This window comes from Thiomonas delicata (genome assembly GCF_900088825.1).
Taxonomy (GTDB): domain Bacteria; phylum Pseudomonadota; class Gammaproteobacteria; order Burkholderiales; family Burkholderiaceae_C; genus Thiomonas_A; species Thiomonas_A delicata.
Window position 1 is genome coordinate 1,310,382 of the sequence record NZ_LT592170.1, and the last position, 450,055, is coordinate 1,760,436.

General features: G+C 65.9%; 407 protein-coding genes, 5 tRNA genes, 1 other RNA gene, 8 pseudogenes, 2 riboswitches and 2 other annotated features (1 of these 425 running past the window's edge). Of the genes and pseudogenes, 214 read left to right on the forward strand and 207 right to left on the reverse strand.

Going from position 1 to position 450,055, the window contains the following annotated elements; translation table 11 throughout:
- Window positions 1-22: 22 nt before the first annotated feature.
- Genes THIARS_RS06290 through THIARS_RS06300 form a run of 3 tightly spaced genes read left to right on the forward strand, consistent with a single transcriptional unit; the run spans window position 23 to window position 4,511 of the window.
- A complete protein-coding gene (locus tag THIARS_RS06290) occupies window positions 23-2,419 on the forward strand; it encodes a 3-hydroxyacyl-CoA dehydrogenase/enoyl-CoA hydratase family protein (RefSeq protein ID WP_094159900.1) in 2,397 nt (798 codons plus the stop codon).
- A gap of 28 nt (window positions 2,420-2,447) precedes the next feature.
- Window positions 2,448-3,677 (forward strand): acetyl-CoA C-acyltransferase, encoded by a 1,230-nt coding sequence (locus THIARS_RS06295; RefSeq protein ID WP_094159901.1) that lies wholly within the window; start codon window positions 2,448-2,450, stop codon window positions 3,675-3,677.
- A 48-nt stretch (window positions 3,678-3,725) separates the two neighbouring features.
- Window positions 3,726-4,511: an enoyl-CoA hydratase gene (locus THIARS_RS06300; RefSeq protein WP_245845567.1), complete on the forward strand. Its 786-nt coding sequence runs from the start codon at window positions 3,726-3,728 to the stop codon at window positions 4,509-4,511.
- A 27-nt stretch (window positions 4,512-4,538) separates the two neighbouring features.
- Here THIARS_RS06300 and THIARS_RS06305 read toward each other — a convergent pair whose 3' ends face one another.
- Both THIARS_RS06305 and THIARS_RS06310 read right to left on the reverse strand, forming a co-directional pair.
- Complete coding sequence (locus THIARS_RS06305) at window positions 4,539-5,009, reverse strand: tRNA (cytidine(34)-2'-O)-methyltransferase (RefSeq protein ID WP_094159902.1); 471 nt, start codon at window positions 5,007-5,009, stop codon at window positions 4,539-4,541.
- Between the two features lie 46 nt (window positions 5,010-5,055).
- Complete coding sequence (locus THIARS_RS06310; RefSeq protein WP_094159903.1) at window positions 5,056-5,772, reverse strand: ComFC family protein; 717 nt, start codon at window positions 5,770-5,772, stop codon at window positions 5,056-5,058.
- 47 nt (window positions 5,773-5,819) lie between these two features.
- Between THIARS_RS06310 and THIARS_RS06315 the strand changes: the two genes are divergently transcribed.
- The 7 genes from THIARS_RS06315 (at window position 5,820) to THIARS_RS06340 (ending at window position 11,403) form a co-directional block, all read left to right on the forward strand.
- On the forward strand, window positions 5,820-6,731 hold the full coding sequence (locus THIARS_RS06315; protein WP_186436583.1) for a methyltransferase domain-containing protein: 912 nt from the start codon (window positions 5,820-5,822) through the stop codon (window positions 6,729-6,731).
- A gap of 322 nt (window positions 6,732-7,053) precedes the next feature.
- Entirely contained in the window at window positions 7,054-7,548 is a 495-nt protein-coding gene (locus tag THIARS_RS06320) for a DUF2244 domain-containing protein (RefSeq protein WP_094159904.1), read from the forward strand.
- A gap of 42 nt (window positions 7,549-7,590) precedes the next feature.
- On the forward strand, window positions 7,591-8,442 hold the full coding sequence (gene coxB, locus THIARS_RS06325) for a cytochrome c oxidase subunit II (protein ID WP_094159905.1): 852 nt from the start codon (window positions 7,591-7,593) through the stop codon (window positions 8,440-8,442).
- 75 nt (window positions 8,443-8,517) lie between these two features.
- Complete coding sequence (ctaD, locus tag THIARS_RS06330; RefSeq protein WP_094159906.1) at window positions 8,518-10,146, forward strand: cytochrome c oxidase subunit I; 1,629 nt, start codon at window positions 8,518-8,520, stop codon at window positions 10,144-10,146.
- Window positions 10,146-10,274, forward strand: a complete 129-nt coding sequence (locus THIARS_RS18775; RefSeq protein ID WP_222423036.1) for a cytochrome oxidase small assembly protein — start codon at window positions 10,146-10,148, stop codon at window positions 10,272-10,274. Before ctaD ends, THIARS_RS18775 begins: the two co-directional genes overlap by 1 nt.
- A gap of 60 nt (window positions 10,275-10,334) precedes the next feature.
- Window positions 10,335-10,529 carry a DUF2970 domain-containing protein gene (locus tag THIARS_RS06335; RefSeq protein ID WP_094159907.1) on the forward strand — a complete coding sequence of 65 codons (195 nt, stop codon included), beginning with the start codon at window positions 10,335-10,337 and terminating at the stop codon, window positions 10,527-10,529.
- A gap of 16 nt (window positions 10,530-10,545) precedes the next feature.
- Entirely contained in the window at window positions 10,546-11,403 is an 858-nt protein-coding gene (locus THIARS_RS06340) for a cytochrome c oxidase subunit 3 (RefSeq protein ID WP_094159908.1), read from the forward strand.
- A gap of 97 nt (window positions 11,404-11,500) precedes the next feature.
- On the opposite strand, the gene THIARS_RS06345 is transcribed toward THIARS_RS06340, so the two are convergent.
- A complete protein-coding gene (locus THIARS_RS06345; protein WP_094160662.1) occupies window positions 11,501-11,713 on the reverse strand; it encodes a twin transmembrane helix small protein in 213 nt (70 codons plus the stop codon).
- Window positions 11,714-11,739: 26 nt separating this feature from the next.
- On the opposite strand from THIARS_RS06345, the gene THIARS_RS06350 reads away from it, so the two are divergent.
- From THIARS_RS06350 to gluQRS, 5 genes are all read left to right on the forward strand, one after another.
- Window positions 11,740-12,528: an SURF1 family protein gene (locus THIARS_RS06350; RefSeq protein WP_094159909.1), complete on the forward strand. Its 789-nt coding sequence runs from the start codon at window positions 11,740-11,742 to the stop codon at window positions 12,526-12,528.
- Complete coding sequence (locus tag THIARS_RS06355; protein WP_245845570.1) at window positions 12,525-13,172, forward strand: hypothetical protein; 648 nt, start codon at window positions 12,525-12,527, stop codon at window positions 13,170-13,172. The genes THIARS_RS06350 and THIARS_RS06355 overlap by 4 nt, the downstream gene beginning before the upstream one ends.
- Entirely contained in the window at window positions 13,139-14,335 is a 1,197-nt protein-coding gene (locus THIARS_RS06360; RefSeq protein ID WP_245845573.1) for a COX15/CtaA family protein, read from the forward strand. The genes THIARS_RS06355 and THIARS_RS06360 overlap by 34 nt, the downstream gene beginning before the upstream one ends.
- Entirely contained in the window at window positions 14,332-15,231 is a 900-nt protein-coding gene (gene cyoE / locus THIARS_RS06365) for a heme o synthase (protein ID WP_094159911.1), read from the forward strand. The genes THIARS_RS06360 and cyoE overlap by 4 nt, the downstream gene beginning before the upstream one ends.
- A gap of 99 nt (window positions 15,232-15,330) precedes the next feature.
- Complete coding sequence (gene gluQRS, locus THIARS_RS06370; protein WP_094159912.1) at window positions 15,331-16,230, forward strand: tRNA glutamyl-Q(34) synthetase GluQRS; 900 nt, start codon at window positions 15,331-15,333, stop codon at window positions 16,228-16,230.
- 4 nt (window positions 16,231-16,234) lie between these two features.
- On the opposite strand, the gene THIARS_RS06375 is transcribed toward gluQRS, so the two are convergent.
- Together THIARS_RS06375 and THIARS_RS06380 are read right to left on the reverse strand one after the other, a co-directional pair.
- A complete protein-coding gene (locus THIARS_RS06375) occupies window positions 16,235-17,668 on the reverse strand; it encodes a DEAD/DEAH box helicase (RefSeq protein ID WP_094159913.1) in 1,434 nt (477 codons plus the stop codon).
- A gap of 78 nt (window positions 17,669-17,746) precedes the next feature.
- Window positions 17,747-17,823 (reverse strand) — tRNA-Ile (locus THIARS_RS06380).
- A 103-nt stretch (window positions 17,824-17,926) separates the two neighbouring features.
- On the opposite strand from THIARS_RS06380, the gene THIARS_RS06385 reads away from it, so the two are divergent.
- Together THIARS_RS06385 and THIARS_RS06390 are read left to right on the forward strand one after the other, a co-directional pair.
- A complete protein-coding gene (locus THIARS_RS06385; protein WP_094159914.1) occupies window positions 17,927-18,364 on the forward strand; it encodes a universal stress protein in 438 nt (145 codons plus the stop codon).
- A 16-nt stretch (window positions 18,365-18,380) separates the two neighbouring features.
- The gene (locus THIARS_RS06390; protein ID WP_094159915.1) at window positions 18,381-18,902 is read left to right on the forward strand and encodes a GspH/FimT family pseudopilin; all 522 of its coding nucleotides are present in this window, start codon (window positions 18,381-18,383) and stop codon (window positions 18,900-18,902) included.
- Between the two features lie 55 nt (window positions 18,903-18,957).
- Here THIARS_RS06390 and hrcA read toward each other — a convergent pair whose 3' ends face one another.
- Complete coding sequence (gene hrcA, locus THIARS_RS06395; RefSeq protein WP_094159916.1) at window positions 18,958-19,977, reverse strand: heat-inducible transcriptional repressor HrcA; 1,020 nt, start codon at window positions 19,975-19,977, stop codon at window positions 18,958-18,960.
- 143 nt (window positions 19,978-20,120) lie between these two features.
- Between hrcA and THIARS_RS06400 the strand changes: the two genes are divergently transcribed.
- Genes THIARS_RS06400 through THIARS_RS06415 form a run of 4 tightly spaced genes read left to right on the forward strand, consistent with a single transcriptional unit; the run spans window position 20,121 to window position 24,280 of the window.
- Window positions 20,121-21,020 (forward strand): NAD kinase, encoded by a 900-nt coding sequence (locus THIARS_RS06400; protein ID WP_094159917.1) that lies wholly within the window; start codon window positions 20,121-20,123, stop codon window positions 21,018-21,020.
- Complete coding sequence (recN, locus tag THIARS_RS06405) at window positions 21,007-22,695, forward strand: DNA repair protein RecN (protein WP_342747738.1); 1,689 nt, start codon at window positions 21,007-21,009, stop codon at window positions 22,693-22,695. Before THIARS_RS06400 ends, recN begins: the two co-directional genes overlap by 14 nt.
- The gene (gene rapZ, locus THIARS_RS06410) at window positions 22,695-23,648 is read left to right on the forward strand and encodes an RNase adapter RapZ (protein WP_094159919.1); all 954 of its coding nucleotides are present in this window, start codon (window positions 22,695-22,697) and stop codon (window positions 23,646-23,648) included. Before recN ends, rapZ begins: the two co-directional genes overlap by 1 nt.
- Window positions 23,645-24,280, forward strand: a complete 636-nt coding sequence (locus THIARS_RS06415; RefSeq protein ID WP_094159920.1) for an LON peptidase substrate-binding domain-containing protein — start codon at window positions 23,645-23,647, stop codon at window positions 24,278-24,280. The genes rapZ and THIARS_RS06415 overlap by 4 nt, the downstream gene beginning before the upstream one ends.
- A gap of 12 nt (window positions 24,281-24,292) precedes the next feature.
- On the opposite strand, the gene mutY is transcribed toward THIARS_RS06415, so the two are convergent.
- The 3 genes from mutY to mutM form a co-directional block, all read right to left on the reverse strand.
- Window positions 24,293-25,447, reverse strand: a complete 1,155-nt coding sequence (mutY, locus tag THIARS_RS06420) for an A/G-specific adenine glycosylase (protein WP_245845575.1) — start codon at window positions 25,445-25,447, stop codon at window positions 24,293-24,295.
- Window positions 25,444-27,366: a dynamin family protein gene (locus tag THIARS_RS06425; RefSeq protein WP_094159921.1), complete on the reverse strand. Its 1,923-nt coding sequence runs from the start codon at window positions 27,364-27,366 to the stop codon at window positions 25,444-25,446. The genes mutY and THIARS_RS06425 overlap by 4 nt, the downstream gene beginning before the upstream one ends.
- A gap of 149 nt (window positions 27,367-27,515) precedes the next feature.
- Window positions 27,516-28,334: a bifunctional DNA-formamidopyrimidine glycosylase/DNA-(apurinic or apyrimidinic site) lyase gene (mutM, locus tag THIARS_RS06430; RefSeq protein ID WP_094159922.1), complete on the reverse strand. Its 819-nt coding sequence runs from the start codon at window positions 28,332-28,334 to the stop codon at window positions 27,516-27,518.
- Window positions 28,335-28,436: 102 nt separating this feature from the next.
- Between mutM and THIARS_RS06435 the strand changes: the two genes are divergently transcribed.
- From THIARS_RS06435 to THIARS_RS06460, 6 genes are all read left to right on the forward strand, one after another.
- The gene (locus THIARS_RS06435; protein WP_094159923.1) at window positions 28,437-30,206 is read left to right on the forward strand and encodes a tetratricopeptide repeat protein; all 1,770 of its coding nucleotides are present in this window, start codon (window positions 28,437-28,439) and stop codon (window positions 30,204-30,206) included.
- 77 nt (window positions 30,207-30,283) lie between these two features.
- Window positions 30,284-30,895, forward strand: a complete 612-nt coding sequence (locus THIARS_RS06440) for a lipoprotein insertase outer membrane protein LolB (protein ID WP_245845578.1) — start codon at window positions 30,284-30,286, stop codon at window positions 30,893-30,895.
- On the forward strand, window positions 30,895-31,887 hold the full coding sequence (gene ispE, locus THIARS_RS06445; RefSeq protein ID WP_245845581.1) for a 4-(cytidine 5'-diphospho)-2-C-methyl-D-erythritol kinase: 993 nt from the start codon (window positions 30,895-30,897) through the stop codon (window positions 31,885-31,887). Before THIARS_RS06440 ends, ispE begins: the two co-directional genes overlap by 1 nt.
- 141 nt (window positions 31,888-32,028) lie before the next feature.
- Window positions 32,029-32,105, forward strand: a tRNA-Gln gene (locus THIARS_RS06450).
- Window positions 32,106-32,243: 138 nt separating this feature from the next.
- Window positions 32,244-33,215, forward strand: coding sequence for a ribose-phosphate pyrophosphokinase (locus THIARS_RS06455; protein ID WP_094159925.1), 972 nt, complete (start codon window positions 32,244-32,246; stop codon window positions 33,213-33,215).
- Window positions 33,216-33,346: 131 nt separating this feature from the next.
- On the forward strand, window positions 33,347-33,964 hold the full coding sequence (locus THIARS_RS06460; RefSeq protein ID WP_094159926.1) for a 50S ribosomal protein L25/general stress protein Ctc: 618 nt from the start codon (window positions 33,347-33,349) through the stop codon (window positions 33,962-33,964).
- A 94-nt stretch (window positions 33,965-34,058) separates the two neighbouring features.
- Here THIARS_RS06460 and THIARS_RS06465 read toward each other — a convergent pair whose 3' ends face one another.
- Complete coding sequence (locus THIARS_RS06465) at window positions 34,059-34,454, reverse strand: acyl-CoA thioesterase (protein WP_245845584.1); 396 nt, start codon at window positions 34,452-34,454, stop codon at window positions 34,059-34,061.
- 138 nt (window positions 34,455-34,592) lie between these two features.
- Here THIARS_RS06465 and THIARS_RS06470 point away from each other — a divergent pair, with 138 nt between their 5' ends.
- The 7 genes from THIARS_RS06470 to rnpB all read left to right on the forward strand — a co-directional run bounded on the left by THIARS_RS06470 (window position 34,593) and on the right by rnpB (window position 41,279).
- A complete protein-coding gene (locus THIARS_RS06470) occupies window positions 34,593-36,431 on the forward strand; it encodes an ABCB family ABC transporter ATP-binding protein/permease (RefSeq protein ID WP_094159927.1) in 1,839 nt (612 codons plus the stop codon).
- Between the two features lie 117 nt (window positions 36,432-36,548).
- The gene (locus THIARS_RS06475) at window positions 36,549-37,445 is read left to right on the forward strand and encodes a transporter substrate-binding domain-containing protein (RefSeq protein WP_094159928.1); all 897 of its coding nucleotides are present in this window, start codon (window positions 36,549-36,551) and stop codon (window positions 37,443-37,445) included.
- Between the two features lie 128 nt (window positions 37,446-37,573).
- Window positions 37,574-38,302: an amino acid ABC transporter permease gene (locus THIARS_RS06480; protein WP_094159929.1), complete on the forward strand. Its 729-nt coding sequence runs from the start codon at window positions 37,574-37,576 to the stop codon at window positions 38,300-38,302.
- A gap of 1 nt (window position 38,303) precedes the next feature.
- A complete protein-coding gene (locus THIARS_RS06485; protein ID WP_094159930.1) occupies window positions 38,304-38,990 on the forward strand; it encodes an amino acid ABC transporter permease in 687 nt (228 codons plus the stop codon).
- A gap of 26 nt (window positions 38,991-39,016) precedes the next feature.
- Window positions 39,017-39,751, forward strand: coding sequence for an amino acid ABC transporter ATP-binding protein (locus THIARS_RS06490; RefSeq protein WP_094160668.1), 735 nt, complete (start codon window positions 39,017-39,019; stop codon window positions 39,749-39,751).
- Window positions 39,752-39,786: 35 nt separating this feature from the next.
- Entirely contained in the window at window positions 39,787-40,899 is a 1,113-nt protein-coding gene (gene pyrC / locus THIARS_RS06495; protein ID WP_245845596.1) for a dihydroorotase, read from the forward strand.
- Window positions 40,900-40,932: 33 nt separating this feature from the next.
- An RNA gene (gene rnpB / locus THIARS_RS06500) (RNase P RNA component class A) lies at window positions 40,933-41,279 on the forward strand.
- A 191-nt stretch (window positions 41,280-41,470) separates the two neighbouring features.
- On the opposite strand, the gene THIARS_RS06505 is transcribed toward rnpB, so the two are convergent.
- From THIARS_RS06505 to THIARS_RS06515, 3 genes are read right to left on the reverse strand one after another with little or no spacing between them, the layout of a single operon-like run.
- The gene (locus THIARS_RS06505; protein ID WP_094159931.1) at window positions 41,471-41,788 is read right to left on the reverse strand and encodes a DUF190 domain-containing protein; all 318 of its coding nucleotides are present in this window, start codon (window positions 41,786-41,788) and stop codon (window positions 41,471-41,473) included.
- Between the two features lie 3 nt (window positions 41,789-41,791).
- Complete coding sequence (crcB, locus tag THIARS_RS06510) at window positions 41,792-42,169, reverse strand: fluoride efflux transporter CrcB (protein ID WP_094159932.1); 378 nt, start codon at window positions 42,167-42,169, stop codon at window positions 41,792-41,794.
- 16 nt (window positions 42,170-42,185) lie between these two features.
- The gene (locus THIARS_RS06515; protein WP_094159933.1) at window positions 42,186-42,572 is read right to left on the reverse strand and encodes a fluoride efflux transporter FluC; all 387 of its coding nucleotides are present in this window, start codon (window positions 42,570-42,572) and stop codon (window positions 42,186-42,188) included.
- A gap of 471 nt (window positions 42,573-43,043) precedes the next feature.
- Window positions 43,044-43,115, reverse strand: a riboswitch (Fluoride riboswitch).
- Between the two features lie 502 nt (window positions 43,116-43,617).
- On the opposite strand from THIARS_RS06515, the gene mraZ reads away from it, so the two are divergent.
- The 15 genes from mraZ (at window position 43,618) to lpxC (ending at window position 62,082) form a co-directional block, all read left to right on the forward strand.
- Window positions 43,618-44,046 carry a division/cell wall cluster transcriptional repressor MraZ gene (gene mraZ, locus THIARS_RS06525; RefSeq protein WP_094159934.1) on the forward strand — a complete coding sequence of 143 codons (429 nt, stop codon included), beginning with the start codon at window positions 43,618-43,620 and terminating at the stop codon, window positions 44,044-44,046.
- A gap of 12 nt (window positions 44,047-44,058) precedes the next feature.
- Window positions 44,059-45,036, forward strand: coding sequence for a 16S rRNA (cytosine(1402)-N(4))-methyltransferase RsmH (gene rsmH / locus THIARS_RS06530; protein WP_094159935.1), 978 nt, complete (start codon window positions 44,059-44,061; stop codon window positions 45,034-45,036).
- Window positions 45,033-45,332: a cell division protein FtsL gene (ftsL, locus tag THIARS_RS06535; RefSeq protein ID WP_094159936.1), complete on the forward strand. Its 300-nt coding sequence runs from the start codon at window positions 45,033-45,035 to the stop codon at window positions 45,330-45,332. The genes rsmH and ftsL overlap by 4 nt, the downstream gene beginning before the upstream one ends.
- On the forward strand, window positions 45,329-47,119 hold the full coding sequence (locus THIARS_RS06540) for a peptidoglycan D,D-transpeptidase FtsI family protein (protein ID WP_094159937.1): 1,791 nt from the start codon (window positions 45,329-45,331) through the stop codon (window positions 47,117-47,119). The genes ftsL and THIARS_RS06540 overlap by 4 nt, the downstream gene beginning before the upstream one ends.
- Window positions 47,116-50,040, forward strand: a complete 2,925-nt coding sequence (murF, locus tag THIARS_RS06545; protein WP_094159938.1) for a bifunctional UDP-N-acetylmuramoyl-L-alanyl-D-glutamate--2,6-diaminopimelate ligase MurE/UDP-N-acetylmuramoyl-tripeptide--D-alanyl-D-alanine ligase MurF — start codon at window positions 47,116-47,118, stop codon at window positions 50,038-50,040. Before THIARS_RS06540 ends, murF begins: the two co-directional genes overlap by 4 nt.
- A complete protein-coding gene (gene mraY / locus THIARS_RS06550; RefSeq protein ID WP_094159939.1) occupies window positions 50,030-51,208 on the forward strand; it encodes a phospho-N-acetylmuramoyl-pentapeptide-transferase in 1,179 nt (392 codons plus the stop codon). The genes murF and mraY overlap by 11 nt, the downstream gene beginning before the upstream one ends.
- A gap of 7 nt (window positions 51,209-51,215) precedes the next feature.
- Window positions 51,216-52,736 carry a UDP-N-acetylmuramoyl-L-alanine--D-glutamate ligase gene (gene murD / locus THIARS_RS06555; RefSeq protein ID WP_094159940.1) on the forward strand — a complete coding sequence of 507 codons (1,521 nt, stop codon included), beginning with the start codon at window positions 51,216-51,218 and terminating at the stop codon, window positions 52,734-52,736.
- 50 nt (window positions 52,737-52,786) lie between these two features.
- A complete protein-coding gene (ftsW, locus tag THIARS_RS06560; RefSeq protein ID WP_245845775.1) occupies window positions 52,787-53,962 on the forward strand; it encodes a putative lipid II flippase FtsW in 1,176 nt (391 codons plus the stop codon).
- A 109-nt stretch (window positions 53,963-54,071) separates the two neighbouring features.
- Window positions 54,072-55,145, forward strand: coding sequence for an undecaprenyldiphospho-muramoylpentapeptide beta-N-acetylglucosaminyltransferase (gene murG / locus THIARS_RS06565; RefSeq protein WP_094159942.1), 1,074 nt, complete (start codon window positions 54,072-54,074; stop codon window positions 55,143-55,145).
- Complete coding sequence (murC, locus tag THIARS_RS06570) at window positions 55,142-56,557, forward strand: UDP-N-acetylmuramate--L-alanine ligase (protein ID WP_094159943.1); 1,416 nt, start codon at window positions 55,142-55,144, stop codon at window positions 56,555-56,557. The genes murG and murC overlap by 4 nt, the downstream gene beginning before the upstream one ends.
- Window positions 56,554-57,543 (forward strand): D-alanine--D-alanine ligase, encoded by a 990-nt coding sequence (locus tag THIARS_RS06575; RefSeq protein ID WP_094159944.1) that lies wholly within the window; start codon window positions 56,554-56,556, stop codon window positions 57,541-57,543. The genes murC and THIARS_RS06575 overlap by 4 nt, the downstream gene beginning before the upstream one ends.
- On the forward strand, window positions 57,540-58,352 hold the full coding sequence (locus tag THIARS_RS06580) for a cell division protein FtsQ/DivIB (protein WP_245845598.1): 813 nt from the start codon (window positions 57,540-57,542) through the stop codon (window positions 58,350-58,352). Before THIARS_RS06575 ends, THIARS_RS06580 begins: the two co-directional genes overlap by 4 nt.
- Window positions 58,352-59,596, forward strand: coding sequence for a cell division protein FtsA (gene ftsA / locus THIARS_RS06585; protein ID WP_094159945.1), 1,245 nt, complete (start codon window positions 58,352-58,354; stop codon window positions 59,594-59,596). The genes THIARS_RS06580 and ftsA overlap by 1 nt, the downstream gene beginning before the upstream one ends.
- Before the next feature lie 86 nt (window positions 59,597-59,682).
- Complete coding sequence (gene ftsZ, locus THIARS_RS06590; RefSeq protein ID WP_094159946.1) at window positions 59,683-60,879, forward strand: cell division protein FtsZ; 1,197 nt, start codon at window positions 59,683-59,685, stop codon at window positions 60,877-60,879.
- A gap of 276 nt (window positions 60,880-61,155) precedes the next feature.
- Complete coding sequence (gene lpxC, locus THIARS_RS06595; RefSeq protein WP_094159947.1) at window positions 61,156-62,082, forward strand: UDP-3-O-acyl-N-acetylglucosamine deacetylase; 927 nt, start codon at window positions 61,156-61,158, stop codon at window positions 62,080-62,082.
- Window positions 62,083-62,117: 35 nt separating this feature from the next.
- On the opposite strand, the gene THIARS_RS06600 is transcribed toward lpxC, so the two are convergent.
- The gene (locus THIARS_RS06600; protein ID WP_186436584.1) at window positions 62,118-62,591 is read right to left on the reverse strand and encodes a DciA family protein; all 474 of its coding nucleotides are present in this window, start codon (window positions 62,589-62,591) and stop codon (window positions 62,118-62,120) included.
- A 174-nt stretch (window positions 62,592-62,765) separates the two neighbouring features.
- On the opposite strand from THIARS_RS06600, the gene secA reads away from it, so the two are divergent.
- The 4 genes from secA (at window position 62,766) to THIARS_RS06620 (ending at window position 68,295) form a co-directional block, all read left to right on the forward strand.
- Window positions 62,766-65,561, forward strand: a complete 2,796-nt coding sequence (gene secA, locus THIARS_RS06605; RefSeq protein WP_094159949.1) for a preprotein translocase subunit SecA — start codon at window positions 62,766-62,768, stop codon at window positions 65,559-65,561.
- A gap of 129 nt (window positions 65,562-65,690) precedes the next feature.
- A complete protein-coding gene (gene argJ, locus THIARS_RS06610) occupies window positions 65,691-66,926 on the forward strand; it encodes a bifunctional glutamate N-acetyltransferase/amino-acid acetyltransferase ArgJ (RefSeq protein ID WP_094159950.1) in 1,236 nt (411 codons plus the stop codon).
- Window positions 66,927-66,932: 6 nt separating this feature from the next.
- A complete protein-coding gene (locus THIARS_RS06615; RefSeq protein WP_094159951.1) occupies window positions 66,933-67,817 on the forward strand; it encodes an ATP-binding protein in 885 nt (294 codons plus the stop codon).
- Window positions 67,818-67,821: 4 nt separating this feature from the next.
- Entirely contained in the window at window positions 67,822-68,295 is a 474-nt protein-coding gene (locus THIARS_RS06620) for an NUDIX domain-containing protein (protein ID WP_094159952.1), read from the forward strand.
- 23 nt (window positions 68,296-68,318) lie between these two features.
- Here the strand turns inward: THIARS_RS06620 and THIARS_RS06625 are convergent, their stop codons facing one another.
- From THIARS_RS06625 to pilB, 6 genes and pseudogenes are all read right to left on the reverse strand, one after another.
- Window positions 68,319-68,564, reverse strand: coding sequence for a DNA gyrase inhibitor YacG (locus tag THIARS_RS06625; RefSeq protein WP_094160671.1), 246 nt, complete (start codon window positions 68,562-68,564; stop codon window positions 68,319-68,321).
- Between the two features lie 8 nt (window positions 68,565-68,572).
- Window positions 68,573-69,325, reverse strand: coding sequence for a cell division protein ZapD (zapD, locus tag THIARS_RS06630; protein ID WP_094159953.1), 753 nt, complete (start codon window positions 69,323-69,325; stop codon window positions 68,573-68,575).
- Between the two features lie 101 nt (window positions 69,326-69,426).
- Window positions 69,427-70,056 carry a dephospho-CoA kinase gene (gene coaE, locus THIARS_RS06635; RefSeq protein ID WP_094159954.1) on the reverse strand — a complete coding sequence of 210 codons (630 nt, stop codon included), beginning with the start codon at window positions 70,054-70,056 and terminating at the stop codon, window positions 69,427-69,429.
- Between the two features lie 13 nt (window positions 70,057-70,069).
- Window positions 70,070-70,939, reverse strand: a complete 870-nt coding sequence (locus THIARS_RS06640) for a prepilin peptidase (RefSeq protein ID WP_141202345.1) — start codon at window positions 70,937-70,939, stop codon at window positions 70,070-70,072.
- Window positions 70,940-70,941: 2 nt separating this feature from the next.
- Window positions 70,942-72,162, reverse strand: a complete 1,221-nt coding sequence (locus THIARS_RS06645) for a type II secretion system F family protein (RefSeq protein WP_094159955.1) — start codon at window positions 72,160-72,162, stop codon at window positions 70,942-70,944.
- Between the two features lie 25 nt (window positions 72,163-72,187).
- Window positions 72,188-73,932: pseudogene (gene pilB / locus THIARS_RS06650) on the reverse strand (type IV-A pilus assembly ATPase PilB).
- A gap of 750 nt (window positions 73,933-74,682) precedes the next feature.
- On the opposite strand from pilB, the gene THIARS_RS06655 reads away from it, so the two are divergent.
- Both THIARS_RS06655 and zwf read left to right on the forward strand, forming a co-directional pair.
- The gene (locus tag THIARS_RS06655) at window positions 74,683-83,307 is read left to right on the forward strand and encodes a GH36-type glycosyl hydrolase domain-containing protein (RefSeq protein WP_245845600.1); all 8,625 of its coding nucleotides are present in this window, start codon (window positions 74,683-74,685) and stop codon (window positions 83,305-83,307) included.
- Window positions 83,304-84,695 (forward strand): glucose-6-phosphate dehydrogenase, encoded by a 1,392-nt coding sequence (zwf, locus tag THIARS_RS06660; protein WP_094159957.1) that lies wholly within the window; start codon window positions 83,304-83,306, stop codon window positions 84,693-84,695. Before THIARS_RS06655 ends, zwf begins: the two co-directional genes overlap by 4 nt.
- A 38-nt stretch (window positions 84,696-84,733) precedes the next feature.
- Here the strand turns inward: zwf and THIARS_RS06665 are convergent, their stop codons facing one another.
- The 9 genes from THIARS_RS06665 to THIARS_RS06705 form a co-directional block, all read right to left on the reverse strand.
- Window positions 84,734-85,561: a hypothetical protein gene (locus THIARS_RS06665; protein ID WP_094159958.1), complete on the reverse strand. Its 828-nt coding sequence runs from the start codon at window positions 85,559-85,561 to the stop codon at window positions 84,734-84,736.
- A complete protein-coding gene (locus tag THIARS_RS06670; protein WP_186436585.1) occupies window positions 85,561-86,343 on the reverse strand; it encodes a YaiO family outer membrane beta-barrel protein in 783 nt (260 codons plus the stop codon). The genes THIARS_RS06665 and THIARS_RS06670 overlap by 1 nt, the downstream gene beginning before the upstream one ends.
- Window positions 86,344-86,416: 73 nt before the next feature.
- Window positions 86,417-87,559, reverse strand: coding sequence for a non-hydrolyzing UDP-N-acetylglucosamine 2-epimerase (wecB, locus tag THIARS_RS06675; protein WP_094159960.1), 1,143 nt, complete (start codon window positions 87,557-87,559; stop codon window positions 86,417-86,419).
- A complete protein-coding gene (locus THIARS_RS06680; protein ID WP_094159961.1) occupies window positions 87,556-88,485 on the reverse strand; it encodes a hypothetical protein in 930 nt (309 codons plus the stop codon). Before THIARS_RS06680 ends, wecB begins: the two co-directional genes overlap by 4 nt.
- A 41-nt stretch (window positions 88,486-88,526) precedes the next feature.
- Entirely contained in the window at window positions 88,527-89,582 is a 1,056-nt protein-coding gene (locus THIARS_RS06685; protein WP_141202346.1) for a polymer-forming cytoskeletal protein, read from the reverse strand.
- Window positions 89,579-91,195, reverse strand: a complete 1,617-nt coding sequence (locus tag THIARS_RS06690) for a glycosyltransferase family 2 protein (RefSeq protein ID WP_245845601.1) — start codon at window positions 91,193-91,195, stop codon at window positions 89,579-89,581. The genes THIARS_RS06685 and THIARS_RS06690 overlap by 4 nt, the downstream gene beginning before the upstream one ends.
- A 39-nt stretch (window positions 91,196-91,234) precedes the next feature.
- Entirely contained in the window at window positions 91,235-91,945 is a 711-nt protein-coding gene (pgl, locus tag THIARS_RS06695) for a 6-phosphogluconolactonase (RefSeq protein WP_222423038.1), read from the reverse strand.
- On the reverse strand, window positions 91,942-92,847 hold the full coding sequence (gene gnd / locus THIARS_RS06700; protein WP_094159963.1) for a phosphogluconate dehydrogenase (NAD(+)-dependent, decarboxylating): 906 nt from the start codon (window positions 92,845-92,847) through the stop codon (window positions 91,942-91,944). Before gnd ends, pgl begins: the two co-directional genes overlap by 4 nt.
- A 166-nt stretch (window positions 92,848-93,013) precedes the next feature.
- The gene (locus THIARS_RS06705; RefSeq protein WP_094160675.1) at window positions 93,014-93,169 is read right to left on the reverse strand and encodes a DUF3096 domain-containing protein; all 156 of its coding nucleotides are present in this window, start codon (window positions 93,167-93,169) and stop codon (window positions 93,014-93,016) included.
- A 14-nt stretch (window positions 93,170-93,183) separates the two neighbouring features.
- Between THIARS_RS06705 and THIARS_RS18220 the strand changes: the two genes are divergently transcribed.
- The 6 genes from THIARS_RS18220 to THIARS_RS06730 all read left to right on the forward strand — a co-directional run bounded on the left by THIARS_RS18220 (window position 93,184) and on the right by THIARS_RS06730 (window position 97,508).
- Window positions 93,184-93,390: a hypothetical protein gene (locus THIARS_RS18220; RefSeq protein ID WP_141202347.1), complete on the forward strand. Its 207-nt coding sequence runs from the start codon at window positions 93,184-93,186 to the stop codon at window positions 93,388-93,390.
- A gap of 764 nt (window positions 93,391-94,154) precedes the next feature.
- Window positions 94,155-94,964 (forward strand): MIP/aquaporin family protein, encoded by an 810-nt coding sequence (locus tag THIARS_RS06710; RefSeq protein WP_094159964.1) that lies wholly within the window; start codon window positions 94,155-94,157, stop codon window positions 94,962-94,964.
- Between the two features lie 162 nt (window positions 94,965-95,126).
- Window positions 95,127-95,804, forward strand: coding sequence for a ParB-like protein (locus tag THIARS_RS06715; RefSeq protein ID WP_094159965.1), 678 nt, complete (start codon window positions 95,127-95,129; stop codon window positions 95,802-95,804).
- 286 nt (window positions 95,805-96,090) lie between these two features.
- Window positions 96,091-96,534 (forward strand): RNA polymerase-binding protein DksA, encoded by a 444-nt coding sequence (gene dksA, locus THIARS_RS06720; RefSeq protein WP_094160676.1) that lies wholly within the window; start codon window positions 96,091-96,093, stop codon window positions 96,532-96,534.
- A 62-nt stretch (window positions 96,535-96,596) separates the two neighbouring features.
- Window positions 96,597-97,004, forward strand: a complete 408-nt coding sequence (locus tag THIARS_RS06725; RefSeq protein WP_094159966.1) for a hypothetical protein — start codon at window positions 96,597-96,599, stop codon at window positions 97,002-97,004.
- A gap of 54 nt (window positions 97,005-97,058) precedes the next feature.
- Complete coding sequence (locus THIARS_RS06730; RefSeq protein ID WP_094159967.1) at window positions 97,059-97,508, forward strand: universal stress protein; 450 nt, start codon at window positions 97,059-97,061, stop codon at window positions 97,506-97,508.
- A gap of 211 nt (window positions 97,509-97,719) precedes the next feature.
- Here the strand turns inward: THIARS_RS06730 and THIARS_RS06735 are convergent, their stop codons facing one another.
- The 11 genes from THIARS_RS06735 to THIARS_RS06790 all read right to left on the reverse strand — a co-directional run bounded on the left by THIARS_RS06735 (window position 97,720) and on the right by THIARS_RS06790 (window position 107,061).
- A complete protein-coding gene (locus THIARS_RS06735; protein WP_342747746.1) occupies window positions 97,720-98,364 on the reverse strand; it encodes a Crp/Fnr family transcriptional regulator in 645 nt (214 codons plus the stop codon).
- A gap of 110 nt (window positions 98,365-98,474) precedes the next feature.
- Entirely contained in the window at window positions 98,475-100,151 is a 1,677-nt protein-coding gene (locus THIARS_RS06740; protein WP_094159969.1) for a diguanylate cyclase domain-containing protein, read from the reverse strand.
- Window positions 100,152-100,164: 13 nt separating this feature from the next.
- Window positions 100,165-101,676 carry an ATPase domain-containing protein gene (locus THIARS_RS06745; protein ID WP_094159970.1) on the reverse strand — a complete coding sequence of 504 codons (1,512 nt, stop codon included), beginning with the start codon at window positions 101,674-101,676 and terminating at the stop codon, window positions 100,165-100,167.
- Window positions 101,673-102,104, reverse strand: coding sequence for a hypothetical protein (locus THIARS_RS06750; RefSeq protein WP_094159971.1), 432 nt, complete (start codon window positions 102,102-102,104; stop codon window positions 101,673-101,675). The genes THIARS_RS06745 and THIARS_RS06750 overlap by 4 nt, the downstream gene beginning before the upstream one ends.
- A 948-nt stretch (window positions 102,105-103,052) precedes the next feature.
- A complete protein-coding gene (locus THIARS_RS06760; protein ID WP_094159973.1) occupies window positions 103,053-103,253 on the reverse strand; it encodes a hypothetical protein in 201 nt (66 codons plus the stop codon).
- Window positions 103,254-103,385: 132 nt separating this feature from the next.
- Window positions 103,386-103,601, reverse strand: coding sequence for a glycine zipper 2TM domain-containing protein (locus THIARS_RS06765; RefSeq protein ID WP_094159974.1), 216 nt, complete (start codon window positions 103,599-103,601; stop codon window positions 103,386-103,388).
- Window positions 103,602-103,886: 285 nt separating this feature from the next.
- Window positions 103,887-104,198 carry a BON domain-containing protein gene (locus THIARS_RS06770; protein ID WP_094159975.1) on the reverse strand — a complete coding sequence of 104 codons (312 nt, stop codon included), beginning with the start codon at window positions 104,196-104,198 and terminating at the stop codon, window positions 103,887-103,889.
- A gap of 92 nt (window positions 104,199-104,290) precedes the next feature.
- Window positions 104,291-104,449, reverse strand: a complete 159-nt coding sequence (locus THIARS_RS06775) for a DUF3309 domain-containing protein (RefSeq protein ID WP_094159976.1) — start codon at window positions 104,447-104,449, stop codon at window positions 104,291-104,293.
- A 489-nt stretch (window positions 104,450-104,938) separates the two neighbouring features.
- Window positions 104,939-105,259 (reverse strand): hypothetical protein, encoded by a 321-nt coding sequence (locus tag THIARS_RS18560; RefSeq protein WP_013104690.1) that lies wholly within the window; start codon window positions 105,257-105,259, stop codon window positions 104,939-104,941.
- A 438-nt stretch (window positions 105,260-105,697) separates the two neighbouring features.
- On the reverse strand, window positions 105,698-106,348 hold the full coding sequence (locus tag THIARS_RS06785) for a hypothetical protein (RefSeq protein ID WP_013104691.1): 651 nt from the start codon (window positions 106,346-106,348) through the stop codon (window positions 105,698-105,700).
- 95 nt (window positions 106,349-106,443) lie between these two features.
- On the reverse strand, window positions 106,444-107,061 hold the full coding sequence (locus THIARS_RS06790; protein WP_013104692.1) for a hypothetical protein: 618 nt from the start codon (window positions 107,059-107,061) through the stop codon (window positions 106,444-106,446).
- A gap of 227 nt (window positions 107,062-107,288) precedes the next feature.
- Here THIARS_RS06790 and THIARS_RS06795 point away from each other — a divergent pair, with 227 nt between their 5' ends.
- Window positions 107,289-107,930 (forward strand): hypothetical protein, encoded by a 642-nt coding sequence (locus THIARS_RS06795; protein ID WP_013104693.1) that lies wholly within the window; start codon window positions 107,289-107,291, stop codon window positions 107,928-107,930.
- A 129-nt stretch (window positions 107,931-108,059) separates the two neighbouring features.
- Here THIARS_RS06795 and THIARS_RS19100 read toward each other — a convergent pair whose 3' ends face one another.
- Together THIARS_RS19100 and THIARS_RS06805 are read right to left on the reverse strand one after the other, a co-directional pair.
- Window positions 108,060-108,182: a hypothetical protein gene (locus THIARS_RS19100; protein WP_255356518.1), complete on the reverse strand. Its 123-nt coding sequence runs from the start codon at window positions 108,180-108,182 to the stop codon at window positions 108,060-108,062.
- Between the two features lie 103 nt (window positions 108,183-108,285).
- Window positions 108,286-108,921, reverse strand: coding sequence for a hypothetical protein (locus THIARS_RS06805; protein ID WP_013104695.1), 636 nt, complete (start codon window positions 108,919-108,921; stop codon window positions 108,286-108,288).
- A gap of 211 nt (window positions 108,922-109,132) precedes the next feature.
- On the opposite strand from THIARS_RS06805, the gene THIARS_RS06810 reads away from it, so the two are divergent.
- The 3 genes from THIARS_RS06810 to THIARS_RS06820 are packed head-to-tail and all read left to right on the forward strand — an operon-like array spanning window position 109,133 to window position 110,861.
- Window positions 109,133-109,582: a hypothetical protein gene (locus THIARS_RS06810; RefSeq protein WP_013104696.1), complete on the forward strand. Its 450-nt coding sequence runs from the start codon at window positions 109,133-109,135 to the stop codon at window positions 109,580-109,582.
- A 59-nt stretch (window positions 109,583-109,641) separates the two neighbouring features.
- Entirely contained in the window at window positions 109,642-110,565 is a 924-nt protein-coding gene (locus THIARS_RS06815; RefSeq protein WP_013104697.1) for a putative Signal transduction histidine kinase, read from the forward strand.
- Complete coding sequence (locus THIARS_RS06820; protein WP_141130493.1) at window positions 110,559-110,861, forward strand: STAS-like domain-containing protein; 303 nt, start codon at window positions 110,559-110,561, stop codon at window positions 110,859-110,861. Before THIARS_RS06815 ends, THIARS_RS06820 begins: the two co-directional genes overlap by 7 nt.
- Before the next feature lie 317 nt (window positions 110,862-111,178).
- On the opposite strand, the gene THIARS_RS06830 is transcribed toward THIARS_RS06820, so the two are convergent.
- Window positions 111,179-112,333, reverse strand: coding sequence for a lipase family protein (locus THIARS_RS06830; RefSeq protein WP_013104700.1), 1,155 nt, complete (start codon window positions 112,331-112,333; stop codon window positions 111,179-111,181).
- A 620-nt stretch (window positions 112,334-112,953) separates the two neighbouring features.
- Here THIARS_RS06830 and THIARS_RS06835 point away from each other — a divergent pair.
- Window positions 112,954-113,193: a hypothetical protein gene (locus THIARS_RS06835; protein WP_245845604.1), complete on the forward strand. Its 240-nt coding sequence runs from the start codon at window positions 112,954-112,956 to the stop codon at window positions 113,191-113,193.
- 400 nt (window positions 113,194-113,593) lie between these two features.
- On the opposite strand, the gene THIARS_RS06845 is transcribed toward THIARS_RS06835, so the two are convergent.
- The 3 genes from THIARS_RS06845 to THIARS_RS06855 all read right to left on the reverse strand — a co-directional run bounded on the left by THIARS_RS06845 (window position 113,594) and on the right by THIARS_RS06855 (window position 119,731).
- Window positions 113,594-115,795 (reverse strand): DEAD/DEAH box helicase, encoded by a 2,202-nt coding sequence (locus THIARS_RS06845; protein ID WP_013104703.1) that lies wholly within the window; start codon window positions 115,793-115,795, stop codon window positions 113,594-113,596.
- A 109-nt stretch (window positions 115,796-115,904) separates the two neighbouring features.
- Window positions 115,905-117,209 (reverse strand): ATP-binding protein, encoded by a 1,305-nt coding sequence (locus THIARS_RS06850; RefSeq protein ID WP_013104704.1) that lies wholly within the window; start codon window positions 117,207-117,209, stop codon window positions 115,905-115,907.
- Complete coding sequence (locus THIARS_RS06855) at window positions 117,206-119,731, reverse strand: tellurite resistance TerB family protein (protein WP_013104705.1); 2,526 nt, start codon at window positions 119,729-119,731, stop codon at window positions 117,206-117,208. The genes THIARS_RS06850 and THIARS_RS06855 overlap by 4 nt, the downstream gene beginning before the upstream one ends.
- Window positions 119,732-120,947: 1,216 nt before the next feature.
- Between THIARS_RS06855 and THIARS_RS18565 the strand changes: the two genes are divergently transcribed.
- The 7 genes from THIARS_RS18565 (at window position 120,948) to THIARS_RS06890 (ending at window position 127,053) form a co-directional block, all read left to right on the forward strand.
- Window positions 120,948-121,091 (forward strand): hypothetical protein, encoded by a 144-nt coding sequence (locus THIARS_RS18565; RefSeq protein WP_156515495.1) that lies wholly within the window; start codon window positions 120,948-120,950, stop codon window positions 121,089-121,091.
- Between the two features lie 159 nt (window positions 121,092-121,250).
- Complete coding sequence (locus THIARS_RS06860; RefSeq protein ID WP_231836338.1) at window positions 121,251-122,420, forward strand: replication-relaxation family protein; 1,170 nt, start codon at window positions 121,251-121,253, stop codon at window positions 122,418-122,420.
- A 56-nt stretch (window positions 122,421-122,476) separates the two neighbouring features.
- On the forward strand, window positions 122,477-122,806 hold the full coding sequence (locus THIARS_RS06865) for a single-stranded DNA-binding protein (protein WP_013104708.1): 330 nt from the start codon (window positions 122,477-122,479) through the stop codon (window positions 122,804-122,806).
- A gap of 251 nt (window positions 122,807-123,057) precedes the next feature.
- On the forward strand, window positions 123,058-123,273 hold the full coding sequence (locus THIARS_RS06870; RefSeq protein ID WP_013104709.1) for a hypothetical protein: 216 nt from the start codon (window positions 123,058-123,060) through the stop codon (window positions 123,271-123,273).
- Complete coding sequence (locus tag THIARS_RS06875) at window positions 123,270-124,550, forward strand: DNA primase family protein (RefSeq protein WP_094159977.1); 1,281 nt, start codon at window positions 123,270-123,272, stop codon at window positions 124,548-124,550. The genes THIARS_RS06870 and THIARS_RS06875 overlap by 4 nt, the downstream gene beginning before the upstream one ends.
- Before the next feature lie 688 nt (window positions 124,551-125,238).
- The gene (locus tag THIARS_RS06880) at window positions 125,239-126,300 is read left to right on the forward strand and encodes a GSU2403 family nucleotidyltransferase fold protein (RefSeq protein WP_013104711.1); all 1,062 of its coding nucleotides are present in this window, start codon (window positions 125,239-125,241) and stop codon (window positions 126,298-126,300) included.
- A 306-nt stretch (window positions 126,301-126,606) separates the two neighbouring features.
- Window positions 126,607-127,053 (forward strand): PH domain-containing protein, encoded by a 447-nt coding sequence (locus THIARS_RS06890; protein ID WP_013104713.1) that lies wholly within the window; start codon window positions 126,607-126,609, stop codon window positions 127,051-127,053.
- Between the two features lie 231 nt (window positions 127,054-127,284).
- On the opposite strand, the gene THIARS_RS06895 is transcribed toward THIARS_RS06890, so the two are convergent.
- The gene (locus THIARS_RS06895) at window positions 127,285-128,178 is read right to left on the reverse strand and encodes an NAD(P)-dependent oxidoreductase (RefSeq protein WP_013104714.1); all 894 of its coding nucleotides are present in this window, start codon (window positions 128,176-128,178) and stop codon (window positions 127,285-127,287) included.
- 373 nt (window positions 128,179-128,551) lie between these two features.
- On the opposite strand from THIARS_RS06895, the gene THIARS_RS06900 reads away from it, so the two are divergent.
- Genes THIARS_RS06900 through THIARS_RS06915 form a run of 4 tightly spaced genes read left to right on the forward strand, consistent with a single transcriptional unit; the run spans window position 128,552 to window position 135,707 of the window.
- Window positions 128,552-130,117, forward strand: coding sequence for a class I SAM-dependent DNA methyltransferase (locus THIARS_RS06900; protein WP_013104715.1), 1,566 nt, complete (start codon window positions 128,552-128,554; stop codon window positions 130,115-130,117).
- Entirely contained in the window at window positions 130,107-131,393 is a 1,287-nt protein-coding gene (locus tag THIARS_RS06905) for a restriction endonuclease subunit S domain-containing protein (protein ID WP_013104716.1), read from the forward strand. The genes THIARS_RS06900 and THIARS_RS06905 overlap by 11 nt, the downstream gene beginning before the upstream one ends.
- Before the next feature lie 18 nt (window positions 131,394-131,411).
- A complete protein-coding gene (locus tag THIARS_RS06910; protein ID WP_013104717.1) occupies window positions 131,412-132,455 on the forward strand; it encodes a restriction endonuclease in 1,044 nt (347 codons plus the stop codon).
- A gap of 42 nt (window positions 132,456-132,497) precedes the next feature.
- The gene (locus THIARS_RS06915) at window positions 132,498-135,707 is read left to right on the forward strand and encodes a type I restriction endonuclease subunit R (RefSeq protein WP_013104718.1); all 3,210 of its coding nucleotides are present in this window, start codon (window positions 132,498-132,500) and stop codon (window positions 135,705-135,707) included.
- 151 nt (window positions 135,708-135,858) lie between these two features.
- Here THIARS_RS06915 and THIARS_RS06920 read toward each other — a convergent pair whose 3' ends face one another.
- The 3 genes from THIARS_RS06920 to THIARS_RS06930 all read right to left on the reverse strand — a co-directional run bounded on the left by THIARS_RS06920 (window position 135,859) and on the right by THIARS_RS06930 (window position 137,616).
- Complete coding sequence (locus THIARS_RS06920) at window positions 135,859-136,305, reverse strand: hypothetical protein (protein WP_013104719.1); 447 nt, start codon at window positions 136,303-136,305, stop codon at window positions 135,859-135,861.
- A gap of 44 nt (window positions 136,306-136,349) precedes the next feature.
- Complete coding sequence (locus THIARS_RS06925; protein WP_141130496.1) at window positions 136,350-136,535, reverse strand: hypothetical protein; 186 nt, start codon at window positions 136,533-136,535, stop codon at window positions 136,350-136,352.
- A gap of 223 nt (window positions 136,536-136,758) precedes the next feature.
- Window positions 136,759-137,616, reverse strand: coding sequence for a hypothetical protein (locus THIARS_RS06930; RefSeq protein ID WP_013104721.1), 858 nt, complete (start codon window positions 137,614-137,616; stop codon window positions 136,759-136,761).
- A gap of 314 nt (window positions 137,617-137,930) precedes the next feature.
- Between THIARS_RS06930 and THIARS_RS06935 the strand changes: the two genes are divergently transcribed.
- Together THIARS_RS06935 and THIARS_RS06945 are read left to right on the forward strand one after the other, a co-directional pair.
- Window positions 137,931-138,836: a WYL domain-containing protein gene (locus THIARS_RS06935; RefSeq protein WP_041609122.1), complete on the forward strand. Its 906-nt coding sequence runs from the start codon at window positions 137,931-137,933 to the stop codon at window positions 138,834-138,836.
- Window positions 138,837-139,266: 430 nt separating this feature from the next.
- Window positions 139,267-139,566 carry a hypothetical protein gene (locus THIARS_RS06945; RefSeq protein ID WP_013104724.1) on the forward strand — a complete coding sequence of 100 codons (300 nt, stop codon included), beginning with the start codon at window positions 139,267-139,269 and terminating at the stop codon, window positions 139,564-139,566.
- A gap of 64 nt (window positions 139,567-139,630) precedes the next feature.
- Here the strand turns inward: THIARS_RS06945 and THIARS_RS06950 are convergent, their stop codons facing one another.
- Window positions 139,631-141,187 carry a DUF2779 domain-containing protein gene (locus tag THIARS_RS06950; protein WP_094159978.1) on the reverse strand — a complete coding sequence of 519 codons (1,557 nt, stop codon included), beginning with the start codon at window positions 141,185-141,187 and terminating at the stop codon, window positions 139,631-139,633.
- 75 nt (window positions 141,188-141,262) lie between these two features.
- On the opposite strand from THIARS_RS06950, the gene THIARS_RS06955 reads away from it, so the two are divergent.
- On the forward strand, window positions 141,263-141,547 hold the full coding sequence (locus tag THIARS_RS06955; RefSeq protein ID WP_141130497.1) for a hypothetical protein: 285 nt from the start codon (window positions 141,263-141,265) through the stop codon (window positions 141,545-141,547).
- Here THIARS_RS06955 and THIARS_RS06960 read toward each other — a convergent pair.
- From THIARS_RS06960 to THIARS_RS06970, 3 genes are all read right to left on the reverse strand, one after another.
- A complete protein-coding gene (locus THIARS_RS06960; RefSeq protein ID WP_013107478.1) occupies window positions 141,544-143,115 on the reverse strand; it encodes a site-specific integrase in 1,572 nt (523 codons plus the stop codon). The two genes, THIARS_RS06955 and THIARS_RS06960, sit on opposite strands and share 4 nt — an antisense overlap.
- A 209-nt stretch (window positions 143,116-143,324) precedes the next feature.
- A tRNA-Pro gene (locus THIARS_RS06965) sits at window positions 143,325-143,401 on the reverse strand.
- 41 nt (window positions 143,402-143,442) lie between these two features.
- On the reverse strand, window positions 143,443-144,372 hold the full coding sequence (locus THIARS_RS06970) for a polyprenyl synthetase family protein (RefSeq protein ID WP_094159979.1): 930 nt from the start codon (window positions 144,370-144,372) through the stop codon (window positions 143,443-143,445).
- Between the two features lie 397 nt (window positions 144,373-144,769).
- Here THIARS_RS06970 and rplU point away from each other — a divergent pair, with 397 nt between their 5' ends.
- From rplU to proB, 4 genes are all read left to right on the forward strand, one after another.
- A complete protein-coding gene (gene rplU / locus THIARS_RS06975) occupies window positions 144,770-145,081 on the forward strand; it encodes a 50S ribosomal protein L21 (RefSeq protein ID WP_094159980.1) in 312 nt (103 codons plus the stop codon).
- 12 nt (window positions 145,082-145,093) lie between these two features.
- On the forward strand, window positions 145,094-145,366 hold the full coding sequence (gene rpmA, locus THIARS_RS06980; protein ID WP_094159981.1) for a 50S ribosomal protein L27: 273 nt from the start codon (window positions 145,094-145,096) through the stop codon (window positions 145,364-145,366).
- Window positions 145,367-145,492: 126 nt separating this feature from the next.
- The gene (gene cgtA, locus THIARS_RS06985) at window positions 145,493-146,557 is read left to right on the forward strand and encodes an Obg family GTPase CgtA (RefSeq protein ID WP_094159982.1); all 1,065 of its coding nucleotides are present in this window, start codon (window positions 145,493-145,495) and stop codon (window positions 146,555-146,557) included.
- Window positions 146,547-147,692: a glutamate 5-kinase gene (gene proB / locus THIARS_RS06990; RefSeq protein ID WP_094159983.1), complete on the forward strand. Its 1,146-nt coding sequence runs from the start codon at window positions 146,547-146,549 to the stop codon at window positions 147,690-147,692. Before cgtA ends, proB begins: the two co-directional genes overlap by 11 nt.
- A gap of 64 nt (window positions 147,693-147,756) precedes the next feature.
- Here proB and THIARS_RS06995 read toward each other — a convergent pair whose 3' ends face one another.
- A complete protein-coding gene (locus THIARS_RS06995; protein ID WP_094159984.1) occupies window positions 147,757-148,320 on the reverse strand; it encodes an RNA pyrophosphohydrolase in 564 nt (187 codons plus the stop codon).
- Between the two features lie 173 nt (window positions 148,321-148,493).
- Between THIARS_RS06995 and THIARS_RS07000 the strand changes: the two genes are divergently transcribed.
- On the forward strand, window positions 148,494-150,233 hold the full coding sequence (locus THIARS_RS07000) for a proline--tRNA ligase (protein ID WP_094159985.1): 1,740 nt from the start codon (window positions 148,494-148,496) through the stop codon (window positions 150,231-150,233).
- A gap of 40 nt (window positions 150,234-150,273) precedes the next feature.
- Window positions 150,274-150,948, forward strand: coding sequence for a transglycosylase SLT domain-containing protein (locus THIARS_RS07005; RefSeq protein WP_094159986.1), 675 nt, complete (start codon window positions 150,274-150,276; stop codon window positions 150,946-150,948).
- 36 nt (window positions 150,949-150,984) lie between these two features.
- On the opposite strand, the gene ffh is transcribed toward THIARS_RS07005, so the two are convergent.
- On the reverse strand, window positions 150,985-152,340 hold the full coding sequence (gene ffh, locus THIARS_RS07010; protein WP_094159987.1) for a signal recognition particle protein: 1,356 nt from the start codon (window positions 152,338-152,340) through the stop codon (window positions 150,985-150,987).
- A 241-nt stretch (window positions 152,341-152,581) separates the two neighbouring features.
- Between ffh and THIARS_RS07015 the strand changes: the two genes are divergently transcribed.
- The 6 genes from THIARS_RS07015 (at window position 152,582) to THIARS_RS07040 (ending at window position 160,683) form a co-directional block, all read left to right on the forward strand.
- Window positions 152,582-153,307: a cytochrome C assembly family protein gene (locus THIARS_RS07015; protein WP_245845615.1), complete on the forward strand. Its 726-nt coding sequence runs from the start codon at window positions 152,582-152,584 to the stop codon at window positions 153,305-153,307.
- Window positions 153,304-153,522, forward strand: a complete 219-nt coding sequence (locus tag THIARS_RS07020; protein WP_094159989.1) for a PP0621 family protein — start codon at window positions 153,304-153,306, stop codon at window positions 153,520-153,522. Before THIARS_RS07015 ends, THIARS_RS07020 begins: the two co-directional genes overlap by 4 nt.
- A complete protein-coding gene (locus THIARS_RS07025; protein ID WP_094159990.1) occupies window positions 153,506-155,236 on the forward strand; it encodes a sensor histidine kinase in 1,731 nt (576 codons plus the stop codon). The genes THIARS_RS07020 and THIARS_RS07025 overlap by 17 nt, the downstream gene beginning before the upstream one ends.
- Before the next feature lie 62 nt (window positions 155,237-155,298).
- Window positions 155,299-156,783 (forward strand): sigma-54-dependent transcriptional regulator, encoded by a 1,485-nt coding sequence (locus THIARS_RS07030; protein ID WP_094159991.1) that lies wholly within the window; start codon window positions 155,299-155,301, stop codon window positions 156,781-156,783.
- Window positions 156,770-157,375: a 1,6-anhydro-N-acetylmuramyl-L-alanine amidase AmpD gene (ampD, locus tag THIARS_RS07035; RefSeq protein ID WP_094159992.1), complete on the forward strand. Its 606-nt coding sequence runs from the start codon at window positions 156,770-156,772 to the stop codon at window positions 157,373-157,375. Before THIARS_RS07030 ends, ampD begins: the two co-directional genes overlap by 14 nt.
- Window positions 157,376-157,743: 368 nt before the next feature.
- A complete protein-coding gene (locus THIARS_RS07040) occupies window positions 157,744-160,683 on the forward strand; it encodes a ribonucleoside-diphosphate reductase subunit alpha (protein WP_094159993.1) in 2,940 nt (979 codons plus the stop codon).
- Between the two features lie 12 nt (window positions 160,684-160,695).
- Here the strand turns inward: THIARS_RS07040 and THIARS_RS18575 are convergent, their stop codons facing one another.
- Window positions 160,696-160,944, reverse strand: a complete 249-nt coding sequence (locus tag THIARS_RS18575; protein WP_186436640.1) for a hypothetical protein — start codon at window positions 160,942-160,944, stop codon at window positions 160,696-160,698.
- On the opposite strand from THIARS_RS18575, the gene THIARS_RS07045 reads away from it, so the two are divergent.
- The 4 genes and pseudogenes from THIARS_RS07045 (at window position 160,844) to dcd (ending at window position 164,018) form a co-directional block, all read left to right on the forward strand.
- Window positions 160,844-162,145 (forward strand): ribonucleotide-diphosphate reductase subunit beta, encoded by a 1,302-nt coding sequence (locus THIARS_RS07045; protein ID WP_094159994.1) that lies wholly within the window; start codon window positions 160,844-160,846, stop codon window positions 162,143-162,145. The two genes, THIARS_RS18575 and THIARS_RS07045, sit on opposite strands and share 101 nt — an antisense overlap.
- 522 nt (window positions 162,146-162,667) lie before the next feature.
- Window positions 162,668-162,895: pseudogene (locus THIARS_RS07050) on the forward strand (histone H1); the annotation flags it as partial.
- Window positions 162,896-163,003: 108 nt separating this feature from the next.
- Entirely contained in the window at window positions 163,004-163,282 is a 279-nt protein-coding gene (locus THIARS_RS07055; protein ID WP_222423039.1) for a DUF167 domain-containing protein, read from the forward strand.
- Between the two features lie 166 nt (window positions 163,283-163,448).
- Complete coding sequence (gene dcd / locus THIARS_RS07060) at window positions 163,449-164,018, forward strand: dCTP deaminase (RefSeq protein WP_094159997.1); 570 nt, start codon at window positions 163,449-163,451, stop codon at window positions 164,016-164,018.
- A gap of 77 nt (window positions 164,019-164,095) precedes the next feature.
- Here dcd and argH read toward each other — a convergent pair whose 3' ends face one another.
- Window positions 164,096-165,493 (reverse strand): argininosuccinate lyase, encoded by a 1,398-nt coding sequence (gene argH, locus THIARS_RS07065; protein ID WP_094159998.1) that lies wholly within the window; start codon window positions 165,491-165,493, stop codon window positions 164,096-164,098.
- A 36-nt stretch (window positions 165,494-165,529) separates the two neighbouring features.
- Between argH and THIARS_RS07070 the strand changes: the two genes are divergently transcribed.
- Together THIARS_RS07070 and THIARS_RS07075 are read left to right on the forward strand one after the other, a co-directional pair.
- Window positions 165,530-166,639 carry a sensor histidine kinase gene (locus tag THIARS_RS07070; protein ID WP_245845618.1) on the forward strand — a complete coding sequence of 370 codons (1,110 nt, stop codon included), beginning with the start codon at window positions 165,530-165,532 and terminating at the stop codon, window positions 166,637-166,639.
- A gap of 4 nt (window positions 166,640-166,643) precedes the next feature.
- Window positions 166,644-167,423: a LytR/AlgR family response regulator transcription factor gene (locus THIARS_RS07075; RefSeq protein WP_094159999.1), complete on the forward strand. Its 780-nt coding sequence runs from the start codon at window positions 166,644-166,646 to the stop codon at window positions 167,421-167,423.
- A 9-nt stretch (window positions 167,424-167,432) separates the two neighbouring features.
- On the opposite strand, the gene THIARS_RS07080 is transcribed toward THIARS_RS07075, so the two are convergent.
- Window positions 167,433-168,266, reverse strand: a complete 834-nt coding sequence (locus THIARS_RS07080; protein ID WP_094160000.1) for an undecaprenyl-diphosphate phosphatase — start codon at window positions 168,264-168,266, stop codon at window positions 167,433-167,435.
- A gap of 186 nt (window positions 168,267-168,452) precedes the next feature.
- Between THIARS_RS07080 and THIARS_RS07085 the strand changes: the two genes are divergently transcribed.
- From THIARS_RS07085 to THIARS_RS07095, 3 genes are all read left to right on the forward strand, one after another.
- On the forward strand, window positions 168,453-169,031 hold the full coding sequence (locus tag THIARS_RS07085) for a hypothetical protein (protein ID WP_141202350.1): 579 nt from the start codon (window positions 168,453-168,455) through the stop codon (window positions 169,029-169,031).
- Window positions 169,032-169,260: 229 nt separating this feature from the next.
- On the forward strand, window positions 169,261-169,596 hold the full coding sequence (locus THIARS_RS07090) for a c-type cytochrome (protein WP_094160002.1): 336 nt from the start codon (window positions 169,261-169,263) through the stop codon (window positions 169,594-169,596).
- 11 nt (window positions 169,597-169,607) lie between these two features.
- Complete coding sequence (locus tag THIARS_RS07095; protein ID WP_094160003.1) at window positions 169,608-169,985, forward strand: c-type cytochrome; 378 nt, start codon at window positions 169,608-169,610, stop codon at window positions 169,983-169,985.
- 98 nt (window positions 169,986-170,083) lie between these two features.
- Here the strand turns inward: THIARS_RS07095 and THIARS_RS07100 are convergent, their stop codons facing one another.
- Genes THIARS_RS07100 through THIARS_RS07115 form a run of 4 tightly spaced genes read right to left on the reverse strand, consistent with a single transcriptional unit; the run spans window position 170,084 to window position 174,878 of the window.
- Window positions 170,084-171,325, reverse strand: a complete 1,242-nt coding sequence (locus tag THIARS_RS07100) for a M20/M25/M40 family metallo-hydrolase (RefSeq protein WP_094160004.1) — start codon at window positions 171,323-171,325, stop codon at window positions 170,084-170,086.
- Complete coding sequence (uraD, locus tag THIARS_RS07105) at window positions 171,319-173,127, reverse strand: 2-oxo-4-hydroxy-4-carboxy-5-ureidoimidazoline decarboxylase (RefSeq protein ID WP_094160005.1); 1,809 nt, start codon at window positions 173,125-173,127, stop codon at window positions 171,319-171,321. The genes THIARS_RS07100 and uraD overlap by 7 nt, the downstream gene beginning before the upstream one ends.
- Window positions 173,128-173,129: 2 nt before the next feature.
- Window positions 173,130-174,086, reverse strand: a complete 957-nt coding sequence (puuE, locus tag THIARS_RS07110; RefSeq protein ID WP_094160006.1) for an allantoinase PuuE — start codon at window positions 174,084-174,086, stop codon at window positions 173,130-173,132.
- A 15-nt stretch (window positions 174,087-174,101) separates the two neighbouring features.
- Window positions 174,102-174,878, reverse strand: a complete 777-nt coding sequence (locus tag THIARS_RS07115; RefSeq protein WP_094160007.1) for a GntR family transcriptional regulator — start codon at window positions 174,876-174,878, stop codon at window positions 174,102-174,104.
- Between the two features lie 279 nt (window positions 174,879-175,157).
- On the opposite strand from THIARS_RS07115, the gene uraH reads away from it, so the two are divergent.
- The 4 genes from uraH (at window position 175,158) to THIARS_RS07135 (ending at window position 178,007) form a co-directional block, all read left to right on the forward strand.
- Window positions 175,158-175,511, forward strand: a complete 354-nt coding sequence (gene uraH, locus THIARS_RS07120; protein ID WP_094160008.1) for a hydroxyisourate hydrolase — start codon at window positions 175,158-175,160, stop codon at window positions 175,509-175,511.
- Between the two features lie 424 nt (window positions 175,512-175,935).
- Window positions 175,936-177,141, forward strand: coding sequence for a urate hydroxylase PuuD (locus tag THIARS_RS07125; RefSeq protein WP_094160009.1), 1,206 nt, complete (start codon window positions 175,936-175,938; stop codon window positions 177,139-177,141).
- An 86-nt stretch (window positions 177,142-177,227) separates the two neighbouring features.
- Window positions 177,228-177,413 (forward strand): 4-oxalocrotonate tautomerase, encoded by a 186-nt coding sequence (locus tag THIARS_RS07130; protein WP_094160010.1) that lies wholly within the window; start codon window positions 177,228-177,230, stop codon window positions 177,411-177,413.
- A 93-nt stretch (window positions 177,414-177,506) separates the two neighbouring features.
- Window positions 177,507-178,007, forward strand: a complete 501-nt coding sequence (locus THIARS_RS07135) for a GlcG/HbpS family heme-binding protein (protein ID WP_094160011.1) — start codon at window positions 177,507-177,509, stop codon at window positions 178,005-178,007.
- 296 nt (window positions 178,008-178,303) lie between these two features.
- Here THIARS_RS07135 and fumC read toward each other — a convergent pair whose 3' ends face one another.
- Together fumC and THIARS_RS07145 are read right to left on the reverse strand one after the other, a co-directional pair.
- On the reverse strand, window positions 178,304-179,713 hold the full coding sequence (fumC, locus tag THIARS_RS07140) for a class II fumarate hydratase (RefSeq protein WP_094160012.1): 1,410 nt from the start codon (window positions 179,711-179,713) through the stop codon (window positions 178,304-178,306).
- 297 nt (window positions 179,714-180,010) lie between these two features.
- Complete coding sequence (locus THIARS_RS07145; protein WP_186436588.1) at window positions 180,011-181,477, reverse strand: beta-1,3-glucanase family protein; 1,467 nt, start codon at window positions 181,475-181,477, stop codon at window positions 180,011-180,013.
- A gap of 267 nt (window positions 181,478-181,744) precedes the next feature.
- Between THIARS_RS07145 and THIARS_RS07150 the strand changes: the two genes are divergently transcribed.
- The 5 genes and pseudogenes from THIARS_RS07150 (at window position 181,745) to THIARS_RS07170 (ending at window position 187,270) form a co-directional block, all read left to right on the forward strand.
- Window positions 181,745-182,218 (forward strand): Crp/Fnr family transcriptional regulator, encoded by a 474-nt coding sequence (locus tag THIARS_RS07150; RefSeq protein ID WP_094160014.1) that lies wholly within the window; start codon window positions 181,745-181,747, stop codon window positions 182,216-182,218.
- Between the two features lie 223 nt (window positions 182,219-182,441).
- Window positions 182,442-184,196 (forward strand): glyoxylate carboligase, encoded by a 1,755-nt coding sequence (gcl, locus tag THIARS_RS07155; protein WP_094160015.1) that lies wholly within the window; start codon window positions 182,442-182,444, stop codon window positions 184,194-184,196.
- Between the two features lie 4 nt (window positions 184,197-184,200).
- Window positions 184,201-184,974: a hydroxypyruvate isomerase gene (gene hyi / locus THIARS_RS07160; protein ID WP_094160016.1), complete on the forward strand. Its 774-nt coding sequence runs from the start codon at window positions 184,201-184,203 to the stop codon at window positions 184,972-184,974.
- A 25-nt stretch (window positions 184,975-184,999) separates the two neighbouring features.
- Window positions 185,000-185,905: pseudogene (gene glxR / locus THIARS_RS07165) on the forward strand (2-hydroxy-3-oxopropionate reductase); the annotation flags it as partial.
- Between the two features lie 54 nt (window positions 185,906-185,959).
- Window positions 185,960-187,270: a glycerate kinase type-2 family protein gene (locus THIARS_RS07170; protein ID WP_094160018.1), complete on the forward strand. Its 1,311-nt coding sequence runs from the start codon at window positions 185,960-185,962 to the stop codon at window positions 187,268-187,270.
- Between the two features lie 36 nt (window positions 187,271-187,306).
- On the opposite strand, the gene THIARS_RS07175 is transcribed toward THIARS_RS07170, so the two are convergent.
- Window positions 187,307-188,164, reverse strand: coding sequence for a LysR family transcriptional regulator (locus THIARS_RS07175; protein ID WP_094160019.1), 858 nt, complete (start codon window positions 188,162-188,164; stop codon window positions 187,307-187,309).
- A gap of 54 nt (window positions 188,165-188,218) precedes the next feature.
- Here THIARS_RS07175 and THIARS_RS07180 point away from each other — a divergent pair, with 54 nt between their 5' ends.
- Complete coding sequence (locus THIARS_RS07180; RefSeq protein ID WP_245845621.1) at window positions 188,219-188,704, forward strand: multidrug/biocide efflux PACE transporter; 486 nt, start codon at window positions 188,219-188,221, stop codon at window positions 188,702-188,704.
- A 17-nt stretch (window positions 188,705-188,721) separates the two neighbouring features.
- Here THIARS_RS07180 and dapA (THIARS_RS07185) read toward each other — a convergent pair whose 3' ends face one another.
- The gene (gene dapA, locus THIARS_RS07185) at window positions 188,722-189,591 is read right to left on the reverse strand and encodes a 4-hydroxy-tetrahydrodipicolinate synthase (RefSeq protein ID WP_094160021.1); all 870 of its coding nucleotides are present in this window, start codon (window positions 189,589-189,591) and stop codon (window positions 188,722-188,724) included.
- 535 nt (window positions 189,592-190,126) lie between these two features.
- Window positions 190,127-191,329, reverse strand: a complete 1,203-nt coding sequence (locus tag THIARS_RS07190) for an IS4 family transposase (protein ID WP_094159105.1) — start codon at window positions 191,327-191,329, stop codon at window positions 190,127-190,129.
- Between the two features lie 186 nt (window positions 191,330-191,515).
- Here THIARS_RS07190 and purT point away from each other — a divergent pair, with 186 nt between their 5' ends.
- On the forward strand, window positions 191,516-192,733 hold the full coding sequence (gene purT / locus THIARS_RS07195) for a formate-dependent phosphoribosylglycinamide formyltransferase (protein WP_094160678.1): 1,218 nt from the start codon (window positions 191,516-191,518) through the stop codon (window positions 192,731-192,733).
- A 40-nt stretch (window positions 192,734-192,773) separates the two neighbouring features.
- On the opposite strand, the gene THIARS_RS18580 is transcribed toward purT, so the two are convergent.
- The 6 genes from THIARS_RS18580 to THIARS_RS07215 form a co-directional block, all read right to left on the reverse strand.
- Window positions 192,774-192,920, reverse strand: coding sequence for a hypothetical protein (locus THIARS_RS18580; protein WP_186436589.1), 147 nt, complete (start codon window positions 192,918-192,920; stop codon window positions 192,774-192,776).
- A gap of 263 nt (window positions 192,921-193,183) precedes the next feature.
- Window positions 193,184-193,537: a hypothetical protein gene (locus THIARS_RS07200; protein WP_094160022.1), complete on the reverse strand. Its 354-nt coding sequence runs from the start codon at window positions 193,535-193,537 to the stop codon at window positions 193,184-193,186.
- The gene (locus tag THIARS_RS07205) at window positions 193,534-193,827 is read right to left on the reverse strand and encodes a hypothetical protein (RefSeq protein ID WP_094160023.1); all 294 of its coding nucleotides are present in this window, start codon (window positions 193,825-193,827) and stop codon (window positions 193,534-193,536) included. Before THIARS_RS07205 ends, THIARS_RS07200 begins: the two co-directional genes overlap by 4 nt.
- A complete protein-coding gene (locus tag THIARS_RS18225; protein ID WP_141202352.1) occupies window positions 193,824-194,060 on the reverse strand; it encodes a hypothetical protein in 237 nt (78 codons plus the stop codon). The genes THIARS_RS07205 and THIARS_RS18225 overlap by 4 nt, the downstream gene beginning before the upstream one ends.
- Window positions 194,057-195,472, reverse strand: coding sequence for a cbb3-type cytochrome c oxidase subunit I (locus THIARS_RS07210; RefSeq protein WP_094160024.1), 1,416 nt, complete (start codon window positions 195,470-195,472; stop codon window positions 194,057-194,059). The genes THIARS_RS18225 and THIARS_RS07210 overlap by 4 nt, the downstream gene beginning before the upstream one ends.
- Before the next feature lie 12 nt (window positions 195,473-195,484).
- Window positions 195,485-196,084 carry a c-type cytochrome gene (locus THIARS_RS07215; protein ID WP_141202353.1) on the reverse strand — a complete coding sequence of 200 codons (600 nt, stop codon included), beginning with the start codon at window positions 196,082-196,084 and terminating at the stop codon, window positions 195,485-195,487.
- A gap of 196 nt (window positions 196,085-196,280) precedes the next feature.
- Here THIARS_RS07215 and THIARS_RS07220 point away from each other — a divergent pair, with 196 nt between their 5' ends.
- From THIARS_RS07220 to THIARS_RS07240, 5 genes are all read left to right on the forward strand, one after another.
- Complete coding sequence (locus tag THIARS_RS07220; RefSeq protein ID WP_094160679.1) at window positions 196,281-196,727, forward strand: RrF2 family transcriptional regulator; 447 nt, start codon at window positions 196,281-196,283, stop codon at window positions 196,725-196,727.
- Between the two features lie 77 nt (window positions 196,728-196,804).
- A complete protein-coding gene (gene arfB / locus THIARS_RS07225; protein ID WP_281254185.1) occupies window positions 196,805-197,212 on the forward strand; it encodes an alternative ribosome rescue aminoacyl-tRNA hydrolase ArfB in 408 nt (135 codons plus the stop codon).
- A 191-nt stretch (window positions 197,213-197,403) separates the two neighbouring features.
- Window positions 197,404-199,134, forward strand: a complete 1,731-nt coding sequence (locus THIARS_RS07230; RefSeq protein WP_141202354.1) for a DUF2339 domain-containing protein — start codon at window positions 197,404-197,406, stop codon at window positions 199,132-199,134.
- A gap of 127 nt (window positions 199,135-199,261) precedes the next feature.
- On the forward strand, window positions 199,262-200,596 hold the full coding sequence (locus tag THIARS_RS07235; protein WP_094160027.1) for a diguanylate cyclase: 1,335 nt from the start codon (window positions 199,262-199,264) through the stop codon (window positions 200,594-200,596).
- 22 nt (window positions 200,597-200,618) lie between these two features.
- Entirely contained in the window at window positions 200,619-201,149 is a 531-nt protein-coding gene (locus tag THIARS_RS07240; RefSeq protein WP_094160028.1) for a GNAT family N-acetyltransferase, read from the forward strand.
- 28 nt (window positions 201,150-201,177) lie between these two features.
- Here the strand turns inward: THIARS_RS07240 and mnmC1 are convergent, their stop codons facing one another.
- Window positions 201,178-203,259 (reverse strand): FAD-dependent 5-carboxymethylaminomethyl-2-thiouridine(34) oxidoreductase MnmC1, encoded by a 2,082-nt coding sequence (mnmC1, locus tag THIARS_RS07245; protein ID WP_245845624.1) that lies wholly within the window; start codon window positions 203,257-203,259, stop codon window positions 201,178-201,180.
- 43 nt (window positions 203,260-203,302) lie between these two features.
- Window positions 203,303-203,926, reverse strand: coding sequence for a 5-formyltetrahydrofolate cyclo-ligase (locus THIARS_RS07250; RefSeq protein ID WP_094160030.1), 624 nt, complete (start codon window positions 203,924-203,926; stop codon window positions 203,303-203,305).
- 30 nt (window positions 203,927-203,956) lie between these two features.
- Between THIARS_RS07250 and THIARS_RS07255 the strand changes: the two genes are divergently transcribed.
- From THIARS_RS07255 to THIARS_RS07270, 4 genes are all read left to right on the forward strand, one after another.
- The gene (locus THIARS_RS07255; RefSeq protein ID WP_245845627.1) at window positions 203,957-206,056 is read left to right on the forward strand and encodes a lytic transglycosylase domain-containing protein; all 2,100 of its coding nucleotides are present in this window, start codon (window positions 203,957-203,959) and stop codon (window positions 206,054-206,056) included.
- A gap of 61 nt (window positions 206,057-206,117) precedes the next feature.
- Window positions 206,118-207,110 (forward strand): complex I NDUFA9 subunit family protein, encoded by a 993-nt coding sequence (locus THIARS_RS07260; protein ID WP_094160031.1) that lies wholly within the window; start codon window positions 206,118-206,120, stop codon window positions 207,108-207,110.
- Window positions 207,111-207,245: 135 nt separating this feature from the next.
- The gene (locus tag THIARS_RS07265; protein ID WP_094160681.1) at window positions 207,246-207,908 is read left to right on the forward strand and encodes a glutathione S-transferase family protein; all 663 of its coding nucleotides are present in this window, start codon (window positions 207,246-207,248) and stop codon (window positions 207,906-207,908) included.
- 83 nt (window positions 207,909-207,991) lie between these two features.
- Window positions 207,992-209,977, forward strand: a complete 1,986-nt coding sequence (locus THIARS_RS07270; RefSeq protein ID WP_094160032.1) for an ATP-dependent helicase — start codon at window positions 207,992-207,994, stop codon at window positions 209,975-209,977.
- A gap of 7 nt (window positions 209,978-209,984) precedes the next feature.
- Here THIARS_RS07270 and THIARS_RS07275 read toward each other — a convergent pair whose 3' ends face one another.
- The 3 genes from THIARS_RS07275 to THIARS_RS07285 form a co-directional block, all read right to left on the reverse strand.
- Window positions 209,985-211,358 carry a patatin-like phospholipase family protein gene (locus tag THIARS_RS07275; protein ID WP_094160033.1) on the reverse strand — a complete coding sequence of 458 codons (1,374 nt, stop codon included), beginning with the start codon at window positions 211,356-211,358 and terminating at the stop codon, window positions 209,985-209,987.
- The gene (locus tag THIARS_RS07280) at window positions 211,355-212,152 is read right to left on the reverse strand and encodes a 3-hydroxybutyrate dehydrogenase (protein ID WP_094160682.1); all 798 of its coding nucleotides are present in this window, start codon (window positions 212,150-212,152) and stop codon (window positions 211,355-211,357) included. The genes THIARS_RS07275 and THIARS_RS07280 overlap by 4 nt, the downstream gene beginning before the upstream one ends.
- Before the next feature lie 230 nt (window positions 212,153-212,382).
- Window positions 212,383-213,315 carry a 3-dehydroquinate synthase family protein gene (locus tag THIARS_RS07285; RefSeq protein ID WP_094160034.1) on the reverse strand — a complete coding sequence of 311 codons (933 nt, stop codon included), beginning with the start codon at window positions 213,313-213,315 and terminating at the stop codon, window positions 212,383-212,385.
- A gap of 316 nt (window positions 213,316-213,631) precedes the next feature.
- Between THIARS_RS07285 and THIARS_RS07290 the strand changes: the two genes are divergently transcribed.
- Entirely contained in the window at window positions 213,632-214,747 is a 1,116-nt protein-coding gene (locus THIARS_RS07290) for an NADH:flavin oxidoreductase/NADH oxidase (RefSeq protein WP_094160035.1), read from the forward strand.
- 47 nt (window positions 214,748-214,794) lie between these two features.
- Here the strand turns inward: THIARS_RS07290 and THIARS_RS07295 are convergent, their stop codons facing one another.
- The 3 genes from THIARS_RS07295 to THIARS_RS07305 are packed head-to-tail and all read right to left on the reverse strand — an operon-like array spanning window position 214,795 to window position 219,514.
- Entirely contained in the window at window positions 214,795-217,263 is a 2,469-nt protein-coding gene (locus tag THIARS_RS07295) for an EAL domain-containing protein (protein WP_094160036.1), read from the reverse strand.
- Between the two features lie 20 nt (window positions 217,264-217,283).
- Entirely contained in the window at window positions 217,284-217,730 is a 447-nt protein-coding gene (locus THIARS_RS07300) for a response regulator (protein ID WP_094160037.1), read from the reverse strand.
- Window positions 217,727-219,514, reverse strand: coding sequence for a sensor histidine kinase (locus THIARS_RS07305; RefSeq protein ID WP_094160038.1), 1,788 nt, complete (start codon window positions 219,512-219,514; stop codon window positions 217,727-217,729). The genes THIARS_RS07300 and THIARS_RS07305 overlap by 4 nt, the downstream gene beginning before the upstream one ends.
- Before the next feature lie 481 nt (window positions 219,515-219,995).
- Here THIARS_RS07305 and THIARS_RS07310 point away from each other — a divergent pair, with 481 nt between their 5' ends.
- Window positions 219,996-220,286 (forward strand): hypothetical protein, encoded by a 291-nt coding sequence (locus THIARS_RS07310; RefSeq protein ID WP_094160039.1) that lies wholly within the window; start codon window positions 219,996-219,998, stop codon window positions 220,284-220,286.
- A 62-nt stretch (window positions 220,287-220,348) separates the two neighbouring features.
- On the opposite strand, the gene THIARS_RS07315 is transcribed toward THIARS_RS07310, so the two are convergent.
- The 5 genes from THIARS_RS07315 to oxlT form a co-directional block, all read right to left on the reverse strand.
- Window positions 220,349-221,068 carry a GntR family transcriptional regulator gene (locus THIARS_RS07315; RefSeq protein ID WP_094160040.1) on the reverse strand — a complete coding sequence of 240 codons (720 nt, stop codon included), beginning with the start codon at window positions 221,066-221,068 and terminating at the stop codon, window positions 220,349-220,351.
- 424 nt (window positions 221,069-221,492) lie between these two features.
- Window positions 221,493-222,467 carry a 2-dehydropantoate 2-reductase gene (locus THIARS_RS07325; protein WP_094160042.1) on the reverse strand — a complete coding sequence of 325 codons (975 nt, stop codon included), beginning with the start codon at window positions 222,465-222,467 and terminating at the stop codon, window positions 221,493-221,495.
- 189 nt (window positions 222,468-222,656) lie between these two features.
- Window positions 222,657-223,571, reverse strand: a complete 915-nt coding sequence (sucD, locus tag THIARS_RS07330) for a succinate--CoA ligase subunit alpha (RefSeq protein WP_094160043.1) — start codon at window positions 223,569-223,571, stop codon at window positions 222,657-222,659.
- 144 nt (window positions 223,572-223,715) lie between these two features.
- The gene (sucC, locus tag THIARS_RS07335) at window positions 223,716-224,876 is read right to left on the reverse strand and encodes an ADP-forming succinate--CoA ligase subunit beta (RefSeq protein WP_094159005.1); all 1,161 of its coding nucleotides are present in this window, start codon (window positions 224,874-224,876) and stop codon (window positions 223,716-223,718) included.
- Window positions 224,877-225,087: 211 nt separating this feature from the next.
- On the reverse strand, window positions 225,088-226,425 hold the full coding sequence (oxlT, locus tag THIARS_RS07340) for an oxalate/formate MFS antiporter (RefSeq protein WP_094160044.1): 1,338 nt from the start codon (window positions 226,423-226,425) through the stop codon (window positions 225,088-225,090).
- A gap of 367 nt (window positions 226,426-226,792) precedes the next feature.
- On the opposite strand from oxlT, the gene THIARS_RS07345 reads away from it, so the two are divergent.
- Together THIARS_RS07345 and THIARS_RS07350 are read left to right on the forward strand one after the other, a co-directional pair.
- On the forward strand, window positions 226,793-227,719 hold the full coding sequence (locus THIARS_RS07345; protein WP_094160045.1) for a LysR family transcriptional regulator: 927 nt from the start codon (window positions 226,793-226,795) through the stop codon (window positions 227,717-227,719).
- A gap of 118 nt (window positions 227,720-227,837) precedes the next feature.
- Complete coding sequence (locus THIARS_RS07350) at window positions 227,838-228,170, forward strand: LysR family transcriptional regulator (protein ID WP_141202355.1); 333 nt, start codon at window positions 227,838-227,840, stop codon at window positions 228,168-228,170.
- Window positions 228,171-228,360: 190 nt separating this feature from the next.
- Here THIARS_RS07350 and THIARS_RS07355 read toward each other — a convergent pair whose 3' ends face one another.
- The 10 genes from THIARS_RS07355 to THIARS_RS07400 form a co-directional block, all read right to left on the reverse strand.
- On the reverse strand, window positions 228,361-229,563 hold the full coding sequence (locus THIARS_RS07355; RefSeq protein WP_094159105.1) for an IS4 family transposase: 1,203 nt from the start codon (window positions 229,561-229,563) through the stop codon (window positions 228,361-228,363).
- 104 nt (window positions 229,564-229,667) lie between these two features.
- Window positions 229,668-230,654, reverse strand: a complete 987-nt coding sequence (locus tag THIARS_RS07360; RefSeq protein WP_094160683.1) for an NAD(P)H-quinone oxidoreductase — start codon at window positions 230,652-230,654, stop codon at window positions 229,668-229,670.
- A gap of 52 nt (window positions 230,655-230,706) precedes the next feature.
- Window positions 230,707-232,923, reverse strand: coding sequence for an acetate--CoA ligase family protein (locus THIARS_RS07365; protein WP_094160047.1), 2,217 nt, complete (start codon window positions 232,921-232,923; stop codon window positions 230,707-230,709).
- 61 nt (window positions 232,924-232,984) lie between these two features.
- Window positions 232,985-234,232 (reverse strand): formyl-CoA transferase, encoded by a 1,248-nt coding sequence (frc, locus tag THIARS_RS07370; RefSeq protein ID WP_094160048.1) that lies wholly within the window; start codon window positions 234,230-234,232, stop codon window positions 232,985-232,987.
- Between the two features lie 20 nt (window positions 234,233-234,252).
- Window positions 234,253-236,013, reverse strand: a complete 1,761-nt coding sequence (locus tag THIARS_RS07375) for a thiamine pyrophosphate-binding protein (protein ID WP_094160684.1) — start codon at window positions 236,011-236,013, stop codon at window positions 234,253-234,255.
- A 382-nt stretch (window positions 236,014-236,395) separates the two neighbouring features.
- Window positions 236,396-236,626 (reverse strand): formate dehydrogenase subunit delta, encoded by a 231-nt coding sequence (locus THIARS_RS07380; RefSeq protein WP_094160049.1) that lies wholly within the window; start codon window positions 236,624-236,626, stop codon window positions 236,396-236,398.
- A gap of 3 nt (window positions 236,627-236,629) precedes the next feature.
- A complete protein-coding gene (gene fdhD, locus THIARS_RS07385; protein WP_094160050.1) occupies window positions 236,630-237,460 on the reverse strand; it encodes a formate dehydrogenase accessory sulfurtransferase FdhD in 831 nt (276 codons plus the stop codon).
- Window positions 237,457-240,336 carry a formate dehydrogenase subunit alpha gene (gene fdhF / locus THIARS_RS07390; protein WP_094160051.1) on the reverse strand — a complete coding sequence of 960 codons (2,880 nt, stop codon included), beginning with the start codon at window positions 240,334-240,336 and terminating at the stop codon, window positions 237,457-237,459. Before fdhF ends, fdhD begins: the two co-directional genes overlap by 4 nt.
- Window positions 240,337-240,352: 16 nt before the next feature.
- Window positions 240,353-241,915, reverse strand: a complete 1,563-nt coding sequence (locus THIARS_RS07395) for a formate dehydrogenase beta subunit (protein WP_094160052.1) — start codon at window positions 241,913-241,915, stop codon at window positions 240,353-240,355.
- Window positions 241,912-242,412, reverse strand: a complete 501-nt coding sequence (locus THIARS_RS07400; protein WP_094160053.1) for a formate dehydrogenase subunit gamma — start codon at window positions 242,410-242,412, stop codon at window positions 241,912-241,914. The genes THIARS_RS07395 and THIARS_RS07400 overlap by 4 nt, the downstream gene beginning before the upstream one ends.
- 198 nt (window positions 242,413-242,610) lie before the next feature.
- On the opposite strand from THIARS_RS07400, the gene THIARS_RS07405 reads away from it, so the two are divergent.
- Window positions 242,611-243,732, forward strand: coding sequence for a substrate-binding domain-containing protein (locus THIARS_RS07405; protein ID WP_094160054.1), 1,122 nt, complete (start codon window positions 242,611-242,613; stop codon window positions 243,730-243,732).
- Between the two features lie 384 nt (window positions 243,733-244,116).
- On the opposite strand, the gene THIARS_RS07410 is transcribed toward THIARS_RS07405, so the two are convergent.
- Window positions 244,117-245,472: an IS1182 family transposase gene (locus THIARS_RS07410; protein WP_094159249.1), complete on the reverse strand. Its 1,356-nt coding sequence runs from the start codon at window positions 245,470-245,472 to the stop codon at window positions 244,117-244,119.
- A gap of 94 nt (window positions 245,473-245,566) precedes the next feature.
- On the opposite strand from THIARS_RS07410, the gene THIARS_RS07415 reads away from it, so the two are divergent.
- Window positions 245,567-246,073 carry a DsrE family protein gene (locus tag THIARS_RS07415; RefSeq protein ID WP_186436590.1) on the forward strand — a complete coding sequence of 169 codons (507 nt, stop codon included), beginning with the start codon at window positions 245,567-245,569 and terminating at the stop codon, window positions 246,071-246,073.
- A 93-nt stretch (window positions 246,074-246,166) separates the two neighbouring features.
- On the opposite strand, the gene cynS is transcribed toward THIARS_RS07415, so the two are convergent.
- The 23 genes and pseudogenes from cynS to ureE form a co-directional block, all read right to left on the reverse strand.
- A complete protein-coding gene (cynS, locus tag THIARS_RS07420) occupies window positions 246,167-246,610 on the reverse strand; it encodes a cyanase (protein ID WP_094160056.1) in 444 nt (147 codons plus the stop codon).
- Between the two features lie 53 nt (window positions 246,611-246,663).
- Window positions 246,664-247,611 carry an ABC transporter ATP-binding protein gene (locus THIARS_RS07425; protein ID WP_094160057.1) on the reverse strand — a complete coding sequence of 316 codons (948 nt, stop codon included), beginning with the start codon at window positions 247,609-247,611 and terminating at the stop codon, window positions 246,664-246,666.
- Between the two features lie 4 nt (window positions 247,612-247,615).
- On the reverse strand, window positions 247,616-248,458 hold the full coding sequence (gene ntrB, locus THIARS_RS07430; protein WP_425444240.1) for a nitrate ABC transporter permease: 843 nt from the start codon (window positions 248,456-248,458) through the stop codon (window positions 247,616-247,618).
- Between the two features lie 19 nt (window positions 248,459-248,477).
- Entirely contained in the window at window positions 248,478-249,848 is a 1,371-nt protein-coding gene (locus THIARS_RS07435; protein WP_094160059.1) for a CmpA/NrtA family ABC transporter substrate-binding protein, read from the reverse strand.
- Window positions 249,849-249,965: 117 nt separating this feature from the next.
- Complete coding sequence (locus THIARS_RS07440) at window positions 249,966-250,193, reverse strand: rubredoxin (RefSeq protein WP_094160060.1); 228 nt, start codon at window positions 250,191-250,193, stop codon at window positions 249,966-249,968.
- A gap of 73 nt (window positions 250,194-250,266) precedes the next feature.
- Window positions 250,267-251,136: a sulfurtransferase gene (locus THIARS_RS07445; protein ID WP_094160061.1), complete on the reverse strand. Its 870-nt coding sequence runs from the start codon at window positions 251,134-251,136 to the stop codon at window positions 250,267-250,269.
- Between the two features lie 100 nt (window positions 251,137-251,236).
- Window positions 251,237-252,436: an acyl-CoA dehydrogenase family protein gene (locus tag THIARS_RS07450; protein ID WP_094160062.1), complete on the reverse strand. Its 1,200-nt coding sequence runs from the start codon at window positions 252,434-252,436 to the stop codon at window positions 251,237-251,239.
- A 32-nt stretch (window positions 252,437-252,468) separates the two neighbouring features.
- A complete protein-coding gene (locus tag THIARS_RS07455; protein ID WP_094160063.1) occupies window positions 252,469-253,023 on the reverse strand; it encodes an OsmC family protein in 555 nt (184 codons plus the stop codon).
- 144 nt (window positions 253,024-253,167) lie between these two features.
- The gene (locus tag THIARS_RS07460) at window positions 253,168-254,859 is read right to left on the reverse strand and encodes a sigma 54-interacting transcriptional regulator (RefSeq protein WP_245845630.1); all 1,692 of its coding nucleotides are present in this window, start codon (window positions 254,857-254,859) and stop codon (window positions 253,168-253,170) included.
- 13 nt (window positions 254,860-254,872) lie between these two features.
- Window positions 254,873-255,676 carry a uroporphyrinogen-III C-methyltransferase gene (cobA, locus tag THIARS_RS07465; protein ID WP_094160065.1) on the reverse strand — a complete coding sequence of 268 codons (804 nt, stop codon included), beginning with the start codon at window positions 255,674-255,676 and terminating at the stop codon, window positions 254,873-254,875.
- 18 nt (window positions 255,677-255,694) lie between these two features.
- On the reverse strand, window positions 255,695-256,738 hold the full coding sequence (gene ybiB / locus THIARS_RS07470) for a DNA-binding protein YbiB (RefSeq protein ID WP_186436591.1): 1,044 nt from the start codon (window positions 256,736-256,738) through the stop codon (window positions 255,695-255,697).
- Window positions 256,739-256,756: 18 nt separating this feature from the next.
- On the reverse strand, window positions 256,757-259,657 hold the full coding sequence (locus THIARS_RS07475; protein WP_094160067.1) for a nitrate reductase: 2,901 nt from the start codon (window positions 259,655-259,657) through the stop codon (window positions 256,757-256,759).
- Complete coding sequence (gene nirD, locus THIARS_RS07480; RefSeq protein ID WP_094160068.1) at window positions 259,654-260,052, reverse strand: nitrite reductase small subunit NirD; 399 nt, start codon at window positions 260,050-260,052, stop codon at window positions 259,654-259,656. The genes THIARS_RS07475 and nirD overlap by 4 nt, the downstream gene beginning before the upstream one ends.
- Window positions 260,053-260,122: 70 nt before the next feature.
- On the reverse strand, window positions 260,123-262,582 hold the full coding sequence (nirB, locus tag THIARS_RS07485; RefSeq protein ID WP_094160069.1) for a nitrite reductase large subunit NirB: 2,460 nt from the start codon (window positions 262,580-262,582) through the stop codon (window positions 260,123-260,125).
- A complete protein-coding gene (locus tag THIARS_RS07490) occupies window positions 262,579-263,013 on the reverse strand; it encodes a globin family protein (RefSeq protein WP_094160070.1) in 435 nt (144 codons plus the stop codon). The genes nirB and THIARS_RS07490 overlap by 4 nt, the downstream gene beginning before the upstream one ends.
- 43 nt (window positions 263,014-263,056) lie before the next feature.
- Window positions 263,057-263,857 (reverse strand): ABC transporter ATP-binding protein, encoded by an 801-nt coding sequence (locus tag THIARS_RS07495; protein WP_186436592.1) that lies wholly within the window; start codon window positions 263,855-263,857, stop codon window positions 263,057-263,059.
- 22 nt (window positions 263,858-263,879) lie between these two features.
- Complete coding sequence (gene ntrB / locus THIARS_RS07500) at window positions 263,880-264,821, reverse strand: nitrate ABC transporter permease (protein ID WP_094160072.1); 942 nt, start codon at window positions 264,819-264,821, stop codon at window positions 263,880-263,882.
- Between the two features lie 28 nt (window positions 264,822-264,849).
- On the reverse strand, window positions 264,850-266,130 hold the full coding sequence (locus THIARS_RS07505; protein WP_094160073.1) for a CmpA/NrtA family ABC transporter substrate-binding protein: 1,281 nt from the start codon (window positions 266,128-266,130) through the stop codon (window positions 264,850-264,852).
- A 324-nt stretch (window positions 266,131-266,454) separates the two neighbouring features.
- Complete coding sequence (locus THIARS_RS07510; RefSeq protein ID WP_094160074.1) at window positions 266,455-267,102, reverse strand: ANTAR domain-containing response regulator; 648 nt, start codon at window positions 267,100-267,102, stop codon at window positions 266,455-266,457.
- A 39-nt stretch (window positions 267,103-267,141) separates the two neighbouring features.
- The gene (locus THIARS_RS07515; RefSeq protein ID WP_094160075.1) at window positions 267,142-267,528 is read right to left on the reverse strand and encodes a sirohydrochlorin chelatase; all 387 of its coding nucleotides are present in this window, start codon (window positions 267,526-267,528) and stop codon (window positions 267,142-267,144) included.
- Window positions 267,525-268,214, reverse strand: a complete 690-nt coding sequence (gene ureG / locus THIARS_RS07520; protein ID WP_094160076.1) for an urease accessory protein UreG — start codon at window positions 268,212-268,214, stop codon at window positions 267,525-267,527. Before ureG ends, THIARS_RS07515 begins: the two co-directional genes overlap by 4 nt.
- A complete protein-coding gene (locus tag THIARS_RS07525; protein WP_425444227.1) occupies window positions 268,211-269,056 on the reverse strand; it encodes an urease accessory protein UreF in 846 nt (281 codons plus the stop codon). The genes ureG and THIARS_RS07525 overlap by 4 nt, the downstream gene beginning before the upstream one ends.
- Window positions 269,013-269,531 (reverse strand): annotated as a pseudogene (gene ureE, locus THIARS_RS07530) (urease accessory protein UreE); the annotation flags it as partial. The gene THIARS_RS07525 and the pseudogene ureE, both read right to left, overlap by 44 nt.
- Window positions 269,532-269,618: 87 nt before the next feature.
- On the opposite strand from ureE, the gene THIARS_RS07535 reads away from it, so the two are divergent.
- On the forward strand, window positions 269,619-269,843 hold the full coding sequence (locus tag THIARS_RS07535; protein ID WP_094160079.1) for an AbrB/MazE/SpoVT family DNA-binding domain-containing protein: 225 nt from the start codon (window positions 269,619-269,621) through the stop codon (window positions 269,841-269,843).
- On the forward strand, window positions 269,840-270,223 hold the full coding sequence (locus THIARS_RS07540; RefSeq protein ID WP_094160080.1) for a type II toxin-antitoxin system death-on-curing family toxin: 384 nt from the start codon (window positions 269,840-269,842) through the stop codon (window positions 270,221-270,223). Before THIARS_RS07535 ends, THIARS_RS07540 begins: the two co-directional genes overlap by 4 nt.
- Before the next feature lie 127 nt (window positions 270,224-270,350).
- On the opposite strand, the pseudogene THIARS_RS07545 reads toward THIARS_RS07540, so the two are convergent.
- The 4 genes and pseudogenes from THIARS_RS07545 to THIARS_RS07560 all read right to left on the reverse strand — a co-directional run.
- Window positions 270,351-270,548: pseudogene (locus THIARS_RS07545) on the reverse strand (LysE family translocator); the annotation flags it as partial.
- Window positions 270,549-270,564: 16 nt separating this feature from the next.
- The gene (locus THIARS_RS07550) at window positions 270,565-272,304 is read right to left on the reverse strand and encodes an urease subunit alpha (RefSeq protein ID WP_094160081.1); all 1,740 of its coding nucleotides are present in this window, start codon (window positions 272,302-272,304) and stop codon (window positions 270,565-270,567) included.
- A gap of 120 nt (window positions 272,305-272,424) precedes the next feature.
- On the reverse strand, window positions 272,425-272,736 hold the full coding sequence (locus THIARS_RS07555) for an urease subunit beta (RefSeq protein ID WP_094160082.1): 312 nt from the start codon (window positions 272,734-272,736) through the stop codon (window positions 272,425-272,427).
- 22 nt (window positions 272,737-272,758) lie between these two features.
- A complete protein-coding gene (locus tag THIARS_RS07560) occupies window positions 272,759-273,061 on the reverse strand; it encodes an urease subunit gamma (RefSeq protein ID WP_094160685.1) in 303 nt (100 codons plus the stop codon).
- Between the two features lie 355 nt (window positions 273,062-273,416).
- On the opposite strand from THIARS_RS07560, the gene urtA reads away from it, so the two are divergent.
- The 5 genes from urtA to urtE all read left to right on the forward strand — a co-directional run bounded on the left by urtA (window position 273,417) and on the right by urtE (window position 279,070).
- On the forward strand, window positions 273,417-274,658 hold the full coding sequence (gene urtA, locus THIARS_RS07565; RefSeq protein ID WP_094160083.1) for an urea ABC transporter substrate-binding protein: 1,242 nt from the start codon (window positions 273,417-273,419) through the stop codon (window positions 274,656-274,658).
- Window positions 274,659-274,754: 96 nt separating this feature from the next.
- Entirely contained in the window at window positions 274,755-276,383 is a 1,629-nt protein-coding gene (gene urtB, locus THIARS_RS07570; protein ID WP_094160084.1) for an urea ABC transporter permease subunit UrtB, read from the forward strand.
- Window positions 276,384-276,386: 3 nt separating this feature from the next.
- Window positions 276,387-277,517: an urea ABC transporter permease subunit UrtC gene (gene urtC / locus THIARS_RS07575; protein ID WP_094160085.1), complete on the forward strand. Its 1,131-nt coding sequence runs from the start codon at window positions 276,387-276,389 to the stop codon at window positions 277,515-277,517.
- Window positions 277,510-278,358 carry an urea ABC transporter ATP-binding protein UrtD gene (gene urtD / locus THIARS_RS07580; protein ID WP_425444228.1) on the forward strand — a complete coding sequence of 283 codons (849 nt, stop codon included), beginning with the start codon at window positions 277,510-277,512 and terminating at the stop codon, window positions 278,356-278,358. The genes urtC and urtD overlap by 8 nt, the downstream gene beginning before the upstream one ends.
- A gap of 19 nt (window positions 278,359-278,377) precedes the next feature.
- Window positions 278,378-279,070, forward strand: coding sequence for an urea ABC transporter ATP-binding subunit UrtE (gene urtE, locus THIARS_RS07585; RefSeq protein ID WP_094160086.1), 693 nt, complete (start codon window positions 278,378-278,380; stop codon window positions 279,068-279,070).
- A 267-nt stretch (window positions 279,071-279,337) separates the two neighbouring features.
- Here the strand turns inward: urtE and THIARS_RS07590 are convergent, their stop codons facing one another.
- Window positions 279,338-280,252, reverse strand: coding sequence for an urease accessory protein UreD (locus THIARS_RS07590; RefSeq protein ID WP_094160087.1), 915 nt, complete (start codon window positions 280,250-280,252; stop codon window positions 279,338-279,340).
- A 284-nt stretch (window positions 280,253-280,536) separates the two neighbouring features.
- Between THIARS_RS07590 and THIARS_RS07595 the strand changes: the two genes are divergently transcribed.
- Window positions 280,537-283,038 carry a diguanylate cyclase gene (locus THIARS_RS07595; protein ID WP_094160088.1) on the forward strand — a complete coding sequence of 834 codons (2,502 nt, stop codon included), beginning with the start codon at window positions 280,537-280,539 and terminating at the stop codon, window positions 283,036-283,038.
- Between the two features lie 106 nt (window positions 283,039-283,144).
- Here THIARS_RS07595 and rsmI read toward each other — a convergent pair whose 3' ends face one another.
- On the reverse strand, window positions 283,145-284,086 hold the full coding sequence (rsmI, locus tag THIARS_RS07600; RefSeq protein ID WP_094160089.1) for a 16S rRNA (cytidine(1402)-2'-O)-methyltransferase: 942 nt from the start codon (window positions 284,084-284,086) through the stop codon (window positions 283,145-283,147).
- Between rsmI and THIARS_RS07605 the strand changes: the two genes are divergently transcribed.
- The 20 genes from THIARS_RS07605 to THIARS_RS07700 all read left to right on the forward strand — a co-directional run bounded on the left by THIARS_RS07605 (window position 284,085) and on the right by THIARS_RS07700 (window position 305,263).
- Entirely contained in the window at window positions 284,085-284,468 is a 384-nt protein-coding gene (locus THIARS_RS07605) for a YraN family protein (protein WP_094160090.1), read from the forward strand. The genes rsmI and THIARS_RS07605 overlap by 2 nt on opposite strands.
- A 62-nt stretch (window positions 284,469-284,530) precedes the next feature.
- On the forward strand, window positions 284,531-285,130 hold the full coding sequence (locus tag THIARS_RS07610; RefSeq protein ID WP_094160687.1) for a phosphoheptose isomerase: 600 nt from the start codon (window positions 284,531-284,533) through the stop codon (window positions 285,128-285,130).
- Window positions 285,127-285,843, forward strand: coding sequence for a BON domain-containing protein (locus THIARS_RS07615; protein ID WP_094160091.1), 717 nt, complete (start codon window positions 285,127-285,129; stop codon window positions 285,841-285,843). The genes THIARS_RS07610 and THIARS_RS07615 overlap by 4 nt, the downstream gene beginning before the upstream one ends.
- A 77-nt stretch (window positions 285,844-285,920) precedes the next feature.
- On the forward strand, window positions 285,921-286,454 hold the full coding sequence (gene ppa, locus THIARS_RS07620) for an inorganic diphosphatase (RefSeq protein WP_094160688.1): 534 nt from the start codon (window positions 285,921-285,923) through the stop codon (window positions 286,452-286,454).
- Between the two features lie 199 nt (window positions 286,455-286,653).
- A complete protein-coding gene (locus THIARS_RS07625; protein WP_141202356.1) occupies window positions 286,654-287,064 on the forward strand; it encodes a hypothetical protein in 411 nt (136 codons plus the stop codon).
- A 108-nt stretch (window positions 287,065-287,172) separates the two neighbouring features.
- Entirely contained in the window at window positions 287,173-288,486 is a 1,314-nt protein-coding gene (locus THIARS_RS07630) for a TolC family protein (protein ID WP_094160093.1), read from the forward strand.
- The gene (locus THIARS_RS07635; RefSeq protein WP_094160094.1) at window positions 288,483-290,021 is read left to right on the forward strand and encodes an efflux RND transporter periplasmic adaptor subunit; all 1,539 of its coding nucleotides are present in this window, start codon (window positions 288,483-288,485) and stop codon (window positions 290,019-290,021) included. Before THIARS_RS07630 ends, THIARS_RS07635 begins: the two co-directional genes overlap by 4 nt.
- Window positions 290,014-293,190, forward strand: coding sequence for an efflux RND transporter permease subunit (locus THIARS_RS07640; RefSeq protein WP_094160095.1), 3,177 nt, complete (start codon window positions 290,014-290,016; stop codon window positions 293,188-293,190). The genes THIARS_RS07635 and THIARS_RS07640 overlap by 8 nt, the downstream gene beginning before the upstream one ends.
- Window positions 293,191-293,246: 56 nt before the next feature.
- Window positions 293,247-293,627, forward strand: a complete 381-nt coding sequence (locus tag THIARS_RS07645) for a copper-binding protein (RefSeq protein ID WP_094160096.1) — start codon at window positions 293,247-293,249, stop codon at window positions 293,625-293,627.
- A 197-nt stretch (window positions 293,628-293,824) separates the two neighbouring features.
- On the forward strand, window positions 293,825-294,073 hold the full coding sequence (locus THIARS_RS07650; RefSeq protein ID WP_094160689.1) for an SHOCT domain-containing protein: 249 nt from the start codon (window positions 293,825-293,827) through the stop codon (window positions 294,071-294,073).
- Window positions 294,074-294,083: 10 nt separating this feature from the next.
- Window positions 294,084-294,653, forward strand: coding sequence for a hypothetical protein (locus tag THIARS_RS07655; RefSeq protein WP_094160097.1), 570 nt, complete (start codon window positions 294,084-294,086; stop codon window positions 294,651-294,653).
- Window positions 294,654-294,730: 77 nt separating this feature from the next.
- Window positions 294,731-295,360: a DUF924 family protein gene (locus THIARS_RS07660; protein WP_222423040.1), complete on the forward strand. Its 630-nt coding sequence runs from the start codon at window positions 294,731-294,733 to the stop codon at window positions 295,358-295,360.
- Window positions 295,361-295,494: 134 nt separating this feature from the next.
- Window positions 295,495-295,616: riboswitch (TPP riboswitch) on the forward strand.
- A 42-nt stretch (window positions 295,617-295,658) separates the two neighbouring features.
- A complete protein-coding gene (gene thiC, locus THIARS_RS07665) occupies window positions 295,659-297,539 on the forward strand; it encodes a phosphomethylpyrimidine synthase ThiC (RefSeq protein ID WP_094160099.1) in 1,881 nt (626 codons plus the stop codon).
- Window positions 297,536-298,783: an FAD-dependent oxidoreductase gene (locus THIARS_RS07670; protein ID WP_245845634.1), complete on the forward strand. Its 1,248-nt coding sequence runs from the start codon at window positions 297,536-297,538 to the stop codon at window positions 298,781-298,783. The genes thiC and THIARS_RS07670 overlap by 4 nt, the downstream gene beginning before the upstream one ends.
- Complete coding sequence (gene thiS / locus THIARS_RS07675; protein ID WP_094160100.1) at window positions 298,773-298,997, forward strand: sulfur carrier protein ThiS; 225 nt, start codon at window positions 298,773-298,775, stop codon at window positions 298,995-298,997. The genes THIARS_RS07670 and thiS overlap by 11 nt, the downstream gene beginning before the upstream one ends.
- Before the next feature lie 20 nt (window positions 298,998-299,017).
- The gene (locus THIARS_RS07680) at window positions 299,018-299,953 is read left to right on the forward strand and encodes a thiazole synthase (protein WP_094160101.1); all 936 of its coding nucleotides are present in this window, start codon (window positions 299,018-299,020) and stop codon (window positions 299,951-299,953) included.
- Between the two features lie 127 nt (window positions 299,954-300,080).
- Entirely contained in the window at window positions 300,081-300,320 is a 240-nt protein-coding gene (locus tag THIARS_RS18230; protein WP_141202357.1) for a hypothetical protein, read from the forward strand.
- 16 nt (window positions 300,321-300,336) lie between these two features.
- Window positions 300,337-301,860, forward strand: a complete 1,524-nt coding sequence (gene thiE, locus THIARS_RS07685; RefSeq protein WP_094160102.1) for a thiamine phosphate synthase — start codon at window positions 300,337-300,339, stop codon at window positions 301,858-301,860.
- 53 nt (window positions 301,861-301,913) lie between these two features.
- Window positions 301,914-304,079 (forward strand): chorismate-binding protein, encoded by a 2,166-nt coding sequence (locus THIARS_RS07690; RefSeq protein WP_245845635.1) that lies wholly within the window; start codon window positions 301,914-301,916, stop codon window positions 304,077-304,079.
- Between the two features lie 278 nt (window positions 304,080-304,357).
- Complete coding sequence (locus THIARS_RS07700) at window positions 304,358-305,263, forward strand: peptidylprolyl isomerase (protein WP_094160104.1); 906 nt, start codon at window positions 304,358-304,360, stop codon at window positions 305,261-305,263.
- Between the two features lie 222 nt (window positions 305,264-305,485).
- On the opposite strand, the gene THIARS_RS07705 is transcribed toward THIARS_RS07700, so the two are convergent.
- The 4 genes from THIARS_RS07705 to THIARS_RS07720 form a co-directional block, all read right to left on the reverse strand.
- Complete coding sequence (locus tag THIARS_RS07705) at window positions 305,486-305,857, reverse strand: hypothetical protein (RefSeq protein WP_094160105.1); 372 nt, start codon at window positions 305,855-305,857, stop codon at window positions 305,486-305,488.
- Between the two features lie 48 nt (window positions 305,858-305,905).
- Window positions 305,906-306,967 (reverse strand): histone deacetylase family protein, encoded by a 1,062-nt coding sequence (locus THIARS_RS07710; RefSeq protein ID WP_094160692.1) that lies wholly within the window; start codon window positions 306,965-306,967, stop codon window positions 305,906-305,908.
- Between the two features lie 40 nt (window positions 306,968-307,007).
- Window positions 307,008-308,048, reverse strand: coding sequence for an alpha/beta hydrolase (locus THIARS_RS07715; RefSeq protein WP_094160106.1), 1,041 nt, complete (start codon window positions 308,046-308,048; stop codon window positions 307,008-307,010).
- 195 nt (window positions 308,049-308,243) lie between these two features.
- Window positions 308,244-308,654, reverse strand: a complete 411-nt coding sequence (locus tag THIARS_RS07720; RefSeq protein WP_094160107.1) for a winged helix-turn-helix transcriptional regulator — start codon at window positions 308,652-308,654, stop codon at window positions 308,244-308,246.
- A 91-nt stretch (window positions 308,655-308,745) separates the two neighbouring features.
- On the opposite strand from THIARS_RS07720, the gene THIARS_RS07725 reads away from it, so the two are divergent.
- Window positions 308,746-309,417: a hypothetical protein gene (locus THIARS_RS07725; protein WP_245845638.1), complete on the forward strand. Its 672-nt coding sequence runs from the start codon at window positions 308,746-308,748 to the stop codon at window positions 309,415-309,417.
- A gap of 71 nt (window positions 309,418-309,488) precedes the next feature.
- On the opposite strand, the gene THIARS_RS19105 is transcribed toward THIARS_RS07725, so the two are convergent.
- The 3 genes from THIARS_RS19105 to THIARS_RS07740 form a co-directional block, all read right to left on the reverse strand.
- Window positions 309,489-309,857, reverse strand: a complete 369-nt coding sequence (locus THIARS_RS19105) for a hypothetical protein (protein ID WP_281254187.1) — start codon at window positions 309,855-309,857, stop codon at window positions 309,489-309,491.
- A gap of 167 nt (window positions 309,858-310,024) precedes the next feature.
- On the reverse strand, window positions 310,025-310,603 hold the full coding sequence (locus tag THIARS_RS18585) for an outer membrane beta-barrel protein (RefSeq protein WP_186436593.1): 579 nt from the start codon (window positions 310,601-310,603) through the stop codon (window positions 310,025-310,027).
- A 310-nt stretch (window positions 310,604-310,913) separates the two neighbouring features.
- Window positions 310,914-311,834 carry a LysR family transcriptional regulator gene (locus THIARS_RS07740; RefSeq protein WP_094160694.1) on the reverse strand — a complete coding sequence of 307 codons (921 nt, stop codon included), beginning with the start codon at window positions 311,832-311,834 and terminating at the stop codon, window positions 310,914-310,916.
- Window positions 311,835-311,928: 94 nt separating this feature from the next.
- On the opposite strand from THIARS_RS07740, the gene metE reads away from it, so the two are divergent.
- Entirely contained in the window at window positions 311,929-314,223 is a 2,295-nt protein-coding gene (metE, locus tag THIARS_RS07745; RefSeq protein WP_094160110.1) for a 5-methyltetrahydropteroyltriglutamate--homocysteine S-methyltransferase, read from the forward strand.
- Here the strand turns inward: metE and THIARS_RS07750 are convergent.
- From THIARS_RS07750 to THIARS_RS07760, 3 genes are all read right to left on the reverse strand, one after another.
- Window positions 314,220-314,561 carry a TfoX/Sxy family protein gene (locus tag THIARS_RS07750; RefSeq protein WP_094160695.1) on the reverse strand — a complete coding sequence of 114 codons (342 nt, stop codon included), beginning with the start codon at window positions 314,559-314,561 and terminating at the stop codon, window positions 314,220-314,222. The genes metE and THIARS_RS07750 overlap by 4 nt on opposite strands.
- Before the next feature lie 164 nt (window positions 314,562-314,725).
- On the reverse strand, window positions 314,726-315,124 hold the full coding sequence (locus THIARS_RS07755) for a GFA family protein (RefSeq protein WP_094160111.1): 399 nt from the start codon (window positions 315,122-315,124) through the stop codon (window positions 314,726-314,728).
- 49 nt (window positions 315,125-315,173) lie between these two features.
- Window positions 315,174-315,440, reverse strand: coding sequence for a hypothetical protein (locus tag THIARS_RS07760; RefSeq protein ID WP_094160112.1), 267 nt, complete (start codon window positions 315,438-315,440; stop codon window positions 315,174-315,176).
- A gap of 62 nt (window positions 315,441-315,502) precedes the next feature.
- On the opposite strand from THIARS_RS07760, the gene THIARS_RS07765 reads away from it, so the two are divergent.
- Window positions 315,503-315,883: a Gfo/Idh/MocA family oxidoreductase gene (locus tag THIARS_RS07765; protein ID WP_245845647.1), complete on the forward strand. Its 381-nt coding sequence runs from the start codon at window positions 315,503-315,505 to the stop codon at window positions 315,881-315,883.
- A 63-nt stretch (window positions 315,884-315,946) separates the two neighbouring features.
- On the opposite strand, the gene galE is transcribed toward THIARS_RS07765, so the two are convergent.
- The 3 genes from galE to THIARS_RS07780 all read right to left on the reverse strand — a co-directional run bounded on the left by galE (window position 315,947) and on the right by THIARS_RS07780 (window position 317,890).
- A complete protein-coding gene (gene galE / locus THIARS_RS07770; RefSeq protein ID WP_094160113.1) occupies window positions 315,947-316,966 on the reverse strand; it encodes a UDP-glucose 4-epimerase GalE in 1,020 nt (339 codons plus the stop codon).
- Window positions 316,967-317,126: 160 nt separating this feature from the next.
- Window positions 317,127-317,489 (reverse strand): hypothetical protein, encoded by a 363-nt coding sequence (locus tag THIARS_RS07775; protein WP_141202358.1) that lies wholly within the window; start codon window positions 317,487-317,489, stop codon window positions 317,127-317,129.
- Between the two features lie 325 nt (window positions 317,490-317,814).
- Window positions 317,815-317,890 (reverse strand) — tRNA-Lys (locus THIARS_RS07780).
- Between the two features lie 198 nt (window positions 317,891-318,088).
- On the opposite strand from THIARS_RS07780, the pseudogene THIARS_RS07785 reads away from it, so the two are divergent.
- Window positions 318,089-318,370, forward strand: a pseudogene (locus tag THIARS_RS07785) (transposase); the annotation flags it as partial.
- Between the two features lie 39 nt (window positions 318,371-318,409).
- On the opposite strand, the gene THIARS_RS07790 reads toward THIARS_RS07785, so the two are convergent.
- Window positions 318,410-319,635 (reverse strand): IS3 family transposase gene (locus THIARS_RS07790; protein ID WP_094159366.1). Its coding sequence is split into 2 segments (ribosomal slippage): window positions 318,410-319,356 and window positions 319,356-319,635, totalling 1,227 coding nucleotides; the frame shifts between segments, so codons are not numbered across the junction.
- Window positions 319,241-319,357, reverse strand: a sequence feature (AL1L pseudoknot). It overlaps the preceding gene by 117 nt.
- Window positions 319,636-319,637: 2 nt before the next feature.
- Between THIARS_RS07790 and THIARS_RS07795 the strand changes: the two are divergent.
- From THIARS_RS07795 to THIARS_RS18780, 3 genes and pseudogenes are all read left to right on the forward strand, one after another.
- A pseudogene (locus THIARS_RS07795) lies at window positions 319,638-320,318 on the forward strand (IS1595 family transposase); the annotation flags it as partial.
- A 47-nt stretch (window positions 320,319-320,365) separates the two neighbouring features.
- Window positions 320,366-321,591 (forward strand): IS3 family transposase gene (locus tag THIARS_RS07800; protein ID WP_094159366.1). Its coding sequence is split into 2 segments (ribosomal slippage): window positions 320,366-320,645 and window positions 320,645-321,591, totalling 1,227 coding nucleotides; the frame shifts between segments, so codons are not numbered across the junction.
- Window positions 320,644-320,760, forward strand: a sequence feature (AL1L pseudoknot). Its footprint overlaps the gene before it by 117 nt.
- Before the next feature lie 103 nt (window positions 321,592-321,694).
- Window positions 321,695-321,880 (forward strand): hypothetical protein, encoded by a 186-nt coding sequence (locus tag THIARS_RS18780; RefSeq protein ID WP_094160115.1) that lies wholly within the window; start codon window positions 321,695-321,697, stop codon window positions 321,878-321,880.
- 38 nt (window positions 321,881-321,918) lie between these two features.
- Here the strand turns inward: THIARS_RS18780 and THIARS_RS18590 are convergent, their stop codons facing one another.
- Window positions 321,919-322,068, reverse strand: a complete 150-nt coding sequence (locus THIARS_RS18590) for a hypothetical protein (RefSeq protein WP_186436594.1) — start codon at window positions 322,066-322,068, stop codon at window positions 321,919-321,921.
- Window positions 322,069-322,346: 278 nt separating this feature from the next.
- On the opposite strand from THIARS_RS18590, the gene THIARS_RS07810 reads away from it, so the two are divergent.
- Window positions 322,347-323,291, forward strand: coding sequence for a hypothetical protein (locus THIARS_RS07810; RefSeq protein ID WP_094160116.1), 945 nt, complete (start codon window positions 322,347-322,349; stop codon window positions 323,289-323,291).
- A gap of 123 nt (window positions 323,292-323,414) precedes the next feature.
- Here the strand turns inward: THIARS_RS07810 and THIARS_RS07815 are convergent.
- The 10 genes from THIARS_RS07815 to THIARS_RS07860 form a co-directional block, all read right to left on the reverse strand.
- A tRNA-Lys gene (locus THIARS_RS07815) sits at window positions 323,415-323,490 on the reverse strand.
- Between the two features lie 87 nt (window positions 323,491-323,577).
- Window positions 323,578-324,363 carry a tRNA threonylcarbamoyladenosine dehydratase gene (locus tag THIARS_RS07820; protein ID WP_094160117.1) on the reverse strand — a complete coding sequence of 262 codons (786 nt, stop codon included), beginning with the start codon at window positions 324,361-324,363 and terminating at the stop codon, window positions 323,578-323,580.
- 52 nt (window positions 324,364-324,415) lie between these two features.
- Window positions 324,416-325,531 (reverse strand): YeeE/YedE family protein, encoded by a 1,116-nt coding sequence (locus tag THIARS_RS07825; RefSeq protein ID WP_094160118.1) that lies wholly within the window; start codon window positions 325,529-325,531, stop codon window positions 324,416-324,418.
- A 202-nt stretch (window positions 325,532-325,733) separates the two neighbouring features.
- Complete coding sequence (gene queC, locus THIARS_RS07830; protein WP_094160119.1) at window positions 325,734-326,417, reverse strand: 7-cyano-7-deazaguanine synthase QueC; 684 nt, start codon at window positions 326,415-326,417, stop codon at window positions 325,734-325,736.
- Window positions 326,418-326,440: 23 nt separating this feature from the next.
- Window positions 326,441-327,253: a tol-pal system protein YbgF gene (ybgF, locus tag THIARS_RS07835; RefSeq protein WP_094160697.1), complete on the reverse strand. Its 813-nt coding sequence runs from the start codon at window positions 327,251-327,253 to the stop codon at window positions 326,441-326,443.
- Between the two features lie 6 nt (window positions 327,254-327,259).
- Window positions 327,260-327,805 carry a peptidoglycan-associated lipoprotein Pal gene (pal, locus tag THIARS_RS07840; protein ID WP_186436595.1) on the reverse strand — a complete coding sequence of 182 codons (546 nt, stop codon included), beginning with the start codon at window positions 327,803-327,805 and terminating at the stop codon, window positions 327,260-327,262.
- A 147-nt stretch (window positions 327,806-327,952) separates the two neighbouring features.
- Window positions 327,953-329,281: a Tol-Pal system beta propeller repeat protein TolB gene (gene tolB, locus THIARS_RS07845; protein ID WP_094160120.1), complete on the reverse strand. Its 1,329-nt coding sequence runs from the start codon at window positions 329,279-329,281 to the stop codon at window positions 327,953-327,955.
- Between the two features lie 190 nt (window positions 329,282-329,471).
- Entirely contained in the window at window positions 329,472-330,371 is a 900-nt protein-coding gene (locus THIARS_RS07850; protein WP_245845650.1) for a glycosyltransferase, read from the reverse strand.
- Entirely contained in the window at window positions 330,368-331,141 is a 774-nt protein-coding gene (locus THIARS_RS07855; protein WP_094160121.1) for a glycosyltransferase family 2 protein, read from the reverse strand. Before THIARS_RS07855 ends, THIARS_RS07850 begins: the two co-directional genes overlap by 4 nt.
- 12 nt (window positions 331,142-331,153) lie before the next feature.
- Window positions 331,154-332,365 (reverse strand): O-antigen ligase family protein, encoded by a 1,212-nt coding sequence (locus THIARS_RS07860; RefSeq protein ID WP_094160122.1) that lies wholly within the window; start codon window positions 332,363-332,365, stop codon window positions 331,154-331,156.
- A gap of 45 nt (window positions 332,366-332,410) precedes the next feature.
- Between THIARS_RS07860 and THIARS_RS07865 the strand changes: the two genes are divergently transcribed.
- A complete protein-coding gene (locus tag THIARS_RS07865) occupies window positions 332,411-334,159 on the forward strand; it encodes an ATP-binding cassette domain-containing protein (RefSeq protein WP_094160123.1) in 1,749 nt (582 codons plus the stop codon).
- Between the two features lie 7 nt (window positions 334,160-334,166).
- Here the strand turns inward: THIARS_RS07865 and THIARS_RS07870 are convergent, their stop codons facing one another.
- Complete coding sequence (locus tag THIARS_RS07870; protein ID WP_094160124.1) at window positions 334,167-335,324, reverse strand: YbdK family carboxylate-amine ligase; 1,158 nt, start codon at window positions 335,322-335,324, stop codon at window positions 334,167-334,169.
- A 10-nt stretch (window positions 335,325-335,334) separates the two neighbouring features.
- Complete coding sequence (locus tag THIARS_RS07875; RefSeq protein WP_094160125.1) at window positions 335,335-336,549, reverse strand: cation:proton antiporter domain-containing protein; 1,215 nt, start codon at window positions 336,547-336,549, stop codon at window positions 335,335-335,337.
- A gap of 372 nt (window positions 336,550-336,921) precedes the next feature.
- Between THIARS_RS07875 and dnaE the strand changes: the two genes are divergently transcribed.
- Window positions 336,922-340,404: a DNA polymerase III subunit alpha gene (dnaE, locus tag THIARS_RS07880; RefSeq protein ID WP_094160126.1), complete on the forward strand. Its 3,483-nt coding sequence runs from the start codon at window positions 336,922-336,924 to the stop codon at window positions 340,402-340,404.
- 94 nt (window positions 340,405-340,498) lie between these two features.
- Here the strand turns inward: dnaE and tolA are convergent, their stop codons facing one another.
- The 4 genes from tolA to ybgC form a co-directional block, all read right to left on the reverse strand.
- Entirely contained in the window at window positions 340,499-341,518 is a 1,020-nt protein-coding gene (gene tolA / locus THIARS_RS07885) for a cell envelope integrity protein TolA (RefSeq protein WP_094160127.1), read from the reverse strand.
- 139 nt (window positions 341,519-341,657) lie between these two features.
- The gene (locus tag THIARS_RS07890; protein WP_094160128.1) at window positions 341,658-342,128 is read right to left on the reverse strand and encodes an ExbD/TolR family protein; all 471 of its coding nucleotides are present in this window, start codon (window positions 342,126-342,128) and stop codon (window positions 341,658-341,660) included.
- Window positions 342,129-342,863, reverse strand: coding sequence for a protein TolQ (gene tolQ, locus THIARS_RS07895; protein ID WP_094160129.1), 735 nt, complete (start codon window positions 342,861-342,863; stop codon window positions 342,129-342,131). It lies immediately after the preceding gene.
- A gap of 81 nt (window positions 342,864-342,944) precedes the next feature.
- Window positions 342,945-343,427, reverse strand: a complete 483-nt coding sequence (gene ybgC / locus THIARS_RS07900; protein ID WP_094160130.1) for a tol-pal system-associated acyl-CoA thioesterase — start codon at window positions 343,425-343,427, stop codon at window positions 342,945-342,947.
- Window positions 343,428-343,579: 152 nt separating this feature from the next.
- Here ybgC and THIARS_RS07905 point away from each other — a divergent pair, with 152 nt between their 5' ends.
- The 7 genes from THIARS_RS07905 to THIARS_RS07935 all read left to right on the forward strand — a co-directional run bounded on the left by THIARS_RS07905 (window position 343,580) and on the right by THIARS_RS07935 (window position 353,792).
- Window positions 343,580-344,209, forward strand: coding sequence for a riboflavin synthase (locus THIARS_RS07905; protein WP_094160131.1), 630 nt, complete (start codon window positions 343,580-343,582; stop codon window positions 344,207-344,209).
- A 51-nt stretch (window positions 344,210-344,260) separates the two neighbouring features.
- Window positions 344,261-346,117 carry an autotransporter assembly complex protein TamA gene (locus THIARS_RS07910; protein ID WP_141202359.1) on the forward strand — a complete coding sequence of 619 codons (1,857 nt, stop codon included), beginning with the start codon at window positions 344,261-344,263 and terminating at the stop codon, window positions 346,115-346,117.
- On the forward strand, window positions 346,118-350,035 hold the full coding sequence (locus THIARS_RS07915; protein ID WP_094160133.1) for a translocation/assembly module TamB domain-containing protein: 3,918 nt from the start codon (window positions 346,118-346,120) through the stop codon (window positions 350,033-350,035).
- A 106-nt stretch (window positions 350,036-350,141) separates the two neighbouring features.
- Window positions 350,142-351,290: a bifunctional 3,4-dihydroxy-2-butanone-4-phosphate synthase/GTP cyclohydrolase II gene (gene ribBA, locus THIARS_RS07920; RefSeq protein ID WP_094160134.1), complete on the forward strand. Its 1,149-nt coding sequence runs from the start codon at window positions 350,142-350,144 to the stop codon at window positions 351,288-351,290.
- 42 nt (window positions 351,291-351,332) lie between these two features.
- Window positions 351,333-351,800, forward strand: a complete 468-nt coding sequence (gene ribH / locus THIARS_RS07925; protein WP_094160135.1) for a 6,7-dimethyl-8-ribityllumazine synthase — start codon at window positions 351,333-351,335, stop codon at window positions 351,798-351,800.
- A 70-nt stretch (window positions 351,801-351,870) separates the two neighbouring features.
- A complete protein-coding gene (nusB, locus tag THIARS_RS07930) occupies window positions 351,871-352,548 on the forward strand; it encodes a transcription antitermination factor NusB (protein ID WP_094160136.1) in 678 nt (225 codons plus the stop codon).
- Window positions 352,549-352,565: 17 nt separating this feature from the next.
- Window positions 352,566-353,792 carry a pyridoxal phosphate-dependent aminotransferase gene (locus THIARS_RS07935; protein WP_094160137.1) on the forward strand — a complete coding sequence of 409 codons (1,227 nt, stop codon included), beginning with the start codon at window positions 352,566-352,568 and terminating at the stop codon, window positions 353,790-353,792.
- Window positions 353,793-353,825: 33 nt separating this feature from the next.
- On the opposite strand, the gene ribD is transcribed toward THIARS_RS07935, so the two are convergent.
- Entirely contained in the window at window positions 353,826-354,965 is a 1,140-nt protein-coding gene (ribD, locus tag THIARS_RS07940) for a bifunctional diaminohydroxyphosphoribosylaminopyrimidine deaminase/5-amino-6-(5-phosphoribosylamino)uracil reductase RibD (protein WP_094160138.1), read from the reverse strand.
- 65 nt (window positions 354,966-355,030) lie between these two features.
- Window positions 355,031-355,519 carry a transcriptional regulator NrdR gene (gene nrdR, locus THIARS_RS07945; protein ID WP_094160139.1) on the reverse strand — a complete coding sequence of 163 codons (489 nt, stop codon included), beginning with the start codon at window positions 355,517-355,519 and terminating at the stop codon, window positions 355,031-355,033.
- Window positions 355,520-355,706: 187 nt separating this feature from the next.
- On the opposite strand from nrdR, the gene THIARS_RS07950 reads away from it, so the two are divergent.
- From THIARS_RS07950 to THIARS_RS07995, 9 genes are all read left to right on the forward strand, one after another.
- The gene (locus THIARS_RS07950) at window positions 355,707-356,228 is read left to right on the forward strand and encodes a GspH/FimT family pseudopilin (protein ID WP_094160140.1); all 522 of its coding nucleotides are present in this window, start codon (window positions 355,707-355,709) and stop codon (window positions 356,226-356,228) included.
- A complete protein-coding gene (gene pilV / locus THIARS_RS07955; RefSeq protein WP_094160141.1) occupies window positions 356,225-356,755 on the forward strand; it encodes a type IV pilus modification protein PilV in 531 nt (176 codons plus the stop codon). Before THIARS_RS07950 ends, pilV begins: the two co-directional genes overlap by 4 nt.
- A 20-nt stretch (window positions 356,756-356,775) precedes the next feature.
- Window positions 356,776-357,567, forward strand: a complete 792-nt coding sequence (locus THIARS_RS07960; RefSeq protein ID WP_186436596.1) for a PilW family protein — start codon at window positions 356,776-356,778, stop codon at window positions 357,565-357,567.
- Between the two features lie 53 nt (window positions 357,568-357,620).
- Window positions 357,621-358,136, forward strand: a complete 516-nt coding sequence (locus THIARS_RS07965) for a pilus assembly PilX family protein (protein WP_245845652.1) — start codon at window positions 357,621-357,623, stop codon at window positions 358,134-358,136.
- 68 nt (window positions 358,137-358,204) lie between these two features.
- Window positions 358,205-361,954, forward strand: coding sequence for a PilC/PilY family type IV pilus protein (locus THIARS_RS18235; protein ID WP_141202360.1), 3,750 nt, complete (start codon window positions 358,205-358,207; stop codon window positions 361,952-361,954).
- Between the two features lie 6 nt (window positions 361,955-361,960).
- A complete protein-coding gene (locus tag THIARS_RS07980; protein WP_281254189.1) occupies window positions 361,961-362,398 on the forward strand; it encodes a type IV pilin protein in 438 nt (145 codons plus the stop codon).
- A gap of 77 nt (window positions 362,399-362,475) precedes the next feature.
- Entirely contained in the window at window positions 362,476-363,117 is a 642-nt protein-coding gene (purN, locus tag THIARS_RS07985) for a phosphoribosylglycinamide formyltransferase (protein WP_094160144.1), read from the forward strand.
- A complete protein-coding gene (locus THIARS_RS07990) occupies window positions 363,114-364,442 on the forward strand; it encodes an RsmB/NOP family class I SAM-dependent RNA methyltransferase (protein WP_094160145.1) in 1,329 nt (442 codons plus the stop codon). Before purN ends, THIARS_RS07990 begins: the two co-directional genes overlap by 4 nt.
- Before the next feature lie 104 nt (window positions 364,443-364,546).
- On the forward strand, window positions 364,547-365,761 hold the full coding sequence (locus THIARS_RS07995; RefSeq protein WP_094160146.1) for a DesA family fatty acid desaturase: 1,215 nt from the start codon (window positions 364,547-364,549) through the stop codon (window positions 365,759-365,761).
- A 139-nt stretch (window positions 365,762-365,900) separates the two neighbouring features.
- Here the strand turns inward: THIARS_RS07995 and bamC are convergent, their stop codons facing one another.
- Genes bamC through THIARS_RS08010 form a run of 3 tightly spaced genes read right to left on the reverse strand, consistent with a single transcriptional unit; the run spans window position 365,901 to window position 368,580 of the window.
- Window positions 365,901-367,061 (reverse strand): outer membrane protein assembly factor BamC, encoded by a 1,161-nt coding sequence (gene bamC, locus THIARS_RS08000; protein WP_094160147.1) that lies wholly within the window; start codon window positions 367,059-367,061, stop codon window positions 365,901-365,903.
- Between the two features lie 10 nt (window positions 367,062-367,071).
- The gene (gene dapA / locus THIARS_RS08005; protein ID WP_094160702.1) at window positions 367,072-367,965 is read right to left on the reverse strand and encodes a 4-hydroxy-tetrahydrodipicolinate synthase; all 894 of its coding nucleotides are present in this window, start codon (window positions 367,963-367,965) and stop codon (window positions 367,072-367,074) included.
- An 18-nt stretch (window positions 367,966-367,983) separates the two neighbouring features.
- A complete protein-coding gene (locus THIARS_RS08010) occupies window positions 367,984-368,580 on the reverse strand; it encodes a class I SAM-dependent methyltransferase (RefSeq protein ID WP_094160148.1) in 597 nt (198 codons plus the stop codon).
- 326 nt (window positions 368,581-368,906) lie between these two features.
- On the opposite strand from THIARS_RS08010, the gene THIARS_RS08015 reads away from it, so the two are divergent.
- Together THIARS_RS08015 and parC are read left to right on the forward strand one after the other, a co-directional pair.
- Window positions 368,907-370,880 carry a DNA topoisomerase IV subunit B gene (locus tag THIARS_RS08015; protein ID WP_094160149.1) on the forward strand — a complete coding sequence of 658 codons (1,974 nt, stop codon included), beginning with the start codon at window positions 368,907-368,909 and terminating at the stop codon, window positions 370,878-370,880.
- Between the two features lie 69 nt (window positions 370,881-370,949).
- Window positions 370,950-373,340, forward strand: a complete 2,391-nt coding sequence (parC, locus tag THIARS_RS08020) for a DNA topoisomerase IV subunit A (RefSeq protein ID WP_094160150.1) — start codon at window positions 370,950-370,952, stop codon at window positions 373,338-373,340.
- A gap of 43 nt (window positions 373,341-373,383) precedes the next feature.
- On the opposite strand, the gene THIARS_RS08025 is transcribed toward parC, so the two are convergent.
- The 3 genes from THIARS_RS08025 to THIARS_RS08035 form a co-directional block, all read right to left on the reverse strand.
- Complete coding sequence (locus THIARS_RS08025) at window positions 373,384-373,839, reverse strand: RidA family protein (RefSeq protein WP_094160151.1); 456 nt, start codon at window positions 373,837-373,839, stop codon at window positions 373,384-373,386.
- A 66-nt stretch (window positions 373,840-373,905) separates the two neighbouring features.
- A complete protein-coding gene (locus THIARS_RS08030; protein WP_094160152.1) occupies window positions 373,906-374,532 on the reverse strand; it encodes a DUF2238 domain-containing protein in 627 nt (208 codons plus the stop codon).
- A gap of 48 nt (window positions 374,533-374,580) precedes the next feature.
- The gene (locus THIARS_RS08035) at window positions 374,581-375,534 is read right to left on the reverse strand and encodes an NAD-dependent epimerase/dehydratase family protein (protein ID WP_094160153.1); all 954 of its coding nucleotides are present in this window, start codon (window positions 375,532-375,534) and stop codon (window positions 374,581-374,583) included.
- A gap of 158 nt (window positions 375,535-375,692) precedes the next feature.
- On the opposite strand from THIARS_RS08035, the gene THIARS_RS08040 reads away from it, so the two are divergent.
- Both THIARS_RS08040 and THIARS_RS08045 read left to right on the forward strand, forming a co-directional pair.
- Window positions 375,693-378,338, forward strand: coding sequence for a cation-translocating P-type ATPase (locus THIARS_RS08040; protein WP_186436597.1), 2,646 nt, complete (start codon window positions 375,693-375,695; stop codon window positions 378,336-378,338).
- Between the two features lie 254 nt (window positions 378,339-378,592).
- The gene (locus THIARS_RS08045; RefSeq protein WP_094160155.1) at window positions 378,593-379,990 is read left to right on the forward strand and encodes a DEAD/DEAH box helicase; all 1,398 of its coding nucleotides are present in this window, start codon (window positions 378,593-378,595) and stop codon (window positions 379,988-379,990) included.
- Window positions 379,991-380,519: 529 nt separating this feature from the next.
- Here THIARS_RS08045 and THIARS_RS08050 read toward each other — a convergent pair.
- From THIARS_RS08050 to THIARS_RS08080, 7 genes are all read right to left on the reverse strand, one after another.
- On the reverse strand, window positions 380,520-381,149 hold the full coding sequence (locus tag THIARS_RS08050; RefSeq protein ID WP_094160156.1) for a nitroreductase family protein: 630 nt from the start codon (window positions 381,147-381,149) through the stop codon (window positions 380,520-380,522).
- A 73-nt stretch (window positions 381,150-381,222) separates the two neighbouring features.
- Entirely contained in the window at window positions 381,223-382,608 is a 1,386-nt protein-coding gene (locus THIARS_RS18785; protein WP_094160157.1) for a NarK family nitrate/nitrite MFS transporter, read from the reverse strand.
- An 18-nt stretch (window positions 382,609-382,626) separates the two neighbouring features.
- Window positions 382,627-383,943, reverse strand: coding sequence for an MFS transporter (locus tag THIARS_RS18790; RefSeq protein WP_094160158.1), 1,317 nt, complete (start codon window positions 383,941-383,943; stop codon window positions 382,627-382,629).
- Between the two features lie 203 nt (window positions 383,944-384,146).
- Window positions 384,147-384,806 (reverse strand): response regulator, encoded by a 660-nt coding sequence (locus tag THIARS_RS08065; RefSeq protein ID WP_094160159.1) that lies wholly within the window; start codon window positions 384,804-384,806, stop codon window positions 384,147-384,149.
- Window positions 384,796-386,739: a type IV pili methyl-accepting chemotaxis transducer N-terminal domain-containing protein gene (locus THIARS_RS08070; RefSeq protein ID WP_245845655.1), complete on the reverse strand. Its 1,944-nt coding sequence runs from the start codon at window positions 386,737-386,739 to the stop codon at window positions 384,796-384,798. The genes THIARS_RS08065 and THIARS_RS08070 overlap by 11 nt, the downstream gene beginning before the upstream one ends.
- Before the next feature lie 91 nt (window positions 386,740-386,830).
- Window positions 386,831-387,154, reverse strand: a complete 324-nt coding sequence (locus THIARS_RS08075) for an EF-hand domain-containing protein (RefSeq protein WP_094160160.1) — start codon at window positions 387,152-387,154, stop codon at window positions 386,831-386,833.
- A gap of 19 nt (window positions 387,155-387,173) precedes the next feature.
- Entirely contained in the window at window positions 387,174-388,355 is a 1,182-nt protein-coding gene (locus THIARS_RS08080) for a substrate-binding domain-containing protein (protein WP_141202361.1), read from the reverse strand.
- Window positions 388,356-388,594: 239 nt separating this feature from the next.
- On the opposite strand from THIARS_RS08080, the gene THIARS_RS08085 reads away from it, so the two are divergent.
- Both THIARS_RS08085 and THIARS_RS08090 read left to right on the forward strand, forming a co-directional pair.
- A complete protein-coding gene (locus tag THIARS_RS08085) occupies window positions 388,595-389,383 on the forward strand; it encodes a response regulator (protein WP_094160704.1) in 789 nt (262 codons plus the stop codon).
- Entirely contained in the window at window positions 389,380-390,687 is a 1,308-nt protein-coding gene (locus THIARS_RS08090) for an ATP-binding protein (protein WP_094160162.1), read from the forward strand. Before THIARS_RS08085 ends, THIARS_RS08090 begins: the two co-directional genes overlap by 4 nt.
- 27 nt (window positions 390,688-390,714) lie before the next feature.
- Here the strand turns inward: THIARS_RS08090 and waaF are convergent, their stop codons facing one another.
- From waaF to THIARS_RS08110, 4 genes are all read right to left on the reverse strand, one after another.
- Window positions 390,715-391,770 carry a lipopolysaccharide heptosyltransferase II gene (gene waaF, locus THIARS_RS08095; RefSeq protein ID WP_094160163.1) on the reverse strand — a complete coding sequence of 352 codons (1,056 nt, stop codon included), beginning with the start codon at window positions 391,768-391,770 and terminating at the stop codon, window positions 390,715-390,717.
- A gap of 76 nt (window positions 391,771-391,846) precedes the next feature.
- Entirely contained in the window at window positions 391,847-392,047 is a 201-nt protein-coding gene (locus THIARS_RS08100; protein WP_094160164.1) for a zinc-finger domain-containing protein, read from the reverse strand.
- A gap of 22 nt (window positions 392,048-392,069) precedes the next feature.
- Window positions 392,070-392,282: a type II toxin-antitoxin system HicB family antitoxin gene (locus tag THIARS_RS08105; protein ID WP_094160165.1), complete on the reverse strand. Its 213-nt coding sequence runs from the start codon at window positions 392,280-392,282 to the stop codon at window positions 392,070-392,072.
- 168 nt (window positions 392,283-392,450) lie between these two features.
- Window positions 392,451-393,386, reverse strand: coding sequence for a branched-chain amino acid transaminase (locus tag THIARS_RS08110; protein WP_094160166.1), 936 nt, complete (start codon window positions 393,384-393,386; stop codon window positions 392,451-392,453).
- A gap of 228 nt (window positions 393,387-393,614) precedes the next feature.
- Between THIARS_RS08110 and THIARS_RS08115 the strand changes: the two genes are divergently transcribed.
- Window positions 393,615-395,441, forward strand: a complete 1,827-nt coding sequence (locus tag THIARS_RS08115) for an ABC transporter ATP-binding protein/permease (RefSeq protein ID WP_094160167.1) — start codon at window positions 393,615-393,617, stop codon at window positions 395,439-395,441.
- A 77-nt stretch (window positions 395,442-395,518) separates the two neighbouring features.
- On the opposite strand, the gene THIARS_RS08120 is transcribed toward THIARS_RS08115, so the two are convergent.
- Entirely contained in the window at window positions 395,519-395,941 is a 423-nt protein-coding gene (locus THIARS_RS08120) for a DoxX family protein (RefSeq protein ID WP_186436598.1), read from the reverse strand.
- A gap of 223 nt (window positions 395,942-396,164) precedes the next feature.
- On the opposite strand from THIARS_RS08120, the pseudogene THIARS_RS19270 reads away from it, so the two are divergent.
- From THIARS_RS19270 to THIARS_RS08135, 3 genes and pseudogenes are all read left to right on the forward strand, one after another.
- Window positions 396,165-396,305, forward strand: a pseudogene (locus THIARS_RS19270) (hypothetical protein); the annotation flags it as partial.
- 106 nt (window positions 396,306-396,411) lie between these two features.
- The gene (locus THIARS_RS18600; protein WP_186436600.1) at window positions 396,412-396,624 is read left to right on the forward strand and encodes a hypothetical protein; all 213 of its coding nucleotides are present in this window, start codon (window positions 396,412-396,414) and stop codon (window positions 396,622-396,624) included.
- A gap of 394 nt (window positions 396,625-397,018) precedes the next feature.
- Window positions 397,019-398,473: a sensor domain-containing diguanylate cyclase gene (locus tag THIARS_RS08135; RefSeq protein ID WP_186436601.1), complete on the forward strand. Its 1,455-nt coding sequence runs from the start codon at window positions 397,019-397,021 to the stop codon at window positions 398,471-398,473.
- Between the two features lie 37 nt (window positions 398,474-398,510).
- On the opposite strand, the gene radA is transcribed toward THIARS_RS08135, so the two are convergent.
- Together radA and THIARS_RS19275 are read right to left on the reverse strand one after the other, a co-directional pair.
- Window positions 398,511-399,998: a DNA repair protein RadA gene (radA, locus tag THIARS_RS08140; RefSeq protein WP_094160706.1), complete on the reverse strand. Its 1,488-nt coding sequence runs from the start codon at window positions 399,996-399,998 to the stop codon at window positions 398,511-398,513.
- Window positions 399,998-401,206, reverse strand: a complete 1,209-nt coding sequence (locus THIARS_RS19275; protein ID WP_094160707.1) for an alanine racemase — start codon at window positions 401,204-401,206, stop codon at window positions 399,998-400,000. Before THIARS_RS19275 ends, radA begins: the two co-directional genes overlap by 1 nt.
- A 259-nt stretch (window positions 401,207-401,465) precedes the next feature.
- Here THIARS_RS19275 and lplT point away from each other — a divergent pair, with 259 nt between their 5' ends.
- From lplT to THIARS_RS08165, 4 genes are all read left to right on the forward strand, one after another.
- On the forward strand, window positions 401,466-402,791 hold the full coding sequence (lplT, locus tag THIARS_RS08150; protein WP_094160171.1) for a lysophospholipid transporter LplT: 1,326 nt from the start codon (window positions 401,466-401,468) through the stop codon (window positions 402,789-402,791).
- Between the two features lie 18 nt (window positions 402,792-402,809).
- On the forward strand, window positions 402,810-403,625 hold the full coding sequence (locus THIARS_RS08155) for a TlpA family protein disulfide reductase (protein WP_094160172.1): 816 nt from the start codon (window positions 402,810-402,812) through the stop codon (window positions 403,623-403,625).
- 98 nt (window positions 403,626-403,723) lie between these two features.
- Window positions 403,724-404,644, forward strand: coding sequence for a DMT family transporter (locus tag THIARS_RS08160; RefSeq protein ID WP_094160173.1), 921 nt, complete (start codon window positions 403,724-403,726; stop codon window positions 404,642-404,644).
- The gene (locus THIARS_RS08165) at window positions 404,641-405,171 is read left to right on the forward strand and encodes a glutathione peroxidase (RefSeq protein WP_094160174.1); all 531 of its coding nucleotides are present in this window, start codon (window positions 404,641-404,643) and stop codon (window positions 405,169-405,171) included. Before THIARS_RS08160 ends, THIARS_RS08165 begins: the two co-directional genes overlap by 4 nt.
- 115 nt (window positions 405,172-405,286) lie before the next feature.
- Here THIARS_RS08165 and glcF read toward each other — a convergent pair whose 3' ends face one another.
- From glcF to THIARS_RS08180, 3 genes are all read right to left on the reverse strand, one after another.
- Entirely contained in the window at window positions 405,287-406,516 is a 1,230-nt protein-coding gene (gene glcF, locus THIARS_RS08170) for a glycolate oxidase subunit GlcF (protein ID WP_094160175.1), read from the reverse strand.
- A gap of 82 nt (window positions 406,517-406,598) precedes the next feature.
- Window positions 406,599-407,720, reverse strand: a complete 1,122-nt coding sequence (gene glcE / locus THIARS_RS08175; protein ID WP_094160176.1) for a glycolate oxidase subunit GlcE — start codon at window positions 407,718-407,720, stop codon at window positions 406,599-406,601.
- Between the two features lie 139 nt (window positions 407,721-407,859).
- Window positions 407,860-409,353: an FAD-linked oxidase C-terminal domain-containing protein gene (locus THIARS_RS08180; RefSeq protein WP_094160177.1), complete on the reverse strand. Its 1,494-nt coding sequence runs from the start codon at window positions 409,351-409,353 to the stop codon at window positions 407,860-407,862.
- Between the two features lie 498 nt (window positions 409,354-409,851).
- On the opposite strand from THIARS_RS08180, the gene THIARS_RS08185 reads away from it, so the two are divergent.
- The 4 genes from THIARS_RS08185 to THIARS_RS08200 all read left to right on the forward strand — a co-directional run bounded on the left by THIARS_RS08185 (window position 409,852) and on the right by THIARS_RS08200 (window position 413,786).
- Window positions 409,852-410,382, forward strand: coding sequence for a phosphatase PAP2 family protein (locus THIARS_RS08185; RefSeq protein ID WP_186436602.1), 531 nt, complete (start codon window positions 409,852-409,854; stop codon window positions 410,380-410,382).
- Between the two features lie 278 nt (window positions 410,383-410,660).
- Window positions 410,661-411,284 (forward strand): helix-turn-helix domain-containing protein, encoded by a 624-nt coding sequence (locus THIARS_RS08190; protein WP_094160708.1) that lies wholly within the window; start codon window positions 410,661-410,663, stop codon window positions 411,282-411,284.
- Window positions 411,285-411,420: 136 nt separating this feature from the next.
- On the forward strand, window positions 411,421-412,389 hold the full coding sequence (locus tag THIARS_RS08195) for an IS1595 family transposase (RefSeq protein WP_094159009.1): 969 nt from the start codon (window positions 411,421-411,423) through the stop codon (window positions 412,387-412,389).
- Between the two features lie 173 nt (window positions 412,390-412,562).
- The gene (locus tag THIARS_RS08200; protein ID WP_094160709.1) at window positions 412,563-413,786 is read left to right on the forward strand and encodes a DNA polymerase Y family protein; all 1,224 of its coding nucleotides are present in this window, start codon (window positions 412,563-412,565) and stop codon (window positions 413,784-413,786) included.
- 45 nt (window positions 413,787-413,831) lie between these two features.
- On the opposite strand, the gene purD is transcribed toward THIARS_RS08200, so the two are convergent.
- Window positions 413,832-415,112, reverse strand: coding sequence for a phosphoribosylamine--glycine ligase (gene purD, locus THIARS_RS08205; RefSeq protein ID WP_094160179.1), 1,281 nt, complete (start codon window positions 415,110-415,112; stop codon window positions 413,832-413,834).
- A 25-nt stretch (window positions 415,113-415,137) separates the two neighbouring features.
- The gene (locus THIARS_RS08210; RefSeq protein ID WP_094160180.1) at window positions 415,138-415,860 is read right to left on the reverse strand and encodes a YebC/PmpR family DNA-binding transcriptional regulator; all 723 of its coding nucleotides are present in this window, start codon (window positions 415,858-415,860) and stop codon (window positions 415,138-415,140) included.
- Window positions 415,861-415,958: 98 nt separating this feature from the next.
- Here THIARS_RS08210 and THIARS_RS08215 point away from each other — a divergent pair, with 98 nt between their 5' ends.
- Window positions 415,959-417,470 carry a helicase HerA-like domain-containing protein gene (locus THIARS_RS08215; protein WP_094160181.1) on the forward strand — a complete coding sequence of 504 codons (1,512 nt, stop codon included), beginning with the start codon at window positions 415,959-415,961 and terminating at the stop codon, window positions 417,468-417,470.
- A gap of 82 nt (window positions 417,471-417,552) precedes the next feature.
- On the opposite strand, the gene THIARS_RS08220 is transcribed toward THIARS_RS08215, so the two are convergent.
- Entirely contained in the window at window positions 417,553-418,656 is a 1,104-nt protein-coding gene (locus THIARS_RS08220; RefSeq protein ID WP_245845657.1) for a diguanylate cyclase, read from the reverse strand.
- Window positions 418,657-419,004: 348 nt separating this feature from the next.
- Between THIARS_RS08220 and THIARS_RS08225 the strand changes: the two genes are divergently transcribed.
- From THIARS_RS08225 to THIARS_RS08245, 5 genes are read left to right on the forward strand one after another with little or no spacing between them, the layout of a single operon-like run.
- Complete coding sequence (locus THIARS_RS08225) at window positions 419,005-420,354, forward strand: NAD(P)/FAD-dependent oxidoreductase (protein WP_094160183.1); 1,350 nt, start codon at window positions 419,005-419,007, stop codon at window positions 420,352-420,354.
- 14 nt (window positions 420,355-420,368) lie between these two features.
- Complete coding sequence (locus THIARS_RS08230) at window positions 420,369-421,421, forward strand: chorismate transformation FkbO/Hyg5 family protein (protein WP_245845661.1); 1,053 nt, start codon at window positions 420,369-420,371, stop codon at window positions 421,419-421,421.
- On the forward strand, window positions 421,415-422,254 hold the full coding sequence (locus THIARS_RS08235) for a MipA/OmpV family protein (RefSeq protein WP_094160184.1): 840 nt from the start codon (window positions 421,415-421,417) through the stop codon (window positions 422,252-422,254). Before THIARS_RS08230 ends, THIARS_RS08235 begins: the two co-directional genes overlap by 7 nt.
- Window positions 422,247-423,053 (forward strand): lysophospholipid acyltransferase family protein, encoded by an 807-nt coding sequence (locus THIARS_RS08240; protein ID WP_094160185.1) that lies wholly within the window; start codon window positions 422,247-422,249, stop codon window positions 423,051-423,053. Before THIARS_RS08235 ends, THIARS_RS08240 begins: the two co-directional genes overlap by 8 nt.
- Entirely contained in the window at window positions 423,046-423,843 is a 798-nt protein-coding gene (locus THIARS_RS08245; RefSeq protein ID WP_094160186.1) for a glycosyltransferase family 2 protein, read from the forward strand. Before THIARS_RS08240 ends, THIARS_RS08245 begins: the two co-directional genes overlap by 8 nt.
- Before the next feature lie 104 nt (window positions 423,844-423,947).
- Here THIARS_RS08245 and THIARS_RS08250 read toward each other — a convergent pair whose 3' ends face one another.
- From THIARS_RS08250 to THIARS_RS08315, 15 genes are all read right to left on the reverse strand, one after another.
- Window positions 423,948-425,261, reverse strand: coding sequence for a cation:proton antiporter (locus tag THIARS_RS08250; RefSeq protein WP_094160187.1), 1,314 nt, complete (start codon window positions 425,259-425,261; stop codon window positions 423,948-423,950).
- 39 nt (window positions 425,262-425,300) lie between these two features.
- Entirely contained in the window at window positions 425,301-426,044 is a 744-nt protein-coding gene (fabG, locus tag THIARS_RS08255; protein ID WP_094160188.1) for a 3-oxoacyl-ACP reductase FabG, read from the reverse strand.
- Entirely contained in the window at window positions 426,041-426,568 is a 528-nt protein-coding gene (locus THIARS_RS08260; protein WP_094160189.1) for an ApeP family dehydratase, read from the reverse strand. The genes fabG and THIARS_RS08260 overlap by 4 nt, the downstream gene beginning before the upstream one ends.
- A complete protein-coding gene (locus THIARS_RS08265; RefSeq protein WP_094160190.1) occupies window positions 426,562-427,392 on the reverse strand; it encodes a beta-ketoacyl synthase chain length factor in 831 nt (276 codons plus the stop codon). The genes THIARS_RS08260 and THIARS_RS08265 overlap by 7 nt, the downstream gene beginning before the upstream one ends.
- Window positions 427,389-428,612 carry a beta-ketoacyl-[acyl-carrier-protein] synthase family protein gene (locus tag THIARS_RS08270; RefSeq protein ID WP_094160711.1) on the reverse strand — a complete coding sequence of 408 codons (1,224 nt, stop codon included), beginning with the start codon at window positions 428,610-428,612 and terminating at the stop codon, window positions 427,389-427,391. Before THIARS_RS08270 ends, THIARS_RS08265 begins: the two co-directional genes overlap by 4 nt.
- A 76-nt stretch (window positions 428,613-428,688) precedes the next feature.
- Window positions 428,689-429,522, reverse strand: a complete 834-nt coding sequence (locus tag THIARS_RS08275) for a polysaccharide deacetylase family protein (protein WP_094160191.1) — start codon at window positions 429,520-429,522, stop codon at window positions 428,689-428,691.
- A 21-nt stretch (window positions 429,523-429,543) separates the two neighbouring features.
- Window positions 429,544-431,910, reverse strand: a complete 2,367-nt coding sequence (locus tag THIARS_RS08280) for an MMPL family transporter (RefSeq protein ID WP_094160192.1) — start codon at window positions 431,908-431,910, stop codon at window positions 429,544-429,546.
- A complete protein-coding gene (locus THIARS_RS08285) occupies window positions 431,907-432,503 on the reverse strand; it encodes a LolA-related protein (RefSeq protein WP_094160193.1) in 597 nt (198 codons plus the stop codon). The genes THIARS_RS08280 and THIARS_RS08285 overlap by 4 nt, the downstream gene beginning before the upstream one ends.
- On the reverse strand, window positions 432,500-433,453 hold the full coding sequence (locus tag THIARS_RS08290) for a lysophospholipid acyltransferase family protein (RefSeq protein ID WP_222423058.1): 954 nt from the start codon (window positions 433,451-433,453) through the stop codon (window positions 432,500-432,502). The genes THIARS_RS08285 and THIARS_RS08290 overlap by 4 nt, the downstream gene beginning before the upstream one ends.
- 23 nt (window positions 433,454-433,476) lie before the next feature.
- Complete coding sequence (locus THIARS_RS19180) at window positions 433,477-433,812, reverse strand: ApeI family dehydratase (RefSeq protein ID WP_186436603.1); 336 nt, start codon at window positions 433,810-433,812, stop codon at window positions 433,477-433,479.
- The gene (locus tag THIARS_RS08295; protein ID WP_186436604.1) at window positions 433,802-435,169 is read right to left on the reverse strand and encodes an AMP-binding protein; all 1,368 of its coding nucleotides are present in this window, start codon (window positions 435,167-435,169) and stop codon (window positions 433,802-433,804) included. Before THIARS_RS08295 ends, THIARS_RS19180 begins: the two co-directional genes overlap by 11 nt.
- A 40-nt stretch (window positions 435,170-435,209) precedes the next feature.
- Window positions 435,210-435,944: a COG4648 family protein gene (locus tag THIARS_RS08300; protein WP_094160194.1), complete on the reverse strand. Its 735-nt coding sequence runs from the start codon at window positions 435,942-435,944 to the stop codon at window positions 435,210-435,212.
- 1 nt (window position 435,945) lies between these two features.
- Complete coding sequence (locus tag THIARS_RS08305; protein WP_094160195.1) at window positions 435,946-436,236, reverse strand: phosphopantetheine-binding protein; 291 nt, start codon at window positions 436,234-436,236, stop codon at window positions 435,946-435,948.
- A 213-nt stretch (window positions 436,237-436,449) separates the two neighbouring features.
- A complete protein-coding gene (locus tag THIARS_RS08310) occupies window positions 436,450-436,761 on the reverse strand; it encodes a hypothetical protein (protein WP_094160196.1) in 312 nt (103 codons plus the stop codon).
- A gap of 222 nt (window positions 436,762-436,983) precedes the next feature.
- Window positions 436,984-437,358 (reverse strand): hypothetical protein, encoded by a 375-nt coding sequence (locus THIARS_RS08315; protein WP_094160713.1) that lies wholly within the window; start codon window positions 437,356-437,358, stop codon window positions 436,984-436,986.
- A 224-nt stretch (window positions 437,359-437,582) separates the two neighbouring features.
- Between THIARS_RS08315 and THIARS_RS18610 the strand changes: the two genes are divergently transcribed.
- The 8 genes from THIARS_RS18610 (at window position 437,583) to THIARS_RS08350 (ending at window position 444,432) form a co-directional block, all read left to right on the forward strand.
- Window positions 437,583-437,744 carry a hypothetical protein gene (locus THIARS_RS18610; RefSeq protein WP_186436605.1) on the forward strand — a complete coding sequence of 54 codons (162 nt, stop codon included), beginning with the start codon at window positions 437,583-437,585 and terminating at the stop codon, window positions 437,742-437,744.
- A 7-nt stretch (window positions 437,745-437,751) separates the two neighbouring features.
- A complete protein-coding gene (locus THIARS_RS08320) occupies window positions 437,752-438,045 on the forward strand; it encodes an acyl carrier protein (protein WP_094160197.1) in 294 nt (97 codons plus the stop codon).
- Entirely contained in the window at window positions 438,042-439,301 is a 1,260-nt protein-coding gene (locus THIARS_RS08325) for a beta-ketoacyl-[acyl-carrier-protein] synthase family protein (RefSeq protein ID WP_094160198.1), read from the forward strand. Before THIARS_RS08320 ends, THIARS_RS08325 begins: the two co-directional genes overlap by 4 nt.
- Before the next feature lie 23 nt (window positions 439,302-439,324).
- Window positions 439,325-440,050 (forward strand): phosphatase PAP2 family protein, encoded by a 726-nt coding sequence (locus THIARS_RS08330; protein ID WP_094160199.1) that lies wholly within the window; start codon window positions 439,325-439,327, stop codon window positions 440,048-440,050.
- Window positions 440,047-440,547, forward strand: a complete 501-nt coding sequence (locus THIARS_RS08335; protein WP_094160200.1) for a 3-hydroxyacyl-ACP dehydratase FabZ family protein — start codon at window positions 440,047-440,049, stop codon at window positions 440,545-440,547. The genes THIARS_RS08330 and THIARS_RS08335 overlap by 4 nt, the downstream gene beginning before the upstream one ends.
- Window positions 440,548-440,642: 95 nt before the next feature.
- Complete coding sequence (locus tag THIARS_RS08340) at window positions 440,643-442,421, forward strand: glutamine--tRNA ligase/YqeY domain fusion protein (RefSeq protein WP_094160201.1); 1,779 nt, start codon at window positions 440,643-440,645, stop codon at window positions 442,419-442,421.
- A 60-nt stretch (window positions 442,422-442,481) separates the two neighbouring features.
- Window positions 442,482-443,252: a 2OG-Fe dioxygenase family protein gene (locus THIARS_RS08345; RefSeq protein ID WP_094160202.1), complete on the forward strand. Its 771-nt coding sequence runs from the start codon at window positions 442,482-442,484 to the stop codon at window positions 443,250-443,252.
- 148 nt (window positions 443,253-443,400) lie between these two features.
- Window positions 443,401-444,432: an isocitrate/isopropylmalate dehydrogenase family protein gene (locus THIARS_RS08350; protein WP_094160203.1), complete on the forward strand. Its 1,032-nt coding sequence runs from the start codon at window positions 443,401-443,403 to the stop codon at window positions 444,430-444,432.
- A 65-nt stretch (window positions 444,433-444,497) separates the two neighbouring features.
- On the opposite strand, the gene THIARS_RS08355 is transcribed toward THIARS_RS08350, so the two are convergent.
- The 6 genes from THIARS_RS08355 to THIARS_RS08380 form a co-directional block, all read right to left on the reverse strand.
- Window positions 444,498-444,902, reverse strand: a complete 405-nt coding sequence (locus tag THIARS_RS08355; protein ID WP_141202363.1) for a hypothetical protein — start codon at window positions 444,900-444,902, stop codon at window positions 444,498-444,500.
- A 189-nt stretch (window positions 444,903-445,091) separates the two neighbouring features.
- A complete protein-coding gene (locus tag THIARS_RS08360; protein ID WP_094160205.1) occupies window positions 445,092-445,589 on the reverse strand; it encodes a hypothetical protein in 498 nt (165 codons plus the stop codon).
- A gap of 2 nt (window positions 445,590-445,591) precedes the next feature.
- Window positions 445,592-446,470 carry an FAD:protein FMN transferase gene (locus THIARS_RS08365; RefSeq protein ID WP_186436606.1) on the reverse strand — a complete coding sequence of 293 codons (879 nt, stop codon included), beginning with the start codon at window positions 446,468-446,470 and terminating at the stop codon, window positions 445,592-445,594.
- A 5-nt stretch (window positions 446,471-446,475) separates the two neighbouring features.
- Window positions 446,476-447,039, reverse strand: a complete 564-nt coding sequence (locus THIARS_RS08370) for an FMN-binding protein (protein WP_094160209.1) — start codon at window positions 447,037-447,039, stop codon at window positions 446,476-446,478.
- Between the two features lie 20 nt (window positions 447,040-447,059).
- Window positions 447,060-448,439 (reverse strand): hypothetical protein, encoded by a 1,380-nt coding sequence (locus tag THIARS_RS08375; protein ID WP_094160211.1) that lies wholly within the window; start codon window positions 448,437-448,439, stop codon window positions 447,060-447,062.
- 82 nt (window positions 448,440-448,521) lie between these two features.
- Entirely contained in the window at window positions 448,522-449,826 is a 1,305-nt protein-coding gene (locus THIARS_RS08380) for a cytochrome-c peroxidase (protein ID WP_094160714.1), read from the reverse strand.
- Window positions 449,827-450,043: 217 nt separating this feature from the next.
- On the opposite strand from THIARS_RS08380, the gene purU reads away from it, so the two are divergent.
- Window positions 450,044-450,055: the start of a formyltetrahydrofolate deformylase gene (purU, locus tag THIARS_RS08385; protein ID WP_094160213.1), read on the forward strand. The gene runs 864 nt beyond the window's last position; only the first 12 of its 876 coding nucleotides appear in the window; its start codon is at window positions 450,044-450,046; its stop codon lies beyond the right edge, outside the window.

A 450,055-nucleotide genomic window follows, 5' to 3' on the forward strand; every position in this document is an offset into this window, starting at 1 on the left:
CCTTCCATTCCGAGGACCCGACATGACATCCCGATTTCCCATCCGCCAAGTCGCCGTGCTGGGTGCCGGCGTGATGGGCGCGCAGATCGCCGCCCATTGCGTCAACGCCCGCGTACCCGTGATCCTGTTCGATCTGCCCGCGAAAGAAGGCCCGAAGAACGCCATCGCCGACAAGGCCGTGGCGAACCTGAAAAAACTCAGCCCGGCGCCTCTGGGACTCGCCGACGAGGCGGGACTGATCCGCGCCGCCAATTACGAGGACGACCTGCCCAGGCTCAAGGACTGCGACCTGGTGATCGAGGCCATCGCCGAGCGCATGGACTGGAAGCACGACCTGTACAAGAAGGTCACGCCCCACCTGGCGCCGCACGCGCTGTTCGCCACCAACACCTCGGGCTTGTCCATCACCAGCCTGAGCGAAGGCTTCGACGCCGACCTGCGCGCGCGCTTTTGTGGGGTGCACTTCTTCAACCCCCCGCGTTACATGCCCTTGGTGGAACTGATTCCCACCGCGGCGACGCGGCCGGAGATGCTCGACCAACTCGAAACCTTCCTCACCGCCACCCTGGGCAAGAGCGTGGTGCGCGCGCTGGACACGCCCAATTTCGTCGCCAACCGCGTCGGCGTGTTCTCCATCCTGGCGGTGATGCACGAGGCGCAGAAGTTCGGCTTGAGTTTCGACGTAGTCGATGACCTCACCGGCAGCAAGCTGGGCCGCGCCAAGAGCGCCACCTTCCGCACCGCCGATGTCGTGGGGCTGGACACCATGGCCCACGTCATCAAGACCATGTTCGACACGCTGCCGGCCGACAAGGATCCGTTCGCCGCGCTGTATGCCACGCCCGCGGTGCTCAGGACCCTGGTGGACAAGGGCGCGCTGGGCCAGAAATCCGGCGCCGGCTTCTACAAGAAGGTCGGCAAGGACATCCTGCGCTTCGATCCGGCCACCGCCGACTACGTGGCCGGCGGCGGCAAGGCCGACGAGATCGTCGCGCGCATGCTGAAAAAACCCGCGGCCGAACGCTTCAAGCTGCTGCGCGAATCGAGCAACCCGCAGGCCCAGTTCCTGTGGGGCGTGTTCCGCGACGTGTGGCATTACATCGCCGTGCATCTCGGCACGGTGGCCGACAACGCGCGCGATCTGGATTTCGCCATCCGCTGGGGCTTCGGCTGGAGCGAGGGGCCGTTCGAGACCTGGCAGGCCGCGGGCTGGGCGCAGATCGCGGGCTGGATCGCCGAGGACATCGCCGCCGGCAAGGCGCTGAGCGGCGCACCGCTGCCGGCCTGGGTGGCGCAGATCGACGCCGTGCACAAGCCCGAGGGTTCCTGGTCGGCGGCGGAAGGTCGCTACAAGCCGCGCCGTGAGCTGCCGGTGATGCGGCGGCAGATCTTCCCGCAAACCGTGTTGGGGGAGGCCGCGCCGGGCCCCGCCACAGCCGGGACCACGGTCTTCGAGGACGACTCCATCCGGCTGTGGACCGCGCCGGGGGCCGCCGACGTGCTGGTGGCCAGCTTCAAGACCAAGATGAACACCCTCGGCCCTGGCGTGATCGCCGGCCTGCACCGTGCGGTGGACTTGGCCGAACGCGATTACACCGGCCTGGTGGTGTGGCAGGCCGGCGAACCCTTCTCCGCCGGCGCCGACCTGCAAGCCATGTTGCCGGCTTTCATGGCCGGCGGCTCTAAGGCGATCGAACCCGAGGAGAAAAAGCTGCAGGACCTGATGCTGCGCCTGCGCTATGCCCTGGTCCCCGTGGTCGCCGCCATACGCGGCATGGCGCTGGGCGGCGGTTGCGAGCTTGCGGCCTACACCGCGCGCCGCGTGGTCGCGCTGGAGAGCTATATCGGCCTCGTCGAAGTCGGCGTGGGCCTGATCCCGGGCGGCGGCGGGTTGACCTATCTGGCGCGCCGGGCCAGCGAGTTGGCGCAAGCCAACGGCGCCAGCGTGGACATCCTCGCTTTCCTCAAGCAGTTGTACATGCAGCCGGCCATGGCGGCGGTGTCCAAGTCGGCCATCGAGGCGCGGCAGATGGGCTATGTGCTGCCCGAGGACGTGATCGTCATGCACAAGGATGAGTTGTTGCACGTGGCCATCGGCCAGGCGCGCGGCCTGGCCGATGCCGGTTATCGCCCGCCGATGCCGGCACGCATCGCGGTCGCGGGGCGCAGCGGCATCTCCACCATCAAGGGCCAGCTCGTGAACATGCGCGACGGCGGGCAGATCACCGCGCACGACTACGCGCTGGGCGCGGCCATCGCCGAAGTCATGTGCGGCGGCGAGGTCGACGCCGGCAGCGTGGTCGACGAGCATTGGCTGATGCGCCTGGAGCGCGAGCGCTTCTGCGCCCTGCTCGACAACCCCAAGACCCAGGAACGCATCATGGGCATGCTGCAGACCGGCAAGCCGGTGCGCAACTGAACCCGACACGAATCATCAGGAGACCTACATGTCCCGCCAAGTCCAAGACGCCTACATCGTTGCCGCCGCGCGCACGCCCATCGGCAAGTCGCACCGCGGCGTGTTCCGCAACACCCGTCCGGACGATCTGCTGATCGCCGCCATCCACGCCGCACTCAAACAGGCGCCCGGGCTCGACCCGAAGGCCATCGAAGACGCCATCATCGGCTGCGCCATGCCCGAAGGCGAGCAGGGTCTGAACATGGCGCGCATCGCCGCGCTGCTGGCGGGTTTGCCCGACAGCGTGGCCGGGGTGACCATCAACCGCTTCTGCGCCTCGGGCGTGACCGCGATCCAGATGGCCGCCGACCGCATTCGCGTCGGCGAGGCCGACGTGATCCTCGCCGGCGGCGCCGAGAGCATGAGCATGGTGCCGATGAGCGGAAACAAACCTTCGATCAACCCGCTGGTGTTCGCGCGCGACGAGAACATCGGCATCGCCTACGGCATGGGCCTGACCGCCGAGAAGGTGGCGCAGCAATGGAAGGTCACGCGCGAACAGCAGGACGCCTTCGCCCTGCAGTCGCACCAGCGCGCGCTGGCGGCGTTCGCGGCGGGCGAGTTCACCGATGAAATCGTGCCGGTGGACGTGATCGACCGCATGCCCGATCTCGCCAACGGCGCGGTCGCCGAGCGTCGCCGCACCGTGAGCCTGGACGAAGGTCCGCGCGCGGATACTTCGCTGGAGGCGCTGGCCAAGCTGCGCCCGGCTTTCGCCGCGCCTAAGGATCCCACCGGCAGGGCGACCGGCCTGGGCAGCGTCACGGCCGGCAACAGCTCGCAGACCTCGGACGGGGCTGGCGCCCTCATCCTCGCTTCCGAGGCGGCGGTCAAGCGCTTCAACCTGCAGCCGCTGGCGCGCTTCGTCAGCTTCGCCAGCCGCGGCGTGCCGCCGGAAATCATGGGCATCGGCCCGATCGAGGCCATTCCCGCCGCGCTCAAGGTCGCCGGGCTCAAGCTCGACGATATCGGCTGGATCGAGCTCAACGAGGCCTTCGCCGCGCAGTCGCTGGCGGTGATCAACACCTGCGGGCTCGATCCCTCCCGGGTCAATCCGCTGGGCGGTGCCATCGCTCTGGGCCATCCGCTCGGGGCCACCGGCGCCATACGCGCCGCCACCGCCATCTATGGCATGCGCCGGCGCAATCTGAAATATGGCATGGTCACCATGTGTGTGGGAACGGGCCAGGGCGCGGCCGGGATTTTCGAGCGGGTCTGACACCGCACCGCCCGGCCGGCACGACAGGTCGGGTTCGTCTGCATCACCATGGAGCCGCAAACCAACACGATGAGCGAAATCCTTCACCACCTTGATGCCGGGGTCCTGACCCTGACCTTCAACCGCCAGGACAAGAAGAACGCGCTCACCAGCGCGATGTATGGGCAACTGGCCGATCACCTGGAACACGCAGCGCACGACTCTCAGGCACGCGTGCTGGTGTTCCAGGGGCAGGACAGCCTGTTCACCGCCGGCAACGACGTGAGCGAGTTCCTGCAGCGCCCGCCCGCCGATCTCGACGCCCCGGTGTTCCGTTTCTTGCGCGCCGTGGCCGACTTTCCGAAACCGGCCATCGCCGCAGTCTGCGGCCCGGCGGTGGGCATCGGCACGACCTTGCTGTTGCATTGCGACCTCGTCTATGCCGGCGACAACGCGCTGTTCTCATTGCCCTTCGTGAATCTCGGACTCTGCCCGGAAGCCGCGTCCAGCCTGCTGCTGCCTTTGCGCATCGGCCAGGCGGCGGCGGCTGAAAAACTGTTGTTCGGCGAGCCCTTCGCCGCCGACGAGGCGCAGGAACTGGGCTTGGTCAACCGCGTGCTGCCCCCGGCCGAAGTGAATGCCTATGCCCAGGCCCAGGCGCGCAAGCTCGCAGCCAAACCGCTGGTCTCGCTCACCGTGACCAAGAGCCTGTTGCGCAAGCCGCAGCAAGGCGCCGTGCATGCGGTGATGGCCGAGGAGGCTGGCCACTTCGAGCGCATGCTCAAGGGGCCGGCAGCCCGCGAGGCGTTCAGCGCCTTCCTCGCCAAGCGCAAGCCGGATTTTTCCGGTTTTTGACCGCAGGCGCGGCCGTGTCTGCATGCCTTACACGCCGCCCGCGTAGCCGGATTGCCGCCAGGCCTCGAATACCGCGACTGCCACGGCGTTCGACAGGTTCAGGCTGCGCTGGCCTGGACGCATCGGCAGACGCAGGCGCCGGGACGCGGGAAAGCCGTCCAGCACCGCTGCAGGCAAGCCTGCGGTTTCAGCGCCGAACACCAGCCAGTCGCCGGGGCGCAGCGATGCCGAGCCGATGAGCCGGTCGGCGAATTTCGTGAAGGCGAACATCCGCGACGCATCCGGCTTCTCCGCATCGAGGAGGCCGGCCCAGTCCCGGTGCACGCGCAGATCGGCGTATTCGTGATAGTCGAGACCCGCGCGCCGCAGGTGCTTGTCATCGAGCAGGAATCCCAAAGGTTCCACCAGGTGCAAGACGCAGCCGGTATTGGCCGCGAGGCGGATGACGTTGCCGGTGTTCGGCGGGATTTCGGGGTGGACGAGGACGATGTTGAACATGGATTTTGCAAGGCAGGCGTGGAACGGAACACGCGCGGGGAGGGTTTCAGCGCGGCGGCGGGGTGCGCAGCGCAACCGCCACGCTGACTTCGCTTGCGCCCTGGCGCAGCAGGACGGCAGCGGCTTCCGTCAAGGTGCTGCCGGTGGTCATGACATCGTCGATCAGCAGCAGGCGGGCCCCCTCCAGCGCGCGCGGTGCCGTGAACGCCCCGCGTATGTTGCGCGCCCGCTGCGCCAGCGGCAGGCCGCTTTGCGGCGCCGCGTCGCGCACGCGCAGCAAGACATCGCTGCGCGCCCTCAGGTTCAATTCCCCTGCGAAACCCCGCGCCATTTCCCAGGACTGGTTGTAACCCCGCGCCTGCAGCCTGGCCTTGGATAGCGGTACGGGGACCACGAGGTCGGGCAGGGGTCGGCCGTCCTGTTGCCAGCGCTGGGCCAGCAAGCGCCCCAGCCAGCGGCCGATGGCGGGCTCCCCGCCGAACTTCAGGCGCTGGACCAGCCGGTCGATCGGCTCGGCATAGTCGCCCAGAGCCAGGGCCTGGATGTATGGAGGCGGTGACTTGAGGCAAGTCCCGCAGACCATGGCGCCGCCGGCCAGTTCGAGTGCGCAGCGCTGGCAGCGCGTCGGCTCCGGCGGCAGATACTGAGCCTGGCAGGGCTCGCACAGAGGCTGGGTGCTGGGCAATGCGCAAAGCCCGCACAAGCCGGTGGGACGCAGGACGGCGTGCAAGCGTTGAAGGAGAAGGAAGGGGCGGCTCGGCATGCGCGAACTATATTGCGCTCCCTATCAAGTCCTTCGCCGTTCGCAGCATGACATCCGTTCCCACCGAGCACCAGGCCCGTCCAGGGGTCGGCTACGCCCGCGACCGCCTGGCTCGCAGGCCGGCCCCTTTCATCTGGCTGGAGGCGGGCCGCCGCATGGCCGAGCGCTTGTCGTTGTTGCGGGCCCAGCCGGAATGGGTGCTCGACGTCGGCTGCGCCTGGGGGGATGGGCTTGCCCTGCTGCGCCGGCAGTACGCAAAAGCGCGCCTCGTGGGGCTGGAACCCTCGGCCTTGCTCGCCGCTGTTGCGCGCAAAACCCATGCGCGGAGGGGGTGGTTGCAGGGTTTGCGGGGGCAGGGGAGTACCGAGGTGGTCTGCGCGCCGCTGGACTTCCCGCGCAACATTGCGGACATGCCGGCCGGGGCGCACATGCTGTGGTCCAACTTGGCGCTGCCCTGGGCGAGCGATATCCGTGCCGTGTTCGCTGCATGGCATCGAGCCTTGCGGCCGGAAGGGGTGATGCTGTTCACGACATTCGGCCCCGACACCTTGCGCGAACTGCGCCTTCCGGCGCTGCAGGCCACGGGGATACGTCCGCCAAGCTACCCAGATATGCACGATCTTGGCGACATGCTGGTGCACGAGGGTTTTGCCGAGCCCGTGATGGACATGGAGATGGTGCATTTGCGCTATCCGAGCCCTCACGCCGCATTGGCCGAACTGGCCGAACTGGGACGTGCGCCGCACGACGGCGCCGCGCATGGCCTGCGCACGCCACGGCAATGGCGTGCCTTGCAGGACATGTTGCTCCGCAATGCACGGGCGGTAGACGGGCCTCCCATCGAATTGAGTTTCGAACTGGTCTACGGTCATGCCTTCAAGCCCGTGACGCAGGCGGCCAAAGCCGGGGTGGCGACTTTTCCGCTTGAGCAATTGCGTGCTTCGGGCCGGAGGCGTTGAGTCCAGGATCACGAGGCGCTGGCGGGCGTCAATCCAGGGAAGTTCCCGAGGCCGTTCGGCGGTGAAACGGGCATGATGCCGAATGGTTGTGTTTTCGCGGCCATCCCGACAAAGCTGCGGTTTTGTTGTATCCAGAGAACGAGATAGGTGGCAGGCCGTGTTGATTGTGAGCAAAATCAGTGCAAATGACCCGCCGCGGGCGATGCGCGACGAAGGCCGTCTCTATAATTCGGCGCTGATACTGTCGAGGCGGAGTTGGGTCAAGGTTGGAGCGTTGTTCGCTGCTCCGTTCCCGTCTGCGGTGTTGAACTAGGTGGTCGAAATGGCAGCGCATTGGGTGAGCACCCTGGATTCCAGTTCGTTCTGTGCGCCGTCCGAACAGGATGGCGAGTTGGTCTGGCAGTTCAAGCGCAACTGTTCGATCAGCCCGAAGCAACTGCTGTTTTTTTTCGTTTCGCTGGCGCTTGCGTCGTCCTTCGTGGCGATGCTGACCTGGGAGGCGGGGGCAACCCTGGTCACGCCGTTCACGGTGCTGGAGTTGCTGGCCTTGGGGGCAGCCTTGTTGGCGTATGCGCGCCATGCCGCGGATCGTGAGCGTGTCGTGATGTCCGCGCAGTTGTTGGTCGTCGAGTGGGAGAGCGCCGGCCGCATCGAGCGGGTCGAATTCAACCCGAGGTGGGCGAGGATTGTGGTGGGTGAGAAGGGTTTGATCGAAATTTCCGGGACGGGTCGGCAGGCTTTCATCGGCCGCTATACGCGTCCCGAACGGCGCGAGAAGCTGGCCAGGGATTTGCGCCGCGCATTGCTGGTGGTCTGAGACAAGCCGCCCGAATCATTTTCAAATAAGGTGACATCCAAGATGAAACAGTTGAAGTACTACCTGACTGCGGCCTCGGCCCTTTTTGTCTCGTCGGCCTTTGCCGATCAAAGCCTGCCAGGCGGTCCGCAAGTCAACGGCATCGATTTCCAGCACCCGGTGACCAGCATCGCCAGGGACGAGCGCGACTTGAACTACATGGTCATGCTGATTTGCCTGGCCATCGGCATTCTCGTCTTCGGCGTCATGTTCTATTCGGTGTTCAAGCACCGTAAATCGAAGGGCGCTGTGGCAGCGCAGTTCCATGAGAGCACGGCCGTCGAAGTGGCCTGGACCGTGGTGCCGCTGCTGATCGTGATCGCGATGGTGATTCCCGCGACCAAAACCGTGGTGGCACAGCAAAACGTTTCGGATTCCTACATGACCGTCAAGGTCACGGGCTATCAATGGAAGTGGGGCTACGAATATGTGGACGGCCCGGGCAAGGGTATTTCTTTTTACTCGACGTTGACCACGCCGATGTCGGAGATTTTCGGCGACGCTCCCAAGCCCAATGATTACCTGCTCCAGGTCGACCACCCCCTGGTCGTGCCGGTGGACAAAAAAATCCGCATTCTCACCACCTCGATGGATGTGCTGCACGGCTGGTACGTGCCCTCCTTCGGCGTGCAGATGGACGCCATCCCGGGCTTCATCCGTGAAACCTGGTTCAAGGCCGAGCAAGTTGGCACCTACTACGGCCAGTGTGCCCAGGTGTGCGGCAGGGGCCACGCTTTCATGCCCATCGTCGTCAAAGTGCTCTCGCAGCCGGATTACGAGGCATGGGTCAAGTCGGAAGAGGCCACGCTGAAAAAGAATGGGGGCGTGTTGGCTCCTTCCGGGGCCACGAGCTAAGAAGGCACCGATTCCGGTGTCTTCAATTTGGACCACAATAATATTTTTGATGCAGTTTTTCGCAAGGAGTGCACGATGAGCGCAGTGCTAGACCCAGTTCATGCCCCCGCCCATGGCGGGGACCATGCCCATGATCATCCGCATGGTTGGCGGCGTTGGTTGTTCTCGACCAACCACAAGGACATCGGCACGATGTATCTGGTGTTCGCCCTGTTCATGCTGTTCGAAGGCGGCATTCTGGCCATGGGCATCCGCGCCGAGCTGTTCAAGCCTGGGATCCAGTTCCTGAACCCGCAGCTCTTCCTCTCCTTCTCGACGATGCACGGGATCATGATGATTTTCGGTTCCGTGATGCCGGCAATGGTCGGCTTCGCAAACTGGATGATTCCCTTGCAGGTTGGCGCCCCCGACATGGCCTTCCCGCGGATGAACAACCTCAGTTTCTGGCTGCTCATCCCCGCTGCACTTCTGCTCACCGCGTCTTTCTTCGTCCCCGGCGGAGCGCCGGACGTGGGCTGGACGCTCTACGCGCCGCTGACCATCCAGCAGGGCATGGGCATGGACCTGGTGATCTTCGCCATCCACCTCATGGGCGCATCGAGCATCATGGGCTCGATCAACATCATCGTCACCATCCTGAACATGCGCGCGCCGGGCATGACGCTGATGAAGATGCCCCTTTTCTCGTGGACCTGGCTGATCACGGCCTATCTGCTGATCGCCATCATGCCGGTGCTGGCCGGGGCGGTGACCATGACGCTGACCGACCGCCATTTCGGCACCAGCTTCTTCAACGCCGCCGGCGGCGGCGACCCGGTGCTGTACCAGCACCTGTTCTGGTTCTTCGGCCACCCCGAGGTTTACGTGATGATCTTGCCGGCCTTTGGCATTGTCAGTGCCGTCGTGCCGACCTTTGCCCGCAAGCAGTTGTTCGGCTACAGCTCGATGGTCTACGCCTCGGCGTCGATCGCCATCCTGTCCTTCATCGTGTGGGCGCACCACATGTTCACGGCGGGCATGCCGGTCACGGGACAGCTGTTTTTCATGTACGCCACGATGCTGATCGCGGTGCCGACCGGCGTCAAAGTGTTCAACTGGGTGGCGACGATGTGGCGCGGCTCGATGACCTTCGAGACGCCCATGCTCTTCGCCATCGGCTTCATCTTTGTTTTTACATTCGGCGGTTTTTCCGGCCTTGTCTTGGCTATGGCGCCGATCGACACTTATGTGCATAACACTTATTACGTGATCGCGCACTTCCACTATGTGTTGGTGGCGGGTTCCCTGTTCGCCATTTTCATGGGTTTTTACTATTGGTCTCCGAAATGGACCGGTGTGATGTACAACGAGCGCGCCGGAAAAATCCATTTTTGGGCGTCGATGATCACGTTCAACGTTACCTTCTTTCCCCAGCATTTCCTGGGCCTCGCAGGCATGGTGCGGCGGTATGCTGATTATCCCGTGCAATTCACCGACTTCAACATGATTTCGTCGATCGGTGCCTTCGGGTTCGGTTTGTCGCAGGCTTATTTCCTGTTCGCCGTGGTCATTCCGGTCCTGCGCGGGCAAGGGGAAAAGGCTCCGCAACGTCCGTGGGACGGTGCGCACGGCTTGGAGTGGGAGGTGCCCTCTCCCGCGCCTTTCCATACTTTTGAAACGCCGCCAAAGCTCGACGCTACGGCCACCAAGGTTCTTGGGTATTGATGAAACCTGTTCAACCCCGATCGATCCCACCTGAGAGGCGTCGCCAAAATCTTCGTTTGGCCCTGATCCTGGCGAGTGTTGCCGCGACGCTTTTTTTGGGATTTATTTTTAAGTGGAAACTTCTTTGATCGGGCGATGTGCCTCGCGCTGTGCGTCATCATCGCTCGAATGAAGAGGTTTGCAGCGCCGTGAGATCTTTTTTTAGAGCGTTTAAAACAATCGCCTGGGCCTTTCTTGGTATTCGAAAAAACAAGGATCGGGAGAGAGATTTTGAAAGCCTGAACATTGTCCATATCGCCGTTGCGGGGCTGATTTCCGCAGCTGTTTTCATCGGCTTGCTTATGGCCATTATCCATTGGATTGTTACGTCCCCGACTCCATAAATACGAGGAAGACAATATGTCAACATCTGCGCAGCACACAGGATATTTCGTACCTGGTCCATCGCCATTCCCAGTTTTGGCGGCGACCGGCCTCGTGATGATGGCCTTTGGTGCTGGATTCTGGTTCAACGGCGTCCCGCATGCCGAGTGGCTCTTGCTCGCCGGCTTTATCTGGCTGGTGACCACGATGTATAAATGGTTCGGCCGAGCGATTTCGGAGAGTGAAGGCGGCATGCACAATCAGGCGGTCGATACGTCTTTCCGCTGGAGCATGAGTTGGTTTATTTTCTCCGAAGTGATGTTTTTCGCCTCATTTTTTGGCGCGCTCTATTACGCCCGGGTATACGGTTTGCCGGATCTGGCGGCCTTGCACAGCAAAATACTGTGGCCCACGTTTCAAGGAACTTGGCCTAGTGTCGGCCCCGGGGGGTTGATTCCAGCTGTTCAGGTCATGAGCCCATGGCCGATTCCGACCATCAATACGGCATTGCTGCTCAGTTCAGGCCTGACGCTGACGATTTCCCACCATGCCTTGCGCGCCAATCACCGTTCCAAGGCCATCTTCTGGCTTGCTCTGACGCTGGTCCTGGGCGTGTGCTTCTTGTTTCTGCAGGCTTTTGAATATCATCATGCCTATACGGAACTGGGTCTGAAGCTGACCTCTGGAATCTATGGCTCCACCTTCTTCATGCTCACGGGATTCCATGGTTTCCACGTATTGCTTGGCGCCACGATGCTGTCCGTCGTTTTGTTCCGCCTGATCCGCGGTGACTTCACGGCGGACCATCACTTCGCGTTCGAGGGGGCTGCTTGGTACTGGCACTTTGTCGACGTCGTCTGGCTGTTGCTATACGTCCTTGTCTATTGGCTCTAAATTCTCCAGGTTTCGAGCAAGAAAAAACGCCGCAAGAGCGGCGTTTTTTCTTCAGGATTTCCTGGTTCGTGGCGCACGGTCGATCGTCGAGGCGGACTCAGCGACTCGAGAGTGGAATCCCCGTCGGGTGGATCCAGCCCAGCTTGTAACTCACCAATATAAACAGGAACAGGAGAATCGAGAAACCGATTCTGAATGTAAGCGCGTTGACGGCCCTGTTGGATTTTCCCTTGTCTTTCATCACGAAATACAGGCCGGAAAATAAGCTGGCGAGAATGAGAATGAACGCGATGACCACAATGATGTCCAACACTGACTCCTAGATTCAGAAACCCGATGCAGGCTTCAATTGTCCCACCACCAGAGCCGAAGGATTTGCCGCCCTTGTTGAATGTGCGGGAAATTTTGACCCTGGTTGTGGCGCTCGCGTTGATCGTCGCTACGGCGCTGCTGGGGCGCTGGCAGCTTGGTCGTGCCGAGTACAAGAAGGCTCTGACCGCGCGGATTGCCGAACGCATGGAGGCGAAGCCGCTTGAGCAGGGGCCCCTGGCATTGAATTTCGAGCCCAATGTCTGGCGTCATGTCGTGGCAAAGGGCGAATATGCGTCATCATGGACCATCTACCTGCAAAATCGTCAGTACAACAATCAGCCCGGCTTCTGGGTGTTGACACCTTTGAGGCTCGGCGACAGTCAGGTGTATGTCATGGTGATGCGTGGCTGGGTGCCGCGAAATTTTGATGCGATCGACTTACTGCCTAAGATTGCGACCCCCAAAGGGACGGTTGAGGTCGATGGCCGTCTCGCCCCAGCGCCCTCGCAGTTGTTTTCTTTCGCGAAAGATCCGCCCGGTGCCGTGATTCGACAGAACGTGCAAATCGGGCAATTTGCGAAATATCACCACATTCAGATGCTCCCTTACGTCATTCAGGAGTTGGGCGCTAACGCAAAAGATGGTCTTGTGCGAAGCTGGCCTCAGCCCGACGTGGGCATGGATACCAATTATGGCTATGCCTTCCAGTGGTTTTCCATGACAGCCTTGGGGCTTGGTTTGACCATCTACTTCCTGAGCAAGCGTATTCGTCAGCGTCTCAGGCAATCATCCCGTAAGGAGTCTCTGTCGTGACGCAAGATGTGGCTCGCGCCGTCCAGCCCGGCACGGAGGTGCCGCCCCGTAAGCGAAGCATGTGGTCGTTCTGGATGGTTGTGCTGGTCTCGGCGGCCCCGATTGTCGCCAGTTTTTTCGTGTATTACGTGATCCAGCCGCAAGGCAAACCTGCTTATGGGGAACTGGTGCAGCCGCAGCGGCCGGTCCCGCAGTTGCAGCTGACGACGCTCGCTGGCAAGCCGGTCGACTTACGCAAATACAACGGCTACTGGCTGATGATCGTGGCCGGCCCCGCCTCTTGCGATGCACGCTGCCAGAACCTGTTGTTCGACATTCGGCAATTTTTCATCGCCGCCGGTGACGATCGGTACCGCGTTGCGCGCGTGTGGCTGGTGACGGATCAGGGCCCCGTGAATCGTGGCGTGTTGGAACCTGCGGCAGGCACCGTGATTTTGCGAGCGCGGCCGGAACAATTGAAGAAGTGGCTTCCGCTGGCGGCTGGAGAACATCTGGAGGGGCCGATCTGGCTGGTCGATCCTCTTGGAAACTTGATGATGCGGTTTCCATCCAATCCCGATCCCCTGAAAACGCTTTCCGTGTTCAAAAAGCTGCTCTACAACACCGCAGCATGGAAACCCAAGCACCTGGAGCCATTGCCATGACCAATCTGTCGACAGCCGTGCCAACGGTCTGGTCTTTCTCGCTGCATTGGCTGCAGGCCGGGATGTGGGTGGCGGGGTTGGTTCTCATCCTCTGGGCTGGTTTCCGCATGCGCTGGCCCAAGCTCGTCGCCCTGCTGGTTTTTCTCACCATGGATCTGGTCATGTTTGGTGCGTTCGTGCGCCTGACGGACTCGGGGCTGGGTTGCCCGGACTGGCCAGGCTGCTATGCCCACTTCACGCCTGCGCAGGCGCATCATCAAATCAGCGAGGCTGTTGCCGAGCAGGGCGGCACGCAGGGCAATGTCAGCCCATTCAAGGCCTGGGTCGAGATGATTCACCGCTATATCGCCACCATTATCGGGGCGCTGATCGTGGCCATGGCGGTACGCGCGGCCTGGGCGCGCAAGCATGGCAGGAACATCGCTCTTGGGCTGCCCTTTCTGTTGCTTGGATGGGTCATCTTGCAGGGCTTGTTCGGCGCGTGGACGGTGACGCTCTTGCTCAAGCCCTTGATCGTGACCCTGCATTTGATGGGGGGCATTATTTTGCTGATGCTGGCTGCGTGGTTCTGGATGCGCAACCGTTCCGATCTTCCCAAGGTTCCAACCAGTACGCTGGTCCAGGCCTTGACCTGGGCGGCCTTGCTGGCGACGGGGTGGCAGATCTTCCTCGGGGGGTGGGTCAGCACAAACTACGCTGCGCTGGCCTGCACCGGATTTCCGACCTGTAACGGCAGTTTTCATCCGGCCGCCAATTGGGCCCAAGGTTTCACCTTCTGGCGTAATCTCGGCGAGAATCCAGATGGCTCCGCGATTTCCCTGCAGGCCCTGGTGGCCATTCAATGGGGACACCGCCTGTTTGCGGTCGTGACGTCGGTCATCGTGCTGGCTGCGATGTGGGGGCTCAGCCGCTACCAGCCGCTGCGCAGGCTGGCGGGCTGGCTCACGGCGCTGCTGGTCGTGCAAATCGCTTTGGGCGCCAGCGTCGTCCTGTTCGCGCATCCGCTGGAACTTGCTGTCGCTCATAATGGCGTGGCTGCGCTGATGATGTTGCTGCTGACCATTGCGGTCTACCGCGTCAGTGGCGCCCAGTCGCGCCAGGCATCGCTTGACGATGCTTCGCTTGCTTTTGTCAATATCGAACGGGCTTCCGCCAAGTCATGAAGACCACCAGCCTTGCTCGCCCTCCGGGGCCGTTGCGCGTGATTGAACAGCTTTATGCGCTGACCAAACCTCGCGTCGTCCAGCTCATCGTGTTTTGTGCCGTGATCGGGATGTTCCTGGCAACACCTGGACTGCCCGACTGGAAGCCGCTGGTTTTCGGTACGGTGGGAATTTGGCTCGTCTCGAGCGCCGCCGCCGCCTTCAACTGCCTGGTGGAGCAAAAGATCGATGCCGTGATGCGCCGGACTTCTTGGCGTCCGTCGGCAACGGGGGAATTGGGTACGGTGTCCATCATCTTGTTCTCTGGCGTATTGTGCGCCGCAGGCATGTTGATTCTGTATACGCAGGTCAACGCCTTGACCATGTGGCTGACACTGGGTACCTTCATTGGCTATGCCGTCATCTACACCGTCTTGCTTAAACCCGCGACCCCACAAAACATCGTCATCGGCGGGGCATCGGGGGCTATGCCGCCGGTCCTGGGTTGGGCCGCGATGACCAATAGCGTCTCCGCCCAGGCGCTGCTCCTGTTTCTCATCATTTTCTTGTGGACGCCGCCGCATTTCTGGGCTTTGGCGCTCTACCGCACGGAGGACTATAAGAAGTCCGGCCTTCCCATGCTTCCCGTGACGCACGGATCTGACTACACGCGGCTGCAGATTCTCCTCTACACGCTGGTGCTGTCGGCTGTGAGCCTCATGCCGTATGCCATGCACATGAGTGGTGTTCTCTACGCCATTGCGGCCGTGATTCTCGACGCCATTTTCGTCGCTTACGCTTGGGAATTGAAACGCCGCTATAGCGACGCCCTTGCACGCAAGGCCTTTCGCTATTCCATCGTTTACCTGTCTTTGTTGTTCGCGGCCATGCTGGTCGACCATTACTTGCGTTTTTGAGGATGACGCGCTCCGGCCGTCCAGGCTCCAAGGCCGCCGGGTTCCGGCGGCTTTTTTCATGGCGGCCATTGTGTGTCGCGTAGGCACGCGAAAGCATGCATGATGTACGTTGGCCGTTTTGCCCCATCACCGACGGGTCCGCTGCATGCCGGCTCGCTCGTCACGGCGCTGGCGTCATGGCTCGATGCCAGGGTCCACGGAGGGCGCTGGCTGGTGCGTATCGAAGATATCGACACGCCACGTTGCCAGGCTGGGGCCGATGCGGAAATTCTGCGGCAACTCGCTGGATGTGGACTGTTGCCCGACGCTCCAGTTTGGCGGCAGTCGGAGCGGGACGCGGCGTATCAGGCGGCGCTGGATCAGTTGTTGGATCGCGAACTTGCGTACGGTTGCGCATGCTCGCGCAGCGATGTCGGCCGCGCCTTGCGTGAGAGCGGCCGCGATCTTCGCCAGGCCGGCGAACGTGTTTATCCCGGCACATGCCGGACGGGGCTGGGCGGGAGGAAAGCGCGAGCCTGGCGTTTGCGTTTGCCGCAGGGAAATCTGGCGCTGGTGAACTGGACTGACATCCGCCTGGGCGCACAGCAAGAGCAAGTCGACCAGGTTGTCGGCGACTTCGTGCTCAAGCGCGCCGATGGCTTATGGGCCTATCAATTGGCCGTGGTGGTCGACGACGCAGCGCAAGGCATCAGCCATGTGGTGCGAGGCGAGGATCTGGTGGCTTCGACGGCGCGGCAAATCCAGCTGCAGCGAGCCTTGGGCCTGCCCACGCCACAATACCTGCACGTGCCCTTGTTGCGCGACGCCCAGGGGCGCAAGCTGTCCAAGCAGGATGGCTCGGAGCCTTTTATTCCAGGCCTGCACGCCATCATGCGGGCGGCAAGATTCCTCGGGCTGGAGCCGGTCGGAGCAACCCTCGCAGAGGTGTTGACCTCGTCACTGGCGGGGTGGGCTGACCAGCGCGCCAGATGGGAGGCCACGAGGTCGGCGCAAAACTAGGCTTTCAAGCCTTGGCCGCGGGTTTGCCGCCCAGCAGTGCCGCGACTTTGCGGCGCGGGCGGATGTTCGGGGATAGCACGCTTCGCGCCGGGGTGCTCGATGCGTCTTCCCATGCCGGGCTGGCGTTCGGGTCCGCTTCATAGGGTTTGTCAAACCAGGTGTCGCGCGCCGCGTTGCGCTGCGTGCCGGAGGAGCGTGCTGGGCTGGCACCCGCCATCTCGGGTTCCCTTCTCGGCGGGGAGCGTCGTGCCGCCCGCGGCTCGACGCTCAAGCTGCGCACTTCGATCGTGCGCTTGATCAGCTTCTCGATGTCGCCAAGCGAGCGGCTCTCGCGTTCCGTGGCCAGCGTGATGGCCAGGCCCGAAGCGCCTGCGCGCCCGGTTCGGCCTATCCGATGCACGTAATCTTCGGCGCTGAACGGCACGTCGTAATTGATCACGCCCGGCAACTCGGCAATATCCAGACCTCGCGCCGCCACATCAGTGGCCACCAGCACCTCGACTTCATTGCGCTTGAAGGCGTCCAGCGTGGCCAAGCGCTCAGCCTGCGATTTGTCGCCATGCATGGCCTGCGCCTTCAGACCGTCGCGTTCCAGAATGCGCGCCAGGCGGCTCGCGCCCAGGCGGCTGTTGACGAACACGATGGTCTGCTTGAGATCGTGTTCGCGCAACAACTGCAAAAGAGCCGTGTGCTTGCTGTCCTCGCTGACCTTGTAGACGAGCTGTTCCACATTGGTTGCGGTCGCGTTGGGCCGTGCCACTTCCACCAGGACGGGGTCCTGCAAATAGCTTTGCGCCAGGCGTTTGATCTCGGGCGAGAAGGTCGCGGAGAACAGCAAGGTGGTTCGGCTCTTCGGCAGGAAGGCCAGAATGCGCTGCAGGTCGGGCAGGAAACCGATATCCAGCATGCGATCGGCCTCATCCAGCACCACGAACTGGACCTGTGCCAGGCTTACCGTCTTGGCTTCCAGGTGATCGAGCAGGCGGCCCGGCGTGGCGACCAGCATTTCGACGCCCAGGCGCAACGCGGCGGTCTGCGGCGCCATGTCCATGCCCCCGAACACGCAGGCACAGCGCAGGGGCGTGTGTTTCGCGTAAGCCCGGATGTTGCTGTACACCTGATCCGCGAGTTCGCGAGTCGGCGCAAGGACGAGAGCGCGTACGGGGTGCCGTGCCGGCGACACACTGGTACTGGACAGCGGCAGCAGCTTTTGCAGAATCGGGAGGGAAAAGGCGGCCGTCTTGCCCGTGCCCGTCTGTGCGGCGCCCATGACGTCGCGTCCGGAAAGCACGATGGGAATCGCTCGCTGCTGGATGGGCGTAAGCGTTGTATAGCCCATCTCGGCCACAGCCCGCAACAGCCTCGCGTCCAGGCCGAGTTCGTCATAGCGTTGCGCAGACTGAATTTCGGTGTCGGGGGCTGAGGATGGAATATTCATCAATGAGTGGTGGCTTGAAAGGGCAAACCTTAATTATGCGCCTCTAGGCCAACAGCTCTAGGAGAATGCGGAAAATCGTGGTAGGCCGTGTTGGACTTGAACCAACGACCAAAGGATTATGAGTCCTCTGCTCTAACCAACTGAGCTAACGGCCCGTGTGCGACAAGGCGGCGATTCTACGGGCCATGGCACATGCCGCCGCTCGAGGCGAAGGCCTGATGATTGTGAAAGCATTCGAGGTTTGTCATAATTGGACACATGGAACAGCCCGTTCGTTTACTTTTGCCTGTCGATGGTTCGGCTTTCACAAAGCGTGCCTTGGATTTTCTTCTTGATCGATTGACATGGTGGCGAGAACCTCCACGGGTTGATTTGTTGCATGTTGAGCCGCCTGTCGGCACGGCTCTCGCGCGCTCCTATTTGTCGCGCGAAGTGCTTGACAGCTATTACGCCGAACAGAGCGAACGGGTGCTTGCGCCGGCGCAAGCCGCGCTGCAGGGAGCTGGATTGGACGTGCTGGTGCATCGCCAGGTCGGGGAGGCTTCCAGGCGCATCGTGGAGTTCTCGCTCGAGCATCAAAACGATCTCATCGTCATGGGGTCGCATGGGCATACTGCGCTCGGCAGCGTCGCGCTCGGTTCCGTCGCGACGAAAGTCCTGGCGTCCTGCCGCGTTCCTGTGTTGATCGTGCGCTGAGCGTCCCGAGGCTGGCATGGCCAAGTCGCAAACGGGACTCAGCCTTGTCGAAGTCGTGGTGACGCTGGCCATCGTCGCGTTTGCGCTGACGCTGGCTTTGCCGTCGTACCAAAGCGTCGCGCAGGCGAATCGACTGAGCGCGGGCAGCAACGCCTTGTCGGGAAGCATGCATCTGGCGCGCTCCGAGGCGGTGCTTCGAGGGGAGCGCGTCACCATGTGCGTGAGCGACGATGGTGATCGCTGCAGCGCCACGGGCGGGTGGCATCGCGGGTGGATCGTGTTTCATGATCCGGATGCGAATGCTCAGCGAGGTGCAAATGAAGCGCTGCTGCACGTGCAACCCGCCCTCGAGGCCTTGTCCATCACCGGGAATCAGCCCGTGGCGCGCTATGTGTCGTATTCATCGCTTGGCTGGCCGCGCCTGACCACGGGGGCGTTGCAGATGGGCACGCTGACCGTGTGCGTAGAGCGGCAGCAGGGGCGCAAGATTGTCTTGTCGCGCACGGGCCGCGTCAGGCTTGACGCCGCAAACTGCTGAGCGCCCCGGCGTTTTCTTGGGAGGCGTACGCCTCGGAGCTTGCCGCTCCTGCGCCTCAGCGCTGGCTCAGGGCGTTACCGACCAGCTTGGCGGTGATGTCCACGATCTGGATCATGCGGTCGTAGGCCATGCGGGTCGGGCCGATGACGCCAAGCGTGCCGACCACCTTGCCGTCGACCTCGTACGGCGACGTGATGACGGAGAGTTCCTCGAACGGGACGACCTCGTTCTCGCCGCCGATGTAGATGCGCACGCCTTCCGCACGCGCGGACACGTCGAGCAACTTGAGCAGGTGCGATTTTTGTTCGAACAAGTCGAACAAGCGGCGAAGACTGGTGAGGTTGTTGGACAGATCGTCGACTTTGAGCAAGTGCTGCTGGCCCGAGATCACCACTTGTTCCTGCTGCTCGGCGACGGCTTGGCTGCCGGCCTGGACGGCCGCTTGCATCAGCGTGACGATTTCGCTGCGCAAGTGTTCGACCTCCCCGCGCAACTGGGCGCCAATCTGCTCAAAATTCAAGCCGCTGTAATGGGCATTGAGGTAGTTGGCGGCTTCGATCAACTGGTTTTGCGTGTAGGGCTGGTCGGAGAGGATGATGCGATTTTGCACATTACCGCTTTCATCCACCAGGATCACCAGGATGCGCTGCTCCGACAGACGCAGGAACTCGATGTGCCGAAACGCCGCGTTACGGCGCGGACTCATCACCACGCCAACGAAGTGCGACAAGCTGGAGAGCAGCTGGGCCGCCTGCACAATGACTTTTTGCGGCTCCACGGTCGCGAGCTGGGACTTGAAGCTTTGCTCGAGTTCGTTGACCTCGGAAACCGGATGCACGGTCAGCATGGTGTCGACAAACAGGCGGTAGCCGCGCGGCGTGGGCACGCGCCCGGCCGAAGTGTGCGGGCTGGAAATCAGGCCCATGTCTTCCAGATCGGCCATGACGTTGCGAATCGTGGCGGCCGAGAGTTCGAGGCCCGACGCCCTGGACAAGGTGCGCGAGCCCACCGGCTGACCGTCGGCGATATAGCGTTCGATCAGGGTTTTGAGCAGGACACGGGCGCGTTCATCCATCGTGCTTCGATTCTAGGCAGTTCAGCGTCTCGCAACTGCCGGCACTGCAGTTCGCAGGGCTGTGATGTAATCCGACAACGCTAGGTTGCCGCCGCGACAGCCTGCCAACATCCCGTCCGGTTCACAATCTTCTGACAGCGCCCATGCCTTTTCCCGTTTTTCACCAGGCCATCCTCATTGGCAAGCACCAGGCGGTGGGAGTGGGGCGCACGCTGGCTGAAATCGGTGCCTGGCTGGCCGAAAACGGGGTGGAGGTCAGCGTGGAGCGGCAGACTGCGCACCACTGCGACCTGCCTGGTTACGCCGACCTCAGCCTGGACGAGGTGGGTGCGCGCGCCGCAAATGGCGGCTGGGTCGCGGTGGTGGTCGGCGGAGACGGGACCATGCTGGGCGCGGCGCGCCAGCTGGCGCCCTTCGGCGTGCCGCTGATGGGCATCAACTCCGGCCGCCTGGGTTTCATCACCGACATCGCCGAGTCCGAGTGGCACCAGGCGCTCGGGGCCATGCTGGCCGGGCATTTTGAACGCGAACACCGTGCCGTGCTGGCCGGCGAAGTCCTGCGCGACGGCCAGCGCATCTACGACGGCATCGCCATCAACGACGTGGTGGTCAATCGCAGTGGCTCGACGGGGCTGGTCGAATTGCGGGTGGACGTTGACGGGCGCTTCATGTACGTGCAGCGCGCCGACGGCTTGATCGTGGCCACTCCGACCGGGTCGACCGCCTACGCCATGTCGGCCGGCGGCCCCATCCTGCATCCCAGCCTCCCGGGCGTGGTGCTGGTGCCGATCGCGGCGCATACGCTGTCCAACCGGCCCATCGTTCTGCCCGAGCAGGTGCACATCGATATCGAAATCGTGTCGCAGAAAGATGTCGGCGTGAACTTCGACATGCAGCATTTCGCCGACCTGCTGGGCGGGGACCGCATCAGCCTGCGCACCGCGCCGCATCGCGCCGTGTTCCTGCACCCACCAGGCTGGAGCTACTTCGCCACGCTGCGCAAGAAGCTGCACTGGCACGAGATCCTTGGTGTCGAAGTCTGAGGCCGGCATGCTGCGACGCCTGCACATTCGCGATTTCGTGCTCGTCAGCGAGCTGGAGCTGGAGCTTGGCGCCGGCTTCACCGTGTTGACCGGAGAAACCGGTGCCGGCAAGTCGATCCTGATCGACGCGCTCAAGCTCGCCCTGGGCGAGCGCGGCGACACGGATGTGTTGCGCCCTGGCAGCAGCCGAGCCGAGATCAGCGCCGAATTCGACGTTCCGGGCGCGTTGGCTGACTGGCTCGACGAGCAAGGATTCGAGGTCCAGGACACGGCATTGCTGCGCCGCGTGATCGACGCACAGGGACGGTCGCGCGGCTTCATCAACGGTAGCCCCGCCACCCTCGCACAGTTGCGCGCGGCGGGAAGCATGCTGGTCGACATTCACGGCCAACATGCATGGCAGAGTCTGGGACGCAGCGGCGCCGCGCGCGATTTGCTCGACGCCTATGCGCACGCGGGCGAGGCGCGCCAGGCTTGCGCCGCAGCCTGGCGCCACTGGAAGGACTTGAGCGACAGGCTGGACGCGGCGCGCAACGATGCGGGTCGCCTGATCGAGGAGCGCGAGCAGCTCGCCGAGCAGATCGCCGAGCTGGCCCGCCTGGCGCCGCAGTCGCAGGAGTGGGAGCCGCTCAATGCGGAGCATCACAGGCTGGCGCATGCCGCGGAACTCATCGAGCTGCTGCAGGCCGCTTCCAACCTGCTGGACGACGACGAGACCGGCGCGGCCCGCCAGCTGGCGCGCGCGCGCCAGACGCTGCAGGCGGCGAACCAGATCGATGCAGCGCTGGGTCCGGTGTGCGAGCAGCTCGAATCCGTCCTGTCCATCATGCAGGATTTGGCCCACGAACTGGGAGCGCGGCTGCGCCAGGCCGATCTCGACCCCGAGCGGCTGGCGGAGGTCGACGCCCGCCTGTCGGCCTGGATGGGGCTCGCGCGCCGTCATCGCGTCCAGCCCGCCGAGTTGCATGCCCTGTGGCAGGGCTTGCAGGCGCGTCTCGCCGCGCTGGAACAGGGCGTTGACGTGCCCGCACTGGAGCGCCAGGTCATGGCCGCCGGCAACACCTTGCGGCAAGCCGCGGCCGGGCTGAGCGCGCAGCGTGCCGCTGCGGCGCCCAGGCTCGCCAAGGGCGTGCAGATCCTGATGCAGGAGCTGGGCATGAAGGGAGGTCGTTTCGATGTGTCCTTGTCGCCGTTGCCTGCTGTTCAGGCCCAGGGCGCGGAGGACGTCGAACTGCTCGTCGCCGGCCACCCCGGCGCCGCGCTGCGGCCCTTGTCGCGCGTCGCCTCGGGTGGGGAGTTGTCGCGGATTGCGCTTGCCCTGGCGGCGACCACCAGCGCACAGCAGCCCGTGGGGACGTTGATTTTCGATGAGGTCGACGCCGGCATCGGCGGGGCGGTGGCCCACACCGTAGGCCGCTTGCTGGCGGGCCTTGGGCAGGGCAGGCAGGTTCTGGCAGTCACCCATCTCGCCCAGGTCGCGGCGTGTTCCAGCCGCCATCTCCAGGTCAGCAAGCAAAGCGCGGGTGGCGGCACGCAAAGCCATATCGCCGCGCTCGACGCCGGCGCGCGCGTGACGGAGATCGCGCGCATGCTGGGCGGCGACACCGAGTCGGTCGTCGCGCAGGCGCATGCGCGCGAATTGCTGCAATCGGCATTGTCCGCGGGGCAGTCGTGATGGACGAGACCACGGTGCTGCCGCAGCGCATCCGGCTGGTGCTGCTCTCCGGCGTGTCGGGCTCGGGCAAGTCGATCGCCCTCAATGCGTTGGAGGATGCTGGGTATTACTGCGTGGACAACTTGCCGCCCCAGCTGGTTGACCAGCTGCTGGTCGTTGCCGCCCAGGCGGGACACGCCAGGGTCGGCATCGCGATGGATGTGCGTAGCGCGGAAGGTCTGGGCCAGCTTCCTGCGCTGACCCAACGGTTGCGCCAGCGCTGCGATCTGCATTTCATCTACCTCGACTGCGCCACCGACATGCTGGTGCAGCGGTTTTCCGAGACGCGCCGCGCCCATCCGCTCACGGCGCGGGGGTTGGCATCCACCGAGCCGAACCAAACCCTGCCGTTTTCGGCGCCGGCGCTCATCGAGGCCATCGAACTCGAGCGCGAGCTGCTCGCCCCGATCGCGCGCCTGGGCCTGCACATCGATACCAGCGGCCTGCGTCCGGCGCAGCTGCGCTCATGGGTGCGGCAAGCCGTGGGCGTGGGCGCGGCGCAGCTGACCCTGCTGTTCGAGTCGTTCGCCTTCAAGCGCGGCGTGGCGCTCGACGCCGATTTCGTGTTCGACGTCCGCATGCTGCCCAACCCACACTACGATCCCTCTCTACGCGGCCTCACCGGACGCGATGCTCCGGTTGCCGACTATCTCCGTAGCCAAGCCGCCGTCATGCGCATGCTGGAAGACATCACCGGCTTTTTGCGCAAATGGCTGCCCGCCATGGCCGAGGATCAGCGTAGTTACGTCGTCGTGGCTGTGGGCTGTACCGGCGGCCAGCATCGTTCGGTTTTTCTGACGGAGGAACTCGGCAGGCGTTTCGCCGGAGCCTGTAGCGTGCTGGTACGGCACCGCGAACTCGATGCCTCGGCCACCATCGGCGCAGCATCTCGCCCGCACGGCGGTGCAACGTGAGGGACGGTGAACACGGCCTTCCGCTGTTTCCACTGCACAGCGTCTTGTTTCCGGGAGGCTTGCTGAGCCTGCGCGTGTTCGAGGCCCGCTATATGGACCTGATGACCCGTTGCCTGAAGACCGGCGACACCTTCGGCGTGGTGCTGATTCTTTCGGGCAGCGAGGTGCGCCAGGCAGCGCAGAGTCCCGATCTCGCCGCCGTGGGCTGCAGCGCCCGCGTGCTGGACTGCGACATGCAGGAGCCAGGCCTGCTGCATGTGCGCTGCAAGGGCGAAAGCCGGTTCGTTCTGCGCAGTCACGAGCCCGTCGAACTCGGGCTTGAAATGGGGCGCGTGCAAGCCATGGCCGACGATCCTCCGGCTCCGCTCGAGGCGCGCCATGCGGCCGCGGCGATGGCGCTGGGACGGGCCATCGCGGCACTCGCCGCGCAACGCCAGCAACCGTTCCAGCCGCCTTATCGGCTCGATTTGCCCGGCTGGGTCGCCAATCGATGGGCCGAGATCCTGCCGATCAGCCAAGAGGCCAGACAGCGGCTGATGGAGTTGCCCGACGGGACGCAGCGGCTGGAGGTGGTGGATCGCTATTTGCGTCAGCACGGCATCGTCGGCCTCGATCCGCTTGCGCAGTCATAGCGTGAACAGGCCCTAATGCCCGACGGTGCCGGAGACGATGACCGCATCGTCGTCCGGCCCATGGCCTTGCAGCAAGCTGCGAACCGGGGCGGGCAGCCCGAGTTCCAGCGCGGCGCGCAGAGGAAACCACGCGCCGCTGTCTTCGTGCACCGCCGGTCGCGGCTCGATGCGCACCCGCAGAGGGGAGAGTTGCAGGTCCAGGTGGGTCAGGGCATGGGTGCTGGGAGCCAGCGCGTCATGACTTTGCACGACGCCCAGCAGGCCGGCATGGTGCAGAGCCTGCTCGTGCGTGTCGAACTGCGGCAGGCACCACAGCCCGGGCCAAATTCCCGCCGCTCCCCGCCGCTCCAGCCAGATGCTTGGTGCTGCGGCCCGCACATCCTCGGCCCACAGCAGGATCCAGCGCTGCGTTCTCCTCGGCGCCGCCGGTTTGCGCCTGGCGGCAACCCACGGGCGTGCCGCCATGGCGTTCGGGCCGGAGCCTTCAGGATCTTCCGCCCCGCGGGTCCTGCAATCATCGCCGAACGGGCATTGACCGCAAGCGGGATTGCGTGGCTTGCACACGGTGGCTCCAAGATCCATCAGTCCCTGGGTATAAGCCGCGACGTCGCGGTCCGGCACAAGGGCCTCGGCCAGATGCCAAAGTGCGCGCTGCGCGGCGGCTTCGCTGGTCTGCTGCGGCATGGCGTAGGCGCGGCTCAGCACGCGTTTGACATTGCCGTCGAGAATCGCGGCGCGCTCGCCATGGCAAAACGCGGCGATGGCCGCCGCGGTGGAGCGCCCGATGCCGGCGAGCTGCCGCAAGGCCTCGGCCGAGCGCGGGAACTCGCCGCCGTTCAGGGTGCAAACCTGTTGGGCGCATTGGTGCAGATGGCGTGCGCGCCGGTAATAGCCAAGCCCGCTCCAAAGCGCCAGGACTTCGTCGAGGCTGGCCGCGGCCAGCTCCCGCACCGAGGGGAAGCGTTGGAGAAAGCGCGCGTAATACGCCGCGACGACGCTGACCTGAGTCTGCTGCAGCATGATCTCGGACAGCCACACGCGGTAAGGGTCGCGGCTCGCCTGCCATGGCAGGCCGTGACGGCCATGCTCGCGCTGCCAGGCGATCAGGCGTTCGGCGAACCGCTGCGGACCCTGGATCACCAGGGCCGCAGCGGGCTTGCCACTCACTTCATGGCCCCCTCGAAGTGCTGCCGCAATTGGGCGCGACGGCCACGCAGTTCGCTGCCTTGCCTGCGCAGTTGCGCGATGCGCTGGCCGAGTTCGCCCTCGGCATGCTCGACCTGTTCCAGGCTCTGCAGCCGGCGGTGCATATTGCGCTTGCGCTCGCGCACCTGCACATCGAGTTGGGCCAGCGCGGCACGGTTCCAATGCTGGGCGTCGCGTACCCCGCGCTCCAGCAAGGAGCGCAGACGCGCCAGCGCGGACAACACCAGGCGTTCGGCATGCGCGGTGTTTTGCAGGCGTAACCAGCGCGCAGGGGTGAGGTAGCGCATGTAATCCTGCTGCGTGCTGTCGAGTTCAAGCCGTATGCCTTCGAGCTTGAGCTGTTTGGGGCTGGGGATGGTGAAGGCGAATTCGGTGTTGAGTTGCTCGCAGGCCGCGCTCAGCATGGAGCGGTTTTCCTCCAGCGCAGCCTCGACCTCATCGATGCGCCGGCGAACATCGGCAAACGTGGCTTCCAGCACGCTGCGCACCCCGGTTTTCAGGACCGCCGATTTGAGGCGCTGGCGCAAGTCGGCGAGTTGGGCCAGCGCGGTCTGGGCGTCCAGCAGTTCGGCAACTTTGCCCAGTTGCCGGGCGTTGACCGCATGCAGGGCCTGGATCTTGACCAGCCCGGCGTCGAACTCCTTGCGTTCCATGCCGATGCGCAGCACCAGATTGCGCACGACATGCTTGTTCTTGCCTTCCAGCGCCGCGAGCTCCAGGCGCTGCTCGTCGGCCTGCTGGATCTGCTGCTGGAATTGGCGTTCGAGCAGCATCAGGGTGTCGAGCAGCGTGGCGCGCCAGCCACTGTCGATGAGCTCGCGCCGTTCCTGGTCGGCCACCTGGCTGAGGGCGGCCTCGAGGGCGGGCACGCCCGAGCGCTCGAGCAACTCGGGATCCTGCTGGATGCGCGCGAGCAGGGCCTTGTGCGCGCTGATGGCGAACACCCGCTGGGTCGGGATCTGCAGGATGGATGCCACCGATTCGCACTGCCGGTCGATTTGCGCCCGCACGTCCTCGCTGCTGCGCAGCGGATCCCACAGGGTGTCGATCTTGTTGAGCACGACATAGCTGCGCAGCCGGCCGGCCTCGCCCACGTGCTGCGTCCACAGTTCGAGGTCGCTGCGGGTCACGCCAGTGTCGGCCCCCAGCAGGAACACCACGGCATGGGCTGCCGGAATGAGGGAAAGCGTCAATTCCGGTTCGGCGCCCAGCGCATTGAGTCCGGGCGTGTCGAGGATGGACAGGCCCTGCGCCAGCAGCGGGTGGTCGACATTGAGCAGGGCATGGCGCCAGCGCGGCACTTCCACCATGCCGCCGCTGTCGCGGACCATGACCGCGCGGGCGGCCTCATCCAGGTAGAAGCCCAGTTCCTGGGCGCGGTCCAGGGATACGGCCAGGGTGTCGGACAGATGCGACAGCGCCGAGCTCATGCCGGCCGCGTCATCCGGCGCGAAGGGATGGTCCTGCCAGGCGTCATGCCTGGTTTTCCATTGCGTCAGGGTCGCGGCGTCCAGGCGGGTTTCGATGGGCAGCAGGCGCAGCCCGGTCGGCAGACGCGGGTCCGAGGCCAGTTCCATGGGGCACATCGTGGTGCGCCCGGCTCCAGCCGGCAGAATGCGCTGGCCATGGCCGGAGAAAAAGATGGCATTGATGAGTTCGGACTTTCCGCGTGAAAACTCGGCGACGAAGGCGAGCTGCACGAGATCCTGGCGTAGGCGTTGCTCCAGGCCGTTCAGGCTGTCCTGCCACAGGGCCGGGTCGAAACCCGACTGGCGCAGCCAGTTGGACAAGGCCGCAAGGCGTCCCAGGCGCTGCTCACGCCAGGCGCCGAAGCGGGTCCAATCGGCTTGCAATTCGACAGGTAGGGCCTGGTCACTCATGGATGGGCGGCAAATACGACGCTGGAAAAGTCGGGATACAAGCCATAGCGTATCGTGCCCGGCCGGTTCTGGGTCTGGTGCAAGCCCCTTTGTTGTATGTCAGCCATCCAACGAGGTTGCCGCATGAAACGCGTGGGCGGGGCGGGGGTTCAACGCCGTTGGCATCTCGAGCAGAAGTAGGTGCTGCGCTGTCCCTGTGTGATTTGTACAACGGGCGTCGAGCAGACGCGGCACGGTTGGCCAGCGCGGCCATAGACCCGGGTGTCGAGTTGGAAATGACCCAGTTCGCCGTCGGCATGTGCGAAATCGCGCAGCGAACTGCCGCCCGCGGCGACCGCGTCGGCCAGCGTGGCGCGGATTTCGGCGGCAAGGCGCGAGCAGCGCCGCGGCGAGAGGCTGCCGGCCGGGGTTTCGGGATGGATGGCGGCGCGGAACAGCGCTTCGCAGGCGTAGATGTTGCCGATGCCGGCGACGATGGACTGGTCGAGCAGCAGCGGTTTGATCGCCGCATGCCGTCCGTGCAGCCGGCGATGGAATTGCGCGGCGTCGAACTCGGCGCCGAGGGGCTCCGGGCCAAGCCTGGCGAGCAGGGCATGGGGTGGGCTTCCGGTGGGATGCCAGATCACGGCGCCAAAGCGGCGCGGATCCCGCAGGCGCAGCTGGCCGCGGTCGGTCTGCAGGACGAAGTGCTCGTGCGCGCCAGGCGCCGAGGCGTCGTCACCCGCAGCGATCCAGCGCAGCGATCCGGACATGCCCAGATGCACGATGAGGTCTCCCGCCGGGAGTTTCAGCAGCAGGTATTTTCCGCGCCGGTCCAGGCGCTCGATGCGCTGGCCGGCGAGTTCCTGCGCCGTGCAACCCAAGGGCCACCGTAGCGGTTTGCCTTGGCGCAATCCGGTGATCCGCGCGCCGCGGAGTGCGTCGGCAAGGCCCAGGCGCGTGACTTCGACTTCGGGGAGTTCAGGCATGCCCGGATTGTGCTTGAGCCGGGGCTTCCAAGGGATTGCGTCGGGACTTTATCGACGCGCGAGGACCCAGCCCTAAAATCGCCCAATAACCAGGATTCGCCCATGCGCCTTGTCGTACTCGTTGCCGCGTTGTTCGCAGCCCACGCCTGGGCCAGCCAGATTCCTGCCGCAGATCCGGAGGCCGCTTCCGCGCCCAGCAGCGCATCGGCAGTTCCCAACCACGCACCCCCCGCGCCGGAGGGCGTGAGAGAAAACGCACAGGATCAGGCGCGCTGGTTCTATGCCGTCTTGACCGGTGAAATCGCCGCGCACACCGGTCATCCGGGCACCGCGTACTCCGAGTTGCTCAAGGCGGCTCGCGACATGCATTCCGAGCCCTTGTTCGAACGTGCCGTTTCGGTCGCGCTAGGCGCCGGTGCGCCGGAACAGGCCTTGGCCGCGGTGAAGGCATGGCAAGAGACGCTGCCGGATTCGCTCAAGGCGCAGATCTGGCGCGCGCAGTTGCTGGTGGCGATGGGGCGCGGCAATGAGGCGGCGACGGCCATTTCGCGTGTTCTGGCGCTGACGCCGCAGCCGCAGCGGCCCAACACCATACTCTCGCTTGCGAGCTTGTTCGTGCGCGCCGGCGACGCGCACGCCTCGCTCGCCCTGGCGAAAAAAGTGCTGACGCCGTATCGGGACATCCCGCAATCCGGCGTGGTCATCGGCCAGTTCCAGGCGCGGGCGGGTCAAACCGCCGAGGCGTTCGATCATGCCGCCAAGGCCCTGGCGGCCGACCCCGGCATGACCGCAGCGGCGGCCTTGCTGCTGCAGACCTACGCGCATCACCCCCAGAGGGCCGACCAACTGCTTCAAGGCTATTTCGCGCTCAAACCCGACGACACGCGGCTACGCATGGCCTGGATCGAAGCGCTGCTCGGGCAGCAGCGCGACGGCATCGCGCTGACCCAGGCCGAGGCCCTCAGCAAGGTCAAGCCCGACATTCCCGAGGCCTGGCTCATCCTGGGTTCGCTGCAGTTGCAACAAGACCAGACGCAGCGCGCGCAGCAGACGCTCACCACGTTTTTGGGCCTGATCGAGAAGTCGCAGCCGGCGGCCTCGCCGCAAGCCAGGAACCGGGCCTATCTCGCGCTGGCCGAGGTTGCGCGCAAGCAGCGCGACTACGCGCAGGCGGAGCACTGGTTGTCGCTGATTCCGGCGGATCAGGATGCGCTCGCCGTTGCGTTGCAAAAGGCCATCATCCTGACCGAACAGAACAAGCCGCGCGCAGGGCTGCGGTTGATCGACGAGCTTCCGTCAGCCACGCCGCAGCAGCGGCGCGAACAGCTTCTGGCCCGGGCCCAGATCTATCGCGCGGCGAAGCAATTCCACAAGGCTTATGCGGTGCTCAAGTCGGGCCTGACGCAGTTCGGCAAAGACCCGGATTACGCCTACGAGACGGCCATGATGGCGGAGAAGAGCGGGCAATCGCGGGCCATGGAGGCGCTGCTGCGCAAGATCATCGCCAGGTCGCCACGCTACCAGCCGGCCTACAACGCGCTGGGCTACACCCTGGCCGACCAGAACCGGCATCTCCCCGTCGCGCTCAAGCTCGTCACGCGGGCCCTCGCGCTTGCGCCCGGCAACCCTTTCGTGCTCGACAGCATGGGTTGGGTGCAGTTCCGGCTTGGTCATTTGAAGCGGGCGCTGTCCGCCTTGGAGGACGCCTACGCTGCGCGCCAAGACCCGGAAATCGCGGCGCACCTGGCGGAAGTGCTGTGGGCGCAGGGTGACCGGGCGCGGGCCCGAAAAATCCTCCAGGAGGCCTACGAGCGCGCTCCCCACGACGAGGGCGTGAAGGCCGCCATGCACAGGACGGGCCTGCGATTTTGAGTGCCGTTGTCGCGCGCTTTTCGTCGCGGTGTCGGCATATGGCGCCGTCTGGTGTGCCGCGGCGCAGGGGGTGGGCCTTGCCCGCCGCGCTCTGCCTTGTCCTCGCCCTTGGCGCTTGTGCGCTGCCAGGCTCGCAGCAGCGCCGGAACGCGGCCGAGATGGGGGCCGTGCGGCAAGACATCAGCGGCCGCATCTCCGTGGTCACCGGCGAACCGCCCGCGCAGAAGAATCTCTATGGTGGGTTCAAACTCGAGTTGCTGTCCGCCGGACGCGGCGAGTTCGACGTGTTCACGCCGCTGGGCCAGATGATCGTCCAGGCCACCTGGTCGCCGCGCTCGGCCCGCCTGGATGACGGCCGGCAGACGCGAGACTACCCATCTTTTGAAGCCATGACCCTGGCCGGACTCGGCCTTGCCTTGCCCCGAGCGGCGCTTCAGGACTGGGTGCGTGGCGAGCCCGCTGCCGCCCTGCCGTTTACCCCACTGGCCAGCGGAGGATTCGAACAATTGGGCTGGCGCGTGCAGCCGCGGTTTGAGGATGGCCGGCTGCGCATCCTGCGCGCCAGCCGGCTCGAGGGCGGGGCCGCGCAACTCAGTCTGGTGATCGACCATGCGCAAGACGCTTTGCCGCCGGCCGCGGGTTCCGCGCCGGCCCGTCCAGCGCGAGTTCCGGCCTCGCAGCCGCAGTGATGGATCGGCCCGCATTGCACGCGGTGAAGCGGGGGTTAGGCATCGCGGCGCTCTACAACGTGCCGGCGCCGGCCAAGATCAACTGGTTCCTGCATGTGCTGGGCCGCCGTCCGGACGGATACCACGATCTGCAAACGGTGTTCCAGTTCATCGACTGGTGCGACTGGCTGGACTTCGAGCGCCGCGATGACGGCATGATCTTGCGCGTGGGCGATGACGGTTTGCCCGCGGAGGATCTCAGCGTGCGAGCCGCGCGCTTGCTGCAACAACATGCTGGATGCGGCGACGGCGTTCAGATTCGCCTGCGCAAGGCCATTCCGGCCCAGGCCGGCCTGGGCGGAGGCAGTTCGGACGCAGCCAGTACCTTGCTCGCGCTGAACCTCCTTTGGGGTTTGCATTTGCCGCGCGTCGAACTGCAAGGCCTGGCGGCGCGGCTTGGCGCCGACGTGCCGGTGTTCGTTTTGGGCCGCAACGCCTGGGCCGAAGGGATTGGCGACAGGCTCGCGGCCGTCGACTTGCCGGCATGGAGCCTGCTCGTGGCATGGCCGGGCAAAGGACTGTCCACGGCCGAGGTGTTCGGTTCGCCCTTCTTGACAAGAAGCGCGCGTATCGAGACAATTTCAGGCTTTGCACGATTTGCTGGCGAAGGCGCGCGAGATTCTGGGTTCATGCAGGATCTGGGCGAAAAGGTTACGGGCAAGGCGGTTGAGGGCAAGGTGGTCGAGGTCGAGGGCATTGGTCGCATGAGCCTTGGCCTGGGCCGTAACGATCTTCTGCCGGCGGCGCGAGCGGCCTTGCCCGAAATCGATCAGGCTGGCGCATGGTTGCTCGAGCGTACAGGCAGCGGTTTCGTCACGATGAGTGGCTCAGGGTCCGCCATGTTTTCGCCTTGCGAGTCGGGCTTGCGGTTCACGGGCGCGTCGCCGCAGTCCTGGATGGTGCGCAAGTGTGTGGCTTTAGGCAGCCACCCGCTGCTTGATTGGGCCGTGTAAATGGCGTTGGATGGGCGCTGAGGCTGGCAACGGCCGAGAGCTCAGGTGAAAGTTACGTACAATTTCTGTTTTCAAGATCTCGGATCGCTATTCAGGATGCACGGATGCATCGGCATGGCGGCCCATTCATAGTTGTGCCGTTGGGGAGTCGCCAAGTTGGTTAAGGCACCGGATTTTGATTCCGGCATTCGAGGGTTCGAATCCTTCCTCCCCAGCCACCTCCGGTTTTCCGGCAGCCGCAAGCGGCAGCACGCGGGATGTTCCGGTTTGTGCGCCAAGGCCTGAAGTCAGTCTGATTTTTGCGGGCTGCGCGCCGCCGAAAGGCAGGCCGAGCAGCCGATATCCCACACCAAACCATGAATCAGAACGCGGCCGACTTCGTCGTTTTCACCGGAAATGCCAACCCCGCGCTGGCGCAGCAGGTGGTCGAACAGTTGGGCATCGGGCTGGGGCAGGCTTATGTCGGGCGGTTTTCGGACGGTGAAGTCACGGTCGAGATCCAGCAGAACGTGCGCGCCCGCGAGGTGTTCATCATTCAGTCCACTTGCGCACCGACCAACGACAACCTGATGGAGCTGCTCATCATGACGGATGCGCTCAAGCGCGCATCCGCGGAGCGCATCACTGCCGTCATACCGTATTTCGGCTATTCCCGCCAGGACCGTCGTCCGCGCTCATCGCGCGTTCCGATCACGGCCAAGGTCGTGGCGAACATGCTGCAAACCGTGGGTCTGGCCCGGGTCGTGACGATGGATCTGCACGCCGACCAGATCCAGGGTTTTTTCGACATCCCGGTCGACAACATCTACGCGTCCCCGATCCTGCTTGGCGACCTGCGCGCGAAAAACTATCAGGACCTGATCGTCGTGTCGCCCGACATCGGCGGGGTGGTGCGCGCACGCGCGCTGGCCAAGCTGATGGACTGCGATCTGGCCATCATCGACAAGCGCCGGCCCAAGCCCAATGTTTCCGAGGTGATGAACGTGATCGGCGACATCGATGGTCGCAACTGCATCATCATGGACGACATGGTCGATACCGCTGGAACCCTCACGAAGGCGGCCGAGGTTCTCAAGGCGCGCGGCGCCAGGCGCGTGGTGGCCTATTGCACGCATCCGGTTTTTTCCGGGCCGGCCATCGAACGCATCAACGCCAGCGCGCTGGACGAGGTCGTCGTGACGAACACCATTCCGCTGCGCGACAACGCGCTCAACTGTCCCAAGATCCGCCAGCTCTCGGCTGCCCAGCTCATCGCGCAGACCATGTTGCGCATTGCGCAGGGCGGCTCGGTGCTGCAGTTGTTCAACGAGCAGGAAACTCTTTTTTAAGACGGGGCTGGCGTCGTGCCGGCCCCGTCTGTGCTGAATTCGCGCCACGGGGCGCGAACCCTGCGGGAATGCTGGTCGCAAGCTTCCCGTTTTGCAACCCCGGGGCTCAAGTCCCCTTTTGAGGAGTCGACATGAAAGTCGTCGCATTTGAACGTCAGGCGCAAGGTACCGGTGCGAGCCGCCGCATGCGCCGCGCCGGCAAGGTTCCCGGCATCGTCTATGGCGGTGAGCAGAAAGCGCAAATGATCGAGCTCGATCACAACGCGCTCTACCACGCGCTGAAGAAGGAGCAGTTCCACTCGTCGATTCTCGACCTGACGGTGGGCGAGCAACAGACCCGGGTCCTGCTCAAGGATTACCAGGTCCATCCCTTCAAGCCCCTTGTCCTGCATGTCGATTTCATGCGCGTGGCTGCCGATCGCAAGATCACGATGAAGGTGCCGCTGCACTTCGTGAATGCCGAGGAGTCACCCGCGGTCAAGCTTGAAGGCGGCATGATCAGCCATGTGCTCAGCGAGTTGGAAATCAACTGCCTGCCTGGCGATCTCCCCGAATTCATCGAGGTCGATCTGAGCGGCATGCACAAGGGGCATTCCCTGCATGCCAACGACTTGAAGCTGCCGGGCTCGGTGACGGTCGTGACCCACGGTTCCGAGAATCCGGTGATCGCAACCGTGCTTTCCCAAGCCGCCGAGGAGGCGGCCGAGGCTGCCGCCGAACCGGCCGCCAAGGAAGCGGAGAAGAAGTAACGACGCCCGCCTGCGCCGGGTTCCCCGCGCGGCAGGTTTGCGCCGAGAGCCGCCTTCGGGCGGCTCTTTGCATTCAATGCGCCATATCCACGGATCAATGGGATGGAACGGGGCGAGGACGGCGCTGCTCGTCGACGGCGACGAAGGTCAGCGTGGCTTCGGTGACGCGAAATACCTGGGTATCCGGAATCCCGCGTTCGGCGTACACCTCGACTTCGACGGTCATGGATGTACGGCCGACGCGCGTGACCATGGCGTAGAGCGAGAGCACGTCGCCGACGAAGACGGGATGCTTGAACACGAACTGATTCACGGCCACCGTTGCGACGCGGCCCTCGGCGCGCCTGGCTGCGACAATGCCGCCGGCCATGTCCACCTGGGCCATGATCCAGCCGCCGAAGATGTCGCCATGCATGTTCACGTCCGCGGGCCTGGGTTGGATGCGCAGAATGGGTTCCCGGTCCGGCGGGAGTTGTGCGGGTTGTTCCACGGGAATTTCTCGCTTTCAGCAGTGATGATGATCAGCCCTGAATAATGCATGAATCCGGGGCTTGCTGCTGCCTGGCACCCATCCCAAGGCTTGCGGATATCGCCACGTGACAACCCAATTCCAGACAAGCTCGAATTCATGCGACATCACGATTCGTTCGACGTACCGCCTCCAGCGCAAGGCGCAGCCAAGTCCCGCTGGGCCGCGCTGCGCAATCTCGCGCCTTACCTTTGGCAATACCGGCTGCGCGTGTCGCTGGCCTTGGTCATGCTGCTGGCGGCCAAGGTTGCCAACGTCGGCGTGCCGCTGGTGCTCAAGGACATCGTCAATGCGCTGGATCTGCGGCCCGGCGATCCGCGTGCTGTGCTGGTCGTGCCTGTCGCGTTGCTGGTCGCGTATGGGGCCTTGCGCTTGGCCGTGTCCCTGTTCACGGAGTTGCGCGAGATCGTGTTCTCACGCGTCACGCAAGGCGCGGTGCGCAAGATCGCCCTGGAGGTGTTCGATCATCTGTTTGCGTTGAGCTTGCGCTATCACCTCGAGCGGCAGACTGGAGGCATGTCGCGCGATATCGAGCGCGGCACGCGCGGCATCTCCAGCCTGGTCTCCTACACGCTCTACAGCATTCTTCCGACCCTGGTCGAAATGGCCTTGGTGATCGGGATCCTGATCGTGAGGTACGACTGGTGGTTCGCCGGCATTGCGCTGGTGGCGCTGGCGCTGTACATCAGCTTCACCGTGGTGGTCACCGAGTGGCGAACCAGCTTGCGCCGCACCATGAACGAGCAGGACTCGCGCGCAAACCAGCGCGCCGTGGATGCGCTGCTCAACTATGAAACCGTGAAAATCTTCGGCAACGAGGCGCATGAGGCGAGGCGCTACGACGACAACCTGCACCGCTGGATGAGCGCGGCGGTCAAGTCTCAGAACTCGCTGTCGTTGCTCAATATGGGGCAGAGTTTCATCATTGCCGCGGCGGTGACGCTGCTGGTCTGGCGCGCCACCGTGGGCGTGGTGAACGGCACGATGAATCTCGGCGATCTGGTGCTTGTGAATGCTTTCATGATTCAGTTGTACGCGCCGCTGAGTTTCCTGGGCGTGATCTATCGCGAGATCCGCCAGGCGCTCACCGACATCGAGCGCATGTTCACGATCCTCGAACAGCACCGCGACATCGCCGATGTCCCCGGCGCCAAACCGCTGGTGGTGACGCACGGCAGCGTGTGCTTCGAGGACGTGTATTTCGGCTATGTGCCGGGTCACCCCGTGCTCAAGGGCTTGAGCTTCGAGGTCCCCGGTGGCGAAACCGTCGCAATCGTCGGGCCTTCCGGGGCGGGTAAGTCCACCCTGTCGCGGCTGATGTTCCGCTTTTACGACGTGGACGCCGGTCGCATCACCATCGACGGCCAGGATATCCGTCAGGTGAGCCAGGCCAGCCTGCGCGGGGCCCTGGGCCTGGTGCCGCAGGACACGGTGCTGTTCAACGACACCATCGGCTACAACATCGCCTATGGGCGCCCCGGAGCCAGCCAGGACGAGGTCGAGGAGGTTGCGCGCGCCGCGCAAATCCAGGGTTTCATCGAGCGTCAACCTATGGGCTGGCAGACCCAGGTCGGGGAGCGGGGGCTCAAGCTCTCCGGCGGCGAGAAACAGCGCGTGGCCATCGCCCGCGCCTTGCTGAAGAACCCTCCCGTCCTGATTTTCGACGAGGCCACGTCGCAGCTCGATTCGCGCAACGAAAGGGCCATCCAGGGGGAAATCCGCATGGCGGCGAGAAACCGCACCACGCTGATCATCGCCCATCGCTTGTCGACGATCGTCGACGCGCACCAGATCCTGGTGTTGGACGGCGGACGCATCGTCGAGCGCGGCACGCACGCGCAGTTGCTCGAACTGGACGGCGTCTATGCCCGCATGTGGGCCTTGCAGCGGGATGACGTGCGCCTGGACGACGACTTGGATTTACAGCGCGTGGCCTGAACCGGGTGAGGCGCGATCATTCGGCGCCCACTCTTTCGCGGGGGTTTCAATCTTTATCACGAAGAATCCGGTTGTTACACTGGAGGTATAAATTCCATGACCCAAACGGAGATTCTTATGCGTACATTGCAGGCGGCCGTCATCGGCCTGGTATTCACGGCATTCGCGGCAGGCGCCCAGGCGCAGGGTTTGACGGGGACACTGAAGAAGGTCAAGGAGACCGGCAGCATCACGGTGGGTTATCGCGAGTCGTCGATCCCCTTCTCCTACCTGGACAACAATGGCAAGCCCATCGGCTACGCCATGGATCTGTGCGGCAAGATCGTCGACGCGGTCAAGGCTGACCTGAAGATGCCTGATCTCAAGGTGAATTACGTCCCGGTCACTTCATCCAACCGCATTCCCCTGATGGACAACGGCACCATCGACCTCGAGTGCGGATCGACCACGAATTCGGTCGCGCGGCAAAAGCAGGTGGCGTTCGGCCCGACCTACTTCGTCATCAACGTCACCGCAGCGGTGAAGAAGGACTCGGGCATCAACAGCTTCGAGCAGCTCGGCGGCAAAAACATCGTGACGACCTCGGGCACGACCGCCGTGCCGTTGCTGAAGAAGTACGAAAAGACCAAGGATCTGGAATTCAAGGAAATCTACGGCAAGGATCACGCCGAGAGCTTCCTGCTGCTGGCCGACGGCCGCGCCTCGGCGTTCGTGATGGACGACATTCTGCTCGCGGGCCAGATTGCCAATGCCAAGGACCCCGCCGCGTACAAGATCCTGCCCGGTTCGCTGCGGCAGGAGCCGTACAGCATGATGCTGCGCAAGGACGATCCGCAGTTCAAGGCCTTGGTGGACAAGACCATCGCAGGCGTGATGACCTCGGGCGAGATCAACAAGATCTACACCAAGTGGTTCACCACCGCCATTCCGCCCAAGGGGATCAATCTGAACTTCCCTGAGACTGCGGCGATCAAGGAGGCTTTCGCCCACCCCAACGACAAGGGCGTGGAGTAAGTAAGCCGATTCGGGTCGGGCGCCGCCCCCCGCAGGGCAGCATAGCCTCGTCTCGAATGCCCCGGCGGCCGCGATCCGGCCATCGGGGAGATCCGCAGACCCAAACGGTCACGGAATGAAAGCCCCTCATGCTTGACCTCGGCATTTTTTCGCAGGACACCCCGGATGGCGACACCACCTGGGGCTTGTCGCTGCTCTCCGGCTTCAAATACACCCTGATCCTCGTCGCCCTGGCCTGGATCGTGGCCATGACGCTCGGCACCCTGCTCGGCGTCGTGCGCACCACCGACCGGCGCTGGGCGGTCCGGCTGTGCAACGCCTATGTCGAACTGTTCCGCAACATTCCCTTGCTGGTGCAGTTCTTCCTCTGGTATTTCGTCATCCCGGAATTCATTCCTCCGCTCAAGCGTCTCGCCATTGCGATGAACCCGACCAGCTTTCAGTTGCTTGAGTCGGTTCTATGTCTCGGGCTGTTCACCTCGGCTCGCATCGCCGAGCAGGTCAAGTCCGGCATTCTCGCGTTGCCGCGAGGCCAGCGGCTGGCGGGCTATGCCATGGGGCTGACCCAAGTCCAGACCTACCGCTTCGTGCTGCTGCCCATGGCCTTTCGCATTGTGATTCCGCCGCTGACCTCGGAGTCGATGAATCTGATGAAGAATTCGGCGGTGGCGTATTCGATCGGCCTGACCGAGCTGTTCTTCCGCACCCGCGAAATGGGGGAGATGACGTTCCGCTACTTCGCCGCCTTCGGCGCCGCCACGGTGCTGTACGTGCTGGCGGCGTTCGCCATCAACCGCGTCTTTGCCTGGGTGGAGCGGACCGTGGCGATTCCTGGCTATATCGGTGGAAAGACCTGAGATGGGCGGCTTCGACTGGTCTTCCATCGTTCAAGCGCTGCCCTTTTTGGGCAAGGGCCTGACGTATACGCTGCAGCTCACGCTCGTGGCGGGCGTTGGCGGCACGCTGTGGGGCATTCTGCTGGCGCTGGCGCGGCTGTCCAGCATCAAGGCGCTGGCCCGGGCTTCAGCGGTATACGTGAACCTGATGCGCTCGATCCCGCTGCTGCTGGTGATTTTTTGGTTCTATTTTCTGGTGCCCATCATGCTGCAGTGGATCACCGGCGCCGCATATCCCCCCAAAATTGGCGCGGAGCGCTCGGCCTACGTCACCTTCATTCTGTTCGAGGGCGCCTATTTCTGCGAAATCGTCCGCGCGGGCATTCAAAGCATACCCAAGGGCCAGCTGAGTGCCGCGTACGCCATGGGGCTGGGCTATGCGCAGGCCATGCGCCTGGTCATCCTGCCGCAGGCGCTGCGCAACATGTTGCCGGTCCTGCTGACGCAGACCATCGTGCTGTTCCAGGACGTGTCCCTCGTGGCTTTGCTCAATGTCACCGACTTCGTCGGCGCCGCGGTGAAGATCGCGCAGCGCGACAGCCGCATCGTCGAGATGTATACCTTCGTGGCTGTCGTGTATTTTGTCCTCAGCTACGGCCTGTCGCAGGGCGTCAGGTCGCTGAATCGGCGCATTGCCATCATTCGTTGACCGCTTCGAATCCAACCGCAATGTCCATGATCGAGATCCAGGCCATCAGCAAGTGGTATGGCAGTTTCCAGGTGCTCGCCGATTGTTCCACGCATGTCGACAAAGGGGAGGTCGTCGTGGTTTGCGGCCCCTCGGGGTCCGGCAAATCGACCTTGATCAAGTGCGTGAATGGCCTCGAACCCTTCCAGAAGGGCGACGTGATCGTCGATGGCATTTCGGTGGCGAACCCGAAGACCAATCTGCCCAAGTTGCGCTCGCGCGTCGGCATGGTGTTTCAGCACTTCGAACTGTTTCCGCACCTGTCCGTGATGGAAAACCTGACCCTGGCGCAGATCAAGGTGCTCGGCCGCAGCAAGGCCGAGGCCGCCGAGAAGGGTGACCATTACCTGGCGCGCGTGGGGCTCGCATCCCAGCGCGACAAGTTTCCCGGCCAGTTGTCGGGCGGGCAGCAGCAGCGCGTGGCGATCGCGCGCGCCCTGTGCATGGACCCGATCGCCATGCTGTTCGACGAGCCCACCTCGGCGCTCGACCCGGAAATGGTGGGCGAGGTGTTGGAAGTCATGGTCGGCTTGGCCAAGGACGGCATGACCATGATGGTGGTGACGCACGAAATGGGCTTTGCCCGCAGCGTATCCAGCCGGGTCGTGTTCATGGACGCCGGGCGCATCGTCGAAGATTGCGCCACGCACGAGTTTTTCGGCAATACCCAGGCGCGCAGCGAACGCGCGCAACAGTTTCTGGGCAAGATTCTGGCGCACTGACCCCAGGGCGGCCCAGCGCGCATGCGCGGGCTACCATGACGCGGTTCACCGCCGCCGAATTCCAGTTCATGCCTGAACCGCAAACCCTCACCATCTCCCGCCCCGACGATTGGCACGTGCATCTGCGCGACGCCGGCGCGCTCGTCTACACCGTGCCTTGGAGTGCCGCGCAGTTCGCGCGGGCCATCGTCATGCCGAACCTGAAGCCGCCCGTGGTGAGCACTGCGCAGGCCCTCGCATACCGCGAGCGCGTCCTCGCAGCGGTGCCGAAGGGCTCGACCTTCGAACCCTTGATGACGCTGTATCTCACCGACACCACGCCTGCCGATGAAATCGTCCGCGCCAAGGCCAGCGGCGTGATCCATGCCGTGAAGCTCTACCCATCGGGGGCGACCACGAATTCCGACAGCGGCGTGACGGATCTGCGCCGCGTTCACGCCGTGCTGGACACCATGCAGGAACTGGGCATGCCCTTGCTGATCCATGGCGAGGTGACGGATCCGGACGTGGACGTCTTCGACCGCGAGGCGGTTTTCATCGAACGCCACCTCACGCGGCTGCGTCGCGATTTTCCGCGGTTGAAAATAGTGCTCGAGCACATCACCACGCAGCATGCGGCGGACTTCGTGCGCGCCCAGCCCGAATTGGATGCGCGCAGTACGCCTCTGCTGGCGGCCACCATCACGGCGCACCATTTGCTCTACAGCCGCAATGCGATGTTCAGCGGCGGCATGCGGCCGCATTACTACTGCCTGCCCGTGCTCAAGCGCGAGCGCCATCGCCAGGCCTTGCTGGGCGCCGCAACGGGCGGGGATGGGCGTTTTTTCCTCGGCACCGATTCCGCGCCGCACGCCCGCCTGCTGAAAGAGGCGGCGTGCGGCTGCGCCGGATGCCTGACAGCGCCACATGCGCTGGAACTCTATGCGCTTGCCTTCGAACAGTGTGGCGCCTTGCACCGACTCGAAGCGTTCGCCAGCCATTTCGGCGCGGACTTCTATGGCCTGCCGCGCAACACCGGAACCCTGACCCTGGAACGCGTGCCGACGACCGTTCCCGCGCGACTTCCCTATGCGGATGGCGAAATCGTCCCGCTGGATGCCGGGCAGATTTTGCCCTGGCGCATCGCAGCCGGGCTTTCAAGCGCCTAGATCCTGGCAGGCGTGGCGCATAATCCGCCCGGCGAAGCGGGCTGGGCAGCCGCGCTGGCGCGGGGCGACCCGCGCGGTGAGGAAGGTCCGGACTCCACAGGGCAGGGTGACGGCTAACGGCCGTGCGCGGCGACGCGACGAACAGGGCCACAGAGACGAGTAAGCGCCGGGCGACCGGCGTGGACGTGAAACGCGGCAACCTCCACCCGGAGCAACACCAAATAGGCAGGCGATGCCCGGCCAAGGTCGGGAGAAAGCGCGGCCCGCGCGAGCCTGCGGGTAGGTGGCAACGAGCCGCTGCGGTAACGCGCGGCCCAGAGGAATGGCTGCCACATCGGGCAACCGATGCACAGAATCCGGCCTATAGGCCCGCTTCGCTTCTTTTCCCTTGTTCGGTCGGAGTGTCCGCTTCCACCATGGTCGGGCCAAGGCCTCGACCCACCGCGTTTTCGGCACCGGCCTCGACGCCGAAGTGTTCGGAAGTGATTCGGCTTGATGCGCAACGGGCGAAGGCATGCGGTCCTTGTCCTGCGTCGGCCCGGCTCGCACCCGCGCGGCGTGGGCGGCAGGTTCAGTCGCAGCCGCACTGCGCCTGCCAGGAGACGATATGCCCGGTGGGCACCATCTGCTGGATGCGGGGCAGCACGGAGGCCACCACCTCGGGGTCGTCGTAGAACTCCAGCACCAGCGGCAGGTGCACGTTCAGCCGCAGCAGATCGTCGGCATGCACCTCGCCCTTGCTGCCGAAACCGGCGACGCCGCGAAACACCGTGACGCCGTGGACCTTGTGTTCCTCGTGCAGGAGTTTGAAGATTTCGCGCATCAAGTTGCCGCCGCCGAACTTGTCGCCTTCCTTGATGTAGATGCGCGCCATCGTGACGGTTTTCATGGGTCAGCCTCCCAGGTTGTGTGAAAGATAGGCGCCGAGCGCCGTGCCCAGCATGGACAGAAAGACGGACAGCACCACATAGAGTCCAGCCTTGGTCGCCTCGCCGTTTTCAATCAGGGCCATGGTTTCCAGCGAAAAGGTGGAAAACGTGGTGTAGGTGCCGATACCGCCCGTGAGGATGCCGGTGCGCATGGCCGGGCTGATGGCGGCATATTTCAGGGTTTCGTAAAACAGGTAGCCCATCAGGAACGAGCCGACGATATTGATCGACAGCGTGGCGAAGGGGAATGACCTCCCCAGCGAGCGCTGCACGACGAGGGTGTGCCCGTAGCGGCTGAAAGCGCCGATGAGCGCGAAGATCGCGATGTAGAGAAAGGTCATCGAAGTCGCTCGCAGTTCAGGAGTCGGTGAATTGCCGATGGCGCGACAGATAGGCGCCGAAGAACGCGGCGGCGATCGACAGCACGACGGACGCGCCGATATAGAGTGCGGCCAGGATCAAATGCCCCAGTTCGAACAGATGAAGGGCCTCGATGGAGAAGGTGGAAAACGTGGTGTAGGTGCCGAGGCCGCCAGTGAGGATGCCCGTGCGCAGTTCCGGGCTGACGTTGATGCGCTCCAGCGTCTCGAAAAACAGGAAACCCATCAGGAACGACCCCAGCACGTTGATCGACAAGGTGGCGAACGGAAAGGTGTCGCCCAGCATGTTCTGCACGACGACAGACTGCCCATAGCGGGCGAATGCGCCCAGGATGGCGAAAACGGAGATGTAAACGGAAACCATGCAACGTCCTGCAAATCAAAAAAAGCGGGCGGTGCCGCAAGGGGGGCTTGGCGCGCGGTCCAAAGCGTCGCGCAAGCCATCGGGATTGTTGTTGTTTTTTCCGGGGCGCGCGGCGCGCGGCGCACCGCGAAGCGCCTGCGTCGCCAGACCAGCCCGAGCGGCAACTGCGCCAATATCAGGACGGGCGCCGTGAGCGTGGCCGAGAACGCCACCGCCGGCGCGGCCCAGAAGATCCGCGACGCGGTTTGCGGCACCACGATCTCTTTGCGCAACCATTTGGCCAGATCGCGGCAGGGCTGAAGCGGGCGGGGGCCTGCGCCGCGCTGCACCTTCTCCTCCATCGTGGCGATGAAGCCATGCAGCAGCGGACAGAGCAAAACAATCGCCAGAATCTGGGCGATTGTTTGGTTGCCATACGGCTTGTGCTTGCATCGACTCCTCCCAGGCGGATCACCCGCCGCATGCCGCGGCCACTGGGTAGGAGTCATCAGCCCCCGGCTGGCGCCGATGGCGGTTGCGGCGAACTCCATCGCCGTCTCGTTTGCGATGAGTTTAAAAGCGTCGAAAGACTCAGGTCAAGGCGACATTCGTGCCTAAATGCAACCAACCCAGCACGACAAAAAACAGGTTCCCGTGGCGCACGCAGGCGGCCCTGGCCCCTGCCCAACGATGCCGCTGGTGTGGCAAGCGACGGACGCCGGGTGCCGTCTTCCTCTCCTGGTCAGGCCGGGCCGCACCTGCCCAAATGCGGGCCATGGCCGTGTCCTGCGCAGGACGATCGAGAGCTTCACGCGAGGCAAGGGCTTCAATCCGAATGTATCGCTTGCACTTATGAATTCAAGTATTTCATTTAATAGCATTTTTTTGATTTGATCTGTACAAAAACACAGCCGAGAAAGCGGCGCTAAGTGCTTGTTTGATAAGCCAATTTTTCAATTTTCCCTATTGACGATGCTCTTTTTGCCACCTACAGTGCAGCCAAGTGCAAAAAAGTGGGTGAAAGTGCAGGGGCTGGGCTCTGCGCTCAAGGCAATCGGAGAAGCGCGTGTTCATTGGCATATCGGCGTTGACGCTGGACGGCAAGGGTCGGATGACCGTGCCTGCGCGTCATCGCGACGTGCTTTTGGCGCAGGCGGCCGGTCGCCTGACGGTGACCAAGAGTCCCGAAGGCTGCCTGCTGCTGTTCGCCGATCCGCAATGGCAGGAATTCCGCGCCAAGATCGCAGCCCTGCCGATGTCGGCGCAGGGCTGGAAGCGCATTTATCTGGGCCATGCCACGGAAACCGAGATCGACGCCACCGGGCGGGTTCTGATCTCGCCTGAACTGCGCGCCGCGGCGGGGATCGAACGCGACATCGATCTGATCGGCATGGGGTCGCATTTCGAGGTCTGGGATCGCGTCACGCACCATGCGCGCGAGGCGGCTGTGATCGAGGCCGGCATGCCCGATGCGGTGCGCGACATCGTGGTGTGAAGGTGAACGCGAATGCCTTCGACCCCCGTCCACGCTGCAGCGACCCTGCAGCACCGAACCGTACTGCTGCACGAGGCCGTCGATCGATTGGTGACCGACACGGCCGGCATTTACCTGGATGCGACCTTCGGCCGCGGCGGCCACACGCGCGAATTGCTGTCGCGCCTGGCGTCAGCCGGCCGCGTGGTGGCGCTGGATCGCGACCCGCAGGCGATTGCCGCGGGGCGGGAGCTGGCGCAGGCGGACGCCCGGCTCACGCTCGTGCATGCGCCGTTCTCGGCCTTCGGCGAGGTGCTGAACGGACTCGAGATCGCAAGTGTGCGGGGCATCCTGTTCGACCTGGGTGTGTCGTCGCCCCAGATCGACGAGACGCGGCGAGGTTTCAGCTTCCGTGGCGACGCGCCTTTGGACATGCGCATGGACACGACACAAGGCGCCACGGCGGCGCAATTTCTGGCCGAGGCCAGCGTTGACGAAATCACCAGGGTGTTGAGGGACTATGGCGACGAACGGGCTGCTTTCCCGATTGCAAAGGCGCTTGTGGCTCGCCGCGAACGGGGCGAGCCCGTCACCCGCACCGCAGAGCTTGCCGCCCTTGTGGCGCAAGCGGTGCGCAGTCGCGAAGCGGGGCAGGACCCGGCCACTCGGACCTTTCAGGCTCTTCGGATTCACGTCAATGCCGAGCTCGCCGAACTCGAAGCGGCACTCGCGCAGGTAATGGCCAGACTGGCTGATGGAGGACGCCTCGTGGTCATCAGCTTTCACTCTCTCGAAGATCGCATGGTGAAGCAGTTCATGGCCAGCCAGGCCCGCGCGCCCGAACTCACGCGCGAGCAGCGGCGCATGCCGGTCGAGCCCGCGCCCTTCCACCCCGGTCTCAAGCTGCTGGCAAAACTGCGCCCCGGGCCGGCGGAGGTGGGCGCCAATCCGCGCGCGCGTTCGGCCATCATGCGCGTGGCCGAACGCCTGCCCGAGGCGGAGGCTGCATGACGCGGCTGAATCTCTTGCTGCTGATCATCACCATGGCCAGCGCCATGAGCGTGGTGCGGGCGCAATACGAGGCGCGCCGCACCTTCGCCGCGCTCGACGCGGCTCAGCAGCGCGCGACCCAGCTCCAGCTCGACCATGACCGACTCCAGGTGGAGGTGCGCGCACTCTCGGTGCCCGGGCGCATCGAGGAGCTCGCCCGCAACACCCTCGGCCTGGTGCCGGTGACCCCGGCGCGCACCGACTACATCAGCGCCGCCCAGGTGCCCAACATTCCCGCCTCGGTGCCGACGCGATGAAGCTCGCCGCCCGCACAATCGGACCCGGTGTTCGGCAGGCGCATGCCAGTCCGCTTCTGCGCCTGCGCCTGCCGCCGGGGCGGGCCTGGCTGGTCAAGGGCCTGCTCTATCTGGCCTTCTTCGCCCTGATCGCACGCGCCCTCTGGGTGCAGGTCATCACGACCAACTTCTACCAGAAGCAGGGCGATCTGCGCTTTGTGCGGACCATCGAGCTGCCGGCCATGCGCGGGCGCATCCTGGACCGCCACGGCAATATCCTGGCCTCCAGCATCCCGGTGAAAACCATCTGGGCCGACCCCGAAACCCTCGACGCCGATCCCGCCAAGGTCGCCGAACTGGCGAAGACCCTCGACCTCAACGCCGCCGAATTGGAGCGCCGGCTGCGTCTGGACAAGCAGTTCGTCTACGTGAAGCGCCAGGTCGATATCGACACCGCGCGCAAGGTGCAGGCGCTGGGGATCAAGGGCATCTACTTTTCCCCCAGCTACAGGCGCTACTACCCCGAGGGCGCGGCGGCGGGGCAACTGGTCGGCATCACCGACATCGAGAACCAGGGCCAGAGCGGCCTTGAACTGACATTCCAGCGCGAGTTGGCCGGACACCCGGGCACGCGCAAGGTCATGCGCGACCGCCTCGGCAACGTCATCGAGGACGTGGGCGGCGGCATTCCGCCGATCAACGGCGAAGACGTGCAACTGTCCATCGACAGCAAGATTCAGTACCTGACCTACCAGGCGCTCAAGCAGGCCGTGGTGGACAACAAGGCCAAGAACGGCAGCGCCGTGGTGCTCGACGCCACCAACGGCCAGGTACTGGCCATGGCCAATTACCCGAGCTTCGATCCCAACCACAGGCGCCGTGCCGACCAGGCCGACATGCGCAACTACGCGCTGACCGATACCTACGAGCCGGGATCGGTCATGAAACCCATCACGATCGCCGCGGCGCTGCAGGCCGGCATCGTCACACCGCAGACCGTGTTCCACACCGCGCCGGGCTGTCTCAACGTCTATGGCAACAACATCTGCGATGACTCGGACAACGGCACCATCGCGTTGCCGCAGGTCATCCAGTATTCGAGCAACGTGGCGACGAGCAAGATCGTCATGCGCATGTCGGCGCGCCAGCAGTGGGACATGTACACCGCGGTGGGCCTGGGGCAGCGCCCGCATGTGGCCTTCCCCGGCGCCGCCAGCGGCATCCTGAGGCCATGGGAGAAATGGCGCCCGATCGACGCCGTCACCCAGGGCTTTGGCTACGGAATTTCGGTTTCGACCTTTCAACTCGCGCACGCCTATCTCATCTTCGCCAACCACGGCGAGATCATTCCCGCCACGCTGTTCAAGAGCGATGCGCCGGTGCGCGGTGTGCAGGTGGTGTCTCCCAAGGTGGCGCGCGAGATGCGCAGCATGCTCGCCCTGGTGACGCAAAGCGGCGGCACCGCGCCCGCGGCCGCGGTGCCCGGCTACTCCACGGGCGGCAAGACCGGCACGGCTTATATCTGGAAGGGCAACAGCTACGACAAGCATCTGTTCCGCGCCCAGTTTGTCGGCATGGCTCCCATCGGCAAGCCGCGCATCGTGATGGCGATCTCCGTCGACCAACCCAGCGCGGGCAAACATTTCGGCGGCGACGTGTCGGCGCCGGTGTTCGCCCAGGTCGTCCCGCAGGCCTTGCGCATCCTCGGCGTGCCGCCCGACCTTCCCGTCAAGCCGGATGTGGCGCCAGCGCTTTCCGCGCAGGCACGCCCCGCTCCGCGCGCCGAACAGAACGGGGCCGGCGCATGACAGCGGCCTACGCCACCGCGGCTTCCGTGCTTCACGCGCTGCGCAGCGCCGGCGTGCCGGCTGCGGCTGACTGGACGTGCGACTCGCGCGAAGTGCGTGCGGGCGACGTGTTCGTCGCCTGGCCCGGCGCCGCCACGGACGGCCGCCGTTTTCTGGCCGAGGCGTTTGCGCGCGGCGCCGTGGCGGCGCTGGTGGAAGACGAGGGCGCCGAAGCCTTCGCGCTTGCGGCACAGGTCCTGCGGGTGCGCCAGCTCAGGCGCCTGGCGGGCGAGTTGGCCGACGCCTGGTACGGCCACCCCTCGCGGCATGTGGCCGTGCTGGCCGTCACCGGCACCAACGGCAAGACGTCTTGCGCCCTGTGGACGGCCCAGGCGCTGGGCGCGTCCGGGCATCCATGCGGCGTGGTCGGCACCTTGGGCGTCGGCATGCCGGATGCGCTCACGCCGACCGGGCTCACCACGCCCGACCCGGTGCGGCTGCACCGCGAACTCGCCGTCATGCGGGCACGTGGCGTGACCCACTGCGCGATCGAGGCTTCGTCTATCGGCATCGAGGAAGGCAGGCTCGACGGCCTGCGGGTGCACGTCGCCGCTTTCACCAATCTCACCCAGGACCACCTCGACTACCACGGCAGCATGGAGCGCTATGCCGCGGCCAAGCGCCGGCTGTTCGACTGGCCCGGCCTGCAGGCGGCCGTGCTCAATGCCGACGACGCCATGGGCGAGCGCCTGGCATCGCACTGCCGCCAGCGCGGGCTCCAAGTCGTGTCCACCTCGCTGGAGCGGGACGCCGACTGGCGGGCCCTGAGCGTGGCCAGCACGGCAGTCGGCATGCGTGTCGAACTCGCCCACGGCGGGCGGACAGCCCGGCTCGAGTTGCCGCTGGTGGGGCGTTTCAACGCCGCCAATGTGCTCACCGTCTGTGGCTTGCTGGGCAGCTGCGGCCTCGGCTTCGACGCCATCATGCAGGCCCTGGCGAAGGTCGCGCCGCCTCCGGGACGCATGCAGCTTGTCGGCGGCAGACAGGCGCCGCTGGTCGTGGTGGACTATGCCCACACGCCCGACGCGATGGCCCAGGCGCTGCTGGCTCTGCGCCCGGTGGCGTTGCAGCGCGGCGGCAAGCTCTGGTGCCTGTTCGGCGCCGGCGGCGACCGCGACCGCGGCAAGCGCCCGCTGATGGCGGCTGCCGCCGAAACGCATGCCGACCGCGTCGTGCTCACCAGCGACAACCCGCGCAGCGAAGCGCCGCAGGCCATTCTCGACGACCTGTTGCATGGCCTGCGATCGCAAGCGCAGGCCGTGGCGGTGGAGGATCGCGCCCAGGCCATCGCCCAGACCCTGGCGCACGCCGATGCCGCCGACGTCGTCTTGCTGGCGGGCAAGGGCCACGAAGTGACGCAGGAGCAAGGCGGGCGCAAACAGCCGTTCAGCGATGTCTTCCATGCCCGCATGGCTTTGCAGGCGCGCGGAGGAGGCCTGTTCAGTCTCGGCGAACTGCAAGCCTGGGTCGGCGGCCGGATGCATGGGGATCCCGCGACACCGATTGGGCGCGTCTGCACCGATACCCGTGAATTGCGCGCCGGCGATGTGTTCGTCGCCCTGCGCGGCGCGCGTTTCGATGCGCACGATTTCCTCCCCCTGGCGGCGCAGGCCGGCGCAGCGGCCGTTCTCGCCGAGCGCGGCGTGGACACCTGCGGCCTGCCCGGCGTGGAGGTGGACAGCGGTTTGCGCGCGCTGGGTCTGCTCGCCCGCGCGTGGCGCCGTCAGCAGGCGGCCATGCCGTTGGCGGCCGTCACGGGCAGCAATGGCAAGACCACGGTCACGCAAATGGTCGCCTCCATACTCTGCGCGTGGCTGGGCGATGGCGGCTATCTGTCCACGCGGGGCAATTTCAACAACGAGGTCGGCGTGCCTCTCACCCTGCTGCGCCTGCTTCCGCAACATCTGGCCGGCGTCGTGGAACTCGGCATGAACCATCCGGGCGAGGTCGCCACGCTGGCCGCCATCGCCGAGCCCACGGTGGCCCTGGTCAACAACGCGCAGCGCGAACACCAGGAGTTCATGCAGACGGTCGAGGCCGTGGCGCGCGAGAACGGCAACGTGCTGGCCGCCCTGCCGGCGCATGGCGTGGCGGTGTTTCCGGCCGCCGATGCCTTTGCCGAGCTATGGACCCGGCTTGCCGCCGGCCGTCGGCTCATGCGCTTCGCTCTGCATGATGCGGCGGCCCCGGTCGCGGCCGAGGTCGCCGGCTGGATACTCCCGGGCGAACAAGGGGACGAAAACGGCATGCGCCTGCACCTGCGCACCCCGGCCGGGGAGGCGGATTTGCGCCTGCAGGTGATGGGCGTGCACAACGCCCATAACGCGCTGGCCGCGGCCGCAGCCGGGCTGGCCAGCGGCGCGCCGCTGGAGGCGGTGGTCTCGGGGCTGGAAGCCTTCCGCGCGGTGGCCGGGCGCATGCAGCGCAGCCGGGTCGTGCTGGCTGCAGGCGGGCGTCTGACGCTCATCGACGACACCTACAACGCCAATCCCGATTCGGTGCGTGCCGCCATCGACGCCCTTGCCGCCTTGCCCGGGCGGCGCCTGCTGGTGCTGGGCGACATGGGCGAGGTGGGCAGCCAGGGTCCCGCCTTCCATGCCGAAGTGGGCGCGCATGCCGCCGCGCGCGGCATCGACGCGCTGTGGGCGGTGGGCGATCAGTCCCGCCACGCCGCCGAGGCCGCCGGGCGCGGCGGCGTGGCCGTGCTTCACGCCGCCGATTGCGCATCGCTGGCCATCGACGCCGCCGCGCTGCGCGGATTCGACGCCGTGCTGGTCAAGGGCTCGCGCTTCATGCGCATGGAGCGGGTCGTGCGCGCCGTGCAGGCGCTCGGCGCGCAGGCGCAGAGCGCGCATACACAGGAGGCGCCCCATGCTGCATAGCCTGGCCATGTGGTTGATGGCGCAGTCGCCCGACCTGCGCTTTTTCCGGGTGTTCAACTACATCACCTTCCGCGCCGTGATGAGCACGCTGACCGCCTTGTTCATCGGCCTGATGGCCGGCCCCGGCGTGATCCGCAAGCTCACCGCGATGAAGGTCGGCCAGGCGGTGCGCCAGGACGGGCCGCAAACCCATCTGATCAAGACCGGCACGCCCACCATGGGCGGCGTGCTGATCCTGATCGCCATCACCGCCTCGACCCTGCTGTGGATGGACCTGTCCAACCGCTTCGTCTGGCTGGTCCTCATCGTCACGCTGGGTTTCGGCGCCATCGGCTGGGTCGACGATTACCGCAAGGTGGTGCATCGCGACCCGAACGGCATGCGCTCGCGCGAGAAGTATTTCTGGCAATCGCTCATCGGGCTGCTGGCGGCGTTCTACCTGGCCTTCGCGGTGTCGGGCAAGGGCAACCCGCAGGTGCTGCACCTGTTCGTCGAATGGATCAGGAGCGGCCTGACCATGCCGCTGCCGCCCGCGGCCGACCTCATCGTGCCCTTCTTCAAGTCGGTGAGCTATCCGCTGGGCATCGCCGGCTTCATCGTGCTGACCTACTTCGTCATCGTGGGGGCGAGCAACGCCGTCAACCTCACCGACGGCGCCGACGGCCTGGCCATCATGCCCACGGTCATGGTGGGCGGCTCGCTGGGCGTGTTCGCCTATGTCACGGGCAACGCGGTGTTCTCCAAATACCTGCTGTTCCCGTTCATCCCGGGCACCGGCGAGCTGCTCATCTTCATCGGCGCGATGGTCGGCGCCGGGCTGGCATTCCTGTGGTTCAACGCCTATCCCGCCCAGGTGTTCATGGGCGACGTCGGGGCGCTGGCGCTGGGGGCGGCGCTGGGCACCATCGCGGTTATCGTGCGCCAGGAGATCGTGCTGTTCATCATGGGCGGGGTGTTCGTGGTCGAGACGCTCTCGGTGATGATCCAGGTCGGCTATTTCAAGTACACCAAGCGCAAATACGGCCAGGGCCGGCGCATTTTCAAGATGGCCCCGCTGCATCACCATTTCGAGCAGCTGGGCGTGAAAGAGTCCCAGGTGGTGATCCGGTTCTGGATCGTCACCATGATGCTGTGCCTGGCCGGTCTGGCCAGCCTGAAGCTGCGGTGAACCGGACATGAACCTGCAAGGCAAGTCCGTCCTCGTCCTCGGCCTCGGCATCTCCGGGCTGGCCATGCTGCGCTGGTGCGCCATACAGGGCGCTGCGGTGCGCGTGGCGGACAGCCGCGCCGAGCCGCCGAGCCGGCAGGCGCTGCGCGAGGAATGGCCGGCTCTGGATATCCACCTCGGCGTGCCCGGCCCGACCTTGCTCGACGGCATCGATCTTCTGGCCGTGAGTCCGGGCATCGCTCCGCACGACTGCGCCTTCGGTCCGCTGATCGCGGCGGCGCGTCAGCGCGGCATCGCCGTGCTCGGCGAACTCGGGCTGTTCATGGCGGCCCTGCGCGACCTGGGCCAGGGCCGGAACTACGCGCCGAAGGTGCTCGCCGTCACCGGCACCAACGGCAAGACCACGGTCACCGCGCTCACCGCCGAACTCCTGCGTGGCGCGGGCATGGACGCGGTTGCCGCCGGCAACATCGGACCGGCCATGCTGGACGTGTTGCGCGAGCGCCTGGCGGAGAACCGCCTGCCTGCTGCCTGGGTGCTCGAACTTTCAAGCTTCCAGCTGCACGGCGTGGACGATTTCGCGGCCGGCGCCGCCACCGTGCTCAATGTCACCCAGGACCACCTCGACTGGCATGGCAGCATGGAGGCCTACGCCGCGGACAAGGCGCGCATCTTCGGCCCGCAACCCTGGAGCCTGGCCGAGCCGCCGGGCCTGATGCTGCTCAACCGCGACGATGCGCAGGTCATGGCCATGCGCCGCGAAGGCAGGCGCCAGCAGACCTTCGGCCTGGACGCGCCCGGCGTCGCAGGCGACTGGGGCGTGGCGCAGGAGCAGGGCATGGCCTGGCTGGTCCGCGCGCAAAGCCAGGTCGACGAGGAAACGCCCAAGCGCCGCGGCAAGGGCGCCTTGCCTGCGGCCGAAGCGTCCGTGGTGTTGCAAAGGCTCATGCCGGCCGACGCGCTGCGCATCCGCGGCCGGCACAACTGGGCCAACGCGCTGGCCGCGCTGGCCCTGACCGAAAGCGCCGGCGCGCCTCTCGCATCCATGTTGCACGGCTTGCGCGCCTACCGCGGCGAGCCGCACCGCATGCAGGTGCTGGGCGTGGTCCGCGGGGTCGAGTGGATCGAGGACAGCAAGGGGACCAACGTCGGCGCCACGGTCGCCGCGCTGCGCGGCATGGACCGTCCCGTGGTGCTGATCGCCGGTGGCGACGGCAAGGGGCAGGACTTCGCGCCGCTGGCGCAGGCGGCGACGGGCAAGTTGCGGGCCGCCGTGCTCATCGGACGCGATGCCGCGCGCCTGGCGCAGGCGCTTGGGGATGTCTGCCCCACCGAGCAGGCCGAAAGTCTGGAGCAGGCCGTGCAGCGCGCCGCGGCGCTCGCCTTCGAGGGTGACGTCGCCTTGCTCTCGCCGGCCTGCGCCAGCCTGGACATGTTCCGCAATTACGTGCACCGGGCCGAGGTGTTCGCCGCCGCGGTGCGCGAATGGGCCGAGTCCCATGGCGCGATGCTGGAGGTCCAGCCGTGATGACGCTGCCATGGTTCGGCCGCAAGCCGCGCAAGGACAAGCAGACCCCCATGCCGGTGCGTATCGGCTACGTGGGGCCGGCGGCGTCGCGCATGTTGGACTTCGATCAGAACCTGCTCTGGGTCATCGTGCTGCTTCTGGCCTTCGGCCTGGTCATGGTGTACTCGGCCACGGTCGCCATTCCCGAGGACCCGCACTACGCGCGCTGGTCGCAGTTCCACTTCTTCTGGCGCGACCTGGCCGCCGTGACGCTGGGCCTGGTCGGCGGCTGGGTGGTGTTCCAGTTTCCGATGAAAGTCTGGGAGCGCTGGGCGCCCTACCTCTTCGTGATTTCCCTTGTCATGTTGGTTGCCGTCCTGGTGCCATTCCTGGGCAAGGGCGTCAACGGCTCGCGGCGCTGGATTCCGCTCGGCGTGTTCAATTTCCAGCCCTCGGAGCTGGTCAAGCTCACCATCATTCTGTACGCGGCCGATTTCATCGTGCGCAAACAGGACGTCAAGCAGAGGTTCGGCAAGGCTTTCCTGCCGATGGCCGCCGCGCTCGGTTTCATCGGCGTGCTGCTGCTGGCCGAGCCGGACATGGGCGCCTTCCTGGTGATCGCCTCGGTGGCCATGGTCATCCTGTTTCTCGGCGGGGTGAACGGCAAGATGTTCACCGCGCTGACCGTGGTGATGATCGGCGCTTTCGTGCTGATGATCGTGTTGTCTCCCTGGCGGCGCGATCGCATCTTCGCCTACCTCAATCCCTGGGCCGAGGCCAACGCGCAGGGCAGCGCCTACCAGCTCGCCCACGCCCTCATCGCCATGGGGCGCGGTCACTGGCTCGGCGTGGGCCTGGGCGGCAGCGTGGAGAAGTTGCACTACCTGCCCGAACCGCAGACCGATTTCCTGCTCGCCATCATCGGCGAGGAGCTGGGTTTCGCCGGGGTGCTGGCCGTGACCCTGGTGTTCGCCTGGATCACCAAGCGCGCCTTCGACATCGGCCGCCAGGCGCTGGCCTCCGACCGCATGTTCTCGGCCCTGGTGGCCCAGGGTGTCGGAGTTCTCATCGGCGGCCAGGCCTTCATCAATATCGGCGTCAATCTGGGGTTGCTGCCGACCAAGGGCCTGACCCTGCCGCTGCTGAGCTACGGCGGCTCGGCCACGCTGGTGTCGCTGCTGGCGCTCGCCATCCTGCTGCGCGTGGATTTCGAAAACCGCGTGCTCATGCGTGGAGGCCACGTATGAGCACGCGGTTTCGGAGCAGGCTCACTTGCGCGCAGCGCAAGTTATGCCGGAGCCACAACGGCAAGCCGCAAGGCTGCGCCACATCTTTGCTCATGCGTGGAGGCCACGTATGAGCACGCCGCGCACCGCCGTGATCATGGCTGGCGGCACCGGTGGCCATATCTTTCCCGGGCTTGCCGTGGGCGAGGGCCTGCGCACGGCCGGCTGGCAGGTGCACTGGATGGGCGCGCCGAACGGGATGGAGGCGCGGCTGGTTCCCGCGCAGGGCTATCCGATGCTGTGGGTGAACTTCGGCGGCCTGCGCGGCAAGGGCCTGACGACCAGGCTGCTGCTGCCTCTGCGCCTGCTGCGCGCGTTCTGGCAGGCCCTGCGTGCGCTGCGCCGCGTGCGTCCCGGCGTGGTGCTGGGCATGGGCGGCTACATCACCGTGCCAGGCGGACTGATGAGCGACTGGGCCGGTGCGAAGCTGGTGCTGCACGAGCAAAACGCCGTGGCCGGCATGAGCAACCGCCTGCTGGCCAGGTTGGCGGACCGCGTGCTCACCGCTTTTCCCCACACCTTGCCGAACGGGGACTGGGTCGGCAACCCCGTGCGGCAGGGCATCCGCGATCTGGCTCCGCCCGCGCAGCGCTACGGCGCCCGCAGCGGGCCGCTGCGCATTCTCGTGGTGGGGGGCAGCCTGGGCGCGGCAGCGTTGAACGAACGGGTGCCGCAGGCCTTGGCCCTGCTCGACCCGCAGCAGCGCCCGACGGTGCTGCACCAGAGCGGGCGCGGGCATCTGCAGGCCCTGCTGCAGCGCTATGCGGAACTGGGCTTGCAGGCCGACTGCCGCGAGTTCATCGACGACATGGCTGCGGCGTACGCCGAGGCCGATCTCGTGATCTGCCGCGCGGGTGCCTCGACCGTGAGCGAGGTGGCCTGTGCCGGCGTGGCCGCGCTGTTCGTGCCGTTCCCGCACGCGGTGGACGACCACCAGACCGCCAACGCGCGTTTCCTGGCCGAACCGGGCGCGGCCCTGCTCGTGCAGCAAAAGGAGCTGACTCCCGAGCGCCTGGCCGCCGAACTGCGCGATCTCAGCCGGCCCCGCCTGCTGACGATGGCGCAGCAGGCCCATGGCCTGGCCCGCCGCGACGCGGTCGAGCGCATCGTCGCGGCGTGCGAGGCCTTGGAGAATCCACGATGAAACACGCCATTCAACACATTCATTTCGTCGGCATCGGCGGCGCCGGCATGAGCGGCATCGCCGAGGTCCTGCTCAATCTGGGCTACGCCGTCAGCGGCACCGATCTCGCCGAAAACGGTGCGGTGCTGCGCCTGCGCTCCCTGGGCGCGCGCATCGCGCTCGGCCACGACGCCGCGCATATCGCCGGGGCCGACGCGGTGGTCGTGTCCACCGCGGTGGGGCCGGACAACCCCGAGGTGCGCGCCGCCCGAGCCCGCCATATTCCCGTGGTGCCGCGCGCGGTGATGCTGGCCGAGCTGATGCGCCTCAAGCGCGGCATCGCCATCGCCGGCACGCACGGCAAGACGACGACGACCAGCCTGGTGGCCAGCGTGCTGGCCGAGGGCGGGCTCGATCCCACCTTCGTCATCGGCGGACGGCTCAACAGCGCCGGCACCCATGCCAAGCTGGGGCAGGGCGAGTACATCGTGGTCGAGGCCGACGAGTCCGATGCGTCCTTTCTCAACCTGCTGCCCGTCATGGCGGTGGTGACGAACATCGACGCCGATCACATGGACACCTACGGTCACGACATGGCCAGGCTGCGCCAGGCCTTCGTCGCGTTCATCGCCCGCCTGCCGTTCTACGGCGCGGCCATTCTGTGCGTGGACGATCCCGGGGTCAGGGCGATTCTTCCTTTTGTTTCCAAGCCGGTGACGCCTTACGGATTGAGCGAGGAGGCGCAGGTGCGCGCGATCGACGTGCGCGCCGAGAACGGCCGCATGCACTTCACCGCGCTGCGGCACAACGGCGTGATGCTGCCGCCGCTCGCGGTCACGCTCAACCTGCCGGGATTGCACAACGTGCGCAATGCGCTGGCCGCCATCGCGGTGGCGGCCGAGCTCGGCGTGGACGATGCCGCGGTGGTCAAGGCGCTGACCGAGTTCCACGGCGTGGGCCGGCGTTTCCAGCGCTACGGCGAGATCGACCTGCCCGCGGGCGGACGATTCACGCTGATCGACGACTACGGCCACCATCCGGTGGAAATGGCGGCAACGCTGGACGCGGCGCGCGGCGCGTACCCGGGCCGGCGCATCGTGCTGGCGTTCCAGCCGCACCGCTACACCCGCACGCGCGATCTGTTCGAGGATTTCGTCGCCGTGCTCGGCCAGGCCGACGCGGTCCTGCTGGCCGAGGTGTACGCGGCGGGCGAGCCGCCCATCGTCGCCGCCGACGGGCGCAGCCTGGCGCGCGCGCTGCGCGTGGCCGGCAAGGCCGAGCCGGTTTTCGTCGACGACATCGGGGCCATGCCGCGGGCCGTCCTCGATCTGGCGCGGGATGGCGACGTGGTGCTGTGCATGGGCGCCGGCTCCATCGGCGGTGTGCCGCAACAGGTCGTGGATCTCGCGCTCAGCATGGAGGGGCAGGCATGAACCGGATCGAAAGCACCACGATCGACCCGCGCGCCCTGGGTCGGGTGGCCGTGCTCATGGGCGGCTCGTCGAGCGAGCGCGAAGTCTCGCTGATGTCCGGCAAGGGCGTTCTCGCCGCGCTGCAGGCGCGGGGGGTTGACGCCATCGCCTTCGATCCGGCCGAGCGCGCCCTCTGCGAACTGTGCGCACTGGCCGTACAGCGCGTGTTCATCGCCCTGCACGGCCGGCATGGGGAGGACGGCACGGTGCAGGGTGCGCTCGAACTGCTCGGCATCCCCTACACCGGCCCCGGGGTGATGGCGTCGGCCCTGGCCATCGACAAGCACATGACCAAGCGTCTTTGGCAATGCGAGGGGCTGTCCACCCCAGCCTGGCGGATGGTGGCGAGCCCGGCGCAGGCGCACGCCGCGGCACACGAACTCGGCTTGCCGTTGATGTTCAAGGCTTCCCACGAGGGGTCGACGCTCGGCCTGGCGCGTGCCGATACCGCGCAGCAGGTCGATGCGGCCTATGCCGAGGCGGCGCGTTTCGACGCCGCCGTGCTGGCCGAGCAGTTCATCGCCGGCGACGAGGTGACCTGCGGCGTGCTGGGCGAGGGCGCCGGCGCGGTGGCGCTGCCGCTCATCCACATCGTGGCGCCCGGCGGCAACTACGACTTCGAGCACAAATACTTCAGCGACGAGACCCAGTACATCTGCCCGAGCGGCCTGCCGCCGGCGGAGGAGCAGGCCATCGCCGAACTCGTGCTGGCGAGCTACCGCACGCTCGGATGCCGCGGCTGGGGGCGGGCCGACATCATGATTCGCGCCACCGACCGCAAGCCCTTCCTGCTGGAACTCAACACCAGCCCGGGGATGACGGGCCACTCCCTGGTGCCGCTGGCCGCGCGCGTGGCGGGCCTGAACTACGAGGATCTGTGCCTGCGCATCCTGGCCGATGCCCGCCTGGACAGCGGCACGGGCGCCGTTCCCGGAGCACGACCGTGACGCGCGAACTGCCCCTGGACATCCGGTTGATGAACGTCACCAGCCGCGCGCTGCTGTGGCTGTTCATGCTCGGCGCCTTGGCGGTGGCCGGCAACTGGCTTGTCCAGCGTCCCTGGTGGGCCATTCGAAGCGTGCGTGTCGAAGGCAATTTGCAGCACGTCAGCGCCACGGCGCTGCGCGGCGAGGCGCTGCCGCGACTGCAGGGGAATTTCTTCACGGTCAGCCTGGCCGCCGCGCAGCAGGCGTTCGACCAGGTGCCCTGGGTGCGCAAGGCTGTGGTGCAGCGCGTGTGGCCGCTCTCGCTCCTGGTCACGCTCGAGGCGCAGCAGCCGCTGGCTTTCTGGAGCGACGGCAGCTCGGTGGTGGGTCTGGTCAATACCCACGGACAACTGTTCGAGGCCAATCTGGGCGAGGTGCAGGACATGGCGCTACCCAGCTTCTCCGGTCCGGCCGGCAGCGAGGGACGGGTGGCGCAGATGTATGCCGAGCTTTCCCGGGATTTCGCGCCGCTGAAATGGAAGATCGTCAAGCTGGAGATGGGCGCCGAGGGCAACTGGCGGGTGCAGGTCGAGGACGGGCCCAGGTTGGATCTGGGCAGCGATCACGACGCGCAGGCCTTCCAGCAGCGCCTGCAGCGTTTCCTCGTGCTGGCGCCGCGCGTGCAGGCGCGCTACGGACGTGCGCTGACGAGCGCCGATCTGCGCTACAGCAACGGCTTTGCCGTGCGCCTGGCGGGAGTGGATTTGCCGGGCGGAAAACCCGATTCGAAAACGACGCAAAGACAAGGCAAGGCGAGGGAGCACAGGTGATGGCGAAGGATTACAAGGATCTGGTGGTGGGGCTGGACATCGGCACGTCCAAGGTGCTGGCGATGGTGGCCGAAATCCTGCCGCAGCAGGACAGCCCGGCGGCCAAGCTCAAGATCGTGGGCATGGGGCAGGCCGCCACGGCCGGCATGCGCCGCGGCGTGGTGGTGGACATCGAGGCCACGGTGCAGTCCATCCAGGCCGCGCTGAAGGAGGCCGAGCTGATGGCCGACTGCCGCATCACGCGCGTGATCACCGGCATCACCGGCAGCCATATCCGCGGCCAGAACTCGGAAGGCATGGTGGCGATCAAGGACCGCGAGGTGACGCAGAACGACGTGTCGCGCGTGATCGAAACCGCCAAGGCGGTCAACATCCCCACCGACCAGCGCCTGCTGCTGGTGGAGCCGCAGGAATTCATCATCGACGGCCAGGAGGTCAAGGAGCCGGTGGGCATGAGCGGCATCCGCTTGGAGACCAAGGTGCACATCGTCACCGGCGCGCAGACCGCGGCCGAGAACGTCATCAAGTGCGTGCGCCGCTGCGGCCTCGAAGTCGACGCCGTGGTGCTGCACCCGCTGGCCTCCAGCCATGCCGTGCTCACGGAAGACGAAAAGGAACTGGGCGTGGTGCTGGTGGACGTGGGCGCCGGCGTGACCGACGTGGCCATCTACACCGGCGGCTCGATCCGGCATACCGCCATCATCCCCATCGCCGGCGAGCTCATCACCAGCGACATCGCCATGGCGCTGCGCACGCCGACCAAGGACGCCGAAGACATCAAGATCGAGCATGGCGTCGCCAAGCAGCTGCTCGCCGGCGTGGACGAGCGGCTGGAGGTTCCGGGCCTCGGCGACCGCGGGCCGCGCATGCTCTCGCGCCAGGCGCTGGCCGGAGTCATCGAGCCGCGCGTGGAGGAAATCTTTTCCCTGGTGCAACAGGTGGTGCGCGACTCGGGTTTCGAGGAGCTGTTGTCCTCAGGCGTGGTGCTCACCGGCGGCGCGGCGCAGATGCCGGGCATGGTCGAGTTGGGCGAGGACATTTTTCTCAAGCCCGTGCGGCTTGGTTTGCCGCAATACACCGGGCCGCTTTCCGACATGGTGCGCAGTCCGCGCAACGCGACGGCGATGGGGCTCCTGGTGGAGGCGCAGACGCAGCGCCAGCGCGGTGCGCGCATCGCGCAGAAAGCCGGCAGCGCCGGCACGCTGGTGACGAGGATACGCGACTGGTTCGCGGGAAATTTCTAAAGATTCAACGGGGCTTGCCACTGCGAGGTGGCTGGCATGGAGTGGGCAGGAGAGGGTCTTTTTCTTTTTATCGACGGAGGTGCATCATGGCTTTTGAAATGATCGAGGACGCAAGCGACAGCGCGTTCAACAGCGGAACCAACATCAAGGTGATCGGCATGGGCGGCGGCGGCGGCAACGCCGTCGAGCACATGATCCAGTGCGGCGTGAAAGGCGTCGAGTTCATTTGCGCCAACACCGATGCGCAGGCGCTGAAGGTGTCGAGCTCGCACCGCTTCATCCAGCTCGGCAAGACCGGTCTGGGCGCCGGCGGCAAGCCGCAAGTGGGGCGTGACGCGGCCGAGCAGGCGCAGTCCGAAATCCGCGACGCGCTGGCCGGCGCGCACATGCTGTTCATCACGGCCGGCATGGGCGGCGGCACGGGCACCGGCGCCGCACCGGTGGTGGCACGCATCGCGCGCGAAATGGGCATCCTCACCGTCGCGGTGGTGACCAAACCCTTCGAGTTCGAGGGTACCAAGCGCCTGTCGAACGCCGAAAGCGGCCTGGAGGAACTGGAAAAGCATGTCGACTCCCTGATCATCGTGCTCAACGAGAAACTGCTCGAGGTCTATGGCGACGACATCTCGCAGAAGGAGGCCTTCGCCAAGGCCAACGACGTGCTGAAGAACGCCACCGGCGGCATCGCCGAGATCATCAATGTTCCGGGCATGATCAACGCCGACTTCGAGGACGTGAAGACGGTGATGGGCGAACCGGGCAAGGCCATGATGGGCACCGCCGTGGCCAGCGGCGCCGACCGTGCCCGTCTGGCAGCCGAGCAGGCCGTGGTCTGCCCGCTGCTCGACGGCGTGGATCTTTCGGGAGCCAAGGGCGTGCTGGTCAACATCACCGCGGACGACTCGCTCAAGCTGTCCGAGACGCGCGAGGCGATGAACGCCATCCGCGCTTATGCCGCGCCCGACGCCCACATCATCTTCGGCACCGTGAACGATCCGACCATGGGCGATTCGCTGCGCGTGACCGTGCTGGCGACCGGCCTGTCGCGCGCCAAGGCCGCCATGAAGGTGGCTCCCGCGCTGACGGTGCTGCGCACGGGTACGGATTCCATGCCCATGGCCATGGGGGGCATGCAGTCCGGCAAACCGGTCGACGAGCATCAGATTCCGGCCATCTGGCGCAACCCGCGCGGCAACGCGCCGTCGGCCCATGTCAATGCGCTGATGCAAAGCGGCATGGACGAGTTGGAGATCCCGGCCTTCCTGCGCAAGCAGGCGGATTGAGGGGATTGTTCGACGAGAGATCGACGTCGATAGGGTTCCCGCCTCCTGCGACGCCTCCGGTCGCATGCGGCGGCAGATCCGATGAAGGCCGGCGGATGGCCCCGTTCCGCCCGGCATGGATCGGATCTCATCTCGCCTCTTAGGGCCTGGCGCCTAGGGTGGCCGGTCGGTGTGCGCTGCCTCCCGCACGCCGACCGGCCCGTAGGGTGATTCACGCGTCATTAAAATAGGCACTGGTTATCAATGATTGTGAATCGATTGCAAAAACGACCAGCCATGTTGTCTCAACGCACCATCCGTTCGGCCAACCGCGCCGTGGGTGTCGGCCTGCACAGCAGCGAGCGCGTCGAACTCACGCTGCACCCGGCCCCGCCCGACACCGGCATCGTGTTCCGGCGCACCGACCTGCCGCAGCCCGTGACCATCGCCCTGCACCCCCAAGCCGTGGTGGACACGCGCATGGCCACCACGCTGGGCGCGGGCGACGCGAAAATCCACACCGTCGAGCATCTGCTCTCCGCCTGCGCCGGGTTGGGCATCGACAATCTGCTGGTGGACGTCGACGCCGAGGAAATTCCCATCCTCGACGGATCGGCGTCAAGCTTCGTCTACCTGCTGCAGTCGGCCGGCCTGCAGCAGCAAGCGGCGCCCAAGCGTTTCATCCGCATGCGCCATGCCGTCGAGGTTCGCAGCAGCGACCGCGACGGCGAGAAATGGGCGCGCCTGGAACCGCACGACGGCTTCCGCCTGCGTTTCGCCATCGAGTTCGATCATCCCGCCATCGACCAGACCGTGCAGGACTACAGCTTCGATTTCGACATGCAGGCCTATGTGCGCGACATCGCGCGCGCGCGCACCTTCGGTTTCATGCGCGACGTCGACGCGCTGCGCGAGCTGGGCCTGGCCCAGGGTGGGAGCATGGAAAACGCGATCGTGATGGACGAGTCGCGCATCCTCAACCAGGAAGGGCTGCGTTTCGACGCCGAATTCGTCAAGCACAAGATGCTCGACGCCATCGGCGATCTGTACGTCATCGGTCATCCCATCATCGGCGCCTACAGCGCCTACCGCAGCGGACATGCGGTCAACAACGCCTTGCTGCGCGCCGTGCTGGCCGACCCGGATTCCTACGACATCGTCAGTTTCGCCGACGCCGCCGACGCGCCTGCCGGGTATCGCGACACGCTCAAGGCTGCGGCCTGAGCGGGCACGCCCGCCGCGGCGCACGCGCGCTCATCTCAATCTTCGTGATCCCGCGCATGGCGCGCGCGCAGCTCGCGCAGGCGCGCACGCACCGCGGCTGGCGCCTGCGAGGTCGTCACGGTCGGGTCAAGCGCCCGGCTCGGCGCCTGCGGCGAGCCGGGCTCGTTCACCCGCACCGCGATGCGCTGCACGGGCCACTGCGCCTGCTGCAAGTGGCGCAGCAGCAAGGGTCTATACAGTTTGAGCTTGGCCGCCACCGCCGACGAGGATGCCGTCAGGTGCCATGTTCCTTCCGCCCATTTGCCCGGGCGCACGGCCTCGACCAGTTCCGAGGGCAGCGCCGTGCGCAGCGCGGCCCACATTTTTTGCGATGTGAGCGCTTGCTCCTTGAGGGCCATCAAGGTTTGCGTACGCTGCATCCACTGCGGCAGCATGGCCATGGTGACCGCTGGCGGGGAGCGGAACTCGGATCGGCGCGTCTTGCGCGGCCGTGGGGCGTTGGGGGTCATGAGGACCGCAAAGGTGGCATGGGCGTCATTGTCATGCAGGACGGAGCAGACTCGCGCCATGGGGGCGCTGAGTAGAATGAATATTTCTTCGCGATGGCACGCGGGGCGCATCGCATACCCCAGCCAGGGCCGTGGTTGGTTCCAGCCCGACGCGTGCCACACCCAGACCGACCCATGCCCGCATCCTTCCTGACACGACTTTTCGGCAGCCGCAACGAGCGGCTGCTGCGCCAATACAGGCGCGTGGCGCAGCGCATCAACGCGCTGGAAGCCCAGTTCGAAAAACTCACCGACGAGGAACTGCGGGGCAAGACCGCCGAGTTCAAGCAACAGGTGGCCAATGGGCGCAGCCTCGACGACCTGCTCCCCGAAGCCTTCGCCGTCGTGCGCGAGGGCGGCAAGCGCGCGCTGCGCATGCGGCATTTCGACGTGCAGCTCATCGGCGGCATGGCGCTGCACGACGGCAAGATCGCCGAAATGCGCACCGGCGAAGGCAAGACCCTGGTGGGCACCTTGCCGGTCTATCTCAACGCCCTCACCGGCAAGGGCGTGCATGTCGTCACCGTGAACGATTACCTCGCCCAGCGCGATGCGCAGTGGATGAGCAAGCTCTACAACTTCCTGGGCTTGAGCGTGGGCATCAACCTGCCCAACCTGGCGCGCGAGGACAAGCAGGCGGCCTACGCCGCCGACATCACCTACGGCACGAACAACGAATACGGCTTCGACTACCTGCGCGACAACATGGTGTTCGAACCCGGCGAGCGCGTGCAGCGGGGCTTGCACTACGCGTTGATCGACGAGGTCGATTCCATCCTGATCGACGAGGCACGCACACCGCTCATCATCTCCGGCCAGGCGGACGACAACACCGACCTCTACCTCAAGCTCAACAAGGTGGTTCCCCTGCTGGAGCGGCAGATCGGGGAGGAGGACCCGCTCACCGGCAAGGGCGTGGAAAAGCCCGGCGATTTCACGGTGGACGAGAAGAGCCACCAGGTCTACCTGACCGAAGCCGGCCACGAGAAGGCCGAGCGCATTCTCGGCGAGATGGGGCTGATCCCCGAGGGCAGCACCCTCTACGACCCGGCCAATATCGCGCTGATGCACCATCTGTACGCGGCGCTGCGGGCCCATCATCTGTACCACCGCGATCAGCACTATGTGGTGCAGAACGGCGAGATCATCATCGTCGACGAATTCACCGGCCGCATCATGGCCGGACGACGCTGGTCCGACGGCCTGCACCAGGCTGTCGAAGCCAAGGAAGGCGTGCAGATCCAGAGCGAGAACCAGACGCTGGCGTCGATCACCTTCCAAAACTACTTCCGCATGTACGGCAAGCTCGCCGGCATGACCGGCACGGCCGATACCGAAGCCTACGAATTCCAGGAAATCTACAAGCTGGAAACCGTGGTGATTCCGACCAACCGGCCCAGCCAGCGCAAGGACTATCAGGACAAGGTCTACAAGTCCGCCAAGGAGCGCGACGAGGCGGTGGTGGCCGACATCAAGGATTGCTACGAGCGCGGCCAGCCGGTGCTGGTGGGCACGGCGTCCATCGAGGCCAGCGAGCACCTGTCCCAGCTGCTGAGTCGCGAAAAACTTCCGCACCAGGTGCTCAACGCCAAGCAGCACGCGCGCGAAGCGGAAATCGTCGCTCAGGCCGGGCGGCCGAAGATGATCACCATCGCCACCAATATGGCGGGCCGCGGTACCGACATCGTGCTGGGCGGCAACGTCGAGAAGCAGTGCGAGTTCATCGAAGCCGATGCGGCCTTGTCGGACGAGGAGAAGCGCCAGCGCATCGAAACCATCCGCAGCGAATGGCAGTCGCTGCACGATCACGTCATTGCCCAGGGCGGCCTGCACATCGTCGGCACCGAGCGCAGCGAGTCGCGCCGGGTCGACAACCAGCTGCGTGGCCGCTCCGGCCGCCAGGGTGATCCGGGTTCCTCCCGCTTCTACCTGTCGCTCGACGATTCGCTGATGCGCATTTTCGCGGGTGACCGCGTCCGCGCCATCATGGATCGCCTGAAGATGCCCGAAGGCGAGGCCATCGAGGCAGGCATGGTGACGCGCTCGATCGAATCCGCGCAGCGCAAGGTGGAGGCGCGCAATTTCGATGTCCGCAAGCAACTGCTCGAATACGACGACGTGGCCAACGAGCAGCGCAAGATCCTTTACGAGCAGCGCAACGCCATCCTCGACAATCAGGACGTGAGTGCCCAGATCGCCGACCTGCGCGAGGGCAGCGTGACCGATCTGGTGCACAACTTCGTGCCGGCGCAAAGCATGGAAGAGCAGTGGGACATTCCCGGGCTCGAGCGCGCCCTGCGCGACGACTGGCAAGTGGATGTGCCGCTGCAGGCCTGGATCGAGGATGACCAGACGATCACCGACGAAGATGTGCTCGAGCGCGTGCTCGATGCCGTGAATGCCCAGTACAAGGCCAAGGTCGAGACCGTCGGCGCCGCCAATTTCGCCAGCTTCGAGCGCATGGTCCTGCTGCAGTCTCTCGATCTGCACTGGCGCGAACACCTGTCCGCGCTCGACTACCTGCGCCAGGGCATTCACCTGCGCGGCTACGCGCAGAAGCAGCCCAAGCAGGAATACAAGCGCGAAGCCTTCGAACTCTTCGGCCAGATGCTCGACGCCGTGAAGAACGACGTCACCCGCACCCTGATGACGGTGCAGGTGCAGACCCAGGAGCAGGCCGAGGCGGCGGCGGAGCAGATCGAGCAGCGAGCCCAGAGCCTGCACAACCTCGTGTTCCAGCATCCAGAGGCGGGCGGGGCGGCGACCCAAGATGGCGAGATCGAAGGCGCAGAACTCGCCCTGGCCGGCGCCGCGACGGCGGGGCTGGTCATGCAGCCCAGCATCCATGCCGCGCCGAAGGTCGGGCGCAACGATCCTTGCCCATGCGGCAGCGGCAAGAAATACAAGCATTGCCACGGCAAGCTGACTTGAGATCGCACGCGGCCGTCCCGTCTTGCCTTGCGGCGGCGGGGGTGGTCCGCGCGCTTGCATCGGCGGCGGTCCGGAACCCATGGCCCCTTCCGGACGCCGACCCAACTCGACCCTGATGGAGAACGAGCCTTGGCTGTGAACCTGAACCCCCCCGATCCCGCTGCGCTGCATGCCGTGCCCGGTGTGCGTATCGGCGTGGCCCAGGCCGGCATCCGCAAGGCGGGCCGCAACGATCTGACGCTGTTCCTGTTCGATCCCGGCACCCTGGTGGCCGGCGTGTTCACGCGCAACCGTTTCTGCGCGGCGCCGGTGCAGGTGTGCCGCGAGCATCTGGGTGAGTCCCACTGTGCCCCGGTGCGCGCGCTGGTGGTGAATACCGGCTGTGCCAACGCCGGCACCGGCGAGCCTGGTTTGCGCGCGGCAAGGCGCAGTTGCGAGGCCGTGGCCGCGCTGGCCGGCGTGGCGCCGCGCGAGGTCCTGCCGTTCTCGACCGGGGTGATTCTCGAACCCCTGCCGCTGGAGCGGCTGGAGGCCGGGCTGCCGGCGGCCCTGGCCGACGCTCGGGCGAACGCCTGGGGCGACGCCGCGGCCGCGATCATGACCACCGACACCGTGCCCAAGGCCGCCAGCGCGCAGGTGGTGATCGACGGCGTGAACGTCACGATCAGCGGCATCGCCAAGGGCGCCGGCATGATCCGCCCCAACATGGCCACCATGCTGGGCTTCATCGCCACCGACGCGCCGGTTGCCGCCGGCGTGCTCGCGGAACTCGTGCGCGACGTGGCCGACGCCTCGTTCAACTGCATCACCGTCGATGGCGACACCTCGACCAACGACGCGCTGGTGATCGCGGCCACCGGACACGCTGCCCTGCCCGCCATCGACGATGTCGCAAGCCCCCCGGCGCGGGCCTTGCGCGAGGCCCTCGCCCGCGTCGCGCTGCAACTGGCGCAGGCCATCGTGCGCGATGGCGAAGGCGCGACCAAGTTCATCAGCATCCGGGTCGAAGGGGCCAAGTCCCGCGCGGAGGCGCGCCAGGTTGGATATGCGGTGGCCCATTCGCCGCTGGTGAAAACCGCGTTTTTCGCCAGCGACCCCAACCTCGGGCGGATTCTTGCCGCGGTCGGCTATGCCGGCGTCGACGACCTCGACGTGCGCGGCGTCGACCTCTATCTCGACGAGGTGCATGTGGCGACGCACGGCGGACGCCACCCGGATTACAAGGAAGTCGACGGCCAGCGGGTGATGGCCAAGCCGGAGATCGCCGTGCGCATCGCCCTCGGGCGCGGCCCGGCTGCGGCCACGCTATGGACCTGCGACCTGTCCCACGATTACGTCTCGATCAACGCCGACTACCGGAGCTGAGAGCCGATGGCCACATTCGATACGGCGGATCGCCTCGCCGCGCTGCTCGACCATGCCGAGCGCGTGCTCAACCGCTTGGAACTCGTCCTCGCCCCAACCCCGCCCGAGCCGGACTGGCGTGCCGCCGTGGCCTTCCGCTGGCGCAAGCGCGGCAACCATGCGGTGCTGCAGCCGGTGCGCACGCTTTCGCCCATTCGCTTGACCGATTTGCAGGGCATCGACGAGCAGAAGCGCCGCATCGAGCGCAACACGCGCCAGTTCGTCGCCGGCAAGCCCGCCAATAACGTCTTGCTCACCGGCGCGCGGGGAACGGGCAAGTCCTCCCTGGTCAAGGCCTGCTTGAACAAGTACGCGGCCAAGGGCCTGAGGCTGGTCGAGGTGGACAAGGCCGATCTCGTGGATCTGCCGGATCTGATGGATCTGCTGGCTTCACGCCCCGAACGTTTCGTGGTGTTCTCGGACGACCTCTCCTTCGACGAAGGAGAAGCCGGCTACAAGGCGCTCAAATCGGTGCTCGACGGGTCGATTTCGGCGCATGCCGACAACGTCCTCATTTACGCGACATCGAATCGCAGGCATCTGCTGCCGGAGTACATGCACGAGAACCTGACCTACCAGCACACCGAAAGCGGCGAGGTCCACCCTGGCGAGGTGGTCGAGGAAAAAATCTCCTTGTCCGAGCGCTTCGGTTTGTGGGTGAGCTTCTACCCCTTCGACCAGGAACACTACCTGCGCATCGTCGAGCACTGGCTGCAGGCGTTTGGCGTGGCGCCGGAACAGGCGCAGGCGGCGCAGGCCGAGGCGCTGGTCTGGGCCCTGGAGCGGGGTTCGCGTTCAGGTCGCGTGGCCCAGCAGTTCGCGCGCGATTTCGCCGGGCGCAAGGTGCGCTGACACCATGGCCGCCAATGCCGCGCCGGGAACCGGAGCCGTGCCCGGCGCGACGCCCGCGGCGCGCCCGCTGGTGCCGGTGGCTGTCGGGGTTCTGCTGCGCCCGGACGGCAGCTTTCTCCTCGCCAGCCGCCCGGCCGGCAAGCCCTATGCGGGCTATTGGGAGTTCCCAGGCGGCAAGATCGAGCCGGGCGAAAACCTGTCGCAGGCGCTGGAACGCGAACTGCGTGAGGAACTCGACATCCGGGATCTGCGCGCCACGTTCTGGCGGTCCTGCGTCATGGACTACCCGCATGCCCGCGTGGAGCTGCAGTTCTGCAAGGTGACGCAATGGTCGGGCGAGGTTCGTCCCTGCGAAGGCCAAGCCATTGCCTGGCAGCAGTTGCCGGTGGATGTCGCGCCGGTCCTGCCCGGCACGCTGCCCGTGCTGCAATGGTTGGCTCGGGAGCGCGCCCACGAGGGACCCACTCACATCACCTGAAGCGAGGGCGATTGGCGCGATCTTCAGTGCGTGGAAAATGACGAACCCGGACGCGCAGCCGGGCGCGGCGCCGGCTCCGTTTCCTCATCCTCAAGCGGGGGCGCGGCGGCGACGCGGTAGTTTTCGCTGGCCCAGGCCCCTAAATCCATGTTCTTGCAGCGCTCGCTGCAAAACGGTCGCCAGGGGTTGTCGGCCGCATAGCGGCTAGGGCCCTCGCATGTCGGGCAACGCACGATGCGGGCGGTGTCGGTTTGGGTCGGTGTATTCATGGACAAATTCATGGACAGAGCGCGATTTCGAAGGCCACGTCCGTGGTCACGGGCTTGAGCTTCCAGTCGGCGTCGGGGCGCATGTAGCGCACGGAGACCATGAGCCGGTGACCGGTGGTTTCGGGCACGACTCCCAGGGCGCCATCGACCCGCAGGCGCATGAGCTGATAGTGGCGTCCGCCCAGGTTCTGCTGGTAGGTGCCGCCGCTTGCCAGGGTTTTGTGCGGGACCCCCGAGTCGCGCAGCAGGCGCAGCAGCAGTTCCACGGCCATGGACAGCGGGCTGAAGACTTCGAGCCAACGCGCCATGTCCAGCCGGCGCTGGTCTTCCGGCAAGTGCTGCCAGGCGTAATAGGCCGGCAGGTCGAATTCGCAGGTGCCGCCCGGAATGCTGGCGCGGCTGCGGATGGCCATCAGCCATTCGTTGTCCTGGAGCGACTGGCCGGGCTTGCCGAGTTGCTGACTCAGTTCCTGGAAGGCCGAATCGATCTCCGCCAGCACCTCGTCGAGAGCCAGTTCGGACACGGAGGGGTTGCCGCGAAAGCTGAGGAATTGCTGGCGCTGCCGCTCCAGATCCTTGAGCAGTTCGGACTTCAAATCTTGCCGCGTGGCCACGTCCATGATCTCGAACAGCGAGAGCAGGGCGTAGTGGTGGTCGTAGGGGTGGGCGCGCTGCAGCAGGAAATCGACTCTGCGGAACAGGTGCTCGAGTCGTAGCAGGGTGCGAACGCGCTCGCTCAGTGGGTATTCGTAGAGGATCACGGGCCGGAGCTTTGTGTGGGCGCGCAGCAGCCGGCGGGAGGCCAGCAGGGACTGCGCCCTTATTGGGGCGCATTGTCACGCATGTGATGCGGGAATTCAAATCAGCCCGCCATGCGCAGGTAGCCGGCATGCAGATCGCGGGTTCGTTTTTGCAATGCGGCGAGGTCCGCGCTGTTGTCGATCAGATCATCGGCCGCGCGCCTGCGCGCCTCGCGCGTGGCCTGGGTGGCCATGATGGCGCGGACCTGCGCGGCGTCCAGGCCCGACCTGCGCATCACGCGAGCGATCTGCTGGCTTTCAGGGCAGTCCACCACCGCGATGCGATCCACGGCGCTGCGCCAGCGGGGCAGGTTCTCGACCAGTAGCGGAATGACCAGAACGAGATAGGGCCCCGCGGTTCGGGCGGCACGTTCGCGCATGGCCTGGCCGATGCGGGGATGCAGGATGGATTCGAGCGCGCAGCGTTTGGCGGGGTCGGCAAAGACGGCGGCGCGCATGCGGTCGCGGTCGAGCGCACCTGCGGGGGTGATCATCTCGGCGCCGAAGGCTTGCTGGATGGCGGCAATGGCGGCTCCGCCCGGCGCGGTGAGTTCGTGGGCGATGGCGTCGGCATCCAGCACGCCGGCGCCCAACGCCGCCAGCAGCGCCGCCACGGCCGATTTGCCTGAGCCGATCCCGCCGGTGAGCCCGATGGTCAGCCGATGCTCAGCGGAGGATGCCGGCGTCGTCATGCTTGCCGGGACCTCAGGCCCCGCCGGGCAGAACCCAGGCGATGAGGCGTTGCGGTCCCAGCAGCAGCATGATCAAGCCGGCCGTTGCCAGGAACGGGCCGAAGGGTATCGGCTTGCCCCGCTCGGCAAGGCCACTGAACTGCAGAGCGATGCCGATGGCTGCTCCGGCAACCGCCGACAGCAGGATGATGGGCAACAGGGCCAGGGCGCCAAACCAGGCGCCGAGTGCCGCGAACAGCTTGAAGTCGCCGTAGCCCATGCCCTCCTTGCCCGTCAGCAGCTTGAACGCCTGGTAGATGCTCCATAGGCTTGCGTAGCCGATCGCGGCGCCCCATATGGCCTGAGGCAGAAACGCGGGGTCGAGGCTGGCGTGCAGCAGCAAGCCCAGCCATAAAAGCGGCAGGGTGATGCCATCGGGCAGCAGGGTCGTGTCGTAGTCGATGAAGGCCAGCGCGATCAGCCCCCAAAGCAGGACGACCAGGCCCAGCGCCCAGGGCGTCGCCCCATGCAGCCAGATGGTGGCGGCCGTGAGTCCGGCCGTGAGCAATTCCACCAAGGGATAGCGCGCCGAGATGCGCGTGCCGCACGAGGAGCATTCCCCGCGAAGCATGAGCCAGCTCAGGACGGGAATGTTCTCCCACCAGGGGAGGGTATGGCCGCAGCAGCCGCAGCGCGAGCGCGGATGGAGCAGATTGAAGGTCTCCGCGGCTTGCGGCGCGTTCTCGGGGTGAAGGGTGGTGTGGGCTTCATGGTGCCATGCCCGCTCCAGCATCACCGGCAGGCGCAGGATGAGCACGTTCAGAAAACTGCCCACCAACAGGCCGACGACCGCCGCGGCCAGCACCCAGGACCCAGCAGGCAGCCCTGCCCATGCGTCGGGCATGCTCAGCCCACCACTTTGCCGAGATTGAAGATGGGGAGGTACATGGCGATGACCAGGCCGCCGATGAGCACGCCGAGCACCACGATGATGATGGGCTCCAGCAGGCTCGACAGCGCCTTGACCAACTCGTCGACCTCGGCTTCGTAGATATCGGCGGCCTTGGCCAGCATCTGGTCGAGCGAGCCCGACTCCTCGCCGATGGACGCCATTTGCAGCACGAGGGGCGGGAACACCCCGGTGGACTGCATGGACAGGGTCAGGCTGGTCCCGGTCGACACGTCCTGCTGGATTTTCGCGGTGGCTTGCTGATAGACGATGTTGCCCGACGCGCCGCCCACGGAATCCAGCGCCTCGACCAGCGGCACGCCGGCGCCGAACATGGTGGACAGCGTGCGGGTCCAGCGCGCAAGCGTTCCCTTGAGAACCAGATCGCCGAACACGGGCAGGCGCAGCATCATGCGGTCGACGAACTCCTTGACCTTGTCGGAGCGCTTCCAGGACTGGAAGATGAAATAGCCGCCGATGAAGATGGAGCCGAACAGGATGTACCAATAATGGACGAAGAAATTCGAGATCGCGATCACCACCAACGTGGGGGCCGGCAGGTCGGCGCCAAATTGCTTGAACACGTCCTGAAAGGTGGGCACGACGAACATCATGATGATGGTGACCACGATCATCGCCACGATCATCACCGCGATCGGGTAGGTCAGGGCCGATTTGATCTTGCTGCGAATCGCCAGGGTTTTTTCCTGATAGGTCGCGAGGCGGTCGAGGATGAGCTCAAGCATGCCGGCCTCCTCGCCGGCTTCGACCAGATTGCAGTAGAGGTGATCGAAATACCGCGGGTACTTCCGGAACGCGGCCGACAGGCTGGTGCCGGTTTCGACGTCGTTGCGAATTTCCGTGATCAGCCGGGCCATCGACGGATTGGGGTGGCTGCGACCGACGATGTCGAACGACTGCAGCAGCGGCACCCCGGCGCGAAGCATGGTGGCCATCTGCCGCGTGAAGGTGGTCAGGTCCTTGGCCTTGATGGACCTGCCGGCGCCCATCTTGCGCTTCTTGACCTTGGTCACCAGGATGCCCTGGCGGCGCAGCGAGGCGTTGACGATGTTCTCGCTGCCGGCGCGCATTTCCCCGCGTTGCAGCTTGCCCTGGCGATCCTTGCCCTCCCAGACGAACAGAAAATCCTTGGTCGTGCGCATTGCGGCTGTTGCCATATGTCCTCCGGTTGCAGCCTGTCGGTTATTCGTTGGTCACGGCCAGCACCTCTTCAAGCGAGGTGAGCCCTTGCTTAACCTTGATCAGGCCCGATTCCCGCAGGGTGCGGACGCCCTCGCGCTTGGCCTGATCGGCAATGTCCAGCGCCGTGCCATGGTTGAGAATGATGCGCTGGATTTCATCGCTGATCGGCATGGCCTGATAGATGCCCAGGCGCCCTTTGTAGCCGCTGCCATTGCATGAACTGCACTTGCCCGGCTTGTACGGCTTCCACGAGCCGTCAAGGTCGCTGTCCTTGAACCCGGCCTCCAGCAGCGCCGCCGAAGGGATGTCCATCGGCGTCTTGCATTGTGGACAAAGCTTGCGCGCCAAGCGCTGCGCCGTGATGAGAATGACGCTGGAGGCGATGTTGAATGCCGGCACACCCATGTTCATCAGGCGTGTCAGCGTGGTTGGGGCGTCGTTGGTATGGACGGTCGAGAACACCATGTGGCCGGTCTGCGCGGCCTTGATGGCGATGTCGGCCGTTTCCAGATCGCGAATCTCGCCCACCATGATGATGTCCGGATCCTGGCGCAGGAAGGCGCGCAGCGCGGTGGCGAAGTTGAGGCCGGCTTTTTCGTTGACGTTGACCTGGTTCACCCCGGGCAAGTTGATTTCCGCTGGGTCCTCGGCGGTGGAGATGTTGACGCCGGGCTGGTTGAGCAGGTTCAGATAGGAGTAGAGCGACACCGTTTTGCCGCTGCCGGTGGGGCCCGTCACCAGCACCATGCCTAGGGGCGCTTGATCGCGCGCAGCACCCGTTCTTTTTCCTCAGGCTCGTAGCCGAGGGTCTCGATGCCCATCTTGGCCAAGGATGAATCGAGAATCCGGATGACGATCTTCTCGCCATGGATGGTGGGCAGGGTGCTGACACGAAAATCGATCGCCCGTTCCGGGCCAAATCGCAATTTCATCCGGCCATCTTGCGGCACCCGCCGTTCGGCGATGTCCAGGCGCGAAATGACCTTGATGCGCGAGGCCAGTTTTTCCTTGATCGCGACCGGAGGCTGGGCGATTTCGCGCAACTCCCCGTCGACGCGGAAACGAATGCGGTAGAAGTTCTCGAAAGGTTCGAAGTGGAGGTCGGACGCGCGCATATTGATCGCGTCCACCAGCATTTTCTGCAGGAAGCGTACGACCGGCGCATCGTCGACGTCGGCCCCGAGGTCCTTCTCGCCGCTGGCTTCGTTGCTGCCGTCGTCGAGGTCGTCGAGATCGAAATCATCGCCGATCAGCGCGCTGATCTGCGTGGACGCCGACTGCGTGCTCTGGTCGATCCAGCGCACTAGCTTGTCATACTCGACCACCACCAGATCAACCGCCGACTGCGCCTGGAACTTGATCTTGTCTTCGGCTTCGTGATCGGCCGGATCGGCCGTCGCCACCACCAGTTTGTTGCCGCGCTTGATCAGCGGGAGGACTTTGTAGGCCTTGATGATCTTGGGGTCGAGCACGCCGCTGGGCACGCGCGCTGGGTCCAGCGCATCGAGATCCAGCATGGGCAAGGCGAATGTCCTGCTGATCCAATGGGCCAGGTCCGCCGCGCTCATCGAGCCGCTGGACAGCAGCGTGGCGATGAAGCTGGTGCGGGACTCGGCGGCGCGCTTCTGGATTTGCTCGGCAATCGTGCGTTGCAACTGATCCGACTGGACCAGCGCATGCGCCAATCCCGAAAGTTGGGCTGGCGATTTGTTGAGGGGCGGTGAGGCCGAGATGACGGTGGACATGGCTCGCGGAGAATGGCTCTTGAATGATGCTGTCTGCGGGCTCCTTTGTAAATCAGGCTTCGCGCCATGGTGGGTGGGGAACCGGAAATATGTCGCAAATTCGCAAGAATTCCGGTATTTTGCAGCAAGGATTGTTTATTCACGCGGATCACAGCAGAACGCTTGCGACCTGACGTGCCGGGAATCGGCATGGGCATCCTTGCCAAGGCACAGCCGCTGGACGTACCGATCGTTTCCCGACTCTGTATGTGCGTAAGCGCACAGTGCGGAGAAGCTTTTTGACCTAAATTGCACCAAGTGCATCTTGGCTTTGCGCGCTGGGTTGTGTGCGCGACTTCCACCGCCGCCACGCGACGACAAACGACGCGACGCCGCGCAATGTTCATGTTCTATTCACGCCCTGCAAAGCCGAAAGCAGTCAAGTGTCGTCTCAGGGCGTGATTGCGCGGGACAACATCTCGGTCAAGCGCGCCTACCAGAGAGGTTGACCTGAAGAATGTTGACTGTGGATGCGCGATGAACCGAGGTCTGCGCCCTAAATCACGACTGCACGAAGATCGAACGGTCAGGCCCGATCACCGCCCTGAGCGCCGCCCAACACCTCGTTGTCACCTCCTCGCGCATGCCTAGCATCCATTGAAAATTCGTTCTCCCGTCTCTTGGCTCAACCTGACCCAACTGCGACGCCGTATTGCTCGCGAGTCGGTTCTGCGCCGCAGTCTCGAACACGAACCGGCCCTGCGTTCGGAGTTGTTCAGCACCGACCAAATGGACCTGTATGGGGCCGTGCTTGCCCGTCGGCATCGATCGACCGATGTCGCGCGGGACAACTCCTTGCTGGCGCGCTTGTCGGACAACGAAGCCGTTCTTGGACATGCCAGCGAGAAGCTCGCGCTGGCCTTGCGGACTGGCCGCCGCATCACGCCGGCGGCGGAGTGGCTACTCGACAACTACTACCTCATCGAAGAACAGATCCGCACCGCGAAAAGACATTTACCCAGGGGCTACAGCCGCGAGTTACCGCGCCTGCTCAATGGGCAATCTGCAAAGTTGCCCAGGGTCTACGACATTGCGCTGGAAACGATTTCCCATGGCGATGGCCGGGTGGACAGCGAGAGCCTGAGCTGCTTCGTGGCTTCGTACCAGAGGGAGACCGCCCTGACCCTCGGCGAGCTTTGGGCCATTCCGATCATGCTCCGGCTGGCGTTGATCGAGAACCTGCGCCGCGTTGCGGTACGCGTCATGACCGACTGGGCCGGTCGCAATCTGGCCGGACAGTGGGCGGACCGGATGACCAAGATCGCTGAAAGCGATCCCAAGAGCGTGGTGCTTGTGGTTGCCGACATGGCGCGTTCAAACCCGCCGATGGCGAGTTCGTTTGTCGCCGAATTGACGCGACGGCTGCAGGGTCAGGGACCGGCCTTGGCGCTGGCCCTGACCTGGATCGAACAACGGCTTTCCGAATCGGGGCATGGCGTCGAACATCTGGTGCAGATGGAGGCGCAACAGCAGGCGGCCGATCAAGTCTCGATCGGCAACAGCATTGGAAGCCTTCGCACGCTTTCGGCGATGGACTGGCGTGAATTCGTGGAATCCATGAGCAGCGTCGAGCACGTCCTGAGCGAGGATCCCGCCGGCGTCTATGCCGCGATGGATTTCGCCACGCGCGATCATTACCGCCATGTGGTGGAGCGTCTGGCGAGGCACAGTTCCTTATCCGAAACCGGGGTGGCGCGCGCTGCCATCGAAAGCGCCCAAGAAAGCAGGCTTGCGGGGACCCGGCCTCGCGCTGAAGCACATGTCGGTTTTTACCTGGTGGACAAGGGCCTCCCGGCGCTGGAGCGGCACGTCGTCAAGCCGCGCACGCCTGCAAAAGCCTTGCAGTCGTTGATCGACCGGACGCCGTTGCAGATTTATCTGGGTCTGGTCGTGCTGCTCACGGCGTTGCTCGCGCGCCCCTTGCTGCTGGCCGCACCACGCGGTCCGATACAAGATTGGGCATGGTTGCTGGTCGCCATTCCCGTCGTGCTGGTCACCAGCCAGCTGGCGATCAGTCTGGTGAACTGGCTTGCCACCATTGTGGTGGCGCCGAACATGCTGCCGCGCATGGACTATTCCGGCGGCCTGCCCGAAGAGGTTCGTACCCTCGTGGTGATTCCTTCGATGTTTTCCGGACCCCAGGACATCGAAGATCTGGTGGATGCCTTGGAGGTGCGCTTTCTGGCCAATCGCGACCCGTACTTGCACTTCGCACTCTTGACCGATTTTCCAGATGCGCAAACCGAGACACTGGAGCAGGATGCGTCGCTGTTGCTGCTTGCTCGACGGCGCATCGATGCGCTCAACGCGGCCTATCCCGACGCCGATCCGCACACGGACCGTTTCTTTCTCTTTCACCGCCCACGGCGATGGAATCCGGTCGACAAGCTGTGGATGGGGCACGAGCGCAAGCGGGGCAAGCTTGCGCAACTCAATGCGTTGCTACGCGGTCGATGCCGCGAGCAATTTTCCCTGATCGTTGGCCGCACTGAGGTTTTGGCCGGGGTGAAGTACGTCATCACCCTGGATGCCGATACCCAGTTGCCGCGAGCCTCCGCGCGCCAGTTCATCGGCACCATGGCGCACCCCCTAAACCGTGCCGTTTACGACCCTGCTAAACGGCGCGTCGTCGCGGGCTACGCCATCTTGCAACCGCGCGTGGGCATCAGCCTGCCCAGCGCTGCGCGCTCGACATATGCCAGGTTCTTCGGGAGCGATGCGGGAATCGATCCCTACACGCGCGCCGTCTCGGACGTTTATCAGGATCTGTTCCGGGAAGGTTCATTCATCGGCAAGGGCATCTACGACGTCGATGCCTTCGAGCAGGCCATTGATGGCCGCTTTCCCGAGAACAGCATCCTCAGTCACGACCTGGTGGAGGGCTGCTACGCCCGATCCGGGCTGATCAGCGATGTGCAGCTCTACGAGGAATATCCGTCTCACTACCTCGCCGACGTGAATCGGCGCCATCGCTGGATTCGTGGTGACTGGCAACTTCTACCATGGCTCATGCCATGGACGCTAACGCAGAACAAGGGCTGGGAACGGAATCCGCTCACGGTGCTTTCACGCTGGAAGATTTTCGACAACCTGCGCCGCAGCCTCGTTCCGTCCGCTTTGTTGGCCTTGCTCCTGTTCGGCTGGATCGCGATCTTGCCCGTGGTGGCGTGGACCGTTGCGGTACTGGCCGTCGTGCTGGTCCCCGCGTTGTTGGCGTCCTGGCTGGATCTTTTTCGAAAGCCGTGCGACGTTCGACTCGATCAACACTTGCGCGCCGCCTTGCACGCAGCTGGCCAGCATTTCGTGCGGATACTGCTTTTTCTCGCTTGGCTTCCACACGAGGCGCTCTACACCCTGGATGCCGTGGCGCGCACGCTGTGGCGATTGGGCATCAGTCGGCGACAACTGCTGCAGTGGAATCCATCGCGAGATGCCGAGCGCGCCAGCCGCAACGATCTGATCGGCCTGTACAGGTCCATGTGGATCGAGCCATTTCTTGCGTTCCTTGTCGCGCTGGGTTTGCTGCTGCTGCGGCCGGATGCGCTGGCCGTGGCCACGCCTTTCCTGCTGCTGTGGCTGCTGGCGCCGGCAATCGCCTGGCGAATCAGTAAACCGCCGGTGCTGGCTGCGTTTGCCCCGACCCCGGAAATTCTGCGGTTTCTGCGCAGGCTCTCGCGCAAGACCTGGGCCTTTTTCGAGATTCATGTCCACTCGCAGGAAAACTGGTTGCCGCCGGACAATGTTCAGGAATACCCGGCCGCGGTGATCGCCCACCGCACCTCGCCCACCAATATGGGGCTGGCGCTGCTGGCCAATCTCGCGGCCTACGATCTGGGCTATCTGACGGCGGGCCGTTTGTTGGAACGTACGGGTCACACCCTACGAACGATGCAAAGCATGCAGCGGCATCGCGGCCATTTTTACAACTGGTACGACACGCTGACTCTGCAGCCGCTGCCGCCGCGATACGTCTCGACCGTCGACAGCGGCAACCTCGCGGGTCATTTGTTGACCTTGCGACCCGGCTTGCTCGCGCTGGCGGATGAACCCTTGTTCGACGGGCGGATGCTCGAGGGTGTGCATGACACCTTTGCTCTTTTGTGCGAAGCGGTCCTTGCCGGTTCTCCGCAAGCCGGTCCTCTGGCTGGTTTTCGCGACGAACTCGCTTCCGCCCTTGCCGCCACGCCGCGGACGATGACGGCGGCCACGGACTGCATGCAGCGGCTCCTCGGCCATGCCGAGGCCCTCATCGCCCCCGCACACGCCGCCGAAGCTGCGAGCGAGGCGGAATTCTGGCAGCAGGCGCTGGTCGGTCAATGCCGTGACGCGCATGCGTATCTCGCCCAATTCAACTTCGCATCCGTCGATCTTGCCGAAGAGGGGATGGATGAAATTCCCACATTGCGCCAGCTGGCGGAACTTGACGCTCGCCCAGGGACTTGCACCGCCCACGCCACCGCCGCCGCGGAAATGCAACGCAAGGCCACAGTTCTCATCGCGACCATCGGCCAGTTTGTGAAACAGGCCGGGGACCTCGCGGTCATGGATTACGGTTTTCTCTACGGCGCCCCGAGCGACTTGCTCTCGATCGGCTACAACGTCGAGGAGCGCCGGCTCGACGCAAGTTCCTACGATTTGCTGGCCTCGGAGGCCAGGCTGACCAGCTTCGTGGCGATCGCGCAGGAACGGCTGCCGCAGGAAAGCTGGTTCGCCCTCGGCCGGCTGTTGACCACCACGGGCGGCGAACCCGTGCTGCTGTCGTGGTCCGGCTCGATGTTCGAGTACCTGATGCCCTTGCTGGTGATGCCGAGTTATCAGGGGACACTGCTCGATCAGACTTGCCGCGCAGCAGTGGCCCGGCAGATTGAATACGGCAACCAGCTGGGCTTGCCTTGGGGCATCTCCGAGTCCGGCTACAACACGCAGGACGTTCACCTGAATTATCAATACAGGGCCTTCGGGGTTCCCGGACTGGGCTTGAAGCGCGGACTGGGTGATGAGATCGTGATCGCGCCCTACGCGTCGGCGCTCGCGCTGATGGTGGCGCCGGAGGCCGCCTGCGCGAATCTCCAGCGGCTCTCCAACCAGGGTCTGGATGGGCGCTTCGGACTGTACGAGGCGGTTGACTACACCCCCGCGCGCCTATCGCGAGGACAGGGCTCGGCGGTGATCCGCTCGTTCATGGCGCACCACCAGGGCATGAGTCTGCTGGCGCTGGATTACGTGCTCAGACAGCGTCCGATGCAAAGGCGCTTCGAATCCGATGCGAGCTTGCGGGCAACGCTCCTGCTCTTGCAGGAGCGGGTGCCGAAAACCGCTGTGGAGTATCGGCACGCCTCGGGGCTCCAGGCGCCGAACGCGATGTTGCGCGCAGCCGAATCCAGCCTGCGCGTCACGACCGATCCGGACAGGTCGCGGCCTGCCGTGCAATTGCTCTCGAATGGCCGCTACCACGTCATGGTGAGCAGTGCGGGCGGCGGTTACAGCCGCTTCCGCGAAATGGCCGTCACCCGTTGGCGCGAGGACATCAGCGGCGACAACTGGGGGGTGTTCTGCTATTTGCGCGATGTGGCCAGCGGAGAGTTCTGGTCGAGCGCGCACCAGCCGACGTTGAAGAAGCCAGAGCTTTACGAAGCGATTTTCTCCGATGCGCGAGTCGAGTTTCGCGTACGCGAGCGCGATTTCGACACGCATACCGAAATCGTGGTGTCGCCCGAGGACGATATCGAGCTGCGCCGCGTTCGCATCACCAACCGCGCGCGCGTGGCGCGGACCATCGAAATCACCAGCTATGCCGAGGTTGTGCTGGCGCCGGCGATGGCCGATGCGCTGCATCCTGCGTTCAGCAAACTGTTTGTCCAGAGCGAGCTCGTGCGGCCGCTGCAGGCGATCATCTGCACGCGGCGCCCGCGCTCGGGCAGCGAGCGGATACCGTCGTTGTGCCACTTGCTGGCCGTGCACGACGCCGACGTTGACGAGATTTCCTACGAGACCGACCGCGCCCGCTTCATCGGCCGGGGCGGCAGCGTGGCGAGTCCCGCCGCGATGGGCAGCGCCTCGAAGATGCATCGCCGCCTGACCGACAGCGAAGGGTCGGTGCTCGACCCGATCGTGGCGATTCGCTGCCGCATCAAGCTCCAGCCGGAGCAGTCCGCGCTGGTGGATATGGTCACCGGCATCGGCGACAGCCGCGAGGCCTGCCTGCATCTGATCGGCAAATATCGCGACCGGCATCTGGCCGACCGCGTGTTCGATCTGGCCTGGACCCACAGCCAGGTACTGCTGCGCCAGCTCAACGCCAGCCTGGCCGATGCGCAGATCTATGAGGAGATGGCCGCATCGATCATCTACGCCAGCGCCGCGCTGCGTGCCGAATCCAGCATCCTGCGGGCCAACCGCCGTGGTCAGTCCGGGTTGTGGGGCCAGGCGATCTCTGGCGATCTGCCGATCGTTCTGCTGCACATCGCCGATTCAGCCAATATCGAACTCGTGCGCCAGTTGGTGCAGGCGCACGCCTACTGGCGGCTCAAAGGCCTGGCGGTGGATCTTGTGATCTGGAACGAGGACCGCGCCGGCTACCGGCAGCAGTTGCAGGACTTGATCATGGGGTTGATCGCCTCAGGGGTCGAGGCCAGCCTGATCGATCGCCCCGGCGGCATTTTCGTGCGCCCCGCGCAGCAGATTTCGGACGAGGATCGCATCCTGATGCAATCCGCCGCGCGCATCGTTCTCACGGACGGGGGCGGTCCCCTGTCCGAGCAGATCGGGCGTCGCCGGATGCAGACCCAGCCGCCGCAGTTCGTCGCGACCAGGAGCCGCCTCGCCGAATCGGTCTCCGCAAACCCGGCACCCGAGCCGGCTGCCCCCTCTTTGCTGCTGAGCAACCCGTACGGAGGCTTCAGCGCGGACGGCACCGAATACGTCATCACCCTCGCGCAGGACCAGATGACACCCGCGCCGTGGGCCAACGTGCTGGCCAATGCACATTTCGGCACGGTTGTTTCCGAGAGCGGGAGCGCCTACACCTGGGGCGAGAACGCCCATGAATTCAGGCTGACGCCCTGGCATAACGATCCGGTCACCGACGCCAGCGGAGAAGCGATCTACCTGCGTGACGAGGAGACCGGCCACTCCTGGTCGCCCACGCCGCTGCCCAGGCGCGGCCAAGGCAGCTACCTGACCCGACACGGTTTCGGCTACAGCGTGTTCGAGCACAGCGAGGACGGAATCCAGACACAGCTGTGGATCTATGTGGCGCTGGACTCGGCGGTCAAGTTCTCGGTACTCAAGGTGCGCAACGTATCGCGCCGTATGCGCCGGTTGTCCGCGACCGGCTACGTCGAATGGGTCCTCGGCGATCTGCGTGAGAAATCCGCCATGCACGTGGTGACCATGTCCGATCCGATAACCGGTGCGTTGTTTGCGCGCAATGCCTACAACATGGAGTTTCCGGGCAGGGTCGCATTTTTCGATGTCGACAATCCGGCGCGCAGCGTCAGTGGCGATCGCAGCGAATTTCTAGGCCGCAACGGCAGCCTGCGCGCGCCGGCGGCGATGGCGAACGCCCGGTTGTCGGGTCAGGTCGGCGCGGGCCTGGACCCGTGCGCGGCCATCCAGATTGGCTTCGACCTGGATGCCGGCAGCGAGCACGAAATCATCTTCCGTCTGGGCCTGGCCGGCGACGTCAAGAAGGCAAGCGAGCTTGTGCAGCGCTGCCGCGGGCTCGGGACCGCGGCAGCTACGCTCAAGGCGGTGCGTCAGCACTGGCACGACATCCTCGGCAAGATCCAGGTGCAGACGCCGGATGCGGCCATCAACGTCCTCGTCAACGGCTGGCTGATGTACCAGACCATCGCCTGCCGCTTCACGGCACGCAGCGGCTATTACCAGTCCGGCGGCGCCATCGGTTTCCGCGACCAATTGCAGGACGCGATGGCCATGATCCATGCCTCGCCGCATGCCGTACGCCAGCATCTGCTGTTGTGCGCCGGGCACCAGTTCCTCGAAGGCGACGTGCAGCATTGGTGGCATCCGCCGAAGGATCGCGGCGTGCGCACCCGATGCTCCGACGATTATCTGTGGCTGCCGCTGGCCACCAGCCGCTATGTCCTGATGACCGGCGATGCCAGTGTGCTCGACGAGAGCGTCGGCTACCTCGAAGGCCGACGCGTCGGCCTCGATGAGGAGGCCTACTACGATTTGCCAACGCGCTCGGAGCTGCGTGAGACGCTCTATCAGCACTGCGTGCGGGCGATCGAGCACAGCATGCCGCGTGGGGCGCACGGGTTGCCGCTGATCGGCAGCGGCGACTGGAACGACGGCATGAACCGGGTTGGCGATCAGGGACGCGGCGAGAGCATCTGGCTGGGCTTCTTTCTCTACGACGTGCTGCTGCGTTTTGCCCCGATTGCACGCTTGCGCGACGACGCGGCGCTTGCCGCGCATTGCGAGGCGGAGGCGGCCACACTGCGCGCCAGTATCGAGCGGCACGGCTGGGACGGCGCCTGGTACCGACGCGCGTATTTCGACGACGGCACTCCGCTGGGTTCCGCCGGCAACGACGAATGCCAGATCGATGCCATTGCGCAAAGCTGGTCGGTACTGTCCGGAGCGGCCGACCCGGGGCGTCAACATCAGGCCATGAACGCGCTCGACAAACGCCTGGTGCGCCGCGCCAAGGGGCTGGTGCAGTTGCTGGATCCTCCATTCGACCATTCCGCGCTCGACCCCGGCTACATCAAAGGCTATGTGCCTGGCGTGCGCGAGAACGGTGGGCAGTACACGCATGCGGCAGTCTGGGCATCCATGGCGTTTGCCGAACTGGGTGACGGTGCGCGCGCATGGGAACTGCTGCGCATGATCAATCCGGTCAGCCACGGGCAAGGCGGCGCAGACATCGACATCTACAAGGTCGAGCCCTATGTGGTGGCCGCCGATGTCTACGCCGTCGCTCCGCACGTGGGCCGCGGCGGCTGGAGTTGGTACACCGGGTCGGCCGGCTGGATGTACCGATTGATCGTGGAGTCGCTGCTGGGTCTGCGACGGGAGGGTGCGTGTCTGCGCATCGCCCCGGTGCTGCCGACCGACTGGCCTTCATTCAAGCTCGACTATCGCTATCGCGACACGCACTACCACATCACCGTGCTGCAGGCGAACGACGCCGACGAGGACAACAGCTGCATCATGGACGGCAAACCTCTGCCGCGGCCCAGCATCGAGCTGGTCGACGACGGCCTGGAGCATCAGGTCGAGATCCGCCATCGGCCGGGTGCGTCGATACCGGCAAATTCCAGCGACCGCACCTTGCCGCCGCGATGCATGAATGCCCCGCCATGAGCATGCCCTGTTCGGACATCTTTGTATTCTTCGGTGCGACAGGCGATCTGGCGTACAAGAAAATTTTTCCGGCGCTGCAGGCATTGATCCGCGCCGGCGATCTGGACATCCCGATCATCGCCGTGGTGCGTGCCAGCGGGACCCTGGAGCAGTTGCGCCGGCGGGCGCGGGAGAGTCTGGAGATGAACGGCGGCCTTGATGCCGACGCTTTCGCCAGGCTCTGCGCGCAGATGCGCTGCGTCAGCGGCGACTACGACGACCCGCAAACCTATTGCCGCCTGAGACAGTGCATGGGCGACGCGGCAAGTCCGCTGCACTACATGGCCATTCCGCCGAGTTTGTTCGAGATGGTGGTGCAGGGCCTGGCAAAGGCCGGTTGCGCCAAGGATGCCCGGATCATTGTCGAAAAGCCGTTCGGGCACGATCTGGCCTCGGCTCAGGCGTTGAATCGCATGTTGCACGAGGTCTTCCCCGAGTCAGCGATCTTTCGCATCGATCATTACTTGGGTAAGGAGGCCGTGCAGAATCTTCTGTATTTCCGCTTTGCCAACGCTTTCCTCGATCCGATCTGGAATCGCCACTACGTCGACAACGTCCAGATCACCATGGCCGAGAATTTCGGTGTGCAGGGTCGCGGCAGTTTCTACGAGGAAGCTGGCGCGATTCGCGATGTGGTGCAGAACCACTTGCTGCAGGTGATTGCGTTGCTGGCCATGGACGCACCGGTCGGCCAGGACGCCGAATCCATGCGCGCCGAGAAGCTGCGGCTGTTCCACGCCATGCGTCCGCTCGACCCGAAGCAGGTGGTGCGCGGCCAGTTCCGCGGTTATCGCGGCGAACAGGGCGTGGCGCCAGCATCCCAGGTCGAAACGTTCGCCGCGCTATGCCTGCACATCGATACCTGGCGTTGGGCCGGCGTGCCGTTCTACATACGCGCTGGGAAAAATATGCCGATCACCGCCACTGAAGTCCGCGTCACCTTGAAGTGCCCGCCGCTGGCGATCTTCGATGAAATCAGCGCAGCCACGTCCAACTACTTCCGCTTTCGCCTCAGCCCGGAGGTCTTGATCTCGACGGGTGCTCGCGTCAAAAAACCTGGCGATGCAATGCGCGGCGAGGCGGTGGAACTGGTGGTGCGGCATCAGGCCCAGCGGAATGAGCTGCCCTACGAACGATTGCTCGGGGACGCCATCTGCGGCGATTCCGCGCTGTTCACGAGCGACGCATGCGTCGAGGCGGCGTGGGCCGTTGTCGAACCGGTGCTCGTCGATGCTGAAACGGTCATCTTCTATGAGCCCGGAAGCTGGGGGCCGCCCGCGGCTGCGCAGCTCGTGCTTGGTGGCGAGGGCTGGCACGATCCGAAGCGCGAGGCGCAGCCTCTATGTTGACGCGGTTCGTTCCCGCTCCATTCGGCTTCCCGCCCCCATCAATTCAACGCCTCGGCCGGCACTCGGCTTGCGAGCCATGAATACAGGGCCACAAAGATCATGACATCGAACACCACACCGAAGCACAGATACAGCAGAGGCATAAACAGCACGGACAGGTATTGCAGCACGATGGCGTGCAGAACCGCCATGTGCGGCACCATCAGCGCCAGGTAGCCAAGTACCCAAGCGGTGTGAAGGAATCGATCTCGAGCGCGAATGGGAAGTATGCCGTAGCCGAGTGCAAGCAGTACGGGCACCGCGAGCATGACCCCGTATCCGGCATTCAGAATGGCCTGTAAATGCCCCGGGATGCTGTAGGAGAACAGGGAGGGTTCGAATGTGAAAAACAGGATGGCCGTGGCCTGAACAACACACAAAGTGCGGATCAGGTACTTCAGCGGCGTCATGGCATCGCTCAACCAGAACGTCGCTCCATAAAGGGCGATCACTGCTGCGGTGGTGGCGAGGATGATGTCCGATGTCGGCATCACGGATGTCCCGGCGGCTTGGATCCAGAGCAGGAGCCCGGATTCACCGTTTCCGGCACGCAGAGGAATGTCTAGATGCAAACCCCAGAACAAAATCACATCTCGCCACCAGTGCATCAGCGGTTCTTTGCCCCAGAGCAAAAGGGCGGTGAACAGTACGGCCCAGGTCAGCGACTGGAGCAAGGCGCCCAAACGCAGCTTGGCGCTGCGCATGGCGCGGTGTGCGCCCTGGCCCGGAAAGTTCGACCGGACCTCGTTCAAGGCGAATTTCGCGGCTTCCAGTGCATCGGCTCTTGCCAAGCTGCGTTCGTGTGACTCGAGTGATGCCGTTTTCATCACAGTTGCCAAAACAGACCGAGCGTGACGCCCTGGCGGACGTAGTAGGGGTTTCGGTAGCGTTCCAGCATGGCTGAAACTCCCCAATTCGAGCCAAGCCAATGGCGCACGGCGAGGCTGGCGTCGGTGCTGTAGAAATCAACCAACTGAACTCCAGCGCCGATGGTCTGGTATCCCTCCATGCCCCAGGCATAGCGTCCGATGATCTGCGTTTGTTTGTCGTACCCCCATGTCGCCGCAACGAATTGCTGGCGCGTATTCACACCCCCCGGATTGCTGTTGTTGAATCGCACCTCTCCTTGAAGAACCAGCGGTAGGGTCGAGTAGTAGTAAATGGCGCCGAGACCAACGCTGCTGTCGGTGTGGCCGTCGGGTGCGACGTAGTAGGACAGGCCAAGCGTGGCAACCAGGTTTTTTTGCGCGAGCAGCTTGCGGTTGATAAAGGCATCGACGCGGTAGCGCGGCAGGTAGAACGCGCCATCACCCGCACCCACACTCAGACTTGCGTACCAATCAGGATTGATCGTCAGCGTATCGCCGAATCCCGCGTACTTGCCTGGTTCGCCGAACCGACGCATGGCCGACAACTGGCCTTGGAGCACATTGGCGCCCGTTTCATACGTGCCGAACACTCCCGTTTCGCTCCACTGACCATACCCGGCTGAGAGACTCTGATAGCTGGCGTAGGTACTGATGCTGACCGGAGTCGAGCTCGGGGTCGGGGTCGGGGCAGCAGCCGGGGTTGCGGCCGGGGCTGCGGCTGGCAGGTCGGTTTGCGCCATGCACGGGGCGGCTAGGCATGCCAACAAGCAGCCCAAGAGGGAAGTGACGCTTTTTCTTTGCATAGGGCTTTGCCTAGGTTGTGATCAGAACTTTGGAAATGCGCTCCGCAGCTTGTCCGTCGCCAAACGGGCTCGCCGGAAGTTGCATGCGCCGGTAAGTGGCTTCGTCGTCGAGCAGTTTCGCGGCTTCGTCCACGATGCGTTGCGTGTCGGTACCGACCAAACAGGCCCCACCGGCCTGCACCAACTCTTGGCGCTCGGTGCTGTGACGAGCAATCAGAACCGGTCTTGCCAAGGCCGACGCCTCTTCCTGGATGCCTCCTGAATCCGTCAAGCTGAAATAGCAGCGTGCCAGGAGCGCGATCATGGCCGGGTAGTCGAGCGGCTGCGTCAGGCACAGTCGCGACCGTGCTTGCGCGGCCAGCCCGGCAAAGCCTGTGGAGACGTCGTCCTGCACGGATGGGTTGGGATGAACGGGCCAGACGACCACCAGTTCCGGGTACGCGTTCAGAAGCTTCACCACGGCTGCCGCGATATCGCGAATCGGCTGTCCCCAGTTTTCACGGCGGTGCGCGGTGACAAGCATCAACCTGTTTTGGCTGTATTGCGCCAGGAAGCTGCGTAACTGCCGTGGCATGGCCAGTCGCGGATCAAACAATCCTTGGCTGATACGTTCGCGCACCCAAAGGGCGGCATCGATCACCGTGTTTCCAACCATGAAAATGCGATCCGGCTCGATGCCTTCCCGGATCAGATTGGCTTGGGCCTGGGCCGTGGGAGCGAAGTGCCAGTGGGCCAAACGACCGATCAGCTCTCGGTTCTTTTCTTCAGGAAACGGTTCATGCTCGCCCGTGCGCAAACCGGCTTCGATATGCGCCACCGATATGTTGTGGTAGTAGCCGGCCAAGGCCCCGGTAAAAGCTGATGTGGTGTCTCCCTGCACCAGCACCACGTCCGGGTCGGCTTCTTCAACGACTTTGTCGATGCGCTCCAGGAGCGTCGCTGTCAAGTTTCCCAGCAACGGCGAGCGACGAGGCAACTCGATTTGATAGTCGGGTGGCATTCCGAAAAACCGATACAGCACCTGTGCCACCTCCTCGTGCTGCCCCGTGTGCAACAGCTGCACATGATGCCCCTGTTCGCGCAGCAGACGGTACAGCACCGCGATCTTGATGATTTCCGGCCGGGTCCCTACGCAGGCGAGATAAGTTCTCATGTGCAGTTTTCTTTCTTGTTCGCTGGCGCCACGTGGTGCGCGTTGAGGATCTGCACCACGACTTCATCGGTCACGGTCCAGTGCGCGGTATGACGAAATGGCAAGGTTGTGCGCAACCAGCACCGCGCCGATCCCACGTCTCCCTGCTTCCAAGCAACCAGCGCCACAAGCCCCCATGCAAAATCCGTGTGGACCTGGCGCAGCCAAAGTCCGCGATATTGTTTGATCCACTGCGCATACCAGGCATGGGCTCCACCTGGAATGAGCGGGTAGTTTTCCAACAGCGGGTAGATCTGAGCGACGGCGTCGGGATAGAACGCGGGTTTGACTCGCTCCTGCCCGGGTTGTGTGGAAACCAAAAACCGTTTTGTCTTGCTGTCCCAGAACGTTTTGTCGATCGATTCCGCCAGGCTTGGGTGCGCTGCATTCTCAGCGGCCGCGCGGTTGGGTTTTCCTGACCAGACTTCAAGGTTGTCCATGAAAAGCCCGTGCTGGTAGACCGGCGAGACGAGATAGATCCCGCGTGAGGGATCGACCAGTCTGGACAGAGCTAGCTGGGAAACTTTCTCGCTATGACGCCAGGCTGGGTTGCGTTTCAGTTCGGCGGGCATGGTTCTCAGAAACTTGAGCCACAGTGCAAGCAGCGAATCGTCCGCGTCAGCCGTCTTGCACGGCGCCCACACCGGACCGTTACGGCAGAATCGATCGAATGTGGCATCAGGTTTTTGCCGGGCGAGCAGCCAATCAGCCCATTTCGTGCTGTAGGCGGCAATGCTCAAGCCGTTCTGTTGCGCTAAAAGAAGGGCTTGCAAGGCGAAATAAGGGTCGACGGTATCGCCGTGAAACTGAATTGAAATGGCGCCTGAATCGCCGGCGTAGCCGGACAGGTCAAGCGGTACGGCCTCGGCCGTCGCGAGAAACGCCAAGAGCGGAATTCCAGCCAAACATCGAAGCCATGATCGTGAAGTCATGCCAGCCCCCAAACGACGCCAGCTTCCCGGGCCCATACCGTGCCATGTGCCACGGCGCCGCTTTCGGCAATGATGGTTGGTGCGCTGATTGACGTTGGCCCGTGTTCGTGGCCAACCTGAACACCGTGGTCAAGCAGAACATTGGTTTCGGATGTCACGGGGCCATTCGCCGAGGATCCCGCCAAGAAGTGGATCGTGTCTTCGCAGATCACGGACCCGAGAACCTCGGCATGAAAGCCAAGTCGGATTCCTTGACGTGCCTTGACATCACCCTCGATGCGTGTGAACGCGCCGATTGTGAGTATTCCCGTCACAATCAGCGAGCCGACGTAATGCCGATTCTCTGGAACCGTGCAATTGCCGTTCACCCGATACAAGTGCCCTCCGCGATGCTCCATCCCAGGCAATTCGGAAAATTCGCTCGGCGAGCCCGCGGGCGGAACTGGGCGCTCCGATCGGGCGGGGGTTCTGCCGAACTGCACGGCGGGCGCATGCATCCGTTCGAAGCAGCAACCCTTGGCCAGTTCGATCGTGCCATCCGATGAAAGGCGGCGCAGGCCGATGCTGAATCCACCCAGGCGGAGCCCCTTGTCCCCATGCGCCCACTCCGTCACTCGGCTCAGAGGGCCGAGCTTGATCCATCCGCTCGACATGATGGAGGAGAAGGTGGAACCGCCGACCGCACGGAAATCCACAGCGGCGTGCACCGGGCGCAGACATTCCACCGGGGTGGCGAGCACGACGGTTTTGGTTGCAACCACAGGTGCGTCGATATGGTTCCAGGCCTGCACGTCGTGAACGTCGAACATGTGCTGAAGCTGGAGTTCGTTCGAGGTGTCAACGGAGGGGGTATTCAGGCCGTCTCCACCGCGCTGCTTTCGCCATGAGTTGGCGAAATGGCTCACTTGGTTGCTGTCGTGTGCCGGCACCGGTAGGGCGGCTTCGTCACTCGGATGGCGCCATTCCTGCCATGCCGGCAGGAATGGGAGCGTGAGAAAGGTCATGGTTCCCAGCACGAAAACCACCATGAGCGTCAACTCGATCGGACTCATGTCGGACTCGCGCTCCTGTAACGCAGGGTTTTGTGCCAGACCAGTTCGCGCTGCAGAAGTCGATCCGTCACGAGCTCAACGGATGCCCAAGTGATCGCGAACAGGCTCACGAAAAAGCACAGCAAATTGATGGGCAGCAGGCGGACACGCCGCCGATTTCCGTCCAGAAGAACCGCCATCACGATCTCGTAAAAGGTGGCGAAATTTCCCAACGTTCCATAGGCCATCACGGCAAATACGGGCAGGACGAGCGCGACCAGGGAACTGGCGTTCAGGTAGTACAGCGTCAAGGCCAGGCCCCAGCCCAGCAACAGCAGTGGAGGAACAGCGAAAATCGTCAGCAGCATGAAGCCATCGACTTTCTCCCGCGCCGACAAAAACCGACTACCCCAGAGGCCGCGCCACTGGCGAGCCAGAACCTGGTTGTGCCCCTTGGCCCAGCGCCGGACCTGACGAATGCGCACCGACCATTCCTCCGGCACCTCTTCGAAACACTCGGAGCGGTTGCTGTACACGGTTTTCCAGCCATGGATCAGCAAACGAAATGTGATGTCCGTATCTTCGGCAAGGGCGTCGTCGTTCCATCCCCCCACCGCGTCCACTGCCGAGCGGCGAATTCCACCGACGGTTCCTCCATATTGCGGCACCAAGCGAAGATTCATGCGTGCTTGCTGGTCCACCTGATATCCGGCCGATCGCTCCAGGTCGAGCAGCCGCGTGAGGAGATTGCTCCCGCCGTTGACAGGCACCACGCGCCCCATGACGGCACCGACTTCCGGATCAAAGAAGGGAGCAGCCAACTGCCGGAGCAGGCCTTTTCCGGGGATGTAGTCAGCGTCAAAGATGAGCGCGATGTCGCCTTCTGCCAGTGGCAACGCGTCTTTGAGCGCGGCAGCCTTTCCCGGTTTGCCGGTTAGCCGATGGAAGGGATGGATGCGATCAGGAAATCGCTGCGCGAACCCGTCAATGATGCTCTGCGTCCGGTCCTGAGAACGGTCGTTGACGGGAACAATCTTGAGCCTATTTTCCGGATAGTCCGAATTCAGCAGGGCGGTCAAGCATCCGGCAATCACCTTCTCTTCGTTGTGCGCCGCGATGAAGACCGTCAGCATTGGCCAGTCGGCCGTGTCGATGTCGAGATAGGGGTGACGCTGCTTGCCAAAGAGACGGTTCAAGGTGAACGCGATGTGTCGTGCGGCATAGGCCATCATGACCAAGACGATCAGACCGAGCAGAAATGCCAGATCGGTGACCACGGGGCGATCGTGCAGCGATGTTTCCAGCTTCGAGAAAACCGGCGCGAGGACTGGAAAAGCCAGCGTCGTGGCGTGGGCCACGTTGTCCGCCAGCAGCGCTGCGAACGCAAAGGTCGCGGCTAAGGTCAGCCGAATACGGTGCACAGGGTTGCGGTGAACGAGCAATGGACTCTCCAGTGTTGGCGTCTCCTCCGGGCTTGGGTCACATCCCGAATGGAAGTGCTCATGTTGACTTACGCGATGCGCGCGGTCTGTGCGCTGGCGAACATCTTGCGCAGATCGGTCGTCAATCACGCTGGAAGAGCGGGAGGCGCGGAACGGCCGTGCTCGCTTGCCGAGCATGGTGAAGGGGGCCACGGATTGCAAGCCGCTCCCGAAAAACGAAGCGCTATGCCCCTAGACACACAACAAAGATGCTTGGATCACCACATCGACTCCGGACTCCGGGCGAATAGAGCGGGCGGGGATGTCGTTGCCCAAGCGCCATTGCCTGACGGCATGGCGCTTGGATGCGCCTGCGACGAGGAACAGCACCGCGCGCGTGCGGCTCAGGCGCCTTGCGCTCATGCTGACGCGCTGCGACGGGGGCTTGGGCGCGTCCAAGACCGGCAGCACATCGGGTGCCTCCGCCGCAACGCCCAAGTCCCGGCCTGGGAACAGGCCGGCAGTGTGGCCGTCTTCGCCGAGCCCAAGCAGAACCAGGTCGAATTCGCCAACGTCGCGCAGTGTCCTCGCATAGGCACTTGCCGCGATCGCTGCGCCCTGTTCGGCAGGCGGGACCAACACTTGGTCATGCGGGATCGGAACATGGTCGAGCCATGCCTGGGCGGCCATCCGGCTGTTGCGTCCGGCATCGTCGTCGGGAAGGCAGCGCTCATCACCGAAGTACACCTGCCAGCGCGACCAGTCGGTATCGACGCTGCGCAGCATCGCGTAGACCTCGCGGGGTGTGTCCCCGCCAGCGAGCACGATCAGGAAACGGCCCCTCTGCCGGATGGCGTCGGAAGCCGCGTTCCGAATGCGGCGGCAGGCCTCGCCAGGCAGGGCCGCTGCGTTCTGGACGCGGTGCCAGCGGACGCCGGCATCGCCGGTTTGCGGCGTCCTCACGCCTTTTTCACGGCATGGCCACCGAACTCGTTGCGCATCGCGGACAGCAGCTTGTCGGAAAAGGACTCGCTGTCGCGCGAGCGCAGTCGCTGGATCAGCGACAGCGTGATGACCGGTATGGGAACGTCGAGGTCGATGGCCTCGGCCACCGCCCAGCGGCCCTCGCCTGAATCGGCGACATAAGGAGCAATGCCAGTCATGTCCGGATTGCCGTCCAGCGCGTGGGCGGTCAGGTCCAACAGCCACGAACGCACCACGCTACCGTGGCGCCAGATCTCGGCGACCTGGTGCAAGTCCAGACCGAATTCGCTTTTGTGTTGCAGGATGGAAAAGCCTTCGGCATAGGCTTGCATCAGCCCGTATTCGATGCCGTTGTGGACCATCTTGGTGAAGTGTCCGGCGCCGACCGGGCCGACGCGCCCCCAGCCGCGATTTTTGGCTGGCGCCAAAGCCTCGAAAACCGGCCGCAGCTTTTCCACCGTGGCCTCGCTGCCGCCGATCATCATGCTGTAGCCCTCGGCCATGCCCCATACGCCTCCGCTGGTGCCGCAGTCGACGTAGCCCACACCACAGTCGTCAAAAATCCTTGCGCGCCGCAGCGTGTCCTTGTAATTGGAGTTGCCGCCATCGACGATGGTGTCGCCCGCGGCCAGAAGCGGTTGCAGTTCCTGGAGCGCGCCATCGACGGGCTCCCCGGAAGGAATCATCAGCCACAGCGTGCGTGGCGCGGGCAGCGAGCTGACCAGCATGGCCAGCGAATCCGTGGATTCAACGCCCTTGCCTTTGAGATCACGGCGCGTCTCGGGTTTCGGGTCGAACCCCACCACCTGGTGGCCGCCATGGATCAGGCGCTGCGCCATATGGGCGCCCATGCGCCCCAGACCGATCATGCCAAGTTTCATCAGAGTGTCCCGGACTGCAGTGGCCAACGTATCGCGGCTTGCAAAAATCTCGTTGTGAGAGCAATGCGTCTGCCTGTGCCGGCGCTGTGCGCATGGAATCCCTCAAGAACCAGGCCACGATGTGCTCCCCATGCGGAGTCGAGGCGCCTTCTTGGATGAACAGGCCCTAATGCATATAGATGCCCCCGGCGCCCAAGATGCCAATGAGCCCGATGATGATCAGATAAATGGCGACAATGTAATTCAATAATCGAGGAACCACGAGAATGAGTATGCCGGCGATCAGGGATACGAGGGGGGCGATGCTTAAGTGCAGATTCATCATTCATCCTTCCATTGATTGATTCAATCTTCCCGTTTTTCTTGATTCGACGGGCACGGCTTGCGATTCAAGATGATCGGAAGCGAGGCTCCGTGGCCTCATCGCTCTGCTTGGCCGCGCTGGCCATTGGATACGCATGGGTCGATCGCGGCAATCGCGCCATCGAAGCCAGCGCGCGGCGCTGGCATCAAGATGCCCAAAGCCTGCGCGATGCGACATGACGGCGCAGCTTAATCTGGACAGCGATGCCGTACCGTACGGTAACGCACACAACGAGCCCATACATCCAGTCAGTTCACCCCAGATCGAGGAGCTGCGGGCAGCATCTCTGCATCTTTTCCAAGCCGCAGCGGGTCCGAATGCCAAGTTCGGGCTTGCTGTGCGAGCTACGTCCCCCGGTGTGGCCTGATGTGCGCCAACGCACAGACTGCGAGTTCGCATGGGAATATTTTGCCAGTTTTCCCGTTTTCAATGCGGGCCTGCCGGCAGCAAATCCACGACCCCCCAATGCGCCCTTCATCTGATCTAGCCATGAAGCAGAAAATGTCGAGGGAATTATTCATAAGGAGGCGGCGTAGAAGCTCCGCGATGGCCTGGTTTGGCGCCATTCTCGCCTTTGCCATGCTGGGTCTCTATTTCTACCTGCGCTAAATGTCGGAGCGACGAATGAAGGTCGGCCGAGGATGGGGCGCCGCGCAACTGATTGGGTGGAAAAGAAGCAGCACGCAGAAATTCCGCCGGAAATCAACGATCCTTCATGACTCGGAGAATTGGAAACGCTTCCCTTGTGGACCAACGCGAATAGGCCGCTGCCGAATGGATTCCCCCTGCCGGGCGGCAGGCATGCGCTTTCCTGTTGAGGTGCAGATGAAAAGACCCGGATGTTCATCACGAACCCAGGTTCCACCCGCTCCTGGCCGGGGCCATCGAACGGCGGAACATTGCAATCCCGGCATATGGGCGGCGCCCTCTGGGCAGGACATCGATGCGTAAACCCAAGATCGCGGCGGCACGCGCGCGGCACGGGACGTCGAGACCGTCCTCTGTCGATTTCCTCGATCCTTCCATCGAGTGGCGACGTTTGTTTGCCGAATGTTGGGGCACGTTTCTTCTGGTCCTCGTGGCTGCCGGCGCCGGGGTTGTCGCGGCCCGCAGCCATGGCGCGGTGACCCTGGGCATGCAGGTGGTGGCTCCTGGCCTCATGGTCATGGCGATCATCTACTTCATGGGGACGGTCAGTGGCGCGCACCTGAACCCCGCCGTGACCCTGGCATTTGCCATTCGGCGCAATTTCCCCTGGCAGCGGGTGCCAGGTTACGTACTGGCTCAATTGGCTGGGGGCGTTGCCGCAGCACTGTTTTTGCGTGCCATGTTCGGAACGGTCGGAGCGCTGGGTGCAACCTACCCCGGAAGCGGGATCAGCAGTACACAGGCGCTCGCCATGGAGGTGGTGTTGACCGCCGGGCTCGTGAACACCATTCTGGGCACGGCCTCGGGAGCCCGCAATATCGGCACGAACGGAGCCATCGCTGTTGGCGGCTACATCGCCTTGGCGGGGCTTTGGGCGGCGCCGATCAGTGGCGCATCGATGAACCCTGTGCGATCGCTGGCTCCGGATCTGGTGCGCGGCGATTTTGCGACGACCTGGATCTATATCGTCGGCCCCATCCTGGGGGCCTTGATCGGGGTTGCGTTCGAAGCCATTCTCAGGGGAAAGCCCAGCTCCGCCGGAACGATGGCCGCTGAAGGCGACCTCGGCCTCGATGATGCGAAGTCCGAAACACATACGCCGTAGCCGGGCCAGGTATCCGCGTGAACCGAGCCATGCCGCATGCCTGCCCCGTTCAGTCGCTGCCCGGATTGATGTGCGCGATCCCCTTGCATTCGCCTTGACGTGAACCGTTCGCCCCCGAGGCTTCGCATCACGCACCCTGCAACCCAACCCTGGCCTTTCGTCATGCCCATCTACCGCCATCACCTTATCGAGGTTGAATTAAAAGCGCTGAGACCAACACAGATGACCGTGGGCATGGGAGAAGTTCGCCAGAAGTCGGAACACTGGTCCACGCTCGATCCGCTGCAGCGCAGTCATTACCTTTCGCGGCATTGGTTCCCGGCAGTACGGGGCCCGAAAGCGCGTTATTACATCATCGATCATCATCACCTGGGACTGGCCTTGATCCTAGAAAAGGTGCAGAGCACCCAACTCGTTCTCATGCAAGACTTCGCGGCATTGAGTCCGCGTGAGTTCTGGGTTGTCATGGACCAACACCAATGGGTGCATCCATATGATCGGCACGGTCATCGACGTGATTTCAACGAACTGCCCAAAAAACTGACGGACTTGATCGACGACCCGTATCGCAGTCTTGCCGGCGTCATCAAGAGCTCCGGCGGTTTTCCGAAGGATGGCGAGCCGTTTGCCGAGTTCCTCTGGGCAGATTTCTTTCGCCGACGAATTTCCGCACAAATGCTCAAGACCGACCCCGAAGGGGCCGTCGGCCGTGCCCAAGAACTCGCCCACGGCAAGGAGTCGTCGCATCTACCCGGATGGAGCGGTATCAATTTCGATGGCGAAGACGACTTGGACGCGGACTCAAAAACGTCGCCCGTGCGGCGCTCGCGAAAGTCGTGAACGGGCGCGCAGTGGCTTGGCCGCGATTCGACCTTCCTGCCATGGCGCATGAACGACCGGCTCCATCAGGCCATCCGGAGTGCCCGGCACATCGTGCGCCGCCGTACAGACCGTGCCGTGCTGAAACGCTAGCTTTAAGGAATCGACACAACAACGCGATCCGGGACAGCCGCAAGGCCGCGTCCGACAGTTCGGCGGGCATGTCCGGTCTCGCGCGTCTGGGTCTTGTCATGCCGGTGGCCTCGGACCGGTATGTTTTCCTTCATGAACAAGGTGATCCATCATGATGAATTCACAAGCATTGACAGCGGCTCCCGCGCAGCGCGCCCAATCGCTGCCGGTTCGCGCGCTTGAAGCGATGTCTCCTCAGCAACTCGCATTCTTCAGAAACCTGCTGGAAACCAAGAGAGCTTCGTTGCTGCGAGCCGCACATGAGACCATGAATCATCTTCAGGAATTCGAGCCGACATCCGATGTATCGGATCGGGCTTCGTTGGAAGAAGACCATTTTCTCGAGTTCAGGGTGCGCGACCGTGAACGCAAGCACTTGCACGCCATCGATGAGGCGCTGGCGCGCATCCAAGACGGGAGTTACGGCATCTGTGAACAGACGGGCGAGATGATCGGGATCGCACGGCTCCTCGTACGTCCCACGGCAACGCTCTCGATCGAAGCGCAAGAGCAACAAGAATTGACCCGGAAGATGCAACCGCTGAAGCATCGGTTTTGACGGCGCGAGTCCGCGCGAATGCGTGACGGCCGGCATTGAACCCGGTTTTCAAGGAATGTCCAATGATCAAGAACGCGGTTTCACATCTGCGCATCACCCTTGCCGCCCTTGCCGGCGCGGCTGCTCTTTGGGTTTATTCAGATGCGGTTCATGCGACATCCAAAACGGACCCGAACATCACCCACATGTGCGGGGGGGTCGGCGCCGAGCATTTGAAAGCGTTGCAGGCCCAAGCCCATGCCTTCAACCTCGGTTTCTGGATGGTCGAGGGTCCGCGCGGCACCTATCTCGCCGATGTTCCGATCCAGGTCAAGGTCGCAGGCAAGACCATCGCCACGTTTACTGCGGAAGGACCGCTGTGTTACCTCAAGGTGCCAGCCGGCGAGTACACCATTGTCGGGAGCCACAAGGGCCAAACGCGCGCCATCACGGCGCATTCAGGAAGCATGAATCACTATTTGCGCTGGTGAGTTTGCCCCGGCGCATCCGTAACCCTGCCCCAAGCTCAAGGACACCCCCAGACCATGTACACAAAAATCCTCGTTCCCCTGGACGCCAGCAGCACAGCCCAGATCGCGGCGGAACACGCGGTCGTCTTGGCACGCGACCATCATGCCGCGGTGCGTTTCTTGACCGTGATTGATTTCAACAGTTTCATCGGCGCCTTTCCCAACATGATCGAGGTGATGAGCGACGATGCCCGCCAAATATTGGACGGGTGGATGGAAAAGGCATCGCAATGCGGGCTCGTCGCCAGTACCGCCATCGGGGAAACCAATCTCGACAATGCCAGTGTGGCCGACGTCATCGCTGCCGATGCCAACGCCTGGGGGGCCGATCTCATCGTCTTTGGCAGCGATGGCCACGAAAGTGTGGCGCGCCGAATTCTGGGCAGCGTCGCCGACGGCGTGGCGCGGCTGAGCGCAATACGTGTGTTGACTGTTCCTCTGAGTCACACCGCGACCGCTTCTTGAGATTTCCGGAATGGGCGGCAGGCACCGCGGCGTCTGATCTTCACGGGGGAAGCCTTTCCATCAGGTTCGGCTTTGGGCCGAGGCGACAACGCATCGGCCAAGTCTGCGCCGACCTCAACTTCGCGTCTGTTTGCCAACAGCCACAGCCAATGACACCGTTCGCTGGAGACGCCGGTTCCATGCCTCGACGCCGTGCGTCATCGCGGGTTGCTCAAACGATCTGTCGCAGCAGCAGCCTGTCGTATTCCTTTTTGACCACCGCGTAGCATTCGCAGGAACGTTGCTCGAGGCCCTGCCGATTCAGCACGGTGATGTGTCCCCGGGCATAGCGGATCAAGCCCGCCTTCTGCAACTTCACCGCGGCCTCGGTCACGCCTTCCCGGCGTACGCCAAGCATGTTGGCGATCAATTCCTGCGTCATGATGAGTTCGCTGCCCTGCAGGCGGTCCAGGCTCAGCAGCAACCAGCGGCAGAGCTGCTGGTCCAGCGAATGGTGGCGGTTGCACACGGCGGTCTGCGTCATCTGCGTGATCAGCGCCTGGGTGTAGCGCAGCAGCAGATGCATCACCGGCCCTGAAGCGTTGAATTCCTGCATCAGAGCCTGCGCCCTCAGGCGAAAGCCATACCCTGCGCTTTGCACGACGCCGCGGCTGGGCGTGGATCCGCCGCCCATGAACAGCGGAATCCCGACGATGCCGTCGTTCCCCACCACGGCGATTTCAGCCGAAGAACCATCTTCCGTCACGTACAACAGCGAGACGATGGCCGTGGTCGGGAAATAGGCGTGGCTCAATGTCGTGCCTGATTCGTACAGGGACTGGCCAAGCGGCAATTCCATGCATTCCAAATGCGGCATCCAGCGCTGGAGTTCGGCGTCCGGCAATGCGGCGAGGAGCTGATTCCCTTTGGGTTCTCGGGCATTGGCCCCCAGGAGCTTCCACGGCTGATTCGGGTGTGGTGTGCTCATCAATGCATGGACTCCGGGTCGCTCAGGCCATCTCTGCCTTGGTCATGCCCTGAGCGCCCGGCCAGTGGCAGTTTGACGACGAATTGGCTGCCCAATCCGCTCCCGGCGCTGGTCGCCGTGATGTTTCCGCCATGGGCATCGACCAATGCACGCACCACGGTAAGCCCGATACCCAGGCCAACGCCGTTGAGTCCGATGGTCTGCGTGTCTTGCATAAAGGGTTCGAAAATCCTGGGCAATGCCGGCGCGGTGATGCCCACGCCGTTGTCGGATACCGTCAGCACGATTTCGTCGCCCGCTGTCGTGACGGTCAGATCGATCTTTCCCCCGTTGGGTGTGTACTTGGAAGCGTTGTCCAGGAGGTTGCCGAGAATCTGGATGAGGCGATTCGGGTCGCCATGCATGACCAGGGCGCGCGACGGCGTGCGGACTTTGAATCCCTGCATGCGCGCATCCATGACAGGTCGGCTGATCTTCACCGCTTCGTCGATGATGCTCGTCATGTCGACCCTTTGGCGCGTGAGCGTCAGCTTGTCCATTTGGATTTTGGATATGTCGTCCAAACTGTCCACCAAATGCTTCATCTGGGCCAGTTGGCGCTCGATCATCGATTGCGCCCGCGGCAGGAGGGGCTCGTCGGTGCGAACCCGGCCCAACATGGCGGTCGCCAGGCGGATGGGCGTCAGCGGGTCGCGCAGCTCATTCGCGACCACGGCCAGGAACTCGGTTTGGCGTCGCTGTCCCTGTTCCGCGGCCTCCCGCAGTTCTTGCGCACCGAGGACGGCGAGCACCAGTTGTTCGTTCGCTTCGCGGAGTTGCAAATACCTTTCCTCCTGCTCCTCGTGCGTCAGGACAACAGGCGCGGCGGGGTGCTGTAGCGCGGCAAGGCGTGGCCGCTGCAGATGGTCGTCGTCGGTCAATGGTTCCCCGCCATAGAAAGCAAAGCTGCCGAGCTGCTGCGATTTTGCGCGATACATGGCGGTGTCTGCTCGATCGATCAAGGTATCGGCGGCATCCCCGTCATCGGGATAGATGCTGAGTCCGATACTCGCCGTCAAGCGCAGCACATAGTCGCCCACGCGGCTTGGCATATCGAGAGTCGAGATGATCTTTTGCGCGATCAAGGCAGCATCGGAAGGCTGGGAGATGTCGGTGAGCAGAATCAGGAATTCATCGCCGCCGTAACGGCTCACGAAGTCCGTTTCGCGAATCGAGGTCACGAGACGGTGGGTGATCAACTTGAGCACCTGATCCCCAGCCGCATGTCCCAACGTATCGTTGACCTGCTTGAAGTTGTCCAAGTCCAGGTACAAAACGGCCAGGCGAGTGCCATGCTGTTTCGCTTGGACGATGGCCTGCGCAAGCTGGTCGAGCATCCAGCCACGCCCGGGTATCTGGGTCAGGGCGTCGAGCCCCGCCGCAAGCGAGGCATGCCCCAACTGTTGCGTCGCCTCATCGGCTTGAGCCTGGGCGCGGAGCGTGGCCAGCACCAACTGTTCGTTGGCCTCGACGATCTGAGATGGGCGGGGGACATCCACACGGCTTTCGGCCACAACCACCTCCTGCAGCAATCGGTTCAACACCACGCGCGCGGCATTGACCTGCTCTTGCAACTGAGCAAGCTCGCGCGCGGATCGTTCCGCTTCGCTCACCTTGGGGTTCGGTGGCTGATTCACAGCGCGCAGGCAATCAATTGGACGGTTCCGCCTTGCCGATCGCGAGTGAATCGGGTGTGCTCGCGGGTTTGTGCGTTGGCCGCCCGCCTAGCAACCCTTCCTGGCCGGCCAGCATTTCACCGACACGGATGCCCTCGCCATCGATGGTGAACTCGCGTAAGGCGTTGGAATGCGCGCTGGCCCGTACCTTGACGACCGCCATCACGCGCAACAGCCGGCTGTCGATCTCGATGTATCGCTGCACGACGATGGCGTCGGTCATGAAGGCCGCCCCATAGGGACTGAAGCGCAGGTCGGTATAGCGGTCTTCCAATTCGGAGGTCATCAGGACGGTGACGCCGGCGCCGGTTAATGTGGTGACCAGGCGCAGGAGGGATTCACGAAAATCGTCCTGAAACGTTGGAGCCAGCGCCAGCTCGAAACCCGAAAGTGAATCGATCACGACACGGCTTGCCTTCAGCCGCTGGATTTCGCGCATGAGCAGCAAGATGATTTCATCGATCGAGAGATCGGCCGTGCGGTTGTCCACCAGGCCCACGCGATCGCTCTCGATGAGAGCCATGAGCGCACGGTCGCGGGATCGGTTCGGGTGTTGCTCGAAAGCTGCGATGACGCCGGTTTCTCCGGACCGAACGCCTTCGGCCAAGAATGCCGACGCGAGCGTGCTCTTGCCCGACCCCGAGGGGCCGGCGACGAGCAGCGAATAGCCACGCGGCAGGCCGCCGCCCAGCATCTCATCCAGTCCCGGAACTCCGAGATTGAGGCGTGCGGTCGACAGCGGCGAGACCGCCTCGGCCGCGACGCCTGCATCAAGCGCCAGGCCGGAGGATGCGAAGACGTTGATGCCGGAGCTGCTGATCCGGAACGTGTGCAGGCCGGGGCGCGTCGGTTGGCCGCGCATTTTCATGACCTCCATCTTGCGAACCATGGAGTTGCGTTGCACGCTCTGGCGTAGCCAGATCAGTCCATCGGCGACGGTGAACACCGGGTTGGCGTCGATTTCTGTGAAGTATTCACCGATCAGGAAGGTCGTGGCCTGCCAGCTTGTCATCAGCATGCCGAGTTGCTGAACGAATTGCTGCAGGCTATTGTGCGGGCTCTGCGCGGCTTCGTTGGCGAGCACGACGGAGCGGAATGAATCCACGAAGACGAACGCCGGGCCATGCGCTTCGACCTCGGCAACGATGCGCTGCAAGACCCGGTCGAGATCGCCCGCCATGGCGTCGTCCGACAGGTTGAAGAAATACACCCCACGATTGATCAAGGTGTTGTCGAAGAACGTATACAACTGCTGATAGCGCAGCATTTTCAGCGGAGGCTCGCCGAGCACCGTGAAGTACAGCGCCGGGCGTTCGGGCGTGGCCAACGCAAACATCATCTGGTGGGCCAGCGTGGTCTTGCCACAGCCGGGAGCGCCGGCGATGAGGTTGAACGAGAACTCCGGCAATCCTCCGCCCAGCACGTCGTCCAAGCCGGGGACGCCGGTGGACAAACGGTTGATGGTCACTTTGTCTTTGTTCGTCATGGCAGGGTGTTCCGCTCGGGCGATTCGCTCAAGAAGTTGATCCGTATGGGGTACAACACACGTTCGGTCAGCGAGGCGCCGATCAGGCTGGACAGCAGCGCATAGAACGCGTGCAGCAGGGCCGCGCCGCCCGCGGCGGCGTTGGCGCTGCTTTGCTCTGCGAGCTTGGATTTCAACGCCTCGAGACCCATGGCTGCGAGGTGGGTGCGGTCATGAACCGTCATCAGCCAGGGATGCGTGCGACCGGCGAGGTAGAGGCTGCGCTGGTACAGCGCGTCAACCCCGCCCTTGCCGATGATGGGGCTCAGGCAGGTGGCGATCTCCTGCCAGATCGAAACCACCGCGCTGGCGATTTGCGCGGAATCGCCATCTATGCCCCCTCGGCGCATCAGAGCGGCTTCGAACTGCCGCTGCTCAAGCATTTCCATAGGTCGTCCTATGCGCAGAAATTGCTGTGATGGCTGTCCCCCCGCAGCGAAACTTTGGGCAGCCCCCTGAACGTCGTCGAGGGAAACTACATCGATATTTTTTGGGCATCTAGCTCACATGACCGACAGATGCCGGGGATCGTGGGGCCACCGTTTCTGGCCGTATGCGCAGCATAGGCCGATATGGGGCAATTTTTTGTGAGCGAGCGCATCTTTTTTGGCTCAGACAAACCAACTCCAAGTGTCACGTGGCTGCAATGCACCCATCCCTTCGCGAGGATGGATGCAACGTTTTCACCGCAGGAGCGCGCCGCTCCCGCGCTTCGCTCCGCTCATTGCGCCGGAGGCACAACAATGACAGTCCTACCCCCTGTGCCTGCATCCCCTTGACTGCCGGTTTTGCCTTGCATACCCGTGCTGCCAGTATCTCCGGGATTCCCCTGGTTGCCGGGGGCGCCCTGAGCGCCCGTGTAGCCCGTGTTGCCCGTATTGCCTTGGGGTCCCATCGGGCCTGTGCACGCACCAAGCGCGAACGATGCCAACAGAAGTACGGCAGGTATTGAGTAGTTCATGATGATCCCTTGTCAAATCACAGCCAAAATGGCTACGTGATCATGTTGGCAGAACGTGTTCGCGGCGTCTGTACGCTATCGAACGTTCGTCAGAAAAGCCCTGCCGACACGACGGATCCTTGCGGTTCGGCCGAGGATTTCTAGGGCGTCATGACCCCATCGATGGCGACAACAGTCGGGACCGCGCGGGGATGTTCACAGCCGTCGTCTGGAGCCGGCCTTGCATGCGCTCTCCTCGCGCACAGCCAGCACGCCGGCCCATCGCCTGGAATGCGTCACGGACGTGATGCATCGTCTTGCCAGCGCGAACCGTGGGTCGCCAGTTCTGGCGCCACCAACCCCTCGGCCGATAGGGGCGGGGCGCTACGACGCATGCTCACGGCCGCTGCTCGCCCTTCGCCGCGTTTTGCACGCTATGGCCCGCTTTTTCGATTTGCTGGCCGGCTTTAGCCGCACCTTGATCGATTCCCTTGCCGACCTTCTGGGCCGGGCCTTCCTGTTTTTGGCAACCATAAAGCGTGGCAATCAAGGCGCTCGCGGCGAAGGCAAGGCCGATGATCGCCACGAATCTGGTCATCTGAATCTGGCTATATCGCATGCTTGCACCCTAACGTTGCCCATCCCGACGGCGCACGCCGCTGATGGGCGAAATGCGCTGAGGCCTCCAAACATCGCATCCGCGTGGAGCCGATGTTTGCCGGATCCTTCATCAATTGCCCACTTGGTGGCCAATGATCCCGCCCACGGCCGCGCCACCGACCGTGCCGACACCGCTCCCGCCTGACAAGACCGCGCCGCCGACCGCGCCGACGCCGGCTCCGATGGCGGTGTTCTGATCCCGTGTCGACATGCCGGCACAGCCTCCCAACGTCAGCAGCATGATTGCCGCAACGATGACGGGATTGAATCTTTGCTTGGTTTTCATAAAGCGACCTTTTGATTCACGTTGTTGAAGTGCCGGATTATCTGCACGGCGCGAAAAATTGAACGACTCAGCGCATGAGATCATGCCCGAACCGGGCGTCACAAGTTCGGCGCTGTGCTTGATCTGCCGCGGAACCGCTGTGGCTTGCCCTGGATAATCTGAGAATCAGCCTGGCCCAGCGATTCAACGTGCAGAAAATTGCCTAAACATCACCCAGCCGGAAGCCGCTGGAAAATCGTTATGACTGGCCCGCATCTTGGTTTTGTTTTTTATTTGGCGGCCGTTTCATTTCAGACGCATATCGTCTTTCACCGATTTGACCCCGCCCACACGCCGCGCGATTTCAATCGCCTTGAGCTCGTCAGCGCGTGAGCGCACGAAGCCGCTGAGCTGGACGTCGCCCTTGAAGGTTTCGACATTGATTTCTGCGACTTTGAGGTCCGGATCGGCAAAGATCGCCGCCTTGACTTTGGCCGTGATGGCCGTGTCGTCGAGGTATTGACCCGTGCTTTCCTGTTTCGATGTCGACGCACATCCCACGATGGTGAGCGCGGAAGCAGCCAGCACAATGGCGTAGAGGGGTTTAAGTAAGCGCATATGAATCCTTGGTCAATGACTCGATCCGCCATGGCCAAGCTTGTTGCAAGGTCACAGAAGCGAAAATATTTTTCGACAGCCTGGAGTTGTGATTACATCCGGCCTGTAAGAAAAAGAATGATCACGATGATGAGTACAAATCCGAGAATGCCACTCGGAAAATAGCCCCAATTCCTGCTGTGGGGCCAACTCGGTAAAACGCCGATCAGCATTAAAACAAGAATAATCAGCAGCAGCGTGCCTAAAGACATGGTCAGCCTCCAAGTGGGCGCCAAATAAATGGCGATTTTTAAGATCGAAGCGCAATACCATGGGGTTCTGCCTTCTATTGGAAACACAATATCGCGCTACATACGGCCTGTCTGTGCGGTATCGCACATCAATCCAGGCATCGAAGTCCTTCCAGGCGGGCCATGAGCCGATGGGGTGTACGCGCGCAGGGTGAAGGCTTGCGGTGTGTGAGGGTCTGGGTGAGGGTCGCGGTCCGGACCGTGACTTTGAACCTGAACCGCGAAGTTGCTCCGTCTGTTGTGGAGCAAGGTCGAGGGAAAGGTTTTATCCATCCCTGCGTGGAAGTGGCACGAAGGGCAAGCGATTGCCACCAAATTGCCACCAACCACGCCAGGAAAGCAAAAAGCCCCTGCACCAGGGGCTTCTCGGTCCTTGATATACAAGGATGTTTCTGGTCGGGGTGAGAGGATTCGAACCTCCGGCCTCTACGTCCCGAACGCGAACTATTCTCAAATGAGGCCTGGTTGCAAAAACAGGTGTCTAAACAAAATCAATATCTTACGAGCTTGCAAACGGAATATGCAAGCACTTGCGAGAACTTGCATTGCACTGAAATTGGCACAGATTTGCCACAGAATTTCTAAAGAGGGATTTTGAGCACGTAGTTGAATCGGTGAATAAACAGCCTTGCTAGACGCTGAGTGTTCATCCTCTTCTGCTCCTGCCATGACTGCTCCAAAGGCTTCGTCCATCTCTCCATTTGTCGCCGTAACAAAAGAAGCTGCTGCAGCCGCACTGAGCTGCTCCCTACGCTGGATTGACAAGCTCATCGAGGCAGGTGAGTTGCCTGTACCGACAAAAATCGGTCGCCGGGCATACTGGCACCCCGATGAGTTTTATGGGGCGCTCAGCGCCAAGCTGTTGCGAGAAACAAATGCTCCTCGATTCTCGGTCAACGAGGTCGACCATGCTGATACGCCGAGCCAACCGATTGAGCCGACAGTCGATGGTCGGCGAGCGAGAGCGGCCACCGCAACGAAGCTATCCGTTTCTGATGCGAAAGGCCCGCCGCATCGACGACGCTCGGCTTCCCCAGTGGACGCGATGCGTGCAAAGACGGCCGCCGTTCTTCGAGTCGTTGCGACGCCTTGAGGGCGATGTAAAAAGAGAACATGAAAAAGCGGCCCCAAGTCGGGGCCGCCCAAGAATTACATCAGTCCCAACGCTGGGGCCCCATCACCCTCAGCGGTCGATTCCACCGCCGGCTCTCAGTGCAACACAGCACCCGCTGGCACCTGCAGCCGCCCAGCTTGTCTGACGTCAACATCACTGTCGTGCGTCTTGGGCGGAGGCATGCACGCGACCGCCCACCGCTCCCCGACCTCGAAGCCCGGGACGAGGCTCTCCGGCGAGTCTTCAAGGCGCTTGAACAATGCGACCATCTCCAGCGTGCGCGTCACGAACTCACCCCCAAGCGGCGCTTCATCGACCCGCTTACGAATGGCTCCCCACTGCGCGCTTTCCGGGTCTCCGACGGGCGGCCCGGACGTCACGACGATGACTTGGGGCTTGTCGGCAATCGCGACGGCGATGTTCATTGAGCGCCGTGTTTCAACCGCTTCGAACAACCAGGCCTTTGCGACCGTGTTCAGCATCGGCACGAGGCACACGACTTGCGTCGATGCGGCTTGCAGCGTGACGATTGCACACAGAAGACCATCACCATTGCCCGCAATGGCAAGGCCCTGACCCGTCGGCACGAGGCTGCTCTCAAACAGCCGCGCCACGCGGTCCGGTAGCTCGATAAACAGGGCGTGGCCGTCGTAATGGGGCCTTTGCTTCAGCGTCGTCAGTTCGGCGGCGAACTGCGACGGGTCGAGCAGCAGCCCTAAGCCGATGGAATTTCTCTTCGTAGGCATTTTTTCTCCTGGGTTGGATGGCCTGCTCTCGTGTAGCGACCGGCGCCCAGACAAAAAAAGCGGGCCCGCAGGCCCGCGAACAAAAGAAGGAAAAATCAAGACGCCATCAAGCTCCGGTCTTTCCCGGCTGCATGCGCTGCCATGGCTTCATGTTCGTCATGCTGGATGGCCGCACGCTGCAACCAGCGCAGGATGTCCGGCAGGAGCGGCAACTCGGCCAGTTCCATCGCCCGATTCTTGCCATAGACCATCACCAGGTAATGCCTGTACTCGTCGGTCAGGTCCGCGACGGAGTCCGGCACGAGCGCGCGCAGTTTCGGGTCCGTCAGCATCCGCGCAAATTCCCGTTCAATCGTGTCGGTCGGTGACTCGATGCGCGTGGCAAAGTCGCCGACCCGGATGTCGCCGGCGAGTAGCCGTGCGGTAATCGGAGGAATGGCCAGGTAGCGCGCGGCCTTCGTCATGAAGGCGCGGTCCCTGACCAGCCTGGAGGCATGACCGCGTTCGCAGCGTTCAAGCTCCTCCAGGCTGATGCCGAGGACGTGGGCCAAATGGTTGGCGTCATGCCGGCGCCGAGCCGCATCGTCGAGCACCCAGCCGATGAGCGGGCCGCCTGGGTGCTGGTAAAGCCGCAACACGCGTTCGGCCGGGGTCTCCGGGGCGACGTATGCGGACGCGTCGAGCGGTGGATGGAGTGCTGCCTTGTGTTCCATGGTGATGTCCTGTGTGCACGCAAATCCGTGCGCTTCCTATAGCGACCGTGGTTTCGCGGCATCACAGAGCGTATGGATGCGGAACCATCCACGCGCAACGTCAAGAGACTGGGCCAGCAGTAATCCGCGAGCTGGAGGCACCGACGCTTGGATGCTGGTGACTACACCTGAAAGGCCAGTCCTCTGGCGGTCGAAATCGACCCTCCAGAACCCCTCAGGAGTCACATGTGAAAGTCAAGCAAGCCAGGAAAACCAAGGACCTCACCACCTGCACAGAAGTCAATCCCGCCGAGCCCCAAGTAGCAGAACCCGCACCTCATAAGCCTCACGCTCCCTGGAGCGGTGAGGTCAGCGAGACATTCGCCGTCCGGCCCGGTGGCCTGCTGATTGCTGCTCTCGTGCAGTGCGCCGCAGAGCGAGGCCAGTCCTTTCCGGAGATGTGTCGTGAACTGGGCTACAGCTACCCGTACCTGAACCTGCTGATGAGCGGGGTCCGACAGGTCAATCAGATTTCTGACGACTTCGCTCGGGCGTGCGCAGCCTATCTGCGCGTGCCTCGCATGAGTATTTTGATGATGGCTGGACGCATCACGCAAGCCGACCTGATGGAACCGGGGCTGTATGGCCCGCAGACCATTGAACCGGCGTTTCAAGTCCTGTCAAAGGACGCAGCCTGGGGACCGCTCGTGACCGGGGAACTCCGCGACGTTTCGATGGTGTCAAAGTACGCGCTGGTCAAGATGTACGAGAAGGCTGAAGGCAAGAAGCTGCTACCCGAAATGGACATCGCGGCGCTACAAACCGAAGTGGTCGCGATGCAGGCTCACATCAGCACGATAAGGGCAGAGCTCGCGGCGAAGAAAGAATAGAAACTGTCGCGCGGTCATTGAGCCCATTCACGCCCCCGTACTGCGGGGGCTTTTTGCATCCAATCCAGCGGCGGTGGTGCAGGTCGGCGGGGTGTACCGAGAAGCGCAGCGATGCGTGGCGGCCTTGCGTTACGGCCGGATGTGCGGCACGCTGCGCAGAGACCACGCATGGCGCAGCCAGGTTTTGCGGAGGTCGCGTGCCAGCACGCAGAGGGTCAGCGCGAGGGCCAGGATGGCAAGCCAATTCAACATGTAGCAATGTCCTGGTGATGGTTGTCGGAACGGGTGGGGCTCTCGATTTGTCAGGGCATTATCAAATCAAACGTCCAGCGTGAACAGCCGCTGCCCCCATGGTCTAGCGTCCACGGCGCTTGACAAAGCCCTTTGCCTGTAGCGCGCGCAGCAGACTTGCTTCCCCTTCGCCCTGCGTAGCTTCCCAGAAATCGGCCCATAGCCGGTAGGTCTTTGTCGAGCGCACCTGTTCGTCCGGTGCCTTGCCATAGCGACCTGCGGCAACGGCTCGGGCGGCTTCTTGAACGGCCGCCAATGCCGACCGCAAGGGGTCATCGGTCCCTTTGGCATTGGTTGGCATCTGTATTGCCGTGCTGTCGGTCTTCACGCCAGAGAGCGCATCCTGCAAAGCCCCTAACCTGGTCGCAGACACTGGCATTCCGGCACTGCGCGCAGCGGCTTCACGCACCAGCCGCTGCGCTTCCTCCAGCCGCCACCCAGGGTCGCGCTCCCTCACCTCATCCTCCAGCCGTTGCCGTTCCGCAGCTTCCCGCGCGGGCCCGCAAATCTTGGCATCAATGAAGGCGAGCTCGTCGTCTGACATCTGCTCGCGTAGTGCGGCGGGGATGGATTCGGTGGTCACCGGCAGGCTGCCTACATAGACCTGCCGCGAGTAGCCGTGCGTGTTGCCGGCAGAGCCCTTGGGCACCCAGACGGAGCGGTAGAGAAGGGCGCGGGCTCGGCGGTGTTTGATGTGCATGGCGACGGCTCTGGTGACAAGTGATGCCATGTGTAGCCATCACCGTTCCACACGCCACCGTCGCAGGGTGACCCGGCGTATGGACCCAGCGGCACGAAGCCTGCCAACACGTCGGCACCGGGCCAATACCTCGTGGCATCGGCGTGGGTGCACCACGGAGATAAACGCGGTGCCTACATGAAGTCCCAACTTCTCTGGACAGGACTTCACCATGCCCGAGCTTCACACCGCCGCAGTCCCCAGCCGTCTCGTCACCCGTAACGAATTTGGGGCCCTTTGCCCCGAACGGACCCTATCCGCAGAGGAACGAACCTCCGTCGCCTCCTTGCTGGGCCGCGCCATCCAGGCCGACCTACTCCCCGAGTCGTACTGCACGCGCTCAAAAAAGGAAATCCAAAGCCGTAACCATCACATCTATGACGTCCTGCTCGACGATGGACGGGTGACCGCTGTGGTTATCCTCACCCTTGATTTTTGGAAGCACCTGACCAAACTGCGCACCCGGATAGGCAAGGAGTACAACCTGCTAAAAGTCGGCGCGGATGGAGCGGTCGAGGTCATCGACATTGATGTGCGTACGTGCGCCAAGCGCGCGAAAAATGCCACGGCATGGGGCGCTTTACTCAAGGGGCAAGACAAAGACACGTGGCCCCTAAAATAAGACCTGTTGCCATATCACGCTAGTGACGCGTGTGCAAAAAGAGAAGGCTGACGCGACGCATGATTTGGAAGATTCTTTTTCCCGTGGAGAGGGCCGTCCTCCTACCTCTTATCTTCAACGCAGAGACGATGCTTCCGTTTTTGGCCGAGGTCGTCGACGAGCAGCGTGACGCAAAGTGTTCAAAGGTCATTTTCGACTTCAGCAGGTTGACCTTCGTCGAACCGGTTGGTGTCGTTGTCTTATCAAATGTTATTGAGTATTTCAAAACGCTGGGTTGCAAGGTCAGCTTCAAGAACCATGCGACGGAGACTGCAGGAACGAAGTTCCTCGATGACTCCCTTTTCTTCGAGCGGTATCTTGGCAAGAGGATATTTGGTGGCTCCGTTCGCTCTACCACCATGCCGCTCAGGCTCATACATAGCGAACAGGCTCAGGCGTATTTGCTGAGCGACGTTATGCCGTGGGTTGGTCAGCGTGTGGGAATGAGGCCAGAGTCGCTCGATGGCGTTCGCGTTTCGCTCGAGGAGGTTCTTCACAACGTGCAAGACCACTCTGGGGTACGCATCGGGTGCACTTTCGCGCAGTACTTTCCGAAAAAAAATCAAATCCAGATAGCCATTTCCGACTTCGGTGCCGGAATTCCGCGCGTAGTACGAACGAGAGAGCCGAGCGCTAGTGACTCTGCGGCACTTCGCCTGGCATGCCAAGAGGGCTTCACAACGAAGAGCAATGTGCAGAACCGAGGGGCGGGTTTGCCCACTCTCATCAAGTACGTCACTCAGAACAATGGAGGCAATGTGCTCATTGTTTCCGCCCGTGGGAGCCTGTCCGCGGTTCCGAACCCTGCCGGCCCTCCCCCATATAAAATTACGGCACGAGCCACAGGGGGGGGCTACCCGGGAACGTTGGTTCGAGTGACGCTTAGAACAGATACGCTAGAGCGGGTCGCATCGGACGCAGAAGTGGAGCCGTTCTCATGGTAGTGAAGGTTATGGACCATGTGAGGACCGCATCCTCCTACGAGGATGGAGATGTCATCTTTCGTCTCATCCTTCCACCGGTAATGGAAGGACAGCGCGTTGAAGTCGATTTCACGGGCATTACGTCAGTGCCATCTGCGTTTGTAAATGCTGCATTTGTCCGCTTGCTGGAACAGGTTTCTCTGGAGCGGGCCCGGGAAGTGCTGACTTTCGTCCAGTCAACCCGGCAAATAAATGAGCTTATTCGAAGTCGCTTCGAATTTGTGGAGCAAGAAAAGAAGCGGTTGGCCGGGGTATGAGTACCCCAGGCATGTCCACGGGCAAGAAGGTCGACTACCTGGTTGCTCTTCGTGTTGGGTGCGGATTCTCTAGCTGCGGTGGCACACCCATTGTAAGTACGGCGAGCCTGAAAGATTCATCGACGGCGCATGGTCAGCGAAGGTCCGCGCGCAACCTATTGGGTGAGGGCAGGCGCCGCCGCGCTAGGACGCTGTGTGGCCGGCTCCAATGGGCCGACGTCAATGGCGCGTTGAACCGCAGCAATCCACAGCGCATCGCTTGCCTCTTGGCCAAGTTGTTGCGAGTGGAATGTTGACAGCTATGGAACAGGACCGGCTCAAATGAAGCTAGCTCCCTGCGCGTCGAGTAAGGCGCTGTAATTTCCAAGATGATGCTGCCACAAGGAATCCGCGTTTTCTTCATCTGGTGCAGGCACTGCCTCAAGTGAGTACAGTTTTCCGCACTGCACATAGTTCAGGTACGGGGTAGCATTGTTCACGCTTGGGCCTTGAGCCAGGTAGCTGGTGTCGATGTTCTGACCGAGGTAACCTGCTGCAGCCTCTGCCCCATGCTTTACGACATCGGCGAGGCCGTCTCGCAGAGTGGCTACTGAGGACTCCACGCACGCGGCTACCGTTTTCAGTATGGCGTTCTTCCGTGCGAGCCAACTGTCAATCGGGTTGTTGATGACCTCATCGGGAAGGTCCAGTGCCAATGGAGTTTGCGGGACCCAGTCCCGCGAATTGTTGACGCAAATGGCCAAGCCGATGTTCCCGGCAGCTTGCGCAAAGTCGTGCCCATACTGCCAATTGCCTGGTTTTGGTTGCGCAAACACATAGGACTTGTAGTTGAACTCTTTAGTCTCCAGTGCGTGTGCTAGCGCGTCAGTTCCTCCGCTGCTATGCAGCAACAGCGAGTGCAACAGCGTCGCAATGGCCGCTCCTTGGCTATGACCGCAGATTAGTATGTTGCAACCCCGAGGGAGTTGCTGAAGCTTCTTCAGAATGCCAATGTCTTTGTGATACAGCAGAACCAGCGCACTCCATAAAAACCCCAAATGGACGCCCGATTTTTCGGAATTGCTTGGTTTCACCGTCGCGTACGACAGGTTGCCCAACGGCGGACCGGCCGCAGTTAGGGGAAAGGATGCATTGCACTGCACGGTCGTTGCCAAGGCATCGTCCAGCATGCTGGAAACAGTCCCAACCGTGCCCCGGATGACGATTGCGTAGGAACCGGATGCGCCGGTGCTCGCACTATTGCGCCAACCGGCCCATGCATTGTTGAAGGGGCCAACACCATCTTGCGTTCCACCGAATCGCGATGGTTCGGGCGATGCAGGGTTCTGCGTCAGGCTCGCGAAATCGAGCGTCCACGACGTAGGAGGGGGCGGGAGAGGGGCGGGAGCAGGCAGTCCGTTCCCGTTGAGCTGCATGCACAGATTCAATGCATCGCGCGCTTCTTGAAACTGATAGCCGGAAGAAAATGCCATAGCGTGACCCCTTGTCCAGTGCGCATCGGCGCCCGCATTAACCGAACAATGTCGCGGAAATGGCTGCAACATGGTCCTTGACTAGTGGGCTTTTACAGCCACAAGTTATAGGAAAAGAGTACATCTCTCGGCAAGGATTAACAAACCTAAGAGTGTTTCGGATTGTGTGGGGAGATGTGAACCGATGGAGCGCGCATCCAGCGGAATCCAAATCTCGGTGAGGATGGTGTCCAGAGCATAAATTTTTGGTCAACCTATGCTTTTCTGCTATCCGCTGGGCCAGGAATTGCTTCACAAATCGGGGGACAAAAATCAGCTAACGGCACATACTGCGCCGAGGAGTCTTCGTATTGCGCGACAGATTGCAGTTGCTGAAGCGCAGATGAATCGTGTCTGTCGACGGTAGTCAATGCCAATTGTTTGGCTTGGTCTGAAGTCTGAAGTCTGAAGTCATAGCGCGTGCCTTACCGGCCACAACGACCAACGAGGGGGTAAGTGCGACGAGCGGAAATGAACGGCAAATTTTCATGGGCTCCCAATAGAATTCCCGGCATGAACTGACCACCCACCGCGGGCGCCACGCCCGCCGACCTCAACTTGAAGCGCACGACACAGGGTTCGTGCGTCCGCAAAAAGTTGAGGTCAACATGCAAAACCAGTACGAAGCCGCGCGCGAACTCCTCGCCGCCGGCGCCTTCATCGAGCAGGTCTCGGACGCTCCGCTCGCCTACCGCATCCGACTCGGTAGTGATTCGGCCCCGTTGCCGGCCGGGCTCTTCCAGCAGCTGCTTGCCCACAAGCAGATACGCCAGAGCTGCAGGGTGAGTGGGAGGATGCGGTACGTAATCGTCGAGGTGTGAGGGGAGGCGCTGAGGCCGAGAACGCTCACTCCATTGGCCGGTACACCTCAACCAGCGCTAGGTGGCGCTCCAGGTGCTCGCCCATGTACCGGCCAAATTTCCCCTCATCCTCAAGCCGTAGCTGACTGGCATTGAGGACGCGCCCACTCTTCTTTGTAGTTCAAGCTGCGTCACCTCTTGGCGAACACGCGGATGGATTGGGCGGAAGCCCTCGCGTGACGGGTCAAAGCTCAGCTGGTAGCCGTCGAAAAGCTTGTCGACGTGGGCAACGAGAAGCAATCCGTTCATTGGGTCGATAGCAATTGGCACTTGTAGCAGAAACGGCTGCGGCGCAATGGCTAAAGTGGGACCTGCGCGCAGAAAAGGCGCCGTCTGACTGGCAACTTGAGTACGAGTCCGCTTAGCCCGGCGAAAGACCCCTTGCCCAAGTCAGCGCCTCATCGATGTCAAGCCGGAGGCTTGCATACGTGTTGCGTAGCAGACTATCCGGAAGCGACCAATCCCACTTTTCACGCTGGAGATTCTTTGCGTCAGCCAGCAGATACTCAAGGGAAGGAGTGGCGCTCGCGCCAATTTCTAACAGGACGGCGGCAATCTCGTGCGCTGATTCGTGGTGTTTGGGGACCTCGATACCTGGACCGCCTGCTGTCGAGGCGACTCCCCGAGACTGCAGGAGGCAAGCTAGGGCTTCGTTTGCCGCGTCTCCGAGCCAAGTTAAAAGGACCAGTTCGGAGCCCTGGTCCACCAAGTAGGACTCAGCGAGGCCGCGTCTGGCATAGGTAGCTCTGGACTCGTCCAGGAAGCGCGCAGCTGCTGCGTCAAGATAGGCTGGAACCTCAGTCGATTCGAGCAATTGCCGCATTCGCTGGCGTACCCGAGTGTGCGTACGGCCGACCCCACCGGAAAAGAGCGGAGGTGTGCCGCCTCCTGCGCGTGTGACGAAAATGGATTTCTGTTCTTCGTCAATTTCCTCAACGCGCCAGGTTCTTCCAGCGAACAAGATGCGCTGCCCAATTGTCAGAGCTTGGGATACAGGCAAGGTGCCGAGCGTCTTGCTGCCGGCGATGATGCGAAATTCCTCATCCGTCGCAAATGCAGCATAGAACGAGTAGTGGTTGACCATCTTCTCGCCAATACGCCCATGCAGTAGGAGGCCAGACGGGTCCTGCATGAGCAGCTCCTTCTTCCCGAGGTGCCTAACCAGCTCCACTAATTCACCCTTCGAGACACCGATGAAGGGCGATGCCGGGCCACACAAAAGGTGGTAAAGCTCTCCGATGGTCGCGCCTCCGTTCTGCGCAATGAAGGAGAGTATTTGCTGGACCAGTGTCGAAAGATGTGCGCCATTAGCTACCGGCGGCTCGAACCAACCTTCCCGCAGAAGCGAAATCATCGCTGTCATCTGAACGGTGTCGAGACGGAGTTCATCAGCGAGGGAAAGTCTGCCGCCCTGAGCGTTCTCTACGCAGTATCCCCTGAGTACAGCTGGCTCGCCTTTGCGTCGCCCGGAGCGGCCTAACCGTTGCCTGAGGCTCGCAACGGACGGAGGAGGTCCAATCTGGGCCACACTCTTCACCGCGCCTATGTCGATGCCTAACTCCAATGTGTTGGTGCAGATGGCCGTCGCCGGGCGCTCTCTTTGTTTGAGCGCTGCCTCTGTTTCCGAGCGAATTTCCTTCGAGAGACTTCCGTGGTGCGGCCAGAACTCGTTCGGTACCTGCTGTTCCTGGCATAGCCCATTCAGCAAGTGCGTGTAGCGCTCAACCTCGCGACGTGAGTTGGGAAAAATGAGGTTATTCGACCCACGAAGGCTCTTGAAGAGATGCGCTGCAATCTGGGCAGGCGTCACTGGCTCAGGCGCTTCATCGTCGTCCCGCTGACGCACAACCAGCGGTTCTTCGTAGCCCTTCACCAGAACCTTCAGCTCTGCGGAGAATTCTTTGGACTCGACCAATGCAACCCCTGAGCCCGCCCCTGGGCGCAGGAATTCTGCAGCTAAGCTCATGTCCCCGAGCGTTGCCGACAGGCCAATTCGAGGAACCGACCGGCCAATAGCACGCTCCACGCGATGCATCAGCGACTGAAGTTGCTTACCACGCTCTGAGCCAATGAATGCGTGGAGCTCGTCGACCACAAAAAAAGTGAGACTTCCGAAGACCGCGGCGATGGAAGTCCCGCGGTTGCACAGCAAAGCCTCCAACGATTCCGGCGTGATGAGCAAGACACCATGCCGCTTGGCCAGGAACCGCGTCTTGGTGGCTGCGGAGACATCACCGTGCCAGGGCCACACGGGGATTTCCAGCTGTTCACACAATTGGCTGAGGCGCCCAAACTGGTCGTTGATGAGCGCCTTGAGCGGGCTGATATAGGCGATGAGCCCGGGAGGTGAAGATTGAAGCAAGTGCGTCAGTGCTGGCAGGAAGGCTGCCTCCGTCTTGCCACTTGCGGTGGCCGCCGCCACGATGACGTCCCGGTCTGCGCGAACGATGAGCGGGATTGCCTTCTCCTGGGCGTATCGCAGTGACTCCCAGCCCTCTGCCCAGATGAAGCGTTGGATGCGCTCATCCAACAAGTAAAACGCGCTGGACTCTTGCTGAGTCATGGTTGTCTGCGCACGTGCGGCAAGGCCAAACTGACGGAGGGTGGCAGGAGCCTGTGGAGAGACTCCGCGACTTGTCTTCCGGGTCTCATGGATAGCAAGAGGCTGGGCGTCACATTTTGAACGATGCGAACTCGTCGTCGTTGACTTCGACCGTTAGGTCTGCAGCTCCGCCTTTGTCCTCCACCACGTCGAGGCCACCGAGCAGTTCCTGCCAAGAGGTTCCCGGGTTCTGCTCAAGCACGGCCAAGAAGTCGATGAAGGCCTTGATGGTGGTTCGCGGCGTTCGAAAGTAGGCGTTGCCTATGCGCTTCGAACAGTGCTCCATGAAGCTGGAGATGCCCTGGTCCGGGATAAGGTGCTTCTCCACGTCGCCGAAAGCGTAGACGCTGCGAATTTTCTGGAGAAGCACGTAGAACTCTTCGGGGGCGATACTGGACAACCGGATGACCGGGCCGCTGAGGTCCACCAGGCCGTTGGTGGCAAAGCTGTTCTGGGCCAATCGACTCTGCAAAGCGGGGTAGCTGAACAGCCCGCGACGTGTGTCGAGCATGAACTCGGGTGTTCCGCCCAGCACGAAGCCGAGGCCCACAGCTGTGCCTTGTAGCGAGTCGTTCAAGATGCGCAGCACCTGCTCGTAATTCGCGTTGCGAGCTTGCACGTTCGCCAGTTTGTACAGATTGACCATCTCGTCGAGCCCGACCAGCAAGCCGGAAAAGCCTGCGAGCCGAACAAACCGGGCCATGAGCTTGAGCTGGTCGTATACAGAAGCGTCGTCAACGTAGCTACGTACTCCAAGGGCTTCGCGGGCATCGGTCTTAGTGCTGAACTCGCCACGCAACCAGCGCACCGCATCCGATTTGAGCTGCTCATTGCCCTCGTCATGGCCTCTGCAGTAGGCTGCGATGACGTCCGCGAAGTCGTAGCCGTTGACCAGCTCAGTCAGTTGGTCAAGCTTCTGGCGCAGTACAGGTTCCGTGGGCTGCCCGGACGTTTTGGCCTCGGCCTTCGCGGTGGAGATGAATTTCTCCACGATGCTACTAAGTGCTCCGCCGTCGGGCTTGGTGCGCGTAGACAAGTTGCGCATCAACTCGGCATATAGCGACCGAACTTGACCACCGCCCGCATGCAACCTGCGGTCCGGGTTCAGGTCGGCCGTTGCAACGACGAGTTTTTTCTCCATGGCAACCGAGCGAACCAGGTTCAAGAAAAACGTCTTTCCTGCGCCGTATTCGCCGATGACAAGGCGGAATGCGGAGCCCCCATCGGCCACGCGCTCAATGTCCGCAACGAGGGTTTCAATCTCTCGCGCACGACCTACCTGAATAAGACGCTGCCCCACGCTGGGCACCACTCCGGCACGCAGCGATTGGAGGACGGCGTCTCGGTCCTTGGGGCGAATGATGGCGGTATTCATGCTCGTATTTTTTCGAGGATTTCCGGGTTCACGATGACCGGGTCATCCCCTTCGGAGAACGGGATATCGTGAGCGTCAAATGCTGCGTCGTTGATGTGCTCAAGCGCGCCATCAAGCATGAGGTCGAGGTCGCCAGCGATGTCCAGAAGGTCTTCGCGACTCCACTCGCGTTGACTCACCAGCATGCGTGCGAAGGAGGAGTGCGCCTCATCCAGTCCAAGTAGCGTCGTGGATGTCGGCGCAGCGTCCGTGTCTTCCGGCTGCTCCCCCACCGGAGTCGTTGAGGCAGCGGCGGGTCCCTGTGCTTGCTCACTCTCCACAAAGATGTCTGCCAAGAGCGCCGACACACGCTCCGTGTCCCTCTGGAGGGCGGCGATGCGCTCCGGGTCAAGCCGGAGTCCCGCATCATCTTTGGCAGGAGCAGGCGTGATTGTGAGGCGCTTGCCCGCTGCGGCTCCATGCACATCGGAGAACACCTTTTGGGGGTCGACACCCAGGGTCTTGTAAACCTTTTCCAAGGTCTTCAACTCCGCCGGGGAGACTTCGCCATCCGGCCGTACCAGAGTCGCCATGAACGCCGCAATGGCCTCCTTGGCTGGAAGTTCAACGGCTTCGAACTTTTTCTTAAGTGCCGTCAGCGATGTAGGTGCTTGATGCAGCAGTCGTAGCAGAGCCAGCAATCGCGATGCCTGCCCAGGTGTTAGGTGTTGCCAGGAGCGGACTGCCTCGCGCAAGAATCCCGCCTTGGCGTTGCTTGTCTCGTTGTCCGAGCCCACCACGGTCGAGGCCAGTTGGAGGGTGAGAACTGCCACATGGAAGGAGCTGCCTCCGCGTATCGCTCCCGACTCAGCAGGCAGTTTGAATACAACCACAGGGTCTTCTGGCTTTGGGAGTTTGGCTTCCCCCAATACGTCAGGCTCAAAGCCGATACCGGAGGCCTCTAGAACGCGCGCCAGAGCAAGGGTCTTCTCCTTCGTGAAGATGGTTTTTGCATTCAAAGCGGCCAGCAAGGCACCGAAGGTCATCTCGGCAACGCCGTCGACCATGCGTGACTGAAGGTTCTGGATGACTTCTCGTACCGCCAAGGGCCAGAGCGGTTCCGGAAGTTGCAGCACTGCCTCTAGGGACTCCTTGAACGCGGGGTCCCTCCCAACTAATCGGCTGTACGACTCCAGTGGTTTGGTTGCCGCGTCAACGACCGCTTGAAGCTTCTTGGTCGGCCCCGTGAGTACGGTGATGTCTGGGATATTGCCGAAAGTGAGTTTCGGCTCGTGAACCTCAGAGCTACCGCGGAAGCCCGAAGAAGCTGGGTGGTAGCTGAATTTCAGCTTGGTCCGATTGTGCGGTAATTGGATGCCACGACCACACTGTGTCTCGTACTCTTGGTGGAACATTTTTTCGAATTCGTCTGCGCATCTCTGCGCTGGCGTGCGAAGGTAGACAGTCGGCGCCATCCGCGCCCAAGCGAGCGCGATATGGACTGGAACGGGCACGCCGTCGACCGCGGTCTGACCGAGCGCGAGTCGAAGGTAAAGCGGAAGCTCGTAGGCCTCGGCCAATGCGGGAACGGGCTTTTCGTACAGACGGGGCGGGTACTCAGCCAGCTCTACCCATTCCAGGAGCTGGTGCGCGTGATGCCGAAACGAACCAGACGCAGCTCCATAGGCGCTCAGCAGTCCGCGCAGTTCGGCCGCTATGGCAGGTAGCTCGAACCGGGCCCGCTCGTCTACAGGCGCGTCGAGGAGAACCCGCCGCTCCAGCCCGTAGAAGAAGAGGAAGACGAACCCTACGTCAGCGGCTGGGTCTCGACGTCCGCTAGCCAGCCAGGTGAGGTACGCGCGCCGAGCGTCGGGCGACACCTCGGCATAGCTTGGCCAATAGGTCGTCTGCCTTTCGGCATAGTTGCCGACTTTGGCAACCGGCTTAGATGGGTCGATGAGACACGGGTCATTGCGGCCATACGGCGTCGGCAGCGACGTGCCGACGTAGACCATGCCGTCCGGCAGGACCATCCCAGCGACGGCGACCGACTCACCCGGAGGTGTCCAGCGGGCCTGGCCAAAGCCCTTAGGAGGAGAGGGCACCCGAAAGGTTGGTGTTGCTTGTGGTTTTACTATCGGGCCGGAGATGGGGACGGGCACGTCGGGCGTTGAAGTCTTGGCGGCTATGGGCGTTTGAACCTGTTGAAGTGTCGGCTCGATTCGATGTGCCGAAAGTTGCTCCATGTGAGCCGTTCTAGGCGCTGCAAGATGTTCCGCGAGCACATCCTTTCCGACAGGGGCCTGGGTCATCGGCGACGGAACTGTGGATTGCCACACGTCGCGCTGGGCCGGCCGGGGCACGGACACCGGTGAGGGAGATTTCTTGTATTTTGTGGCGAGTAGGTACAGAAGGAAGCCGACTGCCGCGACCACGCCGATGCCAATCCAGACCTCCTTGGGAATGGACGTCAGAAGTACGAGCGCGCCAAAAAACAGAACCGCCGCCGCGCCGCCTGAGCTCGATTTTCTTCTTCTTGCCACCAGCCCTTCCCCTCAAGCACGTCCGCACCTACCGGGCACTATGAGGGAGAATAGCGCGTGTGTGCTTAGGTAGTTCCCGAGCCTTCCTCTTCACTACGCGGGCAAACGTAACAAGAATTTGCGCCCAGGGTCAAATAGCCAGTTGCGATTGCGCGTTCACGTGAATCGGCGAAGAGCTTTGGCTTAAGCAGCGGTGTGGTCCGGAGGGGCACAGTGCTCAAGGAGCCGGTCGACCCGAAGCCGCGGCTCCCTGAAGCGTCCTGGCGCTCTACCACTTGAGAAACCATCTAGAAGCTTCTGTCACGCATGCTGGACGGCAGTGCTGAGATGTCCTTCCGTGCAGTAGCAGCTTGGAACGTTTTCCGTTATAAAAGGTATCTAGGTCGGCAGACCAATCATGCTCACGCTAACCCCATGCCATTCACCAACCGGCTGCTGGCGGATGCTTCGGACGTCGTTGCTGCTTGGCACGAGCGCAGCACCCCGCCCACGCCCTCAGAGGCCGCTACTTAGCACTCTCCGCGCATCGCCGGGATGCCAGCGGTGACACCGATGCAAGCAACATGCGTGCACGGTCCGTGGCATCACTGTGATGCCCTCGCAGGGCAACCGGCGGCACCCTCACCATCGACTAGCGCGCCATCACAAACCCCCACCCCGACGGCGCCATAGGCCATCACCTTGCCGAGCCCTCCGGCGGACGGTGCTGCGTCCAGCAGCGTGCATTGCACGGAGAGTTGCTGAGAGTAAGGGTCACGCTACTCCCAGTCGATACGCGAACGAGGAGTCAGCTGCCGCGACCGGGCACGGCAAGGCGGTGCGAACCGCCGCCGTCCCAGCGCAGCCCCCTCCGATGGACTGAGCGGGCGCCGCCAGGCGCGCGGCTGCAAGCAGCTCGGGCCCCGGGCTTTCAATGACCGAACCCAGGGTGGCGCGCTCACCCAAGGGGTGGGAGCACGATTTTCCACGTGGAAAGTCACCTTCCCCGGGGGCACCTTCGATGGCACGGCTGCTTGAAAGACCGGGCCAGCTGCGAGGAGACGGCTGCTGGAAGAACAGTTGGTGCCGACGTCGATGGACATAGGGCCTCGATAGACGGTTAGGGACGGCGGCGGTTCGCACCGGCGAAGCCGGGCGGGGAGCACAGCGGCCTTGTCGGACGTCGCGACGAAAACATGAACGACGCGCGCCCTAGCGCGCGAGGCAGTCTGCGGGGATGACACCCATTGCCCCCTGCCCGCAGGCGGCCGTGCGTGAACCCTCGCCCAACCAACATCAGCCCGACGGCGGCGTGGTGGGCTGGCTATTAGGCCCTGATGGCGCGGTCATCTCTACACGAGACATGCCGCTGCTGCCGTGACGAGACAAGCGCTGGACAGCGGCCCCGAAAACGACACACACGGAGCCCCCAGCCATGCAAGCACGAACGAAGACACGCCCAAACGCAACACGCGATGCCGGGCCAGTCGCCACAGGTTCACCCTCGCCCGCAACAGGTGGCGCCACCTCCGGCATCACCGTGAGCACGCGAAACGGCGTAACGGCTGTAACGCGTAACGGCGTAACCAACGAGGCCAAACTCGGCGACACGCCGGTTACAGCGTTACACGGTTACGACGACCAACGCCCGCTCGCACCCTCTCGCGGTCTGACCACCAGGGCATCGAGCCTCCATCTGCGTGACGCCATTTTCGAACGGTCCCTTCGGCTCGCAAACAGATTTAGGGTCATCCGCACCATCGACGTCGCCGCCGCTTGCTTTCCCGAGCGCCCATTCAAAGCTTCCCTGACAGCAGCCCAACGGGCGGTCCGCGGCATGGTCAAGCGTGGCCTTCTGCGTCGTTACAGGACCGACCGATTCCAGACGGTCTACGGACTCACGCAGCCCGGCGTAGATTGGCTCGGCGACCATGGCCACGACGCCGCATCTTCAGTGCGAAGGGTCAGCGATATGACCAATCCCGAACACCGATTGTGGGCCCAATTTCTTGTGGTTTGCAGCTGGGCGCGAGGCCTCCGTGCGGTCACAGAATCCGAGCTCCTGCATGACCTCAATGCCAATGCCAAAGCTGGCACGCGCAATGGGAGCAGCAAGGCCGTCCAAGGTTACATCACCGTGAGCGTCCATCGCCGCGGCGCCTCTGTCCGCAAGCACCTGCGCCCAGATGCCGTCGCGTTCGATGTGGAGGGGCGAGGCGTCACCTGGTTCGAGGTTGACCGCAGCAAGCGTGGCTCAGACCGCGCGGCCGACTTGGCTGCTCTGGTCGGAGCAATTGGCAACAAAACGGCCGACGGTCGCGTTCTCCGCCGCGTTGTCGTCATGTGCAAAACCGAGCGCATTGAGCGGGATGCCCTGCGCATCGTCGAGCAGCTCGCGGCTGCTTGCAATCAGCTCGTGCTGACCGAAGGGCGTAGGCACATCCGGCGGCAGAGTGATGGCGTCTATGAAGTGATGGCGGCAATCCCGGTCAAGCGTCAGGACGGTCGAACCGCGCTGATAGACGAGCAAGTTGGGCATGTCATCGTGCAGATGCTGCCAATCTGGCTGCCGAAGGTGCGGATTGACGCGAGCAATCGATGGAGCACCGATGGTTGGTTCAGCGACAACTGCCTCCCGTACAGGCGGCCAGGAAACCTCAGCCTATGGCCGATGCCCGGGTCGCCGCTCGTCACGGTGGACGATGAGTGACCCGTCGCTACACGAAGGGATGGCGCCATGCCATCTCCATTCGAATAGGACAAAACATGCAAGTTTTTGGAAACGTCGCGACCGCGCCGGAGCGAAAGGTCAGCAAATCCACTGGGCGGGGACATTTTGAGTTTCGCTTGGCAGAGAGCCAGCGCGGTGTCGATACCGAACCGACCTGGTACACGGTGCGCGTGATGAAGGACCACAACCCCAAGCTCGACAAGGGCGCGTTTGTCAAAGTCACTGGAAAGCTGAAAACCGACTTCTACCTTTCACGCGAAGGCAAACCGACCGGCACCCTGTTGATTCTGGCATTCGAGGCGACCAAGCTGGCCAAACCCGCCGCGCAGGCCACCGAGCCTGCGCGGCAAGAACAAGAAGACTGACTGGTCTTCGTTGATTCCAGCGCCCCCGACACCGGGGGCTTTTTTCTTGGTTTTATGGAAAAACCTTCCACGGCTGACCCTCCATAGCTCCCATCGCCGGCTTGGCGCGTGTCGAAGACCTGCCGATGACTGCAGGTGGATAAATGCACTGCCTAGACGTGCCAGCTGATGCCAAAAACAGGCGTCAGTCGGCGTGAGAGTCCGCAGTCGGTCGGCGTCTCTGCCCATAAACGACCGGCTGGAGTTTCACCATGGAAGCACAAAAATTGCTCGACCTGGACGAGCTCGCGCAGATGCTGCGACGCAGCCCCGAGACCATCAAAAAAGACCTTCGCCGCAACCCAGACGCCGTGCCGCCGCGATTGATGCTGCCGCATACGCGCCTGCTGCGGTGGCGCGCTGTGGATGTCGATGCCTGGCTTGGGCAATACGTGCAGCCGGCCATGCCTCGCGGGAGGCTGCAATGACGCGCCGCGCATTCCAGCCCCATCTCTACGCCAGCCACGCCGTCGCGACCGGTGGCATCGCCTCGGACTCCAACCTTCTCTATCAGTGGACGGGCACTCACTGGTCCCCTATCGATGAAGAAGCGGCTGAACGCGATGCGTACGCGTGGCTCGTCGCGCAAGACCCTGCTTGGGCGAGTGCCGAGAACGCCCGTAAGGCAGTTCGTGCTGCGAGTCTTTTTTCCCCACGCCTGCCCAAGCTCACGGATGCGGTCGTCGTGCCGACCCAGTCCGGCTACGTGCATCTTGACGGAGCAGAGCTCGTTCTAAAGCCCGCCGACCCGAGCCTGGGGCTGACGCATTGTCTCGATTGCCCTTATGCGCCTGAGGGCGTGATGCCAGCCCACTTCGCAGCCTTTGTCCAAAGGGTATTGCCGGACCCCAGCGTACGGGCACGCGTGCAGGAGTACATCGGCTACACACTTCTTGCGGATGCGCGTTACCAGCGGGCACAGTTTTGGCTCGGCGAAGGCGCCAATGGCAAGGGGGTTCTCGCAAATGTGGTCCAAGCCCTCCACGGCCACATCGCGGCAATGGCGCTGGACCAGTTGGCCGGCTTTCATCTGTCGGTCCTCGTTGGTGCAAGCCTGGTCTATGTCGACGAGGTGCCTCGCAAACCGATTGACGAGCAGCGGCTCAAATCCATGATTGCCGGGGAGCGCATGCCCGTGGACCGCAAGTACCGCGAACCACTCAGCATCCATGTGCGCGGAAAGTGGCTTGTTCTCGGTAACCACCTCCCGGCCATATCCGACCACAGCAGCGGCTTTTGGCGGCGTTGGGACGTGGTGCCGTTTTCGGTCACGATTCCGGAGCGCGAGCGTGACCCGCTCCTCGCGCAGACCATCGTCCGCGAAGAACTGTCCGGCGTGCTGCGCTGGGCTCTCGATGGACTGGTGCGGCTACAAACCCGTGGAGGCTTTGACCCTGTCATGCCGGCGGCAATGCAGGCGATGCTGCAAGAAGCCAAAGCGGACACGAATTCCGTCGTGGCGTGGGTTGAAGACCTCGGCGTGAAACTACAGCTGGCGTGTGATGTCCCGAAGGAGCGTGTGTTCGAACACTATCGCAACTGGTGCGCGGTCAATGCCATGCACGAGGTGAGCGTCGTCCAATTCTGGAAGCGGGTGCGCGAGCATTTTCGGGAATTGACCGAGGCGCGCATACGGACGGGGCCTGGCCAGCGGCGGGTCTGCAATGTGAAGCTCTCGGCATCGACGACAGACCTGGATATCTGAACTGAAGGGCTGCATCAAGGGCGCGGGGCGCGAGTGCATTGGTCTCGCGCCCTTTTGCGTTGGCTCTGCCCGAGGAATGGCCGTGCCGAGTGTGCCAGGCGAAAATCCCAAAGACTTTGGGTTGTGTGACTCCTATTTCCTTTTTCCTTATCTTTCGCGAAAGTTTGGATTCTGACCCGTCACACTCGGCACAGAAGCAGCATTCATCCATCAAAACAATCACCTACAACATGCGCCGGGTGCGCCTTTGACCCGGCAACAGCCAGCACAGCCAAGGCAGCCACTTGGCGCATGACCCTGGCCCGAGTCGGGGCCAGGCAGGGCGACCACCACGAACCGCCGGTGGCAGGCCTCGAATACGCATGGGACAGGGGCAACCGGCTCTGCGTCCCACCGCCACACTGGCCGACCAGAGTTGGCCAGTGCATGAAGCAAGACAATCTATCCAGGAAGGAAAGGGTCCAGGGTCGACGCGGCTCTCCAAGGATGCGTTCCGGCGCGGTGGGTCTGGCAAACCAAGCTGAAGGACGCATGCGCGCCCGCAACGTCCCGCTGGTGGCTGGGTGCTTGCGCTGTGATTTCGACTTCTGTCGATGACGCTTGACTTGCTGACGCCTGAATCAGTCCATGAGAGATGCCACCCATGTTTCAGTAAACTATTTGAAATTACTGAAATTCGCGCAACGCCATGCATGCCTTTGCCCTGTACCGGGTGCACGAACAGGCCTACAGCACGCTGTTTGCCAGTCTGGCTCAATCGGCTGCCACGCAGGAGCAGGTTCTCTTGGGCGCGCCCGGCACCATCATCGAGCACAAACGGGGCGCACACGTCTATTTCGCGCGGCAGTTCATGAGTCCGGAAGGCAAGCGGTGCGAAGAAACCCTAGGGGGCACCGCCAGGGACCCTGACGTGCTGCAGCGTGTACAAACCATGCGCCAACGCATGGAGCGCAGCCACGGCCTCATCGCGCGCATTCGCGAGCTTGGGCGGCTGGGCTTTCAACTCGCCGACAACAAAACGTGCGCCACGGTTGGTGTCTTGTACAACCATGGTCTGTTTGCCGCCGGTGCTGTTCTCGTGGGCTCACATGCCTATGCCGTGCTGCTGAACATGCTGGGCATTCAGGCCGTGGCGTACCGCACCGAAGACGTCGACATCGCTCGCGGGCACCCCTTGGCCTTGGCCGGCGTACCCGACGATGGCCTCTTGGGCATGTTGCGACAGACTGGTATTGCGTTTGTGGAGGTTCCCGGCCTGCATCCGGCTGAACCCGCAACATCGTTCACCCAAATCGGTCCCTCTCGCTTCCATGTGGACCTGTTGGTCCCGGCCAGAACGCAGGACATTGCCATCGTCCCGGTACCCGAGTTGCGCGCGCATGCCACGGCGCTGCCCTATCTGGGCTACCTGCTTGAAAACACCCAGATGAGCGTGCTGCTGGCCCGGCACGGCGCAGTTCCGGTCCGCATTCCTGACGCCGCACGCTTTGCCCTGCATAAGCTGGTTGTCGGGCGGCTGCGTCCTGCTGCGATGCACGCCAAGGCCAGCAAGGACCTCCAGCAAGCGGCCACCTTGTTGGCCATGCTTGCCGAGCAGCGCCCGGGGGACATCGAGGACGCCTGCCAGGCCTTGCCAAGTGCCGCGCGCGCGAAGGCTCGAGGTGCCTTGTCTTTTGTGAAGAGCCTTTTGCAAAACGCGCACCCTGCGGCCATTGAGGCGTTGCAAGCTGGCCTGAGTGCCAAGGCCTGAGACCTTGTGGCGACGATTTTGCAGGCTTCGGGGCCGGCGATTTCAATCGTGGAAGCGCATGGCTTTGTCGTTACGTCGTTACGCGGTTACAGCGTGACGCCGCCGCATCAACATCGGCTCGCGCTTTGCCCGGGGCCGCCCATTGCATCTCCAATCCGACGACGCCTCTGACCTCCGCATATTGCCGAATCGCGGACTTCTTCCGTCCCCCCGCCACTTTCGCCGCTAAGCTAGCCACACGAAGGTGGCGGCAAAGCAAGGCAAAGCCGCCAGCCGCACCAAGCGCGGCTCAACCAGGGGGAGCTGATGAGCTACATCGACCGCAATCTGCTGACCAACGAGCAAATCCTGCACCGCGGCTACCTCAGCCGCATCGTGTTCGTCTCACCGTCCCTGCTTCTCCTCCTCGGGCTCGCCGTCCTCGCGCTCGACGGTGATGTCGCGGTCATTGGCGTCATCCTCCTGCTCGCAGGCGTGGCTGGTTTGCTCGGCGCCTTCATTCGTTACAAGACGTCCGAATTCGCAGTCACGAACAAGCGCGTCATCATGAAGGTAGGGCTCATCCGCAGGACCTCTGTGGAGATTGTGCTCAGCAAAATTGAGAGCATCACCGTCGACCAGGGGATTGCCGGGCGAATTTTCAACTTCGGCTCGATTGCTGTGGTCGGAACCGGCGGAACCCACGACCCGTTCCATCGCATCGCCGCGCCGCTGCAGTTTCGGCGGGCGGTGCAAGAGCAGTTGGCGGGGTAGAGCACCGCCACACGTATTGCTTCCATCCGGCAAACGAATCGAAACACGCCCAAGCCTAGACGCAACCATGCGTCGCGCAGAAACTGCGCGAGGAGCTTGCGAATGTGTCATCGGAGCCCTCCTCGATGCCGGCTGCCGACCTATCCCGCCGCAGCCGGCATCTACGAGAACCTGCAGTACTCATGGGTGGGTCGGTGTCGGGCCAAACTATGCATGCCACCGCATCGCCGCTCAGGCACGTTTGCCCGCGTCTTCAGCGCTGACCATCTCGATGGCTGTCCAGTCGAGTTGCCCGCGCCCCTTGGCGAGACTGGTCAGCAGGCGGGCATGGAGCAAGTCGGCCAAGGGCATCGGCACCGTGGCGCTCTCGGCCGCATCGCGGACCAGGCGCACATCCTTCATGCCCAGCTCCAGCTTGAATCCCGCCGGCTCGTAAGTCTGGGCTGCCAGGATGCGGCCGTAGTTCTGATAGATGGGGCAGTTGAATATCGTCTGTCCCAGGAAACCGGCCAGGGCCTGCCGGTCGATTCCGCTCTTCTCGGCCAAGGTGAGCGCCTCGGCCATCGCCTCCACGGCGGACAGAATCAGAAAATTGCCCGACAGCTTCACGACATTGGCAGCGCCCGGCTCCTCACCAAAGTCGTGAATGGCCTGGCCCATGGCCTCGAGCAGTGGCTTGGCACGTGCCTTGGCCTCGGCCGTGCCGGACTGGCAAATCCACAGCTTCTGCGCAGCGGCCGCTTCTGGGCGACCGAAGACAGGTGCGCTGAGCCACAGGCTGCCCCGCTTGGCATGCTCGGCAGCCAGATGGCGGGACGTTTCCGGCGAGACGGTGCTCATCGAGATATGCAGACCGCCAGCGCCCAGCCGGTCGGCAACACCCGAGCCGCCAAGGGTGACGTCCAGCAGTGCAGCGTCGTTGGCCAGCATGGTGATGACCACGCCGCCAGGGGTCACCGCCGCTGCGACCGAGTCGGCCACCTTGGCGCCTGCCGCGGCCAGCGGCGCGGCGCGCTCGCGGGAGCGGTTGTAGACCGTCAGCGCGACGCCGCTGCGCAGCACGCTCGAGGCCATGGGTTCCCCCATGGCGCCCAGACCGATGAAAGTGACCGATGAGTCTTGCATCGTGGATTCCTTGTTGGTGAGTGAGAAGGGCCCAGGACTAGGCCCCTGGCATGCCCAACCGGGAATTCTCCGTTGGATGCCGACTTTGTGCTGTCGCGGCGGGGCAGGCTTCTTTGCCAGGCCATCGGCAGCCTTGGTGCGGCCTGGTATCGGATGCATCCGCGTCACGCCATGACTATCGCAAAATCGAGAATGCCCCCGTGTTGCGCCGTTACAGGACTCTGTACGCTTGGTCACATTTCCTCCAGTTACATCTCTGCCACTGCCCGTAAACTGGGATTCCAATCAAGTTGTATGCCAGCCTCGCCGACATCGCGCAAGCGCTGGCGGAGTACGGCAAAACAAGTACAAGGACAAGGCGTCTGTACCCTGCATGAACCAAGACCTCAAGAAAACGCTCTGGGCCGCCGCCGACAAGCTGCGCTCCAGCATGGACGCCGCCGAGTACAAGCACATCGTGCTTGGGCTCATCTTCATCAAATACATCTCTGACGCATTCGACGAGCGCCGCGAGCAACTCAAAACCCAGTTCAACGACCCCGCGTCCGACCTGTACCTGCCCGATGCGGCCGACCAGGCCGCCGCGCTGGAGGAGCGCGATTACTACACCATGGCTAATGTGTTCTGGGTGCCCGAGGTCGCGCGCTGGGAGACCCTGCGCGCCCAGGCCAAGCTCTGGGACATCGGCATCCGCATCGACCAGGCACTCGACGCCATCGAGGCCGACAACCCGCGCCTCAAGGGCATCCTGGACAAGCGCTACGGCCGCGCCCAACTGGAGCCGGGCAAGATGGGCGAGCTGGTGGACTTGGTCTCCACCATCGGCTTCGGCACGGGCACCCAGGCCAAAGACGTCCTGGGCGAGGTGTACGAGTATTTCCTCGGCCAGTTCGCCAGCGCCGAGGGCAAGAAGGGCGGGCAGTTCTACACCCCGGCCTCGGTGGTCAAGGTGCTGGTCGAAGTGCTCGCACCGCACCAAGGCAAGGTCTACGACCCCTGCTGCGGGTCGGGTGGCATGTTCGTGCAGTCCGAGAAGTTCATCGAGAGCCACGGCGGGCGCTTTGGCGACATCTCCATCTACGGCCAGGAGGCCAACCCCACGACCTGGCGCCTAGTGGCGATGAACTTGGCCATCCGGGGCATGGACTTCAACCTCGGCAAGGAACCCGCCGACACCTTCCACCGCGACCAGCACCCCGACCTCAAGGCCGACTACGTGCTGGCCAATCCGCCGTTCAACATCTCCGACTGGGGCGGCGACCGCCTGCTGGACGACAAGCGCTGGCTCTACGGCACGCCCAACCCGAGCAATGCGAACTACGCCTGGCTGCAGCACATCCTCTGGCACCTGAACGCCAACGGGCAGGCCGGCGTGGTGCTGGCCAACGGCAGCATGTCGTCCAACCAGAACAACGAAGGCACCATCCGCAAGGCCATGGTCGAGGCCGACGTGGTGGAAGTCATGGTGGCGCTGCCGCCGCAACTCTTCTTCAACACCCAGATTCCCGCCTGCCTGTGGTTCCTGACCAAGAGCAAGACCGCCCATGGCCGCGACCGCAGGGGCGAGGTGCTGTTCATCGATGCCCGCAAGCTCGGGCGCATGGAGACCCGTGTCAACCGCGTGTTCGATGACGAGGACGTGGCCAGGATTGCCGGCACGGTGCATCGCTGGCGACAGGATGGGGAGGCTGGTGCGCAAGAGCCCTATGCCGATGTGCCGGGATTCTGCCGCGCGGTGAAGCTGGCCGAGATTGCCGAACACGGCCATGTGCTCACGCCGGGGCGGTATGTGGGCGCGGAGGCGGTGGATGATGACGATGAGGCGTTCAACGAGAAGATGGAGCGGCTGACCACCTTGCTTGCCGAGCAGATGGCGAAAGGCGCGGAGCTCGATGCGGTGATTCGGGAGAAGCTGGGGAGGATTGGGTATGCGGTTTGAGTGGGTGCCGCGACCTCTCTCCGAAGTGGCTCGCGAAATCACAGTGGGATTTGTGGGGACGATGGCAGACCAGTACGTCGCCGAGGGAGTGCCGTTCTTGCGGTCGTTGAATGTTCGTCCATTCGAGATTGACCTTGGTGATGTGAAGTACATCTCGCGTGACTTCCACGACCGCCTGCGGAAGTCGGCGCTACGTCCTGGTGATGTGGTCATCGTGCGGACCGGCAAGCCAGGGACGTGTGCCGTCGTTTCAGATGCTCTGCCTGAAGCGAATTGCTCTGACGTCGTCATAGTTCGCTGCGGAGAAGAGTTGAACCCGCACTTCTTGTCCTACTGGGTAAACGCCATGGCGGCTTCGCACGTCACTGCCCATACGGTTGGCGCTGTTCAGCAGCACTTCAACGTGGCGTCGGCGAAGCTGCTGCGCCTGCCCGTTCCGCCGCTGTCTGTTCAAGATGAAGTGCTCGCTCCGTTGCTAGCTATTGACCGTCGCATCGACCTCCTGCGCCAAACCAACGCCACGCTTGAAGCCATCGCCCAGGCGCTGTTCAAGAGCTGGTTCATCGACTTCGACCCCGTGCGCGCCAAGGCCGAGGGGCGCGAGCCCGAAGGCATGGATGCAGCAACGGCGGCGTTGTTTCCAAGTGAGTTCGAGGAGTCGGCGCTGGGGGAGATTCCGAAAGGGTGGGGGGTTCGCTCGCTTGACTCGTTCGCGAACTACCTCAACGGGTTGGCCATGCAGAAGTTCCCGCCGGAGAGTGATGAAGAGTACCTGCCAGTAATCAAGATTGCACAGCTTCGTGCAGGCAACACCAGTGGCGCTGACAGGGCTAGCTCGCGGCTTAAACCCGATTACATTGTGCGTGATGGTGATGTCCTCTTCTCATGGTCTGGTTCGCTTGAAGTGGAGCTATGGTGCGGCGGAAATGGCGCCCTGAATCAACATCTGTTCAAAGTAACGTCCAGCAAGGTGCCAAAGTGGTTCTACTACTTGGCAACGAAACAATTCCTGCCCACATTTCGTGAGATTGCCGCCCACAAGGCGACTACGATGGGGCATATCCAGCGGGTGCACTTGATGGAGGCGAGCGTGGCCATGCCAGCACCTGAAGTCTTGGACGCTCTTTCGCCGCTGATGAGGTCCATTCTGGAACGACGAGTGATTGGCGCGCTACATGCGCGGGAGTTGGCTGCCGTCCGCGACGCCCTCTTGCCACGCCTAATTTCAGGCAAACTTCGCCTGCCCGAGGCCGAGGAAGCCTTCGCAACTTCTTGACCTCTAACAGGGCTCACAATGGCACTTTGGCTCGTTCGCGCTGGCAAGTATGGGGAACATGAAACTCGGTTTCTCGATGACAACCGCATCTATCTGACTTGGGATGCATTTACGGAGACCGACCTATCGGTCGCGAAGGACTACGAAGGCGTCAAGGCCCTCATGTCACAGCGTTATCCAAGCGAGCCATCGCGCCGCTTGGGAAACTGGTCAGGGCAAGTGTGGGCCTTTCTCCTCGCCATGAAGGTCGGAGATTGGGTGGTAGTGCCAAGTAAGACGTCACCCACGATTGCGATTGGGGAAGTCGTCGGGCCATATGCGTTCGACCCCAAAGCGGAGCCGATGTACCGTCACTCCCGTGCCATCAAATGGCTAAACAAGGCCGTCCTTCGCAGTGCATTTGGCCAAGACCTTCTGTATTCGATGGGTGCATTCCTGACGGTCTGCGAAATCAAGCGCAACGACGCGGAGGCGCGCGTACGCAAAATGGCGGCCAATGGATGGCGGGATGTGTTCGTGAATACGACGGCATCCGTTCCAAGCAACGGGGGTGCCGAAAGTCAGGCTGACGCGGTAGACGTGGACCTCGAAGAGCTTGCGCGCGATGCCATTGGCAAACTCATCATCCAGAGATTTAAGGGCCATGGGATGGCGAGGCTTGTCGAAGCCATCCTAAAAGCCCAAGGTTTTGCCACGTACCTCAGCCCCGAGGGGCCAGACAAGGGAATCGACATCCTGGCAGCCGGTGGCGCTTTCGGATTCGAGCGTCCCCGCATCTGCGTGCAAGTCAAATCGGGCGACACGCCGGCGGACCGACCCGAGTTCACCCAACTTATTGGGGCAATGCAGAGTGTGAAGGCCGAGCAGGGTCTCTTTGTCTCGTGGGCGGGGTTCAAGCCGACTGTGCTTAAGGAAGTCCCGACCCATTTCTTCTCGGTGCGTGTCTGGAACGAGAAGGACCTCGTTGAGCAGGTACTGGCGAATTACGACAAACTTGACCAGGATGTCCGTGCAGAACTTCCACTCAAGCGAGTCTGGATGATTGCCTCTTCGGAGGAGTGAGCCGAGCATAGCCAGCGAACAATTGAACACAAAGCCCAAGCCATGACGAGCGCAGTCCTTGAAGACCACCTCGAACAAGCCACGCTTCAGTGGCTCTCCGCGCTCGGCTGGCAAACCGCGCATGGCCCTGACATCTCACCGCCCGACGCCAGGACCGCTGGCACCGAGCGCGACACCTACCGCCAGGTCTGCCTACCCCATCGCCTTGCGGCCACGATTCAGCGCCTGAATCCCAACATCCCGACGAGCGCACGGGACGCGGCTCTGCGCCTAGTCCTCAACCCCAACACCCCCGGCCTCGTCGCCGCCAACCGCCAGTTCCACCGCTGGCTGGTCGAAGGTGTCCCGGTCGAGTACCAGAGGGACGGCGAAACCCGCGGCGACCGCGTCCGGCTCATCGACTTCAGCGACGTTGGCCGAAACGACTGGCTGGCCGTCAACCAGTTCACCGTGCAAGGCCCCAAGCACACCCGCCGCCCCGACCTCGTGCTGTTCCTCAACGGCCTGCCCCTGGTGGTGCTGGAACTCAAGAACCCCGGCGACGAGAACGCCGACATCTGGGGCGCCTTCAACCAGCTCCAGGCCTACAAAGACGACATTCCCGACCTGTTCATCGACAACGAGCTGCTGGTCATCACCGACGGCATCTCCGCCCGCATGGGCTCGCTCACCGCCGACCGGGAACGCTTCATGGCCTGGCGCACCATCGACGGCCACACCACCGACCCGCTCGGGTCCATGCGCGAACTGGAAACCCTGGTCCAAGGTGCCTTCGACCGCCAGACCCTGCTCGACTATCTGCAGCACTTCATCCTGTTCGAGGACGATGGGGGGCTGGTCAAGAAGGTCGCCGGCTACCACCAGTTCCATGCCGTGCGCGCCGTGGTCGACAGCGTGCTCAAGGCCAGCGCCCCTGGCGGCTCGCGCAAGGGCGGGGTGGTGTGGCACACCCAGGGGGCTGGCAAGAGCATCGAGATGACCTGCCTGGCCGGCATGCTCATCGGGCACCCGGAGCTCCAGAACCCCACGGTCTTGATGGTCACCGACCGCAACGACCTGGACAACCAACTGTTCGGCGTGTTCGCCGGCGCCACCGAGCTGCTGCACGAAACCCCGGTGCAGGCCGCCACCCGCCCCAAGCTGCGCGAGCTGCTGGGCAACCGCCCCAGCGGCGGCATCGTCTTCACCACCATCCAGAAGTTCGCACCTGGCGAGGACGAAGACAGCTTCCCGGTGCTGTCCGAGCGCAGCAACATCATCGTCATCTGCGACGAAGCCCACCGCAGCCAGTACGGCTTTGCCGCCAAGCTGCCCGGACAGGACGATGCCACCCGTCGCTACCGCCAGACCGCGGCCGCGCCGCTGAGCGCGCAGGATGCCGGCGCGATTGGGGCCACCACGGCCTTGGTCACAGCGGCCCCGGCCTCCAGCGTGCGCTACGGCTACGCCCAGTACCTGCGCGACGCGTTGCCCAACGCCACCTTCGTCGCCTTCACCGGCACCCCCGTGTCGCTGGAGGACCGCGACACCCGCGCCGTGTTCGGCGACTACGTCCACATCTACGACGTCGAGCAGGCGGTCAAGGACGGCGCCACGGTGCCCATCTATTACGAGTCGCGCCTGGCGAAGCTCGAACTCGCGGAGGAGGACACCACCTGGCTTGATGATGACGTCGACCAATTGACCGAGGACGATGAGGACGACGCCAGCAAGACCAGCAAGCTGCGCCGCTGGGCCGCGCTGGAAAAACTCGTTGGCGCACCGCCCCGGATTCAGAAGGTGGCCGCCGACATCGTCGAACACTTCGAAAACCGCCTTGCCGCCCTGGACGGTAAGGCCATGGTCGTCGGCATGAGCCGCGAGATTTGCGTCCATCTCTACGACGCTCTCGTCGCCCTGCGGCCGGAATGGCACGACCCCGACCCCGACAAAGGCGCCATCAAAATCATCATGACCGGCTCGGCCTCGGACAAGCCGATGCTCAAGCCGCACATCTACACCAAAGAGGTCAAGAAGCGCCTGGAGCGGCGCTACAAGGACCCTGCCGACCCGTTCAAGCTGGTCATCGTGCGCGACATGTGGCTGACCGGCTTCGATGCGCCCTGTCTGCACACGATGTATATCGACAAGCCCATGCGTGGCCACAACCTGATGCAGGCCATCGCCCGGGTCAACCGGGTGTTCAAGGACAAGCCCGGCGGTCTGGTCGTCGACTACATCGGCATTGCCAACGAGCTCAAGGCCGCCCTGAAGGACTACACCCTGGCCCACGGCAAGGGGCGGCCGACCATCGACACCCACGAGGCCCTGCGCTTGCTGCTGGAGAAGATGGAGGTGCTCCACGGCATCCTGCACGGCTGCGACTACGCGGACTTCCGCACCCAAGCCTGGCAACTGCTGCCCAAGGTGGCCAACCATATCCTGGGCCAGGATGACGGCAAGAAGCGCTTCGCCGACGCCGTCCTGTCCGCCACCAAGGCGTTCGCGCTGTGCTGCACGCTTGACGAGGCTCTTGAACACCGGGACGAACTGGCCTTCCTGCAGGCCACCAAGGCTGCCCTGACCAAGCACACCACACAGGACAAGAAGCTCAGCGACGAGCAGAAAGAACACGCGCTGCGGCAGATTCTGAGCAAGGCCGTGGTCAGCGCCGAGGTCGTCGACATCTTCCAGGCGGCCGGGTTGAACAAACCGGATATCGGCATTCTGTCCGAGGAGTTCCTCGACGACGTGCGGCACATGAAGGAGCGCAATCTGGCGGTGGAGCTGCTGGAGCGCCTGCTCAAGGATGACATCAAGACCCGATTCAAGACCAATGTGGTCAAGGCGGCCAAGTACAGCGAATTGCTTCAGGAAAGCCTCAAGCGCTACCGCAACCGCGCCATCGAGACGGCCCAGGTCATCGAGGAACTGATTGCGATGGCCAAGCAGTTCCAGCAGGAGGCCATCAGGGGCGCCGCGCTGGGGCTGAGTCCCGAGGAGCGGGCGTTCTACGACGCGCTGGCCGCCAATGAGTCGGCGGTCAGAGAACTGGGCGACGAGACGCTGAAGAAGATTGCGGTCGAGCTGACGCTGAAACTGCGTAACTCTGTAACCGTCGATTGGTCCGTGCGCGACGCGGTGCGGGCAAGCATTCGGGTGATGGTCAAGACGCTGTTACGGCGTTACAAGTATCCGCCGGACAAGCAGGAGGAGGCAACCGAGACGGTGCTCAAGCAGGCGGAGATGCTGTCGGCGGAATGGGTAGGGTGAGCAAAGTGGCACAACAGCGTCGCGGAGCTTCCGTTCGCAATTGGTCTATCAGAGCATCACGATTCAGTGCGTCAATAAGAGAGCCGATGGCCAGCAGTCGATTGCTGGCCATCGGCTCAAGTGTGAGCAGGTCTTGCCCGTGAAAGAGCGTTTAATCCAACTCGTAGTTTGCCCTGATTTCTAGACGCAAATCTTCAGCATCAAAATCTTGTGACCAATTATTGCCGTCGTCGTCTTCCTGCATCACATCTTGATAACTGTCGATGTGTCGCTGAAATGTCTCTTCATCTCGCGTACAAGCATCAATTTCAGAGCGGGACATATTGCGCCTCAAATTATCTTTGATGCCGTCTGCAAGTCCGGAATAGTCGTCTGCAATTTCGACATCGCCAGCGTCATAAATTTGCGGCTCGCCTGCTTCCTCCGCTTCACGATTCATTGCGCGTACCGCTGCCGTTACTGCGTCACGGCGGTACATATACGTTGAATACAGATAGGCGTTCGCTTCGTCGTCCCAGACGTACACGCTGTATTCTGGCCATTCGCTTCTCGGGTCCTTGAAGCACTCTACATAGGAACGAGGTTGAAATTCTTTCATTGCTTACTCCGAGTTCAGTGGGTAGGTTGCGTAAGCCATCTGACTTACGCCATGGTGTAGGCAGTCAGTTCGGAAATCGCGGCATCCGAGATATCTTGTTTCTGCTGTTGCATGTTGATGTAAATGCCAAGGGCGATGCGCCCTGGCAAGCTCGAGTTCATCCACGGGCGTGGCGTCGAGAGAGTGGGGTTCTGCGCAAATTGCCCCTCCAGAAAGAACGGTCCTTGCATGCTCGAGGGGTTCGATTGCTGCCAGCTTCGAGCGCTTGCCGAGTTCATGGCCTTTCACGGTCGATGCGTTTTATGGAGTGCTAGTGTTTGGCCGCAATTCAGGGGCCGGCGCCGTCAACGGCGGTCAGCTGCCACTATTGGGCGTCGGCGAACGGATGGCGCGGGTTCGGCTTTTTGGGTATGGCCGGCTCAAACCCCGTGGCGGGTGAAGCATCGTCTGCGGTTACTCGCATTTGCAAAAAATTTCCAGCGCATAGTGGGCGTCTGGAACATGTTGCTCAAGGTCTGCCGCCGTGTACGTCTTTCCCTCGAGGTCGAAAGCCACGGTCTTCGCCAGCGAGTCGCGCCAGGAGTTCTCGAAGGGACTGCCTGCGAAGTTTCTTGCCAGACCGCCGTCATCTCGTGTCCCGAGCACGACGATGCCCGGTTCACAGTAGTGGAGGCCATTTCGCCGAAGTCTTTGGTCCGAGACACGGGATGCATGCCCCCCAGCTGAATGACGCGCCTCGCAAAGCGACTTGAATGTTGTCGTCCTGCCACTGATACGAAGTGTTCTCTCCAGCACGTGCCGAACAGCCGAATTGGTGACGACCGATGCGCGCCATGATTTTGGCGATGCTGCAATCGGGACAGCGAAGGATTTCTCCCTGGAAGACCAAGGAGAGTTCAGCCAATTCACTTGCGTTTGGAGCAGGTCTGAAGCACAGCGCTCCAGTTCATCCAAGGTGCCAATGAGAGCGCCTTCGACTTCGGCGTCTCGCCGGCGCTCGAGGTCAAGGCGAACATGCAGAAGCGCGTCTTTGGCGAACAGCGTGGGCCATGCCTTCAGGTCTCCTTTGGCCAGCATTTCCGTCAGCGCGCTCCGGGAAAACAAGCTGAACAGATTGGCCGTTGCATGCATTGCAAACAGATTGGGGCTGCCAAGATGGCGGACTGCGTAAAGGGCGCCGGTCGTTGCGTTCAGCAGTGACGCCGCGTCATAGACGATTCCACTCGCGGGGTCCTTCTTGCCTTGGCTGACGCTTCGCAGCGATTCGTCAAACATTGCGATGTATCGCGCGGCTTGGTTGTTTTTGTTCATGAAAGCGTTCCAGGTTATTTGTTGCGGATGCTTAGGTGTGTGTGTGTGTGTCGAATAGTCGACATGGGGAATCTTTGGCGCATTGCGCCGTGGTAGGGGTCTTGGAGGCGCCCCTTGCCTTCTTCTCTGTCATGGCAGTCGCACCGCGACTGCCATGCGTTGCCGGTCGATGCCTGAGCACAAGTTTTTAAGGAACGCGAGCCACCAACTTGGTGGTCCGTTGCCGGGCGAACCGGCATCACAATCAACGAATATAAATAATACGTCTATTTTCTATGCGTGTCAATAAAGTAGACGTGTGGCACAATGCGCCTATGGCAAACACGCAACACCACACATCCACGCCGTCGGCGCTCGACCCTGCCGGTCATTGGGGCCAAGGCCGCCGGCTCGAATTCATTGACTTTCGCCTGCGCTGGGAGGGGCGCTTGAACCGGTCTGACGTGATGGAGTTCTTCAGCATCTCCACACCGCGGGCTTCCATGGACATCGGGCGGTACCTGGAGCTGGCACCCGGCAATGCCTTCTACGACCGCAGCTCACGCAGCTACTTGGCAGCCAAGGAGTTCAAGCCGCTTTTTCCCGACAACAACCCCGAGCGCTATCTCAACGAGTTGCTGGCACGTGAGGCTGGCGTCGTGCCCAAGGGCCTCAGCTTCATCGGTTGGGTCCCGCCACTGGCCGTGATGCCGCGACCTGGACGCGTCGCACGGGCTGATGTCTTTCTCCAGGTCTTGGATGCCATCCGCGGTCACAAGGCATTGACGGTGGTGTATCAATCAATGAGCACTCCGCGGCCACAGGAGCGCGTCATTGCTCCGCACGCGCTTGCCCATGACGGGATGCGCTGGCACGTCCGTGCCTATTGCGCCCAGCGGGAGAAGTACCTCGACTTCCAGTTGGGGCGCTTTCTCGAGGTGGCTCCAAGCCAACGCCCTGGTACGGATGGGGCTGACGACGCTGCTTGGCATCGCATGGTTCCGCTGGTTCTGGCCCCGCATCCTGAACTGAGCCCCGAGCAGCAACACGCGATTGCCCTGGACTACGGGATGGTGGACGGCTGTACTACCTTGCAGTGCCGCCAATCGATGCTCTTCTACACGCTTCGCTCTCTGCGCTTGCTCAAAGAGGGAGTCGAGTCCCCGCAGGACCAGCAAATCACGCTGAGGAACCGCGCGGCGATTGCGGAGTTCCTCCCCAAGGACGCTGCTAAGAGCTGACGGAACACGGCGCTGCTCGAGGCCGCTTAAGGAGCATTCGCAGTGGGCAAGACCCTGGGCGCATTCGTTGCAAGAGCACGCGTCGAGCTCGCAATGACCGATGCCGCAGGCAAATGGTTGCCAGCACACACGCGGGCTGCAGGAACTCCCGCGCAGGTCTACACGCGGGGCCCCAGTACTCCGCCCGCTCCAGCATCATGCGCTGAACCCTCGGCGCGCTGCGGCTTGGCACGGTTGTGCGGCACTTCTTGCGCCTGACGGTTCCTGTATCACAGTTCGCCCGCGTCATATGGGCCCCTGGTCGCTGTGATAATTCGCCACTTGTCTCCTACGACGACGTGCCGGAGGCTTAGCTCATGACCCTGCGGGCCAGGAGTTTGAAACTCGCCAAGGCAGCCGGAACGGCTTTGCACGCATTGATAGCGAACCGATGACCGACGAATCCCAACTCACCATCCCGCCGTCCTTCATCGCCCTTTACGTGGAGCCAGGCCGCACCAAGCCCCATGCGCCGCGCGACGTCATCACCCAGCGCTACGAGTTCTGCGAAGACCTGGCGACGATGCTGACCGACCGCGCATCGGAAATCAAGTTCGACCTGGGGGTGACCGAGTCGGATGTTCTTGAACGCATCCACCGCGGCTTGGAGGTCGAAGGCTCTGGCCTTGATGCCAAGGAGGCGCGGTGGGTGGTGACGCGCCTGGCGGAGTTGCTGGGGTGGACGGCGTAGGATGTTTGAGAAGGATACGTACGCCTGATGTGCCGATTGGCTTGCGTTCCAGACACCGCATATTTCACACCTGGAACGACGGCGGCCTCAGTTCGGTCGGCCGGCCCTTGCCTTCCAGAAAATACCCAATCTCGACCATGGCCCAGGTGTCCTGTTCGCAGTAGGCCAGCAGGTTGCGACGTAACTCCGCCTTGCGCCTGGGCGTCAGCTCGGCGTCGAAGCAGGACTGCAGGTAGGCAACCTGCGCGCCGGTGCCGTCCTGCACCTCGTCCAGTTCTCCATAGTTCAGGTCGGGGGCGATGACCGGCAGCACCTTCTTGATGGAGAACGACCCCTTCATCGCCGGATGGTAGAAATGCTCCTTGACCACGGGGTGCAGGTCGACCAATCGCGCGGCCAGTCGCTTCAGCCGGTCCGCAAAGGCCGGATGGCGTTTGGCCAGCTCGACGATGCGACCTCGTTCATACGTGGCGTAATACACCAGGATGGGGCCACCGTCCCCCACGTCGATGGCGTGCAGCATCTCCTCGATGCAGGGCTCGGAGGGGTCATGCCCGCTGAGGTCCAGGAAGGCGCGGTGCTCGAACACGCCGGGCGCCCGCTCGATATGGCAAGACCACTGGAACGGCACCTGCTCGTAAGGTCGCAAGCCGACCCACCGCGGCACCGGCAGGTCAATGCCTTCGAAGTCGAAGTAGTAGCGGGGATACGTCAGCCTTTGCATGAAGGTGTTGGCGCCAGGGGCGAGGATAGGGCGCCCGGTGCGGTGGGCCTGCTGGATGCGGCGGTACAACGCCGCCTGTGCACCGACCAGCTCACCGGGACGCGGCTCCAGCAAAGACGTATAGCCCTTGGCGGCGAGCTTGCGCGCCAAGGCCTTCCCAGCCGTATCGGGGAGCAAACTCAGCGGATGTTCGGGGCCGGGCGGCTCCAGCCTTTGGCACAGCGCCGCGTAAGGGCAGGGGTGGGGATGGGTGCATTGATTGCCCATGCGGACGTCGGGCATGTCGCCGTCAACCACATCCCGAGCCTGCCGCAGCCATTGTGGAACAGCACGCATGCGCTGTTGCACCGCATCGGTGACGTCCAGTTGGCGAAACAAGCCGCGGTAGTCGCCGGCGCCTGGATAGCGCCATTGGTTGTCCAGCAGATTGAGCTCGGCGCGCGCCAGCGGCAGGCCGGCGCCTTCCAGCACCCAGGCCTGCACGGCGACATCATCCAAATGATGCTCGTCCGGCGAACTCGGGGTGGCCTTGTCCGGCTTCAGCGGAAACGTGGAGGCCTTGGTCTCGCGCAGGACATAGCCCGCCGCCTCCGGCAGCAAGGCATCGGCGCGGGCATACAAGCCGTCGCGCACCATGGGCATTTCGACGGCGGGCAGCATGGCGGCGGCGGTCAGTTCGGCCAACGCGGTCGCAGCATCGCTTGCCGGGTCTCCGGAGGTGTTCGGCCAGAGGTACTCCCCGACATCCCGACGCGCATACTCGCCGACGAGACGGCCGTCGAGGGTGCGGCGGTCGACGGGGACGGACGCAGAAGTTTGCGGCTCGGGCGGATGGTGATGCAGCCACAGCATCCGCGGGCATTGGCGCCAGGCCATCAGGTCGGATTTGGTCAGCACCGAAGCTCCCCCTTGTCAATCCGTGTCGGGCGGAACGGCGTGTTCCGGTCAACAGCATTGTGCCGAGCTGGAGCCTTGCGTCGCAAGCAGCGCCAGGGCTTGTTGTGTCGGAGGGACATCGGCGGTTCTGCAGGGCGCGTGCGTTCCCATAAAAAAGAGGCGCGTTTGGTGCAGCGTTACGTCGTTACGGGGCACCGCATCACAACGCGATTCAAGACCACCGCCGCGCTTTACGGAAGCGCGCCCGCAAGCGCGGCCAAACAAATCCCGCCAAAGCGTGAATTTTTCACGCGCCGCTATCTGGGTTTTGGTAAGCGGTGGCTTTTCGCTGCTGAGCTGTTCCTCGAGCGCATCTCCTAGGCTCTTACGCGTCGTTCCGGAAAAGCGATGACGTTCGACCGAGGTGGCGTGGGCATTGCCGTGGCGGCAATGAAGTTCACCGACAAGGTGGACGCGTCCCCGTTTGACACGAGCTCCGCCATCGTGACATTCGCCTTTTCGGCAAGCCGTTCACGGCCCTTATGCGTGTAGTGCGCACCCTCGGTAGCGAACGCGGCATCGAGTCGCAGCGCCATCTTGGATGCGCAAAGGTGGGCATACCGTGTGAGCATTCGAAGGTCACGATGACCGGAGAAGGCCTGTAGGTCGACCAGATTGAATTGACCCGTGTCGGCGACGCGGCTGATGCCCTCGTGCCGCAAGTCGTGGATATGAAGCCCTTCAATGTGCGCATGGTTCAGGATGTAAGCCCAGGCGTCACGCACCTTGTCCACGCTCATGGGGAACACCCGTTCGTCATGGCGAGGAAGGGCGTCGAGCATCGCCACGAGTTCAGCGCGCAGCGGCAAGGTGCGCGCCAAGCCATTCTTGGTCTCGGGCAAGAACGCGGTTTGCTTGACCAAATCCACATGGGCCCATGTCAATCCGAGGGTCTCGCCCCGCCGCGCAGCGGTCATCAGCTGGAATGCAACGAAAGCCTGCATCATGGTGCCGGGTTGCGCTTGAGCCTGCGCTACCGGGCGCAATTCCTTGCGCAGTCGCGCCTCGATGCGCTTCTTTTGCGAGAGGCTGCGGTACTGCTCGGGGACCTCGGGATGGCTTGCCAGCAGTTGTTCGACGGTCGCATCGACGGCGCGTTCGAGGTCCCAGGCCCGTGCACCGGCAAAAATGCGCTCTTCTTCACCGTCAGCGAGTCGGCGGTTACGCTCGTTGCGGTAGCGTGGTCGTTGGACACCTCTGATGGGTGAGTCGGCCAGAGGGTATTTCCAAACGTCGAGGATGAACGTGAACAAGGCGCTGAAGATGTCGACTTCACGGTCGACCGTGGCCGGTTCGCTGTCCTGCAGACGCTCCTCAATAAAGTCGTTGAGGTCATCGGTCGTGACCTCGGGCAGAGGTTTGTGCAGCCATTCCAGGCTGCCATAGGTTGTCCGCATCTGAAAGCTGCCGGGGTGCACCCTACGACCATGGGCCTTTTGCCAGTCCTTGAACTCTTCGACCAGCGCCTTTCCGTGCGGGCCGCTGTCCATGAGCATGGCCTCAAGCTTGTAGGTGAGCATGTCGGCGGACTTGAGCTTGGGCACCTTCTCCTTCAAGTACCGAACCATGAGTTGCGCGACCGTGACCTTGTGGGAGCGTGCGTAGTCGACGTACAGACCTCGTCCGCGCTCCTCCTCGATTTTGCGGATGAGCTTTTCGGCTGTCTCGACCGACGGCAGGGTGAAGGTTTGTGGCGCGCGGCCTTTCTGCCGTACCCGCACCAGGATGGTGTCTTCGAGCTGGGTCACGGCAGGTTTGAATCCCTGCGCCCGCAGCTCGGCCATGTGGCTGGCCACGCGCGCTGGTGCGTTGAAGGGGAACTCCCGCGTGAGGTCCTCGCGATTTCTGACTGTGACGCGAAAACGGGAGCGGTTTTCCAGGGTTGCCATGCGTGTCTCCAAAACGAAGTGGGGACACCGTGAAGCAACCAGGTTTATGCGCCGCGCAAGGTCGGCGACGCATGGCCCTCAAGCCGTTTGGCGTGCGTCGCACGCCGGACTTTGAGGCAATCTGTGGCACAGAATTGCCACAGATTTCAATTCGCGGGATTTTTTCTTTCCGGAAAATCTTCGCAATTTATTGATTTTGCAAAGATTTTTGGTCGGGGTGAGAGGATTCGAACCTCCGGCCTCTACGTCCCGAACGTAGCGCTCTACCAGGCTAAGCTACACCCCGATGCGGATTGGCGGACACACAAGCTCCTGGGCTTCAATGGCTCAGGCGCTGCGGTCCAAAGAGTAAGCGCATAAGTTTATCAGAGCCTCGCGTTCAGGGCCTGGCTTTAGCGCGTCGACGAAGCCTCGCGCCTTAGACAGCTCGGCCTGAGCTGTTGCGTAAACAAGGTCGAGCGCTCGGGTTTGGTCGACGATCCGCAGGATTTGCGGCATCTCTTCGGCATGTCCGGAGCGGATCGCGTCCTCGATCAGTTTGCGCTCCGGCGCCGCGCAGCGTTGCATGGCGACGATCAGCGGGAGCGTGGGTTTTCCCTCGCGTAGATCGTCCCCGACGTTCTTTCCCATCTCGCCCGGTTTGCCGCTGTAGTCCAGGGCGTCGTCGATGAGTTGGAATGCCGTGCCTATCGTTCGCCCATAGGCGGCGGCGTTGTCTTCCAGTTCTTTTCCGCAACCTGCGAGCACGGCGCCTATGCGCGCGGAGGCCTCGAACAGAGCAGCAGTCTTGTAGCCGATCACTTTCAGGTATCGCTCCACGCTGACCTCGGGGTCATGCAGGTTCAGCAGCTGCAGCACCTCGCCTTCGGCGATGACATTGGTCGCATCGGCCAGGATTTGCAGGATGCGCAAATTGTCCGCAGTCACCATCATCTGGAAGGCGCGCGAATAGAGAAAATCTCCAGCGAGCACGCTTGCCGCATTTCCGAAGGCGGCATTCGAGGTCTTGCGGCCGCGCCGCAGAGCGGACTCGTCAACCACGTCGTCATGGAGGAGCGTTGCCGTGTGGATGAGTTCGACCACGGCCGCGAGGGTGTGATGATGCGGCCCCGTGTATCCATGGACTTTGGCAGTCAAGAGCAAAAGGGCCGGTCGCAGGCGCTTGCCACCAGCGGAGATGATGTAGGCGCTGATGGCGTTGATCAGCTGCACTTCGGACGACAGGTTGCGGCGGATGGCGGCGTCAACCTCCAGCATGTCCTGGGCTACCGGGGAAAGAATCGACTGAATCGAGTGCGTGGAAGTCACGAAGTGTGCTGGTTTTGGAGAGGGGCGTGCGCTTGGCTGAAAGGCACTTGGCAAATCCAGCGGCATTTTATAAGGTCCTTCGGTCGAGCCGAGGCGGCGTGTCGTGGATCTTCCATCGCAGATCGGCGTGCTTCTGCCCGCGGCTGGCGTCGTGCGGTCTTTGGGCGCGGCAGCGGCGTTCGCTGAGACGCATTCTGCTATGATGCAATGTTCAACGCCCTTTGCTTGGCCATTTTGGTCCTCGGGGCGGGTCGAGTGCGGGTCCGGTTGCGAGTGCGCGACCTAAGGTTGGCTGCCTGCGTGGCAGCCATGCGTTCCCGCATAGTCATTTTCCAGGAGTAGTCATATGTATGCGGTCATAAAAACCGGGGGCAAGCAATATAAAGTTTGCGCCGGCGAAAAGATCAGGGTAGAACAGTTATCCGCAGACATTGGCCAGGACATCGTGATCGATCAGGTGCTTGCCGTATTCAACGGCGCCGACACCCAGATCGGGACCCCGCTTCTTGCGGGCGCGGCGGTGAAGGCCAAGGTCTTGGCGCATGGGCGCGGCGAGAAGGTGCATATTTTCAAAATGCGCCGCCGTAAGCACTATCAGAAGCGGCAAGGTCATCGGCAGAATTACACCGAGCTGCAGATCGAAAGCATCGCAGCTTGAGGAGAGAACAACATGGCACAGAAAAAAGGTGGCGGCTCAACCCGCAACGGGCGTGACTCGGAAGCCAAGCGACTTGGCGTCAAGGCTTTCGGTGGCGAGGCCATTCCTGCGGGGTCCATCATCGTGCGCCAGCGTGGCACGCGCTTCCACGCCGGTGTGAATGTCGGCACGGGCAAGGATCACACGCTGTTCGCGCTTGTCGATGGCCACGTCAAGTTTGTTCGCAAAGGCGAACACAATCGCCAGTTTGTGAACATCACTCCGCTGAACACGGCCGAGGCCTGAGTTCGGCAAGCCGCGGCAGGCATGCCGCGGCTTTTCCTGATGACCCTCAAGCCCCGGCTTGCAGCCCGCTGGCATTCTTGCCACGGGTCTGGCAAGCCGGGGCTTGTGTTTTGAGAGCATCCGCACGTGAAATTCATCGACGAAGCGCTGATCGAAGTCTTTGCCGGCAAGGGCGGCAACGGCTGTATGTCCTTTCGTCGCGAGAAATTCATCCCGTTCGGCGGGCCTGACGGCGGTGATGGCGGACGTGGTGGGCATGTTTACGTCGAGGCGGATTCCAATCTCAACACGCTGATCGATTTTCGCTATCAACGCCTGTACCGGGCCAAAAATGGCGAGCACGGTCGTGGCGCCGACCAGTTCGGGGCCGCGGGCGACGACCTGCTGTTGCGCGTCCCCGTGGGGACGCTCATTCGCGACGCCGAGAGTCACGAGGTGGTGGCCGATCTGACGCAGTCGGGCCAACGTATCGTGCTTGCTCATGGGGGTGCGGGGGGGCTGGGCAACTTGCGCTTCAAATCCAGCACCAACCGTGCTCCGCGCCAGTGCACACCGGGGCAGCCGGGCGAGCAGCGCAAGCTGCAACTCGAACTCAAGGTGCTGGCCGATGTGGGGCTGCTGGGCATGCCCAATGCCGGCAAGAGTACCTTGATCGCCGCCGTGTCCAATGCGCGGCCCAAGATCGCCGACTACCCTTTCACCACCCTGCATCCGCAGCTCGGCGTGGTGCGACTTGGCGAGGGGCAGAGTTTTGTCGTGGCCGATATTCCGGGGCTGATCGAGGGCGCGGCCGAGGGCGCGGGATTGGGGCACCAGTTTTTGCGGCATCTGCAGCGCACCCGCTTGTTGCTTCATCTGGTCGACGTGGCGCCATTCGATCCCGAGGCCGATCCCGTCCGCGATGCGCGCAGCGTGGTCGCCGAACTCAAGAAATACGACCCCGATCTAGCCGCCAAGCCTCGCTGGCTGGTGCTCAACAAGATCGATATGGTGCCGCCCGACGAACGCAAGGCTCGCGTGTCGGCCATCGTGCGGCGCTTGCGCCACAAAGGGCCGGTGTATGTCGTTTCTGCCCTGGCGCGCGAGGGGCTCGAGCCTTTGCTGCGTGACATCTTCGATGCCGTACGCATGCCTGCGCCCGAAGGTCCCGAAGCGACGCACGATCCCCGATTTGTCCGCGATGAAGACTGAGCAACTCGACAAGCTTTCCGTGATCGCCGCCGCGCGCCGCCTCGTTGTCAAGGTGGGTTCCAGCCTGGTGACGGATGATGGACGTGGCATCGATCATGCCGCCGTGGCCAGATGGGCGGACCAAATCACGGCCCTGCATGGGCTGGGCAAGGAGATCATTCTGGTTTCGAGTGGCGCGATCGCCGAAGGCATGAAACGTCTTGGCTGGGCCAAGCGTCCACGCGAAATTCCAGAGTTGCAAGCTGCCGCCGCGGTCGGCCAGATGGGGCTGGCGCAGGCGTATGAGGCTGCGTTCAGCGCACGCGGACGGCATTGCGCGCAAATCCTGCTCACGCATGCCGATCTTGCCAATCGGCGCCGTTATTTGAATGCGCGCAGCACCTTGCTGACCTTGCTGGCGCATGGCGTGGTGCCGGTGATTAACGAGAACGATACCGTGGTCACCGACGAGATCAAGGTCGGCGACAACGACACCCTCGGCGCCCTGGTCACCAATCTGGTCGAAGCCGACGCGCTCGTCATTCTCACCGACCAACCCGGCCTGTATTCAGCGGATCCGCGCAAGGATCCGGCTGCGGAGTTGATCGTTGACGCGCAGGCCGACGACCCCTCGCTCGTGGCCATGGCCGGCGGCGCGGGAAGCTCCATTGGCAAGGGGGGGATGCTGACCAAGGTGCTGGCTGCCAGGCGCGCCGCGCAGAGCGGTGCGCATACCGTGATCGCGAGTGGCCGGGAAGCGGATGTCCTGTTGCGCTTGGCCGCGGGCGAAGTCATCGGTAGCCAGCTGCGCGCTGGTGCGGGCAAGCTTGCGGCGCGCAAACAGTGGATGGTCGATCATCTGCAGATTGGCGGGCGCGTCCAGGTGGACGCCGGTGCCGCGCAGCGTCTGCGCGAAGGCGGTGCCAGCCTGTTGCCGGTCGGGGTCGTGGATGTGGTGGGTGAGTTCGAGCGCGGCGACGTGATTGCTGTGCTCGACGCGCAAGGCCGGGAGATCGCACGCGGCTTGACGAATTACGCGGCGGCCGAAGCCAGGCTGATCCGGCGCGCGCCGACGACGCAGATCGCCTCCATCTTGGGTTTCATGGAAGAGCCCGAACTCATCCACCGCGACAACCTGGTGCTGACGCAGCCATAGTGCTTGCGCCGCACAGGTCGAAAGAAGTGATGCCAGGCAGGACAGCGCGCATGTGCGCTGTTATTCACTCGGGCACGGCGTCCGGATTGAGCGCCGCGCCATGAAGCGGCCGACCATGCCGCACATTGGAGCGCAAGTAGCGGGTGCGCGGTTCCACCCGCGGCAGCAGATGCGCCAACTCGGACAAGGCCTGTTGATAGACCTCGCGCTTGAACTCGATCACGCTGTCCAGCGGCATCCAGTAATCGTCCCAGCGCCACGCGTCGAACTCGGGATGGCTGGTCGCGCGCAGGCAGACGTCGCAATCACGGCCCGTGAGCTTGAGCAGGAACCAGATCTGCTTCTGGCCCTTGTAGATGCCCCGGTTGTCGCGACGGAGATATTGTTGCGGCACGTCGTAACGCAGCCAGTTGCGGGTGCGCCCGAGCACATGCACGTGGCAAGGCTTGAGTCCGACTTCTTCGAACAGTTCGCGGTACATCGCCTGCTCGGGATTTTCACCGGCATTGATGCCCCCTTGCGGGAATTGCCAAGAATGCGCGCTGACCCGCTTCCCCCAGAACACCTGGTTCTTGCCGTTGAGCAGGACGATGCCGACGTTGGGACGATAACCCTCGCGGTCCAACATGGCCAATAGCCCTCATCTTTTAGAATCTGGTTTTGATTATAGGCACCAGCCCTCGGTCAGGCAGCGCCTTTTCAGGACCTTGCACGATGCCGGTAGGGTCAGCAAGCTCGAGTTCGAATCGCGGCTCACCGCTCCCTCCTTGTTCGCTTCCCACTTCCAAGCCCATACGTTCCATGCGCGTTTCCAACTTTTTTATATCCACTCAAAAAGAGGCTCCTGCTGATGCCGAGGTGGCCAGCCAAGCCCTCATGCTGCGCGCGGGAATGATCAAGAAATTGGCCGCCGGCCTTTATACCTACATGCCTCTGGGCCTGCGCACCATTCGCAAGGTCGAAGCCATCGTGCGCGAGGAAATGAACCGTGCCGGAGCCATCGAACTGCTCATGCCGGTGGTGCAGCCTGCCGAGCTTTGGCAGGAGAGCGGCCGCTGGGAGAAGTATGGTCCTGAGCTGTTGCGCATCAAGGATAGGCACCAGCGCGATTTCGTGGTCCAACCCACTTCGGAAGAAGTCATCACCGATCTTGCGCGCAGCGAAATCCGGTCGTGGCGGCAATTGCCGGTGAACTTCTATCACATCCAGACCAAATTCCGTGACGAGCGCCGCCCCCGCTTCGGCGTGATGCGCGCGCGGGAATTCGTAATGAAGGACGCCTACTCCTTCGATCGCGATTTCGACGGCGCCCAGCGCAGCTACAGGGTTATGTACGCCGCCTACCAGAACATATTCCAGCGTTTCGGTTTCGAATTCCGCGCGGTTGCCGCCGATTCCGGGGCGATCGGCGGGTCCATGAGCCATGAATTCCACGTCATTGCCGAAACCGGCGAGGATGCCATCGCCTACTGTCCCGATTCGAGCTATGCCGCGAATGTGGAACTGGCGGAAGCCTTGCCGCTGATCCCGGCGCGCCAGGCCCCCGCGGAGGATTTGTGTCGAACCCCGACGCCAGGCGCCGCGAAGTGCGAGGACGTCGCCAGCCTCCTAGGACTGCCCTTGTCGCGCACCGTCAAATCGGTCGTGATGGCGGCCGATACGCGCGGCGACAAGGGCCAAGTGCTGTCGACGCAGATCGTGCTGCTGCTGGTGCGCGGCGATCACGCGGTCAACGACATCAAGGTTTCTAAGCTGCCGGGCATGGCCGATGCGCGCATGGCCACCGAGGCCGAGATCGTGGATGCTTTCGGTTGCAGGCCCGGTTATATCGGTCCCATCGCCACCGCCAAGCCCCTGCGCGTCGTGGCCGACAGGACGGTGGTCAATATGCACGATTTCGTCGTCGGCGCCAACGTCGAGGATTTCCACTACACCGGGGTCAATTGGGGCCGCGACCTTCCGGAGCCCGAGGTCGCCGATATTCGCAATGTCGTGGCCGGCGATCCGAGCCCGGACGGCAAGGGACAACTGGCCATCTGTCGCGGCATCGAGGTCGGACATGTGTTCTACCTCGGCACCAAGTATTCGGCGGCCATGGGTGCCAGTTATCTGGACGAGAACGGGAAGTCGCAGACCCTGGAAATGGGCTGCTACGGCATTGGCATCACTCGCATTCTCGGGGCGTGCATCGAGCAGAACCATGACGCCCGCGGCATGATCTGGCCCGAGGCCATCGCACCGTTTACCGTCGTCATCTGCCCGATCGCCTACGAGCGCAATGCCGCCGTGCGCGAGGCGGCGGACCGGCTGCACGCGCAATTGCAGGAAGCCGGCATGGACGTGGTGCTCGACGATCGCGGCGAGCGCCCGGGGGCGATGTTCGCCGACTGGGAACTGATCGGCGTGCCGCATCGCCTGGTGGTTTCGGAGCGGGGCCTGGCGGCAGGGACGCTGGAATACCAGCACCGGCGCGACGAAGCGCCCACCTCGGTTCGGCTCGACGGCGTCTTGGCGCATCTGCGTCAGCGTTCCCAGAGCTGAGCGCCGTGCGGCCCGTTGCTTTCCTCCGGGGGCGCAGGCCATGAAGAATGGTGTGGGCGTCCGGGCGCTGCGCAGCTTTGCCGTCGGCATCGCCCTGTTCTGTGCGATAGGCGCCGGCGCGGGCTCGGCCTGGGCCGGGGGCCAAAAAGAGGAGCGGCTGTCGGACGCCGTGCGCCTGGCCCTCGCGGCGCAGATCGCCGATCCTTCGCCGCCCAAGCCGCATTTCCGCAGCCCCCAGCACCTGATCGGCTATCTCATGTGGCTGGCGACGGAATCGGCCCGATTGCGCGCACGCATGCCCAACTTCGTCGTGCGCGAGGCGTTTTTGCAGACCGTGTGGTACGAGGCGCATCGCGCAGGACTCGAACCCGCGCTGGTGCTTGGTCTGATCCAGGTGGAAAGCGGATTCAAGAAGTACGCGATCTCATCGGCGGGGGCCATGGGCCTGATGCAGGTGATGCCGTTTTGGACCCGGCAGATCGGCGATGGCGATGTGGAGCGGCTTCTCAATATGCAGATCAACCTGCGATACGGATGCGTCATCCTGCGTCATTACCTCGACGAGGAGCATGGCGACCTGTTCATGGCGCTGGGACGCTACAACGGCTCCCGGGGCCAGGCGGCCTATCCGGACGCGGTGCTGGCGGCGCGCAAGTCGTGGATGGTCGGCAACGGGGGCACGCTGTTCGCCTCCAACAATCATTCTGGGCGCTGATCCGCGAGTGCGGAGCCAGGTAAGGCGCAGCGCCGATCAGCGCCGCGCCGTTCCGGCTCCGCCCATGCGTTGCATCATCTTGAACAGCTTGCCGCCCTTCATCTTTTTCATCATGTCGCGCATCTGCTCGAACTGGCCCAGCATGCGGTTGACGTCCTGCACCTGGACGCCCGCGCCGGTGGCGATGCGGCGCTTGCGCGAGGCCTTGATCAGGTCGGGCTTGCGCCGTTCCTGCGGCGTCATGGAGCAGATGATGCCTTGCATGCGACGCACATCGCGCGAGGCCTTGTCCATGTCGGCCTGACCCGCTCGCGCCTGCATCTCGGCGGGCAGCTTGTCCATCAGGCTCTGCAGGCCGCCCATTTTGTTCATCTGCTGGAGTTGCATGAGGAAGTCGTTGAGATCGAACTGCTCGCCCGACTTCACCTTCTGCGCCAGCTTTTGCGCGGCCTGGATGTCGACACTGCGCTGCGCCTCCTCGACCAGCGCGACCACGTCGCCCATGCCCAGAATGCGGTCGGCCATTCGCGTCGGGTCGAACGCCTCAAGGCCGTCGATCTTCTCGGAGACGCCGGCAAATTTGACCGGCGCGCCGGTGACGTGGTGAACCGATAGCGCCGCGCCGCCGCGCGCATCGCCATCCAACTTGGTCAGCACGATGCCGGTGAGAGGCAGCGCATCATGGAACGCGCGCGCCGTGGCCAGCGCGTCCTGGCCCTGCATGGCGTCCACCACGAACAGGGTTTCAATGGGCGCGAGCGCGGCATGCAGGTCGGCGATTTCGCGCATCATCTCGGCGTCCACGGCAAGCCGGCCGGCGGTATCCACCAGCAGGACATCGATATGGTGCGCACGGGCATGGGCGATCGCGCGCTTGGCGATGTCCAGCGGCTTCTCGTCTGGCGACGAGGGCAGGAACTCGGCGCCGGCCTGTTGCGACACGGTTTGCAACTGGGCGATGGCGGCTGGGCGATAGACGTCGCACGACACGGTCAGCACCTTTTTTTTCTGGCGCTCGATCAGCCACTTCGCCAGCTTCGCCGTCGTCGTCGTCTTGCCGGCGCCTTGCAGGCCTGCCATCAGCACCACGGCGGGAGGCTGCACGGCGAGGTTGAGCCCGACAGCGCCCGGCCCCATCAGCGCCGCGAGTTCCTTGTGGACCACGCCCACCAGCGCCTGGCCAGGAGACAAGGAGCCGACGACTTCCTGGCCCAGAGCCTTGTCCTTGACCCGCGCGGTGAATTCGCGCACCACGGGCAGGGCGACGTCGGCCTCGAGCAGGGCGAGCCGAACCTCGCGCAGCATGTCGGCAACATTCGCTTCGGTGATGCGCGCCTCGCCGCGAATCGTCTTGACGACGCGGGACAAGCGCTGGGTCAGATTGTTGAGCATGCGTGTTCGGGGTTGGGAGGTGGGGCCGCCCGGTGCGGGCAAGGCTGCGTCATGCCGGGGCGGCTAGGAGGCGGCGCGGGTCGCCGGATGGCTGCAGGGGGCGGGCCAGAGTGGCGAGACCCTCGGTTAAACTCGAAACATGTGGATTTTAGTCAACGGTGCGGCTTTCGCACTCTACCTGCTGGCTTCGTTCTTGGCCCGCCCGCGCGGTCCGCGGTCTGCCGCGGTCGCCGCTCCCGCCATGCCGGCATATCGCGATGCGGCAACGGTCGCGATGCTGTTGGCCTGGGTTGCGCATTCCGGCACCTTCATTCTGGTGCTCAGGGGGCTGCACGATCCCGATTTCGGTTTTGCTCCCGCGCTGTCGCTCACCTTCTGGCTGGTTGCGGCGGTGTATTGGATTGAAAGCCTGTACTACCCGTTGCAGGGTTTGCGGGCCTGGATTTGCCTGCTGGCGGCCATTTCCCTGCTGCTGACCTGGATCTTTCCGGGCGACCGGCCGACCCCAACGGGGGCGGGCGTGGCCTTCGCCCTGCACTGGGCCATGGGGATCGCAGCCTACGGGCTGTTCGGCGCGGCCGTGCTGCATGGACTCATGTTGTGGTCGGCCGAGCGCGCCTTGCACCGGCGCCGGCCGACCTTGGCTGGCCTGGGTCCGGCATTGCCCCTGCTGACGCTGGAGAAGCTGACCTATCGTCTCGCAGCCTTGGGTTTCGCGCTTCTCACGGCTTCGCTGGTGTTCGCCGTGAGTTTCAGCGAAAAACTGTTCGGTCACGCTTTTGAGTTCAATCATCAGACGGTTTTCGCGGTCGCGTCCTGGTTGCTGTTCGCGGTGTTGCTGTTGGGGCGCGGCATGTTGGGTTGGCGGGGTCGCCAGGCTTTGCGTTGGTTGTTCTCCGGTTCGGCCCTTTTGCTGCTGAGCTATGTGGGCTCCCGGTTCGTGCTTCAGGTCATCCTGCACCGATGAAGTACCTCGTTCTGTTCGTGGTGGTGATCGTCGGACTGATGGTGTTCAAGAGAAGCCAGCAGCGCCCGATCCACCGCACAGGCAAGCGCAAGGCGCTTGCGCCGCCCGAGCCCATGCACGCCTGCCAGCACTGCGGGGTTCACGTCCCGGCGAGTCGCTGCGTCTGGAAGGGCGAGCGGCCGTATTGCTGCTCCGAACATGCCCGCCTGGGCTGAATCGCGCGGTCGGTCCACCGAGGCGGACAGCGGATTCGCCTACCCGCGATCGGCCTCGGATTCCGGTCAATCCCGACACTTGCTCGACCGCTTGATCTCAGGCGCCGCGCCGAGCCGCGAGCGCTTGCGCGCATTCCGGCTGCTGGGTGGGGCAAGACTGGTGATGGGGGTCATCCTGCTGGGGTGGTTCGTGTTGATGGCGCTCACCCAGGTCCGCGGCTTCAACCCCCTGGGCATGCGGGTGGCCTCCGCCTATGTCGTGCTGGTCGTGCTGCAACTCGGTTTCAGCCTGATCACGTCGCGAGGTTTTGCCTGGCAAGTGCTGGCCGCCGTGTGCTCCGACCTGCTTGGCTACGCGGCGCTGCAGTTTCTCGCTGGCCAGCCTTCGCGCGAATTCGTGCTCAGCTACACGCTGCCCGTTCTGGCCGCGGGCGTCTATGGCAACTTGCGTTTCACGCTGGCCACGGCGGCAGCGGTGACGTTGGTCCTGCTGTCGCAGGCTTTCCTGATGCTGACCGAGCCGGCCGGCCTGGCCGATCCGCAATTCCTCGGCGCTGGCTTCGTCGGCGCGGCCTATTTCGCCATGGGACTGCTCGCCTGGCAGCTATCCCAGCGCCTGGTGCGGCAGGAACAACGCGCGCGCAGTAGCGAAGTTCGCGCGAACCGGCAGCAGGCCATCAATCGCCACGTCCTGCTGGAGCAGCCCGACGGCGTGCTCGTCCTCGACTCGGCATTGCGCGTGGAAGCGGCGAACCCCGCCGCCATGCGCATGCTGGGCCTGCGCGACAAGGATGTGTCCGAATTCGAGCGTGCGGGCCTGGCCACCTATCCTGGCGCGCGCGTGCTGGCCGACGCGGTGCGCCGGCAGGACGCGTCCGGGAAGGTGCAGCAGCCGGTGATGTTCGACGGCGCCGACGGATTGCGTTTGCAGGCACGCGTGCAACTTCTGCGCCAACTTCCAGGCGGGCATGGCTATGTGGTGTTCGTACAGGACTTGCGCGAGATCAGCCACCAGATTCAGCAGGACAAACTCGCCGCGCTGGGCCGGCTTGTGGCTGGGGTGGCGCATGAAATCCGCAATCCGCTCGGCGCCATTGCGCAGGCCAATCAGCTTGCCGCCGAGGCAGGACTGAGCGAGGAGCAGCGTCAGCGTATGTCGGCCTTGATCGCGCAGAATGTGGACAGGCTCAATCGCATCGTCGAAGACGTTCTCGATCTTGGGCGCTCGTCCGCACGCGAAGGCGTCGAGCTTCAGCCCATGCGCCTGCTGCGTGAACTGGCTTTCGAATTCGGCCACGACACACCCGGGCGCATCGAGCTTATGGCCGACGACGAGGCGGCCATCATGCATTTCGACCCGCAGCATCTGCGCCGGGTGCTTGTGAACCTGCTGAGCAACGCACGACGTTTTGCCAGCAATCGCCACGGCGCCATTCGCATTCGCCAGCGGGGCGTCGGAGGAGTGAAGGAAATCAGCGTGGCCAACGACGGGCCGGTGGTGGCGGCGCCGCTGCGCGCGCAATTGTTCGAGCCTTTTTTCACGACGGACAGCCGTGGCACCGGACTGGGTCTGTATATTTCCCAGGAACTGTGTTCCCGGTATGCGGCGCGTTTGGAATACCGGGTGCGGCGAGAACACGAGCCCAAGGCGTTTGGCGAGTTCGTCATCTTCGCCATGGCCGCCGAACCGCCTGTGCGAGCTGGCGAGACCTGACTGCCATGAGGCGGCCCGCGCAGCGCTGCATGTGAATCGATGTTCTGACGACGAAACATCCTATGCCTGAAGCAGCAACACCGATACGCATTCTGGTCGTCGATGACGAACCCGATCTGCGCGAGCTTTACACCCTGACCCTGGTGCGGGAGGGCTGGGAGGTGGAGGAGGCGGCCAGCGTGGGCGAGGCGCGTGCCCGCATGGCGCAGCAGGGCTTCGACGTGGCCATCGTGGACATGCGCCTGCCCGACGGCGAGGGACTGGACATCCTGGCCTGGGCTGCCGCGCAGCGCCGCGCCGAACGCATCGTCATGGCCACCGCTTACGGCAACGCGGCCACCGCCGTGCAGGCGCTGAAGATGGGCGCGTTCGACTATCTGACCAAGCCGGTCGATTTGCGCCAGCTACGCCAGGTTGTGCGATCCGCGCTTGCTCAAGGTGCCGCTGCCGGCTCACTGGACCGGCAGGCGTCGGCATTGCTGGCGATGGTGGGCGATTCCGCCCCGATGCTTGCCGTGAAGGACACCCTGCGGCGCGCGGCGCGCGGCATGGCGCCGGTCCTCATCCAGGGCGAATCCGGCACCGGCAAGGAATTGGCCGCGCGTGCCGTGCATGAACTCAGCAACCGTGCGGCAGGGCCTTTCGTTCCCGTGAATTGCAGTGCCATACCCGAGCATCTGCTTGAGGCGGAGTTCTTCGGCTATCGCAAGGGCGCGTTTACTGGGGCTCTAGCCTCGCATGACGGTTTTTTCGCCGCGGCGGCGGGGGGCACGCTGTTCCTGGACGAACTGGGCGAATTGCCTTTGTCCATGCAGGCCAAGCTCTTGCGCGCAGTGCAGGAGCGCAAGGTCCGCGCTCTGGGCGAAATCGCCGAAACGCCGGTGGACGTGCGCCTGGTCAGCGCCACCCATCGCGACCTGCAACGCTGCGTGGCCGAGGGCACGTTCAGGCAGGATCTGTATTACAGGCTCAATGTCATCGGCGTGACGCTTCCGCCGTTGCGTGAACGGCTCGACGATCTGCCGCAACTCGTCGAAGCCCTGCTCGGCCGCATCCGGACCGATCACGGCCGGCCGGGCTTGCGCCTGAGCCAGGATGCCCTGCAGCAATTGCGGCTGCATGCTTTCGCCGGCAATGTGCGCGAGCTGGAAAACCTTCTGCACCGCGCGACCGCGCTGGCTGCGACGGACCTCATCGGGCCGCAGGACTTGGACCCGCCCGCGGAGATGCAGCCGCCGCTGTACGGGGCCGTCGCGGCCCCGCCCGGGCATGGTGGAACTGGTTGGACGCAGCCCCCGGCGCGCCGTGACGCCGGCACGCAACCCGTTGCGGCCTGGGCGCCCCCAGCGCTGCCGCTGGAGCTGTCGACCTATCTGGACCAGATCGAGCGCAACATCTTGCTCGAGGCCCTGCGCCGGACTCGCTTCAACCGAACCGCGGCGGCACAGTTGCTCGGGTTGAATTTGCGGCAGATTCGCTACCGCATGGAGCGCCTCGACATCCGCGACGAGGGCGCCGCTTCTGAGTCTTACGATGAGCCGCGCTAAGGGGCGTGGCGATGGGGCCGCAGGCGCCTTGTTCGATCAGGGCTGGTATCGCCACGCGTTGCGTCGTCCTTCGCCACATTGGGATGCCCGGCCTGCCGGGGTCGATGCGGACTTGCTCGTGCTGCACAGCATCTCGCTGCCGGCGGGCGAGTTCGGCGGCGGGTTCATCGATGATTTGTTTCTCGGCGCGCTCGACCACCGGGCCCGGCCCGAATTCGCCGAGCTGGAGGGGTTGCGTGTTTCGGCGCATTTCCTCATCCGGCGCGATGGAGCCTTGTTGCAGTATGTGTCGTGTGACCAGCGCGCCTGGCATGCAGGGGCATCGTCCTTCCGGGGGCGAGCCCGCTGCAATGACTTCAGCATTGGCATCGAACTCGAAGGCACCGACGCCATGCCATTCGAGCCGGCGCAATACGACAGCCTCGTCGCGCTCGTTTCTGCGCTGATCCAGGCCTATCCCATCAAGGCCATGGCTGGACATTCCGATATCGCGCCGGGCCGCAAGACGGATCCCGGTCCTCTTTTCGACTGGCCGGTCATACGCCGCGCAAGCGGCCTTGCTGCGTCGGCCTTTCCTTCGCACGAAGGCTAGGGCCTGTTCACCCACGGGCGATCTTTCACGCCCGTTCGGGGTGCAAATGCCAGTACGGCAGCATGCTCCGAACCACTTGATTGTGGATAAGGCTGTGCAAAGCCTGTGAGCAGGGTTTGCGCTAGCTATGGGGTCTTGCTATCCATCCAAACGCTAGATATAGTGCAAACAAGGGTTGTGCGCGCAGGTTCGAAATGGATTCCAAATCAGTGTCCCCAACTGTTTTCCGGTCCCGCTGCCGTCAGCGTCTGAGTTTCCCAAACCCAGTCTGCGCCAGACCCCACCCAACATTCGTTTCAACGTCAATTTGCCGTCGAGCGTCCCCACGATGGCGTTTGGCGTGACCATCTAGCCTTAGGAGATCTTGCGTGAACCTCGTCCCATCCCCGCTCGCCGCCGATTCACAAGCCTCCGTCCTCCGGCAGCCCGTCGGCGACGACGCGAACACGCCGCAACACTATGCCGACTACAAGATCATTCGCCGCAACGGTGCGGTGGTGGGGTTCGAGCCGGCCAAGATCCAGATCGCGTTGACCAAGGCCTTTCTTGCCGTGCAGGGTGGACAGAGCGCGGCGTCGGCCAGCATGCGCGAGCAGGTCGAGGAACTCACCCAGGCGGTGGTGCGTGCGTTGCTGCGCAGCCGTCCGGGCGGGGGAACCTTTCATATCGAAGACATCCAGGATCATGCCGAACTGGCGTTGATGCGCGCTGGCCAGCACGAGGTGGCGCGTGCTTATGTGCTTTACCGTGAACGTCGTGCGCAGGAGCGCGCGAGGCACAAGCAGGAGACTGCGGTCCCGGCCGTGCAAACCCTGCATGTCACCGACGATGGCGTGCGCAAGCCGCTGGACCTGGCCGCCCTCGACGACCTGATTCGCTCGGCCTGCGCCGATCTCGGCGCCGAGGTCAGACCCGAACCCATCCTGGCCGAGACCCAGCGCAATCTCTATGACGGCGTGCCCATGGCGGAGGTGTACAAGGCCGCCATCCTCGCCGCGCGCACGCTGATCGAAAGCGACCCCGGCTACGCCAAGGCCACGGCACGCTTGCTGCTGCACACCATCCGCAAGGACGTGCTGGGCGAGGAGGTCGTGCAGGAACACATGGCGGCGCGCTATCCCGAGTACTTCCCGCAATTCATCAAGGAAGGCGTCGGCCTGGAATTGCTCGATGAGCGCCTTGCCCAGTACGATCTGGCCCGCCTGGGCGCTGCGCTCAAACCGGAGCGCGATCTGCAGTTCGACTACCTCGGCCTGCAGACCCTGTACGACCGCTATTTCCTGGCCAACCGCGCCGACACCCGGCACAACAAGGACGGTCGCCGCATCGAATTGCCGCAGGCTTTTTTCATGCGCGTGGCCATGGGCCTGGCGCTCAACGAGATCGACCGCGAGACGCGCGCCATTCAGTTCTACGAAGTGCTGTCCAGCTTCGACTTCATGTCCAGCACGCCAACCCTGTTCAATGCGGGCACGCGCCGCTCACAGCTCTCCAGTTGCTATCTCACCACGGTGGCCGACGACCTCGATGGCATTTACGAGGCCATCAAGGAGAACGCCCTGCTGTCCAAGTTCGCCGGCGGGCTGGGCAATGACTGGACCCAGGTGCGCGCCCTGGGCAGCCATATCAAGGGCACCAACGGCAAATCCCAAGGCGTGGTGCCCTTCCTCAAGGTGGTCAACGACACCGCCGTGGCCGTGAACCAGGGCGGCAAGCGCAAGGGGGCGGTGTGCGCCTATCTGGAAACCTGGCATCTGGACATCGAGGAATTTCTCGAACTGCGCAAGAACACCGGCGACGACCGCCGCCGCACCCACGACATGAACACCGCCAACTGGGTGCCCGACCTGTTCATGAAGCGCGTGATGGAAGGAGGCAACTGGACGCTGTTCTCGCCCTCCGACGTGCCCGACCTGCACGACAAGTTCGGGCTGGCTTTCGAACAGGCATACCTGCGCTACGAGGAGAAGGCGGCGCAAGGCGAGATCAAGCTGCACAAGAGCATTCCCGCGGCGCAGCTGTGGCGCAAGATGCTGACCATGCTGTTCGAAACCGGACATCCCTGGATCACGTTCAAGGACGCCTGCAATGTGCGCAGCCCGCAGCAGCATGTGGGCGTGGTGCACTCGAGCAATCTGTGCACGGAGATCACCCTCAATACCAGCGCGACCGAGATCGCGGTGTGCAACCTCGGGTCCGTCAACCTCGTGGCGCATCTCAAGCAAGGCCCCGATGGCGGCTACGTGCTTGACCACGACAAGCTCCGGCGCACCGTGTCCACGGCGATGCGCATGCTCGACAACGTCATCGACATCAACTATTACGCCGTGGCCAAGGCCCGCAACTCGAACCTCAAGCACCGGCCGGTGGGACTGGGCATCATGGGCTTCCAGGATTGTCTGCATCTGGCGCGCATCCCCTACGCCTCGCAGCAGGCCGTGGAATTCGCCGACCGCTCGATGGAGGCCGTGTGCTATCACGCCTACTGGGCGTCTACCGAACTTGCGCAGGAGCGCGGGCGCTACAGCAGCTATCCAGGCTCCTTGTGGGACCAGGGCATCCTGCCGCACGACACGCTGAAACTTCTCGCCGAGCAACGTGGCGGTTACGTCGACATCGATGCATCCGCCAGCCTCGATTGGGACGCGCTGCGTGCGCGCATCCAAACCCATGGCATGCGCAACTCCAATTGCGTGGCCATCGCACCCACCGCGACGATCTCCAACATCATCGGCGTGGACGCCTGTATCGAGCCGACCTTCCAGAACCTGTATGTCAAGTCCAATCTGTCGGGAGAGTTCACCGTGGTGAATCAGTACCTGGTGCGCGATCTCAAGGCGCGTGGACTGTGGGACCAGGTCATGCTCGCCGACCTGAAGTATTTCGACGGCAGCGTGCAGCCCATCGATCGTATTCCTGCCGATCTCAAGGCGCTGTATGCGACGGCGTTCGAAGTCGACCCGCAGTGGATCATCGAGGCGGCAGCGCGACGCAGCAAGTGGATCGATCAGGCGCAGTCGCTCAACATCTATATGGCTGGAGCTTCGGGCAAGAAACTCGACGAAACCTACAAACTCGCCTGGCTGCGCGGTCTGAAGACCACCTATTACCTCCGCACCATGAGCGCCACACACGCGGAAAAGTCCACCGTCAAATCCGGCCGACTCAATGCCGTGCCGCAAGCTGCGGGCGGCGCGCAACATATGCAGGCCTCATCGGTTGCGGCCCCGGCGGTGGAGCCGCCGACGGCTGGAAGCGATATCAAGTTCTGCGCCATCGATGATCCAACTTGCGAGGCTTGCCAGTAAGCCCAACATTTGTCATGGAGCATGGTTTCGTCGCCATAGCGCCTTGCCGTTGGTTTTGCGCGTCATGCTGCAGCGATGAAGCGCGATATCCGCGCCGATTTCGTGCTCCGCATATTGAATGTATGTCATAAACATCTGATAATTCAAAGAAGGAAAAGCCATGCTGAGTTGGGAAGAAAATACTGAAAGCGCAAGCGCGCCCATGGCGCGTGGGTCATCCGCTTTTTCGCCCGCCAAATCGTCCATCAATTCGTCCGCCATTTCACTCGCATCTTTGTCTGCGTCTTCCCCGGCCGCGGAAGAGGGGGTAGGACGGCCCTTGTTCCAAACCCTCTCCGGCAGCGCATCCGCGGGCGCCGTCCAGCACGGTGTATTGGGCGCCCTGAACGCGCCAGGCACGGCGGATGTATACAGCCAAAGAGCCTCGTCCACGGGCCGGGTTCAGGTCGAGGACAAGCGCATCATCAATTGCCGCGTCGATGTCAATCAACTGGTCCCTTTCAAGTACAAGTGGGCCTGGGACAAATACCTGTCGTCCTGCGCCAACCACTGGATGCCGCAAGAAATCAATATGTCGCGGGACATCGCTTTATGGAAGGATCCCAACGGCTTGACAGAGGACGAGCGTCGCATCGTCAAGCGCAATCTGGGTTTTTTCGTCACCGCCGACTCGCTTGCCGCCAACAATATCGTGCTTGGCACTTATCGGCATATCACCAACCCGGAGTGCAGGCAGTTCCTGCTGCGGCAGGGCTTCGAAGAGGCGATCCACACCCACGCCTACCAGTACATCGTCGAATCATTGGGTTTGGATGAGGGTGAAATATTCAATGCTTACCATGAAATTCCGTCGATTCGCAATAAAGACGAATTTCTCATCCCCTTCATCGACACCCTCACGAATCCCGAGTTCCGAACCTCCGCCTTCGGGGGATCCGAGCGCAACGATCAGGAGCTTCTGCGCTCCATCATAGTTTTTGCTTGCCTCATGGAAGGATTGTTCTTCTATGTCGGCTTCGCCCAAATTTTGTCCATGGGGCGCCAGAACAAGATGACGGGAGCGGCGGAGCAGTATCAATACATCCTGCGCGATGAATCCATGCATTGCAATTTCGGCATTGACGTGGTCAACCAGATCAAACTCGAAAACCCGCATCTCTGGACCCGCACGTTCAAGGACGAAATCACGGCGCTATTCCATAAGGCTGTTGACCTCGAGTATGCCTATGCCGAGGACACCATGCCGCGAGGGGTATTGGGGCTCAACGCCTCCATGTTCAAGGGTTATTTGCGTTTTATTGCCAACCGGCGCGCCCAGCAGATCGGGCTGGACGCGATTTTCCCGAACGAAGAGAATCCGTTCCCATGGATGAGCGAAATGATCGATCTGAAAAAGGAACGTAATTTCTTCGAAACCCGCGTGATCGAGTACCAGTCGGGCGGAGCCCTGTCCTGGGAATAATCGAGGCCGACTTTCGGCATCGACTCCCGAAACACACCATGACTATCAAGCCTTTAGGACGGACAACTTGAAGGGCTGTGATTTAAGGCCTGGGATGCAAATCGGTGGAATACGTTCCGCCGGGATCTTCCATCCCCGCTTCAGGATGATGCGCGGTGTTGGTGCTTTGTCCTTCGTTTCTCGTCTTATTGCGGCCCGCGTCGTGACGGGTTTTCTTCGCATGGACCGCGGCGGCGCCGCCGCCGGTTCCCTGGGTTCAAAGACAAGATCCGACAATTCTGGTGTTCATGCAACCCACCTGTCGGAAACCCCAACATTCATCGAAACGCCAACGCAAATCTTGCGTTTCGTGAGTGGCCCCTGGCAAGCCAGCGCTGGTTTGTCGGGGGTTGTGCACATCGGTGCATTTGCAAATGTCCCGTATCGGAAACTGCCGGGAGGCAGGACCATGAGGAGCTTTGGATGCAATGGATGTGAATGAATTTCAATAACACTTGATCAAGGAGAATCCAAATGGCAACTGCAATGAAGAAACCCGCGGCGAAGAAGGCTGCTCCGGCGAAGAAGGCTGCTCCGGCGAAGAAGGCTGCTCCGGCGAAGAAGGCCGCTCCGGCGAAGAAGGCCGCTCCGGCGAAGAAGGCCGCTCCGGCGAAGAAGGCCGCTCCGGCGAAGAAGGAGCCCGCTCCTGCTGCGAAGACGGCGCTTAGCCCTCAGGCAGCCTGGCCGTTCCCGACCGGCGACAAGCCTTAATCGAGCCTGCCACCGTGAAAACCTGGGCCTAGTGCCCAGGTTTTTTTACGCATGCGAGTCGAGTACCCATCATGGTTGCGCGCCGCTGAAACCAAGACGATTGTGTGCGTGGCTGCCCAACCCGGCGCTAAGACGACAGCGTTGGTCGGTCTGCACGCCGGGGCGCTGCGTGTACGCATCGCGGCTCCAGCGCTGGATGGCCGCGGCAACGCTGCCTTATGTGCCTGGTTGGCCGAGACCTTGGCCCTAGCGCGTCGCGATGTCAGCATCCTGCGCGGGGAGAAATCACGTCGTAAACAGTTGGCCGTGGCCATGTCCGCGGAAAGCGTGGCGAGCATCCTCGAGCCCCTGGTGGACATGGCGCAGAACGCGCACCGTCGGCCATGAGCAGGCCGGACCATGCAAGATTGCGAGGAGCTGCGCTGGCGCGATCGGCGTCGCGGCATGCCCAACTGTTCCAATAGGCAGCTTCGCCAGCGCCGCGACATACGCCGAGGGTCGTTCCGCAGCTTCGCTTTTTCAACTCCGCCGTAACAACCTACAGAGCACGAGCATGAGTATCAAATCCGATCGTTGGATCCGCCGCATGGCCCAGGAGCACGGCATGATCGAGCCTTTCGAGCCGCAGCAGGTCAGACATGCGGCAGATGGGCACCGCATCGTCAGCTACGGCACCAGCAGCTACGGCTATGACATCCGTTGTGCTCGTGAATTCAAGGTGTTCACCAACATCTACAGCACAGTGGTGGATCCGAAGAATTTCGACGAACGCAGCTTCGTCGATATCGAGGCCGATGTGTGCATCATCCCGCCCAACAGTTTTGCCCTGGCGCGCACGGTGGAGTACTTCCGCATTCCGCGCAATGTGCTGACCATCTGCCTGGGCAAGAGCACCTATGCGCGCTGCGGCATCATCGTCAACGTCACGCCCTTCGAGCCCGAGTGGGAGGGTTATGTGACGCTCGAGTTCTCCAACACGACACCCTTGCCGGCCAAGATCTATGCGGGTGAGGGCTGCGCCCAGGTGCTGTTCTTCGAAAGCGACGAGGTTTGCGAGACCAGCTACAAGGATCGAGGCGGAAAGTACCAGGGGCAGAAGGGGGTCACCCTGCCCAAGACTTGACAATCAAGCCGCGCGCCGGGACCGCACCATCCAAGCCGAATGGACCATGGCGGTGCGCTCGTGTAGCGCTGACGGATTCAGCCGGCGAGCTCGGCGCGCAGCCGGGCAATTTGGGCGCGAACTTGTTGCGGGGCGGTTCCGCCCAAGATGTTGCGTGATTGTGCCGAACCATGCAGGGTCAGGACCTCGAATACATCAGCCTGTACCGCGGGATGCAGGCGCTGCAGTTCGGCGAGGCTGAGCTCGCTCAGGTCGCAGCCGTGCTGCGTGCAGTCGCGCACGGCATGCGCCACGACCTCGTGCGCATCGCGGAAGGGCAGGCCTTTTTTCACCAGGTAGTCGGCCAGGTCGGTTGCGGTGGCATAGCCCCTGCGCGCGGCTTTCTCCATGGCTTCGCCGTTGACACGGATGCCACGCACCATGTCGGCGAACAGGGTGAGCGTGTCCAGCAGGGTATCGGCCGTGTCGAACAGGGGTTCCTTGTCTTCCTGATTGTCCTTGTTGTAGGCCAGCGGCTGGCCCTTCATCAGCACCAGCAGGGCGCTGAGATGGCCGACCACGCGTCCGGTCTTGCCGCGCGCCAGCTCGGGCACGTCCGGGTTCTTCTTCTGCGGCATGATGCTCGAGCCGGTGCAATAGCGATCGGGCAGGTCGATGAAGCCATAGGCGGGCGACATCCACAGCACGAGTTCCTCGCTGAGGCGCGAAACATGCACCATGATCAAGCTGGCCGCGGCGCAGAATTCGATGGCGAAATCGCGGTCGCTGACCGCATCCAGAGAGTTCTGGCTGATGGCTTCGAAGCCCAGCTCGCGGGCGACGCTGGCGCGGTCCAGCGCATAGCTTGTACCGGCCAGCGCGGCTGCCCCCAACGGCAGTCGATTGACCCGGCGGCGGCAGTCCGCGAGGCGCTCGGCATCGCGCCCGAACATTTCCACATAAGCCAGCAAATGGTGGCCGAAGGTCACGGGTTGGGCGACCTGCAGATGGGTGAAACCGGGCATGATGGTGTCGGCGTTCGCCTCCGCCACGTCGACCAGGACCGCGCGCAGGGCGCGCAGCACTGCCTGGATCCGGTCGATCGCGTCGCGCAGCCACAGGCGAATGTCGGTGGCCACCTGGTCGTTGCGGCTGCGACCGGTATGCAGGCGTTTGCCGGCATCGCCGACGAGTTGGGTCAGACGGGCCTCGATGTTGAGGTGCACGTCCTCCAGTTCGAGCTTCCAGTCGAAGCGGCCGGCGGCGATGTCTTCCGCGATCAGGCCCATCCCGCGTTCGATGTCGGCAAGGTCCTGGCTGCTGATGATGTGTTGGGCAGCCAACATGCGCGCGTGCGCAAGCGAGCCCTGGATGTCAAATCGCGCCAGACGCTTGTCAAACCCGACGGAAGCCGTGTAGCGTTGCACAAGCGCGTCGACCGGCTCGGAGAAAAGGGCCGACCAGGCCTGCTGCTTACGGTCGAGAGATGAACTCATGGATATGGGAATGGCGACGGACAGCGGAGGATTGTATTGAGCACGGGCCGCAAGACGGAGTCCGGCCCGCACAGCCAGCTGGCCGGCCCCCCGACCAGCATGTGGCCGGTGGAGGGTTCCAGGGAGGATGCGGGACGGGCCGCAAGCGCGGCGGCGCCATTGCCTGATGCCTGCAATGCCGGCACGGCGATTCGCGCCTACATGCTGGTGAATGCCGTGGTGGTGTTGCTGGCCCTCGCTGCCGGGCCCAGGCCGGCGCAATGGTGGGGGCCACTGCTGCAGGGGCTGGCCGTGGCCGAGCCGGCCGCGGCCATCTGGCTCAGCTTCATGTGCCTGTCGCGCCGCAGGTGGCGCCGGCTGGGCGCGAGCATGCGCGTGGCGGTCGGCGTGGGGGCGGGGGCCGCGGCGGGCTGGATGGCCCAGGCCCTGGTCGGCTCGGTGCTCGCGGCGGGTGAAGGCGGGGGTCTGCCGGACTGGCGCAGCGCCCTCGTGGGGGCCGCGTTGGCGGCGGTTTTCCTGCACTATCTGAGCCTGCGCGCCCAGGCGCTCACACCGGCCACGGTGCAGGCCCGGTTGGCCGAATTGCAGGCGCGCATCCGCCCGCACTTCCTGTTCAATGCCCTCAACGCGGCGAGTGCCCTGGTTCGTGAGCAACCCCTGCAAGCCGAGCAGGTGCTGGACGATCTGGCCGAGTTGTTTCGTGCCACGGTCAGCCGCCCCGGCACCCTCAGCACGGTGGCGGAGGAGGTGGACCTGGCGCGGCGCTATCTGGGCATCGAGGCGGTGCGCTTCGGCGAGCGCATGCAGGTGCGCTGGGCCGTCGAACCCGGTCTGGAAGGTCTTCGCATTCCGGCCCTCACCTTGCAGCCGCTGGTGGAAAATGCGGTGCGCCACGGGGTCGAATCGTGCGCAGGGCCGTGCCATATCGATGTGTGGGTCTCGCCGCGCGCCGGCATGCTGGAAATCGGCGTGGTCAACGACTACGCGCCGCGCGACGGCAGCGCCGGCCAGGGAACGCGCGTGGCACTGGCCAATATCACCCAACGCCTGCGTCTGCTCTACGACATCACCGCCGATCTGCGCCACGGCCGTGTCGAGGGCCTGGATCCGCCGCGCTACCGCGTTCGCATCCGCTTGCCCCTGTGAGACTATGAAGATCCTGATCGTCGACGATGAACCCCTGGCGCGTACGCGCCTGCACCGACTGCTCGATGAATTGCCCGAATGTGCGTCGAGTCGCATCGACGAGGCCGGGGACGTGGACAGTGCTCGGCAGCTGATGCGCGTGGGGAGCTACGAACTGCTGCTGCTCGACATCCAGATGCCGGGTGCCAGCGGCCTCGACTTCGCGGCCGATCTGGTACGCAGACGTCCCCACGCCGCGGCGTTGCCGGCGGTGGTGTTCGTCACGGCGCACGACGAACACGCGCTCGCCGCTTTCGACCACGGCGCGGTCGACTATCTGACCAAGCCCGTACGCCGCGAACGTCTTGCACAGGCCCTGGAACGCGTGGGGCCCCTCGTGGCGCGGGCGCGCGCGCAAGGCGGGGGCACGGCAGGCGCGGCCAACGACGCCCCGGCTTTATCCGTGGTCGAGCGCGGCGCCCTCTTGCGCGTCCCGCTGGCGGAGGTTCTGTACTTTCGCTCCGACAACAAGTACACCCTGCTACGCACCGCCACGCGGCATCATCTGATCGACACCGCGCTCGGCGAGCTCGAGCAGCGCTATGCCGGTCGTTTCGTGCGCACCCACCGCAGCGCCCTGGTCGCGGTGGATGCCATCGCCGGACTCGAGCGCGAGGCTTCGCATGCTTGCACGGTGGGCGATGACAACGCCGATTGGGTGGTGCGGGTGCGGGGCCTGTCCGAAACCCTGCCGATCAGTCGCCGTCAGCTGCCCGTGCTGCGCGGTTTGCTGCGCCAGTCTTGAGGCGTGGCCTCAGACGATCAATGTCGACAAGGCGACCGCGCCGAACAGCAGGCAATAGATGCCGAACGGGCGCAGGGCCTTCACCTCGTGGCCATGGAACCAGCGCATCAGAAACCAGGTCGACAGCCAGGCGCATACGCCCGACAACACGCCCGCGAGCACGATGGTGCCCAGCAGTTCGTGCGGCACCCCGGCATGCAGCAGCTTGGGTACTTCCAGCAGACCGGCGGCGGCGATGATGGGCGTGGCCAGGAGGAAGGAGAAGCGCGCCGCAGCCTCGTATTCCAGCCCAACGCCGAGGCCGGCCACCAGGGTTGCCCCCGAGCGTGAGAAGCCCGGAATCAGCGCCAGGGCCTGGGCTGCCCCCACCAGCAGTGCGCGCTTGTAGCCCAGCGCGGAAAGATCGCGTGTGGCGCGGCGGTTTTTCCAGAAGTCGCCCAGCACCAGCATCACGCCGTTGAGCATCAGCGCCACGGCAGCGAAGGTGAAGCCGCCGAACAAGGCTTTGATCTTGTGCGCCAGCAGCAGGCCCAGCAGCCCTGCGGGAATGCTGCCGACCACGAGCAGCCACAGCAGTCTGGCTTGTGGGTTGCCGGTGCCGCCCTTGGCGTTGAGCCAGCCGCCGATGAGTTGCACCCAGTCGCGCCAGAAATACAGCAGCAGGGCGAGGGCAGTGCCCAGGTGCAGGACCACGACGAAAGGCAGGAACCAGTCGGCCTCGCGGTCGATCGGCCAGTGGAACAAGGCTGGAACCAGAATGCTGTGCCCCAGGCTGGAGATGGGAAAGAGTTCGGTCACGCCTTGCAGCGCGGCCATGGCCAGCAGATAGACGGATGAATGCATGCATGCTCCCGGAATGCGAGCGGCTCTCCTGTCGAGCCGAGCCGGCATTCTTGCAGTTCCCGATGACGGCGTGAGTTTTTTCACGTTTTGGCGGTTTATTTCGGCGCGCACCTGGTCCGACACGGATTCGTCATCAAGCCCCAATACTGTACGGAGCAAGTCCTTTGAGCCCCACAGGAGTTGTTCATGACCCCCACCAAAACCGACAAGGCCCACGACGAACTGAAGCATCGCGGGCATGGACTCACACCGGTCGAGCGCCAGATCCTCATCCTGTGCAACGGGACGCGGCAACTGGCCGAAATCACCGCGCTGATGGGGCCGCAGGCGGCCGCGCAGGTGCAGCATCTGACCGAGCGGGGGTTTCTGCGCGCGCGCACCCAAGCTGCGCCAGACGCGGAGTCGAACCCCAGGCGCGCGGCACGTGGAACGGGGGCCGCCTCCGGGAGTGAGGTGCCGGCGGGCAAGACTTCGGCGCCGGCACCGCGGCGTTCGCTGGTGATGGCGCGCATGTATCTGTTCGACATGATGGAGCGCATCCTCGGCCAGCAAAGCGATGTGGTGCGGCAGCATCTTCGCGCCGCGGCGACGCAAGATCAGCTTGCCGTGGCCATCGTCGACTGCCTTCAGTTGCTGGTCGAGCTTGCCGAGCCGAGCGTGGCCTTGCGCGTGGCGAATCAGTTGGCCGAGATGCTTCCGCTCGACCAGCCCCAGATCATCACCCGCGTCCAGGCCTTGGCGCGTCCGCTCGGTGTGGCGGCCTGAGGCTTGACGAGCGGGCGGCGCGGCAGCCGGCTCGTGTGGCGAAAAGACGCCACTTTGTCATGCATGGTTGCAACCGTGTGATCCCGCTCACGAGGCGCACTGAGCAGGATCAAATTGTGTGCATATCGTCAAGCCGGGTTGGCAATGGTCGGGGATCGGGCGCTCCGGCTCCCTATAATCGCAGGCTTCGAGTCGTTCCCTTCCTTTCAATGACCTTGTCAAGCCTGCGATGAAAAAGCTGATATTTGCGGTCTCGCTCTTGCTTGCTGCCAGTGCGCAAGCCCAAACCGTCTCGGGTGATGCGGCGGCTGGCAAAAGCAAAACCTTCATGTGCGAAGGTTGCCACAACATGGGCGGCGGCTATAAAACCGCCTTCCCCGACGTATACGACGTTCCCATGCTCAACGGGCAAAGCGCCGGCTATATCGTGCAGGCTCTGCAGGACTACCGTAGCGGTGCGCGCCGCAACCCCACCATGAAAGCCATCGCCAGTTCCCTGACCGACAAGGAAATGGCCGACATCGCCGCCTATTACGCACTGCCCAAGGGCCAGAGCGCCAAGTGAGGACCGCCCAGATGAACCGACTGCTCGCAAAACTGTCCCTCTTGGCCACGACCGCGGCCGCCGCCCTGGTTTTCGCCGGACCGGTCCATGCCGCCGACATCAAGAAGGGTGAGGCCCTGGTCAACAAGGGTGGCTGCATCGCCTGCCACGGCGCCGGCCTCGACAAGCCGATCGCGCCCAACTACCCCATCATTGCCGGACAGTACGCCTCGTACCTGTTCCACGCCATGCAGCAATACCAGACCAAGCACCAGACCCCGCTGTACGGGCGCAACAATCCCATCATGAGCGGTGTCATGGCGCAGTTCAGCACCCAGGATCTGAAAGACATCGCCGCCTACGTGTCCAGTCTCAAGGGCCCGCTCTACATCCGCGACGAAGTGCATTGAGCGGCCATCAACCGGGGCTCAGGCCTCGGCATGAAAAAACCGCCCTTTGGGGCGGTTTTTTCATGGGCTGGCGGCGGTGAGCCGGCAGGAGCGGCCGTTCAGGCTTGCGGACGCAGCAGGTCGAGCAGGCTGCGCGCCACGACCTTGGTGGCGCGGCGCAGATCGTCCAGGGCCAGGTTCTCATCAGCGCGCTTGGCGTTGGATTCAAGAATCGTGCGCGGGCCGGCGCCGTAGATCACCGCCGCAATCCCGCGTGCTGCATACAGGCGGACGTCCGTGTAAAGCGGCGTGCCACGCTCGGGCGGGGTGGCGCCGAACACGGCCTGAGCATGACGTTGGATGACGCGCACCAGTTCGGCGCTCTCGGGACGCGGCCTGAGGGCCGAGGCCAGCAGGAGCCGGCGCAGGTCCACGCGCACGGCCATGCCCGCCGCAGCGGTGGCGATGGTGGCGCGGATCTCGGCTTCCACGCGCACGGGATCTTCCTCGGGAATCATGCGTCGGTCGAGCCGGAACACCACTTCGCCCGGCACGACATTGGTGTTGGTGCCGCCGGCGATCGTGCCGACGTTCAGATAGGGGTGACCGATGCCGGCGATGCCCGATTGCACCTGCGCATACCGGCTGTTCAGCCCATACAGCGCCTGCAAGATGCGCACGGCGGCCTGCAGTGCGTCCACCCCGGTCTGCGGAACGGCTGCGTGTGCCATGCGCCCATGGACCGTCACCTCCATCTGCAGGCAGCCGTTGTGCGCGGTGACCACTTCGTAGCTGAAGCCGGCGGCGATCAACAGATCGGGGCGGGTGAGCCCCTGTTCGAGCAGCCAGCCGGGACCGAGCTCGCCGCCGAATTCCTCGTCGTACGTGAAATGCAGTTCCACGCTGCCGGCCAGTTCCACGCCCAGGGCCTTGAGCGCGAGGAGGGCATAGGTGTAGGTGGCGAAGTCGCTTTTGCTCACGGCCGCGGCGCGGCCGTAGAGCTTGCCGTCCACGATGTCGCCGCCGTAGGGGTCGTGGGTCCAGCCGGGCCCGGGCGGGACCACGTCGCCATGCGCGTTGAGAGCGATGGTGCGGCCCGGGCCGAAGCGCTCCCGCACGATCAGATTGGTGATGCTCTGCAGCCCGCATGCGCGTACCTGCGCGGCCGGGACGGGGTGGCGCTCGACGCGCAGCCCCAGGGCCTCGAGGCGTTCCGCCGTGCACGCGGCATGGGGCGCGTTGTCGCCGGGCGGCGTGTCGGTCGGTACGCGAACCAGGGCCTGCAGCAGGCGCACCTGGGCGTCGAAATGCGCATCGACCCAGCGGTCGATGGCGTCGAAGTCGGTCGCGGGGGTCAGCATGGGGGGGCGGCGAGGTCGTCGAGCAGACGGTTGAAGGCGGCGCAGGCGAGATGCAGATCGTCCGCCGTGCTCGATTCGAGCGGGTTGTGGCTGATGCCGGCGTTCTCGCCGCGCACGAACAGCATGGCCTGGGGCAGCGTCGCGTGCAGCTTCATCGCGTCGTGCCCCGCCCCGCTGGGCAGGCGATGCAGCGGCAGGCCCAGCGCCTGCACGGCGCGTTCCCAGCGCGCCTGCCATGCGGGGTCGCTGGGCGCGGCGCGCTCGCGCATGGTCTCTTCGAGCGTGAAGCGCAGGCCGCGGCGGGAACAGATGGCCATCAGTTCCGCGCGCACGTCGCCCAGCAGGCTGTCGCGCTGCGCATCGCTCGGGGCACGCAGGTCCAGACTGAAGCGGCAGCGCCCCGGCACAACGTTGATCGATCCGCCCGGCACGTCCAGCATACCCATGGTCGCCACCGCATCGCCGTCGGCGGCGGCGCGGCGTTCCATGTACAGCGCAAGCTCGGCCGCTCCGCAGGCCGCGTCGCGGCGCTGGCGCATCGGGGTCGTGCCGGCGTGGCTGGCCAGACCGCAGATCTCGCCGACGCAGCGCACATTGGCATTGATCGAGGTGACGATGCCGAGCGGCAGGTCCAGCGCGCTCAGCACAGGGCCCTGTTCGATGTGAACTTCGATGAAACCCAGATAGCGTGCCGGGTCGCGCCTGAGCGCGGCGACGGCGTCCAGGCTGGCGGGCAGGCCGGCATGGAGCATGGCGTCGCGCATGGTCATGCCCGCGGCGTCCCGCTGCTCCAGCCACGCGGGGGCGAACGCGCCGACCAGCGCGCCCGAGCCGAGGAACGCGGTTTTGTAGCGCTGCCCCTCCTCCTCGGCAAAGGCGACCACCTCGATGCCATAGGGCAGGCGCCGCCCCGCGCGGCGCAGTTCGCGCACGCAGACCATGGGAATGAGAATGCCGATGCGGCCGTCGTATTTGCCGGCGTTGCGCACCGTGTCGTAGTGGCTGCCGGTGAGCAGGCGGCGGGCCTGAGGATCGCTGCCGTGATAAAGGCCCACGACATTGCCGACCGCGTCGATGGCGACGTCGTCGAAGCCGCAGTCCAGCATCCAGGACTGGATGTCGTGCGCGCAGGCCCGGTGCGCGTCGGTGAGGTAGGTCGCCGTGAGCTGGCCCTTCGCGGCCCACTCGGGTTCACTGTGGGCAGCCAGGGCCTCGCACCAGTCCCACACCGCGTTGCCCAGCGCCGGTTCGAAGCCGAACTTTGGGTTCAGCCGGATTTCGGCGATGCGGTGGATCTGGCGCAGGCACTCGGCGAATTCGACGTCGTCAGGGTTGTGCAGACGGCGTTCGAGCGCCGCGATGATCTGTCCGCGCGTCAGGCCCGTGCCGCGTGGCCCGCGCACCGCAAGGATGAAGGGGCAGCCGAAGCGGGCCGAATACGCGGCGTTGAGGTCGCGGAGCTGCGCGAATTCCTCGGGCGAGCAATGTGCGAGGCCTGCGCGGCCCTGCTCGTCGAGCGATTCCGGCGTGAGGTCGCCAGCCAGCGCGGCCTTCCCGGCAAGTTCGGGATGCGCGCGGACGAGCGCAAGTTGCTGCTCGTGGCCTGCCTCCCGCACTGCGCGCACCAGCGCCTGCTTGAGCGCCGCCAGCGAGGCGAAGGGGCGCAGGTCCCAGGCGCGCTCGGCGATCCACGGCGAATGCTCGTACACGCCGGCGAGCTTGGCGATGAAATCCCCGCGCGGCGCCGCATTGAGTTTGGCGAGCAGTTCGCCGCCGTCTTCGGATATCGCGCCACCGGACATGTTCAATTCCACACGAGGGCCGTGGCGGCATCGAAGGGGTGGACCTCTTCCCAGTGCCGCGCAATGTCGATGCGCCGGGTCACCCAGACACGGTCGTGGCGCTCGATGTGATCGAGAAAGCGCTGCAGCGCACGGATGCGTCCGGGCCGGCCCAGCAGCCGCGCATGCATGCCCACCGACATCATTTTCGGCACCTCGGCGCCTTCGGCGTAGAGAGCGTCGAAAGCGTCGCGCAGATAGATGAAAAAGTCCTCGGCCTGGGCGTAGCCCTGCGGCAGGGCGAAACGCATGTCGTTGGCGTCCAGCGTGTAGGGCACGACGAGGTGCGGGACAAGCTCGCCATCGGTCTTGCGCACCTGCAGCCAGTAGGGCAGGTCGTCGGCATAGGAATCGCTGTCGTACACGAGCCCGCCGGCGTCGGCCACCAGGCGGCGGGTGTTCGGGCTGTCGCGCCCGGTGTACCAACCCAAGGGGCGCGCGCCGCAGACCTGTTCGATCGCCTGCAGGCCCAGGCGCATGTGTTCGCGCTCGGTGGCTTCGTCGACGTTCTGGTAGTGGATCCAGCGCCAGCCGTGACAGGCAATCTCGTGGCCGAGTTCGACGCAGGCGCGGCCCACGTCCGGGAGCCGCTGCAGGGCCATGCCGACGCCGAAGATGGTGATGGGAAGGCCGCGCCGCTCGAACTCGCGCAGCAGCCGCCACACGCCGGCGCGCGAACCGTATTCGTAGAGGCTTTCCATGCTCAGGTGCCGGGCCGGGAAGCTCGGCGGGTTGAACATCTCCGAGAGGAATTGCTCGCTGCCGGCGTCGCCGTGGAGCACGCTGCTCTCGGCGCCTTCCTCGATGTTGAGCACGAACTGCACCGCGACGCGCGCCGCGCCCGGCCAGCGGGCGTGCGGCGGGTTGCGGCCGTAGCCGGCGAGGTCGCGCGGGTATTGACGAGGGGACGGCGCGTTCATCGCATCTCGCCCGGATCAGGCACCGCGCGCGGGGTTGAGGGCCTGCAGCAGGTCGGCGCTGGCGGTGCGTGGCTGGTAGAGCAGGCTGTTCTCGGTGTCGGCCAGGTGTGCCTCCATCAGCGCCTTGGCACGTTCGACGTCCCGGGCTTCCATCGCCTGGAGGATTTCGAGATGCTCGTCGGACGAATGCTCCGCCGCGCGCGACGATTGGTACATCAGCGTGATGAGGGCACAGCGCGAGATCAGCTCGGACAGGATTTGCGCCAGAACCCGGTTGCCGATGCGTTCGGCCATCAGCACGTGAAAGTCGCCGAGCAGGCGCGTGCGGCCTTGCACGTCGATCCGCCTCACCACCGTCTGCTCCTGCTTCATGTGCGCGCGCAGGGCGCGAAAGTCGGCGCTCGTGGCCTTGGCGCAGAACTCCTCGACCAGGTGCTGTTCCAGCATGCGGCGCACCGAGAACACCTGTCTGGCCTCCTCCACCGAGGGCGAGGCAACGAAGGCGCCGCGCGAGGGCTCCAGTGCGATGAGGTGGTCGCGCGAGAGCTGGAACAGCGCCTGCCGCACGATGGTGCGCGACACGCCGTAGATGCTGGCGATTTTCTGCTCGGTGAGCTTGGCGCCCGGTGCGAGCCGGTGTTCGATGATGGCCGCGGTGATGGCGGCCACGATGGTCTGCGTCGAATCCGCCTCCGCCAGTGGCGGGCGCGATGGCCTTCTTGCGGGCGCGACCCCGGTTTCCGGCTCAGGCGTCCGGCGCGGTTTGGCGCGCGGCAACGTGGCGTCCCTCATATCGTTGTCCTCTTGTGCGGCGGTGTGAGGCGTGGTGATGGGTTCATGATCGCGCAGCGTAGCAATTCAGCGGCGCGCAAGCGGGTGCATGCAGGTTCGTTCGCCACGCGCCTGGTTGCCGCAACGCGTCCGCCCCTTTTGGCGCGGTGTTTGCATGACTCGGTGGCATGCTTGTCCGAGGGTTCTCGGAGTGCGTTGCGACAAAATTGTTTGGCCGAGTCATTGTATTTCGATTTTGCTTCAAATAGCATACAAAAACGCAATTTCTTGTATGCAAAAATGAGCAAACTGACCACCCATGTCCTCGACGCCGCAAACGGCAAGCCCGCGGCGGGCGTACGCGTCACGGTGTCGCGCGAGCAAGATGGGGTGTGGGTCGAACTGAGCACCGCCGTCACCAACGCCGACGGTCGCTGCGATGCGCCGCTGCTGCAGGATGCCGGCTTCGCCTGTGGCCGCTACCGGCTGGTGTTTCACATTGGCGCTTATTTCAGAGAGCAAGGGACCGTCGTGGAACAACCGGCCTTCATGGAGCGGATCCCCGTCGAATTCGGTGTCAGCGATGCAAGCGCGCACTACCACGTGCCCTTGCTCGTCACGCCATGGAGTTATTCCACCTATCGCGGCAGTTGAGGTGGAGCACGATTCATGCAAGGTGGTGTGCGGGAGAGCGAGCATGAGTCGGGCGCCGACGATCCCGAGGCCTGCAGCGCTGGCACCAAAGCCTGGACACCGATGATCCGTATGAAAATCACTTCTGAGTGCCCCAGGGTCGGCACACCGCACCGCGCGTTCGCCAGCCACGCGCAGGCGAACGCGCGGTGCGGCTCATCCCACCCGCGGGGTCAAGAAAATTTGGGAGCGGCCCGACGTTTCCTTGCGAAACGCCGGCCAGGACAATGTATGCAAGCGCCGGTGTTGTCCGCATGGATGCACGTCCGGCGCTCGGGTCGCCGCAGAGCGTCACCGCCGTTGCTTGCGACGGCACGCGGCCTTGGAGACTTTCGCAGAGCCTGCCGTGGCGAAAGTCGTCTTCATGTGATGCACGGACAAGAACATGACGAACGACCTTCTCGCCACCCTGATTCCCTACGCCTTGAATTGGGCCGGCATGCTGTTGCGCTGGCTGCACGTCATCGCCGCCATCGCCTGGATCGGCGCCTCGTTCTATTTCGTCTGGCTCGACAACAGTCTTGAGCCGCCCAAGGATCCCGACATCCGGGCCAAAGGGGTGGACGGTGAACTATGGGCCGTGCATGGCGGCGGCTTCTACAACCCGCAGAAATACCTGGTCGCACCCGGAACCTTGCCGCAGCACTTGCACTGGTTCTACTGGGAGAGCTACGCCACCTGGCTGTCCGGCTTTGCGCTGCTGTCGGTGCTCTACCTGTACAACGCCGGTATTTTTCTGGTCGACCCACAGGTTTACGCTTGGCCGTCGCCGGCCTTGGCCGGATTCGCCGCCATCGGTTTCCTGGTCATCGGCTGGTTCGTTTACGACGCCATCTGCCGGTTTCTGGGCCAGGGTCAAAAAGGCGACCGCAACGTCGGCCTGCTCGTGGCGGTTTATGTGGTGATGGCCGCATGGCTGGCCTGCCATCTGTTCGCCGGGCGCGCGGCGTTCCTCCTCACCGGAGCCATGCTGGCCACCATGATGAGCGCCAACGTGCTGTTCTGGATCATCCCAGGCCAGCGCCGGGTCGTGGCGGCCATGCGCGCCGGACAGCCGCCCAATCCGCTGGACGGCAAGCGTGGCAAGCAGCGCAGCGTGCACAACACCTATTTCACGCTGCCGGTGGTGTTCGCCATGCTGTCCAACCACGACAGCTTCGTCTACGACGCGCCGAACAACTGGCTGGTGTTGGTGTTGATGATGCTGGCCGGCGCTCTCATTCGCCAGTTCTTCGTGCTCAAGCACAAGGGCGCCTGGAAGTGGCGGTACTGGGTCGTGGCGGCGGCCATCATCCTGGCCGTCGCGGTGGCACTGGGGCCCAGTCCGCAGCCGGCCCCGGCCTCCAGCAAACCGGTGACCTTCGCCCAGGTGCAGCGCATCGTCGCGGAGCGCTGCCTGATGTGCCACGCAGGGGCCGCGGCGAGCAAGGGCGTGCGCCTGGATTCGGCGCAGGCCATCGTGTCGCACGCCCGGGACATCGACCGGCAGGTGGTGGTCACACGGGCCATGCCGCTGAACAACGCCACGCGGATCACGGATGCCGAGCGCGCCGAGATCGCGCAGTGGGTGAAACAGGGCGCCAAGCCCTAGGCGCCGTGGCAGCGATTCGTGCGACCTGTCCATAATCCCGTCTGCGCGGCGGGCATCGTGCCCGCCGGCCAGATGGAGAACCCGCAATGCCCGCAATCCGCATCGACATGTTCGAGGGCCGCAGCCCCGAAGTGAAAAAAGAACTCGTCGAGAACATCACCCAGGCCGTGGTCGAGACCCTCAAGTGTTCGCCCGAGGCGGTGGACATCATCCTCAACGAAGTGCCCAAGTCGCACTGGGCCACGGGCGGCAAGCTGTGGAGCGAGCAATGATCGGTGCGCCCATCCAGCTTTAAGCCTTTGTGAATGCGACAAAGGCCAGCTTGGCGCCAACCCGGCGCGCATCTTGAGCCTGAGGAGACCCGCATGAAAAACCAGAAACGCCGTGCCGCGATCGCGGTTCTCGGCATGACCCTGCTCGGCGCCGGCGCCGTCCACGCCGCGCCACCCCTGGCCATCGGCATCAAGCGGCTGACGTTGGAAACCGCGCTCAAGGCGGCGCAGACCGCCATCGAGACCTGCCGGGCCAAGGGTATCCAGGTCGGGGTGACGGTGGTGGATCGCAGCGGCCAGCCGCAGGTCATGCTGCGCGATGTGCTGGCGCCCGACCTCACCGTGCGCGTGAGCCAACTCAAGGCCTACACCGCGGTGTCGTTCAACGCGCCGACCTCGGCGCTCGATCGGCAGGCACAAAGCAGCCTGGCGCATGTGCCGGGCCTGCTGTTCTCGGCCGGCGCGGTGCCGATCGCCGCAGGAGGTGTGCTGTACGGGGCCATCGGCGTCAGTGGCGCCCCTTCGGGCGACACCGACGAGGCATGCGCCAAGGCCGGCGCGCAGGCCATCGAGGCGGACTTAGACATGCAGTAGACACGCGCGATTCCGCCCTTGCGCGCATGCCGCGCACGCAAGCGCCAGGCTCGCGCCGGGGAGGTCGGTGGATGCCGCACGCATGCTTTGGCGCCGGGTTGGTCGGCGCGAAGAGGATGGGGCGCGCATTGTGGCGCGGCATCGCCCGCGCCTCGACCTTGGCACACGATGTCCCCGCGGCGCTGCATCAGGCGCGAGGTCCTGTTGCCCTGATGCGGAGTCGATCAAGCCGGCAAGAGGCCAAGAAGGCCGGCGAAGCGGTTCGAAAATCCAGAGCGCCCCGAAAGCCCCAAGCGTTATGACTGGGTCGCTGCAACGTAGGGCCTGACCATCTTGGCCGGGTCGACGATGCGGTCGAATTCGGCCTCGGTCACATAGCCCAGCTGGAGCGCGGCAGCCTTCAGCGTCAGGTCGTGATCCTGCGCGTAGTGGGCGATCCTGGACGCCTTGTCGTAACCGATCACCGGCGCAAGCGCGGTCACCAGCATCAGCGAGCGCTCCACATACTCGGCGATCTTCTTCCGGTTGGGCTGCGTTCCCTCGACGAGGAACTTGCGGAAGTTCGTGCAGCCGTCGCTCAGGATCGTGATCGAGTGCATGACGTTGAAAATGATCAGCGGCTTGTAGACGTTCATCTCCAGATAGCCGCTGGCGCCGCCGAAGCCGACCGCGACGTCGTTGGCCATCACCTGCACGGCGAGCATCGTCAGGGCCTCGGCCTGGGTCGGGTTGACCTTGCCCGGCATGATGGACGAACCGGGTTCGTTCTCGGGAATCATCAGTTCGGCAAAACCGGCCCGCGGGCCGCAGGACATGAGCCGAATGTCGTTGCCGATCTTGTAGAGCGAGGCGGCCAGCGTGCGCATCGTGCCCGAGAACTGCACGAGGGCGTCGTGCGCCCCCTGCACGGTGAATTTGTTCGGCGCGCTGACGAAAGGCAGTCCGGTCAGCCGTGCGATTTCGGCCGCGGCGCTTTCCGCAAAACCCGGGCCCGAGTTGATGCCGGTGCCCACCGCCGTGCCGCCCAGCGCGAGTTGATAGACGCCGCCCAGCGCCGCATCGAGCCGCTCGAGGTTGTCGGCCAGCATGCCCGCGTAGCCGGACCATTCCTGGCCCAGCGTCAGGGGTGTGGCGTCCTGCATATGGGTGCGCCCGATCTTGACGATGTCCTTCCAGTCCTCCGCCTTCGCCGCGATGGCGTCGCGCAGCGCCCGCACCGCGGGAATCAGCCGCCGCGTCGCGTTGACGGCGGTGGCGATGTACATGGCCGACGGAAACGAGTCGTTCGACGACTGCGCCATGTTGACGTGATCGTTGGGATGCACCGGCGTCTTGCTGCCCAGCGGCGTTCCGGCGAGCTGGCAGCAGCGGTTCGAGATCACCTCGTTCACGTTCATGTTGAATTGCGTGCCGCTGCCCGTCATCCAGACGCGCAGCGGAAACATGTCGTGATGCTGCCCGGCGAGAATTTCGTCGCAGACCTGAGCGATCAGTTCGTACCTCGGCGCGCCGAGTCGCCCGCCCGCAAGGTTGGCGGCCGCCGCGCCTTTCTTGAGAATGGCGTAAGCCGTGATCATCTCGCGCGGAATCAGATCCGTGCCGATGCTGAAGTGTTCCAGCGAGCGCTGCGTCTGCGCCCCCCAGAGCCGGTCCGCCGGCACCTCGACCACACCCAAGCTGTCCGATTCTTGACGTACGTTTGGCATGTTTCCTCCAGTGCGCGGTTCTTTCGATGCATGCAATCAGAACCCGGGAATTCCGGCCTGGAACGCATTCTTCAAGTGTGCGCCGCGACGCGGCCACCCGGCTTGCGCTCTAACAGGGCTTCACCCGAGTCCGGCATGAAGTATGAAGCGCGCGATGGCGGCCGTCATAACCGCCATCGAGGAGACCCTTCAGCGAGATTTGCTTAGGGCGTTTTGCACGGGGCGTTTGCCGACCTTAACGCAACCACAACGTCATTGCCAACGCTGGCCCATCTGTCGTTGATGGTCGGCCGCCGATTACATCATTATTCCTAGCGTGATGCTCAGCGATGTCAGTGCGCCCGTGGTGTTGAACGATGGGTTGGCGCCGCACACGTCGTCGTAGGCAAAGCCGTAGGCCTGGCCATTGGCGCTCCAGGCGTGAAAGCTTTGAGACCAGAGATTGGAGGGCGGTGCCTGGTAATAAGCGTTATTGGTCGGCGATGGGCATGTACCGGGGTCATCGCTGAGGGCATGGCTCATCACGCCTCGGTTGAACGCTGCAAGAATCTGCTTACCGATGTTTTGTTGGGCCGCGCTGCCCGTGGCGAGGGTCCCGCTGCATTGCCAGATATTGGCCGTGGTGATGGCGCCGTAGCTGAGCGAGGATGGAGAGCCGGCACCAGGCGCGCCGCCGCTTTGGTACGTGAATGTCCAAACGCCCCCCGACGGCGTGCCGGTGTAGGTGCCGGAGGCCGTATCCGTAATGCTGATGAGTTGCCCGTTCCAACTGGCGATCGCAGCATCGAAATAGGAATTGAAACTGGCGCCGGCACCCGGCGTGTTGGGAAGCCCGGACAGGTGATCGGGGGAAATGGCGCGGAGGTAAGCGGTGTTGGCGGGGTAGGCCGATGGCGCGGTGACCGGCTGGGCCAGGCCCGCATAGACCGTTCGGTCAAAGGCGGCGATATTGGCCAAGGCCTGTGCGCGCGTGATCGTTAATTCGCCCTGCGGCGATCCGCCCGGTTGCGCATTCACGATCAAGGGCATGCCGAACTGGTCCACATAAGTCGAATTCCCGTTCAGCACCCCGGCGCTGTCGATCGAGCACTCGAACCAGTCGAACAGGCAGAGCGAGCCCGGCGCTCCCGTATCGAACCCGGGGCCGGCATAGGGGTTGGCATAGCTGACTCCGCCCGCACTGTAGGCTGCCTGCGCGGTGAACGGGAGTTTGGGCACGCCCAGTGAGATATAGACCCGCATGCTGAAAGCATTGTTGCCTGTGCCGAGGCCTTGGATGTTGGCCGGATTGATGTTGCCCAGTTCGATGTAGTTCGGCGCAGTCGGCGACAAGGGGATGCCGTAATCTGCCCAATCCGTGGGGTAGTTGGTGGCGTTGATCGTCGCGGTGTCGGTGGCATTCACGACACCATTCGGGTCGGGGAAGGATTGCTTCGGAATGGTGTTATCCGAAGTCGCAATGGCGTGGACGGCACCCGACGCGTCGAGGCGGTAGCAGGCGAAGTTGGTCAGACTCGAATTCGTGTACAGCCCGCCGATGATGTAGGCATACGCTGCCGTGCCGGCGGGGAGATTGGCCTGGGTCAGGTCGATAGTCAACGGAACTTTCATGCCGGCCGGGGGCGTTGTTCCGCCGCTGCCACCTGTGCTGGACGATCCCCCACCGCCGCAGGCGGCGAGAATGCTCGATGCTCCCACGCCCAAAATAAAGGTCCGCCGATTCAAGCCGTTTTTATCCATTTGTGGCCCCTGAGAATTCGTCATGACATTGTGTCGCGAATGAACACATTCGTCACACATCCTAACGTCCGTGCTCGGCAGCATTCGCATTTCAAAACGGGAAATCGTGTCACTGCTTCCATCCGTGGGGCGGGTTCCGGCTGCGATCGGGCGCGACGCGCGCCGTTTCGATGCCGAGGCGGCGCATGGCGCTCAGCGGTTTTGCGTGACGGTGTTTGATGCCGGACAAGGCATGGCGCCGCGGACCGGGATTCAATGCGAAGGATCAGCGGACTGGAAGGGACCCGATTCATGCACGCAGCCAATCTCGTGAACGATTTGCAAACGCGGACCATTCTTTCGGCACTCGACTCGCAGCAATTGAAGCGGCTGCTCGGTCATGCCAAGGAACAACGCTTGCTGGCTGGCGAGTTGCTGTTCAGCCAGGGCACCGCCGCCGAGCATTTTTATGTCCTGCGCGAGGGAACCGTGCAGATCAGGGTGCCCGCGATCAACGGCCCTGCGCTGGATGTGCAGACGCTCGGCGCCGATGACGTCATCGGTTGGTCGTGGCTGATTCCGCCGTATCAGTGGACCTTCGAGGCCAGGGCGCAGACGGACTCGACACTGCTCGTGTTCGACGGCAAGGCCATCTTGCAGGAGTGCGAGCAGGATCCGGCGCTGGGCTACGCGCTGATGAAAATCTTCGCCGCACTGATGTCGCGGCGCCTGCACGCGGCCCGACGCAAGCTGATGGACAGTTGGGCGCCGCCCGGCTGGGCTTAGCCGGCTGGTGCCGCCCCGTCGCTAGTCTTCATGCGGTGGCGAAAAAGCGTCCCGGCGCATTCGGGCCGCGCGTTGGCGTTCATTACCCTTATGCCGGTTTCGAATCCTTGTCCTTCAGTCCTGTTTATCTTGGGTTGCGTCGCTCATAAAGTTTCCTGAAACCGCGCCACCCTTGGCGTGCGACTGCGCCATGCATCCGGCATGGCAGCCCAGGAGACATTCCATGCCCAAGATGACCGCGGTGGAAGCCGCCGTTTGCATTCTCGAGAAAGAAGGCATCCACCAGGCCTTCGGCGTGCCCGGCGCCGCCATCAATCCCTTCTACAGCGCGCTGCGCAAGCGCGCCTCCATCGCCCATGTGCTGGCGCGCCACGTGGAGGCGGCGTCGCACATGGCCGAGGGCTACACCCGCGCCGCGCCGGGCAACATCGGCGTGTGCATCGGCACCTCCGGCCCGGCCGGGACCGACATGATCACCGGGCTTTACTCGGCCACCGCTGATTCGATTCCCATCCTGTGCATCACCGGCCAGGCGCCGCGTGCGCGGCTGTACAAGGAGGATTTCCAGGCCGTGGACATCGAGTCCATCGCCAAGCCGGTGACCAAGATGGCGGTGACCGTGCGCGAGCCGGCGCAGGTGCCCGGCGTGTTCCAGCAGGCGTTCCACCTCATGCGCTCGGGCCGTCCGGGGCCGGTGCTGATCGATCTGCCGTTCGACGTGCAGGTGGCGCAGATCGAGTTCGATCCCGAGCTCTATCAGCCGCTGCCCGTGCACAAGCCGCGCGCCTCCCGTGCGCAGATCGAGCGCGCGCTGGACATGCTGGAAGCCTCCGAGCGCCCCCTCATCGTCGCCGGCGGCGGTGTGATCAACGCCGACGCCAGCGAGTTGCTGGTTGAGTTCGCCGAACTGACCGGGGTGCCGGTGGTGCCCACGCTGATGGCCTGGGGCGCGATTGCCGATGACCACCCGCTGATGGCCGGCATGGTGGGGTTGCAGACCAGCCACCGCTACGGCAACGCGAGCATGCTGGCGTCCGACTTCGTGCTCGGCATCGGCAACCGCTGGGCCAACCGCCACACCGGGTCGGTGGACGTGTACACCAAGGGCCGCAAGTTCGTGCACGTGGACATCGAGCCGACCCAGATCGGCCGCGTGTTCATGCCCGACCTCGGCATCGCGTCGGACGCGCATGCGGCGCTGGAGCTGTTCGTCGCGGTGGCGCGCGAGCGCAAGGCGGCCGGCAAGCTCAAGGACCGCGCCGCCTGGGCCGCCGACTGCCTGCAGCGCAAGCAGACCATGCTGCGCAAGAGCGACTTCGACGACATTCCCATCAAGCCGCAGCGCGTGTACCAGGAAATGGTGGAGGCCTTCGGCGCGAATGCGCGCTACGTCACCACCATCGGCCTGTCGCAGATCGCCGCGGCCCAGTTCCTCAAGGTGGGCAAGCCGCGCAACTGGATCAACGCCGGACAGGCCGGCCCGCTGGGCTGGACGCTGCCTGCGGCCTTGGGCGTGCGCGCGGCCGACCCCAAGAGCGAGATCGTCGCGCTGTCGGGCGACTACGATTTCCAGTTCCTGATCGAGGAACTCGCCGTGGGCGCGCAGTTCAAGCTGCCCTACATTCACATCGTGGTGAACAATGCCTATCTCGGCCTCATCCGCCAGTCGCAACGCAATTTCGACATGGATTACTGCGTGCAGCTGTCGTTCGAGAACATCAACGCGCCCGAGCTCGACGGCTACGGCGTGGACCATGTGAAAGTGGCGGAGGGACTGGGCTGCAAGGCCGTGCGCGTGCGCGATCCGTCCAAGATCCAGGAGGCCATCGCCCAGGCGCGGGCCTGGATGGCCGAGTTCGCCGTGCCGGTGGTGGTCGAGATCATCCTCGAGCGCGTCACCAATATTTCGATGGGCACCGAGATCGACAACGTCACCGAATTCGAGCCCATTCTCGACCTGTCCCCCGTGGAGGCCTGAAGCCATGCCCAAGTTTGCCGCCAACCTCACCATGCTCTACAACGAGCTGCCCTTCCTCGACCGCTTCGAGGCGGCGGCGAAAAGCGGTTTCAAGGGCGTGGAGTTCCTGTTCCCCTACGCCCACGGCGCGGAGCTCATCCGCGACAAGGCGCTGCAGGCCGGCGTGCAGATCGTGCTGCACAACCTGCCGGCCGGCGACTGGGACGCCGGCGAGCGCGGCATCGCCTGCCTGCCCGCGCGCGTGGCCGAGTTCCGCGAGGGCGTGGCCAAGGCCATCGACTACGCCAGGGTGCTGGGCGTGACCCAGCTCAACTGCCTGGCCGGCAAGGCGCCTGCCGGGGCCGACCCCGCCGCGCTGCGCAGCACTTTCGTCGACAACCTGCGCTATGCCGCGGCGCAACTCGCGCCGCACGGCATCCGGCTGCTGATCGAGCCGATCAACACCTACGACATCCCCGGCTTCTACCTCAACCGCACCGCGCAGGCGCTGTCGATCATGGACGAGGTGGGCTCGGACAACCTGTTCCTGCAGTACGACATCTATCACATGCAGCGCACCGAAGGCGAGCTGGCGGCGACCATGCAGAAGCAGCTCGCGCGCATCGCCCACCTGCAGCTAGCCGACAATCCGGGGCGCAACGAACCCGGCACCGGCGAGATCAACTACCGCTTCCTGTTCCAGCACATCGACGCCATCGGCTACACCGGCTGGATCGGCTGCGAGTACAAGCCCAAGACCACCACCACGGCGGGCCTGGGCTGGCTGAGCGCGCTCTGAAGCGAACCCTCACAGAACCACGAAACGAACGGAGATCGACATGGCAACACTCGGATTCATCGGCCTGGGCATCATGGGCGCACCCATGGCGGGCCATTTGCTGGCCGCGGGGCACACCGTGCACGCGCACACCGTGGGCGCCGTGCCGCAGGCTCTGCTCGACGCCGGCGCCAAGCCTTGCACCTCGGGCAAGGAAGTCGCGCAGAAGGCCGACATCGTGTTCATCATGGTGCCCGACACGCCCGACGTGCAGAAGGTGCTGTTCGGCGCCGGCGGCGTGGCCGAGGGCCTCAGCGCGGGCAAGACCGTGGTGGACATGAGCTCCATCGCGCCGATGGAGACCAAGGCCTTCGCCAAGCAGATCAACGATCTCGGCTGCGAGTATCTCGACGCCCCGGTGTCGGGCGGCGAGGTCGGCGCCAAGGCCGCCACGCTCACCATCATGGTCGGCGGCAAGCAGGAGACCTTCGACAAGGTGCTGCCGCTGTTCCAGCTCATGGGCAAGAACATCACCCTGGTGGGCGGCAACGGCGACGGCCAGACCTGCAAGGTGGCCAACCAGATCATCGTCGCGCTCAACATCCAGGCCGTGGCCGAGGCGCTGCTGTTCGCCAGCAAGGCCGGCGCCGACCCGGCCAAGGTGCGCCAGGCGCTGATGGGCGGCTTCGCCTCCTCGCGCATCCTGGAGGTGCACGGCGAGCGCATGGTCAAGCGCACCTTCCAGCCGGGCTTCCGCATCAACCTGCACCAGAAGGATCTGAACCTGGCGCTGCAGGGCGCCAAGCAGCTTGGCCTGTCGCTGCCCAACACGGCCATCGCGCAGCAGCTGTTCTCCGCCTGCGCCGCCAACGGCATGGACGGTCTGGACCACTCCGCGCTATGCCGCGCCATCGAAATCATGGGCAACCACACCATCGCGCCCGATGCCTGAAGCCGCGCGCGGCGACACCGGTCCGTTCACCTCGCGCTAAGGAAAGTCGCCGCCATGCACGATCTCCCACGCCCCCAGACCGATCCGGTCGGTTTTCTGCGCGCCCTGTTCGACGTGGCCGTGGCCCGCGCCCAGCCGCAGCGGGTGATGGCGGCTTATCTGCCCCAGCCGCCCAAGGGCCGCACCCTGGTGCTCGGCGCCGGCAAGGCCGGCGGGGCGATGGCCGCCGCGCTGGATGCGCTGTGGCCGCAGGACGCGCCCATCTCCGGCCTGGTGGTGACGCGCTACGGCTATGTGCCGCCGCATCTGCGCGCGCTGCCGGGGCGTATCGAGGTGGTCGAGGCGGCGCATCCGGTGCCGGATGCCGCCGGGCAGGGCGCGGCGCGGCGCATGCTCGAACTGACGCACGGCCTGACGGCGGACGATCTGGTCATCGCGCTGATCTCGGGCGGCGGCTCGGCTCTGCTGGCGCTGCCCGCCCCTGGCCTGACCCTGGCCGACAAGCAGACCATCAACCGCGCCCTGCTCATGAGCGGCGCCACCATCGCCGAGATGAACTGCGTGCGCAAGCACCTCTCGGCCATCAAGGGCGGACGCCTGGCGGCGGCCTGCGCCCCGGCGCCCGTCGTCAGCCTTCTGATTTCCGACGTGCCCGGTGATGACCCGGCCGTCATCGCCAGCGGCCCCACCGTGCCCGACCCCAGCACCTGCGTCGATGCGCTCGCGGTCATCGACCGCTACGGCATCGCCGTGCCGCCGATGGTGCGCGAGGGCCTGCGCAGCGGCGCCCTGGAAACGCCCAAACCGGGCGACGCCGTCTTCGCCCGCAACCGCGTGGAACTCATCGCCACGCCGCAGCAGATGCTGCGCGCCGCCGCCGACGCCTGCGCCCAGTCCGGCATGGCCGCGCACATCCTGGCCGACGACATGGAGGGCGAATCGCGCGACATCGCGCTGGCTCATGCCGCCATTGCCCGCCAGGTGGCGCGCCACGGCCAGCCCTTCAGCAAGCCCTGCGTCATGCTGTCGGGCGGCGAAACCACGGTCACCGTTGCCAGGGGCGCGCAGGCCGGGCGCGGCGGACGCGGCACCGAATTCCTGCTCGCTGCCGCGCTGGCGCTGCAGGGCGAGCCAGGCATCTGGGCCCTGGCCGGCGACACCGACGGCATCGACGGTAGCGAGGACAACGCCGGGGCCTGGATCACGCCCGACACCCTGGCCCGCGCCGCCCAGCGCGGGCTCAAACCCCGCGCCCTGCTCGACGCGCACGACGCCTACGGCTTCTTCCAGGGCACCGGCGACCTGCTGGTTACCGGCCCGACCTACACCAACGTCAACGACTTCCGCGCTATGCTGGTGGTTTGACAGGATCGCTTGTCGGTTGACTGCATGACGACAGGCTCAAGCCAGCATCGCTTTCAGCAGCCAAGTCCCGGCAGGCCCCAGCCGATGCCGTCTCGACCATACCGCATCGACGGCAATCTGCCTTGGCCAGCCATGCACGTTCAGCTCGTGCAGCGAGCCGCCCGCGAAGCGATCGACCAGCCAGCGTGGGATAGGCGCCCAACCGAAGCCGCGCTGGGCCATTTCCATCAACATCAAGTAGCTGGGCGCGGCCCATGAGCGGCCATGCGTTTGCGTTCCTTGTGGATTGAGCACCGTGGCGAGGCGCAGTTCGCGGTATTGCCGAAGTTTGCCAGCATGAATGCGCATTTCGATGGCGAGTGGATGGGACTTGGCGACGAACAGTGCAATTTCTGTTCTCTCTGCAACCGTGCCAAAGCCGATATCGGTCGGATAGCTGTGTTGCTGCTCGACAAAACCGATCTGTGCACGCCCGCTCTGGACCAGTGCGATGAGGTCTGTGCATTCGGCAATCAGACATTCCAGTTCGATGTCGGGATAGTGCTGCTGAAACGCGTTCAGCATGTCTTCGAAGCGATCCGACTGATAGGTGTCGGACAGCGCAACGCTCAAGCGTGCTTCCTGCCCCTGGGCCAATGTGCTGGCCGCATGACTCAACTGGCTGTATGCGGCCAATATCTCCTCCGCTCTGCGTAGGACGACCTCGCCTTGTTCGGTCAGCGTCGGTTTTCGGCTGCTGCGGTCGAACAGTTCCAGGCCAAGATCGATCTCCAGATTCGCGATGGCCGTGCTGATCGTCGATTGACTTTTGCCCAGTTTGCGGGCTGCGGCGGAAAACGAACCCAGGCTGGCAGATTCGGCAAAGGCAAGCAGTACGTCAGGACTGGGATTCACGGTCTATCGATATGGTCGATGTTTATTGGTTAAAAAGTATTGGTGATTCCGGTGATGATGGCAAGCATCAAGCTTGATCAAACCCCTATGCCACCGAGTTCTATGCAAAACAAGTCGCTTCGAGAACGTCTGTTGCAAGCGCTGGGGTTTGAACTCCTTGCCATCTTGCTCTGCACGCCCTTGTTCTCCTGGATCATGGGTACGTCATGGATGCGAATGGGCGCACTTACTGTGGCGAGCAGCGCCATCGCCGTGCTTTGGAACATGATCTTCAATGTCGTGTTTGATCGGCTTCGGTGGCGCCACGCATTGCCCAAGGGCATGGGTATTGACGCGATTTGGCGCGCCGCGCATGCAGTGCTGTTCGAAGGCGGTTTGTTGCTGATCACAGTTCCCCTGGCAGCCTGGTGGCTGGGCATCGGTTTCGTTGCTGCCGTCTTGCTCGACCTCGGCCTGCTCCTGTTCTTCTTGCCCTACACCTATGCCTACCACTGGGCCTACGACGTGCTGCGCGAAAAATCGCGCTCAGGCTGTGGTTGAGGGGGCGATTTGTGCTGCTACATCCTGCAACAGTCGAGTCGGGCCCAGTGAGCGCGAAAGTCTTTGCTGGCGCAGCTCATCGGTGCTCGCACGGTGTCATGCATCAGGCCTTGTGCCGCCAGTGCCGCCTTCACCGGACCGGGGTTCGGTTCGGAAAACAGGGCGCGTATGAAGGGTGCCAAGCCATGAAAATATGCGCGCGCTTCAGCCAGCCGGCCTGCGCTGACAGCTTGGTGCAAGGCGACGAAGCGCCCGGTGTGCAGGTGCGCGCTGGCAGCGATGGCGCCACTGCCGCCCAGACACAGCGTGGAAAAGATTTGCAGATCCTCCCCGGCGAGGATCTGTAGCCGACTGTCGAGGATGAGCGCCAGGGTTTTGTCGGGCGAGCCGCTGCAATCCTTCACGGCCCGGATCCGGGGATGCGCGGCCAAGGCCAGCATGGTCTCGGTGTCGATCTGCACGCCCGTGCGGTAGGGTATGTCGTAGACGATCAAAGGGTGGTCACTGAGGTCCGCTAGATCGAGGAAATGCCGGCGTATCCCATCTTGTCCGGGGCGAACGTAATAAGGTGCGGGGACGAGCAGGCCAGCTAGCCTCCGGGCATTCATGCGGGGCATGCTGGCACGCAGATGGGCCGCGTTGTTTCCGGCAAGGCCGGCGGCGACCGGAATTCTTCCTGCGGCGGCCAGCACCGTGTCGAGCACGGCGTCCTTCTCGGCGTCGTCCAGTGCCGAGGGCTCACCTGTGGTGCCCAGGGCCACGAAACCTGATACGCCTGCAGCGCTCAAGTGTTGCACTAAGCGGTGCAGCGCGGCGTGGTCCACCGCAGTACCGTCCGTGGTGAATGGGGTGACGAGCGGCACCCAGATTCCAGTGAAAGCAGACATGCATTTCTCCAAGTAACGACCGTTTGAAACCGATCAGTTCTCGGGAAGGAGATGTGGGTGTTGCCTTGTCGCCGTCCCGTCGTTCTGACGGAACAGCGCTCCGGTCAGATGAGCGGCTGTTTTTTGGATTTGAGGTGTGCGGCGCGCGTTACGTCGGAGTCGCAGTGCGTGGCGACTGGCGCAAAAATGACTGCTGAACGGTAGACAGGCATGGGTCCAGTATATCGGCGCATGGCCACGTTGCAGTCCGCTTGTGGTGCAACACACCACGGCGCGGCCTGCGCCTCGCACTGCATCCGCCCAAAGCCCCGGCGCGGATGCAGACAGAGCGTGAACAGGCCCTAGATCCAATACTGTTCAGATACGTAGGATTGGTGTTGGCTGATGGTGTTGATGGAGTACCTCTCCGCGATGTCGGAGGTTGTAGTTGCTCATTTTGCGTTTGACGCCGCGCGGGTTGGTCCGACCTCGGCTGCTCACGCAGCGACCGCGGGCGATTTCCTCGAACAAGGCGTCGCGCCAGCAAGGCAGTCGCTCAGGGGGGAATGGCCGCGGCCTGCGGCATTTTTCGCTTGATCACTCGCACTGCGTGGGTGAAGCTCAAGCGATCCGGATCGAGTCCGCGTGGCCAGGCGGCTTGCGCCATGATTTGGCGAATCGCGAAGTGCGCCAGAAGCAGTCCCCAAAGTTCCTGCCTCACCAGTTCCGGTGTCTTGCTTCGCAGGACGGTGCTGTTGGCTCGCAGGTGCGTCTTGAATTCGGCGAAGACGCTCTCGACTTCCCAGCGTTCGTGGTAGAGCGCCGCCAGCTCGAGCGCCGGAGCATCCTCGGGATCCAGGATGTTGGTGACCAATCGGTAGCTGTCCTGTGTTGGCGTGGCGGAGTTGGTCAACAGGTACTCGACGATCCGAATCGTTTGCCCGACGCGCTCGCTCCTGCGATCGTCGCTGTCGAACACCGTACTGAGATAGGAGCCGTCCGGCAGCGCTTTTTCAATCGGCAGTTTGCTCGTAGACGGCACTCGCCATGCCAGTTTGGCACCGGTGGCGCACGCGATCTGCCAGAGCTTGAATCCGTAGAAGCCGCGGTCGGCAAGCACGAGCATGTTTGCTGTCAACTTCTGGGGCAGCAGTCGGCTCGCCATGACGCGTTCGCTCTGGCTGTAGGGGCCGATGTCGGCGGCCACAACGGCGTGGGTGCCGCACTCGACCAAGCCCAGCAGCCGGGCCTGTGGAAAGGCGCTCTGTCCGCGTGTGGCACTCGGGTAGCCGAAGTAAGAGGCGTTGGCCGCCTCGTCCGCCACGTCCATGCCGCTGCCATCCAAAGCCATCACGCGCAGCCCGCGATACCAAGCTCCAGGTGCCCCGGGCGCTGCAAGCGGCCGCAACACCCGATCAGCCAGTTGATGCATGACCTCGGCACCGAGCCGCGTGCGCGCCTGCGAAATCGCCGACTTGCTGGCCTGGACTGCACCAGCCCGGCTATCGCCGAGCCATTGCAGGCCCTCGCAAACGACGCGCAGAACCTCCTCCAGCGGCGCCTCCCGCCACAGCGCCAACGCCATCACGTAGTACACCACCGCCGGCGCTGGAAGAAGACGCTCGCGCTGGCTTGCTCGGCCTGTCTCGCTTAGCACCTCCTCGATCAGCGCCCGCGGACAAACGCTGGCCAAAACCCCCGCGCTGATCAGGTGTGCCACGTCAACCTGGGCCGGTAACGCCTTGCGTGTCCTGGCCATGCCTCATCCTCATCGACACCTCGATGAGGATGAATTATGACTGATTGCCTGCTATCTGAACAGTATTGGCCCTAGATCGGCGTGTCGCCGGCCGCGAAGATGAACCTCTATTCCTCGGACCGGCGTTCGATATGCTTGTGCGTTTTGCACGCGCCAGGGCGTGCGCCTGTCTGCATGGAGCCAAGCATGACCTCGCCATCCCGTCTCGGAACCCCTCTTTCCCCTTCTGCGCTTCGCGTCATGCTGCTCGGCGCGGGAGAACTGGGCAAGGAGGTGATCATCGCCCTGCAGCGCCTGGGGGTGGAGGTGATCGCGGTGGACCGCTACGCAAACGCACCGGGGCAGCAGGTGGCGCATCGGGCGCATGTCATCGACATGACCGACCCGGCGGCGCTGCGCGCGCTGGTGGAAGCGGAGCGGCCGCATCTGATCGTGCCGGAAATCGAAGCCATCGCCACAGCGGCGTTGTTGGAGATCGAGGCCGAGGGGCTGGCCGAGGTCATTCCCACGGCGCGCGCGGCGCAACTCACGATGAACCGCGAAGGCATACGCCGCCTGGCGGCCGAGGAACTGGGGCTGGCGACCTCGCCTTACGCCTTCGCCGACACCGTGCAGCAACTGCAGGCGGCGATCGACGCCGGGATCGGCTACCCCTGCGTGGTCAAGCCCGTGATGTCGTCATCCGGCAAGGGGCAATCGGTGCTGCGCGGACCGGCCGACGTGCAGCGTGCCTGGGACTACGCCATGACCGGCAGCCGGGTGCAGCAGGCGCGGGTGATCGTCGAGGGTTTCATCAATTTCGATTATGAGGTCACCCTGCTTACCGTGCGTGCGGTGAACCCGGCCACGGGCGAGGTGGCCACCGCGTTTTGCGAGCCCATCGGCCATCTGCAGGTGGACGGCGATTATGTCGAATCCTGGCAGCCGCAGCCCATGTCGCCGCTGGCGCTGGAGCGCTCGCGCAGCATCGCCGAGCGCGTCACCACGGCACTGGGCGGGCGCGGCATTTTCGGCGTGGAGCTGTTCGTGCGCGGCGACGCGGTGTGGTTCTCCGAGGTCAGCCCACGCCCGCACGACACCGGCTTGGTCACGCTGTGCTCGCAGCGCCAGTCCGAATTCGAGCTGCACGCCCGCGCTATCCTCGGTCTTCCGGTCGACACCACGCTGCGCGAGCCCGGCGCCTCTGCCGTCATCTACGGCGGCCTGGACGCCAAGGGCATCGCTTTCGAAGGCGTGGCCGAAGCCCTGGCGGTGCCGCGCGCCGACCTGCGCTTGTTCGGCAAGCCCGAGAGCTTCGTCAAGCGGCGCATGGGCGTGGCCTTGGCCGCTGGCGCCGACACCGACCAAGCGCGCAGCCGGGCGAAGCAGGCGGCGGCCTGCGTGCGTCCGGTCCAAGGCGTTTAGCGCGGCGTTGCGCCGGGGACGGCGCGATTCGGGTGGACGGTCATCCGTCCTGATCGGGGTCGACATCCGCCCACGCAGCCTGGCGCTGCGCGTCCCGGCCTTCTTCGGCGCGCAGCCCGCGCCAGATGACCCAGGCCAAGGCCACGAGGGCTGCGGCCATCCCCGCATCGATGATCCATTCCGGCATGCTCGCATCTCCAAGATGGCGCAAAGACCTGACTCGTCGGGACGCCGCCCTGGCTGTTTCAGGGCGGCTCCCGTCCCGGGGAGCGAGGCTTCGCCGCCTGTTCCGGGTCCCGACGTCGCCGGCTCGAACCTTGGGCGGCCTGGCTTGATCAAGGCCGCGGCGGCAGGCGCAAGAGCGGTAGGGAACCTGTCGACCAAGATAAGTCTGGTTTCGTCGCCTGGCCTTGCTCCAAGACAAGAAAGGGCGATGCCGGGCACCGCAGCCTAGGCCTGCGACGTAGGTATCTGCTTCGGCCGGTAGATGGCCGCCCAGAAGGACAGGACGGCGACGATATTGCCCGAGAAGAACACCACCCAGAACAGGGCCAGGTGGGACAACAGGCCGAACTGCCCCATGCCGATGGCTGCGATCAGCGCGAGGCTCGCGGCCATGCTGCTGGTGCCGGGCCACTTGGCGAAATCGCGTCGTCTTGACCACAAGGCCAGCGCGATGACCGCAGCCGCCGCGGCGTAGACCAGCCACCGCGAGGTTTCCACCCGCGAGAAATCGAGCACCGCCGCATAGGACAGCCAGATGCCGATGAGGGTTGCAATCAGATTGGGCACCATGGTTTTCATGCCTCCGGAAGTTGATGCAATTGATGGAGATGGCGCCAGGCCAGGCTGGGGATGACGCTGCAGAACAGCCCTGTGGCCACCAACAGAAGTTTCCACGCCAGCGCCAGCGGGCTGAGCCACCACAACCCGGCGACGACCAGGCACTGGGCGGCGTAGCTGACGTAGCCGGCGGCCTGCAGCGCCCGGCTGCGGCGCATTTTCCCCGCCGCGTACAGCATGGCGTAAAGGCCGGCGAAAATCACGAACGCTCCCAGCAGTGTCGCGGTCGGAAGCAAGGCTTGCGGGTTCATCGCGGCACCCCCGCGCTGCGCACGACCCCGCCATGCGGGGTTTCGTCCGTCTTCGGGCGGCCGTGCGACGGGCTCAAGGTGGGCACCCCCGCGCTGCGCACGACCCCGCCGTGCGGGGTATCGCCCGTCTTCGGGCGGCCGTGCGACGGGCTCAAGCCGGCACCCCCGCGCTGTGCGCGACCCCGCCGTGCGGGGCTTCGCCCGTCTTCGGAACGGCCGTGCGACGGGCTCATGGATGGGCTCCCACGGCCAAGGACTGGGGCGGTTCGGCCTGCTGGACGCGGCGGCCTTTGCCGAAGGTGGCCAGGTCGTAGATCAGGATCAGGTAGCCCAGGGCGAACAGCGCGCCGAAGGCCAGCCGCACGTACATCCCCTCGACGAACCAGGAACTGCCCTGAGCGCTGATGTAGGCCTGCACGGTCGAGCCGCCCAGCGCGCGTTCGTAGAAGGCTTGCGCCATTCCCGAAATGAGCAGGCCGCCGACCATGCCGATCAGGCCGATATTCAGCAGCGCGAAAGCCCATTTCCAGGCGCTTCCGTTGACGCTCTGCGCGCCGCGAGCCTTGGCCAGGATGATGTAGAACACCGAAATCAGGCCGCAGACATAGGCCCCCCACCAGGCGAAGTGGCCATGCGAGACGGTCCATTGCGTACCGTGGGTGAACAGGTTGATCTGCGGCAGGGTCATCATGAAGCCGAAGACGCCGGCACCGAAAAAGTTGCCGAAGGCTTCGGCGAACATCCAGTAGAAGGCCGGCCGGTTGCTGCTTTGCATGCGGTGCACGCCGGCGTCATAGACGGCGTGGATGACCATGCCCACCAGCGGTAGCGGCTCGAGGGCGGAGAAGAAGCCGCCGATGCCGAACCAGTATTGCGGCGTGCCGATCCAGTAGTAGTGATGGCCCAGCCCAAGGATTCCGGACCCCATGACCAGGGCGATGGTGATGTACAGCCAGGTCTCCACGATGCGCCGCGGCGTATTGAGCATCTGCATCAGCGCCCACGCCATGATGCAGGCGATCAGCACCTCCCAGGTCGCCTCCACCCACAGGTGCACCAGCCACCACCACCAGTACATGTCCTTCACCATGTTCGTCTCCGCCGGGAAGGCGTCGAGATAGAGGACGAACAGCGGAATCAGGTCGACGATCAGCACCGCGAGGATGCCGGTCATCTTGCGCGCCTTGATGGCCGTGGCGATCACGTTGTACATGAAGGTCGCGACGACGAGCACGATGCCGATCGCGGCCCAGCGCGGAGCCTCGACGTATTTCCGGCCCTGGTTGATGAACCAGAGGCTGAAGGCGTTGGCATGGCCGTACTGGACGAAGATGAACACGCCGGCGACCACCACCACCGCCAGGCAGAACACGTAGAACATGATTTCGCCCAGGCGGATGCCGACCACCTCGTGGCCGACCTCATCGGGCAGGAACCAGTACACGGCACCGAAGAATCCCATCAGATTCCAGATGACCAGGGTGTCGATGTGCAGGATCTTGGTCGTGCTGAACTCCAGTGTGTTGAACAGGAATTGCGGCTGGATGTAGTAGACGGCCGCCATCAGCCCGGCGACGATCATGACCCCGAACAGGGCGAAGGCGACCACGAAATACTTGATGGCCAGTTTTTGCGATAAGTACATGGCGTCTCCCCCTTACTGTTGTTGTGACGCGTTGTTGAAATTGGCCGGAAAGCCGTTGGTGTTGATGCTGGAGAGCCATTTCAGATACGCGACCACCGCCTCGGCGCTGCTTTGGCTGAGCTGCAGATTCGGCATCTCGCGGCTCCAGGTCGGATAGCGCTCGGGATGCATCAGAAACTTCACCATCGCTTCCTCCTTGGTCTTGCTCTGGGTCATCGGCATCCACTGCGCCTTCCACGCCGGGTCGAGCCAGGACTTGGTCAGATCCGGCGCGTAGTACGCGCCATTGCCCAGGAAGGTGTGGCAATCGATGCAGGCCCGGCTTTGGATGACCAGTTTGCCCTGGCCGATCAGCGCGCTCGCCTGAGCCGCGTCGTAGCGCTTGCCGAACAGCAGTTGCTCGCCGCCGATGACCGGCATGTCCTGGTCTTTCTCGGGGTCGTATTGGTAGGAAATCTGATGGTTGATCACCGTATAGGGCGGCACATGCCCGCCGCCGCCTGCCGTGATCACCGCGAGACTGTTCGCGGAGAGGAATCCCAGGATGACCAGCATCACCAGCGTGGCGCTGATCGCCCCCGCCCGCCAGAATGCGGGATCTTTCGTGTACATGTTTCCCCCTTTCTCAGAGAAGTGCGTCCATCAAGGACCTTGTCAAACATCCAAAGCGCGCCACGCCTCGGGGATGTTCTCGATGCTCGATACGGGTGGCGTCATGCTGGCCTGTCCAAGCGGTGGCGGGGCGTTGAATTGGTAGAATGGATGCCAATATAAATCGCCATTGTGGCAAAAGCAATACCTATTCAAGATGCGATTAACAGCCTTTTCCGACTACGGCATGCGCGTTCTGCTCGTGCTCGCCAGCAGCGACCGCCCGAGCTGGTCGAGCGCCGAACTTGCAACCAAGCTCGAAGTCTCGCGGGACCACTTGATCAAGGTGGTGCAGCGCCTGGCTGCCGCCGGCTACGTGCAGACCGCGAGGGGCGCAGGCGGCGGCGTGTCGTTGGCGCGCGCGCCAAAATCCATCCGGCTGGGCGAGGTCTTGCGCTGGATGGAGGAGGGCCAGGCCCTGGTGGAATGTTTTCGTGACGACGGAGGCGGTTGTTGCCTGCAGCCCATGTGCCAACTGCGCAGCCGGCTGGACCTGGCGCGGCGGGCGTTCTACACCGAGATGGACCGCAGCACGCTGGCCGACTGCGTCACCGCGCCTTTGCGCGAGTTCTCGCGTGTCGAGTTTCAGTTGAAGCCGGCATGACCGCGGGGCCGCCGTCGCTGCCGGACGCTCAGGCTCCGGACCCGTCCCGGCAGGCATCTGGCCGGCGCACGAAGACCTTGCCAACCCTTGTCCTGCGCGAAGACGAGATGGTTTTCAGCGCGATTCGGGCGCAGGGCGCAGGGGGCCAGAACGTCAACAAGGTCTCCAGCGCGATGCATCTGCGTTTTTCCATCCGCGCGTCCTCGCTGCCCGAGGAGATCAAGGCGCGGCTGCTGGCGCTGAACGACCAAAGGATCAACGCGGACGGCGTGGTGGTGATCAAGGCCCAGACCAGCCGCAGCCGGGAGCAGAACAAGGCCGAGGCGATGGCGCGGCTGCAGGTTCTGGTGAACAGCGCGGCCAAGGTGCCCGAACCTCGCAGGCCCACGCGCCCGACGCGCAGTTCGCAGCGCAAGCGTCTCGAGGCGAAGACCACGCGCGGTGGCGTCAAGCGGTTGCGGGGCCGGGTTTGCGCGAGCGATTAGGGCCTGCTCACGCTCGCCTTTGGCGGAGTCCGTGCGCGCGGCGCAGGTTGCCCGGCGCAGGGCGGCTACGATTGCGGCGATACGGTTCGTAACAATCGTGGGCCTGCCTCTGCCCTGTAGGGTGTAGGCCTGATCCGCCGACCCGACGCCATCGCCCCGTGGGGCCGAGCGTCCGCCACCGGAGCAAGCGCATGCCTGATCACGACGCCCTGGAGCAGCAGTTGGCCATCATCGAGGCACGACTGGCGCGGCTGGAAAAACTGCTGAGGTTGTCCGTGCCGGAACCGGCTTCCGTGACCCAGCCTCCCGCCGCGTCGAGCGAGGGCCCGGCGTCCTTGTCGCCGCCCGCATCGCCCGCGCCGCTGGCCGCACCCTTTGCCCTGCAGGAGCCGGACAGCGCCGCGCGGCCCCAGCGCGCGTCTTCGTCCGCGCCGAGCCTCGACACCACCCAACTGCTCGGCTGGAGCGGCGCCACCGCGCTGGTGCTGGCGGCGATCTACCTGATTCGTCTGGGCATCGACAGCGGCTGGCTGACGCCGGTGCGCCAGCTCGTCCTTGCCACCCTGGGCGCCGGCGGCTTGATCGGTGGCGGCCTCCTGCTGCGCCGGCACGACCGCCAGTACGCCGCCTTTCTTCCCGCGGCCGGCGTGGTGGTGCTGTTCGCCACGGTTTACGCGGCGCACCTCTACTACGGCCTGATCGGCGGCCAGGCAGCCGCTCTCGGGGTCATCGCCATCGCCCTGCTCGCACTCGGCCTTGGCACCTCGTTCGACAGCGAGTTGTATGCGTTGTTCGCGGTGCTCGGCTCCTACACCGGGCCGCTGTTCCTGCCGGATCTGCGCGGCGCCATGGGCGATCTGGTGATCTACTTCAGCGTCTGGAGCCTGGTGTTTTCGGCCTATGCTCTGAAGTCGCGGCGCCGCGTGGTCTATCTGCTGGCGATGTACCTCGCACTGATCGTGTTCTCGCTGTTGTTCACGCGATACCTGCGCGAGTCCTGGGAGGGGGCGCTGCTGTTCCAGTCGCTGCAGTTCGGCATCTTCCTGAGCACCGCCGTGTTGTTTTCGGTGCGGCTCGGGCGTCCGCTGGAGTTTGCCGAGGCCTGGGCCCATTTCCCGGCGCTGCTGTTGTTCTACGCCTTGCAATACGACCTGCTCGATCGCCACCTGCATGCCTGGGCGCCGTGGATCGCCCTGGGCACCGCGGCGCTCCTGCTGGGCGCCTACCTGCTCGCCCGCATGAGCCTGGGTGCGCAGAGCCAGGCCGGGCGCGCGCTGGTCAGCGCCTACATCGCGCTGGTGCTGTTTCACGCGGTCTATCTCGATCTGCTGCCGCCGTTCGCGCAGCCCTGGGTCGGCCTGGCCATCCTCGGCATCCTGCCGTGGCTCGCGCGCAAGCGGGAGGATTCCGAAGGCCTGCTGGCGCGTTGGCCTTTTTTGCTGGCCGGCGGCCTGATCCTGCTGCTCAACCTCGCCAACGTCCTGCTCGACAAGGCATTCACCCAGGCTCCGGTCAGCCCCTTGCTGCAGGTGCTTTATCCCGCCATGAGCTATGTCGCCTACCTGGGATTGCGCCGCGACCGCAGGCTCGCCCAGGCGGCGCAGCTGTTGCTGGCGCTTGCCCACTTGTCGGCCATGACCGCCGCCGTGCGCCTGATCGACATCGCCGCGCTGGCCTCCGTGGCCTGGCTGGCGGTCGCCACCCTGGCCCTGGCGGCGGGCTTCGTCCTGCGCGACCGGGTCCTGGGGCAGTCCTCCTTGCTGCTATTCCTGCTTGCGGGCTTGAAGATCGTGCTGTTCGACCTGGCGAACACCGCGCCCCTGCTGCGGGTGGTCGTGTTGCTGGTGCTGGGCCTGTCGCTCTACGGAGGCGGCTGGGTGTATCGCAAGCTCCCGCAGGCGGCGGTGGGCGTTTCGGAGTGAGTCGCCGTCGTCTGCAAGCTTCGCGTCCGGCTGGCTGCGCCGCATGGGCTGCCGGGGTTGGCCGAAGGTAATATGCATGTTTCCTGATTTATGCGCGTGTTGATGCACGCGCGTCAGAGGGCGATCCATGGCGTTGGACATGCGTGGCTTGACGTTTCGCGAATCGTTGCATACGCGCTTCGTCCTGGGGCTGGGGGCCGTGCTCCTGCCTTTTTTGGTGGCCATGGGTATTGGCTACGCCTACCTGCTTCCAGCCTTGGTCAGCCCGCTCGACAACATCGTGAGGGTGTTTGCCGAGCAGCAGGCCCCGGCGATGCAACTGCAAACGGCGCTGCTCCAGGCGGCCATGCCGGTCAACGACTATCTGATCAACGGCCAAGAGGATGAACAGGAACTGTTCGCGCGCCTGCGTCAGAAAGTCGATAGGGCTTTTCAGGCCGTACAGCAGGCGCATTCGACGCCTGACGATGTGCATCTCGAATTGACGTCTGCGCGCGAGCAGTGGGGGCTGGCGCTGCGCCTGGGCGAGAAGATCCTGCGCGTTCCCGACCCGATCGGGAACGCGGACGCGGCCCAGGAGATGAAGCGCTTCGATGCGCATATTGATCAAGCGGTGACTTCGCTGGAGGAAGTGCAGTACCACTTCCGCCAGGTGATCGACGCAAGCCGAGCGCAGGCGATCAGGACCCGCATGGCAACCTTGTGGGCGTCCTTCGCGGTTTTCGGGGCGGCCATCGCCGTGTCCCTGTTTGCCGCCCTGGCCCTGGCGCGTTCGGTGACGAACCCGGTGGACGTGCTGCAACGGGGCGTCAAGCAGTTGGCCGCCGGGAAGTTGTCGCATCGGATCGACTTTCAGCGTCATGACGAACTGGGCGAGTTGGCCGCCGCGTTCAACGCGATGGCCTCGGCCTTGGAAAAAAACCAGGCCGAACTGACGGAGCTGGCCACGCTCGACGGACTGACCGGCCTCTACAACCACCGCACCTTCTATGTTCTGCTGCGTGGTGAACTTGCGCGCGCCCAACGCTTCAATCGCCCGGTTTCGCTGCTGCTGCTCGACATCGACCACTTCAAGTCCGTGAATGACACCTATGGACACCAGGCCGGGGACGCGGTTCTGAAGGATTTGGGCGCCTTGCTGGGCCGCGAGGCGCGGGAGATTGACCGCATCTGCCGCTACGGCGGTGAAGAAATCACCATCATCCTGCCCGAAACCGACATCGACGCCGCGGCGGGCATCGCCGAGCGCCTGCGCGCGAGCGTGCAGGCGCATACGTTCGCCGCCGGAAACGGCGCGTCCCTGCACTTGACCGTCAGCATCGGGGCGGCCTCATGGCCGCTGCACGCGAGCAACATCCAGGGCCTGGTGTCCGAGGCGGATGCGGCGATGTACGCGGCCAAACAGGCGGGGAGAAACCGGGTCGTGCGCTACGACCCGGCGCTTGACGCGCAGGCGCCGTAATTCTGACCCTGATACGTACACCATGATCCGGATTCGACGCTTCCAACCCGCCGATTGGCCCCGCGTGTGGGCCATGTTGCAGGCCACCCTGGCCACAGCGGAGCAATACGCCTTCGCCCCGGACAGCACGGAGGCCGACATGCGCAAGGCCTGGACCGAGCTTCCGCTGGCCACCTATGTCGCGACCTCCGACGCCGGCGCCGTCGTCGGCACCTACTACATCAAGCCCAACCAGCCTGGCCTGGGGGCGCATGTGTGCAATTGCGGCTATCTCGTGGCCAGCGAGGCGCGCGGCCGGGGCGTGGCGTCGGCGATGTGCGAGCACTCCCAGGCCGAGGCCGTCGCGCACGGCTTTCGCGCCATGCAGTTCAACCTGGTCGTGTCGACCAATGCGGGCGCGGTGCGCCTGTGGCAGAAGCTGGGTTTTCGCATCGTCGGCACGCTGCCGGGCGCGTTCCACCACGGCCGGCTGGGGGACGTGGACGCATATGTCATGTTCAAGCAACTGGCGGCGCCGCGCTCCGGTTCCGAGCACGCGCAACGGGCAAGCTGAGCCGGGGCCGCCGGCGCGCCGCACGCGGTCAGGCCGGCATGTCGATGCTGTGATCCAGCCGGGCCAGGTGCCTGAGGCCGAAGCGCCCTGGCGCCAGCGCGGCGATCAGGTCCTGCTCGACCGGCGCCGGCTCTCCTTCGATGTGCGTGGCGATGCATGCCGCGGCCAGCGCGGCAAGGGTCAGGCCGCGGGAACCCATCGCCGCGCTGAGGTACAGGCCGGGCAGGGGAGGCAGTTCGTATGCCGGGCGGTGCAGGGCGGCGGGGCCGAGACGGCCGAGCGCGGCCCAGTCCGGCCAGGGTCCGGCGCAAGGCAGGCGGTCGTGCGCCACCGCGCGCACGCCATGAAACCGTCGGGCGGCGGCCGGCGCTGTCGCGGGCAAGGCTCCGACCATGGATTGCAGGCCGCCGACGATCTCGGCCCACGCCTGCTCGGCCGGCATCGGCCGGGCCGGATCGTTCTCGTAGGTCGCGCCGAGCAAAAGCCAGCGCGTGCCGGCCGGCAGGCCGCATGCCTGCACGGCGGCGTCCGGCAAGGGCAGGGCGTAGCCGTCGCCCAGGATGCCCCGCCGCAAGCCGCGCAGAGGCCCGAGCTCGGCGGCCGGGACGATGAAAGCCTGCCCGGCCTGCGCGCGCAGGGGCAGACGGGGCAGGCCGGAAGCCAGGCCGCTCGCGTCGAGCAGGCGACTGGCATCCAGGGCATTGGCGACGATGCAGACCGGCGCTTGCGCCAGCACCCGGCCGTCGCCGTCCAGCGCCTGCCACGGTGGGCCGTCGGCGGTGGTCATGTCGGCCTCGGACGCAAGGCTGCGCGCCCAGCCCGGGCATGGCGCGCGCTGGAGCCGGTGGACGTGCGAGGCGTCGCGCCGCCGCACTCCCGGGGTGGATAGCCAGGCTTGCGCGAGGCCGCCGGCCGCCGCGATGCCTCCGGCGGCCCAGAGCCCGGGGCGATGGAGCGAAACGCCCGCCAGGGCGCTGGCCTGTGTCGCGTCCACGCGGTGCGCCACGTCGCGGGGAAGCGCCAAGGCCTGGGGGACGCTGCCGGCATCCCCGCGCGAAGCGCTATCGGTGCCGGTGTCGAGCAGGAGCACGCCGTCCCCCTGCCAGCATGCATCGCGCCCGGCGGCCGGCAGGGCGTCCCGCAACGCGGCGATTCCGGCGCGGGTGAGCCGCCCGAGGCGGTCGTCGTCGGGCGACAGGCGCACATGCGCCAGCCCGGCGGGCAGGGCGGAGGCGCCGCAGGCGGCGTGCCCGGCATCGAGCACGTCGACGATCCAGCCGCGCGAGGCCAGGGCCTGGGCGCATGCCGCCCCGGCCAGCCCGGCACCGATGACCATGGCGCGCCTGTCGGCTGCGGCGGGCAGGGCTGCGCGCGGTTCCACGCGCCTTGTGCGCCAACGCGGCGCATACGCGGCTTGCAGGCGCTCGGCCTTGCCGCCGTAGCCCTGGAGTTTGCGCACCTCGAAGCCGGCCTGACGCAGGGGGTCGCAAATCGCGCCGGCCACGCTGTAGCTGGCCAGGCGCGCCCCGGGACGCGCCAGTCTGGCTGCGGCCTTGAGCACGCCGGGCTCCCACATGGCGGGGTTGCGCGCCGGGGCGAAGCCGTCGAGATAGATGGCGTCCGCGCCGAGTTCCAGGCGGGGCAGCAGCTCGCGCACATCGCCCAGGGCCAGGGTCAGGCGCACGCGGCCCTGGGCGAAGCGGAGCTGGTGCAGTCCGCGCACGGGCGGGGGCCAGGCGGCGGCCAGTTCCTGCGCCAGATCGCGCAGCGCCGGTTTGGCGCAGGCCAGAAGATCGGCGGCGGCCAGCGGGTGCAGTTCGACGCTGACGTAGTGCAGGGTGGAGCTGCGCTGCGGGTCGTCGAGCCAGGCTTGCCAGGTGGCGAGAAAGTTGGTGCCCAGGCCGAAGCCGGTTTCCAGCACGACGAACTGCGCGCGCCCGGCCCACGCTGGCGGGGTGTCGAGCAGGCCGCAGCCCGCCAGGTACACGGCACGCGCCTGGCCCAGGGCGCCGGCGCGGCTGGCGTAGATGTCGCCGTAGCGCGTGCTGTAGGGGCGGCCCTCGGCGTCGCGCGCAAGCGGCTCGGGATGGATGGGGACGGGTTGACTCAAGGGCTGGCGGCCGGTGCGGTGGCGATGCGGCGGGGCGCGCGGTTCAGCCCTGTGAGTCGGCGGCGTCCGCGTCCAGCCCGTGCGCGCCGGTCTCGGTGAGGATGAGGTCGAGCAGCTGGTCGTGCGGCTCGGCGCGCAGGTCGTCGAGTTCGCAGGCCGCATACGCCAGGCCGATGGTGTAGACCTCGCTGCGGCCGGCCAGGTAACGGTCGTAGTACCCGCCGCCATAGCCCAGCCGCAGGCCGGCTTCGACGAAGCCCACGCAGGGCACGAGCAGGGTGTCGGGTTCGGCGGTGGCTGCCGCGTGCGCAGGTTCGTCGATGCCGTAGGCGCCGGCTTGCAGGGCATCGCCGGGCATCCAGGGAACGAAGCGCATGCGGCGCGCCCGGGCGTCCACCACCGGAAGGGCGAAGCGCACGCCGGGCAAGGCTCGCGCCAGCTGGGCCAGGATCGGCAGCGGGTCGAATTCGCCGCGCATGGCGCAATAAGCGCCCAGGCACGCGGGGCGCAGCGCGATGAGCTTGCGCAGCAAGGCGGCGCCCAGGGCCGCATCCTTGGTGTCGCGGTCTTCGAGACGTTCGCGCCTGGCGAGGAGTTCGCGCCTGAGCGCGGCGCGGTCTTGCCCATGGGCGCCAGTCGGAATAGCGGTAGGGGAATCGGGGCTCACTGTAAGCTAGGGGGTATGGAGTGTGCCGACATGGTTTCGCGTATTGTGCCCCTGCCCATGCGCTTCCAGCCGGGGCCGGGAAAGCGGTGGGAGTTCTGGGGGAAGCTGGCGAGCCTGATTTCAGCCCTGGCCATGCTTGCAACCCTCGGGACCGTGGCGCGAGCGCAAGCCTCTGCGGGCGCGTCGGATGCCTCGGACGCCATCCACGCGGCCAGCCCGGCCCTCGTCGGCGACCCGGTTGGCCAGCTCGTCCAGGACGCCTGGCAGGCGTTCCAGCGCGGCGACCCCAAGCCGGCACAGCAGGCCTTGCCCCGGCTGCGCGGCAATCTGCTCGAGCCCTGGGTGGCGTACTGGGCGATCCAGCCCACCCTGAGCACCATGACCGAGGCGGATTTCGACCGTTTTGCCCAGGCCTATCCCCATACCTATGTGCTGGATCGCCTGCGCAACGACTGGTTGCTCGAACTCGGCAAGCGCCAGGACTGGGACGATTTCGCCCGGGTCGAGCCCGACTTCATCATGCGCGACGACCCGCAGGTGCAGTGCTATGCGCTGCAGCGCGAGTTCGAAACCGAGAACCGCGACACCAGCGCCGCGTTGCTGCCGCTGTGGACCGCGCAGAAATACGGAGGCGCCGGCTGCAACAGCGCCGCCAAGAGCCTGCTCGCGGCGGGCAAGATCAGCCAGCACCAGCTCTGGATGCGCCTGCGCCGGTTTTTCAAGGACGAGCAGTTCAAAGCCGCGCTGGGCTTTGCACCCTATTTGCCGGTAGGCGCCTGGGCCGGCATCAACGATGCGGCAAGAACGCCCTTGCGCATGGTGCTCGACGCCGCGCGGTCTCGCGCACTGCCCCATGGCATGCAGCGGCAGCTCTTGGTGCTGGCCATGCTGCGCCTGGGCGAGCAGGATCCGCAACAGACCATGCGGCTCTTGCTGACGCGCTTCACCGACTTGTCGCCTGAGGAACGCGCCGAGATTGCCTACCTTGCCGCGCGCAGCGGGGCTTTGCAGCTGTTGCCGGACGCGGCGCTGTGGTTCAGCCAGGCGCGCGACATGGACCCCAGCTACCACCCTGGGAATTCCACCCTGGAGTGGATGGTGCGCGCCGCGCTGCGCGTGCGCGACTGGACCCTGGTCGAACGGGCCAGCCGCGATTTCGAGGGCTCCGAGGCCCAGCGCCCGGACTGGATCTACTGGCACGCGATGGCGCAGCGCCAACTCGGTCATCCCATCGAGGCTCAGGCCCTGTTCGCCCAGATCGCTTCGCCCTGGAGCTACTACGGTCAGCTCGCCACGGAGGCCCTGGGCATGCCCATCAGCCTGCCCGCCTCGCTATCTCCGCCGCGCGCGCGGGCGGTGGAGCAGCAAGCCGAACGCCCAGGGCTGCGCAGCGCGCTGGCGCTGTTCCAGCTCAACATCTACTCGCCCGCGGTGCGCGAGTGGAATTTCACGTTGCGTGGCTTGAACAGCGACCAGATCCATGCCGCCGCGCAGGTGGCTTGCGACCAGAAGGTTTGGCTGCTGTGCATCAACACCAGCGAGCGCGTCAAGGGCGGCGTGGACTGGTCGCAGCGCTACGCCATGCCCTACCGCACGGCCATCGCCGCGGCGGCGAAGTCCACCGGGGTCAATGAAGCCTTCCTGTACGGGCTGATCCGGCAGGAGTCGCGTTTCATCGCCGGCATCCGTTCCTGGGCCGGCGCCAACGGCTTGATGCAGCTCATGCCCGCCACGGCGCGCTGGGTCGCGCGCAAGATCGGCATGGGCGATTACACCCAGGACCGCATCATCGACGTGGGCACCAACGTCACGCTGGGTTCGGCCTATCTGGACATGCTGTTGCATCGCTTCGGCGGCTCCGAGGCGATGGCCGCCGCCGGCTACAACGCCGGCCCGACGCGGCCTGCCCGTTGGCGCGACATGGGCTTGCCCATGTCGCCCGAGGTGTCGGGCGCCATCTTCGCCGAGAACATTCCGATTCCCGAGACGCGCGACTACGTCAAGCACGTGCTGGCCAATGCCACGGTGTATGCGGCGTTGCTGACGGGGCAGCCGCAATCTCTAAAATCGCGTCTCGGCGAGGTCGGCCCGGCGCTTTTGCAGCAGGCCGACGCCGAGCCGCTGCCTTGACACGCCATGCGTGTCCGAGCCCGGCGCGGCGCGGGCATCTCGAACTTCAAACCAAACAGGGATGATCATGCAAAACATCGTGGTGTTCGGGGGCGCGGGCTTCATCGGCTCGCAGCTGGTGGCGCGGCTCAGCGCAGCGGGCTGCCGCGTGCTGGTGCCCACGCGCCGGCGCGAACGGGCCAAGCATCTGCTGCCCCTGCCCACGGTCGACGTGGTGCAGATCGACACCTTCGACACCGCCACGCTCGAGCGTCTGCTGCAAGGCCAGGACGCGGCCGTCAATCTGATCGGCATCCTGCACGGCCGCCGCGGCCAGCCCTATGGCGAGGATTTCAACATCGCCCACGTGCGCCTGCCGCAGAATCTGGCCGCCGCATGCGTGGCCACCGGGGCGAATCGTCTGGTGCATGTCAGCGCGCTTGGCGCGGACCCGCAAGGGCCTTCCATGTACCTGCGCTCCAAGGGCGATGGCGAAGCCGCGATCCGCAAGCAGCAGGGCTTGCGCTGGACCATCCTGCGGCCCTCGGTGGTGTTCGGCCCGCAAGACCGCTTCCTCAACCTGTTCGCCAGCCTGCAGCGCCTGCTGCCGGTGATGCTGCTGGGCGGTGCGAAGGCTCGTTTCGCTCCGGTGTACGTGGGCGACGTGGTGCAGGCCGCCGTGCACGCGCTGATCGGCCCCAAGGCCGATGACACCGTGGGCCGGATCTACGAGCTCACGGGTCCCGCGGACTACGCCTTGGCCGAGTTGGTGAAGCTGGCCGGCATCTGGGCCGGGGTCAACCACGGCCGCGGCCGCCCCGTCATTGGCCTGCCCGGCCCGCTGGCGAGGCTGCTGGCGCTGTTGATGGAACTGGCTCCCGGCGAGCCGCTGATGAGCCGCGACAACCTCGACTCCATGCGCGTGCCGAATGTCGCCGGGGGCGAGCTCCCCGGTTTCGCCGTGGAGTTGGGCGTGACGCATCCGCGCAGTCTGGAGTCCGTGGCCCCGATCTATCTGTCCGGACGCGATCCGCAGACCCGCTACGACCAGCTGCGCGCCACGGCCGGGCGCTAACGCGGCGGGCCACGTGCGGCGCCATGGCTGGGCCATGCGGTTTCGGCATGGCGGCCATGCAAACCCTGCGTTTGAACGTCCGGACCCTGCGCGGCAGAATGGCTGCCGTTGACCACCACGCGAAAGACAACCATGCTGACCCTGATCATCGGCAACAAGAACTATTCGTCATGGTCCATGCGGCCGTGGGTGTTGATGCGCCATTTCGGCATCGATTTCGCCGAGCGCCTGTTGCGCCTCTACGCTGCCGAGTTCCATGCCGCGCTGGCGCCCATCACGCCCACGCAGACCGTTCCGGTGCTGCTCGACGGCGACCTGGTCGTGCCCGATTCGCTCGCCATTGCCGAATACCTGGCCGAACGCCACCCCGAGCATGCGATATGGCCCGCTGATCCGGTGCTGCGTGCCCGGGCCCGGGTGCTGTGCGCGAACATGCATTCAGGTTTCCAGAACCTGCGCCAGCAGATGCCGATGAACATCGAGGCCGAGTTGCCCGGCCTCGGTTGGAACCTCGCGGTGCAGCGCGACATCGACCGCATCTGCGCCCTATGGGACGGCGCCCTCAAGATGAGCGGCGGCCCTTTCCTGTTCGGCGCGTTCGGCGCGGCGGATGCCTTTTACGCACCGGTGTGCACCCGCTTTCGGACCTACGCCCCCGAGCTGCCGGGCTTTGCCGCCGACTACGTGGACCGCGTGCTCGACGCGCCTGCCGTGCGCCAGTGGTGCGACGAGGGACGCGCCGAGCACGACTTTTTGCCGCAAGGCGAACCCTATCGGACCAGGCCTGGCCGGACCTAGCCTTTGGCCATCCGCACCGAGGGTGGCGGGCCCGCCGGGCCTGCCGTCCCGACCTTCCTTTTAGCCTCCTCCATCCGATATCCATGCTCAATGCCGCCCAGGAACGCGCCGTCTCGCACTTGAACGGCCCCTGCCTGGTCATCGCCGGCGCCGGCAGCGGCAAGACGCGGGTGATCACGCACAAGATCGCGCGCCTGCTCAAGGCCGGCTACGCCCCCGGCGAGATCGCCGCCATCACCTTCACCAACAAGGCTGCCGCCGAGATGCGCGAGCGCGCCAAGACCCTGCTGGACGACCGCAAGGCGGCCAAGGAACTGGTGATCTCCACCTTCCACGCCCTGGGCGTGCGCATGCTGCGCGAGGACGGCGAGGTGCTGGGGCTGAAGCCGGCGTTCTCCATCCTCGACAGCGACGACGTCGCCGGACTGATCCGCGAGGCGGGCGCCACCACCGATGCCAAGCTCGCGCGCCAGTGGCAATGGCGCATCAGCCAGTGGAAAAGCGCCTTGCTCGACCCGCATACCGCGGCGGCCCAGGCGCAGAGCCCGGAGGACGCGCAGGTGGCCAAGGTCTGGCTGCGCTACGCCGAGCAGCTGTCGGCCTACCAGGCGGTGGACTTCGACGACCTGATGGTGCTGCCGCTGCGCCTGCTGCGCGAACATGCCGACGTGCGGGCGCGCTGGCAGCAGCGCCTGCGCTACCTGCTGGTGGACGAATACCAGGACACCAGCGACGCGCAGTACCAGCTGCTCAAGCTGCTGGCGGGCGACGCCGGGCGCTTCACCGCGGTAGGCGACGACGACCAGAGCATCTACGGCTGGCGCGGCGCCACGCTCGACAACCTGCGCCAGCTGCCGCTGGACTATCCCGCGCTGGAGGTCATCAAGCTGGAGCAGAACTACCGTTCCACCAACGCCATCCTGCGCGCGGCCAACGCGGTGATCGCCTCCAACCCCAAGCTGTTTCCCAAGCAGCTGTGGAGCGACCATGGCGAGGGCGACGCGGTGGAGGTGCGCGAGGCCGACAGCGACGACGAGGAGGCCGAGCGCATCGCCGCGCGCATCCAGGCGCTGCGCGGCGGGCGCAACGCCAAGCTGTCGGACATCGCCGTGCTCTACCGCGCGAATCACCAGTCGCGCCCCATCGAGCAGGCGCTGCGCAAGGCCAATATTCCTTACACCGTGAGCGGCGGCCAGAGCTTTTTCGATCGCGCCGAGATCAAGGATGTGTGCGCCTACCTGCGCCTGCTGGCCAACCCAGACGACGACCCGGCATTCTTGCGCGCCGTCACCACCCCCAAGCGCGGCATCGGCGCGGCCACGCTCAAGAGCCTGGGGGCATTCGCCTCGCAGTGGAAGGTGTCGCTGTTCGACGCCTTGTTCCGCGACGCGCTGCCGACGGTGGTCGGCGCGCGCCACGCCGAGGGCCTGCGCGAGTTCGCCCGGCTGATGCACGACATCGAGTGGCGCGAGCGCACCGAGCCGGCCGGACCCCTGCTGCGCGAACTGCTCGCCACCATCGGCTACGAGGCGTATCTGCGCGAATCGGCGGAGAACGACCGCGAGGCCAGCCAGCGCTGGAGCAACGTGGGCGACTTCTGCGACTGGATCGCGCGCAAGTCCGAGGAGGACGGCGCCAGCCTCAAGCGCATGGCGCAGACCGTGGCGCTGATCACCCAGCTGGCCGAGCGCGGCGACCAGCAGGACGCGGTGACGCTGTCGACCCTGCACGCGGCCAAGGGCCTGGAGTGGCCGCATGTCTGGCTGGCCGGCTGCGAGGAAGGCCTGCTGCCGTTCTTCACCGAGGACCGGCCGCTGAGCGACACGGGGCTGGAGGAGGAGCGCAGGTTGATGTATGTGGGCATCACGCGCGCGCGCAGCACCCTGGTGCTGTCGCATTGCCGCAAGCGCCGCGCCGGGCGTAACGCGCGCGCCCCAGAACCCAGCCGCTTCCTGTCCGAACTGCGCGCCGAGTTGCCCAAGACCGATGGCCGGGCGGCGGCGCTGGCGCGCATCGCCGCGATGAAGATGCGCAAGCAGGGCGAGGAAAGCGGGGTGGAGGCGACCTGAGCGCGGCTCAGCTTGGCGCGTCTTGCCGATGCACGTCGTGCGTGACGAAGGGGCGCTCGGCGCTGGGCAGGTCGAACCAATGGGTGTGAGCGAGGGTGCGTTGCACCGTCTGCAGGCCGCTGTTCCAGTGGGCGCGCATGGTGGCGCGGCCGAACTGGAAGTCCTTGTCCTGGCCGTCGTAGGGTTTGTCCTTGTAGATCAGGTGGATGACGTTGTAGCGCTTGTCGCGCGCCATCTCCTCTACGCGGCTGCGCATTGGATCGTGGCTACGGCCGGTCTGCGGGATTTGTGCCAACAGGCCGCGCAGAATGCTGCGCTGTTCGTGCGCCCGCTCCAGCATGTCGGTCACGGCGCGCGTGCGGCTGGAGTACTGAATGTCCTTCATCCGTTCACCCACCTCGCCCAGATTGCTCGGCGGGTCGCCTTGGGCGCTCCACAAATCCACTTGGAACACTAGGGTGTGCGCATGCGGGTGCCCGCCCAGCACTTGCGTCAGCGGGGTGTTCGACACGAGGCCGCCATCCCAGTACAGATCGTCGGCGATGCGCACCGCTGGAAAGCCGGGCGGCAGCGCGCCCGAGGCCATGAAATGCTCCGGGCCCAGGCGCTGCTCGGTGGAGTCGAAATACTCCAGGTTGCCGGTGCGTATGTTGACCGCGCCGACCGAGACGCGCATCTCGCCGTTGTTGAGCCGGTCGAAATCCACCAGTTCTTCGAGCGTGTCGCGCAGCGGCGAGGTATCGTAGACGCTGGCCTGGTCGGGGCCGATGCCAGGCAGGGCGCGCGGCACGAAGAACCCCTTCTGCCCCTCCGCCAGCGCGCGCAGGCTTTGCAGCGGCGCCATCCACCGCAGCGCGTTCTCCGGCAGCAGTGATACCCAGGGCTCCTGCTCCCACAGCGTGGGCGGCAGCACGGGCGGCTGGGTGATGCGATGCCAGAATTCGCGCAGGCGCTCGGCGCGGCGGTGCGGGGGATTGCCGGCGATGATGGCGCAATGAAGGGAGCCGATGGAAATGCCCGCCACCCAGGTGGGCTGGATGCCGGCTTCCGCCAGTCCCTGCACCACCCCGGCCTGGTAGGCGCCCAAAGCGCCTCCGCCTTGCAGCACCAGCGCGATGTGCTCGTAGGCGGCCACGCGCGACAGCAGCGGGTTCGAGCCGGGTGGCTCGATCGCCAGCTTGGCCTGCGCTTGTTCGAGGGCTGCATCGAGGCGGCGCCCAGGCGCGGAAGCCGCTTTTTGAGGCGTCTTCGCCACCCGCTTGCCTTCTTGAACCGGAGCCTGCGCCGGCTTGGGCACCGTGGCGGAGGCCAAGGCCGCAGCGATGGCCTTGCGTGGCCTGCTGCGCGTGCGCGTTGGGACAGTCTCGCTCTTGGCGCTCATTGCATGCACCAGCCGTGGCTGATGATGACCGATTGTCCGGTGAGGGCTGCCGTCGGGAAGGCGGCGAGGAATAGCGCGAGTTGGGCCACGTCGTCCACCGTGGTGAACTCGCCGTCCACGGTGTCCTTGAGCATCACGTTCTTGATCACCTGCTCCTCGGTGATGTTCAGCTCCTTGGCCTGTTCGGGGATCTGCTTGTCCACCAGCGGGGTGCGCACGAAGCCGGGGCAGATGACGTGCGAGCGCACGCCCCTGGGCCCGCCTTCCTTGGCCAGCACGCGGGCCAGGCCCAGCAGTCCGTGCTTGGCCGTCACATAGGCGCTCTTGAGCTTGGACGCTTCGTGCGAATGCACCGAGCCCATGTAGATGACGACGCCGCCGCGGTCGTCCTTGTACATGCTCTTGAGCGCGGCCTTGGTGGTGAGGAAGGCGCCGTCGAGGTGGATGGCGAGCAGCTTCTTCCAGTCGGAGAAGGCGAAGTTTTCGATCGGGTTGACGATCTGGATGCCGGCGTTGGACACCAGGATGTCGATCGGGCCGAGCGCCGCCACCGCCTTGTCGAAGCCGGCGTTGACCTGCTCTTCGCTGGTGACATCCATCGCCACGCCCACGGCCTTGCCGCCGGCGGCCACGATCTCCTTGGCGGTGGCGTCGGCGCCCGCCTGGTTCATGTCCGCCACGGCCACGGCGCAGCCTGCCTTGGCGAACACCAGCGCCATGTTCTTGCCGATGCCGCTGGCCGCGCCGGTGATGAGCGCGGTCTTGCCTTGGAGTTGATGGGAAGTGTTTTGCATGGGATTCTCCTGGGTTGCGTTGTGCGAGGTGAGCATGCGCGTTTGCCGACCACGCGCGAGCCGAAACCAGCCTTGCTGTCTGTGCAAAGCACCATCCGAGTGTAGAGCCGTCAGGTGAAACGGCAGACCCCTGCCATGTTGCGTCAGGGGGCGCGGATGCATGCTTCTCCGGCATTGTGGCGTGTGCGCCTTAAGCCGTTCTGAACGGCGCAGGCGCGCCGCCCAGGAATTCAGAACACGAGCGTGCCTGCGCGGTCGAGGATGTCCATGATCAGGGTGCGCGGCACCGACTTCGACACGGGTTGGCCGACGTCTTGCAGCAGCACGAGGCTCAGGTGCCCGGACGAGCCGTCGTTCTGCACCGGCAGCAGCTCCAGCCAACGGTCCACCGGCGCCTGCGGCAGGTCCATCGGCAGACCGGTGTTCCGCAGCAGGGTCATGAAGCGTTGCGCCGAAGCGGTGGTTTGCATGCCGAGTTCATGCGAGATTTCAACCGCCACCGCCATGCCCAGGCCCAGGGCTTCGCCGTGCAGGTAACGGCCGTAACCCAGGATGGATTCGATCACGCTTGCAAGCGGCATGCCGAATTCCAGCGGCGAGGGCGATCTGCGCTGCACCCGGTCTTCGGCCTCGATGTCGCTGCGCAGTTGCTGGATGCGCTGCACGGCATGGGTGACCGCCTGCGGCTGCTGGGCGAGCAGGTCCTGAACGTGATGTTCGAGCCAGGCGAACAACTCGGCGTCGGCCACGGCTGCGCACTTGATCACCTCGGCAAGCCCGGCGGAGATTTCGCGCGCCGACTGTTCGCGCGGGCCGATGGCGGTGCGCAGGCTCTGCCCGAGGCGGGAGAACGCCGATTGTCGCGGCTCGGGTTTGGGGTCGGCGCGGCGCTGGCGCGCAGCCGGGTCGACCGTGGTGGCCGGACCTTCGGCGCCGGGCGCGGATTCGTGCACGACCGTGCGCGCCCGGATCCATCCATGTTGCTGCAAGGCGTCGAAACTGCCGAGATCGACACCGCTGGCGGACAGCAGCGCGTGCAGATCGGCATCGCTCTTGTTGCCGTCGATCATCAACAAGAGATTGCGCAAGGGGCGGGTGAGGTCGGGGTCGCGCGTTTGAAGGGCTTGCCGGCCCGTCTCGGTTTTTTCGTAGATCACGCTCATGTGCAAAGCCTCAGGCCACCGGGTTTCAGACAACCCTCTCAGGAAAACGCCGGGCCGCTCCCAAGTCTTCTTGCCCCCCACGGGGGGCGGCGTTCAATCGGCTGGGTGAATTGTTCGTGCGCTAGGGCCCCGCATGTGAAACATGATGTATCAATGTGGGTTGCAAGCCATACGTGGCTTTGTCGATTTCAAGCAAGCCGGGTGACGGACGGCGCGGCAAAGCCTGCGCAAAACCCGCACAATCATGCCGAGAAGCCGGCGCTATCGACACCGCGCGCTTGGGCTTGTTCATGTTTCTCACCGACCCTTTATCCCCATGTCCAGTCCATTGTTCTCGTCCTTCCAGCTCGGCCGGCTTGCGCTGGCCAACCGCATCGTCGTCAGCCCCATGTGCCAGTACAGCGCCGAGGAGGGCAACGCCACGGCCTGGCATCGCGTGCATCTCGGGCAACTGGCGCAAAGCGGGGCGGGGCTGCTGCTCATCGAGGCCACCGCCGTCGAGGCCATCGGGCGTATCACGCCCGGCTGCCTCGGCCTGTATTGCGACGCCAACGAGCGCGCGCTGGCCGCCGTGCTGGAGGACGTGCGCGGTTTCGCCGACATCCCCATCGGCATCCAGCTCGCCCATGCCGGGCGCAAGGCCTCGAGCGCGCGGCCCTGGGACGGCGGACAGTTGCTGTCCGCGGAACAGGGCGGGTGGCAAACCGTGGCGCCTTCGGCGCTGCCGCATGGCGCGCACGAGGCGCCGCCGCAGCCGCTCGATGCAGTCGGCCTCGCGCGCATCCGGGACGCCTTCGTCGCGAGCGCGCGCCGCGCCGCGCGCCTGGGCTTGCAGGCGGTGGAACTGCATTGCGCCCACGGCTACCTGCTGCACGAGTTTTTGTCGCCCCTGGCCAACCAGCGCGCGGACGCGTATGGCGGCAGTCTGGAGAACCGCATGCGCTTTCCGCTGGAAGTGTTCGACGCCGTGCGCGCCGCATTGCCCGCGCACATCCCGCTGGGCGTGCGGGTGTCGGCCACCGACTGGGTGGATGGCGGCTGGGATCTGGAGCAGACGCTGACCTTCGCCGCCGCGCTCAAGACGCGCGGCTGCGCCTGGATCGACGTCTCGTCCGGCGGCGTGTCGCCGCTGCAGCAGATCCCGATCGGCCCCGGCTACCAGGTGCCGCTGGCCCGCGCGGTGCGCCAAGCCACGGGATTGCCCACCATGGCCGTGGGTCTGATCACCGAGCCGCACCAGGCCGAGGCCATCGTGCGGGACGGCAGCGCCGACCTCGTGGCGCTGGCCCGCGCCTTGCTGTGGAACCCGCGCTGGCCGTGGCACGCCGCCGCGGCGTTGCGGGCGACGGTGAGCGTGCCGCCGCAATACTGGCGCAGCGAACCGCGCGAGGCGCGCGGGGTGTTCGCCCACGCGCACATCGGCCAGCGCTGAGGCGCCGGCCGGGGCGGCACCGGCTTCGCTTCTCCGCCGCTGCGCGGTCACACGGCGTATGCCGGGTTCGAGGCCAGCAGGCTGCGCATGGCCTCGAACGGGATGGGTTTGCTGAACAGGTAGCCCTGTCCCTCCTCGCAATCGTGGCGCGCGAGGAATGCCTGGTGCTCGGCCGTCTCGACGCCTTCCGCGATCACCAGCAGATTCAGGCTGTGCGACAGCGCGATGACGGCCTGGATGATGGCGGCGTCGTCCGGGTCCGTCGTGCAGTGGGCCACGAAGGATTGGTCGATCTTGAGCCGGTCGATGGGGAATTTCTTCAGGTAGGCCAGGCTCGAGTAGCCGGTGCCGAAGTCGTCCAGCGAGAGTTCGACCCCCATGCCGCTGATCTGTTGCAGGATGCCGAGCACCGCGTCCGGGTCGTGCATCACCATGCTTTCGGTGACTTCGAGTTCGAGGTGACCGGGCGCCAGGCCGGTGGATTCCAGCGCCTTCCTCACGTCTTCGCCGAGGCGGCCGTCCCTGAGCTGCCGCGCCGACAGATTCACGGCCACGCGCACCGGTGGCAGGCCTTCGCGCTGCAACTGCCTGTTGTGCCGGCAGGCTGTTTCAAGCACCCATTTCCCGATCGGGACGATCAAGCCGTTTTCCTCCGCCAGGGGAATGAACTGCAGGGGCGGGATGAGACCCAGTGTCGGATGGCGCCAGCGGATGAGCGCTTCCATGCCCGTGATCCTGCCCAGGCGCAGGTCGATCTGCGGCTGGTAGTGCAGTTCGAACTCGGCGTTGTCCAGCGCATGCCAGAGATCGTTCTCCATCGACAGGCGGGCGATGCCCTGCGCATTCATGTCCTGCGCATAAAACTGGAAGCTGTTGCGCCCTTGCGCCTTGGCCCTGTACATGGCGGCCTCGGCGTTGGCCACCAAATGCTCGGTTTGGGTTCCGTCGCGCGGGAACATCGCCATGCCGATGCTGCAGGTCACGGTGAGCTGCCGGCCGAGCAGCTCCAGCGGTTTCGCGATCTCGGACTGAATGCGTTGCACAAGCTGGTAGTTTTTGCTCTGGGTGTCGTGCTCGGACAGCAGCAGCACGAATTCGTCGCCGCTGAGCCGCGCCACGGTATCGCCGGGCCCGATGCAGTCCTGTATCCGCTGCCCGATCAGCCCCAGCAGTTTGTCGCCGGCGCCATGGCCTAGGCCGTCGTTGACGCGTTTGAAGTTGTCCACGTCGATGAAGGCGATCGTGAACGCGAGCGCATGCCGCTGGGCATGCAGGATGGCTTGCCGCACGCGTTCCTGCAGCAGGTTGCGGTTGGCCAGGCCCGTCAGCGTGTCATAGTTGGCGCGGTGCTCGAGCTCGTCCTGGTAGCGCCGGATTTGCGTGATGTCGTGCATGATCCCGACGTAATGCGTGACCTTTCCGTGGCGAGGGTCGTGCACCGGGGCGATATGCAGTTCGTTGAGGAACAGGCTGCCATCCTTGCGGTAGTTGCGCAGCACCGCCGTCGCGGCGCGCCGCTCGCGTATCGCGGCGCGGATCTTGTCGAGTTCCGGCTGCGCGTTGTCGCCTGCCTGGAGAAAACGGCAGTTCTGCCCGAGGACCTCGCCGCGCGGGTAGCCGGTGAGGTGTTCGAAGGCCTCGTTGACGTCGATCAGCGGCGCGTGGTCTTGTGTGATGTCGACGATCAGGATCGGATTGGCGCTCACCTGGATGGCGCGGGTGCGCAGGTTCAGCGCCTCCTCGGCCTCGATGCGCGGGGTCAGGTCGAACGCCACGGCACCGACATACTCGGCCTTTCCTTGGCGGTCCATGATGGGGAATTTCGTGATCTCCCAATACGCGTCGCCACCATCCGCCTTGGGAAAGGCCTGCACATCCACGACCACTTGCCGGCTCTCGAGCACCAGCCGGTCGACCCGGTCGAGCTGGTCGGCCACCGGCGGCGGAAGCAGCGCATGCGCCGTCAGGCCGGTGATGTCGCGCTGCCCGGTGAGGAGGGTCAGTGCGATGCCAGGGTTGGTGAAGACGTAGCGGCCTTGTCGATCCTTCATCAGCGCCACCCCGGGCAGATGCTCCATGAAGGTCTGGAACAGGTGGCTGCTTTCCCGCAGTTCCTGCTCGGCGCGCTGGCGTGCCTGCCTCTCCGCGGATCGCTCCAGCGCGCCACGGACGGCCGCGGGCAGGCGCTTGAGGTTGCCCTTGATCACGTAGTCCATCGCCCCCGATTTCAGGGACTCGATGGCGGTCTCCTCGCCGATCGCCCCCGAGACGAAGATGAAAGGCAAATCGGGCTGCGCTTCGTGGCAGATGCGCAGGGCGCGCATGCCGTCGAACCTCGGCATGGAGTAGTCGCAGAGAACCAGGTCGGGCGCGAAGTTCTCCAGCGCCTCGTGCAGCGCGGCTTCCGTCTCCACGCGCCGGACCGACAACTCGAATCCCGCGCGCCGCAACTCGTAGGCGACGAGTTCGGCGTCGGTCGTGGCGTCCTCGATGTGCAGCAATCGCAACGCAGGCATTTGGGGTCCTCGCTCGCGCCTCACTCGCAGCCCGGAAGCCGGTTGACGATGGCCCAGTAGAAGCCGACCTTGGAGACCTCCTCGACGAATTTGTCGAACTCGACGGGCTTGACGATATAGCTGTTGACGCCGAACTGGTAGCTTTGGATCATGTCCCGCTCCTCGGCGCTGGACGTCAGCATGACCACGGGGATCGAGCGTGTGCGCTCGGTCTGCTTGAGGCGGCGCAGCACCTCGATGCCATCGACCTTCGGCATTTTCAGGTCCAGCAGAATGAGCTTGGGCTCCACGGCGGGCCGCTCGGCATAGGCGCCGTTGCGGAACACGTAATCCAGCGCCTCCTCGCCATCCTTCACCCAGATGATGCGGTTGATGACGCCCACTTTCTTCAAGGCGCGCAGCGTCATTTCGGCGTCGGTCGCCGTGTCCTCCGCCAGCAGGACCTCGATGGGCTGCACTGGGTTCATGTCGTCTCCTTCTTGGGCAAACTGAACGTGAAGATGCTTCCGACACCCGGCTCGCTCTGCGCCCAGACCCGTCCGCCGTGGCGGACCACGACGCGCTGCACGATGGCCAGCCCGACGCCGGTGCCGGGGAATTCGTCGGCGCCGTGCAAGCGCTGGAAGACGCGGAAGAGTTTGTTGTAATACTGCATATCGAAACCCACGCCGTTGTCGCGGACTTGGTAAAGCGTTTCCGTCCCTTCCTGCGAACCGCTGATCTCCACCACCGGTTCGGCCTGGCGGCTGCTGTACTTGATGGCATTCGAGACGAGGTTGGCCAGGACCTGGCGGATCATCGCGGCGTCGCCCCAGGCCGCCGGCAGCGGTTCCCGGCGCAGGCGCGGCACGGCATCCCGGGCGCCGCCGCGCGCTTCCGCGCAGGCCTGTGACCACACCTCGTCGACCAGGGCATCCATATCGATCAGCGCCGCCTCGATCGGCTTGCGCCCAAGCCGGGAGAAGGCCAGCAGGTCGTCGATCAACTGCCCCATCTTCTTGCTGTTGTCGCGGATGACCTGCAAGATGCGCCGTCCTTCGTCGTCGAGCCGGTCGGCGTAGTCTTCCTCCAACATGCGGGAGAAGCCATCGATCGCCCGCAGGGGAGAGCGCAGGTCGTGCGACACCGAGTAGCTGAAGCTCTCGAGTTCCTTGTTGGTCATTTCCAACTCTGCGGCGCGCTGGTCGAGTTGCGCATTGAGTTGGCGAATGCGCAACTCGGTCTGCTTGCGGTCCGTGATGTCGTACAGGCTGGTGCGGCTTGTCACGTAACGGCCTTGCGCGTCGCGGACCACGGTGGCGTTGAGCGCGCCGCACAGAATGCTGCCGTCCTTGCGCACATACTCGAATTCGACGTCCTTCAACCAGCCTTGTTCCTGGAACAGCGGGAACACGGTCTGGCGGTAGCGCTCGGCGCTTTCCGGCGTCATCAGGTCCGGGTGGCGCATCTTGCCGACGATTTCGTCGCGCGTATAGCCCAGCCAGGCCAGTTCGGTGTCGTTGATCCGCGTGATCACGCCCTGCGCGTCGACCGAGTGATAGGCGCAGGGCGCGTTGTTGTAGAGGTCGGCCAATTCCAGCGCCGTTTTTTCGGCCTGTTCCTGCGCCGCCCTGCGTTTCCGGATTTCGTGGTGCAGGGCCCAGAAAGCGGCGAGCAGCAGCGCAATGGCGGCCAGGCTGCCCAGAACGACCCATCGTTTGGTGCGGTGGGAGTCGGAGTTTTCCGCCGCGGTCCGCCGCCTCAGGATCTGCTCTTCGCCGGCCGCCATATGGCCGACGACGGCGCGTATCTCGTCCATCACCCGTTTGCCCTGCAGCGCGATGGCCATGACCTTGGCGTTGCGGTCATGGTCGATTTGCGGCTCCAGGGCGATGCCCTCCCGCAGGATCGCCAGTTGCTGCGCGGTCAGCCGGCCGAGAACCGCAATGGCCTGTTGTTGGCCGGCGTTGTCGCGCGTCAGCGCCTTGAGCGTTTGAAGCTGCGCGGGCAGCACGCGAACGGCTTGTCCGTACGGCTTGAGAAACCGTTTGTCGCGGGTGAGGAGATAACCGCGCGAACCCGTTTCCGCGTCCTTCAGTTCCGACAGCAGCACATTGGTCTGGTTGATGACGATGTGGGAATGCTGCACCAGAGCCGCGCGCGCGGCGAAACGGTCGACGCTGCGGTAGGCAATGGAGGCGCTGGCCATCATCAGAATGAGTGCCGCAGCGAGCCCATAGACGGTGAGCGTTTCCCGCTCGAATCGGTGCATTTCACCCTCCCCAAGTTCAGCCGATGTGCTGTCTCAACGCTTCCGTTCGCTGGGGTCAAGCCTCCTCACGCCGCTGATCCTGGTCACCATCGGCAAACCTGGGGTCGGCAGACTCGGTGCTTCGCAACACACCGGAGTTCCCGCACAACCGCAGTTTCCAAATCGATTTATATGGATACTTGTATAGGTAAGTATCGCAGGCAAGATTGTTGGGATCAATGGACGGCAAGCCGAGGATTGGTAACAAAATGAACCGTTCGGCGCGATTTATGCGATTTTTCGCGCATGGGTTTGGAGCGCCTGCGCAGCATGATCCGCCAACGCCGGATGGGCCATGGGAATCGGCCGCATGCCGGGCATGGTTGACAGCCTGGCGCGGGGCGCGGGAGGCCGCGGCGTGTCAAAATGACCCTTCCAGCATGGGGCTGGGAGTTCGGCTCCCAGCCGCGATGCCGAACACCACGCGATAAGGAGTCAAGCCATGAACCGACAGGTCAGCACGCTCGCCGTATCCGCCCGGGTTGGCGCCGGGCTCTTCGCGCTCTCGGTCCTGCTGCTGTCGCCCGCGCAGGCGGCCGACAGCAGCCTTTCCAAGGACGCCAGTCAGGTGGGGTCCGCCGTGGGGTCTACCGCCCGGAAAATTGGCCAGGAGGGGAAGAAAGTCGGCCTGGCCGTCGGACATGCGGGCAAGAAGGTCGGCTTGGAAGTCGGCCACGCCGCGAAGAAGGGCGGCCAGGCGTTCTGGCATGCGGTCAAGGGCCAGAAGCAGTGAGGTCGGGCGACGGCGTTGTCCGCAATGGGCCGGCGCGGGCGCAGAAATAGCGTGAACAGGCCCTAATCCAGGAACTCGCAGTGGGCCTGGACGTAGTCGGCCAGGTCGAGCGAATGCTGGCGAACCAGTTTCTCCGCCAGTTCGGTGTCGCGTTGCTCGAGCGCCTCGATGATGCGCAGATGGTCGGCGATCGAGCGCGAGGCGCGGTCGCTTTGTGAAATGGTCATGCGCCGGATGGCGCGAACATGGATGAAGATGTTCTTGATCGTCTCCATGATGACCTGCGACTTGGACAACTGCACGATCGCCTGGTGAAACGCGATGTTGGCGTCCGAATATTCCTGGATGTGCTCGGCCGGCGTCGTATCGCGGAAGTTGTCGAACATATGCCGCAGGGCCCGGATCTCCTCGTCGCTGGCCTGGGTCGTGGCCAGCCGGGCCGCCATGCTTTCCAGCGCGGCCCACATCTGGATCATCTCGACGATCTCGCGCTTGGTCTTGCGCACGATGTAGATGCCGCGGCGCGGCACCATGCGCAGGAACCCCTCTTGTTCGAGCAGGGTCATGGCCTCCCGGATCGGGGTGCGGCTCACGCCCAGCGCTTCGCTGAGGACGCGTTCATCGAGGCGGATTTCCTCGCGGGATTGGTAGATGTCGGCGTCGGCAATGGCCTGGCGCAGCATGGCATAGGCCTGGTCGCGCAAGCTGGCTACCGCGTGGATCGGCTGCAATGACAAGGTCAGTGCGCCGGCGCGTGCTTCAGATGGTGTGGCGATGGACATTCATGGACCCGTGCTGTGTTTGCAAACGCTTCGGCCAGCCGCCTGTGTGGCGCCACCGCTGGGTGCGGCAGCGCCCTTGGGGGCTTCGTCCGCCCGCAGCGGCAGGCTGTCCGCGATCAAAAATGTCGCGGCGCAACCCGCGGCGATCAACTCGATGGCGTAGATGAACAACGTTGAGGCATCCATGACAACTCCAGTTTGCGCGATGCAAAGTTTGCTGAGGAGTTCTCATTTTACGCTGCACTGCAACAAAATTTCAATGTATCCTTGATACAGTATACAAAAAACAACGAGCCTTGGCGAGCTTCCGCTTCCTGCCGGACACAATGGCTTGCCGGCAGGCGCGCAGCCGCGCACCGCAGCTTGGCGCCGCGTTGATGAAGATGCGGTTGGATGCGCCCCGCAGCCGCACTGCGGGGGGAATTCAGGCTTGCAAGGCGGTTTTTTCCCTGAGCCTGATGAGCGCGAGCACGGCGTCGACCAGCGGTGTGGGCTGGCCGGTCAGCTGCCCCAACTCCTGGATCACGCCAAGCAGCGGGTCGATTTCCATCGGCCGGCGCTGCTCCAGATCCTGCAGCATGGATGTCTTGTGGCCGACGATGGCACCCGCGCCGTCGAGGCGCCGCTCGATGCCGACCCGAAAGCGCACGCCGAGACGTTCCGCAATGATTTGCGCCTCCTGCATCATGCCGCGTGCCAGCGATCGCACGGCGGGATCGGCGACGATGACGTCCAGGGTCGCATGCGTGAGGGCACTGATGGGGTTGAGGCATAGATTGCCCCACAGCTTGAGCCAGATCTCGTCGCGGATGTCGGCGCGGATCGGTGCCTCGAACCCCGCCGCGGTCATGGCCTCGTGCAGGCGCTGGATGCGCGTGGTGGGTTGCCCGCTGGGTTCGCCGAGCGGGAATTTCTTGCCATAGGCGTGCTCCACCACGCCGGGGGCCACGAGGTCGGCAGCCGGGTACAACACGCAGCCAATGCCCCGCTCCGGGCCCAGCACGCGCCACTGCAGCCCTCCGGGATCGACGCTGTTGAGGATGGTGCCGGCGTAGTCCGCGCCATGGTGGTGGAAATACCAGTAAGGCAGGCCGTTCACGCCGGTGATCACGGCCGTGTCGGCGTGCAGCAGCGGACGCATGGATTCAACCGCGCCGGGCACGGAATGCGCCTTCAGGGTGATGAAGACATAATCCTGCGGCCCCAGTTCCGCGGGATTCGACGTGCATGGAACCCGGACCACATGCTCAGCGCCGTCGATGCGCAGGCGCAAGCCGTGCGCCTGCATGGCTTGCAGATGTGGCCCCCTGGCGACGAAGCTCACATCCACGCCGGCGCGGGCGAGTTGCCCGCCGATGAGCCCACCGATGGCTCCAGCACCAAAAATGCAGATTTTCATGTTCGGCTCCTAGGGTCGCATGGCATCCTGCGGCGCCTCGAGGAAATGGCGGGCCGCTTTCAAGTTTTCTGACCCCCAGGGGAGGGCAGATGCAGCGCAGGGCGGCGGCCCCGCGTTCGAGGGACCGCCCGCTGGCGCGCCGACAGCGGCGGGGTCGTCAGTTCCGGCGCTGCGCATCGCTATTCGCCATCAGGCGGGGGCAAAGACCGCGCCCAATTTTTTCTGGATGAGTTTGCCCATTTCGGAGGGGTTTCGGGTGACGGTGAAGCCGCAGGCGTGCATGACCTCGAGCTTGGCCTCGGCGGTGTCGGCGCCGCCCGAGATGAGGGCGCCGGCATGGCCCATGCGCTTGCCCGGCGGGGCGGTGACGCCGGCGATGAAGCCCACGATGGGCTTGGTCATGTGCTCCTTGGCCCAGCGCGCCGCCTCGGCCTCGTCGGGGCCGCCGATCTCGCCGATCATGATCACCCCGTCGGTGTCGGGGTCGTCGTTGAACAGCTTGAGCACGTCGATGTGCTTGAGGCCGTTGATGGGGTCGCCGCCGATGCCCACCGCGCTGCTTTGCCCCAGCCCCAGCTCGGTGACCTGGCCCACCGCCTCGTAGGTCAGCGTGCCCGAGCGCGAGACGATGCCGATGCGCCCCTTGCGGTGGATGTGCCCGGGCATGATGCCGATCTTGATTTCCCCGGGCGTGATCAGCCCCGGGCAGTTCGGCCCCAGCAGCAGGGTCTTCTTGCCGCCGGCGGCCTCCTTGGCGCGCATCCTGGCGCGCACTTCCATCATGTCGCGCACCGGAATGCCCTCGGTGATGCAGATGACCAGGTCCAGGTCGGCCTGCACCGCCTCCCAGATCGCCGCGGCCGCGCCGGGGGGCGGCACGTAGATGACGGAGACGGTGGCCCCGGTGGCCGCACGGGCTTCGGCCACGCTGGCGTGGATGGGGATGCCCTCGAAGTCCTCCCCGGCCTTCTTGGGGTTGACCCCGGCGACGAAGGCGGCGCGCCCGTGGGCGTAGTCGCGGCACATGCGGGTGTGGAACTGGCCGGTCTTGCCGGTGATGCCCTGGGTGATGACTTTGGTGTGCTGGTCGATGAGGATGGACATACAAGCCTTTCGTCGCAAAGTTTCAGTCGCTGCGCTCCTGCGATACTTTGCGCCGGCTTGGCCAGCGCAAAAAGCTTGGGGCGGCCCTGCGCTTTTTGCGAATGATGTGGATGAGGGGTCAAAGACTGCGGAGGGGATGTGGGCTCAGGCCGCGGCGGTGACGACTTTCTGGGCGGCTTCGGCCAGGGTCTCGGCGCTGATGATGGGCAGCCCGGAGTCGGCCAGCATGCGCTTGCCCAGGTCTTCGTTGGTGCCTTTCATGCGCACCACCAGGGGCACGTTCAGGGCCACGGCCCGGCTGGCGGCGATGAGCCCCTCGGCGATGACGTCGCAGCGCATGATGCCGCCGAAGATGTTGACCAGGATGGCTTTGACCTGGGGGTTGTGCAGCATGATCTTGAACGCGGCGGTGACCTTCTCGGCGGTGGCGCCGCCGCCGACGTCGAGGAAGTTGGCGGGCTCGCCGCCGAACAGCTTGATGGTGTCCATGGTGGCCATGGCCAGGCCGGCGCCGTTGACCAGGCAGGCGATGTTGCCGTCGAGCTGGATGTACGACAGGTCGTGCTTGGAGGCTTCGATCTCGGCGGGGTCTTCTTCGTCGAGGTCGCGCAGGGCCACGAGCTCGGGGTGGCGGAACAGGGCGTTGTCGTCGAAGTTGAACTTGGCGTCCAGCGCCTTGACGCTGCCGTCGCCTTGCACGATGAGGGGGTTGATCTCGGCCAGCGAGGCGTCGTTGTCCCAGAAGGCGCGGTACAGCCCTTGCAGGGCGGCGGCGCCCTGGGCCCGGCTGGCCTCGGGCAGGCCGATCTTGGCGCACAGGGCCAGCGCGTCGGCCTCGGGCAGCCCGCCCAGGGGGTCGACCCAGACTTTGTGGATCTTCTCGGGGGTGTGGGCGGCCACGTCTTCGATGTCCATGCCGCCTTCGCTGGAGGCCATGACGACCACGCATTGCGCGGCGCGGTCGATCACCAGCCCGGCGTAGTACTCCTGGCGAATGTCGGCGCCTTCTTCGATGAGCAGCCGCCGCACGGTCTGCCCGCCGGGGCCGGTCTGGTGCGTCACCAGTTGCATGCCAAGCATCTGCCCGGCCAGCGTGCGCACCTCGTCCACCGAGCGCGCCAGCTTGACGCCCCCGCCCTTGCCGCGCCCGCCCGCATGAATCTGCGCCTTGACCACCCACACCGGCCCGCCCAGCTCTCGCGCCGCGTGCTCCGCCTCGTCCACCGTGTACGCCGCCTCCCCGCGCGGTACAGGAACCCCTCGCTCTCGCAAAAGCGCCTTGCCTTGGTATTCGTGAATCTTCATGGTGATGGTGCCGTTGGGTTGAAATGGTCTCGCGCGCGGGCGACCCTGTCGCCGACTGCACCTAGCGAGCGCAACACGACCGCGGGCTGGCCGTCGGCCGGGAGTCAGTAAAACAGTGGGAGGCCGGCACGGATCGCGGCCGGGCCGAGAACCTCCGCGAGGAGGGCCGGCCGGCAGCCGCGTTGCCGTGCCGGCCCCCGGGCATGCGTGGCTATTCGCCGGCTTGCAAGGGGAGATCGCGGAAATTCAGCGCGTCGCCTTCGGGCGAGGCGTTCTCACGTGCGTCAATCCAGCGGCGGCGCATGGGGGCCAGCACCATTTTGGCCGCCAGGGCGGCGATGATCGACGCCAGCCCGGCGACGACGAACACCGCGTTCCAGCTGGCATAGGCCGCCAGCACGCTGGCCAGCGGAACCAGCAGCGAGGCTGTTCCCTTCGCGGTGTAGAGCACGCCCGAGTTGGTCGTTGCGTACTTCGCGCCGAAGGTGTCGGCGTTGAGCGCGGGAAAGATCGAAAAGATTTCCCCCCAGCAGAGAAAGACCATGGGCGCCAACACCATGAAGGCGTAGGGATTGTGGCCGAACTCCCGCAGCCCGAGCAGCGCCAGGCCTTCACCCATGAAGATGATGAGCATGGTATTTTCACGCCCGATTTTGTCCGAGATAAACCCGCTCAGCGGCCGCGTAAACCCGTTGCACAAATTATCGATCGATAGCGTCATCGTGAGCAGGGGCAGCGTGGCGCCGAAAAGGGTGATCGGCATCTTGGCAAAACCATAATCCTTGGCGATCGGTCCGATCTGCGCCGTGGCGATCAAGCCGCCAGCCGCGACCGCGACAAAGCATGCGTACATCACCCAGAAAACGGGCGTTCTCACCATCTGCGCCGGGGTGTAATGATGGCGGCTCGTCATAATCGCTTTCGGAGCGACGAGTCCCTTGCGCGGCTGTGGCCTCACCATCAGCATGGCGAGAATGAAAATCGCGATGCCCTGCAGGGTGCCGAAAAAGAAGAAGGCATGCGCATAGCCCGCGGTATGGATCATGTTGGCAATCGGGATGACCGTGACTGCCGCCCCCGCGCCAAAGCCCGCGGCAGCAAGGCCGGCGGCCAATCCACGGCGATCCGGGAACCATTTGAGCGCAATGCCGACACTGGTCCCATAAACGCATCCGACGCCGATGCCGGCGATCACGGCGGCAAAATACAAGGCATGCAGCGATGCGGCATAGGAATTCAAGACCCATGACAGGCCAACACAAATCGCGCCCACCGCGACAACCGGGCGTGGGCCGAATTTATCGACGATCCACCCTTCCAGTGGAACCAGCCAGGTTTCCGTGAGCACAAAAATCGAAAATGCAACTTGAATATCCGCGACGCTCCAGTTGTGCGCGGTATGCATGGGGGATACGAAAAGGGTCCATGCGTACTGCAAATTGGCAACCAGGCCCATGCACAAGATCGCCAGTATCAATTGAAACCATCGATTATGTTCGCGCTCTGCGGAAATTGGCTGGGCGCCGCCATCATGATTTTCTAGCTTCATCGCTTGTCTCCTGAGTGTTTTGATACATCGATCTTCGTGGTGTGCGAGAGATTTTCCTTTCGCGCCGGTTTCCAGGCGTCATCGCAAAGATATTCATATCACGATGGATATGAATGCTTGGATTCGATCGGCGCCGCCAAGGACGCGGGGCTTCTCGTGAGGCGACTGAAGTGGGTGTTGCATCGTTGTCGGATCATGTATCGGATCGGTCGCTGTCACCGCACGGCCAGGGTTTCCCCGGATTTGTGGAGATCCCGATGGGATGTCGACCTGCGATTGATGCTAGGTCTAAAGTTGAATTAGCAATAGTGAAAGTTTTTTATTATGATCATTACGGGTCATCTATGGATTGCAAGCCATGTAAGCCATGAAAAATGCCACGCTGCGTCAGCTCAAGGTTTTCGAGGTGGTTGCGCGCCAGTTGAGTTTTTCACGTGCGGCCGAGGAGCTTCATCTCACACAACCTGCGGTTTCGACGCAGGTCCGCCAATTGGAAGGGCATGTCGGCCTTCCGTTGTTCGAGCAATTGGGCAAGAAAATCTATTTAACTCCGGCCGGTGTAGAAATGCTTCACTACAGCCGCGCCATCATCCAGCAATTTCACGAGGCCGATGAGGCGATGTCAAGACTCAAGGGGGTATCGGGGGGGGTGCTGAATATCGCCGTGATCAGCGCCGGGGATTATTTCTTTCCCCGCTTGCTGGCCGAATTCCTGCGCCGTAACCAAGGTGTGAGTCTCAATCTGGCGGTTTACAACCGCGAGGAATTGCTGCATCAGTTGGCGGCCAATCTGACCGATCTGGCCGTGATGGTCCGTCCACCTCAGGGGGGAGACACGGTCAGCCTGCCGTTCGCGCCGCACCCGTATGTCATCGTCGCGGCTCCCAGCCATCCGCTCGTGGGACGCCGCGGCCTGGCGCTCGAGGAACTCAGCGACGAGTCGTTCATCGTGCGGGAGAAGGGTTCGGACACTTGGAACTCGATGGAGGAGGGTTTGGCGGGGCGCATTCGCAATCTGAAGATCGCGATGGAGATCAAAAGCACGGAAACGATCAAGCAGGCCGTCATTGCCGGCATGGGCATTGCCTATCTGTCGGCGCATACCGTCAGCCTCGAACTTGAAGTGGGCAGACTCGCGGTGCTCGACATCGTGGGATTTCCGGTGATGCTGAACTGGTATCTGGTGCACCGCAAGAACAAGCGCCTGCCCCCAGTGGCCGAGGCGTTCAAGGGGTTCTTGATGCAGGATGGCGCCGAACTCATCCAGACGCTGACGGGCATCCGGGTGGCGTGAGCCGGCCGTAAATCATAATGTATTCATTATGATTTACTAAAAAATCTTTAACTATCATCAATCGATCGGAGCCACTAAGCTCGATTGCACGTCACAGCTTTTTCCGATGGAGTTGGCCATGCAAACGATCGAAGCAGCACCCAATCGCGCGGTATCCGGCCCGACGGATGCGCCAGCGGAAATCTTGGTCTGCGCCTACAACGCGGCCTTCAGCGAACTCGGGTTGCGCTTTCGCTGGGACGCTGGGGCGCTGGGCAGCATGGGCGACGCCCGGTGCGAGCAAACGCGCATGGCCGAATTCATTCGGCGGCATCACCCGCATCTGCTCAAGGCCTACGATGCGGAATTCCTGAGCGGACTGATCTGCGAGCGCAAGAACGCCTACCTTCGCCAGCGCGGCTTGCAGGAGGGCGTGGCCGGCCAGGGCCTGGATGGCCAGCAGAGCCATTAGCCCCAATACTGTTCAGATACGTAGGATTGGTGTTGGCTGATGGTGTTGATGGAGTACCTCTCCGCGATGTCGGAGGTTGTAGTTGCTCATTTTGCGTTTGACGCCGCGCGGGTTGGTCCGACCTCGGCTGCTCACGCAGCGACCGCGGGCGATTTCCTCGAACAAGGCGTCGCGCCAGCAAGGCAGTCGCTCAGGGGGGAATGGCCGCGGCCTGCGGCATTTTTCGCTTGATCACTCGCACTGCGTGGGTGAAGCTCAAGCGATCCGGATCGAGTCCGCGTGGCCAGGCGGCTTGCGCCATGATTTGGCGAATCGCGAAGTGCGCCAGAAGCAGTCCCCAAAGTTCCTGCCTCACCAGTTCCGGTGTCTTGCTTCGCAGGACGGTGCTGTTGGCTCGCAGGTGCGTCTTGAATTCGGCGAAGACGCTCTCGACTTCCCAGCGTTCGTGGTAGAGCGCCGCCAGCTCGAGCGCCGGAGCATCCTCGGGATCCAGGATGTTGGTGACCAATCGGTAGCTGTCCTGTGTTGGCGTGGCGGAGTTGGTCAACAGGTACTCGACGATCCGAATCGTTTGCCCGACGCGCTCGCTCCTGCGATCGTCGCTGTCGAACACCGTACTGAGATAGGAGCCGTCCGGCAGCGCTTTTTCAATCGGCAGTTTGCTCGTAGACGGCACTCGCCATGCCAGTTTGGCACCGGTGGCGCACGCGATCTGCCAGAGCTTGAATCCGTAGAAGCCGCGGTCGGCAAGCACGAGCATGTTTGCTGTCAACTTCTGGGGCAGCAGTCGGCTCGCCATGACGCGTTCGCTCTGGCTGTAGGGGCCGATGTCGGCGGCCACAACGGCGTGGGTGCCGCACTCGACCAAGCCCAGCAGCCGGGCCTGTGGAAAGGCGCTCTGTCCGCGTGTGGCACTCGGGTAGCCGAAGTAAGAGGCGTTGGCCGCCTCGTCCGCCACGTCCATGCCGCTGCCATCCAAAGCCATCACGCGCAGCCCGCGATACCAAGCTCCAGGTGCCCCGGGCGCTGCAAGCGGCCGCAACACCCGATCAGCCAGTTGATGCATGACCTCGGCACCGAGCCGCGTGCGCGCCTGCGAAATCGCCGACTTGCTGGCCTGGACTGCACCAGCCCGGCTATCGCCGAGCCATTGCAGGCCCTCGCAAACGACGCGCAGAACCTCCTCCAGCGGCGCCTCCCGCCACAGCGCCAACGCCATCACGTAGTACACCACCGCCGGCGCTGGAAGAAGACGCTCGCGCTGGCTTGCTCGGCCTGTCTCGCTTAGCACCTCCTCGATCAGCGCCCGCGGACAAACGCTGGCCAAAACCCCCGCGCTGATCAGGTGTGCCACGTCAACCTGGGCCGGTAACGCCTTGCGTGTCCTGGCCATGCCTCATCCTCATCGACACCTCGATGAGGATGAATTATGACTGATTGCCTGCTATCTGAACAGTATTGCCATTAGGACCGGTACACGCGGCCGCGGCGGCCGTTTCAAGCCGTCGCCGTGGTCAAGACGATTTTGCCGAGATGGGCGCTGCTCTCCATCAGTGCATGGGCCTGATGCGCTTGCGACAAGGCAAAGGTGCGGTGGACGACGGGCTTGACGCGGCCGGATTCCAGCAGCGGCCAGATCGTTTCGCGTAGCGCATTTGCAATCGCCGCCTTGACCGCCAGGGGGCGGGCGCGGAGGGTCGACCCCGTGATCGTCAGCCGTTTGACCATGACGTCGCGCAGATTGATCTGCGCCTGCGCGCCCCGCATGGTGTTGATGTAGACGAGGCGGCCGTCCTCGGCCAGGGCGGTCAGGTTGCGCTGCACGTAATCGCCGCCCACCATGTCGAGAATCACGTCGACGCCTCTTCCGCCGGTGAGATCCCCAAGGACGGCGACGAAATCCTGCTCGGCATAGTGGAGGGCGCGCCGTGCGCCAAGCCGCTCGCAGAATGCGCATTTCTCCGCGCTGCCCGCGGTGACGTAGACGGGACTGCCGAGGGCCGAGGCCATTTGGATGGCGGCCACCCCGATGCCGCTCGAGCCGCCATGGACCAGGAGCGATTCCCCCTTTTGCAGTCTCGCCCGCTCGAACACATTGCTCCACACGGTGAACAAGGTTTCCGGCAGCGACGCGGCCTGGATTGCATCGAGGCCGCGCGGGATGGGCAGGCAAAGCGCGGCGGAAGCCACGCAATACTCCGCATAGCCCCCGCCCGTCACCAGGGCGCAGACCTGCGCGCCGAGAGCGGGCTCGCGCACGCCCTCGCCCTGCGCGACCACATGGCCGGCCACCTCCAGGCCGGGGATGTCGGATGCGCCGGGCGGGGGCGGATAGATGCCCTTGCGCTGCATGACGTCGGGCCGGTTGATGCCGGCGGCGGCGACCGCGATCAGGACCTCGCCCGGCCCGGGCGTGGGCCGGGGGCGTTCGGCGATGCGCAGCACATCCGGCCCGCCGGGCTGGCTGATCTCGACGGCCCGCATGGCGGGCTGGCTGGTTGCAGGCATGCGTTTCCCCTTGGAGGTCGGGTCTGGCTCAGATCAGGCCGGCGCCGCGCGCCCACTTGTATTTCGCGCCAAGAACCGCGACGGGAATCTCGGTCGAATAGGCATACGACGGAACGCCGTGCCGGTACAGGTATTCGGCCGCTTCCTCCACCTCGACGTCCCCGGCGAGCGAGGCGACGATGGGCTTCTCGATGCCTTTGGCCTTCATCTCCTCCTTGACCTCGATGACCAGCTTCGCGAACACCATGGGCGGGGTGATGATGGTGTGCCAGTAGCCGAGGATGATGGCATGGATGCGCGGGTCCTCCAGTCCGAGCCGTATAGTGTTGGCGTAAGTCGCCGGCGGCTCCCCCCCGGTGATGTCCACCGGGTTGCCGGCGGCGCCGAACGGCGGGATGAACTTGCGGAAGGCGGCGTCGAGATCGGCCGGCATGGTCATCAGCGACAGGCCGTTGTCGACGCAGGCGTCCGACAGCAGCACGCCGGAGCCGCCCGCGCCGGTGATGATGACGACGTTCTCGCCCTGCGGTGTGGGCAGCTTGGGGATGCCGCGCGCGAATTCCAGCAGGTCGCGCAGCGAACGGGCGCGGATCACGCCGGCCTGTTTGAACACGTCGTCGTAGATCTTGTCGTTGCCGGCCAGCGCGCCGGTGTGGGAACTCGCCGCGCGCGCGCCCAGACTGGTGCGGCCTGCCTTGAGCACCACCACGGGTTTTTTCTTCGACACCCGCCGCGCCACTTCGGCGAAGGAGCGCCCGTCCTTCAGGTCCTCGAAGTGCTGGGCGATGATCTCGGTGTTCTCGTCCTGCTCGAAGAAGGTCAGCAGGTCGTCCTCGTCGATGTCGGACTTGTTGCCCAGCCCGACGATGGCCGAGACGCCCATGCCCGCCGAGCGCGAGAAGCCGATGATGGCCATGCCGATGCCGCCGGACTGCGACGACAGCGCGGCCTTGCCCTTGACGTCGTAGGCGGTGCAGAACGTCGCGCACAGGTTCTTCGGCGTGTAGTAGAAGCCGTAGATGTTCGGCCCCATGAGGCGGATGTTGTACTGGCGCGCGATGCGCACGAGTTCGGTCTGTCCCTCGACATTGCCGGTTTCGGCGAATCCCGAGGGGATCAGCACGGCGCCGGGAATGCCTTTTTTGCCGACTTCGACCAAAGCCTGGGCGACGAGCTTGGCCGGAATGGCGAACACCGCGACGTCGATGTCGCCGGGCACGTCGAGCACGCTCTTGTAGGCCTTGCACCCCATGATCTCGTCGGCCTTGGGATGGATCGGATAGATCTTGCCCTGGTAGCCGCCGTTGATCAGGTTCTTCATGACCGAGTTGCCGATCTTGCGGTCTTCCGACGAGGCGCCGATGACCGCCACCGTGGCTGGGCGCATGATGCGGTTCATCTGGCGCACGATCTCGTCCTGGCTCGGGCGGAAGCGCTCGGGCTGCGGCGCGAAGTCGACCACGATGCGCACGTCGGCCGCCACCGCCCCTTTCGCGCTGGCGAACACGGGGTTGAGGTCCATCTCGGCGATTTCCGGGAAGTCGGCAATCAGCTGCGACACGCGCTCGATCATCGCCGACAGCGCGGCGCGATCGACCGGTTCGGCGCCGCGCACGCCCTTGAGGACTTCGGCGGCCTGGATGCTATCGAGCATGGACAAGGCTTCGCCCTGCGCCAGCGGCGCCAGGCGGAATGTGACGTCCTTGAGCACCTCGACCAGGATTCCGCCCAGGCCGAAGGCCACCAACTTGCCGAAGGAGGGGTCGGTCACCGCGCCGATGATCACCTCCTGCCCGCCGCCGATCATCTGTTGCACCTGCACGCCGAGCAAGCGGGCCTGCGGGTTGTGCTTCGCCGCGTTGGCCATGATGGTGACGAAGCCGCGCTCGACCTCGGCCGCCGACCTGAGCCCCACCAGCACGCCGCCCGCCTCGGTCTTGTGCAGGATTTCGGGGGACACGATTTTGAGCACCACCGGGAAACCCATGTCCTGCGCGAGCTTGGCCGCGTCCGCCGCCGTGGCGGCCACGCCTTCCTTGGGCACGGCGATGCCGTAGGCGTCGCACACCAGCTTGCCCTCGGGCGCGGTCAGCGCGTCGCGCCCCTCGGCCCTGACCTGATCGAGAATGCGCCGCACCGCAGTCTTGTCGCCGGCCGCCTTCGCCGGCGCCGAACCCCCGTAGCCGCCACCGCCCGACTTCGCCTCGCGCCGAATCTGCCCTTCTACCGTTTTCTCGTATGCCATGGTTGTCTCCAGTATTGGTTGGGGCGTGGCCCGCGCGCGGCGGGCGCCGCCTGTCGCGCCGTCAAATCACGCCGGCCGCGCGCATTTCCGCGATCTGCGCCGGCGTGTAGCCCAGCTCGGCCATCACGTCGTCGGTGTGTTCGCCCAGCAGGGGCGAGCGTCTGACTTCGGTCGGGCTGTCCGACAGCTTGATCGGATTGCCGACCGAGAGGTATTTGCCGCGCTTGGGATGGTCCACCTCGACGATGGTCCCGGTCTTGCGCAGCGATTCGTCTTCCGCGATTTCCTTCATCGACAGGATCGGCCCGCAGGGGATGTCGTACTGGTTGAGGATCTCCATGGCCTCGAACTTGGTCTTGGTCATGGTCCACTGCTCGATCGTGGCGAACACTTCGGCCAGCCGCGGCAGCCGCGCGGCGGGCGTTGCGTAGTCGGGGTTGGTGATCCAGTCTTCCTTGCCGATGACCTTGCAGATGGCCTGCCACACCGGCGCCTGGGTGATGAAGTAGATGTAGGCGTTGGGGTCGTGCTCCCAGCCCTTGCACTTCAGGATCGAGCCGGGCTGGCCGCCGCCCGAGGCGTTGCCGGCACGCGGCACCGCCTCGCCGAACTGGCCGTCGGGGTACTGCGGGTATTCCTGCAGCACGCCGTTGCGCGCAAGCCGCTGCTGGTCGCGCAGCTTGACGCGGCAGAGGTTGAGCACCCCGTCCTGCATGGCCGCCATCACCCGCTGCCCGCGGCCGGTGCGAACCCGCTGATAGAGCGCGGTCACGATGCCCAGCGCCAGATGCAGGCCCGTTCCGCTGTCGCCGATCTGGGCGCCGGTGACCAGCGGCGGCCCGTCGTCGAAGCCCGTGGTCGACGCGGCGCCGCCGGCGCACTGCGCCACGTTCTCGTAGACCTTGCAATCCTCGTAGGGTCCGGGACCGAAGCCCTTGATCGAGGCGACGATCATGCGTGGATTGAGCTGCTGGATGCGCTCCCAGGTGAACCCCATGCGGTCCAGCGCGCCGGGGGCGAAGTTCTCCACCAGCACGTCGCACTTGCGCACCAGCGCCTCGAGGACCTCCTTGCCCTGCGGGGTCTTGGTGTTGATCGTGATCGACCGCTTGTTGTGGTTGAGCATCGTGAAATACAGGCTGTCCACGTCGGGGATGTCGCGCAGCTGCCCGCGCGTGATGTCGCCTTCTCCCGCGCGCTCGACCTTGACGACGTCGGCACCGAACCAGGCCAGCAACTGCGTGCAGGTCGGACCGGATTGCACATGCGTGAAGTCGAGAATGCGTACACCTTCCAATGCCTTGCCCATCTGGCTTCTCCCTGTGCTGTTCACTTGTACATGGTCTGGTTCTTCGTGCCCGGTGCGTATTCGCGCGGGTCGACCCAGATGTTGACCACGGCGGAGCGCCCGGTGCGGTGGATGGACTCGCGCGCGCGCCGCAGCGCCGCGGCGATCTGGCCCGGGTCGCGCACCTCCTCGCCGTAGCCGCCGAGCATCTCGGCGAACTTGCCGAACGGGATGTCGCCGAGCAGGTTGCCGACGTTGCCGCGCGCCTCGCCGTACTTCGCCAGCTGGCCGTAGCGGATCTGGTTCATCGCCGAGTTGTTGCCGATGACCGCGAGGTAGGGCACGCCGAAGCGGTTGGCCGTTTCCATGTCGAAGGCGGTCATGCCGAACGAGCCGTCGCCGTAGTAGCAGAGAACCTCCTTGCCCGGGTTGGCCAGCCCGGCCGCGATGGCGAAGCCGGTGCCCACGCCGAGCGAACCCAGCGCGCCGGGATCCATCCAGTGTCCGGGGCGGCGCGGGCGCACCGCTTGCGCCGAGATGGTGACCACGTCGCCGCCGTCGCCGATGTAGATCGTGTCGTCGGTCAGGAATTCGTTCAGCTCGTAGGCCACGCGGTAGGGGTGGATCGGCGTGTTCTCGGACTTGAACAGCGGCATGAGTTTTTGCGTGGCCACGTCCTCGGCCTCGCTCAGCTGCTGCATCCATTGCCGCCGTGCCTGGCGCTTGTCGTTCTTGATGCGTCCGCTGGCGGCCTGCAGCACCGCGCCGAGGATGGCGCCGGGATCGCCGACCAGGCCTAGGTCGATGTCGCGGTTCTTGCCGACGGTGCGGTAGTCCATGTCGATCTGCACCAGCGTCAGCTCCTTGCTGATGCGCTTGCCGTAGCCCATGCGGAAGTCGAACGGCGTGCCGACGATGACGATGACGTCGGCGTTGGCGAAAGCCTGCGAGCGGGTGCGGTCGAAATGGTGGGGGTCGCCGGGCGGCAGCAGGCCGCGGCTGGCGCCGTTGAAATAGCCCGGGATGTCGAGCCCGCGCAGTAAAGCCACGGCTTCCTGGTGGCCGCGCGCGGTCCACACCTGCTGGCCATAGAGGATGGCGGGCCGTTCGGCATGGACCAGGATGTCGGCCAGCTTCTCGATGTCGCGCGGGTCGCCGATCGACTTGGTCGAGGCGCGGTAGTGGCCGGGGCGTGGAATGATGGCGCGCGTCACATCGATTTCGCGGTCCAGCACGTCGCGCGGAATTTCCAGATAGCTCGGGCCCGTGGCGCCGTTGAAGCATTCGCGCACCGCCATCGAAATCATGTCCGCCACGCGCTCGGTGCTGGGCACGCTGGCGGCGAACTTGGTGATCGGCGACATCATGTCCACATGGGGCAGATCCTGCAGCGAGCCCATCTTGTGCTGGCTGAGCGCGCCCTGGCCGCCGATGTGCAGGATGGGGCTCTCGGAGCGGAACGCCGTCGCCACCCCCGTCACGGCGTTGGTGCAGCCCGGACCGGCGGTGGTCACCACGCAGCCCAGCTTGCCGGTCTGGCGGGCATAGCCGTCCGCGGCATGCGCCGCGACCTGTTCGTGGCGCACGTCGATGATGCGTATGCCTTCGTCGATGCAGCCGTCGTAGATGTCGATGATGTGGCCGCCGCAGAGGGTGAAGATGGTGTCGACCCCCTCGTTCTTCAGGGCCCTGGCCACCAGGTGCCCGCCGGAAATGACCCCCGCGGCCCTGTTTTTCTGCTTCAGTGTGTCGTCGGCCGTGGTCGTTGCCGCTGCCGTTTCTGCAATCGCTGCTGCTGACATGGTTGTCTCCTTCATTAAGAACGCTTCGCGCCCGATTTCAAAAAGCGTCAGGAGTGCCGTGGATGGCGCCTCCGCATGCATGAACGGCTCGAGATTGACGGTGTGCGGCAAGGCCCGATCGACCAGAAGCTCATTTCAATTTTCAACACAATATGTGATATATCAGACGAAAGCAAGCCCTATCTTCTTGAGGATTTCAAAGCTTGTCAAGGTTGGCTGGCTGCGTCCGGGCTGCGTCAAGCGATGCCCCAGGCGCGACCGTGCCGGAACGGTCCAAGGCTTGGGCTGGACGCGGGGGCGCGAAGTCGCCGGCTGATGGCCCGGGTTGCGCGAACCCAGGGCCGCCCGCCGGGCGCGGGTGGAGAACTCGCGCGAACAGGCCCTAGGCTTTGTGCAGCAGGTCGCGGTGCAGGCGTAAGGCTTCGAGGACGATGGCGTCGAGCCCCTCGCCATGCCCTGCATCGATATGCGCGAGCAGCGCGGCGCGCATGCGGCGCTCCCAAAAGCGCTGGATGTGCAGCGCGATGCCTTGCAGCGCCTCGGCGCGGTCGGGCATGGCGGCGAAGAACTGGCCGATGCGGTTGGCCATGCGCACGAGATTGTCGGTATCCACGGGTCAATCCTTGGTGTCGAGAACCATGTGTTGCGGATGGGCATACACCACCAGATTGCCTTGCCGGGCCAGCCCGGCGAGGCACATGCCGGCGTGATGCGCGGTCTGCGCGGCGAGCTGGGTCGGCGCCGAGACCGCGGCTAGCAAGGGCACGCCGGCGACGGCCGCCTTTTGCACCATCTCGACGCTGGCGCGGCTGGTGATCGCGATGAAGCCGCCGTGGGCCTCGATGCCGGCGCGCGCCAGGGCGCCGATCAATTTGTCGAGCGCGTTGTGGCGGCCGACGTCTTCGCGCACGAGACGCACCTCGCCGACGGGCCCGCACCAGGCGGCGGCATGGGTGGCGCCGGTGGCTTGGCCGAGGACCTGGCGCTCGCGCATGCCGTGCATGGCGCGCGCCACCGCGGTGCTGCGAATGGGAGGGCCGGGGCGTACCCGGGGCGCGGGTCGCAGCACCTGTTCCAGGCATTCGGTGCCGCAGATGCCGCAGCCGGTGCGTCCGGCCAGCGTGCGGCGCCGTTGCTTGAGTCGGGCGAAACAGCGCGACGACACCTCCATGCTCACCGTCAACCCCTCGGCGCAGGCAAGCACCTCGCAGTCGTAAAGGTCGCTGGCATGGTCGAGCAGGCCTTCGCTCAGACTGAATCCGAGCGCGAAATCCTCCAGGTCCATCGGCGTGGCGAGCATCACCGCATGCGAGATGCCGTTGAACTCCAAGGCCACCGGAACCTCCTCGGTGAGCCAGTCCATCTCGTTGCTGCACAAGCCGTCCCGCAGGCGCAGCACCGGCGCCAGACGGGCGCCGCCGGGCAGTGGGGCGTCGTTCACGTTCATTTGGCCGGCACCGAGTCGGCGGCGTGGCGGCTGGCGAGCAGCTCGGCCTGCTGGGCGTTGAATCGCTTGTATTCGCGCTGCCAGCGCGAGGGCTGCGCCACGGGCATGACTTGCACCGCCGTGACCTTGTATTCCGGGCAATTGGTGGCCCAGTCCGAACTGTCGGTGGTGATGACGTTGGCGCCCGATTCCGGGAAGTGGAAGGTGGTGTAGACCACGCCCGGGGCGACGCGCTCGGTGACGGTGGCGCGCAACACGGTGTCGCCCGCGCGGCTCTGGATGCCGACCCAGTCGCCATCGCGGATGCCGCGCTCCTCGGCGTCGTGCGGATGGATCTCCAGCCTGTCCTCGTCGTGCCAGAGATTGTTCGGCGTGCGCCGCGTCTGCGCGCCGACGTTGTACTGGCTGAGGATGCGTCCGGTGGTCAGCAGCAGGGGGAATTTGCGCGTGACCTTCTCGTCGGTCGGCACGTATTGCGTGATGATGAAGCGGCCCTTGCCGCGCACGAAGCGCTCGCGGTGCATGATGGCGGTGCCCGCTTCGTCGGTGGTCTCGTTGCACGGCCATTGCAGGCTGCCCAGGCGTTCGATCTTCGCGTAGGTCACGCCGCGGAACGTGGGCGTGAGCGCGGCGATCTCCTGCATGATCTGCTCGGGGTGGTCGTAGCGCATCGGATAGCCCAGCGCCTCGGCGAGCCGCACCGTCACTTCCCAGTCGGCCAGGCCGGCCTGCGGCGGCATCACCTTGCGTACCCGCGAGATGCGCCGTTCGGCGTTGGTGAAGGTGCCGTCCTTCTCCAGGAAGGACGAGCCGGGCAGGAACACGTGGGCGTACTTGGCGGTCTCGTTCAGGAAAATGTCCTGCACGACGATGCATTCCATCGCCGACAGCGCCGCCGCCACGTGCTGGGTGTCAGGGTCCGACTGCACGATGTCCTCGCCCTGGCAGTACAGCCCCTTGAAGCTGCCGTCCAGCGCGGCGTCGAACATATTGGGAATGCGCAGGCCCGGCTCGGGGTCGAGGCGCACGCCCCAGGCGGCCTCGAAGTCGCCGCGCACCGTGCTGTCGGAGATGTGGCGGTAGCCGGGCAGCTCGTGGGGGAAGGAACCCATGTCGCAGGAGCCCTGCACGTTGTTCTGGCCGCGCAGCGGGTTGACGCCCACGCCCTCGCGGCCGATGTTGCCGGTGGCCATGGCGAGGTTGGCGATGCCCATGACCATGGTCGACCCTTGCGCGTGCTCGGTGACGCCCAGGCCGTAGTAGATGGCCGCGTTGCCGCCGGTGGCGTACAGGCGCGCGGCGGCGCGCAACTCGGCCGCGGGTACGCCGCAGACGTCTTGCACGGCCTCGGGAGCGTTCTCGGGCCTGGCGACGAATTCGCGCCACGTCTCGAAGGACTTGTCGTCGCAGCGCTCGGCGATGAAGTCCGCGGCCAGCAGGCCCTCGGTGACGATGACGTGCGCCAGCGCCGTCACCACCGCGACGTTGGTGCCGGGCCTGAGCTGGAGATGGTGGTCGGCGCGCACATGCGGCGACTGCACCAGGTCGATGCGGCGCGGGTCGATCACGATGAGCTTGGCGCCCTGGCGCAGGCGTCGCTTCATGCGCGAGGCGAACACCGGGTGCGCATCGGTCGGGTTGGCGCCGATGACCATGATCACGTCGGCTTTTTCCACCGACTTGAAAGTCTGCGTGCCGGCCGAGGTGCCGTAGGTCTGGCCCAGACCGTAGCCGGTGGGCGAGTGGCACACGCGGGCGCAGGTGTCGACGTTGTTGTTGCCGAAGGCGGCGCGCACCAGCTTCTGCACCAGGTAGGTTTCCTCGTTGGTGCAGCGCGAGGAGGTGATGCCGCCCACGGCTTCGCGGCCGTAGCGGGCCTGGATGCGCTTGAACTCGCTCGCGGCGTAGGCAATCGCCTCGTCCCAGCTCACCTCGGTCCACGGGTCGGTGATCGACTTGCGGATCATGGGCTTGGTCATGCGGTCCTTGTGCGTGGCGTAGCCCCAGGCGAAGCGGCCCTTGACGCAGGAGTGGCCCTCGTTGGCCTTGCCGTCCTTCCACGGCACCATGCGCACCACTTCGCTGCCCTTCATCTCGGCCTTGAAGCCGCAGCCCACGCCGCAATAGGCGCAGGTCGTGATGATGCTGTGCTCGGGCTGGCCGAGTTCGATCACGCTTTTTTCTTGCAGCGTGGCGGTCGGGCAGGCCTCGACGCAGGCGCCGCAGCTCACGCACTCGCTGTCCATGAAGGGCTGGTCCTGGCCCGGCGAGACGCGGCTGTCGAAGCCGCGGCCGCTGATGGTCAGGGCGAACGTGCCCTGGGTTTCCTCGCACGCACGCACGCAGCGGCTGCAGACGATGCACTTGCTCGGGTCGTAAGTGAAGTAGGGGTTGGATTCATCCTTCTTCGCGTCGCAGTGGTGGGCACCCGCGGCGGCACCGACCCCGTAGCGCACGTTGCGCAGGCCGGTGACGCCGGCCATGTCCTGCAATTCGCAGTTGCCGTTGGCGCTGCAGGTCAGGCAGTCCAGCGGGTGGTCGGAGATGTAGAGCTCCATCACCCCCTTGCGCAGATCCTGCAGCTTCGGCGTCTGGGTGCGCACCTTCATGCCGGCCTCGGCCGGCGTGGTGCAGGAGGACGGGTAGCCTTTGCGGCCCTCGATCTCCACCAGGCACAGCCGGCAGGAGCCGAAAGGCTCGAGGCTGTCGGTGGCGCACAGCTTGGGAATCTGGATGCCGGCCTCGGCGGCGGCGCGCATCAGCGAGGTGCCTCGCGGCACGGTCACTTCGAAGCCGTCGATGTCCAGCGTGACCTCGGCCTCGGCCTCGCGCCGCGGCGTGCCGTAATCGATGTCGTGTTTCAGGTGGTCGAGCATGGCGTGTCTCCTTGTCTCAGGCGGCCTGTTGGTCCGGCGTTTCGAGGCCGAAGTCCTGCGGGTAGTGGTTCAGCGCCGACAGCACCGGGTAGGGCGTCATGCCGCCCATGGCGCACAGGCTGCCGTGGACCATGGTGTCGCACAGATCGCGCAGCAGATGCACCTGCTGCGCGCGGTTCTGGTTGTTGCGGATCCGGTCGATGACTTCCACGCCGCGCGTGGAGCCGATGCGGCAGGGCGTGCATTTGCCGCAGGACTCGATGGCGCAGAACTCCATGGCGTAGCGCGCGAGCCGGCTCATGTCGGCGGTGTCGTCGTGCACCACGATGCCGCCGTGCCCAAGCACCGCGCCGACCGCCGCATAGGCCTCGTAGTCCAGCGGGATGTCCCACTGCGAAGGCGGCACGTAGGTGCCCAGCGGGCCGCCGACCTGCACCGCCTTGATGGGCCGACCCGAGGCCGTGCCGCCGCCGAAGTCGTGCAACAGCTCGCGCAGCGTCAGGCCGAATGCCTTCTCGACCAGGCCGCCCTGCCTGACATTCCCCGCGAGCTGGAACGGCAGGGTGCCGCGCGAGCGGCCCATGCCGTAATCGCGGTAGAACGCCGCGCCGCGCGCCAGGATGAGCGGCACGCTGGCCAGGGTGATGACGTTGTTGATCACGGACGGCTGGCCGAACAGCCCGGCGACGGCCGGCAGCGGCGGCTTGGCGCGCACGATGCCGCGCTTGCCCTCCAGGCTTTCCAGCATGGCCGTTTCCTCGCCGCAGACGTAGGAGCCCGCCGCCTTGCGCACCTCCAGATGGAAGGCGCGGCCCGAACCGCACAAGTTCGCGCCAAGAAACCCGGCCGCTTCGGCGCGGGCGATGGCCTCGCGCATGGCGGCGATGGCATGCGGGTATTCCGAGCGGATGTAGACGTAGCCGCGCGTGGCGCCCACCGCGAGGGCGGCGATGGCCATGCCCTCGATCAGCATGTAGGGATCGCCTTCCATCACCATGCGATCGGAGAAGGTGCCCGAATCGCCCTCGTCGGCGTTGCACACCACGTATTTCTGCGCTGCGCCGGCCTGCAGCACGGTCTTCCACTTGATGCCGGCCGGGAAGGCCGCGCCGCCGCGCCCGCGCAGGCCGGACTGCGTCACCTGCTCGACGATGGCGGCGCCATCCAGCGCCAGGGCGCGCCGCAGGCCCTCCCAGCCTTCGTGCGCGGCGTAGTCGTCCAGCGAGAGCGGATCGGTCACGCCCATCCGGCGAAAGGTCAGGCGCTCCTGCTTGGCCAGGAAGGGGATCTGCTCGGTCGGACCCAGGCTCAGCGCATGGGCGCCGCCGTGCAAAAAGCCCGCGTCCAGCAATCCGGGGACGTCCTCGGCGGCCACCGGACCGTAGGCGACGCGGCCGTGCGGCGTGGCGACTTCCACCAGCGGCTCCAGCCAGAACATGCCGCGCGAGCCGTTGCGCACCAGTTCGACGGCTAGGCCGCGCCGGGCGCATTCGGCCTGCAGCATGGCGGCCACTGCGTCGGCGCCCACCGCCAGCGCCGCGGCATCGCGCGGCACGAAGACTTTCACGGCTTGGCTCATGTCAGCACCTTCAGTTGCGTGGCGATGCGGTCGAATTGGTCCGCGGTGACCCGCGCATGCGGCGTGCCGTCGACCAGCATCGCCGGCGACGAGGCGCACAGCCCGAGGCAGTACACCGGCTCCAGCGTGACCGCTCCATCGGCGCGGGTGCCGTGTTGCGCGCAGCCGAGCGCTTGCTCGGCGTGTTCCATCAGGGCCTCGGCGCCGCGCGCCTGGCAGGCCTCGGCGCGGCACACCTGCACCACATGCCGGCCGGCGGGCTCGGCGCGGAAGTGGTGGTAGTAGGTGATGACGCCATGCACCTCGGCGCGCGAGAGGTTGAGGCCCTCGGCGATCAGCGCCACGGCGTCGGCGGGGATGTGGCCCAGCGCGTCCTGCACCGCGTGCAACAGCGGCAGCAAGGCGCCGGCTTGTGCGCCGTGGCGGGCGATCAAGGCGCGCACCACCTCGGCATGCGGCTGCGCGGCGGATGGTGGGTTGTGGTTCGGTTCGGTCATGCTGTCTCCTCGTGTCGCATCCTGCCCCGGCGGTCTGCGCCGCTGGGAAGAATATGCCGCGCTATGCATAATGTCATCCAACTCGAGACGTCAATCTACGCGGCTGCCCCAGGTGGCGCAATATGCGCTTGCGGGCCATCAAGCTTGCGGTTGACAGCACGATCCTTATGCCGCGTGACGCTTAAAGGGGATACCCGGATGCACAAGGTTTCGATCCGTCCGCAGTGGACCATCCAGCACGCCGGAGGCCAGGTGCTGTCGCCGCGGCTGTTGGCGCTGCTGGTCCAGGTGCACGAATGCGGCAGCCTGTCGACGGCCTGCCAGCGCACGGGCTCCTCGTACCGCCACGCCTGGGACCTGGTGCGCCAGGGCGAGGCCATGTTCGGCATGCCGTTGTTGCAGATGGAGCGCGGCAAGGGCTCGAAATTGACGGCGCTGGGCGAGAAGCTGGTGTGGGCCGACCGCCGCATCGCCGCGCGTTTGACCCCCGCGCTGGACACGTTGGCGTCGGAACTGGAGGTGGAGATCCAGAGCGTCGTCGCCACCAACCCCGCCTTGCTGCGCGTGCACGCCAGCCATGGCTTCACCATCGAGAAATTGCTCGACGCCCTGGCGGCCGACCATGTGGTGGTCGAGCGCAAGTACGTCGGCAGCCAGGAAGCCGTGGCCTCGCTGCATGACGGCACCTGCGATTTGGCGGGTTTCCACGTTCCGCTCGGCGACTTCGAGGCACGGGTGCTGCAGCACCATATGCGCTGGCTCGACCCGCGCACCAGTCGCGTCATCTGCCTGGCCGTGCGGCGCCAGGGCCTGATGGTGGCGCCGGGCAATCCGCGCAAGATCTACGACATGCGCGATCTCGTGAGGCCGGACGTGCGCTTCATCAACCGCCAGATCGGCTCCGGAACGCGCATCCTGCTTGAGTGCCTGCTCGACCAGGCCGGCATCGTCCCGGCGCAGATCAACGGCTTCGAGCACGGCGAATACACCCACGCTGCGATTGCCGCCTACGTCGCCAGCGGCATGGCCGACGTCGGCCTCGGCGTGGAGCCGCCGGCGCGGCAGTTCAAGCTCGACTTCATTCCCGTGGCCAGCGAGCGCTACTTCCTGCTCTGCCATGAACAGTCGCTGGCCAAGCCCCAGATGCAGGCCATGCTGGGCATTCTGCGCCGCCGGGAGTTCCAGGACGCGGTGAATCAGCTTCCCGGTTACAGCTTCGTCGAATCCGGCACGATGATCCAGACCCTGCGCCAGGCTTTCCCGAACCACAAATTGCCGCCGAAACGAAGCCAGCCTGGCGTTGAACGCCCGGGGGCTTGAAGCGGCTGCGCGGTGCAGAACCGCTCATGCTGTTGGTGCCGGATTGGGGGTAGTCCGGCAGATGCCGTTGCATAAGGAGATAACCGTCTATTTCTTATTAGAGATTTGTTAAATATGGATGATCGAATTAATTTGTTTGTTTTCCAGGCCGACCATGCGCTAGCTTACGCATCCGCCCTGGAATGCAGGGATTTTTGAGGAGACCTAGGAGACCGTCGGACTTAAGCCCGAGGGGCGGGTGGCGGCGGCGAGCGGCGCGGTTTTTGCGTGACCCGGCACGCCGCCAGCGTCTTCATCACTTGCACAGGCTCCTGGGCGGCCCGTTGGGGCGCGTAGCAGGTCGTGCGGTGGGGCGTGATCTGGGCGCACTTCCCCCTTTGCTCGTCACCTGGCGCGCAGCACATGCATGCGCTTGATGTTCCAGGCCATGGTCACGAGGTTCCACTCGCCTTGCGCCTTGTGCAGTCCGCGCATGCTCATCTGACGCCAGCCCATGACGTGCTTGATGATGCCGAACACGGGCTCGACGGTCTGCTTGCGCAGTTTGTACAGCGCCCGGCCTGCCTGTGTGGACAGGCGGTGGGCCATGTTGGCGACCGGCTCCGCAGTTCGCGGCGCGTCGGGGTCGGGCCCAAACCGTTCGGCCAGTGGCACGTGATGCGACTCGCGCTTCATCGCCAGCAGCGGCTCGATTCCCGCCTGCACGCAGGCGACCACGTTCGCCTGGCTGCAAAAGCCGTTGTCGGCGACCAGGGTCTGCACGGTGCCCAGCGCCTCGGGCAACGCCGCTATCTGCTCCAGCGTGGGCACCACTTCGCGCTTGTCATTGCAGGACTGCGTGACGTGCGCGGTGACCACCATCATCGTCTCGATGTCCACGCCGGCTTGGGCGTTGTAGCTCTGCTCGAAGCCGCCGCCGGACACCGGCATGATGCGCGACTCCTCGTCCGTCAGGTTGACCTGGTCGCCGTCCTGGGGACCGGCCTGGGGCGGCTCGGGATCCCGCCCGCGCGGCTTCTTGCCAGCCTCGCGCTGGGCGCGGCGCTTGGCCTCTTTGGCCTCAAACTCCTGCTGCTCCGCCTTGAATCGTTCGGCGGCGCGTTGCGCAATCTTGGCCTTGGCCTGCGCGATGGCGCGCAGACGGTCCTCGCGGCGGGCAATCTCGGCGGGCACATCCATGCCATCGGGCGCGCTGGATCCATCATCCTTCTCCGCCCGCGCCAACAGGTCCTGGACTTCCTGGCGCAACTGCGCCTCGATCTTGTTGGCATGACCCCACGACAGCGCCTTGTGCTTGCTCGCGTTGGCTCCAATCTTGGTGCCGTCCAGCGCAATGTGACCGAGCTTGAGTAACTTCATCTCGCGCGCCAGCACCAGCACCTGCACGAACAGCGCCTCGATCTCCTTCAGAAAGCGCCGACGGAACGTCGCCAGCGTGTCGTGATCGGGATGCGTATTGGCCGCCACAAAGCGGAACGCCACCGAGTCGTAGGTCGCGCGTTCGATCTTGCGGCTCGAATGCACCCCGTTGGCATACCCGTAGATCAGCAGCCCCAGCAGCACCGCAGGGTGATGCGCGGCAGAGCCACGGCCCGCGTACTGCTTGACCAGATCGTCCAGATCAAGCCGATCAATCACTTCGACCACAAAGCGCGCAAGGTGATCACTGGGCAACCACTCGTCCACCGAAGGCGGCAGAAGGTAGGCCGTGTCTCGATCAACACAAACAAAGCGGCTCATCGCGAGGAACTCCTCAATGCACTGTCGCCATTGTCTCGGATTGATCCATCAGGCGTAAGCCTGGAAAGTCCGACAGCCTCCTAGAGTGAACATGTTGAAATCCTGGCTGACAACGATTTTGGGCACGGTGGCCATTCTGGGGGCAGCCCCCGTTTATGCCGCCACGCAGCCCGATCCCATTCACATCGACATCCCGGTGCATTTCAAGAACAACGAGGCTTATGTCGTCTTCAACCTGGATCACCCGGCGTTTGTCGGCGATCATCCCGTCGGCATGCTGTACATGCATCTGCTGGCCGATCACATGAAGGCGATGGGAACCAAGGGGAAGATCATCGGCGTTTTCCATGGCCCGGCTGCGTATATGGTGCTCAATGACAAGGCTTATGACGAAGCCCGCCATGTTACGACAGGTAATCCTTATGCACAATTGGTTGCCGGTTTGGAAAAACAAGGTGTGCAAATCGAGGAATGCGGGTATTCCATGAAAGTCCACCACTGGGGTAATGCAAACCTGCTGCCGGGTGTTCTGGTGAATTCAGGCGCCATCGGGCGTATCACCCAACTTGTGCAGGAAGGCTACGTGCAAATCCAGCCATAACCCATACCCGGGTTATCCCGGGTATTTTGCGACAGGCGGCATACATCGCCGGCCGCCTGTCGCAGCGGGCCTTCTGCTATCCAGCCTGCGCTCTCAATACATCTTGTAGGGCAGGAATTTGCCGCTCATCGTGATGTTGACGCGGTCGCCCTTGGGGTCGGGCTCGCGGCTGAGGTCCATCTTGAAGTCGATGGCGCTCATGATGCCGTCGCCGAACTCCTCGTGGATGAGTTCCTTGAACGTGGTGCCGTAGACGTTGATCAGTTCGTAGAAACGGTAGATCAGCGGGTCGGTGGGTACGGCCGTGGGCAGCGAGCCCTTGTAGGGCACGACCTGCAGCAGTTTCACGGCCTCATCGGGCAGGTCGAAAAGCTTGCCCAGCGTGGCCGCCTGCGCGGCGGTGAAAGTCATCTGGCCGAGACAGCCTGCGGTCACCCATTCCTTGCTCTGGCCCACCGTCTCGGCAATCTCGGCCCAGCTCAGGCCTTTGCTGATTTTGGCGGCGATGATGGCTTCGGTCACGTCGTTGCGGGTCATGTCAGCTCCTTGGAGCGTTGTGGATTGAAAAGGGATCGGGCGATCGGCAAGGCTCATGCAGCGCACGCCTGTTGGTTTTGGCGCGGTTGCACCAAGCGTTGCTGCGGCGCTAGCGATACCGCGTGGAGCAGCATCTCAGGCGAGGCCTGCGCATCCAGACCTGGCCGCACCAGGGGAATATGGTGCGCATCGTAGCCCGAGATCGACGGCGGATGCGTTTGCGCGCGGCGCATCAGAAAGTCCACCAGGTGGTTGCGGATGCGGTAGTACTGCGGGTCGTGGTGCAGGGTTTCGCGGGTACGGCTACGCGACATGGTCACCTCCACCATCTCGGCGATCTTGGCATGTGGGCCGTTGCTCATCAACAGGATGCGGTCAGCCAGCAGGATGGCTTCGTCGACATCGTGCGTGATCATGAACACGGTCTGCTGCGTGGCGTGCACGATGGCCAGAAGCTCGTCCTGGATGGTGCCGCGCGAGAGCGCGTCCAGTGCGCCGAAGGGTTCGTCGAGCAGCAGCATCTTGGGGCTGATGGCGAACGCGCGTGCGATGCCCACCCGCTGTTTCATGCCGCCCGAGAGTTGATGCGGCTTCTTGCCGGCCGCGGCAGCCAGGCCCACCATCTCCAGGAATTTCAGACTGTGGGTTCGGATCTGTTCCCGGCTCCACTGGGGCCAGCGTGAGCCCACCGCGAAGGCCACGTTGCCCAGCACCGTGCGCCAGGGCATGAGGGCGTGGCCTTGAAATACCACGCCGCGCTCCAACGATGGCCCGCCGACCTCGCGTCCATCCATGAACACATGACCGCCATCTGCCTGCTCAAGCCCGGCCAGAACATTGAGGATGGTCGTCTTGCCGCAACCCGAATGACCGATGATGACGACGAATTCCCCTCTGTCGATGGTGAAGTGAACGTCGTCGAACACGGCGGGTCCGGGCGTGCCGTCCGAACCTGGGTAGCTTTTGGACAGGGCTTCGACGCGCAGGAAATGTTGGGTCATCGCATCACTCCGCATAAGTCACCAGGCGCAGCAGACGGGCAAACAACAGGTCGAGCAGCATGCCCACGAGGCCGATGAGCACGATGGCGAATATCACGCTGGGCAGGGCGAGGTTGTTCCATTCGTTCCAGACGAAGTAGCCGATGCCGGTGCCACCGACCAGCATTTCCGCAGCCACGATCACCAGCCAGGCGATGCCCATGGAAATGCGCATGCCGGTGAGGATGGTGGGCGCAGCGGCGGGTAGGATGACCTGGAAGGCGCGCTTGAACGCACCTACTTCCAACGTGCGGGCGACGTTCAGCCAGTCGCGCCGCACCGAGGCCACGCCGAAGGCGGTGTTCACCAGCATGGGCCAGATGGAGCAGATGAAGATGACGAACACACCCGAGACGTCGGCGTTTTTCAGGGTGTAGAGCGCGATCGGCATCCACGCTAGCGGCGAGATGGGCTTGAGCACCTGAATGAACGGGTCGAGCGCGCGTCGCAGCAGTGGGAACATGCCGATCACGAAACCCAGCGGCAAGGCGACGAGCACGGCCAGGCCGAAGCCAGCGCCAACGCGCGCCAGGGAATACGCGAGCTGCAGGCCGATGCCCTTGTCGTTCGGGCCGTGGTCATAGAACGGATGGCGCAATTCCCTGATGAAGGTGGACGCCACTTGCGCGGGCGTGGGAAAACCATCGGACTTGGCTGCGCCATGGCCCATCAGCGCGGCGTATTCGGCGCTCACGCCGGGAGGTGGTTTCGAAGGCTTTGGCAGGGTAAGCATTTGCCAAATTCCGACCAGCAGGACGAACAGCGCCACGGACAGCAGTGCCGACGACCAGGCCAAAGGCAGGCGCATAGGACGCATGACGGATTTCCTAGGTCTTTCCGATTACAGGAAGGCTCCTGAGATAGCGCTCAGGCTGAAGCGGGTCGAACAACTCGCCGAGGATGGCGTAGTTCTCCATGTTCCGGCTTGGGGCTTCCATACCGAGCTGCTTCATGGCCTTGCGTGCATCTGTCGCAAGGTAGATCTTTTCGGCGATGCCCTTGTAGTTCACGTCGCCCTTCACATACCCCCAGCGCTTCATCTGCGTCAGAATCCAGACCGCCATCGAGGGCCATGGGAAAGGTTGGAAGGCGATGCGGTCGGGGGCCGTCCTGACATTGCCGAGACCGTCCGCGTAGGTGCCGGTGAGCACCTGTTTGATCACGATCTTCGGCTGATTGAGGTACTGTGGCGCGGATAGCGTGTCGACCACGGCGTCACGGTTCGCCGCAACATTCAGGTATGCCGCCGACTTGAGCATACCCTTGTACAGCGCAGCAAAGGTGTTGGGGTGGCTGCGCACGAACGAGGCTTCGACCGCGAAAGTGCAGCAGGGATGGCCACGCCACAGATCCAGGGTGAGAAGGTGGATGAAGCCGATGCCCTCGAACACCGCGCGCTGGTTGAAGGGCTCAGCGACGATGAAACCGTCGATGTTGCCGCTGGCCAGATTGGCCAGCATATCGGGCGGTGCCATCACGCGCAGTTGCACATCGTGATCGGGATCGACACCGTGCTGGACCAGATAGGCGCGCAAGAGATAGTTATGGATCGAATAGTCGAACGGAATGGCCAGACGGAAATCTTTCCAAAGCCTGGGGTCGCGCTTGTTCTTGTGCTTGACGCTGAGCGTGATCGCGCTGCCGTTGAGGTTGTCCATCGACGCGGCATAGGTCTCGCTGGGGGCCGAACCGGCCCCCATACTGATGGCCAAGGGCATGGGCGCCAGCATCTGTGCGGCATCGAAGTCGCCGTTGATGGTCTTGTCCCGTACCAGTGCCCAGCCGGGGGTTTTGAGTAACTCGACATTCAAGCCGGCTTGTTCGAAATAGCCGCTTTGCTTGCCGATGATGATGGGGCTGGCACACGTGATCGGGAGGTAACCGATCTTGAGATCCTTCTTCTCGGGGACGCCGACGGGCTCTTGCGCCATGGCTTCCAGTGCGCCGAATGGCACGAATTGCGACAGCGCGGCCAGGGCGGTGTTGCGACCGACCGCGCGCAGGAAACGACGGCGCTCGCCGTCGTCGGGGAAGATCGCGCGCATCACGGCGGTCTCGATGGCGCGCCGGTTGAGTTGCAGCGGGTCCGTCGTGTCGATGCGATCCTCGGCATCATGTGCGGCTTGGCTGACATGGCGGCCGCAGGCACAGGCGCCGAGGCGGACATAGGGGTTGAAGGGATCGTCGTGAACGCTCATGGAGGGTCTTTATCGTCGGTGTCGCGTGCGTGGTTTCGCACAAAGGGTCATCGTCTGGTGATGACGTGGATCTGCAACTTGTGTGCCAATGACTGGTCTCTTGGCCGTGGTGGATTCTCAGAACACCAGCAGTTCGAAGTCGGCTTTGGTGACCCCGCAGTCCGGGCAGTACCAACCGTCCGGGATGTCTTCGAAACGGGTCCCTGCAGGGATGCCGTCGTCGGGCATGCCAGCCACGGGGTCGTAGACCAGGCCGCAGACCTTGCACACCCATTGACGCGTGTCGTCTACGGGAGAATCGGGCGGTGCATGGGGCGGGCCGCTGGCGGCGAATTCGGTGTTCATGGCGTGTGGAGGATCGGGGAAAAGGGGCGGCGTGTTCCGTCGGTTGTCTGGCGGCCCCGCCGCCGGCGGCGCATCATGCAGCGGCCGCGAGTTCGGGCATCCCGCTCTCGATTGGCAGGGAGAAGTCGCGCGACCATTCGTTCCACGAGCCGAAGTACATCTTCACGTCCGTGATGCCGGCCTGCTGCAGGGCCAGATAAGTGTTGGAGGCTCGCGCGCCCTTGAAGCAGTACAGGTAGACCGTGGATTCGGGCGTGATCCCGGCGGTGGCGCATTCAGCCAGGATCTCTTCGGGCTCCTTGAACATCTGGCCCTGCGGTGTCGGCTTCATCATGCGGTACCACTCGATCCAGCGCGCGCCTGGTATGCGGCCCTTGCGCGGGCAATAGTCCTTGCCATAGGGCGAGGAACTGGTACCGACCCATTCGTCGACGTCGCGCACGTCCAGGATGACGATGGACGGGTTGTCGAGAGCGGCGAGCATCTGCTGCTTGTCGACCATGACGGCTTCGGCGCCGGCTTTGAGCGGGAATGGTGCCGGAGTGGGCTTGGGCGACTCCATACTCACTGGCATGCCGGCATCCACCCAGGCGGCATAGCCGCCGTGCAGCACCTTTACCTTGGGGTAGCCCAGATAGGTGAGCAGGAAATAACCGCGGCAGGACTGGCCGAAACCGCTGTTCATCGATTCCTCGTACAGCACCGCGGTTTCCTTGCCGGACAGACCGGCGGCGCCGAACTCGTCAGCGAAGCGCTTTTCGAGTTCCTCGCGGCCTTCCGGCGTGGAGGTGGCCAGGTAGGTGAAGATGTCGCGCATGTTCACTGCGCCGGGCAGATGGCCCGCGGCGTAGGCATCGGGGTCGCGCGTGTCGATGATGACCATGGGCTCGGTCGTCATGCCGGCGGCGAGTTCGGCCGGGGAAAGCAGAATGCGTTCGCTCATGTTGGCTGCTCCTGGATGGGCTGGGGACGTGAAGGAGTGGTGCGCATTGCATGGGAGGGAGGATGGCAGCGCGCGCCGTGGCGTGTGTGCGGCGACGGCTTCAGGCCGCACAGACCGCCTGGCCCGATTCGAGCCGGGCGATTTCTCGGCGCAGGTGCTTGGTCGCGGGCGTGACGATGGCGACGAAATACGCCTCGCGAACCCGCCGCTGCGCTGGACTTTTCTGCAGATAACCCTTGGCCCCGAGGTGCAGCAGGGCGCTTTGTGCGGCGCGCAGCGCAAGCTCCCCGCCGCGCAGGCGCAGTTTCAGGATGTCGAGCACGATGTCGGCCAACGGGTTGGCTTGCAGCGTGCGCGCGGCGACAAGGGTGTGATCGCGCAGGTCGGCCAGTTCGGGCGCGAGGTCATCCACCTGGTCGTCCAGGTAGCGGTTGACGTGCGCATGGGTGCGGTTGGATTGCTTCATCAGGTCCAAGCAGGCCTGGGCCAGGCCCAGGCACATGCCCATCTGGCCCAGGATCATGCCGGGCTTGATACGCCGCACATAAGCCTTGGACTGGCCGGGGTGCGAAAGCACCATGCCATCGGGCACGAAGGTGTTCTTGAAGTGGCAGGCCAGGGTGCGCGTGCCGTCGATGGCCATGAAATGCGCGCAATCCACCATCTTGAATCCGGTGGCGTTGCAATCGACGATGATGAAGACCAGCCCATCGTCGCCGGGGCCAGCGGCCTCCACCGGGCAACCGGTGGCGAAGACATGGTCGGGCCCGAGGTTGGACACCCAGGGCAGCACGCCGTTGATGACATAGCCACCTTCCACCCGTCTGGCCGAGAGGCGGAACGCCTCCACCGCGTCGCAGGACTTCACCGTGTTGGAAAGCCCGGTTCCGGCCAGCAACGCGCCACGCGCGATGTGCGGCAGCAGGTCGCGCTTGAGTTCTGCGTTCTCGCTCATCTCGATGTAGCGCGCGCATGCCGTCTGGCACCAGACGAGGAAGCCGGTGGATAAGCAGGTCTGGGACACCAAATCCATGGTTTCGATCACCTGCATCAGACCCAGGCCGTTGCCACCATGCTCTGGCGAGGCGGCACCACCAAAACCGCCCGCCGCGCCCAATTCGCGCAGAAAGCCTTCCGGGTAGGCGGCCTTGAGATCAATGTCCAACACCTGGGGCGCCAGGACTTCGGCCACCAGCCGGTGCAGCGTGGCGTGGTAGCCGCCGGATGCCGTGGGGGGCGCGGCTTGAACGGGGAGCTGCGCGGCGAGGGACGCCGTTCGGGCCAGGGACAGGGCGGTCATGGGCTTGGTTCGATCTGCGAGGTGGGCAGGTTTTATGCTGTGGTGACGACCACGTTCACCGGGTTGCGCAGGGTGTTGGCGACTGGTGACCATAGGTTGGCGTTGGCGATGATGTCGTCGATCACCTCGCGCGTTGCGTCGCCCTCGGCCGTGATCTTCACGCGGATATCGGTGAACCCCAGTTTCTTGGCCGGATCCAGATCGCCCACGCCCCATACGGCGGTGACGTTGATGTCGCCTTCGAGTTCGAGTTCGAGTTTGGTCAATGCCACGCCGCGCGCGGTGGCGTTGGCATGCACGCCGACCGACAGGCAGGCGCCGAGCGCGGCCAGGGTAGCTTCGGATGGGTTGGGTGCGGTGTCTTCGCCGAGCAGGTGTGGCGGCTCGTCGATGACGTAGGCGGGCAGATTGCGGATGTAGGTCAGGTTGCGGAATTGTCCTTCGCAGACGGTTCTGGCCTTGAGGGTGACGATGTGCTGCGGGTTGGCCTTGCCCTTGGAGGCCAGTTGACCCAGGCCGTCCTTGTCGATGGGGCGCAGCAGGTCGGGGTAAAGGCAGGTGACTTTCTGCGTTGCGGTTTGGCTCATGAAGATTTCTCCAGTTTCATGCTCGGTCGCCCGTTATGGGCATGACGAATCTGAGCAGCATTCATGCCAGGAGAAAACGATATTTAAATCATGAGCTTATGCATCGAGGTGCGAGAAACGTGGACTCACATTGTTGACAATGTGTTAACGCTTTGTCGAGGCAGGGCCGATGTCAAAGCGCGCCAGACGGTAGCCGAACTGCCTCAGAGTCAGACCCAGCAACCTTGCCGCCTGCGACTTGTTGCCTCCTGTGCGCCGCAGGGTCTCGAACAGGATGTCGCGCTCGTCTTCCATGACCGCTTGGTAGGGCCGGATTGCGGAGATGCCTGTCCCGGCCATGCCTGGCGCTGCGTTTGAACGGGCCGGGAACTGCGATGGCCGCGGCATCGCGGACGCCGCGACAGGCTCAAGGGCCTGCCCCTGCACTTCGCTGATGAGTGCGGAATCCACCACGGCCTCGTCGGCCAGATCGGCCTCGGCAAGCACCACGATGCGCTCGAGGACGTTGTAGAGCTGGCGAATATTGCCCGGCCAGGGGTAGCTGACAAGGCTGGCCAAGCCGGCCGTCGAGAGACGCACGCTGCGCTGATGGCGTTCGTTGAGCTGAAACAGGAAATGGCGCACCAGGTGCTTGACGTCGTCCGGCCGTGCGCGCAGCGGCGGCAGGGTGATGGGAATGACGTGCAGGCGGTAGTACAGGTCTTCGCGGAAGCGGCCGGCGGCCATGAGCGCGCGGAGATCCTGGTGTGTGGCCGCGACGATGCGCACGTCCACCGCGATCTCGCGCTGCGAGCCCAGGCGCTCGATGACCCGCTCCTGCAGGGCGCGCAGAAGCTTGACCTGCATGAGTCGTGGCAGGTCGCCGATCTCGTCGAGAAACAGCGTGCCGCAGTGGGCCTGCTCGAAGCGTCCGGTGCGCGCCGTGGCGGCGCCGGTGTAGGCACCTTTTTCGTGGCCGAACAACTCGGCCTCGAACAGGGTGTCGGGAATCGCGGCGCAGTTCACGCGCACGAAGGGCCCATCGCGCCGCGCGCTGTGCTGGTGGATGGCGCGCGCGAACAGTTCCTTGCCCGTGCCGGACTCGCCGAGCAGCAGCACCGTGGCGTCGGTGGCGGCGGCCTGTTCCAGCTTGCGAATCGCCCGCAGCAGGCTGGGCGCCTGGCCGACGATGCCGTAGGCGGCCACCGTCGGGGTGCGGTTCTCGAGCGCCCGCTTGAGTTCGGCGTTCTCTTGCACCAGACGCGCCGTGCGTTCCTGCACCAGGCGGCTCAGGCGCAGGACCTGGCCGATCAGCGTGGCGATGGAGTCGAGCACGGCCAGATCCTCGGCCAGCGAGCGCTGGCGGCGGCGCAGGCGGTGGACAGCCAGCACCCCGGCGGGTTGACCGTCGCCCGGTACGGGCAAGGCGATGTAGGACACGGTTTCCTGCGGCAAGCGTTCACGAGGCACGGCGCGCGCCAGGTAGAGCGGTTCGGAATCGATGTCCTGCACGATGGCCGTCTCACCGCGTTGCATCACGCGGCCGCTGATGCCCTCGCCCGGTGCATAACTGCCGCGCGCGATTTCCTCCGCGCGCAAGCCGTAGGCGCAGGCGATGCGCAGCGTCCCGTTGGCGTCCGGCAACAGCACGCGACCACGGTTCAGGCCCAGGAGCTCGGACATGAGATGCAGCATCTCGCGGATCACCGGATAGGGGTCCAGGCTGTTGCCCAGGCGTTTGGTGACTTCGCGGAACAGCAGGCGCTCGGCCGAATCCAGATGTTCGTGGCCGCAGCGCATAAAGGCTGCCGCCGCCGTCGAGGCTCGGGGGTCGGACACTGGGGCGGAAATGTCCATGGGGTCGGCGCGATCAGGCGGCCTGCGAGACGTTCACGATGGAAGCTCGAACGGCGTTCTGGGCCACGGTCTGGAGCGCCTCGGCCATCGCGTTGCCGATGATCATCACGCAGGGCGAACCCAATTGCTCGGTAGCGATGGCGGCCTGCAAGCGGGCCAGTCTCGTGCCGACGCGGCGTTCGCGCGCGGTGCTGGCAGCCTGTACCAGCAGCACCGGCGTGTCGGCCGGCAGGCCGCCGGCGAGCAGGCCGGCCTGGATGCTGCCGGCCTCGGCCACGCCCATGTACACGACCAGGGTGAGCCCGGTCTGGGCCAGCGAATCCCAGCGCGGGGAGGCGCCGCCGGGCTGGCGGTGGCCGGTGACGAGGATCACGCCGGGGGTGTGGTGGCGATGGGTCAGCGAGGTGCAGGCCGCGGCGGCCGCGGCGATGCCGGCGGTGATGCCGGGCACCACCTCGACGTGCAGGCCGGCGGCGCGCAGCGCGGCGATTTCCTCGCCGGCGCGGCCGAACACGAGGGGGTCGCCGCCCTTGAGGCGCACCACGCGCTCGCCGCGCTGCGCCTCGGCCACCATCAGCCGCTCGATGAAGGCCTGCGGCGTGCTGGCGCAGCCGCCGCGCTTGCCCACGGCAACCACGCGGCAGGCGGGGGGCAGGTGAGCCAGGCAGGCCGGGTTGACGAGATCGTCGACCAGGGCCACCGTGGCTTGTTGCAGCACGCGCACGGCCTTGAGGGTGAGCAGTTCGGGATCGCCGGGACCGGCGCCGACCAGGTGGACGGTGGTCGGTGCGCAATCCATCGCGTCGGCAGGCTTCATGGCGGGGCTCCAGGGGGGTCAGGCGTGTCGGGAAATTCCGGCGACGGTCTCGACGGCGTCACCGGCCGCGTCGAGGCAGGCCATCGCCGCGGCGACCTGCTCGACCTGCCGCAGCAGGGGAACGGGGATGGGTTTGTCGCCGTTGCGCACGTCGGCGATCCAGGCCAGGGTGGCCGCCAGGTGGGTGCCGTCGGCGGGCAGGGCGACTTCGGCCTCGCCCTGCGCCGCGGCAGGTTCGGCGCGCACCGCGCCGTCGGCGCCGATGTGCAGAAGTTCGCCGGCGCGGTGGGGATGGGCTACGGCCTCGCCCTCGCAGCCGCGCATCAGCAGCGCGGGCTGGGCCAGGCGCTGCAGCACTTCACGCATCAGCACCGCATATTCGGGATGCGTGTAGCTGGTCAGCAGCAGGCAGGGTCCGGCGATCGGCGCGAGCAGCTTGACCACGGCGTGCCCGCTGTTGCGCACGCCCAGTTCCCGGCGCCAGGCCAGCAGCTCGCCGAGCTGCGGGCCGATGTGGACCAGGTCGAGGTAGACCGCCTCGCCGTCGGCGAGCAGGTTCTGCGCCTGCATCGCGCTGGCTGCGACGGGCAGGCCCAGCGCGCTCCAGACGCGCACGGTGTGCAGCCGGCCGTCGTCCTGTTCGGCGCCCAGCACCAGCACGGCAATGCCGCGCTGGCGCAGCAGCAGCGCCAGCAGCGCGACCTGGTTGGGCAGGCGGCGCGAACCGTTCACGCTGGGGATGATCACCACCGGCCGGCGCGGGGCGATGGCGGGGAGCGTGGCGCGCACCGCGCGGGCGAAGCCTTCCAGCTCCTCGGCGCTCTCGCCCTTCATGCGCAGCGCCAGCAGCACGCCGCCGATCTGGGCATCGGACATTTCGCGCCGCAACAGCCAGCCCATCAGGGTCTGCGCCTGCTCGGCGCTCAGGCCGCGGCTGCCGTGGGCTCCGCGGCCGAGGCTGCGCAGCATCGGCACGACATCGGGGTTGAAGCCGCCCCGCGCCGGGCCGGCTGCAAGCTGGGCCGTTGAGGGTGCGGAACTTGCCACGGTGGGGTGTGTCATGGCGGCTTCCTCGCTCATTCAGGCCGGCAGCGCAGCGTGTTCGCGCACCAGGCGGCGCAGCTCGGGCAGGCAGGAGCCGCAGTTGGTGCCGCATCGCAGGCGTTGCTGGAGCACGGCCAGGCGGGCGTCGGCATCGCCGTCGATCTTCGACAACTCGGCCTCGATCTTGATCTGCCAGACGTCGAAGCAATTGCAGACCTGGTGGCCCGGCGTGGGGATGTTCCGCGGCGGCTGGCTGCTGGGCAGCAGCAGCCATTGGCCGTAGGGCTTGGCGCTGGCCCCGCTTTCCAGCAGGTCGCGCAGCCAGCGCTGGGCGGCGACGCTGTCGGCCGGGCCGCAGAGCATGGCGGCTTCGAGGCGCTCGCCGTGCAGCCGCACCGCGCGGCGCACGCTGCGGCTGGGGTCGGCGTAGTGCAGGGCTTCGTCGCCGCGCACGCCGAAATGCGTCTCGACGCGGGCCAGCCAGGCAGCGTCGGGCGCGCCGCGTGCAGCGGCACGCAGCAGCAGCCCGGTGCGCTCGCGCCCGAAAGGCACGCACATGACGAAGGGCAGGTCGCCGAGTTCCTGCATGAGTTGCCGGCGCAGCGCGTGCGCCTGCGTGGCGGGCATCCAGCCGAAGGCGGCGAGGTGCCAGGGGAGGTTGGCGGCTTCCAGTCGCACCGCGGCGTGCTTGAGTTCGGGCTGGAAGGACTGCGGGTCGAACACCGGCAGGGTCAGCCCATTGACGCCGAGGCGCGCCTGGCCTTCGGCGCCGCGCCCCGCCAGGTACTCCGCGCCCCAGTGCATGGCGATGAAGGCCTGGCCGCTGCGTAGGCCGTCGCTGGCCCGCGCCGGTAGCACGAGGTCGCCGCGGCGCGAGCTCACGCGCAGCAGTTCGCCGTCGCTCCAGCCGCGCCGGGCCAGATCGGCGGGGTTCAGGTCGATGCAGGGCTCGGGGGCGTGGCCGAACAGGCGCGGCACGCTGCCGGTGCGGCTCATGCCGTGCCACTGGTCGCGCAGGCGGCCGGTGGTGAGCGCGAAGGGATGGCGTGCGTCGCAGGCCTCGGCCACCGGTGCGTAGGGCGTGGCGGCGAAGCGCGCGCGACCGTCGGCGGTGGGGTAGGTGGCGTTTTCGTACAGGCGCGTCTTGCCGCCGCGCGCGCCTTCCGGATAGGGCCATTGCTGCGGGCCGTCGCGCTCCAGGATGCTCCAGGATAGGCCGGTGATGTCGAGGTCGCGCCCACGGGTGGATTCGCGGTGCTCGTTCCACACCTGCTCGGCGCAGGTGTACGGAAACAGCGTGGGCCGGCCGCCGAGCTGGCGGCCCGAGGGCGCCATCGGGCCGGCGCCGTGCGGTGCGGCGCGTCGGGGCAGCAGGGCTTCCAGGCGCGTGGCGAAATCCGCCGCGATGGCCCAGTCGTGGCGCGCCAGTCCCGGCGCGCGCACCGAGGCGCGCACGCGCGAGATGCGCCGCTCGGAATTGGTCACCGTGCCTTCCTTCTCGCCCCAGGTTGTGGCGGGCAGCAGCGCGTCGGCATAGGCCACGGTGGCGGCGGTGACGTAGGCCTCCTGCACCACGACGAGTTCGGCGGCCTCCAGCGCGCGGCGCACCAGGGCCTGATCGGGCAGCGATTGCGCCGGGTCGGTGCAGGCGATCCACAGCGCCTTGACCTCGCCGCGCGCGGCGGCTTCGAACATCTCCACCGCGGTCTTGCCGCGCGCGGCGGGAACGTCGTCCACGCCCCACAGGCGGGCCACTTCGGCGCGGTGGTCAGGGTTGGAAAGGTCGCGGTGGGCCGACAGCAGATTGGCCATGCCGCCGACCTCGCGCCCGCCCATGGCGTTGGGCTGGCCGGTCAGGGAGAACGGCCCGGCGCCGGGCTTGCCGATCTGCCCGCAGGCCAGGTGCAGGTTGATCAGCGCGGCGTTCTTCGCCGTGCCGCAGCTCGACTGGTTCAGCCCCTGGCAATACATGGACAGCGTCGGTCTGCGCGTGGCGGCCGCGGCGCCGGGGCCGCCGAGGGCGAACCAGCGCGCCGCGGTGGCGATGTCGGCCTCGCGCAGGCCGCAGATGCCGGCGGCCTTGGCCGGGGTCATGTCGCGCACCAGTTCGCGCAGCGCGTTGAACCCCGTGGTGTGGGCGGCGATGTAGGCGGGGTCGATCAGGTCTTCCCAGATCATCAGATGCAGCATGGCGTGGAACAGCGCCACGTCGGTGCCGGGCAGCAGTTGCAGGTGCAGGTCGGCGAATTCGGCGGTTTCGGTGCGGCGCGGATCGACCACGATCAAGCGCATAGCGGGCCGCGCCGCCTTGGCCTGCTCGATGCGCCGGAACACGATGGGGTGGGCCCAGGCCGTGTTGCTGCCGGCGATGAACAGACAGGATGCGTCGTCGATGTCCGCGTAGCTGCACGGCGGTGCGTCCGCCCCCAGGGTTTGCTTGTAGCCGGCCACCGCGCTGCTCATGCACAGCCGCGAGTTGGTGTCCACGTTGTTGGTGCCGATCAGGCCCTTGGCCAGTTTGTTGAAGACGTAGTAGTCCTCGGTGAGCATCTGGCCCGAAATGTAGAAGCCCACGCTGTCGGGGCCGTGCTCGGCGATGATGCCGGCGAAGCGACGCGCCAGATGGTCGAGCGCGTCGTTCCAGCTCACCGCCTGGCGCGGCGCTGAGCGCGCGGTGCGCAGTTCGGGGTGCAGGGCGCGGATCTGCGGCGCCAGCTCCGGCGCCGCGCTCAGGTGCAGGGTGCTGCCCTTGGCGCACAGGCGGCCGAAGTTGGCCGGATGGTCGGGGTCGCCGCGCACCCCGGTGATGCGCCCGTCGACGCTTTCGACGATGACGCCGCAGCCGACGCCGCAATAGGGACAGGTGGAGCGGGTCTCGTGCGCCGCGCGTTCGGGCACGATGGCGATGGAAGCGGCGGGCAGATCGGCGGTGTTCATGGGGCTTCCGCGCTTGCGCAGGCAGCACCGTCGCAATTGGCGGCGGCCAATGCAGGAATGGGTGCCAGCAACTGGTCGCGGCGCAAATAGACCTGCCCGCCCTCCACCTTCACGGCGAACACCGGGGTGCAGCCTGCGTCGGGGGCCTGGGCCTGGCCGTCGTCGAGGCGTATGGTCCAGTTGTGCAGCGGGCAGGCCACGCTCTCGCCGAACACGATGCCTTGCGACAGCGGCCCGCCCTTGTGCGGGCAGCGGTCGAGCAGGGCGCGCACCGCGCCGCTGGCGGTGCGGAACAGCGCGACGTTGACGCCGTCGGGGCGGCGCACCTGACGCGCGCCCAGAACGGGAATGTCGTCCACGGCGCACACGGCGGTCCATTCCTTCTGCACGTTCATGGATGGGCTCCCCTGACGCTGCGCGTCGTTCCTTCGGGATGGAATTCGCCTTTGAGGCGGCTCGACAGGCTCATGCCGGCTCTCCTTGCCGCACTTCGACGGGCACGATGGGAATGAACTGCCGCGTGTCCACGCGCGCCTTGTCGGCTTCGAACCAGGGATCGGGCTCGCCCTGCAGCGCGAACTGCAGGCGCTCCCACAGCGCCTTGCGTCCTTCGGGGTCGTCAAGAATGCGTTTTTTCACGTGATCGAGCCCGACGCGCGACACGTAATGCACGGTGCGCTCCAGGTACCAGCCTTCCTCGCGGTAGAGCTGGATGAAGGCGCCGGTGTATTCGAGCACCTCCTCCTCGGTTTTGAGCTTGACCAGGAATTGCGCCACCTCGGTCTTGATGCCGCCGTTGCCGGCCACGTACATCTCCCAGCCCGAATCGACGCCGATGATGCCCACGTCCTTGATGCCGGCCTCGGCGCAGTTGCGCGGGCAGCCGCTGACACCGAACTTCACCTTGTGCGGGGCGTACATGCGCCAGGTGGCGCGCTCGAGCTTCTTGCCCATGCCGGTGGAGTCCTGCGTGCCGAAGCGGCACCATTCCGAACCCACGCAGGTCTTCACCGTGCGCAGCCCCTTGGCGTAGGCGTGGCCGCTGGGCATGCCGATGTCGCGCCAGACGTTGTGCAGGTCTTCCTTCTTCACCCCGAGCAGGTCGATGCGCTGGCCGCCGGTGACCTTGACGGTGGGGATCTTGTACTTGTCCACCGCGTCGGCAATGCGCCGCAACTCGGCGGCGGAGGTCTCGCCGCCCCACATGCGCGGCACCACCGAGAAAGTGCCGTCCTTCTGGATGTTGGCGTGCGCGCGTTCGTTGATGAAGCGGCTTTGCGGATCGTCCTTGGCCTCGTGCGGCCAGGTGGAGATGAGGTAGTAGTTCAGCGCCGGGCGGCAGCTGGAGCAGCCGTTGGGGGTGCGCCAGCCGAGCTTGGCCTGCACCTCGGCAATGGTCAGCAGATGCTCGTCGCGGATGGCGTCGCGCACTTCCTGGTGGCTGACGTCGGTGCAGCCGCACATGGCCTTTTTCTTGGGCGTGGCGCTGTAGTCGCCGCCCGCGGTGAACATGAGGATCTGCTCGACCAGGCCGGTGCATGAGCCGCAGCTGGCGCTGGCCTTGGTGTGCTTGCGCACATCTTCCAGCGTGAACAGGCCCTTGTCCTTGATGGCCTTGACGATGGTTCCCTTGCACACGCCGTTGCAACCGCAGACCTCGTCGCTGTCGGCCATGGTCGCGGCCTTGCTCTGGCCCTGGTGGCCGGTGTCGCCGAGATGGCTTTCGCCGAACATCAGCTTGTCGCGGATGTCGCCGACGCTGCGGCCTTCGCGCAGCAGCTTGAAGTACCACGAGCCGTCCACCGTGTCGCCGTACAGGCAGGCGCCCAGCAGCTTGTTGTCCTTGATCACCAGGCGCTTGTACACGCCCGAGAACGGGTCGGACAGCACGATGTCCTCGCAGCCCTCGCCGCCCATGAATTCCCCGGCGGAGAACAGGTCGATGCCCGTCACCTTGAGCTTGGTGCTGACCGCGCTGCCGGTGTAGCGGCCGATGCCGAACTGCGCCAGGTGATTGGCCGCCACCTTGCCTTGCTCGAACAGCGGCGCCACCAGGCCGTAGGCCACGCCGCGATGCGCGGCGCATTCGCCCAGGGCGTAGATGCGCGGGTCGGTGACCGTCTGCATGGTGTCGGTGACGACGATGCCGCGCTTGCAATAGATGCCGGCCTTCTCCGCCAGCTCGGTGTTGGGGCGGATGCCCGCGGCCATCACCACAAGGTCGGCCGGGATCTCGCTGCCGTCCTTGAACTGCACCGCGCGCACGCGGCCTTGTTCGTTGCCGAGCAGCGCGGCGGTCTGCGCGCCGATGCGGAAATGCAGGCCGCGGTCTTGCAGCGATTTCTGCAGCAGCTTGCCCGCGGTTTCGTCGAGCTGGCGCTCCATCAGCCACGGCATGATGTGCACCACGGTCACGTCCATGCCGCGCAGCTTCAGGCCGTTGGCCGCCTCCAGACCGAGCAGGCCGCCGCCGATGACGACCGCGTGCTTGTAGCGCTTGGCCGTCTCGATCATGGTCTCGGTGTCCTTGATGTCGCGGTAGGCGATCACGCCCTCCAGGTCCTTGCCCGGCACGGGCAGGATGAAGGGGTTGGATCCGGTGGCCAGCAGCAGACGGTCGTAGGCGGCTTCGGTGCCGTCGTCGGCGCGCACGATGCGCTTGACGCGGTTGATTTCCACCACGGTCTTGCCGGTGTGCAGGGTGATGCCGTTCTCGGCGTACCAGGACAGCGGGTTGAGGATGATCTGCTCGACGGTCTGCTCGCCGGCCAGCACCGGCGAGAGCAGGATGCGGTTGTAGTTCGGATACGGCTCGGCGCCGAACACCGTGATGTCATACAGATCCGGAGCGAGCTTGAGCAACTCCTCCAGCGCGCGCACGCCGGCCATGCCGTTGCCCACGAGGACGAGCTTGAGCTTGTTCATGCGCGCTGCTCCTGCATCGCGGGGTAGGCCGCGGCGATCATCACGCCCGACAGCAACCCGTAGGCATCGGTCCAGGCCAGCTTCACCGCGGGGGTGAAATCGGTGCCAAGGCCCTGGCCTAGCGCGTACAGCAAGGCGCTGCCCACGTATGCATAGTGTTCGGGCTGCACGCCGTAGTCCACATGGCGCCTGGCCATGCTCTGCGCGGCCGGCACGATGCTGTCCAGATTCGTCAGCCCGTTGACCACGGTGTTCAGCATGGCCATCAGCTTGCGGCCCTGTTCGGCCATGTCGCCCTTGAACATCGGCTTGACCTGGGGCGCGATCTCGAACAGGCGCGCGTAGAAGATCGCCGCGGCCTGGTCGGCGACGGGCCTGACCTTGGCGAAACTCGATTGCACCAACTGGATTTGCTCGGCGGTAAGACTCATGGTGGAACTCCTCAAGGTGTTTGTGCGACAGCGGGCGGCGGCATCAAGCGGCCTTGGCCTGGGAATGGGCCTGGCGCTTGTAGAGAAACTCCAGCACCTGGGCGCGCAGGTGGGCGTAGTGCGGGTCTTCCGACAGCGCCAGGCGCTCGCGCGGGCGCGGCAGATCGACGGCGAGGATCTCGCCGATGGTGGCCGCCGGGCCGTTGGTGAGCATGACGATGCGGTCCGACAGCAGCACGGCCTCGTCCACGTCGTGCGTGACCATCACCACCGTGCTGCCGCTGGCGGCGACGATGGCCTGCAGCTCGTCCTGCAGCTTGGCGCGGGTGAGGGCGTCGAGCGCGCCGAAGGGCTCGTCCATCAGCAGCACCTTGGGCTCCATCGCCAAGGCGCGGGCGATGCCGACGCGCTGCTTCATGCCGCCGGAGATCTCGTGGGGATGCTTGTGCGCGGCGTGAGGCAGGCCCACCAATTCGAGCGCGGCCTGGGTGCGGGCCTTGAGTCGCGCTTTGTTCTCGGTGGCGCCGAACACACGTTCCACGCCGAGGTGGATGTTGTCGAAGCAGCTCATCCAAGGCAGCAGCGAGTGGTTCTGGAACACCACCGCGCGGTCCGGTCCGGGCGCGGTGATTTCGCGTCCGTCGCAGACCATCACGCCGGACGACGGGCGCGTGAGCCCAGCGATCAGGTTGAGCAGGGTGCTTTTGCCGCAGCCGGAATGGCCGATCAGGGTGATGAACTCGCCCTTGGCGATGTCGAGGTCGATGCTGCGCAGGGCGTGGAAGGGGCCGCGCGCGGTGTCGAACAGCATCTCGACCTGTTGGACTGAAATAAAGCGCTCCATGATGTGTGTTCCTTTGCGCGGGTCAATGGGCCTGGTCGTAGCTGAAGCGGCGCGCCAGCAGCATCAGCAGGGCTTCGAGCACCATGCCGGTGACGCCGATGACCAGGATGGCGATGACGATGTGCGCCATGTTGAGGTTGTTCCACTCGTTCCACAGCCAGAAGCCGATGCCGGTGCCGCCGGTCAACATCTCGGCGGCGACGATGACCAGCCAGGCCGTGCTGACCGACAGCCGCACCCCGGTCATCATGTAGGGCATGACGGAAGGCAGCAGGATCTTGGTGAACACCTTCCAGGTGGAGAGGTTCAGCACGCGCGCCACGTTGAGGTAGTCCTGCGGCACGCGCTGCACGCCGATGGCGGTGTTGATCATCATCGGCCAGATGGAGCAGATGAAGATGGTCCAGATGGCCGCGGCCGGCGCGCTGCTGAACACGTACAGCCCGATGGGCAGCCAGGCCAGCGGAGACACCGGGCGCAGCAGGCTGATGATGGGGCCGAGCATGTGGTTGAGAAAGCGCATGCGGCCGATGGCGAAGCCCAGCGGAATGCCCAGGGCCGCCGCCAGGCCGAAGCCGTAGGCCACGCGCTTGAGCGAGGCCAGCAGGTTCCAGCCGATGCCCACGTCGTTGGGACCGTTGTCGTAGAAGGGATGCGCGAACACCTGCTGCGCCGACTTCCAGGTGGCCAGCGGCGAGGGGAACTGCGCGCTCTTGTCGGACGCCAGGGTCCACAGCGCCAGCAGCAGGCAGGCCCCCGCCAGCGGGGCGATCAGGGTCAGGGCGATCTGGCGGTTGCGCGCGCGTTTGCGGTCCTCGGGGCTCATGGGGCGGATGCCCGGCCTGGCGCCCGGCGCCGCCGCAGCGTCGGGCGTCGAGGGCGTCTGGCTTTCGATGGAAGGCGCTTGCGGCGGGGGCGCGGGCCCGAAGGTCCCGGCGGCGCCGGGCAATACGGCTGTATTCATGCTGGACTCCTGGTTCCCGGCTCGGACATCAAGCGGCGAGATCGTTGACCTTGAAGCCATGGGCGTAGGCCTTGGGATCCTTGCCGTCCCACACCACGCCGTCGATCAGCTTCGAGCTGCGCATGTCGCTGGCGGGAACCGGCACCTTGAGTTCGGCGGCGACCTCCTTGTAGAGGTCGACGCGGTTGATGGCCTTGGCCACGGCCAGGTAATCGGGGTCGGTCTTGAGCAGACCCCAGCGACGGAACTGGGTGAGGAACCACATGCCGTCGGAGATCCAGGGGAAGGGAACCTGCCCGTCCTCGTAGAAGGTCATCGGATGCTTGTCGTGCCAACTCTTGCCCAGGCCGTTGGTGTATTCGCCCAGGATGCGCGGCAGGATGGTTTCCACCTGGGTGTTGACGTAGCCGGGCGCGGCGATGGTCTCGGCCATCTTGGTGCGGTTGGCGTTTGAGGCGTCGATCCAGCGGCTGGCTTCCAGCACCGCGGCCATCACGGCCTTGGCGGTGTTGGGATACTTCTGCACGAACTCGGCGGTGGTGCCGAGAACCTTCTCGGGGTGGTCGGTCCAGATGTCCTGGCTGGTCACTGCGGTGAAGCCGATTTTCTGGTTGATCGCCACGGCGTTCCACGGCTCGCCGACGCAGAAACCGTCCATGCTGCCCACGCGCATGTTGGCCACCATCTGCGGCGGCGGCACGGTGATGACCTTGTCATCCTTCATCGGGTTGATGCCATAGGTCGCCAGCCAGTAGTACAGCCACATCGCGTGGGTGCTGGTGGGAAAGGTCTGGGCGAAGGTGTAGGTGCGCTTTTTCTCGGCGATCGCCTTGGCCAGCGCCGGACCGGTCGTGATGCCATCCTTGGCCAGCGCGTCCGACAGCGTGATGGCCTGGCCGTTGCGGTTCAGGCCCATCAGGATGGCCATGTCCTTTTTCGGACCGCCGACGCCGAGCTGCACGCCGTAGGGCAGGCCGTAGAGCACATGCGCCAGATGGATGCCGCCGGTGACGAGGTTGTCGCGCACCGCGGCCCACGAGGCCTGCTTGGATGGGATGATCTTGACGCCGTATTTCTTGTCGAAGCCCAGCACCGAGGCCATGACGATGGGGGCGCAGTCGGTGAGCGGGATGAAGCCGATCTTCACCTCCGCGAGTTCGGGCTTGCCGATGCCGGCCGCGCGGGCCTGGGTCTGCAGTCCGGGGAGCAGGCTGGCGGCCGCGGTCGCGGCGGCGGACTTGATGATGGCGCGACGCACCGGCTGCGCCGGGGCATTCGACTGCGATGTGGCTTGTTCCTGTCTGCGCATGACGATCCAGTGAAGGTAGGGTCGAAAAAAAAGCCCCTGAGGGCAGCCACAGACGTGGTGCTCTCAAGGGCGTCATTGCCAAACTGGTGGGGGGAGACACCCGCACCAGCAGTCCTTGCATAAGCCGCCGTTGGCTTACGCCTTCATTCAAGCAATCGCCATGCCAGGTTTCGGGCGGATGGTTTTCAGAGGAGGATGGGCTTGCGGGTCGACGAAGCCGCACCGTCATGAATGGTGCGCTGCACTGCGGCTGTGCACGCGGGGCGGAAAACGCCCGGATGCGGTGCATGCCTTGGGGAGTATCCGAGGCGCTGGCGGGCGCGGTCAGATGAGGCTGGCCGTGTCCAGGATGCGCTGCGCCACCTCGGCGAGCTTGAGTCCTTTTTCCATCGCCAGCTTGCGCATGCGGCCGAAGGCCTCGTCCTCGCTGCAGCCCTGGCGCTGCATCACGATGCCCTTGGCGCGCTCGATCAGCTTGCGCTCGGACAGCTGGGTGCGCGCGTCGTCCAGCTCGGCGCGCAGGCCCTGCTCGCGCTGGAAGCGCGCCAGCGCCACCTCGATCACCGGTTTCACGCGGCTGGGCTTGAGGCCGTCGACGATGTAGGCGGTGACGCCGGCCGAAATGGCCAGTTGGGCGGTCTCGGTGTCGTCGTCGTCGGTGAACAGCACGATCGGGCGCGGGGTGTCGCGCGAGGCCAGCACCACGTGTTCCAGCAGGTCGCGCACGCCGGATTCGGCGTCCACGATCACCAGGTCCGGCCGGGCCTGGGCGATACGGTCGTCCAGATCCGGCGTGGCCGGCAGCACCGCCACCACCTCGTAGCCCGCATCGAGCAGGGCGTGGACCAGCGCCGCGCTGCGCTGCGCCTGGCGCGCATGGTCGGCCGCGTGCTCATCCTGCGCCAGCGCGGGGTCTGGCGAGATGACGGCAACCTTGAGGGCGCGCAGCGAGGTCGAGCGTGGTCGGGCCATGCGTCCGGGCGTGCAAGTTTCGTGCCCCGCGCCGCGTGTTCAGTGGCCGGCGCAGCGCAGGGCGTAGGCGGCGAGCGCGGCGACGATGTCCGGGCTGTCGCCGGCGGCGGCGGCGATGCGCACGTCGAGCCGCGGGTGGCGGGCCTGCGCCTCGCGCACCGCCTGCGGAATGTCGCGCCGCAGGTGTCCGCCGGCACCCAGGAACAGCGGGACGAGGTGCACCAGCGCGCAGCCCGAGGCGCCGGCATCGTCCAGCGCCTGTGGCAGCGAGGGCTGCATGGATTCGAGATAGGCGAGTTCGATGTCGAGATCGGGCCGAGCGGCGCGCAGCGCGGCCAGCACGGCCTGGAACGGCTGCGCCCATTCGGGCTGGCGCGAACCGTGGGCCAGCAGCAGGAGGCGGGAGGGCGGCGCGGGCTCGCTCATGTCGTCCGCAGCAGTCCCTTGGTCTCGATGAAGCGCACCACCGTCTGCAGCCCATCCAGGGTTTTGAGGTTGGTCATGGCGTAGGGGCGCAGGCCCTGCGGGCCGGTGCGCATGCGCTCGGTGTCGGCGCGCATCACGTCGAGGTCGGCGCCCACATGCGGGGCGAGGTCGGTCTTGTTGATGACCAGCAGGTCGCTCTTGGTGATGCCGGGGCCGCCCTTGCGCGGAATCTTCTCGCCGCCGGCCACGTCGATGACGTAGAGGGTCAGGTCCGACAGCTCCGGGCTGAAAGTGGCGGCGAGGTTGTCCCCGCCCGATTCGATGAACACGATGTCGGCGTCCGGGAACTTGTCCAGCATGCGGTCCACCGCTTCCAGGTTGATCGAGGCGTCCTCGCGGATCGCGGTGTGCGGGCAGCCCCCGGTTTCCACGCCCATGATGCGCTCGGGCTCCAGCGCGCCGGCCACGGTGAGCAGGCGCTGGTCCTCCTTGGTGTAGATGTCGTTGGTCACCACCACGAGCTCGTAGTCCTCGCGCATGGCCTTGCACAGCATTTCGAGCAGGGTGGTCTTGCCCGAACCGACCGGCCCGCCGATGCCCACCCGCAGCGGCGGCAGGCGCTTGCTGCGCTTGGGAATGGCGTGCAGCGGGGTGGCGTGGCTTGCGGGGCTGGCGGCGTCGTTCATGATCGGAACAGGCGTGAATACTGGGTTTCGTGGCGGGCGCTGAGGATGGCGAGCATGGGCGCGAAGCTCTGCCAGTCGTCCATGCGGGGCTGCAGGTTTCGTGCCTGGGCGACGGCGGCGGGGATGTCCGGCGTCAGCGCCGCGAGCAGGCGCTGGCCGGCGCTTTGCCCCAGCGGCACCGTGCGCACGGCGGCCTGGACCTGGTTGTCCAGCCAGGAGAAGGCCAGCGCATGCGCGGTGTGCCCGGCGTCCAGCCCGAGGGCCAGGGCGCCGAGGGCGAAGGCCAGCGGCCAGGCCGGCGCCGGCGGCAGCTGCGCGGCAAGCGCCAGCCCGGTGTGGGTGGGCTGCAGGTTGCGCAACCACTCCAGCATCGAGCGCCCCATCTGCAAGGTCTGCTGGCGCAGCTCAGCCGTTTCGCGCGTGCTCAGCACCCAGGCCTGGATGGTTTGCAGCGCGGCGGCGTCGCCCGCCTGCCACGCCGCGTGCGCGGCGCAGGCCACCGGCAGTTCGCTGCGGGCCAGGGTGAGCTGCAGCTGGCCGCGCAGCCAGGCCAGGGCCTGGGCCTCGTCGCCGACGAGTCCGGCGTCCGCCGCGGCCTCCAGTCCTTCGGAATAGCTGAACCCGCCCACCGGCAGCGCGGGCGAGGCCAGCCACATCGCGGCGAGCAGCGCGGCGGGCTCGTGCGCGTTCGCGGGCGCGGCGCAATACGGTGCGCGAGGTTCCCCCTCCCGACCTCCCCCACCTTGTGGGGGAGGTGAGAACGGCGCAGCGCCTTGTGCAGTCACACCGTCACCCTCAATGCGCGTGGTCATGTCCATGCGCATGCTTGTGGTCGTGCGCATGATCGTGGCGGTGCCCGCCGCCCTCGCCATACGCCCCGGCCTCGGGTTCGAACGGCGCATGCGCCTCGGTGACGATCAGGTGCAGGCGGCGCAGCATGTCGCGCAGCACCGGGTCGGGCTCGAATTGCAGGAGGTCGGGCTGGACTTCGAGCTGCACATGGCGGTTGCCCAGGTGATAGGCGGCGCGCAGCAGGTCGATCGGCGTGCCGTGCGCGGCGCAGGTGCGCACTTGCAGCACGGCCTGCGGCGCGGCCTCGACGCGGATCAGGGAGCCGTCCTCGGCCACCAGCACGTCGCCGCCGCGCAGCACGCTGCCGCGCGGCAGGAACACGGCAATGTGGCGTCCGGCGCTGTCGTGCGCGTCGAAGCGGCTCTTGCTGCGGGTGTCCCAGTCCAGACTGACCGTTGCGGCGCGTTTGACCAGCGCAGGTGCAAGGCCGCGCGCTGCGGGAAGGTGTTTGTTGACGGTGAGCATGGCGGCGGGTTTGTGATGGTTTGCAGGAAGAAGGGTCAAGGTTTAATATAACAATCGTTATAACTTTATCGCCACCAGGAGGCCGCCATGTCCGCCCTCAAACTGACCCAGATCGGCAATTCCGTCGGCGTCATTCTGCCCAAGGAACTCCTCGCCCGCCTCAAACTGGAAAAAGGCGACACGGTGTTCGTCACCGAGGCGGCGAATGGCATCACACTCACACCCTACGATCCTGCGCTGGACGAGCAACTGCAACTGGGCCGCGAATTCATGCGCGAGTACCGCGACACCTTCCACCAACTCGCCAAATGAGCTGGCGCTTCATCGAGCGGCGCGCGCTGCTGTTGTTGCACGATGAAAGTCTGGCCGAACACGGCGGCGCCCCTGGCCTGCGCGACGAAGGTCTGCTCGATTCGGCGTTGGCCCGGCCTTTGAATCTGGTGGCCTACGGCGAGCCGGATCTTGCCGCGCTTGCCGCCGCCCATGGCGTGGGCTTGGCGAAAAATCATGCTTTCGTCGGCGGCAACAAGCGCGCGGCCTTTCTTGCAGTGGGCTTGTTCGTCGCCCTGAATGGCCAGCGCCTCGCCGCCACGCAAGCCGACGCCACACTCACGATGCTCGCGATCGCTTCGGGAGCGTTGGGAGAAGACGAGTTCGCAGCGTGGATACGGGCGCATCTGCAACCGCGCTAGGTCAAGGGATCGATCACCCGCAGGGCGGCGACAATGGCCCCGTCCTGAGACGCCCGGGTTGAGATCAGACGCGACGCAGGCGTTGGACGCTGGCTATCGGTCGCCGGCCTCAAGTTTTTGGCCGCTTGGCCAGCAGCGCCCCGAGCCCGGCCAGCGAGCACGGCAACGCCGTCGAATCGCCGAGCGCGACGGCCGCCACGAGCGGCACGCTCACGCGCCTGCCGTGCGACATGGCGTAGCTGATCACGGTGAGGATGGTGGGGCCGGGCATCACGAGCAATAAGGTCGAGGCGGCGACGAAGGCGAGCCAGTGATCGAGGGGCATGAAAGTTCTCCGGACCTCAGAACAGGAAATACCGCTGCGCCATCGGCAGCACGGTGGCCGGCTCGCAGGTGAGGAGCTGGCCGTCGGCGCGCACCTCGTAGGTCTGGGCGTCCACCTCCATGCGCGGGGTGTAGGCGTTGTGCACCAGGTCGGCCTTTTTCACGCTGCGGCAGTCGCGCACGGCGGCCAGTGTCTTGCGTAAGCCCAGGCGGGCGCCGAGGCCCAGGCCCAGCGCCGCCTGCGAGACGAAGGTGAGCGAGGTGGCGAGCCGCGCGCCGCCGAAGGCGCCGAACATGGGGCGGGCATGCACCGGCTGCGGCGTGGGGATGGAGGCGTTGGCGTCGCCCATCAGCGCCGCGGCGATGAAGCCGCCCTTGAGGATGACGCTGGGCTTGATGCCGAAGAAGGCCGGGCGCCACAGCACCAGGTCGGCCCATTTGCCCACTTCGATCGAACCCACTTCGTGCGCCATGCCGTGGGCCAGCGCCGGGTTGATGGTGTATTTGGCGACGTAGCGCTTGGCGCGGAAGTTGTCGTTGCGGGTCCCGCCTTGTGTCGCGCCGGCCTGGGGCGGCGCCAGCCAGCCGCGCTGCATCTTCATCTTGTGCGCCGTCTGCCAGGTGCGCAGGATGACCTCGCCCACGCGCCCCATGGCCTGGCTGTCGCTGGACATGATGCTGATGGCGCCGAGGTCGTGCAGCACGTCCTCGGCGGCGATGGTCTCGCGGCGGATGCGGCTTTCGGCGAAGGCCAGGTCCTCGGCGATGTTGGGGTCGAGGTGGTGGCACACCATGAGCATGTCGAGGTGCTCGTCGATGGTGTTGACGGTGAACGGCCGCGTCGGGTTGGTGCTGGAGGGCAGCACGTTGGCCTCGCCCAGCACCTTGAGAATGTCCGGCGCATGGCCGCCGCCGGCGCCTTCGGTGTGGAAGGTGTGGATGGTGCGGCCCTTGAAGGCGGCGATGGTGTCCTCGACGAAGCCGCTCTCGTTGAGCGTGTCGGTGTGGATGGCGACCTGGGTGTCGGTGTCCTCGGCCACCGACAGGCAGCAGTCGATGGCCGCGGGCGTGGTGCCCCAGTCCTCGTGCAGCTTGAGGCCGATGGCGCCGGCGTCGATCTGCTCGCGCAGCGCGTGCGCGCGGCTGGCGTTGCCCTTGCCGAAAAAGCCCAGGTTCATCGGGAAGGCCTCGGCCGCCTGCAGCATGCGCGCGAGGTTTTCCGGACCCGGCGTGCAGGTGGTGGCGTTGGTGCCGGTGGCCGGGCCCGTGCCGCCGCCGAGCATGGTGGTGACGCCGCTCATCAGCGCTTCCTCGATCTGCTGCGGGCAGATGAAGTGGATGTGGCTGTCGATGCCGCCGGCGGTGAGGATCATGCCCTCGCCGGCGAGGATTTCCGTGCCCGGGCCGATGACCATGTCCACCCCCGGCTGCACGTCCGGGTTGCCGGCCTTGCCGATGGCGGCGATGCGCTGGCCGCGGATGCCCACGTCCGCCTTGATGATGCCCCAGTGGTCGAGGATGAGGGCGTTGGTGATGACCAGATCCATCGCGCCTTCGGCGCGCGTGGCCTGGCCCTGGCCCATGCCGTCGCGGATGGTCTTGCCGCCGCCGAATTTCACTTCTTCGCCGTAGCCGCCGGCGCGCAGGGTGTAGTCGTCCTCGACTTCGATCAGCAGTTCGGTGTCGGCCAGGCGCACGCGGTCGCCAATGGTGGGGCCGAACATGTCCGCGTAGGCGCGGCGGGAAAGGGTGGGCATGGGTCAGGCCTTCAGGGATTCAGGTTGCCGCTGCGCGCTTTCCCCCTCCCCACGCGTGGGGAGGGTTGGGGCGGGGAGCCTTGCGGCGTGCGGCATCGGTTCGCGCGACATCAACATCATTCATCCATCGAGCGCGCCCATCACGCCTTGGCGGAACCCCACCACCACGCGGGCGCCGGCGTAGGCCACCAGCTCCACGGTGCGCTGCTGGCCGGGCTCGAAGCGCACCGCGGTGCCGGAGGCGATGTTCAGGCGCATGCCGCGCGCGGCGGCGCGGTCGAAGCGCAGCGCGGGGTTGGTTTCGGCGAAGTGGTAATGCGAGCCGACCTGGATCGGGCGGTCGCCGGCGTTCTCCACCACCAGGGTGAGGGTGGGGCGGCCGGGGTTGAGCGCGAGGTCGCCTTCGGCGCAGAGGATTTCTCCGGGAATCATGGTCGGGCTCCGGAATGGGGCGTCATGCGATGGGTTGGTGCACGGTCACCAATTTGGTGCCGTCGGGGAAGGTGGCTTCCACCTGAATGTCGGGAATCAGCTCGGCCACGCCGTCCATCACGTCGTCGCGGCCGAGCAGGGTGCGGCCGAAGCTCATCAGCTCGGCCACGGTGCGGCCGTCGCGCGCACCTTCGAGCACCGCCGCGGTGATGTAGGCGACGGCCTCCGGGACGTTGAGCTTGAGCCCGCGCGCCCGGCGGCGTTCGGCGAGCAGGGCGGCGGTGAAGATGAGCAGCTTGTCTTTTTCGCGCGGGGTGAGATCCATGGGCTTGCGGGCTTGCGGGGGAATGTGGGCGAGCTTAGCGGCTGCGGGGTGTCGCGGGTAGGGGGCGCTCCACAGCCGCAAAAACCGTACCTGCGCCTCGCTCGCCCCGACATGGTGCGCCCAGGTTTTTGAGGGTTCGGAGGGCGCCATGGCTGTGCCCCAAACCACAGCCGGCACCTCGCGCCGGGACGTGGCGCCGGCCGGGCCGCGTCGGCCGCCGGTGGCAATGCGGCGGGCCTTGGCCAGGGTGAGCACCGGCCGTCGTTTCGCGTTCCGATGTCCATGCCTTCCGGGGGATGGCACAGGACTTGCTGACATGAGCCTTGCAACTCGCACCACTCAGGAGGAAATCTCAATGGATCGTCGTTCAGCAATCAAAACAGTCGGCGCCACGATCGCCGCGGCCGCCGCGAGCAGCCTGCCGTTTCCGGCCATCGCCGCGAAGAAGTCGCCGATCAAGGTCGGCATCCTGCATTCGCTGTCGGGCACCATGGCCATCTCCGAAACCGCGTTGAAAGACGTGGACTTGATGACCATCGCCGAGATCAACGCCGCGGGCGGCGTGGACGGCCACATGATCGAACCGGTGGTGGTGGACCCGGCCTCCAACTGGCCGCTGTTCGCCGAGAAGGCGCGCCAGCTCATTTCGCAGGACAAGGTGGCCGCCATCTTCGGCTGCTGGACCTCGGTATCGCGCAAATCGGTGCTGCCGGTGCTCGACGAACTGAACGGTCTGCTGTTCTACCCGGTGCAGTTTGAAGGCCAGGAAGAGAACCCGCACGTGGTGTACACCGGCGCGGCGCCCAACCAGCAGGCCATTCCCGCCACCGAATACCTGATGAGCAAGGACGGCGGCGGTGCCAAACGCTTCTTCCTGCTGGGCACCGACTACGTCTACCCGCGCACGACCAACGCCATCCTGCGCGGCTTCCTGCATTCCAAGGGCGTGAAGGACAGCGACATCGCCGAGGTCTACACCCCCTTCGGTTTCAGCAACTACCAGAACATCGTCGCCGACATCAAGAAGTTCGCCTCCGCCGGCCCCACTTGCGTCATCTCCACCATCAACGGCGACTCCAACGTCCCGTTCTACAAGGAAATGGCCAACCAGGGCATCAAGGCCACCGACATCCCGGTGGTGGGCTTCTCCGTGGCCGAACAGGAACTCGCCGGCATGGACGCCAAGCCGCTGGTCGGCTACCTCACCGCGTGGAACTACTACGAGTCGCTGAGGAATCCGGTCAACACCAAGTTCGTCAACGCGTGGAAGGCATGGGTCAAGAAGCAAGGCCTGAAGGACTATCCCGTCACCGACGACCCGATGGAAGCGTCCTACATCGGCATCCACATGTGGAAGCAGGCGGTGGAGAAGGCCAAGTCGACCAAGACCGACGCCGTGCGCAAGGCGCTCATCGGTCAGAAGTTCGCCGCGCCGGACGGCTACACCGTCGAAGTGCTGCCCAACCAGTACCTGAGCAAGCCGGTGTTCATCGGCCAGGTGCGCGCGGACGGCCAGTTCGACGTGGTGTGGAAGTCCAAGGGCCTGGTGAAGGGCGAGGCCTGGAGTCCCTACGTGCCCAAGCCGAAGAACGCCTGAGCCTCGGCCAAGGAAACCCTCCTCCTCCCGCCCTCCCCACGGTGGGGGAGGGGAGTCTTGCAAGCACCGGCCTGTGTTGAATCACGTATCCGCACCATGACCTTCCAGCATTTCCTCCGGCACCGGCCCTGCGCCTGGCTCCGCACCGCCTTCGGCCTGCTGCTGCTGGGTCTGCTGCCTCTGGCGCACGCGCTCACGCCGCAGGAGGCGATGGCGATTTCCAGCGGCGATACCGACGCCCGCATCGCCGCCCTGCACCAAGCCGTGCAGCACCCCGACCCGCAGCTCGCCGCGTTTCTCGCCGACCTGTTGAACAACGCGGTGCAGATCGACGGCAGCATGGTCCAGGTACAACAAGGCGACGGCTGGATCGACCTCGCTACCGGCAAGGCGGTGACGCCCAGCGCCAACGCGCAGGGCGTGATCAACAACAACTACGTGCGCAAGGAGCTGCAATCGGCCCGCGCCGCGCTGGACCTGTTCGCCGGGGACCGCGCCCAGCGCCTGAGAGCGGTGCGGCAGTTGCAGGACGACCCGACCTCGGTCGACCGCACCCTGGTCGAGCAGGCGCTGAAGACGGAGAAGGACCCCGAGATCCTGGAGCGGCTGCAGTTGCTGCACGCCGCCATCCTGCTGACCAGCGCGAACGCCGCCGACCGCCTGGCCGCGGCGAAAGACCTGGCCGCGAGCAACTACCCCGCGGTGCGCAGCTTGCTGCTGTCGCGCCTGGACAAGAACGGCGGGAGATTCGTCGAAACCGACCCCGCCGTGCGGGCGCAGATCGAGAAAAGCCTCGGCGCGATCAACGAGCGCCTGGCCTGGGGCGAGCGTCTTGGCACGCTGTTCTCGGGCATCAGCCTGGGCAGCATCCTGCTGCTGGCCGCGCTCGGCCTGGCCGTCACCTACGGCCTGATGGGCGTGATCAATATGGCGCAGGGCGAGTTCATCATGCTCGGCGCCTACGCCACCTACGTCATGCAGGGGCTGTTCGAGCGCTATGCGCCGGGCGCGGCGCAGTATGCCCTGGTCGCCGCGGTGCCGTTTTCCTTTCTTGTCGCCGGCGCCATCGGCATGCTGGTCGAGCGCGCCATCATCCGCCGGCTCTACGGCCGCCCGCTCGAAACCCTGCTTGCCACCTGGGGCATCAGCCTGGTGCTGATCCAGGCCGTGCGCAGCCTGTTCGGGCCGCAGAACGTGCAGGTGGACAACCCGCCGTGGATGTCGGGCGGGCTGCACGTCATGGCCAACCTCATCCTGCCCTACAACCGCATGGTCGTCATCGCCTTCACCGTGCTGGTGCTGCTGGCCATGTGGCTGCTGATCGCACGCACCCGGCTGGGCCTGTTCGTGCGCGCCGTGACGCAGAACCGCGCGATGGCGTCCTGCGTCGGCGTGCGCACGCCGCGGGTGGACATGCTGGCCTTCGGCCTGGGCGCCGGCATCGCGGGGTTGGCGGGCTGCGCGCTGAGCCAGATCGGCAACGTCGGCCCCGAGATGGGCCAGGGCTACATCGTCGACTGCTTCATGGTGGTGGTGCTCGGCGGCGTGGGCCAACTCACCGGCACGGTGGCCGCCGCCCTCGGCCTGGGCGTCGTCAACACCCTGCTCGAAGGCGTGGCCGGCGCGGTGCTGGCCAAGATCGCCGTGCTGGTGGCCATCATCCTGTTCATCCAGAAAAGGCCGCAGGGCATGTTCGCCCTCAAGGGCCGCAGCGTGGAAGGCTAAGACATGGCCGCAGTCATTCCCTCCCCCGCCGCCGCGCCGCGGCCGCGCGCGCAACTGCAGCAGCCCACCGCCTTCCTGCCGCCGTGGGGCTGGGCGGCGCTGATCGTTTTCCTGCTGCTGGCCTGCGTGGCCATGCCCTTGCTGGCCTTGGCCGTGCCGCAGGGCAGCAGCCTGCATGTGTCGCCATACTGGATTGGCCTGGCCGGCAAGATTCTTTGCTACGCCATGGTGGCGCTGGCGATGGATCTGGTGTGGGGCTATGCCGGCATTCTGTCGCTGGGCCACGGCCTGTTCTTCGCCCTGGGCGGCTATGCCATGGGCATGTACCTCAACCGCGCGATGAACGCCGCCAGCGGCAACCTGCCGGACTTCATGCAGTTCATGCAGTGGACCCACTTCCCCTGGTACTGGGCGGGCACCCAACACTTCGCCTACGCCATGTTCCTGGCCGTGGCCGCGCCGGGCCTGCTGGCCTTCGTGTTCGGTTTTTTCGCCTTCCGCTCGCGCATCAAGGGCGTGTACTTCTCCATCATCACCCAGGCGCTGACCTATGCCGCCATGCTGCTGTTCTTCCGCAACGAAACCGGCTTCGGCGGCAACAACGGCCTCACCGATTTCAAGGTGCTGCTGGGTTTCCCGGTGGGCACCACGGGCATGACCGTGTCGCTGTTCGTCGCCAGCAGCCTCGCGTTGGCGGCCATGTTTCTGTTCGCGCGCTGGCTGGTGCGCAGCAAGTTCGGCCGCGTGCTCACCGCCATCCGCGACGCCGAGAGCCGCGTCATGTTCTGCGGCTACAACCCGCTGTGGTTCAAGCTCGGGGTATGGACGATCTCGGCCATGATGTGCGGCGTGGCCGGCGCGCTGTACGCGCCGCAGGTTGGCATCATCAATCCGAGCGAGATGTCCACCGCCAATTCCATCGAAATCGCCATCTGGGCCGCCATCGGCGGGCGCGGCACGCTCATCGGCCCCATCGTCGGCGCGGTGCTGGTGAACGCGGCCAAGAGCTGGCTGACCGTGGCCATGCCCGAGGTCTGGCTGTACCTGCTCGGCGGGCTGTTCATCGTCGTCACCCTGTTCGCGCCCTACGGTCTGGCCGGCATCTGGACGCAATGGAGGCAGCGTCGTGGCTGAGCTCGACTGGCGGGAGATCGTGTTCCAGCAACCCGGCCCCGAGTTGGGCGGCGACGCCCAGCCCGGCTACGGCCACATGCGCAAGGCTGGGCTCGACACCAGCCACGGCGTGGTGCTGTACCTCGACGACATCAGCGTGAGCTTCGACGGTTTTCGCGCGCTGAACAAGCTGTCGCTCACCATCGACACCGGCGAACTGCGCTGCATCATCGGTCCCAACGGCGCCGGCAAGACCACCATGATGGACGTCATCACCGGCAAGACCCGGCCCGACGCGGGCGGAGCCTTTTTCGGCCAGACCATCGACCTGCTCGCGCTGCGCGAGGCCGAGATCGTCGAGGCCGGCATCGGCCGCAAGTTCCAGAAGCCCACCGTGTTCGAGCAACTCAGCGTGCAGGACAACCTGGAACTGGCGCTCAAGACCGACAAGCGCGCGCGCAAGACCCTGGGCTTTCGCCTCAGCGCCGCGCAGCGCCAGCGCGTGGAGGAGGTGCTGGTGCAAATCCGCCTGGAAGACCAGGCCGCGCGCCGCGCCGGCGACCTGTCGCACGGGCAGAAGCAATGGCTCGAAATCGGCATGCTGCTCATGCTCGACCCCAAGCTGCTGCTGCTGGACGAACCCGTGGCCGGCATGACCGACTTTGAGACCGACCGCACCGCCGAGCTGTTCGCCTCGCTCGCCGGCAAGCACACCCTGGTGGTGGTCGAGCACGACATGGAATTCGTGCGCAAGATCGCCCACAAGGTCACGGTGCTGCACGAGGGCAGCGTGCTGGCCGAAGGCAGCCTGGAGCAGGTGCAGGCCGACGAGCGTGTGGTCGAGGTCTATCTCGGGCGCTGAAGGACGCCATCCCCAATTCATGCTCAAGATCGAAGCGGTCAACCAGTACTACGGCGGCAGCCACATCCTGCGCAACGTCTGCCTCGAACTCGAGAAAGGCCAGGTGCTCACCCTGCTCGGGCGCAACGGCGTGGGCAAGACCACGCTGCTCAAGTCCCTCATGGGACTGGTGGGCATCAAGAGCGGCAGCATCACGCTGGACGGCCAGCGCATCGACCACCTGCGGCCCGACGCGCGGGCGCGCTTGGGGCTGGGCTACGTGCCCCAGGGCCGCGAAATCTTCCCGCGCCTGAGCGTGGAGGAGAACCTGCGTATGGGCCTGGCCACCAAGCCCGGCGGCAGCCCCATACCCGCCGAGCTGTACGACCTGTTTCCCGTGCTCAGGCAGATGCTGCACCGGCGCGGCGGCGACCTCTCCGGCGGCCAGCAACAGCAGCTCGCCATCGCCCGCGCCCTGGCGGCCGGGCCGAAGCTGCTCATCCTCGACGAACCCACCGAAGGCATCCAGCCCTCCATCATCAAGGACATCGAGCGCGTCATCCGCATGCTCGCCGCACGTGGCGACATGGCCATTCTGCTGGTCGAGCAGTACTACGACTTCGCCAAATCCCTGGCCGACCGCTACGCCGTCATGTCGCGTGGCGAGGTGATCAAGACGGGGAAGGGGACGGAAATGGACGCCGACGGCGTGCGTGAACTGATCGCGGTGTAGGGCGCTGCAGTCGTTTCTTCACACGCTGCGCAACTGATCCAGCGGGCTGGCCTTAGCTTTGTCTTCCTCAATCAAACTCTCGAACGATTGCAGAGGAACACCGACGGAGTTCTCCGGTGGCACCGACTCGCGAGGTGCGGGGGTGCACAGTCGTACGGCCGCTGCGGCGCGGTAAGCTGGCGGCCATGCCATTCGCCAGAATCGAAGTTCGCCGCTCCAGGCCCGAGCACGAAGTGCAGGGTCTTCAGCGCGGCGGTGCGCATGCTGTTACGTGGCCCAAACCCGAGGCGCGCAGGGCGGCAGGTCCCATGCCAGGTGGCGCCAGGCGGCCCAGACCTGTTTGAACAGCGCGGCCAGCGGCTCGATGCGGTGGCTGGCCGCGCGCAGCACCACCACCTGCGGGTGCGGGCTGGTGGCGCCGGCGGGGCGCTCCGCGTCGCCGCAGGCGAGCTGGCGGGCGGCGTCGAGCAGGGCGTCGCGGCGTGGTGCGGCGATGGGGCTGCCGCTGGCGAACACCAGGGTGCCCAGCGCGGTGCGGCCGGCCAGGCCGCTGGGGCTGTGGAGCAGGGCGGCGTCGGTGGCATCCAGTTGGCCGCGCTCCAGCCAGACGCCGGGCAGTTCGAGGTGCTGGGTGAAGCGGCCGGACTGAAAGGCCTGGCCCGCGGCGGGAAGGCCGAGGGCGAGCATGTCCCAGGCGAAGAGTTCGGCGCCGGGGGCGAGGGTGAAGCGGCTGCGGTTCTCGCCCAGGCAGGCGTTGTAGGCCAGGGTTTCCAGGGGCAGCCATTCGAGCCGCGTGCCTTCGTGCAGCGTGGCGTCCAGGGTTTGCACGGCAGGGGCGCCGAGGCTGCGGTAGAAGCGCGTCGCGCCCGGCGTGGTGACCAGGGCATGGGCCTGCGCTTCGACATCACAGCGAATGTCGAGGCGGTCGCCCCCCACCAGACCGCCGGGCGGATGCACCAGCACGTGGTGGCAGATGTCCGGCCCTTCGGGGTGGAGCGCGGCGAGTACCCGCAGCGCGCCGGCATGCCGGCTATGGGCCGTGCTGCGGCCGTGCCGCCGGCCGTAGCGCAGATGCAGTGTCGAGGCCCAGGCGGGTTGCGGCGCGAGCGGGGGCGAAACCGCGGTGCCGGGCGGCGTTTGCCGGGGCGGCAGGCAGGTAGGGAAGGCTGGGGGTGCGCGCATGGCAATCTGGGCGGGAACCGGTTCGCCCCGGTGGGAGCGGCTCCGCGCATGATCGCACAAGGCCGGGCCGGGTTTGGCCGCCTCACCGACCGCGGCGTGTGGCGAGGGGGCTACGGGAATCGTGCAAGAAAAGGGGTGTTTCGTGAAGCAATTCACAGCACTCCCGGATTTCCTGCGTTTCGGGGGGGATTCGTACCAGGAGGTTTCCCCATAATGAACTCAAGTGCCGCCGAACCTGGGTTTTCATCCCGAAATTCCCGGTTTGCGGCGCCCCCGACACCGACATGGACGATCCTGCCACCCTACCGCTCACACCGGTTGCGCACAACCGGGAGCCAAAGCCCGACCCGGGTCGGCCCGGCGCGCTGACCCTGGCGCAGCTGGGCTGGCGCCTGTTGGCTGGGGGAGTCGTGCTGTTCGCCCTGCTCATCGGGCTGTGGCTGTGGACGTCGTGGATCTCCGTGCGGCATGCGAACGCCCAGCGCTCCTTGTTGACGGCCTCCTTGCTGGCGGTCAACGCCGAGACCATTTTCCAGCGCGTGCAGGACGATCTGATGCATCTCGGCGACACGCTGGGCGAGACCGCGCGGGATCACCCCGAGCAGGCGGTTGCGCTGCTGAAAACCTTCCAGGCGCGCCATGCCTGGCTGGGCGGAGCTTCGGTCTGGGCGCCCGACGGCGAGCTGCTGGCCGGCACGCTGATGCGTTCGCAGGGAGCGCAGCCGAATGTGCTGCGCGACACGCTCTACGCCAGTTATCGGGAGGATTTCCAACTGGCCCTGCGCACCCGGGGCATCAGCGTCGGGCGGCCGCAGGAAGGTCGCTTGCTCGGGCAATGGTTCATTCCCCTGCGCTATGTCGTCCGCGCGGCCGACGGCAGGCCGCTGTACGTCCTGCAGACCAGTATCTTGCTCAATCGTCAGCAGGAGCTGTGGCGCGGGCTTCCGCTCAAGGCCGGCACCGCGGTGGGCCTGCTGCGCACGGATGGCTGGCTCATCAGCCGTTACCCGGACACCATCGCCAACCCGCAGATCTACCGCGCGCGCGCGCGCGGCGCCCTGATGGACGCATTGGCCGCATCGGGCAACGCATCCTCGGGTTTCTACTTTGGCAAGACGGTCGACGGGCAGCAGCGCGACGGCGCCTGGGCGCGTCTCGGGAGCCTTCCGGTCGTCGCCTTTCTGTCGTTGCCGCACAGCGAGGTGGTGGCCGAATGGTGGCGACAGGTGCGCGGGCCTCTGCTGGGCCTGTGCACGGTCCTGGTCGTGCTGCTGGTGGCGTGGATCACGCTGATCCGGGGTTTCGTCACGCGCATGGTCGGCCTTCGCAAGCAGATGAACCATCGCCGCGCCGAGGAGTTGTCCAGCAGCGGCGTGGCGGAAATCGACGCCCTGCTGCGACAGCTGGTCCGTTCCCGCGAGCAGATCCGGCACCTGGCGCGCAATCGCGAACGCGCCCTGCTCGAGGCCGCCCAGGCCGGCACGTACACGCGCACCGCGCATGACGGCGTGCTGGTGGCGGTGGACGCCAGTTTCGCCCGCATGCTGGGCCGGCCGGCGCGCCGGTTGATCGGCCGCGAGTGGGACGAACTGTTCAACACCGCGGGCGGCGTGCCCATTGGCGAGGCCAAGGCGCTCGACAGCGGCCGCCGCCTGGTCTGGACGCGTGGCCCGAATGGGGAGACGATTTGGCTATCGCTCGCCGAACACGCCGAAATCACCCGCGAAGGGCACAAGATCCTGCATGGCCTGGCCATCGACGTGAGCGAGCGGGAAAACCTTCTGCGCGCGGTCGAGCGCCAATCGCAGCGCCTGCATACGCTGTGGCAGATGGCCGCCGGCAGCGGCACCGGTGACCATGACGGCGGCGACTCCATCGAACGCATGCTGGCCCAGGGCCGCGATGCCTTGGGGCTGCAGGCGGCCATCATCTGCCTGCGCCTGGGCGACGATTGCTTCATGGCCTACGCCCAGGACATCCACGGTCGTTTCGAGCAGGGACAGACCCTGGCGCCCAATCATCCTCTGTGCGCCTGCGAGAACCACGAAAACGGCGCGCTGTGGATCGCCGACGCCAGCCGCCATCCGGGGCTGGCCGAGGCTGCCGGCATCGGCTGCGTCATCCGGCTGCCGCTGACCCTGTCCCACCAGACCATGGGTTGCCTGTTGCTCCTGGGCGATGTGCCGCAGGGGGACGACTTCGACCCCGTGGACCGCCAGTACGCCGAACTGCTCGCCGCCTGGTTCGCCCGCGTGCTGCACGACCGCAGCCAGCGCGACACCCTGCTCAGCCAAGCCTATACCGACGGGCTGACAGGCCTGCTCAATCGCCGCGCGGCCCAGTTGCGCATGGACGAGGCGCTGCAGCAGATGCGCCGCGGCGGTCCTTCGTTCAGCGTGGCCCTGTGCGACCTGGACCACTTCAAGCAGGTGAACGACGAGTACGGCCACGCTGCCGGCGACTCGGTGCTGCGCCAGATGGCGAGCACCTTGCGCCAGGGCGTGCCGCGCAACGGCTGGGTGGCGCGGTGGGGCGGCGAGGAGTTCCTGATCATGATGCCCGGCTTCGACACGGCCACCGCAGCCGCGGCCATGGACGTGCTGCGGCAGCGGGTGAGCCAGCGCGCCTTCCTGGTGTCCGAGCGCAGCCTGCACATCACCCTGAGCATCGGCATCGGCACGTTGCAAGGGCCGCAGGACGAAATCGTGCGCGTGCTCACCGAGGCCGACGACAGCCTCTACGAGGCCAAGGGCCAAGGCCGCAACCGCGTCATCGCGATGCGGTGAGTGCGTACACACGGCAGTGCCTGCGCACTGCCGTGTGACGCACGAACGATCTGCGGGCGTGCCAGCCCGCAAGCTCCGAGTGCGCTGGCGTTGGCCGGGCCCGGGTTCAGTCCTCGCGCGGCTGCGCGTTCGTCTGCGCCAGCAGCCAGCGGTACAGCGTCTTGCGGTCGGCGCCCAGCATGTCCGCCGCCACGGCCGCCGCGCGCGAGGCGGGGAGTTCCCTGGCCAGGCGCAGCAGCCAGCGCTGGGTCCGGCCGTCCATGGCTTGGGCGTCGGCGCCGGCGGGCGGCTGCAGCACGAGCACGAACTCGCCTTGCGCGCGCTTCGGGTCGGCCGCGAGCCAGGCCAGCAGCTCGGCCGGGGTGCCGGCGGCGATGGTCTCGAACTGTTTGGTCAGCTCTTTGGCCAGCAGCATGCGCACAGGCGCGGGCGACGCCGCCGCAAGAGCGGCGAGGTCGTCCAGGCTCTGCTGAATGCGGTGCGGCGTCTCGAAGCACACCACCGCGCGGTGGGACGCGAGCTGTTCGCGATAGAACGCCAGGCGCTGCTGCTTCGTGGCGGGCACGTAGCCGGCGAAGGTGTAGCCCGTTTCCAGTTCGAGGCCCGATGCGCTGAGCGCGGCCGTCACGCTGCTGGCGCCGGGCAGCGGCAGCACGGGATGGCCCGCCTCGCGCGCGGCCCGCACCAGCACCGCGCCGGGGTCGTTGATGCCTGGGGTTCCGGCGTCGCTCACGTAGGCCACGCGCCTGCCGGCGGCCAGATGTCCCAGCATGTCCGCCGCCGCGGCCTGTTCGCGATGGCGGTCGGCGCGCAGCAGCGGCTTGGACAGACCGTAGGCCTGCAGCAGGCGCTGCGCCATGCGGGTGTCCTCCGCGGCGACGAGGTCGCAGCGCTCCAGCATGGCCAGGGCGCGCAGGCTGATGTCGGCGAGGTTGCCGATGGGCGTGGCCACCACCAGCAGGCATCCGGGCGGCAGCTGCTGGCCCGCGCATAATTGGCGCGCCGCGGCCAGCGGGTCGTGGCTGCGTTCGGACGGAGGAGTGGACATGGAGCGATTCCCGGCAAAGCCAGCCGCCCGTCCACCCGGGCGCGTGGGCGCGCTGGCGGAAGAGGCGGCGTGGGGCTACCTGCAGCGGCAGGGGCTGCAGTTGGTGGAGCGCAATTATCGGGTGCGCGGCGGCGAGATCGACATCATCGCCCGGCTGCCGTCGGGCATGCTGGTGTTCGTCGAGGTGCGTTCGCGCGCCAGCGCGGCCTACGGCGGCGCCGGCGCGAGCGTGGATGCGCGCAAGCGCGCACGCATCCTGCTGGCGGCTCGGCATTACCTGATGCGTTTTCCTGCCGAGATGGCCTGCCGCTTCGACGTGGTGGCGATCGAGGCCGGCGCGCTGCGCTGGATCGAGAACGCCTTCGACGCCGGGGATGGTTGAGCCGGATTGGCGCGCGTGGCGCGACCCGGGGAATAATGGCGGTTTTCGCACTTCCCATCGCCATGCTCGAACAACGTATCCAGCAGCAATTCCAGGAGAGCGCGCAGCTCAAGCAACAATCCGCCGGATTGCTCGCGGAGCCCGTGGCGCAGGCGGTGGCCTGCATCGCCAACGCGGTGAGCAACGGCTGCAAGATCCTGGTGTGCGGCAACGGCGGCTCGGCTGCCGACGCCCAGCATTTCGCCGCCGAACTGGTGGGGCGCTTCGAGCGCGAGCGTCCCGAGCTGGCCGCCATCGCGCTGACCACCGACACCTCCGTTCTCACCGCGCTGGCCAACGATTTCGGCTTCGATCAGGTGTTTTCGCGCCAGGTGCGCGCCCTTGGCCAGCCGGGGGACGTGCTGGTGGCCATCTCCACCAGCGGCAATTCGCCCAGCGTGATCGAAGCCGTGCGCGCCGCCCAGGAGCGCGAGCTGCTGGTGGTGGGCATGAGCGGCAAGGGCGGCGGGCAGATGACGGCGCTGCTGCGCGACATCGACGTGCACCTGTGCGTGCCCCATGACCGCACCGCCCGCATCCAGGAGGTGCACCTGCTCATGCTGCACTGCATTTGCGACGGGGTAGACTGGACCTTGATGGGCGACCCGGAGGACATCGAATGACATCCCGCACACATACCCGCTTGAAGATGATGCGTTTCAACGCCACCCGCATGACCGTGTCGCGCGCCGGCCTGCTGCTGATGGCGGCCGTCGCCGTGACCCAGCTCCAGGGCTGTTTCATCCTGGGGGCGGCGGCCGTTGGCGGCACCGCGCTGGTCGCGACCGACCGCCGCACAGCCGGGGCGCAGCTCGAGGACCAGACCATCCAGTTCAAGGCACAGACGCAGATCGACAACGCCCTGCGCGGCAACGGCAACGTCAACGTCAACAGCTACAACCAGCAGGTGCTGATCACCGGCCAGGTGCCGACCGAGGCCTATAAGCAGCAGGTGCAGCAGATCGTCTCCAGCATTCCCAACGTCAAGTCGGTGCTCAACGCGCTGGTGGTTGGCCCCAACTCCACCCTGAGCGAACAGGCCCACGACACGCTCATCACCTCGCTGGTGCGCGCCTCGTTCATCGACGACAAGCAGCTGTACTCCCAGGCCTTCAAGATCACCACCTCCGAGGGCGTGGTGTACCTGATGGGCATCGTCACCCAGGACGAGGCCGACCAGGCCGCGGCGGTGGCCAGCGGCGTCTCGGGAGTGAAGAAGGTGGTGACCATGTTCAACATCATCACCCCCCAGCAGTTGCAGGACATGTACTCCGGCACCGCCAAGACCCCGATCACGCCGCAGGGCACGCCGCCGACCTCGCCCGCGTCGCCCTGAACGCACGCAAGCCCGCCGCATGCATGGCTGAAGGTGGGCGCACGACCGATTTCCCCATCCACCAAGGCGAACTTCCCATGAGCTTGCTCAATGTTCCCGCAGGCAAGAGCCTGCCCGACGATTTCAACGTGGTCATCGAGATTCCCGCCGGCGCCCCGCCGGTGAAGTACGAGGTCGACAAGGCCAGCGGCGCGCTGTTCGTCGACCGCTTCATGTCCACCGCGATGCACTACCCCTGCAACTACGGCTACATCCCCCAGACGCTCTCCGAGGACGGCGACCCCGTGGATGTGCTCGTCGTCACGCCCATCCCGCTGGTGCACGGCTGCGTGGTGCGCTGCCGTCCGGTCGGCATGCTGCGCATGACCGACGAGGCCGGCCCCGACGCCAAGCTGGTGGCCGTGCCGGTGGACAAGCTGCTGCCGATGTACCGCCATGTCCAGAAACCCGAAGACCTGCCGCCCGAACTGCTCAAGCAGATCGAGCATTTCTTCAACCACTACAAGGACCTCGAGGCCGGCAAGTGGGTGAAGACCGAGGGCTGGGCCGGTGTCGATGCGGCGCGCGCCGAAATCACCGCCAGCGCCAAGCGCCACGCCGCGATCAAGTAGGCCACGGCAGGCCCAGACCCGGGGTCGGCCCGCATGCCTCGATCCGTCCAGGCCGTACTCTTTCTTGCGCCACGTCATTGACAGGCGCGGCGTCGGCATAGAATATTGGCGATAAGGATGGGTTTCGCCGGATCCGATCCGTGTGCCAAATCCGTACGTCACGTCCAACATCTCCTCATCGACCCGTCCTGTCCAGTCCATGCGCGCATTTCGAAACTTCTGCCGTGACTGGGCGTTCGTCTGTGCTTTAGTCTTTCTGCCCTGGACACAGGCGACGGCGACACAGGTCGACATCCTGCCCGCTTCCTGCTGCGCCGACATGCCGGCGATGGCCGGCATGTCGATGCCGGGCGCGGCCGAGCAGACCGCATTGGCGGGCCACGACCACGGTCAAGTCGAGCGCGCCTTTTGCCAGGCCGCCTGCCAGGATCTGAGCGCCGCCACCGTCGCCAACCCCTCCAGGGACCTGCAAGTGCCGCATGCGGCACTGTTCCTGCGCGCGGTGCGCGTTCTGCAGCCCGAGCCCGCCCGGGCTTTCCCGCATGTCCGGCAGACCGATCTGCCGCGCCTCTCCAAACCTCCTTTCCTCGCGGTCCGTCTCTTGGTTTGACACCTTCGGCAGCACCGGACCCGGCGAACCCGCCGGGCCATCTGCGTGTGAGCTTGTTGATCGCGCGCCGCCGCACGGCAGCGGCGCCATTCGCCGAAGAGGAAAGAGATGACTTTCATGCATCCGTGCCACCGCGCGCAAAGCCGGTGGTCGCGAGCCGTCCTGCCCAGCCGCCAGTCGGCCATCGTCACCCTGGGCTGTCTGCTCGGAGTCTGGCTTGCCGGACTGGCCCTACCCGCGCACGCCGCGCCCCTGACCCTCGCTGAGGCCGAGGCGCAACTGGCGCGCAGCAATCCCGGCTTGGCCGCCGCCGCCCAGCGCGTCACCGCGCTTGAACACCGGGCTGTAGCGGCCACGCAGTTGCCGGACCCGCATCTGTCCCTGGATGCGGTGAATTTGCCAACCAACAGCTTCTCGCTGACGCAACAGGGGATGACCATGCTGAGCGTCGGCGTGAGCCAGAGTTTTCCTCCACCCGGGAAGCTGAACCTCGAAGGCGACAAGCTGCAGGCGCAAGCCGCGGACCAGCATTACAGCCGCGAGGCCAAGCGCGCGGAGCTGATTTTCGGGCTGCGCCAGGCCTGGCTCTCCGCGGTGTATGCGCGACAGGCGGTCAAGACGGTGCGGCGCCAGGAAGACCTGGCGCACGAGAACGAACGCGCCGCGATGGCCGCCTACCGTGCGGGAACGGCCCCGCAGAGCGACGTGTTGCGCGCCCGGCTGGCGACGGCGGAACTGCGCAACGATCGCAGCGCGCTCGCCGCCGACGAGGCCGCGGCCTTGGCGCGCATCGCCCAGTACCTCGGCACCGATCAGACCCCGGACATCGATCCGGACTGGCCCAGCTTGTCGGGCGCCTTGACCGGTTCCAAGGATTTGCCCGCGACCCAGCCGCTGCTTCGCATGGCACAGGCGAAGGTGCAGGTGGCGCAGGCCGACGTGCAGATGGCCAAGAAGAATTTCCTGCCGGAGATCACGGTGGGGGCGTCCTACGGCAAGAGTTTCTTCCCCGGGTCGCCTAACTTCTTCTCCGCCGGGGTGTCGATGACGCTGCCGATCTTCTCGACCCACCGCCTCGACCAGGAACTCGACAGCGCCCGGGCCCAGGTCATGGAGGCGCGCTACAACGAACAGGACCAGCGGCTGGCCCTGCTGCAGCAGATCCGCTCGGCCGCGGCGCGCGAGCACAGCCTGCAAGAGAAATGGACCCGCATGACCGCGGAAATGCTGCCTCTGGCGCATGCGACCTTCGACTCCACGCTCACGGCCTATACCAATGGCCGCGCCTCGATGGGCGATGTCCTGAAGGCGCAGCAGGCGGTCTTCGCCTTAGAACTCCAGATACTCCAGGACCGCAGGGACCTGCTCGCGACGCAGGCCGAACTGGATGAACTCACGACCCCATCGGAGCAGCAACCATGACATTGCGACAAATCGTCCTCGGCGCCAGCCTGTTGCTGGCCGGGATCGGCACGGGTTTCTGGGCTGGCCGGTGGCTGGCGGGCGATGCCGCCGCGCCGAAGCCGGCCGCGAGCGTCCCGGCAACCGCCGCTTCCGCAGCGGCGCAGGCACGGCCCAAGGTGCTGTATTGGGCGAACCCGATGAACCCGGCCATCCATTCGGACCATCCGATGAAGGACAACATGGGCATGGACTACGTGCCGGTCTACGCGCCGGCCGCGCAGCCGCAGCGCCGGGTGCTGTACTGGGCCAATCCCATGAACCCGGCGATTCATTCGGACCATCCGATGAAGGACAACATGGGTATGGATTACGTGCCGGTCTACGCCCCGGCCGAATCCGCATCCGGGGCCGGCGAGGCCGGCTTGCGCATCGACGCGCGCCAGGCGCAGAACCTGGGGGTGCGCCTGGTCACCGTGCAGACGCGACCCATGGGCCAGGCCATCCAAACCGTGGGGACCGTGGCGCTGGACCAGAACCGGATCGAAGCCGTCACCCCCCGCTTTTCCGGCTGGGTCGCGCATCTGCGGGTGCGCGCCGTGGGCGACCCGGTCGCCCGCGGCCAGGTGCTGGCCGACGTCTACTCGCCCGAGCTCTACAGCGCCCAGCAGGAATACCTGATCGCCCGCCAGCGGGAGCTCGCGGGGGACGGCCGGGGCCTGCTGGCCGCGGCCCAGGAAAGGCTGCGCCTGCTGGGCATGCCGGAGACCGCGCTGAAGGCCCTGGAGACCACGGGCAAACCCATGCGCAACGTTCCCATCCTGTCTCCCGAGAGCGGGGTGGTGACGGCGCTCAACATCCGGCAGGGCGGGTATGTCTCGTCGCAGACCAGCCTGTTCGAGATCGCCAACCTGGAACGGGTCTGGGTCAACGTGGCCTTGTACGACTATCAGTTGCCCTGGGTGCGGATCGGCGACGCCGTGCAGCTCCAGCTTCCGGCCTACCCGGGGAAAACCTGGGACGGCCGCCTGAGCTTCCTCTATCCGACCCTGGACCCGCAGACGCGCACGGTCACCGCGCGCCTGAGCTTCGCCAACGCAGGCGGCATTCTGCGTCCGGGCATGTATGCCAACGCCACCGTGCTGGGCCACGCGCAAACGGCGCTGGCTGTGCCGAGCAGCGCGGTGCTGCGCACCCAGGACGGCGATTACGCGATGCTGGCGCAGACGCAGGGCCACTTCCTGCCCGTCCAGGTCGCGCTGGGGCCGGAGGCGAACGGCTGGGTGGCCATCCTCAAGGGGCTGAAGGCCGGTGACCGGGTGGTGGAAAGCGCCCAGTTCCTGCTGTACTCCGAGTCGCAGTTCCAGTCGGTGAAGGCGCGCATGCTGGGCGGCAACACCGGGCCTGACGCCGCGCCCGCCGCCGGCGCCATGCCGGGCATGCCGCCGGCAAGCTCGCCGCAAGCCAGCCCGGTGGCGCCGCCGCCGGCCGCGCCGGCATCCGCCGGATCGATGGCCGGCATGAACATGACCCCGGCCGGAGCGTCCCATGATTAGGCGGCTGATGGAGTGGTGTTTCGACAACCGCGCCCTGACCGTCATCGGCGCCCTGATGCTGCTGGCGGGCGGCATTCTGGCGGTGCTCAACACGCCGCTGGAGGCCATTCCCGACATCTCGCCGACCCAGGTCATCATCAAGACCTCCTACCCCGGGCAGGCGCCGCAGGTGGTGCAGGACCAGGTGACCTATCCGCTGGAGACCACCCTGCAGTCGGTCCCCGGCGCGCGCGCGGTGCGCGGCTATTCGATGTTCGGCGACTCGTTCGTCTACGTCATCTTCAAGGACGGCACCAACATCTACCAGGCGCGCAACCTGGTGCTGCAGTATCTCAGCCAAGTGCAGTCCAGGCTGCCGCCGGGGGTCACCCCGGCGCTGGGACCCGACAGTTCCGGGGTCGACTGGGTCTATATGTACGCCCTGACCGACACCGGCGGCACGCAGGACCTGAGCCAGCTCACCACCTTGCAGAACTGGTTCCTCAAGTACCAGTTGCAGGGCATTCCGGGGGTGGCCGAGGTCGCCACCGTCGGCGGTCTGGTCAAGGAATACCAGGTGGTGGTCAACCCGCAGGCCCTGCTGGCCTACAACCTGACCCTGCCGCAGGTGGAGGATGCGATCCGCGCCGCCAACGGCGAGACCAGCGGCTCGGTGGTCGACATGGGCGAGGCGAGCTATATGGTGCGCACCACCGGCTACATCCGCTCGCTGCAGGACCTGGAGAACGTGCCGCTGGCGGCGCGCGACGGCGTGCCGCTGACGCTCAAGGACGTGGCCCGCGTCCAGTTCGGGCCGGAGCTGCCCAACAGCGCCGCCGACCTCAACGGCGAGGGCGCGGTGGTCGGCGGCATCGTGATGATGAACCAGGGTTCGAACGCCGACGCCGTCATCCGCCGGGTCGAGGACAAGATCCGCGCCATCCGGCCTTCGCTGCCGCCGGGGGTGAAGATCGTCACCACCTACAGCCAGGCGCCGCTGATTCAGCGCGCCATCCACACCCTCACCGAGAAGCTGCTGGAGGAGTCGCTGATCGTCGCCCTGGTGTCCTTCCTGTTCCTGCTGCGCGCGCGCTCGGCGCTGGTGGCCATCGTGTCGCTGCCGCTGGGCATCCTCGCCGCCTTCCTGGTGATGTGGGCGCAGGGCATTCCGGCCAACATCATGTCCCTGGGCGGGATCGCCATCGCCATCGGCGCCATGACCGACGCCGCGATCGTGATGATCGAGAACATGCACAAGCACATGGAGCACGACCCGGGCGCCGATCCCTGGATCAAGGCGCGGGTGGCGGCATCGGAAGTCGGGCCGGCATTGTTTTTCTCGCTGCTGATCATCGCCGTGTCCTTCCTACCGGTGTTCGCGCTCGGCGGCGAGGAGGGCAAGCTGTTCAGTCCGCTGGCGTTCACCAAGACCTATGCCATGGCCGCCGCGGCGGTCCTGTCCATCACCCTGGTGCCGCTGCTGATGGCCTGGTTCATCCGCGGGCACATCCGCCCTGAGGGGAAGAACCCCTTGAACCGGCTGCTCACCTGGCTCTACCGGCCGCTGATCCACGGCGTGCTGCGGGCGCCGTGGCTGGTCATCGTGCTGGCCCTCGTCGCGGTGGCGAGCCTGTACTTTCCCTGGAAGCATCTCGGCTCCGAGTTCATGCCGCCCTTGAACGAAGGCACCCTGCTCTACATGCCGGTGTCGCAGGACCCGTCGATCTCCATCGGCCAATCGGCCGCGATCCTGCAGCAGACCGACCGCATCATCAAGACCTTCCCGGAAGTGGAGAGCGTGTTCGGCAAGGCGGGCCGGGCGCAGACCGCGACCGACCCGACGCCGATCTCGATGTTCATGTCCGTGGTCAACCTCAAGGACCGTAGCACCTGGCCGGCCGGCATGACCACCGCCAAGCTGATCGAGAAGATGAACCAGGCGCTGCAGATTCCGGGGGTGTCGAACACCTGGACCCAGCCGATCAAGGGCCAGGTGGACATGCTGACCACCGGCCTGCAGACGCCGCTCGGCATCAAGGTCACCGGCGGCGATCTCGACACCCTGAACCGGCTGGGGCAGGAGATCCAGGCGGCGCTGCAAAAAGTGCCGGGCACCCAGAACGCCTATGCGGCACGGGCCACCGGCGGGCGCTACATCGTGGTCGACACCAACCGGCTCGCCGCCGCGCGCTACGGTCTTTCGGTGGCGGACGTGAACCGCCTGGTCGGGACCGCCATCGGCGGGCAGATGCTGACCACCGCCGTCAACGGCCTGGAACGCTTCCCCATCAGCCTGCGCTATCCGCGCGAACTGCGCCAGTCCCTGTCCACGCTGATGGAAAGCCGCGTCACCACCCCGCAGGGAACCCAGATCCCGCTGGCCCAGGTCGCGACCCTGCGCATCGAAGGCGGCCCGCCCATGCTGACCAGCGACAACAGCCAGTTGAACTCGTGGGTCTACATCGATCTCGCACCGGGAACCAGCATCGGCGGCTATGTGGCCAAGGCGAAATCGGCCCTGGCGCAAGGCGTGCGCCTGCCGCCCGGCTTCACGCTGGACTGGGTCGGGCAGTATCAGTCCCTGGAGCAGGCGGTGCAGCGCCTGAAGATCCTGGTTCCCGCGGTGATCGGGCTGATCGCGCTGCTGCTGTACTTCAATTTCAAGAACCTCACCGAGGTCGCCATCATCCTGCTGACCTTGCCGCTGTCGCTGGTGGGCGGATTCTGGTACGTCGACTGGCTGGGCTACAAGCTGTCGGTGGCGGTGGGCGTGGGCTTCATCGCCACCGCCGGGGTGGCCGCCGAGTTCGGCGTGGTCATGCTGCTGTATCTCGACGCCGCGCTGGCGCGGCGCAAGCTTGATGGCACGCTCGAGACCTGGGACGACCTCAAGCAGACGGTGGTCGAGGGCACGCTGCTGCGGCTGCGGCCGATGGCGATGACCCTGACCATGGTGGTCGGCGGCCTGCTGCCCATCATGTTCAGCGAGGGTGCTGGCGCCGACGTGATGCAGCGCATCGCCGCGCCCATGGTGGGCGGCATGCTGACCGCCGCCTTGCTGGCCCTGTTGGTGATCCCCGCGGTTTACGCCCTGTGGCAGAAGCGGCACCTCGGCCTGGGCGCAGGCCCGGCACCGCAGGATGTCTTGTCGGATATTCGGATGATGACAGGAGGGCGCATGGATTCTTGATCAAGCAATAAGCTCACCACCCCAACAAACATCATGGATCAACACACGAGAACTCGATGAAACGTTTCGACCTCGCCCTCATTCTGATCGGTTCCGCGGCCGCCATGTCGTCCGCTGTCGCCGCGTCGAACGCGATGCCCGGCATGGGCACGATGGACGCCGGGGGCATGGGCGGCATGTCCGCCGCGGCCAGTGCGACCCAAGGTTTCATGGCGCACGGGACCATCAACAGCGTCAACCGCGCCGCCAGCACGGTGAATATCACGCATCAGCCGATCAAGGCGCTGGGCTGGCCGGGAATGACCATGGATTTCGGCGTGCAGAACCCGTCCCTGCTCAAGGGCCTCGAGCCTGGGAAAACGGTGAACTTCAATTTGACCAAGGACCCCGCAGGCCGATATGTCATCACCAAAATCGCGGTCGCGTCATCCAAGTAACCGTTCGCGCTGCGACAGCCGGCTGGGCCGTGCGAGCGGCCTTCCCGGCGGCGCGCGAATCGGCGTCGGAAGAAAACGCTTGGCGCTTTTCTTTTGCCTTCGACAGGGACCCGGCCTAGAGTGAGAAGTGCATGGGTCAATACGGCGTTGGACCGCATTCCAACTGGGCGGCTGAACAAACGGACGGGAGCATCGCCATGGGTGGCTACGGTTACGGCATGATGGGCGGAGGCGGCTTCGCGCTGGGCTGGTTCATGATGGTGCTCTGGTGGGCGTTCATCCTCGTGTTGGTCGTCGCCCTGGTGCGCTGGCTGGCCGGAGGGGGGCGTGGCGAATCGGGATTTCTGCCGGCGCCCAGGAAGCCCCTCGATATTCTGAAGGAGCGCTACGCGCGCGGGGACATCGACCGCGAGACCTACGACCGCATGCGGCGGGATCTGGAATGAAAGGGCGATCATGAACCTGAACCGGGCCACGACGTGGATCCTCGCGCTGGCGATTTTGCTGTTCGCCCTGCTGGCCGGCACCGCCAGCTACCACATGCTGCTGGACCCCGGATATGGGGGCATGCCGTTCTGGGGGGCGAGGTGGGGGGAAGGCGTGCCGCCCGGGTCTGCTGGCGGCGGCTGGCGCGGCGGCCACATGGGCTGGGGCATGATGCGCTGGCATGGCGGCTATGGGGGATATGGCGGCGACGGCATGATGGGCGGCGATGAGTTTGCGGCGAGCGGCGTTGGCCGGCTGGCGGGATTGACGCCGTCGCAGCGTGCCCGCATCGGCCAGATCGAGGCGGACGCCTTGCGCCGGGAGGGCGCTTTGCAGGCCCAGGTCTACGCCGCCCGCGCCGATCTTCTGGCTCTGGACGCTGCCGTCAAACCCGACCCGGCCGCCGTGTCCCAGGCGTGGGAGCGCCTCGCCGGCTATCGGCAGCAAGTCGACCGGATCCGCTTCCAGGCGCGGCAGCAGGTCGAGGCGGTGCTGCGCGCCCCGCCGCCCGCGGCGCCATCGTCGGCGTCCGGATCCTGAAATCGGCAGGCGCGTGGACCACGTGCCGTCGGGCGTCAACCAAGACCGGGCGCCTCACGCGCGGCGCGGAAAGCCGGATGATGCCTGAGCCAAACGAACCCAAGGCGGAGGAAGCCCGCGCGCTGCTGCACCACTGGTTCGGCGCCGCGCCGCAGGACGCGGCGGCCACGTTGGAGGCCAAGCACGGCCTATGGTTCGGCAAGTCGCCCGAGGTGGATGCCGACTTGCGCCAGCGCTACCTGCCCCTGCTGCGCGAGGCCCGGCGCGGCGCCTGCGCGTCCTGGGCCGCCAGTCCGCGCGGCGCCCTGGCGCTGCTGGTGCTGCTCGACCAGTTGCCGCGCAACATCTTCCGCGGCGGCGCCGAAGCCTTCGCCAGCGACGCGCAGGCGCTGCGGCTGGCGCTGGCCGTGGTGGACGCGGGCGACGATGCGCGCCTGTGGCCCATCGAGCGCGTGTTCGTCTACCTGCCGCTCGAGCACGCCGAGGACCTCGCCGTGCAGCAGCGCGCGGTGGCGCTCTTCACCGCCTTGCGCGATGCCATGCCAACCGAGCAACGCCAGCCTTTCGACGGTTTTCTCGACTACGCCGTGCGCCACCGCGATGTCATCGCCCGCTTCGGCCGCTTCCCGCACCGCAACGCCGCCCTCGGCCGCGCGAGCAGCGAGGCCGAACAGGCGTACCTGCGCCAGCCCGGCGCGGGGTTTTAGGGTCTGTGCACGCCGTGGCCGGGGGCCGGCGTGGGTTTGAGGGGCGTCCGAGCCGCCCCATTCCCGCACGAATCGACAAGACAGTCATGCCTGCGGGGACATGGCGCCGGGGCGCGCGCCGGCGCCTATACTTGAACGGCTTGTCGGAGTGCCGGGTGGTCGATGCGTCGCGTCACCGGCTGAGATCGCAGCGCTGCGAAATCCGCTGAACCTGATCGGGGTCATGCCCGCGTAGGAAACCAAGACGCCGGGCTGTCAACCCGGGCGCTTCGGCAGGCCAACCACTCCAGGAGGCCCCATGTCCGAAGTCCGCCGCGCCGTCGATCCCACACGGCTTGCCAGTCGCATCACCCGCGACCCCTTTCCCGCCTCGCGCAAGGTCTATGCCGAGGGCCCGCATGGCGTGCGCGTGCCCTGGCGCGAAATCGCCCTGTCCGACACCATCATCCAGGACTCGCCCGAGGTGACGCGCCTGGAGAAGAACGCCCCGCTGCGCGTCTACGACACCTCGGGCCCCTACACCGACCCGCAGGCCGCCATCGACGTACGCACCGGCCTGCCCAAGCTGCGCGAGGCGTGGATCGCCGCGCGCGGCGATACCGAGCAGCTCGCCGGCCCGAGCAGCGCCTTCGGCCGCGAGCGCGCGCACGATCCGGCCACCGCCGCGCTGCGCTTCGCCCAGCCGCCGGCGCCGCGCCGCGCCAAGGCCGGGGCCGGGGCCAACGTCAGCCAGATGCACTACGCCCGGCGCGGCATCGTCACGCCCGAGATGGAATACATCGCGCTGCGCGAGAACCTGCAGCGCGCCCAGTTGCCCGAGGCGCTGGAGCAGAACGGCGGCCAGCACCGCGGCAGCTGGTTCGGCATGCGGCATGCCATCACCGGCGAATTCGTGCGCCAGGAAGTGGCCGCCGGCCGCGCGGTGATCCCGGCCAACATCAACCATGCCGAGATCGAGCCGATGATCATCGGCCGCAACTTCCTCACCAAGGTCAACGCCAACATCGGCAACTCGGCCGTCACCTCCGACATCGAGGACGAGGTGGACAAGATGGTGTGGGCCATCCGCTGGGGCGCCGACACCGTGATGGACCTGTCCACCGGCAAGCACATCCACGAAACCCGCGAATGGATCGTGCGCAACAGCCCCGTGCCCATCGGCACCGTGCCCATCTACCAGGCGCTGGAAAAGGTCAACGGCGTGGCCGAGGACCTCACCTGGGAGCTGTTCCGCGACACCCTGATCGAACAGGCCGAGCAGGGCGTGGACTACTTCACCATCCACGCTGGCGTGCTGCTGCGCTACGTGCCGCTGACCGCCAAGCGCATGACCGGCATCGTCTCGCGCGGCGGCTCCATCATGGCCAAGTGGTGCCTGGCGCATCACCAGGAGAATTTCCTCTACACGCATTTCGAGGACATCTGCGAGATCATGAAGGCCTACGACGTCACCTTCTCGCTCGGCGACGGCCTGCGCCCCGGCTCGATTGCCGACGCCAACGACGAGGCCCAGTTCTCCGAGCTGCACACCCTCGGCGAGCTGACGCAGATCGCGTGGAGGCACGACGTGCAGGTGATGATCGAAGGTCCCGGCCACGTGCCGCTGCACATGGTGGCGGTGAATGTGGAGGAGGAGCTCAAGCACTGTTTCGAGGCCCCGTTCTACACCCTGGGCCCGCTGACCACCGACATCGCGCCAGGCTACGACCACATCACCAGCGCCATCGGCGCGGCCAACATCGGCTGGGCCGGCACCGCCATGCTGTGCTACGTCACGCCCAAGGAACACCTGGGCCTGCCCGACCGCAACGACGTCAAGCAGGGGCTGATCGCCTACAAGATCGCCGCCCACGCCGCCGACCTCGCCAAGGGCTACCCCGGCGCGCAGTTGTGGGACAACGCTATTTCGCGCGCCCGTTTCGAATTCCGCTGGGAAGATCAGTTCCGCCTCGCGCTCGACCCCGACACCGCGCGCGCCTTCCACGACGAGACCCTGCCCAAGGAAGCGGCCAAGACCGCGCATTTCTGCTCCATGTGCGGCCCCAAGTTCTGCTCGATGAAAATCAGCCAGGACATCCGCAACGCGGCGCAAAGCCAGGTGGCGGCGGGCGACCTCAAGCAGGAACTGGCGCGCAAGGCCGAGGAGTTCCGCAAGACCGGTAGCGAGATCTATTTGTGAACGCCGCGCCGCCCCGCGCCGAGACCTCCCCTCCCCAACCCTTCCCGCAGGGCGGTGAAGGCGTGCGGGAGCCTGCCGCCCCCAACTCGGCGCTCACTTCCTCCATCTGTGGAGGAGGTCGGGAGGGGGATGCGCCCCGCATCGGCATCGCCGGCGCGGGGCTCGCCGGCCGGTTGCTGGCCTGGCGCCTGTTGCGCGCGGGCTATGCGGTCGAGCTGTTCGACGCCCACGCCCGCGCCGACCGCAGCAGCGCCGGGCCCACCGCCGCGGCCATGCTCTCGCCCACCGCCGAGCTTGCGGCGGCCGACGCGGGCATCCACGCCCTGGGCGTGGCCTCGCTGTCGATCTGGCCGCAGTGGCTGGCCGAGCTGCACGCGCAGACCGGGCACGACATCTATTTCCGCCGCGAAGGCACCCTGGTCGTGGCGCACGCCGCCGACCGCGGCGCGCTCGAGCACTACACCGCGCTGCTGCGCGCGCACCTGCCGGCGGGCGATGGGGGCGCGTCGATGCAGACGCTGGGCGGCGAGCAGATTTCCGCGCTCGAACCCCTGCTGGCCGGGCGCTTCGGCCAAGGCCTGTTCCTGCCGCAGGAAGGCCAGCTCGCCAACGACCAGCTCTATGCCGCGCTGGCCGCCGCGCTCGACGCCGGCCTGGCCGCCTGCGGCGGCGCCTGGCACGAGGGCGTGGCGATCGACGCCGTGGCGCCGGCTGCGCTGCTCGACGCCCACGGCCGGCGCCACGGCTTCGACCTCGCGGTGGACTGCCGCGGCATCGGCGCCCGGGGCGGCGTGCCCGGCCTGCACGGCGTGCGCGGCGAAGTGCTCACCGTGTTCGCCCCCGGCGTGAGCCTGCGCCGCCCGGTGCGGCTCATCCATCCGCGCTACGCCATCTATGTCGCGCCGCGACCGGGCGGGCAGTTCGTCGTCGGCGCCACCGAGCTCGACAGCGAGGACGCCGGCCCGCCCACGCTGCGTTCCACGCTCGAACTCGGCAGCGCCCTCTACAGCCTGCACCCCGAATTCGGCGAGGCCCGCGTGCTGCGCCTGGCCGCCGCGCTGCGTCCCGCGCTGCCGGACCACCACCCCGTCGCCGGGCCGGACGCGAGCGGCGTGTGGCGCATCAACGGCCTGTTCCGCCACGGCTACCTCATCGCTCCCGCGCTGGTGCGGCAGGTCGAGCAGGGCATCGCTGCGGCGCTGGGCGCGCCGGGGCCGCAAACGGAGTTGCGTCATGCAGCCTGAGTCCGCCGACCGCACCCTCTGGCTCAACGGCCAGGCCGTGCAGACCCGCGCAGGCACGCTGCACGCCCTGCTCGCCGAGCGCGGGCTCGACGCCGCGCAGCGCGCCTTCGCCTGCGCCGTCAACGGCACCTTCATACCCCGCGCACGCTGGGCCGAGCAGGCGCTCGCCGCGCAGGACCGCATCGACATCGTCGCCCCGGTCGTGGGCGGCTGAACCCCCGGAGGCTTCGCACCATGGACACCGACATCACCGCGCCTGAACTTTCCGTCTCACAGGGCGCGGCGGCGACCGCGCCCGCGCAAGGCGCCTTGCGCGCGCTGGCGGGCGCCGCCGCGCCGCCGGCCGCGCAGGGCGACGATGCCTGGCACGTTGCCGGCATCACCCTGCGCAGCCGCCTGCTGCTCGGCACCTCGCGCTACCCCAGCCCCCAGGTGCTCGACGACGCCGTGGCCGCCAGCGGCGCCCAGGTGCTCACCGTCGGCCTGCGTCGCCTGCAGCCGGAAAGCGGCGGCGGCCAGGCGTTCTGGCAGCGCATCGCCGCGCTGGGCTGCCACCTGCTGCCCAACACCGCCGGCTGCCATACCGCCGAGCAGGCCGTGAATCTGGCGCTGATGGCGCGCGAGCTGTTCGGCACTTCATGGATCAAGCTCGAGGTGGTGGGCGACGACTACACCCTGCAGCCCGACCCCTTCGGCACCCTGGAGGCTTCCGCGCGCCTGGTGCGCGAAGGCTTCGCCGTGTTCGCCTACACCACCGACGACCTCGTGCTCGCCCGTCGTCTGCATGACGCCGGCGTGGCCGCCGTCATGCCCTGGGCCGCGCCCATCGGCTCCGGCCGCGGGCCGCAGAACCTGCACGCGCTGCGCACCCTGCGCGAGCGCCTGCCCGACGCCGTGCTGGTGGTCGACGCCGGGCTGGGCAAGCCCTCGCACGCGGCCCAGGTCATGGAGCTTGGCTTCGACGCCGTGCTGCTCAACACCGCCGTGGCCGAGTCTGCCGACCCCGTGCGCATGGCCGCCGCCTTCGCCCAGGCGGTGCAGGCCGGCCGCCTCGGGCACCTGGCCGGCGCCATGCCCGAGCGCGACACCGCCCGGGCTTCCACCCCCACGGTGGGCATGCCGTTCTGGCACGATGCCGCCGCCGTTCAGGGCCGCGAGCCGGCAGCTTGAAGTCCTGCCGCATCGCTGCCGGGTGCGTGTCAGCTCGCCTGCGCGAGCCCGCGTTCCGCCAACACCTCCTTGGCCGCGAACAGGCTGTTGAGCGCGGCGGCGCTTCGACCGTCGTCGCCAGAGGGGCATGAATCTTGGCGTCGAGGGCGCCGGCGCAAGTCGTCAACTCAAGCATTCTGGTGGCCAGACGCTCGCGATGGAGTTGCAGCATCGCAAGCCGTGCCGGCAAGCTCGCCTCTCCCTGGGTGCGCAGTTCGGCGTCGCGCCGGTTCTCGCGGATCGGCATCTCGGTACGCTTGAGCCTGAGCACGAACGCAAGCCACGGCACGTCTGCCTGCGCGCACAACCACGTCCATCGCAACCCTGAACATTCCCCGCCTCCCATGTCGCCAAGCCCCACGTCCGCTCCGCTCTTGCTCACCCTCGCCGGGCACGACCCCACCGGCGGCGCCGGGCTCACCACCGACCTGGCGGCCTGGCAGACCATGGGCTGCAAAGGCGCCAGCGTGTGCACCGCGCTCACCGTGCAAAACGCCCAAGGCGTGCGGCAGGTCGTGCCCACCGCCGTGCCGGTGCTGCGCGCGGCGCTCGCCGCCTTCACCGCCGAGGCGCAGCCCGTTGCGGTGAAGGTCGGCATGCTGGGGGATGCGGACGTGGCGGTCGAAGTGGCGTCCTTCTGCGCCGCGTTCACCGACGGCCCCGTGGTGTGGGACCCGGTGCTGGCCGCCAGCGCCGGCGGCGTGCCACTGCTGCAGGCCGGCGCCGGTGCGCTGGCCGCCATGGCCCGCGCCGCCACCGTCATCACGCCCAACCGCGTGGAAGCCGCGCAACTGCTGGGCCTGCCGGCATGGAGCGACGGCGGCGCGATGCCGCAGGACTGGCTCGCCGCCATGCGCGCCCATTGGCTGGGGCAGGGCCGCACCCAGGCGGTGGTGCTCAAGGGCGGGCATGCCCAGGGCGCGCACAGCGTGGACTGGCTCGTCACCCGCGACGGCGCGCAGGCCTTCGCCGTGCCCCGCCTGGCCCACGGCGCCCACGGCACCGGCTGCCTGTATGGCGCGGTGCTGGCGGCCATGCTGGCGCAAGGCTGGAGCGTGGCTGACGCCGTGGTCGAGGCGCAATGGCGCACCCATGCCGGCATCGCTCAGGCCTGGCGCGCGGAGCCCGAAGCCCGCCCGCTGGTGAACCCCGCCGCCACTTTGAACAGCGGCAGTTTCCCCCAGCGACCGGCGCCGGAAAGCTTGCCCCAGGCCGAGGCCTCGGTCTTCGCCCCGCTCACTGCGCCGCCCGGCTTCTACCCCATCCTGCCCGACGCCGACTGGGCCTTGCGCGTGCTCGACTGGGGCGCGCGCACCCTGCAGCTGCGCATCAAGGACCTGCAGGGCGCGGCCCTGCGCGCCGACATCGCCCGCGTGGCCGAGGCCGCGCGTCAGGCGGGGGCGCAGCTGTTCGTCAATGACCATTGGCGCGAGGCGCTGGATGCCGGCGCCTACGGTGTGCACCTGGGTCAGGAAGACCTGCAGGTGGCTGACCTTGCCGCGCTGCGCGCCGCCGGCATGCGCCTGGGCGTGAGCACCCACACCCCCGGCGAAATGGCGCGGGCGCATGCGCTGGGGCCCAGCTACATCGCACTCGGCCCGGTGTATCCCACCACGCTCAAGGTCATGCCCTACCGCCCGCTGGGCCTGCCGCGCCTGGCGGACTGGGCCGCCCGCTGCCGCCCGCGCTACCCCACGGTGGCCATCGGCGGCATCAGCCTGGAACGCGCCCCCGGCGTGATGGCCGCCGGGGCCGACGGCTACGCCGTGGTCAGCGCCGTGACCCAGGCCGCCGACCCGCAGGCCGCCGTGCGCCGGGGCCTGGCCATCGCGCAGCAGGCGCTGGACTGCCGCGCGGCGGCGGCTTGAGCCGGCACGGCCAGACCACGCACCCCGCCGCAACGCCCGCGAAACTACTCACCGTGACCACACCCACCGCGCCCGGCCTGCCTGACGCCGCCACGTCCTTCGTGCTGTTCGACCCGGCCGACGGCCCCGCGCGTCTGTACACCGCACTCCTCGCGCAGCGCACCGCCCGCACCGAGGCCGAAGCCGCCGCCATGCCAGCCTGGGCCGGCGAGGAACTCGCGCGCGGGCGCGAGGTGGCGCTGTTCGCCGCCTTCGAGGCCGCGCACGCGCTGGCCGGGCTGCCGCTGGCGCACGCGCCCATCACGCCGCTGGTGCAGGGCTTGAGCTTTGCCGGGGCCGCCGCGCTGGACGGCGACGCCGCGGTGGACGCCTGGCTGTGCGCCCAGCTCGCCGCCCGCGGCGAGGCCGATGCCCCGGCGGGTCTGGCCGGCTGGCGGCGCGGCGTCACGCAGGCCCGCTACACCCAGGCGCTCGCGCGCATCGCCGCCTATCTCGCGGCGGGCGACACCTACCAGATCGACTACACCTTCCCGTTGCACGCCCGTGCCTTCGGCCACCCGCTGGCGCTGTACCGCGCCCTGCGCCGGAGCCAGCCCACCGCCTACCGCTGCCTGGCCTATCTGGCGGAGGTTGATGGACGGCCCACCGACGCCTGCGGCGCCGCCCCCCGAGGGGGTTCCAGCCCGCTTGGGGCGGCTCGGCGCGAGCTGGATGGACCGCCCCCGGATGCCTGCGGCGTCGCCTCCCGAGGGGGTTCCAGCCTGCTTGAGGCGGCTCGGCGCGGGCTGGATGGACGGCCCCCGGATGCCTGCGACGTCACTCCCCGAGGCGGTTCCAAGCCGGCGCGGGCTGGGGGGCGCTGGGTGCTCAGCCTTTCGCCCGAATTGTTCTTCGCCCTTGAACCGGGCGGGCGCATCAGCGCGCGGCCCATGAAGGGCACCGCGCCGCGCCATGCCGACCCTGCCGCCGACGCACGCGCCGCGCGCGAACTGGCGGCCGACGCGAAGAACCGCGCCGAGAACCTCATGATCCTGGACTTGCTGCGCAACGACCTGGGCCGAGTCGCCGTGCCCGGCAGCGTGCGGGTGCCGCGGCGCTTCACCGTCGAGCCCTATCCCCGCGTGTGGCAAATGACCTCCAGCGTGCAGGCCGAACTCGCGCCCCGGGTGGGCTGGCCCGCGCTATGGGCCGCGCTGTTTCCCTGTGGCTCGGTGGTGGGCGCGCCCAAGCACCGCAGCATGCAGATCATCGGCGAGCTGGAGCCCGCTGCGCGCGGCCTGTACACCGGCGCCATCGGCTGGCTGCAACCCGCGTCCGCCAACGACAGCGCGGTGCGGCCCGGCAGCCCGCAGGCCGTGCGCGGCGTGTTCAGCGTCGCCATCCGCACCCTGGAAATCGAGGCTGGCGTGCGCGCCGGCACCCGCGCCGCGCGCATGGGTCTGGGCAGCGGCGTGGTGGCCGATTCCGACCCCAAGGCCGAGTGGGCCGAATGCCTGCTCAAGGCCCGCTTCGCCACCGGGCTGGACCCAGGCTTCGGCCTCATCGAAACCTTCGCCGCGCGCTGGCCCGAGCAGGGCGCCCACATCGCGCCGCACCTGGCGCGCCTGGCCCGCTCCGCCCGTTATTTCGGCTTCCGTTTCGACCGCCGCGCCCTGCTCGAACGTCTGGCGCAGGCCCACGCCCCGCTGCCCGCCACGGCAGCCTGGCCCTGGAACCACCGCACCCGCATCGAACTGCGGCACGACGGCAGCTTCACTCTCGCCACCGCACCCATCGCCCCGCTGAACCTGCACGAAGGCCGCGTGCGCGTGCTGCTCGCCGACCAACTGTTGCCCGACGCCGTGCTCGATCCGGCGGATGTCTTCCTGCGCCACAAGACCACCCATCGCGCCCGTTATGACGCCGCCTGGAAAGCCGCCGAGGCGCAAGGCGCGTTCGACGCCCTGTTCTTCAACACCCGCGGCGAGCTGTGCGAAGGCGGGCGCAGCAGCGTGTTCGTCAAGCTCGCCGGCCGCTGGTACACCCCGCCGCTGCGCTGCGGCCTGCTCCCCGGCGTGGCCCGCGCCGCGCTGTTGGCCGACCCCGCCTTCGCCGCACGCGAACGCGTCCTCACCCGCGCCGACCTACTCGCCGCCGAAGACCTGCGCCTGACCAACGCGCTGCGCGGCGCGCTGCCGGCTTGGCTGGATGCCGACGAGGATGGCGGGGCCAGCGCTTAGCCATGGCCTGCGCGCACGGCAGGCCGCGCCGCGGCGCGGCATTGGCTTGCGGCCAGACGCCAAGGCGCATGGTCAGCTCACGGTTTTCGATGAGTTTGACCGCTGGGCTTTTGAAGGGGCTTGAAGCGGCCGGATGCAAGACTGTCGGCCACGAGTGGACATTGTCAGACCTGCTCTGGATGCCTGATTCTGGCCGGAGGCTATATGTCAGCGTCTATTTCCACGATAGAATTTTCGGCGAAAGCAAGAAAAACAAATAACGGCCAGTACGGGTGCAAATGATCCAATGGCTCAAATTTCTCTGGCGTGCATTGACTGATCGTCGGAGCTTCGTGGTGTTTGCCGTTGCCACCAGCGGATGCGCATATCACGAGCCGTATCCGGAAAAATGGGCCCCGATCGCAAATGACCCGCTGCTGTGCGCTCATATCAATGGGGAATACACCCCGTATGACTACCGTTCCCGCCTTGTCATCAGCTGGGTGGCCGGTAACGCGTATCCTGAGCCGCCTGCCAAGGTCGTCGCCGCCGATCGACTTGATTTGAGAATTTCAGGCAACAGCCTCACGGCAACCGCTTACCTCGACGGCGCGATAATCGCTCAAAAACAATACGATTTTCAATGCAGCGGGGACTCGCTGATACTGGACCTCGGCCGGAGGTTCCAGGCAGGACAGGGGACCGTTGGCTACGACTCGACTCTGTTGCGTGTTCGCAAGGACACCTCAGGTTCCCTCGTCGTGAATGAAGAAAGCTCGGGGGTCGGCGCATACGGTCCAATTCCATTCGCCGGCAGTTCGTCAGCGTGGGTCGGAAGGTTGCTGCCCTACGATCCGGGCGCGATGATCCCGCAAAAGCCGATCGAGCGCCCTCAGGCGTGCGAGTACAACGTCTCCCAGATTTTTGTCGACACCAGGGAAGAGGCGGAGAAAGTCGAGCAAGCCCTCGACCAAGGGGAGAGCTTTGAGCAGTTGGCGGCCATCCGCAATCGACCTTTTTTGCGACTTCAAAAGGGTTTGGTGGGGTGGATTTCTCCAAATGTCTTTCCGAAGTGGAGGGCAACCATTGTGGGTCTGAAAAAGGGGGAATACAGCCGGGTGCCGGTCGAAGACCAAGCCGGATGGCACATTATCAAGGTGAATGATGTGAGGCCTGATGGCTGCATCGCGGTGATGGCGCCCTGAGATCATTCCTTGGTGCCTCCACGATTCCGAGCACTGCGGCGGATTGAGCCTGGCCGTCAGATATGGTCGAGATGAGACCTTCGACTAGCCCTCCCCGCAGTCAGCAGTTGTCATCCAATCCGGCATCGCATTGTCAACGGCCATCCAAGGCAAGTCCAAGATCGCCGCCTACAAAGATCTCCCCCCGCCCGGCCGCCACGCCGGGCCGGCGATCGCATCGGGTCAGAACTTCACGAACTCGCCTTCGGGCATGCTTGTCATGACGGCCATGGCGGTGGTGCGAGGCGGTGGGCGTTGGTCTTGGGTCCGATGCGCCTCGGGGGCGGAGAGCGCCGCTGCCGGTGCGGTGCCGGCGACCGTGTCGGGCAGCTGGAATTGCTCGACCGTGCGCTGCAACGTCGCGGCCTGCTGGTTCATTTCGTCGGCCGTTGCCGCAAGTTCCTCGGATGCCGTGGCGTTGTGCTGCGTGGAGGTGTTGACGTGGGCGACGGCCTGGCTGATCTGCTCGATGCCGCTGGCTTGTTCTTCGCTGGCGGTGTTGATGTCGCCGACCAGGTCGGCGGTCTTGACAATGACCGGCACCATGTCGTGCATGGAACATCCGCGGCGGGCGCGAGCTGGATCGACGCCGCCAAGGCTGACTCACACCGCCTGCGCAAACCCTTCCAGCAGGTTCACCGCATTGGTGCCGACCTCGGCGACGGCGTAGCCGCCCTCGAAGGTGAACACGGTGGGCAAGCCGGCGCCGGCCAGGGCTTGGCCGACGGCGAGGTAGTCGGCGCTGTGAAGTTGGAAGCCGGAGATGGGGTCGCCTGCGAAGGTGTCCAGCCCCATGGGCACCACCAGCGCGGTGGCGCCGAAGCGGGCCACCGCGTTCAGGGCTTGGTCCAGCGCCGCGCGCCAGGTGGCGAAGCCGGTGCCGCGCGGCAGTGGCAGGTTGAGGTTGCAGCCCGCGCCGGCCTCGGCGCCGCGTTCGTCGGCGTGGCCGAGGAAGAAGGGGTATTCGGTGGCCGGGTCCCCGTGGATGGAGACGGTGAGCACGTCCGGCCGGGCGTAGAAGATGGTCTGGGTGCCGTTGCCGTGGTGGTAGTCCACGTCGAGCACGGCCACGCGCGGGTGGCCGCCGTCGCGCAGCGCCTGGGCGGCGATGGCGGCGTTGTTGAGGAAGCAGTAGCCGCCGAAGTAGTCCGGCCCGGCGTGGTGGCCGGGCGGGCGGGAGAGGGCGAAGGCGCTGCGCGCGCCGCCGAGCACGTCCTGCGCGGCAGCCAGTGCGCAGCCGGCGCCGGCACGGGCGGCGGCCCAGGTGCCGGCCATGAGCGGGGTCCCGGCGTCGAATGCATACAGGCCCAGTTGTGCGGCGAAGTTGCGCGGCACCACGTCGGTGCGAAAGCCATGCCGGCTGGGTAGCGGCCAGACCGAGGGCAGGGCGTCGCGTTCGGCATTGGCTTGGTCCATCGCCACCCAGGCATCCCAGGCGCGGGCGAGGAAGTCGAGGTAGGGCGCGCGGTGCACGCGGGCCATGGCGGCGTGCAGTTCGGCGTCGGGAATGGCGGTGGCGAGCAGCGGGCCGAGCGGGCGGCTTTGCAGCGCGGCGAGCACGAAGTCGAGCCGGGCCGGCACCTCATGACAAGGCACCATGCGGCCGCGAAACATTTCCTGCCGGCCGGCATGCTGGGCGTGCAGCGGGTTGTGGAAGATTTTCATGGGGTGTTCGATGCAATGTTGGACGGTGATCAGCATCGTCTCACGGCGCTATCGGCCTCGGGTCGTCCCAATCGGCCTGGTGTTCGGGCCGGCTGCGCCCGCCGACGAGTTTGAGCCTGCCGTTCGCGTTGTCGCGGGTGGGCACAACCAGGCGGTCGATCTCGCCTTCCAGCGTGAGCGCGAGATCGAGGGCGAAGGTGGGGTCGCCGATGTGCCAGGCGTGGTTGAAGGTGCCGGTGAACACGGACGTGGCGGGGTCCTTGGTGCTGAAGTAGTCGGAGCAGTCCACGTTCACAGCCTTGCGCGGCACGTTGGCCGGGATGCCCACGCGCCCGGCGCGCGGCGAGGTGCCGAGGCGCTTCATGTTGGAGACGCCCAGCACCTTGTCGTAGCCGTTGGCGTAGTTGGTCAGGCGGAAGATGCGCGCGTACATCGGGCTGGCCCAGTCCGAGGTTTCGGCCAGCGAGGCGCTGGACACGTCGCCGCCGATGAAGGCGACCTGGGCGATGCGCCAGGGTTTCTTGAAAAAGCCGCCCTTTTTCGACGCGTTGGCGAAGGCTTCCATGATGACGTAGGCGCCGGTGGAATGGCCGAGCAGGTGGACGTTGATGGTGCAGCGCGGGTCTTCCACGCCGTCGGGGAACTGGGCGTCGATGAGCAGTTGCAGCACGTCGTCGATGAGGCGCTGCGCCACCTGCGAAGCGTCGTTGCGGTCTTCCAGATAGTTGAGGGTGGAGTTGTCGCTCGGCCAGTCGAACCCCACGACCAGGCCGCGCCAGCCTTGCGCCGCCAGCGTGCTCTGCAGGGTGCGGGTGCGCCAGAGCACGGTGGGGATGTCGTTGTTGTAGCCGTGCACGAAGAACAGCACGTCGCCGGTGGAGCCGGTCACGTCGTCCTCGTCGCCGTCGGCCGCGGCGATGACGGCTTTTTTCCAGCGCTCGCGCGAGATCTTGTCGGCCGGCGTGTAGTTTTGCTTGGCTGGCGACACGCGCAGGAAGGTGGTGTCACCGGGCTCCGGGATGTACTGGCCGGAATGGTCGATGGCGCGGGTGCACACCACGAAGGTATTGGTTGTTGCCATGGCACTCTCCTCGTTGCTGGATGCGTGGGGCCGCGCTGGAAGACTAGCGCGCGAGCGCCCTGTTGGAGCGGCGCTCGGGTCTGGCCGCGAGCCCGTCACCGGTGCGGGCGTCGGCGCGGGGGCTGGATGCCCAGGCCAAGCCTTGGCGATTGTGTGCCTCGGCGGCGGTTTCGCCAAGATCCGCGCGCAAGGGGTTCAGCGCGTCGTTGCGCGCCGGGTCGCCGGCTTGGCGGCGGGTCTGGCTGGGGCTTGCGGTTTGGCGGGCTCGCGCAGCGCGCGGGTGCCTGGAATGTGCGCCTTGCCCCAGCGCACGAAGGCCTGCAGCACGTCGCCGAGCGCCGCGCCCTTGGGCGTGAGCGTGTAGGCGTAGCGCACGGGACGATCCTGGTAAGCCGCGCTTTCGATCAGCCCGGCTTGCTCGAGCCGCTTCAGCCGGTCGGCCAGCAGATTGGTGGGAATGCGCTCCGGCGAGTCGAGCAGTTCGCCATAGGTGCGCTTGCCGAGCAGCAGATCGCGCACGACGAGCAGGGTCCACTTGTCGCCGATGAGGTCGAGCGTGTTGGCGACCGGGCAGGGGGATCGCTTGAAGTCCGTGGGGCGGTTCATGGTTTGGCGTCGTGTCACTTGCATATTACAAGTATTAGGGCTACGCTGCCGCAACTTGCATAATGCAAGTGACTTTGCGAAGGAGCCCATCATGTCGAATGCCACGCTTTCCCAACCCGGCCGCACCCGGGTCCCGGGCGCATCGCCCATGCCGTTGCTGGTCGGCGCCGTTCTTGCCGTCTGGCTCGCCGTCGTCGTCGCGCTGGGCGTGCGCGGCCTGTTCACCACCGCGCCCGGCACGCCGCCGCTGCCCATCCTGCTTGGTGTCGTGGCGCCGCTGCTGGTGTTCCTGGCGGCGTGGCGTGGCTCGGCGGCGTTTCGCGCCTACGTGCTCGCAGCGGATCTGCGTTTCATCGTCGCGGTGCAGGGCTGGCGCGCGGCCGGCTTCGCCTTTCTCGCGCTGTGGGCGCACGGCATCCTGCCCGGTATGTTCGCCTGGCCCGCCGGGCTTGGCGACATGGCCATCGGCTTCACCGCCCCATGGGTGCTCGCGGCCTTGCTGCGCCGGCCCGGTTTCGCCGCGAGCCGGGCCTTCGCGGCCTGGAATCTGTTCGGCATGTTGGACCTCATCGTCGCCGTCAGCCTCGGCGGGCTCAGCGCCTTCCTCGCGACTGGAGCCGCGGGAGAGATCACGACGCGCCCGATGGCCCTCATGCCGCTCATCCTCGTCCCGGCTTATCTGGTTCCGCTATTCCTCATGCTGGAAATCACCGCGCTGTTGCAGTGTTCATCCAAACCAGCGCACGATGCCTCGTTGGCATAGGACCTGGCGGCCTTACCTCGCGAAATTCTGAAACCATCGTGGAACGGTCCGCGTGTGTCGGTTTCGCGGGCCTACTGGAAGGCATAGCCGGCAAAGAAGAAGGCCACGTTGCCGTTGTTCAGGGTGCTGTTGATGCGCGGAATGAAGGTTCCATAGATGGTGAAGCGGCCGTAGCCCACCGACAGCAGGGGCAGGGCGATCGGGAAGGGGATGTTTTCGAAAATATCGGCGCGCGAGGTGATGCCGGCGGTGTAGCCGGCGCCGAACTTGAGCTTGCCCACGGGGTTCCACAACCACTGCTTGGCGTACNGAGGAATTGCCGTTGTCGTAGATGTTGGTGAGGTTCTGGCCGACGCCGTCCGCCCAGTTCTGCGCGGACCCCAGGACGGACGCCTGGCTGGCGGGGGCCAGCATCGAGATGGCTGCGAGTAAAACAGCAAGTAGTGTCCAGCGCATGATGTGCTTGGGTGGGAGTGGGGACGCGGGGCGCCGATGGTTGGTTTGAACAGGGCATCGGTGGCTTGGCTTGCGCGCCCACTCGCATGGGGTATTCCATGCGAGTGGCCGATTGACGCGGGCGGAGGCGTTCCGAATGCGCCGGACAGATTCAGAACGCGTAGTTGATGCCGAGCATGAGGGTGTCCAGATTCGCCCCGAGCTTGCCGCTTGTGTTGGAGACGAATTGGTATTCGGTGCGAACGCTCATGGCTTTGGTGATGGCATAGGACAAGCCCACGCCAATCAGGGGATCCGTGCCGGTGGCGTTGTGGGCGCCGGTCGGGCTTTCCGTCCAGTGGGCGACGCCCAGGCGGCCGAGAAGGTGCAGATGATCGGCAATCCTGTACCGGCCCAAGACGCTGGCGCTGAGCAAGGTCATCTCATAGCCCATCAGCGATTCGTAGCCGACTTCGAGCCCGACGTTTGGATTGAATCGATACCCTGCGCTGAAACCGAAATCGGAGGATTTTCCATATCCCGACGCGCTGGTGCCCGCGACGTTCGCGCCGAGCGTGAAACCGGGACTGGCGTGCGCAAGCGGTGCCGCAAGCATGCTGGCCAGGGCCAAGGATGAACATAGTTTTTTCATAAATGGTTCGGGTCGAGTGCGGGCCAAAAATGCCCCGGGACGGCCGATTCGGGCCGGCTTTAAGACAAGCGTTCTTGAACGCCAAGGCTGCGGCGCCATGGCGCGTGGATCGTCGGGCGTGCGGAAACAGGATGGGTTGGCCCGCGTTTTGTCGAGCCCGGCGCGGTGGTTTTGCCTGTCATGCCGGGGGCGAGGATGCCGATGGATGCAGCCGCATGCATATCTAGGCAACATAGAGCGAGTCCGCATCCCGAAGTTCGGAAATTCCGCTGTTTGAATCTGTGAAGAATGTGAACGTATAAATCCCTGCATACCGGGGGCCCGGTTCAATCGGGTTTCGAAAGTTTCGCCCGCGCGCATGCTGGCGCGGCCGTGCGCGTCGAGGCGGCGTTGCCCGTCGTTGACGCGCCTATGCCGACTGTGCGGCGCCCTCCAGCGCCTGGGCGCTGCCGCGCACCAGTTCCACGAACTCGCGCACATACGCGCGCTCGGCGAGCTGCGCCGGCACGGCGGCGAACAGTTCGCCGCGCAGCGGCGGCTCGCCCACCGGACGGCCGACCACATAGCCGCGCTCCAGATAGGGCAGTGCGGCCCAGCGCGGCAGCACGGCGATGCCGCGGCGCGAGGCGACCAACTGCACGATGGCGGCGGTGAGTTCGGCGGTACGGCGCGCCGGGGGCTGGACCCCCGCCGGCAGCAGAACCTGGTGCATCACGTCCAGCTTGTCGTCGGGCACGGGGTAGGTGATGAGGGTTTCGCGCGCGAAGTCGGCCGCCACCAGGTGCGGCCGCGAGGCCAGCGGGTGGTCGCGTGCGAGCAGGGCGACGAAGTCGAAGCCGAACAGCGGCAGCACGGCGAGGTCGGGCGCGGCCACCTTCTCGCCGAGGATGGCCAGGTCGGCCTGGCCGTCGCGCAGCGGCTGCAGTGGATCGGCGAGGAAGCCGGAGAGCAGGTCCATCTCCACTTCGGGCCAGCGCGGGCGCAGGGCGTCCATGGCCGGCATCAGCCAGTCGAAGCAGCTGTGGCATTCCACCGCGATGCGCAGGTTGCCGCTTTGTCCCTCGCGCAACTTGGCGATGGCGCGCTCGGTGTCGCGCACCCGGGGCAGCACCTCGGCGGCGAGATGCAGCAGGCGCTGCCCGGCGGGGGTGAAGCGCACCGCGGGCTGGGTGCGCTCGAACAGGCGCTGGCCGTAATGTTCCTCCAGCACGGCGATCTGCCGCGACAGGGCCGATTGGGTGAGATGCACCCGCTGCGCGGCGCGGGTCAGGCTGCCGGTCTCGGCCAGTGCCTGCAGGGTGGACAGATGACGCAGATCGAGAGGGCTCATGATTTCGACGCATGATTTCCATGAAAACAATTCGCTTGAATCATAGCTATGCATGAGCCATGATGCGCGTTGTTGATTCATTCGAGGAATAAGCATGATTCGCACGCATACCCTGGGCTACCCCCGCATCGGCCCGAAACGGGAGTGGAAGTTCGCGCTCGAGGCGTTCTGGGCCGGCAAGAGCAGCGAGGCCGAACTCGCCGGCAGCTGGCGCGCCCTGCGCCTGCAGCAATGGGACGACCAGCGCCAGGCCGGGCTGGACATGGTGACAGCCGGCGATTTCGCGCCCTACGACCACATCGCCGCGATGACCCTGCGCCTGGGCGCGGCCCCGGCCCGTTTCGGCTTCGAGCCGGGGCAGTCGCGCTGGGCGCGGCATTTCGCGCTGGCGCGCGGCACGTCCAGCCAGCCGGCGCTGGAACTCACCAAGTGGTTCGACACCAACTACCACTACCTCGTGCCCGAACTCGACCCTGCCACTCGCTTCGCGCCCGACGCGCAGGATCTGCTGGACGAGCTGGCACTGGCGCGCGAGCGGGGCTTGGCCGCCAAGCCTGTGCTGCCCGGCCCGCTGACCTGGCTGTGGCTGAGCAAGAGCCGCGCCCAGGGATTCGACCGCCTCGCGCTCCTGCCGGCGCTGCTCGACGCCTACGTGCGGATCCTGCGCCCCTTGCATGCCGCGGGCGCCGCATGGGTGCAGCTGGACGAGCCCATTCTGGCCCTTGACCTGCCCGACGTCTGGAAGGACGCCATGCGCGCCGCCTATGCCCAGCTTGCCGGCACCCTCGGTGCGCAGCAAGGCACAGCAGGCCTCAAGCTGCTGGTGGCCACTTACTTCGGCCCGCTGGAAGACAACCTCGACCTGGCTTGCGGGCTGCCGGTTGCCGGCTTGCACGTGGACCTGGTGCGCGGTCTGGGCGAAGCCGCCTGGGTGGCCGAGCGCTTGGGCGCGGACAAAGTGCTGTCGGCCGGCGTCATCGACGGTCGCAACGTCTGGCGCGACGACCTCGATGCCGCACTCGCCCTGCTGCGCGGCCTGCGCAGCCGCGGCGGCGAACTGTGGATCGCGCCGTCGTGCTCGCTGCTGCACGTGCCGGTGGACCTGGACGCCGAGGATGAACTGCCGCAGCCGTTCAAGGGCGGCATGGCCTTCGCCCGGCAGAAACTGGGCGAATTGCAATGGCTGGCGCAAGCCCTGCGCGAGGGCGATGCGCTCAGTCCCGCCACCGCCACCGCGCTGCAGGCCAGCCGCGCCGCGCGCGCCAACCGCCTGGCCGACGCGCGCATGCGCCGTGCCGAGCTGCGCGCGCGCATCGCCGCCCTGCCGTGCGACCAGCGCGCCAGCGGTTATGCGGCGCGCGCCGCGCGGCAGCGGGCGCGCTTCGCCTTGCCGCTGCTGCCCACCACCACCATCGGCTCGTTCCCGCAAACCGCCGACATCCGTGCCGCACGCGCCGCGTTCAAGCGCGGCGAGATCGACCTTGCCGCGTACGAACGCCGCATGCGCGAGGCCATTTCCCTGGCGGTGCGCAAGCAGGAGGAACTGGGTCTGGACGTGCTGGTGCACGGCGAGGCCGAGCGCAACGACATGGTCGAATATTTCGGCGAGCAGCTTGAAGGCGTGCTGTTCACCCGATACGGCTGGGTGCAGAGCTACGGCTCGCGTTGCGTCAAGCCGCCGGTGATTTTCGGCGACGTGCTGCGTCCCAAACCCATGACCGTGCAGTGGAGCGCCTACGCCCAGGGTCTGACGCAAAAGCCGATGAAGGGCATGCTCACCGGCCCCGTCACCCTGCTGCAATGGGCCTTCGTGCGCGACGACCTGCCGCGCAGCGAAGTGGCCCTGCAACTGGCCCTGGCGGTGCGCGACGAGGTGCAAGACCTGGAGGCCGCCGGCATCGGCATGATCCAGATCGACGAACCCGCCTTCCGCGAAGGCCTGCCGCTGCGCCAGCGCAACTGGCAGGCCTACCTGGACTGGGCCGGCCGCGCCTTCCGCCTGTCGGCCAGCGGCGTGCGCGACGACACCCAGATCCACACCCATATGTGCTACTCGGAGTTCAACGACATCATGCCGGCCATCGCCGCGCTGGACGCCGACGTCATCTCCATCGAGACCAGCCGCTCCGATATGGAACTGCTGCAAGCCTTCGGCGCGTTCCAGTACCCGAATGAAATCGGCCCCGGCGTGTGGGACATCCACTCCCCGCGCGTGCCCGACCAGGCCGAGATGGAGCGCCTGCTGCGCAAGGCGTTGGACGTGATTCCCGCCGAGCGCCTGTGGGTGAATCCGGACTGCGGCCTGAAAACCCGCGGCTGGGCGGAAACCGAGGCCGCGCTGGCCCACCTGGTGTCGGCGGCGAAGGCGGTGCGGGCCGGTACGGTCTAGGGCCGGGTCTGCCCGGCTTGGCAGGCCGCCGCACAAGCCAGTTCCACCCAGTTGCGCATGGCCTCCGGGTCTTCGAACACCTCGGGCGGGGCCTCGAAATACGGCAGGGCCACGGTCTTGCCGCGCGCCACGTAGGTGAAGGGCGCCAGGCCCCGGGCCTCGAACGCGCTGCGGGTGACGGCGTCCGCCTTCAAATAGAGTCGTCCGTCGGTGAGGATGGCGAACATGCGCGTGTCTTGGTCGATGCCGTGGCCGCCGAACATCGCGCGCAGGCGCAGCCCGTCGACGAAGGCCATGTGCTCGGTGACGAACTGGGCGAAGGTGTCGTTGCGGCGCATGATCGGACCTTCAGGCGTGGTGCCGGGCAACGCCATCGAACGGGCCGACCACGAAGGGCGCGGGCGTTCCGTGACGCGCGAGAACGGGCACGGACGCGGCAAACGGCTTTGCGGTGCGGGGGCGTGTCGGGGCGTGCATGGTTCTCTTTCTCGCCCGGCCGGATTCACGCTGCCGGGCGGGCCTCATGGAATTCGGGCAGGCCGTCGGCAAGACGTACCCAGGGCAAGCGGCTGCAGGTGTGGGTGTGGTCCTTGGGCGGGAGCAGCGTAGGGTCGTCGAGGCTGCAGGTGGTGAGGTCGACCAGGTCAGGCGCGTCGTCATGCGCAAAGGTCAGTTGGGTGCCGCAGCGGGAGCAAAAACCACGCACGGCTTTCGCGCTGGAGCGGAACTGCGCTGGCAGGCCCTCCACGAAGCGCAGCGCGGATCGCGCCACGCTGAACCAGGCCACGAACGGCGCTCCTGCAGCGCGGCGGCACATCGTGCAGTGGCAAATCGTCTGGTGCGTAACCGGGCCCGTGGCTTCGTAACGAATGGCACCGCATAAACAACCACCTTTGAGCATGACCGTTTTCCTTTCTCGGCGATTCGCGCGGCGCGGGCACAAGCCGCCATCAGGCGCTCCGGCAGGGCCTCGCGCGCGCTCGGAGTTCGCCGATAGGCTCGCGCGCGATCTGGAAATCGGCCGTGTCTTCGCCGGCTCGGCTGCGCCGAGCCTTCCTGCTGCCGAGGCCGAAGCGCGCTTCAGTGTAGGCCATGGGAATCGAGGCTTGTGCGGTGATGATGCGTCGCGAATCGTCGGGGCGGTAGAGGCCCTGGGCGCCGAAACGCGGCGTCGTCAGCGCCGTGGACGACTGCCCATGCGACGGCCTGGCGGCCAACTTTCGTATAGTGGCCGTGCATGAAGGCCGCAGCGGCACTTCATCACCAAGGAGGAGACAACATGATGCAAACACAACGCGTGGCCATCGTCGGGCTTGGACGGGTGGGTTCGGTGTTTCTGGATGCGCTGCTCAAGCAGCAGGGCAAGGCCCTGGATATCGTGGCGGTCGCGGAGTCCAGCCCGACGCCCGGCCTTGCCATGGCGCAAAGCCGCGGAATTCCGGTGCTGGCGCTGCCCGAAATCCTGCAGCGCTGTGCGGAGATCGACATCGTTTTCGACCTGACCGGGGTTGCCACGGTGCGCCGCGAGTTGCGCGACGGTTTGGCGGCCACGAACAACCGGCATACGGTCATTGCCCCGGAAAGCGTCGCGCATTTGCTGTGGTCGCTGCTGGCGCCGGGCGTCGACCTTCCGCAAGTGCATGCGCAGTCAGGGTACTGAGCACGGCGGCGTCTGGCGGCGGATCTTGGGCCGGATCAGCCGGATCCGCCGCTTTCCTCGGCCCTATTCGCCGTAACCCTGCGGATTGCTTTGTTGCCAGCGCCAGGCGTCGGCGCAGATCGTGTCCAGCCCGCGCTTGGCCTTCCATCCGAGCAGATTTTCCGCTGCGGTGGGATCGGCCCAGCACGCGGCGATGTCGCCAGGGCGGCGGGCCACGATCTCATACGGTAGCTCGCGCCCGATGCTGCGGCCGAAGGACTGCACCATCTGCAGCACCGAATAGCCCTGGCCGGTGCCGAGGTTGACCGTGAACATGCCCGGATGCTGCAGCAGATGGCGCAAGGCCGCCACATGGCCCTCGGCAAGGTCCATCACGTGGATGTAGTCGCGCACCCCGGTGCCGTCCGGCGTGGGCCAGTCGCCGCCGAAGATGCGCAGCTTCTCCAGCCGGCCGACCGCCACCTGCGTGACATAGGGCATCAGATTGTTCGGAATGCCGCGCGGGTCCTCGCCGATGAGTCCGCTTTCGTGCGCCCCCACCGGGTTGAAGTAGCGCAGCCGGGCGATGCGCCAATGCGGCTCGGCACGGTGCAAGTCGCCCAGGATCTCCTCGATCATCAGTTTGCTGCGGCCATAGGCGTTGGTGGCGCTCAAGGGGAAGTCCTCCCGGATGGGCACCGAGGCCGGGTCGCCATACACCGTGGCCGACGACGAAAAAATCATGTTGCCCACTTGCGCGCGCTGCATGGCCTGCAGCAGCGTGACCGTTCCGCCCACGTTGTTGTCGTAATAGGCCAGCGGCTTCTCGACCGACTCGCCCACCGCTTTCAGCCCGGCAAAATGAATCACCGCCTGCACCCGGTGCTGCGCGAACGCGGCATCCAGCGCGGCAGTGTCACGAACGTCCGCGCGGATGAAGGCGGGTTTGACGCCCGTGATGCGCTCCACCCGTGCCAAGGACTCGGCGCTGCTGTTGCACAGGTTGTCGTACACCACAGGCGCGTAGCCGGCCTGGATGAGGGCCACGCAGGTGTGCGAGCCGATGTAGCCGGCGCCGCCGGTGACGAGGATGGTCGGTGTCAAGACGAGGCTCCAGGATCAAGGGTCATGAGTGTGCGGCCAGCATAAGGCAAGAGCCATGGGGCCGTCGCGTGGAGAACACCTGCGCTGACCCCGGCTTTCAGGGATGTCGAAACGGCGCGGCTTCGGGAAGCCGCAAGCCGAGGCAGCCTGGGTCCATCCCTCACAGCGGCTTCATCCCCTTCATCAGGGCGGCGGCTTGTTCCTCGTCGATGAGGCTGATGGTCATCGGGTCGCCGCCGAACGGAAACCCCCACGAGCGCCCGGGGCTGTATCCCACCAGCAGGTAGTAGATCTGCCCGGCCTGCGCATCCAGCGTGGCCACGCGCTTGCCTTGCGGAAAGGGCTTGAAACGGAATTCGTGATGGCCACCGGCAATGTCCAGCTTGACGTATGTCTGGCGGGGCAAGCTGGCGATCTGCTCGCCGTTGTCGGTGATGTCCTGATTGCTCGACATCAGCGTCGGGCCGCTGTCGTTGATGATGTACAGCACGGCCTGCCCCGGCCCAAGCGATTGCGAGGCCACGGGGGCGGGCGTGCTCGCCGAGCTCGCGGGGGCGAAAGCCGTTTGCTGCGCGCTCGCCGGCCAAGCCGAGCAGACGAAGGCAAGGGCGCAAAAGCCAGATCCGGCCAAGAATCGAAGTCGGTTCATCGCGGCGTAGAAGGCTGCCAGAAGCCGCAATTTAACGCAGTCATCGTTCGCATCGGCCGTTGCGGCAGCGGCGACGGCAAAACAAACAGCGCCGACTGGACGCCGTGCTCCGCCATGGGCTTTTGCGTTCGAGCGCCTCGCCAGCGCCCCGCAAAGCAAAAAGCCCAGCGGTTAGGCTGGGCTAAGTGCTTGAATCCGTTGGTGGGGGCACAGGGACTCGAACCCAGGACCTACTGATTAAGAGTCAGCTGCTCTACCAACTGAGCTATACCCCCGCGAAGCCGGCAATCATAGCGTAGTTCGCAGGCGTATGGCATCGATCGGGCCGACGGGGGTGAGGAGGGCAAGCCGTTCGGCCGAAGCGGCGTGTGTGCCCGCGACGGCGCCATGCGGGCATGGCAAGAAAAACGCGTTGTTATACTTGACGTACCCAACATGATCGCCGATACTTCGCATACCCAAGCGAGGAAATCATGAGCGAATCAATCCTTTCCCAACCGTTCTTCCACAACGAAGAAGCCGCTTACGAGTTCGTCGAATCGCGTCTGTGGCCGAACGGTGCCGTCTGTCCGCACTGCGGTGAAATTGGCCGCGCGAATAAGCTGCAAGGAAAGTCCACCCGCATCGGAACTTGGAAGTGCTACGGCTGCCGCAAGCCCTTTACGGTGAAGGTTGGCACCATCTTTGAGGCAAGCCACATCAAGATGCACCTGTGGCTGCAAGCCATCTTCCTCATTGCCTCTAGCAAGAAGGGCTGAACCGCCCCGGGTTTCGTGGAGGCTAGTTGGTTTAAGTCATGCCGGAATGGCGTGTTGACTGGCTTGTTGGCGCCAGTAGTTTGCCTCAGCTTCTGCCGGAGGGATACCCCCAATCGGTTTGAGCAGTCGGGTGTGGTTGAACCAGTGCACCCATTGCAGGGTGGCCAGTTCGACGGCTTCCCTGGTTTTCCAGGGTCCGCGGCGGTGAATCAATTCGGCCTTATACAGCCCGTTGATGGTCTCGGCCAGGGCGTTGTCATAGGAGTCTCCTTTGCTGCCCACGGAGGGCTGGATGCCTGCCTGCGCCAAGCGTTCGGTGTACTTGACGCTGACGTATTGCACGCCTCTGTCCGAATGGTGGACCAAGGCATGGGCAGCGGGCCGACGCGCGTACAAAGCCTGCTCCAGCGCGTCCATCACGAAATCGGTCTGCATGGATGTGCTCACGCGCCAGCCCACGATGCGTCGGGCAAACACGTCGATGACGAACGCCACGTACAGCCAGCCCTGCCAGGTGCTCACATAGGTGAAGTCCGACACCCAGAGCTGGTTGGGTCGCTCGGCTTTGAACACCCGGTTGACGTGGTCCTGCGGACACGGCGTGCAAGTGTCGGGGACCGTGGTTCGCACCTTCTTGCTCCGCCGCGCACCCTGCAGCCCCAGGCGTTTCATCAGCCGCTCGACCGTGCAGCGCGCCACCCGGTTGCCCTCGCGGTTCATCTGCAACCAAACCTTGTCAGCTCCATACACCTGCCAGTTGGCGTGCCACACACGCTGGATGTCGGCAGCCAGCGCATCGTCGCGCTGAGCACGGGCGCTGCGCAACTCGGGGTTGCGATGACGCGCGGCATGGCGCCAGTAACACGACGGGGCCATCTGCAGCACTTTGCAGATGGGCTCGACCCCGTGCATGGGGCGGTGCTGGTCGATGAATCGCTTCAACTCTTCAAACGGCGGTCGAGCTCCGCCTGGGCGAAAAAAGCACTCGCCGCTTTGAGGATGTCATTGGCCCGGCGCAATTCCTTGTTCTCGCGCTCGAGTTGTTTGAGGCGTTCACGCTCGCTGCTCGTCAGGCCGTCGCGCTGGCCTGTATCGACTTCCTCGCGCTTGACCCACTCCAGCAGCGTCTGTGGCACGCAGCCAATCTTGGGGGCCATGGATTCGACTGCGGCCCACAGCGAGGGGTACTCGCCTCGGTGCTCCTGCACCATGCGTACCGCGCGCTCGCGCACTTCGGGGGAAAACTTGTTCGTCTTGTTCATGGCTCCATCTTCTCAAAGGTTGGAGCCTCCTCAAAACCCGGGGCGGTTCAGGCATCAGCAGCAACCAGCTTCACCGTACCTTGGGCATCACTCTCAAGTCAGCATGGTTCATGTCGCACCGCATCCGCGAGGCGATGCGCGAGAACGGTTTCGACGTGTTCGGGTTGGAAGGCGGAGATGTGGAAGTGGATGAAACCTTCATCGGGCACGACAAAACGATCAAGCCCAAGGGCGAGAAGCGTGGCCGGGGCTATCACCACAAGAACAAAGTGCTGTCCCTCGTAGATCGCAAGTCCGGGAAGGCTCGTTCCATGGTGATCGACGATGTGAAGGCTTCGACGATCATGCCGATCCTTCAAGCGAACATCTCCCGTGAGGCGCGCATCCTGACCGACGAAGCAGGGCAGTACGTCCACGTCGGAAAGGTCTTCGATGGCGGCCACGCGTTCACGCGCCACGGCGCTGGTGAATACGTATCGTCGGACGACGCTACCGTGCACACTAACACCATCGAAGGATTCTTCTCGGTGTTCAAACGCGGCATGAAGGGTGTGTACCAACATTGCGGGCACAACCATCTGCATCGCTATCTTGCAGAGTATGATCATCGTTACAACCATCGCAAGGCGCTAGGGTTCAATGACTTCGAGCGCGCCGAAGCGGTCCTCAAAGGCGTGAGTTGAACCGCCCCGGGTTTTGAGGAGGCTCCAACCTTTGAGAAGATGGAGCCATGAACAAGACGAACAAGTTTTCCCCCGAAGTGCGCGAGCGCGCGGTACGCATGGTGCAGGAGCACCGAGGCGAGTACCCCTCGCTGTGGGCCGCAGTCGAATCCATGGCCCCCAAGATTGGCTGCGTGCCACAGACGCTGCTGGAGTGGGTCAAGCGCGAGGAAGTCGATACAGGCCAGCGCGACGGCCTGACGAGCAGCGAGCGTGAACGCCTCAAACAACTCGAGCGCGAGAACAAGGAATTGCGCCGGGCCAATGACATCCTCAAAGCGGCGAGTGCTTTTTTCGCCCAGGCGGAGCTCGACCGCCGTTTGAAGAGTTGAAGCGATTCATCGACCAGCACCGCCCCATGCACGGGGTCGAGCCCATCTGCAAAGTGCTGCAGATGGCCCCGTCGTGTTACTGGCGCCATGCCGCGCGTCATCGCAACCCCGAGTTGCGCAGCGCCCGTGCTCAGCGCGACGATGCGCTGGCTGCCGACATCCAGCGTGTGTGGCACGCCAACTGGCAGGTGTATGGAGCTGACAAGGTTTGGTTGCAGATGAACCGCGAGGGCAACCGGGTGGCGCGCTGCACGGTCGAGCGGCTGATGAAACGCCTGGGGCTGCAGGGTGCGCGGCGGAGCAAGAAGGTGCGAACCACGGTCCCCGACACTTGCACGCCGTGTCCGCAGGACCACGTCAACCGGGTGTTCAAAGCCGAGCGACCCAACCAGCTCTGGGTGTCGGACTTCACCTATGTGAGCACCTGGCAGGGCTGGCTGTACGTGGCGTTCGTCATCGACGTGTTTGCCCGACGCATCGTGGGCTGGCGCGTGAGCACATCCATGCAGACCGATTTCGTGATGGACGCGCTGGAGCAGGCTTTGTACGCGCGTCGGCCCGCTGCCCATGCCTTGGTCCACCATTCGGACAGAGGCGTGCAATACGTCAGCGTCAAGTACACCGAACGCTTGGCGCAGGCAGGCATCCAGCCCTCCGTGGGCAGCAAAGGAGACTCCTATGACAACGCCCTGGCCGAGACCATCAACGGGCTGTATAAGGCCGAATTGATTCACCGCCGCGGACCCTGGAAAACCAGGGAAGCCGTCGAACTGGCCACCCTGCAATGGGTGCACTGGTTCAACCACACCCGACTGCTCAAACCGATTGGGGGTATCCCTCCGGCAGAAGCTGAGGCAAACTACTGGCGCCAACAAGCCAGTCAACACGCCATTCCGGCATGACTTAAACCAACTAGCCTCCACGAAACCCGGGGCGGTTCAAGTGGCAAGCGCCTCACGTATCAAAGAACTCACTGAGGAGTTCGCGCACCGCAAGCGAGAGCGTATGACCAAGCCGAAAACGAAGGCGGACGATACGGAGCAATCGAGGCGCTTCCTAGAAGCCGCCAAAGAGCTTGAAGCCGACGAATCTGGCGCCAAGTTTGATAGGGCTGTTCAGCCGTTGGTCCTCGCCAACGCAAAGAGACCGCCACCCGAATCCGGAGTGGCGGCCAAGAAGACTAAGGGCTAGACTTTCTGCCCTATGGACGAGCGGCTGCTCTGAAGGGTTTATCCCTTATCGACCCGGACTAGGAGCGGGAATGCCCGCTTCCCAATTTGGGACGCATAGAGCTTCTGGCCGTTCTTGAGGGTGATCCAGGCTCGGAACACCACGGTGTAGCCCTCAGGAATCGGGAATCCGAAGTTCAGTTGCTTCATCCATATCACCTCCTTTCTGCCGTCATGACGGCGGTTAGGTGTTGAAAAGGGTCAGCCGCTCGGCTGTGCCCGCCTGGAGCCTTCGTAGCGTCTATCCGCCAAGATCATGCGCTACGAAGGCTTTCCTTTTTCCGCCCCGGTTACGGCAGGCTCATCACCGGGGCCGAGTCATCTCCTCATCGATTTTCCCTCCTTCAGGCGCATTGTCTCCTATTGGATTGTCTTGTCAAGTCCGTCGTGATAGGATTCCCGTAAATGCACCAATCCAGGAGGGCAGCATGGCACCCGATTCTGATAGCAAAGACGATGTCGCGAGCAAGATCGCGCGTGATCGTAGTCCGTCCTTCCCCTTCATTTCGTTGAAGGCCGCAGTTGACCGGTTGGTTGCGCTTGAAGGAAAGTTTGGGCGTCACCCGGCTCCAGCGGAGAAGGTGGGGCTCGCGTGGAGCATGAAGGAAAAGAGCAGTCAAGCGTTCCAAACACTAGCTGCTCTCAAGGCCTATGGTCTCGTCGAGTACCAGGGCTCAAACAAGGATCGGCAAGCTATGCTGACCGATGATGCACGGACGTACCTTCGCGCACAGCAACAAGAGATCAAAGCGGGCGTTCTGAAATCCTGCGCTCTGCGTCCTAAGGCGCTTGCTACCTACTGGAAGCAATGGGGGGCTGATCGTCCAATTGACGAAGTTTGCTTGGATCAACTCGTCATCAAGGACGGCTTTACGCAGTCTGCTGCCGCCACTTTCTTGCGCGTTTATGACGACACTATCGACTTCGCGGGCTTGAGTGGAGGAGATGGAGAGACTAGGATTGGTGACAAGGATGATGCGCTCGTGGCTGAGACCAACCGAGAAGATTCTTCCGATCGGCAGGTGAAGATCGGAGACTTCGTGTGCTGGGAACTGAATGGCGTCATCCAATTCGCGGCAAAGCGAGTCGTTGGCTTGTCGCCCGATGGTATGTTTGCATTCGTAGAGGGCAGTTCGACCGGACTGTCCATCAAGGAGTTAATAGTGGTTTCTGCCCCGCCCAACGCGCCCTCAGGAGCGCACCCGAGCCCTCCCTCGCCGCCCCCTGGCGCCGGGCTAAAGCAGGATACTTTCAGCCTAGACGAGGGTACCGTCGTACTTCAATGGCCCTCTTCTCTGAGCCAAGAGAGCTATGACGACTTCAAAGATTGGATCGACCTTCAATTGCGAAAGATCAAGCGATCGATCCAATAAGGAATGAAGATCAAGGAGGGCCGCTAGCAGCGGCCCTTTTTTCATCCATTGGGTACGTCAAATACAACACCGCGAAGAAAAAAGCCTGTGTTTGCCAACGCGGCAAACACAGGCTTTTTGTTCTGGTGGGTCGTGCGTGACTCGAACACGCGACCAACGGATTAAAAGTCCGCTGCTCTACCGACTGAGCTAACGACCCAAAGCCGGCAATCATAGCAAAAGTCGCGGGTCTTGGACCCATGTGCGGGGACGTTGAAGAGGCCATCCGGAGGGCGGCGTTTGTCGTTCAGCGTCGCGGCATGGCAATGGCTTCGAGCGCGGCGCTGGCGGCGACCATGCCGAAGGTGGCGGTGACCATGACGCTTGAGCCGTAGCCTGCGCAATTGAGCCCCTGTGCGGCTTGCGGGTTGTCGCAGCTCGCCTGCAGGGCGGGGCGCACGGGTTCGGCCGAGCAGACGCAAGGCAGGCGCATCGGGCCGCTGCGCGGGGCGCCGAACTCGCGCCGCAGGCGGTAGCGCACCTTGGCGAGCAGGGGGTCGTTGCGCACGTCGGCAAGGTCGAGCATCTGCACCTGCTGAGGCCGGCGCTTGCCGCCCGCGGCGCCGGCCATCACGATGGTCTGCCCGGTATGCAGGGCGTGCGCGGCCAGCGCGGCTTTCGCACGCGCCTGGTCGCAGCAGTCGAGCAGGGCTTGCGCCTCGCCCGGAATCAGGGCGGCGACGTTGTCGGGTTCGACGAAGGCCTCGACCTCATGCACGACGCAGGCGGGGTTGATGTCGGCGATTCGCGCCGCCAGGGCGCGCACCTTGGCCATGCCGAGGCTGGAATCCAAGGCCTGGATCTGCCGGTTGATGTTGGATTCGGCGACATGGTCCAGGTCGATGAGCGTGAGCTGCCCGACGCCGCTGCGCGCCAGCGCTTCGGCTGCCCAGGATCCGACGCCACCGACGCCGATGACCGCGACATGCGCGGCACGGATGCGCTGGGCCGCCTCGTCGCCGTAAAGCCGCGTCACGCCGCCGAAGCGGCGGTCCGGGTCGGGCGTGGAGGCGAGGCAGAGCAGGGCTGACATGGGGGAGGGACTCGGGTGGGGCGGTTTCGCGGGCGGCACGGGTTCGCACGGCTCAGCCGACGCGGTCCAGGCGCCAGGCCTGGTACTTCACGCCCAGCACGCCGCCGGCGATGATGGACGCCAGCGCGATCCAGCTGGTGATGGACAGGGTGGACACGCCGGTGATGCCCTGGCCGATGGTGCAGCCCATGGCGGTGACGCCGCCGATGCCCATGAGCAGTCCGCCGACCAGATGGTTGGCGGTGTCTTCGAGCCCGGCCAGGCCTTCCCAGCGGAAGCGGCGCGTGGCCAGCGCGTGCAGCGCCGCGCCGGCGACGACGCCGAACACCGAGACGATGCCGATATTGAGCACATTGCTGGCATCGCTGTACATCAGGAACCACGACAGGGTATAAGCCAGCGGAGCGACGAAGGTGAACGATTCCATGTGGTTGCCCACGCTGCCGATGTAGGCGTGCTGCAGGGTCAGCGGGCTCTCGGCCAGGTAGCCGAGATGGCCGGACACCCACCACAGCGCCACGACCAGGCCGCCGATGCCGATGCCGCCCAGCAGGTGGCGCGGGCTGCGCGCCTCGCGCGGCCAGATGGACCATGCCCCCAGGGCCAGCGCGGGGCCGACGCCGAGCGCCAGCAGCCAGGTGGGGCGGCCGATGCCCGTGTGCCGCGCCAGGATCGACGGCAGATCCTGCGGGCCGGCGAGTACCACCGCGATGCGATCGAGCCCGAAGACGCGCGCTTCGGCGGTGATGCCGCGCAGCGTGGCATAGGCGCCTATGGCCAGCATGATGAACACCACCAGGGCCTTGAGGCTGCCGGCGCCCATGCGCACCAGGGTCTTGCTGCCGCAGCCCGAGGCCAGCACCATGCCGAAACCGAACATCACCCCGCCGACCAGGGCGGACAGCCACAGCACGCGGTTGGTCGTGTAGATGGTCTGGTCGGTGTTGATGAAGCCGAAGGCGGCCAGCAGGCTGGTGCCGAGCATGGCGGTGGCGATGGCCAGCGTCCACATGCGCATGCGCGTCCAGTCGCGGAAGTTGACGATGTCGGCCACCGAACCCATGCTGCAGAACTGGGTGCGGTGCATGACGGCGCCGAAGCACAGGCTCAGCAGGAAGGTCCACCACAGCACGGTGGTGTTGAGTGCGGAAACCGAGATGTCCTGCAAGGTGGTGGGCGACGGGTGAGGGGTGAAAGCCGGAGCGGCCTGGCGATGGCCGTGCCGGACATGCCAAGGGTAGGAATTGTCACACGTGAGCCGCGGCTTTGGAGGAGCCGAGCCGGGCGCAGGGATTTCCCGCTGCGGCTGCTCGCCCAGCAGGCCACGCGAGGATGCCGCCTGCGCGGTTGCCGATCTGCCGCGCGGCGGTTCAGTCCGCGGTCTTGTACTGCGTGGGGTCGACAACCCCAGCCTCGGCGAAGCCCGCGGCGCGAATGCGGCAGGAGTCGCAGCGGCCGCAGGCCCGCCCTCGCGCGTCGGCCTGGTAGCAGCTCACCGTGAGGGCATAGTCCACGCCCAGGCGCAGGCCTTCGCGGATGATCTGCGCCTTGCTCAGATGGATGATGGGGGCATGCACGCGCATGGGCTGGCCTTCGACGCCGGCCTTGGTGGCGAGATTGGCCAGGCGTTCGAAGGCCGCGACGAATTCGGGGCGGCAGTCAGGGTAGCCGGAATAGTCCACCGCGTTCGCGCCGTAGAACAAGTCGCGCGCGCCGAGCGCCTCGGCCCACGACAGCGCCAGCGCCAGCATCACGGTGTTGCGCGCCGGAACGTAGGTGACGGGGATGCCGTTTTGCGGGCCCGTGACCGGCACATCCAGCGTGGTGTCCGTGAGGGCCGAACCACCGAAGCGGGCCAGGTCGAGCTGGATGACTTCGTGCCGGACCGCCCCCAGCGCGGCGGCGACGCGCCGCGCCGCGTCCAATTCGGCGCTGTGGCGCTGGCCATAGTGCAAGGAGAGGGCGTGGCAGGCATAGCCCTGCTCCCGCGCCTGGGCCAGCACGGTGGCCGAATCCAGCCCGCCTGACAGGAGCACGACGGCCTTGGGCGCCATCCCCTGCGCTGTCGGGACGCCCATCAGCGCAGCTTGGCCAGCCTGTCCTTGGCGGCTTGCGCCGCCTCGGATTGCGGATAGTTGTTGACGAGTTTCTTCAGCGTTACGCGGGCCAGGCGCACATCGCGCAATTCGACCTGACAATTGGCCAGGCCCAGCAGCGCTTCGGGAATCCGGCTGCTGTTGGGGTAGCCGCTGATCAGCCCGTTGAACGCCACGACGGCTTCCTTGTATTGCTTTTGGGCATAGAAGGAGTTCGCCAGCCAGTATTGCGCCTCGGGCGCATAGGGGCTGGCCGGGTATTGCGCCAGGAAGGCCTTGAACTGGGTGCTGGCGCCGGTGAAATCGGAATTGCGGAAAGCCGCCAGTGCCTGCTCGTAAGCCGCCTTCTCGGCCGGCTGCACCGTGTAGCTCTTGCCGCCGATCTGCACCGTCACCGGTTCCAGCGGCGCCATGCGCTGGGTGAGGTCCTTCTGGCTGTTCTGCAGCTTGGCGATGGTGTCGCTGAGCTGGCGGGTGGTGGTGTCCTGCTGGCCGCGCAACTGTGCGATTTCAGTCTTGAGCTGCTCGATCTGGTTGGCCAGGTCGAGCAGCGAGCTGCGCACCTGCTGAATTTGCTGCGCCTGTTGGGTCAGCTGATTCTGGTTGGCCTGCTGGTTCTGCGCCACCTGGCTGCGAAGATCCAGAATGGCTCGGCGCGCCTCGTTGTCGGCGAACAAGTCGGCATGCGCCTGGGGAAGCCAGCCCAGGTTCAGCCCGAGCAGCATGGCCAGGGCTGCTCGGCGCAGCCCGGCCATGCCCGCTGCGCGGGGTGCGTCGGAGGATGGCCGCTGCATCATTGCTTACTTCTGGTAGACGATGTCCACGCGGCGGTTTTCCGCGTAGTCGGCTTCGGTGGTGCCCAGCGCCTTGGGTTTTTCCTTGCCGAAGCTGATGGCTTCCATCTGGCTGGGCTTGACGCCCAGCAGTTCCATGCCCTTCATCACCGCGTCGGCGCGCTTCTGGCCCAGCGCCAGGTTGTATTCGCGGCTACCACGCGCATCGGTGTTGCCTTGCAACTGGACATGGGCGGCGGGATGGCTCACCAGGTACTGGGCGTTGTTTTCCAGGACGGGGCGGTATTTGCTCTCGACAACATAGCTGTTGAAGGCAAAGTACACGCTCTTGGGGACGTCAGGTCCCGGGCCCGCATTGTTTTCGGCGGGGGCCTGCACGGCCGCCACCTGGCTTTGACCCGCGCCCTGGGCGTTGGCACCGGCGTTGCCGGTGACGGGAGCCGCGGTCTGCGACTCGACCGGAGCCTTGTTCGTCTTGACGCCCGAGGCGCAGCCGCCCAGGGTCAGTGCCGCGGCAAGTGCCGTAAGCAAAAGGGCAGAGCGTTGATTCATCGTTGTTCTCCAAATGGTCAGGGTTTGCGTGTAGGTTGAAAACGGGTGAGGCTGAAAACAGAGCTTACAAAAACACGAACGATTGTGGCGGTGAAATATGAAACGGTGTTGTAGAACGGACTCGGCGACGCATCGCGGCGAGAACGCTCAGTTGCCCGGTGTCCAGGGCCCCCAGGACGGCTCGCGCACCTGCAGGCCCGCGGCTGCCAGCGTGGTGCGCACGCTGCCATCGAGCGAAGCGGTCTTGAGCACTTCGGCGCCGCTCTCGTGGGCCGAATAGAGCAGGATCTGGCCGTTAGGGGCAAAGCTCGGGTGTCCGTCGTCGCTGCCGTTGCCCAGCGCACGGGTGTTTCCGGAGGACAGGTCCAGCAACCAGAGCTGGTAGTTGTTGCCCTGCTGGGAAATGTAGGCCAGGTTCTTGCCGTCCGCGCTGATGGCGGGGCTGACGTTGTAGCCGCCGTCGAAGGTCAGCCGGCGCACGCCGCTGCCGTCGACGCCGACCGCATAGATCTGCGGCGAGCCGTCGCGGTCGCTGACGAAGTAGATGCTCTTGCCGTCGGGCGAGAACACCGGTTCGGTGTCGATGGACCCGCTGTGCATGAGCTGGCGTGGCCGGCCGCCGGTGCGCGGCAGCAGGTAGATTTGCGAGCGGCCCGTGAGCGTGAGCACCACGGCCAAGGTGCGACCATCGGGCGAGAATGCGGGCGCACTGTTGGTGCCGCGGAAGTTCGCAACGGCGCGGCGTGCGCCGTTGCGGATGTCCTGGATGAACACGACCGGCTTGCCGGTTTCGAACGACACGTAAGCGAGGCTGCCGCCGTCTGGCGACCACACCGGGGACAACAAGGGTTCGCGGCTGCGCAGCGCGGCCCTGGAGTTTTCGCCGTCGCTGTCCGCCACGACCAGCGAGAAGCTGTGCGGCCCCGCTTTGCTGATGTAGGCGATACGCGTGGCGAATACGCCACGCTGGCCGGTGAGCTTCTGATAGATGAAGTCGCTGATGCGGTGGGCGGCCAGGCGTAAGTCGCCGGTGACGACCTGGTAGATCTCGCCGCCCATGTCGGTCTGCTTCACGGCGTCCCAGAGGCGGAACCGGATCATCCAGCGGTTGGGTCCTTCGGGGGTGACGCTGCCGCCGGCAACCGCCTCCAGCGCCTGGGTGCGCCAGGCCGCGTAGTTCGGCGGGCCTTGCTCGGTGAGCACCGCGCCGCCCAGATTGGAGGTGCGGAACTGCCCGCTGCGGGTGAGGTCGGCGCGCACGATGTCGGCGATGGGCTGCGGGCAGCGGTCCTGTCCCTTGAACGGAGCGATGGCCACCGGAATCTGCGTGGCACCGATACCAGACACGTCGACCTTGAACTGGGCGCGTGCCAAAGTTGGGAAGCCGGCAGCGACAACTGCACCGATGTTTTCCAGCATAAACGGGCTACCTGAAATGGTGACTGCCGTTTCGAGAAGAAAGCGTCTACGTTTCATGGGCGTCGGGTAGGGAAGCGCGTGCTCAGCAAGGCTTGATTGTCGCATCGGGCGCAAAAAATGACGAATTCATTCTATGCGCGACCTCACGGCGACGCGGTAATGGATTGCAACATTTTCCGGCATGTGTAAGTTGCTTCCATTGAGTGGAACGCTTGGGATTTCGCCAGCCTGGCTGCAGGCGCGGCAACTAGGGCGAAAGAATTCGTACCTTGACCTTCGATGCATGTATACGCGGAGTGTGCAGGCCAATTTCCGCTTTGAACTCTGCATTTGTTGCGCGCATACGGGCCATAAAGCGCCTGCGGTTTGCAAGTTCGTCGGACCGGCTTGCTTGCCGATGCCACAGATGCAAGACTTCGGTCGCCCAAAAGCCATCGATGCGCGCATATCCTGCACGATGAAGGCGCAAAACCAAATCGGCGTCTTCATGCCCCCACCCATCGTAAGCCTCATCGAAACCGTCGACTCGTTCGAAAGCTTCGTACCATAAACCGAAATTGCAACTGCGTATGCCTTTCCAGTGGAATCGCGTTTTCCGTACCCGTAGCGTCGCAGGCCAACGCAAGAAGAGACCGAGTAGTTTGTTGCAATGGCCTTGAAATCGTTGGCGAAGCCAGAAAATTGGATTTTTCCTCGGGTCAGGCAAACTCTGCCGTATCGCCGTGAAGGTCAGTTTTTCGTTCAGTAAAACTCGACTTCCATTTACAAAGCAATTTTCACGCGCCAAAGTACGGTGACGCTGTATAAAATCAGAAAGAGGGACGCAGTCGCCATCCAGAAAGATCAAATAAGTGCCCTTGGCGAGGCGCGCGCCCATGTTGCGAGCGGCAGCCGCGGTGAAACCTACGTCTGGATGCCAAGCATGGCATAGCGGGAAGGGCCATTTTTTTTCCTTGGTTGTCATTGCGTGAACATGCTCTTGATGTGAGCCGTCGTCGGCGATCACGACTTCAAAATCCATGTCGGTCTGCTGACAAAGGGCATCGAGAACAGTCAGGAGCGCATCGCTGCGATTGTAGGTCAGAATAATCAGGCTGATCAGCATTTTCCCGGTTTGACTGGGGTGTGCGACCACCGGCCGGTTCATCCCTGTTTCTCCTGAGAGCGTTTTTTGTTGATGAGCCACAATTTGAGGTATCTGTAATACGCGCCGTGTGCATTCGACATGGCCAAAACATATCCCAAGCGCCCGTCTAGAAAACCGAGCTTCAATACATAACAACGGATAAACGTCCACCAACCATGCACCAAGGCGGTTAAGACGCCGCTGCTGCGATTGTCGCGCAGCATCATCTGCGCGCCGGAGGTCGAGTATACATTCAGCTTGACAAGCACTTGTTCGAGATCATGAAAACTCTCATGATAAAGATGATGGTGCAAGCGGCCTATGGTGCCTTGGACTTGAACGGATTCATGGACGAGAGCATCGCTGAATCTAGCTTTGCCGCGCCGAAATAGCCGAACGATGACATCTGGGTACCATCCGCCGTGCCGCATGTATTGGCCGCAGTAACTGGAAAGGCGCGGCACCGCATAGGCGTCAAACCGATTATTTTCGGCGATAGCCATCTGAATTTCGCGAGCCAAGGCTGGTGACACGCGTTCATCCGCATCGATGGATAGAATCCATGGCTGTGTGGCTAAAGCTAGAGCGCGATTTTTCTGAACGCCAAAACCAGGCCAATCTTCCGTGATATGCACCCGAGCCCCAGCATCGCGCGCACGGGCGACTGTGTCGTCCGTGCTGCCACTGTCCACCACGATGATTTCCCGGCACCAGCGCAACGAATCAATACATTCGGAAATGTTTTTGGATTCGTTGAGTGTGATAATGATCGCTGAAATCGGTGAATCCATGTTGTTCGGTTGTTATCTGGGCGCTGACTTGTCACCAGCAATGCTGCCAAGGATGATGCCGGAAAGCACGACAAAAAATCGACCCTCCCCAGCATCAAGCAGTTGTGAATTAAAAAGGCAGCCTATCCCGATTGTGAGAACGAGGCCTTCCAAGGCGGCCTTGTTCTCACCCGTCAACGATATTGTCGATTGCCATAAAGAAAATCCGAAAATAAACAGCATGGCTAGGCCTACCAGCCCAAGCTGCACCGCCGTGAGGAAATACTCATTATGCGGATTCGATGTGCGTATATCGCTCGTACCAGCCACCGATTTTGCATATTCCTCTGGAAAGCTACCCGTGCCTGTCCCAAAAACAGGATGTTTCGAGATGATTTGAAGGCTATGGTAATAAAACTGCAAACGCAATCCAGTGGAGGTTTCGGTGGCTCCGTTTCCAATTTTATATTTTTCAAAATTCTGTACGGTTCTGGTGATTCTTTCGTGGCTTGTCGGCGATAGGAAAAATGCTGCGGATCCAAGAAATGATACAGCGATCAATCCAATGCCAGCACCTTTGATGCCAAACTTCTGAAAGAATAGTAGAATGACCAACGCGAGAATGATGACATAGCCAGTTCTTCCATTATTGATCATGAGCACGGACAGTCCGTAAAGCAAAGCTAATGCGGCCCAGAACCATCGTTTGTGGGCATCATGGATCGCTCGCCAAGCGAGAAGATACGCTGCGAAAGCTAAGTAAGTTCCAAAGCTAATGCGATTTTGAAATGCAGTATAAGCTTGATTTGGATCTGGAAATTGTTGGATAAGGCCAAGAAATCGTGCGTAAGAAACTGTGGCGGCCAGACCCGCGGCGATAAGGAAAGCATGCATGGCAAGGCGCCGCCACTTATCTGTATCAAGCACAGCAACTAATAGAGGGAGGATCAGTAGTTTGGCGTATTTCCCCAAAAAATTGTTGATTTGTGCAGCCGGTGCCACGCTGTATATCGCGCCCACGATGTATAGCGCAAAGAAAATCAAGGCTATCCACGCTGGCGGGGAAGATTTGATGCGCTGCCACTGCTGGGCCCATTGGCCATGTAAGAAGGGGGTGGTGAGCAGAAGAACGAGCCCCACCGAGCCCCAGGCGGTGGGCAAGGGTAAACTGAACGCGGCGAAGATGGCGATCGGCCCGACGAAGTCTCTTGGCGTTTTCAGTGTCAGATGTTTTGTATCGATCATTCAAAAACCCTGGGGAAGCATTTGCTCGTGTCATCCACCGCGCCAATGCGGCTTCTGCGAAAACTATTCTCGGCCGACTCCCGCAACCGCGCCGCAGCCCTACTCATCGTGCTGTGCGCCGCGATCGTCGCGGCGACCGAGCCTGCGCTTCCGGCGTTGATGAAGCATGTGCTGGATGTTGGCTTCACATCGCGCCGCGATTTCCCCCTGTGGGCGGTCCCGGCGGTCTTGCTTGGGTTGTTCACGGTGCGCGGATTGGCGTGGCTGACCTCGCAGTTTCTCACACAGTGGATGACGCAGAACGTGCTGGCACGGGTGCGCACGCTGGTGTACGGCCAGATTGTGCATGCCCAGCTCGCGCAACTGCAGCGCGAAAGCGCCAGCAGCCTGATCGGCGCGGCGGTGTACGAGGCGCAACTGGCGCTGGGCATGATCTTCCCCGGCTTGCTCACCTTGGTGCGCGACAGCCTCACGCTGCTGGCGTTGTTCGGCTATCTGATGTGGCTGAACTGGAGCCTCACGTTGCTGACCCTGGCCATCCTGCTGCCGCTGCTGTTCACCATGCGTCTGATCAGCCGCCGCGCCAAGCGCCTGAACGCGCAGATGCAGAAGGCGGCGGAGGTCACCTCGTATGCGCTGGAAGAGGGCATGCTGGCGGCGCCGGTGATCCGCGTGCACAACGCGCAGAGCGGGTTTGCCGCGCGCTTCGAGGCCATCAACCAAGGTCTGCGCCGTACCACGGTGAAGACCTTGGTGTCCGGCTCGTCGACCACGCCGGTGTCGCAGTGGCTGTCGGCGCTGGCGGTGTCGGTGGTGATGGTCTATGCGCTGCACCAGAGCGATGTGTCGGGCCAGCACAGCGTGGGCGGCTTCGTCTCCTTCATCACCGCGATGCTGATGACCCTGTCGCCTCTGCGGCGGGTATCCGACATCGTGCAGCCCATGGTGCGCGCGCTGAGTTCGCTGGAGCGGCTGCGCGGCATCATCGACACGCCGCAGGAGGCCGACACGGGCTCGTTCGAGCTGGCACGCGCCAGCGGCGAGCTGCGCTTCGAGGACGTGACGGTGCGCATCGGCGCCATCGATCGCCCGGTGCTCGACCGCGTCAGCCTGCACGTGCATGCGGGCGAGAGTCTCGCGCTGGTGGGACCGTCCGGTGCCGGCAAGACCACATTGATGCGTCTGGTGCCGCGTCTGCTGGAACCCAGTTCCGGCCGCCTGCTCCTGGATGGCGTGCCGTTGCGCGACTGGAAGCTGCACGCGCTGCGCCAGCAGATCGCCCTCGTCAGTCAGGACGTGGTGCTGCTGAACGACAGCGTGGCGGCGAACGTGAGTTTCGGCGAGCCGGTGGACGAGGCGCGCGCCTGGAGCGCGCTGGAAGCCGCCGCGCTGGCCGACTTCGTGCGCGGCCTTCCGGGCGGGCTGCATGCCGAGATCGGCCATAACGGCTCGCAGCTCTCCGGCGGGCAGCGCCAGCGTCTGTCCATCGCCCGCGCGTTATACCGCGACGCGCCGCTGCTCATTCTGGACGAGGCCACCAGCGCGCTCGACGCCGAAAGCGAGCGCCTGGTGCAGCAAGCCGTGGACCGCCTGATGCAGGGCCGCACGACCATCGTCATCGCCCATCGCCTGGCCACCATCGCTCACTGCGACCGCATCGCGGTGCTGGACCAAGGCCGGCTGGTGGAACTGGGAACGCAGTCCGAACTGCTGACGCGCGGCGGCTTGTATGCCCAATTGCATCGCATGCAGTTCGCCGGACAGGGAACGCAGGAATGGGTGGGCGGAAACTGACGGCACTTCAGGTCGACGGTGCGTCCCCCGGGGCTGGGTTTCGCGGCATGCGGCCCATCCACCGTTCGCACTGCTGCCTGACCACTTCCGGCAGGTGGCCTTCGCGGGCGAAGGTTTCGCGGATCCATTGCGCGTCGTTGCCGCGACCGGTCACGTCGGTCAGCAGTTCGCGCAGCGCCGGGTCGGATCGGAGGGCGATGGCGTGGTCTTCCAGTTTCACCAGGGTGCGCACGAGGTCCTCGCGCAGGGTGCGGTGTTCGCGCGTGGCGGGGTCGACGAAGGTGCCGTCGAAGCCGAAGCGGCAGGCCTGGAAGCGGTTGAAGGTGTAGACGAGGTAGTCGTCTTCCTGCGGCGCGAACGGGCGCTCGGTCTGGATCCAGCGGCCCAGGGTCTGGATGTAGGCGGCGATGCGCGCGGCCTTCGGAATGGTCAGCGGCGTGTCCATGACGCGGACCTCGATGGTGCCGTATTCCGGCTTGGGGCGGATGTCCCAGTAGAAATCCTTCATGCTCTTGACCACGCCGGTGGCGGTCATCTTGCCGAAATAGGTCTCGAAATCGGCCCAGTCGAGCACGAAGGGCGCCCGGCCCGACAGCGGAAAGGCGAACACCGAATTCAGCCGCGCCGAGTGGAAGCCGGTGTCCTCGCCCTGCACATAGGGCGACGAGGCCGAGAGCGCGATGAAATGCGGGATGTAGCGCGAGATGCAATGCAGGGTGTAGAGGGCTTCGTCGCTGCTGGCGCAGCCCAGGTGCACATGCTGGCCGAACACGGTGAATTGCTTGCTCAGATAACCGTAGAGTTCGGAGAGCTGCAGAAAGCGCGGCTTATCGAAAATGCGCTGCTGCGCCCAGTGCTGGAACGGATGGGTGCCGCCGCCGGCCAGGCCCACGTCGAGCTTGTTCGCCGCTTCCACCAAGGCGGCCTGGATTTCGCCGAGTTGCGCCAACGCGTCGTCGTAGCCGGTGCAGATGCCGGTGGACAGCTCGATCATGCTCTCGGTCATCTCCGGCGTGACCAGCCCGGGCAGCTTGCGGCCTTCCAGCAGGCGCAGCAGGTCGGGCGCGCTCGGCATGAGGTCGTAGTTGTGGCGGCTGACGATCTGCAGTTCCAGCTCGATGCCGAGGCTCAGCGCGGCAGACTCCTTGAACGTCCCCAGGTTCATCGCGCTGTCCTCATGGGTTTTTCCGCTTGGATGGAATGTCGCCCGCGCGCCCCAGCGCCCAGCGCGCCAGCAAGGTGCCGCCCAGTTCCAGCATGGCGATGGCGGCGAACGCACCGGCAATCAGCGCCTGCGGAAACCCGGCCACCTGGTGAGCCAGGTCGAGCAGCAGCACGAAGCTCACGCCGGCCACCGGATTCAGCGCCAGGCCCAGCGCGGCCGACTGTTTCCAGCTCAACCCCGAGGGCCGGCCCAGGGCTAGCGGCACCGCCAGCTTGGCCAGCGCCCGCGCCAGGGACAGCGCCAGCCCCAAGGTCAGGCCCCGGGCCAGCAGGGGCCAGTCCAGGCTCAGGCCCAGGACCAGGAACAACAGCACCACCAGCACCCCGCCGGCCGTGCCGAAGTGGCGCGGCCAGACCCGGGGGCGCTGGCTGCGCACGCGCAACAGCAGGCCGGCCAGCAAGGGCGTGAGCAGGGTGGACCAATGCAGCATGCGGGTGACCGACAGCACCAGCAGGATCAGGCCCACCAGCAGCAGCGCGGCGCCTTCATCGGTGAAGTCGAAATGGCGCTCCACCCAGTTCACGGACCAGGCCAGCACCGCGGCGGCAAGCACGGCCCCGCCGATGGCATAGATCTGCTGCAGCACAGCGTTCCACCAGGCGGCGCTGTGCTGCGCGCCGAGCCAGCCGACGAACACGCCCAGGGCCAGGATGGACCACATCGCGCCCAGCGCCGACAGCAGCAACAGCCGTTCGGTGACCTGGCCGCGCGCGTTGAACTCCCCGCTGATCCGCAGCGCCACGGCGGGAGCCGTGCAGGCCAGCGCGGCGGCGGTGGCCAGGCCGTGCAGGCCACCCAGGCCGAAAGCGGTCAGAACCGCCCACATCGCCAGCAGGGCCAGCCCCCATTCGCCCAGGCTGATGGGCATCAACCAGGGGTTGGCGCGCAGCCAGCGCAGGTTGACGCGGTGGCCGATCTCGAACAGCAGCATGGCCAGGGCCGCGTCCACGATGGCGCGCACGCTGGGCTGCAGGTCCAGCGCCTGCAGCCGGCTGCCGCCGGCGGCGATGACCAGCCCCGCCACCGTGTAGCCGATCAGCCGCGGCCAATGCAGGAAACGGAACACCGATTCCCCCATGAGCGTGGCCAGCACCAGCGCCAGGCCTACCCACAGCACGCCGTCGGCATGCAGGGCCAGCAAAGGGAGCGGGTGGAGATCAGGCATGGCGACGAGATGTGGCGCGAGATGTGAGGCGTGGCGCGGGGTGGGGGAGGAAGGCATGCGGCAACGCCCGGGTTCGCCCGGTGTTTCGAGTGCCCCAGGGGCGGCATACCGCCCCGCCCCCCATGGGGGTCAAGAAAACTCGGGAGCGGCCCGGCGTTTTCTTGAGCGCCCTTTGGGGGCCGCAAGCAGCGAAATTATAGGAAGCGATCGGGTCTGGTTCCAAGCGGGTTCAATTGAAATAAATCAAGATAAAACAATGGCTTGAGCGATAGCGAGCGCTCACGATCATGGGGGCGCTGCACGGTGGCGGACCGGATTCTCGCGCCCGTGTTGCGTGTGTTTGCGCCGGGGCCGTCTACCTACAATGCAAGCATGCCCCACGTCCACCTCCGCATCCATACCGAGTACTCCATTGTCGATGGCAGCCTGCGGATCGACGCCGCCGTCGCCGCGGCACGCGCCGATGGCCAGGGCGCCCTGGCCATCACCGACCTGAACAATCTGTTCGCCGCTGTGCGTTTCTACTCCGGGGCGCGTGCAGCAGGGGTCAAGCCCATCATCGGCTGCGATGTGCGGGTCGCCCCCGACGACCCCGCGCCGCAGGCCCCGGGCACCGGCCTGCTGTTGCTGGCCACGGGGCGTCAAGGTTACCTCAACCTGTGCGACCTGCTCAGCCGCGCCTGGCTGGAGGGGCAGCGCAACGGGCAGGCGGAAATCCGGTGGCAGTGGCTCGAGGACGGCGCGGGGGAAGGCCTCATCGCGCTGTGCGGGGCGCGCCAGGGGGCCGTCGGCCAGGCCTTGCTGGCGGGCGACATGGCGCGCGCGCGCCATCTGGCGCGGCGCCATGCGGAAGTGTTTCCGGGACGCTTCTACCTCGAACTCCAGCGCAGCGGCCAGCCGGAGTGCGCGCACCATGTGCCGGCGGCCGTGCGCCTGGCGGCCGAACTGGGTTTGCCGGTGGTGGCCACGCATCCGGTGCAGTTCCTGGCGGCGGACGACTTCGAGGCGCACGAGGCGCGCGTGTGCATCGCCGAGGGCGAGACCCTGGGCAACCCCCGCCGCGTCAAGCGCTTCACCGCCGAGCAGTACTTCAAGACCCAGGCCGAGATGGAGGCCTTGTTCGCCGACATCCCTTCGGCGCTGGCCAACGCGGTGGAGATCGCCAAGCGCTGCAACCTCACGCTCGAGCTGGGCAAACCGCAGCTGCCCGACTTTCCCACGCCCGACGGCATGCCGCTGGCGGACTATTTCCGCGCCCAGTCCTACCAGGGCCTGGAACGCCGCCTGCAGCAGCTCTACCCGGACGCTTCCCGGCGCGAGGCCGAGCGCCCGCGCTACGTGGAGCGCCTGGAGTTCGAACTCGGCACCATCGCCAAGATGGGTTTCGAAGGCTACTTCCTCATCGTGGCCGACTTCATCAACTGGGCCAAGGACAACGGCTGCCCGGTGGGCCCGGGGCGGGGCTCGGGCGCCGGCTCTCTGGTGGCCTACAGCTTGCGGATCACCGATCTGGACCCTCTCGCCTACAACCTGCTGTTCGAGCGTTTCCTGAACCCGGAGCGGGTGTCCATGCCCGACTTCGACATCGACTTCTGCCAGGAAAACCGCGACCGCGTGATCGACTACGTCAAGCAGAAATACGGCGTCGGGGCGGTGTCGCAGATCGCCACCTTCGGCACCCTGGCGGCGCGCGCCGCGCTGCGCGACGCCGGGCGGGTGCAGGAACTGGGCTACAACTTCTGCGACGCGCTGGCCAAGCTCATCCCCAACAAGCCGGGACAGCACATCACGATCGCCCAGGCCATCGAGGTCGAACCGCAGCTCAAGGAGCGGGTGGAGCAGGAGGACGAGGTGCGCCACCTGCTGAGCCTGGCCCAGCAGCTCGAAGGGCTGCCGCGCAATGTGGGCATGCACGCCGGGGGAGTGCTGATCGCGCCGGGCAAGCTCACCGACTTCTGTCCGTTGTACGCCCAGCCCGGCAGCACGGACGCGGTGTCGCAGTTCGACAAGGACGATGTCGAAGCCATCGGCTTGGTGAAGTTCGACTTCCTCGGCCTGGCCACGCTCACCATCCTGGAGTTGGCGGCGCAGCACATCCGCCGCAACCACCCGGAGCGAGCCGACTTCAAGCTGGAGGACATTCCGCTCGACGATCCCGCCACCTACAAGCTCATGGCGCGCGGCGACACCGTGGCGGTGTTCCAGCTCGAATCGCGCGGCATGCAGGGCATGCTGCGCGAGGCCAAGCCGGACCGCTTCGAGGACATCATCGCGCTCGTGGCCTTGTACCGGCCGGGGCCGATGGACCTCATCCCCAGCTTCTGCCACCGCAAGGACGGCACCGAGCCCATCGTCTACCCGGACCCGCGCATGGCCAGCGTGCTGGAGGAGACCTACGGCATCATGGTCTACCAGGAGCAGGTGATGCAGGTGGCGCAGGTCATCGGCGGCTACTCGCTCGGCGGCGCCGACCTGCTGCGCCGCGCGATGGGCAAGAAGAAGCCCGAGGAGATGGCCAAGCATCGCGGCATCTTCGCCGAAGGCGCGGCGAAGAACGGCATCGCGCCGGAGAAGGCCAACGAGATCTTCGACTTGATGGAGAAGTTCGCCGGCTACGGTTTCAACAAGTCGCACGCCGCCGCCTATGCCTTGCTGGCCGTGCAGACGGCGTGGCTGAAGGCGCATTACCCGGCCGAATTCATGGCGGCCAACATGAGCATCGCGCTGGACGACACCGACAAGCTCAAGGTGCTGGTGGACGACGCCCGCGCCATGGGCCTGAAGCTGCTGCCGCCCGACGTGAACCTGGGCGGCTGGCGCTTCGATCCGGTGGACGCGCACACCATCCGCTACGCGCTGGGCGCCATCAAGGGCACCGGGCGCGCGGCCATCGAGGCCATTGTCGATGCGCGGGCCGACAGGCCGTTCGCGTCGCTGATGGACTTCGCCGCGCGGGTGGACCGCAACCGCATCAACCGCCGCGTGCTCGAGGCGCTGATCCGCGCCGGCGCCTTCGACTCCATCGACCCCAACCGCGCCACCCTGCTGGCCGCGGTGGGCATGGCGCTGGAGCATGCCGCGCAGTGCGCCGAGCATGCCGACCAGAGCGGCCTGTTCGACAGTCTGTTCGACGAGCCCGGCGCCGCCGCGGCCGGCGCCCCCGAACCCGAACCCCAGCCCCCCTGGGATTTGCGCAAGCGACTGTCCGAGGAAAAACTGGCCATCGGCTTCGTGCTCAGCGGCCATCTGTTCGACGCCCACGCCGCCGAGGTGCGGCGTTTCGCCCCCCGCCCGCTGGCCGAACTGGCCGATGCGCGCGAACCGCAGATCGTCGCCGGCATCGTCGCCGCGGTGCGCGTGGTGCAGGGCCAGCGCGGACGCGTCGCCATCGTCACCCTCGAAGACCGTTCAGGCACGCTGGAGGCGGTGGTGAACGACCGCCTGCTCGACACCGTGCGCGCCCTGCTGCGCGACGACGAATTGCTGGTGATGCAGGGCCGCGCCCAGAACGACCGTTTCAGCGGCGGCCTGCGCTTCAACGTCGACGCCGTCTGGACTCTGGAGCAGACCCGCGTGCGCCTGGGCCGGCGCATCCGCATGCGGGTCAACGGGCTGGCCGATGCCGGCCCGCTGATCGATCTGGCGCGCACCCACGCCGCCGGCGAGGAAGGCGGCCTGCCGCTCGACGTCGAAGTCGAGCGCGGCGGCGCCGAGGCCACCTTGCGCATCGACCGCTTGCGCCTGCGCCCCGGCGACGACGTGCTCGCCGCGCTGCGCGAACTCGCGATCGAAGGCCGGGTGCAGGTGGTGTACGAGGGCAGCGATTCGGCCGCGCCGATGCGCGCGCATTCCTGACGGAGCTTCCTGGGCTCGGAGGCTCGGGACTGGCAGGTCCCGAGGCCCTTCGCCGCGCGCGCTGGCGTGCGCAGGCACGCCAGCTGGTCGCGGCTCAGCCCGCGTCCCTTGGTCCGGCCTTGATCTCCATCGGCGTGTACCACTTGCCGTTTTCATCGGGCGGGAACCGGCCCACGCGCTGGATGGCGCGCAGCACGGCCTGATCCCAGCTCGGCACGCCGCTGGAGCGCTCGATTTTCGAGCCCAGCACCTCGCCCGAATTGGGGTCCAGCGTCACGGTGATGATCACCTTCGGGTCGCCCTGGATCTGGTCGATCTGCCCGTAGATCACGTTTTTCCGCACCAGGGTGGCCAGACGCGCGGCATACGCCCCCGAGGGGCCCGACGTCACCGCGGCGTGGCCCGTGCTGGTGGAGGGGCCGGTACCGGCCTGGGCCATGAGGTTCTTCATGTAGTCGGAACGCGCCTGCTGCTGCAGCTTGGCGAGTTGCTGCTCGCGCAGCAGTTCCTGCTTGCGCTTGAGCTCGGCCGCTTTTTGCGCGGCCTCTTCCCGGGCTTGCTGCTGCGCCAATTGCTCGGCCTTGAGCTCCTGCCGCTTCAGCGCCTCCTGCTTGCGCTTCTCGGCGGCGAGGCGTTGCTGCTGAAGTTGCTGCTCCTGAGCGAGTTTTTGCTGCTGCAAGGCCAGCTTTTCAGCCGCGCGCTTCTCGGCTTGCTTCTGCGCCTGCTGCTCGGCCAGCAACGCGGCCTGGCGTTTCTGTTCCTGCTCCTTGAGCTTGCGCGCTTTCTCCAGCGCGATCGCGGCGTTGTCGGGCGTGGGCTGGACCTTGGCGGCAGGCGGTGGTGGAGGCGGCGCCGGCTGCGCCTGGGGTTGCGGCTTGGGGGCCGGGGGCTGCGGTTGGGGCTGGACTTGAGGAGGGCGTGGCGCCGCCAGGTGCGCCGTGGGCGTCCACAGCTCGGCCTCGACGGCCTCGGGCGTGTGGCTTTTCCAGTGCACGCCCAGCGCGATGAGGACGATGAGCAGCAGGTGAATGAGCGCCGCGAACAGCAGGGCGCGGCCCACGCCGCGCTCGGGCGGCGGCCGCAGCGTGTCTGCCGAGGGGTTGTAGGTATTCATGCCGGCATCGGGAGTGGTTGGGGTCGCATGTGCAGCGCATGCAAGGCACGCAACCCGGAACCAACGCAGATGGAACCCGTCTGGATGACAGCGCAGCCCGTGGCGCGGCAGGCATGCAGGGCGGCGGCCGAGGCTGGCGTCATGGCTGCCCCGTGGCTTGCACGGCAAGGCCCACGCGCTGCACGCCGCCTTGCTTGAGGCGGTTGAGCACCTTGATCACGTCGTCATACTTGACATTCTTGTCGGCGGCGATCAGCACCGGCATGTCGGCCAGACTGCTGCCCGACTGCTGTGCCAGCTGGGAGACGGCCCGTTGCAAGTCGCCCATGGTGGTCGGCTGCGGGGCGAGGCCGCTGCTGCCGGGCTTGGCCTTGGGGTCGCGCAGGAGCACGGTCAGCGTCTTGTCCGCCTTGATGTCCACCTCGACCACGGTGTCCGGCGCCCGCGTCGCCTTGCCGACCGTGGGCAGCTTCACGGCGCTGGGCGTGATGAGCGGAGCGGTGACCATGAAGATGATCAGCAGCACCAGCATCACGTCGATGTAGGGCACCACGTTGATCTCGGCCAGCGCGCGGCGCCGCCCGCCGCCCCGGTGTTGGATGGCGGCCATTCAATGCGCTCCCATCGGCCGGGTCGAGGGGCCGGCCGACGGCGCGGCGGCGCCCTGGCCCGGATGCGGCGCCACCTGGCGCTGCAGGATGTTGGAGAACTCCTCCGTGAACGAATCGAAGCGGATCGACAGGCGGTCGATGTCGCGGGCGAAGAAGTTGTAGGCGATGACCGCGGGAATGGCGGCGAACAGGCCGATGGCGGTGGCCACCAAGGCCTCGGCGATGCCGGGCGCCACCGTGGCCAGCGTGACCTGCTGCAGGTTGGACAAGCCGACGAAGGCGTGCATGATGCCCCAGACCGTGCCGAACAGGCCCACGTAGGGCGACACCGAAGCCACCGAGGCGAGGAAGGAGAGATTGGCCTCGATCGCGTCCATCTCGCGCTGGAAAGCGGCGCGCATGGCGCGACGCGAGCCGTCGACGAGGGTGGTGGAGTCGAGGTGGCGTTCGCGCAGTTTGAGGAATTCGCGCATGCCCGAGGCGAAGATGCGTTGCAGCGGGCTGCCTTGGCGCGCGCTGTTGATGGCGGCCTGGTACAGGTCGTTGAGGCTGGTGCCGGACCAGAACTCCTGCTCGAAATCGTTGGTCTTCAGCCGTGCGCTCTTGATGGCGAAGTATTTGCGGAAGATGACGGTCCAGCTCGCCAGGGACACCGCCATCAGCAGCGCCAGCACGAATTGCACGACGGTGCTGGCACCCAGTACGAGGGAGACGATGGAAAAGTTTTGGTCCATGCAAGGTCCAGGCTGAGAGTGGTGGGAGGAGCCCGCTGCGTTTTCGATGCAGGCCGCGGGCGACCGGTTCCAGGGAAAGTTCTATTTTGCACTGCCGCCGGCGGGGCTGGCGCAACCGCGGGCGACGGCCTCCAGCACGGCGGCCGGCAGGCGCACGGGCCTGAAGCTGCCGGCCTGCACGCAGGCCACGCGCACTTGCGCGCTGGCCAGCAGGGCGCCGGACGCGGCGGGGTCGGCCGGGGGGCGGCGCCGGACTTCCTGCAGCAAGTCCAAGCTCGCTCCGCCGGTTTGCGTGATGGCGACGCTGACCTCCAGCAGATCGTCCAGCCGGGCGGGGGCGGCATAACGCACCTGGGCGCTGCTGACCACGAACAGCACCTGATCGCGCGCGGCCATGGCCTGCTGGTCCAGCCCCAGGCTGCGCAGCCATTCGCTGCGGGCGCGCTCGCAGAACTTGAGGTAGTTGGCGTAATACACCACGCCGCCGGCGTCGGTGTCTTCCCAGTACACGCGCACGGGCCAGAGGAAGGCGGGCGCGGGAGGCGAGGCGGTTTTCGTAAGCATTGCGCGAGTCTAGGGCCTGTTCACGCTATTTCTGCGCCCGCGCCGGCGCGCATGGCGCCAAACCGGGTGGGGACATGCAGGCGGCGATGCCCCCGCAGGCGCGCTCTGCGGCTATGCTCGTCCGCTTCCCTATCCACAACGCTCGGCGCACCATGTTCACAGGACTCATCACGGCCGTGGGCCGTATCTCGCATGTGCAGACCCTCCAGCCGGACGCCGGCGCCGGCCTGCGCGTCACGGTGCAGGCGCCGGCCGACTGGTTGCGCGGCGCCGGACTGGGCGACAGCATCTGCGTCAGCGGCGCCTGCATGACCGTGGTCGAGCTCGGCGCGGAGTCGTTCGCCTTCGACGTCTCGGCCGAAAGCCTGGCGCGTACCGCCGGGCTGGACGCGCCTGCAACGCTGGTGAACCTGGAGCAGTCGCTGACCCTGTCCACCAAGCTCGGCGGGCACCTGGTGACGGGCCATGTCGACGGCGTCGGGCGGGTGGAAGCGTTCGAGCCGGTGGGCGAGTCCTGGCATCTGGCCGTGCGCGTGCCGGCGGAGCTGGCGCGCTTCTTCGCCTACAAGGGGTCGATCGCGGTCAACGGCGTGAGCCTGACCGTCAACCGCGTGGACGATGCCTCGGACGCCTCCGCCACGGTCCACATCAACCTCATCCCCCACACCCTGCAGCACACCAATCTGCATACTCTGCAGGCCGGCCGCGCCGTGAACCTGGAGGTCGACCTGATCGCGCGCTATGTGGCGCGCATGTTGCCGGGTGCGCGCGACGCGACATGACGCATGGGGCGGCGCGCTGACACCGACCGGTTTCGACCCGAGGCAGGGCGCATGCGGCTTGTCTCCTCGCCATGGCCGGCGGTTCGCGTGAAGGGCGGCCGGCCGACTGGCAAGGCGGGCGCTGGCGCCTGGCGCCGGGCACTGGCCTTGTGCATGTGCGGCCTCGGCCTCGGCGCCGGGGTCTGGGCGCGGCCCGCCGCCGCGGCGCCAGCGGCGGCAACATCCGCGCCGGCGCCGCTGGCGCGCTACAGCGTGCGCATCGACGCGCCCGACAAGCTGCGCGCCATGCTCGCGCAAAACCTCGACATCGAACGCTGGCGCTTTTTCCCCGATCTCACACCGGAGCAGCTTCGCGGCTTGGTGGACAAGGTACCCAAGCAGGCCGAAGACCTGCTCGCGGCGCGGGGCTATTTCTCGCCGCAGGTGCAGGCCGCGCTCGACGCGGCCGTGACGCCCCCCCTGGTGACGGTGCGGGTGACGCCGGGCCAGCCCACGCTGGTGCGCAGTCTCGATCTGCAGGTCACTGGCCCGAATGGCCAGCCGGACGCCCGGCTCGCGGCGGCCTTGCGCAAGAGTTGGTCCCTGCCGGATGGCGCGGTGTTCGTCAGCGCGGCCTGGGAAACGGCCAAGAGCAACGCGCTGCTGGCCCTGCTCACGCGGCGCTATCCGGCCGCGCGCATCGCCGAAAGCCGGGCGCTGGTGGATCCGCAGCAGCACGCCGCCGCACTGTCGCTGCATCTGGACACCGGGCAGGGCTACACCTTCGGCGCCCTTCGCATCGAAGGGCTCAAGCGTTATCCCGCGACCATCGTGCAGCACCTGTCGCCCATCCACCCGGGCGACCCCTACGCGCAGGACAAGCTGCTGGACTACCAGGCCAGGTTGCAGGCCAGCAGCTACTTCCGCACCGCCACGGTGGCCGCGCCGCTGGCCGAGGCGCAGGGTACGCAGATCCCGGTGCTGGTGCAGGTGGACGAATACAAGCCGCAGAAGCTGGGTCTGGGCCTGGGCTACAGCAGCAACACCGGCGCGCGCGTGCAGACCGATTACGAAAACCTCAACATCCTCGGCCGCGCCTGGCGCCTGAACACCGCGCTCAAGCTCGAGACCCTGCAGCAGAGCCTCAGTTCCGGGCTGACTTTTCCGCGCACTGAAAACGGCGCGCGCTACGGCCTGAGCGCCGACGCGCAGCATGCCAACATCCAGGGCCTGACCACGCGCAGCCTCATCCTCGGCGGGCAACGCCAGCGCCTGGACGGGCCGATCGAAACTGTGCTTTCGCTGCAGTACATCACCGAACGGCAGGACGTGGCCGGCTTCGGCAGCACCACGGCGCAGGCGCTCATGCCCAATTACAGCTGGACCCGGCGCAGGCTGGACAACCCGCTCGATCCCACCAGCGGCACCCTGGTCAACGCCCAGATCGGCGGCGCCAGCAAGGCGCTGCTGTCCGACCAGAACTTCATCCGCCTGGTGTTGCGCGGCGTGGACTTCATTCCGCTCGGTGCGAGCAACCAGCTCATCCTGCGCGGCGAGGTCGGCAGCGTGCTCAGCCCTTCGGCCAACGGCATTCCGCAGCAGGAGCTGTTCCGCGCCGGCGGCGTCGGTTCGGTGCGCGGCTACGCCTACCAGAGCCTGGGCGTGAACCAGGGCGACGCCATCGTCGGCGGGCGCGCCTTGCTCACGGCCAGCGTCGAGGCGGTGCACTGGATCACGCCCAAATGGGGCGCCTCGGTGTTCTACGACACCGGCAACGCGGCCGACAGCTTCGGCGCGCTCAAGCCCGTGGCCGGCTATGGCGTGGGCGCGCGCTGGCGCAGCCCGGCGGGGATCATCAGCGTCGATCTGGCCTACGGCCAGGCCACGCAATCCTTGCGCCTGGAATTCAACGCCGGGGTGAATTTCTAGATGGCCGATTCCGACGCACCCAAGCCCCCCGCGGGCGGCGAAACGGCCCGTCCCCCCACGTCTTCGCATGCCACGCCGTCGCCAAAGGTCTCGCTCCTGCGCAAGCTCGGGCGGGCGCTGGCCTGGTTCCTGGCGCTGCTGGTGCTGCTCGCCGCCTTGCTGGCTGCCGGGCTGGCATGGCTGACCAGCGGGCCGGGTTTGCGCTGGCTCGCCAGCCATCCCCTGGAATTCGGCGCCACGCATCTGGAAGTCGAGGACGTACGCGGCAGTCTGTGGGGCGAGCTGCGCATGGGCCGGCTGCAGGTGCAGAGCCCGCGCGTGGACCTCGACGTGCGCGATCTGCACCTGCGCTGGAACCCGCGGGCCCTGCTCGCCAAGCCCAGGCTGCTGGACGTGCAGGCCCTGTCCATCGGCCAACTGGACGTCACCCTGCTGCCCAGCCCGTCCAGCGGGCCTCCCGCCTTGCCGCAGAGCCTTGCGCTGCCGCTGGGGGTGCGGATCGACGCACTCCACATCGGCGCCTTGCGCATGGGCGCCCCCGGCGCCCTGCGAAGCCTGGGCGGACTCGACGCCAGCGTGCAGGCCGGCGCGCAAAACCTGCGCCTGCGGGTGCAGGCCACCACGCCCTGGGGCGACGGCCAGGCCCGGGTCGATCTGGGCACGACGCGGCCTTTTGCCTTGCGCGGCCATGTGCAGGCCGCATTGCGCCTGCGCGGCGAGACCCTGTTGCTGACCATGCAGCCCTCCGGCAGCCTGCAGCACCTTCGACTGCGCGGCCAGGCCAGTGCCGTGCAAGCCCAGGCCGGCTTCGAGGCGCGGCTGGCGCCGTTTTCGAGCCAGCCGCTGCGGGAGGCGCATATCAGCGCCAACCATGTGGATCCGGCGCGCATCGTCAAGGGCGCGCCCAGCGCCTTGCTCGACCTGCGGCTCGCGTTGCAGCCCTCCAATGCCCAGGACGTACGCGGCAGTCTCAGCCTGCGCAACGCCCAGCCCGGCGCGGTGAACGCCGGGCGCCTGCCGCTGGAGAGCCTGCGGGCGGTGCTGCGTCTGCAGCCCGGGCGCCTGCGCATCGACGATCTGCACGCCGGTCTCGCCGGGGGCGGGGAATTGGTCGGCGGCGCGCAATGGGACGCGCCGCCTGCGCCGGGCCGCTCGCATGCCGCCGGCGCGGCACCATCGTCGCCGGCCACGGCGGGCGGGCGTTTCAGCCTCGAACTCCAGGCGCGAAATCTCGACCTGCGGCGCATCGATTCCACCTTGCTCGCCACCCGCCTGCACGGCCCGCTGCAACTGCACGGCAGCCTGCAACGCCAGGAACTGCAGGCGCGCCTGGAGCAGCCCGGCTGGGTGGTCGCGCTGCGCGCCAGTCGGGACGGGGGCCGCATCGACATTGCGCAAGCACGCCTGCAGGCGCAGGGCGGCCGGCTGGACGCCAGCGGTACGCTGGACACGCGCGCCCCGCAGCGCTTCGACCTCAAGGCCGCGCTCGACCACTTCGACCCCAGCCGTTTCGGCGCCTATCCGGCGGCCACCCTCAACCTCGACGTGCAGGCTCAGGGCGATGTGCAGACGCGCAGCGCGCGGGTGAAGTTGAATGTGCGGCCCAGCCGCTGGCGCGGCCATGTGTTTTCGGGACAGGCGCGTGGGCAGGTGTCGCCGGCCGGTGTGCGCGGCCTGCAGGCGGCCTTGCTGCTGGGCGACAACAAACTCGACGCCCAGGGCGATTTCGGCCATGCCGGCGACAGCCTGCAGTGGCGGATTGACGCCCCCGCGCTGCGCGAGATCGACCCCGCTTTCGCCGGGCGGCTGCAGGGCCGCGGAACCTTGTCGGGCACGTTCGCCGCGCCGGCCGGCAGTTTCGACCTGCACGCGGCCAAGCTCGAAGCACCCGGCCGCGTGCGGGCCGACGCGCTGGATGCCAGCGGCCGCCTGCAGGCCGGTGCCCAAGGGCGGTTGGACTTGCAACTCAAGGGACACGGCATCACCGCCGGCACCTTCGCCTTGCAACAGGCCGAGGTCCAGGCCCAGGGGCGGCTGGACGCGCAACGCATCAGCCTGCGTTTGCGCAACGCCGAACTCGACCTGCGCGCGGCGCTGCAAGGCGGCTACACGGCGGCCAAGGGCTGGCAGGGCACGGTCGAGCAGCTCAGCAACGGCGGGCGTTACGCCGTGCAATTACTGGGGCCGGCGCAGTTGCTGTTGGAGAAGAATCATGTCGAGGTGCGGCACGCAAGGCTGCGCAGCGGGGGCGGCGACCTGAACCTCAATCATGCCGTGTGGAACGCCGGCACCCTCGACACCGCGGGCGACGCGCGCGGCATCGACCCCGCCTATTGGCTCAAGCTGCTGGGCGTGGACATGCACGGCGTGCGCTCCAGCCTGCGCTTCGACGCCGGCTGGGCGATCCAAGCCGGCAGCACCCTGTCCGGCCACCTGCAGGTGGCGCGCAGCGCGGGCGACCTCAGCCTGCCCACCGACCCGCGCTTGAGCCTGGGTTTGTCGAACCTGCGCTTGCAACTGCGGGCGCGGGCCGACGCCGTCTCCGCCACCTTCGACGCCGCAGGAAGTCTGCTCGGCAGCGTGCATGGCGAGATGCAGACCCGCGTCGAGCGGCGCGGCAGCGCCTGGGGCATTGCCGGCACCGCGCCGCTGGTCGGCGCGGTGCGCGCCGAGCTGCCCGGCATCGCCTGGGCCGCGCCGCTGCTCGGGCCCACCGCCAAGCTGGGCGGCGGCCTGGCGTTGGACATGAAGGCCGCCGGCAGCGTGGCCAGCCCCGAACTCAGCGGCCAGCTCACCGGCCGCGGCCTGGCGCTGGCCCTGCCCGACGAGGGCCTGGACCTGCGCGGCGGTGTGCTCGACGCCAGCTTCACCGGCGACAGTCTGCGACTGACGCGCTTCGCGGCCGAGGGCGGCCAGGGGCAATTGACGGCCAGTGGCAGCGCGAAGCTGGTGGGCGGCAAGCCGCAGGCGCAGCTCCAATTCACCGCGCAGCAGTTGCAGGTGCTCAACCGTCCGGACCGCCAGGCCGTGGTGAGCGGTACCGGCACCCTGAGCCTGCAAGGCCGTGCGATCAGCCTCGACGGCAAGCTCAAGGTGGACAGCGCCAACGTCGCGCTGCCGCGCGGCAGCGCGCCCAAGCTGGCCAGGGACGTCGTGGTCGTCGGGCGACAGGCGCAGACCCCTACCGCATCGCCCATGGCGCGCTACGCGGTGTCCGCTGCGGTGCAGGTGGATCTGGGGCGCGAGGTGCACATCACCGGCTATGGGCTGGATGCCGATCTTGGCGGCCGGCTCACGCTGCACGCCGCCACGGGCAGCCCGCTTGCCGCCGCGGGCAGCATCGAGGTGCGTCAGGGCACCTACACCGCCTATGGCCAGACGCTGACGCTGGTGCAGGGCGGGACGGTGAACTTCTCCGGCCCGATCGACAACCCAGGGCTGAATTTCGCCGCGCAGCGCAAGGATCTTCCGGTGCTGGTAGGCGTGCAGGTCACCGGCACGCTGCGCACGCCGGTGGTGACGCTGACCTCGACGCCGCCGATGCCTGACAGCGAAATCCTTTCCTGGCTGGTACTCGGCCAGGACCTCAACGCCGCCAACCCCGACAAGCTGGCCCTGCTGCAAACCGCGGCCGGCGCCTTGCTGGCTTCGGGACAGGGCGCTCCGGTCACCAGCCGCATCGCGAACAGCCTGGGCCTGAGCCAGCTCTCCTTCAGCGGCCAGGGCGGACTGCAGAACAGCATCGTCACCCTGGGCAAGCGCATCACCTCCAAACTCTCGGTGAGCGTGGAGCGGGGCCTGGGCACCACCGGCAACCTGTTCAACATCCGCTACGACTTCACCCGCCGCCTGTCGCTGCGCCTGCAGTCGGGCTCGGACAGCGCGGTCGACATGTTCTACACCTTCCGTTTCGATTGAAGCCTGCTCGCGGCGCGGCGCGCCGGCCTCGCTGCGCCGCGGTGGCCGCGCTCCTACAATGCCGTTTTGATTTCAGCGCGCCCTCGCTTGGGGCGCAGCAAGCCGCATGCCGCTATCCCCCATTGCCGAGATCGTCGCCGAGATGCAGGCCGGCCGCATGGTCATTCTCGTCGACGAGGAAGACCGCGAGAACGAGGGCGACCTGGTGCTGGCCGCCCAGCATGTGACGCCCGAGGCCATCAACTTCATGGCCACGCATGCGCGCGGGCTCATTTGCCTGACGCTCACGCGCGCGCGCTGCGAGCGCATCGGGCTCAAGCCCATGGTGCAGCACAACGGGTCGTCGCACGGCACGGCCTTCACCGTGTCGATCGAGGCGGCCGAAGGCGTGACCACCGGCATTTCCGCCGCCGACCGCGCCCGCACGGTCGCCGCGGCCGTGGCGCGCGATGCCAAACCCGCCGACATCGTGCAGCCGGGCCACGTGTTTCCGCTCATGGCCCAGGACGGCGGCGTGCTCATGCGCGCCGGCCATACCGAGGCGGGCTGCGATCTGGCGCAGATGGCGGGGCTGGAGCCGGCAGCGGTGATTTGCGAAATCATGAACGACGACGGCACCATGGCCCGCCTGCCCGACCTGGAGCGCTTCGCCGCGCGCCACGGTTTGAAGATCGGCACCATTGCCGATCTCATCGAGCATCGCAGCCGCACCGAAAGCCTGATCGAGCGGGTGGACGCGCGCCCGATGCAGACGGCCTTCGGCCCGGTGCAGGCCATGCTCTACCGCGACCGCGCGGGCAGCGGCGCGCATCTGGCCCTGGTGCACGGCGCGCCTGCGCAGGCGCGCGAGCCGGTGCTGGTGCGGGTGCACGAGCCGCTGTCGGCGCTGGATCTGCTCGACGCGCAGGCCACCACGCATTCCTGGAACCTGCAGCAGGCGCTGGCGCGTATCGTCCAGGCCGAGGCCGGCGTGGCCGTGCTGCTCAACGCCGGTGAAAGCGGCGCCGGGCTCATGCGGCACTTCGCGGCGCTGCATCAGCCGGCCGCGCCGCGCGGCGCGGCCGCCGCGTTGCGCACCTACGGCATCGGCGCGCAGATCCTGCGCGACCTGGGCGTGCGCCGCATGCGCCTGCTCGGCGCGCCGCGCAAGATGCCCAGCATGACCGGCTACGGGCTCGAGGTCGAGGGTTTCGAGCCGCCGCCGGCACACACCGGGCCGATCAGCGCAACCGGCACGTCTTCACGCTTTCTGTAGCAGGGCGCTCGCGCCCCGGCCGCCCAACCCATCAAGCCATCCATGCAACAAGCCCGACACCGCGACAACACCGCCATGCTCAATGGCGCGGACCTGCGCATCGCCATCGTGCAGGCGCGCTTCAACGTGCATCTCACCGACCGCATGGCCGAGGCCTGTCTGGACGAATTGCGCACCCTGGGCGTGCCGTCCGACGCCGTGCATCACGTCACCGTGCCGGGCGCGCTGGAAGTGCCGCAGGCGCTTTCCGCGCTGGCCGAGAGCGGCAGCTTCGACGCGCTCATCGCCCTGGGCTGCGTGATCCGTGGCGACACCTACCACTTCGAGCTGGTGTGCAACACTTCCGCCGCCGGCGTGCAGCAGGTGGCGCTGGATTTCGGCCTGCCGGTGGCCAACGGCATCATCACCGTGGATACCGAAGAGCAGGCGATCTCCCGTACCGACAAGGGCGCCGAATGCGCCCGCGTCGCGGTGGAGATGGCCAATCTGCTGGCGGAGATCGGGGCATGAGCGCCCCGCACGGCCGTTCCGAAGGGGCGCTCAGTCCCGCGGGGACCGCGCGCAGCGCGAGGGTGGTGCAATGATCCAGGCCAACCCGAAGAGCGCGCGGCGCAAGTCGCGCGAACTGGCGCTGCAAGGCGTGTTCGAGTGGCTGGTGTCGGGCAGCGACGCCGGCGCCATCGAGGCTTTCCTGCACGAGCGCTATCCCACCATCAAGCTCGACACCGAGCACTTCCAGGCCGTGCTGCACGGCTGCATCCGCGATGCCGGCGCGCTCGACGCCGACATCCAGCCTTACCTGGATCGTCCCACGCGCGAGCTTTCCCCGGTGGAGCACGCGCTGTTGCTGCTCGGCACCTACGAGCTCAAGGCCATGCTGGAAGTGCCCTACAAGGTCATCATCAACGAGGCCGTGGACCTGGCCAAGGTCTATGGCGGCACCGACGGTTTCAAGTACGTCAACGGCGTGCTCGACCGTCTGGCCGTGGTGCTGCGGCCCGACGAAACCGGCGACCGTCAGACGCCGCAACACTACCAGCCCGGCCTTGGCGGCATGCCGCCCAACCCCGCCGCCAAGATTCCCGTGAGCTTCAAGCCGCGCTCCACGCCGCGCCCGGGCGCCGAACGCGCCCCGCGCCGCACGGCCCCAAACCGCACCGCGGGCGCGGGCAGCGCGGCTCCCGAGGTCCCCGGCAAGGCCGAGGATGTCTGGGCCCGGCGCAAGCCCGCCGCGCGCCGCAAGCCGGATGAATCGTGACCGGTGAGGGAGCAACCATGAAACTCGCACGCCGCATTCAGGAGGTCGCGCCGTTCTACGTCATGGACGTGGTGCGTGCCGCCCGCGAGCAGGAAGCGCAGTGGCAGCGGCAGGGCCGCAACATGATCCACCTCAGCGTGGGCGAACCCGACTTCAGCGCGCCAGAACCAGTGGTGCAGGCGGGCATCGCCGCGTTGCGCGAAGGCCGCAGCGGCTACACCCTGGCGCCCGGTCTGCCCGCGCTGCGCGAGGCCATCGCCGCGCATTACCAGGCCAAGCACGGCGTGCCTGTGGATCCGCGCCGGGTGTTCATCACCGCCGGTGCCTCGGGTGCGCTCACGCTCGCCTGCCTGCTGCTGGTGGAGCCGGGCGACGAGGTGTTGATGCCCGACCCCACCTACCCCTGCAACAAGAATTTCGTCGCCGCAGCCGGCGGCATTCCGCGCCTGCTGCCCACCACCGCGGCCACGCGCTTCCAGCCCACCGCGGCGCAGATCGACGCAGCTTGGGGGCCCGCCACGCGCGGCGTGCTGCTGGCCTCACCGTCCAACCCCACCGGCACGTCCATCGCGCCCGACGAGCTTGCCCGCATCGCCGCGGTGGTGCGCAAGCGGGGCGGCTTTCTGCTGGTCGACGAGATCTACCTCGAACTGGGGTTCGATCCCGCCTACGGCCGCACGGCGCTGGCGCTGGACGACACCGTCATCAGCATCAACAGCTTCTCCAAGTATTTCCAGATGACGGGTTGGCGCCTGGGCTGGATGGTCGTGCCCGAAGACCTGGTCGAGCCGCTCACCCGCCTGGCCGGCAATCTCTACATCTGCCCCAGTTCCCCGGCGCAGCACGCGGCGCTGGCCTGTTTCGCTCCGGAAACCCTGGCCGAAGCCGAACGCCGCCGCGCCGAATTCGCGCGCCGGCGCGACGTCATCGTGCCGGCCCTCGAGGTGCTGGGGCTGGACGTTCCGGTGCTGCCCGACGGCGCGTTCTACGTCTGGGTCGACTGCTCGCGCTACAGCCGCGACAGCTGGGATTTCTGTTTCGACGTCATGCGCGAAACCGGCGTGGTGCTGGTGCCCGGCAAGGACTTCGCCACCATCCAGCCCGAGCGCTGGTTTCGCCTGAGCTATGCCAACAGCGTTGAGAATCTGCGCGAAGCCGCCGACCGGCTCGGCGCGTACCTGCGGCCCCGGGAGCGGCAGGCAGACCCGGCGCGCCGGGCGATGGCCGATGAGCCGCTGGCCTGAGCCTCGCGGCGTGGCGGCAGGCGTGGGCAGGCCTTACTCGGGTCCGGCCACCCTGGCCCGCACGCGCCAGTCGGGACCGAAGGCCTGCATCTCCACGCGCTCCAGGCGCAAGGCCTGATCGACCGCGCTCAACGGGCCGAACGGCGCGATGCCCGCGCCCTGGCCGAGCAGCCTGGGGGCGAGGTAAAGCAGCAGCTCGTCGACCAGCCCCGCCGTGAACAGCGAGGCATTCAGCCGCGCGCCGGCCTCCACGTGCAGTTCGCCCACATTGCGCGCCGCCAAGGCGTGCATCAGCGCCGCAAGATCGGTCTTGCCCGGTTTGGCCGCATCCACCGGCAGGCCGATGATCTGCACGCCCAGCTCGCGCAGCAGCCGCGCGCGCGGCTCGGCCTCGTCGGCAGGCAAGGCGTGCGCCACCCACACCTTGTCGGGCTCGGTTTGCAGCAGACTGGCCGTGCGTGGCAACTCCAGGCGGCTGTCCACCACCACGCGTATCGGTTGGCGCGGGGTGGCGACGTGGCGCACGGTGAGCTGCGGGTCGTCGTCGCGCACGGTGCCGATGCCGGTGAGCACGGCGCAGGCGCGTGCGCGCCAGTGGTGGCCGTCGGCACGCGCCTCGGGACCGGTGATCCACTGGCTCTGCCCGTTGGGCAGTGCGGTGATGCCGTCGAGCGAGGCGGCGGCCTTCAGCCGCACCCAGGGTCTGCCGCGCTCGTGGCGCGAGAAAAAACCGATGTTGAGCTCGCGCGCCTCGCGCTCCAGCAGGCCGCAGGCGGTGTCGATTCCGGCGGCAGCCAGCCGCGCCAGCCCGCCGCCGTTCACGCGCGGGTTGGGATCGCGTGCGGCGGCCACCACGCGGCCCACTCCGGCCGCCACCAGCGCATCGGCACACGGAGGCGTGCGGCCGAAGTGGGCGCAGGGCTCCAGCGTGACGTAGACGGTGGCGCCGCGCAGCGCCTCGCCGCGGGCGCGGGCATCGTCGAGGGCGACGATTTCCGCATGGCGCTGCCCGGCGGCCTCGGTCGCGCCTTCGCCGATCACGCGCCCGCCCTGCGCGACGACGCAGCCCACGCGCGGGTTGGGGCTGGTGCGGTACATCGCGCCCTCCGCGAGCTGGAGGGCGCGGCGCATGAAGGGCGCATCGGCGGCATTGAAACCGGGTTCGGCGGACATGGCGTCTGGAGGCTGGGGTTGAGGCGGCGCAGTCGCGCCGCAAGGATCATTTCGGGGCCGTCGATTCAGGATTTTTTCCCGCGTGGCGCGCGGATCGTCTTGCCGCCGCGCGCCATTTCCTCCAGGATCTGCACGAACTGCGCCGGGTCCTTGAAGCTGCGGTAGACCGAGGCGAAGCGCACGTAGGCCACGTCGTCCAGGCGTTTGAGCTCGTCCATCACCCATTCGCCGATCTGGGCCGACTCCAGCTCGCGCGAGCCGGTCTGCAGCAGCCGTTCCTCGATGCGGCCAATGGCGGCGTCCACCGCATCCGCGCTCACCGGGCGCTTGCGCAGCGCCAGCGCCAGCGAGGCGGCCAGCTTGTCGCGTGAATAGTCGACCCGGCGGCCGTCTTTTTTCACCACGCCCGGAAAACTCACCTCGGCGCGTTCGTACGTGGTGAAGCGCTTGTCGCACCCCGCGCAGCGCCGCCTGCGCCGCAGGGCCTGCCCGTCTTCCACCTCGCGCGTTTCCACCACCTGGGTGTCGGGGTGCTGGCAGAAAGGGCATTTCATGGCGTGTCCGCAGGAGGAGGTCAGCCGGCATTATTGCGGCCAGGAGAGGGATCGGCAAACGCAAGCACAACGGGGTGGGGCACGAAGTTTCTGCATGCGGCGGTCCATTTGAACCGTTCATCGGCCAATCCATACCTTTTGTCTTAAAAGATACAAAAGGAAATTAATGATTGGCTAGGCTGCAGACATGAAAACTTTGCGTGGCATGACCTTGGTCGAGCTTCTGGTCGCGGTGACTCTGGTGACCATTCTGCTGGTCGTTGGCATACCGTCTTATCAAGGTATCTCGACGGCCAACCGCATGGCTGGCGAGATGAACGCGCTTATCAGCGATTTGCAATATGCGCGAAGCGAGGCCGTCAAGCAGGGACAGACGGTAACCATCTGCGTTTCAAGCACGGGAAACAACTGCAGCAATTCAGCCAACTGGGCCAGTGGTTGGATTGTCTTTTCTGATGCTGACGGCAGTCAGACCGTGAATTCGGGAGAACCGGTTTTGCGTGTGCAGCCAGCGCTTGGTTCCTTTGATTCACTGCAGAGCAATTCCTCGCCAACGATCAGAGCTGTGACATTCAACCGGAATGGATTCAGTAGCAATGCCGGCAGCATCACACTGAACGACGGGGCAAGTTCGACGGATCGGCGCAAGTGTGCTGTGGTTTCCAGCGTCGGCTATGTGCAACTTCAAACTGGGGCAAGCTGCCCATGAAAACGTGCCATTTGCAGCCAGGCTTCAGCCTTATCGAGGTTTTGATCGCGCTCGTGGTCATCGCCATCGGTCTCTTGGGGATCGCTGGAATGCAGGCGCTCGCGATCAGCAATACCAGCACGGCAAGGCAGCGCAGTTTGGCCGCGATTCAGGCGGCCAGCATGGGATCAATGATGCGCGCCAACAGGGGCTACTGGGAGGCCGCATCGTCAATCGATGTGACGGCTACGGGGACGTCCTCAGGAACATCCTGGGCCACTACCTCATTGAGCGGCTCGTTGAGTGGTCAAGGGACTGACTGCTCGGCATTCGCTTGCACCCCGGTTGAAATGGCCGCATACGACTTGCAAAGTTGGGGCTGGTACATCGCGCAGCAGCTGCCGAAGGGAGTAGGGCGGGTGCAATGTGCAGCAGGCGCACCTGTGAGCTGTCAGGTGAGTGTGTCGTGGGCTGAAAAAGCGGTTGCGCTGAATGCCGCGGCAGGCTCGTCGGCGATTCAAACTTATACCCTTGCGGTGCAGCCATGAAGCTAGATTGCAGTGGCCCTGTGATTCGCGCTTATCGGTCGCAGCAGGCGAGTCAGCAACACGGCCTAGGACTCGTTGAAATCCTGGTTGCCATGGCTATTGCGTTATTTCTGCTTGGCGGGCTTTTCACCATTTTCGAAACGACTCGGCAAACTTATAGCGCACAACAGGGGCTAGCCGGCCTGCAGGACAACGAGCGCCTGGCCATGACCCTGGTCAGCAGTGTCATCGAAAGCGCCGGGTACTACCCGACACCACAGCCTCCGACCGTGATTCCCAACGCTGGAACCGCACTTCCCGCACAGAACGCGGCTTCCGCGCCGTTACCAGTGAATTTCGCGCCGGGACAAGCAATATTCGGAGGAACCGTCAACGGTCAAGATGCTGTCATCGTGCGCTACGTCGCGGCGCCTGGCAGCAGTGTCATGAGTTGCTTGGGTGATACCAACCCGTCCGCGGCCACGTCCAACGTGACTTATCTCAATACCTATTCGATGAATGGCAACAACCTGCAATGCTCAACCAGCACCGCCGGCAACGGCGCCGCGAGTCAGACGCAAACCTTGGTCGGTAGCAATCTCGCGGGGACGCTCGAGGCCGACGGGGTGACGCAGATGCGTTTGCTGTATGGCCTCGACACCAATGGCGGGGGTTCGGCCAATCAGTACGTTACCGCTGCCAGCGTGACGAATTGGATGAATGTCAAAAGCGTGAAATTGACCCTGACTTTCACCAACCCCTTGGCCGGTCAACCAGGGCAGCCTGCGACGGTTGATTTCACGCGCGTCATCGATATTTTGGGGCAGTTATGAAAAAACCACGAAGGATGCGCGTCTTGACCAGGGGCTTGGCGTTACGACAACGAATGGACGGATTCGTGTTGATTGCCAGCCTGCTGATCCTTGTCGTTCTCACCATCATCGCCGTGGCCATGTTTCGCAGCTTCGGGTTGCAAGAGCTGATGGCTAGAAATCTACGGGAAAAAACGCGCGCACTTGAGGCGGCCAATAGTGCCCTGAGCTATGCGGAGTGGTGGCTGAATCAAAACAACGCGGGGACAGGGTCGAATTGCAGTGGAGCGCCTTCGCCGACAGGAGCCGCGAGGGTGTGCACCAATCAGCTGAACAATCCTAGCTTGCTCTCGAACTGGACCGTGGGATCTACCTATACCTTGCCATCGGCGACCGTGTCCAGCAGCGGAGGTGTGGGCACTTATTACGCAAGCCCCAAGTTTTACATCCAGTACCTCGGGCTTGATGCGACGAAAAACTCCACAATCTATCTCATCACGGCAATGGGGTATGGCGGAAATGAGAATGCCGTGGCCGTGGTGCAAAGCACCTATGCGTTTACAGCCATCAAGGATTTGACGGGCCCTTGATGTCCAGGGCTTTCGCGATCGGCCTCATGTAGGTGAAACACAGACACAACATTGCAGGGGAATCCATCATGGCTCGATCCAATTTCATTCGACTCCGTGGCTATGCCCGACTGTCCTTGCTTGCCGTCGGATCCCTCATCATGACAGCTGCTGCATGGGCTGATGGAACGTCCGTCAGTTTTCAACCGGTCTCGCAGTGTTTTCGCGATGCCGGCGCGTCCGGCTGGACATATGGCGCAGCAGCGAGTCCCGGGACATCCTATACGGGTCAAAACTCTTCATTGACGGCAGCAACGGGTATCGATGCAGCGGGCCAAGGATGGTTGCGGCTGACCAACAATCAGAACAACCAAAAAGGTTCAGCTTATTACAACCTCCCTATCAATGTGAGCAGTCTCGGTATTCAGGTCGAATTCACTTATACGGCTTGGGGTGGCACTGGCGCAGACGGCATTAGCATGTATTTGTTTGATGGCGCCACCACCAAGTTTGTTCAAGGTGACTTTGGCGGTGCGCTTGGCTACTGCGCAGGTTACGGTAACTCACCCGGAGGTTTGAGCAATGCTGTGCTTGGCGTAGGGATCGATGATTATGGTAATTTTGAGAATGGGTATGATCGCTGTCAGAATTATGGCGAGCCGCAGGGGCATAGCACAGGTTATTACACAGCTTTAGGCATGCGAGGTCCTGGAAATGGCAGTGCGGGGTACAAGTGGCTCGCGGACGTTAATCAGAAAAATGTACCAGGATCAATTGGAACGTTCTCAACGTTCTACACGCCTGCTGCCACGGTGCGTCCAACGGATGCGCAGTTCTACCGCCGCGTAAGGCTGAATATCTCACCAGCCGACCCCAAAAATCCACAGAACGGTTATAAGGTCACCTTGTATTGGGCAACAACGCCGAATGGCGCCTTTACGCAAATGATGAGCGCGCCCTATCCACAAGGCAATACACCTCCCCAGACCGGCAACGGGGCCCCGCAATTCACCATTCCTTCGTCTTGGACGCCATTGCCTCCGACCGTCAAATTTGGTTTTGCCGGCTCTACCGGGGGCGCGACGAATTATCACGAGGTGCGCGATGTTTATTTCACGGAGGGTTTGCCTGATTTGAGCGTGAGTCAAACCGCACCTAGTGCGGTCGCGGCAGGTAGCAATATAACCTATGTCGTGACGGTAACGAATATTGGCTCAACACCGGCGAGTAACGTAACGTTCTCGGATGTATTGCCGAATGCCTTGACCAATGTGCGTTGGTCTTGTACAGCAAGCGCCGGATCAAGTTGTCCTGCTCCAGCGAGCGCAGGGACAATCTCCGGTCAAAACTTTAGTGTGGGCGGCATCGATTTGGCTCTGGTGGGGAACGTGACGTTTACGATCCAGGGGCAAGTGCCAGTTGGCACCTCGAGTTCATTGATTAACTCGGCGAGTGTGGTCGAGCCTTCTGGATTTAATGATGCCTATTTAAACAATAACAATTCTGTTCTGACAACATCCATCGACTCGAACCCCAGCACTGCAAATTTAAATCTTTCGCAAGTGCCGCAAACGCTTAATTCGATTGGCGTGAACGCAGTCAAAGGTGCTGTTGTGCAAACCTCAACCCAGATTTACCTTGGCCAGTATCATCCAGCAAACTGGTGGGGTCAGTTGCTGGCTTATCCCTTGGGGGCCAACACAAGCGGCCAATTGGCTGCCGGCGCAATCCCGAACTGGGACGCGTCCTGCATTTTGACCGGTCCTCCATGCCCGATCGCGGTCAGTTCGCCACCGACCGGTGCACAGACCAGCCGCACGATGCTGACATGGAATGGAACCCAGGGGGTGGCGTTTGCCTATACCAGCCTGTCGAGCGCGCAGCAAACGGCACTGAACAATGATCCTGTGCTGAGTGGCACGACATCGACGGGGACTGACGTCGTGAACTATCTGCGCGGAACCCGTAGCAAAGAACAAAGCGCCGGAGGGCCGTTCCGCACCCGCACCGGCGTGCTGGGGGATATTGTCGATTCAAGTCCCGTGTGGGTTGGCCCTCCCAGCCTGAGTTATCCAACAGCATGGGGTGATGCAATTTACGCTGGGTTAACACCCGCGGAAAATGCAGCAAGCGATACTTATGGCTCCTACAAAACGAACAATGCCATGCGCCAGCATGTTGTGTATGCGGGGAGTAACGATGGCTTCGTCCATGGATTCGGGGCTGGGAATTTTACGTCCAGCGGCACCTTCAACGCTGCGACGAACAAGGGCCAAGAGTTGCTTGCTTATATGCCAAGTACTGTTCTCAGCCAGATTGCCAGCAATTCGTCTGGAGCCTCGATCGGTAGTAATTTTAATTTCACAGATCCGGGCTATACGCACCGTTACTTCGTGGATGCGACACCAGGAGCTGGGGATCTTTACTACAATGGGGCTTGGCATACTTGGTTGGTAGGAGGGCTAGGCGGCGGTGGTCAAGGTTTGTATGCTCTAGATATCACAAACCCAGCCAATTTCACGCAGAGCAATGCTTCCTCGCTGGTTGTCAAGGAAATCAATCTGAGTAATATAGCCTGCGCCAACAACTCGAATTGCAAGAACGATTTAGGATACACATACGGAACACCCATTATCCGACGCATGCACAGTGGTGACTGGGCAGTCATTTTTGGTAACGGCTACAACAGCAGCACAGGAACTGCGGCAATTTTCATTGCCACAATCAAGAGTGGCGGTGCAGGAACAAATGCGGGTGGTCAGACATGGACCATTTATGAATTGGATACTGGTGCAGGCCCGATCTCCGATCCCACGGGGCAGCATCGAGCCAATGGTATCAATTACATCTCATCCGCGGATATGGACGGGGATCACATCATCGATTACCTCTATGCGGGTGATTTGTATGGAAATTTGTGGCGTTTCGATGTGACGAGCTGTAATCCGCCCGGAATCGCAAGCGCCGGATGCGCAGGTGCCTGGGCGGTTTCAAAATTTGGCGGCAGCTCCTCGACGGCCCTATTTTCGGCTGTAAATGCCACGGGGAGTCCGCAACCTATCACGACGCAAGTCCAGATCTTATCCGTACCTTCGCCTGTGGGGCAACCGCGCATCGAAGTCATGTTCGGTACTGGCAAGAATATTGAGACAGCTGATCAGTTGCCTAATAATTCGCCCACTGGTGTACAGAGTATCTACGGCATCTGGGACTGGGACATGGCCAACTGGAACGCACTATCTCAAGCCCAGTACGCCTCGTTGACTGGTATGCAAAGCATTGGCCGAAGCGTGATGCAGCAACAGACGGTCTTGGGTTCGTATAATGCAAGTGGCCAGGCTTTCGCAGGGGTGGGCACGGGATTTCGTACGCTGAGCACGGATGCGGTGTGCTGGAAAAATACGTCATCTTGTCCTTCTAATAATAATAAGTATGGTTTTTACCTTGACTTGCCGGGAGCTGGAGAAGGTGTTATTTATAACCCGACGCTTGCGTTTGGAACCTTTGTTGTCAACAGCACGATTCCTTCCCCGAATTCTCAAGGACTGAGTTGCTATGCGCCGTCGCCGCCCGGCGGCTGGACCATGGCAATCAATCCATTGAACGGGGGCGCTTTGCCCAATTCCTTCTTTGCTGACAGTACGGGCAATTTCGTCACGATCGGCGGGCAGATCGTGAGTGGCGTCTACCTCAACGCGGTTGGATCCCCAAGTTTCGTCACCTTTGGAAGCAAACCCTACATGATCAACCAGGACAACAGCGGGAATCCGAACGTCCAACAGGTGAATCCTGCGCCCAATGGTGCAGGCCAACGCCGGACATGGACTGAACTACGCTAAAAGCACATGATGGGCAATCAAGATCGATACAAGGGGTTCACGCTCATCGAACTGATGATCGTGGTCGTCATCGTGGCGGTGTTGGCCGCCATCGCCTTGCCGGCCTACAATGACGCGGTGCGCAAGTCGCGTCGCACCGCGGCCAAGACGGCGGTGCTGGACATGGCCAGCCGCGAGGAGAAGTTCTACACGACCAACAACGCGTACACGTCCACCGCCAGCGACATGGGCTATGCCGCGTTGCCGGCGGCGATTCCCGATGCGTCGACTAATTACTACCAACTCAGCGTGGCGACGGACAACACCACCAACCCGCCGACCTTCACGGCCACGGCCACCGCGCAGGGGGATCAGACCAAGGACGGCTGCGGCAATTTCGCGGTGAATTCTCTTGGTGTGAAATCCGTCAGCGGCGGGACGTTGACCGTGGCCGATTGCTGGTAACGAGGGGTGCGTCCGGCGGCATGTTGGCCTGGCTTTGATCTGCCGCGCGGGCATCGCCGGCGATTACACTGCCGGCCATGCAAACCCAAGGTTCTGAGAACAAGATCGTCATCCTGATTTCGGGCCAGGGCTCGAATATGCAGGCCATCGTGCATGCCTGCGAGCGCGAGCATTGGCCGGCGCGCGTCGCCGCGGTGGTGAGCAACCGGCCCGATGCGGCGGGGCTCGCCTACGCCGCGGGCCACGGCATCGCCACCGCGGTGGTCGACCATACCGCCTATTCCTGCCGCGAGGACTTCGACGCGGCGCTGGCGGCCCGCATCGATCAATACAGTCCCGGCGCCATCGTCCTCGCCGGTTTCATGCGCGTGCTCACGCCCGCCTTTGTGCAACGCTATGCCGGGCGCCTGATCAATATCCATCCCTCGCTGCTGCCTGCTTTTCCGGGGCTGCGCACGCACCAGCGCGCGCTCGACGCCGGCGTGAAATGGCATGGCGCCACGGCGCATCTGGTGACGAACGATCTCGATCACGGTCCCATCGTCGCCCAGGCCGTGGTGCCGGTGCACGATGACGACACCGAGGCCATGCTCGCCGAGCGCGTGCTGGAGCAGGAGCATCGCATCTATCCGGCCGCCGTGCGCGCCCTGGTCGAGGGGCGCCTGCAAGTGCGTGGCTTGCGTGTGTTCGTGCGGCCCATGCAGGAGGTGTCGGCATGAAGCCGCGCGCCTTGGTCACGACGGCGCGCGAGCTGTTGCGCCAGGTCCTGCGCTTCGAACTGCCCGCCGATGTCGTCGTTTCGCGCTATTTCCGCGCTCACCCTCAACTCGGTCAGCGTGATCGGCACATCCTGGCCGAGAGCATTTATCAGGTCGTGCGCCATCTGCGCCTGTACCGCCATCTGGCCGAAACCGCCGGCGGCGCGCTGGACCTGCATCTGCTGGCCCTGGGCTGGCAGGCCGACGCGCAGCAATTGCGCGAGGCATTTCCTGCGGAATTGCTGGACTGGCGCGAAAAGGTGTTGGCTTCGGACTTGTCGGGTCTGCCGGTCGGACTGCGCTACAGCTTGCCCGATTGGATGGCGCAGGCGCTGCAATCCCGCGGCGATCTCGGTGGCGGTGAGTTCGAGGCGCTGGCGGCAAGCCTGCTGCAATCCGCGCCGCTGGATTTGCGCGTGAATCTGCTCAAGACCACGCGCGACGCCGCGCGTGCCGAGTTGCTGGGCTTGGGCATCGAGGCCCAGCCCATGCAATATTCGCCGTGGGGTTTGCGTGTCGAGGGCAAGCCGGCGCTGAACCGATCCGAAGCGTTCATCGACGGCGCCATCGAGGTGCAGGACGAGGGCAGCCAACTGCTCGCCCTGCTGCTCGAACCCAGGCGCGGCGAGATGGTGGCCGACTTCTGCGCCGGCGCTGGCGGCAAGACGCTGGCGCTCGGCGCGATGATGCGCAACACCGGGCGCCTCTACGCCTTCGACGTGGCCGAGCACCGCCTGAGCAAGCTGCGCCCCCGGCTGGCGCGCAGCGGCTTGTCCAACGTCTATCCGGTCGTCATCAGCCATGAGCGTGACGATCGCGTGCAGCGCCTGGCCGGCAAGCTCGACCGCGTTCTGGTGGATGCCCCCTGTACCGGCACCGGCACGCTGCGCCGCAATCCCGACCTGAAGTGGCGACTGGGTGAGGCCGACGTGCCCAAGCTGGCGGCGCAGCAAGCGTCCATCCTGAAGGCTGCGGCTGGCCTGCTCAAACCCGGCGGGCGGCTGGTGTACGCCACCTGCAGCATGTTTCCTGCGGAGAACCGGCAGGTGGTCGAGCAGTTCCTGCGCGAGCGGCCGGATTTTGCCTTGCAAAGCGCGGGCGAGATTCTGGCTCACCAGCAAATCACGATCGCCCAGGGGTCCGACGGCCACATGCTGGAGCTGTTTCCCCACCGGCACAACACGGACGGGTTTTTTGCCGCCGTGATGCAAAGGTCCGCCGAAGCGCGTGCCGCGCGTCCAAGCGCCGCAATGCCTTCGAAAAAGTCGGATATCGGGGCTCCTTAAAATGGGCTTGGTACTTTGGCGAGTCTTGCAACCCTGCAGACCACACAAGCGATGCTCGTGACCCCCCTGGGTTGGCGTTTTGAGTTGGACGGATTGAAAAAAACATGTTGGATGGTTTCCTGAGCTGGGCTGGGCATGGCTTGCTGCATGCCGGGGCCTGGCGGATCGTGCTTTACACCCTGGTGACGACCCATATCACCATCGTTGCCGTGACAGTGTTCTTGCACCGCTCCCAAGCCCACCGCAGCCTCGATTTGCATCCGGCGGTGATGCATTTTTTCCGGTTCTGGCTCTGGCTCACCACGGGCATGGTGACCAAGGAATGGGTGGCCATCCACCGCAAGCACCATGCCAAGTGCGAAACCGTGGACGATCCGCACAGCCCCGTGACCAAGGGCATCTCCAACGTGCTGCTGCGCGGCTCCGAGCTGTACCGTGCCGAGTCGAAAAACCAGGAAACCCTGGCCAAGTTCGGCCACGGCACGCCGGACGACTGGCTGGAGCGCCATGTGTATTCGCGCCTGGCCTGGCAGGGCGTGGGGCTGGTGCTCATCGCCGACGTGCTGATGTTCGGCGCGATCGGCGCCACGGTGTGGGCGGTGCAGATGTTGTGGATCCCGGTCTGGGCGGCGGGGGTCATCAACGGCCTGGGCCACTGGTGGGGCTACCGCAACTACGCCAGTCGAGACACCAGTCACAACGTTCTTCCCTGGGGCCTGATCATCGGCGGCGAGGAATTGCACAACAACCACCACACCTATCCAACTTCGGCCAAGCTGTCGCTCAAGTGGTGGGAGTTCGACATCGGCTGGGCCTATATCCGCCTGCTGTCCTGGGTCGGCTTGGCCAAGCCCCGCAAGCTTCCGCCCAAGGCCAGGATCGGCGCGGTGCGCCCGAACGTGGACTTGGCCCTGCTGCAGACCGTGATTGCCAACCGCTACGACCTCATGGCCCGCTATGCGCGTGAACTCAAGCGCGCCCTGCATGCCGAATTGCAGCGCACGGAGGCGAGCGCCAGGGCGCAAAGCGCGGCGCGCAGCGGTCAGCGCGCGGTGTTGCGCGCCGCGCGCCACCTGATCGCGCGTGAACGCGAAACCCTGGATGCGAGGTCGCGTGCCGTGGTGGATGCCGCGGCGCAGACCAGTCCCGCCATCGACAAACTGCTGCGCATGCGCGAAGACCTCAAGGCCGTCTGGGAGCAGTCGTCGGCTTCGGCCGAGCAGCTGCGCCAGCATCTGCAGGACTGGTGTCACCGCGCGGAGCAGAGCGGCATCGCGGCCTTGCAGGGACTCTCGCTGCGTTTACGCAGCTACGCCTGAATCCCGGGGGCGACGTCGCGGTTCCGGGCCTGCGCAAGCCCTGCGCGCCAGGTTTGCGAGCGGGAGGGCCAAACCGGTCTTGCACGCCATCGACAAAAAAGCCGCTGCGAAGCGGCTTTTTTGTCGGCGAAGCTGGAGATCACTGCAGTTGCTGCTGCAGCACCTTGAGGATGTTCTGAGCCGACTGCGCGCTGTCGGCGCCGGCGTTGATGGCCTGCACGCTGACCTGCGACACGGTGCCGGCGGGCTGCACCAGGATGCGGAAGTGTTCGGGCTTGACTTGCGTCTTGCCACCGCCGAACAGGCGGCTCAGGAAGCCGCCCTGGTTCTCCTCGGCCTTCATCGCCGCGACGGGGTTGACGTAGCGGATATCGTAGGTGCCGGTGGCGCGGTTGCGGTCGGTCACGGTGAATCCCGCGGTGTTGATCGCCAGGCCGACCCTGCGCCAGGCTTCGTCGAAACCGTCCTGCACCTGCAGGGCGCGGCCGCCGTCGATCAGGCTCACGCGTGGCACGTTCGGCGGCGTGGTCACGTCGGTCACCGCGGCCTTGGCCTGCTGCTCGCTCATGCCGAGATGCACCATGAGTTTGCGCAGGAACACGGTGTCGAGGGTGGGATCGGGGGTGCCGGGCTGCCAGGTGGTCTGGGTCTTGTCCTGATTGGTGTAGACCTCGACCATCGTCTGGTGGGTGATGAAGATCTCGGTGCCCTTGCCGTCCGGCGTGCGCTCGAACACGGTGCGGTAGCGGTCGCGCTCCCCGGTGTCGTAGAGGCTGTCGAACACCTTGCCCAGGTATTTGCGAATGAAGTCCTGCGGCAGCTTGGCGCGGTTCTCGGCCCAGTCGGTTTCCATTTCGCCGGTGGCCGCATCGGCCTTGGTGAGGTAGAAGCCGTTTTGCTGCCAGAACTCCTTGACCTTGTCCCACAGCTTGGCGGGAGGCGCGTCGATGACCAGCCAGCGCTGGCCGCCGGCTTGCTCGATATGCATGCCGGGGTACTGGGGCAGCACGGCGTCGTTGGTGGGCTCGGCCGTCTGCACGGTGGCCGACTTCTGATAGGCCAGGGCGCTGACCGGTCCGGTCTTGGCGTTGTCCGGCATGGTGTAGCGCTGCTCGCGCGTGATTTGCGTGAGGTCGGGCGGAATGTCGAGCGACGGCGCCGCCTTGGCGCTTTCATAGTCGACGCTCTTGCCACTGACCACGGTGCTCATCGACGAGCAGCCGCCCAGCGCGGCCACGGCCAGTGCGAGAGCGGTCAAACGCAGGACGGGAAGTCCGGATAAGGCGGGGATGCGGCGCATGGCTGAATTTTTAGTGGAGAACGGGGATGCCCAGGGCGGACAGCGCGGCACGCAAGGCCTGCTGATGCTCAGCGTTGGACAGCGGCGTGAGCGGCAAACGAATGCCTCCCGCGATCTTGCCCATGGCCTGCAGCGCCCACTTCACGGGAATGGGGTTGGGCTCGGCGAACAGCAGGCGGTTGATGTCCATGAGCTTGAAGTGCAGTTGCGCCGCCTCCTTGGCATGGCCGGCGATGGCCGCCGTGCACAGCGCGTGCATCTGGCGCGGGGCGACGTTGGCGGTGACGCTGACGTTGCCATGCCCGCCGAGCAGCATCAGCGCGACGGCGGTGGGATCGTCGCCCGAGTACACGGCGAAACCCTCGGGCGCGGCGCGCAGGATCTGCGCGGCGCGGTCGATGTTGCCGGAGGCTTCCTTGATGCCGACGATGTTGGGAATTTCGGCCAGACGCAGCACGGTTTCGGCCTGCAGATCGGCCACGGTGCGGCCGGGCACGTTGTACAGCACCATCGGAATGTCCACCGCCTCGGCGATGGCGCGGAAGTGGCGGTACATGCCTTCCTGCGTCGGCTTGTTGTAGTAGGGCACGACCTGCAGCGTGCAATTGGCGCCGACCTCCTTGCAGAAGTGCGACAGCTCGATGGCCTCGGCCGTGGAGTTGGCGCCTGCGCCGGCCATGACGGGCACGCGGCCCTTGGCCTGCTCGACCGCGGCGCGGATGATGTCGCGATGCTCCTGCACATTCACGGTGGGGGATTCGCCCGAGGTGCCGACCACGCCGATGCAGTCGGTTCCTTCGCTGATGTGCCATTCAATGAGGCTGCGCAGGCTGTCGAAATCGACGCTGCCATCCTCAAACATGGGCGTGACCAGGGCCACGATGCTGCCGGTAATGGGATTCATGCCGCGCATTTGTGAAAATCAAAGATTGTACTTGGCAGGGTGGGACCCGGCCCCGGCGGCAGGCGCGGGCGGGTGCTCGCGCACGGCGCAGATGCGCTGCACGAAGGCGGGTTTGGGGGCGGCCACGAAGCCATCCTCGTAGGCCACCACGCGCAGGTGCGGCCGCGCGGCGTCGAGCAGTTCGCCGGGGCGCAGCAGGAAGTCGGGGTTGCTGGGTTTGCCGACGGAGCCATTGCCCAGGGCGAAGGTCTCGTAGATCAGCACCCCGCCTTCGGCCACCGCCTGCACGATGTGCGGCAGCAGCGGGCGCCACAGGTAATTGGTGACGACCACCGCGCCGAAGCGGTTCTCGCCCAGCGGCCAGGCGCCGGCTTCGAGGTCGGCCACGGTGACCTGCGCCATGGCGCGCAGCGGTTCCACCGCCTGCGCGTCGCGGTCCACCGCATGCATGGCGAACCCCCGCGCCGCAAGCGCCCGCACATGGCGCCCGCCGCCGCAGGCCAGGTCCAGCACCCGCGCGCCAGGCTCGATCAGCGGCACGAAACGCATGACCCAGGGCGACGGCGCGAGCAGGGTGTGCGGACCGGACGTTGCGGCAGCGGGGTCGGGTGTCATGGGCGGTGAGATCGGGTGCATCGGGTGTATTCAAGCAGAATCGGGTTGGTGCGGCGCAGTGCGGCCGGCGCGGGCCGGCTTCTAGAATCCTCCGCGCTCGAACACGCTTGGCGTCGCGCTGTCAAGCCTTATTCGCGCTGCCCGGCCGATCTGATTCTGCTGCCGCTTTTTTGAGCAGACCCAGACCGACCCGCATGGAATCTGGATTTCCGGGCCTGCGGCAGGGACTCTATCCCCATTCGGTGGGGATAAGTTTTTCGGCCGACGTTCGGCCATCGCGGTCTTCAGCTTGTCCACAATTCTGCCCATTTATCCACAATACATCCATGGCAACCCGAACCACGACGGCCTACAGCGAATCGTCCATCCGCGTGCTCAAGGGACTGGAGCCCGTGCAGCAGCGCCCGGGCATGTACACGTCGACCTCCAGTCCGCTGCACATCATGCAGGAGGTCATCGACAACAGCGCCGACGAGGCCCTGGCAGGACACGCGCGCCGCATCGCGGTGACCCTGCATGCCGACGGCAGCTTGAGCGTGCAGGACGATGGCCGCGGCATCCCGATCGGCCTGCATCCCGAGGAGGGCGTGCCGGTGGTCGAACTGGTGTTCACACGGCTGCACGCCGGCGGCAAGTTCGACAAGCTCGATGCCGGCGCGGCCTACCGGTTCTCGGGAGGGTTGCATGGCGTGGGCGTGAGCGTGACCAATGCGCTGGCCTCGCGCCTGGAGGTCGAGGTGCACCGTGAAGGCCAGGCCGCGGCCCTCGTGTTCCAGGGAGGCGCCCCGGTGCAGGCGCTGGTGACGCGACCGTTGACGCGCAGCGACTGGAAATGCGGAACCCGGGTGCGGGTGTGGCCCGACGCCAAGTACTTCGACACCGTGCAACTGCCGCAAGCCGAACTGCTGCATCTGCTGCGCAGCAAGGCCGTGCTGCTGCCGGGACTGGAGGTGAGTCTGCTGGTGGAGAAGAGCGGCGAGACGCGCACCTGGCGCTACGACCATGGCCTGCGCGGCTACCTGAATGAGGTGCTGGGCGAGGCGCCAGTGCTGTTCACCTTCGAGGGCGAGGGGCAGGCCAACGGCCAGTCCGAGGGCTTTGCCGTGGGCGAGGGCGCGAGCTGGTGCGTGGCGTTCAGCAGCGAAGGCAGCGTGCTGCGCGAGTCCTACGTCAACCTCATTCCCACCCCCGCGGGCGGCACGCATGAGGCGGGCCTGCGCGACGGCCTGTTCCAGGCGGTGAAGAGCTTCATCGAACTGCACGGCCTGCTGCCCAAGGGCGTGAAGCTGCTGCCGGAGGACGTGTTCGCGCGCGCGTCCTTCGTGCTTTCGGCCAAGGTGCTCGACCCGCAGTTCCAGGGGCAGATGAAGGAGCGGCTCAACAGCCGCGACGCGGTGCGCCTGGTGTCCGGCTTCGTGCGCCCGGCGCTGGAGCTGTGGATGAACCAGCATGTCGAGCAGGGCAAGCAGCTTGCCGAGCTGGTCATCGCGCAGGCGCAAAGCCGCCAGCGCGCGGCGCAGAAGGTGGAAAAGCGCAAGGGCTCGGGCATGGCGGTGCTCCCCGGCAAGCTGACCGATTGCGAAAGCCGCGACACCGCGCGCAACGAGCTGTTCCTGGTCGAGGGCGATTCCGCCGGCGGTTCGGCCAAGATGGGGCGCGACAAGGAATTCCAGGCCGTGCTGCCCTTGCGCGGCAAGGTGCTCAACGCCTGGGAGGTCGAGCGTGACCGGCTGTTCGCCAACCAGGAGATCCACGACATCGCCGTGGCCGTCGGCCTGGACCCGCACAGCCGCGGCGACACCCTGGACTTCGCCGCGCTGCGCTACGGCAAGATCTGCATCCTCAGCGATGCCGACGTGGACGGTTCGCACATCCAGGTGCTGCTGCTGACCTTGTTCTTCCGCCATTTCCCGCAGCTCGTCGAGCGCGGCCATGTGTACGTGGCGCGTCCGCCGCTGTTTCGCGTCGACGCCCCAGCGCGCGGCAAGAAACCGGCGGCCAAGCTATACGCGCTCGACGAAGGCGAGCTGCAGGCCATCCTCGACCGCCTGCGCAAGGACGGCGTGAAGGAGGGCGCCTGGAGCGTGTCGCGCTTCAAGGGCCTGGGCGAGATGAGCGCCGAGCAACTGTGGGAGACCACCCTCAACCCCGACACCCGGCGCCTGCTGCCGGTGCAATTGGGCCAGGTCAGCGAAGCCGTCACGACCGAACTCTTCACCCATCTCATGGGCAAGGGCGAGGCGCAGGCCCGGCGCGACCTGATGGAAGCCTACGGCGACCGCGTGGAGGTGGACGTTTGATCGTCCACGCCGCGTCGCCCACCTCACCGCCACGCTCGACATGCCTGACACCGTTTCCGCACCGCATCCATGACCACGCACACACCCGGCCCCAACGATCCCACGCCTGATTTGTTCACCACCCGACCCGACGCGCCGCCCCCGCCTGCGAACGCGGCCGACGACGACAGCCTGGCGCTGGCCGATTACGCGCGCCAGGCCTATCTCGACTACGCCATTTCGGTGGTCAAGGGGCGCGCCCTGCCGGACGTGTGCGACGGCCTCAAGCCGGTGCAGCGCCGCCTGCTGTACGCCATGGACCGCATGAATCTCGCGGCCGGGGCCAAGCCGGTGAAGTCCGCGCGTGTGGTCGGCGACGTGCTGGGCAAGTACCACCCGCACAGCGACCAGGCCGCCTACGACGCCCTCGTGCGCCTGGCGCAGGACTTCGCGCAGCGCTACCCGCTGATCGACGGCCAGGGCAATTTCGGCTCGCGCGACGGCGACGGCGCCGCGGCCATGCGCTACACCGAGGCGCGCCTGACGCCCATCGCCCGGCTGCTGCTGGACGAGGTGGACATGGGCACGGTGGACTTCGTGCCCAACTACGACGGCTCCACCATCGAGCCGCGCCTGCTGCCAGCGCGCCTGCCCTTCGTGCTGCTCAACGGCGCCAGCGGCATCGCCGTCGGCCTGGCCACCGAGATTCCGGCGCACAACCTGCGCGAGGTGGCGGCGGCCTGCGTGGCCGTGCTGCGCAAGCCGGGCATCGCGCTGGACGAGATTCTCGACCTCATGCCGGGCCCGGACTTCGCCACCGCCGGCCAGCTCATCAGCAGCGCGGCCGACATCCGCGAGGCCTACGCCAGCGGGCGCGGCAGCCTCAAGGTGCGCGCGCGCTGGAGCGTGGAGGAACTGGCGCGCGGCCAGTGGCAGCTGGTGGTCACCGAACTGCCGCCGGGGACCTCGACCCAGCGCGTGCTGCAGGAGATCGAGGAGCTCACCGACCCCAAGCCCAAGGCCGGCAAGAAGGCCGTCAGCGCCGAGCAGCAGCAACTCAAGCAGACCGTGCTCGCGGTGCTCGACGGCGTGCGCGACGAGTCCGGGCGCGACGCCGCGGTGCGCCTGGTGCTCGAGCCCAAGAGTTCGCGCGTGCCGGTGGAGGAGATGGTGTCGGTGCTGCTGTCCACCACCAGCCTGGAGCAGAGCGTGCCGCTCAACCTGGTGGTGGTCGGCGCCGACGGCAAGCCGCGCCAGAAGCCGCTGCTGGACATCCTGCGCGAATGGACCGCGTTCCGCCAGGCCACGGTACGGCGCAGAAGCGCGCACCGCCTGCAGCAGGTGCAGGAGCGCCTGCACATTCTCGAGGGGCGGCGCATCGTGCTGCTCAACATCGACGAGGTCATCCGCATCATCCGCGAAAGCGACGAACCCAAGCCGGCGCTGATCGAGCACTTCGCGCTCAGCGACCGCCAGGCCGAGGACATTCTGGAAATCCGCCTGCGCCAGCTCGCGCGCCTGGAGGCGATCAAGATCGAACAGGAGATCGACAAGCTCACCACGGAGCAGAAGGAACTGCAGACCCTGCTCGGCGACGACAAGGCGCTCACGCGCCGGGTGATCAAGGAGATCGAGCAGGACGCCAAGCAGTTCGGCGACGACCGCCGCACGCTCATCCAGGCCGAAAGCCGCGCCACCCTGGAGGTGCGCGTGCCCGACGAGCCGGTGACGGTCATCGTCTCGCAAAAGGGCTGGCTGCGCACGCAGAAGGGCCACGGTCTGGCCGCCACCAACCTGAGCTTCAAGCCCGGCGACGCGCTCTACGCTACTTTCGAGTGCCGCAGCACGGGCATGTTGTGGGTGCTGGGCAGCGACGGGCGCGCCTACAGCATTCCCATCGCCGGCCTGCCGGGCGGCCGCGGCGACGGCCAGCCGGTGACGAGTTTCATCGAACTGACCTCGGGCACGCTGCCCGCCCATTACTGGGCCGGGCCGGCCGACACGCCGCTGCTGCTGGCGTCGTCGGGCGGCTATGGTTTCATCGCCCCGGCCGAGAGCCTGGGCAGCCGGCAGAAGGGGGGCAAGACTTTCGTCGCGCTGGAGCCCGGCGAAACCCTGCTGGCGCCGCAAGCCCTGCGTGGCGTGGCGGCGGAAGGCGGCGCGACGCCGATGGCCGACCGCATCGCCGTGCTCGGCAGCAGCGGGCGTCTGCTGGTGTTCGGCACCGACGAGCTGCGCGAACTGCCGCGCGGCGGGCGCGGCGTCATGCTCATGGCGCTCGATGCGAAGGAAAGCGTGCGTGCGGTGCAGGCGCTGATGCCGAAGGCCGCCTTGGAACTGACCGGAACCGGACGCGGCGGCGCGGCCAAGACCATGGTTTTCGAGCACCGTGCGCTGCAGGCCTATGCCGGCAAGCGCGCGCGCAGGGGCAAGGACCTGGGCGCGCCGAGCTTCAAGCCCACGGGCTTGCGCGCCGTCTGACGGCCGGCGATCAAGCCGGTTGCCGGCGCGGGGGCGTCGGCGCCTATTCGAGTTCGACGATGAGCTCGATTTCCACCGCCGCGCCCAGCGGAATCTGCGCCACGCCGAAGGCGCTGCGGGCGTGCTGGCCCTTGGCGCCGAACACCTTGCCGAACAGCTCGGAGGCGCCGTTGATCACCAGGTGCTGCTCGGTGAAGGTGGGCAGCGAGTTCACCAGCCCCATGAGCTTGACCACGCGGCGGATGCGGTCGAGGTTGCCGGTGGCGGCGTGCAGCGTGCCCAGTAGGTCGATGGCGACCAGGCGGGCGGCCTCCTGGCCTTGCGCGGTGGTCAGCTCGCGCCCGAGCTGGCCGGCCCAGACCGCGCCGTCCTTCTTGCTGATGTGGCCGGAGAGGAAAACCAGGTTGCCGGTCTGGACGAAGGGCAGATAGGCGGCGGCGGGCGCAGCGACTTGCGGCAGCGTGATGCCGAGTTCCTGCAGGGTGGTGTAGACGGACATGATGGCGATGTGTTCCGGGGAAAGTCGCACAGCATAAAAGCGTTTTGCCGTGCGGGTGGTGCGCCGTTATCCGGCATGTTCCAGGGCGCGGATCTGGCGGTCCTGCCAGCGGGCGAACGCCAGCATGGCCACGGTGGCGCCGATGAGGGCGAAGAACATGTCGGATTGGGTGTCCCAGGGGTCGCCCTGGGTGCCGAGAAAGTCCTGCGCGCCCATGCCCAGCGCCAGCGCCACCCACCACTCGACGAGTTCGTAGAAAGCGCTCACCGCCATCGCGACGCAGACGCCGAGAAAACCCGCCATGCGGGCGTGCGCCCTCGCCACATAGCCGCCACGCAGCAGGATCTCGCGCGCTACCAGCGCCGGCACCAGGCCCTGCATGAAGTGGCCGATCTTGTCGTAGGGATTGCGCCCGAGGTGCAGCAAATCCTGCAGCCAGAAGCCCAGCGGGACCCGCGCGTAGGTGTAGGTGCCGCCGAGGATGAGCACCAGCGCGTGCAGGGCGACGAGCACGTACAGCAGCGGCGTGAGCGGGAAGCGGCGCCAGGTGGCGGCCATGACGGGCAGGGCGATGAGCACCGGCGCCACTTCGAGCAGCCAGGTGGCGCGGTCGTGCGGCGCGACGCCGGAAGCGACGAGCGCGACCAGCACGAGGCCGCCGAGGGCGAGGGGAAGGCGTGGTGAATTCGGCATGGATGGATGTGCTTGCATGTCGGGCGCCTGTTGTGGACTCGACGGGGTTCACGCCCCCGCAGCGTAGTGCCGCCGCGCCCAGGCGACGGTGGCCGCGGCGGCCGGCTCGGCTGGCGTCGGCTGCAGGCCGAAGCGGGCGCGGAAGCGGCTGTCGTCGACGACGAAAGGCGCATCCCACTGGTAGCGCATCTCGATGAGTTCCCGCATCAAGGGCATGAACACGCCGGCGGTCTTGAGCATCCAGATGGGCAATGGGGCGAGCCGGATGTCGCGCCCCAGTTGCTGGGAGCAGCGCTGCGTCAGCGCGCGCAGCGTCGGCGCGGGTTCGCAGGGCAGCATCCAGGGGCGGCCGTAGGCGTCGTCGTCGGCGCAGCCCAGGGCCGCGAGCCCGGCGGCCACGTCCGGGGTGTAGTGGTAGGTGTGCACCGCGTCCGGGTCAATGGGCAGGCGCACCGGCTTGCCCGCCAGCGCGGCGGGCCAGTACCAGTCGCCCATGAAGCTGGCGACCGCCCCAGGGCCGTAGAAATCCGAGGCGCGTCCGCTCGTCGCCAGCACATCGCCCCGCTGGTGCGCGGCGAACAGGGTTTCGGCCACGCGGGCGCGAATCTCGCCCTTGCGGCTGCAGGGTTGCACGGGCGAGTCCTCGTTCAGCGCGCGCCCATTCGGCCGGCCCAGCATATAGACGTTGTCCAGCACCACCAGGCGCGCTTTTATCCGCGCCGCGGCGGCGATCAGGTTGTCCATCAGGCGCGGCAGCGTCGCGGCCCACACCGCCGTGTCGTAAGGCGGGTTCATGCAGTGATAGAGCGTGCGCGCGCCCTCGGCGGCGCGCAGGCAGAAGGCGGGGTCGAGCGCGTCCCCGGCCACGGCCTCGATACCCGGCGCCATGTCCTTGGGCGCGCGCTTGGCCACGCGCACCCGTTTGCCTTCGCGCACGAGTTGTTGCGCCAGGAGGGTCCCCACCTGGCCGGCGCCGAACAGGACGTGGAGGTCTTCTGCCATGGTCGTTTCCCTGTGTGATCCGGGCGCGTCGGCTCATGCGGACAAGGCCGCCGACGCGGCGAAGGGCCATAGTATCGGGCTTATGCGCCCCATCCCGACCCGGTCACGCGGGCGATGCACTGGGTTGCCATCCTCCAATGCCTATGCCGACTTCATCCATGGCGAATGAGAGCGGTCTGCCGCAGGAACCGCATGCGCTGAGCGCCGGCGATGTGGCGCGGCATCTGCGCGTGCAGCCCGACGTGGGCCTGGCCGCCGACGAGATCGATGCGCGCCTGCTGCGCCACGGCCCGAACCGCCTGCCCGAGACGACGCCGCGCAGCTGGCTGCAGCGTGTGCTCGACCCGTTCCGCGATTTCATGATCATGGTGCTGCTGGCCGCCGCCGTGCTGTCGGGCTTCATCGGCGACATCGCGGACACGGTGGCCATCGCCGTGATCGTGCTGCTCAATGCCGTCATCGCCATCGTGCAGGAATGGCGCGCCGATCGCGCGATGCAGGCCTTGCGCCAGCTTGCCGCGCCCCGCGCCAGGGTGCTGCGCGATGGGCGTATGGCGGTGGTCGAAACGTCGCAGCTGGTGCTCGGCGACGTGGTGCTGCTCGAGGCCGGCGACATGATTCCAGCCGATCTGCGGTTGCACCACGTGGCGCAGCTGCGGGTGGACGAATCTGCCCTGACCGGCGAGTCGGTCTCGGCGCAGAAGCACGCCGCGCCGCTGCCGCCGCACGCCCTGCCGCTCGGCGATCAGGCCAATATGGCGTTCAAGGGCACGCTGGTGACCCACGGCCGCGCCACCGGCATCGTCATCGCCACCGGGGCGACGACGCAGCTCGGCCAGATCGCCGCACTGGTGCGGGCGGCCGGTCCGCGCAGCACGCCGCTGCAGCTGCGGCTGGCCGCGTTCGGCAAGCGCCTGTCGTTGGTGGTGCTGGCGATCTGCGCGCTGATCTTCGCCGTCGGCGTGTTGCGCGGCGAACCCTGGCTGCTGATGGCGCTGACGGCCGTCAGCCTCGCGGTGGCCGCGATTCCCGAGGCCCTGCCGGCGGTGGTGACCGTGCTGCTGGCGCTGGGCGCGCGCGCCATGGTGCGGGTGCACGCCCTGGTGCGGCGGCTGCCGGCGGTGGAAACGCTGGGGTCGGTCACCGTCATCTGCTCCGACAAGACCGGCACGCTGACCCTCAACCGCATGCGGGTGAAGGCATGGCGAACCTGGGGCGACCTGCCGGCGCAGCAGCTGTGGCGGGCCGCCGCGCTGTGCAACGACGCCGTGCCGGACACCGCCGCGGCAGCCTGGCGCGGCGACCCGACCGAAACCGCCCTGGTGGAGCAGGCCGGGGCGGAAGGGATCGACGTGGTCGCGTTGCGCGCGCGGCAGCCGAGGGCGGGAGAAATTCCCTTCGATGCCGAGCGCAAGCGCATGACCACGTGGCACGCCGCGGCCGACGACGGCGCGAACGCGCCGCCATGGATCGCCATGACCAAGGGCGCGCCGGAAAGCGTGCTTCCGCGCTGCACGCACGTCCTCACCCGCCGCGGCGCCGAGCCGTTGCACGTGCACGAGGCGCTGGACTTCGCCCGGAGCCTGGCCGCGCAAGGCATGCGGGTGCTGGCGGTGGCGCAGCGCGACTGGCATGAGCAGCCGCGGGCCGAGGCCGACGCGGTCGAGCGCGACATGACCTTGCTGGGCCTCGTCGGCCTGCTCGACCCGCCGCGCCCCGAGGCCAAGCAGGCCGTGGCCGAATGCCTGGCCGCAGGGATCATCCCGGTGATGATCACCGGCGACCACCCCGCCACGGCACTGGCCATTGCGCGTGAACTCGGCATCGCCGCCGAGGGGGCCAAGGCCCTGGGCGGCGCCGAACTCGCGGCGATGGACGCGGCCGCGCTGCGCGACGCGGTGGCGCATGTGCGGGTCTATGCGCGCATGGATCCGGCGCAAAAGATCCGCATCGTGGCCGCGCTGCAGGCCAACGGCGAATTCGTCGCCATGACCGGCGACGGGGTGAACGACGCCCCCGCGCTGCGCGCCGCCGATATCGGCGTGGCCATGGGCGCGGGCGGCACCGACGTGGCGCGCGAGGCCGCCAGCCTGGTGCTGCTGGACGACAACTTCGCCACCATCGTCGCCGCGGTGCGCGAAGGCCGGCGCATTTTCGACAACATCCGCAAGTTCGTTCGCTTCAACATGAGCGGCAACGCCGGAGCCGTGCTGATCCTATTTCTGGCGCCGTTCGTGGGGCTGCCGATCCCGCTGCTGCCGATTCACATCTTGTGGTTCAACATGGTCATCGACGGCCTGCCGGGCCTGGCGCTGGCCACCGAACCCGCCGAGCGCGGCGTGATGCAGCGTCCGCCCCGGCCGCCCGGCGAGAGCGTGTTCGCGCATGGCCTGTGGCAGCACGCGCTGTGGGTGGGGCTGCTGATCGGCGGGCTGTGCCTGGGCGTGCAGGCCTGGGCTGCCGCGGTCGGCAACCCGCACGGCCAGACCATGGTGTTCACCGTGCTCACGCTCGCGCAGATGGCGCATGTGATGGCCATCCGGTCCGAGCGCGAATCCCTGTTCACCCTCGGCCTGCGCAGCAACCTGCCCCTGCTCGGCGCCGTGTCGCTGACCTTGGCGCTGCAGCTGGGCGTCGTCTACCTGCCGCTGCTGCAGCCGGTGTTCCATACCTTGCCGCTCGCGCCCGGCGAACTCGCGGCCTGCCTGGGCTGCGCGTTGCTGGTGTTCGCCGCCGTGGAGGTCGAGAAGGCCTGGCGGCGCCGCGCCGGCCGGGCCATGCACGCGGCCATTGGCGCGGCATGAGCCCATCGCCCGGCCGTCCGCAGATGGGCGAAACCCCGCGCGGCAGGGGCGCGCACGGCGCGGGGATGCCCTCCCCATGAGCGCAAAACGGCATTCACTGCTAGGATGCGCGCTGCTGCCCGAAAGTCCAGTCATCGGGCGGCGGTCTATCTGACATCATGGCCGGAGCCTCCGGCCGCCTTTTCTGTTGCGGACTGGCGTCGCGCCATGCGACGGCCGCAGAGCCAATGCCGCAGACTCGCGGCCATCTCCACATGCATTTTGATCAACTCGGGCTCGCTGAGCCCATTCTGCTTGCCGTGCGCGAGCAGGGCTACACCACGCCCACCCCCATCCAGGCCCAGGCCATTCCCGCCGTGCTGCAAGGTGGCGATCTGCTGGCGGCAGCGCAGACCGGCACCGGCAAGACCGCGGCTTTCACCCTGCCCATCCTGCACCGACTGAGCCAGAGCGAACAGGCGCGCGATGCGCAAGGCCGCGTCATCCCCCGCGTGCTGGTGCTGGTGCCCACGCGTGAACTCGCCGCGCAAGTGGCCGAGAGCGTGCGCGACTACGGCAAGAACCTCAAGCTGCGCAGCATGGTCATGTACGGCGGCGTGGGCATGCAGCCGCAGATCGACGCGCTCAAGCGCGGCGTCGACATCGTCGTCGCCACCCCGGGCCGCATGCTCGACCACCACGGCCAGCGCACGCTCAACCTCTCCGGCATCAACACCCTGGTGTTGGATGAGGCCGACCGCATGCTCGACATGGGCTTCATCCACGACATCAAGCGCGTGCTCGCCCTGCTGCCCAAGCAGCGCCAGAACCTGCTGTTCTCGGCCACCTTCTCCGACGAGATCAAGACCCTGGCCAACGGCCTGCTGAACAAGCCGGCCGTGATCGAGGTGGCGCGCCGCAACGCCACCGCCACCACCGTGCAGCAAACGGTGCACCCGGTGGGCCGCGAGCGCAAGCGCGAGCTGCTCTCCCACCTCATCCGCGAAAGCAACTGGTACCAGGTGCTGGTGTTCATGCGCACCAAGCACGGCGCCAACCGCCTGGCCGAGCAGCTCAACACCGACGGCATCGGCGCCGATGCCATTCACGGCAACAAGAGCCAGGGGGCGCGCACCCGCGCGCTGGCCTCGTTCAAGAGCGGCAAGCTGCAGGTGCTGGTGGCCACCGACATTGCCGCGCGCGGCATCGACATCGACCAGCTGCCCATGGTGGTGAACTACGAACTGCCCAACGTGCCCGAGGACTACGTGCACCGCATCGGCCGCACCGGCCGTGCCGGCGCCGAAGGCCAGGCCATCTCGCTGGTGTGCGTGGACGAGTTGCGTTTCCTGCGCGATATCGAGACCCTCATCGGCAAGCCCATCGACCGCAAACTCATCGCCGGGTTCGAACCCGATCCCAAGGAGCGTGCCCAGCCCATCCGCGTCGGCCGCACCACGATCGGCGGCGGCAAACCCGCCGGTGGCGGTGGCCAACGCCGCGGCGAAGGCCCGGCCCGCGGCAACGCCGGCCATGGCCACGGTCGCAGCGACGCCAGCGGCCATGCCCACGGCAGCGGACGTCGCGACGGCGGCCGCCCGGCCCCGGCGCGTACCGACTCCGGCCGCCGCGGCAGTTCCAGCGCGCCACGCCGCGACGGCAACCGCGGCTGATTCCACCAGTCCGCGGCCACGGTCTGCGGGCCATGGGTGCGGACTGGCGCATCAAAAAAAGGCGATCCGGACTGGGCTGCGTGTCATGGCGGCCCGGTCCGTTTTGCTCCCGGTGCTGGCGTGCCGCCGGGTTGCCGTTCTGCGGCCATGATGGCCGGGATCGACTTGTTGCCGTCTGCAGTGTTGGACTTGGACCGTGCGTCTGAATTCACCGGCCTGCGCGACTTTTCGCGCAGATTCGGTGGAATGATGGCTTGGGCATCAGACCCTTCCCTGGGAATGTGAACTCATGTGAATGAGGTCAACGATGTCAGCGCCGCTTGCGCTACCAATGACAGAGCGGTCTTTAACCAGGGACGCGAGGATGCCGCTTAGCCGATGAATCTTGATGCCTCGCTGAGCGATGAGATCCAATTCCGGTTCTAACTTCACGACATTCCAACACCGCGACCGGGAATCGCGCCACGCCCGTGGGTCGCAGGCCAAGCCTGGGTCAATCAAGGAAGGAGAGGAGGGAGACGTCGGGCGTTCAGAGCCGGGAGACGAATTCCTCCGGCCGGGGGCGCGGGCGTATCGGCTTGCGGTGTTGCACGGTGCCGATGGCCAGAAAGCAGACCGCGCGTTCCCCGTCCCGTAGCCCGAACAGCCGGCGCATGCCGTCGGTGTTGAGGGCCTGGCCGCTGACGAGGCCGGCGCCGAAGCCGTTGGCGTGCGCGATCAGCAGGATGTTCTGGATGGCGCAGCCCAGCGAGACCAGGCGTTCCTGGGCGGGGATTTCCGGGTGGCCGTCGGCATGCTCGCGGACGATGGCCAGTGCCAGGAATGGCCCCCGATGCGCCTTGTCGCGAGCCTCGGCCAGCGCATGGTCGTCGGCGTTCGGATCGCGTTCGCGCAAGGCCGCCGCGAACACCTCGCCCAGGGCGTCGCGCCGGTCGCCGGGAACGACGACAAAGCGCCAGGGCAGGATCTGGCCGTGATCGGGCGCGGCTGCCGCCGCCAGGAAAAACGCCTGGATCTGCGCGTCGCTGGGCCCCGGTTCGTGCAGGCGCTTGGGTCCGAACTGCTGTCGCGTCTGAATGATGGTCGCGGCCAGTTCGGCATAGGCCGGAGCCCCCGGTGGCGTTGGAGCGGGCGGCGTGGGTTCCGTCACGGCGGACATGGCGATTCTCCTGGAAGGCCAATGGGAGCGATGATCCTGCGCACCAGCGTCCGGCTGTCGCTGAAGCGGGGCATCAGCAGGGCGTTGGCGCATTTTTGCGACTGTAGTACCACCACGTCGCCACCACGCACAGCACATAGAAGACGATGAACCCATACAGCGCCGGCTGCGGCCCGCCGGTCAGGGCAATGGACGTACCGTAGCTCTTGGGGACGAAGAAGGCGCCGTAGGCCGCCACCGCCGAGCTGAAACCGATGACCGCCGCGGCCTCCTTGTTCGCATCCTTCACCGCCTGTTCCTGCGCTGTGGCCGCCTGGCCGGCGGTGGCACGCTTGCGGTCGGTGAGGAAGATGACCGGGATCATGCGGAAGGTGGAGCCGTTGCCGATCCCGGTGGTGGCGAACAGCAGCATGAACGCGGCGAGAAAGCCGCTGAAGCTGCCGCCCTGCCCGGCATGGGGCAGGAAGCTCAGCACGGCGAACACGCCCAGGGCCATCACGATGAAGTTCCAGAACGTCACGCGCGCGCCGCCCAGCTTGTCGGCCAGCCAGCCGCCCACGGGCCGCACCAGCGCGCCGACGAGGGGGCCGAGCCAGGCGTAGTCGAGGGCGTTGATGCCGGGGAATTGCGACTTGATCAACAGCGGAAAGCCCGCCGAATAGCCGATGAAGGAGCCGAAGGTCCCGGTGTAGAGAAAGCTCATGATCCACGTGTGCTTGCGCCTGAAGATCACGGCCTGGTCGGCGAACGAGGCCTTGGCATCGGCCAGGTCGTTCATGCCGAACCAGGCGGCCAGCGTCGCGGCGACGATGAACGGCACCCAGACCAGCCCGGCGTTTTGCAGCCAGAGCTGGGTGGTCTTGCCGCCGACCACCGCGGTCTGCGGCCCGCCGCCCAGAACGCCGTAAACCCCGGCGGTGATCACCAGCGGCACGATGAACTGCACGATGGACACCCCCAGATTCCCCAGACCGGCGTTCAGCCCCAGCGCCAGGCCTTTTTGCGCCTTGGGGAAGAAGAAGTTGATGTTCGCCATCGACGAGGCGAAATTGCCGCCGCCGAAGCCGCTGAGCAGGGCCAGGATGACGAAGATCTCGTAGGGCGTGTTGGGGTTTTGCACCGCGTAGTAGATGCCCATGGCCGGCAGAAGTAAGGACGCGGTGGAGATCGCGGTCCAGCGCCGGCCGCCGAAAATCGGCACCATGAACGAGTAGAAGATCCGCAGCGTGGCGCCGAACAGCCCCGGCAGCGCGGCGAGCCAGAACAGCTGGTTGGTGGTGAACCTGAATCCCACCTGCGGCAGCTTGACCACCACCACCGACCACACCATCCAGACCGCGAAGGCCAGGGTGAGGGCCGGGATGGAAATCCACAGATTGCGGTTGGCGATGCCGTGGCCCTGGCGCTGCCAGAACGCGGCGTCTTCGGGGTTCCAATGCTGGATCACATGACTGGACATGATGATTCTCCTGTTGATTTAGTCGCGGGCGGCATGGGCAGGTTGGGCTAGCGCGAGCCCGCCTCCCGATGCACGGGCGTCGTCGTGCGACGCGGGGGGTTTGAAAACGTCGGTCCGGCGGACCTCGGTGAAGAACATCCACGCCAGCGACACCGACACCACGCCGTACATCAGCATGAAGGCCGAGGAGCGGATGCCGGTGAGGTCGAGCAGCGCGCCGAACAGGATGGGCAGCAGAAACCCGCCCATGCCGCCGGCCAGACCGACGATGCCCGAGACCGTGCCGATATTGGCCGGGTAGTCGTCGGCGATGTACTTGAACACGCTGGCCTTGCCGAAGGCGAAGGCGATGCCGAGGATGAACATCAGCGCGGTGAAGGTATAGACGTTGAGGCCGAGGTGGAAGGTGGAGGGGCCGCTGGTGGTCAGCACCGTGAACTCGGTTTGCGGATACGACAGCACGAACAGCGCCACCCAACTCACCCACAGCACCCACCAGGTCACGCTATGCGCGCCGTATTTGTCCGACAGCCATCCGCCTACCGCGCGCAGCACCCCGCCGGGCAGCGAGAACGCAGCGGCCAGCAGGGCCGCCACGGGCAGGCTGAGCTTGTACTCGCCCACGTAGTACTGCACCATCCACAGCGACAACGCGACATAGCCGCCGAACACGATGCTGTAGTACTGGCTGTACTTCAGAACCCCGGGGTCGCGCAGGGCGCGCAACTGGTCCATGAAACGGGTCTGGCCTTGCACCACATGGCTCGCGTCGTGGCGGCTGAACACCCAGAACAGAATGACCGTGCCCAGCATGACGGCGGCATACACGTGCGGCACCATGGTCCAGCCGAAGCCCACGACCAAAGCCGGGGCGACGAACTTGTTGACCGCCGCGCCCGAGTTGCCAGCGCCGAAAATGCCCATCGCCAGCCCCTGGCGTTCCTTGGGGAACCAGCGCGCGACATAGGGCGTGCCGACCGAGAACGAGCCGCCGGCCAGGCCGATGAACAGGCCGATGGTCAGGTACTGCCAGTACTGCGTGGCATAGGCCAGCATCCAGATCGGGATCACGGTCGCCGCCATGATCAGGGCGAACACGATGCGCCCGCCGTAGCGGTCGGTCCAGATGCCCAGCGGCACGCGCACCAGCGAGCCGCTGAGCACCGGCATGGCGGTGAGCAGGCCGAATTCGGTGGCGTTGAGGCCGAGGGTTTTCTTGATCGGGATGCCGATGACGGCAAACATCATCCACACCATGAAACACACCGTGAAGGCCCAGGTGCTGACGATCAGCACCGACCAGGCCTGGCGGTTGTGCTGCAAATTCGGACGCATGACAGACTCCTTGGCTTTGCCTGGAGTCAATCTAGGCCGTGGGGGCTCGGGCGGACATTCGTCGATGGAGTGACCGCGGGCGGCAGAAGAACGAGGATGCGCGCGCGTCCTCGTTCGAACGAACTACGTCCGGTCCCGACCGTTCAAGGGCTGCGGCGGCGCAAGGCGTCGATGCCGCCCGCGTGAACAGGCCTTAGTCCGGCTCAATCCGCCAGGCCGTGCTCGCTGGCGTAGACGGCGATTTGCACCCGCGAACTCAGGTCGAGCTTGCGCAGGACGCTCTGCACATGCACCTTGACCGTGGTTTCGGCGATGTCGAGCTCGCGTGCGATCTGCTTGTTGCTCGCGCCCCGTGCGATGGCGGCGGCGATTTGCCGTTCGCGCGGGCTCAGCGGGCTTGCGTACTGCCGCGCGCCGGCCGGCGGGGCCGGTTCCCCGGCGGTGAAGGCTTGCGCCAGCTTGGGCGCCATTTCCGCGCCGATCACGACCTCGCCGCGCTGCGCGCGGTGCACCGCGCCGATGAGTTCGCCGGCCTCGCAGGTCTTGAGCAGGTAGCCGCAGGCCCCGGCGCGTAGCGCCGCGCCGAGATCGGCGGCGTCTTCGCTGACCGTGAGCATCAGGACCTTTGCCGCAGGCGCGGCCTGACGCAGGCCTGGCACCGCATCGACTCCCCTCACCCCGGGAAGATGGTTGTCGAGCAGCACGATGTCGGGCCGGACCTGCGCCGCCAGGCGCAAGGCCTCCCCGGCATCGGCCGCTTCGCCGACCACGGCCAGGCTCGGATCTTCGCCCAGCAGCGCGACCAGCCCGCGCCGGAACAGCGTGTGGTCGTCGACCAGAAGGATGCGGATCTCAGGCGGCATGGGCGGACTCGGCGTCCGCGTCGCGCCCCGGGCGCTGCGTTGCGGACAAGGGGGCGGGTTGCGGCAATTCCAGCACGACGCGTGTGCCTTGGCCGGGGGTCGACTCGATGGACAGGCTGGCTCCGATGTTGGCGGCGCGTTCGCGCATGATTTGCAGGCCGACATGGGCCAGGGCGTCGGCGGCACGTTGTCGGACGTCGAAGCCGAGGCCGTCGTCGCGGATCTCGAAGCGCCAGCTCGGCAGGCTGCTGACGTCGAGCGTCACCAGGCCGGCGCGCGCATGCTTGCGCACGTTCGACAGCGATTCCTGCAGCACATGAAGCACCTGGACCTGGATATCGGGGTCGAGCGGCTGGCCGTGGCCGTTGAACTGCAGCCGCGTCTGCACCCCGCTTTGCAGTTCGAACTTCTGCAGCGTGCTGCGCAGCGCGGGTTCGAAGTCCTGCTCCCGGGTGCGAGTGCGGAAATGCAGCAGGAGTTCGCGCACGTCGGCCAGGCTTTCCCGCACGCCGGCGTCGAGTTCGTTGACGGTGGCCTCGACGCGGGCGGGATCGTTCGACTTCAGGGCCGAGCGCAGCAATTGCAACTGGATTTTCATGAAGGCGAGGGCCTGGGCGATGGAGTCGTGCAGCTCGCGTGCCAGCAAGGCGCGTTCCTGCGCCACGGCCGCCTCGCGCTCCAGCGCTGCGCTGCGCAGGCCCTCCATCGCGACGGCCAGATGCCCGGCCAGCGTTTCAAGCAGGGCGAGCTGCGCCGGATCGTCGTCGTGCCGGGCACGGTAGAACAGATCGATTTCGCCCAGCAAGCGATGCTGGGTGGACACCGGCACGCTGACCAGAGTGGCGAAACCGGCCTCCACGCAAGGCTCGTCCATGCCGGGACCGAGTGCCCGCTCGCCGGGCTTGTGGAAATGCACCACCTGCGGGCCGGTGTCGGTCTGCGCCTGCCCGCAGTGGCAGGTGCCGGCCAGCAGGCAGCCCTCGCCTTCGGTGATCGCCTGGGGCATGCCCTCGGCGGCCAGCAGCACGTAGCGCTGCGCCGCCTCGTCGGTCCAGCGCAGCATGACCGCGTCGGCGCCGACGATGCGCTTGATCGCCGGTGTGAAGGCGCCCGACAGTTCCTCCAGGCTTTGCGCGCCCGACACCAGGGCGCTGACCTCATAGAGTGCGGCCAGGCGTTGCTGCTCGGTCTGCAGATCGGCGGTCTTTTGCCTGACCCGGTTCTCCAGCTCGGCATGGTCGGTCTGCAACTGCTCGGCCATGCGGTTGAAGCCTGCGGCCAGATCGCCCAGCTCGTCCGAGAATTCCACGTCGACGCGGGCGGCATAGTCGCCGCCCTCGAGCGCCGCCACGCCGCGGCTGAGCCGCCCGACCGGATCGAGCACGAACAGATAGCCGGCGTAGAACATGAGCAGCGCGCCGATGACCACCAATGCCGCCATCGCCATCTGGAAGGCGTGCAGCACCGTGGTCCAGAAGTCCAGCCGGTGTTCGATGGCGGTCACCAAGGCGTCGATCTGGGCGACGAAGTGGTCGAGTTCGGGGCGGCCGATCGGGGGACCCAGCGCAGGGTCCAGCCAACGCGGGGCCAGTTGCTTCCACGCGGCTCGCACCGCGGCGTAACGCTGCCGGATGGTGCTGTCCCAGGGCACGAACAAGGGCCGCGCCTGGCTGCCGGTGCGCAGCAGTTCGAGGCTGTCCTGCATGTGCGCCACGTCCTGCGCGACGGAGGCCCGGCCCGGCGCGGTGGAGCTGAGCGCGAGGCGGTAGGTCATCATGCGCAGGCGCCCCGCCTCGTTCACGGCGGCCGCGCCGCCTTCCAGATTCCACGAAATCCACAAGGTCGAACCCACCGACAGCAGAGACAGCACGAGAAACAGCCCCGCGAACAGGGCGATCTTGCCGGTGAGGGTCCAACGCTGCGGCATGGGCATGGATCAAGCTGCTGGATGAGGGGGGCCGTGGCGCAAGCCGGATGCAAACAGGCGCTGGCGGCCTGTTACCGCAGTGTACGGCTGGCCCGGGCTATGGTCGCCGCTTCAGGTCAGCCTCCTGTGCGGGGGTGCGCTGGGCCATTTCCGTCTGCATGAAGGCGCGCAACTGCACGAGCGTGAGCGTGCCCTTGCGCGTGGTGTCGATCTCGTCGAAGCGCTGCGCCACCAGCGGCATGCCGGCCTGAGCCTCCTCGCGCGTGAGCAGGCCGTCGTGGTTGACGTCGGCTTGCTGGAAGCGGCTGCTCAGCTGCGCGTCCATGCGCGCGAGCATCGCCTTCTCGCCGAAGGCCTGCGCGGCTGGGCTCAGCAAGGCCAGGGCGAGGGGTATGGTCAGCTGAAATTTGCGGATCTGCATGAAAGTCTCCTGGGCGGTTTTACAGGCTGCGGTAGAACGAGGCGGGTGGCGCGCTGCCGATCACTTCGGTGAGGAAGGTGTTCAGATCGGGCTGGATGGCGGCCATGGTCAGATCGGTGCGGAACACCAGTTCCTGCTGCGCGAGCGACGCGGCAATCACCGGGGCCGGGAGCGACAGGCCATATTGGCCGTAATACGTGGTGATGCCGGCGGAGATGGTTTGCGCAATCTGCTGCAGTGCCTGCGGGTCGCCGCGTGCGGCCATGATCGCGTCGGCGGCAGCGCGGTAGGCCTGTAGCACGACCTGTGCCGTAGCGCTGCGCGAGGGATCGTCGAGCACCGTGCTCAGCACGCCCACGCCGCCGTGGGGCAACTGGCTGCTCGGCCAGGCGGTGTAGCCGGTGAACAGGACTTGCATGTCGATGGCCCTTGTCATCGGCACCGCGCCGCTCATCGGCATCAGGGTCTGCATCACCAGGCCGGTGGCGGCAGGTTCGACCAGCGAGATCGCCGTCGGCGGCATATTGAAGCTCGGGTCGCAGGCCGGGTTGCTGTTCATCGGCAACTGCTGCGCCATCATGGGAGCGGCCTGCATCACCGGCAGGTAACAGATCTTGAAGTCCGCAGGGCTCTGGCCCGCGCGGTGCAAGGCGGCCTGGAAGATCAGGTCGGGTCCGCCCCCCTTGCCGCCCGAGGTGGGGCCAGACACCAACACACCCTGGCCGACCAGTTGCGCGAAGCTGGTGATGCCGGCGCTTTGCGGCGCCACCATCCAGAAGCCGCGCCAGTCGTTCACCTGCACCAATTGCAAGTTCGGCACCTTGCCGGTGATGACTTTCTTCGCCATGGTGTAGGTCATCGCCAGCGCCGCATCGGTGTTGCCGGCGGCGAACGCGCTGTCGATGCCGCTGCTGTCGGCCACCGGCTGCAGGACGACGGGAAGCGCGGGGTTGTTCGCCATCGCCAGCAGGAGTGGGAACACATTGGGGTTGGGTGTGGCCACCACGCGCAACGGCACCTGGGCTTGTGCGCTGGCCGACGATGCCGAGGTTGCCGCCTTGGCCGCACCGCCACCGCCGTAGGCGCCGAGCAGCGCGCTCAAACCGAGCGCGATCAGCATGGCCGCAATGCGCTGGCGTGACGAGTATGACGGGGCCCCGGGGCCGCTGCCGCCGCGGCATGGTGATGTCTGATGTTGCATGGCGATCTCCTGGTTGGGTGGCGCGAAGACGGGACATGGCCTCCTCGTCTCGAACATTGAGGCCATCCTAGGAAGCGCCTGTTAGCGTGCAATTGCACGCATGACCCATTGCATGAACCCGGGTTACGCGGGTTCGGCTTTGTCATCGCCAGTAACCAAACGGCGGGTTGGAGCGGCAGGTCCCGCTCATTACCATCAGGTCCATCGCCACGGTGCCATTCACATTCAGCCCATCCGTCATGCCGCACGAGGTTCTTCCGCAGGACACCCCCCAGCCCGACGCTCGGCCCCGGTTGCTGTTGGTGGACGACGAGGCGGATCTGCGCGCCATGCTGCAGCGCTACCTCGGCGATCAAGGCTTCGTCGTACGTGCGGTGGCCGACGCCACGCAGATGCAGCGCCAGTTGCAGCGCGAACGCTTTGACCTTCTGGTGCTGGACCTCACCCTGCCCGGTGTCGACGGCCTGACGGTGTGCCGCGACCTGCGCGCAGCCGGTGAAACGCTGCCCATCCTCATGCTCACCGCGCGCGGCGACCCGGTGGACCGCATCATCGGCCTGGAGATGGGTGCCGACGACTACCTGCCCAAGCCGTTCAATCCGCGCGAGCTGCTGGCGCGGCTGCGCGCCATGCTCAGGCGCAACCAGATGCAGGGTCAGCTTCCGGTGGCGCGGCAGGAACGGATCATTCGTTTCGGGCGCTATGCGCTCGACCCGGTGGCGCGAAGCCTGCGACGCGATGGCGAATTCCTGCGCCTGAGTTCTGGCGAATGCGCCATGTTGCTGGCGCTGGCTGCACGCCCGGGTCGGCCACTTTCGCGCGAGCGTCTCATCGAACTGGCCTACGGTCGCGACCATGCCTCCACGGACCGCAGCGTGGACGTGCAGATCCTGCGCTTGCGCCGCCTGATCGAGGACGACCCCGCAGTACCCCGATTCATCCAGACCGTGCGCGGTCTGGGCTATGTGTTCACGCCGGATGCCGCCGATGCGTCTTCCAGCACGGCACCGGAAGAGGCCGGGCGATGAGCCTGTGGCCGCGCAGCTTTTTCGCGCGCAACCTGCTGCTCATCGTCGGCATGTTCGGCGTGGCCCAATTCGCCAGCTGGGCCTTGTTCGCGGCTATGGTGCAACGCCCGCGCATCGAGCGCTTCGCGCCTTACGTCAGCGCCCAGACCACCACGCTGCGCTTGGCCCTGCAGGACCGCACGCCCGCCGAGCGCACGCGTTTTCTCGCCGCCGTGCAGCAGCAATCCGGCGGCACGCTGCGCGTCATGCAGCAGCCACCGGCCGGACTTGCGCCGCCGTCCGAACTGTTGGTGCGCTGGTTTTTCGAACTGCTGCGGCCGCGCCTGGGCCCTGGCGAGGCGCTGGCCTGGCAAGGCGCGCCCGAGCGCATGCTTTGGGTGAAGGTTCCCGTGCAGGCGCAAGACTACTGGGTGGGGTTCTCGGCCGAGGGGTTCGTCCTTGAACTGACCGATGCCGCGCTCGCCGTGCTGGCGGTGAGCGTGCTGCTGGCGCTGCTGGGCGCGTGGCTCATTCGCGCCGGGCTGATCCGGCCATTGCGTGCCCTGGAAACGGCGGCTTTGCGTGTGGGCGAGGGCGCGCCGCAGCCCCAAGTGCGGGCATCCATGCCGCTGGAACTCGAACGGGTGGCGCGCAGCTTCAACACCATGGCCGAGCGGCTGGACGCGCGCGACCGCGAGCGCGCACTGATGCTGGCCGGTATTTCGCACGACCTGCGCACGCCGCTGACCAAGCTGTGGCTGGGGGTGGAAATGCTTGATGGCCACGCCGACGCCGAATTGCTGGCGCGCATGACGCGCAGCGTCGAGGCCGCCAGCCGCATCATCGAACAGTTCATCGACTTCGCGCGTGACGACGCCGAGCCCGTGCAGGACTGCGACGTGCGAGCGCTGTTGCAGGAGGTGGCACACGACACGCTGGGGGGCGCCGCACAGATCAGTCTGGCGGAGGGCGCTGCTGCCATCTGCTTGGCGCGGCCGCAGGCCTTGCGCCGCATGCTGGCCAATCTGCTGGAGAACGCCCGCCGCCACGGCCTCGCGCCCGTGGCGGTGCGTGTCGATCGGCAGGCCGACATGTTGACGATCGAGATCGTCGACCACGGACCCGGTGTGCCTGCCGCCGCATTGGCTACGCTGACCCAGCCCTTCGTGCGCCTGGATGCTGCGCAGGCGGCCACCCACGGTACGGGCCTGGGCCTGGCCATCGTCGAGCGCCTGGCACGCGCGCACGGTGGTTCGCTCGAACTCGACAACGCGCCGCATGCCGGCTTGCGCGCGCGGTTGCGGCTGCAGGCGCCCGTCGCCTGACACACGCCGCGCGGCGCCAGTCCGGGCTCAGCCCGCTTCGGGCGCAGCGGTGTCCGCGAACAGGCTCTGCAAACGATCCCACACCACCTCGGGCGCGATGCCGCGCAGGCAGTTCGAATGCCCGAGCGGGCAGGTGCGCTGAAAACACGGGCTGCAGTCCAGGTGCAGCCAGAGCGTGGCGCTGCGGTGCGCGGCAGGCGGGGTGTGGCGCGGGTCGGTCGAGCCGTACACGCCCACGGTCGGCCGGCCCAGCGCGGCGGCCACGTGCATCAGCCCCGAATCGTTGCTGACCACGCCGCTTGCCGTGGCGAGCAGGGCGATGGCGTCGTCCAGTTTCGTGCCGCCGCACAGATTCAGCGTGCCCGGTGCTTGCGTGGCGATGGCCGCGCCGGTCTGCGCATCGCGCGGAGCGCCGAGCACCGCCACGCTGAAACCCCGCTGCCGCGCCAGGCGGGCCAGCGCGGCGTAGTGCTCCACCGGCCATTGTTTGGCGGGGCCGAATTCGGCCCCCGGGCATAGCGCGATCCAGCGTTCCGGTAGGGCAAAACGCTCGCGTTGCGCACACGCTTCGGCCTGGTCGGCCGCAAGCGTGGGTTCGGGCAGCGGGGGATCGCAGGCGCCGGATGGCGAAGTTGGCGCCGCGGCCGGCGTTTCGGGCCGGCGCGCCAGCGCGGCGTAGTGGCGGCGCATGTCGGGGCGCTGCTTGTTCGGCGGGGCTTCGGCCAGTGCCTCGGTGAGCAGCAGACCGCGCGCCTCGCCACGGTAGCCGATGCGCCGCGGAATGCGCGCCAGCCACGGCACCAGCCGCGACTTGACGTTGTTGGTCAGCACGTAGGCGCGCTCGAAACCTTGCCGCCGCAGTTGTGCGGCGAGCGCGCGGCGCGCCTTGAAATCCAGCCGGCCGTGGGCGAACGGGGCCTCGACCACTTCTGCCACACCGGGCATGGCGCGCAGCACCGGGGCGACGCCCGGCAGGGCCAGCGCCGTGATGCGCGCGCCTTGCCCCGCCAGCAGCGCCACCAGGGGCTGGGCCATCACCGCGTCGCCGATCCACTGCGGGGCGATCAGCAGCACGCGGCGCATGGGCGGGTTGGGATGCGTGTTGCGGCTCCGGGAACTGGAGCCAGCCGGATCAAGGTTGCGCGAGTCTGGCCGCGATTCAATGCCCGTGCGCCACTTCGCCCGGCGCCAGGCGGTAGCGCGTGCCGCAGTAAGGGCAGGCGGCTTCGCCGTGGGTGATGTCGATGAACACGCGCGGGTGGCTGCTCCAGATCGGCATATTGGGGTTGGGGCAGTGCGCGGGCAGATCCTTGGCCTTGAGTTCGACCACGGGCATGTCGGGTTTGGGGATGGCGCTCATGGGGTCTTTCGAGAAATGGATATCAAGCTGCGACGTCGATGTATTCGACCCGGCTTTCCGGCGGCGGGATGCTGACGCCATCCTGCTGCAGTCCTTCGAGATGGAAGGCAATCGCTTCGCGGATCTCGCGTTCGACTTCGGCCACCGTCGAGCCGGTCGCAACGCAGCCAGGCAGGTCTGGCACATAGGCCGAGTCATTGCTTTGCGCACGTTCGATCACGATGGCATAACGCATAGTGGTCCTCACTGTTTAAGGCCGGCTTGCTTCAGGATGCTATTGCTTGAGCTGACGATGACTGCCGCGCGTCGCCACCAGCACCCTGCCAGCTTTATGCAGCTGACGAAGTATCTCACCAACCTTGATCGCTGCACATCAGTGCCGTGACGCGAGAGCCGGCGACGTTCAAACAGCCGTCAGCCAGCTTGCGTACTTGGGGTTGCGTCCGCCGACGATGTCGAAGAAGGCGTTCTGGATGCGCTCGGTGATGGGGCCGCGGTGGCCGGGGCCGATGCTCACGCCGTCGAGTTCGCGGATGGGCGTCACCTCGGCGGCGGTGCCGGTGAAAAAGGCTTCGTCGGCGATGTACACCTCGTCGCGGGTGATGCGCTTTTCCTTCACCGTCAGGCCCAGGTCTTCGCAGATGGAGAACACGGTCTTGCGCGTGATGCCGTTGAGCGCGCCGGACGACAGGTCGGGGGTGTGCAGCACGCCGTCGCGGATGACGAAGATGTTCTCGCCCGCGCCTTCGCTGACGAAGCCTTGCGGGTCGAGCAGCAGGGCCTCGTCGTAGCCGTCGTTGGTCACTTCCAGGTTCGCCAGGATGGAATTGGTGTAGTTGCTCACCGCCTTGGCGTTGCACATCGTGATGTTGACGTGGTGGCGGGTGTAGCTGGAGGTCTTGACGCGGATGCCTTTCTTCAGCCCTTCCTCGCCCAGGTAGGCGCCCCAGGGCCAGGCGGCGATCATCAGATGGATGGTGTTGCCGCGCGGCGAGACGCCCAGCTTCTTGTCGCCGATCCAGGTCAGCGGGCGGATGTAGCAGGAGTCGAAGCCGTTGGCGCGCACCACGTCGATCTGCGCCTGCATGGCCTGTTCCAGCGTGAAGGGAATGGTCATGCGCAGGATCTTGGCGCTGTTGAACAGGCGCTCGGTGTGCTCGCGCAGGCGGAAGATGGCCGTGCCCTTGTCCGTCTTGTACGCGCGCACGCCCTCGAAGGCGCCGCAGCCGTAGTGCAGGGTGTGGGTCAGCACGTGGATCTTGGCGTCGCGCCATTCGACGAGCTGGCCGTCCATCCAGATTTTGCCGTCGCGGTCAGACATGGATGTGGGCAGGGCCATGATGGGTGTTCTCCAGGGGTGTGTCGGATCAAGCTCTCCATTCTAGGAGCCTGCGCTCGCCTGTCGCCCGCCGTCTCGGCGGGCGCGGGTTAAGCCGCGGCTAAGCGTGCCTGGGTACATTTTTTTTGATCACCGGGCGCTGCGCCGCCGCCGCGGGCGCCGCCGCCCATGCACAATCGCGCACCATGAGCCGCCCGTCCAGAGCGGAGTCCAGGAGTTTTCAACGCTATGCAAGCCGAGCAGCCCCAGCCCTACCGTTTCTCAGTCCGGCATTTCATCCAGCTCGCCAAACCCTACTGGGTGTCGGAAGACAAGCAGAAGGGGTGGGCGCTGCTGCTCACCGTCCTGGCCATGAACCTGGCCATCGTCTGGGTGAACGTGCGGCTGAACTACTGGAACAACGACTTCTACAACTCGCTGCAGGCGCGCAAGTTCGAGGTGTTCAAGCACCTGCTGTTCGTGTTCACCGGCTACGCCTTCCTCTACATCGTGCTGGCGGTGTACTCGCAGTATTTCCTGCAGATGCTGCAGATCCGCTGGCGGCGCTGGGTCACCGAGGTCTTCCTCAAGGACTGGCTGGTGGGCGGCGCGCACTACCGCATGTCGCTGCGCCAGGGCAACACCGACAACCCCGACCAGCGCATCGCCGACGACATCCGCCTGTTCGTCAACGACAGCCTGAGCCTGTTCTTCGGCTTCATTTCCTCGGTGGTCACGCTGCTGTCCTTCCTCATGATTCTTTGGACCCTCTCAGGCGCGATTTCGCTCCTGGGCGTCAGCATTCCCGGCTATATGGTGTGGGTGGCGCTCGCCTATGCCGGCTTCGGCAGCTATTTCGCGCACAAGGTCGGCAAGCCGCTGATCAAGCTCAACTTCAACCAGCAGCGCTACGAGGCCGATTTCCGCTTCGGCCTGGCGCGCACGCGCGAGCACAACGAGGGCATCGCCCTCTACCGCGGCGAGGCGCGCGAGATCGAGGGCCATACCAACCGCTTCGCCTATGTCTGGAGCAACTGGTGGGGCATCATGAAACGGCAGAAGCTGTTCACCTGGTACAGCTCGTTCTACGGCCAGATGGCCATCATCTTTCCCATCCTGGTGGCCGCGCCGCGCTATTTCGCCGGCCAGATCCAGCTCGGCGGCCTGACGCAGACCGCCAGCGCCTTCGGCCAGGTGCAGGGCGCGCTGTCGTGGTTCATCGACGCGTACGGCCGCATCGTCGACTGGCGCGCGACGCAAGAGCGTCTCTACACCTTCGTGCAGTCGGTGGAGGCCGTGCGCCACGTGCCGGTGACTGAACTGCTCGACGGAACCGAGCCGGCCGATGCCGCGCCGGACGCCGCCGTGGCCGCGGATCCTGGCGGCATCGACCTCGGCGACCTGCGCATCGCCACCCCGGACGGCCGGGCGCTGCTGCAGGCCGCCGGCGAGCGCATCGCCCCGGGCCAGCACACCCTGTTCGTCGGTCCCTCGGGCCTGGGCAAGAGCACGCTGGTGCGCTGGCTGGCCGGCATCTGGCCTTATGCGCAGGGCACGCACTACCGCCTGGCGTCCGGGCGCAGCCTGTTCCTGCCGCAAAAGCCGTATCTGCCGATGGGCACGCTGCGCCAGGCGCTGACCTATCCACTGCCGCCCGAGCAGTTCGACGACGCGCGGCTGCGCGAGGTGCTGGAACTGGCGCGGATACCAGCCCTGGCCGCCGTCCTCGACCAGACCGATACCTGGATGCAGCGCCTGTCCCCGGGTGAGCAGCAGCGCCTGGCGATTGCGCGCGCTTTGCTGGCTGCGCCCGACTGGCTGTTCCTCGACGAGGCCACCAGCGCGCTGGATGGCCCCACCGAGGCCGCCATGTACGCGCTGCTTCAGCAGCAGTTGCCCGGCACCACCCTGGTCAGCGTGGCGCACCGTGCCGGCGTGGTGCGCTTCCACAAGCAGATCCTGGTGGTGCAGCCCGGCGATGACGGCGCCCCGGCACGGCTCGTTCAGCATACCGCGCAACAGGCCGAGGCGCGCGCCGCCGCGGAGTCGGGCGACTGGGCGCTGGCCGGCGTTTGAGGGGGTACCGCGCGGCCGTCCGGTGTGCGGCTGCGAAAAGCGCGTGGCAAGCCGGGCGGCCGTGGAGTGACGGCGATTCAGTCGGCGAAGCCGCTCGAGCGGCGCCGGCGCTTGCGCTGGCGCCAGTGGTCGATGCTGAGCGTGCCGGCGCCTTGCGCCGCGACGTACAGCAGCCCTCCGGTCATCGCCAGCTCGGCGTAGAGGATGATGACCCCGGTGCCGGTGTTCGCAGGCAGCACGAAGATGGCTATGGCGGCCAGCGAAAACAGCGCCAGCGCGGCGGCCATGAAGCGCGTGAACAGTCCGCAGGCGAGGGCGAGGCCGCCGCCCAGTTCCAGCAGGATGACCAGCGGCAGCAGCATGGCCGGCACGCCGTGGGACTGCATGAAGGCGGCGGTCTGCGCATAGCCGTCGATCTTCGACAGGCCGGCGTGGACGAAGATGGCGGCCATCAGAATGCGGCCGATGGCCATCAGCAAGGCGTTCAGGGCATTTTGCATCGCGTGCTCCAGGGAGGGTTGCCGTGGCCTCAGTCTAGGGCCTGTTCACGCCCTGTCTGGGGGAACCCTTCGGGCCGGGTTTTGAGGCGACGCATGGCCACGTTGCAGTCCGCTTTGTGGTGCGACACACCACGGCGCGGCCTGCGCCTCGCACTGCAACTGCACCTACTTCGGCTTCCTGCGCGTGCTGCTGCCGTTGGGGCTGCGAGTCGTGGAAATTCCCATGCTGCCCCGCGCCGGCCTGTCGCTCGAGGCGTTGGAACTGGCGCTGGACACCCAGCCGGTGAAGGCCGTGCTGGCGGTGCCCACGCTATCCAACCCGCTGGGCACCATCATGCCCACCGCGTCCAAGAAGCGCCTGGCCGAGCTGCTCGAGCGCCGCAAGGTTCCGTTGATCGAGGACGTGATTTGCAACGACCTGGCGCCCACGGAGGACGGGCGGCGGCTATGTGCTGTGGATGGAGCTGCCCATGGGCATCGACACCATCGAGCTGTATCGCCGCTGCATCGAGCAGCGCATCGTCATCGTCCCGGGCGCGCTGTTCACCAACACCCATCGCTACGGCAACTGCCTGCGGCTCAGCGCCGGCGGGCGCTGGACGCCGGAGCGCGAACAGGCGTTGCGCACGGTGGGCCGCATCGCCTGCCTCATGGCCGGCTCTCCGGCCAACGCGACAGGTTGAAGGGTCGCGCGCTTGGGCGGCCTCGCGCCGCGGCAAGAAACCGCATCGACATGGGCATCATGCTCTGCATGGCCTGTTCGCCGTGCGCGATGCTTTGCGCGGCACCACTGGCGCCATGACGCTGCAAGTCACCTGCAAACCTGAGTGTGATCGACGTTAAGATGCGCAGAAATGTATGCCAATGAGGTCTGGCGCGTTACCCGCTCCAGGCACTTCCGCCGAAGTGGCGTTTGATCGCCAAACGCTGCGTGTGCGGCCATGAACAGGCATCCGTTGAGGGGGTTTCGGACAACAGAAGGCATGGTCGATCGGCCGGCGCGCAGCGCCGCCGGACCTGCCTGGATGTGGCTTGATGGCGGGCACTTCTCCGAACCACTTTGACAGGCATACATGCATGAATCCAACCGAGCAGCAATGCATCATCGATCTGTGTCGCTCCATTTTGGCGACGATGGCGCATGGCGGCGATGCGCAGGCGCAGCTTGATGCGCTGTGCCGTCTGCAGGAGCAGGCGTCGCCGTCGAGTTTGGCCGCGCTCATGATCCCAACGCACCGCGGCAGGGGGCTGCGGGTTCTGGCCGCCCCGAGCTTGCCCTCGCGCATGGCCGAGGGGCTCGATGGCCTGTCGGCCGAAGCCGCGGACGTGTTCGGCATGCATGCGGCCGATGACCAGGTCCCCGTCATCGTCGCCGACACGTCGAGCGACCCGCGATGGCTGGCATGGCGCGACATGGCGCGCGAGCTCGGCATCATGGCCTGCTGGTCCATGCCGATACGCCACGACAATGGCCAGCCGTGGGGCATCTTCGCGCTGTTCGGCACGCAGCCGAGCGTGCCGAACGCCACGCAATTGAAACTGTTGGACATGGGCGCTGTCGCGGCGGGGCTCGTCATCCATCGCATGCGCCTGATGGAGAACGCATCCATCCTGGACGCGGCGCTGGCGGCCACGACGGATGCCGTCCTGTTGGCCAACCCGGATGGCGTCATCGAGTGGGTGAACCCCGCTTTCACGACCATGACCGGCTTCGCCGCGGAAGACATCATCGGCGCCACGCCCCAGATCCTCCACGGCCCCCTGACCGATCCCGAGGTGAAGGCGCGCATCCGCGACGCCTTGCGGCAGGGCCAGTCGTTTCGTGGCGAGATTCTGTATTACCGCAAGGACGGCTCCCTGCTCTGGAACGAGCTCAACATCAATCCGGTGTTCGATGCGCGGGGCAAGGTGCAGCGGTTTTTCGGCATCCATCGCGACACCACCGCCATGCACGCCATGCGCGAACAGGTCGAACGCATGGCCTACACCGATCCCCTCACCGCGCTGCCGAATCGCCACGCGCTCGAAAGCTTTCTTTCACAGGCCCTGCTCAGGGCGAAACAGAACAAGACCCAGGTTCTCGTCGGCATGCTGGACGTGGACGACTTCAAGCCCGTGAACGACACGTGGGGTCATGCCACCGGCGATGCCTTGCTGCGGGCGCTTGCGTCGCGTCTGCAGGCCGCCGTGCGCGAGACCGATCTGGTCGCCCGCTATGGCGGCGACGAATTTGTCGTGGTGCTCGTCGACCTCCAGGCATTCGATGATCTGCCGCTCATCATGCAGCGAATCCACGCTGCGGTCGAACAGCCGTTTTCCATGCGCGACGGGGTCCAGATCCGGGTCGGGTTGAGCATGGGCATGACCCAATATCCGCAAGACGACGCGGACGGCGAGGTGCTGCTGCGCCACGCCGACGCCGCGCTTTACCGGAGCAAGACGAACAAGGCCGGGCGCGAAGCCTGGTGGGAGTTCTGGCAGCCCGTGGCCTTGCCGGCGGCGGCCGACGCGCGGGGCATGAACGGATCCTGACCCGTCCGCGTGCCGGATTTCCCTGGGCGGCACGGCCTCAGCCCTGCAGCCCGCGCACCACCTCGAGCGCCTCGTCGATGCGCGACACCGGGTGCAGGGTCAGACCTTCGAACTGGCGGGCAGCCCCCTTCGGGGCATTGGCGGCGGGGATGATCGCGGCGGAGAACCCGAGCTTGGCGGCCTCGCGCAGGCGTTCCTGGCCGCGCGGGGCGGGACGGATTTCTCCGGCCAGGCCCACCTCGCCGAAGGCCAGCAGGCGGCGCGGCAGCGGACGGTTCTTCAGCGACGACTGGATCGCCAGCAGCACGGCCAGGTCGGCGGCTGGCTCGGTGATGCGGACCCCGCCCACGGCGTTGACGAACACGTCCTGGTCGCCGCAGGCGATGCCGGCGTGGCGGTGCAGCACCGCCAGCAGCATGGCCAGGCGCGCGGGCTCCAGGCCCACGCTGAGGCGGCGCGGGTTGGGCGCGGCGGCGGTGTCGGCCAGGGCCTGCACCTCCACCAGGAGCGGGCGCGTGCCCTCCAGCGTGGCCAGCACGCAGGCGCCCGCCACCGGGGCGCCGTGATGCGAGAGGAAGATGGCCGAGGGGTTGGACACGCCCTTGAGGCCGCGCTCGGTCATGGCGAACACGCCGAGTTCGTTGACCGCGCCGAAGCGGTTCTTGATGGCGCGGATGAGCCGGTAGCTGGAGTGGGTGTCGCCCTCGAAGTACAGCACGGTGTCGACCATGTGCTCGAGCACGCGCGGGCCGGCCAGCGCGCCTTCCTTCGTGACATGGCCGACCAGCACGATGCAGGTGCCGCCGGCCTTGGCGGTGCGCGTGAGCTGCGCCGCGCATTCGCGCACCTGGGCCACCGAGCCGGGCGCCGAGGTGAGCATTTCGGTGTAGACGGTCTGGATGGAGTCCACCACGCACACCGCGGGCCGCTCGGCGGCGATCACTTCGGTGATGCGCTCGAGCTGGATCTCGGCCATCAGCCGCACCTCGCTGTCCTTCAAACCCAGGCGCTGCGCGCGCAGACCCACTTGCGCAGCCGATTCCTCGCCGCTGACGTAGAGCACGGGCACGCCGGTTTGCGCCGCGTGCGTGCTCGCGAGGCGTCCTTGGGGCCTGGCGGACGCCTCGACCCCCTCGGGGGGCGGGTGCCGCTCGAGCGGCACCCTGGGGGTCCTACTCAACGACGCAAGAACCTGCAGCAGCAGGGTGGACTTGCCGATGCCGGGATCGCCGCCGATGAGTACCACGCTGCCCGGGACGAGGCCGCCGCCGAGCACGCGGTCGAGTTCGTCGATGCCGCTGGGCAGGTGAGGCAGGGCGCTGGCATGCACGTCGCGCAGCACCTGCACTTGCGAGGTGGGGGCTAGCGCGGCATGGGCGGTGGTGCGCACGCCGGCGCGCGGCGCTGCGGCGGGCGCCGTTTCCACCAGGCTGTTCCAGGCGTCGCAATGCGGGCAGCGGCCCTGCCACTTGGCGGACTGGCCGCCGCACTCGCCGCAGACGAACACGGTCTTGTCGCGCGCCATCAGTCTTCCACCCGCACCGGCACGCGCGGCGCCACGGCGCACATCAGCTCGTAGCCCACGGTGCCGGCGGCCATCGCCACCTCGTCGATGGGCAGCTCGGCGCCGTTGCGCCGGCCCCAGCACAGCACGGTGCTGCCGACGTCGCCGGCGCGGCCGGCGGCGCGCACGGGGTCCAGATCCACCGTCACCATGTCCATCGAGACGCGGCCGACAATGCGGGTGCGCACGCCGTCGACCACGATGGGGGTGCCGGTCGGGGCATGGCGCGGGTAGCCGTCGGCGTAGCCCACGGCGGCCACGCCGACGCGCATGGGCCGCTCGGCGGTGAAACTGCCGCCATAACCCACGGTGGCGCCGGCGGGAATCTGCTGGATGCCGATGATGCGGGTGACCAGGCTCATGGCCGGGCGCAGATCCCAGTCGGCGGCGGCGGGCTCCAGGCCGGTGGGCGAGCCGCCGTAGAGCATGATGCCCGGGCGCACCCAATCGCCCAGCACCTCGTCGGACCCGGTGCGTGCCGGCGCGGCCTGGGGCCGGTCGGCGCCGTCGTTGCCGGTTTCGGCGGCGTCCCCCGCCACCATGTGCAGCACGCCGGACTTCTGCGGGCTGTGCCCATGCCGCAGCAGCGCCGCCGAATTGCACGCGCTGCGCTCGCCCTCCAGGCCGGAGACGGTGCGCTGGAACAGATCGAAGGCGTCGTCCGTGCCGTGCGGCGCATCCGCGCTGGCGAAATGGGTCATGTGGGTGATCTCGCCCACCGCCTGGCTCTGCCGCAGGCGCTCCCAGGCGACGCGGTACTGCGCGGGCGCGAAGCCCAGCCGGTTCATGCCGGTGTTCATCTTGAGGAATATGCGGTGGGCGCGCGGCTTGCGCCGCGCCGCCAGCCAGTTGAGCTGGGCCACGTCGTGCACCACGTGCCAGAGGTTCAGGCGCTCGCACAGCGCCAGATCGGAGGCCTCGAAGCAGCCTTCCAGCAGCAGGATGGGGCCGCCCCAGCCGAGCGCGCGCAGGCGCTCGGCCTCGGCCAGGTCGAGCAGCGCGAAGCCGTCGGCCGCGCGCAGCGGGGCGAAGGCGCGCTCGATGCCATGCCCGTAGGCGTTGGCCTTGACCACCGCCCACACCTTGGCGCGCGGTGCCGCGCGCTGCGCGCGCGCGAGGTTGTGGGCCAGCGCTTCGGCATGGATGATGGCTTGGATCGGGCGTGGCATGGGGGTGTATTCGAGGTTTTCGATGCGGTGCGGCGGCGGCACCCCGCAGGCGGGGTGCGTCGCCGCACCCTCATGGTCGTGTCGGGGCTTGCGGGGCGGGCGCGGCAAGCGCCTCATGGTAGTTTGGCAGAAATCCGTGGCGACGCGCTGTGCTATAAAGCCGCAGCCTGGCGGCAGCGAGCAGCCTGCGGCCAGTTCGGGGAGGCAGCGACAACACCCGAGCCACAGGCCTGAGCCCGGCGCAACAGCTACCGACGCAATGAAAAAAGGGTTTTACTGGATCATGGCCGCGCAGTTTTTTTCGTCGCTGGCCGATAACGCGCTGCTCATTGCCTCCATCGCCTTGCTCGTGCAGCTGCAGGCGCCGGGGTGGATGACGCCGCTGCTGAAGTTCTTTTTCACCGTGTCCTATGTCGTGCTGGCGCCCTTCGTCGGCGCCTTCGCGGACTCGCTGCAAAAAGGGCGCGTGATGTTCATCACCAACATCATCAAGATGTTCGGCCTGCTGCTGATGCTGGCCAGCGTGCACCCGCTGCTGGCGTACGGCGTGGTCGGCCTCGGGGCCGCGGCCTACTCGCCGGCGAAGTACGGCATCCTCACCGAGCTGCTGCCGCCCCAGCAGCTGGTGGCGGCCAACGGCTGGATCGAGGGCACCACGGTCGGCTCCATCATCCTTGGCACGGTTCTCGGCGGTTTCCTGGTCAGCGAGCTGGCCGGGCGCTACCTGGTCAACCTGTCGTGGTTGCATTGGTTCGGCATCACCACGGTTCCCGAGACTGCGCTGGCGGTGATCGTGCTGGTCTACCTGGTCGCCGCGCTGTGCAACCTGAAGATCCCCGACACCGGCGCGCGCTATCCGCACCAGACCGCCAACCCCCTGAAGCAGCTGCCCGAATTCATCCAGTGCACCAAGGTGCTGTGGACCGACAAGCTCGGCCAGATCTCGATGGCCGTGACCACCCTGTTCTGGGGCGCCGGCGCCACCCTGCAGTTCATCGTCATCAAATGGGCCGAGCATGCGCTGGGCCTGGACTTGAGCAAGGCCGCCACCCTGCAGGCCACCGTGGCTTTCGGCGTGGCCGCGGGCGCCGCGCTGGCCGCCAGCCGCGTGCCGCTGAAGAAGAGCCTGACCGTGCTGCCGGTGGGCATGGGCATGGGCATCCTGTGCATGGTGCTGTCGCTGTACTCGCGCGACCTCGTGCCCGACGTGCAGTTCAGCATCGGCCACTTTCACGTTCCGCTGTACCTGCTGCTGGCCGGCGTGTTCATGGTGTCGATCGGCGCCATGGCGGGTTATTTCGTCGTGCCGATGAACGCGCTGCTGCAGCACCGCGGCTACGTGCTGCTGTCGGCCGGGCATTCGATCGCGGTGCAGAACTTCAACGAGAACGTCAGCGTGCTGGTGATGCTGCTCATGTATGCGATGCTCATCAGGCTCGACCTGCCCATCCAGTGGATCATCGGCCTGTTCGGCGCCTTCGTGCTCGGCACCATGTGGCTGGTGATGCGCTGGAACGCGCGCAATATGCGCCAGCGCGACTGGACCCAGCTCATCGGCGAGTCGCGGCACGAGTCGGCGCCCTGAGCCTGCCGAAGCGGCAAGATGGACGCGCTTCGCCTCGGTCCGCTGGTGCTGCCCTGGGGGCCGCTGGTCCTGGCGCTGGGCTACACGGTGGCGATGTTCGCCGCCGGGGCCGCGCGCCGCGCCGGACGCGGCGATCCCGAGCCCGCCTTGCTGCCGCTGCTGGTGCTGGCCCTCGTCGCCGCGCGCTTGGCTTTCGTCCTGCAGCACCTTGCGGACTATCCCACGGCACTGTCCATGCTCGACATCCGCGATCGCGGCTTCGATGCCTGGGCGGGCTGGCTCGCGGGACTGCTGGGCGTGGCGTTCTGGGCCTGGCGCCGTCCGGCGCTGCGGCGCAGCCTGCCGGCAAGCGCAGCCACCGGCGCGGCCGTGGTGCTGGCGACGCTCGGTCTGCTGCAGCTCGCGCAGCCGCCGCGCCCGCCGCTCCCGGCCATCAACCTGCCCAGGCTGGGCGGCGGCGAGCTGGCCTTGCAAAGCCTGCGGGGCCGGCCGGTGGTGCTCAATTTGTGGGCCACCTGGTGTCCGCCATGCCGGCGCGAGCTGCCCATGCTGGCGCAGGCGGCGCGGCGGGAGCAGGGCGTGCGCATCGTGCTGGTGGACGAAGGCGAGCCAGCCGCCCGGGTGGCCGATTTCCTGCGGCGCGAGAACCTGGCGCCGCCCGAGGTGCTGCTGGATGCGCACAATGTCCTGATGGCGCACTACCGCGCGCCCGGCTTCCCGACCACCTTGTTCATCGCGGCGGACGGGCGCGTGCAGCGCATGCACATCGGCGAGTTGTCGGCGGCAACCCTCGCCCAGGGCGTGGCGGAACTGCGCCGCAGCCCCGCGTCATGAGGCGCCCCGTGCGGGACGCCGTCCAAGGGCCGGCGGCGCCTGGGTGGTTGCGGCGCAACGCCGGCAGCCCTTGCGGGCGCAGCGAATAATTCCTCTTCATGTCCACATTCCGCCAAACCCTGCTCGGCATCGCCGGCCTGATGCTCAATGCCTTCGTCTGGGGCGTGTCCTGGTGGCCGTTCCGCTACCTCCACGGCCTGGGGCTCAACCCCTTGTGGGCCACGGCCTTCATCTACGGCGTGAGCGCCTGCGCCATCCTGCTGTGGCGTCCGGGGGCGTTCGCCCAGTTGTTGCGGAACCGCCCGCTGTGGCTCATCGTGCTGTCGTCCGGGGCGACCAACGCCGCCTTCAACTGGGGCGTCACCGTCGGCGACGTGGTGCGCGTCGTCCTGCTGTTCTACCTCATGCCGGTGTGGGCGGCGCTGCTGGCGCGCTGGCTGCTGCACGAGCGCTTCACGCCGCTGATGGGGGTGCGCCTGCTGCTGGCCATGGCCGGCGCGATGGCGGTGCTGTGGCCGCCCGGCGGCGGGCTGCCGCTGCCGCGCCAGCCGGCGGACTGGCTGGGGGTGATCGGCGGGTTTTTCTTTGCCCTGAACAATGTGATGCTGCGCAAATACGCCCACACGCCGCCCGAAGCCCGCGGCCTGGCCATGTTCGCCGGCGGCATGGCGGTGGCGGGCGGGCTGGCCGCCTTGCTCGCCGCGCGCGGCATGGCCAGCCCGCTGCCCGCGCCGGCGATGGGCTGGATGCTGGCGGTGAGCCTGTTGTCGCTGGGTTTTCTGGCCGGCAACCTGGGGCTGCAATATGGCGCCGAGCGCCTGCCCTCCAGCCTCACCGCGGTGGTGATGACGGCGGAAGTGGTGTTCGCCAGCGGCAGCGCGGTGCTGCTGGGGGCCGAGCACCTCACCGCGCCGCTGTGGATTGGTGGTAGCCTCATCTTGCTGGCCATCCTGCTCGCGGCGTGGCGCCGCCCGGCATTGTCGTTGCACACGCATCCGCCCAGGGAGACCCTGACATGAAGCCTGCCGAACCTCATCCCGTCCACACGGCTTTCGATTTCTCGGCAACCGGCATCGACGGGGTCGAGCAGCCGCTGGCCCAATGGCGCGGCAAGGTGCTGCTGATCGTCAACACCGCCAGCGAATGCGGCTACACCCCGCAATACGCCGGCCTGCAGGCGCTCTATCACGCCTATCGCGGGCGCGGCTTCGAGGTGCTGGCGTTCCCGTGCAACCAGTTCGGCGCACAGGAGCCGGGCAGCTCCGAGCAGATCGCCCAGTTCTGCAGCGCCAACTACGGCGTGGAGTTTCCGCTGTTTGCCAGGATCGACGTCAACGGCGCGCACACCCACCCGCTGTGGCGCTGGCTCAAGGACGAGGCCAGCGGCGTGCTCGGCACCGAAGTCATCAAGTGGAACTTCACCAAGTTCCTGATCGGCCGCGACGGGCAGGTGATCCGCCGCTACGCGCCGCAGACCCAGCCCGACGCGCTGCGCGGCGACATCGAGATGGCGTTGGACGCGCCCCTGCCCGCAATCGCCTCTTGAGGTTTGCGCCATGGGCGATGGGCGCGGAACGGCGTAGACACGAGGCGCGCCCTCCCGGCCTCCCCCACCGTGCGGGGGTGGGGAGAGGTGCGGACGGGCGCGATGCCGGGAGGCCTCAGCGGTCCCGCATCGCCTCGTCGAGAAATTCCAGCCAGTGCTGCACCGGCATCGTGGTGCCGGACTGCAGGTGCTGGATGCAGCCGATGTTGGCGCTCAGGATGCGCTGCGGCGCCAGGTGCGCCAGGTGCTTGAGCTTGCGCTCGCGCAGCTGCTTGGACAGATCGGCCTGCAGCACCGAGTAGGTGCCCGCCGAGCCGCAGCACAGGTGGCTTTCCGCCGGCAGGCTGACGCTGAAACCCAGCTTGCGCAGCAGATCTTCCACGCGGCCGCCCAGGCGCTGGCCATGCTGCAGCGAGCAGGGCGGGTGCCAGGCCAGGTTCTCGGCCGGCTTGGCGCGCAGTTTGGCGGCCAGGGCCTCGGCCTGGTCGGCGAGGAATTCGACGGGATCGCGCGCGAGCGCCGCGATGCGCGCGGCCTTCTCGGCATAGGCCGGGTCGGCGCCGAGTTCGCGGCCATAGTCCTTCACCTGCACGCCGCAGCCCGAGGCATTCACCACGATGGCCTCCACCGCGTCGCGCTGGACCAGCGGCCACCAGGCGTCGATGTTGCGGCGCATGTCGGCCAGCGCGCCGTCATGGTCGCTGAGATGCTGGCGGATGGCGCCGCAGCAACCGGCGTCGGGCGCGGTCAGCGCCTGCACGCCGATGGCGTCGAGCACGCGCGCGGTGGCGGCGTTGATGTTCGGCGCCATGGCCGGTTGCACGCAGCCCGCGAGCATGAGGACCTTGCGCGCGTGCTCGCGCGTCGGCCATGCGCCCGATGGCCTGGCGTGCGGCACCTTGTCCTTCAGCGCCTTGGGCACCAGGGGCTTGAGCGCCTGGCCCAGCTTGAGCGCCGGGCCGAACAGCGGCGAGGTCAGGCCCTCCATCAGCGCCCAGCGCGCCGCGCGCTGGCCCGCCGGGCGCGGCACCTTGGCATCCACCACGCGCCGGCCGATGTCGATCAACTGGCCATAGGCCACGCCGGATGGACAGGTGGTTTCGCAGTTGCGGCAGGTCAGGCAGCGGTCGAGATGCTGCTGGGTCTTGCGCGTGGGCTCGGCGCCTTCGAGCACTTGCTTGATGAGGTAGATGCGTCCGCGCGGACCGTCGAGCTCGTCGCCAAGCAGCTGGTAGGTGGGGCAGGTGGCGGTGCAGAAGCCGCAGTGCACGCAGGCGCGCAGGATGGCCTCGGCTTGCTGGCCTTCGGGCGTGCCGGCGAATTCGGGGGACAGGCGGGTTTCCATGAGGGTTGGGGTCGAGCGTATCGGGGTCGGTGGAGCGGGGTTGCCGTGACAGGGCTGGTTCGATGCGGCGTGCCGGCGCGGCTCAGGTCCCCACGATGGCCGGGAAGATGCCGTGCGGGTCGAAGGCGCGCTTGACCTCGCGGTGGATGCGCTCCAGCGCCGGGGGCGGGGGCGTGAACACCGGCGTGGACGGATCGCCGCCGCGAAAGCGCGTGGCGTGGCCGCCGACCTGCGCCGCCGCTTCGCGTATGACGGCTGCCGGCATGGCGGTTTTCATCCAGCGCTGCGCGCCGCCCCATTCGACGAGGATGTCCCCCTGCAGCTTGAGCGGCGGCGACGTGCTCGGCACGGCCAGGCGCCACAAGGCCTCGCCCGCCGCGCCGGGCTGCGCCCAGGTGGCGGCGAACCAGGGCAGGGTCTGTTCGCGCAGCCCTTGCCACAGCGCGCCGGCGGCTTGCTCCTGCAGGCGCGCGCCGCCCAGGCGCGCGCAGGCCGCGGCAACCGCCGCCTGCGCGCCGCGCAGGCGCACATGCAGGCGGTCGGCGCCGGAGCCGTCGCGCCACCAGGCGCTGGCGACGATGGGCAGGGGCTGGCCGCCCCAGGTGTTGATCTGGTCCAGCGCGCGGTCCTTGCCCATGTCGAACGTCAGCGTGGCCTCGCTCGGCGCGCGCGGCAGCACCTTCAGCGACACCTCCAGGATGGCGCCCAGCGAGCCCATCGACCCCACCAGCAGCCGCGAGGCGTCGAAGCCGGCGACGTTTTTCATCACCTGTCCGCCGAAGTGCAGCACCTCGCCTCTGCCGTTGAGCAGCACGGCGCCGAGCACATAGTCGCGCACGCCCCCGGCGCCCAGCCTGGAGGGGCCGGCCAGGCCGGCCGCGACCATGCCGCCCACGGTGGCGACGGCGCCGGTATGGGCGAAATGCGGCGGCTCGAAGGGCAGGCACTGGCCCTGCTCGGCGAGCGCCGACTCCAGCTCGGCGAGCGGGGTGCCGGCGCGCGCCGTGACGACCAGTTCGGTAGGCTCGTAGCTGACGATGCCCCGATAGGCGCGCAGATCCAGCACGCGGCCGCCTGGCGCGCGGCCCGGCGTTCCGCCCAGCCAGGACTTGCTGCCGCCACCGCGCACGGCGAGGGGCTGGTGTTCGGCCGCGGCTTGACGCACCTGGTCCTGCAGGGCGGCGAGGTGTTCTTGAGGATTCACGACGGATCTCGAATCGGATGAAAGGTTGTAGGGCTGGTGCGGCAGGGCGCCGGAACCGCGCCGCGGCTGCGGGAGTGCGGACGCCTGGCCCGGGACGCTCGTGGCGGCCTGGAACGCCTGGGCCGGGCGGGCGCCGGGTTCAGAAGCGCGCCAGCTCCGGAAACGGCACGCGCCCCCCGCGCACGTGCATCTTGCCGTATTCGGCGCAGCGCGCGTGCGAGGGAATGTGCTTGCCCGGGTTGAGCAGCTCGGCCGGGTCGAAGGCGCGGCGCAGGGCGCGGAACTGCTCGAGTTCCTCGGGGCTGAACTGCACGCACATGGAGTTGATCTTCTCCAGCCCCACGCCGTGCTCGCCGGTGATCGAGCCGCCCATCTCCACGCAGGTCTCCAGGATTCTGGCGCCGAAGGCCTCGGCGCGCTCCAGCTCGCCCGGCTTGTTGGCGTCGAACAGGATCAGCGGGTGCAGGTTGCCGTCGCCGGCGTGGAACACGTTCACGCAGCGCAGCGCGAACTCCTGCTCCATGGTCTGGATCGACAGCAGCATGTCCGCCACGCGTTTGCGCGGGATGGTGCCGTCCATGCAGTAGTAGTCCGGCGAGATGCGGCCCGACGCCGCGAACGCGTTCTTGCGCCCGCTCCAGAAGCGCAGGCGTTCGGCCTCGTCCCGGCTCACCGCGGTGGCCGTGGCGCCGCACATCCGCAGCACCGTGGTCATGCGCCCGATCTCCTCCTCCACCTCCTCCGGCGTGCCGTCGGACTCGCACAGCAGGATGGCTGCGGCGTCGAGGTCGTAGCCGGCGTGCACGAAGTCCTCCACGGCGCGGGTCATGGGCTTGTCCATCATCTCCAGCCCGGCCGGGATGATGCCGGCGGCGATCAGGCTGGCGACGGCGTCGCCGGCCTTGCGCAGGTCGTCGAAGCTGGCCATGATGCAGCGCGCCAGCTGCGGCTTCGGGATGAGCTTGACCGTCACCTCCGTCACCACCATCAGCATGCCCTCGCTGCCGATGACGGCCGCCAGCAGGTCCGGCCCCGGGCAGTCGCCCGCCAGGCTGCCCACGGTGATGGGCTCGCCCTCCACCGTGTAGCCGCGCACCTGCAGCACGTTGTGCACCGTCAGGCCGTATTTCAGGCAGTGCACGCCGCCCGAGTTCTCCGCCACGTTGCCGCCGATGGAGCAGGCGATCTGGCTGGAGGGGTCGGGCGCGTAGTACAGCCCATAAGGCGCGGCCGCCTCGGAGATGGCCAGGTTGCGCACCCCGCACTCCACCGTGGCGGTGCGCGCCAGTTTGTCGATGTGCTTGATGCGGTTGAAGCGCGACAGCGCCAGCAGCACGCCCTCGGCATGCGGCAGCGCTCCGCCGGACAGCCCGGTGCCCGCGCCGCGCGCCACTACCGGCACCTGCAAATGGTGGCAAACGCGCAACACCGCGGCCACCTGGGCCTCGGTCTCCGGCAGCGCCACGACCATGGGCTTTTGCCGGTAGGCGGACAGGCCGTCGCACTCATAGGGGGTCACGTCCTCGCGCTGCCACAGCAGACAGGAGGCCGGCAGCACGTCCGTCAGGGCGGCCACCACCTCGGCCTGGCGCTGCGCGCGCGCGGCGAGGTCTTGGGGAATGGGGGCATTCATGGGGTTGCGGGCTTGTGAACGCGAGTGGATTTTCGGATTGTTTCAAACCATAGCGCAGCCCATGTTGCAGTGCATGAGGGACAAACCCGACGCAGGCGTGAACGCCGGGCAAAGCTGCCTTGATCGGGATGGGGGTAAAGCGGGCGCTTGCCGCATCCACGCGGCGCACAGTGGGGCGGCCTTAAATCTGAAGTGCAAAACCCCAAGGGGCTATGCAAAGATTGCCCGGTATTCATGAGGACAGCAATCTTTACGATGTTTTCAGTGCCCGGCGCGATTTCGTTGCGCGTTCGACAAGTAAATCGAATGATTCGGTCCGTGGATCGAAATCCCCTTGCGAATTTCGTTCAACCTGGCGTGGCTGTTTGGTGGTTTGGGCCTGGTGTGACCTGACCGCGCACGCGGGCTCTGCGCCTGCCCTTCATCGAGAGGGCGGACAAGCGGTCGCGGCGACGGATGGGGTTCGGCTAGCATGGGTGCGCGCCAACATGCATGCTCATGCCGCCTCCACGCTGGGACCGTCTCGACAACCTTGAACTGCCTATCGTCAGGCGCTTCGTTGCGCTGGCGAGGTGGCGTTGGGTGCGCTCCGGCGTCGGCGTGGTCAACGTCCTGGCCAACGGGTGGATCTACCTTCCGATCGCCGCGGCGACCGCGCTGCTGGCGCCCGGGAGCGCCTGGCTGATGATCGGCCAGGCGGTTTTGGCGACGCTGCTGGCGCACATCGTGCATATCCTGCTGAAGCATGGTCTGAAACGCCCGCGCCCCTTCGACCGCGTCCCGGCGCTTGCGGCGCGGACGCGCGTGCTCGGCCGCTATGCGTTTCCGAGCGGCCATTGCATGACGCTGACCTGCATTGTCGTGCCCATCGTTCACCACGCGCCGTGGCTGTGGCCGCCGGCAGCCTTGGGCGTCGCGCTGCTCGCGGTATGCCGGATTATCGCGGGTCACCACTATCCGACCGACGTGCTGGCCGGGATCCTCATCGGCCTGGGCGTTGCATGGCCGACGGTGGCGTTGATCAAGTGAGGCGGCGGCTATCGCGCCGGGCGGCGGCGATGCGCGAATTGGGGTGGCGCGGGCCGATTGGGGCGCCATGGTTCAGCCGAAGGGTGTGACCCTTTCTGGAGGGGCGGCGATGGACATTGCATTCAAATTGTGCGATGTTAGTTTCCGTCCAGCCGGGGGAGCCGATGAAAGTCATGCCAGCGCCCAGTCGCCGCAACGCGGCCGCGCATCCTTGCGAGCAGTGCTTTCAGAGCCGGTTCTGTTTGCCTATCGCACTGCCCCAAGATGAACTGGCCTGCATGCGCGACATCATGCAGGCCACGGTGCGCATGCACAAGGGCGAGGCGCTGTTCGAGGCGGGCCAGCCGGTCAGCAAGCTCTACTCGGTCCATGCGGGTTCGTTCAAGTCGGTGGTCGGCAGTCCCGACGGGCGCCAGCAGATCGTCGGCTTTCACGTCGCGGGGGAACTGATGGGGCTGGAGAGCTTCGCCATGCGAACCTTCGCCACCGATGGCGTGGCGCTGGAAGACAGCGAGGCCTGCGAAATCGACGTCGGCACCCTGGAGCGTCACGCCGCCGCATCGCCGGCCCTGCTGCACCAGATCCATGGCCTGATCGGCAACCGGCTGGCGTGCGCGCAGCAAAACCAGTTCGCCCTGGGCAGCATGCATGCCGAGGAGCGGCTGGCGCGCTTCCTGCTCGACCTGTCCCAGCGCTACAGGGCACGCGGGCTCTCGCCCGATGCCTTCGTGTTGAGCATGACGCGGCAAGACATCGCCAGCTACCTCGGCTTGAAGCTGGAGACGGTCAGCAGGTTGATGACGCGCCTGCATCGCGATGGAATCCTGCAGGTGGAGCAGCGCCGGGTCCGCATCACCAACCGCGACGGCCTCACCGCTCTGCTCGCGCCGCCGGGGCACTGAACCGGCGGCAAGGCAGGCTCCGCGCCTCGGGGCGCGAAGTCCGTGCGCATGGTTGCGGCCTCGATGGCAGACGGCGCTCGAAGCTGTATAAATAAAAGGGGTATCCACTTAGCTCCAGTGAAGGCAGAATAGCTGGATGGATATCCAGACTTTAGCGCCAACGCCCGGAAAAGACTACCCACAGACCTGGAACGAGTTCCTCGACTGGTTTGGCACCGAAGAGGCGTGTCTGACGTACCTGGAACGATTGCGCTGGTCCAGCGGATTTGTTTGCCCACGCTGCGGCTGCGCTGGGCAGGCCTATCGCGCCACGCGTGGCCGGCTGATGTGCCCGAGCTGCCAGCACCAGAGTTCGGTGACCGCCGGCACCATCTTCGACAAGACCCGCACGCCACTGCGCGTGTGGCTGGCTGCGGCCTGGTACCTGACCAACCAGAAGCAAGGTGTGAGCGCTTTGGGGTTGCAGCGCGTGCTGGGGCTGGGCAGCTACCAGACCGCGTGGACCATGCTGCACCGACTGCGTCGTGCCATGGTTCGCCCGGGCCGCGAGCAACTCAGGGGGTTGGTCGAAGTTGACGAGACCTACCTGTCCATCACGGACAGACAAGCCCCCATCTCTCCCAAAGGGCGCAAGAGCAGCACGAGCAAGGTGCTGGTGGTGATGGCAGTGGAGATGCTGGAGCCCAAGGGGTTTGGCCGCATCCGCCTGCGCCGCATTGCCAACGATTGCGCCTCGTGTGTGATGCCGTTCGTGCAGGAGGTCATCGAGCCAGGCGCACAGGTGCGCACGGACGGCTCGGCCGCCTATCGGTCGTTGACGGAGTTGGGCTTCATCCATCAGCGCACGGTCATGCTGGGCTCCGATGTCCCCGCCCATGTCTCGATGGCAGGAGTGCATCGGGTGGCCGCTCTGGTGCAACGCTGGATTCTGGGCACCCACCATGGCTCGGTGCAGCCCGAACACCTGGATGCCTATCTGGACGAGTTCGTGTTCCGTTTCAACCGCCGCACGTCCAACTCGCGGGGCCTGTTGTTCTACCGGTTGCTGCAACAAGCCGTCGCCACTGCACCGGTGACCTACCGCGATGTGGTGCGAAAGGCTTGAATGTTTGGGTGACGGCCATAGAATGCATGTACTGGGTATTTATCCAGCATCCAAGCGTCACTGGAGCTAAGTGGATATCCCTTATAAATAAACAGTTAACATGGGCGCTCGGCTGCTTGCTGCCGCGCCCATGGCGGGCCGTGGCGGGTGCGCCGGGGTTTGAGGTGCTGGCCATGTTGCGTTGTCTGCTCGTCGATTTCAATTCCTACTTCGCTTCGGTGGAGCAGCAGGCGCGGCCCGAACTGCGCGGCCGGCCGGTGGGCGTGGTGCCGATGATGGCCGACACCACCTGCTGCATCGCTGCCAGCTACGAGGCCAAGGCCTTCGGCGTGAAGACCGGCACGCAGGTGGCCGAGGCGCGCAGGCTGTGCCCCGGGATGGTGTTCGTCGAGGCGCGGCATGCCTTGTACGTGGAGTTCCACCATCGCGCCATCGCTGCGGTGGACCGGGTGGCGCCGGTGGAGCAGGTGCTGTCCATCGACGAGATGGCCTGCGGCCTGCCCATGGGCTGGAGCAGTCGCGAGCGGGCCACGCAGCTGGCGCTGCGCATCAAGGCCGCGCTGCGCGAGGAGCTGGGCGAGTGCCTGCGGGTGTCGGTGGGCATCGCCCCCAATGTGTTCCTGGCCAAGCAGGCGTCCAATCTGCAAAAGCCGGACGGCCTGGTGGTGCTGGACGAGGCGGACCTGCCCGGCCCGCTGCTCGGCATGAAGCTCGACGGCCTGACCGGCATCGCCCGCGCCATGCTGGCGCGCCTGCAGGGGCATGGCATCGGCACCGTGGAGCAACTCTGGCGCGCGCGGCGCGAGCAGTTGCGCACGGTGTGGGGCGGGGTGGCGGGGGAGGATTTCTTCGACATGCTGCACGGCCGCACCGTGGAGCGCGTCGCCGGGCCGCGCCGCAGCCTGAGCCACAGCCATGTGCTGCCGCCCGAGCAGCGCAACCGCGACGACGCCTGCGGCGTGCTGGACCGCCTGACGCAAAAGGCGGCCATGCGCCTGCGCCGCGAGGGCCTGGCCGCCGGGGCCATGGCGGTGGGGCTGCGCTTCGCCGTGCGCGGCCAGCGCTTGCGCTGGGAGAACGCCGCGCGCCTGCCGCACACGCAGGACACGCAGACCCTGCTGCACACCCTGGGCACGCTGTGGGCCGCGCTGCCCCGGCACAGCCCGGCGCCGCTGAAAGTGGGCGTGGTGCTGTACGACCTGTTGCCCCTGGCCCAGGCCAGCGGCAACCTGTTCGACGACGACACCCGCCGCAGCGGCCTGTGGCAGGCGGTGGACGCCATCAATCTGCGCTACGGCAAGCACACGGTGTATTGCGGCAGTGCGCACCGCGCGCGCGACGCGGCGCCGATGCGCATTGCCTTCAACCACATCCCGGATCTCGGGACCGAGGCTTGAGGGGCCTCCGTGTCCGGGCCTGGGCATGCGGGGTAACCGCACGGCTTAGCGTTTGATGGCGCGGTGGCCGATGTCTTGGCGGTATTGCATGCCGTCGAACTGGATCTGCCGCACGCCGGCGTAGGCGCGGGCCTGGGCCATGCGCACGGAGTCGCCCAGCGCGGTGACGGCCAGCACGCGGCCGCCGCTGGTCAGCAGCTTGCCGCCCTCCAACCGTGTCCCGGCGTGGAACACGCGCAGGTCGTCCTCGGGCTTGGGCAGGCCGCCGATGACGTCGCCGGTGCGCGGGGCCTCGGGGTAGCCGGCGGCGGCCATCACCACCGCCAGCGCAGTGCGGCGGTCCCATTGCAGTTCGAGCTGGTCGAGCTTGCCGTCGACGGCGGCGTCGAGCACGGCCACCAGGTCGGTCTTCAGGCGCATGAGGATGGGCTGGGTCTCGGGATCGCCCAGGCGGCAGTTGAACTCCAGCGTCTTGGCGCGGCCCTGCGGATCGATCATCAGCCCGGCGTAGAGGAAGCCGGTGTAGGGATGGCCCTCGGCGGCCATGCTCTGCACCGTGGGCAGGATGATTTCGCGCATCACCCGCGCATGCACCTCGGGCGTGACCACCGGGGCCGGTGAATACGCGCCCATGCCGCCGGTGTTGGGGCCGGTGTCGCCGTCCTTGAGGCGCTTGTGGTCCTGGCTGGAGGCCAGCGGCACGACGCTGTGGCCGTCCACCAGCACGATGAAGCTGGCTTCCTCGCCGTCGAGGAAGTCCTCGATCACCACCCGCGCGCCGTCCTCGCCGTGCTGCAGGCCCAGGGTGTTGTGTTCGAGCATGTCGGCCACGGCGGCGTGCGCGGCCTCCAGGGTTTGCGCCACGACCACGCCCTTGCCGGCGGCCAGGCCGTCGGCCTTGACCACCAGCGGCGCGCCGTGCGTGTCGACATAGGCATGGGCCTCGGCGGCGTCGGTGAAGGTGCGGTGCGCGGCGGTGGGAATGCGGTTGCGCTCCATGAAGGCCTTGGCGTAGGCCTTGGAGCTTTCCAACTGGGCGGCGCCCTGGGTGGGGCCGAAGATGCGCAGGCGGCGCATGCGGAAGTAGTCGACGACGCCGGCGGCCAGCGGCGCCTCGGGGCCGACCACGGTGAGGTGGATGTCCTCGGCGACGCAGAAGTCGGCGAGTTGCTCCAGATCGGTGATGGGGAGGTTCTCGACATGCTGCTCGGTGGCGGTGCCGCCGTTGCCGGGGGCGACGTACACGCGCTTGACGCCGGGCGATTGCGCAAGCTTCCAGGCCAGGGCGTGCTCGCGCCCGCCCGAGCCGATGACCAGAAGTTTCATGATGGAGGTGGGAGGGTTGGCGGGCTCAGGGCAGGATGGCGTTGTGGTCCACGCGCTGCACGTCGTCGAGGTCTTCCAGCGCGTCCACCAGCTTGTGCATACGCTCGGCGTCGTCGCCGCTCAGTTCCACCTCGACTTGCGGCTTCATGCCGAGCTCGGCCATCTCGGGCTTGAGCCCGGCGTCTTCCAGCGCCTTGCGCACGGCTTCGAAGTCGTGCGGCGCGCACAGCACCTCGATCGAGCCGTCGTCGCCGGTGGCGACGTCCTCGGCGCCGGCTTCCAGCGCGGCTTCCATCACCTTGTCCTCGCTGGTGCCGGGGGCGAACAGGAACTGGCCGCAATGCTTGAACTGGAACGCCACCGAGCCCTCGGTGCCGAGATTGCCGCCGAGCTTGGACAGCGCATGCCGCACCTCGGCCACGGTGCGCACGCGGTTGTCGGTCATGCAGTCGATGATCAGGGCGGCGCCGCCGGGGCCGTAGCCTTCGTAGCGGATTTCCTCGTAGTGCGCGCCGTCCAGGTTGCCGGTGCCGCGGTCGATCGCGCGCTTGAGGTTGTCGGCCGGCATATTGGCCTCGCGCGCCTTGTCCAGCGCCATGCGCAGGCGCGGGTTGGCGCCAGGGTCGCCGCCGCCGAGCTTGGCGGCCACGGTGACCTCACGGATGATCTTGGTCCACACCTTGCCGCGTTTTTCGTCCTGGCGGCCCTTGCGGTGCTGGATATTGGCCCATTTGGAATGGCCGGCCATAAGTTCTCGCTCCCGGCGCCATGGCGGCGCTCTTTCGTGTAAGGGGTTGTTAGACTGGGTTGCCCATTTTACGGCCCGCCTTGCAGGAGACCTTTCCGATGACCGAGCCCATTCTCATCGCCCAGCACGGCGCCCTGCAATGCCAGCTGTTGCCGCGCATGGCCAACCGCCACGGGCTCATCACCGGCGCCACCGGCACCGGCAAGACCATCAGCCTGCAGGTGCTGGCCGAAGCGTTCTCGCGCATCGGCACCCCGGTGTTCCTGGCCGACGTGAAGGGCGACCTCACCGGCGTGAGCCAGGCCGGCAGCCTGAGTCCCAAGCTGGCCGAGCGCCTGAAGAACCTGGGCCTGCCCGAGCCGGTCTTCGGCGCCTGCCCGGCCACGCTGTGGGACGTGTTCGGCGAGCAGGGCCATCCGGTGCGCGCCACCATTTCCGACATGGGGCCGCTGCTGCTGACCCGCCTGCTGCAGCTCAACGAGACCCAGGCCGGAGTGCTCAACCTCGTCTTCAAGATTGCCGACGACAACGGCCTGCTGCTGCTCGACCTCAAGGACTTGCGCGCCATGCTGCAGGAAGTGGGCGACAGCGCGGCCCAGTTCACCACCGAGTACGGCAACATCAGCGCGGCCAGCGTGGGCGCCATCCAGCGCGGCCTGCTGCAGCTCGAAAGCCAGGGCGCGGACAAGTTCTTCGGCGAGCCCATGCTCAACATCGCCGACCTGATGCAGACCGACGGCAACGGGCGCGGCATGGTCAACATCCTCGCCGCCGACAAGCTGTATCAGTCGCCCCGGCTGTACGCCACCTTCCTGCTGTGGCTGCTGTCCGAGCTGTTCGAGCATCTGCCCGAGGTGGGCGACGTGGACCAGCCCAAGCTGGTGTTCTTTTTCGACGAGGCCCACCTGCTGTTCGCCGATGCGCCCAAGGCGCTGGTGGACAAGGTGGAGCAGGTGGTGCGCCTGATCCGCTCCAAGGGGGTGGGCGTGTTCTTCGTCACGCAGAACCCGCTGGACATTCCCGACGCCGTGCTCGGCCAGCTCGGCAACCGCATCCAGCACGCGCTGCGCGCCTACACCCCGCGCGACCAGAAGGCGGTGAAGACGGCGGCCGACACCATGCGGCCCAATGCCGGGCTGGACATCGCGCAGGCCATCACCGAACTCGCCGTGGGCGAGGCCCTGGTGTCCCTGCTCGACGACAAGGGCAGGCCGTCGCCCACCGAGCGGGTGTGGATGCTGGCTCCCGGCACCCGCATCGGCCCCATCACGCCCGACGAGCGCAAGGTTCTCATGCAGGGCTCGCTGGTGGCCGGGGTGTACGAGAAGGTGGTGGACCGCGAATCCGCCTACGAACGGCTCAAGGGCCGCGTCGCTGCGCAGCCGGCGCCCGCGAACGCGCCTGGCCAGGCCACGCAGCCCGCCTCCGCGGGCGGCCAGGCCTCGGGCGGCTGGCTCGGCGGCCTGGGCAGCCTCGGAACCGGCACCGGGCGCAAGGACTCGCTGCTCGAGGCCCTGGCCAAGTCCGCCGCGCGCAGCATCGGCAGCACCGTGGGCCGCGAAATCATCCGCGGCGTGCTGGGCGGCATTCTGGGTGGGCGCGGACGTTAACCGGCGCCATACAAGCAGCTAACGGACCCGATGCTGGCCCAAGCGCCTTGCGCGCGAATGGGATGTTGCAAGAAAGGTCCGTTCAGATCGTGCTTGGCACGGCCGAGTTGACCGAAGGGGGCGACGCCTCCCCCGACACCTGGTTGCGCCCGTCGTTCTTGGCGCGGTAGAGCGCGGCGTCGGCATCGTTCATCCACGCGCGCAGGTTGTCGTGCCGTGCTTGCGCGGCCGCCAGGCCGATGCTGCAGGTCAGGCGCAAATCGGGTTGTTCGGGCAGGCGCAGGTCCTGCACGCAAGCGCGGATACGCTCGGCAATGGCGCGCGCTTCGCCGGCTTGGGTGTCGGCGCACACCACCGCGAACTCATCGCCGCCATAGCGGCCGGCGCTGTCGTGGGCGCGTATGCAGTCACGGATGACATGGCCCACGGCGCTGATCACCTCGTCACCCGCGCTGTGGCCAAGGGTGTCGTTGATGAACTTGAAGCGGTCGATGTCGATCATCAGCAGGTAGGCCGGCTCGCCGCGCGCGCGGAAGTCGCGCAGGGCCGCGTCGGCGCGCTCCTGCCAATGGTCGCGCGTGTACAGGCCGGTTTGCGAGTCCGTGCGGCGCAATTCCTCGAGCTGGCGGTTTTGGCGCGATACGGTGCGGATCAGGCGGTAGCTGCCGATGCTGGAGGCCAGGGTGTGGACGATGATCAGGGGCAGCGTGCACAGCACCACGAGGTGCGAGCTTTGCAGCATCGGCTCGGGCCGCGTCAGCAGCGTCGCCAGCCCCGCCGCGCCGAGCAAGCCGGGCAGCGAATGCAGCCACAGCCGCTTGATGCCGGTGCTGAGCTTGTCGAACGTGGTCACCGTGACCAGCACCAGGCTGGGCAGCAGGTTGAAGTGCATGAGGGGAACCCACAGTCCTGCGATCGCCGAGTCGATCAGCAGGTTGCGCTTCTCGGCGCGGTAGCGTTCCTTGCTGCGGCGTGCCAGCAGGTAGGCCAGGTGCGGCCAGACGAAGCACGTGGCGACCAGGATCCACCAGTAGGCTGGCGGCACCTGTTGCTCGAGCAGCACGCTGCCCGCGGCCACGCCGCCCAAGCCCATGCCGAGAACGCGCATCGGGTAGATGTAGCGGTAGGTTTGCTCGCGCGTGGCGGACGCGGCATAACTCGGCGGGCGGGAGGGTGATGGCGGCACAGGCGCTTGAGTGTGGTGGGGGTGGTTCTCGGGGATGGCGGCAACCGGTAACCGTCTGCAACGGGCAAGCATAGCGCCGCAGGCCTGGCAAGCCAACGGCCGGTTGCCGCGCGCTGCCTGTGTGCCCGATTCTTGACCGTCCGCACCCCTCCTCCGCCTCTCCCCTCTCCATGCATGGGGAGGGGAGGGAGCCACGCGCGCGCCGGAGTCCGCCTGCGTCCCTTCTAAAATGCCGCCACCTTCCAGGGCACCATAGACTGCGGCATGGGGCATGGCTTTGGCAGGGTTTGTGTCCCCACCCGCACGCAGCGTTCAACGACCGGGCATGCCCGGTCCTCAGGGAGTTTCATGACGGATTCACGAGATGGGGCTTCGGCACCGACCGCGGCGCAAGAGACCGACGTCCTGATCATCGGCGGCGGCCCCGGCGGGGCCACGGCGGCGGCGCTGCTGGCCGAGCGCGGCCTGCGCGTCGTGCTGGCGGAGAAGTCGCGGCATCCGCGCTTTCACATCGGCGAATCCCTGCTCCCGGCCAATCTGCCCTTGTTCGACAAGCTGGGCGTGGCCGACGAAGTGCGCGCCATCGGCATGGAGAAATGGGGCGCCGAGTTCGTCTCGCCCTGGCATGCGCAGAAGTCGCAGAGCTTCGTTTTCGCCGACGCCTGGGACAAGTCCATGCCGATGGCCTATCAGGTGCGGCGTTCGGACTTCGACCACATCCTGATCCGCAACGCCGCGCGCAAGGGCGCCCAGGTGGTGGAGGGCTGCGAGGTGCGCGACGTGCGGTTCCTGCCCGATGCGCAGGGCGCGGTCATCAGCGCCGCGCAGGACGACGGCAGCCTGGCGGTCTGGCGCGCGCGCTACGTCATCGACGCCTCGGGCCGCGACACCTTTCTCTCCAGCCGCTTCAAGGCCAAGCACCGCGACCCCAAGCACAACAGCGCCGCGCTCTATGCCCATTTCACCGGGGCGCAGCGGCACGCTGGCAAGGAGCAGGGCAACATCACCATTTTCTGGTTCGACCACGGCTGGTTCTGGTTCATCCCGCTGGCCGACGGCGCCACCAGCGTGGGCGCCGTGGTCTGGCCCTATTTCCTCAAGACGCGCGGTTCCAGGTCGCTGGAGCAGTTCTTCGCCGACACCATCGCGATGTCACCGGCGCTGTCGGCACGCTTGGAGGGCGCGGCCCGCGTGACCGAGGTCGAGGCCACCGGCAATTTCTCGTATCGCAGCGACCGCACGCACGGGCCGAATTACCTGCTGATCGGCGACGCCTACGCCTTCATCGACCCGGTGTTTTCCTCCGGCGTGATGCTGGCCATGCAAGGGGCCTTCGTCGCTGCCGAGACGGTTGACGTCTGTCTGCGCCACCCCGCGCGCGCGGCGCAGGCCCTGGCGCGCTTCGACCACCAGATCCGCTTCGGTCCGCGCGAATTTTCCTGGTTCATCTATCGCGTGAACCACCCCACGATGCGCGACATGTTCATGGGGCCGAGCAATCTCTGGCGAGTGAAGGAAGCACTGCTGTCGGTGCTGGCGGGCGATATTTTCGGCACCACGCCGATCTGGAACTCGCTGCGTCTGCTCAAGGGCATTTTCTATCTCGCCTCCTTGCGCCATCTGGGCAGATCGTGGCGGGCCGCTTTGCTGCGCAAGCGGCAAATCCGTCCGGAGCCGCTCGAGACGTCGAGCGGCTGATGGCGGGGGCCCCCATGTTGCAACTGCAGTTCATGCCGGCTGCCGAGCTTGCCGGCCAAGCGTCGCTTGGGCCGGACGGCGTGCTCGGCGCGGCCTGCTTCGGCATCGAGCCGCCGGCTTCGCTGGCGGCGCTGGATCTGCCCTTGGCCTGCGTGCGGGTCGCGCCCCTGTGTGCCGGCGCGACCCCGCCCGTTGCCGCCGTCTGCGAGGTCTGGACCACCGCCGCGCCGCTGCGCCGGGGGGAGCACGGGCGGCTGCGCTACCGTTGCAGCGAAGAGATCTTGTTCGGCACGCTGTCGATCCCGGTGGCCGACGCGGAGCCGGTCGCCGCCAACATGGCCCCGGCGATGCAGCGCGCCGCCGAGCGCGCCTACGCCGAGCTGTTCGCCGCCGTGGAGGCGCTGGGTTTTCCTCACCTGCTCCGGGTGTGGAACCACGTGCCGGACATCAATGGCCGCAGCGCGGGGCTGGAGCATTACCGCCTGTTCAATATCGGCAGGCAGGACGCGTTCCTGGCGTTCGATCGTCAAATCGCCGGGGCCAGCGTGCCGGCGGCCAGCGCCTTGGGCGCGCAGGACGGTTCTGCGCTGGTGGTGTACTGCATGGCGGCCCGCCGGCCCGCAGCGGCCCTGGAGAACCCGCGCCAGATCAGCGCCTACGACTACCCGCGCGACTACGGCCCGCGCGCGCCGACGTTTTCGCGCGCCAACCTGGCGCGTATCGATGGCCAGTCCGTCCTGTTCATTTCCGGCACCGCCAGCATCGTCGGCCACCAGACCCAGCATGCCGGGGACGCGGCCATGCAGACCCGCGAGACCTTGCGCAACATCGAGGCGCTGTTGCAGCAGGCCGCCCGGCGCGGCGCCGCGGGCTTGCGCCTGGAGCATTTGCATTACAAGGTGTACGTGCGCCACGCGCATGATCTGCCCCTGGTGCGCGCCGAGCTGGAGCGCGCCGCGGGCGGCGGCGCGCGAGTGCTGTATCTGCAGGCCGACGTCTGCCGTGCGGACCTGCTGGTGGAAATCGAGGCCGTGGCCTTTCCCGCGGAACCGGAGTCTCCATGTTGAACCGCCGCGTCCCGGCCGCGCTGGCCTTCCTGGCGCTGTGCGCCTTGCCGGCTGGCGCCCAGGCCGACCCCAAGCCGCTGTGGGAAGCGGGGCTGGGGGTGGGGGCGCTCACCTTTCCCGATTACGTCGGCTCGGACCGGCAGCACGGCGACCTGCTGCCGGTGCCGTATTTCGTCTACCGCGGAGAGATCATCAAGGCCGGGCGCAACGGCGTGCAGGCCCGCTTGTTCGACAGTCTGCACGCCGAGGTCTATTTCAGCCTCGGCGCCTCGCCGCCGGTCAACAGCACCGACAACCGCGCGCGCAGCGGCATGCCCGACCTCAGGCCCATGGTCGAATTCGGCCCCGCACTGGAAGTGCATCTGTGGGGCTCCGCCGCGCGACGCATGCGCCTGGATTTTCGCGCGCCGCTGCGCAGCGCCTTCACCGTGGAGTCGCATACGCGCCAGGTCGGCTGGGTGTTCGCGCCGGTGCTGAACCTGGACATGGCCGATGTGGCCGGACTGCAGGGCTGGAACCTCGGCGCGCAGGCCGGGCCGATCTTCACGGACCGCAGCTACAACCAGACCTTCTACGGCGTCGCTCCCGGCGAGGCCACCGCCACGCGACCGGCCTACAGCGCCCAGGGGGGCTATGCGGGCAGCCAGTTCACCCTGGCGCTGAGCAAGCGCTTCCCCGGCTTCTGGGTAGGGGCGTTCACACGCTACGACAATCTCGCAGGTGCGGTGTTTGCCGACAGCCCGCTGGTGCGGCGCAGCCGCAATGTGTCGGCCGGCATCGGTATTGCCTGGATCCTGGGGCAGTCTTCGCAAATGGTCGAAAGCCATGAATGACGACGTGATACGTGCGGCACCCATGCCCGGCCGTCTGCGCACGGCCTGGGACGCGGCGCGCGTGTATTTCGGCCTGGGCGTGCTGGGCGTGCTGGGCTTTTTGTGGTCGCTGCTGGCGGTGCCGCTGTATTACCTGCTGCCGCGCAGGCTCGGGCAGGCGCTGGGGCGCGGGCTGATCCACCATGCCTTTCGCTTCTACCTGCGCACGCTGGCGGTGATCGGCGCCTGCCGCTTCGACCTCTCGGCGCTGGACGCACTGCGTGGGCAAGCGCCGATGATCATCGCGCCCAACCATCCGACGCTCATCGACGCGGTGCTGGTGATCTCGCGCCTGCCGGGGCTGGCTTGCATCATGAAGGCCAGCATTCTCGACAACCCGTCCCTCGGCGCCGGCGCGCGCCTGGCGCGCTACATCCGCAACGACTCGCTGCGCAACATGATCAACCTGGCCGTGGCCGACCTGCACGAAGGCCACCACTTGCTGCTTTTTCCCGAGGGCACGCGCTCCACGCGCCTGCCCATCGGCGCGGTACGCGGCAGCGTCGGGCTCATCGCCAAGCAGGCCCAGGTGCCGGTGCAGACCGTGTTCATCGAGACCGACTCCCCCTTCCTCGCCAAGGGCTGGCCCTTGTTCCGCCGCCCGCTGTTGCCCATCACGTACCGTCTGCGGCTGGGGCGCCGTTTCGACGCGCCACAAGACGTGCAAACGTTCGTGGCCGAACTCGAGGCCTACTTCCGCTGCGCGCTGGCCGACGCCTGCCTGCCCGCTCCGTTGACAAGCACCCAGGACGATGACTGAGCAATCCGCAACCGACCCCGGCGACAACCCGCCGCAACCTTCGTCCACCCATCTCGTTCTCATCCCCAGCTACAACCCGGGCGCCCAGGTGTACGACACCGTGCGCGCGGCGCGCGCTCGGTGGGCGCCGGTCTGGGTGGTCGTGGACGGCAGCCGCGACGGCAGCGCCGAGGGCCTGCAAGCGCTGGCCGCGGCCGATGCCCAACTGCGCGTGATGGTTCTGCCGGAGAACCGCGGCAAGGGCGCCGCCGTCCTGCATGGACTGGACGCCGCCGCCGCCGCGGGCTACACGCATGTGCTGACCATGGATTCCGACGGCCAGCACCCGGCCGACCGCATCCCCGTCTTCATGGCCGCCTCGCAACAGCAGCCGCGCGCCATGGTGCTGGGCGTGCCGGTGTTCGACGCCAGCGCGCCCAATCTGCGCGTGCAGGGGCGCAAGGTGTCCAACGCCTGGGCCAATCTGGAAACCCTCTGGGCCGGCATCGGCGATTCGCTCTACGGCTTTCGCGTCTATCCGGTCAAGGCCCTGCGCCGGATCATGCACCGCCAGACCTGGATGCGTCGTTTCGACTTCGATCCCGAGGCCGTGGTGCGCCTGAGCTGGGCGGGGATTCCGGCCGTCAACCTGCCCGCGCCGGTGCGCTACCTGCGTGCCGAGGAAGGCGGGGTCTCGCACTTCAACTACTGGCGCGACAACGCCTTGCTGACGTGGATGCACACCAGGTTGTTCCTCGGCTTCGTGCTGCGCCTGCCGCTGCTGTTGTGGCGGCGCTTGCGCGGGGGCTGAGGCGGCGGGATCCGTCCATCTGCGCGCTTGCCTATACGCGCAGCATCGAGGGGGTGCAGACGGGGCGGGTCGACAAGGCCTGGAGCTGAGTTCAGGGCGGATCGTCAGGCTTGCGGCGATGCGGCGGGCATGTCGGTGGGCGCAGGCAGGGCGTAGCCGGCACGTGGCAGCCACAGGCGCAGCAGCGGGGCGGTGAGGATGGTGCTGAAGATGGCCATGATGACCAGCATGGTGAACACCGGCCGGGAGATGGCGCCGAGGTCGTAGCCGACGTTGATGACGATGAGTTCCATCAGCGCGCGGGTGTTCATCAGGGCGCCCATGATGCCGGCTTCGGGCCGGCTCATGCCGCAGATGCGCGCGGCCAGATAGGCGGCGCCGAACTTGCCCAGGGTGGCGAGCAGCACCAAGGCCGCGCACCAGGCCCACAGCGCGGCGCTGGCGAGGCCGCCGATGTCGGTGCGCAGGCCGGTGTAGGTGAAGAAGATGGGCAGGAAAAACACCAGCACGAAAGGGGAGACCTGGTCGTTCCAGGCGCGCACGAAACGGGTCTCGTCGTGCAGGATGACGCCCATCATGAAACCGCCGAAGATGGCGAAGATGCCGATCTGGTAGGTGGCCATGCCCGAGGCGAAGATCGCCGCCAGCACGATGCCGAGCAGGTGCGGCGGCAGGTCGCGTCCCGCGGCCTGGAAGCGGTGGACGATGCGGCGCATCAGCGGCCGCAGGCCGAACATCCACAGCAGCATGAAGCCCAGCACCAGCGCCACCTTGATGGCGAAGGACGCGGCGTCGAAATGGCTGAGCGTGAGGGTGGTGACGAGCGCCAGCAGCAGCCAGCCGGCGACGTCGTTGATGGCCGCGGCGCTGATGGCGATCACGCCCAGCGGCGTGCGCGTGAGGTTGAAGTCCATCAGGATGCGGCCGAGGATGGGCAGCGCGGTGATGGAAAACGCCGTGGCGACGAACAGCGCCGACGCCACGCGCCCCGCCTGCGGCGACAGTTCCGGCGCGGCAACCCAGCCCCAGGCGGCCCCGAGGGCGAAGGGCGCGACCATGCTGGCCAGACCCACCCACAGCACGGCGCGGCGGTTCCGTCCGCTGCGCAGGTGGCCGAAATCGAACTCCAGGCCGATCTGGAACATCAGCAGGATGAGCCCGATCTGCGACAGCATCTGCAGCGGTGCGGGCGGGATGGAGAGGAAGATGGCATGGAAGGCGCGCGGCGCGAGCAGCCCCAGCAGCGAGGGGCCGAGCAGGATGCCGACGACGATCTCGCCCACGGCGGCGGTCTGTCCCAATCGCACGGCGATTTCGCCGCCGACGCGGGCGGCCAGCACGATGAGGGTCAGTTGCAGCAGGACGAAGAACAGCATCGACTCGGTTGCATGCTGGGCGATGTGGATCGTGGGCTGCATGAGGGGCGCGGGGGAGGCGTGTGGGCGGGAAGGCGGCGGTCAGATCATCGCGCCGTTGATGGACACGACCTGGCCGCTGATGTAGGCGGCCTGGTCCGAGGCGAGGAAGCCGACGAGGTCGGCCACTTCCTCGGGCCGCCCGGCGCGCTTCATCGGCACCATGCGGGCGATGGTTTCGGCGTCGAAGCTGTCGGCGCTCATGGGCGTGGCGATGATGCCGGGAGCCACGGCATTGACCGTGATGCCGCGGCTCGCCACTTCCAGCGCCAGCGACTTGGTGGCGGCGTGCAGCGCGCCCTTGGCGGCGGCGTAGTTGACCTGGCCGCGGTTGCCGGCAATCGCGGCCACCGAGGTGATGTTGACGATGCGGCCCCAGCGCGTGCGGATCATGGGCAGCATGAGCGGCTGGGTGACGTGGAAAAAGCCGTTGAGGCTGACGTCGATCACGCGCTGCCACTGCAACGCGCGCATGCCGGGGAACACGGCGTCGTCGTGCACGCCGGCGTTGTTCACCAGCACTTGCACCGGCCCGTCGGCGAGGATGGCGGCGATGGCGGCGGCGGTGGCGGCGGCATCGGTGATGTCGAAGGCTGCGGCCTGCGCGCTTGCGCCCTGCGCACGCAATTCTGCGGCCAGCGCTTCGGCGCGGTCGGCGCCGTGGTTGGCGTGCACGATGACGTGGCAACCGTCGGCGGCCAGGCGGCGGCAGATGGCGGCGCCGATGGCTCCGCTGCCGCCGGTGACGAGGGCGCGGCGGGCATGGGCTGCTGCGGGCTTGCTCATGGCTGGGTGTGGTCGGGAGAATGAAGTGGCCCGGGCAGGGGCGGGCGGGCGCCCGTCGTCTGGACGTCGAGCACGACCGCGGCCTGACCTTCCATCAGCAGGCGTTTCCCGGCGCGCAAGGCGAAGGTGTAGCGCAGCAGCTGGGCGTCGGCGCCGTCGCAGACCGCCTGCACGAGGAGGTCCGCGGCGATGTCGTCGAGCCGCGCCACGTGCCAACGCACCGCGCGCGCGCTGACCAGCATGCCGGGCCGCGGGGCGGCGTCGCCGGTTTCGCCCGATGCGCGCAGCGCGCCGTGCACGGCCATGGCCTGCGCGGCGTATTCGATGCCGCACGCCACGCCCAGCCGGCCGTATTGACGCAGCGGGTTGGCGGGGCTGCGGTGGCTGCGGGCGGCACACAGCACATGCCCGGCGTCCCAGGCGAGCACCGCGTCGAGCAGGCACATGGAACCCTGGTGCGGAATGCGCGCGGCGATCCAGTCGCGGTCCAGCGCCTGGCCCCGCAAGGTGGCGACGTTCAGCATGGCGCGACGCTCACGGCCAGCGTCTGGCCGGGCAGATAGTCCAGGCGCAGCGGCCCCGCTGCGTGGTGGGCCAGCGCATGCAGCAGCGGCAGCGCACGGGCCGATGGGATGGCCTGGCGCAGGGCTTCCAGCTCCGGCAGGCGCAGGGTGTCGGCAGGCGCGTCGCTGCACGGCGCCGCCGCATCGATGGCGATGCGCGCCAGGCTGCGCGGGCCGGGCCTGGGGGACAGGGCGAGCGCCACGCCCAGGCTGTCCGGAATCGGCCGCACGGCATGCAGGGGTTCGGGGTAATCCGAATCGTAGGCCAGCAGCAGGACCGGGGCCTGTGCCAGGGCGACCTGGGCGAGTGCCTCGAGCAGGCCGGCGGCGAAGCTGCCGTCATGGGCGCACAGCACCGCGGAAGGCGCCATGGCGCCGGTGGCGATGCCCCAGTAGCCCGAGGCGGCGTTGTGCACCGAGTTGTGAAAGCGGGTCGGGGAAATCAATCTGTCGTCCGACGCCAGCGCGGCGCAGATGGCATGGCAATTGTGGCTGTCGCCGCCGGACGAGGTGAACACCGTGGCCAGTTGCGCCGGATCCATGCCGGCCGAGCGCGCGGCCTCGAGGCCGACGGCCAGGGTGAGCTTGACCACGGCGGCGGCGCGCCGCCGTTCCGCGGCGTGCAGCGCCTGCGGCACGGGCAGCACGGTTTTTTGCGGTGCGTAAGCTGCCTGTCCGCGCAGCACGGCGCTGGCTTGCGGCCAGTCCGCCAGGCCGGGGCCGAGCAGTCCGACGCCGTCGACCCAGGCTTCAAGCGGGGCGGCGGGTGTCGCGGCGCGGTTCATGCGCAGGCTCCCAGGCCGAACACCAGGCTGCAGTTGGTGCCGCCGAAACCGAAGGAGTTGCTCAGGACGCGGCGCGGCGCCTGGGCACGGGGCTGCAGCAGGTAGTCGAGCGCGCCGGCGCCGGCGATGGCGGGATCCAGGGTTTGCGTGCCGGCGCTGCCGGGCATGAAGCCGTGGCGCAGGGCGATCGCGCAGAACGCGGCCTCGACCGCGCCGGCGGCGCCCAGGGTGTGGCCGGTGGCGCCTTTGGTGGAACTGCATGGGGTTGCGGAGCCGAACAGCGCGGCCACGGCACGGCCCTCGGCGGCGTCGTTGCTGGAGGTGGCGGTGCCATGCAGATTGATGTAGTCGATGTCGGCGGGACGCAGGCCTGCCTGGGCCAGCGCCTGCTGCATCGCCAGGCGCGCGCCGAGGCCGTCCGGGTGGGGCGAGGACATGTGGTGGGCGTCGCTGGATTCGCCCGCGCCGAGCAGCAGCACGGTGTCCGGCGCGACGGGTTCGGCGGGACGCTCCAGCAAGGCGAAGGCGGCGGCCTCGCCGATCGACAGCCCCTTGCGCTGCGCATCGAAGGGGCGGCAGGGGTCGCTGGACATCAGCTGCAGCGAGTTGAAGCCGTACAGCGTGGTCAGGCACAGGCTGTCGACCCCGCCGACCACGGCGGCGTCGATCACGCCGCAGGCCAGCAGGCGCTGCGCCGTGGCGAACACCTTGGCGCTGGACGAGCAGGCCGACGAGATGGTGTAGGCCGGCCCGCGCAGCCCCAGGCGCTCGCGCACGTAGGCGGTGACGGAATAGGGGTTGTGGGTCTCGGCATAGTGGAAAGTTGCCGGCAGGGCGCCCGAGGCATCGCGCTCGCGGTAGGCCCGTTCGGTTTGGAGGATGCCCGAGGTGCTGGTGCCGATGAACACCCCCACGCGGTGCGGGCCCAGGCGCGCGGCGGCCTGCTGCACGGCGCTCGCGAAACCGTCTTGGAGCAGGCCGAGTTCGGCCAGGCGGTTGTTGCGGCAGTCATAGTGCCGCAGGGCTTGCGGCAGGCGCGTGGCGTCCACGTCGGGCACCGCGCCGATCCAGGCCGGCAGATCGAACAGGTCGAAGCCCTCGCGGCGCAGCCCGCTGCGCGTGTGGCGCAGCGCGTCGAGGGCGGCGGCCAGGCCGTGGCCCAGGCAGGTGCTGACGGTGTCGTGCGTCAGCGCGATGGGGGGTGGGGCGGCGGTTCGCATCGGCATCAGGCGACGGACGCGGCGGGCCGTGCCGCATCGGTCCGCGCGGCGTCGATCAGGTACGGAAACATTCGGTTCAGGCGCATGAAAAAGCTTGACGCAAGGTGATGGGGCGCAATCCGGCGGCCGCGATCGACCTCAGCAGCGCGGGCAGCACTTCGAGGACGACCGGCTGCCCCGAGGCCGTGCGCGCGGCGTGGCCGTCGTGCAGCAGCAGGATGTCGCCGGCGCGCAGGCTGCGGCGCAGACGGCGCAGGACCGTGATTGGATCACGCTCGCGGGTGTCGAAGCCGCGCCGCGTCCAGCTCACCAGGCGCAGGCCGAGCCGGTGGAGAACCGGGTCGAGGAAAGGGTTGCGCAAACCGGCGGGGGCGCGGAAGAACGCCGGAACCTGCCCGGTGATGTCTGTCAGGGTGGCTTGCGCGGCTTGCAATTCGCGCCCGAAGCCGCGCGGGCCGGACAGCGAGAAGCTGTGGCGGTGGCGCTGGCTGTGGTTCTCCACGGCGTGGCCGCGCCGCACGATCTCGCGGCACAGGTCCGGGTGGGCGCGGGCGCGTTCGCCGATGCAAAAGAACGTGGCCCTGGCGTCGTGGGCGTCGAGCAGATCGAGCACGGCGGGGGTGACGCGGGGGTCGGGCCCGTCGTCGATGGTCAGCGCGAGTTCGCCGCGCGCCGCCGCATCGGTGGGTAGACGCGTGTGGTTGGCGCCGAGCAGGCGGCTGCGCGGCCACAGTCCGGCGCCGGTGAGCGCCATGTGATCGGCCGCCAAGGCGCCCAGCGCCCAGGGCCAGAGTTGCGGCAGCGCGAGCATCGTGCCCAGCGCCAGCGGGTGCAGGGCGATGGACGCCGCGAGGAGCGGCGTGGGTCGCCAGCGCGTTGCGGGACGGGGAGGGACGGCAGGGGTGGGCATCGGCGTGCTGGGTGGGCGGCGTCAGGCCGGCGCGCGGCGCGGCGGCGTGGCGTTTGGTGGAGCCGACAGCATGGCCGAAAACAGCAGGGCCAACAACACCCCGGGGCCCACGGTCATGCCCAGCGCCTGCAGCACCGGCACGCCCGACAAGGCCAGCGGACCGAAGCCGAACACGGTGGTGAGATTGGCCAGCAGCAGCGAGGCCAGGGTGCGCGGCGCGATGCCGCCGCTTTGCGCTCCCTGGTCGAAGAACAGCGCGTAGTTCGAGCCGACCGCGACGATGAGCATCAGGCCGATGAGGTGCAGCAGAGTGAGTTGGCGCCCGGCCAGCAGCAGTCCGGCGCCGACCACCACCACCGCGCCCAGCAGCGGGGCCAGGATCCGCAGGGTGCGGCGCGCGGAGCGCAGGGCGAGCAGGAGCAGGACGGCGATGGAGATCAGGCCCGCCAGGGACAGCCAGGCGGCAGTATGCAGGTAGCCGTCGTAGAGGCTGCTGCTGATCCGGCCCAGGTTGATGTAAGTCGCTTGGGTTCCGGCCAGCGCGGCATGCACCTGCGCGGCGTCGATGCTTGCATGCGCCCTGGCATGCAGCGGCAGCATGGCGAGCCAGCGACCGTCGGGCTCGCGCAGCAGCATGCCGTCGAGCGCCATGGCGAACGAGGTGTGCGCGAGCTGTTCGCGCGTCAGCAGGCCCTGCGCGCGCGCGGCCTGCACGTCGCGCACGAAGGGGGCGAACAGCGCGGCCTTGACCGGCAGGCCGGCCACGGCCTGCTCCAGCCGGGAGCGCAGCACATCGGCATCGGGCAGCGCGGCGAGCCGGCTGCGCTGGGTGGCCGCGCTGGGCAGATAGTGGGCGGGGCTGTCGAAGCCGGCGATCACGCCGCGCGCAACCAGGCCTTGCAGGCGCGGGCGCAGGCTCTCGGCTGCCGCCAGGGCGGCATCGGCGCTGGAACCTTCGACCGCGACCAGATCACCCGAATCGGGCGCGCCGAGCTGGCGGCGCAGCTGCGCGTCCAGCGCCAGTGCGGCGGGACTCACGGGGCTGAGCGCGGACAGCCTGGTGTTCCACATGGCATGGCGGTGGGCGACGAGCACGCCGGCCGCCAGCAGCACGGCGACGCCGAGCAGCCAGCGCAAGCGCCGCAGGGCAGGAAGCCGCGCGGCCAGGCGTTGGCCGAAAGGCGCGAGATCGCGCATGGACAGGCGCGCGGGCAACAGCTGCGGCAGCACGAAGCGCGTGACCAGCGCCGCGGCGACCAGGCCGGCGATGGAATACAGGCCGAGCTGGGCCAGTCCGGGGAATCCCGACAGCAGCAGGGTGGCGAAGCCGAACACCGAGGTCAGCATGCCCAGGCGGATGGTGGGCCAGAAGCCGTGCCGCCAGGCGTTGCGGTCGAGCTGCGCCGGCTGGGCCGACTGCACGAACAGGTAGATCGCGTAGTCCACCGCCTCGCCCATGAGGGTGGTGCCGAAACCCAACGTGATGCCTTGCACCACGCCGAAGCCCAGGCTGACCGCGGCGATGCCGGCGAGCACGCCCGACAGCACCGGCAGCAGGCCCAGCGCCAGAGCCAACGGGGAGCGGTAGACGAGCAGCAGCAGGCCGACGATGAGCACGGCCCCGATGAGCGAAACACGCGTTGCCGCGCGTTCGATGAGCGCGCGTGACTGCACGGCGAATACACCGGCTCCGCTCATCACCAGCGTGGCCTCGCGCGCCGAGCCGCCGGCCTGGCGCTGCGCCGCGGCGAAGTCGGTGCGGATGGCGGCCAACGCGGCCTGCAGCGCATCGGTGTCGGTGCCCTGGGCGCGGGTTTGCACCAGCAGCAGCGCGCGCGCTGCGCCGTGCGCAACCCAGACGCCCTGGGCTCGTTCGGGGCCGTTGCCCGGCGTAAGGTTCTGCAGCAGGTTCAAGAACGCGCCGGTGGGGTCGGACGGCAGCAGACTTTTGAGGTTTTGTCCCATCGGCGAAGCCAGGCGGTCGATGCTGTCGGCGATGGCGCGGTGCAGGCCCGCGACGCTGAACTCCGACGCGGTGGTGTGCGTCAGCACGTAGCGATAGCGCAGTAGCAAGCGCTCGTCGCGCTCTGCGTTGACGGGTTCCCCGTTTTCCACGACGGCAAAGGCGGGGTCGGCGCGCAGGCGCTCGGCCAGGGCTTTGGACAGCGCGGCGCGCGCGTCGGCGTCGGCGCCGTCGATGCCGATCAGGATCAGGCGCGAGATCAGTCCATCGCGCAGCTGATTCACCAGAACGCGTTCTTGCGCCGTCGGCGCCTGCGGCAGGAAGGCCGACATGTCGGCGGCAAAGCGGCTGTTGGCGATGACCGCCGCGCAAGCCAGCAGCGCGGCCAGCCACAGCAGCACCGGGAGGGCTGCGCGCCGGTTCATGGCGAGGCGACGGGGGTGATGTGCATGACCGAACGGTCGCCGTCGCTCTGTTCCACGGTGACGGTGCGCACCATGCCCGCGCGCCCGCCGATGCGGATGTCACGCACGTGTTCGCGTGTCTTGTCGTCGCGCGGAACCAGGGTCAGGGTCCATTGCGCCTGCGTTCCCTCCAGCGTCAGCGTGTAGTGTTTCTGCAGGGTGGACAGATCGCCGTTGAGCGTGGCGCGTATGCCGTCGATCAGGGTGGCGATATCGGGATGGTCGCGCAGGTCGAACTGCTGCGAGCGCCCACCCATCTCCAGCGTGACCTGGTTGCCCATCAGCGTGAGGGTCTGCGGCTTGGGCTTGAGCGTGCGCATCTGCAGAAAGTCAGGCGCCGCGAAACGCAGTTCGCCGGACGATTCGATGGGCTTGTCCAGCATCGCCAGGGTCTTGGTTTCGGTGAAATCGGCGCGGCCGCCGCGGTACTGCGCCAAGGCTTGCGTCAGTGTTTGCAGGTTCCAGCCGGCGGCTGGGGCGCAGGCGGACCACAGCAGCGCCAGGCCGGCCAGGCCGGCGCGCAGCGCGGGATTGAGGACGGATGCGAGCTTCATGGTGCTTGTGTTCCCGCGGGCCTTTCGGCTTCGCCGGCCCAGAAATCATAGAAATTGAACCAGTTGTCGGGCGCGCTTTCGCAGTGGGCCTGCAGGCGGCGCACATAGGTGGCGAGGGCCGCCTGCACGGCCTCGCTGCGTGAACCGCGCTCGGTCGCGGAGAAATCGGCCAGGGTCTCGAAGTGCACGTCGTAGCGGTTGCCGCCGCGGTAGATGCCCAGGGCCATGACGACGGGCCTGCGCAGCAGCGCGGCGATGCGCCAGGGCCCCAGTGGCCACTGCGCCGGCTCGCCGAGGAAGGGCAGGGTCGCGGTTTCGTCGTCATGCAGGGAGCGGTCCGCCAGCATGCCGACGACGGCGCCTTCATCGAGCGCCTCGCGCAGGCGCAGCATGGAATCCGAGTGTCCCAGCGCAATGATGTCCCGCTCCGCGCGCGGGTTGATGGCCTGCAGCGCGGCATTGATCTTGCGCGCGTTGTCCTCGTACATCAGCATGCACACGCGCGGGCCCTGGTGCTGGCGCGAGAGGGCGCGCAGGACCTCGAAGCTGCCGAAATGGGCGCCGATCATGAAGACGCCCTCACCGCGCTGCAGCGCGGCTTCGATGACGTCCTGTCCGTGCAGGCGGATGTCGAACAGATCGAAACGATCATTGAGCAGGTAGACCCGGTCGTGAATGGTCGACGCGAAGCTGAACACCTGCGCGAAACCATCGGCCAGCCGAGCCCGTCTGCCGAGCGCGCGTTCCAGATATCGGCGCGAGGCGTGCCTCGCGCTGGGGGCGAACAGCAGGAAGTACGCGGCGATGCCCGCCAGGACGACGCGTGACGCGCGCCGGCCCAGGTGGAGGGAGATCCAGGTCATGACGCGCAGCATCAGCCTGTTGCTGCGCTCGGCACGGCGTGCCCAGCCGGTGCGCGCCGCAACGCCCGTCGTGTCGGCGTGCGGCATGGCTGGCGGCGGTTGGCGCGTGCTCATCGGACCGCTTCGCTGGCCGGCATCCGCGGCGGGGCGCCGGATTGGCGCAGGCGCCCGCTGGCCACGGTGCGCGCCTGGGCATGCAGGCTGAAGGCGATGGCGCCATCGGCCGCGGCGTCGTGGCGCAGTTCCAGCGATGTGCCGGGTGACACCGGGGAGAGGAATTTGACCGTGGCGAGGTGCCAGCCGGTTTCGTCAAGGCCTTGGGCCGCGCACACGGCATGCACCACGGCGTCGAGCAGCATGACGCCGGGCACGATGGGACGCCCCGGAAAGTGCCCGGCATAAACGGGGTGGTCCGCGCAAGGCGCGGTCAGCGTTTCAGTCGGCATGGGGGCTGGAATCGTGGATTTGCGGCGGCGGCGCGCGCATGGCCAATGCGTGCAAGGCGGACCGCGGCAGCTTGCCCGTGGCGTTGCGCGGCAGCGCGTCGACAAGCACCAGCGGGCGCGGCATGAACACCGGGTCGATGCGTTCGCGCAGCGCGGCGCGCACGAGATCGTGATCCAGCCCCGGAGCGACGACGAAGGCCATGAGCCGCGTCACGGAATCATCCGTTTCGGCGTCCGGCATGAAGAAGGCGCCGTCGCGCACGCCAGGGATGCTGGCGAGCTGGTGATTGAGGTGGGCCAGCGAACTGCGTTTGCCGGCGATGTTGACCATGTCGGCGCTGCGTCCGTGCAGGCGGAAGCGGCGCTGGTCGACGATCTCGATCACGTCGTGCAGGACCTGCGCCTGCGCCAGATGGGCGCCGCAGACGCGGACGTGGCCTTGGGCTTCGGGTTCCAGGCGCAGGTCGGGGAGTAGTTCCCAGAGGTCGGTCTGCGCGGTGCGGCGCGTGGCGATCTGGCCTGTCTCGGTGGAGCCGTAGATTTCCAGCAGCGGAGCCTGCAGCCGGGCCTCGGCCAGTTGCGCCAGATCGGCTGGCAGCGCCGCCGTGGCCGACAGCAGCAGGTCCAAGGGGGGGATGCGCACGTGCGCATCGAGCAGCGCGCGCAAGTGCACGGGCGAGGTGACGAGCATGCGCGGCGCGGGGATGCGCGCCAGCGCGGCGGCAATGTCGGCCGGATAGAAAGGCTGTTCGGCGCTCATGGCCACTCCGCCATGCAGCGCGATGAGGGCCGTCGATTCGAAGCCGTACATGTGCTGGGCCGGAACCGTGCCGACCAGAGCATGGCGGCGCCCGTCCAGCAGACCCAGGCGCGAGGCGCCGGATTGCACGCAGCCGACGAGCGCGCCCCAGGCCTTGGCGTGCGGTACCGGAGTTCCGGTGGAGCCCGAGGTGAAGACCTGCGCAACGATGCGTTCGGCGTCGATGCGCGGCATGTCGATCTCGGCAGGCGCGGCGCAGCCGGCATCCCGCTCGGCGTAGGCGACGTGCGGCAGGTCGATGCCGTCATCGTGATCGCTCAAGCAGAAGGCGTCCGGGGCCAGGTCGCGCAATTGGCGTATCGCCTCGGGCGTGCGGGTCGAAGGCAGCAGGCTGGTCTTGCCGGCCATGACCGAGGCGGCGAACCCGGCCAGGAAGCGGTAGCGATCCTGGCAGACATTGAGCACGTGGCGGCCGGGCGGCAGGCGAGCCGCGAGGGCCTGCACGTCGAGCAGGAATTCGCGCAGGTTCACCGCATGGCCGTTCCGCCAAGCCAGTACGTCATGCGCGGCAAGCCTGGAGACGAGGGGTAGCTGCATCGGCTTCGTGCTTGAGGGCGCGCGGGGGTCTCGCAAGGTTTCAGCGCGCCGAGATCGAGCCGGGGGCCATCGTCCCCGCCTGGTGGCTCGCCACGGGCGCGTCGCCGGCCTCGGTGCCATGCACCGCATGCTCCGTGGCATGTTTGCGATAGCGCATGAAAGCCGCCACCGCCTGCAAGGGGCCGGTGCGCTCGTGCGCGGGAAGCGCAAGCACCCGCACCCCGTATTCAGCGATGAACATGGCCAGGGTCAGGGGTGCGGTCAGCGCGTTGGCGAACAAGGCCCATATCGCCGGCGGCGCGGTGAGGAACAGCGTCGTCGACGTCAGCGCCATGAGCGTGAAAAACAGGGTCCAGGCCCAGGTGACGCCGCGCGTGTAGCGCGAGGTGCGCGGGGTGATGCGGCCTTCGTGTGCCACCAGCGCCAGGCGCGTGATCAGGGCCGTCTGGCCGCGCCGCAGGCTGTTGCCGAAAACCACGGCGAGCAGCACCATCGGGCCGGCGCTTTGGGCCAGATAGCCCCAGCGGTAGTGTTGCAGCAGCACATCGCGACCAAGCCATAGGATCAGCGTCAAGAGCAGGACCGAGGACAGCGCAAGGGCACGACGCGGTGATTTCCAGGACATCCATGCGCCTGCCAGCAGCAACGGCACATAGGCGAACGCTGCGCCAGCGAGCGTGGGGCGCGGCGATGTTGCGGCGAGATAGCTCGCCGCGGCGTAGGCAACGCAGGCGGCGGCGATCGATGCGCCTCGCATGGCAGCGCGCCAGCGCATGTCAATGCGTCCGGTGGGCGGCCACGTAATCGGCCAGGTTGCGCAGGGAACTGAAAATCTTGTGGTTGTTCGCGTCATCGGCGCGCAGCTGCACGCCGAAGCTTTTGGAGACCACCAGGGCAAGCTCGAGGATGTCGATGGAGTCAAGTCCCAGTCCATCGCCGTAGAGCGGGGCGTCGGGATCGATGTCGGCCGGGTGAACGTCCAGATTGAGGGACTCGGCAATCAAGCCGGCCAGCTCGCGTAGAAACGCGGCATCGGCGGGTAGCGTGGAAGTTGAAGGCACGGACATGGCGCCGGAAAGTCGCGGAGCGTGGAAGGAGCAAGGAGGTCCGATGATAAATGAACGGTTCGGCGCCAAGACTCAAGGCGCATGGACGCTGCGGCTGCCGGTGGATGTGCATGTGGGCGCGACAGCCGGCCCGGGGTACTCAAGGAAACATCGGGGCGTCCCCATGTTTCCCCTTATCCCCCGCGGGGGCGGCGCTCCCCGCCCCTGGGACGCTCAATTGTCGTCGTCGTCGTCTTCGTGGTGGCGGCGCCAGCCACGGCGATCACCCCAGTACGGATGCCAGTCGCGGCCGTACGCGCCGTAAGTGACATAGCCGGGGCTGTAGACCACGGGGGGTTGCGCATAGACCACCGGGGGGGGCGCCACGTAGACAGGCGGAGGAGCCACCGGGTAGACATTGCCAAAATTGGCGGCGACTCCGGGGCTGCCGATGCCAAGAGACCAATACACGCCGTCTGCTTGGGCGGAAGGGGCCAGTGCGGCGGATGCCGAGAAGGCCAGGGCCAACAAGGATGCACGGATCATGATGATTCTCCGAATAAGGCTGTGTACATGTTGCGATAACGGTGCGGCGATGGGCATAGCCGACATGTCGGACGACGCAAAGACGACAAAACGTAACGCGAATCGGGGGCTGGAGAGGCCGAAAGGCGGCATGCGCTCCCGGAACAAAACCTCGGGGCAGGCCTTGCCTGCCCCGAGGTTTGGATGCGCCCGCTTTTCGCGCGCGAGAGGTGCTTGGCCAGCTCAATCGTCATCGTGATGCCCGTGGTGCCAGCCCCGGTTCCAGCCGTGCCGGTAGGGATGAGGCTTCCAGCCCGGACGCGCCACTGGGGTGTAATAGCCATATCCATAGGGATAGCCCGCGTACACGACGGCGGGCGGGGGCGGGGCGCGGTACACCACGGGCGGTGGCGCCACCACGACGGGCCGCGGCGCATAGACGATCGGTGGCGCATAGACCATGGGAGGTGGCGGTGCGTAAACGATGGGCGGGGCGACGTCGAACGCGACGCCGGGCACGCCGACCGATACCGACCACCAGACATCTCCCGCATGTGCCGCCGGGGCTGAGGCCAGAGCGATTGCAGAGCCCAGGCCGATCAAGGTTTGTCGCAACATGGCGTTCTCCTGCGTATGTATCGCCATCAACGCACACAACGGCCGTCTTGCCGACAGGATCCGATCTTTTTGTTCCCGTCGCCCAAGGACTGGGTGCGCAGGGTTGCTGATATTCTCGCGTTGCCGTCTGCCTGGGCGTGAAGGATCCAGGGATTCACAGAATCAATCGGACGATTGATGGGGCAGCCTCGACTGTCTCAGGCGCAAGACCTCGCGGCGGCAACATGGTGTCCATCGAGGCACGACGTGTCATGGCGGTCCAGGTTTTGCGGACCGGTTGTGAGAAATATCAGGGTTTTGAAATGATCGAATTCCAAGAAGACCGCGTTTTGATTCTGGCTCCTGACTGGCGATTCCAGCCGCCCATCAAGAAAGAACGACGCTGAGGGATGCATGCTAGAGCAGCTCATTAAAAAATACTTGATGACTGGCGCCAAGGTCGATCCGGTGAAATTCGATCAGCCTGATCTGCTGGTTTCCGATCTGGGTTTGGATTCCTTGGGGCTGGTTGAAATGCTTTTTGAAGTTGAGGAGCATTTTGGATTTCAGATTGCGGATCCCATGCAATTTCAGAACATGCGTTTCCAGGACATGGTCGCCGCGATCGAGGCGGAGGTTCGGGCGCACAACAACGGGGAATTGCCAGAAATTCAAATGCCCGATTCCTCGGCCAGTCCCAGTCAATGAACCAAGTTTTCATGACCGGGATCGGGATGCTGTCCCCGTTGGGCAAGGACAGGCAGGCCAGTTTCGCGGCGGCGCTCTCGGCGCACAGTGCAATCAGACGCGCCCCCGAAGCGCTGAGCGCGGGTTTGCCCAATGTCCTGATGGCGCCTGCCGCTGTCGAGCCGGAATCCTTGCTCGACAGCCAAGATGCGGGACTGGACCGTGCCACGCAGTTTTCGCTGGTGGCCGCGCAGGAGGCCATGGCCGATGCCGGCATCGATGAAACGCCTTCCGACGCCGATCGATTCGGCGTTTTCGTCGGCATCGGCTTCGGCGGCGCCCACACGCTGGACGCGATGTTCGCGCGGTATTACACGGCGCTGTTCGGCGGCGAGCACAGCCGCAAGCGTGCCACCGTGGTGCATCCGCTGTCCGTGCCGCGCATGATGGCCAATGCCTCGATGGCGGCGGTTTCCATGCGCTATGGTTTGCGCGGCATGGGCAATACCTATTCGGTTGCCTGCGCCTCGTCGGCCATCGCGGCCGGGGAAGCATTGCGGGCGATCCGGCATGGTTACCTGGATGCGGCCTTGGTCATCGGCACGGAAGCCATGCTGACGCCTGGATCCATGGTGGCCTGGAATGCGCTGCGGGTCATGGCGCGGCCGAATGCCGACGACCCGGCCGCGAGCTGCCGGCCGTTCGACCGCGACCGCAGCGGTTTCGTGCTGGGGGAGGGGGCGGCTGCGCTGGTGCTGGAGAGCCGGTCCCGCGCCGAGCGCCGTGGCGCCGTGGCGCATGCGGAACTGGCGGGCTACGGCTGTACCAGCGATGCGCACCACCTGACGGCGCCTTCGGTCGATGGACAGGTCGCGGCCATGCGCCAGGCCCTCGACGAAGCCCGGCTTGCGCCCGATCAGATCCAGTACCTCAACGCCCATGGCACGGCCACGGACGCGGGCGACGTGATCGAGACGCAGTCCATCGTCGGCGTGTTTGGCGCCGCGTCCAGGCAACTGGCCGTCAGTTCGACCAAGGCCGTGCACGGGCACCTGATCGGCGCGGGCGGTACGCTGGAACTCGCGTTGGCCGTCATGGCGATGGAAAGCGGATCGATCCCGCCCACGGCGCATCTGGAACATCCCGACCCGCGTTGCACGCTGGACTATGTACCCTTGCAGGCCAGGCACGGGTGCCGCATCGATGCGGTCATGTCCAATTCGTTCGCCTTTGGCGGCAGCAACGCGAGCCTGATTGCGCGGCGTATGACGGGCTGATTCGGAAGCAGGAGAAGGCGTTCATGGCAGAGTCCAAGGCAGAGGCGGCAAGCATCAATCCGGGGGCGGCTGCACTGGCCTGGAGGACCCTGCGGATTCTCGGGCGCCATTTCTGGCTCAAGTCCATCGGAACCACGGCGTTCATGCTGGTGTTCTTTGCCGCCTACTTCTATTTGCTCAGGCACCCGGACGGGCACGTCACCACGATGCCGCTCTTGGCGCTTGATCGCTGGATCGGGTTTCAGCCTTGGGCGCTGCCGATCTATCTTTCCCTGTGGGTTTACGTGTCCTTGCCGCCGGCCTTGATGTCGTCGCGCAGCGAGATTGTCGGCTTCGGCCTGCGCATCGGCGCACTATGCTTGATCGGCCTGGCTGTGTTCTACCTTTGGCCTACCAAGGTGCCGCCCTGGAGCATCGATTTGGCGCGACACCCCGACTTCGCCGCCCTGAAAGGCCTGGACGCCGGCGGCAATGCCTGCCCCTCCCTGCACGTGGCCACGGCCGTGTTTTCTGCCTTCTGGTTGGATTGGATGGCGCCGGGACTGGGCTTTGGCGCCCGCATGCGTCGCCTCAACATGCTGTGGTGCCTGGCGATTGCCTACTCCACCATGGCGGTCAAGCAACATGTCGCGGTCGACGTATTCAGCGGCGCCGCGCTGGGGGCCGCCGTGGCCTGGATCACGAGGCCGCGCGGTTTTCGCCGATCCGCCGCGAATGCCGACGAGCGTGCCGAGGTCATCGCGCCATGAGTCGGGACATGGGCGCCTATCCCATCGAACTCGACGAGGCGGCCATCCAGCGGGTTCTGCCCCACCGCGGGGAAATCCTGTTCATCAAGCGTGTGACGGTGCTGGCGAGCAACCGCTATGTCGGGCTCGCGATGTGGACGCGCGATCTACCCATCCTGCAAGGTCATTTCCCCGGCATGCCCTTGGTTCCGGGAGTCCTGTTGGTGGAGGCGGTGGCGCAGGTGGCGGGCGCGGGCATGCTGGTCGACGACGCGCATGCACGCAGCATGGGCGACGGCTATCTGGGGATGCTTGCGGGTATCCGCAAATGCAGTTTCAAGCGCCCTGTGCGCGCCGACGAGTGGGTGACGATCGAAGTCGGCTCGCGCCAGATGGCGGAAACGGCCGTGTCCTTGTCGGGCTTGCTGCGTGTCGGCGACGACGAGGCGGCCAGCGTCGAGATCCTCGTGATCAACACGCCGCGCCGCGCGCTTGGCACGCCCGGTTTCTCCGCCTGAGCCGTGCGCGCGCGGCGCGCGACGGGGTTTGATGGAAAATAGGACGTTTCACGCCGGCCGGGCAGGTGCCCGGCCGGCGTTTCGCCCCATCTCCCATGCAGCCCACGGATTCAAGCAGCCCCAAAGCCTCCAACTTCCTACGCCAGATCATCGAGGCCGACCTGGCCAGCGGTCGCGATGCCGGCCGGCGTTTCGCCGGCGTGCCGGGCGACGCGCGCCAGCTCGCCGCGGCTCCGCTGGACACGGCGCGCATCCGTACCCGTTTCCCGCCCGAGCCCAACGGCTACCTCCATATCGGCCACGCCAAGAGCATCTGCCTGAATTTCGGGTTGGCGCAGGATTACGGCGGCGTGTGTCACCTGCGTCTGGACGACACCAATCCCGAGAAGGAGGACGAGGCCTACGTGCAAGCCATCCGGGACGCGGTGCGCTGGCTGGGTTTCGACTGGGTGGTGGGCGGCGTCGGCCACGAGTATTTCGCCAGCGACTATTTCGATTTCATGTACCGCGCCGCCTGCGCGCTGATCGAAGCCGGCCTGGCCTATGTGGACGAGCAGTCGCCCGAGGACATGCGGCGCAACCGCGGCACGCTGACCGAGCCCGGCGTGAACAGCCCCTGGCGCGAGCGCCCTGCCGCCGAGAGTCTGGCGCGCTTCGAGGCCATGCGCGCCGGCAAGCACGCCGAGGGCAGCATGGTGCTGCGCGCGAAGATCGACATGGCCGCGCCCAACATCAATCTGCGCGATCCGGCCATCTACCGCATCAAGTTCGCGCACCATCACCGCACCGGCGACCGCTGGTGCATCTATCCGATGTACACCTACGCGCATCCCATCGAGGATGCGCTCGAGCGCATCACCCACAGCATCTGCACCCTGGAGTTCGAGGACCAGCGGCCTTTCTACGACTGGGTGCTGGACAAGCTCGCCGACCTCGGCCTGCTGGCGCGCCCGCTGCCGCACCAGCACGAGTTCGCTCGCCTGAACCTGACCTATGTGGTCACCAGCAAGCGCAAGCTGGCGCAGCTGGTGAACGAAGGCCATGTGGCCGGCTGGGACGACCCGCGCCTGCCCACCATCGCCGGCCTGCGCCGCCGCGGCTATACGCCGGGCAGCATCCGCCTGTTCGCCGAGCGCATCGGCGTGAGCAAGTCCGACTCCTGGATCGACTACGCCACGCTGGAAGGTGCGCTGCGCGACGACCTCGATCCGCAGGCCCCGCGCGCGATGGCCGTGTTGGACCCGCTCAAGCTCGTCATCACGAATTGGGACGAGGTCATGGGTCCGGGCATGCTGGACGATTGCCAAGCCCCGGTGCATCCCCACCATCCCGAGTGGGGCCTGCGCCGCTTCAAGTGTGGACGCGAACTGTGGATCGAGCGCGGCGACTATGCCCAGGATCCGCCCAAGGGCTTCTTCCGCCTGTTCCCGGGCAACCGCGTGCGCCTGAAATACGGCCACGTGATCGCGTGCACCGGGGCCACGCTGGATGCCGACGGCCAGGTCACCGAAGTGCAGGCCATGCTCGTGCCCGACACCAAGAGCGGCACGCCAGGCGCCGACGCGGTGAAGGTCAAGGGCGTGATCACCTGGGTCGCCGCGGCCGATGCCGCGCCGGCCGAGATACGCTTGTACGACCGTCTGTTCACCGAGGCCCAGCCTGATGCGGGGGGGCGCGATTTCCTCGCGGCGCTGAACCCGAACAGCCTGCGTCGCGTGCAGACCTGGGTCGAGCCGGGACTGGCGGCCTTGCCGGCCGGCACCAGCGTGCAATTCGAGCGCCACGGTTATTTCGTCGCCGATGTCCGGGATCACGCGCCGGGCCGTCTGGTTTTCAACCGCACCACCACGCTGCGCGACGGGCGCGGCGCTTGAGGCAGACCCGCGATGTGTGCAGAGCCATCTTTCGGCCCTTCGTTCGGCCCGGACATCGGGATGGACGACCGCGTGTCGCCCGTGCATGCCGCCACCGCTCGGCAGCGGCTTGGCGCGCATGGATTCTGTGTGCTGCCGGCGCCGTCGCTGGCCGCGTTGGGAGGGCTGGACGCCGCCGCTTGCGCCGATGCGGCTGGCTTGTGGAACGATTTGCCGGCCGACCTCTACCTGAAGGACGGCGGACATTACCGCAGCCGCCGACACGGCAGCTTCATCCAGACCTTGCAGCCGGAACCGGGCCAAGCCCGGTTGACCCAGGCTGCGCAACGCGCCCACTACCAGCCGGCAACCTATAACGCGCTGCATGGCGGCTTGGTGCGCTGGTATGAGCCGCTGGCGCCCGAACTCGTCGCGATGCCGGGGTGGGAAAGCCTGCTCACGGGCCTGGGGCGGCTGTTCGCCGGCTTGCGCACGGCGCCGCAATGGTTCATCGAGGCACACCAGTTCCGCATCGACACCGAGGGCGGCATGGGACGGCCGACGCCGGAGGGCGCCCACCGCGACGGGGTGGACTTCGTCGCCGTCGTCCTGGTCGGGCGCCACGCCATTCGCGGTGGCGAGACGCGCGTGTTCGAACTCGACGGCCCACGCGGCGTGCGCTTCACGCTCGACGAGCCCTGGAGCGCGCTGCTGATGGACGACACGCGCGTGATCCACGAAAGCACGCCCATCGTCGCCGAAGCCCCGGCGCGGCGCGGTTGGCGCGACACCCTGGTGCTGACCTATCGCGCCGGCGGCTTCATGGAGCCGCCCCGGCGCGTCGCATCGTGAGGTCGGATCCGGCGTGCCCGGTGTCGCGGCGCCGATGCCAGGACCCGCGCGTTCGCTGAGACCAGCGCGCCGTCCCCGCTTCGGCGCGGCTTATGCTTCGGTGGTTGACCGATCCACGGCCACCCATCACGACATCTGGAGCCCCCGCATGAGTACCCGCATTCCCGCCACCCTGATCGCCGGCGACGGCATCGGCCCCGAAATCATGGACGCCACCCTGGCCGCGCTGGACGCGCTCGAAGCGCCGTTCGACTGGGATGCGCAGGTGGCCGGGCTGGGCGGGGTGAAGGCGGCGGGCGACCCGCTGCCCCAGGCCACGCTGGACAGCATCCGCCGCACCCGCCTGGCGCTCAAGGGGCCGCTGGAAACGCCATCGGGCGGAGGCTACCGCTCGTCGAACGTGCGTCTGCGCGAGGCGTTCAAGCTCTTCGCCAACATGCGCCCGGCGAAGACCATGATTCCGGGCGGGCGTTTCGACAACATCGACCTGCTGGTGTTTCGCGAGAATGTCGAGGGCCTGTACATGGGCTACGAACATTACATCCCGATCAATGACGACCCGCACGCCGTGGCCATCGCCACCGGGGTCAACACCCGGCAGGGCGCGCGCAACATCCTCGACTACACCTTCCGCACGGCCATCGCCCTGGGGCGCAAGAAGGTGACGGTGGTGCACAAGGCCAACATCATGAAGGCGCTGACCGGCATCTTCCTGGAAACCGCCTATCAGATGCACAAGGAGAAGTACGCGGGGCGCATCGAACTCGACGATGTCATCGTCGACGCCTGCTGCATGAAACTGGTGATCAACCCCTGGCAGTTCGACACCCTGGTGACCACCAACCTCTTCGGCGACATCCTGTCCGACCTGGCGGCAGGACTGGTCGGCGGCCTGGGTATGGCGCCGGGCGCGAACATCGGCCAGGACGCGGCGATCTTCGAGGCGGTGCACGGCTCCGCGCCCGACATCGCGGGCAAGGGCGTCGCCAACCCCATTGCGCTGATGCTGGCGGCGGCCCTTATGCTCGATCACAGCGGCTTTCACGACAAGGCGCGGCGCCTGCGCCAGGCCGTCTCGGAGACGCTCAATGCCGACAACATACGCACCGGCGACCTGGGTGGCAGGGCCGACACGCGCGCATTCACCGCGGCGATCGTCGCGCGCATCCGCAACGGCTGACCCCGCCGCCGGGGCGGCCAGAGGGCCATGTCGCGCCCCGCAGCGGTTTTCCCGTCGCGACCGGCCTACCAGCGCAATTCACGCCCCATCTCGCCGCGGGATGCCCGGATGGTGCGCGTCGTGCCGTCATGGCTCCCGGTGATGGTGTAGGTTCCCGCAGGGACTTTCAAGTAGCACAGCGGGCCTGCGGCGGTGAACGAGGCCAGGGTCTTGCCGTGTTGCGCGATCTTGACCGGCACGTCGGCCAGGTATTCGCCGCGTGGCCCCTTGACCATCCAGAAACCCAGATCGAACTTGTCGGCCTGCGCCTGCAGGCGGTGCAAGGCGCCTTCGCCCACGCCCCCGCAGAGGTATTGCACGGGGCCTTGGGTGTGAACGGTTGCTGCGCCGGCCTGTGGTGCGGCCAGCGGCAGGAGGACTGCCGCGGCCAGGGCCGCGGCATTTTTCAGGACTGGATGCGGAAGATTCATGATGGCGACTCCATGCGAATGTGGTCTGACGAAGAGCCGCGCGGCCACGCCATGGTTGGGCGCATACGGTATGGCCGCAGCGGCAACTCGGCCCGTGTTGCCGGGCGCGAACATTGGATCCCACCCGAGGCGGCCGGTTTCCTTGCCCAGGCGCGGCGACGGGTCCGGCGCCGCGATTTAAGCCAGGTTTCATCCTCCAGGAGCGCGCCGCGGCCGCAGCCGCCTGCCAGCGTGCATCAGCAGGGCCGCGGGCCACAACAGCCCCAGCCACCAATGCAAGTTTGCCAACGGCATGCTCCAGTCCAGCGGTGCGTAGCCGAGGGCGATGCCCGACGCTGCCAGCAGCCCGCCGGCGGCGAGGGTGGCGGTTCCTGCGGGACGCGCCCGCCACCGCCGCAGCACTTGTGCCAGATGGGGCCAAACCCAGCGGCCAGCCAGCAGCGTTGCGCTCCACGCGGCGACGCCGTGGACGACATGGGCCGCGAGCCGCGCCGCCGCCAGCCAGGGCGGGCCGGCGAACAGCACGTCTTGCGGAATGCTCCGCACGGCCAGGCCGCTGATCCACAGCAGCAGCACGCAGACCAGGACCAGGGTCATGCCGCCGCGGTTCCAGGCCCACCGGTGGCGCGATCCCGGTGGGGCGTGGCGGGACGGTGCCGCATGGCGGGTCTTCATGGGCGCGAGCATGATCAGCGCGCCTCGACGTCCATGCGCCAGCCGCGCGCGCCGGCCTGCTGCAGCAGCCCGGGAGGCAGCCGACGCGACACGAGCAAGGCCTTGGTCAGCGCGTCGGCATCGATGCAGCGCCGGGCCAGGACGCAAACCAGCCGGGGCGACTGCGCCTGGCCTGCACGCCCGGGCCGGCCATGGGACCAGGACAGGTCCTGGTTTGGGCGCGACGTCGCCAGGGCCGCGTCATGCAGGCCGCGCCGCAGCCAGCCAGGTAGGGCGCTGGGGCGGCAGGATGCGAGCGCCGAAGCGGGCAGACGCAGGGTCAGCGGCCAGCTGCATGGGCCGAAGGCGCGCATGTCGCCGCCGGCGTTGACCAGGCCGCTGGCGATGCCCGCTTCCTGCAAGGCCAGCACGGCGCAGTCCACGGCATGGCCCTTGGCGATGCCGCCGAAGTCCAGCGCCAGCGGCTGGTGGACGCGCAGATGGGTGTCGTCCTCGATGCAAACCGCGTCAAGATCGTGCGCCCAGGCCGCTTCGCCCCGCGCCAGGCCGGGACGCAGGCCGCGTGCCGCCAGCGCGGCGCCGACGCGCGGATCGAAGCGCCCGCCGCTTGCGCGATGCCAGTGCCTCGCGCGGCGCAGCACGGCGGTGGTGTGGCAGTCGACTCGCAGCAGCGAACCCGGCGTGGCGCGGGCGATGCGCGCCAGGTCGCTGTGGGGGCTGTGCGCGCTCATCGCGGCCTGGATGCGGTCGAGCACGGCGCAGGCGCTTCGCATGGCGCGGCTTGCCTGGATTTGGTCGTCGGCATGCAACTGCAGCTCGACCAGGGTGCCGAGCGCGAGGTGGGCGCGGCGGAACAATCCGGGCGGGCCGCCGGGAGCCGGCGCGGGGCGCATCGGCCTCATCCCTGTGGCAGCAGCGCCACGAGTGCCGACAGCCGCTGCACCGCGTCGCTGACGTGTTGGCACGACAGCGTGGCCCCGGCGATGTTGCGGATGTCGTCGCCGAAACGCAGCTGCCCGGGATGTTTGCGGCCGACGAACTGCCGCCGCCACGCGGGCAGGCGAATCTCGGCGCCGTGCGATTCGCGATAGGCCAAGATCTCGACGCCGACGATGGCGTGGTCGGGCGCGAACCCGACGGCGAAATCGATCAGCTCGGTCTTGCCGACGGCGTGGTCCAGCGCGACATGGCCCAGCAACTGGCCTCGCGTATCGACGGCGGCCCACCAGCGCGGCGTATCGCCGGGTGGAAAGCCGCTGCCGGCTTCGCGTTCGACCTGTGCGCGTCTGGCCGGGGTCAGCGGATCGGGCATCGCGGCGAAGCGCGCGGCGGCAGGAAACAGCGCGCGCATGGCCTCCTGCGGGCTCTGGTATTGGACGGCCCAGGCCAGCAGCGGCAGGCCACTGCCGGCAGCCAGGAGCACGCAGCGGGCCGAGTGGCGGAGAAGGTCGCGTTTATGCATGGCACGGACTCCGGACGCAATCAGAACTGGAAGCCGACGCCGAGGTTGAGCGCATTGCGCTCGCGCTGGCCGCGAAACACTTGATAGTCGGCCTTGAACACGACCTGAGGCGTGAGGAACAGGCTGGCTCCGCTGGTGAGCACCCGTGTCGTCGGCGCATCGGGCGGGGTCAGCCCCTGCGGGATGCCCGAATAGCCGCGGGCGGTATTGAGGATCTCATAGCGGGCGAAGGGCGAGAGCCGGTAGCCGCCGGTGTTCCAGCCGCGGTAGGCCGCCTGCAGGTAGGCGCCGCCGAAGCCGTCGGGAATCGGCGTCGGCTGGCCGGCGAACAGCGTCGCGTTGATCGCCGCCACGCCGGTGAAGCGGCCGTAGGCGGCCAGGGCCTGGAACTGCCAGGGGCCGGGTTCCCAGCGCGCGTGCAACTCGCCGAGCTGATAACGCGCGCCGGCGAAGCCGGCCTGGCCCTGGCCGACGTCGCCGGTGTACAGGCTGCCGCCGACGTTCAGGCCGAGAACGCCGTCGTAGTTCAAAGCGCCGTAGACCGTGAGCCCTTTGGCCTTGGCCTGGGATCCCTCCTGATGCGTGCATTGCAGCGGCGCCAGCGCGCATTCGCTGCCGGCGGCTGGGTCCCATTTGCCCAGGTCGGGGCTGGTCACGAGTCCGGCATTCCAGCGCCATCCCGACTCGGTGGTGCCCTCCAGGCCCGCGCCGAGTTCGCGCCAGGTGGACGGAATGACCCGGGTTTCAACTTCATTGCGGAACACGCCGTAGTAGGCGGCAGGCTCGTGCGACTGGTTGAGGTAGCCGGCGGGCATCAGGAACAGGCCGGTCTTGAGCGTGAGGCCGGGGTTGATGTCGTGAGCGACATAAAACTGTTCGAGTTCGATCTCGCCGGCGTCGCTGGACGACGCCACGCCGCTCTCGAGTTCCAGTTCGGCGGCCATGCGCGTGTCCGGGCTGAAGGCGTAGCCCCAGCCCAGTACGCCGCGCGTGAGGTTGGCCGTCGCGCCGGACGGGTCGCGGGTCGGGCGCGTGTAGCCCAGTTCGCCGTAGCCGAACAGGGTCAGTGGCGAGCGTTGCTGGCTCCCTCCAGGCATCGGCGCTGCATCGTTGGACGCGCCGCCTGCCGGAGCCTGGACGACGGCAGCCGCCTTGGCCGGCGGGGCAGCCGTGGCCTCGGCGACGGCCTGCTTGCGCAGTTCGCGCACCTCGTCGCGCAAGGCTTGCAACTCGGCGCGCAGCGTCTGAACTTCCAGACTCAGCGCGGCGCCGTCCTGGTTGGTTGCGTCGGCCCAGGCGAATGTGCCGTAGGCGGCGAGCGCCACGGCCAGCGCGCCGCGCCGGATCCTGCAGGTCATCGAGGATGGGCGCAGATCGGTGTGGGTGTGTTGTGCGTACATGGTTGCGGTGGTTGCATGGGTGGGGAAACAGGCGAGGGCGGATGGTCGCGCAAAAGACCCTCCGAAGGGCGCGGTCGCGCCACTAGCGTGCGGCGTCTTGCCAGCCGTCGCTCAGGGTGGAGAGAAACGCGACCAGGTCATCGATCTCGGCTTCGGTCAGGGCCGGGGCCTGTCCCGGGCGTCGGTCGTAGGGAGCTTCGGCGGTGTTGACGTACTGCCGGTATGCGGCGGGCAGATCGTTGTAGGCCACCACCTGGCCCTGGGCATCCGGCGGGTACCACGCCTGCGGCTGGGTGTCCCGGCTCACATAGAAGCGCACGGCCTGCGCGAGGTCGGTGAACGCGCAGTTGTGGAACAGGCAGCGTTTGCGTGCCACGTTGCGCAGGCTCGGCACCTTGAACGACCCGCACAGATCGGGCCGTTGCGCGCCCTGCAGTGCGGAGCTTTGACAAAGCCCCAGGTCGGTGTGCGCGGGGTCGGCATTGGCAGGGATCGCGGCGTTGCGCGGCAGGCCTAGGTTGTCGTAGCTGAAGTCGGTGAACAGGGGCGGGTGGCCATCCGTCGCAAGGCTGCTGTGGCAGGCGGCGCAATTGCCTTTGTTCGGCGCATTGAACAAGGCGAGGCCGCGCAACTCCTGCGCCGTGAGTTCCGCGCGCCCGTTCTGGAAGGCGTCGAATTTGCTGGAGAACGGGGCGAAATCGGGATCTTCCTGCTGGTATTGCGCGATCGCGTAAGCCAGGCGCGCGTATGCAACCTCGGGGTCGTCGAACACGTCGGCGCCGAACACCACGCGGAACTGTTCCGCGTAGCCGGCCCGGGCCAGCTTGGCCACCACGTCTGGCTTGCTCGCATTCGCCATTTCGGCTGGATTGAGCAAAGGCTGGCCGGCCTGGTCCGCCAGGCTTTGCGCGCGACCGTCCCAGAAAAAGCCGCCGGTCGGCGTGCCGTCCTTGGCGAAATGGAAGGCCTTGTTGAACCTCAGATAGTTGATCGACGGCACGGCCCTCGTGCCGGGTTGGTTGAGGTCGGCGCCGCCCAGGGCCACCGGACCCGCCGTGATCGTGTTGAAGGGGGATGGACCGTGCCCGAACGCTGGGTCGTGGCAGCTTTGACACGACATGCGGCCCGAGGCCGACAACGAGGGATCCTTGAACGCGAGTTCCCCGATCCGGGCGGCGGCGCTCAACTGGGGCGGGGACGAACTGCCGTCGCCTGTGGCGGGCCGTTCGCCGGAGTCCGCGCCGCCACAAGCGGCAAGCAACCCAGCAAGCACCAGGCTCGCGCCGAACTCGGCCACGCGTTTGCTCCCGCATGCGCCGAACGTGCGCGGGACGATGGGAGCGACTGGTTCGGTCGTGGAGCGGATCGCGCCTGGGTGGGTTCGCATGGGCTGGGTCATGGCAAAGGGGCAAAGGGCTACAAAAAGAAATAGGAATCATTCTTATTCAATGATGTGGGGTGTGTCAAGCCTCGCGAAGGGGCTATGGCGGGGCCAGTTCGGCGCCCGGCCGCAGGAACTGCTCGGCCCGGCAATTTGCAGCACGGCCTGCCTAGAATCGGTCGCTTGGGATGCCGCCGCCTCGGCGGCATGAACGGACCGCTGCATGAACGCCAAC

What these genes read in the sequence shown, in the direction of transcription:
- THIARS_RS06290 (WP_094159900.1), top strand. Translation starts at nt 23, where the DNA reads ATGACATCCCGATTTCCCATCCGCCAAGTCGCCGTGCTGGGTGCCGGC.
- THIARS_RS06295 (WP_094159901.1), top strand. Translation starts at nt 2,448, where the DNA reads ATGTCCCGCCAAGTCCAAGACGCCTACATCGTTGCCGCCGCGCGCACG.
- THIARS_RS06300 (WP_245845567.1), top strand. Translation starts at nt 3,726, where the DNA reads ATGGAGCCGCAAACCAACACGATGAGCGAAATCCTTCACCACCTTGAT.
- THIARS_RS06305 (WP_094159902.1), bottom strand. Translation starts at nt 5,009, where the DNA reads ATGTTCAACATCGTCCTCGTCCACCCCGAAATCCCGCCGAACACCGGC.
- THIARS_RS06310 (WP_094159903.1), bottom strand. Translation starts at nt 5,772, where the DNA reads ATGCCGAGCCGCCCCTTCCTTCTCCTTCAACGCTTGCACGCCGTCCTG.
- THIARS_RS06315 (WP_186436583.1), top strand. Translation starts at nt 5,820, where the DNA reads ATGACATCCGTTCCCACCGAGCACCAGGCCCGTCCAGGGGTCGGCTAC.
- THIARS_RS06320 (WP_094159904.1), top strand. Translation starts at nt 7,054, where the DNA reads ATGGCAGCGCATTGGGTGAGCACCCTGGATTCCAGTTCGTTCTGTGCG.
- coxB (WP_094159905.1), top strand. Translation starts at nt 7,591, where the DNA reads ATGAAACAGTTGAAGTACTACCTGACTGCGGCCTCGGCCCTTTTTGTC.
- ctaD (WP_094159906.1), top strand. Translation starts at nt 8,518, where the DNA reads ATGAGCGCAGTGCTAGACCCAGTTCATGCCCCCGCCCATGGCGGGGAC.
- THIARS_RS18775 (WP_222423036.1), top strand. Translation starts at nt 10,146, where the DNA reads ATGAAACCTGTTCAACCCCGATCGATCCCACCTGAGAGGCGTCGCCAA.
- THIARS_RS06340 (WP_094159908.1), top strand. Translation starts at nt 10,546, where the DNA reads ATGTCAACATCTGCGCAGCACACAGGATATTTCGTACCTGGTCCATCG.
- THIARS_RS06350 (WP_094159909.1), top strand. Translation starts at nt 11,740, where the DNA reads ATGCAGGCTTCAATTGTCCCACCACCAGAGCCGAAGGATTTGCCGCCC.
- THIARS_RS06360 (WP_245845573.1), top strand. Translation starts at nt 13,139, where the DNA reads ATGGAAACCCAAGCACCTGGAGCCATTGCCATGACCAATCTGTCGACA.
- cyoE (WP_094159911.1), top strand. Translation starts at nt 14,332, where the DNA reads ATGAAGACCACCAGCCTTGCTCGCCCTCCGGGGCCGTTGCGCGTGATT.
- gluQRS (WP_094159912.1), top strand. Translation starts at nt 15,331, where the DNA reads ATGATGTACGTTGGCCGTTTTGCCCCATCACCGACGGGTCCGCTGCAT.
- THIARS_RS06375 (WP_094159913.1), bottom strand. Translation starts at nt 17,668, where the DNA reads ATGAATATTCCATCCTCAGCCCCCGACACCGAAATTCAGTCTGCGCAA.
- THIARS_RS06385 (WP_094159914.1), top strand. Translation starts at nt 17,927, where the DNA reads ATGGAACAGCCCGTTCGTTTACTTTTGCCTGTCGATGGTTCGGCTTTC.
- THIARS_RS06390 (WP_094159915.1), top strand. Translation starts at nt 18,381, where the DNA reads ATGGCCAAGTCGCAAACGGGACTCAGCCTTGTCGAAGTCGTGGTGACG.
- hrcA (WP_094159916.1), bottom strand. Translation starts at nt 19,977, where the DNA reads ATGGATGAACGCGCCCGTGTCCTGCTCAAAACCCTGATCGAACGCTAT.
- THIARS_RS06400 (WP_094159917.1), top strand. Translation starts at nt 20,121, where the DNA reads ATGCCTTTTCCCGTTTTTCACCAGGCCATCCTCATTGGCAAGCACCAG.
- rapZ (WP_094159919.1), top strand. Translation starts at nt 22,695, where the DNA reads ATGGACGAGACCACGGTGCTGCCGCAGCGCATCCGGCTGGTGCTGCTC.
- THIARS_RS06425 (WP_094159921.1), bottom strand. Translation starts at nt 27,366, where the DNA reads ATGAGTGACCAGGCCCTACCTGTCGAATTGCAAGCCGATTGGACCCGC.
- mutM (WP_094159922.1), bottom strand. Translation starts at nt 28,334, where the DNA reads ATGCCTGAACTCCCCGAAGTCGAAGTCACGCGCCTGGGCCTTGCCGAC.
- THIARS_RS06435 (WP_094159923.1), top strand. Translation starts at nt 28,437, where the DNA reads ATGCGCCTTGTCGTACTCGTTGCCGCGTTGTTCGCAGCCCACGCCTGG.
- ispE (WP_245845581.1), top strand. Translation starts at nt 30,895, where the DNA reads ATGGATCGGCCCGCATTGCACGCGGTGAAGCGGGGGTTAGGCATCGCG.
- THIARS_RS06455 (WP_094159925.1), top strand. Translation starts at nt 32,244, where the DNA reads ATGAATCAGAACGCGGCCGACTTCGTCGTTTTCACCGGAAATGCCAAC.
- THIARS_RS06460 (WP_094159926.1), top strand. Translation starts at nt 33,347, where the DNA reads ATGAAAGTCGTCGCATTTGAACGTCAGGCGCAAGGTACCGGTGCGAGC.
- THIARS_RS06470 (WP_094159927.1), top strand. Translation starts at nt 34,593, where the DNA reads ATGCGACATCACGATTCGTTCGACGTACCGCCTCCAGCGCAAGGCGCA.
- THIARS_RS06475 (WP_094159928.1), top strand. Translation starts at nt 36,549, where the DNA reads ATGCGTACATTGCAGGCGGCCGTCATCGGCCTGGTATTCACGGCATTC.
- THIARS_RS06480 (WP_094159929.1), top strand. Translation starts at nt 37,574, where the DNA reads ATGCTTGACCTCGGCATTTTTTCGCAGGACACCCCGGATGGCGACACC.
- THIARS_RS06485 (WP_094159930.1), top strand. Translation starts at nt 38,304, where the DNA reads ATGGGCGGCTTCGACTGGTCTTCCATCGTTCAAGCGCTGCCCTTTTTG.
- THIARS_RS06490 (WP_094160668.1), top strand. Translation starts at nt 39,017, where the DNA reads ATGATCGAGATCCAGGCCATCAGCAAGTGGTATGGCAGTTTCCAGGTG.
- pyrC (WP_245845596.1), top strand. Translation starts at nt 39,787, where the DNA reads ATGACGCGGTTCACCGCCGCCGAATTCCAGTTCATGCCTGAACCGCAA.
- THIARS_RS06505 (WP_094159931.1), bottom strand. Translation starts at nt 41,788, where the DNA reads ATGAAAACCGTCACGATGGCGCGCATCTACATCAAGGAAGGCGACAAG.
- crcB (WP_094159932.1), bottom strand. Translation starts at nt 42,169, where the DNA reads ATGACCTTTCTCTACATCGCGATCTTCGCGCTCATCGGCGCTTTCAGC.
- THIARS_RS06515 (WP_094159933.1), bottom strand. Translation starts at nt 42,572, where the DNA reads ATGGTTTCCGTTTACATCTCCGTTTTCGCCATCCTGGGCGCATTCGCC.
- rsmH (WP_094159935.1), top strand. Translation starts at nt 44,059, where the DNA reads ATGCCTTCGACCCCCGTCCACGCTGCAGCGACCCTGCAGCACCGAACC.
- ftsL (WP_094159936.1), top strand. Translation starts at nt 45,033, where the DNA reads ATGACGCGGCTGAATCTCTTGCTGCTGATCATCACCATGGCCAGCGCC.
- THIARS_RS06540 (WP_094159937.1), top strand. Translation starts at nt 45,329, where the DNA reads ATGAAGCTCGCCGCCCGCACAATCGGACCCGGTGTTCGGCAGGCGCAT.
- murF (WP_094159938.1), top strand. Translation starts at nt 47,116, where the DNA reads ATGACAGCGGCCTACGCCACCGCGGCTTCCGTGCTTCACGCGCTGCGC.
- mraY (WP_094159939.1), top strand. Translation starts at nt 50,030, where the DNA reads ATGCTGCATAGCCTGGCCATGTGGTTGATGGCGCAGTCGCCCGACCTG.
- murD (WP_094159940.1), top strand. Translation starts at nt 51,216, where the DNA reads ATGAACCTGCAAGGCAAGTCCGTCCTCGTCCTCGGCCTCGGCATCTCC.
- ftsW (WP_245845775.1), top strand. Translation starts at nt 52,787, where the DNA reads ATGCCGGTGCGTATCGGCTACGTGGGGCCGGCGGCGTCGCGCATGTTG.
- murG (WP_094159942.1), top strand. Translation starts at nt 54,072, where the DNA reads ATGAGCACGCCGCGCACCGCCGTGATCATGGCTGGCGGCACCGGTGGC.
- murC (WP_094159943.1), top strand. Translation starts at nt 55,142, where the DNA reads ATGAAACACGCCATTCAACACATTCATTTCGTCGGCATCGGCGGCGCC.
- THIARS_RS06575 (WP_094159944.1), top strand. Translation starts at nt 56,554, where the DNA reads ATGAACCGGATCGAAAGCACCACGATCGACCCGCGCGCCCTGGGTCGG.
- ftsA (WP_094159945.1), top strand. Translation starts at nt 58,352, where the DNA reads ATGGCGAAGGATTACAAGGATCTGGTGGTGGGGCTGGACATCGGCACG.
- ftsZ (WP_094159946.1), top strand. Translation starts at nt 59,683, where the DNA reads ATGGCTTTTGAAATGATCGAGGACGCAAGCGACAGCGCGTTCAACAGC.
- lpxC (WP_094159947.1), top strand. Translation starts at nt 61,156, where the DNA reads ATGTTGTCTCAACGCACCATCCGTTCGGCCAACCGCGCCGTGGGTGTC.
- THIARS_RS06600 (WP_186436584.1), bottom strand. Translation starts at nt 62,591, where the DNA reads ATGACCCCCAACGCCCCACGGCCGCGCAAGACGCGCCGATCCGAGTTC.
- secA (WP_094159949.1), top strand. Translation starts at nt 62,766, where the DNA reads ATGCCCGCATCCTTCCTGACACGACTTTTCGGCAGCCGCAACGAGCGG.
- THIARS_RS06615 (WP_094159951.1), top strand. Translation starts at nt 66,933, where the DNA reads ATGGCCACATTCGATACGGCGGATCGCCTCGCCGCGCTGCTCGACCAT.
- THIARS_RS06620 (WP_094159952.1), top strand. Translation starts at nt 67,822, where the DNA reads ATGGCCGCCAATGCCGCGCCGGGAACCGGAGCCGTGCCCGGCGCGACG.
- THIARS_RS06625 (WP_094160671.1), bottom strand. Translation starts at nt 68,564, where the DNA reads ATGAATACACCGACCCAAACCGACACCGCCCGCATCGTGCGTTGCCCG.
- coaE (WP_094159954.1), bottom strand. Translation starts at nt 70,056, where the DNA reads ATGACGACGCCGGCATCCTCCGCTGAGCATCGGCTGACCATCGGGCTC.
- THIARS_RS06640 (WP_141202345.1), bottom strand. Translation starts at nt 70,939, where the DNA reads ATGCCCGACGCATGGGCAGGGCTGCCTGCTGGGTCCTGGGTGCTGGCC.
- THIARS_RS06645 (WP_094159955.1), bottom strand. Translation starts at nt 72,162, where the DNA reads ATGGCAACAGCCGCAATGCGCACGACCAAGGATTTTCTGTTCGTCTGG.
- zwf (WP_094159957.1), top strand. Translation starts at nt 83,304, where the DNA reads ATGAGCATGCCCTGTTCGGACATCTTTGTATTCTTCGGTGCGACAGGC.
- THIARS_RS06665 (WP_094159958.1), bottom strand. Translation starts at nt 85,561, where the DNA reads ATGAAAACGGCATCACTCGAGTCACACGAACGCAGCTTGGCAAGAGCC.
- THIARS_RS06670 (WP_186436585.1), bottom strand. Translation starts at nt 86,343, where the DNA reads ATGGCGCAAACCGACCTGCCAGCCGCAGCCCCGGCCGCAACCCCGGCT.
- wecB (WP_094159960.1), bottom strand. Translation starts at nt 87,559, where the DNA reads ATGAGAACTTATCTCGCCTGCGTAGGGACCCGGCCGGAAATCATCAAG.
- THIARS_RS06685 (WP_141202346.1), bottom strand. Translation starts at nt 89,582, where the DNA reads ATGAGTCCGATCGAGTTGACGCTCATGGTGGTTTTCGTGCTGGGAACC.
- gnd (WP_094159963.1), bottom strand. Translation starts at nt 92,847, where the DNA reads ATGAAACTTGGCATGATCGGTCTGGGGCGCATGGGCGCCCATATGGCG.
- THIARS_RS06705 (WP_094160675.1), bottom strand. Translation starts at nt 93,169, where the DNA reads ATGAATCTGCACTTAAGCATCGCCCCCCTCGTATCCCTGATCGCCGGC.
- THIARS_RS06710 (WP_094159964.1), top strand. Translation starts at nt 94,155, where the DNA reads ATGCGTAAACCCAAGATCGCGGCGGCACGCGCGCGGCACGGGACGTCG.
- THIARS_RS06715 (WP_094159965.1), top strand. Translation starts at nt 95,127, where the DNA reads ATGCCCATCTACCGCCATCACCTTATCGAGGTTGAATTAAAAGCGCTG.
- dksA (WP_094160676.1), top strand. Translation starts at nt 96,091, where the DNA reads ATGAATTCACAAGCATTGACAGCGGCTCCCGCGCAGCGCGCCCAATCG.
- THIARS_RS06725 (WP_094159966.1), top strand. Translation starts at nt 96,597, where the DNA reads ATGATCAAGAACGCGGTTTCACATCTGCGCATCACCCTTGCCGCCCTT.
- THIARS_RS06730 (WP_094159967.1), top strand. Translation starts at nt 97,059, where the DNA reads ATGTACACAAAAATCCTCGTTCCCCTGGACGCCAGCAGCACAGCCCAG.
- THIARS_RS06735 (WP_342747746.1), bottom strand. Translation starts at nt 98,364, where the DNA reads ATGCCGCATTTGGAATGCATGGAATTGCCGCTTGGCCAGTCCCTGTAC.
- THIARS_RS06745 (WP_094159970.1), bottom strand. Translation starts at nt 101,676, where the DNA reads ATGACGAACAAAGACAAAGTGACCATCAACCGTTTGTCCACCGGCGTC.
- THIARS_RS06750 (WP_094159971.1), bottom strand. Translation starts at nt 102,104, where the DNA reads ATGGAAATGCTTGAGCAGCGGCAGTTCGAAGCCGCTCTGATGCGCCGA.
- THIARS_RS06760 (WP_094159973.1), bottom strand. Translation starts at nt 103,253, where the DNA reads ATGACCAGATTCGTGGCGATCATCGGCCTTGCCTTCGCCGCGAGCGCC.
- THIARS_RS06765 (WP_094159974.1), bottom strand. Translation starts at nt 103,601, where the DNA reads ATGAAAACCAAGCAAAGATTCAATCCCGTCATCGTTGCGGCAATCATG.
- THIARS_RS06770 (WP_094159975.1), bottom strand. Translation starts at nt 104,198, where the DNA reads ATGCGCTTACTTAAACCCCTCTACGCCATTGTGCTGGCTGCTTCCGCG.
- THIARS_RS06775 (WP_094159976.1), bottom strand. Translation starts at nt 104,449, where the DNA reads ATGTCTTTAGGCACGCTGCTGCTGATTATTCTTGTTTTAATGCTGATC.
- THIARS_RS18560 (WP_013104690.1), bottom strand. Translation starts at nt 105,259, where the DNA reads ATGAGCTTGTCAATCCAGCGTAGGGAGCAGCTCAGTGCGGCTGCAGCA.
- THIARS_RS06785 (WP_013104691.1), bottom strand. Translation starts at nt 106,348, where the DNA reads ATGCCTACGAAGAGAAATTCCATCGGCTTAGGGCTGCTGCTCGACCCG.
- THIARS_RS06790 (WP_013104692.1), bottom strand. Translation starts at nt 107,061, where the DNA reads ATGGAACACAAGGCAGCACTCCATCCACCGCTCGACGCGTCCGCATAC.
- THIARS_RS19100 (WP_255356518.1), bottom strand. Translation starts at nt 108,182, where the DNA reads ATGTTGAATTGGCTTGCCATCCTGGCCCTCGCGCTGACCCTCTGCGTG.
- THIARS_RS06805 (WP_013104695.1), bottom strand. Translation starts at nt 108,921, where the DNA reads ATGCACATCAAACACCGCCGAGCCCGCGCCCTTCTCTACCGCTCCGTC.
- THIARS_RS06810 (WP_013104696.1), top strand. Translation starts at nt 109,133, where the DNA reads ATGCCCGAGCTTCACACCGCCGCAGTCCCCAGCCGTCTCGTCACCCGT.
- THIARS_RS06815 (WP_013104697.1), top strand. Translation starts at nt 109,642, where the DNA reads ATGATTTGGAAGATTCTTTTTCCCGTGGAGAGGGCCGTCCTCCTACCT.
- THIARS_RS06820 (WP_141130493.1), top strand. Translation starts at nt 110,559, where the DNA reads ATGGTAGTGAAGGTTATGGACCATGTGAGGACCGCATCCTCCTACGAG.
- THIARS_RS06830 (WP_013104700.1), bottom strand. Translation starts at nt 112,333, where the DNA reads ATGGCATTTTCTTCCGGCTATCAGTTTCAAGAAGCGCGCGATGCATTG.
- THIARS_RS06845 (WP_013104703.1), bottom strand. Translation starts at nt 115,795, where the DNA reads ATGACTCAGCAAGAGTCCAGCGCGTTTTACTTGTTGGATGAGCGCATC.
- THIARS_RS06850 (WP_013104704.1), bottom strand. Translation starts at nt 117,209, where the DNA reads ATGAATACCGCCATCATTCGCCCCAAGGACCGAGACGCCGTCCTCCAA.
- THIARS_RS18565 (WP_156515495.1), top strand. Translation starts at nt 120,948, where the DNA reads ATGACACCCATTGCCCCCTGCCCGCAGGCGGCCGTGCGTGAACCCTCG.
- THIARS_RS06865 (WP_013104708.1), top strand. Translation starts at nt 122,477, where the DNA reads ATGCAAGTTTTTGGAAACGTCGCGACCGCGCCGGAGCGAAAGGTCAGC.
- THIARS_RS06870 (WP_013104709.1), top strand. Translation starts at nt 123,058, where the DNA reads ATGGAAGCACAAAAATTGCTCGACCTGGACGAGCTCGCGCAGATGCTG.
- THIARS_RS06875 (WP_094159977.1), top strand. Translation starts at nt 123,270, where the DNA reads ATGACGCGCCGCGCATTCCAGCCCCATCTCTACGCCAGCCACGCCGTC.
- THIARS_RS06880 (WP_013104711.1), top strand. Translation starts at nt 125,239, where the DNA reads ATGCATGCCTTTGCCCTGTACCGGGTGCACGAACAGGCCTACAGCACG.
- THIARS_RS06890 (WP_013104713.1), top strand. Translation starts at nt 126,607, where the DNA reads ATGAGCTACATCGACCGCAATCTGCTGACCAACGAGCAAATCCTGCAC.
- THIARS_RS06895 (WP_013104714.1), bottom strand. Translation starts at nt 128,178, where the DNA reads ATGCAAGACTCATCGGTCACTTTCATCGGTCTGGGCGCCATGGGGGAA.
- THIARS_RS06900 (WP_013104715.1), top strand. Translation starts at nt 128,552, where the DNA reads ATGAACCAAGACCTCAAGAAAACGCTCTGGGCCGCCGCCGACAAGCTG.
- THIARS_RS06905 (WP_013104716.1), top strand. Translation starts at nt 130,107, where the DNA reads ATGCGGTTTGAGTGGGTGCCGCGACCTCTCTCCGAAGTGGCTCGCGAA.
- THIARS_RS06910 (WP_013104717.1), top strand. Translation starts at nt 131,412, where the DNA reads ATGGCACTTTGGCTCGTTCGCGCTGGCAAGTATGGGGAACATGAAACT.
- THIARS_RS06915 (WP_013104718.1), top strand. Translation starts at nt 132,498, where the DNA reads ATGACGAGCGCAGTCCTTGAAGACCACCTCGAACAAGCCACGCTTCAG.
- THIARS_RS06920 (WP_013104719.1), bottom strand. Translation starts at nt 136,305, where the DNA reads ATGAAAGAATTTCAACCTCGTTCCTATGTAGAGTGCTTCAAGGACCCG.
- THIARS_RS06925 (WP_141130496.1), bottom strand. Translation starts at nt 136,535, where the DNA reads ATGCAAGGACCGTTCTTTCTGGAGGGGCAATTTGCGCAGAACCCCACT.
- THIARS_RS06930 (WP_013104721.1), bottom strand. Translation starts at nt 137,616, where the DNA reads ATGAACAAAAACAACCAAGCCGCGCGATACATCGCAATGTTTGACGAA.
- THIARS_RS06935 (WP_041609122.1), top strand. Translation starts at nt 137,931, where the DNA reads ATGGCAAACACGCAACACCACACATCCACGCCGTCGGCGCTCGACCCT.
- THIARS_RS06945 (WP_013104724.1), top strand. Translation starts at nt 139,267, where the DNA reads ATGACCGACGAATCCCAACTCACCATCCCGCCGTCCTTCATCGCCCTT.
- THIARS_RS06960 (WP_013107478.1), bottom strand. Translation starts at nt 143,115, where the DNA reads ATGGCAACCCTGGAAAACCGCTCCCGTTTTCGCGTCACAGTCAGAAAT.
- THIARS_RS06970 (WP_094159979.1), bottom strand. Translation starts at nt 144,372, where the DNA reads ATGCTGGAGGTTGACGCCGCCATCCGCCGCAACCTGTCGTCCGAAGTG.
- rplU (WP_094159980.1), top strand. Translation starts at nt 144,770, where the DNA reads ATGTATGCGGTCATAAAAACCGGGGGCAAGCAATATAAAGTTTGCGCC.
- rpmA (WP_094159981.1), top strand. Translation starts at nt 145,094, where the DNA reads ATGGCACAGAAAAAAGGTGGCGGCTCAACCCGCAACGGGCGTGACTCG.
- proB (WP_094159983.1), top strand. Translation starts at nt 146,547, where the DNA reads ATGAAGACTGAGCAACTCGACAAGCTTTCCGTGATCGCCGCCGCGCGC.
- THIARS_RS06995 (WP_094159984.1), bottom strand. Translation starts at nt 148,320, where the DNA reads ATGTTGGACCGCGAGGGTTATCGTCCCAACGTCGGCATCGTCCTGCTC.
- THIARS_RS07000 (WP_094159985.1), top strand. Translation starts at nt 148,494, where the DNA reads ATGCGCGTTTCCAACTTTTTTATATCCACTCAAAAAGAGGCTCCTGCT.
- THIARS_RS07005 (WP_094159986.1), top strand. Translation starts at nt 150,274, where the DNA reads ATGAAGAATGGTGTGGGCGTCCGGGCGCTGCGCAGCTTTGCCGTCGGC.
- ffh (WP_094159987.1), bottom strand. Translation starts at nt 152,340, where the DNA reads ATGCTCAACAATCTGACCCAGCGCTTGTCCCGCGTCGTCAAGACGATT.
- THIARS_RS07015 (WP_245845615.1), top strand. Translation starts at nt 152,582, where the DNA reads ATGCCGGCATATCGCGATGCGGCAACGGTCGCGATGCTGTTGGCCTGG.
- THIARS_RS07020 (WP_094159989.1), top strand. Translation starts at nt 153,304, where the DNA reads ATGAAGTACCTCGTTCTGTTCGTGGTGGTGATCGTCGGACTGATGGTG.
- THIARS_RS07025 (WP_094159990.1), top strand. Translation starts at nt 153,506, where the DNA reads ATGCCCGCCTGGGCTGAATCGCGCGGTCGGTCCACCGAGGCGGACAGC.
- THIARS_RS07030 (WP_094159991.1), top strand. Translation starts at nt 155,299, where the DNA reads ATGCCTGAAGCAGCAACACCGATACGCATTCTGGTCGTCGATGACGAA.
- ampD (WP_094159992.1), top strand. Translation starts at nt 156,770, where the DNA reads ATGAGCCGCGCTAAGGGGCGTGGCGATGGGGCCGCAGGCGCCTTGTTC.
- THIARS_RS07045 (WP_094159994.1), top strand. Translation starts at nt 160,844, where the DNA reads ATGCTGAGTTGGGAAGAAAATACTGAAAGCGCAAGCGCGCCCATGGCG.
- THIARS_RS18575 (WP_186436640.1), bottom strand. Translation starts at nt 160,944, where the DNA reads ATGGCGGACGAATTGATGGACGATTTGGCGGGCGAAAAAGCGGATGAC.
- dcd (WP_094159997.1), top strand. Translation starts at nt 163,449, where the DNA reads ATGAGTATCAAATCCGATCGTTGGATCCGCCGCATGGCCCAGGAGCAC.
- argH (WP_094159998.1), bottom strand. Translation starts at nt 165,493, where the DNA reads ATGAGTTCATCTCTCGACCGTAAGCAGCAGGCCTGGTCGGCCCTTTTC.
- THIARS_RS07075 (WP_094159999.1), top strand. Translation starts at nt 166,644, where the DNA reads ATGAAGATCCTGATCGTCGACGATGAACCCCTGGCGCGTACGCGCCTG.
- THIARS_RS07080 (WP_094160000.1), bottom strand. Translation starts at nt 168,266, where the DNA reads ATGCATTCATCCGTCTATCTGCTGGCCATGGCCGCGCTGCAAGGCGTG.
- THIARS_RS07085 (WP_141202350.1), top strand. Translation starts at nt 168,453, where the DNA reads ATGACCCCCACCAAAACCGACAAGGCCCACGACGAACTGAAGCATCGC.
- THIARS_RS07090 (WP_094160002.1), top strand. Translation starts at nt 169,261, where the DNA reads ATGAAAAAGCTGATATTTGCGGTCTCGCTCTTGCTTGCTGCCAGTGCG.
- THIARS_RS07095 (WP_094160003.1), top strand. Translation starts at nt 169,608, where the DNA reads ATGAACCGACTGCTCGCAAAACTGTCCCTCTTGGCCACGACCGCGGCC.
- THIARS_RS07100 (WP_094160004.1), bottom strand. Translation starts at nt 171,325, where the DNA reads ATGCTGACCCCCGCGACCGACTTCGACGCCATCGACCGCTGGGTCGAT.
- uraD (WP_094160005.1), bottom strand. Translation starts at nt 173,127, where the DNA reads ATGTCCGGTGGCGCGATATCCGAAGACGGCGGCGAACTGCTCGCCAAA.
- puuE (WP_094160006.1), bottom strand. Translation starts at nt 174,086, where the DNA reads ATGAACGCGCCGTCCCCTCGTCAATACCCGCGCGACCTCGCCGGCTAC.
- THIARS_RS07115 (WP_094160007.1), bottom strand. Translation starts at nt 174,878, where the DNA reads ATGAGGGACGCCACGTTGCCGCGCGCCAAACCGCGCCGGACGCCTGAG.
- uraH (WP_094160008.1), top strand. Translation starts at nt 175,158, where the DNA reads ATGAGCAAACTGACCACCCATGTCCTCGACGCCGCAAACGGCAAGCCC.
- THIARS_RS07125 (WP_094160009.1), top strand. Translation starts at nt 175,936, where the DNA reads ATGACGAACGACCTTCTCGCCACCCTGATTCCCTACGCCTTGAATTGG.
- THIARS_RS07130 (WP_094160010.1), top strand. Translation starts at nt 177,228, where the DNA reads ATGCCCGCAATCCGCATCGACATGTTCGAGGGCCGCAGCCCCGAAGTG.
- THIARS_RS07135 (WP_094160011.1), top strand. Translation starts at nt 177,507, where the DNA reads ATGAAAAACCAGAAACGCCGTGCCGCGATCGCGGTTCTCGGCATGACC.
- fumC (WP_094160012.1), bottom strand. Translation starts at nt 179,713, where the DNA reads ATGCCAAACGTACGTCAAGAATCGGACAGCTTGGGTGTGGTCGAGGTG.
- THIARS_RS07145 (WP_186436588.1), bottom strand. Translation starts at nt 181,477, where the DNA reads ATGACGAATTCTCAGGGGCCACAAATGGATAAAAACGGCTTGAATCGG.
- THIARS_RS07150 (WP_094160014.1), top strand. Translation starts at nt 181,745, where the DNA reads ATGCACGCAGCCAATCTCGTGAACGATTTGCAAACGCGGACCATTCTT.
- gcl (WP_094160015.1), top strand. Translation starts at nt 182,442, where the DNA reads ATGCCCAAGATGACCGCGGTGGAAGCCGCCGTTTGCATTCTCGAGAAA.
- hyi (WP_094160016.1), top strand. Translation starts at nt 184,201, where the DNA reads ATGCCCAAGTTTGCCGCCAACCTCACCATGCTCTACAACGAGCTGCCC.
- THIARS_RS07170 (WP_094160018.1), top strand. Translation starts at nt 185,960, where the DNA reads ATGCACGATCTCCCACGCCCCCAGACCGATCCGGTCGGTTTTCTGCGC.
- THIARS_RS07180 (WP_245845621.1), top strand. Translation starts at nt 188,219, where the DNA reads ATGATGGCAAGCATCAAGCTTGATCAAACCCCTATGCCACCGAGTTCT.
- dapA (WP_094160021.1), bottom strand. Translation starts at nt 189,591, where the DNA reads ATGTCTGCTTTCACTGGAATCTGGGTGCCGCTCGTCACCCCATTCACC.
- THIARS_RS07190 (WP_094159105.1), bottom strand. Translation starts at nt 191,329, where the DNA reads ATGGCCAGGACACGCAAGGCGTTACCGGCCCAGGTTGACGTGGCACAC.
- purT (WP_094160678.1), top strand. Translation starts at nt 191,516, where the DNA reads ATGACCTCGCCATCCCGTCTCGGAACCCCTCTTTCCCCTTCTGCGCTT.
- THIARS_RS18580 (WP_186436589.1), bottom strand. Translation starts at nt 192,920, where the DNA reads ATGCCGGAATGGATCATCGATGCGGGGATGGCCGCAGCCCTCGTGGCC.
- THIARS_RS07200 (WP_094160022.1), bottom strand. Translation starts at nt 193,537, where the DNA reads ATGAAAACCATGGTGCCCAATCTGATTGCAACCCTCATCGGCATCTGG.
- THIARS_RS07205 (WP_094160023.1), bottom strand. Translation starts at nt 193,827, where the DNA reads ATGAACCCGCAAGCCTTGCTTCCGACCGCGACACTGCTGGGAGCGTTC.
- THIARS_RS18225 (WP_141202352.1), bottom strand. Translation starts at nt 194,060, where the DNA reads ATGAGCCCGTCGCACGGCCGTTCCGAAGACGGGCGAAGCCCCGCACGG.
- THIARS_RS07210 (WP_094160024.1), bottom strand. Translation starts at nt 195,472, where the DNA reads ATGTACTTATCGCAAAAACTGGCCATCAAGTATTTCGTGGTCGCCTTC.
- THIARS_RS07215 (WP_141202353.1), bottom strand. Translation starts at nt 196,084, where the DNA reads ATGTACACGAAAGATCCCGCATTCTGGCGGGCGGGGGCGATCAGCGCC.
- THIARS_RS07220 (WP_094160679.1), top strand. Translation starts at nt 196,281, where the DNA reads ATGCGATTAACAGCCTTTTCCGACTACGGCATGCGCGTTCTGCTCGTG.
- THIARS_RS07230 (WP_141202354.1), top strand. Translation starts at nt 197,404, where the DNA reads ATGCCTGATCACGACGCCCTGGAGCAGCAGTTGGCCATCATCGAGGCA.
- THIARS_RS07235 (WP_094160027.1), top strand. Translation starts at nt 199,262, where the DNA reads ATGGCGTTGGACATGCGTGGCTTGACGTTTCGCGAATCGTTGCATACG.
- THIARS_RS07240 (WP_094160028.1), top strand. Translation starts at nt 200,619, where the DNA reads ATGATCCGGATTCGACGCTTCCAACCCGCCGATTGGCCCCGCGTGTGG.
- THIARS_RS07255 (WP_245845627.1), top strand. Translation starts at nt 203,957, where the DNA reads ATGGTTTCGCGTATTGTGCCCCTGCCCATGCGCTTCCAGCCGGGGCCG.
- THIARS_RS07260 (WP_094160031.1), top strand. Translation starts at nt 206,118, where the DNA reads ATGATCATGCAAAACATCGTGGTGTTCGGGGGCGCGGGCTTCATCGGC.
- THIARS_RS07270 (WP_094160032.1), top strand. Translation starts at nt 207,992, where the DNA reads ATGCTCAATGCCGCCCAGGAACGCGCCGTCTCGCACTTGAACGGCCCC.
- THIARS_RS07275 (WP_094160033.1), bottom strand. Translation starts at nt 211,358, where the DNA reads ATGAGCGCCAAGAGCGAGACTGTCCCAACGCGCACGCGCAGCAGGCCA.
- THIARS_RS07280 (WP_094160682.1), bottom strand. Translation starts at nt 212,152, where the DNA reads ATGCAAAACACTTCCCATCAACTCCAAGGCAAGACCGCGCTCATCACC.
- THIARS_RS07285 (WP_094160034.1), bottom strand. Translation starts at nt 213,315, where the DNA reads ATGAGCGTGATCTACGAAAAAACCGAGACGGGCCGGCAAGCCCTTCAA.
- THIARS_RS07290 (WP_094160035.1), top strand. Translation starts at nt 213,632, where the DNA reads ATGTCCAGTCCATTGTTCTCGTCCTTCCAGCTCGGCCGGCTTGCGCTG.
- THIARS_RS07295 (WP_094160036.1), bottom strand. Translation starts at nt 217,263, where the DNA reads ATGCCTGCGTTGCGATTGCTGCACATCGAGGACGCCACGACCGACGCC.
- THIARS_RS07300 (WP_094160037.1), bottom strand. Translation starts at nt 217,730, where the DNA reads ATGAACCCAGTGCAGCCCATCGAGGTCCTGCTGGCGGAGGACACGGCG.
- THIARS_RS07305 (WP_094160038.1), bottom strand. Translation starts at nt 219,514, where the DNA reads ATGCACCGATTCGAGCGGGAAACGCTCACCGTCTATGGGCTCGCTGCG.
- THIARS_RS07310 (WP_094160039.1), top strand. Translation starts at nt 219,996, where the DNA reads ATGAACCGACAGGTCAGCACGCTCGCCGTATCCGCCCGGGTTGGCGCC.
- THIARS_RS07315 (WP_094160040.1), bottom strand. Translation starts at nt 221,068, where the DNA reads ATGTCCATCGCCACACCATCTGAAGCACGCGCCGGCGCACTGACCTTG.
- THIARS_RS07325 (WP_094160042.1), bottom strand. Translation starts at nt 222,467, where the DNA reads ATGAAAATCTGCATTTTTGGTGCTGGAGCCATCGGTGGGCTCATCGGC.
- sucD (WP_094160043.1), bottom strand. Translation starts at nt 223,571, where the DNA reads ATGTCCATCCTCATCGACCAGCACACCAAAGTCATCACCCAGGGCATC.
- sucC (WP_094159005.1), bottom strand. Translation starts at nt 224,876, where the DNA reads ATGAAGATTCACGAATACCAAGGCAAGGCGCTTTTGCGAGAGCGAGGG.
- oxlT (WP_094160044.1), bottom strand. Translation starts at nt 226,425, where the DNA reads ATGAAGCTAGAAAATCATGATGGCGGCGCCCAGCCAATTTCCGCAGAG.
- THIARS_RS07345 (WP_094160045.1), top strand. Translation starts at nt 226,793, where the DNA reads ATGAAAAATGCCACGCTGCGTCAGCTCAAGGTTTTCGAGGTGGTTGCG.
- THIARS_RS07350 (WP_141202355.1), top strand. Translation starts at nt 227,838, where the DNA reads ATGCAAACGATCGAAGCAGCACCCAATCGCGCGGTATCCGGCCCGACG.
- THIARS_RS07355 (WP_094159105.1), bottom strand. Translation starts at nt 229,563, where the DNA reads ATGGCCAGGACACGCAAGGCGTTACCGGCCCAGGTTGACGTGGCACAC.
- THIARS_RS07360 (WP_094160683.1), bottom strand. Translation starts at nt 230,654, where the DNA reads ATGCGGGCCGTCGAGATCAGCCAGCCCGGCGGGCCGGATGTGCTGCGC.
- THIARS_RS07365 (WP_094160047.1), bottom strand. Translation starts at nt 232,923, where the DNA reads ATGGCATACGAGAAAACGGTAGAAGGGCAGATTCGGCGCGAGGCGAAG.
- frc (WP_094160048.1), bottom strand. Translation starts at nt 234,232, where the DNA reads ATGGGCAAGGCATTGGAAGGTGTACGCATTCTCGACTTCACGCATGTG.
- THIARS_RS07375 (WP_094160684.1), bottom strand. Translation starts at nt 236,013, where the DNA reads ATGTCAGCAGCAGCGATTGCAGAAACGGCAGCGGCAACGACCACGGCC.
- fdhD (WP_094160050.1), bottom strand. Translation starts at nt 237,460, where the DNA reads ATGAACGTGAACGACGCCCCACTGCCCGGCGGCGCCCGTCTGGCGCCG.
- fdhF (WP_094160051.1), bottom strand. Translation starts at nt 240,336, where the DNA reads ATGCTCGACCACCTGAAACACGACATCGATTACGGCACGCCGCGGCGC.
- THIARS_RS07395 (WP_094160052.1), bottom strand. Translation starts at nt 241,915, where the DNA reads ATGAGCCAAGCCGTGAAAGTCTTCGTGCCGCGCGATGCCGCGGCGCTG.
- THIARS_RS07400 (WP_094160053.1), bottom strand. Translation starts at nt 242,412, where the DNA reads ATGACCGAACCGAACCACAACCCACCATCCGCCGCGCAGCCGCATGCC.
- THIARS_RS07405 (WP_094160054.1), top strand. Translation starts at nt 242,611, where the DNA reads ATGCACAAGGTTTCGATCCGTCCGCAGTGGACCATCCAGCACGCCGGA.
- THIARS_RS07410 (WP_094159249.1), bottom strand. Translation starts at nt 245,472, where the DNA reads ATGAGCCGCTTTGTTTGTGTTGATCGAGACACGGCCTACCTTCTGCCG.
- cynS (WP_094160056.1), bottom strand. Translation starts at nt 246,610, where the DNA reads ATGACCCGCAACGACGTGACCGAAGCCATCATCGCCGCCAAAATCAGC.
- THIARS_RS07425 (WP_094160057.1), bottom strand. Translation starts at nt 247,611, where the DNA reads ATGACCCAACATTTCCTGCGCGTCGAAGCCCTGTCCAAAAGCTACCCA.
- ntrB (WP_425444240.1), bottom strand. Translation starts at nt 248,458, where the DNA reads ATGCGCCTGCCTTTGGCCTGGTCGTCGGCACTGCTGTCCGTGGCGCTG.
- THIARS_RS07435 (WP_094160059.1), bottom strand. Translation starts at nt 249,848, where the DNA reads ATGAGCGTTCACGACGATCCCTTCAACCCCTATGTCCGCCTCGGCGCC.
- THIARS_RS07440 (WP_094160060.1), bottom strand. Translation starts at nt 250,193, where the DNA reads ATGAACACCGAATTCGCCGCCAGCGGCCCGCCCCATGCACCGCCCGAT.
- THIARS_RS07445 (WP_094160061.1), bottom strand. Translation starts at nt 251,136, where the DNA reads ATGAGCGAACGCATTCTGCTTTCCCCGGCCGAACTCGCCGCCGGCATG.
- THIARS_RS07450 (WP_094160062.1), bottom strand. Translation starts at nt 252,436, where the DNA reads ATGACCGCCCTGTCCCTGGCCCGAACGGCGTCCCTCGCCGCGCAGCTC.
- THIARS_RS07455 (WP_094160063.1), bottom strand. Translation starts at nt 253,023, where the DNA reads ATGAGCCAAACCGCAACGCAGAAAGTCACCTGCCTTTACCCCGACCTG.
- THIARS_RS07460 (WP_245845630.1), bottom strand. Translation starts at nt 254,859, where the DNA reads ATGGACATTTCCGCCCCAGTGTCCGACCCCCGAGCCTCGACGGCGGCG.
- cobA (WP_094160065.1), bottom strand. Translation starts at nt 255,676, where the DNA reads ATGAAGCCTGCCGACGCGATGGATTGCGCACCGACCACCGTCCACCTG.
- ybiB (WP_186436591.1), bottom strand. Translation starts at nt 256,738, where the DNA reads ATGACACACCCCACCGTGGCAAGTTCCGCACCCTCAACGGCCCAGCTT.
- THIARS_RS07475 (WP_094160067.1), bottom strand. Translation starts at nt 259,657, where the DNA reads ATGAACACCGCCGATCTGCCCGCCGCTTCCATCGCCATCGTGCCCGAA.
- nirD (WP_094160068.1), bottom strand. Translation starts at nt 260,052, where the DNA reads ATGAACGTGCAGAAGGAATGGACCGCCGTGTGCGCCGTGGACGACATT.
- nirB (WP_094160069.1), bottom strand. Translation starts at nt 262,582, where the DNA reads ATGAACAAGCTCAAGCTCGTCCTCGTGGGCAACGGCATGGCCGGCGTG.
- THIARS_RS07490 (WP_094160070.1), bottom strand. Translation starts at nt 263,013, where the DNA reads ATGAGTCTTACCGCCGAGCAAATCCAGTTGGTGCAATCGAGTTTCGCC.
- THIARS_RS07495 (WP_186436592.1), bottom strand. Translation starts at nt 263,857, where the DNA reads ATGGAGCGCTTTATTTCAGTCCAACAGGTCGAGATGCTGTTCGACACC.
- ntrB (WP_094160072.1), bottom strand. Translation starts at nt 264,821, where the DNA reads ATGAATACAGCCGTATTGCCCGGCGCCGCCGGGACCTTCGGGCCCGCG.
- THIARS_RS07505 (WP_094160073.1), bottom strand. Translation starts at nt 266,130, where the DNA reads ATGCGCAGACAGGAACAAGCCACATCGCAGTCGAATGCCCCGGCGCAG.
- THIARS_RS07510 (WP_094160074.1), bottom strand. Translation starts at nt 267,102, where the DNA reads ATGGCCCGACCACGCTCGACCTCGCTGCGCGCCCTCAAGGTTGCCGTC.
- THIARS_RS07515 (WP_094160075.1), bottom strand. Translation starts at nt 267,528, where the DNA reads ATGAGCGAGCCCGCGCCGCCCTCCCGCCTCCTGCTGCTGGCCCACGGT.
- ureG (WP_094160076.1), bottom strand. Translation starts at nt 268,214, where the DNA reads ATGAACGACGCCGCCAGCCCCGCAAGCCACGCCACCCCGCTGCACGCC.
- THIARS_RS07525 (WP_425444227.1), bottom strand. Translation starts at nt 269,056, where the DNA reads ATGCGCACGACCACAAGCATGCGCATGGACATGACCACGCGCATTGAG.
- THIARS_RS07535 (WP_094160079.1), top strand. Translation starts at nt 269,619, where the DNA reads ATGTCCGCCCTCAAACTGACCCAGATCGGCAATTCCGTCGGCGTCATT.
- THIARS_RS07540 (WP_094160080.1), top strand. Translation starts at nt 269,840, where the DNA reads ATGAGCTGGCGCTTCATCGAGCGGCGCGCGCTGCTGTTGTTGCACGAT.
- THIARS_RS07550 (WP_094160081.1), bottom strand. Translation starts at nt 272,304, where the DNA reads ATGCCCACCCTTTCCCGCCGCGCCTACGCGGACATGTTCGGCCCCACC.
- THIARS_RS07555 (WP_094160082.1), bottom strand. Translation starts at nt 272,736, where the DNA reads ATGATTCCCGGAGAAATCCTCTGCGCCGAAGGCGACCTCGCGCTCAAC.
- THIARS_RS07560 (WP_094160685.1), bottom strand. Translation starts at nt 273,061, where the DNA reads ATGGATCTCACCCCGCGCGAAAAAGACAAGCTGCTCATCTTCACCGCC.
- urtA (WP_094160083.1), top strand. Translation starts at nt 273,417, where the DNA reads ATGGATCGTCGTTCAGCAATCAAAACAGTCGGCGCCACGATCGCCGCG.
- urtB (WP_094160084.1), top strand. Translation starts at nt 274,755, where the DNA reads ATGACCTTCCAGCATTTCCTCCGGCACCGGCCCTGCGCCTGGCTCCGC.
- urtC (WP_094160085.1), top strand. Translation starts at nt 276,387, where the DNA reads ATGGCCGCAGTCATTCCCTCCCCCGCCGCCGCGCCGCGGCCGCGCGCG.
- urtE (WP_094160086.1), top strand. Translation starts at nt 278,378, where the DNA reads ATGCTCAAGATCGAAGCGGTCAACCAGTACTACGGCGGCAGCCACATC.
- THIARS_RS07590 (WP_094160087.1), bottom strand. Translation starts at nt 280,252, where the DNA reads ATGCGCGCACCCCCAGCCTTCCCTACCTGCCTGCCGCCCCGGCAAACG.
- THIARS_RS07595 (WP_094160088.1), top strand. Translation starts at nt 280,537, where the DNA reads ATGGACGATCCTGCCACCCTACCGCTCACACCGGTTGCGCACAACCGG.
- THIARS_RS07605 (WP_094160090.1), top strand. Translation starts at nt 284,085, where the DNA reads ATGGAGCGATTCCCGGCAAAGCCAGCCGCCCGTCCACCCGGGCGCGTG.
- rsmI (WP_094160089.1), bottom strand. Translation starts at nt 284,086, where the DNA reads ATGTCCACTCCTCCGTCCGAACGCAGCCACGACCCGCTGGCCGCGGCG.
- THIARS_RS07610 (WP_094160687.1), top strand. Translation starts at nt 284,531, where the DNA reads ATGCTCGAACAACGTATCCAGCAGCAATTCCAGGAGAGCGCGCAGCTC.
- THIARS_RS07615 (WP_094160091.1), top strand. Translation starts at nt 285,127, where the DNA reads ATGACATCCCGCACACATACCCGCTTGAAGATGATGCGTTTCAACGCC.
- ppa (WP_094160688.1), top strand. Translation starts at nt 285,921, where the DNA reads ATGAGCTTGCTCAATGTTCCCGCAGGCAAGAGCCTGCCCGACGATTTC.
- THIARS_RS07625 (WP_141202356.1), top strand. Translation starts at nt 286,654, where the DNA reads ATGCGCGCATTTCGAAACTTCTGCCGTGACTGGGCGTTCGTCTGTGCT.
- THIARS_RS07630 (WP_094160093.1), top strand. Translation starts at nt 287,173, where the DNA reads ATGACTTTCATGCATCCGTGCCACCGCGCGCAAAGCCGGTGGTCGCGA.
- THIARS_RS07635 (WP_094160094.1), top strand. Translation starts at nt 288,483, where the DNA reads ATGACATTGCGACAAATCGTCCTCGGCGCCAGCCTGTTGCTGGCCGGG.
- THIARS_RS07640 (WP_094160095.1), top strand. Translation starts at nt 290,014, where the DNA reads ATGATTAGGCGGCTGATGGAGTGGTGTTTCGACAACCGCGCCCTGACC.
- THIARS_RS07645 (WP_094160096.1), top strand. Translation starts at nt 293,247, where the DNA reads ATGAAACGTTTCGACCTCGCCCTCATTCTGATCGGTTCCGCGGCCGCC.
- THIARS_RS07650 (WP_094160689.1), top strand. Translation starts at nt 293,825, where the DNA reads ATGGGTGGCTACGGTTACGGCATGATGGGCGGAGGCGGCTTCGCGCTG.
- THIARS_RS07655 (WP_094160097.1), top strand. Translation starts at nt 294,084, where the DNA reads ATGAACCTGAACCGGGCCACGACGTGGATCCTCGCGCTGGCGATTTTG.
- THIARS_RS07660 (WP_222423040.1), top strand. Translation starts at nt 294,731, where the DNA reads ATGATGCCTGAGCCAAACGAACCCAAGGCGGAGGAAGCCCGCGCGCTG.
- thiC (WP_094160099.1), top strand. Translation starts at nt 295,659, where the DNA reads ATGTCCGAAGTCCGCCGCGCCGTCGATCCCACACGGCTTGCCAGTCGC.
- thiS (WP_094160100.1), top strand. Translation starts at nt 298,773, where the DNA reads ATGCAGCCTGAGTCCGCCGACCGCACCCTCTGGCTCAACGGCCAGGCC.
- THIARS_RS07680 (WP_094160101.1), top strand. Translation starts at nt 299,018, where the DNA reads ATGGACACCGACATCACCGCGCCTGAACTTTCCGTCTCACAGGGCGCG.
- THIARS_RS18230 (WP_141202357.1), top strand. Translation starts at nt 300,081, where the DNA reads ATGAATCTTGGCGTCGAGGGCGCCGGCGCAAGTCGTCAACTCAAGCAT.
- thiE (WP_094160102.1), top strand. Translation starts at nt 300,337, where the DNA reads ATGTCGCCAAGCCCCACGTCCGCTCCGCTCTTGCTCACCCTCGCCGGG.
- THIARS_RS07700 (WP_094160104.1), top strand. Translation starts at nt 304,358, where the DNA reads ATGATCCAATGGCTCAAATTTCTCTGGCGTGCATTGACTGATCGTCGG.
- THIARS_RS07705 (WP_094160105.1), bottom strand. Translation starts at nt 305,857, where the DNA reads ATGCACGACATGGTGCCGGTCATTGTCAAGACCGCCGACCTGGTCGGC.
- THIARS_RS07710 (WP_094160692.1), bottom strand. Translation starts at nt 306,967, where the DNA reads ATGAAAATCTTCCACAACCCGCTGCACGCCCAGCATGCCGGCCGGCAG.
- THIARS_RS07715 (WP_094160106.1), bottom strand. Translation starts at nt 308,048, where the DNA reads ATGGCAACAACCAATACCTTCGTGGTGTGCACCCGCGCCATCGACCAT.
- THIARS_RS07720 (WP_094160107.1), bottom strand. Translation starts at nt 308,654, where the DNA reads ATGAACCGCCCCACGGACTTCAAGCGATCCCCCTGCCCGGTCGCCAAC.
- THIARS_RS07725 (WP_245845638.1), top strand. Translation starts at nt 308,746, where the DNA reads ATGTCGAATGCCACGCTTTCCCAACCCGGCCGCACCCGGGTCCCGGGC.
- THIARS_RS18585 (WP_186436593.1), bottom strand. Translation starts at nt 310,603, where the DNA reads ATGGCGCCGCAGCCTTGGCGTTCAAGAACGCTTGTCTTAAAGCCGGCC.
- THIARS_RS07740 (WP_094160694.1), bottom strand. Translation starts at nt 311,834, where the DNA reads ATGAGCCCTCTCGATCTGCGTCATCTGTCCACCCTGCAGGCACTGGCC.
- metE (WP_094160110.1), top strand. Translation starts at nt 311,929, where the DNA reads ATGATTCGCACGCATACCCTGGGCTACCCCCGCATCGGCCCGAAACGG.
- THIARS_RS07750 (WP_094160695.1), bottom strand. Translation starts at nt 314,561, where the DNA reads ATGCGCCGCAACGACACCTTCGCCCAGTTCGTCACCGAGCACATGGCC.
- THIARS_RS07755 (WP_094160111.1), bottom strand. Translation starts at nt 315,124, where the DNA reads ATGCTCAAAGGTGGTTGTTTATGCGGTGCCATTCGTTACGAAGCCACG.
- THIARS_RS07765 (WP_245845647.1), top strand. Translation starts at nt 315,503, where the DNA reads ATGATGCAAACACAACGCGTGGCCATCGTCGGGCTTGGACGGGTGGGT.
- THIARS_RS18780 (WP_094160115.1), top strand. Translation starts at nt 321,695, where the DNA reads ATGACCAAGCCGAAAACGAAGGCGGACGATACGGAGCAATCGAGGCGC.
- THIARS_RS18590 (WP_186436594.1), bottom strand. Translation starts at nt 322,068, where the DNA reads ATGAAGCAACTGAACTTCGGATTCCCGATTCCTGAGGGCTACACCGTG.
- THIARS_RS07810 (WP_094160116.1), top strand. Translation starts at nt 322,347, where the DNA reads ATGGCACCCGATTCTGATAGCAAAGACGATGTCGCGAGCAAGATCGCG.
- THIARS_RS07820 (WP_094160117.1), bottom strand. Translation starts at nt 324,363, where the DNA reads ATGTCAGCCCTGCTCTGCCTCGCCTCCACGCCCGACCCGGACCGCCGC.
- queC (WP_094160119.1), bottom strand. Translation starts at nt 326,417, where the DNA reads ATGGCGCCCAAGGCCGTCGTGCTCCTGTCAGGCGGGCTGGATTCGGCC.
- ybgF (WP_094160697.1), bottom strand. Translation starts at nt 327,253, where the DNA reads ATGCAGCGGCCATCCTCCGACGCACCCCGCGCAGCGGGCATGGCCGGG.
- pal (WP_186436595.1), bottom strand. Translation starts at nt 327,805, where the DNA reads ATGAATCAACGCTCTGCCCTTTTGCTTACGGCACTTGCCGCGGCACTG.
- tolB (WP_094160120.1), bottom strand. Translation starts at nt 329,281, where the DNA reads ATGAAACGTAGACGCTTTCTTCTCGAAACGGCAGTCACCATTTCAGGT.
- THIARS_RS07850 (WP_245845650.1), bottom strand. Translation starts at nt 330,371, where the DNA reads ATGAACCGGCCGGTGGTCGCACACCCCAGTCAAACCGGGAAAATGCTG.
- THIARS_RS07855 (WP_094160121.1), bottom strand. Translation starts at nt 331,141, where the DNA reads ATGGATTCACCGATTTCAGCGATCATTATCACACTCAACGAATCCAAA.
- THIARS_RS07860 (WP_094160122.1), bottom strand. Translation starts at nt 332,365, where the DNA reads ATGATCGATACAAAACATCTGACACTGAAAACGCCAAGAGACTTCGTC.
- THIARS_RS07865 (WP_094160123.1), top strand. Translation starts at nt 332,411, where the DNA reads ATGCGGCTTCTGCGAAAACTATTCTCGGCCGACTCCCGCAACCGCGCC.
- THIARS_RS07870 (WP_094160124.1), bottom strand. Translation starts at nt 335,324, where the DNA reads ATGAACCTGGGGACGTTCAAGGAGTCTGCCGCGCTGAGCCTCGGCATC.
- THIARS_RS07875 (WP_094160125.1), bottom strand. Translation starts at nt 336,549, where the DNA reads ATGCCTGATCTCCACCCGCTCCCTTTGCTGGCCCTGCATGCCGACGGC.
- dnaE (WP_094160126.1), top strand. Translation starts at nt 336,922, where the DNA reads ATGCCCCACGTCCACCTCCGCATCCATACCGAGTACTCCATTGTCGAT.
- tolA (WP_094160127.1), bottom strand. Translation starts at nt 341,518, where the DNA reads ATGAATACCTACAACCCCTCGGCAGACACGCTGCGGCCGCCGCCCGAG.
- THIARS_RS07890 (WP_094160128.1), bottom strand. Translation starts at nt 342,128, where the DNA reads ATGGCCGCCATCCAACACCGGGGCGGCGGGCGGCGCCGCGCGCTGGCC.
- tolQ (WP_094160129.1), bottom strand. Translation starts at nt 342,863, where the DNA reads ATGGACCAAAACTTTTCCATCGTCTCCCTCGTACTGGGTGCCAGCACC.
- ybgC (WP_094160130.1), bottom strand. Translation starts at nt 343,427, where the DNA reads ATGCTTACGAAAACCGCCTCGCCTCCCGCGCCCGCCTTCCTCTGGCCC.
- THIARS_RS07905 (WP_094160131.1), top strand. Translation starts at nt 343,580, where the DNA reads ATGTTCACAGGACTCATCACGGCCGTGGGCCGTATCTCGCATGTGCAG.
- THIARS_RS07910 (WP_141202359.1), top strand. Translation starts at nt 344,261, where the DNA reads ATGCGGCTTGTCTCCTCGCCATGGCCGGCGGTTCGCGTGAAGGGCGGC.
- THIARS_RS07915 (WP_094160133.1), top strand. Translation starts at nt 346,118, where the DNA reads ATGGCCGATTCCGACGCACCCAAGCCCCCCGCGGGCGGCGAAACGGCC.
- ribBA (WP_094160134.1), top strand. Translation starts at nt 350,142, where the DNA reads ATGCCGCTATCCCCCATTGCCGAGATCGTCGCCGAGATGCAGGCCGGC.
- ribH (WP_094160135.1), top strand. Translation starts at nt 351,333, where the DNA reads ATGCAACAAGCCCGACACCGCGACAACACCGCCATGCTCAATGGCGCG.
- nusB (WP_094160136.1), top strand. Translation starts at nt 351,871, where the DNA reads ATGATCCAGGCCAACCCGAAGAGCGCGCGGCGCAAGTCGCGCGAACTG.
- THIARS_RS07935 (WP_094160137.1), top strand. Translation starts at nt 352,566, where the DNA reads ATGAAACTCGCACGCCGCATTCAGGAGGTCGCGCCGTTCTACGTCATG.
- ribD (WP_094160138.1), bottom strand. Translation starts at nt 354,965, where the DNA reads ATGTCCGCCGAACCCGGTTTCAATGCCGCCGATGCGCCCTTCATGCGC.
- nrdR (WP_094160139.1), bottom strand. Translation starts at nt 355,519, where the DNA reads ATGAAATGCCCTTTCTGCCAGCACCCCGACACCCAGGTGGTGGAAACG.
- THIARS_RS07950 (WP_094160140.1), top strand. Translation starts at nt 355,707, where the DNA reads ATGAAAACTTTGCGTGGCATGACCTTGGTCGAGCTTCTGGTCGCGGTG.
- pilV (WP_094160141.1), top strand. Translation starts at nt 356,225, where the DNA reads ATGAAAACGTGCCATTTGCAGCCAGGCTTCAGCCTTATCGAGGTTTTG.
- THIARS_RS07965 (WP_245845652.1), top strand. Translation starts at nt 357,621, where the DNA reads ATGGACGGATTCGTGTTGATTGCCAGCCTGCTGATCCTTGTCGTTCTC.
- THIARS_RS18235 (WP_141202360.1), top strand. Translation starts at nt 358,205, where the DNA reads ATGGCTCGATCCAATTTCATTCGACTCCGTGGCTATGCCCGACTGTCC.
- THIARS_RS07980 (WP_281254189.1), top strand. Translation starts at nt 361,961, where the DNA reads ATGATGGGCAATCAAGATCGATACAAGGGGTTCACGCTCATCGAACTG.
- purN (WP_094160144.1), top strand. Translation starts at nt 362,476, where the DNA reads ATGCAAACCCAAGGTTCTGAGAACAAGATCGTCATCCTGATTTCGGGC.
- THIARS_RS07990 (WP_094160145.1), top strand. Translation starts at nt 363,114, where the DNA reads ATGAAGCCGCGCGCCTTGGTCACGACGGCGCGCGAGCTGTTGCGCCAG.
- THIARS_RS07995 (WP_094160146.1), top strand. Translation starts at nt 364,547, where the DNA reads ATGTTGGATGGTTTCCTGAGCTGGGCTGGGCATGGCTTGCTGCATGCC.
- bamC (WP_094160147.1), bottom strand. Translation starts at nt 367,061, where the DNA reads ATGCGCCGCATCCCCGCCTTATCCGGACTTCCCGTCCTGCGTTTGACC.
- dapA (WP_094160702.1), bottom strand. Translation starts at nt 367,965, where the DNA reads ATGAATCCCATTACCGGCAGCATCGTGGCCCTGGTCACGCCCATGTTT.
- THIARS_RS08010 (WP_094160148.1), bottom strand. Translation starts at nt 368,580, where the DNA reads ATGACACCCGACCCCGCTGCCGCAACGTCCGGTCCGCACACCCTGCTC.
- THIARS_RS08015 (WP_094160149.1), top strand. Translation starts at nt 368,907, where the DNA reads ATGGCAACCCGAACCACGACGGCCTACAGCGAATCGTCCATCCGCGTG.
- parC (WP_094160150.1), top strand. Translation starts at nt 370,950, where the DNA reads ATGACCACGCACACACCCGGCCCCAACGATCCCACGCCTGATTTGTTC.
- THIARS_RS08025 (WP_094160151.1), bottom strand. Translation starts at nt 373,839, where the DNA reads ATGTCCGTCTACACCACCCTGCAGGAACTCGGCATCACGCTGCCGCAA.
- THIARS_RS08030 (WP_094160152.1), bottom strand. Translation starts at nt 374,532, where the DNA reads ATGCCGAATTCACCACGCCTTCCCCTCGCCCTCGGCGGCCTCGTGCTG.
- THIARS_RS08035 (WP_094160153.1), bottom strand. Translation starts at nt 375,534, where the DNA reads ATGGCAGAAGACCTCCACGTCCTGTTCGGCGCCGGCCAGGTGGGGACC.
- THIARS_RS08040 (WP_186436597.1), top strand. Translation starts at nt 375,693, where the DNA reads ATGGCGAATGAGAGCGGTCTGCCGCAGGAACCGCATGCGCTGAGCGCC.
- THIARS_RS08045 (WP_094160155.1), top strand. Translation starts at nt 378,593, where the DNA reads ATGCATTTTGATCAACTCGGGCTCGCTGAGCCCATTCTGCTTGCCGTG.
- THIARS_RS08050 (WP_094160156.1), bottom strand. Translation starts at nt 381,149, where the DNA reads ATGTCCGCCGTGACGGAACCCACGCCGCCCGCTCCAACGCCACCGGGG.
- THIARS_RS18785 (WP_094160157.1), bottom strand. Translation starts at nt 382,608, where the DNA reads ATGTCCAGTCATGTGATCCAGCATTGGAACCCCGAAGACGCCGCGTTC.
- THIARS_RS18790 (WP_094160158.1), bottom strand. Translation starts at nt 383,943, where the DNA reads ATGCGTCCGAATTTGCAGCACAACCGCCAGGCCTGGTCGGTGCTGATC.
- THIARS_RS08065 (WP_094160159.1), bottom strand. Translation starts at nt 384,806, where the DNA reads ATGCCGCCTGAGATCCGCATCCTTCTGGTCGACGACCACACGCTGTTC.
- THIARS_RS08070 (WP_245845655.1), bottom strand. Translation starts at nt 386,739, where the DNA reads ATGCCCATGCCGCAGCGTTGGACCCTCACCGGCAAGATCGCCCTGTTC.
- THIARS_RS08075 (WP_094160160.1), bottom strand. Translation starts at nt 387,154, where the DNA reads ATGCAGATCCGCAAATTTCAGCTGACCATACCCCTCGCCCTGGCCTTG.
- THIARS_RS08080 (WP_141202361.1), bottom strand. Translation starts at nt 388,355, where the DNA reads ATGCAACATCAGACATCACCATGCCGCGGCGGCAGCGGCCCCGGGGCC.
- THIARS_RS08085 (WP_094160704.1), top strand. Translation starts at nt 388,595, where the DNA reads ATGCCGCACGAGGTTCTTCCGCAGGACACCCCCCAGCCCGACGCTCGG.
- THIARS_RS08090 (WP_094160162.1), top strand. Translation starts at nt 389,380, where the DNA reads ATGAGCCTGTGGCCGCGCAGCTTTTTCGCGCGCAACCTGCTGCTCATC.
- waaF (WP_094160163.1), bottom strand. Translation starts at nt 391,770, where the DNA reads ATGCGCCGCGTGCTGCTGATCGCCCCGCAGTGGATCGGCGACGCGGTG.
- THIARS_RS08100 (WP_094160164.1), bottom strand. Translation starts at nt 392,047, where the DNA reads ATGAGCGCCATCCCCAAACCCGACATGCCCGTGGTCGAACTCAAGGCC.
- THIARS_RS08105 (WP_094160165.1), bottom strand. Translation starts at nt 392,282, where the DNA reads ATGCGTTATGCCATCGTGATCGAACGTGCGCAAAGCAATGACTCGGCC.
- THIARS_RS08110 (WP_094160166.1), bottom strand. Translation starts at nt 393,386, where the DNA reads ATGGCCCTGCCCACATCCATGTCTGACCGCGACGGCAAAATCTGGATG.
- THIARS_RS08115 (WP_094160167.1), top strand. Translation starts at nt 393,615, where the DNA reads ATGCAAGCCGAGCAGCCCCAGCCCTACCGTTTCTCAGTCCGGCATTTC.
- THIARS_RS08120 (WP_186436598.1), bottom strand. Translation starts at nt 395,941, where the DNA reads ATGCAAAATGCCCTGAACGCCTTGCTGATGGCCATCGGCCGCATTCTG.
- THIARS_RS18600 (WP_186436600.1), top strand. Translation starts at nt 396,412, where the DNA reads ATGGGCATCGACACCATCGAGCTGTATCGCCGCTGCATCGAGCAGCGC.
- THIARS_RS08135 (WP_186436601.1), top strand. Translation starts at nt 397,019, where the DNA reads ATGAATCCAACCGAGCAGCAATGCATCATCGATCTGTGTCGCTCCATT.
- radA (WP_094160706.1), bottom strand. Translation starts at nt 399,998, where the DNA reads ATGGCGCGCGACAAGACCGTGTTCGTCTGCGGCGAGTGCGGCGGCCAG.
- THIARS_RS19275 (WP_094160707.1), bottom strand. Translation starts at nt 401,206, where the DNA reads ATGCCACGCCCGATCCAAGCCATCATCCATGCCGAAGCGCTGGCCCAC.
- lplT (WP_094160171.1), top strand. Translation starts at nt 401,466, where the DNA reads ATGAAAAAAGGGTTTTACTGGATCATGGCCGCGCAGTTTTTTTCGTCG.
- THIARS_RS08155 (WP_094160172.1), top strand. Translation starts at nt 402,810, where the DNA reads ATGGACGCGCTTCGCCTCGGTCCGCTGGTGCTGCCCTGGGGGCCGCTG.
- THIARS_RS08160 (WP_094160173.1), top strand. Translation starts at nt 403,724, where the DNA reads ATGTCCACATTCCGCCAAACCCTGCTCGGCATCGCCGGCCTGATGCTC.
- THIARS_RS08165 (WP_094160174.1), top strand. Translation starts at nt 404,641, where the DNA reads ATGAAGCCTGCCGAACCTCATCCCGTCCACACGGCTTTCGATTTCTCG.
- glcF (WP_094160175.1), bottom strand. Translation starts at nt 406,516, where the DNA reads ATGGAAACCCGCCTGTCCCCCGAATTCGCCGGCACGCCCGAAGGCCAG.
- THIARS_RS08180 (WP_094160177.1), bottom strand. Translation starts at nt 409,353, where the DNA reads ATGAATGCCCCCATTCCCCAAGACCTCGCCGCGCGCGCGCAGCGCCAG.
- THIARS_RS08185 (WP_186436602.1), top strand. Translation starts at nt 409,852, where the DNA reads ATGCCGCCTCCACGCTGGGACCGTCTCGACAACCTTGAACTGCCTATC.
- THIARS_RS08190 (WP_094160708.1), top strand. Translation starts at nt 410,661, where the DNA reads ATGCGCGACATCATGCAGGCCACGGTGCGCATGCACAAGGGCGAGGCG.
- THIARS_RS08195 (WP_094159009.1), top strand. Translation starts at nt 411,421, where the DNA reads ATGGATATCCAGACTTTAGCGCCAACGCCCGGAAAAGACTACCCACAG.
- THIARS_RS08200 (WP_094160709.1), top strand. Translation starts at nt 412,563, where the DNA reads ATGTTGCGTTGTCTGCTCGTCGATTTCAATTCCTACTTCGCTTCGGTG.
- purD (WP_094160179.1), bottom strand. Translation starts at nt 415,112, where the DNA reads ATGAAACTTCTGGTCATCGGCTCGGGCGGGCGCGAGCACGCCCTGGCC.
- THIARS_RS08210 (WP_094160180.1), bottom strand. Translation starts at nt 415,860, where the DNA reads ATGGCCGGCCATTCCAAATGGGCCAATATCCAGCACCGCAAGGGCCGC.
- THIARS_RS08215 (WP_094160181.1), top strand. Translation starts at nt 415,959, where the DNA reads ATGACCGAGCCCATTCTCATCGCCCAGCACGGCGCCCTGCAATGCCAG.
- THIARS_RS08225 (WP_094160183.1), top strand. Translation starts at nt 419,005, where the DNA reads ATGACGGATTCACGAGATGGGGCTTCGGCACCGACCGCGGCGCAAGAG.
- THIARS_RS08230 (WP_245845661.1), top strand. Translation starts at nt 420,369, where the DNA reads ATGTTGCAACTGCAGTTCATGCCGGCTGCCGAGCTTGCCGGCCAAGCG.
- THIARS_RS08235 (WP_094160184.1), top strand. Translation starts at nt 421,415, where the DNA reads ATGTTGAACCGCCGCGTCCCGGCCGCGCTGGCCTTCCTGGCGCTGTGC.
- THIARS_RS08240 (WP_094160185.1), top strand. Translation starts at nt 422,247, where the DNA reads ATGAATGACGACGTGATACGTGCGGCACCCATGCCCGGCCGTCTGCGC.
- THIARS_RS08245 (WP_094160186.1), top strand. Translation starts at nt 423,046, where the DNA reads ATGACTGAGCAATCCGCAACCGACCCCGGCGACAACCCGCCGCAACCT.
- THIARS_RS08250 (WP_094160187.1), bottom strand. Translation starts at nt 425,261, where the DNA reads ATGCAGCCCACGATCCACATCGCCCAGCATGCAACCGAGTCGATGCTG.
- fabG (WP_094160188.1), bottom strand. Translation starts at nt 426,044, where the DNA reads ATGAGCAAGCCCGCAGCAGCCCATGCCCGCCGCGCCCTCGTCACCGGC.
- THIARS_RS08260 (WP_094160189.1), bottom strand. Translation starts at nt 426,568, where the DNA reads ATGCTGAACGTCGCCACCTTGCGGGGCCAGGCGCTGGACCGCGACTGG.
- THIARS_RS08265 (WP_094160190.1), bottom strand. Translation starts at nt 427,392, where the DNA reads ATGAACCGCGCCGCGACACCCGCCGCCCCGCTTGAAGCCTGGGTCGAC.
- THIARS_RS08270 (WP_094160711.1), bottom strand. Translation starts at nt 428,612, where the DNA reads ATGCGAACCGCCGCCCCACCCCCCATCGCGCTGACGCACGACACCGTC.
- THIARS_RS08275 (WP_094160191.1), bottom strand. Translation starts at nt 429,522, where the DNA reads ATGCCCACCCCTGCCGTCCCTCCCCGTCCCGCAACGCGCTGGCGACCC.
- THIARS_RS08280 (WP_094160192.1), bottom strand. Translation starts at nt 431,910, where the DNA reads ATGAACCGGCGCGCAGCCCTCCCGGTGCTGCTGTGGCTGGCCGCGCTG.
- THIARS_RS08285 (WP_094160193.1), bottom strand. Translation starts at nt 432,503, where the DNA reads ATGAAGCTCGCATCCGTCCTCAATCCCGCGCTGCGCGCCGGCCTGGCC.
- THIARS_RS08290 (WP_222423058.1), bottom strand. Translation starts at nt 433,453, where the DNA reads ATGCCGCACGCCGACACGACGGGCGTTGCGGCGCGCACCGGCTGGGCA.
- THIARS_RS19180 (WP_186436603.1), bottom strand. Translation starts at nt 433,812, where the DNA reads ATGCCGACTGAAACGCTGACCGCGCCTTGCGCGGACCACCCCGTTTAT.
- THIARS_RS08295 (WP_186436604.1), bottom strand. Translation starts at nt 435,169, where the DNA reads ATGCAGCTACCCCTCGTCTCCAGGCTTGCCGCGCATGACGTACTGGCT.
- THIARS_RS08300 (WP_094160194.1), bottom strand. Translation starts at nt 435,944, where the DNA reads ATGCGCTGGCGCGCTGCCATGCGAGGCGCATCGATCGCCGCCGCCTGC.
- THIARS_RS08305 (WP_094160195.1), bottom strand. Translation starts at nt 436,236, where the DNA reads ATGTCCGTGCCTTCAACTTCCACGCTACCCGCCGATGCCGCGTTTCTA.
- THIARS_RS08310 (WP_094160196.1), bottom strand. Translation starts at nt 436,761, where the DNA reads ATGATCCGTGCATCCTTGTTGGCCCTGGCCTTCTCGGCATCCGCCGCA.
- THIARS_RS08315 (WP_094160713.1), bottom strand. Translation starts at nt 437,358, where the DNA reads ATGTTGCGACAAACCTTGATCGGCCTGGGCTCTGCAATCGCTCTGGCC.
- THIARS_RS18610 (WP_186436605.1), top strand. Translation starts at nt 437,583, where the DNA reads ATGGTGTCCATCGAGGCACGACGTGTCATGGCGGTCCAGGTTTTGCGG.
- THIARS_RS08320 (WP_094160197.1), top strand. Translation starts at nt 437,752, where the DNA reads ATGCTAGAGCAGCTCATTAAAAAATACTTGATGACTGGCGCCAAGGTC.
- THIARS_RS08325 (WP_094160198.1), top strand. Translation starts at nt 438,042, where the DNA reads ATGAACCAAGTTTTCATGACCGGGATCGGGATGCTGTCCCCGTTGGGC.
- THIARS_RS08330 (WP_094160199.1), top strand. Translation starts at nt 439,325, where the DNA reads ATGGCAGAGTCCAAGGCAGAGGCGGCAAGCATCAATCCGGGGGCGGCT.
- THIARS_RS08335 (WP_094160200.1), top strand. Translation starts at nt 440,047, where the DNA reads ATGAGTCGGGACATGGGCGCCTATCCCATCGAACTCGACGAGGCGGCC.
- THIARS_RS08340 (WP_094160201.1), top strand. Translation starts at nt 440,643, where the DNA reads ATGCAGCCCACGGATTCAAGCAGCCCCAAAGCCTCCAACTTCCTACGC.
- THIARS_RS08345 (WP_094160202.1), top strand. Translation starts at nt 442,482, where the DNA reads ATGGACGACCGCGTGTCGCCCGTGCATGCCGCCACCGCTCGGCAGCGG.
- THIARS_RS08350 (WP_094160203.1), top strand. Translation starts at nt 443,401, where the DNA reads ATGAGTACCCGCATTCCCGCCACCCTGATCGCCGGCGACGGCATCGGC.
- THIARS_RS08355 (WP_141202363.1), bottom strand. Translation starts at nt 444,902, where the DNA reads ATGAATCTTCCGCATCCAGTCCTGAAAAATGCCGCGGCCCTGGCCGCG.
- THIARS_RS08360 (WP_094160205.1), bottom strand. Translation starts at nt 445,589, where the DNA reads ATGCTCGCGCCCATGAAGACCCGCCATGCGGCACCGTCCCGCCACGCC.
- THIARS_RS08365 (WP_186436606.1), bottom strand. Translation starts at nt 446,470, where the DNA reads ATGCGCCCCGCGCCGGCTCCCGGCGGCCCGCCCGGATTGTTCCGCCGC.
- THIARS_RS08370 (WP_094160209.1), bottom strand. Translation starts at nt 447,039, where the DNA reads ATGCATAAACGCGACCTTCTCCGCCACTCGGCCCGCTGCGTGCTCCTG.
- THIARS_RS08375 (WP_094160211.1), bottom strand. Translation starts at nt 448,439, where the DNA reads ATGTACGCACAACACACCCACACCGATCTGCGCCCATCCTCGATGACC.
- THIARS_RS08380 (WP_094160714.1), bottom strand. Translation starts at nt 449,826, where the DNA reads ATGCGAACCCACCCAGGCGCGATCCGCTCCACGACCGAACCAGTCGCT.